The 461,373-nt window shown below is 55.6% G+C and carries 371 protein-coding genes, 1 tRNA gene and 30 pseudogenes (1 of these 402 only partly in view); 187 read left to right on the forward strand and 215 right to left on the reverse strand.

The window, feature by feature from the left end:
• From darB to xylF, 4 genes and pseudogenes are all read right to left on the reverse strand, one after another.
• Positions 1-2,097: the 5' portion of a darobactin export ABC transporter permease subunit gene (gene darB, locus GTU79_RS25645; RefSeq protein WP_214513498.1), read on the reverse strand. The gene continues 288 nt to the left of window position 1, outside the view; 2,097 of the gene's 2,385 nt are visible here — the first part of the coding sequence; the start codon lies at positions 2,095-2,097; its stop codon lies off the left edge, out of view.
• 373 nt (positions 2,098-2,470) lie between these two features.
• A pseudogene (locus tag GTU79_RS25650) lies at positions 2,471-3,634 on the reverse strand (sugar ABC transporter permease); the annotation flags it as partial.
• Positions 3,612-5,156, reverse strand: a complete 1,545-nt coding sequence (locus tag GTU79_RS25655) for a xylose ABC transporter ATP-binding protein (RefSeq protein WP_132925245.1) — start codon at positions 5,154-5,156, stop codon at positions 3,612-3,614. The pseudogene GTU79_RS25650 and the gene GTU79_RS25655, both read right to left, overlap by 23 nt.
• A gap of 355 nt (positions 5,157-5,511) precedes the next feature.
• Positions 5,512-6,507: a D-xylose ABC transporter substrate-binding protein gene (gene xylF / locus GTU79_RS25660; protein ID WP_132925243.1), complete on the reverse strand. Its 996-nt coding sequence runs from the start codon at positions 6,505-6,507 to the stop codon at positions 5,512-5,514.
• 490 nt (positions 6,508-6,997) lie between these two features.
• On the opposite strand from xylF, the gene xylA reads away from it, so the two are divergent.
• Positions 6,998-8,317 carry a xylose isomerase gene (gene xylA / locus GTU79_RS25665; RefSeq protein ID WP_132925241.1) on the forward strand — a complete coding sequence of 440 codons (1,320 nt, stop codon included), beginning with the start codon at positions 6,998-7,000 and terminating at the stop codon, positions 8,315-8,317.
• 294 nt (positions 8,318-8,611) lie between these two features.
• A complete protein-coding gene (gene xylB, locus GTU79_RS25670; RefSeq protein ID WP_214513499.1) occupies positions 8,612-10,069 on the forward strand; it encodes a xylulokinase in 1,458 nt (485 codons plus the stop codon).
• A gap of 149 nt (positions 10,070-10,218) precedes the next feature.
• On the opposite strand, the gene nadS is transcribed toward xylB (GTU79_RS25670), so the two are convergent.
• The 6 genes and pseudogenes from nadS to GTU79_RS25700 form a co-directional block, all read right to left on the reverse strand.
• A complete protein-coding gene (gene nadS / locus GTU79_RS25675) occupies positions 10,219-10,503 on the reverse strand; it encodes a NadS family protein (RefSeq protein WP_132925237.1) in 285 nt (94 codons plus the stop codon).
• Positions 10,490-10,836 (reverse strand): annotated as a pseudogene (locus tag GTU79_RS30845) (type II toxin-antitoxin system RelE/ParE family toxin). The gene nadS and the pseudogene GTU79_RS30845 overlap by 14 nt, the downstream one beginning before the upstream one ends.
• Positions 10,837-11,110: 274 nt before the next feature.
• Positions 11,111-12,550, reverse strand: coding sequence for a carbohydrate porin (locus GTU79_RS25685; protein WP_203520855.1), 1,440 nt, complete (start codon positions 12,548-12,550; stop codon positions 11,111-11,113).
• Between the two features lie 82 nt (positions 12,551-12,632).
• A complete protein-coding gene (dctA, locus tag GTU79_RS25690) occupies positions 12,633-13,934 on the reverse strand; it encodes a C4-dicarboxylate transporter DctA (RefSeq protein ID WP_132925233.1) in 1,302 nt (433 codons plus the stop codon).
• Between the two features lie 40 nt (positions 13,935-13,974).
• Positions 13,975-14,883 (reverse strand): substrate-binding domain-containing protein, encoded by a 909-nt coding sequence (locus GTU79_RS25695; RefSeq protein ID WP_132925231.1) that lies wholly within the window; start codon positions 14,881-14,883, stop codon positions 13,975-13,977.
• On the reverse strand, positions 14,883-15,740 hold the full coding sequence (locus GTU79_RS25700; RefSeq protein ID WP_203520853.1) for an amidohydrolase family protein: 858 nt from the start codon (positions 15,738-15,740) through the stop codon (positions 14,883-14,885). The genes GTU79_RS25695 and GTU79_RS25700 overlap by 1 nt, the downstream gene beginning before the upstream one ends.
• Positions 15,741-15,903: 163 nt before the next feature.
• Here GTU79_RS25700 and GTU79_RS25705 point away from each other — a divergent pair, with 163 nt between their 5' ends.
• Positions 15,904-17,121: a LysR family transcriptional regulator gene (locus GTU79_RS25705; RefSeq protein ID WP_203520851.1), complete on the forward strand. Its 1,218-nt coding sequence runs from the start codon at positions 15,904-15,906 to the stop codon at positions 17,119-17,121.
• A gap of 191 nt (positions 17,122-17,312) precedes the next feature.
• Complete coding sequence (locus GTU79_RS25710; protein WP_203520849.1) at positions 17,313-18,002, forward strand: MerR family transcriptional regulator; 690 nt, start codon at positions 17,313-17,315, stop codon at positions 18,000-18,002.
• Between the two features lie 32 nt (positions 18,003-18,034).
• Here GTU79_RS25710 and GTU79_RS25715 read toward each other — a convergent pair whose 3' ends face one another.
• The 3 genes from GTU79_RS25715 to GTU79_RS25725 form a co-directional block, all read right to left on the reverse strand.
• Positions 18,035-18,742: an RES family NAD+ phosphorylase gene (locus tag GTU79_RS25715; RefSeq protein WP_420854132.1), complete on the reverse strand. Its 708-nt coding sequence runs from the start codon at positions 18,740-18,742 to the stop codon at positions 18,035-18,037.
• Between the two features lie 1,174 nt (positions 18,743-19,916).
• On the reverse strand, positions 19,917-20,105 hold the full coding sequence (locus GTU79_RS25720) for a hypothetical protein (RefSeq protein ID WP_214513500.1): 189 nt from the start codon (positions 20,103-20,105) through the stop codon (positions 19,917-19,919).
• A gap of 60 nt (positions 20,106-20,165) precedes the next feature.
• Complete coding sequence (locus GTU79_RS25725; protein ID WP_214513501.1) at positions 20,166-20,720, reverse strand: hypothetical protein; 555 nt, start codon at positions 20,718-20,720, stop codon at positions 20,166-20,168.
• Between the two features lie 1,055 nt (positions 20,721-21,775).
• Here GTU79_RS25725 and GTU79_RS31675 point away from each other — a divergent pair.
• The 3 genes and pseudogenes from GTU79_RS31675 to xylR form a co-directional block, all read left to right on the forward strand.
• A pseudogene (locus GTU79_RS31675) lies at positions 21,776-22,190 on the forward strand (DUF1016 N-terminal domain-containing protein); the annotation flags it as partial.
• 30 nt (positions 22,191-22,220) lie between these two features.
• Complete coding sequence (locus GTU79_RS25735) at positions 22,221-22,832, forward strand: PDDEXK nuclease domain-containing protein (RefSeq protein WP_420854204.1); 612 nt, start codon at positions 22,221-22,223, stop codon at positions 22,830-22,832.
• 329 nt (positions 22,833-23,161) lie between these two features.
• Positions 23,162-24,340, forward strand: a complete 1,179-nt coding sequence (xylR, locus tag GTU79_RS25740; protein ID WP_132925217.1) for a D-xylose utilization transcriptional activator XylR — start codon at positions 23,162-23,164, stop codon at positions 24,338-24,340.
• A gap of 141 nt (positions 24,341-24,481) precedes the next feature.
• On the opposite strand, the gene GTU79_RS25745 is transcribed toward xylR, so the two are convergent.
• A complete protein-coding gene (locus GTU79_RS25745) occupies positions 24,482-24,904 on the reverse strand; it encodes a winged helix-turn-helix transcriptional regulator (RefSeq protein ID WP_132925215.1) in 423 nt (140 codons plus the stop codon).
• 80 nt (positions 24,905-24,984) lie between these two features.
• On the opposite strand from GTU79_RS25745, the gene GTU79_RS25750 reads away from it, so the two are divergent.
• On the forward strand, positions 24,985-25,854 hold the full coding sequence (locus GTU79_RS25750; RefSeq protein WP_203520841.1) for an SDR family oxidoreductase: 870 nt from the start codon (positions 24,985-24,987) through the stop codon (positions 25,852-25,854).
• 67 nt (positions 25,855-25,921) lie between these two features.
• On the opposite strand, the gene GTU79_RS25755 is transcribed toward GTU79_RS25750, so the two are convergent.
• The 4 genes from GTU79_RS25755 to GTU79_RS25770 all read right to left on the reverse strand — a co-directional run bounded on the left by GTU79_RS25755 (position 25,922) and on the right by GTU79_RS25770 (position 29,210).
• On the reverse strand, positions 25,922-26,353 hold the full coding sequence (locus GTU79_RS25755; RefSeq protein ID WP_203520839.1) for a CopD family protein: 432 nt from the start codon (positions 26,351-26,353) through the stop codon (positions 25,922-25,924).
• Positions 26,350-26,718 carry a DUF3817 domain-containing protein gene (locus GTU79_RS25760; protein ID WP_203520837.1) on the reverse strand — a complete coding sequence of 123 codons (369 nt, stop codon included), beginning with the start codon at positions 26,716-26,718 and terminating at the stop codon, positions 26,350-26,352. Before GTU79_RS25760 ends, GTU79_RS25755 begins: the two co-directional genes overlap by 4 nt.
• A gap of 271 nt (positions 26,719-26,989) precedes the next feature.
• The gene (locus GTU79_RS25765; protein ID WP_203520835.1) at positions 26,990-28,234 is read right to left on the reverse strand and encodes an FAD-dependent monooxygenase; all 1,245 of its coding nucleotides are present in this window, start codon (positions 28,232-28,234) and stop codon (positions 26,990-26,992) included.
• Between the two features lie 328 nt (positions 28,235-28,562).
• Complete coding sequence (locus GTU79_RS25770) at positions 28,563-29,210, reverse strand: L-fuculose-phosphate aldolase (RefSeq protein WP_203520833.1); 648 nt, start codon at positions 29,208-29,210, stop codon at positions 28,563-28,565.
• Positions 29,211-29,901: 691 nt separating this feature from the next.
• Here GTU79_RS25770 and GTU79_RS25775 point away from each other — a divergent pair.
• The 9 genes from GTU79_RS25775 (at position 29,902) to yicI (ending at position 42,198) form a co-directional block, all read left to right on the forward strand.
• A complete protein-coding gene (locus GTU79_RS25775) occupies positions 29,902-31,401 on the forward strand; it encodes a sugar ABC transporter ATP-binding protein (RefSeq protein WP_203520831.1) in 1,500 nt (499 codons plus the stop codon).
• 68 nt (positions 31,402-31,469) lie between these two features.
• Positions 31,470-32,384: an ABC transporter permease gene (locus GTU79_RS25780; RefSeq protein ID WP_214513503.1), complete on the forward strand. Its 915-nt coding sequence runs from the start codon at positions 31,470-31,472 to the stop codon at positions 32,382-32,384.
• 101 nt (positions 32,385-32,485) lie between these two features.
• Entirely contained in the window at positions 32,486-33,409 is a 924-nt protein-coding gene (locus GTU79_RS25785; protein WP_338091505.1) for an ABC transporter substrate-binding protein, read from the forward strand.
• Positions 33,410-33,498: 89 nt separating this feature from the next.
• Positions 33,499-35,298: an L-fucose isomerase gene (fucI, locus tag GTU79_RS25790; protein ID WP_203520829.1), complete on the forward strand. Its 1,800-nt coding sequence runs from the start codon at positions 33,499-33,501 to the stop codon at positions 35,296-35,298.
• 258 nt (positions 35,299-35,556) lie between these two features.
• Positions 35,557-37,026, forward strand: coding sequence for an L-fuculokinase (gene fucK / locus GTU79_RS25795; RefSeq protein WP_203520827.1), 1,470 nt, complete (start codon positions 35,557-35,559; stop codon positions 37,024-37,026).
• The gene (gene fucU / locus GTU79_RS25800) at positions 37,020-37,448 is read left to right on the forward strand and encodes an L-fucose mutarotase (RefSeq protein ID WP_203520825.1); all 429 of its coding nucleotides are present in this window, start codon (positions 37,020-37,022) and stop codon (positions 37,446-37,448) included. Before fucK ends, fucU begins: the two co-directional genes overlap by 7 nt.
• A gap of 68 nt (positions 37,449-37,516) precedes the next feature.
• Positions 37,517-38,266 (forward strand): L-fucose operon activator, encoded by a 750-nt coding sequence (fucR, locus tag GTU79_RS25805; protein WP_203520823.1) that lies wholly within the window; start codon positions 37,517-37,519, stop codon positions 38,264-38,266.
• A gap of 185 nt (positions 38,267-38,451) precedes the next feature.
• The gene (locus GTU79_RS25810; protein ID WP_203523030.1) at positions 38,452-39,804 is read left to right on the forward strand and encodes a glycoside-pentoside-hexuronide (GPH):cation symporter; all 1,353 of its coding nucleotides are present in this window, start codon (positions 38,452-38,454) and stop codon (positions 39,802-39,804) included.
• 66 nt (positions 39,805-39,870) lie between these two features.
• Positions 39,871-42,198, forward strand: a complete 2,328-nt coding sequence (gene yicI, locus GTU79_RS25815; RefSeq protein ID WP_203520821.1) for an alpha-xylosidase — start codon at positions 39,871-39,873, stop codon at positions 42,196-42,198.
• A gap of 74 nt (positions 42,199-42,272) precedes the next feature.
• Here yicI and GTU79_RS25820 read toward each other — a convergent pair whose 3' ends face one another.
• Positions 42,273-43,106 carry a sugar phosphate isomerase/epimerase family protein gene (locus GTU79_RS25820; RefSeq protein WP_203520819.1) on the reverse strand — a complete coding sequence of 278 codons (834 nt, stop codon included), beginning with the start codon at positions 43,104-43,106 and terminating at the stop codon, positions 42,273-42,275.
• Between the two features lie 83 nt (positions 43,107-43,189).
• Complete coding sequence (locus tag GTU79_RS25825; RefSeq protein ID WP_203520817.1) at positions 43,190-43,978, reverse strand: 3-ketoacyl-ACP reductase; 789 nt, start codon at positions 43,976-43,978, stop codon at positions 43,190-43,192.
• Between the two features lie 211 nt (positions 43,979-44,189).
• Between GTU79_RS25825 and GTU79_RS25830 the strand changes: the two genes are divergently transcribed.
• From GTU79_RS25830 to GTU79_RS25855, 6 genes are all read left to right on the forward strand, one after another.
• A complete protein-coding gene (locus GTU79_RS25830) occupies positions 44,190-44,846 on the forward strand; it encodes a TetR/AcrR family transcriptional regulator (protein ID WP_203520815.1) in 657 nt (218 codons plus the stop codon).
• A 166-nt stretch (positions 44,847-45,012) separates the two neighbouring features.
• Positions 45,013-45,504, forward strand: a complete 492-nt coding sequence (locus tag GTU79_RS25835) for a MarR family winged helix-turn-helix transcriptional regulator (RefSeq protein WP_165934217.1) — start codon at positions 45,013-45,015, stop codon at positions 45,502-45,504.
• A 12-nt stretch (positions 45,505-45,516) separates the two neighbouring features.
• Positions 45,517-47,607, forward strand: a complete 2,091-nt coding sequence (locus GTU79_RS25840) for an FUSC family protein (RefSeq protein ID WP_203520813.1) — start codon at positions 45,517-45,519, stop codon at positions 47,605-47,607.
• On the forward strand, positions 47,604-47,813 hold the full coding sequence (locus GTU79_RS25845; RefSeq protein WP_132925178.1) for a DUF1656 domain-containing protein: 210 nt from the start codon (positions 47,604-47,606) through the stop codon (positions 47,811-47,813). Before GTU79_RS25840 ends, GTU79_RS25845 begins: the two co-directional genes overlap by 4 nt.
• 21 nt (positions 47,814-47,834) lie before the next feature.
• Entirely contained in the window at positions 47,835-48,749 is a 915-nt protein-coding gene (locus GTU79_RS25850; protein ID WP_203520811.1) for an efflux RND transporter periplasmic adaptor subunit, read from the forward strand.
• 2 nt (positions 48,750-48,751) lie between these two features.
• Positions 48,752-50,281: an efflux transporter outer membrane subunit gene (locus tag GTU79_RS25855; RefSeq protein WP_203520809.1), complete on the forward strand. Its 1,530-nt coding sequence runs from the start codon at positions 48,752-48,754 to the stop codon at positions 50,279-50,281.
• Positions 50,282-50,299: 18 nt separating this feature from the next.
• Here the strand turns inward: GTU79_RS25855 and GTU79_RS25860 are convergent, their stop codons facing one another.
• The 6 genes from GTU79_RS25860 to GTU79_RS25885 all read right to left on the reverse strand — a co-directional run bounded on the left by GTU79_RS25860 (position 50,300) and on the right by GTU79_RS25885 (position 60,397).
• Positions 50,300-51,229, reverse strand: a complete 930-nt coding sequence (locus GTU79_RS25860; RefSeq protein WP_214513504.1) for a leucine-rich repeat domain-containing protein — start codon at positions 51,227-51,229, stop codon at positions 50,300-50,302.
• 43 nt (positions 51,230-51,272) lie between these two features.
• Complete coding sequence (locus GTU79_RS25865) at positions 51,273-53,561, reverse strand: hypothetical protein (RefSeq protein ID WP_214513505.1); 2,289 nt, start codon at positions 53,559-53,561, stop codon at positions 51,273-51,275.
• Between the two features lie 500 nt (positions 53,562-54,061).
• Positions 54,062-54,679: a hypothetical protein gene (locus GTU79_RS25870; protein ID WP_214513506.1), complete on the reverse strand. Its 618-nt coding sequence runs from the start codon at positions 54,677-54,679 to the stop codon at positions 54,062-54,064.
• A gap of 291 nt (positions 54,680-54,970) precedes the next feature.
• Positions 54,971-56,035 carry an NAD(P)-dependent alcohol dehydrogenase gene (locus GTU79_RS25875; RefSeq protein WP_132925169.1) on the reverse strand — a complete coding sequence of 355 codons (1,065 nt, stop codon included), beginning with the start codon at positions 56,033-56,035 and terminating at the stop codon, positions 54,971-54,973.
• Between the two features lie 93 nt (positions 56,036-56,128).
• Complete coding sequence (locus GTU79_RS25880) at positions 56,129-59,482, reverse strand: leucine-rich repeat domain-containing protein (protein ID WP_214513507.1); 3,354 nt, start codon at positions 59,480-59,482, stop codon at positions 56,129-56,131.
• Between the two features lie 114 nt (positions 59,483-59,596).
• Positions 59,597-60,397 (reverse strand): hypothetical protein, encoded by an 801-nt coding sequence (locus tag GTU79_RS25885; protein ID WP_214513508.1) that lies wholly within the window; start codon positions 60,395-60,397, stop codon positions 59,597-59,599.
• A 495-nt stretch (positions 60,398-60,892) separates the two neighbouring features.
• On the opposite strand from GTU79_RS25885, the gene GTU79_RS25890 reads away from it, so the two are divergent.
• Complete coding sequence (locus GTU79_RS25890) at positions 60,893-61,390, forward strand: thiol-disulfide oxidoreductase DCC family protein (RefSeq protein WP_203520803.1); 498 nt, start codon at positions 60,893-60,895, stop codon at positions 61,388-61,390.
• Positions 61,391-61,399: 9 nt separating this feature from the next.
• Here the strand turns inward: GTU79_RS25890 and GTU79_RS25895 are convergent, their stop codons facing one another.
• The 7 genes from GTU79_RS25895 to GTU79_RS25925 all read right to left on the reverse strand — a co-directional run bounded on the left by GTU79_RS25895 (position 61,400) and on the right by GTU79_RS25925 (position 69,523).
• The gene (locus tag GTU79_RS25895) at positions 61,400-62,368 is read right to left on the reverse strand and encodes an MBL fold metallo-hydrolase (RefSeq protein WP_203520801.1); all 969 of its coding nucleotides are present in this window, start codon (positions 62,366-62,368) and stop codon (positions 61,400-61,402) included.
• A 150-nt stretch (positions 62,369-62,518) separates the two neighbouring features.
• Positions 62,519-64,054, reverse strand: a complete 1,536-nt coding sequence (locus GTU79_RS25900; RefSeq protein WP_203520799.1) for an HAL/PAL/TAL family ammonia-lyase — start codon at positions 64,052-64,054, stop codon at positions 62,519-62,521.
• 25 nt (positions 64,055-64,079) lie between these two features.
• Positions 64,080-64,856 (reverse strand): ABC transporter ATP-binding protein, encoded by a 777-nt coding sequence (locus tag GTU79_RS25905; RefSeq protein ID WP_203520797.1) that lies wholly within the window; start codon positions 64,854-64,856, stop codon positions 64,080-64,082.
• Positions 64,853-65,587 (reverse strand): ABC transporter permease, encoded by a 735-nt coding sequence (locus GTU79_RS25910; RefSeq protein ID WP_132925154.1) that lies wholly within the window; start codon positions 65,585-65,587, stop codon positions 64,853-64,855. The genes GTU79_RS25905 and GTU79_RS25910 overlap by 4 nt, the downstream gene beginning before the upstream one ends.
• 27 nt (positions 65,588-65,614) lie before the next feature.
• Positions 65,615-66,331: an ABC transporter permease gene (locus GTU79_RS25915; RefSeq protein ID WP_132925152.1), complete on the reverse strand. Its 717-nt coding sequence runs from the start codon at positions 66,329-66,331 to the stop codon at positions 65,615-65,617.
• Positions 66,332-66,495: 164 nt separating this feature from the next.
• A complete protein-coding gene (locus tag GTU79_RS25920) occupies positions 66,496-67,326 on the reverse strand; it encodes a transporter substrate-binding domain-containing protein (RefSeq protein ID WP_243701608.1) in 831 nt (276 codons plus the stop codon).
• Positions 67,327-67,870: 544 nt separating this feature from the next.
• Positions 67,871-69,523 (reverse strand): glucan biosynthesis protein D, encoded by a 1,653-nt coding sequence (locus tag GTU79_RS25925; RefSeq protein WP_203520795.1) that lies wholly within the window; start codon positions 69,521-69,523, stop codon positions 67,871-67,873.
• A gap of 306 nt (positions 69,524-69,829) precedes the next feature.
• Between GTU79_RS25925 and GTU79_RS25930 the strand changes: the two genes are divergently transcribed.
• Positions 69,830-70,378, forward strand: a complete 549-nt coding sequence (locus tag GTU79_RS25930) for a GNAT family N-acetyltransferase (RefSeq protein WP_338091444.1) — start codon at positions 69,830-69,832, stop codon at positions 70,376-70,378.
• 619 nt (positions 70,379-70,997) lie between these two features.
• On the opposite strand, the gene GTU79_RS25935 is transcribed toward GTU79_RS25930, so the two are convergent.
• The gene (locus GTU79_RS25935) at positions 70,998-73,451 is read right to left on the reverse strand and encodes a DUF3772 domain-containing protein (protein ID WP_203520791.1); all 2,454 of its coding nucleotides are present in this window, start codon (positions 73,449-73,451) and stop codon (positions 70,998-71,000) included.
• Between the two features lie 531 nt (positions 73,452-73,982).
• On the opposite strand from GTU79_RS25935, the pseudogene GTU79_RS25940 reads away from it, so the two are divergent.
• The 9 genes and pseudogenes from GTU79_RS25940 to GTU79_RS25980 all read left to right on the forward strand — a co-directional run bounded on the left by GTU79_RS25940 (position 73,983) and on the right by GTU79_RS25980 (position 85,107).
• Positions 73,983-75,273, forward strand: a pseudogene (locus tag GTU79_RS25940) (DUF445 domain-containing protein).
• A 437-nt stretch (positions 75,274-75,710) separates the two neighbouring features.
• Positions 75,711-76,499, forward strand: coding sequence for a hypothetical protein (locus GTU79_RS25945; RefSeq protein ID WP_214513509.1), 789 nt, complete (start codon positions 75,711-75,713; stop codon positions 76,497-76,499).
• Between the two features lie 875 nt (positions 76,500-77,374).
• Positions 77,375-77,686, forward strand: coding sequence for a hypothetical protein (locus tag GTU79_RS25950; RefSeq protein ID WP_214513510.1), 312 nt, complete (start codon positions 77,375-77,377; stop codon positions 77,684-77,686).
• Positions 77,687-78,508: 822 nt separating this feature from the next.
• Positions 78,509-79,057, forward strand: a complete 549-nt coding sequence (locus tag GTU79_RS25955) for a hypothetical protein (protein ID WP_214513511.1) — start codon at positions 78,509-78,511, stop codon at positions 79,055-79,057.
• Between the two features lie 117 nt (positions 79,058-79,174).
• A complete protein-coding gene (locus GTU79_RS25960) occupies positions 79,175-79,735 on the forward strand; it encodes a hypothetical protein (protein ID WP_214513512.1) in 561 nt (186 codons plus the stop codon).
• Between the two features lie 271 nt (positions 79,736-80,006).
• Complete coding sequence (locus GTU79_RS25965; RefSeq protein WP_214513513.1) at positions 80,007-81,323, forward strand: hypothetical protein; 1,317 nt, start codon at positions 80,007-80,009, stop codon at positions 81,321-81,323.
• 256 nt (positions 81,324-81,579) lie between these two features.
• Positions 81,580-82,610: pseudogene (locus tag GTU79_RS25970) on the forward strand (IS630 family transposase).
• Positions 82,611-83,106: 496 nt separating this feature from the next.
• Entirely contained in the window at positions 83,107-83,349 is a 243-nt protein-coding gene (locus GTU79_RS31680) for a type III secretion system chaperone (RefSeq protein ID WP_420854205.1), read from the forward strand.
• A 519-nt stretch (positions 83,350-83,868) separates the two neighbouring features.
• Entirely contained in the window at positions 83,869-85,107 is a 1,239-nt protein-coding gene (locus tag GTU79_RS25980) for a hypothetical protein (protein WP_214513514.1), read from the forward strand.
• A 70-nt stretch (positions 85,108-85,177) separates the two neighbouring features.
• Here GTU79_RS25980 and GTU79_RS25985 read toward each other — a convergent pair whose 3' ends face one another.
• Both GTU79_RS25985 and GTU79_RS25990 read right to left on the reverse strand, forming a co-directional pair.
• Entirely contained in the window at positions 85,178-86,077 is a 900-nt protein-coding gene (locus GTU79_RS25985) for an SDR family oxidoreductase (protein ID WP_203520771.1), read from the reverse strand.
• A gap of 42 nt (positions 86,078-86,119) precedes the next feature.
• Positions 86,120-86,860, reverse strand: a complete 741-nt coding sequence (locus GTU79_RS25990) for an SDR family oxidoreductase (protein WP_132925130.1) — start codon at positions 86,858-86,860, stop codon at positions 86,120-86,122.
• Positions 86,861-86,987: 127 nt separating this feature from the next.
• Between GTU79_RS25990 and GTU79_RS25995 the strand changes: the two genes are divergently transcribed.
• The gene (locus tag GTU79_RS25995) at positions 86,988-87,881 is read left to right on the forward strand and encodes a LysR family transcriptional regulator (protein WP_203520769.1); all 894 of its coding nucleotides are present in this window, start codon (positions 86,988-86,990) and stop codon (positions 87,879-87,881) included.
• 33 nt (positions 87,882-87,914) lie between these two features.
• Here the strand turns inward: GTU79_RS25995 and GTU79_RS26000 are convergent, their stop codons facing one another.
• Both GTU79_RS26000 and GTU79_RS26005 read right to left on the reverse strand, forming a co-directional pair.
• Positions 87,915-89,873: a glycoside hydrolase family 127 protein gene (locus tag GTU79_RS26000; protein WP_203520767.1), complete on the reverse strand. Its 1,959-nt coding sequence runs from the start codon at positions 89,871-89,873 to the stop codon at positions 87,915-87,917.
• Between the two features lie 20 nt (positions 89,874-89,893).
• Positions 89,894-91,216, reverse strand: a pseudogene (locus GTU79_RS26005) (MFS transporter); the annotation flags it as partial.
• Positions 91,217-91,548: 332 nt separating this feature from the next.
• Here GTU79_RS26005 and GTU79_RS26010 point away from each other — a divergent pair.
• Positions 91,549-92,373 carry a helix-turn-helix domain-containing protein gene (locus GTU79_RS26010; protein ID WP_214513515.1) on the forward strand — a complete coding sequence of 275 codons (825 nt, stop codon included), beginning with the start codon at positions 91,549-91,551 and terminating at the stop codon, positions 92,371-92,373.
• 65 nt (positions 92,374-92,438) lie between these two features.
• On the opposite strand, the gene GTU79_RS26015 is transcribed toward GTU79_RS26010, so the two are convergent.
• The 6 genes from GTU79_RS26015 to GTU79_RS26040 form a co-directional block, all read right to left on the reverse strand.
• Positions 92,439-93,551, reverse strand: a complete 1,113-nt coding sequence (locus GTU79_RS26015) for a succinylglutamate desuccinylase (RefSeq protein ID WP_253073430.1) — start codon at positions 93,549-93,551, stop codon at positions 92,439-92,441.
• Positions 93,552-93,566: 15 nt separating this feature from the next.
• Positions 93,567-95,042 carry a succinylglutamate-semialdehyde dehydrogenase gene (astD, locus tag GTU79_RS26020; protein ID WP_203520762.1) on the reverse strand — a complete coding sequence of 492 codons (1,476 nt, stop codon included), beginning with the start codon at positions 95,040-95,042 and terminating at the stop codon, positions 93,567-93,569.
• A gap of 208 nt (positions 95,043-95,250) precedes the next feature.
• A complete protein-coding gene (locus tag GTU79_RS26025; protein WP_203520760.1) occupies positions 95,251-96,201 on the reverse strand; it encodes an Rpn family recombination-promoting nuclease/putative transposase in 951 nt (316 codons plus the stop codon).
• A 304-nt stretch (positions 96,202-96,505) separates the two neighbouring features.
• Positions 96,506-99,571 (reverse strand): efflux RND transporter permease subunit, encoded by a 3,066-nt coding sequence (locus GTU79_RS26030; protein WP_203520758.1) that lies wholly within the window; start codon positions 99,569-99,571, stop codon positions 96,506-96,508.
• Positions 99,568-100,662 (reverse strand): efflux RND transporter periplasmic adaptor subunit, encoded by a 1,095-nt coding sequence (locus tag GTU79_RS26035; protein WP_214513516.1) that lies wholly within the window; start codon positions 100,660-100,662, stop codon positions 99,568-99,570. Before GTU79_RS26035 ends, GTU79_RS26030 begins: the two co-directional genes overlap by 4 nt.
• A gap of 156 nt (positions 100,663-100,818) precedes the next feature.
• Entirely contained in the window at positions 100,819-101,436 is a 618-nt protein-coding gene (locus GTU79_RS26040; protein ID WP_203520755.1) for a TetR/AcrR family transcriptional regulator, read from the reverse strand.
• 166 nt (positions 101,437-101,602) lie between these two features.
• Here GTU79_RS26040 and GTU79_RS26045 point away from each other — a divergent pair, with 166 nt between their 5' ends.
• Complete coding sequence (locus GTU79_RS26045; protein ID WP_203520753.1) at positions 101,603-103,432, forward strand: glycoside hydrolase family 15 protein; 1,830 nt, start codon at positions 101,603-101,605, stop codon at positions 103,430-103,432.
• Positions 103,433-103,511: 79 nt separating this feature from the next.
• On the opposite strand, the gene GTU79_RS26050 is transcribed toward GTU79_RS26045, so the two are convergent.
• Genes GTU79_RS26050 through GTU79_RS26060 form a run of 3 tightly spaced genes read right to left on the reverse strand, consistent with a single transcriptional unit; the run spans position 103,512 to position 109,113 of the window.
• On the reverse strand, positions 103,512-104,378 hold the full coding sequence (locus GTU79_RS26050) for an aldose 1-epimerase (protein WP_203520751.1): 867 nt from the start codon (positions 104,376-104,378) through the stop codon (positions 103,512-103,514).
• Positions 104,356-105,786: a sugar porter family MFS transporter gene (locus GTU79_RS26055; protein WP_203520749.1), complete on the reverse strand. Its 1,431-nt coding sequence runs from the start codon at positions 105,784-105,786 to the stop codon at positions 104,356-104,358. The genes GTU79_RS26050 and GTU79_RS26055 overlap by 23 nt, the downstream gene beginning before the upstream one ends.
• Before the next feature lie 9 nt (positions 105,787-105,795).
• Positions 105,796-109,113 carry a DUF5107 domain-containing protein gene (locus GTU79_RS26060; protein ID WP_203520747.1) on the reverse strand — a complete coding sequence of 1,106 codons (3,318 nt, stop codon included), beginning with the start codon at positions 109,111-109,113 and terminating at the stop codon, positions 105,796-105,798.
• A gap of 111 nt (positions 109,114-109,224) precedes the next feature.
• Between GTU79_RS26060 and GTU79_RS26065 the strand changes: the two genes are divergently transcribed.
• Entirely contained in the window at positions 109,225-110,445 is a 1,221-nt protein-coding gene (locus tag GTU79_RS26065; protein WP_203520745.1) for an ROK family transcriptional regulator, read from the forward strand.
• A 404-nt stretch (positions 110,446-110,849) separates the two neighbouring features.
• Here GTU79_RS26065 and lsrG read toward each other — a convergent pair whose 3' ends face one another.
• The 6 genes and pseudogenes from lsrG to lsrA all read right to left on the reverse strand — a co-directional run bounded on the left by lsrG (position 110,850) and on the right by lsrA (position 116,720).
• A complete protein-coding gene (gene lsrG / locus GTU79_RS26070; RefSeq protein ID WP_132925098.1) occupies positions 110,850-111,143 on the reverse strand; it encodes a (4S)-4-hydroxy-5-phosphonooxypentane-2,3-dione isomerase in 294 nt (97 codons plus the stop codon).
• A gap of 20 nt (positions 111,144-111,163) precedes the next feature.
• Positions 111,164-112,045, reverse strand: a complete 882-nt coding sequence (gene lsrF / locus GTU79_RS26075; protein ID WP_203520743.1) for a 3-hydroxy-5-phosphonooxypentane-2,4-dione thiolase — start codon at positions 112,043-112,045, stop codon at positions 111,164-111,166.
• 23 nt (positions 112,046-112,068) lie between these two features.
• Entirely contained in the window at positions 112,069-113,094 is a 1,026-nt protein-coding gene (lsrB, locus tag GTU79_RS26080) for an autoinducer 2 ABC transporter substrate-binding protein LsrB (protein ID WP_132925094.1), read from the reverse strand.
• A gap of 29 nt (positions 113,095-113,123) precedes the next feature.
• A complete protein-coding gene (lsrD, locus tag GTU79_RS26085; protein WP_203520741.1) occupies positions 113,124-114,125 on the reverse strand; it encodes an autoinducer 2 ABC transporter permease LsrD in 1,002 nt (333 codons plus the stop codon).
• Positions 114,125-115,194: pseudogene (lsrC, locus tag GTU79_RS26090) on the reverse strand (autoinducer 2 ABC transporter permease LsrC). Before lsrC ends, lsrD begins: the two are co-directional and overlap by 1 nt.
• Positions 115,187-116,720 (reverse strand): annotated as a pseudogene (gene lsrA, locus GTU79_RS26095) (autoinducer 2 ABC transporter ATP-binding protein LsrA). Before lsrA ends, lsrC begins: the two co-directional pseudogenes overlap by 8 nt.
• Positions 116,721-116,975: 255 nt before the next feature.
• Here lsrA and lsrR point away from each other — a divergent pair.
• The 5 genes from lsrR to GTU79_RS26115 all read left to right on the forward strand — a co-directional run bounded on the left by lsrR (position 116,976) and on the right by GTU79_RS26115 (position 123,100).
• The gene (gene lsrR / locus GTU79_RS26100; RefSeq protein ID WP_253073697.1) at positions 116,976-117,935 is read left to right on the forward strand and encodes a transcriptional regulator LsrR; all 960 of its coding nucleotides are present in this window, start codon (positions 116,976-116,978) and stop codon (positions 117,933-117,935) included.
• Positions 117,936-118,013: 78 nt separating this feature from the next.
• Positions 118,014-119,615: an autoinducer-2 kinase gene (gene lsrK / locus GTU79_RS26105; protein WP_253073431.1), complete on the forward strand. Its 1,602-nt coding sequence runs from the start codon at positions 118,014-118,016 to the stop codon at positions 119,613-119,615.
• Between the two features lie 523 nt (positions 119,616-120,138).
• Entirely contained in the window at positions 120,139-121,551 is a 1,413-nt protein-coding gene (locus GTU79_RS26110; RefSeq protein WP_214513517.1) for an Ig-like domain-containing protein, read from the forward strand.
• 157 nt (positions 121,552-121,708) lie between these two features.
• Positions 121,709-121,831, forward strand: a complete 123-nt coding sequence (locus GTU79_RS31065; RefSeq protein WP_275956910.1) for a hypothetical protein — start codon at positions 121,709-121,711, stop codon at positions 121,829-121,831.
• A gap of 345 nt (positions 121,832-122,176) precedes the next feature.
• Entirely contained in the window at positions 122,177-123,100 is a 924-nt protein-coding gene (locus tag GTU79_RS26115; protein WP_203520731.1) for a ketopantoate reductase family protein, read from the forward strand.
• Positions 123,101-123,122: 22 nt separating this feature from the next.
• On the opposite strand, the gene GTU79_RS26120 is transcribed toward GTU79_RS26115, so the two are convergent.
• On the reverse strand, positions 123,123-123,581 hold the full coding sequence (locus GTU79_RS26120; RefSeq protein WP_132925079.1) for a tautomerase family protein: 459 nt from the start codon (positions 123,579-123,581) through the stop codon (positions 123,123-123,125).
• A gap of 75 nt (positions 123,582-123,656) precedes the next feature.
• Here GTU79_RS26120 and GTU79_RS26125 point away from each other — a divergent pair, with 75 nt between their 5' ends.
• The 5 genes and pseudogenes from GTU79_RS26125 (at position 123,657) to GTU79_RS26145 (ending at position 127,575) form a co-directional block, all read left to right on the forward strand.
• The gene (locus GTU79_RS26125) at positions 123,657-124,235 is read left to right on the forward strand and encodes a MarR family winged helix-turn-helix transcriptional regulator (protein WP_203520729.1); all 579 of its coding nucleotides are present in this window, start codon (positions 123,657-123,659) and stop codon (positions 124,233-124,235) included.
• Positions 124,236-124,684: 449 nt separating this feature from the next.
• Positions 124,685-125,252 (forward strand): annotated as a pseudogene (locus tag GTU79_RS26130) (cytochrome b).
• Between the two features lie 174 nt (positions 125,253-125,426).
• Complete coding sequence (locus GTU79_RS26135) at positions 125,427-125,960, forward strand: tetratricopeptide repeat protein (protein WP_203523026.1); 534 nt, start codon at positions 125,427-125,429, stop codon at positions 125,958-125,960.
• 74 nt (positions 125,961-126,034) lie between these two features.
• A complete protein-coding gene (locus GTU79_RS26140) occupies positions 126,035-126,601 on the forward strand; it encodes a sigma-70 family RNA polymerase sigma factor (RefSeq protein WP_253073698.1) in 567 nt (188 codons plus the stop codon).
• Positions 126,598-127,575, forward strand: coding sequence for an anti-sigma factor family protein (locus tag GTU79_RS26145; RefSeq protein ID WP_203520723.1), 978 nt, complete (start codon positions 126,598-126,600; stop codon positions 127,573-127,575). Before GTU79_RS26140 ends, GTU79_RS26145 begins: the two co-directional genes overlap by 4 nt.
• Before the next feature lie 189 nt (positions 127,576-127,764).
• Here GTU79_RS26145 and GTU79_RS26150 read toward each other — a convergent pair whose 3' ends face one another.
• Positions 127,765-128,451, reverse strand: a complete 687-nt coding sequence (locus GTU79_RS26150; protein WP_203520721.1) for a TetR/AcrR family transcriptional regulator — start codon at positions 128,449-128,451, stop codon at positions 127,765-127,767.
• Positions 128,452-129,176: 725 nt separating this feature from the next.
• On the opposite strand from GTU79_RS26150, the gene GTU79_RS26155 reads away from it, so the two are divergent.
• Positions 129,177-129,734 (forward strand): Ail/Lom family outer membrane beta-barrel protein, encoded by a 558-nt coding sequence (locus tag GTU79_RS26155; RefSeq protein ID WP_203520719.1) that lies wholly within the window; start codon positions 129,177-129,179, stop codon positions 129,732-129,734.
• A 397-nt stretch (positions 129,735-130,131) separates the two neighbouring features.
• On the opposite strand, the gene gntU is transcribed toward GTU79_RS26155, so the two are convergent.
• The 10 genes from gntU to GTU79_RS26205 form a co-directional block, all read right to left on the reverse strand.
• Complete coding sequence (gene gntU, locus GTU79_RS26160; protein ID WP_132927971.1) at positions 130,132-131,469, reverse strand: gluconate transporter; 1,338 nt, start codon at positions 131,467-131,469, stop codon at positions 130,132-130,134.
• A gap of 639 nt (positions 131,470-132,108) precedes the next feature.
• Positions 132,109-133,164, reverse strand: coding sequence for a glycosyltransferase family 9 protein (locus tag GTU79_RS26165; protein WP_203520717.1), 1,056 nt, complete (start codon positions 133,162-133,164; stop codon positions 132,109-132,111).
• Positions 133,165-133,498: 334 nt separating this feature from the next.
• Positions 133,499-133,801, reverse strand: a complete 303-nt coding sequence (locus GTU79_RS26170) for a chaperone modulator CbpM (protein ID WP_132925060.1) — start codon at positions 133,799-133,801, stop codon at positions 133,499-133,501.
• 6 nt (positions 133,802-133,807) lie between these two features.
• Complete coding sequence (gene cbpA, locus GTU79_RS26175; protein WP_203520715.1) at positions 133,808-134,764, reverse strand: curved DNA-binding protein; 957 nt, start codon at positions 134,762-134,764, stop codon at positions 133,808-133,810.
• Positions 134,765-134,955: 191 nt separating this feature from the next.
• On the reverse strand, positions 134,956-135,741 hold the full coding sequence (locus GTU79_RS26180; protein ID WP_203520711.1) for an inositol monophosphatase family protein: 786 nt from the start codon (positions 135,739-135,741) through the stop codon (positions 134,956-134,958).
• A gap of 151 nt (positions 135,742-135,892) precedes the next feature.
• A complete protein-coding gene (locus GTU79_RS26185; protein WP_203520709.1) occupies positions 135,893-136,819 on the reverse strand; it encodes a carbohydrate ABC transporter permease in 927 nt (308 codons plus the stop codon).
• A gap of 3 nt (positions 136,820-136,822) precedes the next feature.
• Positions 136,823-138,100: an ABC transporter substrate-binding protein gene (locus tag GTU79_RS26190; RefSeq protein WP_203520707.1), complete on the reverse strand. Its 1,278-nt coding sequence runs from the start codon at positions 138,098-138,100 to the stop codon at positions 136,823-136,825.
• 57 nt (positions 138,101-138,157) lie between these two features.
• Positions 138,158-138,958, reverse strand: a complete 801-nt coding sequence (locus tag GTU79_RS26195) for a carbohydrate ABC transporter permease (RefSeq protein ID WP_132925043.1) — start codon at positions 138,956-138,958, stop codon at positions 138,158-138,160.
• Positions 138,959-138,973: 15 nt separating this feature from the next.
• Positions 138,974-140,098, reverse strand: coding sequence for an ABC transporter ATP-binding protein (locus GTU79_RS26200; RefSeq protein ID WP_203520705.1), 1,125 nt, complete (start codon positions 140,096-140,098; stop codon positions 138,974-138,976).
• Positions 140,099-140,246: 148 nt separating this feature from the next.
• Entirely contained in the window at positions 140,247-141,047 is an 801-nt protein-coding gene (locus tag GTU79_RS26205; RefSeq protein ID WP_132925041.1) for an SDR family NAD(P)-dependent oxidoreductase, read from the reverse strand.
• Between the two features lie 157 nt (positions 141,048-141,204).
• Here GTU79_RS26205 and GTU79_RS26210 point away from each other — a divergent pair, with 157 nt between their 5' ends.
• The 3 genes from GTU79_RS26210 to GTU79_RS26220 are packed head-to-tail and all read left to right on the forward strand — an operon-like array spanning position 141,205 to position 144,452.
• On the forward strand, positions 141,205-142,056 hold the full coding sequence (locus GTU79_RS26210) for a DeoR/GlpR family DNA-binding transcription regulator (RefSeq protein WP_203520703.1): 852 nt from the start codon (positions 141,205-141,207) through the stop codon (positions 142,054-142,056).
• 49 nt (positions 142,057-142,105) lie between these two features.
• Positions 142,106-142,906 (forward strand): BtpA family protein, encoded by an 801-nt coding sequence (locus GTU79_RS26215; RefSeq protein WP_132925038.1) that lies wholly within the window; start codon positions 142,106-142,108, stop codon positions 142,904-142,906.
• Positions 142,907-142,940: 34 nt separating this feature from the next.
• Positions 142,941-144,452, forward strand: coding sequence for an FGGY-family carbohydrate kinase (locus GTU79_RS26220; protein WP_203520701.1), 1,512 nt, complete (start codon positions 142,941-142,943; stop codon positions 144,450-144,452).
• A gap of 256 nt (positions 144,453-144,708) precedes the next feature.
• On the opposite strand, the gene GTU79_RS26225 is transcribed toward GTU79_RS26220, so the two are convergent.
• The 5 genes from GTU79_RS26225 to dalD form a co-directional block, all read right to left on the reverse strand.
• Complete coding sequence (locus tag GTU79_RS26225; protein WP_132927969.1) at positions 144,709-145,587, reverse strand: ABC transporter permease; 879 nt, start codon at positions 145,585-145,587, stop codon at positions 144,709-144,711.
• Between the two features lie 115 nt (positions 145,588-145,702).
• A complete protein-coding gene (locus GTU79_RS26230) occupies positions 145,703-147,202 on the reverse strand; it encodes a sugar ABC transporter ATP-binding protein (protein WP_203520696.1) in 1,500 nt (499 codons plus the stop codon).
• A 46-nt stretch (positions 147,203-147,248) separates the two neighbouring features.
• Complete coding sequence (locus GTU79_RS26235; protein ID WP_203520694.1) at positions 147,249-148,208, reverse strand: substrate-binding domain-containing protein; 960 nt, start codon at positions 148,206-148,208, stop codon at positions 147,249-147,251.
• Between the two features lie 403 nt (positions 148,209-148,611).
• Positions 148,612-150,081 carry a xylulokinase gene (xylB, locus tag GTU79_RS26240; protein WP_203520692.1) on the reverse strand — a complete coding sequence of 490 codons (1,470 nt, stop codon included), beginning with the start codon at positions 150,079-150,081 and terminating at the stop codon, positions 148,612-148,614.
• A gap of 15 nt (positions 150,082-150,096) precedes the next feature.
• The gene (gene dalD, locus GTU79_RS26245; RefSeq protein ID WP_203520690.1) at positions 150,097-151,497 is read right to left on the reverse strand and encodes a D-arabinitol 4-dehydrogenase; all 1,401 of its coding nucleotides are present in this window, start codon (positions 151,495-151,497) and stop codon (positions 150,097-150,099) included.
• A gap of 185 nt (positions 151,498-151,682) precedes the next feature.
• Between dalD and GTU79_RS26250 the strand changes: the two genes are divergently transcribed.
• The 4 genes from GTU79_RS26250 to GTU79_RS26265 all read left to right on the forward strand — a co-directional run bounded on the left by GTU79_RS26250 (position 151,683) and on the right by GTU79_RS26265 (position 156,813).
• Complete coding sequence (locus GTU79_RS26250) at positions 151,683-152,636, forward strand: sugar-binding transcriptional regulator (RefSeq protein ID WP_203520689.1); 954 nt, start codon at positions 151,683-151,685, stop codon at positions 152,634-152,636.
• A 131-nt stretch (positions 152,637-152,767) separates the two neighbouring features.
• Positions 152,768-153,730 carry a helix-turn-helix domain-containing GNAT family N-acetyltransferase gene (locus GTU79_RS26255; protein WP_203520687.1) on the forward strand — a complete coding sequence of 321 codons (963 nt, stop codon included), beginning with the start codon at positions 152,768-152,770 and terminating at the stop codon, positions 153,728-153,730.
• A gap of 551 nt (positions 153,731-154,281) precedes the next feature.
• Positions 154,282-155,652 (forward strand): pyridoxal-phosphate dependent enzyme, encoded by a 1,371-nt coding sequence (locus GTU79_RS26260; protein WP_203520685.1) that lies wholly within the window; start codon positions 154,282-154,284, stop codon positions 155,650-155,652.
• A 9-nt stretch (positions 155,653-155,661) separates the two neighbouring features.
• On the forward strand, positions 155,662-156,813 hold the full coding sequence (locus GTU79_RS26265) for a trans-sulfuration enzyme family protein (protein ID WP_203520683.1): 1,152 nt from the start codon (positions 155,662-155,664) through the stop codon (positions 156,811-156,813).
• 117 nt (positions 156,814-156,930) lie between these two features.
• Here GTU79_RS26265 and GTU79_RS26270 read toward each other — a convergent pair whose 3' ends face one another.
• The 4 genes from GTU79_RS26270 to GTU79_RS26285 are packed head-to-tail and all read right to left on the reverse strand — an operon-like array spanning position 156,931 to position 160,285.
• On the reverse strand, positions 156,931-157,602 hold the full coding sequence (locus GTU79_RS26270) for a methionine ABC transporter permease (RefSeq protein ID WP_203520681.1): 672 nt from the start codon (positions 157,600-157,602) through the stop codon (positions 156,931-156,933).
• Between the two features lie 18 nt (positions 157,603-157,620).
• Entirely contained in the window at positions 157,621-158,412 is a 792-nt protein-coding gene (locus GTU79_RS26275) for a methionine ABC transporter ATP-binding protein (protein WP_203520679.1), read from the reverse strand.
• Positions 158,409-159,221 carry a MetQ/NlpA family ABC transporter substrate-binding protein gene (locus GTU79_RS26280; protein ID WP_203520677.1) on the reverse strand — a complete coding sequence of 271 codons (813 nt, stop codon included), beginning with the start codon at positions 159,219-159,221 and terminating at the stop codon, positions 158,409-158,411. Before GTU79_RS26280 ends, GTU79_RS26275 begins: the two co-directional genes overlap by 4 nt.
• Positions 159,222-159,241: 20 nt before the next feature.
• Positions 159,242-160,285, reverse strand: a complete 1,044-nt coding sequence (locus GTU79_RS26285; RefSeq protein ID WP_203520675.1) for an isopenicillin N synthase family dioxygenase — start codon at positions 160,283-160,285, stop codon at positions 159,242-159,244.
• A gap of 451 nt (positions 160,286-160,736) precedes the next feature.
• Here GTU79_RS26285 and surE point away from each other — a divergent pair, with 451 nt between their 5' ends.
• Entirely contained in the window at positions 160,737-161,513 is a 777-nt protein-coding gene (gene surE, locus GTU79_RS26290; RefSeq protein ID WP_203520673.1) for a 5'/3'-nucleotidase SurE, read from the forward strand.
• A gap of 50 nt (positions 161,514-161,563) precedes the next feature.
• On the opposite strand, the gene GTU79_RS26295 is transcribed toward surE, so the two are convergent.
• Entirely contained in the window at positions 161,564-162,979 is a 1,416-nt protein-coding gene (locus tag GTU79_RS26295) for an aminotransferase-like domain-containing protein (protein ID WP_253073432.1), read from the reverse strand.
• Positions 162,980-163,169: 190 nt separating this feature from the next.
• On the opposite strand from GTU79_RS26295, the gene GTU79_RS26300 reads away from it, so the two are divergent.
• Genes GTU79_RS26300 through GTU79_RS26310 form a run of 3 tightly spaced genes read left to right on the forward strand, consistent with a single transcriptional unit; the run spans position 163,170 to position 165,634 of the window.
• A complete protein-coding gene (locus GTU79_RS26300; protein WP_132925006.1) occupies positions 163,170-164,516 on the forward strand; it encodes a cytochrome ubiquinol oxidase subunit I in 1,347 nt (448 codons plus the stop codon).
• Between the two features lies 1 nt (position 164,517).
• Complete coding sequence (gene cydB / locus GTU79_RS26305; RefSeq protein ID WP_203520669.1) at positions 164,518-165,525, forward strand: cytochrome d ubiquinol oxidase subunit II; 1,008 nt, start codon at positions 164,518-164,520, stop codon at positions 165,523-165,525.
• Positions 165,503-165,634, forward strand: a complete 132-nt coding sequence (locus GTU79_RS26310; RefSeq protein WP_413726851.1) for a DUF2474 domain-containing protein — start codon at positions 165,503-165,505, stop codon at positions 165,632-165,634. The genes cydB and GTU79_RS26310 overlap by 23 nt, the downstream gene beginning before the upstream one ends.
• 99 nt (positions 165,635-165,733) lie before the next feature.
• Here the strand turns inward: GTU79_RS26310 and GTU79_RS26315 are convergent, their stop codons facing one another.
• Entirely contained in the window at positions 165,734-166,486 is a 753-nt protein-coding gene (locus tag GTU79_RS26315) for a glutamine amidotransferase (protein ID WP_203520667.1), read from the reverse strand.
• Positions 166,487-166,761: 275 nt separating this feature from the next.
• Positions 166,762-167,217 (reverse strand): ribose 5-phosphate isomerase B, encoded by a 456-nt coding sequence (gene rpiB / locus GTU79_RS26320; protein WP_132924999.1) that lies wholly within the window; start codon positions 167,215-167,217, stop codon positions 166,762-166,764.
• A gap of 508 nt (positions 167,218-167,725) precedes the next feature.
• Between rpiB and GTU79_RS26325 the strand changes: the two genes are divergently transcribed.
• From GTU79_RS26325 to GTU79_RS26350, 6 genes are all read left to right on the forward strand, one after another.
• Positions 167,726-168,547 carry an SIS domain-containing protein gene (locus GTU79_RS26325; protein WP_214513518.1) on the forward strand — a complete coding sequence of 274 codons (822 nt, stop codon included), beginning with the start codon at positions 167,726-167,728 and terminating at the stop codon, positions 168,545-168,547.
• 60 nt (positions 168,548-168,607) lie between these two features.
• Complete coding sequence (idnO, locus tag GTU79_RS26330) at positions 168,608-169,372, forward strand: gluconate 5-dehydrogenase (RefSeq protein WP_132924995.1); 765 nt, start codon at positions 168,608-168,610, stop codon at positions 169,370-169,372.
• Between the two features lie 353 nt (positions 169,373-169,725).
• The gene (locus GTU79_RS26335; RefSeq protein ID WP_203520663.1) at positions 169,726-170,235 is read left to right on the forward strand and encodes a YgjP-like metallopeptidase domain-containing protein; all 510 of its coding nucleotides are present in this window, start codon (positions 169,726-169,728) and stop codon (positions 170,233-170,235) included.
• An 83-nt stretch (positions 170,236-170,318) separates the two neighbouring features.
• The gene (locus tag GTU79_RS26340; RefSeq protein WP_203520661.1) at positions 170,319-171,119 is read left to right on the forward strand and encodes a class I SAM-dependent methyltransferase; all 801 of its coding nucleotides are present in this window, start codon (positions 170,319-170,321) and stop codon (positions 171,117-171,119) included.
• Positions 171,120-171,163: 44 nt separating this feature from the next.
• Positions 171,164-172,441, forward strand: coding sequence for a putative hydroxymethylpyrimidine transporter CytX (gene cytX / locus GTU79_RS26345; protein ID WP_203520659.1), 1,278 nt, complete (start codon positions 171,164-171,166; stop codon positions 172,439-172,441).
• A gap of 110 nt (positions 172,442-172,551) precedes the next feature.
• Positions 172,552-173,079 (forward strand): DUF1993 domain-containing protein, encoded by a 528-nt coding sequence (locus tag GTU79_RS26350; protein ID WP_132924987.1) that lies wholly within the window; start codon positions 172,552-172,554, stop codon positions 173,077-173,079.
• 108 nt (positions 173,080-173,187) lie between these two features.
• On the opposite strand, the gene bhsA (GTU79_RS26355) is transcribed toward GTU79_RS26350, so the two are convergent.
• The 10 genes from bhsA (GTU79_RS26355) to GTU79_RS26400 form a co-directional block, all read right to left on the reverse strand.
• Positions 173,188-173,454 carry a multiple stress resistance protein BhsA gene (bhsA, locus tag GTU79_RS26355; protein ID WP_203520657.1) on the reverse strand — a complete coding sequence of 89 codons (267 nt, stop codon included), beginning with the start codon at positions 173,452-173,454 and terminating at the stop codon, positions 173,188-173,190.
• A 157-nt stretch (positions 173,455-173,611) separates the two neighbouring features.
• A complete protein-coding gene (gene bhsA / locus GTU79_RS26360; protein WP_203520655.1) occupies positions 173,612-173,866 on the reverse strand; it encodes a multiple stress resistance protein BhsA in 255 nt (84 codons plus the stop codon).
• Positions 173,867-174,000: 134 nt separating this feature from the next.
• A complete protein-coding gene (gene bhsA / locus GTU79_RS26365; protein WP_132924981.1) occupies positions 174,001-174,258 on the reverse strand; it encodes a multiple stress resistance protein BhsA in 258 nt (85 codons plus the stop codon).
• Positions 174,259-174,626: 368 nt separating this feature from the next.
• A complete protein-coding gene (locus tag GTU79_RS26370; protein WP_243701507.1) occupies positions 174,627-175,079 on the reverse strand; it encodes a MarR family winged helix-turn-helix transcriptional regulator in 453 nt (150 codons plus the stop codon).
• 66 nt (positions 175,080-175,145) lie between these two features.
• Positions 175,146-175,844, reverse strand: coding sequence for an amino acid ABC transporter permease (locus tag GTU79_RS26375; RefSeq protein WP_203520653.1), 699 nt, complete (start codon positions 175,842-175,844; stop codon positions 175,146-175,148).
• Between the two features lie 37 nt (positions 175,845-175,881).
• Positions 175,882-176,676, reverse strand: a complete 795-nt coding sequence (locus GTU79_RS26380) for an amino acid ABC transporter ATP-binding protein (protein ID WP_413726852.1) — start codon at positions 176,674-176,676, stop codon at positions 175,882-175,884.
• 52 nt (positions 176,677-176,728) lie between these two features.
• Positions 176,729-177,511, reverse strand: a complete 783-nt coding sequence (locus tag GTU79_RS26385; RefSeq protein WP_203520651.1) for an ABC transporter substrate-binding protein — start codon at positions 177,509-177,511, stop codon at positions 176,729-176,731.
• Between the two features lie 27 nt (positions 177,512-177,538).
• A complete protein-coding gene (locus GTU79_RS26390) occupies positions 177,539-179,581 on the reverse strand; it encodes a hydantoinase/oxoprolinase family protein (protein ID WP_203520649.1) in 2,043 nt (680 codons plus the stop codon).
• Positions 179,578-180,978 carry a hydantoinase B/oxoprolinase family protein gene (locus tag GTU79_RS26395; protein ID WP_214513519.1) on the reverse strand — a complete coding sequence of 467 codons (1,401 nt, stop codon included), beginning with the start codon at positions 180,976-180,978 and terminating at the stop codon, positions 179,578-179,580. Before GTU79_RS26395 ends, GTU79_RS26390 begins: the two co-directional genes overlap by 4 nt.
• Positions 180,966-181,232, reverse strand: a complete 267-nt coding sequence (locus tag GTU79_RS26400; protein ID WP_214513520.1) for a hydantoinase B/oxoprolinase family protein — start codon at positions 181,230-181,232, stop codon at positions 180,966-180,968. Before GTU79_RS26400 ends, GTU79_RS26395 begins: the two co-directional genes overlap by 13 nt.
• Before the next feature lie 86 nt (positions 181,233-181,318).
• Between GTU79_RS26400 and GTU79_RS26405 the strand changes: the two genes are divergently transcribed.
• From GTU79_RS26405 to GTU79_RS26430, 6 genes are all read left to right on the forward strand, one after another.
• Positions 181,319-182,074: an IclR family transcriptional regulator gene (locus GTU79_RS26405; protein ID WP_203520644.1), complete on the forward strand. Its 756-nt coding sequence runs from the start codon at positions 181,319-181,321 to the stop codon at positions 182,072-182,074.
• Positions 182,075-182,311: 237 nt separating this feature from the next.
• On the forward strand, positions 182,312-182,869 hold the full coding sequence (gene satP, locus GTU79_RS26410; RefSeq protein WP_132924967.1) for an acetate uptake transporter: 558 nt from the start codon (positions 182,312-182,314) through the stop codon (positions 182,867-182,869).
• A gap of 110 nt (positions 182,870-182,979) precedes the next feature.
• Positions 182,980-183,957 (forward strand): Fe2+-enterobactin ABC transporter substrate-binding protein, encoded by a 978-nt coding sequence (gene fepB / locus GTU79_RS26415; protein WP_203520642.1) that lies wholly within the window; start codon positions 182,980-182,982, stop codon positions 183,955-183,957.
• A 94-nt stretch (positions 183,958-184,051) separates the two neighbouring features.
• Positions 184,052-185,041 (forward strand): Fe(3+)-siderophore ABC transporter permease, encoded by a 990-nt coding sequence (fepD, locus tag GTU79_RS26420; RefSeq protein ID WP_253073433.1) that lies wholly within the window; start codon positions 184,052-184,054, stop codon positions 185,039-185,041.
• On the forward strand, positions 185,038-186,039 hold the full coding sequence (fepG, locus tag GTU79_RS26425) for an iron-enterobactin ABC transporter permease (RefSeq protein WP_214513521.1): 1,002 nt from the start codon (positions 185,038-185,040) through the stop codon (positions 186,037-186,039). The genes fepD and fepG overlap by 4 nt, the downstream gene beginning before the upstream one ends.
• On the forward strand, positions 186,036-186,857 hold the full coding sequence (locus GTU79_RS26430; protein WP_203520636.1) for an ATP-binding cassette domain-containing protein: 822 nt from the start codon (positions 186,036-186,038) through the stop codon (positions 186,855-186,857). Before fepG ends, GTU79_RS26430 begins: the two co-directional genes overlap by 4 nt.
• A gap of 83 nt (positions 186,858-186,940) precedes the next feature.
• Here GTU79_RS26430 and fes read toward each other — a convergent pair whose 3' ends face one another.
• Positions 186,941-188,242 (reverse strand): enterochelin esterase, encoded by a 1,302-nt coding sequence (gene fes / locus GTU79_RS26435; protein WP_253073434.1) that lies wholly within the window; start codon positions 188,240-188,242, stop codon positions 186,941-186,943.
• Between the two features lie 264 nt (positions 188,243-188,506).
• On the opposite strand from fes, the gene GTU79_RS26440 reads away from it, so the two are divergent.
• A complete protein-coding gene (locus GTU79_RS26440) occupies positions 188,507-190,786 on the forward strand; it encodes a TonB-dependent siderophore receptor (protein ID WP_203520634.1) in 2,280 nt (759 codons plus the stop codon).
• 58 nt (positions 190,787-190,844) lie between these two features.
• Here the strand turns inward: GTU79_RS26440 and malT are convergent, their stop codons facing one another.
• Positions 190,845-193,559 carry an HTH-type transcriptional regulator MalT gene (gene malT, locus GTU79_RS26445; protein WP_203520633.1) on the reverse strand — a complete coding sequence of 905 codons (2,715 nt, stop codon included), beginning with the start codon at positions 193,557-193,559 and terminating at the stop codon, positions 190,845-190,847.
• Positions 193,560-193,858: 299 nt separating this feature from the next.
• On the opposite strand from malT, the pseudogene malQ reads away from it, so the two are divergent.
• Positions 193,859-195,968, forward strand: a pseudogene (gene malQ, locus GTU79_RS26450) (4-alpha-glucanotransferase).
• A gap of 87 nt (positions 195,969-196,055) precedes the next feature.
• On the opposite strand, the pseudogene malG reads toward malQ, so the two are convergent.
• From malG to malE, 5 genes and pseudogenes are all read right to left on the reverse strand, one after another.
• A pseudogene (gene malG, locus GTU79_RS26455) lies at positions 196,056-196,945 on the reverse strand (maltose ABC transporter permease MalG).
• A 12-nt stretch (positions 196,946-196,957) separates the two neighbouring features.
• Positions 196,958-198,373 (reverse strand): annotated as a pseudogene (malF, locus tag GTU79_RS26460) (maltose ABC transporter permease MalF); the annotation flags it as partial.
• Between the two features lie 38 nt (positions 198,374-198,411).
• A pseudogene (locus tag GTU79_RS26465) lies at positions 198,412-199,618 on the reverse strand (IS256 family transposase).
• A 58-nt stretch (positions 199,619-199,676) separates the two neighbouring features.
• A complete protein-coding gene (locus tag GTU79_RS26470; protein WP_203520628.1) occupies positions 199,677-199,850 on the reverse strand; it encodes a hypothetical protein in 174 nt (57 codons plus the stop codon).
• A gap of 842 nt (positions 199,851-200,692) precedes the next feature.
• The gene (gene malE / locus GTU79_RS26475; RefSeq protein ID WP_132924945.1) at positions 200,693-201,886 is read right to left on the reverse strand and encodes a maltose/maltodextrin ABC transporter substrate-binding protein MalE; all 1,194 of its coding nucleotides are present in this window, start codon (positions 201,884-201,886) and stop codon (positions 200,693-200,695) included.
• Positions 201,887-202,290: 404 nt separating this feature from the next.
• Between malE and malK the strand changes: the two genes are divergently transcribed.
• The 3 genes from malK to malM all read left to right on the forward strand — a co-directional run bounded on the left by malK (position 202,291) and on the right by malM (position 205,788).
• The gene (gene malK / locus GTU79_RS26480; RefSeq protein ID WP_132924943.1) at positions 202,291-203,424 is read left to right on the forward strand and encodes a maltose/maltodextrin ABC transporter ATP-binding protein MalK; all 1,134 of its coding nucleotides are present in this window, start codon (positions 202,291-202,293) and stop codon (positions 203,422-203,424) included.
• A gap of 19 nt (positions 203,425-203,443) precedes the next feature.
• Positions 203,444-204,751, forward strand: a complete 1,308-nt coding sequence (locus GTU79_RS26485) for a maltoporin (RefSeq protein WP_132924941.1) — start codon at positions 203,444-203,446, stop codon at positions 204,749-204,751.
• Between the two features lie 107 nt (positions 204,752-204,858).
• On the forward strand, positions 204,859-205,788 hold the full coding sequence (gene malM, locus GTU79_RS26490; protein WP_214513522.1) for a maltose operon protein MalM: 930 nt from the start codon (positions 204,859-204,861) through the stop codon (positions 205,786-205,788).
• 566 nt (positions 205,789-206,354) lie between these two features.
• Here the strand turns inward: malM and ygjG are convergent.
• A pseudogene (gene ygjG / locus GTU79_RS26495) lies at positions 206,355-207,719 on the reverse strand (putrescine aminotransferase); the annotation flags it as partial.
• A 596-nt stretch (positions 207,720-208,315) separates the two neighbouring features.
• Here ygjG and GTU79_RS26500 point away from each other — a divergent pair.
• The gene (locus tag GTU79_RS26500) at positions 208,316-209,635 is read left to right on the forward strand and encodes a ferredoxin reductase family protein (protein ID WP_203520622.1); all 1,320 of its coding nucleotides are present in this window, start codon (positions 208,316-208,318) and stop codon (positions 209,633-209,635) included.
• Positions 209,636-209,971: 336 nt separating this feature from the next.
• On the opposite strand, the pseudogene GTU79_RS26505 reads toward GTU79_RS26500, so the two are convergent.
• From GTU79_RS26505 to GTU79_RS26540, 8 genes and pseudogenes are all read right to left on the reverse strand, one after another.
• Positions 209,972-212,708: pseudogene (locus GTU79_RS26505) on the reverse strand (cation-transporting P-type ATPase).
• Between the two features lie 563 nt (positions 212,709-213,271).
• Positions 213,272-214,696, reverse strand: coding sequence for an aminobutyraldehyde dehydrogenase (gene patD / locus GTU79_RS26510; protein WP_203520618.1), 1,425 nt, complete (start codon positions 214,694-214,696; stop codon positions 213,272-213,274).
• A 52-nt stretch (positions 214,697-214,748) separates the two neighbouring features.
• Positions 214,749-215,555 (reverse strand): ABC transporter permease, encoded by an 807-nt coding sequence (locus tag GTU79_RS26515; protein WP_203520616.1) that lies wholly within the window; start codon positions 215,553-215,555, stop codon positions 214,749-214,751.
• A gap of 25 nt (positions 215,556-215,580) precedes the next feature.
• Positions 215,581-216,555 carry an ABC transporter permease gene (locus GTU79_RS26520; RefSeq protein WP_132927967.1) on the reverse strand — a complete coding sequence of 325 codons (975 nt, stop codon included), beginning with the start codon at positions 216,553-216,555 and terminating at the stop codon, positions 215,581-215,583.
• Between the two features lie 11 nt (positions 216,556-216,566).
• A complete protein-coding gene (locus tag GTU79_RS26525; RefSeq protein WP_203520614.1) occupies positions 216,567-217,589 on the reverse strand; it encodes an ABC transporter ATP-binding protein in 1,023 nt (340 codons plus the stop codon).
• Between the two features lie 83 nt (positions 217,590-217,672).
• A pseudogene (ydcS, locus tag GTU79_RS26530) lies at positions 217,673-218,833 on the reverse strand (putative ABC transporter substrate-binding protein YdcS).
• Between the two features lie 31 nt (positions 218,834-218,864).
• Positions 218,865-220,312, reverse strand: a pseudogene (locus tag GTU79_RS26535) (gamma-aminobutyraldehyde dehydrogenase).
• 390 nt (positions 220,313-220,702) lie between these two features.
• Positions 220,703-221,614, reverse strand: coding sequence for a LysR substrate-binding domain-containing protein (locus tag GTU79_RS26540; RefSeq protein ID WP_203520613.1), 912 nt, complete (start codon positions 221,612-221,614; stop codon positions 220,703-220,705).
• A gap of 323 nt (positions 221,615-221,937) precedes the next feature.
• On the opposite strand from GTU79_RS26540, the gene GTU79_RS26545 reads away from it, so the two are divergent.
• Complete coding sequence (locus GTU79_RS26545) at positions 221,938-223,968, forward strand: glycoside hydrolase family 31 protein (RefSeq protein ID WP_132924920.1); 2,031 nt, start codon at positions 221,938-221,940, stop codon at positions 223,966-223,968.
• A gap of 13 nt (positions 223,969-223,981) precedes the next feature.
• Here the strand turns inward: GTU79_RS26545 and GTU79_RS26550 are convergent, their stop codons facing one another.
• Positions 223,982-225,604: a glycoside hydrolase family 13 protein gene (locus GTU79_RS26550; protein ID WP_203520611.1), complete on the reverse strand. Its 1,623-nt coding sequence runs from the start codon at positions 225,602-225,604 to the stop codon at positions 223,982-223,984.
• 210 nt (positions 225,605-225,814) lie between these two features.
• Here GTU79_RS26550 and GTU79_RS26555 point away from each other — a divergent pair, with 210 nt between their 5' ends.
• The 3 genes from GTU79_RS26555 (at position 225,815) to GTU79_RS26565 (ending at position 227,793) form a co-directional block, all read left to right on the forward strand.
• On the forward strand, positions 225,815-226,390 hold the full coding sequence (locus GTU79_RS26555; RefSeq protein WP_203520608.1) for a hypothetical protein: 576 nt from the start codon (positions 225,815-225,817) through the stop codon (positions 226,388-226,390).
• A 122-nt stretch (positions 226,391-226,512) separates the two neighbouring features.
• A complete protein-coding gene (locus GTU79_RS26560) occupies positions 226,513-227,106 on the forward strand; it encodes a hypothetical protein (RefSeq protein ID WP_214513524.1) in 594 nt (197 codons plus the stop codon).
• A 183-nt stretch (positions 227,107-227,289) separates the two neighbouring features.
• Positions 227,290-227,793, forward strand: a complete 504-nt coding sequence (locus GTU79_RS26565; protein WP_203520604.1) for a hypothetical protein — start codon at positions 227,290-227,292, stop codon at positions 227,791-227,793.
• A 90-nt stretch (positions 227,794-227,883) separates the two neighbouring features.
• Here the strand turns inward: GTU79_RS26565 and GTU79_RS26570 are convergent, their stop codons facing one another.
• Positions 227,884-228,636 (reverse strand): AraC family transcriptional regulator, encoded by a 753-nt coding sequence (locus GTU79_RS26570; RefSeq protein WP_203520602.1) that lies wholly within the window; start codon positions 228,634-228,636, stop codon positions 227,884-227,886.
• 116 nt (positions 228,637-228,752) lie between these two features.
• On the opposite strand from GTU79_RS26570, the gene GTU79_RS26575 reads away from it, so the two are divergent.
• A complete protein-coding gene (locus GTU79_RS26575) occupies positions 228,753-229,301 on the forward strand; it encodes an NADPH-dependent FMN reductase (protein WP_203520600.1) in 549 nt (182 codons plus the stop codon).
• A gap of 274 nt (positions 229,302-229,575) precedes the next feature.
• Positions 229,576-230,445, forward strand: coding sequence for an aldo/keto reductase (locus GTU79_RS26580; RefSeq protein ID WP_132924911.1), 870 nt, complete (start codon positions 229,576-229,578; stop codon positions 230,443-230,445).
• Between the two features lie 312 nt (positions 230,446-230,757).
• On the opposite strand, the pseudogene GTU79_RS26585 reads toward GTU79_RS26580, so the two are convergent.
• Positions 230,758-231,880 (reverse strand): annotated as a pseudogene (locus tag GTU79_RS26585) (NADH:flavin oxidoreductase).
• A 102-nt stretch (positions 231,881-231,982) separates the two neighbouring features.
• On the opposite strand from GTU79_RS26585, the gene GTU79_RS26590 reads away from it, so the two are divergent.
• From GTU79_RS26590 to GTU79_RS26610, 6 genes and pseudogenes are all read left to right on the forward strand, one after another.
• Positions 231,983-232,396 (forward strand): winged helix-turn-helix transcriptional regulator, encoded by a 414-nt coding sequence (locus GTU79_RS26590; protein ID WP_132924907.1) that lies wholly within the window; start codon positions 231,983-231,985, stop codon positions 232,394-232,396.
• A gap of 185 nt (positions 232,397-232,581) precedes the next feature.
• Positions 232,582-233,667, forward strand: coding sequence for an aldo/keto reductase (locus tag GTU79_RS26595; RefSeq protein WP_203520598.1), 1,086 nt, complete (start codon positions 232,582-232,584; stop codon positions 233,665-233,667).
• Between the two features lie 348 nt (positions 233,668-234,015).
• A complete protein-coding gene (locus GTU79_RS30855; protein WP_253073699.1) occupies positions 234,016-234,123 on the forward strand; it encodes an ash family protein in 108 nt (35 codons plus the stop codon).
• A gap of 86 nt (positions 234,124-234,209) precedes the next feature.
• Entirely contained in the window at positions 234,210-234,398 is a 189-nt protein-coding gene (locus tag GTU79_RS30860; RefSeq protein ID WP_203520596.1) for a hypothetical protein, read from the forward strand.
• A 118-nt stretch (positions 234,399-234,516) separates the two neighbouring features.
• Positions 234,517-234,947 (forward strand): annotated as a pseudogene (locus GTU79_RS26605) (DUF29 domain-containing protein).
• 48 nt (positions 234,948-234,995) lie between these two features.
• Entirely contained in the window at positions 234,996-235,673 is a 678-nt protein-coding gene (locus GTU79_RS26610) for a RibD family protein (RefSeq protein ID WP_203520592.1), read from the forward strand.
• A 170-nt stretch (positions 235,674-235,843) separates the two neighbouring features.
• Here GTU79_RS26610 and GTU79_RS26615 read toward each other — a convergent pair whose 3' ends face one another.
• The 5 genes from GTU79_RS26615 to rhaT form a co-directional block, all read right to left on the reverse strand.
• Positions 235,844-236,200: a HipA domain-containing protein gene (locus GTU79_RS26615; RefSeq protein ID WP_203520590.1), complete on the reverse strand. Its 357-nt coding sequence runs from the start codon at positions 236,198-236,200 to the stop codon at positions 235,844-235,846.
• A 129-nt stretch (positions 236,201-236,329) separates the two neighbouring features.
• Positions 236,330-237,181, reverse strand: a complete 852-nt coding sequence (locus GTU79_RS26620) for a hypothetical protein (protein WP_203520588.1) — start codon at positions 237,179-237,181, stop codon at positions 236,330-236,332.
• Between the two features lie 250 nt (positions 237,182-237,431).
• Entirely contained in the window at positions 237,432-238,703 is a 1,272-nt protein-coding gene (locus tag GTU79_RS26625) for an L-rhamnose isomerase (RefSeq protein ID WP_203520586.1), read from the reverse strand.
• On the reverse strand, positions 238,700-240,172 hold the full coding sequence (gene rhaB, locus GTU79_RS26630) for a rhamnulokinase (RefSeq protein ID WP_203520584.1): 1,473 nt from the start codon (positions 240,170-240,172) through the stop codon (positions 238,700-238,702). The genes GTU79_RS26625 and rhaB overlap by 4 nt, the downstream gene beginning before the upstream one ends.
• Positions 240,173-240,189: 17 nt before the next feature.
• Positions 240,190-241,224: an L-rhamnose/proton symporter RhaT gene (gene rhaT, locus GTU79_RS26635; protein WP_203520582.1), complete on the reverse strand. Its 1,035-nt coding sequence runs from the start codon at positions 241,222-241,224 to the stop codon at positions 240,190-240,192.
• Between the two features lie 477 nt (positions 241,225-241,701).
• Here rhaT and fucO point away from each other — a divergent pair, with 477 nt between their 5' ends.
• Entirely contained in the window at positions 241,702-242,853 is a 1,152-nt protein-coding gene (gene fucO, locus GTU79_RS26640; protein WP_203520580.1) for a lactaldehyde reductase, read from the forward strand.
• 162 nt (positions 242,854-243,015) lie between these two features.
• On the forward strand, positions 243,016-243,504 hold the full coding sequence (locus GTU79_RS26645) for an Hsp20 family protein (RefSeq protein ID WP_132924886.1): 489 nt from the start codon (positions 243,016-243,018) through the stop codon (positions 243,502-243,504).
• Positions 243,505-243,563: 59 nt separating this feature from the next.
• Here GTU79_RS26645 and GTU79_RS26650 read toward each other — a convergent pair whose 3' ends face one another.
• Positions 243,564-244,811: an NADH:flavin oxidoreductase/NADH oxidase family protein gene (locus tag GTU79_RS26650; protein WP_203520578.1), complete on the reverse strand. Its 1,248-nt coding sequence runs from the start codon at positions 244,809-244,811 to the stop codon at positions 243,564-243,566.
• Positions 244,812-245,008: 197 nt separating this feature from the next.
• Here GTU79_RS26650 and GTU79_RS26655 point away from each other — a divergent pair, with 197 nt between their 5' ends.
• Positions 245,009-245,659, forward strand: a complete 651-nt coding sequence (locus tag GTU79_RS26655; protein ID WP_203520576.1) for a TetR/AcrR family transcriptional regulator — start codon at positions 245,009-245,011, stop codon at positions 245,657-245,659.
• A gap of 88 nt (positions 245,660-245,747) precedes the next feature.
• Here GTU79_RS26655 and GTU79_RS26660 read toward each other — a convergent pair whose 3' ends face one another.
• On the reverse strand, positions 245,748-247,190 hold the full coding sequence (locus tag GTU79_RS26660; RefSeq protein WP_253073436.1) for an EmmdR/YeeO family multidrug/toxin efflux MATE transporter: 1,443 nt from the start codon (positions 247,188-247,190) through the stop codon (positions 245,748-245,750).
• A 162-nt stretch (positions 247,191-247,352) separates the two neighbouring features.
• Positions 247,353-248,495 (reverse strand): winged helix-turn-helix domain-containing protein, encoded by a 1,143-nt coding sequence (locus tag GTU79_RS26665; RefSeq protein WP_203520574.1) that lies wholly within the window; start codon positions 248,493-248,495, stop codon positions 247,353-247,355.
• Between the two features lie 307 nt (positions 248,496-248,802).
• Between GTU79_RS26665 and GTU79_RS26670 the strand changes: the two genes are divergently transcribed.
• Positions 248,803-249,462, forward strand: a complete 660-nt coding sequence (locus tag GTU79_RS26670) for a DsbA family oxidoreductase (RefSeq protein ID WP_203520571.1) — start codon at positions 248,803-248,805, stop codon at positions 249,460-249,462.
• 4 nt (positions 249,463-249,466) lie between these two features.
• Here GTU79_RS26670 and GTU79_RS26675 read toward each other — a convergent pair whose 3' ends face one another.
• On the reverse strand, positions 249,467-250,375 hold the full coding sequence (locus tag GTU79_RS26675) for a LysR family transcriptional regulator (protein WP_203520569.1): 909 nt from the start codon (positions 250,373-250,375) through the stop codon (positions 249,467-249,469).
• Positions 250,376-250,488: 113 nt separating this feature from the next.
• Between GTU79_RS26675 and GTU79_RS26680 the strand changes: the two genes are divergently transcribed.
• On the forward strand, positions 250,489-251,769 hold the full coding sequence (locus tag GTU79_RS26680; RefSeq protein WP_203520567.1) for an SGNH/GDSL hydrolase family protein: 1,281 nt from the start codon (positions 250,489-250,491) through the stop codon (positions 251,767-251,769).
• Here GTU79_RS26680 and iraP read toward each other — a convergent pair.
• The 6 genes and pseudogenes from iraP to GTU79_RS26710 all read right to left on the reverse strand — a co-directional run bounded on the left by iraP (position 251,766) and on the right by GTU79_RS26710 (position 258,833).
• Positions 251,766-252,095 (reverse strand): anti-adapter protein IraP, encoded by a 330-nt coding sequence (iraP, locus tag GTU79_RS26685; RefSeq protein ID WP_203520565.1) that lies wholly within the window; start codon positions 252,093-252,095, stop codon positions 251,766-251,768. The genes GTU79_RS26680 and iraP overlap by 4 nt on opposite strands.
• Positions 252,096-252,609: 514 nt before the next feature.
• Positions 252,610-253,611 (reverse strand): substrate-binding domain-containing protein, encoded by a 1,002-nt coding sequence (locus GTU79_RS26690; RefSeq protein ID WP_214513525.1) that lies wholly within the window; start codon positions 253,609-253,611, stop codon positions 252,610-252,612.
• A 61-nt stretch (positions 253,612-253,672) separates the two neighbouring features.
• Entirely contained in the window at positions 253,673-254,710 is a 1,038-nt protein-coding gene (locus tag GTU79_RS26695) for an ABC transporter permease (RefSeq protein ID WP_203520563.1), read from the reverse strand.
• A 52-nt stretch (positions 254,711-254,762) separates the two neighbouring features.
• A pseudogene (locus tag GTU79_RS26700) lies at positions 254,763-256,266 on the reverse strand (sugar ABC transporter ATP-binding protein).
• The gene (xylB, locus tag GTU79_RS26705) at positions 256,263-257,795 is read right to left on the reverse strand and encodes a xylulokinase (RefSeq protein ID WP_203520559.1); all 1,533 of its coding nucleotides are present in this window, start codon (positions 257,793-257,795) and stop codon (positions 256,263-256,265) included. The pseudogene GTU79_RS26700 and the gene xylB (GTU79_RS26705) overlap by 4 nt, the downstream one beginning before the upstream one ends.
• A gap of 3 nt (positions 257,796-257,798) precedes the next feature.
• Positions 257,799-258,833 (reverse strand): NAD(P)-dependent alcohol dehydrogenase, encoded by a 1,035-nt coding sequence (locus GTU79_RS26710; RefSeq protein ID WP_203520557.1) that lies wholly within the window; start codon positions 258,831-258,833, stop codon positions 257,799-257,801.
• A gap of 204 nt (positions 258,834-259,037) precedes the next feature.
• Here GTU79_RS26710 and GTU79_RS26715 point away from each other — a divergent pair, with 204 nt between their 5' ends.
• On the forward strand, positions 259,038-259,595 hold the full coding sequence (locus GTU79_RS26715; protein ID WP_132924848.1) for a D-lyxose/D-mannose family sugar isomerase: 558 nt from the start codon (positions 259,038-259,040) through the stop codon (positions 259,593-259,595).
• Positions 259,596-259,697: 102 nt separating this feature from the next.
• Positions 259,698-260,732: a LacI family DNA-binding transcriptional regulator gene (locus tag GTU79_RS26720; RefSeq protein WP_413725887.1), complete on the forward strand. Its 1,035-nt coding sequence runs from the start codon at positions 259,698-259,700 to the stop codon at positions 260,730-260,732.
• A gap of 13 nt (positions 260,733-260,745) precedes the next feature.
• Here the strand turns inward: GTU79_RS26720 and GTU79_RS26725 are convergent, their stop codons facing one another.
• Positions 260,746-262,191, reverse strand: a complete 1,446-nt coding sequence (locus GTU79_RS26725; protein ID WP_203520555.1) for a mechanosensitive ion channel domain-containing protein — start codon at positions 262,189-262,191, stop codon at positions 260,746-260,748.
• 310 nt (positions 262,192-262,501) lie between these two features.
• Between GTU79_RS26725 and GTU79_RS26730 the strand changes: the two genes are divergently transcribed.
• On the forward strand, positions 262,502-263,803 hold the full coding sequence (locus tag GTU79_RS26730; protein WP_203520553.1) for an MFS transporter: 1,302 nt from the start codon (positions 262,502-262,504) through the stop codon (positions 263,801-263,803).
• Positions 263,804-264,067: 264 nt separating this feature from the next.
• The gene (locus GTU79_RS26735) at positions 264,068-264,484 is read left to right on the forward strand and encodes a hypothetical protein (RefSeq protein WP_203520551.1); all 417 of its coding nucleotides are present in this window, start codon (positions 264,068-264,070) and stop codon (positions 264,482-264,484) included.
• 32 nt (positions 264,485-264,516) lie between these two features.
• Here GTU79_RS26735 and GTU79_RS26740 read toward each other — a convergent pair whose 3' ends face one another.
• Positions 264,517-265,224 (reverse strand): glutathione S-transferase family protein, encoded by a 708-nt coding sequence (locus GTU79_RS26740; RefSeq protein WP_203520549.1) that lies wholly within the window; start codon positions 265,222-265,224, stop codon positions 264,517-264,519.
• 581 nt (positions 265,225-265,805) lie between these two features.
• Between GTU79_RS26740 and GTU79_RS26745 the strand changes: the two genes are divergently transcribed.
• Both GTU79_RS26745 and GTU79_RS26750 read left to right on the forward strand, forming a co-directional pair.
• Complete coding sequence (locus tag GTU79_RS26745) at positions 265,806-266,030, forward strand: SymE family type I addiction module toxin (RefSeq protein WP_132924838.1); 225 nt, start codon at positions 265,806-265,808, stop codon at positions 266,028-266,030.
• Positions 266,031-266,156: 126 nt separating this feature from the next.
• On the forward strand, positions 266,157-267,122 hold the full coding sequence (locus GTU79_RS26750; protein WP_203520547.1) for an Rpn family recombination-promoting nuclease/putative transposase: 966 nt from the start codon (positions 266,157-266,159) through the stop codon (positions 267,120-267,122).
• A 72-nt stretch (positions 267,123-267,194) separates the two neighbouring features.
• On the opposite strand, the gene GTU79_RS26755 is transcribed toward GTU79_RS26750, so the two are convergent.
• The gene (locus GTU79_RS26755) at positions 267,195-268,103 is read right to left on the reverse strand and encodes a LysR family transcriptional regulator (RefSeq protein WP_203520545.1); all 909 of its coding nucleotides are present in this window, start codon (positions 268,101-268,103) and stop codon (positions 267,195-267,197) included.
• A 123-nt stretch (positions 268,104-268,226) separates the two neighbouring features.
• Here GTU79_RS26755 and GTU79_RS26760 point away from each other — a divergent pair, with 123 nt between their 5' ends.
• Positions 268,227-269,294: an SDR family oxidoreductase gene (locus GTU79_RS26760; protein WP_203520543.1), complete on the forward strand. Its 1,068-nt coding sequence runs from the start codon at positions 268,227-268,229 to the stop codon at positions 269,292-269,294.
• Positions 269,295-269,305: 11 nt separating this feature from the next.
• Here the strand turns inward: GTU79_RS26760 and GTU79_RS26765 are convergent, their stop codons facing one another.
• From GTU79_RS26765 to GTU79_RS26810, 10 genes are all read right to left on the reverse strand, one after another.
• On the reverse strand, positions 269,306-270,286 hold the full coding sequence (locus tag GTU79_RS26765) for a LysR family transcriptional regulator (protein ID WP_203520541.1): 981 nt from the start codon (positions 270,284-270,286) through the stop codon (positions 269,306-269,308).
• Positions 270,287-270,290: 4 nt separating this feature from the next.
• Positions 270,291-270,719, reverse strand: coding sequence for a hypothetical protein (locus GTU79_RS26770; RefSeq protein WP_132924828.1), 429 nt, complete (start codon positions 270,717-270,719; stop codon positions 270,291-270,293).
• Positions 270,720-270,738: 19 nt separating this feature from the next.
• Positions 270,739-271,869 (reverse strand): peptidylprolyl isomerase, encoded by a 1,131-nt coding sequence (locus GTU79_RS26775; RefSeq protein ID WP_203520539.1) that lies wholly within the window; start codon positions 271,867-271,869, stop codon positions 270,739-270,741.
• Positions 271,866-272,480 (reverse strand): YbjN domain-containing protein, encoded by a 615-nt coding sequence (locus GTU79_RS26780; RefSeq protein ID WP_203520537.1) that lies wholly within the window; start codon positions 272,478-272,480, stop codon positions 271,866-271,868. Before GTU79_RS26780 ends, GTU79_RS26775 begins: the two co-directional genes overlap by 4 nt.
• Before the next feature lie 29 nt (positions 272,481-272,509).
• The gene (locus GTU79_RS26785) at positions 272,510-273,211 is read right to left on the reverse strand and encodes a hypothetical protein (protein WP_203520535.1); all 702 of its coding nucleotides are present in this window, start codon (positions 273,209-273,211) and stop codon (positions 272,510-272,512) included.
• 30 nt (positions 273,212-273,241) lie between these two features.
• A complete protein-coding gene (locus GTU79_RS26790) occupies positions 273,242-274,999 on the reverse strand; it encodes a putative porin (RefSeq protein ID WP_203520533.1) in 1,758 nt (585 codons plus the stop codon).
• A gap of 52 nt (positions 275,000-275,051) precedes the next feature.
• Positions 275,052-275,795: an energy transducer TonB family protein gene (locus tag GTU79_RS26795; RefSeq protein WP_203520531.1), complete on the reverse strand. Its 744-nt coding sequence runs from the start codon at positions 275,793-275,795 to the stop codon at positions 275,052-275,054.
• A gap of 25 nt (positions 275,796-275,820) precedes the next feature.
• A complete protein-coding gene (locus GTU79_RS26800; protein WP_132924816.1) occupies positions 275,821-276,243 on the reverse strand; it encodes an ExbD/TolR family protein in 423 nt (140 codons plus the stop codon).
• Positions 276,244-276,252: 9 nt separating this feature from the next.
• A complete protein-coding gene (locus GTU79_RS26805) occupies positions 276,253-278,127 on the reverse strand; it encodes a DUF2341 domain-containing protein (protein WP_203520529.1) in 1,875 nt (624 codons plus the stop codon).
• A 62-nt stretch (positions 278,128-278,189) separates the two neighbouring features.
• Positions 278,190-279,908, reverse strand: coding sequence for a ShlB/FhaC/HecB family hemolysin secretion/activation protein (locus GTU79_RS26810; RefSeq protein ID WP_203520527.1), 1,719 nt, complete (start codon positions 279,906-279,908; stop codon positions 278,190-278,192).
• 260 nt (positions 279,909-280,168) lie between these two features.
• Between GTU79_RS26810 and GTU79_RS31225 the strand changes: the two are divergent.
• Positions 280,169-280,249, forward strand: a pseudogene (locus tag GTU79_RS31225) (helix-turn-helix domain-containing protein); the annotation flags it as partial.
• Between the two features lie 57 nt (positions 280,250-280,306).
• Positions 280,307-280,630, forward strand: a complete 324-nt coding sequence (locus GTU79_RS26815) for a SymE family type I addiction module toxin (protein ID WP_203520525.1) — start codon at positions 280,307-280,309, stop codon at positions 280,628-280,630.
• 1,502 nt (positions 280,631-282,132) lie between these two features.
• On the opposite strand, the gene GTU79_RS26820 is transcribed toward GTU79_RS26815, so the two are convergent.
• From GTU79_RS26820 to GTU79_RS26865, 13 genes are all read right to left on the reverse strand, one after another.
• Positions 282,133-282,360: a hypothetical protein gene (locus GTU79_RS26820; protein WP_253073437.1), complete on the reverse strand. Its 228-nt coding sequence runs from the start codon at positions 282,358-282,360 to the stop codon at positions 282,133-282,135.
• A gap of 272 nt (positions 282,361-282,632) precedes the next feature.
• Positions 282,633-282,812, reverse strand: a complete 180-nt coding sequence (locus GTU79_RS31685) for a hypothetical protein (protein WP_420854206.1) — start codon at positions 282,810-282,812, stop codon at positions 282,633-282,635.
• A 260-nt stretch (positions 282,813-283,072) separates the two neighbouring features.
• Positions 283,073-283,153 (reverse strand): hypothetical protein, encoded by an 81-nt coding sequence (locus GTU79_RS31230; protein ID WP_338091507.1) that lies wholly within the window; start codon positions 283,151-283,153, stop codon positions 283,073-283,075.
• Positions 283,154-283,206: 53 nt separating this feature from the next.
• Positions 283,207-283,299 (reverse strand): hypothetical protein, encoded by a 93-nt coding sequence (locus tag GTU79_RS31690; RefSeq protein WP_420854134.1) that lies wholly within the window; start codon positions 283,297-283,299, stop codon positions 283,207-283,209.
• A 32-nt stretch (positions 283,300-283,331) separates the two neighbouring features.
• On the reverse strand, positions 283,332-283,499 hold the full coding sequence (locus tag GTU79_RS31235) for a hypothetical protein (protein WP_338091446.1): 168 nt from the start codon (positions 283,497-283,499) through the stop codon (positions 283,332-283,334).
• Positions 283,500-283,502: 3 nt separating this feature from the next.
• Entirely contained in the window at positions 283,503-283,586 is an 84-nt protein-coding gene (locus GTU79_RS31695) for a hypothetical protein (protein WP_420854207.1), read from the reverse strand.
• Positions 283,587-286,827: 3,241 nt separating this feature from the next.
• Positions 286,828-292,947, reverse strand: coding sequence for a filamentous haemagglutinin family protein (locus GTU79_RS26835; protein WP_214513526.1), 6,120 nt, complete (start codon positions 292,945-292,947; stop codon positions 286,828-286,830).
• Positions 292,941-293,672, reverse strand: coding sequence for a hypothetical protein (locus GTU79_RS26840; RefSeq protein ID WP_214513527.1), 732 nt, complete (start codon positions 293,670-293,672; stop codon positions 292,941-292,943). The genes GTU79_RS26835 and GTU79_RS26840 overlap by 7 nt, the downstream gene beginning before the upstream one ends.
• A gap of 4,013 nt (positions 293,673-297,685) precedes the next feature.
• Positions 297,686-299,566, reverse strand: a complete 1,881-nt coding sequence (locus GTU79_RS31070) for a two-partner secretion domain-containing protein (RefSeq protein ID WP_214513528.1) — start codon at positions 299,564-299,566, stop codon at positions 297,686-297,688.
• On the reverse strand, positions 299,476-299,895 hold the full coding sequence (locus tag GTU79_RS26850; RefSeq protein WP_214513529.1) for a hypothetical protein: 420 nt from the start codon (positions 299,893-299,895) through the stop codon (positions 299,476-299,478). Before GTU79_RS26850 ends, GTU79_RS31070 begins: the two co-directional genes overlap by 91 nt.
• Positions 299,896-300,197: 302 nt before the next feature.
• On the reverse strand, positions 300,198-301,163 hold the full coding sequence (locus GTU79_RS26855; protein ID WP_203520517.1) for a FecR family protein: 966 nt from the start codon (positions 301,161-301,163) through the stop codon (positions 300,198-300,200).
• A 115-nt stretch (positions 301,164-301,278) separates the two neighbouring features.
• Positions 301,279-301,800, reverse strand: a complete 522-nt coding sequence (locus GTU79_RS26860) for an RNA polymerase sigma factor (protein WP_203520515.1) — start codon at positions 301,798-301,800, stop codon at positions 301,279-301,281.
• Between the two features lie 15 nt (positions 301,801-301,815).
• Positions 301,816-302,535, reverse strand: coding sequence for a TonB-dependent outer membrane receptor (locus GTU79_RS26865; protein WP_203520513.1), 720 nt, complete (start codon positions 302,533-302,535; stop codon positions 301,816-301,818).
• A gap of 240 nt (positions 302,536-302,775) precedes the next feature.
• Here GTU79_RS26865 and GTU79_RS26870 point away from each other — a divergent pair, with 240 nt between their 5' ends.
• Complete coding sequence (locus GTU79_RS26870) at positions 302,776-303,723, forward strand: GlxA family transcriptional regulator (protein ID WP_203520511.1); 948 nt, start codon at positions 302,776-302,778, stop codon at positions 303,721-303,723.
• A gap of 30 nt (positions 303,724-303,753) precedes the next feature.
• On the opposite strand, the gene GTU79_RS26875 is transcribed toward GTU79_RS26870, so the two are convergent.
• The 3 genes from GTU79_RS26875 to GTU79_RS26885 form a co-directional block, all read right to left on the reverse strand.
• Entirely contained in the window at positions 303,754-304,236 is a 483-nt protein-coding gene (locus GTU79_RS26875) for a YybH family protein (RefSeq protein ID WP_203520509.1), read from the reverse strand.
• A 112-nt stretch (positions 304,237-304,348) separates the two neighbouring features.
• Positions 304,349-305,203 (reverse strand): DJ-1/PfpI family protein, encoded by an 855-nt coding sequence (locus tag GTU79_RS26880; protein WP_132924796.1) that lies wholly within the window; start codon positions 305,201-305,203, stop codon positions 304,349-304,351.
• A 152-nt stretch (positions 305,204-305,355) separates the two neighbouring features.
• Positions 305,356-306,102: an SDR family oxidoreductase gene (locus GTU79_RS26885; protein WP_203520507.1), complete on the reverse strand. Its 747-nt coding sequence runs from the start codon at positions 306,100-306,102 to the stop codon at positions 305,356-305,358.
• Positions 306,103-306,344: 242 nt separating this feature from the next.
• Between GTU79_RS26885 and GTU79_RS26890 the strand changes: the two genes are divergently transcribed.
• Positions 306,345-306,692, forward strand: coding sequence for a hypothetical protein (locus GTU79_RS26890; protein ID WP_203520505.1), 348 nt, complete (start codon positions 306,345-306,347; stop codon positions 306,690-306,692).
• Positions 306,693-306,767: 75 nt separating this feature from the next.
• Here the strand turns inward: GTU79_RS26890 and GTU79_RS26895 are convergent, their stop codons facing one another.
• The 4 genes from GTU79_RS26895 to GTU79_RS26910 form a co-directional block, all read right to left on the reverse strand.
• Positions 306,768-319,172, reverse strand: coding sequence for a filamentous haemagglutinin family protein (locus GTU79_RS26895; RefSeq protein ID WP_214513530.1), 12,405 nt, complete (start codon positions 319,170-319,172; stop codon positions 306,768-306,770).
• A 226-nt stretch (positions 319,173-319,398) separates the two neighbouring features.
• Complete coding sequence (locus tag GTU79_RS26900) at positions 319,399-320,367, reverse strand: FecR family protein (RefSeq protein WP_203520501.1); 969 nt, start codon at positions 320,365-320,367, stop codon at positions 319,399-319,401.
• A 7-nt stretch (positions 320,368-320,374) separates the two neighbouring features.
• On the reverse strand, positions 320,375-320,929 hold the full coding sequence (locus tag GTU79_RS26905) for an RNA polymerase sigma factor (RefSeq protein ID WP_253073440.1): 555 nt from the start codon (positions 320,927-320,929) through the stop codon (positions 320,375-320,377).
• A gap of 20 nt (positions 320,930-320,949) precedes the next feature.
• A complete protein-coding gene (locus GTU79_RS26910; protein WP_203520498.1) occupies positions 320,950-321,660 on the reverse strand; it encodes a secretin and TonB N-terminal domain-containing protein in 711 nt (236 codons plus the stop codon).
• A gap of 357 nt (positions 321,661-322,017) precedes the next feature.
• Between GTU79_RS26910 and GTU79_RS26915 the strand changes: the two genes are divergently transcribed.
• The 3 genes from GTU79_RS26915 (at position 322,018) to GTU79_RS26925 (ending at position 324,716) form a co-directional block, all read left to right on the forward strand.
• A complete protein-coding gene (locus GTU79_RS26915; protein WP_203520496.1) occupies positions 322,018-322,701 on the forward strand; it encodes an SDR family NAD(P)-dependent oxidoreductase in 684 nt (227 codons plus the stop codon).
• Between the two features lie 97 nt (positions 322,702-322,798).
• Positions 322,799-323,707 (forward strand): LysR family transcriptional regulator, encoded by a 909-nt coding sequence (locus GTU79_RS26920; RefSeq protein ID WP_203520494.1) that lies wholly within the window; start codon positions 322,799-322,801, stop codon positions 323,705-323,707.
• 115 nt (positions 323,708-323,822) lie between these two features.
• The gene (locus GTU79_RS26925) at positions 323,823-324,716 is read left to right on the forward strand and encodes an MBL fold metallo-hydrolase (RefSeq protein ID WP_203520492.1); all 894 of its coding nucleotides are present in this window, start codon (positions 323,823-323,825) and stop codon (positions 324,714-324,716) included.
• On the opposite strand, the gene GTU79_RS26930 is transcribed toward GTU79_RS26925, so the two are convergent.
• The 6 genes and pseudogenes from GTU79_RS26930 to GTU79_RS31705 form a co-directional block, all read right to left on the reverse strand.
• The gene (locus tag GTU79_RS26930) at positions 324,709-325,950 is read right to left on the reverse strand and encodes an Ig-like domain-containing protein (RefSeq protein WP_203520490.1); all 1,242 of its coding nucleotides are present in this window, start codon (positions 325,948-325,950) and stop codon (positions 324,709-324,711) included. The genes GTU79_RS26925 and GTU79_RS26930 overlap by 8 nt on opposite strands.
• A gap of 207 nt (positions 325,951-326,157) precedes the next feature.
• Entirely contained in the window at positions 326,158-327,123 is a 966-nt protein-coding gene (locus GTU79_RS26935) for an Ig-like domain-containing protein (protein ID WP_203520487.1), read from the reverse strand.
• 57 nt (positions 327,124-327,180) lie between these two features.
• A complete protein-coding gene (locus GTU79_RS26940; protein WP_214513531.1) occupies positions 327,181-327,744 on the reverse strand; it encodes a hypothetical protein in 564 nt (187 codons plus the stop codon).
• Complete coding sequence (locus GTU79_RS26945) at positions 327,671-328,201, reverse strand: hypothetical protein (protein ID WP_214513532.1); 531 nt, start codon at positions 328,199-328,201, stop codon at positions 327,671-327,673. Before GTU79_RS26945 ends, GTU79_RS26940 begins: the two co-directional genes overlap by 74 nt.
• A 212-nt stretch (positions 328,202-328,413) precedes the next feature.
• A complete protein-coding gene (locus GTU79_RS31700; protein ID WP_420854208.1) occupies positions 328,414-328,854 on the reverse strand; it encodes a helix-turn-helix transcriptional regulator in 441 nt (146 codons plus the stop codon).
• Positions 328,834-329,416: pseudogene (locus GTU79_RS31705) on the reverse strand (cupin domain-containing protein); the annotation flags it as partial. The pseudogene GTU79_RS31705 and the gene GTU79_RS31700, both read right to left, overlap by 21 nt.
• Before the next feature lie 50 nt (positions 329,417-329,466).
• Here GTU79_RS31705 and GTU79_RS26960 point away from each other — a divergent pair.
• Positions 329,467-330,690, forward strand: coding sequence for an MFS transporter (locus GTU79_RS26960; RefSeq protein WP_203520481.1), 1,224 nt, complete (start codon positions 329,467-329,469; stop codon positions 330,688-330,690).
• Between the two features lie 7 nt (positions 330,691-330,697).
• On the opposite strand, the pseudogene GTU79_RS26965 reads toward GTU79_RS26960, so the two are convergent.
• Positions 330,698-331,141: pseudogene (locus GTU79_RS26965) on the reverse strand (GTP-binding protein); the annotation flags it as partial.
• A 69-nt stretch (positions 331,142-331,210) separates the two neighbouring features.
• Between GTU79_RS26965 and GTU79_RS26970 the strand changes: the two are divergent.
• Positions 331,211-332,736, forward strand: a protein-coding gene (locus GTU79_RS26970; protein ID WP_203520476.1) for an IS3 family transposase whose coding sequence is annotated in 2 segments (ribosomal slippage) — positions 331,211-331,655 and positions 331,655-332,736 — 1,527 coding nt in all. Because the reading frame shifts where the segments join, the coding sequence is not laid out codon by codon here.
• A 37-nt stretch (positions 332,737-332,773) separates the two neighbouring features.
• Here GTU79_RS26970 and GTU79_RS26975 read toward each other — a convergent pair.
• The 4 genes and pseudogenes from GTU79_RS26975 to GTU79_RS26990 form a co-directional block, all read right to left on the reverse strand.
• A pseudogene (locus GTU79_RS26975) lies at positions 332,774-333,289 on the reverse strand (GTP-binding protein); the annotation flags it as partial.
• Positions 333,290-333,317: 28 nt separating this feature from the next.
• On the reverse strand, positions 333,318-333,521 hold the full coding sequence (locus GTU79_RS26980) for a YbdD/YjiX family protein (RefSeq protein WP_132924755.1): 204 nt from the start codon (positions 333,519-333,521) through the stop codon (positions 333,318-333,320).
• A 68-nt stretch (positions 333,522-333,589) separates the two neighbouring features.
• Positions 333,590-335,743, reverse strand: a complete 2,154-nt coding sequence (locus tag GTU79_RS26985; protein WP_203520474.1) for a carbon starvation CstA family protein — start codon at positions 335,741-335,743, stop codon at positions 333,590-333,592.
• Between the two features lie 262 nt (positions 335,744-336,005).
• Positions 336,006-336,572, reverse strand: a complete 567-nt coding sequence (locus tag GTU79_RS26990; protein ID WP_203520472.1) for a TetR/AcrR family transcriptional regulator — start codon at positions 336,570-336,572, stop codon at positions 336,006-336,008.
• A 166-nt stretch (positions 336,573-336,738) separates the two neighbouring features.
• Here GTU79_RS26990 and GTU79_RS26995 point away from each other — a divergent pair, with 166 nt between their 5' ends.
• Positions 336,739-337,365: an NADPH-dependent F420 reductase gene (locus tag GTU79_RS26995; protein WP_203520470.1), complete on the forward strand. Its 627-nt coding sequence runs from the start codon at positions 336,739-336,741 to the stop codon at positions 337,363-337,365.
• 145 nt (positions 337,366-337,510) lie between these two features.
• Here GTU79_RS26995 and GTU79_RS27000 read toward each other — a convergent pair whose 3' ends face one another.
• The gene (locus GTU79_RS27000; RefSeq protein WP_203520468.1) at positions 337,511-338,104 is read right to left on the reverse strand and encodes a TetR/AcrR family transcriptional regulator; all 594 of its coding nucleotides are present in this window, start codon (positions 338,102-338,104) and stop codon (positions 337,511-337,513) included.
• Positions 338,105-338,211: 107 nt separating this feature from the next.
• Between GTU79_RS27000 and GTU79_RS30885 the strand changes: the two are divergent.
• Positions 338,212-338,322 (forward strand): annotated as a pseudogene (locus tag GTU79_RS30885) (glutathione S-transferase family protein); the annotation flags it as partial.
• An 8-nt stretch (positions 338,323-338,330) separates the two neighbouring features.
• Here GTU79_RS30885 and GTU79_RS27005 read toward each other — a convergent pair.
• The 4 genes from GTU79_RS27005 to GTU79_RS27020 form a co-directional block, all read right to left on the reverse strand.
• Positions 338,331-338,852, reverse strand: a complete 522-nt coding sequence (locus tag GTU79_RS27005; RefSeq protein ID WP_214513535.1) for a hypothetical protein — start codon at positions 338,850-338,852, stop codon at positions 338,331-338,333.
• Entirely contained in the window at positions 338,818-339,963 is a 1,146-nt protein-coding gene (locus GTU79_RS27010; RefSeq protein WP_214513536.1) for a hypothetical protein, read from the reverse strand. Before GTU79_RS27010 ends, GTU79_RS27005 begins: the two co-directional genes overlap by 35 nt.
• Positions 339,964-340,334: 371 nt before the next feature.
• Positions 340,335-341,792 (reverse strand): YncE family protein, encoded by a 1,458-nt coding sequence (locus GTU79_RS27015; protein WP_253073441.1) that lies wholly within the window; start codon positions 341,790-341,792, stop codon positions 340,335-340,337.
• Between the two features lie 32 nt (positions 341,793-341,824).
• Positions 341,825-342,235: a DUF305 domain-containing protein gene (locus GTU79_RS27020; RefSeq protein WP_132924743.1), complete on the reverse strand. Its 411-nt coding sequence runs from the start codon at positions 342,233-342,235 to the stop codon at positions 341,825-341,827.
• Between the two features lie 293 nt (positions 342,236-342,528).
• On the opposite strand from GTU79_RS27020, the gene GTU79_RS27025 reads away from it, so the two are divergent.
• The 3 genes from GTU79_RS27025 (at position 342,529) to GTU79_RS27035 (ending at position 344,998) form a co-directional block, all read left to right on the forward strand.
• Entirely contained in the window at positions 342,529-343,269 is a 741-nt protein-coding gene (locus GTU79_RS27025) for a response regulator (RefSeq protein WP_132924741.1), read from the forward strand.
• Positions 343,266-344,582: an ATP-binding protein gene (locus tag GTU79_RS27030; RefSeq protein ID WP_203520464.1), complete on the forward strand. Its 1,317-nt coding sequence runs from the start codon at positions 343,266-343,268 to the stop codon at positions 344,580-344,582. The genes GTU79_RS27025 and GTU79_RS27030 overlap by 4 nt, the downstream gene beginning before the upstream one ends.
• A 158-nt stretch (positions 344,583-344,740) precedes the next feature.
• Positions 344,741-344,998, forward strand: a complete 258-nt coding sequence (locus GTU79_RS27035; RefSeq protein WP_203520461.1) for a YdgH/BhsA/McbA-like domain containing protein — start codon at positions 344,741-344,743, stop codon at positions 344,996-344,998.
• A 140-nt stretch (positions 344,999-345,138) separates the two neighbouring features.
• Here GTU79_RS27035 and GTU79_RS27040 read toward each other — a convergent pair whose 3' ends face one another.
• Both GTU79_RS27040 and GTU79_RS27045 read right to left on the reverse strand, forming a co-directional pair.
• On the reverse strand, positions 345,139-350,070 hold the full coding sequence (locus GTU79_RS27040) for a hypothetical protein (protein ID WP_203520459.1): 4,932 nt from the start codon (positions 350,068-350,070) through the stop codon (positions 345,139-345,141).
• A 422-nt stretch (positions 350,071-350,492) separates the two neighbouring features.
• On the reverse strand, positions 350,493-351,440 hold the full coding sequence (locus GTU79_RS27045; RefSeq protein ID WP_203520457.1) for a LysR family transcriptional regulator: 948 nt from the start codon (positions 351,438-351,440) through the stop codon (positions 350,493-350,495).
• A gap of 141 nt (positions 351,441-351,581) precedes the next feature.
• On the opposite strand from GTU79_RS27045, the gene GTU79_RS27050 reads away from it, so the two are divergent.
• Positions 351,582-352,448, forward strand: a complete 867-nt coding sequence (locus GTU79_RS27050) for an NmrA family NAD(P)-binding protein (RefSeq protein WP_203520455.1) — start codon at positions 351,582-351,584, stop codon at positions 352,446-352,448.
• 124 nt (positions 352,449-352,572) lie between these two features.
• Positions 352,573-353,526 (forward strand): AraC family transcriptional regulator, encoded by a 954-nt coding sequence (locus GTU79_RS27055; RefSeq protein ID WP_132924731.1) that lies wholly within the window; start codon positions 352,573-352,575, stop codon positions 353,524-353,526.
• Between the two features lie 6 nt (positions 353,527-353,532).
• Here the strand turns inward: GTU79_RS27055 and GTU79_RS27060 are convergent, their stop codons facing one another.
• Positions 353,533-354,591 carry an NAD(P)-dependent alcohol dehydrogenase gene (locus GTU79_RS27060; protein ID WP_203520453.1) on the reverse strand — a complete coding sequence of 353 codons (1,059 nt, stop codon included), beginning with the start codon at positions 354,589-354,591 and terminating at the stop codon, positions 353,533-353,535.
• Positions 354,592-354,907: 316 nt separating this feature from the next.
• Here GTU79_RS27060 and GTU79_RS27065 point away from each other — a divergent pair, with 316 nt between their 5' ends.
• Positions 354,908-355,624, forward strand: a complete 717-nt coding sequence (locus tag GTU79_RS27065) for an aspartate/glutamate racemase family protein (protein ID WP_214513537.1) — start codon at positions 354,908-354,910, stop codon at positions 355,622-355,624.
• A 211-nt stretch (positions 355,625-355,835) separates the two neighbouring features.
• Here the strand turns inward: GTU79_RS27065 and copC are convergent, their stop codons facing one another.
• The 8 genes from copC to GTU79_RS27105 all read right to left on the reverse strand — a co-directional run bounded on the left by copC (position 355,836) and on the right by GTU79_RS27105 (position 364,976).
• Complete coding sequence (gene copC / locus GTU79_RS27070) at positions 355,836-356,213, reverse strand: copper homeostasis periplasmic binding protein CopC (RefSeq protein WP_214513538.1); 378 nt, start codon at positions 356,211-356,213, stop codon at positions 355,836-355,838.
• 103 nt (positions 356,214-356,316) lie between these two features.
• Positions 356,317-356,808: a DUF2946 domain-containing protein gene (locus tag GTU79_RS27075; RefSeq protein WP_203520447.1), complete on the reverse strand. Its 492-nt coding sequence runs from the start codon at positions 356,806-356,808 to the stop codon at positions 356,317-356,319.
• Between the two features lie 302 nt (positions 356,809-357,110).
• A complete protein-coding gene (locus GTU79_RS27080; protein ID WP_203520445.1) occupies positions 357,111-358,328 on the reverse strand; it encodes an acyl-CoA dehydrogenase family protein in 1,218 nt (405 codons plus the stop codon).
• Between the two features lie 58 nt (positions 358,329-358,386).
• Entirely contained in the window at positions 358,387-359,736 is a 1,350-nt protein-coding gene (locus GTU79_RS27085; protein WP_203520443.1) for an NtaA/DmoA family FMN-dependent monooxygenase, read from the reverse strand.
• Between the two features lie 8 nt (positions 359,737-359,744).
• A complete protein-coding gene (locus GTU79_RS27090; RefSeq protein WP_203520436.1) occupies positions 359,745-360,740 on the reverse strand; it encodes an ABC transporter permease in 996 nt (331 codons plus the stop codon).
• Positions 360,730-362,328: a sugar ABC transporter ATP-binding protein gene (locus tag GTU79_RS27095; protein WP_203520434.1), complete on the reverse strand. Its 1,599-nt coding sequence runs from the start codon at positions 362,326-362,328 to the stop codon at positions 360,730-360,732. The genes GTU79_RS27090 and GTU79_RS27095 overlap by 11 nt, the downstream gene beginning before the upstream one ends.
• A 152-nt stretch (positions 362,329-362,480) precedes the next feature.
• A complete protein-coding gene (locus GTU79_RS27100) occupies positions 362,481-363,821 on the reverse strand; it encodes a sugar ABC transporter substrate-binding protein (RefSeq protein WP_203520432.1) in 1,341 nt (446 codons plus the stop codon).
• A 219-nt stretch (positions 363,822-364,040) separates the two neighbouring features.
• Positions 364,041-364,976, reverse strand: a complete 936-nt coding sequence (locus tag GTU79_RS27105) for a LysR substrate-binding domain-containing protein (protein WP_203520430.1) — start codon at positions 364,974-364,976, stop codon at positions 364,041-364,043.
• 173 nt (positions 364,977-365,149) lie between these two features.
• Here GTU79_RS27105 and GTU79_RS27110 point away from each other — a divergent pair, with 173 nt between their 5' ends.
• The 7 genes from GTU79_RS27110 (at position 365,150) to GTU79_RS27140 (ending at position 371,736) form a co-directional block, all read left to right on the forward strand.
• Complete coding sequence (locus tag GTU79_RS27110; RefSeq protein WP_203520428.1) at positions 365,150-366,100, forward strand: branched-chain amino acid ABC transporter permease; 951 nt, start codon at positions 365,150-365,152, stop codon at positions 366,098-366,100.
• A 9-nt stretch (positions 366,101-366,109) separates the two neighbouring features.
• On the forward strand, positions 366,110-367,219 hold the full coding sequence (locus tag GTU79_RS27115) for an ABC transporter permease subunit (protein WP_203520426.1): 1,110 nt from the start codon (positions 366,110-366,112) through the stop codon (positions 367,217-367,219).
• The gene (locus tag GTU79_RS27120) at positions 367,216-367,986 is read left to right on the forward strand and encodes an ABC transporter ATP-binding protein (RefSeq protein WP_203520424.1); all 771 of its coding nucleotides are present in this window, start codon (positions 367,216-367,218) and stop codon (positions 367,984-367,986) included. Before GTU79_RS27115 ends, GTU79_RS27120 begins: the two co-directional genes overlap by 4 nt.
• Positions 367,979-368,692: an ABC transporter ATP-binding protein gene (locus tag GTU79_RS27125; protein WP_203520422.1), complete on the forward strand. Its 714-nt coding sequence runs from the start codon at positions 367,979-367,981 to the stop codon at positions 368,690-368,692. The genes GTU79_RS27120 and GTU79_RS27125 overlap by 8 nt, the downstream gene beginning before the upstream one ends.
• A gap of 37 nt (positions 368,693-368,729) precedes the next feature.
• On the forward strand, positions 368,730-369,878 hold the full coding sequence (locus tag GTU79_RS27130; RefSeq protein WP_203520420.1) for a branched-chain amino acid ABC transporter substrate-binding protein: 1,149 nt from the start codon (positions 368,730-368,732) through the stop codon (positions 369,876-369,878).
• A 72-nt stretch (positions 369,879-369,950) separates the two neighbouring features.
• Positions 369,951-370,499 (forward strand): L-2-amino-thiazoline-4-carboxylic acid hydrolase, encoded by a 549-nt coding sequence (locus tag GTU79_RS27135; RefSeq protein WP_203520418.1) that lies wholly within the window; start codon positions 369,951-369,953, stop codon positions 370,497-370,499.
• Positions 370,492-371,736 (forward strand): M20 family metallo-hydrolase, encoded by a 1,245-nt coding sequence (locus GTU79_RS27140; RefSeq protein ID WP_203520416.1) that lies wholly within the window; start codon positions 370,492-370,494, stop codon positions 371,734-371,736. Before GTU79_RS27135 ends, GTU79_RS27140 begins: the two co-directional genes overlap by 8 nt.
• Positions 371,737-371,760: 24 nt before the next feature.
• Here the strand turns inward: GTU79_RS27140 and GTU79_RS27145 are convergent, their stop codons facing one another.
• Positions 371,761-372,144 (reverse strand): carboxymuconolactone decarboxylase family protein, encoded by a 384-nt coding sequence (locus tag GTU79_RS27145; RefSeq protein WP_203520414.1) that lies wholly within the window; start codon positions 372,142-372,144, stop codon positions 371,761-371,763.
• A gap of 94 nt (positions 372,145-372,238) precedes the next feature.
• On the opposite strand from GTU79_RS27145, the gene GTU79_RS27150 reads away from it, so the two are divergent.
• The 5 genes from GTU79_RS27150 to GTU79_RS27170 all read left to right on the forward strand — a co-directional run bounded on the left by GTU79_RS27150 (position 372,239) and on the right by GTU79_RS27170 (position 377,632).
• Positions 372,239-373,129: a LysR family transcriptional regulator gene (locus GTU79_RS27150; protein WP_203520412.1), complete on the forward strand. Its 891-nt coding sequence runs from the start codon at positions 372,239-372,241 to the stop codon at positions 373,127-373,129.
• A 198-nt stretch (positions 373,130-373,327) separates the two neighbouring features.
• Entirely contained in the window at positions 373,328-374,011 is a 684-nt protein-coding gene (locus tag GTU79_RS27155; protein WP_214513539.1) for an MFS transporter, read from the forward strand.
• Positions 374,012-374,638: 627 nt separating this feature from the next.
• The gene (locus GTU79_RS27160) at positions 374,639-375,661 is read left to right on the forward strand and encodes a zinc-binding alcohol dehydrogenase family protein (protein ID WP_203520408.1); all 1,023 of its coding nucleotides are present in this window, start codon (positions 374,639-374,641) and stop codon (positions 375,659-375,661) included.
• Positions 375,662-375,669: 8 nt separating this feature from the next.
• A complete protein-coding gene (locus GTU79_RS27165; protein ID WP_203520406.1) occupies positions 375,670-376,434 on the forward strand; it encodes an SDR family NAD(P)-dependent oxidoreductase in 765 nt (254 codons plus the stop codon).
• A 157-nt stretch (positions 376,435-376,591) separates the two neighbouring features.
• A complete protein-coding gene (locus GTU79_RS27170) occupies positions 376,592-377,632 on the forward strand; it encodes an enolase C-terminal domain-like protein (RefSeq protein WP_203520404.1) in 1,041 nt (346 codons plus the stop codon).
• A gap of 10 nt (positions 377,633-377,642) precedes the next feature.
• Here the strand turns inward: GTU79_RS27170 and GTU79_RS27175 are convergent, their stop codons facing one another.
• The 3 genes from GTU79_RS27175 to GTU79_RS27185 are packed head-to-tail and all read right to left on the reverse strand — an operon-like array spanning position 377,643 to position 381,717.
• Positions 377,643-379,061 (reverse strand): efflux transporter outer membrane subunit, encoded by a 1,419-nt coding sequence (locus GTU79_RS27175; protein WP_203520402.1) that lies wholly within the window; start codon positions 379,059-379,061, stop codon positions 377,643-377,645.
• A gap of 8 nt (positions 379,062-379,069) precedes the next feature.
• Positions 379,070-380,617 carry a DHA2 family efflux MFS transporter permease subunit gene (locus tag GTU79_RS27180; RefSeq protein ID WP_132924711.1) on the reverse strand — a complete coding sequence of 516 codons (1,548 nt, stop codon included), beginning with the start codon at positions 380,615-380,617 and terminating at the stop codon, positions 379,070-379,072.
• Positions 380,614-381,717, reverse strand: coding sequence for an HlyD family secretion protein (locus GTU79_RS27185; protein ID WP_203520400.1), 1,104 nt, complete (start codon positions 381,715-381,717; stop codon positions 380,614-380,616). Before GTU79_RS27185 ends, GTU79_RS27180 begins: the two co-directional genes overlap by 4 nt.
• A gap of 136 nt (positions 381,718-381,853) precedes the next feature.
• Between GTU79_RS27185 and GTU79_RS27190 the strand changes: the two genes are divergently transcribed.
• Together GTU79_RS27190 and GTU79_RS27195 are read left to right on the forward strand one after the other, a co-directional pair.
• The gene (locus tag GTU79_RS27190; protein ID WP_203520398.1) at positions 381,854-382,579 is read left to right on the forward strand and encodes a TetR/AcrR family transcriptional regulator; all 726 of its coding nucleotides are present in this window, start codon (positions 381,854-381,856) and stop codon (positions 382,577-382,579) included.
• Between the two features lie 99 nt (positions 382,580-382,678).
• Positions 382,679-383,107 carry an OsmC family protein gene (locus GTU79_RS27195; RefSeq protein WP_132924706.1) on the forward strand — a complete coding sequence of 143 codons (429 nt, stop codon included), beginning with the start codon at positions 382,679-382,681 and terminating at the stop codon, positions 383,105-383,107.
• A 223-nt stretch (positions 383,108-383,330) separates the two neighbouring features.
• Here GTU79_RS27195 and GTU79_RS27200 read toward each other — a convergent pair whose 3' ends face one another.
• The gene (locus tag GTU79_RS27200; protein WP_203520396.1) at positions 383,331-384,101 is read right to left on the reverse strand and encodes a DeoR/GlpR family DNA-binding transcription regulator; all 771 of its coding nucleotides are present in this window, start codon (positions 384,099-384,101) and stop codon (positions 383,331-383,333) included.
• 137 nt (positions 384,102-384,238) lie between these two features.
• Here GTU79_RS27200 and GTU79_RS27205 point away from each other — a divergent pair, with 137 nt between their 5' ends.
• From GTU79_RS27205 to GTU79_RS27215, 3 genes are all read left to right on the forward strand, one after another.
• The gene (locus GTU79_RS27205; RefSeq protein ID WP_203520394.1) at positions 384,239-384,637 is read left to right on the forward strand and encodes a VOC family protein; all 399 of its coding nucleotides are present in this window, start codon (positions 384,239-384,241) and stop codon (positions 384,635-384,637) included.
• Between the two features lie 648 nt (positions 384,638-385,285).
• Positions 385,286-386,941: a methyl-accepting chemotaxis protein gene (locus GTU79_RS31075; RefSeq protein WP_214513540.1), complete on the forward strand. Its 1,656-nt coding sequence runs from the start codon at positions 385,286-385,288 to the stop codon at positions 386,939-386,941.
• Between the two features lie 235 nt (positions 386,942-387,176).
• Positions 387,177-388,298 carry a ribosomal protein uL16 3-hydroxylase gene (locus GTU79_RS27215; protein WP_203520389.1) on the forward strand — a complete coding sequence of 374 codons (1,122 nt, stop codon included), beginning with the start codon at positions 387,177-387,179 and terminating at the stop codon, positions 388,296-388,298.
• Between the two features lie 73 nt (positions 388,299-388,371).
• Here GTU79_RS27215 and GTU79_RS27220 read toward each other — a convergent pair whose 3' ends face one another.
• Together GTU79_RS27220 and GTU79_RS27225 are read right to left on the reverse strand one after the other, a co-directional pair.
• The gene (locus GTU79_RS27220; protein ID WP_203520387.1) at positions 388,372-388,575 is read right to left on the reverse strand and encodes a hypothetical protein; all 204 of its coding nucleotides are present in this window, start codon (positions 388,573-388,575) and stop codon (positions 388,372-388,374) included.
• Positions 388,576-388,624: 49 nt separating this feature from the next.
• A complete protein-coding gene (locus GTU79_RS27225) occupies positions 388,625-388,861 on the reverse strand; it encodes an antitoxin Xre/MbcA/ParS toxin-binding domain-containing protein (RefSeq protein WP_253073442.1) in 237 nt (78 codons plus the stop codon).
• Positions 388,862-389,069: 208 nt separating this feature from the next.
• Between GTU79_RS27225 and GTU79_RS31710 the strand changes: the two genes are divergently transcribed.
• From GTU79_RS31710 to GTU79_RS27235, 3 genes are all read left to right on the forward strand, one after another.
• A complete protein-coding gene (locus tag GTU79_RS31710; RefSeq protein ID WP_420854135.1) occupies positions 389,070-389,195 on the forward strand; it encodes a hypothetical protein in 126 nt (41 codons plus the stop codon).
• Between the two features lie 98 nt (positions 389,196-389,293).
• Positions 389,294-389,563, forward strand: a complete 270-nt coding sequence (locus GTU79_RS31715) for a hypothetical protein (RefSeq protein ID WP_420854136.1) — start codon at positions 389,294-389,296, stop codon at positions 389,561-389,563.
• Positions 389,564-389,725: 162 nt separating this feature from the next.
• Positions 389,726-390,283 carry a hypothetical protein gene (locus GTU79_RS27235; protein ID WP_253073443.1) on the forward strand — a complete coding sequence of 186 codons (558 nt, stop codon included), beginning with the start codon at positions 389,726-389,728 and terminating at the stop codon, positions 390,281-390,283.
• A 60-nt stretch (positions 390,284-390,343) separates the two neighbouring features.
• Here the strand turns inward: GTU79_RS27235 and GTU79_RS27240 are convergent, their stop codons facing one another.
• Positions 390,344-390,577, reverse strand: a complete 234-nt coding sequence (locus tag GTU79_RS27240) for a hypothetical protein (RefSeq protein WP_203520383.1) — start codon at positions 390,575-390,577, stop codon at positions 390,344-390,346.
• Between the two features lie 663 nt (positions 390,578-391,240).
• Between GTU79_RS27240 and GTU79_RS27245 the strand changes: the two genes are divergently transcribed.
• The 5 genes from GTU79_RS27245 (at position 391,241) to GTU79_RS27265 (ending at position 396,379) form a co-directional block, all read left to right on the forward strand.
• Positions 391,241-392,041, forward strand: a complete 801-nt coding sequence (locus GTU79_RS27245; RefSeq protein ID WP_203520382.1) for a phytanoyl-CoA dioxygenase family protein — start codon at positions 391,241-391,243, stop codon at positions 392,039-392,041.
• Between the two features lie 10 nt (positions 392,042-392,051).
• Positions 392,052-393,884 carry a carbamoyltransferase family protein gene (locus GTU79_RS27250; RefSeq protein ID WP_203520380.1) on the forward strand — a complete coding sequence of 611 codons (1,833 nt, stop codon included), beginning with the start codon at positions 392,052-392,054 and terminating at the stop codon, positions 393,882-393,884.
• A 225-nt stretch (positions 393,885-394,109) separates the two neighbouring features.
• On the forward strand, positions 394,110-395,021 hold the full coding sequence (locus GTU79_RS27255) for an SGNH/GDSL hydrolase family protein (protein WP_214513541.1): 912 nt from the start codon (positions 394,110-394,112) through the stop codon (positions 395,019-395,021).
• A gap of 113 nt (positions 395,022-395,134) precedes the next feature.
• A complete protein-coding gene (locus GTU79_RS27260) occupies positions 395,135-395,728 on the forward strand; it encodes a hypothetical protein (protein WP_214513542.1) in 594 nt (197 codons plus the stop codon).
• 132 nt (positions 395,729-395,860) lie between these two features.
• Positions 395,861-396,379: a hypothetical protein gene (locus GTU79_RS27265; protein ID WP_214513543.1), complete on the forward strand. Its 519-nt coding sequence runs from the start codon at positions 395,861-395,863 to the stop codon at positions 396,377-396,379.
• A 10-nt stretch (positions 396,380-396,389) separates the two neighbouring features.
• Here the strand turns inward: GTU79_RS27265 and GTU79_RS27270 are convergent, their stop codons facing one another.
• From GTU79_RS27270 to otnK, 3 genes are all read right to left on the reverse strand, one after another.
• Entirely contained in the window at positions 396,390-397,208 is an 819-nt protein-coding gene (locus tag GTU79_RS27270) for an FAD binding domain-containing protein (protein WP_214513544.1), read from the reverse strand.
• A gap of 350 nt (positions 397,209-397,558) precedes the next feature.
• Positions 397,559-398,197: a 3-oxo-tetronate 4-phosphate decarboxylase gene (gene otnC, locus GTU79_RS27275; protein ID WP_132924686.1), complete on the reverse strand. Its 639-nt coding sequence runs from the start codon at positions 398,195-398,197 to the stop codon at positions 397,559-397,561.
• Positions 398,194-399,468, reverse strand: a complete 1,275-nt coding sequence (otnK, locus tag GTU79_RS27280; RefSeq protein WP_203520375.1) for a 3-oxo-tetronate kinase — start codon at positions 399,466-399,468, stop codon at positions 398,194-398,196. Before otnK ends, otnC begins: the two co-directional genes overlap by 4 nt.
• Before the next feature lie 128 nt (positions 399,469-399,596).
• Between otnK and GTU79_RS27285 the strand changes: the two genes are divergently transcribed.
• The 4 genes from GTU79_RS27285 (at position 399,597) to GTU79_RS27300 (ending at position 404,432) form a co-directional block, all read left to right on the forward strand.
• On the forward strand, positions 399,597-400,493 hold the full coding sequence (locus tag GTU79_RS27285) for a DeoR/GlpR family DNA-binding transcription regulator (RefSeq protein WP_213085627.1): 897 nt from the start codon (positions 399,597-399,599) through the stop codon (positions 400,491-400,493).
• A gap of 495 nt (positions 400,494-400,988) precedes the next feature.
• Complete coding sequence (locus GTU79_RS27290) at positions 400,989-401,936, forward strand: 3-hydroxyacyl-CoA dehydrogenase (protein ID WP_203520373.1); 948 nt, start codon at positions 400,989-400,991, stop codon at positions 401,934-401,936.
• A gap of 139 nt (positions 401,937-402,075) precedes the next feature.
• Positions 402,076-403,401 (forward strand): MFS transporter, encoded by a 1,326-nt coding sequence (locus tag GTU79_RS27295; RefSeq protein ID WP_203520371.1) that lies wholly within the window; start codon positions 402,076-402,078, stop codon positions 403,399-403,401.
• Positions 403,398-404,432: an amidohydrolase family protein gene (locus GTU79_RS27300; protein WP_203520369.1), complete on the forward strand. Its 1,035-nt coding sequence runs from the start codon at positions 403,398-403,400 to the stop codon at positions 404,430-404,432. The genes GTU79_RS27295 and GTU79_RS27300 overlap by 4 nt, the downstream gene beginning before the upstream one ends.
• Before the next feature lie 319 nt (positions 404,433-404,751).
• Here GTU79_RS27300 and istB read toward each other — a convergent pair whose 3' ends face one another.
• Both istB and istA read right to left on the reverse strand, forming a co-directional pair.
• Positions 404,752-405,540 (reverse strand): IS21-like element helper ATPase IstB, encoded by a 789-nt coding sequence (istB, locus tag GTU79_RS27305; RefSeq protein ID WP_203520367.1) that lies wholly within the window; start codon positions 405,538-405,540, stop codon positions 404,752-404,754.
• Positions 405,537-406,559 carry an IS21 family transposase gene (istA, locus tag GTU79_RS27310; RefSeq protein WP_203520365.1) on the reverse strand — a complete coding sequence of 341 codons (1,023 nt, stop codon included), beginning with the start codon at positions 406,557-406,559 and terminating at the stop codon, positions 405,537-405,539. Before istA ends, istB begins: the two co-directional genes overlap by 4 nt.
• Positions 406,560-406,911: 352 nt before the next feature.
• Between istA and fic the strand changes: the two genes are divergently transcribed.
• Complete coding sequence (fic, locus tag GTU79_RS27315) at positions 406,912-407,988, forward strand: protein adenylyltransferase Fic (RefSeq protein ID WP_203523016.1); 1,077 nt, start codon at positions 406,912-406,914, stop codon at positions 407,986-407,988.
• Between the two features lie 396 nt (positions 407,989-408,384).
• Positions 408,385-408,615, forward strand: a pseudogene (locus GTU79_RS27320) (restriction endonuclease subunit S); the annotation flags it as partial.
• Between the two features lie 260 nt (positions 408,616-408,875).
• On the opposite strand, the gene GTU79_RS27325 reads toward GTU79_RS27320, so the two are convergent.
• Positions 408,876-409,172, reverse strand: coding sequence for an E492 group microcin (locus GTU79_RS27325; RefSeq protein WP_203520363.1), 297 nt, complete (start codon positions 409,170-409,172; stop codon positions 408,876-408,878).
• Between the two features lie 188 nt (positions 409,173-409,360).
• Here GTU79_RS27325 and GTU79_RS27330 point away from each other — a divergent pair, with 188 nt between their 5' ends.
• The 3 genes and pseudogenes from GTU79_RS27330 (at position 409,361) to tnpC (ending at position 411,765) form a co-directional block, all read left to right on the forward strand.
• Positions 409,361-409,795 (forward strand): transposase, encoded by a 435-nt coding sequence (locus GTU79_RS27330; RefSeq protein WP_203520361.1) that lies wholly within the window; start codon positions 409,361-409,363, stop codon positions 409,793-409,795.
• Positions 409,792-410,142 (forward strand): IS66 family insertion sequence element accessory protein TnpB, encoded by a 351-nt coding sequence (gene tnpB / locus GTU79_RS27335; protein ID WP_214513545.1) that lies wholly within the window; start codon positions 409,792-409,794, stop codon positions 410,140-410,142. The genes GTU79_RS27330 and tnpB overlap by 4 nt, the downstream gene beginning before the upstream one ends.
• A gap of 30 nt (positions 410,143-410,172) precedes the next feature.
• A pseudogene (gene tnpC / locus GTU79_RS27340) lies at positions 410,173-411,765 on the forward strand (IS66 family transposase).
• A gap of 746 nt (positions 411,766-412,511) precedes the next feature.
• Here tnpC and GTU79_RS27345 read toward each other — a convergent pair.
• Positions 412,512-412,892, reverse strand: coding sequence for a type II toxin-antitoxin system VapC family toxin (locus tag GTU79_RS27345; protein ID WP_203520355.1), 381 nt, complete (start codon positions 412,890-412,892; stop codon positions 412,512-412,514).
• Positions 412,889-413,110 carry a ribbon-helix-helix domain-containing protein gene (locus GTU79_RS27350; protein ID WP_214513546.1) on the reverse strand — a complete coding sequence of 74 codons (222 nt, stop codon included), beginning with the start codon at positions 413,108-413,110 and terminating at the stop codon, positions 412,889-412,891. Before GTU79_RS27350 ends, GTU79_RS27345 begins: the two co-directional genes overlap by 4 nt.
• Before the next feature lie 423 nt (positions 413,111-413,533).
• On the opposite strand from GTU79_RS27350, the gene GTU79_RS31720 reads away from it, so the two are divergent.
• The 19 genes and pseudogenes from GTU79_RS31720 (at position 413,534) to GTU79_RS27445 (ending at position 427,033) form a co-directional block, all read left to right on the forward strand.
• Positions 413,534-413,650 carry a hypothetical protein gene (locus GTU79_RS31720; RefSeq protein ID WP_420854209.1) on the forward strand — a complete coding sequence of 39 codons (117 nt, stop codon included), beginning with the start codon at positions 413,534-413,536 and terminating at the stop codon, positions 413,648-413,650.
• Between the two features lie 205 nt (positions 413,651-413,855).
• Entirely contained in the window at positions 413,856-414,380 is a 525-nt protein-coding gene (locus tag GTU79_RS27360; protein WP_214513547.1) for a carbohydrate kinase family protein, read from the forward strand.
• 26 nt (positions 414,381-414,406) lie between these two features.
• Positions 414,407-414,817: a carbohydrate kinase family protein gene (locus tag GTU79_RS27365; protein WP_253073700.1), complete on the forward strand. Its 411-nt coding sequence runs from the start codon at positions 414,407-414,409 to the stop codon at positions 414,815-414,817.
• 184 nt (positions 414,818-415,001) lie between these two features.
• Positions 415,002-415,502 carry a YczE/YyaS/YitT family protein gene (locus tag GTU79_RS27370; protein ID WP_214513548.1) on the forward strand — a complete coding sequence of 167 codons (501 nt, stop codon included), beginning with the start codon at positions 415,002-415,004 and terminating at the stop codon, positions 415,500-415,502.
• A gap of 107 nt (positions 415,503-415,609) precedes the next feature.
• Entirely contained in the window at positions 415,610-416,041 is a 432-nt protein-coding gene (locus tag GTU79_RS27375) for a pyruvate formate lyase family protein (RefSeq protein WP_214513549.1), read from the forward strand.
• Positions 416,038-416,607, forward strand: a complete 570-nt coding sequence (locus GTU79_RS27380) for a pyruvate formate lyase family protein (RefSeq protein WP_214513550.1) — start codon at positions 416,038-416,040, stop codon at positions 416,605-416,607. The genes GTU79_RS27375 and GTU79_RS27380 overlap by 4 nt, the downstream gene beginning before the upstream one ends.
• A pseudogene (locus GTU79_RS31725) lies at positions 416,604-417,146 on the forward strand (pyruvate formate lyase family protein). Before GTU79_RS27380 ends, GTU79_RS31725 begins: the two are co-directional and overlap by 4 nt.
• 50 nt (positions 417,147-417,196) lie before the next feature.
• On the forward strand, positions 417,197-417,997 hold the full coding sequence (locus GTU79_RS27395; RefSeq protein WP_253073444.1) for a pyruvate formate lyase family protein: 801 nt from the start codon (positions 417,197-417,199) through the stop codon (positions 417,995-417,997).
• Positions 417,998-418,384: 387 nt separating this feature from the next.
• Positions 418,385-418,564, forward strand: a complete 180-nt coding sequence (locus GTU79_RS31730; protein ID WP_214513554.1) for a 4Fe-4S cluster-binding domain-containing protein — start codon at positions 418,385-418,387, stop codon at positions 418,562-418,564.
• A gap of 531 nt (positions 418,565-419,095) precedes the next feature.
• Positions 419,096-419,380, forward strand: a complete 285-nt coding sequence (locus GTU79_RS31735; RefSeq protein ID WP_420854210.1) for a PTS system mannose/fructose/sorbose family transporter subunit IID — start codon at positions 419,096-419,098, stop codon at positions 419,378-419,380.
• Between the two features lie 50 nt (positions 419,381-419,430).
• Positions 419,431-419,748 (forward strand): glycine radical domain-containing protein, encoded by a 318-nt coding sequence (locus tag GTU79_RS30905; protein WP_253073445.1) that lies wholly within the window; start codon positions 419,431-419,433, stop codon positions 419,746-419,748.
• A 112-nt stretch (positions 419,749-419,860) separates the two neighbouring features.
• The gene (locus GTU79_RS27410) at positions 419,861-420,715 is read left to right on the forward strand and encodes an HAD-IIB family hydrolase (protein ID WP_214513555.1); all 855 of its coding nucleotides are present in this window, start codon (positions 419,861-419,863) and stop codon (positions 420,713-420,715) included.
• 128 nt (positions 420,716-420,843) lie between these two features.
• Entirely contained in the window at positions 420,844-421,122 is a 279-nt protein-coding gene (locus GTU79_RS27415; RefSeq protein ID WP_214513556.1) for a GntR family transcriptional regulator, read from the forward strand.
• Positions 421,123-421,148: 26 nt separating this feature from the next.
• A complete protein-coding gene (locus tag GTU79_RS27420; RefSeq protein ID WP_214513557.1) occupies positions 421,149-421,490 on the forward strand; it encodes a UTRA domain-containing protein in 342 nt (113 codons plus the stop codon).
• 386 nt (positions 421,491-421,876) lie between these two features.
• A complete protein-coding gene (locus GTU79_RS27425) occupies positions 421,877-422,311 on the forward strand; it encodes a hypothetical protein (protein ID WP_214513558.1) in 435 nt (144 codons plus the stop codon).
• A gap of 2 nt (positions 422,312-422,313) precedes the next feature.
• Positions 422,314-422,625 (forward strand): hypothetical protein, encoded by a 312-nt coding sequence (locus tag GTU79_RS27430; protein ID WP_253073701.1) that lies wholly within the window; start codon positions 422,314-422,316, stop codon positions 422,623-422,625.
• A 72-nt stretch (positions 422,626-422,697) separates the two neighbouring features.
• The gene (tal, locus tag GTU79_RS27435; protein WP_203520310.1) at positions 422,698-423,648 is read left to right on the forward strand and encodes a transaldolase; all 951 of its coding nucleotides are present in this window, start codon (positions 422,698-422,700) and stop codon (positions 423,646-423,648) included.
• Positions 423,649-423,666: 18 nt separating this feature from the next.
• Positions 423,667-425,661, forward strand: coding sequence for a transketolase (gene tkt / locus GTU79_RS27440; RefSeq protein ID WP_203520308.1), 1,995 nt, complete (start codon positions 423,667-423,669; stop codon positions 425,659-425,661).
• Positions 425,662-426,208: 547 nt separating this feature from the next.
• Positions 426,209-427,033 carry a YdcF family protein gene (locus GTU79_RS27445; RefSeq protein WP_214513559.1) on the forward strand — a complete coding sequence of 275 codons (825 nt, stop codon included), beginning with the start codon at positions 426,209-426,211 and terminating at the stop codon, positions 427,031-427,033.
• Between the two features lie 71 nt (positions 427,034-427,104).
• On the opposite strand, the gene GTU79_RS27450 is transcribed toward GTU79_RS27445, so the two are convergent.
• Complete coding sequence (locus GTU79_RS27450; protein WP_203520305.1) at positions 427,105-427,968, reverse strand: phage integrase N-terminal domain-containing protein; 864 nt, start codon at positions 427,966-427,968, stop codon at positions 427,105-427,107.
• Between the two features lie 635 nt (positions 427,969-428,603).
• Between GTU79_RS27450 and GTU79_RS27455 the strand changes: the two genes are divergently transcribed.
• Positions 428,604-428,849, forward strand: coding sequence for a hypothetical protein (locus tag GTU79_RS27455; RefSeq protein WP_214513560.1), 246 nt, complete (start codon positions 428,604-428,606; stop codon positions 428,847-428,849).
• Positions 428,850-429,025: 176 nt separating this feature from the next.
• Here GTU79_RS27455 and GTU79_RS27460 read toward each other — a convergent pair whose 3' ends face one another.
• From GTU79_RS27460 to nei, 7 genes are all read right to left on the reverse strand, one after another.
• Entirely contained in the window at positions 429,026-430,201 is a 1,176-nt protein-coding gene (locus GTU79_RS27460) for an STY4528 family pathogenicity island replication protein (protein WP_203520303.1), read from the reverse strand.
• A gap of 1,027 nt (positions 430,202-431,228) precedes the next feature.
• Positions 431,229-431,456: an AAA family ATPase gene (locus tag GTU79_RS31740; RefSeq protein WP_214514195.1), complete on the reverse strand. Its 228-nt coding sequence runs from the start codon at positions 431,454-431,456 to the stop codon at positions 431,229-431,231.
• Positions 431,453-432,355 carry an AAA family ATPase gene (locus tag GTU79_RS27470; RefSeq protein WP_338091448.1) on the reverse strand — a complete coding sequence of 301 codons (903 nt, stop codon included), beginning with the start codon at positions 432,353-432,355 and terminating at the stop codon, positions 431,453-431,455. Before GTU79_RS27470 ends, GTU79_RS31740 begins: the two co-directional genes overlap by 4 nt.
• Positions 432,356-432,598: 243 nt before the next feature.
• On the reverse strand, positions 432,599-433,036 hold the full coding sequence (locus GTU79_RS27475) for an AAA family ATPase (RefSeq protein WP_214513562.1): 438 nt from the start codon (positions 433,034-433,036) through the stop codon (positions 432,599-432,601).
• 420 nt (positions 433,037-433,456) lie between these two features.
• Positions 433,457-434,716 (reverse strand): tyrosine-type recombinase/integrase, encoded by a 1,260-nt coding sequence (locus tag GTU79_RS27480; RefSeq protein WP_203523683.1) that lies wholly within the window; start codon positions 434,714-434,716, stop codon positions 433,457-433,459.
• Between the two features lie 218 nt (positions 434,717-434,934).
• Positions 434,935-435,019, reverse strand: a tRNA-Leu gene (locus GTU79_RS27485).
• Positions 435,020-435,205: 186 nt separating this feature from the next.
• Complete coding sequence (gene nei / locus GTU79_RS27490) at positions 435,206-436,012, reverse strand: endonuclease VIII (RefSeq protein ID WP_203523684.1); 807 nt, start codon at positions 436,010-436,012, stop codon at positions 435,206-435,208.
• Positions 436,013-436,203: 191 nt separating this feature from the next.
• On the opposite strand from nei, the gene GTU79_RS27495 reads away from it, so the two are divergent.
• Positions 436,204-436,698 carry a YjjA family protein gene (locus GTU79_RS27495; RefSeq protein ID WP_132924674.1) on the forward strand — a complete coding sequence of 165 codons (495 nt, stop codon included), beginning with the start codon at positions 436,204-436,206 and terminating at the stop codon, positions 436,696-436,698.
• An 8-nt stretch (positions 436,699-436,706) separates the two neighbouring features.
• Here GTU79_RS27495 and GTU79_RS27500 read toward each other — a convergent pair whose 3' ends face one another.
• Positions 436,707-437,564 (reverse strand): SDR family NAD(P)-dependent oxidoreductase, encoded by an 858-nt coding sequence (locus tag GTU79_RS27500; RefSeq protein ID WP_203523685.1) that lies wholly within the window; start codon positions 437,562-437,564, stop codon positions 436,707-436,709.
• A 615-nt stretch (positions 437,565-438,179) separates the two neighbouring features.
• Between GTU79_RS27500 and GTU79_RS27505 the strand changes: the two genes are divergently transcribed.
• Entirely contained in the window at positions 438,180-439,079 is a 900-nt protein-coding gene (locus GTU79_RS27505; protein ID WP_132924670.1) for a LysR family transcriptional regulator, read from the forward strand.
• Positions 439,080-439,248: 169 nt separating this feature from the next.
• Here GTU79_RS27505 and lptG read toward each other — a convergent pair whose 3' ends face one another.
• On the reverse strand, positions 439,249-440,340 hold the full coding sequence (gene lptG, locus GTU79_RS27510) for an LPS export ABC transporter permease LptG (protein ID WP_132924668.1): 1,092 nt from the start codon (positions 440,338-440,340) through the stop codon (positions 439,249-439,251).
• A pseudogene (gene lptF / locus GTU79_RS27515) lies at positions 440,340-441,439 on the reverse strand (LPS export ABC transporter permease LptF). Before lptF ends, lptG begins: the two are co-directional and overlap by 1 nt.
• A gap of 282 nt (positions 441,440-441,721) precedes the next feature.
• Between lptF and pepA the strand changes: the two are divergent.
• The 4 genes from pepA to GTU79_RS27535 all read left to right on the forward strand — a co-directional run bounded on the left by pepA (position 441,722) and on the right by GTU79_RS27535 (position 447,430).
• Entirely contained in the window at positions 441,722-443,233 is a 1,512-nt protein-coding gene (pepA, locus tag GTU79_RS27520; RefSeq protein WP_132924665.1) for a leucyl aminopeptidase, read from the forward strand.
• An 83-nt stretch (positions 443,234-443,316) separates the two neighbouring features.
• Entirely contained in the window at positions 443,317-443,766 is a 450-nt protein-coding gene (locus GTU79_RS27525; RefSeq protein WP_203523687.1) for a DNA polymerase III subunit chi, read from the forward strand.
• A gap of 13 nt (positions 443,767-443,779) precedes the next feature.
• Positions 443,780-446,635: a valine--tRNA ligase gene (locus GTU79_RS27530; RefSeq protein ID WP_203523688.1), complete on the forward strand. Its 2,856-nt coding sequence runs from the start codon at positions 443,780-443,782 to the stop codon at positions 446,633-446,635.
• A 291-nt stretch (positions 446,636-446,926) separates the two neighbouring features.
• Complete coding sequence (locus tag GTU79_RS27535; protein ID WP_132924659.1) at positions 446,927-447,430, forward strand: GNAT family N-acetyltransferase; 504 nt, start codon at positions 446,927-446,929, stop codon at positions 447,428-447,430.
• 128 nt (positions 447,431-447,558) lie between these two features.
• Here the strand turns inward: GTU79_RS27535 and rraB are convergent, their stop codons facing one another.
• Positions 447,559-448,005, reverse strand: coding sequence for a ribonuclease E inhibitor RraB (gene rraB / locus GTU79_RS27540; RefSeq protein ID WP_132924657.1), 447 nt, complete (start codon positions 448,003-448,005; stop codon positions 447,559-447,561).
• 173 nt (positions 448,006-448,178) lie between these two features.
• Between rraB and argF the strand changes: the two genes are divergently transcribed.
• Positions 448,179-449,186: an ornithine carbamoyltransferase gene (argF, locus tag GTU79_RS27545; protein ID WP_132924655.1), complete on the forward strand. Its 1,008-nt coding sequence runs from the start codon at positions 448,179-448,181 to the stop codon at positions 449,184-449,186.
• Positions 449,187-449,357: 171 nt separating this feature from the next.
• Here the strand turns inward: argF and GTU79_RS27550 are convergent, their stop codons facing one another.
• On the reverse strand, positions 449,358-449,825 hold the full coding sequence (locus GTU79_RS27550; protein ID WP_203523689.1) for a NanQ anomerase/TabA/YiaL family protein: 468 nt from the start codon (positions 449,823-449,825) through the stop codon (positions 449,358-449,360).
• A gap of 386 nt (positions 449,826-450,211) precedes the next feature.
• Here GTU79_RS27550 and pyrB point away from each other — a divergent pair, with 386 nt between their 5' ends.
• The 3 genes from pyrB (at position 450,212) to GTU79_RS27565 (ending at position 452,278) form a co-directional block, all read left to right on the forward strand.
• On the forward strand, positions 450,212-451,147 hold the full coding sequence (gene pyrB, locus GTU79_RS27555; RefSeq protein ID WP_203523690.1) for an aspartate carbamoyltransferase: 936 nt from the start codon (positions 450,212-450,214) through the stop codon (positions 451,145-451,147).
• A gap of 10 nt (positions 451,148-451,157) precedes the next feature.
• Positions 451,158-451,622 carry an aspartate carbamoyltransferase regulatory subunit gene (gene pyrI / locus GTU79_RS27560; protein ID WP_132927952.1) on the forward strand — a complete coding sequence of 155 codons (465 nt, stop codon included), beginning with the start codon at positions 451,158-451,160 and terminating at the stop codon, positions 451,620-451,622.
• A gap of 269 nt (positions 451,623-451,891) precedes the next feature.
• A complete protein-coding gene (locus tag GTU79_RS27565; protein ID WP_203523691.1) occupies positions 451,892-452,278 on the forward strand; it encodes a RidA family protein in 387 nt (128 codons plus the stop codon).
• A 40-nt stretch (positions 452,279-452,318) separates the two neighbouring features.
• Here the strand turns inward: GTU79_RS27565 and GTU79_RS27570 are convergent, their stop codons facing one another.
• Entirely contained in the window at positions 452,319-452,645 is a 327-nt protein-coding gene (locus tag GTU79_RS27570) for a type II toxin-antitoxin system RelE/ParE family toxin (protein ID WP_203523692.1), read from the reverse strand.
• An 8-nt stretch (positions 452,646-452,653) separates the two neighbouring features.
• Positions 452,654-452,921: pseudogene (locus tag GTU79_RS30910) on the reverse strand (hypothetical protein).
• Positions 452,922-453,340: 419 nt separating this feature from the next.
• Here GTU79_RS30910 and GTU79_RS27575 point away from each other — a divergent pair.
• The 4 genes from GTU79_RS27575 to GTU79_RS27590 are packed head-to-tail and all read left to right on the forward strand — an operon-like array spanning position 453,341 to position 457,284.
• Positions 453,341-454,777: a circularly permuted type 2 ATP-grasp protein gene (locus tag GTU79_RS27575; RefSeq protein ID WP_203523694.1), complete on the forward strand. Its 1,437-nt coding sequence runs from the start codon at positions 453,341-453,343 to the stop codon at positions 454,775-454,777.
• A complete protein-coding gene (locus GTU79_RS27580; protein ID WP_132924642.1) occupies positions 454,771-455,700 on the forward strand; it encodes an alpha-E domain-containing protein in 930 nt (309 codons plus the stop codon). Before GTU79_RS27575 ends, GTU79_RS27580 begins: the two co-directional genes overlap by 7 nt.
• Complete coding sequence (locus GTU79_RS27585; RefSeq protein ID WP_132924640.1) at positions 455,697-456,524, forward strand: transglutaminase family protein; 828 nt, start codon at positions 455,697-455,699, stop codon at positions 456,522-456,524. The genes GTU79_RS27580 and GTU79_RS27585 overlap by 4 nt, the downstream gene beginning before the upstream one ends.
• 22 nt (positions 456,525-456,546) lie before the next feature.
• Entirely contained in the window at positions 456,547-457,284 is a 738-nt protein-coding gene (locus GTU79_RS27590; RefSeq protein ID WP_203523695.1) for a proteasome-type protease, read from the forward strand.
• Positions 457,285-457,399: 115 nt separating this feature from the next.
• Here the strand turns inward: GTU79_RS27590 and GTU79_RS27595 are convergent, their stop codons facing one another.
• From GTU79_RS27595 to mgtA, 3 genes are all read right to left on the reverse strand, one after another.
• Positions 457,400-457,921, reverse strand: a complete 522-nt coding sequence (locus GTU79_RS27595) for a GNAT family N-acetyltransferase (RefSeq protein WP_203523696.1) — start codon at positions 457,919-457,921, stop codon at positions 457,400-457,402.
• Positions 457,872-458,198, reverse strand: a complete 327-nt coding sequence (locus GTU79_RS27600) for a type II toxin-antitoxin system TacA family antitoxin (RefSeq protein WP_203523697.1) — start codon at positions 458,196-458,198, stop codon at positions 457,872-457,874. The genes GTU79_RS27595 and GTU79_RS27600 overlap by 50 nt, the downstream gene beginning before the upstream one ends.
• A 146-nt stretch (positions 458,199-458,344) precedes the next feature.
• Positions 458,345-461,059, reverse strand: a complete 2,715-nt coding sequence (gene mgtA, locus GTU79_RS27605) for a magnesium-translocating P-type ATPase (protein ID WP_203523698.1) — start codon at positions 461,057-461,059, stop codon at positions 458,345-458,347.
• Positions 461,060-461,373 lie beyond the last annotated feature (314 nt).

The raw sequence follows: 461,373 nt of genomic DNA on the forward strand, positions 1-461,373 counted from the left end.
GATTTTCAGGGTCTTATTCAGCCGGACGGCCTCGGATATACCGATAATCACGGCACTGCCCAGCAGCAACAGCATAGAAAGCGCCGCCACCAGGCGTATTACATTGGTTATCAATAGATGGTTCTTAAAATGCCGGCGGTGCAAATCATCCACCAATACTATTTGACCCTCGGAAAGCCCATAATCCTGGAGCTGCGAGATGATGTTATCCCGTTGCCGACGCGTGGAATATTTAATCGAGCCATATTTTTCGATGTTGTCTTTTATAAATATCATTAACGGCTGCGGTAATGTTGTCCGCTCGCCGAGGTAGATATTGTCCACGATACGCAGCACACGCAGCGCTTCTTTCTTTCCGTCGAGATCAATATAAAAAGTGTTATTCATCACTTCATCATAGGAGGACTGTCCCATCGCATTCATAAACGCCCGGGTGACAATGACGTGAAGGATTGCCGGATCCCGGCTTTCACTGACGGCGTTTTCTTTGCCGGCCAGGGTCTCCAGGCCCCACACCAGGGGGAAGTTACGGTCCGCGGAAAAGGCGTTAATGGCGACGGACTGATCCTGCTGCTGCCGGCCATGCTGTACCGTCATTACCGCTGGGGACATATCAAAGGGCCGCCAGCTGCTTAAAGCGATATTGGATGTACCGGTGCTTTCCTTTAGCCGGTCTTGCAACATCCGCAACATTGCGAGAGAGCGCAACGGCTCATTAATTTCAAAAGTCAGCAGATTTTTTTTGTGATATCCGAAGTCGGTATCCATAACATAGTGGTTTTGCGCTATGGCGCCGGCCCAAATATAAACCATACTTCCGGAAAGCAATAGCTGGGCCACCATGGACAGCTTATTGATATAATAAGTTGCCTTGCTTTCAAAACGGGCATCCCCGCGTGTATTTCTTACGCTAAAGACAAACAGGCGAAGGTAAATCCATTGGCTCAGAACAATCATGCCACCCATTATCAGCGACACGGACATAAATACCCCTACCTGCAGCCGGCAGGGAACTTGGTGCAATAACGCCAGTATCGGTTCGGACAATAGCGCGGATCCCAGCAGCATTCCCAGGGCCAGAATCATGATGCAGAGAAATTGAGGGAAGATGATACCGCAGTATTCCGCGAGGATTTGTTTATCCGAGGCGCCGATGCAGCGCTTGATATGCAGACTGCTTCTTTTGGCGGCGTTGATAATGCCGTTTATGGAGAGAAAATTTACCAGGGTGGTTAGCAGTACAAATATCGCCGCGCCATAAAGGGTATGCAACAATGCCATGGAATGCACGGCGGCCAATTCATCAGGATAACCCTGACCATAGTGCATAGCCAGGATATTGCGGGCGCTGAAATGAAGAGATTGTGCGGGAGTATCGGGCGCACCGGGCAATTGCGGCGCATAGCGTTCAACCACCTGGTCAAGTAGGCGATTATCGAAGGTTTGCGGCGACGCCGAATGGATAAAAGCATAAACCTGGTTGTTGTACCAGTCACGGCGCTTATCGTCATAACCCTCCATCATCCAGGGTGAAAAGGCGATCATTATCGGCATGTTTTGGCTGCTGTCTTTATGAGGTTCCACCACGTCCTTGATGATGAATTTCCCTTGATTTCCCAGCTCGATTATTTTGCCGCGGGGCGAAGAGAAGCCGAGATATCGCCGGTTGAAGGCCGGGGTAATATAAATTTCGTGGGCCTCCAGCGGGGCCAGAGACTGCCGGTAAGGATTCAATCGAGTTAAGAATTCAGGGCTGACCGCGAAAATTTCCACGTCGGACATTACCCGCCCTTCACTGCGGATCGAAGTGAAAAAACGGTGGGCATAACTGACAGATGTAATTCCCGGCTCTTTTTTCAACGCGTCGATCAAGGGCAGCGGCACCTGCGCGGAACGTACCCGGACGCCGTTAGGCAATAAAAGCTGCGATTCAAGCCGATAAATGTGGCGATAATCGGGATAAAACCTGTCGGTACGAAAATCAGAAATGGATAACGCCAAGGTGAGGAAGGTCGTGACAAAGCCGATAGCACTAATGATAATGCCCAATACTGCCGGTACGGGATTCAATTTAACGTCATGATAAAACTCATTCAATATCATCGGCTGATTGTCTCGACGTTAAGGGCGTTGAGGCACTTGAAATTCGCGATTGTCCATTCAGACTCTTATTAATTAATATCCTTGATATATTGCACCCCTTTATCAATGATATATTCATGTCTTCATTTTACATAACCCCCTAATTAATGATATTGACCATAGGTATACAATAAAATAACCGATTTAGGGATAAGTACGCCATCAAATAAAAACGTGAAACTCCTCCCATGACAAAGGGGCGTATCCGCCCCCGAGCTTGTTGACAAAGTGTCCGGTCGAGACAGGCTGCCAGATCGTAAACACGCCGTGAACCCTCCTGGGAGCTCGATTTGCCCGGATCATCTATTGCCGTACGGCTAGGCCCGCTTTTGGTGGCGGTATCCATCCAAACCGCCAATAGCAAAATGGCGCCTTTGACGATATATTGCCAAAAGTAGACACATCAAGCATGCTCATGCCGTTGTCCAGCGACGCCATGATAAATGCCCCATTACGGCGCCGGCCACGCTGCCGACGCCGCCCGCCAGGCTGGTGCCGCCGATAACGCAGGCGGCGATGGCGTCCAGCTCCGCGATATTGCCGGCGGAGGGCGAACCGGCCCCAGGCGGGAACTGAGGATTAGACCCGCCACGGCGACCATCAAACCGTTGATGGCAAATACAGCCAGCTTGGTGCGCTCCACGTTCACCCCGGACAGCCGGGCGGCATCTATATTGCCGCCGATGGCGTAAATCCGGCGGCCGAAGGCGGTGCGGGCCGCCAGGAACAATCCCGCCAGCATCAGCGCCACCAGAAGGAGCACCGGCGTGGGTACGCCGCGATAATCATTCAGCAGGTACACAGCCCCCAATACCACGACCGCGGTGATAACCTGCCGGGTGAGATCCCCGGTGCGGGTGGGAACGGATAAGCCAAGGCTCTGGCGTTTGCCGCGCCGGCGCCATTGCCAGGCGATAAACAGCACCAGGCCGATAAAACCGATGCCGAACCCCGCACCGTCCGGCAAATAGCTCTGCCCTATTTGCGACATGGCCGCCGAGGTGGGAGAGACGGTGGTGCCGTTGGTTATACCTATTAGTATGCCGCGAAAGGCCAGCATACCGGACAAGGTGACGATAAATGACGGCACTTTGCGGTAGGCCACCCACCATCCGTTCCAGGCCCCCAGCAGCAATCCCAGCAACAGGGTCACCAGGATGGTCAGCGTCAGCGGCCATTTGAGCCAGACATCGAATATCGCCGCCACCCCGCCCAGCAGGCCCATCATGGAGCCCACCGACAAATCGATTTCGGCGGAGATAATCACAAACACCATCCCCACCGCCAAGATGCCGGTAATGGAGGTTTGCCGCAGCAGATTGGAGATATTGCGGGCGCTGAGATAGGCTCCCTCGGTGGTAAAGGTAAAGAACAACATAATGACCACGATAGCGGCCAACATAACGAATACCTGTAAATTTAATGGCTTATTTTTGCCGGCGGCGGTATCGCCGGTAGCCGCCAAGCGGTCAGACCGCGTGATTTTCAACATGGGAGTCACTCCTGAGTGCCGCTTCCATTACCTGTTCCTGTGTCAGGTCGCGGTTGATAAGATCGGCTTTGATTACCCCTTGGTGCATCGCCAGCACCCGATCGCTGATGCCAAGGACCTCCGGCAGTTCCGAAGAGATCATGATGACCGCGATACCCTGCTGTACCAGTTGGTTTATCAAGCGATAAATTTCCTGCTTGGCACCGATATCGATACCGCGCGTCGGCTCGTCAAGGATCAGGATTGCCGGATTCAGCAACAGGCATTTCGCCAGGATGGCTTTTTGCTGATTACCGCCGCTCAGGCGGCCGATGGCCAGCTCCGGCGAGGTGGTTTTCACTTTGAGACGCGCAATGGCGTCGCGGATGGCCGCCTGTTCGCCGGCCTCATCCACGACGCTAAGGGATCCGCTGAACTGGCTGAGGGCCGCCAGGGTAATATTGGAGCCCACGCTCATGATCGGCACGATACCGTCTTTTTTGCGGTCCTCCGGCACCATGGCCACTCCATGGGCCATGGCCTGCCGGCAGTTGCTGAAACGAACCGGCTTGCCGTGCAGCGTGATCCGACCCTCCCAGCGGCCGGGATAGCAGCCGAACAGGCACTGCGCCAGCTCGGTGCGGCCCGACCCAACCAGGCCGGCGACGCCGAGGATTTCCCCTTTATGCAGGCTAAAGGCGGCATTGTCCACCCGCCGGATATGCTGATTCACCGGATGCCAGGCCGTCAGTCCCTCCACCCGCAAAATTTCCTCGCCGACGGCATGGGGTTCATGGGGATAAAGCTCGGTGAGCTCGCGCCCCACCATCATCCGGATCAGGTCCTCTTCGCTCAGGCCCTCGGCCGCCCGGGTCGCGATATGCTTACCGTCCCGGATGACGCAAATCACATCCGAGATGGCCTTGACCTCGTTAAGCTTGTGGGAAATATAAATACAGGCGATATCGTGATTGCGCAGGTCGTTGACGATATCCAGCAAGATGGCGGTTTCGCTTTCGGTCAGGGAGGCGGTGGGTTCATCCAGAATCAGCAGGCGAACCTGCTTGTTCAGCGCCTTGGCAATCTCCACCAGTTGCTGTTGCCCCAGCCCCAGCTCCCCGACGCGGGTATTGGGATCGATATCCAGTTTCACCTGCGCCAGCATACGGATACAGCGCAGATACATATTGTCGTAATCCATAACGCCATATTTGGCCCATTCGGCGCCGAGGAAAATATTTTCCAGCACCGTCATCTGCTTCACCAGCGCCAGTTCCTGATGAATAATGGCAATCCCTTTTTGCTCCGTGTCGCGCACGCCGTGGGCCACCAGCGGCTCGCCGCCGAACAGGATCTCTCCCTCGAAGGTGCCGTAAGGATACACCGCCGACAACACTTTCATCAGGGTGGACTTGCCCGAACCGTTTTCACCGCATAACGACAATACCTGGCCCGGTTCAACGCTCAGGGACACATTATCCACCGCCTTTACCACACCGAACCGCTTGGTGATATTTCTCATTTCCAGTAACACAGACGCCATGATAATTTCCCTCCGCAGCAAGGCCGCCCGGTTCGGCGGACCACATATACCCGTCATACTTCAAGCTGCAGGTGCGTTGGCAATACTCGGCCCTTCCCTGGGCCTCGCCCCTTCGGGGCCGCGACACCTCGCGTTCAAATCTGCTCCTGCAGATTTGTCCTCGCTCATCCCAGTCACTTACTTGAGTAAGCTCCTGGGATAGATGAACCTCATCCCTGAGGTTCACCCTTCGGGCCAGCGCAAGCGCTGTTCAAATCTGTTCCAAACAGATTTGTCGCTGTGTCGCCGCCTTCCTACAACTTGAATTATTTAAGGTATAATTCACGTCACAAACAACAATCGGCGTAACGGCGGATCAGTTCAGCTCGGACTTCTTATGGAAACCGTCGGCAATCACGGTGCTGTCGATATTGCTCTTGTCCACCGCAATAGGTGTCAACAGATAGGAAGGGACAGCCCGCAAGCCATTATTCAGCGAAGCGTTGGATTTGGGTTTTTCACCCTTGGCCAGCTCTATGGCGATAATGGCGGCATTGGAGGCTTCCTGCTTGATGGGTTTATAGACCGTCATGGTTTGGGTACCCTGAATAATACGTTTGATGCCGGCCAGATCGGCATCCTGCCCGGAAATAGCCACTTTACCGGCCAGACCCTGCGCCGCCAGAGCCTGTATGGCCCCCCCGGCGGTGGCGTCATTGGAAGCCACCACGGCATCGATTTTGTTGTTATTGGCGGTCAGCGCATTTTCCATGATTTTCAGCGCGTTTTCCGGCAGCCAGCCATCGGCCCATTGGTCGCCCACCACCTTGATTTTGCCGCTGTCGATTAACGGTTGCAGTACTTTCATCTGACCGGCGCGGAACATCTTGGCATTACTGTCCACCGGCGACCCGCCCATCAGGAAATAATTACCTTGGGGAACGCGATTGACCACGCTTTGCGCCTGTAGCTCACCGACTTTTTCATTATCGAAGGAGATATAAAAATCCACATCAGCATTATTAATCATCCGGTCATACGCCAGGACTTTTATTCCAGCCTGTTTCGCTTCCGCGATAACATTACTTAACACATTCCCGTTATAAGGAATTATCACCAATACATCCACGCCGCGATTAATCATATTTTCAATTTGCGACATCTGGGTTTCTTCATTGCCGTTGGAGGATTGAACAAACACATCCGCCCCCAGGGACTTGGCTTTATCGACAAAAATATCCCGATCCTTCTGCCAGCGTTCCAGGCGCAGATCGTCCACCGCCATGCCGATTTTGATTTGTTTGGCAATACCCGGCTGGCAGGTCAACACCAGTGCCGCACAGGCAGAAAGCAAGAGGGTTTTCAGTTTCATCTTTCATTCCTTATGTTGCTTTTTTAAGAACATAACCAGCAAGGGAACTCGCTGTTTTATAAGATAAGATACAAATCTTTACAATGTGACGACAACGTATTGCCGCTAAAAAATAATCGACAGCAAACCCAATTAGTATTAGTGGGGAAAAAAGCAGGCGGCAATTGCAAATTTTCACAACGCCATTACGATATTTAACTGAAATGTGGTTTCTGTGAGCTAAAGCTTATTTTATGCCGTTCTCGCCCCGGACGATTTAATTTTTAACATTATTGCATTTGTAATAATTTTTATCGGTCATTCTATGTGATCTCACGCACAATAAATAATTTCATGAATCCATATGTGAAATAACGTAATTGATCGCCCCCGCTGTTCTAACCAGAATCAATTGCAGTGAATCCCCTTAACCCGCCGGCGTTATTGCCGGACGCCGGGTTAAATCATGTCCGCTTCAGAACGGACCCTGTATTTTCGAGGAGCCATAATCATGTCTCAATACTTTGACAAAATTGAAAAAATCCGTTTTGAAGGGCCCAAGAGCACCGAACCTTTGGCTTTCCATCATTACAACCCTGATGAAATCATATTAGGTAAACGCATGGAAGACCATTTGCGTTTCGCCGTGTGCTACTGGCACACCTTCTGCTGGCCCGGCGTGGATATGTTCGGCACCGGCGCGTTTCAACGCCCCTGGCAGCAGCCGGGAGATGCCCTTGCACAGGCGAGGTTGAAAGCGCAAGTGGCCTTTGAATTTTTCAGCAAACTGGGAGCGCCTTACTACTGCTTTCACGATATGGATGTGATCCCGGAGAGCAATACGGTAAAGGCGTATCTCGATAACATGGCGGCCATGACGGAAGTCTTGGCGCAGCATCAGCAGCAGACCGGCATAAAACTGCTATGGGGCACGGCCAACTGCTTCAGCCATCCCCGCTACGGCGCCGGCGCCGCCACCAATCCTGACCCGGAAGTCTTCGCCTGGGCCGCCGCGCAGGTCAACAGCGCCATGGCGGCCACCCAGACCCTCGGCGGCGAAAACTATGTGTTATGGGGCGGCCGTGAAGGCTATGAAACCCTGTTGAATACCGATCTGCGGCAGGAACGGGAACAAATCGGCCGGTTTATGCAGATGGTGGTGGAGCACAAACATAAAATCGGTTTCCAGGGCACCTTGCTAATCGAGCCCAAGCCCCAGGAGCCCACCAAACATCAATATGATTACGACGTCGCCACGGTATATGGCTTCTTGAAACAGTTCGGTCTGGAAAAGGAGATCCGGGTCAACGTGGAGGCCAACCACGCCACCCTGGCGGGACATACCTTCCATCATGAAATCGCCACCGCCATCGCGCTGGGAATTTTCGGCTCGGTGGACGCCAATCGCGGCGATCCGCAATCGGGCTGGGATACCGACCAGTTCCCCAACAGCGTGGAAGAAAACGCATTGGTGATGTATGAAATCCTGAAAGCCGGCGGCTTTACCACCGGCGGCCTGAACTTCGATTCCAAGGTGCGCCGGCAGAGCACCGATAAATACGATCTGTTCCACGGCCACATCGGCGGCATGGATACCATGGCGCTGGCATTAAAGGTGGCGGCGAAATTCATTGAGGACGGACGGCTGGATCAACTGGTGAAAGCCCGCTACGCCGGTTGGAACGGCGACCTGGGACAGCGTGTACTGCAAGGCAATCTCTCTCTGGCCGACGTGGCGGCCTACGCCCAACAGCACGCCCTGGCGCCGGAACATCACAGCGGACAGCAGGAACTGTTCGAAAATATCGTCAATCAGGTGCTATACAGCTAAAGGAACACGGCCCTCGAGCCAGGCTCGCCTAGCATCGATCGTGCAACGAACGTGTTAAAGGGAGACCGTGCTGATGGGGTCGAAGCGGGCGTGGTTTTTCCGCCCGCCGGAGCGCCCCACAGCACGGTAGGCCCGCTAACACCAAGGCTGCACCGGACACCCTATGGCACGGTAGGCCCCCGATCACCAAGCGGACAACGAACCAGTTAAAGCGGGCTGCGGCATACAGGCTGCCGCATCGGTTTTCCCAAGCGGCGACAGCCGCGCTACTTATAAACAATTAAGGGATACCTCATGTATATCGGCATAGATCTAGGTACCTCAGGCGTCAAAGCCATTCTCCTCGACGAACAGCAGCATATCCTGGGCAGCCATACGGAAAGCCTGACGGTCTCCCGTCCCCACCCGCTATGGTCGGAGCAGGACCCGGAACACTGGTGGCAGGCCGCCGACCGGGCCATGCTGGCATTAAAGGCCAAACAGGATCTCTCTTCGGTGCGCGCCCTGGGCCTGACCGGGCAAATGCACGGCGCTACGCTATTGGATAACAAACAGCAGGTGCTGCGCCCCGCCATTCTCTGGAACGACGGCCGCAGCTTTGCCCAATGCCGGACGCTGGAAACAGCGGTACCCCGCTCCCGGCAGATTACCGGCAATCTGATGATGCCCGGATTCACCGCCCCCAAACTCTGCTGGGTAGCCGAGCATGAACCGGAGATATTCAGCCGGGTGGACAAAGTTCTTCTGCCAAAGGATTACCTGCGCTGGCGCATGACCGGCGAGTTTGCCACCGACATGTCCGATGCGGCTGGCACGATGTGGCTGGACGTGGGCCGCCGCGACTGGAGCGACGAACTGCTGGACGCCTGCGGCCTGAACCGGGGGCATATGCCGCAATTGTTCGAAGGCAACCAGATAACCAGCACCCTGCGGCCGGACCTGGCATCCCGCTGGGGAATGCCGCCGGTACCGGTGGTGGCCGGCGGCGGCGATAACGCCGCCGGCGCCATCGGCGTCGGTCTCTATCGCCAGGGCCAGGCCATGCTGTCGCTGGGAACCTCCGGCGTTTATTTCGCCGTCAGCGACGGCTTTCTCAGCAATCCGGAAAAAGCGGTGCACAGTTTTTGCCATGCGCTGCCCAATACCTGGCATTTGATGTCGGTGATGCTCAGCGCCGCCTCATGTCTTGACTGGGCGGCAAAAGCCACTGGCCTGGGCAGCGTCCCGGCCTTGCTGGACGCCGCCGCCGGCAGCCGCGCCGATATCTCGCCGGCCTTCTTCCTGCCTTATCTGTCCGGGGAGAGAACGCCCCATAACAACCCCAACGCAACCGGCGTCTTCTGGGGACTAACCCACGATCACGGCCCAGCGGAGCTGGCGCGGGCGGTGGTGGAAGGCGTCAGCTTCGGTCTGGCGGACGGGATGGACGTATTGCATGAAACCGGACTGCGGCCGGATAGCATCACCCTCATCGGCGGCGGGGCGCGCAGCGCATACTGGCGGCAGTTGCTGGCGGATATCAGCGGACACCAGCTGGATTACCGCACCGGCGGCGATGTGGGTCCGGCGCTGGGGGCGGCCAGATTGGCGCAGCTCAGCTGCCCTCCCGATACGCCCTGGTCGGAAATTCTGCCGCCGTTGCCGCTGGAGGCCAGCTATCGGCCTGATAAAAACCATCATGAGGCCTATCTGGAACAACGGCGCACCTTCCGACAGATATACCTGCAACTGACACCCTTGACGGGTGTGTAGAGGACTTTTATTGACCTTTAAGCTGTCCCTTGACCACCACGAACCGGGGACAACCCTCGTCAAGGCGCTACGCGCCATGCCCGGCGCATAAATGAAAAAGCCCGCAACCGCGGGCTCTCATCGTTGGAAATATTATCGGCCATCAAGACCTAATGTACAGCCAGCTCCCGGAAGAACGCCGGGTTATCCCGAATAGTCGCCAGAACTTTTGCTGCCAGTCCGGTAGGATTGCGTCGCTTTGTTTCCCAGCTTTTAATGGTATCAATGCTGGTTCCCAGGACCTTTGCCATCTCACCCTGTGAGACATTGAGTTGTTCTCTGATAGCCTTCACATCGGCCACTTCATAACTGGTGACCCGTGCAGGCGCTTTAACGCCATTTTTGATTTCAACAGCTTCTTCAAGAGATGCTTTCAGATCGTCAAAAAAGCTCATGATATACCTCATCTTTCAGTAATTTCGTCAGTTTTTTAAGTTCTGCCTTTTCAGCACCCGTCAGGCTGTCTTAGATGTTTTTCGGATAGGCCATAACCAGATAGATAACCTCTTCTGTGGCAAGAAAATAAATAACTCTGGCACTCCCGCTTTTACCCTGCGACCCCGTCGCCATTCTGATTTTTCGCAGCCCACCCGTTTTTTGTATTAAATCGCTTTATCCGGAAATTCGATTAATTCTTTCTGAAGATCCTTCAAGTCATCGTCCGTGGCAATTTGCTTTATCTGCCGGGTAAACATTGCCGTCTCGATAAACTCTATTGCATGACTCACTTAAATACTCCCTTACTTTTATGATGTACATAGTACACCAACGGGGCTGAATTTTCCAGCAAAAAAATGAGGGTTTACACACCGCCTGCGTAACATCACTCTTTTCCGGGTAGTGAAAAAAAGTTCGTTACTGTTACGCCGCCATTTTCAAGGGAGAAACCAATACAATGGCCGAGTCAAAGACAATAGTCACTGACTCGGCCTTCAGATTTTATGAACCGCCCCGGTTTCCAGGGGCGGTTCAGTCAGAGAGAGAAGCAGATTTATCCCATGTTCAGTCGCCGCCGCCCGGCGAGCTGAGGCCGAACATGCCGCCGAAGTTTATTTGCACGTTGAGCCCATAGACCAGCATGTTCTTGGGCAAGATTGCGGTTTTCGGCATGCCGGAATTATCCGGGTTGATGATGTACTGGACGTTGGGCATGACGATTACGCCAGGGCTGACATGCCAACCGTAGTTAAGTTCCAAGGAATACTCATTAGGATCGTTGCTGCCGTGGCCCCCGGCCTTGGCCCGGGAATCGCGCAGGAATGCGGTTTCCTTGTCGGTGAGATTGAACAATGACGCGGAGAAGCCGATGGTGTCATGCGGCCGCGATGCCATTGGTCCGGTCAGCACGACGCCGCTCAGGAACTGCTGCTTCATGATCTCCTCATCTTCCAGTTGCTGGACCACACCGCCAAATACCGCGAGGTTGCGCTTCGAGTCCGCACCGGGCCGCCAGACCACCTTGTCACCGAGCAGATAAACGCCCTTGCGATCCTCGTTCACCTTGCGGGCGGTGCCGCCGAAACTCCCCAGCGAACGGCCAGCGGTGTTGTAGTAAGGGTCGGAATGCGATGCGGTACTGATGTAGCCGCCGACCTTAAGATCGAAGTTTCCGGGCTTGGTCCAGCCCCACTCCAGCGGCACGGTCACGCCGGTGGACTCGGCAGTGGAGAAGTCCAGGCCGTTACTGGCGGCGGTGCTGGGATTGACCTCGTATACGCCGGTTTCAATATAAGTATGAGGAGTCGTGCGGTAGCGCATGTTGAGACCCCAGGTGGCCGAGGGCAGCAGGCTGTAGCCGGATTCGGAATTGACCAGGCGCGGTACGCCGCAGTTGTCGCCATTTTGAAACTGACAGTTGGTGGGCAGCTTGGCGTAATAAGAGGTGGTACCCAGTCGGCCGACGACCACATCCAGTCGGTCGTCCAGCAGTTTTTGCTCGAAGGCGAACAGCCCCAGGTGCCAGGCGGGAAATTCGTTCTTGTAGATATTCTGCTGTTTGGGGAAGGTGCCGGTGACGTCATGACTGAGGCCGGAGCCATAATCTTTGTAGACGGTGAAATGGAAACTGCTGCCACGGGTGCCAATCAGCTTGTCGAGATTGAGATCGGCGCCGACGTTGAATTGGCCAACGTTGGTGTGGCCCTGCCCGACGCCGCCGCGGGTGTTGCGGGCATACTGATTGATCAGATTGGCCCGCAGCAACACGCCCTGGCCGGCCAGTTTTCTCAACGCGGCGCCGGGGTCGGGGGTACCGGGCTCCTGGCTGACGGTTGGCGCAGCGGCCGGTTCCCCCTGTGTGTCGTTCGGTACTTTCGGTGTATCCGGCGTATCGGCCAGCGCGCCGGGGAGGGAGGCGGATGGCGAAACGGTTGCGGCCAGGGTAGTGTCTTGAATCAAAAAGCCGAGAATGCTTACTGCCAGAATATTTATTGTCATTTTCATGGTGCGTGCCCTTGCCGGTATTGCGCGCAGGTTACCCTTGCGCGTGGCAATCCGGTCGATGCTGTTGTGATAAATCGGGTGGTCAAACTTCGCGGTAACCCGCGTCCAGTTCGCTTTCCAGTTGCCTGCGGTCGATGGCGTTTTCCCATTTGCCCACCACGAGGGTCGCCACGCAGTTACCGGTGATATTGGTAAAGACAAACGCCGAGGCGAGGATGCGATGGACGCCGAGGATTAAGGCAATACTGCCGACCGGGATCGACTTGGTGGCGGCCAGGGTCATGGCCAGAACCGCGATGGCCGAACCCGCCACGCCGGCGCCGCCCTTGGAGGTGACGAGCAACACGCCCAGCAGCGACAGCTGTTGTTCCCAACCCAACGCGGTGCCGGTGGCCTGGGCCAGGAACACCGCGACGGCGGCGAAATACAGGCAGGTCCCGTCGTGGTTGAAGCTGTAGCCGGTGGGTAGCACCAGCCCGACCACCGACTCTTCGATACCGAGCCGCTTGAGTTTGCCGATCAGTTGCGGGAACACGCTTTCCCCGGAGTTGGTGCCAATCACCAGGATCAACTCTTCACGGATGTAACGCATCAGCTTGAGCAGGCTGAAACCGGCGTACCAGGCGACCGGCGCCAGCGCGATGAGGAAGAAGATCGCGCAGGTCAGGTAGAACTCCCCCACCAACGCCGCCAGGGGCACCAGCGACTTGAGGCCGAATTTGGCGACCGTAAAGGCAATGGCGCCGAAAGCGGCGATGGGGGCCAGTTTCATCGCCAGGCGGATCACCCAGAACAGAGACTGGGATACGGTGTCGACCATGTTCAGCACCGGTTGCGCCTTATCCCCCATAGAGGCCAGGCCACAGGCGAACAGCACCGAGAACACCAGAATCTGCAGGATTTCGCCCCGGGCGAACGCACCGATGGCGCTCTCCGGTACCAGGTTGAGCATGAACTCGCCCATACTCATGTGCGAAGCGGGGTGCGCCGCTTCACCGGCGGTTCGCAACAGCGCGGGGTCGATGTTCATTCCGACACCCGGCTTGAGAACGTTGATGGTCACCAGGCCGATCACCAGAGCGATGCTGGTGACCACCTCGAAATAGACGATGGCCTTGATCGCGATACGACCGACCTTGCCCAGATCACGGACGCTGGCGATACCGTGGGTGACCGTGCAGAAGATGATCAGTCCGACCACCATCTGGATAAGACGGATGAACACATCGCCAAGCGGCTTGAGCGTCTGGCCGATGTCGGGCGCCAGGGCGCCTACCGCAATGCCAAGGACCATGCCGACCAGCACTTGAAAAGTCAGGTCTTCGTAGAAACGGCGCGTACGCTGGGTACCCAGGACGGCGCTGGGAGAAATGTTACGAGTCATAGTGGACTCCAGAATAATAGGTGAGATGGCCGGGAGCTGCTTAATCGGCGTCGCTGCCCAGCAGCTTGCGCGCTGGATCGAACACGTCTTTCAGGCTCAAACGTCGGGGTAACAGCCCCTGTGCCATACACGCATCAATGGTGAAGTCGAGAGCACCGGCCAGGCTTTCGAAACCGAACAAGGTCGGACTCAATGTCTTGGCTTCGCCCGTAGCGGGAGTACTACGCCGGTCGGCTTCCCGCAGCAGCGCAAAGGCATGTCGAATGGCATCCGGCTGCCGTGCGCAAGCATCGGCACTCGCCACCACCATATGGTTGATCGGCATGAAATGATGCCTGTGCCACCAGGCCAGATCCCGGTCTCCTGCGTTCTTGATGACCGCAATGTATTCTTCACCCGAGGGCAAGTCATTGCCCAGGATCGCCGCGTCCACGTCGCCGTCGCGCAACATCTGCAACGAGCCCTTCGTGCCGGGGATCTGTTCGACAAATCCGGGGTTCCGGTACTGTTCAACGTGCGCCGGGTCGTGGGTTATCCACCGCACTTTGGCGATGTCCAGTCCAACATCCTCGGCCAGGTGCGCCCGAACCCACATGCCGGTGGTCTGGGTATAAGCACGCACGCCAATGCGCTTACCGGCCAAATCAGTCTCGGCCGGTACGCCGTTGGGGCCATAACCAATCAGGCAGCCGCGCTGAAAGCGAGAAGCGACCACGGCGGGTAACAGCACCACCGGACGGCCATAGGCAATGGCTTGCAACGCGGTGACCACGGCTAATTCGCACAAATCATAGGCCTGGTCACGGACCATGGGCGCGAAGGCCTTGTGCACCACGCCAACGTTCTGGAAGTCCAGGCGTATGGCGGGATCGGTTAGTTCGCCGGAATGCAGTGCCGCCGTATGCGGATAGTGGCCGAGTACGGTACGTAAAGTTGTCGCAGTATTCATCAGCGTTGCTCCGTCGAGGCGAACGGATACAGGCGCCGGGCGGTACCGCCGGCGATGGCTTGCCGATCTTGCACCGACAATCCGCCCAGTACCTCGCGAGCAGTGTCAGCCAACTCGGCCAGCGTGCCCGCCGCCGCGGGGAAATTTGAGCCCCAGGCGATATGGTCGGCGCCGAACGCGGCGATGATCGTGCGCAGGAAGTCGATGGGGGTCGACTTGCCTTCGGCGGCGGCGGCCAGGGTGCGGTTGGTCAATTTCAGATGAACGCCCGGAAAAGCCGCCAGTGCGAGCAGAGCGTCGGCCGCCTGGTACGGGGCGCCGGCGGAAAGCACCGGACGCGCGCAATGGTCGAGCAGCACAATCGCCTTGGGGAAGCGTTCAAGCAGACTGCGCAGGGCAGGAATGCCTTCCATGGTCATTTGCAGACACACCGGAATGGCATGCGCCTCGGCCCAGGCCCAGGCCGGATAAGAATCAACGTGGCCCAACCAGTCGCCCTGGCCGGGCATGGTGCTGCCGGTGGTGAACAACCGAAAGCCCGACAGACCCTGTTCCTGCCAGTAAATAATCTTATCCACCGCATCGGCGGCGAGCGCATCCAGTGAATACACGCCAACCAGGCGGTCACGGTGTGCCCGCACGGTGTCGGCGACATAGCGGTTATCGTGACCGTAGACGGTCGAGGCCTGGACTACCACGGCCTGTTCGATGTCGGCGGCGTCCATCGCGCGCAACAGGCTGTCGGCATCCACCGGACGAGCCTGCGACCATTGCGACTGATGCCCGCCGATGGGGTCAGTGGGATAATGCTTGTTGTCGGGAGAGATTACATGGGTATGGGTATCTAGCAGCTTCATAGGTGCCTCGTTCTTGTAGGGTGACAGAGATATCCGGATTAACTATTGATCGAGTTATTTTATTTTCACTAGCGCTTCGGATATCCTCAGACTATATATGGATGTATTTGAGAGAGAAAATTCGAATTACGCTCCGGCTATTGAATTTGGCTAACGAATAAAAATGACTCAAGCTTATTCACTCAACCTGCGACACCTCGGCGCCCTGCTTGCGGTGGCGGCGACAGGTAATATCAGCGGCGCGGCGAAGACGGTCAATTTATCGCAACCGGCACTGGCCCAGGCCATCAGTAAGATTGAACAGACACTCGGCGTAAGCCTGTTCGAGCGCCGTCCGGGTGGAGTGACCATTACCGACGCCGGCACCGGTTTCATCATCCGTACCGAGCGGGCCCTCGCCTACCTGGCCAGCGGCGTGCGGCAAATCCGTCGCGGCTCCGGCAAACCGGTGTTAATGAAGCTGGACCAGCGGGTGACCATGAGCCAGCTGCGCGCGCTGGTGTCGGTAGTCGGCGCCGGCAGTTATGCTGTCGCGGCGAGGCAACTGGACATCTCCGTACCTTCGCTGCACCGGGCGATGCGTGAATTGCAGGAGACCGTTGAAATCCCTTTACTGGAGCGCACGGGCAGAGCGATCCGACCTACGGCGCCGGCGGGTCAGTTGGTGCACTACGTGCGCCTGATGCTGGCGGAACTGCGGGCCGGTATCGACGAAATCGCCACCCGCAACCAGGGTCTGAGCGGCACGCTGCGCATCGGCGTGTTGCCCGTGGCCCGCTCCTACTTCCTGTCCAGGGTATTGGCCGGATTCTGTACCCAGTGGCCGGCCGCCTCAGTGGAGATTGTCGAAGGGCCGCATGCCGAGTTACTGAGCCACCTGCGTCAGGGGGATGTGGACTTACTGATCGGTTCGCAACGCGAGTGGGTCCCCACCCATGACGTGACCCAGGAAGCGTTGTTTGATGACGAACTGGTGATCGTTGGCCGTACCGGACATCCGCTGCATGGCAAAACACCCCTGACCACAGCCGACCTGCTGGATCATCACTGGGTGATGCCGGCGCCAGGCACGCCGATGCGGGTGCACTGGGAACGCATGTTCGCCGTGCGCGGACAAACCCCACCGATCCTGCGGGTGCAATGCGGGTCTGTGACAATTAAACGCGGCATGATGCTGGAAGGCGACTGGCTGACGCTGATGTCGCGGGATCAATTCCGTCTGGAAAGCCAGGCTGGACAACTGGCGGAAATCGGATCGCCCGGCGCGGACTTCTGGAGAACTATCGCCCTGACACGCCGGAACGATTGGCGTCCTACTGCACTGCAGGCCACCTTTATCGAGCTGTTGAGATCGGTGGCTGCACAGATGCGGCGCCCTTAGGAGGGTGTGATTTATAGATATTCAACTCAAGCGCTTGGCAATCACACTTAATTAGGGGTGCCAGCATCGTTGACAGTGAGCAAATACTTCAAATTGACAGCCATAACCTTATAAGCGGTTCAAGCCCAAAAGTTGCACAACTTTCCGATTTAACGTACTATTATTTTAAGGAAATCGAAAAGGAGATGTTTATGGCTGCGGTCATTGAAAAACGAAACATTAACGATCGTTCCTCCGATAAACAAATTTATCAGGATAGCGGCACGCCAGCAGCACGCCTGCAAAATTTTATTCAGGAGTTGGCGGACGACGTGCGTTCAGGCAATACCCAAATCAGTCAGGCCAGCATGGCTCATACCGATGCTATTTTTGCCCTTGATGCCATTATTGAATACATGAAAAACCGTGCGATCAGCAGTATGACCACAGAAAAAAACCGACAACTGCGCCGGTTGCATAGTAAAGCCCTCTTTCTTCAGACGCTGGAAAAAGACGGCGGCGTGTATAATTCAGCTCAGGCCGCGGAGATCCTGGGCAAAACCAAAACCACCGTCAGAAACTGGAAAGATGCTGGCCAACTGCTCGCCCTGGAGATTGACGGTGAGTTTTACTATCCGGTGTTCCAGTTCACCGAAGCAGAAGCTATATCAGATAAAGGCGTGCTCAAAGGCGTACCTGAACTGCTCAAAGACCTGGTGGGATTTAGTGACCGGATGCGGTATTCCTTTTTTATGGAGGAACGCAATACCGTGCTGAATGGTCTGATCCCGGCAGGCCGGGTTTTCACCATTGCTGAAATACTGAAAAACAAACCGGATCAAGAGTTAATGGCGGAGCTCCATCGACTCGCGCGCGTCTACGGAACGCAGGATGTGGCGTAATGGCGTCATAAAGAGGGCACGTCCCCTTTTTATTATTCTTCAACCGGAATACCCAGTTCAACAAACAAAATGTCAGCGGCTTCCTGACCTTGGTGAGTAAATTGACTGAGAGAGGTTTGGACACGGGTCGTGGCCATACCGGCTCCGGCAGGATCATCATGCCACAACACCAGACAGGGTTCACCGGTAACGTTCGACAGAAATGACATCCCATCGAATCCTACTGAATGAACTTTTTGAGCCAGCAATTGAGTGACGATACGCGTCGCCGTAGTGACGTCATGGAGTTTCACATTGCTTTTACTCATCAGCTCATTGACCAGCAAAATATTGACGTCTTTTACAACGACTATAGTACCCATAAAATAATTATTGAGGTCCGACTCTTTGAGCCCTATTTTGTTCTGAAACACTTCTTTAATTGCTGTCTTGGGAGTATAAGCCAAATACATCGACCCGTTTACTCCGTCATTAAGACTGTAACGATAATCTTTACCGTTACGATTGAAAAAAACATTGCTTCCACCATAGCCACCCAGTTGGAGCCGAAAAGCCTTCGTTCCTGCAGCGACCGCCCTACCGCAATCACGAAGCAAACCATCCTTCAGTTGCTCAATTTTCGTATAAGCAACCTCATCTTGTTCATTCTTGCCTGCGTTTACGGCAGTTTCAGTCGGCGTATTCATGTTCACATCATCGTTTGAATTTCCCCTGTTTTGATTAGCATTAAAATCCTCCATAATTTTTGTACTTGTACATATAAGCTATGGGCTTAATCTCCACATTTCTGAGTTTATACGCAGTAGTAACCATAACGGACAATGTTACACATCGGGTATATTGGCAGGATTGAATGAGGATAAACCATTAGCCAATGGCTAGCAAATACAGAAATCTAAAGGTAGTTAAGAAATATATTATGAGGTTACGAAACCTGTTGATCTTCGCTTGATAATAAATATTTGAGTCACAACAGTCTTTGCATGTGTTCGGTTCTCCGGCTTAATATTAAAAAACCAATTATAGATTACAATTTTCCACAATATGTTTAAGCTCGAGCGCACGGTAACGCGGCTCTCGGTAGCCACCTCGCATATCGCTCGTCCTCGCATGGCTCTGGATGAAATCCCACGTCCAAAGCGCTTACATGAACTACCCTTTTCCTTAAATTTACTTATGCCAACTTTATCCTCGAACAATACAGATAAAAATAAATCCTTACGTAATAATACAACATCTTCATTCTACTTCTTCTCACTATAAAAATTATATAACCTATTGATTATATTAACTTAGCAAGTAATGTTTTCGTTATTTATCTCTTGCCATCGTTAAAATAATTCCGTTATTATAGCCCAGCATTAGTTTTTTAAAGCGGGAACTTGCACTCCCTAGTATCAACGGCGGCATAATATGCATATTGTATTATGTCGTCTTCGCAGTAATCATGGTACCGCGAGCCAAACTCGCGCTTAATATCAATGGTGGCTCAGGTTGGGCAGCTTAAGGGCTGGCCGAGGAGTAGTGTGTACCGGTTGTGCAAACCCGTTCGGGGCCACCGCCATTGATAGTTTTTTATGCGGTGGTACTCGCAACCGAGGTCACCGTATCTGTTTTCTTGCTTGTTATAAAACATCTGCGCTGCACCTCACCTTTATCAGGTGAAAACCATGGAAAATCTTATTGACCCCGCCAAGCTGTGTTTTGACGACGTCCAGTGCCAATGCCGGGCGCTGGCCTTTGCCGCCTATAAAATCGAAGATGAAGATGTGAGAGTTGCTTGATCAAAGCGAAAGGCTGGACGCTACAATAAGCGGCTAAAAATCAGGCATCAGCCAGTACCGATCGTATTTGAAGAACTTGATAAAATTGCTCTTGTTTTGAGAAAAGCCACAGCCCTAGCTGCGGCTTTAATCATTTGCTCGTTAACAGTTTCCCTACCGCTTCATGATGAGGACCTTTCATTGCCCTAATCGCTGGTGCCGCAGCGATTAACATTTTTCTAAGTTGCTCTTTCGTAAAGGAGATTTCTTTTCCTTGAACAAGCGATTCAGTTTCCAGCATTGGATTGCTGGAGGAGTTCAATTTGTTAACAAGAGACATCGCTAAGCTCCTCTTTCTGTAATTAAAATATTATCGCTCAAATTTTTTCTACTTTCAAATTTATTGATTATTTTGTAACCATTCGGGTATAAGATATGCTAAATCGTCAGCTGACCTAAAGAGTAGAGAGCCGTCCCCAAATACATCTTTAAAATGGAAGTTCTTCATATAATGTCGAAGAATTTCTTCATTTACAGGGTTTTCAATAAAGATACCGAGTCCGCGAATTTCTTTCAAAAAATATAAGATTGTTACTATACTATATGCGGTCATTCGCCCATCCAGTTCATCTCCTTCGTCCGCAAAACTCTGCAACATTTCTATAACTACTTTACGTTCTGTAGTGATATATCGGCAAGCGCAACAGCCCGAGGGCCTTTCTCCATTAGAAAAGATCTTAAAACAAAAATTGTAGTGTTCATTATGATCTATATCCTGTCCGACATTTAACCATTCAAGCGGAAATGGCGACTGCCGTGAAAAGTGTATGCACCATCGTAAATCCTCCTGACTCATACGGTTGACTCTTAGTGAGCTATTAGTTTTTAGGAAGTAATCATTAGTTTCAAGGATGGCTATTTCTGCGGCAGCCCTTACGTTTTTATTATGGAACATACATTTTTTGGTCTTATTTATTCTTTCTCATAGTGTAATATCGTTATGCCAACGGAAGCTAAATCTATATTAAATGATTCTCGCGCGGCGATAGGCGCTTCTCAAATGACTCAGCATATTTAATGCTCGAGCGCTCGGCAGCGCGGCTCTCGGTAGCCACGTTGCATAACGCTCGTCCACGCGTGTCTCTGGATGAAATTCCACGTCCATAGCGCTTACATGAACTCCCCTTTACTCAATTATGAATAGTCTAAGTCAAGCCAGGCATTATTTTTAATCTCTTTCCAAGTAATATCACTGCATCACTAATTTCAATGATAATTAATATTTACTTAAATTTACTTATGCCAATTTTGTCCTCGAACAATACAGATAAAATAAATATTCACGTAATAATATAATATCTTCATGTAACCTCATCTCACGATAAAATTATATAACCCATTGATTATATTAACTTAGCAAGTAATATTTTTGTTATTTATACCTTGCCATCGTTAAAATTTTTCCGTTATTATAGCCCAGCATTAATTTTTAATGCAGGGACCCTCACTCCCTTGAAGCACACGGCGGCATAATATGCATATTGTATTATGTCGTCTTCTCAGTAATCATTGAGCGGCAAGCACGAACTTGCTGTAATATCAATGGTGGCTCAAATTGGGCAGCCTTAGGGCTGGCCGAGAAGAAGTGTGCACCGGTTGTGAGATCCCGATTTGGGCCACCGCCATTGATTTTGTTTATTGCGGTGGTACTCGCAACCGAGGTCGCCGTATCTGTTTTTTTTGCTTGTTATAAAACATCTGCGCTGCGCCTCACCTTTATCAGGTGAAAACCATGGAAAATCTTATTGACCCCGCCAAGCTGTGTTTTGACGACGTCCAGTGCCAATGCCGGGCGAGCGGGCCATTTTAAGTACATCAACCCGAGTGATGATTGATCATTGAGGACGGATCGTAATCAAGCCGGCGTATACGGTGGCGAAAGAAAATGCAAGGCTTGCTAACCGGCAAAGCGCCTGTGCAGGTTGACGAACCCGACACGGAGGTGACGGCATGACACCAGAGCTCCATGCTTCATTGACTCTAGTACCCAGCGGCTACGCTGCCTGGCTGGCCGACCTGAAGTGTCGTATCCATAACGCCCAGCAGCGTGCCGCCCTGGCGGTCAACCGGGAACTGGTGGGCCTGTATTGGCAGATAGGTCGCGATATCCTGGCACGGCAAGCTGAGCAGGGCTGGGGTGCCAAAGTCATTGAACGGCTGGCGCATAAATTTACGCACAGCTTTCCCCGAAATGAAGGGCTTTTCACCGCGTAACCTCAAGTATATGCGCGCTTTTGCCGAAGCGTGGCCGGATTCAGAATTTGTGCAAGCGGTGCTTGCACAATTGCCCTGGTATCACCAACTGGCCCTGTTGGACAAACTTAACCGCCCTGAAGAGCGCCGCTGGTATGCCTTCAAGGCTATTGAGCATAACTGGTCGCGTAATGTACTGGTAATGCAGATTGAAAGTCGCTTGTTACAACGAAGCGGCACCGCAGTGACTAACTTCGATGTCAGCCTGCCTCAGGCGCAGTCTGACCTAGCTCGTGAATCACTCAAAGACCCATACCGTTTCGATTTCCTAGGGCTGACTGAGGAGGCCCAAGAACGTGAGGTGGAAGATGCTTTGGTAAAACATGTAACCGAGTTTCTTCTGGAACTGGGCGCGGGCTTCGCCTTTGTCGGGCGACAGGTGTTGCTGGATGTGGGTGGCGATGAGTTCTTTATCGACCTGTTGTTTTACCATCTCAAGTTGCGCTGCTATGTGGTAATCGAACTCAAAGGCGGAAAATTCAGGCCGGAGCATTTGGGGCAACTGGGGTTCTATCTGACAGCCATTGATCGGCAGGTGAAAAACGAGCAGGACAACCCTGCCATCGGTCTTCTGCTGTGCAAGAGCAAAAACAAAGTGGTTGCCGAATATGCCTTAGGCGACAAGTCCCAGCCTATGAGTATCGCTGAATACAAATTAGTTGAATCCCTGCCTGCGGAGCTGCAAACCAGCTTGCCCAGCATCGAGCAACTGGAGCGGGAGTTGGCCTGGAATGCAGAAGAGGACTCAGCATGAGCGAATACAGCTAAGTCGAAACACAATGTCTAGACCAACTGGTTGAGCTAGGCTGGGCAGTAATCGACCAGAGTAGCGGCATCCCGCAACATGCTATCTCAGTCTGCAGTGTGTTGCGGTTGTGCAAACCCGATTTAGGCCACCGTCATTGAGAGTCTTCAGCAGCTGCTTACCATGGAAAATGAGAGGGAAGCAGCACTGCCCCCGGCCCCGGTTTTTCCGTCGGTTTTTTATCGCGGATTTGCTAGCTGGCGCACACGCGGTTAATACTTCTCCCGCGTTACTGGGTATATGCTGGCTACCGGACGATTTTTGCGAGAACACCCTGTATGTTCGAAAAACGTTATCGCATCACATTGTTATTTAACGCCAATAAAGTATACGACCGCCAAGTGGTGGAAGGCGTGGGGGAATATCTGCAGGCATCCCAATGCGATTGGGATATTTTTATCGAGGACGATTTCCGCTGGCGGATCAATCGTATCGAGGACTGGCTGGGAGACGGCGTTATCGCCGATTATGACGATCGGGAAATAGAGCAGCTGCTGAGCGGCGTCGACGTGCCCATTGTCGGGGTCGGCGGTTCCTACCAGGACGACGAAGACTACCCGCAGGTGCATTACATCGCCACGGATAATCACGCGCTGGTGGCCAGCGCCTTTATGCACCTGAAGGAAAAAGGCATTAACCGCTTTGCCTTTTACGGATTGCCCCCCAGCAGCGGCAAACGCTGGTCCCAGGAGCGGGAACAGGCCTTCCGCCAGCTCGCCGCCGATGAATATTACCAGCCCATAGTCTACCAAGGGGTGGAGACCACGCCGGACAACTGGCAATACGCCCAGAACCGGCTGGCGGACTGGCTGCAATCCCTGCCGTCCCACACCGGCATCATCGCGGTCACCGATGCCCGCGCCCGCCATTTGCTGCAAGTGTGCGAGCACCTGAATATCGCTATCCCGGAGAAGCTGTGCATTATCGGCATCGATAACGAAGAGCTGGCCCGCTGCCTGTCGCGGGTGCCCTTATCCTCCGTGGCCCAGGGCACCCGACAAATGGGCTACCAGGCCGCCAAGCTGCTGCATCAGCTGTTGAATCACTCACGTTTACCGTTGCAGCGGATACTGGTGCCGCCGCTCAAGGTGGTGGAGCGCCGCTCCACGGATTTCCGCTCCCTGCGCGATCCGGCGGTGATCCAGGCTATGCACTATATCCGCTATCATGCCTGCAAGGGCATCAAGGTGGAGCAGGTGCTCGACGTGGTGGGCATGTCCCGTTCAAACCTGGAAAAACGCTTCAAGGACGAGACCGGCAAAACCATCCATAACGTTATCCACGAAGAGAAGCTGGAGAGCGCGCGCAATTTATTGGTCTCCTCCTCGTTAACCATCAATGAGGTCTCGCAAATGTGCGGATACCCTTCGCTGCAATATTTTTATTCCGTGTTTAAAAAGGGCTTTGAAATCACCCCCAAAGAGTATCGCGATAACCATATGGAGCTTCACTTTTAACCGAACGGGAAACAGCGGGCATGCAACGAACCTGTTAAAGGGAGAGCGTGCTGATGGGGTCGAAGCGGGCGTGGTTTTTCCGCCCGCCAGAGCGCCCCACAGCACGCCAGGCCCGCTATCTCCGAACGTGCAACGAGCCGGTTAAAGGGAGCCGGCCTCTTGCATCGACCGGGGCCGGGCGGCCCGCGACCGCACAATCCGCGGCATATTGAATTCAATCCAATCCGCCAATGCCTCGATTTTTTCCCCCGCCTCTTCCCCCAACGGACTCAGGCTATACTCTACATGGGGCGGCACGACGGGGAACGGCTTTCTAACCACCAGCCCGTCGTCCTCCAGCCATTGCAACGTCTGTGAGAGCATCTTTTCGCTGACGCCGCCCACTTTGCGGCGCAATTCGCTGAAACGGTGAGTGCCCTGCGCCAGCGCGATGAGCACCAGCACCCCCCAACGACTGGTCATGTGCTTCAAAATTTCACGAGAGGGGCAGTTTACATCCAGCAATTCCCCTCGCTGCATCTTGGTAGCCAGGGAGTCATTCGGCGTGCCGTTTATTATCATCATACTTACCTTTTTGTTAGTACTTACTAAAAGTTAGTATAAAAGCTAAAGTGGCATTACTAAACCATACAGGAGAAAAAAATATGATCGTTGTTACTGGTGCTACGGGCCAATTGGGCCGTCTGGTTATTGCCGAATTATTAAAAACCCGGCCGGCCGCAGAGCTGATTGCCGCCGTGCGTTCGCCGGCGAAGGCCCAAGATCTCGCCGCCCTGGGCATCAATGTCCGCCAGGCCGACTATAACGAACCCGCTACGCTGGACAAGGCATTCGAGGGCGCGGAAAAAGTGCTGCTGATCTCCTCCAGCGACGTCGGCCGGCGCGTACCGCAGCACCGCGCCGTGATAGAGGCCGCCAAGCGGGCAAACGTAAGTCTGCTGGCCTACACCAGTTTATTGCATGCCGACACCAGCCCGTTAACCATCCTCGGCGAAGAACATCGCGCCACTGAAGCGCTGTTACAGGATTCCGGCCTGCCGGTAGCGCTGTTGCGCAACGGCTGGTATAACGAGAACTACGCCATGGGTATCCCGGCGGCCATCGCCATCAACTCATTGGCCGGATGCGCCGGGGACGGCCTGATCTCCTCCGCCACCCGCGCCGATTATGCCGCCGCTGCCGCCGCCGTGCTCACCGGCACCGGTCATGCCGGCAAGATTTATGAACTGGCGGGAGACGAGGCTTATACGCTGACGGACCTGGCGGCGGAAATTTCCCGCCAGTCCGGCACGGTGGTGAATTATGTCAACCTGACGCAGGCGGGGTATCAGGAGCTGCTCAAACAGGCGGGCCTGCCGGAACCGGTGGCCGCCATGCTGGCGGATTCCGCCGCCGGAACGGCCAAGGGCGGACTGTTCGACAGCCGCCGCCAGCTGAGCCGGCTTATCGGCCGCCCCACCACGCCGATGGCGCAAACCGTGGCGGCTACGATCAAACGGACCGCGGCGGCTTAATCCGGGCTGGCTTTCCGGCCACGCGATGTTGCATCACACCGGCCGGACAGTGCCGATTAACCCGGCCTTAAAACGGCTTAAGCTGGATCAGCAGCACGATAATCACCAGCGCCGCCAGGGTAAAACCGGCGGCATGGCGCAAAATGGCGGGCGCCTGCAGTTGGGATTCCCCCAGGCTGCGCCGAAAGGATCCCGACTGGATACCGTGCAAAGCCGATAGCGCCAGCACAAAAACGCCCTTGAGCAGCAATGAGTAGGATGGCGGCCAATTGCCCATCATCAGCAACGCCAGGCCGGACAGCCAGCTCAACAGCATGGCGGGCATGGTCACCGTCTGATTCCAGCGTTGAATGGCGGTAAAGATACGCAGGGAGGGAGAAAGCTCCAGGGGTGGGATCTTTTTCCAGCTGTTCATGGCCAGGGCCAGAATAAGCATGCCGCCAATCCACAGCGTGAAGGCGACAAGATGCAGCGAAAGCAGCAGTAAATAAGTTGTCATGAATTCTTTTCCTTAGCCGAAATATCAAGGGCATCCGATCCGGCTGACCGCCTGGTGATCATACCCAGATTAAAAAAAGTGCCGAAGGGGATAAACGCCAGCAACAGCAACCTCGCCACCTGCCCCTTGCGCCACATGCCGCCGGAGGCGGTATTAATCACCATCCAGGCGTAAAACAGGAAGGCCAGCCCATGCACCGGCCCCATCACCGCGACAATTTGCGGATAGCCGCCAAGATGTTTCAGCGGCACCGCGATACAGGTCAGAATAACCAGTGTGCAGCCTTCCACCAGGGAAGCCAGATGTAATTTTTTTAGCAATGAACGTTCCGGACCCTTCAGCTCCGGCTGCGTTTTTGGTGTCATGACCGCTATGACCTATGGCCGCGTTGACGGCGAAATGAGGTGTTTCGTCCTCGTGCCGCAACGACCACCGCCGTTGCGTTATGAAGGGCCTGGCCGACCGGAGTGATGGACTTGGGGGGATATGCCCGCAGCGGTCCCTGCCCGCCGAATACCTTTCCGGTCAGTATGGGCATTCTAACGGCCCGTCCGCCGGGCGGCAAGTAAGTCTCGGCCAGCAAAGAAGAAATGGGACGGACGCTCCATCTGCCTCGTCCGTCCGCCGGCCGAGATTTCAGCCGTTTACCGGCTCGGGAGCGGAAACCGACGACGCAACCCGCCGGCCGGCCGGGCGAAACGCCGTGGCATCGTAGGAAAAGACCCAATGGGCCTCTTGTCCCGCGGTGTGGGGATTAAGCATGGTTTTCAGCTTATAGCTGAAGTCCCGTTTGAACTGCTGCCAGGGGGACGTCAGATGAAAGCGTTTGCCCCGCGCCCGCGCGGAGAGCTGAACCCGGCTGGTGCGCGGCATCCGTTCCGCTTCATACTGGTGCAGCGCTTCCATCGCATCAATCCCCGGCACCGCCAGCAGGCTGGCCAGGATATAGCCGTCTTCCAGGGCCATGGCCGCGCCCTGGGCCAGGAACGGCAGCATGGGATGGGCGGCATCTCCCAGCAGCGTAATATGCCCTTTCGACCATTGCTCCATGGGATCGCGATCAAACAGGCCCCATTTGAACACACTCTCGGCCGCGGAGAGTTCCCGCAGCACGTCGGGATGCCAGCCGGCAAAGGCCTGCAGCATTTCCTCCCGGCTGCTGGGCACATGCCATGACTCGGCCATCCAGTGCGGCGTTTCACTCACCGCCACGATATTCTGCGCGCTGCCGCCGCTGATGGCATAGGTCACCACGTGGCCGTTGGGCCCCTGCCAGACCGCGGTGACCGGGCTGATGAATTCCGGATGCAGCGCCGCCGGTATGACCGCGCGCCAGCAGATATTGCCGGTGAATAACGGCGCCTCGGCGCCGAACAGGCTATCGCGTACCACTGAATGCACTCCGTCGGCGCCCACTATCACATCCGCCTCGAAGTCTTCATGATCGGAAAAGCGCGCCACCGCTGTTTGGCCATGATTGGTCACCGAAATACAGTGGGCATTCATGGTAACCTGTCGCGGATTGATTAAATTCACCAACATCGCCAGCAGGTCGGCCCGGTGCAGATGATAACAGTCGGTGCCGAACATCCGCCGGCAGGCACCCGCCTGCGGGGTACGGAAATTTTCCCGCCCGGTGCGCCAGTGGCGGCCGATAACGGCTTCCGGCACATAGCCCAGCCGGTCCAGAGTATCCCGTAATCCCAGCGCATAGAGAATTTTTACCGCATTAGGGGACATTTGTACCCCGGCCCCCACTTCCCTAAATGCCGTGGTACGTTCAAACAGATGCGCTTCCATGCCCCGTTGCCGCAATGATGCAATCAATGCAGCGCCACCGATCCCTCCGCCGATGACTCCAACACGAAGCTTACGATTCATTCAGATGACCCTTTTAGAATAAACGCTTGATGAAATTGCTTTTCGAACCCACTGCGGCCACGGCCGCTGCGCCCGGATAGGTCCGGCGCAGGCAAAAGGCCTTGTGCCGCGGCATTTAGCGTACTTATGTCAGTCTTGTTCAGCGCTATAGCCGGATCAATGGCCTAAGCGTCATAGACATATTGCTTATTATTTCAGTAACAAGGTCTATAGGAAGGGATGGATAGCGCCCGTGGGCGCGAACTGAAAGAACAAAGAGGGAGATCAAACGGGCGGCGGAAGCGATTCCCTGATACCGACGCCCGACCGTGGCCGGGGATAACCGTAATCAGCGTTCCACCCGCAGACCGTAGGTTTTGAATTTTTCCACCACCCGGGCGATTTCATCAGACGGCAATACCGGCACCGGCTGGACGATGGGCAGCAGTTTCAGGTACAGCGCCGCCAAGACTTCCACCTCATGGGCCAGCCATAACGCCTTGGAAAGATTCTCTTCGGCGGCGATGAGCCCATGATGCTGCAGCAGCGTCGCTTTACGGTGCCGCATGGCGACCGCCACATGTTCGGACAATTCCCGGCTGCCGAAGGTGGCATAAGGCGCGCAGGGAATATCATCCCCGCCGCCTGCGGCAATCATGTAATGAATGGCCGGAATCGGCCGATTCAAAATGGATACCCCGGTACAGTTTAGGGCATGGTTGTGAATGACCGCGTTGGCGTCCGGACGGGTATGATATACCGCCAGATGAAATCGCCATTCACTGGACGGGATTTTATCTGTTTCACCCCGCCCTTTGCCGTCGACAAACACAATCTGCTGTTCGCCGAGCCGGTCGTAAGGGATACCGGAAGGCGTTATCAACATGCCGTCCTCAAAACGGACGCTGACGTTACCGGCGGTACCCTGGTTAAGCCCCAGGCGTGTCATTTCCAGGCAGGTATCGATAATTTCTCGCGCTAAGGTTGTTCTTTCCATTATTTTTCCTCGACATACCCGTCATACTTCAAGTTGCGGATGCGTTGGCCTTCCAGCAACCCAAATTATTCAGGATATATATAGTTACACTACATTTAACCCTGACCGATATAATTAACTGAAGGGATATTCGCGAAATCCAGCTGCTGTAAAAATGTGATCGATACAGCATTAATAATGCCGGCGGCCGTTATCAAACTTTGTATGTTAATAAAATGATGCCCGCTTTTTTAATTACCGACCAATACGGACATTTAACAACAATGTCTTTTCCTCGATGATGTTAAATCCACGCAATAAAGTCCGTTATTTTAGTGATTAGACTCACATTTTATTTACATAATGCCGGTTATGGAGCAGACAGCGTATGTTTTTTAAATTGACCGTTTAGAATTTTCTCCACCGGCAATAAGGGATACGACAAGAACCGATGGCCGTCGCCGGCAACGGGTCTTGATTCGGCGCTCAATAAATAAAAGCATTTTTTTCAGCACATTAAAGCATACGTATCGATCACCATCACAAAATTCATATAAAGGCTTTGTGTCTGAACAGCACATTCCATAAATTGCTAACTCGAGTTAGCTAAAGCAAAAGCCGCTCAAAAAGCACCATGGTGCCTGCGCGCTGGGTTTTAAGGATCATCGCCTGAAAGATTAGTCCGCTAATCGGAGTGTTATCCGGAGGCCACATGCCCGAAACAGTTTTGCAAATGAACCATATTACGAAACGATTCCCCGGTGTTTTGGCACTGGATAATGTCAGTTTTGATTTGCAGCGGGGAGAAGTCCATGCATTGCTCGGCGAAAACGGGGCAGGAAAATCCACGCTGATGAAAGTCTTGTCCGGGGTGTATATCTGTGACGAAGGGCAAATATATCTTGAGGGTCAGCCGGTAAATATCACCAGTCCAATTGCCGCTTCCGCCCTGGGCATTGCCATTATTCATCAGGAATTTAATCTCTTCCCGGATTTAACCGTCGAGCAAAATATTTTTATCGGGCGGGAACACCATAAAAACATCAAATGGATTCTTGATGAGACATCACAGCGCAAGGCGGTGGAGGAGCTGCTGGCCATGCTGAACCTCACCATCCCCCCTACCCGGCTGGTCTTAGCGTTAACCGTGGCGCAGCAGCAGATGGTGGAGATAGCCAAAGCGCTGTCGGTGAACGCCAAAATACTGATTATGGACGAGCCCACCGCCGCGCTGACCGAAAGTGAAATCGACAGTCTGTTTAACGTCATCCGTCTGCTTAAAACTCAGGGAGTCTCCATTGTGTATATCTCCCATCGGCTGGAGGAACTGGCGTTAATCGCCGATCGGGCCACGGTGATGCGCGATGGTAAATACATTGCCACCGTAGACTACACAACGGTGCGCATCGCCCAGTTGATCACCATGATGGTAGGCCGGGAACTGGGGGATATCTACCCGGTCAGGGCCTCCGCTCCCGGCGAGGAGACGGTGCTTAGCGTCAAAAACCTGTGCCGCAGGGGGGTGCTGGATAACATCAGCTTTGAACTTAAGCGGGGGGAAATCCTTGGGTTCGCCGGTCTGATGGGGGCCGGACGCACTGAGGTGGCCCGCGCCCTGTTCGGCGCCGATGCCATCGACAGCGGCGAGATTACATTGTCAGGCCGCAAGGTGACCGTGGACAGCGTTTACCGCGCCATTTCCCTTGGCATCGGCTATCTCACCGAAGACCGGAAAAAGGACGGCCTGGCCCTGGGGTTGTCCGTGGGCACCAATATCATGCTGAGCAGCTACCGGCAATATGCCAACGCCTGGGGCGTCATCGACGAGAAACGCTGCCGGGAAGCCGGTGAGGATCTCCGCCGCCGGCTGCGGATCAAAACGCCCGATCTGGCTCAATTGGCGGTGAATCTAAGCGGCGGTAATCAGCAGAAGATTATTATTGCCAAATGGTTATGCAAAAACTCGGAAATACTGATTTTTGATGAGCCGACGCGGGGTATTGATGTTGGAGCAAAACTCGAAATATATGAACTGATGAACCGTCTTACCGCCGAAGGCAAATCCATCATTATGATTTCGTCTGAATTACCGGAAATCCTCGGCATGTGCGACAGAATATTGGTCATGCGTCAAGGGCGTATTACTGCCGAATTGCAATCAACGCAAGCGGATCAGGAAAATATAATGAAATATGCGACGTTAGAGGGCTGAATCATGATTGGCATAACCAAATATTTACAGACTGGCACGAATAAAAACTAAGCAATAAGGCGTTGCTGATGCGTTTCGCGCCCCTGCTGAGTTTGATCCTGCTCATGTTATTTTTCAGCCTAAGCTCGCCCTATTTCTTAAACACCGACAACCTGATGACCATTGCGCTGCAAACCTCGGTCATCGGCATCCTGGCCATCGGCGTGACCTATGTGATTATCACGGCGGGCATTGACCTTTCCCTGGGGTCGGGGGGGGGTTTTTCCGGCGTATTGGTTGGGCTGGCCGCCTCCTTCGGGCTGCCTATCTCCCTGTGCGTCCTGGCCGGCGTGCTGGGAGGCTGGATTTGCGGATTTATCAACGGTTTTCTGGTGACCAAAGGGACCATTCCGCCGTTTATCGCCACCCTCGGGCTGATGATGTCGGCGCGCGGCGTCAATCTGGTGCTTACCGACGGCCGAGCCCTGTACTTTCTGCAGTATCCCGGCTTTCAGATGCTGGCGCAGGGCAAGCTATTCAATTTCCTGCCTTATCCGGTGATCTATCTGATAGTGCTGGCCGCCGGGGCGGCCTATATCCTGAACAAAACCGTTATCGGCCGCTATATCTACGCCGTCGGCAGCAATGAGGAAGCCGCTCACCTGTCGGGTATCAAAGTCAATCGGGTCAAGGTGTTCGTGTACGTTTTCTGCGGCGTGTTGACCGGCATTGCCGGCGTGATATTGGCGTCGCGGCTTAATTCCGCCCAGCCGACGGCCGGGATGGGGTATGAATTGCAGGCCATCGCCGCGGTGGTTATCGGCGGCACCAGCCTGATGGGCGGCGTCGGCACCATCGGCGGCACGATTATCGGGGCGTTCATTATGAGCGTGCTGAATAACGGGCTTAATTTAATCGGCGTATCGCAATTCTGGCAAATGGTGGCCATGGGCATCGTAGTGGTTGCGGCGGTTTATTTGGATACGGTACGTAAAAGAATTTAATTCCCTGACGTCATTCTTACCTGAACTGTATTACTCAAGGGTATAACGATAAATCACATGAGGTAGTCATGATGAAAATAAAAACGCTTTGCGGCCTGGCAATGATGGCAATATTCGGCATAGGCCAGTCTTATGCCGCTGACCAGCTTTATGTCCCGGTGGTCAGTAAGGGATACCAGCAAGAATTCTGGCAGACGGTGAAATTAGGCACGGAGGCGGCGGCAAAAGACCTGTCGGTAAGAACCAGTTTTGTCGGCCCGTCCGATGAAACCCAAATCGCCGAGCAGATCCAGCTGATGGAGGATACCATCACCCGCCATCCCAACGGGATATTACTCTCGTCCCTGGATGCCAACGCCCTGATTCCCCTGGTGGAGAAAGCCAACGGCCAGCATATCACCGTGGCGACCTTCGACTCGGGGGTGAATTCCGATATCCCGGTCAGCTTTGTCGCCACCAGCAATGTGAAAGCGGGTTCGGCGGCGGCGGATGCGCTGGCCAAGGAGTTGGGCGGCAAGGGAAAGGTCGGCATCGTCGCCCATGTGGCTGGCACCACGTCGGCCATCGAACGCACGGAGGGGTTCACCAAGACCATCAAGGAAAAATACCCGAACATTACGCTGCTGCCGGTGCAGTACAGCGACGGCGATCCGCAGAAAGCCATGGATAAAACCATCGATATGACGCGGGCCAATCCCGATTTGGCGGGTATTTACGCCACCAACGAAGGCTCGACCCTGGGGGTGGCCAATGCCATTAAAACCCTGGGACTGTCCGGCAAGATTAAAGTCATCGGTTTCGACAGCACCGAAGCCATCATCAACTACCTCAAAATCGGCGCTATCCAGGGTTTCATCGTTCAGGACGCCTATCAGATCGGCTATCAGGGATTGACTACCCTGGTGAACTCCATTCGTGGGCAGAAGGTACCTAAATCCGTTGATATTCCGGTGAAATTTGTCACCCAAAGCAACCTGAACGAACCGGCGATTCAGAAATTGCTCTACCCGTTCGGTAAAAAGTAGCTCTCTGAATCAATAAAGGGCGGCGCCGCGCCGTTCGCCGAAGCCCGGCCGGCGCCGCCAATGCTGTTTGGAACAGAAAAGGAATCTTTATGAGCAGTCAACATCTATCCCCCCATCATGCTTCCCCGGCCCCCAAGGTGGGTATCCGTCCGGTTATCGACGGCCGCCGGCTGGGTATCCGCGAATCCCTGGAAGAACAAACCATGAACATGGCCCGCGCCACCGCGGCCTTTTTGACGGATAACCTGCGTTATCCCAACGGTGAAGCGGTGCAGTGCGTAATAGCCGATACCTGTATCGCCGGCATGGCGGAATCCGCCGCCTGCGAAGAAAAATTCAGCACGGAAAATATCGGCCTGACCATCACCGTGACGCCCTGCTGGTGTTACGGCAGCGAAACCATCGATATGGACCCGTTCCGGCCGAAGGCGATTTGGGGCTTCAACGGCACCGAACGGCCCGGCGCCGTCTATCTGGCCGCCGCGCTGGCGGGCCATAATCAGAAAGGGCTGCCGGCTTTCGCCATCTACGGCCACGATGTGCAGGATGGCGGCGATAACAGCATCCCCGGCGATGTACAGGAAAAACTGCTGCGCTTCACCCGGGCCGGCATCGCGGTGGCGGCCCTGAAAGGCAAAAGCTACCTGTCCATCGGCGGCGTCGCCATGGGCATTGCCGGCTCCATTGTTGATCATGACTTTTTCGAATCCTGGCTGGGCATGAAAGTCCAGGCGGTGGATATGACCGAACTGCGCCGCCGGATGGATCAGCAGATTTATGACGCCGATGAGCTGGAGCTGGCCCTCTCCTGGGCTGACAAGTATTTCCGTTTCGGGAAGGATAAAAACGCGCAGCAATACCGCCAATCCGAGGAACAGAGCCGCGGGATATTGCGCGAAAGCCTGCTGATGGCGATTTGCATCCGCGACATGATGCAGGGCAGCGCCAAAGTGGCTGAACGGGGCTTTGTGGAAGAATCCCTAGGCTACAACGCCATTGCCGCCGGTTTTCAGGGCCAGCGTCACTGGACCGATCAGTACCCCAACGGCGATACCGCCGAGGCGCTGCTCAACAGCTCCTTTGACTGGAACGGCGTGCGGGAAGCCATGGTGGTGGCGACGGAAAACGACAGCCTGAACGCGGTAGCCATGCTGTTCGGCCATACCCTGACCGGCACCGCCCAGATTTTTGCCGATGTGCGTACCTACTGGTCTCCCGATGCGGTAAAACGCGTTACGCAATATCAGCTGGAAGGCCATGCCGCCGAAGGCATTATCCACCTTATCAACTCCGGTTCGGCGGCGCTGGACGGCACCTGCCGCCAGACCGACGCCGAAGGCAAGCCCACCCTGAAGCCCCATTGGGAAATCAGCGATGAGGAGGCCCAGGCCTGCCTGGCGGCCACCGAATGGTGCCCGGCCATCCATGAATATTTCCGCGGCGGCGGCTATTCGTCCTGTTTCCTGAGCCGCGGCGGCGTGCCCTTCACCATGACGCGGGTCAATATCATCCGCGGGATCGGGCCGGTACTGCAAATCGCCGAAGGCTGGAGCGTCGATCTGCCGGCGGCGGTGCACGATACCCTGAACCAGCGCACCGACCCTACCTGGCCCACCACCTGGTTTGCGCCGCGCCTGACCGGCAAAGGTCCCTTCCGTGATGTCTATTCGGTGATGGCCAACTGGGGCGCCAACCACGGCGTCCTCACCGTCGGCCATGTGGGGGCGGACTTTATCACCCTGGCGGCCATGCTGCGCATTCCGGTATGTATGCACAACGTGGCGGAGGAACAGATATACCGCCCCACCGCCTGGGCCGCCCACGGCATGGACCCGGAAGGACAGGATTACCGCGCCTGCCAAAACTACGGCCCGCTGTATAAAAAATAGCCGCGGCGGCAATTCGTCAGACTGCTGACAAACAGACTCAGAGTTAAAAAGGCGGGACAGGCTGCCCGAGGAGTAAACCGTCCGCGCCGGGGACGGCGCGGATCGAGCCTCCATGGATGGATTCACGGCAGGTTTGCTGTATAGCTACGATCTGGCAGCCTGTCCCGACCGGGCATTTAGTCAACAAGCTCGCGAATTGCCGCCTGACGGCGGCAATTCGCGAGCTTTCCCAAAATCTATCCGGAGGCTAAAGCCGCCATGAGCCAAAATGTTGTCATCGTACTGGATTGCGGCGCCACCAATCTCAGGGCCGTCGCCCTCTCCCCCGAGGGCATGGTGGTGGCGAAGGCGGTTATCCCCAATGCCAGCCGGCCCGGCGGGGAAAACCCCCTCTGGCAGATATGGTCCCTGGACGAAATAATGGCCGGTCTCGGCCAGTGCTGCCGCCGCTTATCCGCAGAGCTTTCCTCCTGCCGCATTCATGCCCTGACCGTCACCACCTTCGGGGTGGACGGCGCATTGGTGGATGCCCAAGGGGAACTGCTCTATCCGGTTATCAGCTGGAAATGCCCGCGCACCGCCGCCGTCATGGCGGATATCGGCCGCTATATCTCCCCGGCGGAGCTCCAGGGCATCTCAGGCGTGGGGCAATTCAGCTTCAATACCCTTTATAAGCTGGTATGGCTGCGCGAAAACCAGCCGCGCCTGCTGGAGAAGGCCCGGGCCTGGCTGTTTATTTCATCCCTAATCAATCACCGGCTGACCGGCGCGTTCACCACCGATCGCACCATGGCGGGCACCAGTCAGCTGCTGGATGTGCAGCAGGGGGATTTCAGCCGGCGGATTTTGCAGAGCGTCGGGCTGGATAACAGGCTTTTCCCGGCTATCGCCGACGCCGGCGACAGGGTGGGCACGCTGTTGCCCGCCGTCGCCGAACAGTTGGGACTCCCGGCCGGACTGCCGGTGGTCTCTGCCGGCCACGATACCCAGTTTGCCTTGTTCGGTTCCGGCGCCGCCCTCGATCAGCCGGTTCTCTCTTCCGGCACCTGGGAGATCCTCATGGTCCGCAGTCAACGGGTGAATACCGCCATGCTGCCGGAAATAGCCGGATCCACCTGCGAACTGGACAGCCGCGCCGGTTTGTTTAACCCGGGATTGCAATGGCTGGCCTCCGGCGTACTGGAATGGGTCCGCCAGCTGTGCTGGGCCGGCAGCGCCCCCGCCGCGGTCTATCGGGAAATGATTGAAGAAGCCCGGTCAATACCGCCGGGTACCGACGGCGTGCGTCTGCACGGCAGCCTGGTGGACGCGGCGGCCGGCTGGCAGGGTCTGTCGCTGTCGGCCCGGCGCGGCCATATCTATCGCGCTTCTCTGGAAGCACTGTCCGCCACCCTGCGGGATAATCTCACCTTGCTTGAGCGAATCGGCCATTTCACCAGCCGAGAGCTGACGCTGGTGGGGGGCGGCAGCCGCAACGATTTATGGAACCAAATCAAAGCGGATGTGCTGAATTTACCCATCAAGGTGCTCAATGAAGCTGAAACCACCGTGCTGGGGGCGTCAATGTTCGCCTGGAGCGGTATCGGCTATTACGCCACGCCGGAAGCGGCTCGGCAGCAGGTGGCTTATCAATACCAATGGTACAGGCCGGGGGACGACGCCGCCTGTTATCAGCGGCTGTTCCCGCCCCGTCGCGTTACTTCTTTAACAGGAGATGCTTTATGCTGAAAAATATTTCCCCGCTCATTTCTCCCGCGCTGCTGAAAATTCTCGCCGAGATGGGCCACGGCGATGAAATCATCCTGGCGGACGCGTTTTTTCCGGCTCACTCCCTTGGGCCGCAGGTGGTGCGCGCCGACGGGTTGCCGGTGGATGCGCTGCTGGCGGCCATCATCCCGCTGTTCGAGCTGGACAGTTATGCCCCGCCGCTGGTGATGATGGCCCCCGGCGCCGGCGATGAGCTGGATCCCGCGGTGGAAGCCCGCTATCTGCAAGCCCTGTTCGGTAAAGGCAGCCATCAGCCGGTAGCCCGCATCGATCGTTACGCGTTTTACCAACGCGCCCGGGGGGCTTTTGCCATTGTCCTCACCGGTGAAACGGCTAAATACGGCAATATCTTGTTAAAAAAAGGGGTGACGCCCATATTTTGACCGGTCTATGTCGTATCTTATGCCGACGGTAAGTACCGATTATCCTGACCCAAGGCATCGGAGGGCATATGAAATCAACGCGGCAGCAAGATATTCTGGCGTTAATATCCCAACAGGAGATCCTGAAGGTGGACGAACTGGCGGCCTGGTTCCAGGTCAGCAAAGAGACGATCCGCCGTGATTTCAACAGTTTGCAGGACAGGGGCTTGCTTATCCGCCAGCATGGCCGGGCAAAAAACATTAAACGGGGCGTTCCGGACAACGGCGACTCGTTTAACGAGCGGGTCAAAAGCCACCTATACAGCAAGGCCGACATCGCCGAACAGGCCCTGACCTGGATCGACGAGGACATGGTGATTGCCCTGGACGCCAGCACCACTTGCTGGTATCTGGCGAAAAAACTGCCCGATATCCCCCTGACGGTGTTTACCAACAGCGTCAGGGTCTGTCATGAACTGGAAAAAAAATCCCGTATTACGTTGATAAGCTCCGGCGGCACCCTACAGCGTAAATATGCCTGTTATAACAATTGCTCGATTTTTTCACTGCTTAAGCATCTGGATATCGACCTGTTTATCTTCTCCTGCGAAGGCATTGATAGTGAAGGCATGATGTGGGACTCCAACGCCATCAACGCCGAATACAAAACCATCTTGCTCCATAAAGCCACCCAATCCCTGCTGCTGATGGATAAAAGCAAGCTCGGGCGTAAAAGCACGGTGAAAATCGGCCCGCTGACCCAGGTGGAACGAATCATATCCGATGCGGGCGACTCACGCATCGTGCCGGTGCTGGCGCATAAGCTGTTCCAGGGTTAGCGGCAACGCCGTCGCGGCAACCGGCAAATAAGCCAGCATGATCACATAAAACAACAAACATAATTACATTATGAAATATCGTAATGGCATGAAGATTTGTAACCCCCTAACTTATTAGCCATCTAAGCTTTTTGTCTTTCCAACCACGACAGTCGTTGAGGATAAAAACGATGGCAGATTCCTTAATTTCTCATTCAATACTCTCTGTAAAAGAAAAGATCGGTTATGGGCTGGGGGATGCCGCCAGCCATATCGTATTTGATAACGTCATGCTGTATCTGATGTTTTTTTATACCGATATTTTCGGTATCCCGGCGGGCTTCGCCGGCACGATGTTTCTGTTCGCCCGGGCGCTGGACGCCGTTTCCGACCCGCTTATGGGGCTGGCGGCCGACCGTACCCATACCCGGTGGGGCAAATTCCGCCCTTATGTGCTGTTCGGGGCGATACCTTTCGGGATCGTTTGCGTCATTACCTACAGCACTCCCGATCTCGGCCTGACCGGTAAAATGATCTATGCCTCGGTGACCTACACCCTGCTGACGCTGCTGTACACGGTGGTGAATATTCCTTATTGCGCCTTGGGAGGGGTCATCACCAACGATCCGACCCAGCGTATCTCGCTGCAGTCATATCGTTTCGTACTGGCCACCGCCGGCGGCATGCTAAGCACGGTACTGATGATGCCGCTGGTGAAACTGGTGGGGGGCACGAACCAGGCCCGTGGATTCCAGGGCGGTATCGCCATTCTCTCGGTGGTGGCGATTATCATGCTGGCGCTGTGTTTCGCCACCACCCGGGAGCGAATCAGCGATCGCACCGCCCTGCAGGGCACCATGCGCGAAGACCTGCGGGATATTATCCATAACGATCAATGGCGTATCGTCGGCATCCTGACCATCCTCAATATCCTGGCGGTGTCGGTACGGGGCGGCGCCATGATGTATTACGTCACCTATATCCTCGGCCGTCCGGCGATTTTCGCCCTGTTCCTCGGCACCTATTCGGTGGGCAACCTGATCGGTAGCGCCCTGGCGAAACCGGTCACCGACCGGTATTGCAAAGTGGCGGTATTCTGGTGGACCAACGCCGCGCTGGCGGTATTGAGCTTTGCCATGTTTATGGTGCCGATAGGGGCAAATATCGCCATGTTCTGCTTTATCTTTATCATCGGCGTGCTGCACCAGATGGTCACCCCGATCCAATGGGTGATGATGTCGGATACCGTGGATTACGGCGAATGGACCAACGGTAAACGGCTCACCGGCATCAGCTTCGCCGGCACGCTGTTTGTCCTTAAGCTGGGGCTGGCCCTGGGGGGAGCGGTGATTGGCTGGGTGCTGGCCGGCGCGGGTTATCAAGCGGGAGCCGCCACCCAGAACAGCGGGACTCTGGCGAGCGTGATAGCCCTGTTTACCCTGGCGCCGGGTATCTGTTACCTGCTGAGCGCCATAGTGGCCCAGCGTTTTTATACCCTGCGCACCCCGATGATGAACCGTATTCTAGACGAGTTATCCCTGGGCATAGGACGCAAATAACCGCGGCGGCCGCGTTGAAACAGGCTTAATCAGGTTGAATCATTTATAACGTTTTAAGGCGATAAGATGAAAATAAGCGATGGCAACTGGCTGATACAGCCCGGTTTGCAGCTGACACATCCGCTGCGGGTATTCGAGGCCCGGCGGCAAGGCCGGGATCTGGTGGTATTCGCCGCGCCCCGGGACGTCAGCTCGCGGGGGGACCAATTGGATATCCCTCTGCTTACCCTGCATTTTTTCTCGCCGCAAACCGGCGTTATCGGCGTGCGCATTGAACATTTCCAGGGGCTTCCAGCCCAAACACCCTGTTATCCGTTAAACAAGGATGACTCCACCCTAACCCGCATCGAAGATAACGCGGAATATGCCTCTTTAAGCAGCGGCGACCTGTCGGTACGGGTGAGCAAAGGAGAAAACTGGGCCCTGGACTTTCTCCATGACGGCCGGCGCATCACCGGCAGCGGCGCCCGGTCCGGCGGCTATGTCCAGGACGAGCATAAGGGCAAAAATTACGTCTTCGAACGCTTGGATTTAAGCGTGGGGGAAACGGTGTACGGCCTCGGCGAACGCTTCGGGGCGCTGGTAAAAAACGGCCAGGCCATTGAGACCTGGAATCGGGACGGCGGTACCAGCACCGAACAATCCTACAAAAATATTCCTTTTTATCTCACCAACCGTGGCTATGGCGTGCTGGTAAATCATCCGGAGTGCGTCTCTTTCGAAGTGGCTTCGGAAAAAGTGTCCAAAGTACAGTTCAGCGTCGAAGGCGAGTATCTGGAATACCTGGTGATCGACGGTCCGACGCCCAAACAGGTGCTGGACGGCTACACCCGCCTTACAGGCAGGCCTGCCCTGCCGCCGGCCTGGTCTTTCGGCCTGTGGCTCACCACCTCCTTTACCACCGACTATGACGAAAAAACGGTGAACCGTTTTATCGACGGCATGGCGGAAAGGCGCCTGCCGCTGCATGTGTTTCATTTCGACTGTTTTTGGATGAAGGCGTTTCAGTGGTGCGATTTTACCTGGGACCCGGAAGTCTTTCCCGACCCGGAGGGCATGCTGCGACGACTCAAAGGGAGAGGACTCAAGATCTGTTTATGGATCAATCCCTATATCGGCCAGAAATCGCCGCTGTTCAAACAGGGCATGGAGCAGGGATATTTGCTCAAACGTCCCGACGGACGGGTCTGGCAATGGGATCGCTGGCAGCCGGGCCAAGGCATCGTGGATTTTACCAACCCGGCGGCCTGCGCCTGGTATACCGGCCACTTGCGAAAACTGCTGGAGATGGGGGCCGACTGTTTCAAGACCGACTTCGGCGAACGCATTCCCACCGATGTGGCCTGGTTTAACGGCGCCGATCCGCAGAAAATGCATAATCATTACGCTTATTTATACAATAAAGTGGTTTTTCAGCTCTTACAGGAAAGCCGCGGACGGGAGGATGCGGTGCTGTTTGCCCGTTCGGCTTCGGTTGGGGCGCAGCAGTTCCCGGTGCACTGGGGCGGCGACTGTTATGCGAATTATGAATCCATGGCGGAAAGCCTGCGCGGCGGCCTCTCCCTTGGCATGTCCGGCTTTGGTTTTTGGAGCCATGATATCGGCGGGTTTGAAAATACCGCTCCCGCCCACGTCTATAAACGCTGGTGCGCCTTTGGCCTGCTGTCCAGCCATAGCCGGCTGCACGGCAGCAAATCCTATCGCGTCCCCTGGGTCTACGACGAGGAGGCCTGCGACGTGCTGCGGCATTTTACCCAGTGGAAATGCCGCTTGATGCCTTATATTTACCAGGCGGCGATCCAGGCCGCCGCCGCCGGTACGCCGATGATGCGCGCCATGATGCTGGAATTTCCCGACGATCCCGGCTGCGATTATCTCGATCGTCAATATATGCTGGGGGATGCCCTGCTGGTGGCGCCGGTATTCAGCGAGCATGGCGAGGTTGATGTTTACCTGCCGCCGGGCCGCTGGACCCATCTGTTCAGCAATAAGGAGGCCGTCGGCGGCTGGCGTAAAGAGCGCCATGATTTTCTCAGCCTGCCGCTCTATGTACGGGAGAATACCCTGCTGCCGCTGGGGCAAAACGATCAAAAGCCGGATTATGATTATACCGTTGAGCCGGCGTTTCACCTGTTTGCCCTCGGGGACGGCCGGCAGGCGGTGTGCCGGCTTTCTTCCTGCTCGGCTAAAACGCGTTTCACCCTGGTGGCGGAGCGTCGCGGGCAGGATATTTCTCTGCGGGCCGAAGGGGAAGCCCGTGGTTGGACCCTGTGCCTGCGCAATATACACCGCATTGCGTCGGTAAGCGGCGGCCTGGTCGCGGACGACGCCCAGGGCATAATCATTACTCCGGACCAGGGCGCCGAGCAGCTGACGATCCGGCTGGCGGAATGAACGCAAGCCGGCAGCCGATAAACTAAAGGCACAGGGAACCTGTGCCGGTTATCGCCGCCATAGGCCGAATCCCATCAGCAGTGCCGGCGGTGTCTCTCTTTACAGGTTTCCAGCACCTCATCCGGGTCCCGCCGCCACCAGTTTTTTTCGGAAAATATTTCCACCTCATGAAAGCCCCGGTAGCCCTGGGCCTCCACCGCCCGGCGCATGCGGCGGATATCGATGACGCCGTCCCCCATCATGCCGCGATCCTCCAGCATATCCCGGGTCGGCACCAGCCAATCGCAGATATGGAAGGCCAGCAATCGCTTTTTACCGGCCCGTTCAATCTGCCCGAACAGTTTCGGATCCCACCAGGTATGGTACACATCCACCGCCAGACCGAGCCCTTCGTCTCCCAGTTCGTCGCACAGGTCATTGGCCTGCTCAAGGGTGTTGACGCAGGCCCGATCGGCGGCATACATGGGGTGCAAGGGCTCGATGGCCAGGGGCATGCCCGCCGGCCGGGCATACTCCAGCAGTTCCGCCAGTCCGTCCATTACCTGCAAACGGGCGCAGGGAAGGTCCCGTGAGGAACCCGGCAAGCCCCCCACCACCAGCACCAGACAGGCGGCATTCAGTTCCAGGGCCTCGTCTACCGCCCGCCGGTTGTCATCCAACGCCAGACGGCGCTCTTCGGCGGTGTTGCCGGGGAACATGCCGCCGCGACAATAGCCGGTCACCTTTAGCTGGTGAGAGCGGACCCGCCGTCCGGCCTCATTGAGCCCCAGGGCCTGGACCTGATCCCGCCAGGGGGAGATGCCGCGGATGCCGTGCCGGGCGCAGCCGTCGATAATCTGATCCAGGCGCCACTGCCGGCGCAGGGTGGCGGTGTTGATGGAGAGCAATTGGCCGTCCGGCTCATTCATAGGATATTTCCTTGCTTAACGTTCAACGCGATCGTTCACGATCGCGGAGCTGGTTGATAGCGTACCGGTATATTCGCGCCGGGCTAGAAATGCGGTTTGCCCAGGCCGCCGTCCACATCGATTACCTGGCCGACGGTAAACGGCAATTGCCCGGCGGCGATGGACTGGATGACCCTGGCGATATCCTCAGGCTGTCCCCAGCGCCGCATCGGCACCAGACCGTCGGCAATCAATTGATCGTACTTGGGTTTAACCCCTTGGGTCATGTCGGTTTCAATAATGCCCGGGCGGATTTCATAGACGCCGATACCCTCGTCCGCCAGGCGTAATGCGAACAGTTGGGTCACCATACTGGCCGCCGCCTTGGAGACGCAGTATTCCCCGCGGGAGATGGAAAGGATGTGGGCGCTACAGGAGGTAATATTGATAATGCAGCGATAGGCCGCGTTCAGCCCTCCCTGAGAGAGCATCTGCCTGGCGGCCTTTTGGCACAGAAAAAACATGGCCCGGCTGTTGATGTTCTGGCAATGATCATAACTTTCCAGGGTGACATCCAGCAAATCCCCGCGCCGCAGCGCAGCGGTACCGGCGTTATTCACCAGACAATCCAGGCGACCCCAGCGATGGACAATGGCGTCAATCATGGACTGCTGACTATTCAGGTCGGCGACATCGCCGGCGCAGGCCAAGGCATCAATGCCGTATTGTTGCAGTTCGGCCACCAACGCCTGCTGTCGTTGTCGTCCCTCCTCGTTATCGCGGCCGTTTATCGCCACGTTAAAACCGGCCCGCGCCAGGGCGACGGCGCAGCTTTTCCCTATCCCCCGGGTAGACCCGGTGATAAAGGCGACCGGTGGACCGGCATGGTTCATCTTTTTTTACCTCCGTAAATTGAACGCCTAATCAACCGGATAGTTGATTAGCGAAGTATAACGTTACGGGACCGTTAAAAAGATGATCCACTTCGCATAATCAACCGGGCGGTTGACTAAGGACCAGGCGCGGGCGCAATATCGGCGGCAACCCATGGCATAGAGTGCCGATAGCAATTCATCGTTACGCATCATTTAGTGAGGAAATAACATGTCGGCTGACATCGGCAGCAAACGCAAACGCGATCCCGCCCTGACCCAAAGCCGCATTCTGGCGGCGGCCCGCGAAGAGTTTGCCCAGAAGGGTTTCGACGGCGCCCGTGTGGAAAAAATCGCCGCCGTCGCACAGGTCAATAAGCAACTGCTCTATCACTACTTTGAAAACAAAGACCGTCTGTTTACGCGGGTGCTGGAAGACGCCTACCGCGATATCCGGCAGCAGGAAGCCGCCCTGGCGCTGGATCATTTACCGGCGGATCAAGCGGTAATGGCGCTGGTGGAATTTACCTGGCGCTATTACCTGGCCCATCCGGAATTCATCCGTTTGCTCAACAGCGAAAATCAGATGCAGGCCCGTCATCTCAACCACTCCGCCGACGTGCTGCACATCAACGCCAGCTGGCTGGCTATCGCCAAAAACCTCCTGGCGCGCGGCCGCAGCGAAGGAACCCTCCGAGACGATATAGACGCCATGCAGCTGAATATCAACATTTCGGCGCTGGGCTTCTTTTACCTGATCAACAGCGCCACCCTGTCCCTGGTCTATCAACGGGACCTGACCGCCGCGCAGGCCCTGGAAGATCGCCTGGCGGTGATGAAGGATACTGTCCGCTGCTGGCTAAGACCCATTAGCCGGGCGCAGGCTTGATAATCCCTTGGCCGGTTAACGTTGGCGCGCTTAGTGAGCGGAAACAAGGGTTACCAGAATCAAGGGCTGGTGCTTTGGCAGGGACATATCCCTATATGAGGTATTGACTCCCCTTGCCCCTCGCCATATAGTTAGCAAACTACCTAATTATATGCTACGCATAATCATGACCTTGCCAAAAAATCGCGAACAGGCATTAATGACCCTCACCGTCGCCCTGGGATTATTGCAGCGGGCATATCGGGCTAAGGCCGACAAAGTGGTGGCGCCGCTGGGCCTGTCAACCGCCATGGCCTGGCCGCTGGTGCTGATTGGCCGTCATCCGGAAGGCATTCGCCCCGGCGGCCTGTCGGAAGAGTTGGGTATCGAAGGGCCCTCGCTGGTGCGCTCGCTGAATCAGCTGGTGGATGCCGATCTGGTCCTGCGCCAGGAGGATAAGGTAGACAAACGCGCCAAAATTCTGTGCCTGACGCCTGCGGGCAACGCCATTCGGACCCGGATCGAAGACCTGCTCAACGAGCTGCGCGCCGAATTGTTCGATGGGGTATCCGACGAAGACGTCCAGGCCTGTTTGCGTACATTTTGTGTGCTTGAGAAACGTTTAGGTATCAATGGTTCCTCTTCCATCGATGCCGAGAAAATGACAGATACGCCCTGAATGACGATGACCATGCCGACGATTAAGCTGTTCTCTCGCGCCGAGATCATCTATTCCCTCAAAAGCTTTACCGCTGCCATGCTGGCGTTATATCTGGCCAGCCGCGCCGGGCTGCCCAACAGTTTTTGGTCATTATTGACGGTCTATGTCGTAAGCCAGCCGCTGGCGGGCATGGTGCGCTCAAAAGCGGTCTATCGCCTGTGCGGCACCTTTATCGGCAGCACCGCGACGGTGTTTCTGATCCCGACGCTGTCCAATGCTCCGGTGCTGTTATCCCTGGCGATGGCGCTGTGGGTTAGTGTCTGCCTGTTTGTGTCCCTGATGGACAGGACCCCCCGCTCCTATACGTTTATGCTGGCCGGTTATACCGCGGCGTTAATCGGTTTTCCCACGGTACAAACGCCTGATCTGATTTTCAACACCGCCGTGACCCGCGTGGAGGAAATCAGCCTGGGCATCCTGTGCGCGACCCTGCTGCACAGCGTGGTGCTGCCCACCGGCTTGACCAACAGCGTGATGGGCCTGCTGGATAAAACCCTGACCGATACCCGGCGCTGGCTGAAGGATATCTTTTCCACCGAGGCACCGGTTCCCAAGGAAGAATATGACGCTATATCCGCGTCCCGTCTGCGGCTGTCGGTGGATATCACCCAATTACGCCTGCTGGCCACCCATATCCCCTACGATACGGGAAACCTCACCTGGACCGCGGGGGCGGTTCGCGCCATGCAGGACCGGGTGGCGGAACTTATCCCCACGCTCTCGGCTGTGGAAGACCGGCTTAAGGCGCTGTACAAGGCCGAAGGGAGCTTCAGCCCGGACGTCGTGGCGGTGGTTGACCGCATCAGCCAGTGGCTGATGGAGCACGATCCGCTGACCGCCGGCGTTGATCAGGCCCAACCTCTTACCGCGGCGGAGTTTAACGATCAGCGCCTGCAATTAAGGGATGCCATACAGCGGCTGGAGTCTGGTTCAGAGCAGACGCCATGGTCGCGGGCGCTGAGGATTTCACTGGCAAGCTATCTGGAAGAACTGGTGTTGAAATGGCAGGCCTGCATGATATTGCGCCAGGATATTACCCAGGGGATGCGCCACGGGGTGATGCCCCGCCGCCGTATCGCCGCCATCGGTAACCGGGTGCTCCATCGCGATCTCGGCATGGCGCTGCTGTCGTCGCTGGCGGCGTTTATCGCCATCGGTTTCTGCTGTCTGTTCTGGATTATGCTCGGCTGGGATTCCGGGGCGACGGCCGCCATGATGGCGGCGGTCTTTTGCAGCTTTTTCGCGGTGATGGACGACCCGGTGCCCGCCATTAACAATTTCCTGAAATACACCTTTTGGTCAGCGCCTCTCTCGGCCATTTATATCCTGGTGCTGCTGCCCATGGTGCAGGACTTCGGCATGCTGGTGCTGGTTTGCGCGCCGCTGTTCATTGTCCTGGGCTGCTATAGCGCCCGGCCGGCCCTGCTGATGGTCGCCCTGCCGCTGCTGTTCGGCGTGGCCGGCACACTCTCGTCCCATGACACCGACCACGCGGATGTTATTACCTTTATCAACAGCACCACGGCACAACTGTTCGGCACCTTTGTGGCGGCTCGAGTGACCCAGTTATTCCGTTCAGTGGGAGCCGACTGGAGCGCCAGGCGCATCCGCAAGGCCATCCGCCGGGATCTGGTGGTCATGTCCAGCGGAAACCGCACGCATCAGCTGCAGATTTTCGCCGTCCGCATGGTGGACCGTATCGGGTTATTGGTGACCCGTATCGCCCAGGGGGAAGTCACCCGCAATAATATTATCGCCCGCGAAACCCTGCGGGATCTTCGTCTGGGCACCAATGTCATCGCCCTTCAGCAGGCGCGCAGAGCTTTTCCCTCCATCGGTTTTCCCGCCCTGCTGGCCCAATTGGCCGCCCTTTTCCGCACCGCCGAAAACCAGCCCGCGGGGACCTTACTGGCCGCCATTGACGGCGCCTTGACGGAAATCCTCAGGATGCCGGAAAAATCCGCGCACTGGCGCACCGCCATCACCGCGCTGGTGGGGCTGCGCCATAATCTGTTCCCCGACGCTCCCGTCAAACTGCTCGCCGCGGGAGAAACGGCATGATCGGTGAAGCCAGTTTCTACGGCCTCTATATCCCCTGGTTAATGCTGCTGTCGCTGGCCACGCTGGCGGTATTCTGGCTGGTACGGCGCCTGCTGTTTATCGTCGGCTTCTATCGCTGGGTCTGGCATCCGGCGCTGTTCGATATCGCCGTCTATTTTCTTCTGCTCTACGGGATGACTCATGTTACTTTTTTTGTTCAGCGATAATTTGCGATGAAATCTGAATTAATGACTTTACGCACACGCCAATTCATTCGGGTATTCATCACCTTGCTGGTCACCCTGGCGGCCATCTGGGCAGTGTTGAAACTCTGGGATCATTACGAACTGGCGCCCTGGACCCGAGATGGACGGGTACGGGCCAATGTAGTGGTCATTGCGCCGGATGTTTCCGGTCTGGTAACCGACGTGGCGATTCAGGATAACCAGCGGGTAACCGCCGGTTCGCTGCTGTTCGAGGTGGATCACAGCCGTTACGCATTGGCGGTGCGGCAGGCGCAGGTGGCCCTCGACTCGCAGCGCATCGCCATCGCCCAGGCCCAGCGCGAAGACAAACGCAACGCCCAATTGGGCACGCTGGTGCCTTTGGAGGAGCGCGAACGGACACAAACCCGCCTGGAACAGGCGCAAAACGCCCTGGCCCAGGCCGAAGTGGCGCTGGATAGCGCTAAGCTGAACCTGCAGCGAGCCCAGATCAGATCCCCCGTGGACGGTATTGTCACCAATCTCGATCTGCGGCAGGGCAGTTACGCCACCACCGGCAAACCGGTTCTGGCCCTGGTAGACGTTGGTTCGATGTATGTGGAAGGCTATTTTGAAGAGACCAAGCTGCCGCGCATTCATATCGGCGATCCGGTGCGGGTAATTCCCATGGGCGGCCACGGCTCCTTCACCGGCACCGTGCAAAGCGTCGCGGCGGGCATCGCCGAACGCGACCGGCTTACCGGCGACAATCTGCTGCCCAGCGTCAACCCTACATTTAACTGGGTACGTTTGGCGCAGCGGGTGCCGGTCCGGGTGAAAATCAATGCTTCGGATATCGCTCGCCAGCGTCTGGTGGCGGGCCAAACCGTCACCGTGGAAGTCACCGCCCCTAACGCCGGCGGCATCGGCGGCCTGACGTTTATCCGGCAGGGACAATAAGCATGCCGGATTTCGCCTGCAAGCCCACGGCCCGCCAAGCGGGCGCGTTATTAAAAAGAGCCCTCTTACCCTTGGCGCTGGCGGGATTGTCCGCCTGCGCCATGCTCCCGGTCGGGCCGGACTACCGTCCGCCCGCATCGCCGCTGCTTCATCGCGCCGGCGGCCAGCCCCTGCTGAACGCGGGGGACAATTCCCAGTCCGCTACGGCCGATGCGCAACCGCTGCCGGATCATTGGTGGCGGCTGTACCGGGATGACCGTCTGGACAGCCTGGTGCGCCAGGCGCTGGCGCATAATACCGATTTACGTATTGCACAGGCCGACCTGGAACGCGAGCTTGCACTGTTAAAAGAAGCCGGCAGCGCCCGCTACCCTGCCCTGTCGGCCAATGCCGAACCCAGCTTCGGCCACCCATCCGGCGTCGCGCTGCTGGCGCCGGATTATGTCCCGCCCAATACCTGGAACTATGACAGCGGCTTGAATCTCTCCTATCAGGTGGATTTATTCGGGCAGATACAACGGGCCATCGAAGCGGCCGATGCCGACAGCCAGGCGGCTCGGGCCGCCCTGGATCTGGTAAAAATCAACGTGGCCGCCAATACCGCCCGCGCTTACGCCGAAGTATGCGCCACCGGTTTACAGCTCCAGACCGCCCGCCGCTCCATCGACCTGCAACAGCAATCGGCGACCTTGACCGATCGACTGCTCCAGGCCGGACGCACCGGCGAACTGGATACCCTGCGGGCCAGGGCGCAATTGCAGCAGTTGCAAGCGGCGATACCGCCGCTACAGGCTAGACAGCAGAATGCCCTGTTCCGGCTGGCTACGCTCACCGGCGCCTTGGCGCAGGATTTCCCCCGGGATGTGGCGGATTGCGTTTCGCCGCCGCAGCTGACGCGGCTTATCCCGGTGGGAGACGGCGCGGCATTATTGCGCCGCCGTCCGGATATCCGCCAGAACGAACGCCGTCTGGCCGCGGCTACCGCCCGGGTCGGCGTGGCGATGGCCGATCTTTACCCGAAAATCACCTTGGGGTTGGCCGGCAGCTCCGCCGGCTATATGAAAGATATCGGCGGAGGCGACACCTACGGCTGGAGTCTAGGCCCGCTGATTTCGTGGACCCTGCCCAACACCGGCGCGGTTCAGGCGCGCATCGCCCAGGCACAGGCCGGAGTACAGGGAGATCTGGCGCGCTTTGACGGTTCCGTCCTGACGGCGGTGGGGGAAGTTGAAACGGCGCTGAACAATTACGCCCGCGAGCTGGACCGGCATCAGGCCCTGCTGGCGGCCGCAGGTGAAACCCGACAGGTGGCGGAAAAAACCCGCATGCTCTATGCCAGCGGCAAAATAGGCTATCTGGATGTACTGGACGCCGAACGGGGTATGGCCGCCAGCGATGCCGCCCTGGCGCAATCATCAGGCCAACTGGTGGACGATCAGGTGTTGCTGTTCCTGGCGCTGGGGGGAGGCTGGCAAGATATCCCCGCCGCCGGCGCGCCAACACCCGCCAAGAGTGAAAAAGCGGGGGGCTGAGCGCCCCCGCCCCTCTGCCTAGCCGTTTCGTATAAACATCACCGACGAAGGCAGATTGTCAGGCCTGCCCGGTACATACGTGTAACTGACATCAATTTCTTGCAGCTCCGAAGGAAATTTTTGCGGCAATCGAGAGAGTCTATTATGAGTGATGTGGAGGACTTGTAAGGACGGTGGCAGCATATCATCGGTCAGCTCGGTAATTTTATTATAATTGACCGACAGCGATGTTATTCCTGGCGGTAACATCTTGGGCAGCGATGAGATTTGGTTATTGTTCGCCCACAAAATTTGCAAATTCAACGGCAAATTGTGCGGTAGGACACTTAACCTATTTGCAGAGACCTGCAGCTGATACAAATTTGGCGGAAAAACAATGGGTAAAAAGGTAAGGAAATTATGTGAGACTAATAACTTTTTTAAGTTTGGCGGAAGTAACTGGGGGAGTGTATCCAAATAATTATGGCAGGCATCCAAATAAACCAAGTTTTTGGACAGAACCCCTGGCAAAAAACGTAATTTATTATTAGAGATGTTTATATGTTTAATTCCTGGCGGGATTTCAGACGACAGGCGCATCAGCCCATTATGGCTAACGTCCAACATTTCCAAATTGCTCGGCAGAAAATCCGGCAAAAGTACCAATTTATTATTGTTGGCGATAAGGCACGACAGCCCCTGAGGTAGAGGTATAGGCAATCGATGTAAATGATTAACGCTCACATCCAGATAAACCAACGACTCGGGTAAGCGAGGCAACGACGTCAGCGCATTCCAGCTCAAATCCAGATGGGTAAGTACCGAGGATTGAAGTTCGGCCACGCTAGTCAAAACGTTATGGGATGCATCCAGTGCTATCAGCGTATCGGGAAGAGGGTCTGGCAGAACATTCAGATAGTTATTACTGAGGTGAAGCCATTCCACTCCCCCCGGCAAAGGCGTATTCAAAACCTTAATACCGTTGGAGCTGAGATCGAGATGGAGAACATCATCAGGCAAAAAGGAGGGTAGATTCTAAATTGAATCCCGCCAGAGAAAGATAATGGTTACCCTGATCAAAATAAGCGTTTAGAATTTCACATGCGAACCATCGCCTGCTCTGTGGAGGGGACTCAAGCAGCCATTTTTTCCATCCGGCAGAATACTGTTCAAGCAACACAGCCAATCTTTCCTCAGCCTGGATCTTTAGACTGAATAAACCGGCATGGGTGTTAGCGTAGCGGGTGGCAATGAGCGACAAATGTTGCAATGGGCGGACGCCAAGGTGTCGGATGACGTGCGTTCTGACAACCTGTGATCGGGCAAGCAAAGAAATGACGTCGTTCACCTCTGCCCGCGCCAATAAATTTTGCGCTCTCGCGGTCAACATGTTCGATGACGACACATAAGAGGACCAGACGCTTTCGCTCAGACCGAGCTGTTGAAGAAAGTTCTCCTTTCGCACTGGATTATTTTGCCAGATATTGTCCAGCCAACGTAGCAGATGATCCGCGGTCACCGGGGAGGCGGGTTGAACGGCCGGCGGCAGATTGCCGCTGTCCGCGGCCAGGTTTTTGGCGTATTTCGCGGCCCCGCGGCCGCTTAATCCCGTGACTAAAATATTTTTCAGATGCTGCGCCATCGGTTTGGGTACGGCATGCAAGATACCCGTGGCGGAAAGGGTATATTTCTTACCGAATACGTCCCCGGTAAGGGGATCTACCTGTGCGTAGACCGGCTGTCGATTAAACCTGCCACCCGCCAATTTCCTGATTGGTAAATCTTTATCAAGACCCGGCAGACGGCCGGTTTTGATTATATTGCCAGAAGCCGGAACGTCCTGCCGCGATAAAACGGCATCCAGGGAGGGTAAGACTTTTTTCCACGCCGGCAGCGTCTGTTTCATTATCTGGGCCGCCGCCGCAATTCGGCGGAAGGCGCCTATTCCTATCTTGCTCGTTAATTCCACACCGGGATCAATGCTTCTGAGTGCGGACAAGCCCAACTGAATCAAAGACTTACGATTCAACTCCTCCGCTGCGGGCAATATGCCGTGACGGGTAAATTGAAGGGTGCCTTGGCGTATAGCGACTTTTAGCATTTCACGGGCGGCAAGGGAACTCATGGTTGCCCGTAACGCCATCATCCCTCCCCATACCCCTTGTTGACCGAACCGGGCAGCCAGTCCCATGCCCTGCCCAGCAAGCGGCAACAAAACAAACATGTCTATCGCGCAGGACAGCGAGGCTTCCCTTTTTTCATCCTTAATGTCGTTGATACAATTGTAAAAGGGAATTAACGAGAGCAGAAACCGTTTCGTTTTCTCAGCGCCGGTCTCTTCATATCCCAACTCATGAAGATTATTGAGGAATTTTTTTCGGTGATTCTTAATGAGCTGTCCTACCAATTGCTCTAAAGGTTCATGGGTATTTTTCAATAATTGAGCGTTATAGATATTATCGTATACCTTTAATTTATAATCTCTATCCCCATAGAGTTTCTCTTCATCAGCCATTAATTCACGATATAAACTTTCTTGGTAATCCACCCGCAACAATCTATAATTATCGTCAATAAATTTCAATGCATAAATTCTTTTTCTCTCTTTATTGAAGGCAATAAATAAATCCACTGTGGAGGCTAACTGGACGGTATAAGCGCGCCGGGGCACTACCCGAGCAAACATCTGTTTACGGATATTATCGAATGCCGAAAATACAGCAGAGGCTGTATAAATCTTCGCCCCGCGCATAAAATCAATTTCATCTATTGCCGATTTTTCAAAAGATAATGCAACCATCAGCGTATCCACCGCGGCATATTTTGTAGCGATATCTTCATTTTGCCGATTAAAAAGCTGAGTGGCATCACCGGGTAAAGAATTTTCAGGGTAACTGTCAGCAAGGCAAAATGGGGCCGAAGTCAATTTATCAGCGGTGACAATCTGTGTTTTGTTCAATAAGCTTTCTTTTAATTGCGTGCGGGTACGATAATTCTCCCATGCCAGGATAAATTGATGGTAAGGGTTTTCTTCTTTCTTTTGCAGATCGACTGCGGAAAAAAAAGCTTCCAACGCCAGCTTATTGCCCTCATCGGTATGGAAAATTTCCCTAAAGGATATAGCCGTGCCGCGTTCAGCATGATGCTTGGCATAGAACAGCTTGGCAGGGAGTTCAAATAGTTTAATCAGCTCTGGATCGGCTACACCTTCGCGCAGCATACCCTCGAAAGAAGAGCCGATTTGCACCAATTCATCAACTGAGAATTGATGACTATTTTTGTTGGCATGATTGACAATCATCAGGCCGGCATGAACTAGTCCCCAATCGACAGTACCAATGTAAATATTATTTTAATTTACCGTGGCATGGTTCAACTCCAGATAGGGTAATCTATCCAAAATAATTTCATGATATACATAATTTCGAGCCACTTCATTGAAAAATAGGGGGTCGTTGGTCTTGGGCGAACGCTGCAGAAAGTCGGTGGCGATATTATTTACGATGGAATTAAAAAGAGCATCGACGGACAATCTCAGCGGTTGCCCGCCATGGCATTTATTCTCTGTCATTGATCGTGAGATAATCCGGCCGATAAACTCCTCGGGGCCATTTTAAAAATCTGCGCGCTCAACCAATTTCTGACGATGCGAAATTGCAGCCATTCTGCCAAGGCCTCCTTGTCATGGGATCCATATTCGCCAGTATGTTTAATGAGCTCACGAGAAATTTTCTTCAGCCCGTCAGGATAGCGAATGATATGTTCGATCACCCCTCAATCACAGCACCCATATTACTACCATCAAAAGGTTTTCCGCCGGCTTGCTTCGCAAAAAAGTTTAACGTTTTCAGTTTGCGGGTCTTCCGGATCTTTTTGGTATCTTTCATCCTTTACCACGGAACGCGCGGGCGGGATTGTTGTCAGGCTTGTTGTGAAAACGGGGACGGTGGTGTCGCTGTGCAAATGCCTATTAGCCGGCGGTTTGTCCTTCGTTATCGGCTCCTCCAATGGTGTTATCATATGGCCGCCCTGGAGCCCAGGCATGCTTGTGCCGGAGTTAAAAAGACGTTCGGCTTGTAGCGGCAGTGAATGATTTGATTCATGGATAACGCCATTCGCAGGGTGGACGACCCTGAGCGCATCCCCCGGCGTTTTGGTAAAATCAACCGGACTACGCCGCCCCCGTGACTTGATAATATGATGAGCCATATGCCTGTCACTGATTGCCAATGAAATATTCGAGACCATAAGTATTGATTGCAACATCACTTCCGCCCGTGCCCTTTTATTCGCATCGCCCGGATGTTTCGCCAGATCATTAAGCAATATTTGCTGCGCTTTTTGAGTGAGCATTTTTTCGTTTCTATTAACTTGGTAATTACCGATATTGTTTCTATAAATTTGTTGAGATATTGGCATTAAAACTCCCAGGTAATAATAAATTAACTTAAAGAAATTTCATTATAACGGGAGAGAAAAATATAATTCCAGAGATAAAGTTAAAAAATACTGACTACCGAAGATTTGTTTTGAAAAAAAGCATATAAAATTTATGAACAATATAGCAATATGTATTAAATACATTTAACACTATCTATTCATCATTATTCTTTTGAGGATTTATTAGGGCCAAAATATGAAAAAAAGCGTCCGGGCGGCATGCGCCCGGACACGTTCATTAAGAGGCCTTGAGCAAAAGTAACCGCTGTTTTACACCGCTTCTTTTTTCAGCGACGCCATATCAATCACAAACCGATATTTCACGTCGCTCTTCAGCATCCGTTCGTAAGCTTGGTTGATATATTGAATATCAATCACTTCCACATCGCAGGTAATGCCTTTTTCGGCGCAAAAATCCAGCATTTCCTGAGTCTCCGGCAGACCGCCAATCAACGATCCGGCCACCGACTTGCGGCCCATGATAAGCGGCACGGTGCTGACCGCGGGATTCAGCGCCCCCACTAATCCCACCAGCACCAAGGTCCCGTCGAGATTCAAAGTCGAGAGATAGGGATTCACATCATGCTCATAGGGCACGGTATCGATAATCAGATCAAAATGATCCGCCACATCCTTCATTTGATCCGGGTTAGTAGACAATACCACCCCATCAGCACCCAGCCGGCGGGCTTCGTCTTCCTTACCCGGTGAACGGGTGAACAAAGTCACCTCCGCTCCCATGCCCTTCGCCAGCTTAAGCGCCATATGGCCCAAGCCGCCGAGGCCGACAACCGCGACTTTACTGCCTTTTTTCACATCCCAATGACGCAACGGCGAATAGGTGGTGATACCGGCGCAAAGAAGAGGCGCTGCCGATTTGGCATCCAGATTGTCCGGTATCCGCAGAACGAAATCTTCAGACACGACGATCTTTTCCGAATAGCCGCCGTAGGTCGGCGTGCCGTCATGGCGATCCTTATCATTATAGGTTTGGGTCGCCACTTCTTTACAGTACTGCTCCAGCCCCTGTTCACAAGAGCTGCAATGCCGGCAGGAGTCCACCAGACACCCTACTCCCACCGTGTCGCCGACCTTGAATTTTTTCACGCCGGCGCCGACGCTCACCACTTTGCCGATGATCTCGTGTCCCGGCACCACCGGGAAAACACTAAAGCCCCAGTCATTGCGGGCCTGATGGAGATCGGAATGACAAACGCCGCAGTAGAGGATATCGATAACGACATCATCCTGCCGGGGATCGCGCCGGTCGATGGAATACGTTGCCAGCGCGGAACTCGCGGTTTGCGCCGCATAACCCAAAATTTTAAAGGACATGTTTTTCTCCACATTTTGCTGACATATCTCATACGCTTGCCGCTAAATGGCGGGAAACGTTATGCCGAAAGAGTTAATAATAGTCCGTTTTACCTAGGGATTCTGGATAAAATTAACGCCTACCGGCAAGTTGGCCGGCCGGCCCGGTATATTGGTATCACTGGCATCAATTTCCTTCATCGATGGGGGAAAGCTTCCGGGTAACCGGGCGATGGGATTGCGGTTTATGGAGAGGATTTGCAGTGCGCCGGGCAACTCTTCCGGCAGCGTTAAAACAAAATTATTAGTGAGCTGAAGGGTCTTTAATCCGTGAGGCAAATTTGGCAACACCACTTCGATAAGGTTATGATTTAACACTAATACTTTCAAGCCTGGCGGTAAATAGGGCGGTGTTGAAGCCAGCAAATTTCCTGATGCGTATAATTTACTTAATTTCGGAGGCAAATAGGGAGGAAAAAAGGTTAATAAATTTTTCGAGGCATATAATTTTTCTAAACGCGGCGGAAGTAAAAAAGGCAACTCCACTATTCGATTACCGGTAATATCTAGGGTTTTCAATCTTGTTGGCAACATGGGCGGCAAAGAGACAAAATGATTGCTTGCAATGTCCAAAAAGGTCATTTTAGGCGGCAGCTCGACCGGCAGGCTCAGCAGCTGGTTGTTGCGAACCTCCAGCCACGACATCCCATCCGGCAGATCCGGCAGCGCCCTCAACTGATTATTATTGGCGGATAAACGGGTGAGCGATTTCGGCAGCGGCAGCGGCAGCTGATATAAATTGTTATTGCTGACGTCCAGAAAAGACAAACAGTCCGGCAGAACCGGCATTGAAGTCAGCATATTATGGCTTAAATCAAGAAAAACCAGCCGCTGAGATAAAGACGAAGGGATTTGAGTAAGAAAATTATGACTGGCATCCAGCATAGACAGCTTGGCAGGAAGAGGGGTCGGTAGCTGGGAAAAGAAATTGGTGCTGATATCCAGGCTCAGTATATTGTCCGATAATGGCTGCGTCACACAAGACAGGCGGTTGCCGCAGAGATCAAGATTGATAACATCATCTGGTAAAATCGCGGGCAAATCGGATAGAAAAAGGTCTCTCAGGATAAGCTGAGGGTTTGGCCCGTCGAAATAGATGTTCAGCCTTTCCCATGCCAGCCACCTCTTTTCCGCCGGCAAGGATTGAGCCAGCCATGGGCCCCACGCACGGGCATATCGTTGTTGTAACGATGCCAACCTTTCTGCTGCAAACGCTCTTAAACTGGCGGCCCGAATGGGTTCGTTTACATGGGGAGGGAAAGCGCGAAGCAAATTTTGTACAGGACCGATATCCAGTTTTTGAATGATTTCCCGTTGCAGTTCAGATGATAAGGTAAACAACAAGTTATATTCATACATTCCCGCCGCCCTCATCACATTTTGCGCCGCCCCGGTCAACTCTCCCGCCGGACTGACATAATCCGACCAGACATTTTCGCTTAACCCAAAGTGAGTTAAAAATTCTTGCCTTCCCAGCGGACTGAGGCTATGTGCATTTTCCACCCAGCGCAGTATGTGATCTACCTTTACGGGAGGCGACTTTTGCAAGGGCGGTATTCCCCTTCTGCGCTGGACGGCCATCCGCGAGGCGGCACGGCCGGCGCCCCGGCCGCTTAACCCCGACTCAAGGATATTTTTCAGGCGCTGCGCTATGGGTTTGGGCACCGTATGCAACATCCCCATGGAATCACGCGTATATCTCTTGCCAAAAACATTGCCCGTGACGAGGTCGACTTGTGCATAAACCGGCTGCCGCTTATATTTTGCCCCCTGCAGTTTTTTCACCTGCACATCCTTATCTATCCCCGGCAGGCGGCCGGTTTCAATATACTTAGCGGAAATCAGGGGTTCACGTTGATGCAATAATACCGCCTCCAAATCAGGCAGCACTTTTTTCCAGGCCGGAATTATTTCGTTTAGCAGGCGGCCCGCCGCAGTCATCTGGCGAAGGGCATGGGTACCGATTATGCTCGCCAATTCCACGCCGGGATCAACGCTTCTGAGTAACGTCACTCCTAGTTGGATAAATGCTTTTTTATTCAGTTCCCCGGCTGCCGTAACCATCCCGTGGCGAGCAAATTCCCTGCCAGCCTGGCGTATAGCGGTCCTTAGCGTTTCGCGAGCCACAAGGGAGCTCATGGCGGACCGGTATGCCATTACTCCCCCCTTGAAACCTTGCTGGGCAAAACGGGAGGCCAGTCCCAAGCCCTGCCCGGCCAACGGTACCAACAGAATCATGTCCAAGGCGCAGGAAATAGGCGCATCATTTTCTTGATTAACAATGCCGCTGATGCAGTTATAAAAGGGAATCAACGATAATAGGAATCTTTGCGCCTTTTCCCCGGTCGTTTCTTCATATCCCTGCTCATGTAGCTGATGAAGGAAATTATTCCGATGTTTTTGTATAAGCCGGCCGGCCAATTGTTCAAGCGGCTCCGCCGCGCTTTTCAAAAGCTCTCGTTCATTGTTATCGTAGACTCGCAATTTATATTCTTTATTCCGACTAACCTGTATGCTGTCAGCCATCAATTCATAATATAATTTTTCCTCATAATCGACACGATTCAATTCGTACCTTTCACCCATATATTGCAATGCATAAATTCTTTTATTTCCATCTTGGGAAGCGGCAAACAAATCGACATTAAGCGATAAAGGGATGGTGTGGGCGCGCCGGGGTAAAATCCGTACCGCTATTTGATAGCGAATCTCATCAAACGCCGAAAAATCCGCTGATGCCTTATAAATTGTCGCCGTTCGCAAAAAGTCAACTTCATCCCGCGGCAGCTGTTCAAAGGCTAATGCGACCATCAACATATCCACCACTGCAAATTTTGCCGCGATGTCTTCATTCTGTTCCTTGAACAGCAGGTCGGCATCGGCGTTTTCAAGAACGAAAGGACGCACTCTGCCCTGGCAAAGGGGGCCGGCGGCCTTTTCATTCAGGGCCGTCCGGTTATTGTCCACCATGACGTCCGACGTTGATAGCATTTCTCTTAGCTGGGTACGGGTACGAAAATTTCCAAGAGCCTGGCTTAATTGGTTAAAGGGACTTTCTTCCACCTTTTGCCGTTCACTGGCGGCAAAAAAGGCCTCTAGAGCCATTTCATTCCCTTCCACGGAGCGGAAAATCTTTTCCATCGACAGTTCCCCGCTCTGCTCGGCCTGTTGCTTGATATACAAAAGCTTGGCGGGGAGTAAAAACAGACTCACAAGTTCCGCATCAATCACCCCTTCCCGCAACATATCTTCTAAAGAACGACCAAGTTGAATCAGTTCATCGATAGAAATTTGGCTGATACCTTTTTCCGTACGTCGGGCAATAATCAGACCGACATGCAAAAATCCCCAGTCCACGGTGCCTGCATGGAGATTGTGATTATCCATATCTTCATGTCTTAACGCCAAACAAGGCAACTCCATAAAAGAACTTCATGGATAAGATAGTTTTGGGCGGTTTTATCAAAAGAATATGCTTTTTCAATACGCTCCGCCGCCCCTCCTTGGACATACCAATTTTGCCTAAAATATATGAAAAAGAATGTCGTTTGACAATTTCACCGGCTGCCGATCGCTGCAACCATTATTCAAAACGGTCTGAGCGATAACCCGGCCGATAAATTCGCCGAGGCTATATTTAAATAACAGCTGACTAAGCCAGTGTCTTGTGATGCCGTATTGTTGCTCGAGGCTTAATTTTTCATTCTCATGGGCGCCATACTCTCCTGAATCTTTCACCAAAAAAGATGAAAGAGACTTTAACCCATCGGGACAGCTAATGATATAAAGGATTGTTTTGTCAATAATGCTTGCAACGTCATTTTTGATATTTTCCTTAAAATATTTTTCCAGAAATCGTCTACTCTTTTGGGTCAGCTGGAACACTGGATTTTTTTTCCGATCTTCCTGGTATTTTTTGCCCCGTTTCGTCCTGCCGGAGGTTGGAGATTCGATGTCTGATACGGATTCAGCCGACAACGCCAGGGTGGAATTCGGCTTGACCAATCGTGTTGAAGCGTAAATACCTGTGGATTTACCCGTAGCAGCGCCGCGATTGCGCCGGCCTGCACGCTGAAAAAATGATGAATGATGATCGGCGGTAATAGCGCCGACATCGCTGTAGGCTGACGGCAACAAGGAATAAGGCGTTTTAGCCAGGCCAGCCAGGTTACGGGTCTTCGCGGTCTTGAACGCTTGCGATCGGACCAAGGCCTCGCCGGTCGTCAGTGAAATATTGGAAATCATTAATATTGATTGCAGTATCAATAACGCTCTCGCCCTTTTGGCTGCGTCTCCAGGGCATTTTGACAGATCGTCCAGCATGTTTTGCTGAGCATCCTGATTGATGCTTTTTATTAATAGTGTTATGATAATTACCGACATTATTTCTAAATAACTGTTGAGATATTGGCATAGGCAACTCCGATGAATAATATATAGACTTAGACTGATAAATTTACTGGGATGCACACAATCAAGGCGAACCAAGAATGCAGATTTTACACAAAAGCAGTTGTTTTATTAAATAATACAGAGCAGCCTAAAATAAATATTCATTTACCAGCCGTAATTCGAAAGCTGATTTAAGCTCAACAGCTTATATAATCCGTAAATAAAAGCACATTTGATTATGTTTTTGGTCAGCTCGCCTCCGTTCAAAATGATTTTTGGCCGGCTATTAACAATGTGACCCCGATCCCTACATTTTCGTTAAGATAGATTATGCTGAAAATACTTTATATATAAAAAGGTACCCCACCTGCCACTTCGGGTGATTTTATTGGCGACAGGTAAATAGGTCTTGAGGAGGGTGGTTATATGCAAAATGCCAAACGCAAATCTACCGTGCCGCCGCTTTATCTAATCCGTAATGAACGCCTCACGCCGCCACCGCATCTGCTGGCGGGTGAACGGGTGCTGTTATTCGATGGCGAATGCGTCCTGTGCCGGCGATTGGTGCAAACGCTTATCCGCGCCGACTGGAGAAAAAAGATCCATCTCGCGACGGTGCAATCAAAGCCGGGAAAGGATCTGTTACGTTGGTCAGGATTGTCCGATGAAAACTTTAATACTATCGCCTACATTGCCGACGGCCAGGTTTCCATTCGCTCAGACGCTTTTTTCGAGGCGTTGATCCAGCTTGGCTGGCCGTGGCGCGCACTGCGAATCTTGCGGTTTTTGCCCCGGAAACTGCGCGACGGAATGTATAACCATGTCGCCCGCAACCGCTATCGCTGGTTCGGTAAACTGCCCGCCGGCACCCTGCCGCCGGATGACGGACAGGGACGTCGCTACCTGGACGGCGGGCGGCAATAAATTTCCCTTTCAGCGCACCTCGCCGAAGCCCACCGGCGTCCAGCGGTAGCCCTGGCTGCCGTCGGCGCGCAGATAACCGATGCCGGGGAAGGTGATATGGGCGCCGGCAATCAGGGTTTTTTGACGGACCACCTGTTTTAGCAGCGCCTGGCGGGTTTTAATCGCCAGGGCGCTATTGGAATCAAAGCCGATACCCAGTTCGGGATGGGCAAACTGCAGCGCCGAGTAGTGGACGATATCCCCCCAGAACAATATGCTCTGACCGTTTCGCTCCAGCATAAACCCGCTGTGGCCCGGCGTATGGCCTGGCAACGCCACTGCTTTCAGGCCGGGCAGCAGGTCTTTATCGTAGCTGAAACTGTGCAGTCTGCCCGCCGTCTCATAGGGCGCAAGGATATCCCTGGCGCGCTGGAAGGCGGCCTGCTGATCGCTGGGCGCACCGTCGAGATTGGCCTGGGAAAGCCAGTAATCCACTTCCGGTTTCGACGCCCATACCGCGGCATTGGGAAACGCCGGCTGTCCGTTGTCGGTCACCAGCCCGCCGATATGATCGCGGTGCATATGGGTCAGCAAAATCATATCCACCTGCTCCGGCCGGTAGCCGGCGGCTTTCAGATTGGCCATGGCCTGGCCGAACCCCGGTCCCAGCAGCTTGCCGCCGCCGCTGTCGATGAGGATCAGGTGGTCGCCGGTATTGATGAGAAAGCTGTTAACCGAGCCGTTCGCTACTTTGGGAGCGTCGCCGTCCACGGCGGCAACCTCTCGTTGCAGCGTTTCGGGGGCTGCATTTTTGAATAAGGTTAAGGGAAATGTCGAACTGCCGTCATACAGGGCGGTAACCTGGGCGCCGCCCACCATGATTTTGAAATAGCCCGGCGCTTGGTTTTTCACCAGCGGTATGGAGGCTGTGTCGGCATCGGGGGCCAGCACAACGGCAGCCATGAGGACAGCGGCGCGGGTAAGGCTTTTTATCGTCATTTCTTTTCTCCGGCGAAGTCGTGGATCGGATGACAATCAGGAAATGTCGCTTGCTTACGGACTTATTGACACAATGACCGGTCGGGATGAACCTGTATGTCAGCAGTCTAATCAATAGTTTCCTGAACCGCACCCCCTTTCTCGCCCGGATCAGACCTCCGCGGCGCTTTCTTCCGCCAGCAGTCTCGCCAAGAGATTTTGACCGGTTATCAGCCGAGCCGCGGTACCGATATCCGGCGCCAGCCAGCGATCCGCCGTATAGGGCGCGACCTGCTCGCGCAGCAGCGACCAGGCGCGGACCGTGCCGTCGCCGCACTTTTCCGGCCCGATAAATTCCAGCGCCTGCGCCGCCAGAAGGTATTCGATAGAGAGTATCTGCGCAAGATTTTGCAAAGCGCGATCCAGCTTCAGCGCCGCGCCGGTGCCCATGCTCAGATGATCCTCCTGCAAGCCGGAGGTCACGAAATTATCCACCACCGCCGGCTGCGCCAGTTGGCGGTTCTCACCCGTTAGGGCGGCCGCGACGTATTGCGTTATCATCATGCCGGAATTCACGCCGGGCTCACTGACCAGGAACGGCGGCAAACCGCTCACCAGCGGATTCACCAGCCGATCGATACGCCGTTCCGCCACGCCGCTCAATTCAGCCACCGCCACCGCCAGCAAATCGGCGGCCATCGCCACCGATTCACCGTGAGGATTGGCCTGGGAGACCACGCGAAAATGCTCCGGCGTGCCAAGCACCAGCGGGTTATCGGTGGCGGAATTCAGCTCGATGCCGATATGCCGCGCGGCATGGTCTATCTGATCCCGGCAGGCGCCGTGAATTTGCGGTATTGAGCGCAGGCTGAGCGCATCCTGGGTGCGCAGGTTGACGCTTTCAGCAATATTTTTACTGTGCCGAATCATAAGACGCAGATGCCCGCCCACCTTCTGCATGCCGGGGTGGGGCTTTAAGGCCAGGATTTCCGCATCAAAGGCATTGGCCTGCCCCCGCAGGGCCTCAAAGCTCATGGCGCCGATAACGTCGGCCCAATCCGCCAGACGCACCATATCATCCAGCGCCAGGCTGCTCAGGCCGGTCATACAAGGCGTGCCGTTCACCAGGCACAGGCCGTCCTTCGCCCCGAGCTCCGGCGGCGTCATCCCCGCCGCCGCCAGCGCTTCGGCGGCGGCGCAGCGCTGGCCGTCATAATCCACTTCACCTATGCCCATCAGCCCCAGGCCGATATGGGCCATATGGGTCAAATACCCCACCGAACCCTGGGACGGCACCAGAGGGGTAATATGGTGATTGAGCAGATCCAACAGCCCCGCCACCACGTCGCGCCCGATGCCGGACTTACCCTGGCTGTAGTTGGCGATGGCGGCGCAGATAATGGCGCGTGCCTGTTCGCTTCGCAGCGCCGGACCGACGCCGCAGGCGTGGCTCATCAAGGTATTGCGGGACAGCGCGGCCAGTTGGTCCTCCCGCAGCGCCACATTGCATAACGCGCCCAGACCGGTATTGATCCCGTAGGCGCGTTCGCCGGACGCCACTACCAGATGGACGATGGCGCGGGCGTTATCGATACGCCCCCAGGCGGTCTCCGACAACGCCAGCGCCGCGCCGCCGCGGGCCACGGCGGTGAGATCGCGCCAGCTTAGCGGCCCGTCTCCGTAAACGATTGTTTTGGTTGATGACATGAAAACTCCTGTTGCCCCACGCCCGCTAATGATGGCTGGAGATAAATTGCCGGAAGCGCTCGGATTCATGGTGGGTAAACAGCGCCTCAGGCGTGCCCTGCGCCTCGATATACCCCTGATGCATAAACACCACCCGGTTCGATACGCCGCGGGCAAAGCCCATTTCATGGGTGACCACCAGCATGGTCCTGCCCTCTTCCGCCAGAGCGCGCATCACTTTCAGCACCTCCCCCACCAGTTCGGGATCCAGGGCCGAGGTGGGCTCGTCAAACAGCATCACTTCCGGATCCATCGCCAGCGCCCGGGCAATGGCGACGCGCTGCTGCTGCCCCCCGGACAGCTGCGACGGGTAATACTCCCGCCGGTCGTACAGTCCCACTTTCGCCAGCAGACGTTCGGCCTGCTCCAGGCACTCTTTGCGGGAGTTTTTCAATACGTGCAGCGGGCCTTCCATCACATTTTGCATGGCGGTCATATGCGACCAAAGATTGAAGCTTTGGAACACCATGCCCAGCCGGGCGCGGATGCTGTCAATCTGGCGCCGGTCGGCGGGAAACTGCCGTCCCGACGGGTGGCGCTTCATCCGGATGGTTTCGCCGCCGATGGCTACCGTGCCTTCGTCGGGAATCTCCAGCAAATTGATGCAGCGCAGAAAGGTGCTTTTACCTGAACCGCTGGCGCCCAGTATGGAAATAACTTCTCCTTGCCGGGCATCCAGCGAAATGCCTTTCAGCACCTGCTGATCGCCGAAAGATTTACGGATATCAATCATCGACAGGGTAATGGGGGCGGGTTTGTTCATTCTCTCTCCCTAAGCAGGGTGTCACTGTTATCGGCCAACGCGGGGCGAGGACGTAAATGATGGGACAGCCGTTTTTCCCAGGCGGCGAACAGGCGCACCAGGATGAAATTCAGCAGCAGATAAATCACCGCGGCACAGACAAATACCTCCATCGTCCTATAGGTACGCTGGATAATCTGCTGCGCGACGCCGGTGACGTCCCAGACGGTAACCAGACTGGCCAGCGCGGTGGACTTCACCAACAAAATAGCTTCGGTGGAGTAGGCCGGCAGCGCGTAGCGCAGGGCAATGGGGCCGATAATCCGACGCACCAGCACCCAGCGCGACATGCCGTTGGCCAATCCGGCTTCAATTTGCCCGTGGGGAATGGACAGCAGGCCGCCGCGGATAATCTCGGCGGTATAGCCGGCGGTGCACAACGCCAGCGCCAGCACCGCACAGGAATAAGGGGAGCGCAATACCGGCCAGAACAGGCTTTCACGTACCAGGGAGAACTGCCCCAGCCCGTAATAAAGCAGGAACATCTGGATCAACAGCGGCGAGCCGCGAAACACCATCATATAGCCGCGGGCAAAATAGCTCAGCACCGGATAACGGCTGACGCGCAGCGTCACTATCACCAGCGACAGCAGGCCGCCGAGGATAAATGAGCAGATAAACAGCCCAAGCGTAGTGGGCAGCGCCGCCAAAAGCTTGAGCATGGTATCGCTGAGAAAGGCAATATCAATCATAATCGGGTCCCCGCGCTGGACAAGGGCTTAACGGGAAGCAAAAGGCGTTTTTCCTGAGCGGCCAAGACGTTTCTCCGCGCTGCTGATCAAGGGATTGGAAAGACCGGTCAACACCAGATAACAAAGGCCGCCGATAATATAGAAAGTGAAATACTGCCTGGTAGACCCCGCGGCCACCTGGCTGGCGCGCATCAGCTCGACGATGCCGGTTACGGACACCAGCGCCGAATCCTTCAGGCTCATTTGCCAGACGTTCGCCAGGCCCGGCAGCGAATAACGTAGCACCTGCGGCAGCAGGATCCGCCGCAGCACACAGGCTTTGGTCATCCCCATAGCGTAAGCGGCCTCCAGCTCCCCCGGCGATACCGCCATGACCGCGCCGCGATAAACTTCCCCCTGATAAGCGCCGGAAATCATGCCGATTGCCAGAGCGCCGATGAGAAACGCCGGCACTTCAATATAGCCGTCCGCGCCGAAGAACCGACCGATCACGGTCAAAAAACCCGAACCGCCGAAGTAAAAAAGATAAATAATCAGCAATTCCGGTATTCCGCGGAAAATCACCGAATAGCCGTCGCCGAAAAAACGCCACAACCGCCGGCGGGACAGCTTTGCGCCGGCCACCCAGGCGCCGAACACAGACCCCACCAGCAGCGCGGCAAAGGTCAGGCCCAGGGTGGTCAGGGCGGCCAACAGCATCATGCCGCTCCAGCCATCACTCGAAAATCCCAGCATCTCCAACATGTTCACCACCCCTATTGCTGTTGCCGTAGAACCACCCCGGCAGGGAACTATCGATTTTCGTCCCGGACCGAATCAATCCCGGCGGCGCTTTATGGCTTTGCGCCTCTGACCGAATCAATCCGGCAACGATTTATGGCTTTGCGCCCCGGACCATCATGGGATCTTTACGGCGTCACATCGGTTTTAAACCATTTTTCGCTGAGTCGTTTCACCGTTCCGTCCGCCATGGCGGTTTTAATCGCCCCATCGAACTTGGCTTTTAAATCCTGATCGCTTTTACGTATCCCCAGCGCTTCCCCCTGCCCCCAGACCGGCCCGGCGATTTTCGGGCCGTCAAAGCCTAGATCCTTGTTCTCCGGCCGGGACATGATTGACGTAAAGAAGGTCACGTCATCAAATACCGCATCGATACGCCCCGCCTGCAAATCGAGAATAGCGTCCGCCGACGCGTTATATTCCCGCACCGTGGCGATATCCTTGAAATATTGGTCGATAAACGGCGTGTATACGGTGCCGGAAGCAATACCGATGGTTTTGCCTTTCAGCGCGGCGCGTAATCCGGCAATGGCGGGATTAATGGAGGCGGGATCGTTGGTGAGCTTGATAATAGCTTTATCACCGGTGGTTTCCGGCAATATCTTGCCGCCCACCGAGACAAAGCTGGCGGCGGTGGCGGCATAGGGCACCGTAAAGTCGATAACCTTCTGACGGTCCGGAGTGATAACGATGGCATCCATCAGCACATCGAATTTACCCGCCTGCAGACCGGCTATCATGCCGTCCCAGTTTTGCACCACCAGCTTGCACTGCATCTGCATCCGTTCACAGAGTATCGTCATGAGTTCAGGTTCAAAGCCGCTCAGCTTGCCGCCGGGCAGCGTCAGGTTCCAGGGCTCGTAGCTGCCTTCGGTGGCGATGGTAACGGATTTCCACTCTTTACCCTGCGCCGGCAGGACCGCAAGAAATGCCGCCCCCAAAACGCCAGCCACTAACATACCGGTAAATCGATGATGATATTTCATAGCGCGGATTCCCCGTAAAAAGTTTGATTATGTACATGTATATACAAGACCAAGCAATTAAAGGGCCAACACCGCAGGGAAGTTTAAGAAAGATTGTACCGGCGTTTCAGCGCCGGCCAACGGGATAACGCAACGCATTGTCATGCGCGACGAGACAAGACGCCCTCATTTTGGTGCAGCGGCAAAATCCGCCGGCACCAATTTGAGGCAAAAACCCGCTAATGCAACGCTGGCGCTCAGGCCCGCCATCACAGAAGCTGAACCGGACGTGTTAAAGGGAGAGCGTGCCGATGGGGTCGAAGCGGGCGTGGTTTTACCGCCCGCCGGAGCACCCCATGGCGCGCTAGGGCCGCCATCACTGAAGCTGAACCGGGCGTGTTAAAGGGAGAGCGTACCGATGGGGTCAAAGCGGGCGTGGTTTTACCGCCCGCCGGAGCACCCCATGGCGCGCTAGGCCCGCCATCACTGAAACTGAACCAAGCCTGTTAAAGTGAGACCAGCGCATCCGGCACTTCTTTCAGCTCATCTGCCGATCGTCAACATAACGGCGCTTATCCGGCGGCGGCGGAAAATACTGGTACAGCCAGGTTTCGCTCAAGGCGGTAACACCGGTGCGCAAAAACATCCGCAGCTCCACCGGATCCGTCTTATCGCTGTCAGGGATCCAGTCAAACAGAATACGATAGCCGTCCATTGGTTCCACAAACAGTATTTCGATATTATCTATCCTGCCGGCAGAGGCATTGATAACCGGCTCAATACCCTTCGGCGCCGCCGCTTTAATGTCGCCGCCGACAAAATCGACGGCAAAACGGCGCGCCCAACTCGCCGGATAATGCTCCCCTGGCGCCCAGCCTTCCGGAAAGCCGCCCATACCGGTACGAGTCGCCATGACACGCGCCATCCCACTGACCACCGGCGGTTCGCCGCTCCAGTAGAGACGATAGCGATAGGTATACTCCCGACCCGCAACGATAGGTTCGGCCGGCTGCCAAAAACACACAATGTTATCCAGGGTCTCGCCGGTGGTGGGAATCTCCATCAGATTCACCGTACCTTTGCCCCAGTTGCCCACCGGCTCAACCCACAGGCTGGGCCGCTTATTATACCAGCCAATAACATCCTGATAATCGTTGAAATCATGATCAAGCTGCAACAGGCCGAACCCCTTGGGATTCTCATCCATATAGGCATTAAATTGCAGCTTCTGCGGGTTATTCAACGGCCGACATATCCATTCGCCGTTGCCGCGCCACATTGCCAGCCGATCGGAATCGTGGATTTGCGGATGAATGGTATCGCAGGTACGCCGTTCGTTGGTGCCGCAGCTGAACATACTGGTAATCGGAGTGATGCCCAATTGCTTGATGGCGGTACGGGGATGGATATGCTTCTCGATATCCATCACCACCCGCTCGGCCTGGCAATCGATAACAAAACGATAGGCGCCGGTGGCGCTGGGACTGTCGAGCAATGCATAGACGGTAAATACCGTATCCGCGGCTTTCGGCCGATCAAACCAGAAAGCGACAAAATCCGGAAACTCTTCCGGTTGGCCGGCATAGGTATCAATAGCCAGGCCGCGGGCCGACAGCCCGTATTGGTAGGTGCTGTCCACCGCCCTGAAATAGCTGGCGCCGAGAAAAGAGACCACATCGCGCCGGGTAAGCTCCGGGGCTTTGTTCACCTTGAAACCGGCAAACCCCAGATTATCTCGGCCTACCAGCTGCGAGGTATTCACCCCGGCATGGTGGTAATTAAACAGTTCCGGCCGAAAATGGATCTCCCTGGCCTGATGAGACGCGGGATCGACGGAATACATCCGCACCCGCCGTTTGAACCCCATGCCGACATGGAACAAATGCACATCAAGCTGGCGACCCGCTAAATCGTGCCAGAGAGAATGACTGGCATCGTATTGGATATCGTTGTAAGCCTGCGGCGTCAGCTCCGCCAGGGTTTTCGGCAGCTCCGCCGGCGGGCCGCCGAAAGGCTGGCGGGACAAATCCGCCGCCATGGATTGCAAAAGGGAGAAATCGAAAGGAGTGGCGCTGCCGTCGGCAATTTCCCCGGCGGCCAGCGCCGAACGCATAAATAACGCCGCCGAACCGGTCGTGCCGCAGTAGGCGGCCAGCGCGAGTGATGCTTTGATAAACTTTCTTCGTTCCATGCCGGAAAAGGTTCCTGTGCTGGCAATGTTTTGATCCCATGGAGCCGGTTACCGGTCGGCGGCACACTTTACAGCACAGCGGGCACGGCACTCCAGTGCGATTCGAAATTGTTCCCCAACGGCTCGGCCACAAGGCCGGGCGCCAATGGCAACCTGAAGAGTTTACTGCAATATCCGGTAACTGCAACGGATCGACTCTGCGAAACGGCATTCTCCGGGTTTTACGGCGGACACTCGATGCGGCGCTACCGACGTGGACAATTCTCCTTTATGATTAATATTCACTATTTTTTCGGGATAAAAAACGTGTCCGTTTCAGAGATAGTCATTGGCGATGCCGCCGAGGCAGAGGTAGCCGCCATACGGGATATTTACGCCTGGCATGTGATTAACGGAATCGCGTCCTTCGAGACCGAGCCGCCAGGTCTGGCGGAGATGCTGGCACGGCGCGCATCGGTGTTGGAAAAAGGCTTGCCCTGGCTGACGGCGAAACGAGACGGTCAGGTGCTGGGTTATTGCTATCTGGGCTTATACCGCACGCGCTACGCGTACCGGTTTACCGTGGAGGACTCGGTATATGTCCATCCTGATTGGGGCGGACAAGGCATAGGCTCCCTGCTGTTATCCCAGGCCATCGGACGGGCGGAACGGGGCGGCTGGCGCCAGATGCTGGCCATTATCGGCAACAGCGAAAACAGGGGGTCCATCCGGTTGCATGAGAAGCTCGGTTTCAGCCAAACCGGCATTATGACCGCGGTGGGATTCAAGCACGGCCGCTGGGTAGACACGCTATTGATGCAGCGTCCGCTGGGCGAAGGCCAAACCACCCTGCCCGAGCGCCCCACGGCGCGATAAGCCCGCGATCACCGAACGTGCAACGGGCGGGTTACAGGGAGACTGTGCCGGTGGGGTCGAAGCAGGCGTGGTTTTACCGCCTGCCCGAGCGCCCCACGGCGCGGTAAGCCCGCGATCACCGAACGTGCAACGGGCGGGTTACAGGGAGACCGTGCCGGTGGGGTCGAAGCAGGCGTGGTTTTACCGCCTGCCCGAGCGCCCCACGGCGCGATAAGCCCGCGTTCACCGAGCGTGCAACGGGCGTGTTAAAGGGAGACCGTGCCGGTGGGGTCGAAGCAGGCGTGGTTTTACCGCCTGCCCGAGCGCCCCACGGCGCGGTAAGCCCGCGATCACCGAACGTGCAACGGGCGGGTTACAGGGAGACCGTGCCGGTGGGGTCGAAGCAGGCGTGGTTTTACCGCCTGCCCGAGCGCCCCACGGCGCGATAAGCCCGCGTTCACCGAGCGTGCAACGGGCGTGTTAAAGGGAGACCGTGCCGGTGGGGTCGAAGCAGGCGTGGTTTTACCGCCTGCCCGAGCGCCCCACGGCGCGGTAAGCCCGCGATCACCGAACGTGCAACGGGCGTGTTACAGGGAGACTGTGCCGATGGGGCACGGCACAGCCTATGCCGACCCGCTGATCACCGTTCGGTTTGGTCAGGGGCCTCCACCGGCGGCGACGGCATCGGGGAGTTCTCAAAGATCATCTTCTGCGGCATTGACAGCGCGATGCCCGCCTCCCGCAGGCGTTTGAGAATCTCGAACAGCAAATCGCTTTTTACATTGGCGACAATCCGCGGGCTGTTGACAAACCCCGTCACGCTCAGCACGATTCCATTGGAGCTCAACTGGCTGAAGGTTACCGATGGCGCCGGGGCGGCCAGGATCGACTCATGATCGCGATAGGTTTCCAGCAACAGATTGCGCACCTGCTCGGGATCGATATCCAGCGGGAAGGTCAGCAGAATGGTGGCCACGCCCTGAGCATTGCCCATGGTGGCGTTACGCACATTTTGCGAGATAAACTGCGAGTTAGGCACGATTACCGTGGACCGATCCCCCAGCTGAATTTCCGTGGCCCGCACATTGATGCGCCGGATATCCCCCTCAATACCGCTGATGGTAATCAGGTCCCCCACTTTCACCGGACGTTCAATCAACAGTATCAGCCCGGAGATGAAATTCTTCACAATCTCCTGCAGGCCGAAACCGATGCCCACCGATAAGGCGCTGACTATCCAGGCCAGATTGTTCCACTGAATGCCCAGGGTCGACAATGTCAGCAGGGTAATCAGGATATACCCGATATTGCTGAACAAAATCACCAGCGAGGCCCGCATGCCGGTTTCCATCTTGGTTTTCGGCAGAAAATCCTTATCCAGCCAGCGCCGCGCCGAGCGCAGGACATAAATGCCGATGGCCAGGAATATCAGGGCGTTCATCACATGGGCCGGGACGATATTCAGCTTTTCAAGTCCCTTGCCGCCCCACATATCCACAGCCTTGTCAAACAGCGCCATCGGCGTGGTGGAACCGAAAGTACCGTTCAGCAAGGCCACCGCCGCCAGCAGAATCAGCACGGTTTTACCGATAGCCGACAAAAGGGTGGCGGCCTGTTCCAAATGCCGGTCGTCAAGGCCCAGGGAGTGTTTGATGCGCTGCCCCACTACCGTATGGGGTGAAAACAGGCTGTCACAAAGATCCACCACCAAATGGATCAGCAGATAAAGGCAGGAGAAAATCATGCCCACCCACACCAGTTCATAGGTCAAAAACCGCGCCAGGGCGATATACCCGATCAACAGCGACAGCAGTATCGCAATGGACACCACCGTGGTGCTTAAATGGATTAGGCCGGCCACCGTAGAACGGGCTTCGGGCTGTCCCCCTTCGGCCATCATCTTGCGCCGGACCCGGTTGGTGCGCAGCGCCGCCATGGCGGCGGTTAACGCCACCAGCAGCGATAATATGCCGTTACCGAAAATGGTGGTGGCCAGGCTGGTGCCCACCATGCGGTTCATTTGCTCCACCGCGCCGAAAATCAAGATGAACGCAGCCAGCGTCGGCGGCAGGGATCGCATGGCCAGCGCCACCGGGTCGGCGATGGTGGGCAAACGCCAGGTCGGACGCTGGTTGGACAAAAATGCCCGTCCCAGACCCGCGATAAGACCGGAAAACAGCGCCAGACGAAAGAGCTCATCGGCGTAATCCTGCACCTGCTGCGACACATCGGGATGGCGGATGAACAGCATATAGATCAACTGGGCTCCCACCCCTACCGACAGTACCGTGGCCAGTGCCGTGGCGCAGGCCAGGAAGCTGCGCCGCAGACGGCCCTCGGGCAAGACATTGATACTGAACCATCCCAGCGGCTTGTCCAACAGGCGGGAACCGAACGCCCAGATGAGCAAGGCCAGCGCCAAAAATATCCCGGAACCCACTCGCCATCCCGGTTCCCAGGCCGCCAGCCAGGCGTCTTGAACGTCTTGGAAAAAATCATCCAGCCGCTGCTTGTCTTCGGACTGGGTTTGAAACAAAGGCGACCAGAAACCGGGGGAAAGAATGCTGCCGGAGTTCAGCGCCATCTGGGTACGCAGGGCGTTACGGCGGATATCGACGATTTGCGCCGCCAGGGTGGCCGCGCTCTTGCTGATGGCTTTGGCATGTTCCACCTGCGCGTCCACCAGAGTCTTATGGGCGTTCAATGCGGTACGCTGCTGGGCGACGACGGCGGTTTCCGGCATTGCCCCGGCGGCCGGCGGCGGCCCGAGAATAGCGAGCTGCGCCTGGATCTGGGCCTGCTCCGGCTGCAGGGCGGTGGCCAGCGCATCGGCGTCCGCGGCCAGCTTCAAGGTGTCGTCATTCAGTTCCCGCAATTGATTATCCATGGTGGCGGCGGAGACTTTCTGCTTCATGCCGTCGAGCTGTTTTTGCAGCTTGACCAGCTCAGCGGCGGCATTGATTTTAACCGGCGCGGGCGGAGCGCCGGTGGACGTTTGATCGGCGGCCACGGCGGGAATAACAGGGGAAAGCGCCGCCGCTAAAAACGCCAGCAGCAGCCAGGCGGGAAATAGAATTCGTAAAAGTTTATACATAGAATAATTAATTCCGAAAATCAACGATATCATGGCCGCTATACCCTAAATAATTCAAGTTGCAGGAAGGCGGCAAAAGAGTGAATCCCGATGAGCTTACTCAAGTAAGTGATTCGGGTGAGCGACAAATCTGCCTGGAGCAGATTTGAACGCTGCTAGCAGCGGCCCCTAAGGGGCGAGGCTCATGGATGAGCCGAGTAACGTAGCCAACGCACCTGCAACTTGAAGTATGACGGGTATATGCCGGATAATCCCATCCTGCCCATAACCGAGCAACAATTGTTTTACCCACCAGACCTGCCGGCTAAAAACCGCCCTGCCGGAGGCAATCGGCTAATATTACACTTATTCATAAAAAACGTTACACCAACTCTACCTTTTACGTTAGAGGCTAGTTAACAGGCTCATAGTAATGGTATTCATCAATAACAAAAGAGGTTATCGTCATGGGCGATCGCCGACGATATTTTATGGGAAATTACCGGCACACGCGTTAAGACTTCTCTTGAACACGCCGACAATTGATACGTTATGACTAAACAAACAGAACTGAAAAGAATTAAACGGATGGCCCTGCTGTTATTGACCGGCGCGGCGATGATATTTATCGTAACCCTGTTTATACCGCCCGGTTTTTGGCGCGATGGACTCAAGGCGGTTGCCGAGGCATCAATGGTGGGCGCCATGGCCGACTGGTTTGCCGTCGTTGCCCTGTTCAGACGCGTGCCGATCCCGTTTATCGCCGCCCAATACCGCCATTATCCCCCGAAATAAAAATAAAATCGCCGATAACCTGGGCATCTTCATACAGGAGAAATTCCTCGATACCTCGTCCCTGGTGGAGCTTATCAGACGACAGGATCCGGCGCGGACTATTGCCGGCTGGCTGGCAGAGCCCGACAATGCCCACCGGCTGGGGCGCCAGATCCTGCAATTGATGCGCGGCTTTCTCGACTTTACCGACGATCGGCGCATCCAGGCTTTTATCCGCAGCGCCCTTGATGCCGTTATTGATAAGATCGATCTGTCCGCCTCCGTCGGCGCCATTCTGGACAGTCTGACCAAAGACGGCCGGCATCAGGATTTGCTGGACGCCGGACTGCGCCAGCTGGTTAAACTGCTGAACAAACCCTCTACCCGCGTCCTTATCGCCGATCAGATAATCCAGTGGCTTAAGCGCGAGCATCCGCTAAAAGAAAAAGTGCTGCCCACGGAATGGCTCGGTGAACACAGCGCCGTCGCCGTGGCCAACGCGGTGAATAGCTGGCTAGATGAGATCAGCCGCGACCGCGGCCATGAGCTGCGCCGGCGTTTCGACCGGCTGGCGCTGAGACTTATCCAGCGGCTCAAGAACGATCCCTCCACCGCCCGCCGGGCCGAGGAAATCAAGCACTACCTGAAAAACGATGCCGTATTGAATACTTACATAAGCGGCTTATGGGACGACATGCGCGGCTGGCTTAAAGAAGATTTGGATCGGCCGGATTCGGTATTGCATGGCAAGGTGACCGAAGCGGGGCTGTGGCTTAGCCAAACGCTGGCGCGGGATGACGGCCTGCGCTCCTCGCTGAACCAGCATCTGGAGCAGGCGGCTTTGCGCATAGCTCCCGACTTCTCGGCATTCCTTACCCGGCATATCAGCGATACGGTGAAAAGCTGGGACGCGCGGGATATGTCACGGCAAATCGAACTGAATATCGGCAAAGACCTGCAGTTTATCCGCATTAACGGCACGCTGGTGGGGGGTGTTATCGGTTTGATCCTGTATTTGCTGTCGTTCTCGCCCGCTTTGCCGGCCCTATTGCAGCTGTGGCTGCAATAGCCCTGAGAAGAGTTTCTTTTTCTTCATTTTGACAAGCATCTTTTGTTAAGAATATCTTGAACACCTTTTCGCTGCCCTTTCTTAATTAAGATGTTCAAATATGCCTTCAGTTCAATGCCATTATTAAATTTTGGCATCTCCTTCCGTATTTTTACATGGTAATTCTCATTGCGCTCAAATATGACTTACTGGAGATAATATGTTTAATAATACAGTCAGCCGATATAATGGCTATTCTAAAGATGAATGTAAACTTATTGGCCGCCATACTAATTCGCTATTTAAAATAATAATTATCATGAAACAATAAAAAGATTTATAATGACCCTAATACAGTTCTGTCCTCTTCATACTCGGTTCTAAACCCGGCCTCACCAACGCTGCATCCTATAGAAGCACCCCATGAAACCGATGAAGAAAAAACACAGGCGAGTCTTTTGTTCACCTGCGTGGCTTTATTTAAAAAACACCCGGAAAGTCTGTCCACCGCCGCGCCTGGAAAAAAAATCAACATCCAGATTGCGGATCAGTCTCTTATTATTGCCACGAAAAAAATCACTTTGCCCGGCGGCTATACTGCCTATGTTGGACTGGTGGCCGGCCGGTGGCTGGTTTCCGACGGAGTGTTATATCATATTGACGGTCTGGTCAACCCGCCCAACACCTGGCTGGATACTATCGTTTATTTGCTCGGCCACCTTACCGGGGTCGTCCTGGGATACGGCGGAACCCGACTGTTCCCGCCGTCAACCCAAGGCGCCCCCGAGCCGAGGGCGGCGATGCCAAGCCCGCCCGTAGGATTATGCAGCGGCGAATCCTTGTTATCCTCGTGGGCACGCATCACCCGGATTCCGACGCCCTTTTCGATGCTATCGCATCTGTCTGGCTTAACATGGTTTTTTCCCGTCGCTGACGGGGCGAAGGTGGAACCGCCGCCGCCGGAGGTTTTATTCCCCTGGCTTAAGATATCAGACAAATATCCCTCTTTTGCCTTAAAACGACCTCCCCGCCAAGCCGCGAATGTCACAAATTCACATCCTGCCGCCTTGCCCTTGATATCTGACCCGCCAACAAACGAAGGCAAGAATAGTCATGAAGACGCTATTTGTGAGACCAACCTGCATATTGCCAATCACTCCGCAAGGGAACTGTATCAGGCAATCAAGCAACAGTTTATCCCATTGACCAACAAAAATCTACTCGCTGGCATGGATGTCAGAACTTAACGTTTTCTCTATGATAAATTATTCGAAATTTATAATGATGGAACTTACTTAGATAACAAAACGCAGTATACCGATATGATAATGTTAAAAAATACATCGAAAAGAATATCGATAATTGTGTGAATTCCAGCAGCAAAAAAAAATTGAATGATGATATACTCCGAGACTATTTTAGTGAATACAGAACGATCGCGGATTTCTTCCCGCTCTTAAATATACAAATTGAAAGAACAATTTACGATATTAATTTTAAAATGCTTCGTGAACTGATAGATTTTAAAACGGCATTTCTTACGCCGATGCAAAAAATTTGCAGCAGCTCATCGATGAATCTCCGGCGGATAAAGCAAAATTTATAAAGAACAACTTTTATGTTGGCTATAATGCAGCAAGCCCAACATACCTATGAAAAGTTATTAATCAGCGATTCAATCCTCTGCTTGACCGGCTAATCTACTTCAATAGCAGAGAGATATTTCATGACATGTTAGATGAACGACCAATACACCTTCGGCGAATACTGTTAAAGCGGTTTTTATTATATATTCGAATACAGCAGAAATAATGGACTTAGCATTCAGGGAATTATCTTATCATCCCCGGCGAGCTTACTGAATACAGGAGTTTGTTCGACCAGACGGAAGCGCCGTTAACCGAAACGGAGATTGCCGAGCTGGTGGCGAATCAAATCGTGGATTATATTCACGGCAGCAATAAATATCATCCACACATTGACCGGCTGATCCGAGACATTGAATATTACCGCATCCACTCAACCAACAGCGTTGATAAAGAAAATTGGTCAGAGGACAACATGCGCCCTATAAAGAGACCCTGCAGTCTCTTGATAAAAGCGTAAAACAAATCTCGAACGCATGGACAATACCCTGTACCAGCAAAATCCTCAATGGATAAATGAGCTGGTTGATCAAGTAAAATATGATAAAGAGTGCATTTTATTATTGAGCTTTCTCGAAAAACTGCAAGCCTACCTCATTGAAATTGTCAGCGAACATCAGCACGAGCACATTCAGCTAGGCAGTAGAACAAATGAACAGCGACTGGCGGAGGCAAAAATTCAGGCTATGATAATGGCGTCCCTGGTGATTCATTCCAGAAAACGCGGCAGGAAATACTTACTTTATATTTCACCAGCGTTACGGCGGGTGATGTTTCCTTATTGTTGAGAGCAGCAATCTACTGGTATATTGATTATCATCGCATTCGCACTGACCAGTTGAGCGGATTGAGTGCTTTGTACATTATCAAGGAATTCCAGGCAGAAAAAGCAGATTTCATTAGACTTCGAATCACGATCCTCTGAAAATTTTAAAATCTTTGACCTGAAACCCTCGGATGAGTTTCAGTCGGCCAGGAATTTTATAATCAATTTATTCATTACAAGGACTATTCCTTGCAGCAAGAAGCCAGGCAATTTACCTATAAAATCATTTCCCGGTCGGCATTAGATTACCTGGATATGATTTACCCCCAAAGAAGTGTACACTTTTAAAATTTACTCCAGAAATTATGTTCAAAACTCACTGGCACCCAATACAGATGTCTACTTGCCAAATAATAATTTTGGCACTTTCTCTTTAATCAAAACCTATAGTCATAAGGTCATTATCGCCTCGACTCTTTTAGCGCGCCATTCATTAAAACCATTTCAATGGATCCGGATAATATATTTTTAATAATTTGATAGATGAATATAAAAACCAATTTTGACATTGATTGATCCATCGGCTTAAAATTCCTGTCACCGCTAATGATATATTGGAGCTTTTGATATACCCTATGACAGCACACAACTACGCATGTCTCCTTTAAGTCTTTTCCTGATTGAACCTGAAGAAATAATCCGAAGTATGCCAAAGCCGGATTACGTACTGGTAGCAGGTGAAGAAAAAGGGATTATCAGACGATGATTGAAATTTTAGATTATTGGAATGCCATAATGCTAAGAGAAATAGTGGATCAGCTGAAAATATCACTTCGCATTAAAAGTGGTGGCAAGAACTGCTTGCGCTGATACCTTTTATGAAATCTTATGGAAATATGTAAATGACGCTGACAATGAATTCAATGGGATAGAAGTTATATTCGATACCTTTGATCTGGCCTTTATGCTTGGACAATTAACCACCAGTGCCGCAAAAGGAACTGGGGTAATATACAAGCGATTAATTAATATCGCAAACATTGAAACCTTGCCGGTTAAGCAATTGAATAGAGCCATATCACAAAAGCTGGCTGAAGAATTACCTTATATCGCAAGAAAGAGTTCCGGGTCTATTTTCAGCAGTGTTATTGGCTATTTGAACCCGCTACCCATACATGCTATTTTTCAAAAAATAAAACATCATTTATCAGAAAATATGGCAACAGTGATTACATGGATGAGCAATTTCATTTTAAACAATATGGAACAAAAGATGACTAAATTTATTCAATGGTCTTCTGATATTGATAGGAACTTGTTGATACAAAGAGAGATGACGGAAGTTTTGTACTGGATCAAGGGCAAGGTACGACGCAAAATTTCATCGAAATAGACGAATATTTTTTCAGGTCATCTGGGATGCAGCCATAAAGACTTGGCGCGTGGTCAAACCGACAGAGGTGATGAATTTAAACTACGCTGTTCCCATGTACAAGAATGAGAAGGGTAAGTGGGCGGCCTCTTCTTTTTGGATAACGATCGTTTCTCTATAACGGCCCGTTCTGGACGTAGGACAAGATACATCAATGACGATGTTGACTTTATCCATATGGAGCCAATTCGTTCCATTACTCTTCCTATAGACCATTATAAAGATAATAAATGGATGTATATTCAAATGTTGGAACTTATGGTGAATGATTATGTTCATCATATAGAATCTTTGTTTCTCAACAACGGTGATATGAGTAAAATGTTGACCGATTTTGTCAATTGCCTGACGAGTGAAGCTAAATTTCGCGAAGTCTTCACCCATGAGACCGACAGTAATGTAAATGTTTTGCTGCTCCAGTTTATCAAAGGATTAAGTGTGGACGGCGGCGTTAACGTCGGTTACCGAATGCAGCGCTTATGGCAAAACGAGCATGACCGTTCACCGGTGGATCATTTGGTTATTATACTGAGAATTAATAAAAATGATTATATCGTTGATATGATACATCTGCGACCCTATGGGGCAGGGCTGATTATCGATCGCCAGGTTTTAATGAACCTGAGTGGGCTCATTTGACCAAAAAGCATAAGCAGTGATTTCCTTTGATAAAATACAAAGATTTCTCCAAAATAAGCACGGCTATTTCTTTCCCCTATCGTGAAGCCGGGCATCCGGGAAAATACATTAAAGGAGCAATCTTGCTGCGCGAGCCTATATGGTATAAAACCGTTGCGATAAAATATTATTATCGATATGTTAAAAAGAACCTTCCAATATTTTGGACGCAGACTCATCAATTTTATCAGCCGCACGGACCATGATCTCTTCATATAATCATCATCACCGCATGCAAACAGATTATAATCTGAATGTGACCTTTCCTTTTTTAATATTGAAGGAAGCGAAGGTTCTCGATGCACGTGATGCAAACGAGATGCAGCAAAGAGTCACGCTGGCCTTCGGCCAAAATTATCCTGCGCAATCATATATGTCTTCCATTCTGGAGCTGATTGATAGTACCGATCTGTTAAAACTAAAACCGGGCAAACTGCTGGGTCTATATTACGATGATGTTTTCCTAAGCCATTTATTAATTAGCGTCGGAGAGGGCCGCTTCGCAGGCGTAGGTAATAATTTATTCGATCCGCTGTTCGAATCCGGACCCTCGATTATCGTAGCCGAAGAAATGGGCACGTTTGACGAAGGCAAGCTTGCCATGAGAGGTACGAATGAGCAATATACCGTTTTAACGGGTAATCCCGTTAACGCTCCGGCAAATGAAACCCTGATGCTGGATAAATTAGCGCTAAAAAGTTTTGCCACGAAACCTGAGGGGGACAGAGAACCCTCCGAGGAAATTGTCTATGCCTCGAGGGAAAGAATGTTGACCCAGGACAACTGGACACTGTTCGCGTCGCCGAACAGCTCATTGCTGACGCTCAAAATGGAGGCTGTCTCTCAAAACATCTATCCAGTGGCCAGCCGGGAAATGGCGCATATTATCCGCGGCATGTTTTATGCCAACAGCCAGTTTCCCGATATCGCAGAGGTAGAATGCATCGAGTTAATCACCTTATTTGATGGTTTTGCAGCGGTATCTCTTCGGGGACAGATTTTGGCCAATGATCTGAGACTGGATGTTCAATTATGTCCTTACCTGGCCACAGACGGCATCAGGCAGCGCCAGCCCCAATGGTTTACCCGCTTTTCGCCGGCGGCACAGGAATTGGGGGATCCGTTGCATATGCCGGCAGATACACCACTGGCTAAGGAAGATTACCGCGATAACAGGAAAATAAAACATCTCGCCGATATGGTTGAAATGCTCATCACTATCAGAACATCGCTCAATAATGCACGTATCAAAAGGAATGTTGGATTGCTGCCGGCAATTTTCAGCGATCTCGCGCGTCTGGTCATTCGTGATATGAATTTTTATGAATTCATCGGACAATATCGGATGGATAAAGAGTCGGAAGAAAAACTGTATCATATCCTTAAAGAATATCAGGGTTATATTTCAGAAGGAGATGAATATTACCTGCAATGTTATTTTGACCTCCTGCTTTCCGTTGAGCGGTTCCAACAGCTGGCCGAGACCATTTATCCCATGCCGTCCCTTGCCGCCAGCGGCACGCGGCCGATATGGCCATACATTAGTTGAATGTCCATGCCAAGCGAGGCGTTCAACGCCCTCGTTTCAGGACATGGCGCCCGAACGCTCCTCAATGCCAGGGGGACGGCTTTGCCGGCACCCTGAGTCTCGTTTGCTACCAAACCAAGCCTTGCCTCTTCGTTGAAAAAAAAACATTGTCACGCTAAATAACTGCGCCTAATAGTAGATCACCGAAGGGAACTCAATCCGGTTTGAGCGATCTGATCAATCGCCAAACATCACAAATCACCAACCGGACTGAGTTATGCCGATCATAGCACCCATACCCAGAAATGAACGACGCCAGATGCAAAAAATTGTCCAGAAAACGGCAGATAAGAATCATGCCAGACGCCTTATCGCCATGTTGATGTTGCACCGGGGTGAATCGCTGACTTGCGTTGCTAAAACCCTATGTGCCGCCCGTTCTTCCGTCGGACGCTGGATTAATTGGTTCACGTTATTTGGTATTGAAGGCCTGAAAAGTCTGCCACCGGGCCGTCAAAAAAAATGGCCTGTCGACGCCATGCTGCGAATGCTCAATTTGCTTGTTCAGCGCTCCCCGCAAGATTTTGGCTATCTGCGCTCACGCTGGAGTACCGAGATGTTAACGATTGAAATTAATAAGTTATTTAACTCTACGTTGCATCCTGGCTCACTTCGCCGTTGGTTGCCAGGAGCCGGCATTGTCTGGCGCAGAGCAGCTCCGACCTTGCATATTCGGGATCCTCACAGGGAAGAAAAGCTGGCTGCAATTGATGAGGCATTGGCAAAGAACAGTGCTGAACATCCCGTGTTTTACGAGGATGAAGTTGATATCGATCTCAACCCAAAATCGGCGCGGACTGGCAGAAAAAGGTCAGCAGAAACGCATCCCTACGCCGGGTAAAATGAAAACATTACCTTGCAGGTGCGCTGCATGCTGGAACGGGCAGAGTGGATTACGTGAGTGGAACACGTAAAACTCAGGCTTGTTCATCGATATGCTATGCCAGCTGAAAAGCACGTATCGCAGCGCCAAAACGATCACCCTTATTGTCGATAATTACATCATTCACAAAAGTAAAAGACATTGAAGTGGTTGAAGAAGAATCCAAAATTTATTCTTATTTATCAGCCGATTTACTCGCCATGGGTGAACAAAATAGAGCTCTTATGGTTAGCATTACACGAAACGGTGACCCGCAATCATCACTGTAAAACAATGTGGGAGTTACTAAAAATGTCAGACAATTTATGAAAACCGCATCACCTTTCCCAGGCAACAAACCTGGACTAACAAAAGTGGAGCGGTAATAGGCGCAGTTATTTAGCGTGGATGAGCATTTTTTAAAGTAATCACCATTTTATGATCTAATAATCAGGAATATAATTAACACTATAAATAACTTGATTGTTTATACTTATTATTTAAATTATTTAAATTATTTAAATTATTTAAATTATTTAAAATCAATGTTATATGCATATGCCTTATGTATGCAACTTATCTAATACTTCACCCAAACGGCGCTTTACACCGGCGAAATGCGATTTTGCCAGGCGATACGCGGTGTTAACCACAACCTATGAACAAAGGCAGCATTGTGACATTTGAAGAATTGTTAAACTCTCTTGCTCTTGATACGCATTTAGATATTCATGATGCAACAGAAAGTGGCGGATGCACTATTCGTTTTGATCAGCATATCAATATCACGCTAGAACGTCATGATAAATGGGTTTATCTGTTCTCTCCCGTCATGCCGATACTTCATTCCCTGCCTGAGGATTTTTCTCATCATTACTGCAAATCCATCTTTTTGGCCTTGCAACACATCATTGCTGGTTCGGCTATGACGCGGGGGGACAACGGGTTTTATTATTCTACCCACTGGATCTTGAGTCGAGCACTTCGGAAAACGCCATGGACCGTATTGAAACATTTGTAGACCAAGTACAGTATTGGCAAGAAAATCTTCCCAATATCGCCAGCGCATTAAAACCTCCTCAGGAAACGCGGATGGCGGCGGAACGTTTTAAAAGGAAATGGTAGATGAAAACTGTATCTATCCCGCTTTCGGCATGCGAATCGCTGTGTATTCGGCCATCGATAAACGCAATACTCTTAATAGCCTGGTCAACCGCATATCTGGCGGCTCTGTCAATAGAGACACTCTGGCAAAAAATAGTTTCGGATATGATTACGTTGGGGCAAGGCGTGGTCGTTAATAATGAACTATTAGGAAAGCGTAGCGCCGAAATTGTTAATTTGGGTCGTAGCATCATTTTGATAACACCCTTCAGCAGGTGGAAACAGGCGTCGCGCCCCTGATTAACCTAATATTGCAATCTAAAGGACACTCTGTATTCGCTCGACGGGTGGCATCGGATATTATCTCATTCCTTGGCCCTTCTTTGCTGCAAGACCATGCATTGGAAAAGTCTTGGCGGCGTTGGCAAAACAAGAGGGAGGAGAAAATGTCCTTAAACTCGCTCTGGATAACGTTCTCTCGGGTTTTACCGGAGGAAGATACTCTCTTCTCCGCTCATGTCTGCCCTGAAACGCGCCATTTTGGATAATACTGAATTTCAAGAAACATCTTACCTGCATAATATGGCGGCCTGGAAACTGCATCAGTTCCTTGCGCCCGATTCCACGTTATTGCCCAATCCTCCCCTGGGATTGATAATCGCCGAAACGACCTTCAAGACCGGTATTTTTGTTGCTACCGAGGTCTGTCGGCAATTGGATAATCTGCAAAAAGCGTTGAACATTGCACCGGGAACGCAAAAAGCCACCGATCTATTCACCGAATGTTGGCCGAGTGATTTGGCGGTAGCCGAAACTATCACGGCCAAGAATTTTGCCAATATTGTTATTGCGGCCAAAGCGACAAAACAGGAAAACATTCTTGACGCTAATCTTGCCGCGTTACCGGACGGCGTTCGCACTTCGTTACAACAGCAATGCAAAGAACTCAGGGGGTTTTTGGCCCGATTGCCGTCGGCGGAAATCAAGGTCGCACAAAATTGGTCTGGCGGCCTGGAGTTCATAATCCTGGACCATTCGAGTCTCCACTCGCCCTCCGTTGATTTAATGAAATATTGTGAGGGACTCAAGGTTCCGGTTCATATGCCGGCAGAACATGAGGGGACCATGTTTGATGGAACCTTCCTGGATTCTTTCAAGTCAGGCATCGATCTCAACATCAATGATAACCAGCAGGATTATAGTCTATGGATCAGGGATCTTGGCGCTAGAACGCTTTATTCGGCCAAAAGTTATTTCAAGCATCAGGGCGAGCTCACGGAGCATCAGCGGCAACAATTACATAAGCTGTCGTTGATGGTTGATGGCAATCCCATGAGTATGTTGGCAATAACCCGATATTTAATCCCGGACAGCATTGCCGATTCACTGGAAAATCGGCTATTGGATCAGTTCGAGCGCCAACGACCCGATCTTGTTTATGCCGATAATTTATGGATGAAAATAGGCAAGCCGAAGGTGAGCTTTAGCGTCAATAAGGATAGTGCGGTCAATATAGACGCTACGCTTACCTGGCCGATATCGCGTTACGGCCGGACCACAGCGGTGCTGCAACCGGTCGGGGAAAATGCGGGAAGTATTTCATCCACCGTTCACATCCGTCTGTTGTGCAATGAAAAAGGTCTTGAAAATCAAACTATAACTATTAAAGATACCCGTATTGATTTAAAAGACAAATGGACAGTCGACGCTTCGCCTAACCTCACCCTGACCACCGGCCATAACTCCATGCCGATAGATTTGCAGGAGAGTTCTGCTTAAATCTTGCAACCAGCTCCTGCTGCGATGCCGTTCAAAAAAGAGCGGCATCAGACAATAGCCGGACCGGCGATTATTCACTTATGTGCGGTGTAAGCAGGTCTTCCAGTCCGATACGCCGGAACAGTTCGGTGCGTACCCGGTCCGCCACGCCGTTGACCACTTCACAACCATCCTGTGAAGGGTCGATATGGCTGCGGAAAGGTCTCGTGCCAAACGGCATATCCACCACGCTGACAATGGCTTTCGCCACCTCGGCAACATCGGCATCGGCCGGTTCCAGGGCTGAAAGCCCCTTCAGGCTTTGTTCCGCCAATCCGGCATAGGGCCCCTGGTGATACTCCTCGGCGCGGGCCCGGTCGGCCGGCGATCCTGAGTGAGCGAAATGATTCGTACCCTTGGTGAAGGCCCCCGGTACGATGATAGTGGTTTCAATGCCCCAGCGGCTCAACTCTGAAGCGTAGGAAACGGCCAGTGAATCCATGGCCGCCTTGGCGGCAAAGTACGGCGCAAGATAGGGGGGCGTGCCGCCGCGGGCGCTGCTGGAGGAGATCCAGACCACCAGGCCTCGTCCCTGTTTGCGCAGTTGCGGCAGAGCGGCGCGGTTAACCCGCTGAGTGCTGAGTACATTGATATCAAACAACTGGGCATACTGTTCCGGGGTAAACGCTTCCGCCGGGCCGAAGGACATATGACCGGCATTATGGATAACCACATCCAACCGTCCGCAGTCATCGATGATGCGGGTTATGCCGGCCTCAACCGAATCGTCGGAAGCGACATCCAGTTCCACCGCCCGCAAATCCACCTTATTCTCGGCAGCGTAACGTTTAACATCAGCTACCTGCGGGGCGTTACGCCCGGTTGTTTCACGCATACCGGCGTAAACGGTATGTCCGGCGTCCGCCAGGGCGCGTGCGGTGAGGGCGCCGAAACCGCTGGAAGCGCCGGTAATAACGATGACTTGGTTCATGATGTAACCTCGCAGATGAATATCAGAATATTGTCTGAAAACTTAAATCAAACCGCCATTGGCACGTAATACCTGGCCGTTGATCCAACTGCCGTCGGGCCCGGCCAGGAAGGCCACCACGGCGGCGATATCTTCCGGCGTACCCAATCTTTCCAGCGGCGCCATTTTGGCCATGCGATCGATCACTTCCTGGGGCTTGCCTTGCAAAAACAGGTCGGTACCGGTGGGTCCGGGCGCCACGGCGTTAACATTGATTGAGCGGCCGCGCAGCTCTTTGGCCAGGATGGCGGTCAGGGTTTCCACCGCCGCTTTGGTGGCGGCATAAACGCCGTAGGTTTCCAGCCGCAGACCCACCACGCTGGTGGAGAAGTTGACAATGCTGCCGCCGTTGCGCAGACGCCGGGCCGCTTCACGCATGCCGTTAAAAGTGCCCTTGAGATTAATGGCCATCTGGCGGTCGAAGAGGTCGTCGCTGCTGTCGGCCAGGCTGCTCAGATTCATGATGCCGGCATTGTTCACCAGCACATCCACGCCGCCAAAAGCCTCGTCCGCCCGGTCAAACAGCTTGGTAAAGGTTGCCGGGTCGCTGACGTCCCCTTGAGCGCTCAGGGCGCGGCCGCCGGCCTGTTCAATACGGCTAACCAGCGCATCCGCTTCCCCTTGCTGACGGGCGTAATTGATGATGACGACGTGACCGTCGCGGGCCAGCCGTTGCGCGACCGCGGCGCCGATGCCTCTTGATGCGCCGGTGATAATGGCTACCCGTTGCGTTGATTGATTCATGTTGTTCTCCTGCCTATGTTAGCGGCCGCACACCCATTGTGGGCCGGTAGAGACAGTATGGACCTTTTTATTAGCCGCATAATTGCCTATTATTCGTCATTACCATGCGAAAATAGCGAACAATACCTTGGATAGATATGATGCGATGAAAATCTTTACGCGGGTGGTGGAACAGCGCAGTTTTACCCTGGCGGCGCAGGATCTGGGGGTTCCCCGCTCCACCGCCACCGATGCGGTAAAACTGCTGGAAGCCCGGCTTAAGGTGCGTTTGCTGCACCGCACCACGCGCCACGTCAACCCGACTCTAGATGGTGAAGCCTATTATCAGCGCTGCCTGATGATCCTGGCGGCGGTGGAGGATGCGGAGACCGCCTTTGCCGGCGCCAAGCCCAAGGGCTTGTTGCGGGTAGACGTACACGGCACACTGTCCCGTCATTTTTTATTGCCGGGGCTGCCGGCTTTTTTGCAGCAGTATCCGGATATCGAATTTTTCATGAGCGAAGGGGACCGGCTGGTGGATTTGGTGCGTGAAGGGATAGACTGCGTACTGCGGGTGGGTAAGCTCAAAGACAGCGACATGGTGGCGCGACGGTTGGGAGAATTGGCGGAAATCACCTGCGCCGCGCCGGAATATGTAAAACGCTATGGCCTTCCGGCCTCGCCGACGGATTTGGAGGGGCATCACATGGTGGGTTTCCGCTCTTCGGCCACCGGCGCGCTGATGCCGCTGGAGTTCAGCGCCGAAGGCGTATCCCGGCCCTACCTGCTGCCCGCCGCGGTATCCGTCACCGGCGCGGAGAGCATGGTCACGGCGGCACGGCTGGGATTGGGCATTATCCAGGTCCCCCGCTACCATGTCAGCGACGATTTGGCCCGCGGTACTCTGGTGCCTTTACTGACGGACTTTACTTCATCATCCATACCGGTGTCGGTGCTTTACCCCCGCAACCGCCAGCTCTCCCCCCGGGTGCGGGTGTTTATCGACTGGATAGGACAAGAATTCGCCAGACGCAATAGCTGAGCCTCGGCCTCAATGAAAGGCGGCTATACCGCCTCAGTCCTCCTCAATCCATATCCGCATTTCGCCTTCGCCGCGGTTGGCCCAACAGAAATAGGGGATAAACAGCAGTTGCCGCGACCGTCTCCGGGGAGGCTCGCCGTCATAGCGATAGAGCGGCTGTTGTCCGGCATCGGTATCTTGCACGCTATCCCCCGTGGCCTGTATCACTGTTTTCCCCGCCAATACACCCTCGCCGGGCACCAGGGAAAAATCGCTGCCGGCGGCCAAACGCAGCTGATGTAAATTGGCGCCGTTATCGACTTGTTCAAGGCAGTATACCAACGGTCCTCGTTGCAAGGCGACTTTGCCCAGGTTCTGGCGCACCAGGGGATTGCTTCTGACCCGGCGCACCGGCATGGGCAACGTCAGCCGGATACTGTCTCCTTCCGACCAGGTCCGGGTGAAATAGGCATATCCCTGGCGGGAGCGAATCTCAACCGGCTCGCCGTTCAAGACCGCCACAGGCGCCGGACACCAGCCCGGTAAACGCAGCGCCAGGCTGTACTGCGCCGAGGATCGGCTGGTCACTGTCAAATCCACGGTGTCGTCCCAGGGATAATTACCGGTTTGCCGCAGCGTCAGAGAGCCGCCCCCCGCCGGCACCGTCACTTCGCTGCCGATGTAGAGATTAACGAACAGGGTATCCTCGGTTTGGGTGTAAATATAATTGCCCAGCGAACCCAGTAGCCGGGCAATATTGGGCGGGCAGCAGGCACAGCCGAACCACTGCTGGCGTTCCGGTTTCACATGATCGTAAATATGGTTGCACTTAATGGCGGCCGGATGGACCTCCAGCGGGTTGACATAAAAAAAATGCTTGCCGTCAAGGGCCATTCCCGCCAGCACGGTGTTATACAGCGCCCGCTCCATCACATCCGCATACTGGCCGTCGGCCTCCATTTGCAGCATGCGCCGGGCGAACATCATCAGGCCGATGGAGGCGCAGCTTTCGGTGTAGGCGGTATCGTTGGGCAGATCATAATCAGAGGTAAAAGCCTCACCGTGGCTTTGAGCGCCGATAGCGCCGGTTATGTACATCTGGCGCCGGGTCATATTGTCCCATAAACGACGGCAGGCAAGGCGCTTCTCTTCATCCCCGCCGATGCGTGCCAGATGGGCGACGCCGGCCAGGAGATAGACAAACCTTACCGCATGGCCCACCGCCGTCTCCTGCAGCGCAATGGGTTTATGCGCCTGGCTATAGGCCTTGTCCTTCACCATCCAGGCGGTGCCGTAATTTTGCCAGTAGGATGTGCGGCCGCGACGTTCATATTCCAGATCGTAGAAATGGGGCTCGGTACCGCGCTGTTCGATAAAATAACGCGCCAGGGCGAGATAACGGGTATTGGCGGTGGCGTCATACAATTCCATCAGCGCCAACTCGATTTCCGGATGGCCAGGATAGCCGTGCAGCTGTTGCGGCCCGGGGCCGAACACACGATTGATATGATCGGCCAGACAGCAGACCACATTCAGCAAACGAGTCTTACCGGTGGCGCGATAATAAGCGACGCCGGCCTCAATCATATGTCCGGCGCAATAGAGCTCGTGGCATTCCGCCAGGTTGGTCCAGCGCTGTTCCGGCGCTTTAACGGTGAAGTAGGTGTTCAGATAGCCGTCGGGCTGCTGCGCGGCGGCTATCAGCTCAATGGTTTCATCAGCGGTGCGTTCCAGTTGGGCATCCGGCTGACGGCAGAGCATCCAGGCCACCGCCTCCAGCCATTTCGCCACGTCGCTGTCCTGGAATACCATACCGTAAAACTCTCCCTGACTGCGTCCGGCCGCAATGCGAAAATTTTCAATCGCATGGCTGGGCTCCGCGTCGGCGACGCGATCGTTCAACGCTTCCCACTGGTACGGCAACACCACATCCCTGACCAGTCGCTGATAACCCAGCCAAAAGGGGTCCGTCAGTTGGATGTGATGCAGGTCGATTTCGGATGTTTTTTTCATCTTTATTTCCTTATCCAGGTTTATGACAACTGACGATCCCGCAAATCGCTGGCTATACCGGCCATACGGGCGTTATCCAGCCGGCAATAGCGCAGCGCCGCCGCCAGTAATAAATGAAACATCGCCGGCAAAAAGGTTTCCATACTCCGAATGCCGTGCAGCGACGCGGGCGTTTGATTGCCGATGCCGGGGGTATAAGCCACCCAGATAAAGACCAAGCTGATGATACCGGCGCTGGATGCCCAGGCGAGTTTGATAAAAAACAGGTTAAAGGCGAAGCTCATGCCGGAAGAACGAATACGGGTTTTCCAGAAACCATAATCATCGGCAAACGCCATTAGGGAAAAATGCAGCGTCAGGGTAAAACCGAGGATAACATCGTTAATGAAAATAACCGCCAGCCACAGAGATTGAGAGCCTGGCCCGGTGGAAATGAACCACATCAGGATACCCAAAATCGCCAAGATGATATTGGTGTAATAATACAGTCTGACCGTATCGATACGCCGGGATAATCCATTGACGATCACGGCGCCGATAATGGAGGCCACCGTGACGGCGGTAAAAAACAGCGACGCATAGCCGGGCCCGCCGTGCAGGACATAGGTAATAAAATACATATAGCCGCCGCCGCGGATATTGAACACATTGATCAGCAGAAAAGACATCAGCAGCATCAGTAACAGTTGGTCGTTTTGACGCAGCCCCCGCAGATGTTCCCGCGGTGAAAATTTACCCATTACCGTCAAGGGCACCCGTTCACGCACCCAGAAGAAGCAGCATAAAAACATCGCCACCGCGATAACGCAGAGCACGGCAACCCCGCGTTGATAGCCCTGGGTGTTATTACCGCCCCCCAGGCTGTCCACCAGCCAGGGCAAACCCACGGAAACCAGGAACCCGGCAATACCGCACAGAACGAAACGCCAGGCCTGACAGGAGATCACCTCGCGGTGAACGCCGGTCATGGTATTGATCAGCGCGCAATACGGCACATTGATGGCGGTATAACTCATGGACAGCATGAGATAGGTGATAAAAGCCCAGAGAATTTTGACATGGGGGCCGACGTCCGGCACCGTAAAGGTCAGGACGCCGATGATGCCGATGGGCAGCGCTATCCACAGCTGCCAGGGACGAAAACGGCCCCATCGGCTGACGGTCCGGTCCGCCACCATCCCCATCAGGGGATCGGACACGGCGTCCACCACCCGCAGGACAATAAACAGGGTTCCCACCAGCGCGGGGGTAAGGCCGAAAATGTCGGTATAAAAATGTCAGGAAATTCATGATAAGGCAGGTGATTACCGTGCCCCCGCATCGCCTAAACCATAGCCGATTTTTCGCGGATGGATAAATAGCCGCCGGCGGCAATGGCCTGGTCGGCGGTATTGGGTAGAGAGGTAGTAGACATAGTATTCTCCTCGCTTCTAACGAGTTATTGGCATGCCTTAGGGTTGAGATATTGAATAGGCAATATATAAATATTTTTATTTTCGTGAGATTAAAAGTCGCACACTGCCCCCAGGCAACAAGGTGTGGAAAAGGCATAAAAACGGTACGATTCCGACATAAATTTAAATTTGTGAAGCAGATCAATAGAGCGCAGAGAGAAGCTGAAATATCCGGCGATGTTTGCTAATGTTAATTAATTGTGCGATAAAAGTGATTAATTATGCTAGATATATCAGTTAATTACCCCATCAGGATTGAAAATGGCGGACTGTTTATTTCCCGTGGATTGGGCCATCATCCCACCCGTATCCTGGAATCCTACGAACTGATTTTTGTTGAGCAGGGGATATTAGCGATTTCGGAAGACCAGCATGATTTTCATGTCAAGGCCGGGGAATCACTTTTATTATGGCCGGGGAGAAAACACGAGGGAATCGGCAATTTCCCGCCGGATTTAAAATTTTACTGGCTGCATTTCGGTATTATTGCCGCTCGTCCCGCAATTCAGTACGTATTGAAATTACCCATACCGCAATACAGTAAAATACGCGATCCTCACCGGTTTATTACGCTGTTCAGACTGTTCCTCAGCGAACAGGAAAATCGCTCACCCCCCTCCTCTCTGGAGCTGGTTCTGCTGTTGCTGCTACAGCAAGTGGCGGACGGCTGGACCGAAAGCACTGAACCGGCGGAACCGGGAATGGCATTGGCCTGGAAGGCGCAGCAGCTGATCGGCACCCAGTTTCATTTACCTCTCACCGCCTCTGGTTTGGCGGCACAGTTATTTTGCAATGCCGATTATCTTGGGCGTGTATTTAAAATGACCTTCCGCATGACCCTCACCGAGGCAATTCACCGGCGGCGCATCGGCAACGCTGAAAAAATGCTGGTGGCCGACTGCGGCGCCATTGCCGATATCGCGAAACGCTGCGGCTTTCCGGATGTCGCCTACTTCCGGCGTCTCTTCCGCCGGCTGACTGGTTTAACCCCGCTGGAATACAAAAAACGCTACTGCAAGGAACATGTCAATTCGGACATAATTTGAATAATTCGAGTCGCAGGAGGAGGGAAAAGCGCCTGCAACTTGAGGTATGACGAGTAGATTTAGCGTTAAATGTCCCAATCCTCCACCAGCATCAGCCCGGCCCGTAAACCTATCGCCACGTCAGGGTTGGGAAAGAGTACCCACTCCTTTTCCTCCCGGACCCGATATTCATTACCCGTCTCCCTGGCCAGCAGTTCGCCTCGGTCAAAAGAGGTGAAATTCAGCGCGTCGGCGGGGATAAGCAGAGTGAAATCGGCCCGGGTACGGGTAATCTGCTGGCTCACGCGATAGCACTTGACCGGCGGCCCGAGACGTTCCGGCAACGCCTCGCCGCTGATAAGCGCCCACAGGGCGGCGCGGACGCCGTTGAATTGGGCGAGGTCATTTGCGCCGAACGGCAGCGCCTTGCCAAGTTCCAGCGTGACGCTGGCAGCGGAAAATTGTTCGCTGCTGTAATGGGTAAAGGTGGTACCGGCGGCGCGATGCCTGACCAGGGCATCCAACTGCGCGGCGTTGAGCCAATGGAGCAGCGCCGGGTCATGGCCGCCGGGCTGATAGGGCAGCAGACCGAAACGCACGTGGCGGGATCCCCGAATCGCCGTATGCATATCCAGGTGCCAGCGGCAGCGATCCTCCGGCAGGAAGAACCGGCCGAGATGCCGTTGCAAAAGCCGGCAGCGTAAGGTTTCGTTGCTCTGCGGCAGGGGCGCGCCCATGGGGAGCGCCGGGTCGGCATCCGCATGACCTGGTTGCGCATCGGCATGCCGCAAAAGGCCATGGTCATTCTTTTCCGCGGGGTCCCTGCCGGCGACATTAGCTTCATCCCAGGCTTTGTCGCTGGCGCCGCCGCCGCCGAACAGCCGGTTCAAATCGTAATCAATATAACGTTTTCCAGCCCGCAGCGCCTGCGGGTTGCCTAATATCACCAGCAGACGCGGCGCCAACAGCATCCGTCCGGTCATAAGCTCCGCCAGCAGAAGATTGATGAGCTCCACCGGCGCGGTTTCATTGCCATGTATACCGGCGGACAGCACCAGGGACGTCGCCGCCGGCCGGCGGGGCAATAGCTCTAGCACCCCCTCCTCCAGCCACTCCCAGGTCAGCCACGGCGTTTCTCCCCAGCGTTCAGCCGGCGGGTGGCCGACCAATGTCAACTCAAGAAAGTCAGCATCAGTCAATGAAAACGCTCCTTTTCAATCAGACGGAGTATCAAAGCTCAGACCCGGCGTCAGGGTCTCCGGCAGGGTCAGCAGTTCGCTCTCCAGCGAGGCCATGGGCCAGGCGCAGTAATCCGCCGCATAATAGGCGCCGGGACGATGATTGCCTGACGCGCCGATGCCGCCGAAGGGCGCATTGCTGGCGGCGCCGGCAAGAGGCTTGTTCCAGTTGACGATGCCGGCGCGGGCCTCCAGCAGCAACTGTTCGAACTGGCTGCGATGGGGGGAAATCAGTCCCATGGACAGGCCGAACCGCGTATGGTTCGCCATGGCAACGGCCTCATCAAACCGGTCATAACGCCTCACCGTCAACAGCGGACCGAAATACTCTTCGTCGGGGATATCCGCCATCCCGCCGACATCGATAATACCCGGCGACAGCAGGCTGCTGTCGGGCAGCAGGTGCGTCATTAACAGCAGCGGCTTGCCCCCGAGCGCCTGCAGCCGTTGTTGCGTGAACAGCAGGTTGGTGGCCGCCGTGGTCGTTATCAGGCCCCCCATGAAGGGCGGCGGCGTGCTGTCCCAAGGACCGATACGCAATGTCCCGCTCACCTCCACCATACGGCGCAACAGCGCATCCCCCATGGCCCCGCGCCTCACCAGCAGACGACGGGCGCAGGTACAGCGCTGGCCGGCGGAAATAAACGCGGACTGTATAATCACATTCACCGCCGCGTCCATATCCTCCACGTCTTCCACAATCAGCGCATTGTTGCCGCCCATCTCCAGCGCGAGCATTTTTTCCGGCCGCCCGCCCATATATTTGTGAAACCGATAACCGGTAGCGGCGCTGCCGGTAAACAGCGCCCCGTCGATTTCAGCGCTCATGCCCAGTTCCGCGCCGGTATCCGGCCCCCCTTGCACCAGGTTGATCACTCCCGGCGGCAGCTCCGCTTGCTGCCATAACCGCACCTGGAACTCGGCGGTCATGGGCGTATATTCGCTGGGCTTGAACACCAGGGTATTACCCGCCAGCAGCGCGGGGACGATATGGCCGTTGGGAAGATGTCCCGGGAAATTATAGGGACCGAACACCGCCATGACGCCATGGGGACGGTGACGCAGCGTGGCCCGGCCGTCAGCCAGAGGCGTATCGCTTACACCGGTGCGGACCTGGTAGGCTTGTACTGAAATAGCCACCTTGTTGATCATGGACTGCACTTCTGTCCGGCCCTCCCAAAGAGGCTTGCTGGTTTCCTGGGAAATAATGGTGGCCAGTTCATCTTTCTGCTGTGCCAGCAGCGCGGCAAAACGCTCAAGAAAACGGATTCTCTCCGTCAGCGGCAGCCTGGCCCATGCGGGAAACGCGGCACGGGCGGCTCGGCAGGCGGACTGCACATCTGACCCATCCGCTTCCTGACCTATCCATAAATGCTTGCCGGAAACCGGGCATTCTTTAGTAAATATCATGCCGTGACCACACAGCCAGTTACCGTTGATAAAATGAGACATGAGTATTTCTCCGTGGCGATTGTATGACCGCTGTTTATATTACCGCCGCGAGAACAGCGGCCTCCCGTCAGAAAGTATCCTACCTTGATGATAGAGCCGGAACGTTGACAAATGTCCCAACGGCAATGCGCTCTCGTTATCACGCCATGGGTCTGCCTGCCAAGAGGAGGGACTTACAGAGCCGGTAGCGCAAACACCGGTGATAGGCTCAGTCTGACACCAGCTTCAGTTCGTCATCCGAAAGGCCGGTCACTTCTTTGATCATGATGCGGTTCACGCCGCGCAATAAGAGCTGTCGTGCCACCTCCTGTTTCCCTTCTCTTTTGCCTTCTCTTTTGCCTTCTCTTTTGCCTTCTCTTTTGCCTTCTCTTTTGCCTTCTCTTTTGCCTTCCAACCTACCCTCATCTTTCAATTGCTGCGCTATGGTCATCATTTCTTCTTTCTCCAAAAAAAGCGGCGCTTGTTCCTTTAATTTATTAATTAATAACTGACTATCAAAAGTTTTCCCTGCCTGCAAGATATAGCGAAACAGGCTTCTACGCAGCTCAAAGGACGGTTGCCACTGGTTTATCAGGGTGCCGAGATCCTCCACCAACGTCCCTATATCCCGGATACGGATATGTTTAAGCACCAATTCCAGCATGGCAACCCGGCCATGAGTCTTAATTTCATCATCCGGTATCATGGTGAGATCGATTACCGGAAAGGGGTGGTTGTATACCTGCCGGGCTAATTCATTATCCTCAAAACAATCAAACCAGCCGTTTTTGTAGGGATAACCTTTTCGGACCCCATGATAAAACAGTAGAGGTACCACTACCGGCAGCCGTTTATTGCCTTTGTCCAGATGCTGCTGCATGGCCGCCAGGCTGTAACGCATCAAACGAAAGGCCATCATTTTCTGCGGGCTGCTCTGGTGTTCAATCAAACAATAGATATAACCCTTGCCTCGCCGGGTCCGCACCGAATACAACATATCCGAGCAGTGATGACGCAGATTGAGTTCTATAAAAGAGCCTGAACACAATGAGAGTGTATTGAAATGACACTGGTGACGTAAAGAGGGCGGCAAATGATTATTAAAAAAATCTCGGGCGACGTCGATTTCGCCGAGAAACTTCTTGAATAAAGCATCATGATGAGAATAATTTATTATCATATAGGATATCCTTATCACTAATTTAATATTAATAATAAAGGTCAGTTATTCCAAAGAGAGTTATTTACAAATTATGCTAAACATCATAACGGACCTAAATAATAAGTCGAACAAAAACCAGCTCGATACGGTAAATAAATTTCGTATTAAACCGTATATATGAGGTTATACATTTGCGCTATGCCGTCTTAGCTTGGCGGCACGGCATCGCCGCAAAAAAGCCTATGGATGAAATCAATCCCCTAGAATATACCGGCCGGCGGGTGTCCCGCCGGGCCGGTCGTATTCTCACTAACCATCGCCTTCAGACGGCGGCTTTTATCGGCGGCTTAATGCGGAACCAGGCGGCATAGAGCGCGGGCAGGAAAATCAGCGTCAGCACCGTACCGCCAATGGTGCCGCCGATGAGGGTAAACGCCAGCGAACCCCAAAAAACCGAAAAGGTCAGCGGGATAAACGCCAACACCGCCGCCAGCGCCGTCAGGATCACCGGACGCGCCCGCTGCACCGTGGCCTCCACCACCGCGTCGTAGGGCGTTAGCCCCTCATGCTGGTTGCTGTGTATCTGGCCTATGAGAATCAGGGTATTGCGCATGATGATACCCGCCAGCCCGATAAGGCCCAGAATGGTATTGAACCCGAACGGCTGGTTAAACAGCAATAGCGTCGGCACCACGCCCACCAATGCCAGCGGCGCGGTGAGCAGCACCATGGCCATGGCCGACAGCGAACGCACCTGGAAAATAATCGCAATCATCATCAGGATCAGCATTAACGGGAAAATCGCGGCCAGCGCGGTGTTGGCCTTGCCCGCTTCTTCCAGAGCGGCTCCGGTTTCAATGCGGTAACCCGCGGGCAGCTTAGCCATGATGGGCTGGAGGCTTTTGATGATTTGCAGCGCGACTTCCGGCGGCTGTTGACCGTCGGCAATATCTCCCCGCACGGTAATGGCGGTCATGCGATCCCGGCGATGAATAATCGGATCCTCCATGCGGATGTCTGTATGACCGATTTGTTCAAGGGGTATCCGCTGCCCCTGGCTGCCGGTAAGGGTGAAGTCCCCGAGTTTTGCCGGATCCAGCCTTTCGCCGCCGGCGCTGCGTGCTACTACCTCAACGGTGCGGATATCCTCGCGAACCTGGGTAACCGACACGCCGTTCAGTAAAAATTGCAATTGTTGCGCGGCGTTCTGGGAACTGAGGCCGAAGGATTGCAGCCGATCCTGATCCAGCACGAAATGGACGGTAGGCACCCGCTCGCCCCAGTCGGTATTCACCTGGCGCATGGAGGTGTTGTCCAGCATTACCTGCCGGACCTGCCGGGCTATGTCCCGCACGATTTCCCTGTCGGACCCCATGACCCGGAACGCCACCGGAAACGGCGAGTAGGGACCGAATACCAGTTGCGTGACCCGCACCCGCGCCTCGGGGGCCAATCCGTCGGCCACCGCCTGCCGGGCGTGATACTTGAGCGTTTCCCGGGCCTGTTCATTCTCGGTGAGTACTACGATCTTGGCGAAGGAGGGATCGGGCAATTCCGGCGACATGGCCAGATAGAACCGCGGCGCGCCCTGGCCGATGTAAGAGGTGACCAGTCTGGCTTCCGGCTGCCGCTTCAGCCACTCCTCCACTTTAGCGGTCGCCGCGCTGGTGGCCTCGATGGTGCTGCCCTCGGGCAGTTGCACTTCCAATAACACTTCCGGCCGGTCGGAGACGGGGAAAAACTGCTGTTTTACCGCCCCCAGACCAAAAAACGCCACCAGGAAAAACAGACCCACCACCAGCACTACTTTCTTATTGTGGGCTACCGCGCGGGCGATCAGGGAACGTAGCTGTTTATAGCGCGGCGTACCGTATATCGCTTTATGACCGCCCGGAATGGGCTTGATATCCGGCAGCAGCTTCACGCCGAGATAGGGGGTAAACGCCCCCGCCACCAGCCAGGAGGTGAGCAGGGCAAAGGCCACGATCCAGAAGATATTGCCGGCGTATTCACCGGCGCTGGAGGCGGCAAAGCCTACCGGCATCAGGCCGATGGAGGTCACCAGCGCGCCGGCCAGGCGGGGCGACGCCGTGCTGACCCAGGCCTGACCGGAGGCGTAGATGCGATCAAACCCCTCCTCCATGCGCACCACCATGGTTTCAATGACGATGATGGCATCGTCCACCAGCAGACCCAGCGCCAATATCAGCGCGCCGAGGGTAATGCGGTCGAAGTCGCGGCCGGTGGCCAGCATAATGATAAACACGCCGGCCAGGGTCAGCGGCACCGCCGCCGCCACCACAATTCCCACTCGCCACCCAAGGCTCACCAGGCTGACGGTTATCACCACCGCCAGGGCAACGAAAAATTTCAGCATGAATTCGTTGTAGGATTCTTTGATATTTACCGCCTGATCGGTGACTTTGGTGAACGTCAGGCCCAGCGGCATCCCGGCGGAGATGTCCGCCGCTTCCTTCTCCAGCGCTTTACCCAGCACCAGCCCGTTATAGCGATCGCGCATCACGATACCCAGCAACAGCGCCGGCTCGTCCTGATTTCGGATCAGATAGGTGGAGGGATCTTCATAACCGCGCTTGACGTCGGCCACATCAGAAAGCTTCAGCGTCCGGCCGGCGGCAACGATGGGGGTATCGCGGATTTTTTGCAGACTATTGAATGCCCCGTCCAGGCGAATCTGGATTTGCGGTCCGTTAGCGTCGATGGAACCCGCCGGCGTCACGCTGTTTTGCGCGTTGAGGGCGGTAAAAATATCCTGGGCGGAAACCCCTAGGGTGGCCAGGCGGGCATAGGAAAACTCGACATATATCCGTTCCGGCCGCTCGCCGATGATATTGACTTTTTTGACTCCCGGCACGCCCAGCAGGCGCTGGCGCAGGGTTTCCGCCTGGCGCACCAGTAATCGCGGCGGTTCTCCCCGTGCTTTCAGGGCATAGAGGGCAAAGGTGACATCGGCGTATTCATCGTTAATGGTGGGACCGATAACACCTACCGGCAGATTGGCGGCCTCATCGCCGAGCTTCTTGCGCGCCTGGTAGAACTCCTCCTGGACCTCCGACGGAGGCGTGGAGTCTTTCAGTGTAACGGTGGTAAAGGCCAGACCGGGCCGGGTATAGGTTTCAGTCCGGTCATACCATTTCAATTCCTGCATCCGTTTTTCCAGCGGCTCGGCAACCTGATCCTGCATTTCCTGCGCGGTGGCGCCGGGCCAGGCGGTGACTACCGTCATGACCTTGATGGTAAATACCGGATCTTCCGCCCGTCCCAGCTTCAGGAAAGCGAAGGCGCCGGCGGCGGAAATCGCGACGATAAGAAACAGCGTGACGGCCCGTTCACGTACCGCCAGGGCGGAAAGATTAAACCCGCTCATTTCACCGCCCCGCCGTTATCGGCCAGGCGCACGGCTTCGTCCTGATGCAGCAGATGGGCGCCGAGGGCGACAAAACGATCGCCGGGTTTCAGGCCGCCGGAGAGAATGGCGCTCTCCTCCGTCAGGCCGGAGAGCCGAACCGCCCGCCATACCGCTTTGGGTTTATCCCCCGCCACCAGCCAGACGCCGGGCCCCTGTCCTTCATCGTACAACGCCCCCAGCGGTACGCTCACCAATCCGTCGGCGCCGGGATCGGGCAGGGCAACGGTGACGGTTGCGCCCAAGGGAGCGGTAACCATGGCTCCCGACAGGACATAACGGGCCTCGAAGGTGCGGGTCTGCGGATCGGCGGTATCGGATAGCTGGCGCAGCGTCGCCCTGCCGCTCATGGGCCGGTCGCCATACAGCCTGGCCTGCCCGGTGGTGCCAAGGAGGGGCCGCTGTGTTTCCGGCAAGTACACCACCGCTTCCCGCGGTCCGGCGTGGGCGAGCTTCACCACGGTTTGCCCGGCAGAGACCACCTGCCCCGGTTCAGCCAGAGTCTCCATCACCACGCCGTCGTCATCGGCGGTCAGCACCGAATAACCGGCCTGATGGCGGGCGACATCCTCCTGCGCCTGCGCCGCATTGAGCTGGGCACGGGCCGAATCGGCGGCGGCCTTGGCCTGATCATAGGCGGAGGCGGAGACCACCCCCTTTGCCACCAGCGTCCGATAGCGCCGCTCGTCGGCGGAAGTTTGCGCCGCCAGCGCCCGGGCGGCCATCACCGCGCCGGTTTGCGCCTGGGCGGCCAGGGCTAAATCGGCGGGATCGATTTGCATCAGCGGCTGGCCGCGGTTCACCGTCGCGCCGGCATCCACCAGACGCCGCACCACCTTACCGGCGACGCGAAAACCCAGCTCGCTCTGCACCCTGGCCACCACAGTGCCGGTATAGGCTTTTTCAGCGTGGCTGAATTCCTCCACCACAGCGGTGCGCACCAGGGGCGACCCGGTGCGGGGATCCGGCTGTTGGGCCTGGCCGCAGGCGGTCAAGCCGAACGCCAGGGGGACGGCAACAAAAACCAGAAAGGTGGAACTATTGCGAAACATGGTAATCCTCCGGGAAAACAGAGGAGCCAGTCTGACATCTAGTGACCAAATATGTCAATAGTCACTTAAGACGATCATTTGATACAATTTATCTATGTGAACCGACGTCAGGATAAAGAGTAACGTTAAACCTATGAGACAAATCAATACAATCGGCTACGGGGTCAAGCTTCGCAGTACCAGCTTGATAAGATCATCAATGGCGGCGGGGATGCCGTCAAGTTTATGCTGTAATAATAAGGGGTTAACAAACGACTCCATGGCCAGGAATATGCTGCGGCACTGATCGTCAAGAGGAGTTCGCGTTTCAAATTCACCCGTTTCCCGCCCCTGGCGGAGAATATTTTTCAGCAGTTCCCGCACCTGCCGCTCATATTCCTGGGATGAAGGCCATTTTTCTCCGGTGGAATAAATGACAATGTCATACAGCCGACGATCGGAGAAAAACAGATCGGTGCTGCCGGCGGCGATGGTGGTAAACAAGATGCGCAACCCATCGGCGGCGGTTGAGCCTTCCCCAAGCGCTTCCCGCACCTTGTCCAGCAGGCTGCTGAGGCATTTGTGGCAGATAGCTTCGCCAATGGCCTGTTTCGAATCGAAAAATTTATAAATATAGGCTTTGGAAAAACCGATGGCTTTCGCCAGATCCGACACCGTGGTCTTGCCGTAGCCGTAGTAGCTGAAGTGCTCGTCGGCCGCCAACAGAATCTGATCGCGGATACTATGGTCCGCCGGACCCCGAACCCCGGCATGGGGGGATGCTTTTATATTCATGGCCACATTATACACTGTGCAGGGAACAAAACGAAAAGGCCTCTTCGGCCGCTACGGCGCGGAAAACGATCCCTCACCGATAAAGGCTACACTATAGTTTAAGCATACACTCTTCACATCTGACGGCCTATGCGCCCGTTCTTGACATCAGGAAAGGAAATCAAGCATGACCCAACGACGCAAAACCGACGCGGCGCGGCCCATAGGCGATCACGGCATTATCGGCGATTTACGCACCTGCGCGCTGGTCGCCGTTGACGGCACCATCGATTATTTTTGCTGGCCGGATCTCGATAGCCCGTCGATCTTCACCGCCCTGCTGGACAGCGATGCCGCCGGTATCTTCAGTCTTGCTCCACGCTGGCCCGATGCCCGGCGCCAGCAGCTTTATCTGCCGGATACCAATATCCTGCAAACCCGCTGGCTTGACGACGCCGGCGTGGCTGAAGTGACCGACTATATGCCGATCTGCGACGATCCGCGCCAAACGCCGCGGATCGTTCGCCGTTTGGCGGTATTACAGGGCGAGGCGAATTTTGAGCTGCGCTGCGGACCGGTGCATGACTATGCCCGCGCCGCCACCCGCGCCGCCCGTCATGGGGATGCGGTGGATTTCAGCGCGCCGGGACAGCCGGTGCTGCGTCTGGCGGCCGGCGTTCCGCTGCACATCGAGGGGCATGCCGCGGTGGCCCGCTTTGTACTCAAGGCCGGCGAGTCGCTGGAATTCGTTTTCGGCGGCGCCGAGGATGAGCGCGTGGCGGCGGGGGACAATCTGGCCTGTTTCACCGCCACCCTGCAGTACTGGCGAAACTGGTGTGCCGCCGGTAATTATAAAGGCCGCTGGCGGGAGATGGTGAACCGTTCAGCCCTGGCGCTGAAACTGCTGACCTCCCTGCGCCACGGTTCCATTGCCGCCGCCGCAACCTTCGGATTACCGGAACATCTTGGCGGCGAACGCAATTGGGATTATCGCGCCTCCTGGATCCGCGATGCCTCCTTTAGCGTCTATGCGCTGATGCGCCTGGGTTATACCGGAGAGGCGACCTCCTTTATCAAGTGGGTTGCCCGCTGTCTGGAGCACAGTCAGTACCAGCCGGATAAGCTGCAGGTGATGTATCGGCTGGACAGCGAAACCGACCTGCCGGAGGAGGATTTACCCCATCTGTCCGGCTATGCCGGCTCAACGCCGGTGCGCATCGGCAACCTGGCTTACCGGCAGGTGCAGTTGGATATCTATGGCGAACTGATGGACGCGGTGTACCTGGCCAATAAATACGGTGAAGCCATATCCCATCGAGGCTGGGAACATATCACCAAGATGATCGATCATGTGTGTGAAAACTGGAACCAGGCGGATGCCGGCATCTGGGAAATGCGCGGCGAGCCCCGGCATTTTCTGCATTCGCGCCTGATGTGCTGGGTGGCCATCGATCGCGCCCTGCGGCTGGCGGCGAAACGATCCCTGCCGATGCCCTATGCGCGCTGGGATCAGGCCCGCACGGCGATCCGCGAGGATATCTGGACCCACTTCTGGAATAAGGATCTGGGCCATTTCACCGCCACCCGCCACGGGCAGGATCTGGATGCGTCCATGCTGCTGATGCCGCTGTTCCGGTTCGTCGGCGCCACCGATCCCGACTGGCTTGCCACCCTGGACGCCATTAAACACTCCCTGGTGCAGGACGGGCTGGTCCGGCGCTACAACAATGCCGATACCCCCTCCGATCCGCTGCCCGGCGATGAGGGGGCGTTCGCCGCCTGCTCCTTCTGGTACGTGGAGTGCCTGGCCCGCGCCGATCGCCTGGAGGAAGCGCATTTTGAATTTGAAAAGCTGCTCAGCTATGCCAATCCCCTCGGGCTGTATGCCGAGGAGTTCGACCGGCGGGGATATGCCCTGGGCAATACGCCTCAGGCGCTGACCCACCTGGCCCTGATCAGCGCGGCATTTTTCCTGGAGCGCAAGCTGAACGGCGGCGAGCCGCTCTGGCAACCTTGATGCGCTAACGACCTTACGCAGCGGTGAGTTTGTTGACACAGTGCCCCGCCTTATTGACACCGAGAACGTTTGTCAACCTTCAAGCCGCTCCTTGCTGGACGGTGCGGCTGATTTGCATGGCCAGCGTCACGGATTCACCCGGTTCCAGTATGGCCAGGCCGGGCAATCCCGGCTGGCGATGGGCATTCACCGGGTGGGTCTGCGGTTCAAGGCAGATAAAATCGCTGCCGTCAGGTTGATAGACCATCAGTATATCGGCGCTGCTGCTCAGGGTGACGATGGAGCCGTCAAGGGCATCATGGAGCGCCGCCCTGCCCGGCCAGCCGGAGAAAGCATTATTGATCCATTTATCCCCCGGCACGCGGGGTGAGGAAAAGTTCCACCCGGCGGGCAGCGTATCACGCCAGGGCGCAGGCAGATGGTGCTCCCGTTCCGGCCAATAGCCGTTGCCCTCGAACCACAGCGTCATGGCGGGGGTTTTGGTAAAAAAGGGATGAAACCCCAGCCCGAAGGGAAAGGGCTGGTCGTCAGTATTGGTGATGCCGAGGGTAGCCAGCAGCGTCCCGCCCTGCAGCTGATAGCGCAGCCGGGCATCATACCTGCAGACCCCGGGCAGTACCGATGCCAGCGCCAGGGTGACCGAGTCGGGCTGCCGTTGCTCCAGAGTCCAGGGCCGCAGCCAGCCGTCGCCGTGCAGAAAAAAGCGCTCATCGTAGGGCGACGAAGGCAAGCTTATCCTCTTGCCCCGCCAGTGAAAAGCGTTGCCCTCCACCCGGTTCGCCATGGGCAGCATGGGAAACAGGGCGCATTCCCCCGGCGGCGCCAGGGGGTTGATGGTGGGCCGCAGAATATTGACGCCGTCCGGCGTGGCGAGGTTTAACAGCGCGCCCCCCTGCAGTCTGCACCGCAGGGAAAGCTCGTTATTATTCAGCGTGATGTTGTGCATAATCCAGCTCCGCCTGGTCGCCGAAGCGCTGTTCCAGCGCCTCCAGCGTGACGCCTTTGGTTTCCGGCACTTTACGCCAGATAAAGGTAAACCCGGCCAGGCAAATAATGCCGTACAGCAGGAAACTGCCCGAGGCCCCCAGCGCGGCGTTTAACAGCGGGAAGGTATAGGTCAGCAGGAAACAGGCCACCCAGAGGGAGAAGGTCCCCACCGCCATGGCCATACCGCGTACCCGGTTGGGAAAAATTTCCGACAGCAATACCCAGGTGACCGGCGCCAGGGTCAGGGCATAGATGGCGATGGCCACCAGTACCAGCAACAGCACCGGCATACCCATAATGCCGAACGCATAGGCGGCGGCGATCAGGGCATAGATAATGGTCAGTCCCAGGGAACCCAGCAGCATCAGCTTGCGGCGGCCGAGCTTGTCCACCAGCGGCAGAGCGATAATGGTAAAGATAAGATTGATAAGGCCGGTGGCGACAATGGACTTCAGCGTATCGTTGATATCAAAGCCGGCGGAAGCAAAGATCTCCTGGGCATAATTAAAGATAACGTTGATGCCGCACCACTGCTGGAACACCGCCAGTACGATACCGATAATCATCACCGGCCGGACCCGGCGGGCGAACAGCTGCGGCAACCGGACCCGCCGCGCATCGTCCGCGTCCATGGAGCGGCGAATTTCCGCCAGCATCGTGCGGGCATAATCGGCGTTGCCGATTTTGACCAGCACTTTTTCCGCCTTCTCGAAGCGGCCGACCTTCACCAGCCAGCGAGGGGATTCGGGCACCGTAAACAGCAGAATCAAAAACGCCACCGCCGGTACCGCGCCGGAGCCGAACATCCAGCGCCAGCCCATTTGACCGTTCCATGACTGGGCAATGGCCGCCATGCCTGCATTAACGGCAACCGGCTCGGCTATCATGAGGTTCACCAACTGGGCCGCCAGCACGCCGATGACGATGGTCAGTTGATTCACCGCCACAAAGGTGCCGCGCTTTTCCGCCGGACTGACTTCGGCGATATACATGGGGGATAGTGCCGACGCCAGGCCGATACCGATGCCGCCGATAATCCGGAATGCCACAAACACCTCGAAGTTATGCGCCGTGGCCGCTCCCCAGGCCGACGCGGTGAACAGCACCGCCGCCAGCAGCAGCGGCAGTTTACGGCCGAAACGGTCGGACAGCGTGCCGGAGATGATGGCCCCCACCACGCAGCCGGCCAGGGCTGAACTCATCGCCCAGCCGGACTGGGCCGGATTGGTGATACCGAAATAGGCTTCATAGAACGGCTTGGCGCCGCCTATCACCACCCAGTCATAACCGAACAGCAGACCGCCGCAGGCGGCCACCAGACAAATAGACCAGACATAGGCAAGATTAAGCTGACTTTTGTGTTTCATACGACCACCCTATTGGTTTTGTGGTGAGCAGTCCTGCATCTCTGTGGCCAGCATGTCCGCCAACGTCGAGAATATCTGCGCTTTATCATGGTTGGGATTGCAAGCCAGCAAGGCGGCGCGCTGCTGTTGCCAGCGGGCGTCGTCCCCCAGCCCCAGATAAGCCAGGGCGCTGACGAACAGGCAATGTTGCTGATGGTTTTGCTGCGGATCGCTATCCAGCACCACCAGGTCGGGAAGAGACACGGCAAAAAAATCCGTTTCTACCGGCCGGCTGATGGCCGCCGCCGACCAGTCCCGCATCCGGCTGAAAATGTCCCGCGCCTGTCGCCGTTGCCCCAGACGCATCAGCGCCGCGCCCTGGTAGAACAGATAGTCCACCGGCTGGTCGTTGTAATAACGGCTCTCATTCATGTCACCGCTGCCTTGGGCCGCGCGCTGAAAGTATTCCCGGGCCTGCCGGCTGTCCCCTGACCGGGTAGCGCAGACCCCCTGCCAGAAGGCGATGTCATTATCGGTCTGCCCCACCAGCCGGCCTTCCCCCAGGTTCGGCGGATAATGCAGCGCCGCATCCAGGCTCGCCATGGCGGCCTGGGGCCGCCCGTCCGCCAGCAGGGCATGGGCTTGGCGCAGCTGCGTTATCACATACTGGGCGGTGACTTTGCCCTCGCCTCCTTCCCAAGGGTGGAAGGCATGGGTATGCAACAGCTCCTGCGCTTTTTCCGGCTGCCCCAGCTGATTGTATAAACTCAGCAGCTCGGCAATGAGATCGTCGCGTTTTAGCGCCACCGGCAGATGCGCCGACAGCAACCTCAGCCGTTCGGCAGGTTGAACGCCACAGAGCTTGCGCAGGTGATCCCATTCAAACAAAAGCCGCGCATCCAGGGGCGCCAAGGTGAAGGCCTGTTGCAAACAGTGCTCGGCCTGCGCCCGGTCATGCCGCTTATTGAAATAAAACACCGCCAGATCGCGCCAGGCGCCGGCAAATGATGGCTCCAGCTCAAGGCAGCGCCGCCAGCAGGCTACCGCCCGTTCGTAGCTGCGTTTGCTGTAATGAAAGCAGCCCAACAGATAGCAGGCGAAATAACACTCCGGCACCTGTTCCAGCATGGCCGCTTCCGCCAGCTGGTTGGGAAACCGCACCCATTGGCCGAAGTTATCCCGCGCCTGCCCGAGCAACGCCAGATACTGTTCATGGGGAATACTGTCCTTCAGCAGCACGGCGCGGAGATAAACCGGCAGGGTTTCCCGACTGTCCAGCAGATCAAGCGCCGCCAGGGCTTCTTGGCGCAGGCCGAACGACAACAGGGTATTGGCGATGGTCAGGGCGTTAATGCCCCGGCCGCCGGTGACCCGCCGCAGTTCGTCCAGGGATTCCGGCCGATTATCAAACAGGTAGCGCAAGGCAAACAGGACATAATGCAGCGGATAGGTCTGCAATTGCCCATCGATATAATCCAGGCTTTCCGCCAGGCGGCCGCTGCGCTGCAGCATTGCCGCCCGCAGGGACAGCAGTCCGTAATGGGCGCCGTTGCTCAGCAAGCCCTGATCGGCGAAGTCCAGCGCCTGCCGCCATAATCCCCGCTGGGCGGCGATACGTCCCAGGCCGAAAAATCCTCCCTCTTTGCCGTTACCGCTCCAGGTTGCCCGGTAAAAATCCTCATAGGCGTCGTCCCATTGCTCCAAACGCTCATGGGCGCAGGCGCGGATCAGACTGGCGCCGCCGTCCAGGGGATTTTTGTTCAGCCGGTGTGCCCGGACCAGCGCCATATCGGCATAGTCAATGGCCCGCCGGTACTCGGCGCGGTTGTACTCTTTCACCGCCAGCGCCAGGTTGCAGCGATAATCGCCGGCATCCAGCGCGAGGCCGCGCTGATAATAGTCGTCAGCCCCCTGGCCGGCATGGTTGTATTGATCAAGATGCTGACCGATAAACCAGGCTTCATCGGCGCTGTTGATCTCGGCGGCGGGACGCGGCGGCGTGGCGGGGGACGGCAGCGGCGCGTCCGTGGCTTGATGTTCCAGATAATCGAGCACGATATTGCCCTGGTTATCCGTTAGCCGAATGGACAGCCGGCCGGGGAAATCCCCCGCCAGATCCTGTTTCAACGCCTGGGCGGGGGTGAGATTCACGCCGGTCTCGAACAGCGGCGCCGACTGCCCATCGCTATGGATCGCCAGCCGATAATCATGCAGCGTGGTCACGGCGTACAGGCCCCAGGTCAGTCCGGTTGCGGTGCGTTCCAGCTTCAGGGCGGCGTCGGTACTGGCGTTTTGCACCATGCCCAGCGTGTTGTAGGGGAGGAAATTCTGCACAAAACGTTTCTCTTCCCCGGCATCCAGCCAGGTGAAATCAGGCTGGTTATCGGTGTACACACCGGTCATCAGCTCGATATAAGGACCGTTGGCGTCGGTGAGGTTGCAGTCCCAGGCGCGGCCGAACTCGCAGTTGCCCCAGGTCCACTGCTTTTTGCCGGGGGAAACGTGATGATCGGCGATATGCAGCAATCCCCCCTGCTCGTTATGGCTGTAGGCGCCGACAAAATCGTAATCCGACTTGTAGGCCATATAGGAAGTGGGCACCGGAATGTTCTTATAACGGGAGATGTCCACCCCGGCGGAGTAGTCCACTTTATAATAAGTGCCGGTAGCGATAGGGAAGGTGGAAACATCCCGCTTGCCGTGATCGAAAACCGCCGTGACGTCCGGAGGGAAGACGCTTTGATGATCGTCGCCCCCTTTTACCGCCGGGTTAGCCCACCACAAGAACGGCCGCGGCGTATCGTTGCCGTTAAAGATGCGCGCGGAAATTTCAATCAGCGCCCGGTCCGGATAGAGGGTAAAGCCGGTCATCACCTGCAGGCCGCGCATGGGTTCGATTTCTCCCAGCCAAACCGTACAGGCGCCGTCTTCACCGGTTTGCAGCCGGTAATCCACCGGCATATACGTGGTGGGGCGGTGATGCTGCGGCCAGTTGAACTCGATGCCACCGGAAATCCAGGGCCCGAGCAGTCCCACCAGCGCCGGCTTGATGACCTCGTTGTGATAGATAAAATCACGCTGCCTGATTTTGTCATAGGCCCGCTGGATACGCCCTCCCAGCTCAGGCAGCAGCATGACCCGCAGGTAATCATTTTCCAGCCAGAGCGCCTGATACTCCCGCGGAGATTTCTCTCCGGTCAGGGTATCAATCACGCCATAGGGATACACCGCGCCGGACGATCCCTGGTAGACCCGATGCTCCAGAAACATCGGATGGGTATCCTGTTCACCGGTCCGGTAGGTGGGAATCGAGACGCTTTCCTGCCACACCTTCACTGCACCTGCCATATCCGCCTCACTCAATCTTTTGATTAAACATTCCAGTGGAGGCAGTATAGAGGACAATATCTGGCCTATATCTGTGAAGCTTCACGCTATACAGTTAAGTGAGTTTAGTGAATGAGCCTGTTCGGTATTAACAACCAGTTTATGCGCAGCCATAATAAGTCGGTGATAATCAGCCATTTATACCGCGAGAAAACCGCCAGTAAATCGTCCCTGGCCCGCCTGAGCCAGTTGAGCATCCCGGCGGTGAGCAATATCCTCGACGAACTGTTGGCTGAGGGCTACCTGAACCGGTCAGCGGTGAATTTACATACGCGGGGCAATAACAGCGGCAGTTATCAGATAGCGACACGGGGGAATATCCTGTGTTTGAATATTTCGCCGTTTCTGATTGAAAGCGTGCTGACGGACGGGCTGGTCCGCCCGCTGCAGCCCCTGCAACGCCTGAAAACAGAGATCATGACTCCGCAACAGCTGCAGCAGGAAATTGAACGGCAGTACCACTCTTACCGGCAATACGATCCCCAGACCCCGCTGCGTATCGCGCTGTCGGTACACGGCCAGGTCAATCCCCGTACCGGCGTTTCCGAGAGAATGCCCCAGGCGGTGTGGCATGAACCCGTTGAGCTGCGCTATCTGCTGGAAGAAAAACTCGGCACCAGGCTGCTGCTGGACAATGATTGCGTCATGCTGGCGCTGGCGGAAAAGTGGCAAAATCCCGCCAGCGCCAATGATTTTTGCGTTATCAATGTCGATTACGGTATCGGTTCGTCATTTGTTATCGACCGGGAAATCTATCGCGGCAACCTGTTCGGCAGCGGTCAGATAGGCCATACGATTATCGATCCCGACGGCGCGGCCTGCCCCTGCGGGCGCTATGGCTGCCTGGAAACCATCGCTTCGCTTTCGTCGCTGAAAAAACGCGCCCGCATGCAGTTGAAAATGACCCCCGACAGCGGCCTGGAAAACACCCCTATCGACACCGCCTGGTTGATCAGTGAATATCACGGCGGCAACCCCGAGATACGCCTGATGGTGAATAATGCCGCACGGGCCGTCGGCCTGAGCCTGTATAATTTCCTGAATGTGTTGAATATCAATCATATCTATCTTTACGGCCGCAGCTGTAAATTCGGCGCCGATTGGCTGAATATCATCCATGAACAGACCCATTACAATCCCTTCGACGGCGGCAACACTACGCGTGAAAACGCCACGCAAATCGTCGTGGGCGGCCTGACCCGGCAGCAGCAGGTGATGGGCATCGGCTTTCTGTACGCCGAGGATATTTTGAAAAACGGGCTGTTTCAAAAAGCGGAGGCAGCGGCGAAATAAGCAGCCCCGCTATCACCATAGCTCGAGGTAGGCCTGTTAAAGGGAGAGCGTGCCGGATGGGGTCGAATTGGCGCAAGCCAACCGAGTAGCCATCTTCCAAGTCAACAACGTTGGCAAGGTTGCACACAATACTTTTCATCCTGGGCGAGCACTTGTGCAGTCTTCCAAGCTCAACCGGGGCCCGGGCGGGACAGGATGCCAACCAGGGTGCTATGCCGGACAAGGCGCAGCACAGGCCCACGTCCATCGAGCGTGCAACGAATGTGTTAAAGGGAGACCGCGCCAATGTGGTCGAATCGGGCGTGGTTTTCCCGCCCGACCGAGCGCCGCATGGCACGGTAGGCCCGACGACACCGATCGTGCAACGAACCTGTTGACGCCACCCCAGTCAGTGCTTACTCACCTTACTCCGGCAGCAATCCGACAAACGTCGTTTTTTTACGCGGGCCCGTCATCAGCGGCTCCAGCTGTTCCACGCAGCGTAAATAATGCGGGGTCTTTTTATGCGCCGCCACCGCCTGCTCGTCTTTATACGCTTCATAGATATAAAAACGGTTCGGCAACTGCTCGTCCCGCAACACATCAAAACGCAAATTGCCCGGCTCCCGAATAGAGCCCACATGGTTCTGCCGGAACACCGCCAGAAACTCCTCCACCCGGTCCGGCTTGACATTGATTTCCACCAGCGTCACATGCATTTCGTTCCCCTCCCGGACCGTCAGGCCGAATGTTGTTCGCTCAAAAACAGCTGATAGGCCCGCTCGGCGTTTTCACCCTCATGCACCACTGCCCGCACCGCTTTCAACATGGCCACCGGCGCGGCGGACTGAAATATATTGCGCCCCATATCCACCCCGGAGGCGCCCTGATCGATGGCGCGGTAACACATCTCCAGCGCATCCCGCTCCGGCAGCTTTTTACCGCCGGCGATAACAATCGGCACCGGACACCCCGCCGCCACCCGCTCGAAGCCGCTGTCGGTGTAGTAGGTTTTGATGATTTGCGCGCCGATCTCGGCGGCGATGCGCGTCGCCAGCGAGAAATAGCGCTGGTCGCGCGCCATGTCCTTCCCCACCCCGGTCACCGCCATGGTGGGCATACCATAACGGGTGCCCTGATCCACCAACTGGATGATGTTTTTGATGGAATGGTGCTCGTATTCGCTGCCGATATAGACCTGGGCCGCCATGGCCGCCACGTTCAATCGCAGTGCGTCCTCAATGCATACCGCCACCGCCTCGTTGGACAGCTCGCCGAGAATGGAATTGGCGCCGGAAGCCCGCAGCACCACCGGTTTGTTCACCGCCGGCGAGACGACGCTGCGCAAAATGCCCCGTGTGCACATCAAAACATCGGTATGGGGAAACAGGGGCGCGATATGCAAATCGATCCGCTCCAGCCCGGTAGTGGGGCCCTGGAAATACCCGTGATCGAACGCCAGCATCACCGTATGGCCGGATGCCGGATTGAAAATACGCGCAAGCCTGGCCTGCATCCCCCAATCCAGCGCCCCGCTTCCTTTGAGGAAGAACGGCGAAATCTGCTGCGCCACGCCGATGCCGAAGTCTTTCCCGTCTTTGATATCATCCAAATCAGCCATGGTATCGGCCTCCTGAGTACCGATTAAAAGTCGTATTTACCGATATTGTCCTTATCGAATTGCACCCGCTGCGGCAGCAGCACGATGCCGTTGTTTTTCCCTTCGTATTGATAGCCCTGCACGCTGTTGGGGGAGACCTCAACCTGGCCCACCTGGGGAATGGTGAGCTTATCTCCCACCTTCAGGTCGCCTTTTTGCAGCATTTCATGGGCGACATACACGGCGATTTTGCCCTGCTGCACCACATCCCACAGGCCGAAGGTTTTCACCGTGCCCCGCTCCACATAAGGACGCATCACGTTCGGCGTGCTGAACCCCACAATAACCACATCGTGACGGCCGAGGTTTTCCGCGGCCTGGGCGGCGGCGGGCAGCGCGTTGGCATCCGGGGCGATAATCGCGTCCAAATCACCGTAGGCCTTCAAAATGCCTTCGGCGGTTTGCAGGGACTTGGTGGCGTCGTTGTAACCGAACTGAGTGGTGACAATGGTCCAGCCGGGATGTTCGGCGGCGATTTTAGCCTTGGCCTCTTTTACCCACTGATTCTGATCGGTCACGGTGGGGCTGGAGTAAAAGAACGCCACCTTGGCCTGGGGCTTGGAAATCTGTTTGGCCGCCATATCCACCAGCAGCGTCCCCAACTGGGCCGGCGTGCCCTGATCGATATAGATTGAACGGCATTCCGGCTTGGTATCGGAATCCCAGGTCAGCACTTTCACGCCGCGCTGCATGGCGCGCTTCAGCGCCGGGCACAGGCCGTCCGGCGACACCGCCGACACGATGATGGCGTTATAGCCCTGGTTAACGAAGTTGTTGATAAGCTGGACCTGGCCGGAGACGCTGGGCTCGGTGGGGCCGTCATAGGTAACGTCCACCCCCAGTTCCTTACCCGCCGCCAGGGCGCCGTTGCCGCCGCTGGTGAAAAAGCCCACCCCTACCAGCTTGGGTATAAACGCAATTCTTTCTGCGGCCTGAGCCCCGGCAAGACTGGCCGATGCCAGGCCGAGCGCCGCCGCCAATATCACTTTGCGCCAGATTTTATGAGCCATGTTGGTTCTCCATCGGTCATGGGAAGGGTTCAGGAAGAAACCCGCGGGCGCAGCCGGCGGGCCAGTAGACGCGTTATTGCTTCGCGATGCAGGCTGGCGGAACGACCTAGCACTACCAAAATCAACAATGCGCCGGATAACGCACTGGAAACCTGGCTGGCGACGCCGGCCATTTGCAGGCCCTGCTGCAGGAACCCCACCAGCAGCGTGGCCAGGGCGGTACCGAGGATCGAGCCCGATCCGCCATAGATGTTCGCCCCGCCCAGCACCGCGGCGGTGATGGCCGGCATCAACAGCGCGCCGCCGAGATCGGAACGGGCGGAGCCGAAATAGGACACCATCAGTACGGCGGCCACGGCGGACCCCAGGCCGGTCAGCCCATACACCGCGCACAGGGTAGAGCCCACCGGTACCGCGCTATAGCGGGCCACCCTCGGATTCTGGCCGATGACAAACACCTGCCTGCCCAGGCGGGTGCGATGCATCAGCAGCCAGAAAACCAGCAGCGTAAGCACAAAGAGGGATAACGGCATCGGCAGCCCCAGCACCGTCATATTGGCGAAATCAGTGAATGCCGAGGGGAAACCGCCGATACCCTCATAGCCGGTGGCTCCCACCAGCCCCGACAGCAGCAGCGCGCTGCCGCCGTATAAATACAGCGTGCCCAAGGTGATAACCAGCGGATTGACCCCGGTATACAGGATAAGTCCCGCATTGAGCAGCCCACAGGCCAGGCCCAGCAGCAGGGTGAGCGGAACCGCCAGGGCCAGGGGCAGGCCGCTTTGGTACAGCACGCCCAGCGCAATGGCGCACAGTCCGACGGTAGAGGCGAAAGAGATATCGATACCGCCGCTGACAATCACCATGGTCAGCGGCAGGGCGACAATGCCGATCGTGATAAAATCGCTGGTACTGAACAGCAGCATATTCACATCCAGCATGCGCGGATTCACGGCGCCGAACAGCAGGATTTCCGCCAGCAGCAGGGCCACCAGCGCGCCTTCCCAGCCGTGCTCTTTCAGTCTGTTCATCAGGCCACCCCGCCCTTTTTATCGGCGGCGATGGCCGTGCGTCTGGCTCCGCCTGACCGGCGTTTGCGGCCTTTTGGCTTCGTCGTCGAAGGGTCGGGCATAAAACGGGCATACTTCTGGTGCCGACGGCTCAGTTCCAGCGCCCGCCGCAGGCGGCCGTCGAAAATCAGCACGCCCAGCAGCACCAGGCCGGCGATAAAATCGTTCCACCAGGCGGGCAAGCGCAGCAATACCAGCACGCTGTCGATTTGGGTGAGGAAATAGGCTCCCAGAATGGCCCCGGCCACCGTGCCGGTCCCCCCCAGCAGGCTTACCCCGCCCAACACGCAGGCGGCAATGGCTTTCATCTCCAGTCCGCTGCCGGTCTGGTGGGGCAGAAGCCGATTTGCGCGGCGAAGACGATACCCGCCAGCGCCGCCATCAGGCCGTTGACGGCAAAGGCCGCCATGCGAACGGTATCCACCGGCACGCCGAGCTGGCGCGCGCCGGGCAGGTTATCCCCCACCGCATAGAAGCTGCGGCCGAACGAGGTACGGCGGCATAACCAGAACAGGGCGGCAAAAAGCACAATGATCACGTAGCCGAAGGGGGAAATGCCGAACCAGAGCGGGTTTGACAGGGCTTTCAGGCCGGCGGGCAGATTTTCGATCCATTTGCCGCCGGTAAGCAGCAGCATCAGACCGCGATATAAGCCCAGCGTGCCGAGGGTGGCGACAATGGCCGGAATTCGGCACCAGGCCACCAATATGCCGTTGAACATCCCTGCCCCTACGCCCGTAAGCAGGGTCAGCAGAAGCGCGGACGTCAATCCGAAACCGTGGTTTAACATCAGGCCCAGCGCCACCGCGCAAAGGCCGGTTATGGATCCCACCGAGACATCGATGTTGCGCGTCAGCATCACCAGGGTGGCGCCCATGGCCAGTAGTATCAAGATATGCGCGCTGCTGAAAATCATCAGCAATGTCTGCATACCGATATAGTTGCGATCCAGCGCCCCCAGCAGCACAAACAGGGCCACAATCGCCAGCAGCGCCGTGAGTTCGCGATTATTTTGCAGCAATTTAAGCATCGGCGGACTCCTCGGCGCCGGAACCGAAGGCCATGAGCATCATGTGCTCCACCGTGGCGGCCTCCCCCTGCATCGGCGGGCTCAATTCCCCCTGGTGCATGACGAAAACCCGATCCGCCAGCAGGGCTATCTCTTCCGGATCGGAAGAAATCAGCAGCACCGCCACGTTTTGCCCCACGATATCCCGCAGCAAACGGTAAATATCGGCGCGGGCCGACACATCCACGCCCCGGGTCGGCTCATCGATAATCAGCAGCCGCGGCTGCGCCTCCAGGCATTTTGCGATGAGCAGCTTCTGCTGATTGCCGCCGGATAACGTACGCGCCGGCTGCCCGCCGTCAGCATATTTAATGCCCAACGCCCGTTGATACCGCGCCAGCACCGCCATTTCCCGTTTCGGATGCAGCCACCAGCGATGGCGTTCGGCGGCCAGGGCACCGGTATTCCAGTAGAGCGGCGCGTCAAGATAAAGGCCCGACGACTGGCGGTCCTCCGGCAAATAGACCAGGCCGGCCTCAAGCCGCTGGGATAACCCCAGCCCGCCGATATCCCGCCCTTCCAGCCGCAGTTGCCCGCCCCACAGCGGACGCAGGCCGTACAAGGTCTCAGCCAGCTCGGTGCGGCCGGCCCCACCACCCCGCCAGGCCGACGATTTCACCGGCATGTACGGTAAATGACACCTGGCGGAAGCCTTCGCCGCTCAAACGGTCCGCCTCCAGCACCAGCAGGCGCGGATCGGCGGTATGCCGCTGCCCGGGCAGCTCAAGCCACATTTTTTGCGCCGCGGATAGGCCGTCGCCGCCATTGATCGGCGCGATAGCCTGGACAAGCGTCTGGGTATCGAAATCGCCGATAGGACCGCTCAGGGACAGGACCCCGTCGCGCATCACGCTGACCCGGTGGGCCAGCGCATAGACTTCGGGCAGTTTATGAGAGATAAAAATCACCCCGACGCCGCGGGCCAGCAGATCCCGCACCTGTTTGAACAGCCGCCGGGTTTCCGTCGGCGTCAGCGAGGCGGTGGGCTCGTCCAGAATCAGGATACGCGCGTCGCGCATCAGTCCGCGCAGGATCTCCACCAGTTGCCTGTCCGCCACTTCCAGCGTTCCGGCGGCTGCCTGCAGCGATAATTCACAGCCGAGACGTTCCAGCAATTGCTGCAATTTACCGACGTCCGCCTGCCGGCGCGGCAAACGAAACAGGATATTTTCCTTCACCGTCATATTGGGAAACAGCATGGGTTCCTGCGGCACCAGATAAATACCGTACTGATGGGCGCGGGCCGGGGTAAGACGCTCACAGGGCTGGTCATCAATGGATATTGAACCGCTGTCCGGCGACTCAACCCCGGCAATGATTTTCATCAACGTCGATTTTCCGGCCCCATTACCGCCGAGCAAGGCATGGACTTGCCCGGCCATCAATGTGAAGCTGATATCTTTCAATACCGTCACGCCTGCATACTGCTTGCAAACGTTCTGCACCTGCAGCAGCGGCGCCGGGGATAACGGGGGTCGTTGCGTCATATCGCTCTCTGCCGGAATGAACAAATGAATTTTAAATTCAAAACTGTTCATAATCCTAGTCGGGGTGATATAATAAAAACGCCAAATTGATCACATTTCATTCATGTGCACATCCATTGTAGTATCGGGAAAGAAGGTCATCACGTTTTTGCAGGTCCGGTCACAGTTCACCACTCCCGCAAACTGAACAATTGAATATAATTTTAAGAAGTGTTCTATATGAATAAAAATAGCCATGAAAAAACCAGTCGTGAAATGAAGGGCTCCGAAAATGTTGGCCCGGCGGATAACGGCATGGCTGAATCCGAATTATTGGCGCGCATAGCCTGGTTCTATTACCACGATGGCCTGACCCAGGGAGAAATCGGCGACCATCTGGGGCTGACGCGGCTTAAAGTATCGCGCCTGCTGGAGAAAGGCCGCCAGTCGGGGGTGATCCGCGTACAGATCAACTCCCGTTACGAAGGCTGTCTGGAGTTGGAGAATGTGTTGCTTGAACGATTCAAGCTACAGCATGTCCGGGTACTGCCGGCGTTGCCGCAGCGTGAGATCAACCGGCGCATCGGCGTGGGTGCGGCCCAGGTGATCATGAGCCATTTACAGCCGCAGCAGCTGCTGGCGGGGGTTTTTGGCGAAACCGCCATGAGTACCCTTCAGCACTTGAGCGGTTTTATCAGTTCCCAGCAGGTACGGCTGGTGACGCTGTCCGGCGGCGTCGGCCCCTATATGACCGGTATCGGCCAGTTGGACGCCGCGTGCAGCGTCAGCATTATTCCGGCGCCGCTGCGCGCGTCCTCCGCCGAGGTCGCCGCCATATTCCGCCGGGAACGCAGCGTGCATGACGTCATGCTGACCGCCTGCGCCGCCGATATCGCGGTGGTGGGCATCGGCGCGCTGAACCAGAAACGCGAGGCCACCATAATGCGTTCAGGTTATATCAGCGAAGGGGAACAACAGCTGTTCGGCCGCAAGGGCGCGGTGGGAGACATTCTCGGTTATTTCATGCAGCGCAGCGGAGAGCTGGCCGAGGCCATGCCGATCCACCAGGAGCTGATCGGGGTGTCGTTAGAGGATTTGGCGAATATCCCGCAGGTCATCGGCGTGGCGGGCGGCACGGAAAAAGCCGAGGCCATCCTGGCGGCTTTGGCGGGCAAACACATTAATGCATTGATTACCGAGGAAAGCACGGTACGGACCATGCTGGCGCTGCTCTGACTCATCAAACAGGACGGTTCGCCCGGCAGCCCGGCTTTCATCCTGCGCTCCGGCGCCGCTGACACAGAGATAATGACAATGACGACACTCTGTACTCCTGCATCACCCGCCGCTCACTCCGGCTATCTTATGGCGCTGGACGCCGGCACCGGCAGTTTTCGTGCGGTGATTTTTGATATCGAAGGCAATCAGCTGGCGGTGGGCCAGGCGGAATGGCGGCATCTGGCGGATCCTCTCATCCCGGGCTCCATGGCGTTCGATCTGGAAAAAAACTGGCAGTTGGTGTGCAACTGCATTCAGCGGGCGCTGGCCGCCGCCGCCATCGAACCCCGGCAAATCCATGCCGTGGCCGCCTGTTCAATGCGCGAGGGCATCGTGCTTTACGATCGCCAGGGAAAACCCATCTGGGCCTGCGCCAATGTCGATGCCCGCGCCAGCCGTGAAGTAAGCGAGCTTAAGGAGCTGCACGATAACGGTTTTGAGAGCGAAGTCTATCAATGTTCGGGACAAACCCTGGCCCTGAGCGCCATGCCGCGCCTGTTATGGCTGGCCCACCATCGGCCGGATGTCTATCGCCGGGCGGCTACGCTCACCATGATAAGCGATTGGCTGGCCTATATGCTTAGCGGAGAGCTGGCGGTGGACCCCTCTAACGCCGGCACCACCGGCATGCTCAGCCTGGCAAGCCGGGACTGGCAGCGCAGCCTGCTGGACATGGCCGGCCTGCGCGCCGATATGCTCTCCCCGGTACGGGAAACCGGCACCGTGCTGGGCGCGGTGACCGGGCCGGCGGCCCAGGCCTGCGGACTATTGGCCGGCACGCCCGTGGTAACGGGGGGCGGCGACGTACAGCTCGGCAGCCTCGGACTGGGCATCGTCCGGCCGGGACAAACCGCGGTGCTGGGGGGCACCTTTTGGCAGCAGGTGGTCAATTTGCCCGCGCCCATCACCGACCCGGACATGAATATCCGCGTCAATCCCCATGTCATCCCCGGCATGGTGCAGGCGGAATCCATCAGCTTTTTCACCGGCCTGACCATGCGCTGGTTTCGCGACGCCTTTTGCGGCGAAGAGAAGCTGATTGCCGAGCGGATGGGAGTGGATACCTACAGCCTGTTGGAAGACATGGCCGCCCGCGTGCCGGCGGGGTCCTACGGCGTCATGCCGATTTTTTCCGATGCCATGCGCTTTAAAAACTGGTATCACGCCGCGCCCTCCTTTATCAATCTCTCCATCGACCCGGAGCGCTGCAATAAACAAACGCTGTTCCGCGCCCTGGAGGAAAACGCCGCCATCGTATCCGCCTGCAATCTGGAGCAAATAGCCCGTTTCTCCGGGGTCCAGCCCAAGTCGGTGGTGTTTGCCGGCGGCGGCTCCAAAGGTAAATTATGGTGCCAGATTCTCAGCGACGTCACCGGCCTGACGGTAAAAGTGCCCGACGTTAAGGAAGCCACCGCCCTGGGCTGCGCCATTGCCGCCGGGGTGGGCGCCGGCATCTACCCTTCCCTGGCCCAAACCGGCGAACGCCTGGTGCGCTGGCAACGGGAGTATCAGCCAAATGCGGAAAATCACCAGCTCTATCGCCAAATGAAAGCCAGCTGGCAGGCGGTATACGCCGATCAGCTGGGGCTGGTGGATAACGGGCTTACCACCTCGATGTGGAAAGCGCCGGGCTTGTAAACGATTATGCTTAACGCTTGCATATGCGATAGAACCAAGCCCAGCCGCTGTACCGTCTGCTCGACGGGCGAAGTGGGGCTATCATTCCAGCAGGCAACTACGATCAAATCATAGAGCGAAGACATCAGGTTATGGATGCCCCGGCATAACATGGCTTCCACTCTCCTATATTTATGTTATGTTTTAGCAATCCTCATGCAAATAACAACATTGCCTAATTTTTCTAGGCCGGTAATATTGAACATAATGATGCTCAACTCAGCATAATTTTATTTTTGACGCACTTATGAACGGTATATTCCTGCCGCACTGAGTTTTAAGCGCATAAAGGAGTAGGTCAGCGATGAAAATATTATCTCTGCGTCACAAGATTCAAATGGCCAAAAAATATTTACCGCTGATATTACAGGCTTTGATATAGCATCATTAGTTTAATTTAAACTATAAATAAATAGGGACATATTTATATTTTCTAAAAACTTCAATGATTTACAAAATATTTTAGAGCATATGAGGGGACTTTATGGCACTCCAACCACCTATCTTACCACAACTTACCAATAACACTATTAATACTGCCAAAATATCCGCGGATGGTGGTATAATTGTCGACATTCCTTCTTATGGAAATTTGAGAATAAATGACACCGTTAGAATATATTTCACCGTTTCGTTATTCATTACTTATGATATTGAAAATATTGGTGTTTTACCCCACCAATTCCTTCCCCCCGGCACATATGCTGTTATAGAAAGCAATATTATGCAATATACAGCCACCGATAGGTTTGGTAACACAAGTCCATCTGACCCCGCCTCTTTCACAGTAGTTCAAAGCGCTTCCGTGAGCGGCTATGTTCTAAATTCCCAAGTCACACAGAATGATGCCAATGCTGATGGTTCCGACCGAAACCAGATTATCTACATTCTCTCCAGCATGACGGGTCAGCAGGTATCCGGCCAGTTTATCACTTTTGCGCACTATGATTCCGGCGGCGTTGGCCTAAGTGATCCTTTCGTCCAGACAGATGCCGCCGGGATATCCAGTTTGTTTGTTACCAGCAGCATCAGTGAACGTGTTTTAATTGTCGCCACGCTGATCACAGATAACACGGTGACCAATTCTCAGGTGCTGAATTTCGTTGAAGCGCCTATCAGTTATAGCCTGTCCGCCACGCCTCAGGTTAATAACCAGCCCGCGAATGGCCAGGCCACTAATCTGGTGGTGGCAAAACTGGTGAATAGCGCAACGCAGGCAGGAATCGGCGGCAGAGTGCTGCAAGTTTACGTCGGCGGTGCCGCCACTTACCCGAATACCGTCACGACTAATCCATTTGGTGAGGCCAGCATATATATTTCCACTATTAACCCTGGGTCAATGAACGTCATTATTTCTCTGCAATCTGACTATAGCGTTCAAACAAATGTAGACATAAATTTCGTTCCCAGCTACCCCATTACTTTCCCTCCATATGAAGTATGGGTAGGAGAGTATGTTCCAGTGAGTACGTTATTTGGGCCTATATATTTTCAACAAGGACATGTGTATCAAGTATCACTCAGCCGGACATATAATTATATTTGGGATTGTGGCGAAAATTATGCACATATATATTCAGGAGCGGGTACTATTTGCGCATCAGGTCGGCCAACGGACTTTTTATTTCTTGGCGATGGTTTCTCATATCTAAAACCGCTTAAAACCGGTTCTGGCGCCGACTTTTATTTCCGATATGCACCTTATTATAATGCTGCAAATTCAGGATATACCCTAGTGACTGTAGTTGATCATGGGCCAACTGATAGCATATTCTCCATACCCGCGATACTCGGTAAACAAGAAAATTTGCTGTTAGAACATTCAGATAATGCGGAATCACCCAATCCAATTGGAAACGTCACGCCGGAGACTGCTTGTAAACCCACTGACGACTAACCACCAGATCGTTAAAATTCCCATTTTTCTTAAAGATATTGAGTATGAAATAAGTGAAATATTATCATCCGGAAAACCGTTTCTTTAATATTTATTGCTGAAGCTTAAAGCAAGGGGTAACCGGCCCGTTCACGTTCTATAAAACCAAGGAGTTTATATGGTTTTGATTCCACCTGTTTTCCCAAGCCATCCGGGAAGAATAACCACGGCTCAAATTGCCGAGGCAAATGGCATCTTCGTGGAAATTCCTGCCAACGGCAGTTTCTCCGAGGAGATTTGATAAGGCTCCAGTTTAATGCCCGGCTTTACGAACGATTCATTTCAGAGGAAGAAGAACAACCGGTCATCTTCTTGGTGGCGGATGTCTTTTCTCACTTGGGTAATAATACAGCGGAGTATACCGTTATCGAGCCCTGCGGACGTGAAACCCGCTCGCTTCCGGCAAAAGTGTTCATTTCAATATCACCCGACGCGGACGATAATGCCCTCAATCAGCATTAAGTGAGGCATAGGACAATCCGCACGCTGAACCGCCACTGATAAGCGCTGGACACATACTGGCATATGCCCCTATTCTAATCCCATGCTGTTTCACTTAATTGCTGAAAACGAGAGGGATAACACTATGCGTATGCTGGTTGTGGGCGCCGGTGCCACCGGCGGTTATTTTGGCGGTCGTCTGGCGCTGGCCGGCCGGGATGTCACCTTTTTGGCGCGTGGCAAACGCGCGGCGACGCTGCGTTCCGAGGGGATGCATATTATCACCCCGTCGGGCGAGCTGGCGCTGCAACCTCAGGTGGTGGAAGCCAAAGAGATCACCAGGCCTTATGATGTCATTTTAATCGCGGTTAAAGCCTTCGCCTTGGCCTCGGTCCTAGAAGCCCTGACGCCGGCGGTGGGTGATAACACGTTGATTATGCCCATCCTCAACGGCATGAAGCACCTGGAAATACTGGCGGATCGCTTCGGCAAAAACGCCGTTATCGGCGGCCTGTGCAAAATAGCCGGCACCCTGGACGATAAAGGGAGAATCGTGCAGCTTAGCCATTTGCATGAACTTACCTATGGCGAACCGGACGGCTCTGTCTCTGAACGCATCACCCGGCTGGATCAATTCTTACAGGGCGCCGGCTTTATTGCCCGCCTGTCGCCGAATATCATCAGCGAGATGTGGGAAAAATGGCTGCTGCTGGCAAGCCTCGGGGCCATTACCTGCCTGATGCGCGGTAATATCGGCCAGGTAGCCTCCGCGCCGGGAGGCGACGCATTCGCCCGCGGGGTGATAAACGAAGTTCTGGCGGTACTGGTTTCTTTGGGTTATGTCCGGCGGGAGGAGTATGTGGAGCAGACCATCGGCCTATTGACCCAGAAAGAATCGGTGCAAACCTCCTCCATGTACCGCGACCTGATGCAGGGCTACGAAATAGAAGCGGATCAGGTGATAGGCGATCTGGTGGCCATCGCCGACCGTGCAGAATTACCCGTGCCGCTGCTGAAAGCAACCTATGTCAACCTGTGCGTATACCGGGCCGCACGGGGTAACGCGTAGGATTTACCGAGGCGGTATTTACTTATAAGGTAAAACCGCCCTTGTCCACGCCCAGCGCCATAAGCCGCTGCTGTAATGCCGCCGGTAGTTCATCGAACCACTGTTGTTCCTGACCGGGCAGCGGCAATACATGGCCGTATTCAACCATATCCCCGGCCTCAAGATTGCAGAGGTAAATCCAGATGCGGCTCTCATCAATGCCGGCAATGCGGGCCACTTCCCGCAGGATCGACTGCATTAATGCCGCACGCTGCCCGGCGCTGCGTCCGGCGCGGATGTCGCCCCGTATCCACAGATGATCCCCCTGCGGTTCGCCGCCGAGGAACAGGGAACTGTTTTCACGTTCTTCAATCATCACCTGTACGAAATAGGCCGGCGCGCCGGTGGCCTCGTGATGCGCTTGGGTAATTTTTTGCGCCATCAGGGTTTTTTGCTGTGCTGATAACAACTGCTTGGGTACCGAACACACATAGGTTGGCATTGTCCACTCCTTCTATACAATTATACTGGCATATGCCAATATATCCCTGACCGGATATCATTGCTGGAGTAAAAAATGCCTTCCATGAAAAAACCGCCTTTAAAAAAGCATCCCGTGGAAATAATAGCCGAGGGCGCTCCTAAGACATCCCCGGACGAGCCCAATCCGGGCGTACACGTATGTTATGCCACCGCTCTGCGCAAGGCGACGCGCCGTATATCGCAGCTTTATGACGCGGCGCTGGCGCCCTGCGGCCTGCGCTCGACCCAGCGATCGATCCTTCGCCATATCAATGACGCTGGGGAAGTGGCCATGGGAGACCTGGCGGACATGCTGGTATTGGATCGCTCGGCGCTGAACCATAACCTAAAACCCCTAGAGCGCGACGGGCTGATTCAGGTGAGGGTGGCACCGAAGGACAAGCGCAGCCGCAGAGTAAGGCTTACCCCGGAGGGCCGGGAAAAACTGGCGGCATCGCAGCCTCTCTGGCAGGCGGCGCAGCGGCGCTTCGGGACCATAATGCCGGATAATCAGACCGCTGCATTGACCGCTATCCTGGCCGAAATTTCATCGCCCGAATTTGCGCAAATCTTTATCGCGTCACCAGAGGTAAATCCTGCATCACCTGCATTATCGAAAAAAGCCGATCGCTGAAAAAATAAAGTGCCAATGTTCCAAAAGCCAATAGAAAAAAAACTCCTAATATCATATTTATCGTATAAGAATTCAGTGAAGCATTAATGGATTCCAATAATTTTAATTCTCGCTGCCTCGAGGCCAGCGATGCCTCTATTCTTTGCAGGGACAGCGCTATTTGTTCAAGCGTTGTCGTCTCATCAGAGTCTGTTTCTTCGGTTATATGAGTCACCTCGAGTAAAACCGGTCGTGCATTTATCATGGCGGCCATACCTTTAAATAGGGTGTCGGGCCTGATAAGGTTGGTGCTTTTTACGCCAGGATTCAACCCATCCGAAGGTAAAAAAACAATAAAATAATTCAATTACATGATTTATATGCCATTATTTATTTTTCAAAAAAGACCGAATAAAATCTTCTTACGAGGTGTTTACTCGGTATGCAAACCATGAGAATAGGATGATAGTATGTCAGTGAATTCCATCGCACGAACCAGCACCGTGAAACACTATTATGATAAATTAACGTTAACCCTGCATTGGGTAACGGCGCTGATAGTGATTTTCTTTTGCCAGCTCGCAAATATGGGAACAGCTTGAGCGCGGAACATTTTGGCGGAAAACACTACAATCACTACATATTTCTTTCGGCATTGCATTGGCGGCAATAATTATTATCCGCCTCATTTGGCGCGCGACCGCTGGAAAAAAATTACCCGCAGCCTCTTCATCGTTATTGATGCATCGTTTAGCCAAATTAACCCACTGGGCGTTATATCTTTTATTAATTGCACAAATTACGCTGGGTTTTCTTTTCCGCTGGGCGCAGGGCGAACCCTTCATGTTTTTTGGCTTATTTACCGTACCTGATATATTCAACGTTGATCCTATGTTGCGCAGAACTTTCGGCATGCTGCATTTCTATACCGCCTGGACCATCATTATCCTGGCCGGCTTGCATGCCTGCGCTGCCTTGTTTCACCACTACGTCCTGCGTGACGACACGCTGAGAAGAATGATGCCGCCGGCGGAATAACGCCGCCCGTCCGCCGGCGACGCATGCCGGCATTTATCCCTGATTGCCAGCCCCGCCCAGGCGGAGCCGGATAGACATACCCAAAAATCATTACCTGCGGCCCGCGCCGGCGCATTAACGGCCGGTGGGGTTGAAATCCACACCACAAAAGGACATATCGCCATGTTGAAACCGATGACATCAATTGCCGCCGCCAAACATTCCCCACTGCTGCTCGGAGGCGCCCTGCTGCTGATATCCGGCCTAAGTCATGCCATGGGGGACGATTCATCAACCACTCCCACCTGCCCGAAAGGACAAATTTATGATTCGCGCACCAAAACCTGCATGGTGGATAAAGGCAGTATGATCTCCGACGCCGACCGCACCCGCTACGCCTATACCCTGGCGAAAGCCAAGCGTTATCAGGAAGCCCTGGCGGTGTTGGACACCTTAAAACAACCTAATACCGCCCAGGCTTGGAACTATCGCGGCTATGCTACGCGCAAGCTGGGCCGCACCGACGAAGGCATCGGTTATTATCAGCGCGCCATCGCCCTGGACCCCCACTATGCCCAGGTACGGGAGTACCTGGGGGAGGCGTGGATGATCAAAGGCCGGCCCGATTTGGCCAAAGCACAGCTGGCCACCATAAAAACCTTGTGCGGCACCGGCTGCGAGGAGTATCGCGATTTGTCCAACGCCATCCAAGGCCACCCTGAATCCTGACGGGCCCGAGGCATAAACACCACCTTATGTTATCCTCATTAACCGGTCCTTGTATTCTGGAAAAGGCTGTTCCTATAATCTGCCGAGACACTGAATTGGGGCAGGAGAACGCTATCATCGATACCCATGATATCCGCGACGAGCTGGGGCACTATTTGACGCGCTTATGGCGCTACGGTATGGTGTTGTCCCGCAAACCGGATATAGCGGATGATTTGGTGCAGTCCACCTGTGTAAGGGCTATGGAACGTGCCGGGCAATTCACCGCCGGCACGGCACTGGACCGCTGGCTTTTCTCGATTCTGCACTCCATCTGGATCAACGAGATCCGATCGCGGCAGATTCGCCAGGGGCAAGGATTTGTCGATATAGACGAGGTGACGGCACACAGCGGTGAATCGGATTCGGTAAGCCATATCTGGGCGAATCAAATCATGGACCGCGTCAACCAATTGCCGGAGGCGCAGCGCAATGCGGTCTTTTTGGTCTATGTGGAGGGGTTTACCTATCAGGAAGCGGCACAGACCCTATCCGTGCCCATCGGCACGATTATGAGCCGGCTGGCCGCCGCCCGGCTGACGCTGGCTAAAGACGCCGCCATATCATCGGCCCGGCCCCAGGTGGAGGGCGACAAGGTATGACAAAACGCCCCTTGGTTCCGCCGCTGACCGATGAACTGCTGGTGGCTTACCTGGATAATGAATTGGATGCCGACCAGCGCCGACAGATTGAACAGCGGCTCGGCGACGATCCCCAGCTCGCCGAACGGCTGGCGCTGCTGGACCAGGCCAGCCTGCCTTTCAGCGCGGCTTACGCCGTTATGCTCAATCAGGCGCCGGCGGCGCGTTTGCGGGCCAGGCTGGAGAGTCTGACGGAAGCAAACAGCCCGAATGGCTTAGACCGGCCCGATGGCTTGGATATTCCGCATGACCGGGATGGGCTCGACGGCTCGGGTAATCCGAATGGCCTGGATAGGCATGATGGCTCGGGTAATTCGAATGGCCTGGTGGATAGTCATGATGGCCTGGGCATTGCAAATGGCGTAGACCGGCCGGACGGACGGACGCCGATAACGGCGCCGGCCGCCGGGCGCGGCATCAGCCGCAGAAATCTGATGGCGGCGGCGGTGGCCGGCCTGGCGGTGGGCATCCTCGGCGGACGGCTGTCGTTCGGGCTGTTCACACCGGCGGGACATCAGGATAACTGGCGGGATCTGGTGGCGGAATATATGTCGCTCTATACCGACGAAACCTTCGCGGATACGGTAACATCGCCGGACCTGCAGCGGCAGCAGCTAAAGACCGTCGGCGCCAGGCTGGGATTAACGCTTGATCCCGGGCGGCTCAGCCTGCCGGGCGCCGAGCTGAAGTTCGCCCGGCTGCTGAGCTACGACAGACAGCCCATAGCGCAAATCGCCTATCTGGATGAAAGTCACGGACCGCTGGCGTTGTGCATAACCCGCGCCGGAGACGGCCGGCAAGACGAGCCGGAAAGCGAAGTACTGCGCGGGATGAACGTGGTGTACTGGGCTAAGGGAGGACACCGTTATATGCTGATTGGCCATAACCCGCCGGCGGAGCTGAACGCGCTGGCGCAAAAACTGATGGCGGCATAATCAGGCCTGAACGATTGGCGCCGTAGCCATGCGCGGCCGGTCTTTCGGATTAGACTTGCCGGCGCAAGAGCATGATTGGCAACCGATCGGCATGAGAACCATGGCAAGGTTCAGTCCACGGAGTGGTTAAATGAATCATGGCGCACTGGCGCCGTCAAAAAATGGCGGGCCGGGTACGCTAGCCCTGGTTCAAGCTTCTTCGGCCACCGCTACCGGCACCGGTTGTAAGCGCTCGGCGCTCAGGTTCACCAGATGCGGCCATACCGCCATCAGCGTGGAAACGATGAGATCCAGATCCGCCCGGGTAGCGCCGTCGCGCGCTTGCACCGACATGCCCTGCAGGGTGCCGGCCAGATATTTTGCCAGCGCCGCCACCGGCGCGTCGGCTGACAACTCGCCCAGCGCCTGACGGGACTGCAGAAAATCCCTCAAGGTGTTTTCCTGCAAATGATGGCGGCATTTCAACATCTGCGCCACTTCTTCGGACGATGCGGAGAGCGCGGCCGAGGTACAAATGATAAAACAGCCCGACGGCAGGCTCTTATCGGTAAACATCGAGGCGGCCGCGCGGAAAAAGTTCTCCACCGCCTCGGCGACGGTGCAATCCGGACGGGATAGCAGCGCCTTGCCCTTCTCGGCGAATTTGATGACATACCGCTCCACCGCCGCCCGGAATAACCCTTCTTTGTTACCGAACTCGGCATACAGGGTCGGCGCCTTGGCCCCGGTGGCCTCCACCAGATCGGACATCGAGGTAGCTTCATAGCCATGGCGCCAGAACATCTCCAGCGCCTTATCCAGAGCGGTATCACGGTCAAACTGCTTTGGACGCCCGCGACCCTTCTTCAGACATGCCGCTATTTGCTCTGTGCTCATAACTTTCCTCGTATCCAGTGGAATGGCAGATAATAATTAACGTCCACTATAAAAAAACTTGTTACCGCTGTCGAGAGAGTTTTCCGAATTTTGTAAACAACATTTTCCGACAGCGTCCCCCCTTGCTCCGCGGCCTCCCTCTTTTCATCGGCTGAGTCTCCCCTCCGGGTTCGGGGCGCCCTGTTTTGTCAGGGATTTAAGAGGAGATGCACCGGGGCTAACGGACGACATTACGGACGTTCGCGTGAAACCATCGGCCCCGCCCGTAGGCCACGCCGCTCGGGTTTGCCAGAAAGCCCGGTGCAAGATTATGGCTCGGTTAATGGCAGGAACTCTGAAGCACAACGCTCTCATGCCTTGTTCCAGCGCGTTACATAGCGCCGTTACGGTCGCCATCGCATATATTTTTTATTATCGAAGGGTTGGAGAGAAATATATCATATGAAGTTATGATTTCATTTAACAATATTATCAGTTCATATAGAAATAATTAAAATGGCATTGCCTCCACCGTTAATAGACAAACTTCATTTGCAGCATAGAAACCTCTGATAGTTCAATTTTTTTCGAGATTTTTTTAAAATTTATATTTATCATCTGCCTTCGAAACTCAACGTAACCGCTTTTATCTCGTGATTACGTTAGGATAATCCCGCGGATGAAATAACAAATACTAGACCTGCTTCATAATAAGTAACGTGGATTTTTATAATAAGGATGACATCATGAAAAAGCTTTGTTTAGCGCTGCTAGCCTGCACCACCCTGGGAACAACCTTCAACACCCTGGCCGACAGTAACCATACGGTTTCATTGGGTTACGCACAGAGTAAGCTTGAAACTGGCCCAACCCTTAAGGGTGTGAACGCCAAATACCGTTATGAGTGGGATAGCCCGATCAGTATTATCACCTCATTGACCTATATGGCGAGAGGTGTTAATGGTATATACGATGATGATGGAAGCATTGGCAAGTCAAAGCTGGATTTTAAATATTGGAGTTTCTCGGCAGGCCCGGCTTACCGCTTCAATGAATTTATCAGTATTTATAGCCTGTTGGGTTACAATGCGAATAGTGTGAAACTCAACGATATCTCAAATTCCCATGATTCCTTAACCTACAAAGGAAGGTCGTTTATGTATGGTGCCGGTATTCTCATTAATCCAATGGATAAGCTATCTTTGGAGTTAGGTTACGAAGGTTCCAGCCTCAAATATGACGAGTTTTCACATAAACGACTCGCCATCAACGGCTTTAACGTCGGCATCGGTTACCGGTTCTGATTGAACTCTACGTTGTCCCCTCGTTATCGATTAATCCGCATTCAGGCCGCCCCATAAAGGCCTGAATGCGGATCGCGCCTTTACAGCGGGAGAGCCCGCCGGGGCGACAGTGCAACCGCCTTGCAGATCAACAGCTTTGACCGAATCTAGTACCAGACGTGTTAAAGGGAGACCGTGCTGATGGGGTCGAATCGGGCATGGGTTTTCTGCCCGACAGAGCACCCCACGGCACGGTAAGCCCGCTATCACCGAGCCATGACCCGAGCGTGTTAAAGGGAAAACGTCCTGCCTGCCGCCTATCTCATTAAAGGCAAACCCACTATAACAACACTGTTTAACACTGTACCGCCAACCCAAGGCCATCAAATAGACCGAACCATCAGGCTGAAAGCCACACTTAAAACAGCGTATAGGCCACCATGCCAACCAGCGCGCCGGTGGTGCCGAGAATCGTCTCCATCAGGGTCCAGGTTTTCAGGGTCTGCAGCTCGGTAGCGCCGGTCAGCTTGCCGAACAGCCAAAATCCCGCGTCGTTAACATGGCTGCAGACAATGGAACCGCCGCCGATGCATACCGATAAGGCCGCCAGCTGGGCGCCGTTCAGGCCAAGGCCGGTGATAACCGGCATCACCAGTCCTACGGTGGTTAAACACGCCACGGTAGCCGATCCTTGAATAATACGGATGGCGGCCGCCAGCACAAAACAGGCCACCGCGATAGGCAGGCCGGTACCGATTAACGCATTACCCAACGCCGGCCCCACCCCCGAATCCACCAATACCTGTTTAAAGACGCCGCCGGCGCCGGTCACCAGCAGAATGATCCCCGCCGGTTGCAGCGCCGCCGAGCAGATTCCCATCACCTTGTCTTTGCTCATGCCCTGCCGGTACGCCAGGCCGTAGATGGCCACCAGGCAAGCCAGCAAAATGGCGATAAATGGATGGCCCACCAATTCCATCCAGCGGTAAAGCGTCGAGCCCTGGGCCACAAAACGTACCCCGATGGTTTTTAATCCCACCAGGATCAAGGGGAACAACACCAGCGACACGCTGAATCCAAAGGAGGGCAATGCTTCGGTTTTTAATGCCGGAGCGGCGATATCTTCCGGCAAAGGGATGGTCACATACCGGCTGATAATGCTGCCGAATAGCGGCCCGGCCACCAGCATGCCGGGGATGGCCGCCGCCAGGCCGATGGCTATCATCCAGCCATAATCCGCATGCATCTGCGATGCCAGCAGCATCGGCGTCGGTCCGGGCAATAAAAACGCCGCCGCCGCGGCCACGCCGGCAAATAGCGGCACCAGCAGTTTCACCAGATTGTCGCCGGTACGGCGGGCAACGGCGAACACCACCCCAATCAACAGCATCACCGCCACCTCAAAAAACAGCGGCAACGCGCAAATAAGCCCGACGATGCCGAGGGCCAGGAACGCCCGCCGTTCGCCAAAGCTTTTGATCATCCTGGTGGCGATTTGATCCAGGGCGCCGGTTTCATGCAGTACTTTACCGAACATTGATCCCAGCGCGACGACAATGGCCAGGAAACCCAAAGTGCCCCCCATGCCGGCCTGCATGGTATCGGCGATTTTTTCCAGCGGCATTCCGGAAAAAATCCCGGTTCCGACGGACACCAGCAGTAAAGCGACAAATGCATGCATACGCGCTTTCATGACCAGAAAAAGTAATATCAACACCGAGCCGATGGCGGTGATGACCAGAGTTAAGGTGCTCATCATGGGTTAACCCGCCTGGCGTAGCCATCTCCGAAGGCCGGGGCGCTCATCGCCGGGACATCATTTTCTTCTATGCTTGATTTAAACACCGGTTCACTCCACTGGAATAAAAACGTGCCACGTCTTGTTCCGCTACCGTTTGATAAATTTTTACCAGACGAGTATGAAGCTCGGCTGGCGAATGTGTATGTTACCGGTAACAATAGTCCGGCTGTCTCTCTTAAAAGGCAAGAAATTAGACATACATCACACAATATTTGTGATGCACGTCGAAAAATTTGCTCTAACTCGCACTTTTTTGTGATGAATTCGTTGCGGTATTATCACTGCCGGGGAGTATTTTCGGTATGGGGGGAGTCAAGAGACGGAGGCTGTCCCTTGAGAGGAAGAAAATTGCCGGTAAAAAGGGAAGCGACAGCATTATTCAGCTAATTATCCATAAATAATCTTAACCAAATATAGGAAGCTCTTTTATTTTTTAGATTAATCATTTTGTAATAATTATGTGAACGTAAATTTTTTTTAATGATCGCTCATGGTAAGAATAAATTTCTCAACGTTATAACCTCAAATAATTCGAATATTGTCAACGCACCTGCAACTTGAAGCATGACGTGTATATTAATATTATTAACCCATTCAGCCATCCTTGACCGCGACGGAATCTGACGGGCGAATAGCCGCGACTTCATCCTCCTCGGTCAATTGCTGCAACGCCTGGAATACTTCCTTGGGCGCAATATTCACCACATTATTTTCCGGCGCCGCCAGCAGGATATAGGGTACCTGCCAGGGCGCCCAACAAACGGGATCGCTGTCGCCGAAGAGGGCGACAATGCTTTTACCCAGTCCCGCCGCGATATGCATGGCTCCGCCATCGCTGGTGACCACTCTCCCGCACAGCTGCATGGCGCCGATAAGCTCTTCCAGCGTCCGGGTAGGGATCGGTATCAGGCACGGCAGATTACAGGCCGCGACAATACGGGCGGCCAGGGTATCATCGCCGGGATGGGTGGGGTTGTCCTCCGCCCCCGGCGACCACAGCAGGATAATCTGGCAGGGCCCCAAGGCGGCCACCATCTGCGCCAATGCGACGAAATGAGACTCCGGCCAGCGTTGCAATAACCGGCGGGCGCTGATCTGCAAGCCCAGGATCGGCAATTGGTTATCAATACCGTATTGTTGAGCCAAGGCAGCGACTTTTGCCGGATCGGCGAACAGATGGAGCGGTCCGGCGGCGTCCCGGATGCCCAACGGGGCCAGCATGCGATGAAACAGCTGCACCAGATGCTCGGTATGGGGCGCGGGCAAAGGCACCAGTTCGGTGATGGCCGGATGGGGAACGGCGCCAAGAGCGATGATTTTCGGCGCGCCGGATAACGTGCACCATTTTAAGACCCGTTTATCCCACCGGCTTTTGGCGATAATGGCGATATCGTAATGAATGCGCCTGATATTCCAAATAATGCGCAACCGGTGCAAAAGTATTTTAAGCAGCGACTCGCCCCGGGCGCGATGATGATTTTTTTTATAAACATGTACCCGAAATATATCGGGGTTGCCCGTTAATACCGCCGCATTGTAGCTATTGGCTAATACATCGACTGAAAATCCTCCATTAGCCAATGCGTTTATCAAGGGGGTAGTTAACAGCGTGTCACCGATATTATCCCGACAAACCACCAGAGCTTTCATGCTAAGTCTCCGCTTATGCTTATATATAATTTCGGCTTGTCGTTAAATGAATGCTGATTTAGGGCCGACCGGCCAATGCCCCTGGCTGGAGATATGACAATCTCCCCAATAAAGGGTTCACTCACGAGGAAAATAGACTTTTAACAGTTTAAAATTCGAGCATAAACCAATCAGTGAATAAAAGTGTGTGATAAGAGTATCAGAGTGAAAGAACGCCCTGCACGGCCGCGATATCCTTGATCAAGGGGCGAGAAAGCGTCAGTGGCGTTTTGAGAACCTGCCGGCGCCGGGGCGGCAATGCGCCAAGCCCCGGGCTGCCGGTTTGCTGCCAGGGCTATTTTTGTAAAAACCGGTCCAGCCGCTGCTGCAGGTGGCGATTTTCCTGCCGCAGGCGCTTGATCTCATCCAGCAGGCCCACCGCCAGCGCGATACCCGGCCAGTCAAGCTCCAGTTCCTGCCGCAGACGCTGCGCCCGCTTGATTTCATGCAGCGCGGCGGGCTCGAAACGCCAGTTATCATCAGCGTCGTCTTGCGGGGTAATGATGCCCAGACCCACCACTTCAAACAGTTCATCCCGGGAAATACTGGCATATTGACAAAATTCGGTAATTTCCAGAGTTACCCTAATGTCGGTCATGACCTGTCACTCCCATTCCGCACGAGGATTAAATGCACAATGCTCGGCGATTTCCGCCCACAGCTTACGCCCCTTGTCATCCGTCTGCTGCGGCATCACCACCTTGATAAGGGCATACAAATCACCGGTGCCCTGTTTGTTCGCCAACCCCTTGCCTTTGATACGCAGCTGCTGGCCGGTCTGGCTGTTGGGGGGAACGGTAAGGGTTATTTTGCCCGTCAGCGTCGGAACGGTCACCTTAGCGCCGAGCGCCGCTTCCCACGGGGCGAGGGGCAGTGTCACCAGCAGATTATTACCGTCGATATCAAACAGCGGATGAGGCGCAATGCGGATAATCAGGTAGACATCGCCGTTAGGGCCGCCGCCGCTGCCGGCGGGACCCTGCCCTTTGATACGAATGCGATCGCCATCGCCGACGCCGGCGGGGATTTTGACCTTCAGCGTTTTGGCCGCCGGCGGGGCTTGACGGCCATACTCCACCGACCCCGGCAGCTGGAAGCTAATAGTGCGCTGATGCTCTTTCAGTGTTTCCTCAAGGAAAACCGCCACCTCGATTTCCACATCCTGGCCGCGGCGGGCGGCCGTCCTCCCGCTCTGCGCAGCGCGGGCCTGGCCCCTGCCGCCGAACACCGACTCAAAGAAATCGGAGAAATCATGCTGCTGGAAATTGAAATCATCGCCCGTCTGGGCGCCACCGGCACGGCCGCTGGGCTGCCAGCCCGGCGGCGCCTCGAAACGGCCGCCCTGGCCGTACTTGCGCAATTCATCGTACTCGGCGCGGCGGGCGGTATCCTTCAGCACCTCGTAAGCTTCCGCCACGTCTTTGAACCGGCTTTCAGCGTTGGGTTCGGTGCTGACATCCGGATGATATTTGCGGGCCAGCCGGCGATAGGCGGTTTTGATTGTTTTGAGATCGGCAGTGGGCTCGACGCCCAATGCGGCATAATAGTCTTTGAAGTCCATACAGCTCTCTACCGCCATGTTTTAAGGGATGAAGCGCGGTTTTAAATACCCTGAATAATGCGTGACGGGTATAACACCGCTGACGGAAATATCTGCAATGTCGGTAACTTTAGCACTTCAACCCAGGTGATAAAAGTCTGTATGTCCCTGTCAAGCCAATAAAAGAACCGCGGGCTGATTAACCGTTTAAATTAGCACGGCTGGAGGTTCGGCCACAGCGGTCGCACGGCATCCAGCAGGGAAGCCGTGCCGGCCGCCACCGACATATGCCGTATATCGCCGTCCCGGAAAGCATGGGTGACCTCCAGTCCCGCCTCGGCGCAGATAACCAGCCCGCCGGCGATGTCCCAAAGCGTGGTACGACGCTGCAGATGGCCGTCAATCAGGCCCTTGGCGGCGAATAGCATGCCTACCGTGGTGCAGCGGTAACATTCCACCGACCACTCCGCACCGCGCAGGCCCTGGTAAAAGGCCGCCGCGTCCTGTAACCGGTCATCGGCGCTGTCGCCGAGAGACACCATCTTCACTTCGTCAAAGCGGCTATCCCGCACAAAGGGCTGTCCCTTACTGAATACGCCTTGGCCGGTTTCAGCGGCCAGCAGTTCGGTAAGCACCGGCAGGGCGACCACCCCCAACACCGGTTTTTGCCCTTTGAGCAGGCCCAGGGAAACGCCCCATAACGGCGAACCGCGTAAAAAATTCGCCGTGCCGTCAATGGGGTCGATGACCCAGTTAGCCCCCGGGCCCAGTTCGCCGCCCAGCTCTTCGCCAACGACATTATCGTCGGGAAAATGCTGTTGCAGGCGATCGCGAATCAATTGTTCCACCGCCATATCGGCCTCGGAAACGAAATCCTGGCTGCGTTTACTGTCAAGGCGCAGCTCGGCGCGGCGTGAAAAATGCCATAACGCCAACTCCGCCGCCTCGGCGACGATGTGTCCGGCGATGGCCAGACGATGGGAGGGTAACGCTGTCATAACGCTCCTGATGTTTCACAGGCCCCCGGCAGGGGCCGTCACGGCAAGACTAACAACATAGTCCGGCCAGGTGAAAACATCCATCCGTTAATCCGGCAAAAATGAAAAGCCGTTAGCCGCGGCGACGTTCCGGCAGGAGAAATAACACGCCTTAACCGCGGCGGCGCTCCAGCATGGCGAAAAACAGCACCGTCATCACCAGCACGATAAGCAGCAGCACCAGCGCGGCGGCTGAGCCCTCATTGACGGACAGACCGAGAAAAGCCCGGCGGTAGGCAAAAAAGCTTAACACTTCGGTGGCGGTGCCGGGACCGCCGCGGGTGAGCACATAGGGCAAATCATAGGTTCGCAGTTCATTGATCAATTGGATGACCACGGCGATGGCCGCCACCGGACGCAGCATCGGCAGCGTGATAAACCAGAACTGCTGCCAGCGCCGGGCGCCGTCCATTTCAGCCGCCTCATAAGGCTCCCGTGGCAGCGCGGCAAGGCCCGCCGCCAGGATCAGCACCACAAACGACATCTGCTGCCAGATATCGATAAACGCCATGGTCCAGAAGGCCATGGTAGGATCCCCCAGCCAATCCAGGCGCGGCAATCCCCAGGTCTCCAGCAGATGGTTCACTATGCCCAGATTGGGCTGCAGCAGCATCCGCCAAATCAGCGCCACGCAGACCGGCGACATCGCCATGGGAATGGTCAGCAACGCGAAGTAGATCGGCCGGGTCCTGACCGTCCGGTTCAGCATCAAGGCGATGCCCAGCCCAACGACGAATTCCCCGGCGACGGTTATCACCGAGTATTTGATAGTCAGCCAGGCCGCAACCCAAAAGGCTCCATCGCTCAAAACCGCGGTAAAGTTATCAATGCCGATAAAGGGCGCCAGCGCCGGACGCATCAGGGTAAAGGATGAAAACGCCAGCGCCACGGCATACAGCACAGGGAAACCCAGCACAATGGCCAGCGCCAGCAGCCCGGGCGACGCGAACGCCCATCCGGTAAGGCGAAACCTGTCAAACCCCGGCCACCGTGGTTTAGGGCGCCGCAAAGGAGCGGCGGAGGTTTTAGTGAGCATCATCAATTACTTCTTTTTCATCAGCGTTTCAAGCTGGGTGGCCGCCGCCGCCAGAGCGCCGTCCGTATTGCCGCTGCCGCCGGCCGCCTGGGAAAGCTGGGTGCCGAGCACATCCTCATACTGGGCGGAATAGGTAAAGATCGGGAAGGATTTCCCCCCGGCCACCACCTGCTGCGCGGTTTGGTAATAGGGGAACTTGGCCAGCACCGCCGGATCGCTATAAACGTCGGTCCTCACCGGCGCATGGCCCTGCAGGGCGCGTTCCGTTTCGACCTTTTTGCTTTGCACCCATTGGATAAAGGTCCAGGCGGCCTGCTGTTCTTCCGGCGAAACGTTTTTCGGTATACCCCAGCCCCAGCCGCCGCTTTCGCCATGGCCGCCGGGCATCGGCGTCAGCGCCAGCTTACCGGCAACCGCCGGGCAGGATTTGGCATTATCCAGCTGCGGCAGCATCCACCAGTAGGTGATCATGCTGAAAGCCTTGCCGCTGCACATCAGGCGCTGGGTGTCATCCAGGGTGGCGGACAGCGCGCCGGCCTGGGCGCCGTGCTGGATGGCGTCGACATAGAGGGCAAGGGCCTTTTTGCCCGCAGGGCTGTTCAATACCACCTTGTTGTCGCCGTCAAGATAATCGCCCCCGGCGGCGAACAGATAGTTGGAAAACTCCATACTATTGGGATCGCCCCGCTGCCCCTGCATGGCGGCGCCGGCAATATTCTGTTTTTCCTTGACGAACTTCGCCAGGGCCACGTATTCATCCAGGGAAGCCGGCAGGGCCAGCGGCTTGTTGTTCTCGGCCTGGAATTGCTGTTGCAGGTTTTTGTCCCCCAGGATATCGGTGCGATAAATCAGCCCCATGGAGTAGTTGTACATCGGCAGGATAAACATCTTGTTTTTGTCGTGGTTGAGCAGCGACACCGTGGAAGGGATAAACGCCGAGGTATCGAATTTCGATTTGGCAATCATCGGCGACAAATCCGTTAGCCACTGCGCGGCGGGGAATTCTCCCGCCCAGAGAAAATCCACCTCCAGCAAATTGTAATAGCTTTGCGGCGCAATCAACTGCGCCACCAGCTTATCATGCATATCGCCGTAGCCGATTTTTTCAAATTCCACCTTGATACCGCTCTGTTGTTCAAATTGCGGTAACATTTGTTCGATAATATGGGTTTCGGGCACATCTTCCATCAGGGCGTGCAGCACCACCTGTTTTGCCTGCGCGCCGTTGGCAGCGGACAACATCACCAAACCGGCCAAAAAAAAGCTTTTTTTCATGGATAACATGGTCGTCTCCTGTTTCGTCTGGATTGACGATTCAATGCGGTTGATAAATTCTCAGTACTACTTAACGCTGCCGAAGGTCAGGCCCTTGACGATAAAACGCTGGATAAAATGCGACGCGATAATCAGCGGCAATATGGCCAGTACCACCCCCGCCGAGACTTTGCCTATCTGTACGCCGTTAGAGGTTTGCAAGGCCGCCAGCGCCACCGGAATGGTGGAGGTTTGCGGCCCGCTCAGCACCAGAGCGAATAAAAACTCGTTCCATGAGAGGATAAAACCCAGCACCGCGGCGGCGGCCAGTCCGGGCAGGGAAACAGGCAGGACGATATGGCGGAACGCGCCCCAGGCCGTGGCGCCGTCGGTCATGGCCGCCCACTCCAAATCCACCGGAATGCCCTCGAAGAATCCCATCAGGATCCAGGTGAGGAACGGCAGGTTCAGCGCCGCATACACCAGCGTCAACCCCAGCAGGGAATTGGTTAGACCAAGGGTGCGCAGCAGCGCGAACGCCGGCAGCACCAGCGCCACCGCCGGCAGCATCTGGGTAGCCAACATGATAAAGCGCGCCCCGCTGCCGCCGGTTCGAAAGCGGGCGAACGCGTAGCCGGTGGCGGCGGCAAACGGCATCGCCAGAATCACCGAACAAAACGAGACGATCAGGCTATTGCCGTAATGGGTGAGAAAATCATTCTGCTCCAGCAGGCCTCGGTAATTCCCCCAGGTCCAGTCGGGAAAAACCGCCGTGCTGTAAGAGAGGGACTCCGGCACCAGGCTGGTGCGCAGGGCCCAAAGCGGCGGCAGGATCACCACCAGGCAAGCGATTATCAGGCCCAGGTGCAGAGTGATTTTACGTAACATAACCTGACTCCCGGATTAATTGATAAAGGGCGGCGATGCCGGACGCGACAGGACATCGCCGGTATGGCTGTCGAAGAGATGCAGGGGATCGGGATCCATATACAGGGTGAGCCGCTCCCCCGGCGCCGGCAGGGTATGGCGGTCGAGGCGCACCACAAACCTGACATTGTCGATGGTGCCGGTGACGATATTTTCCGCCCCCAGGGCCTCCACGGCGGTGACGTTGAAGGGCAGCGGCTGCCAGTGGGCGCCGTGCTGGCGTGCGTGGAAATCCTCCGGCCGGATACCCAGGGTGACCGGCTTGCCTTCATGGCGGCGATAATGCTGCTGCGCGTAATCCGACACCCGGATAAGCCGGCCGCCGTCCAGCTCCAGGAAGATTTCGCCGGCCCGGCTGCGCACAATGCAGGAAACCAGGTTAATGGGCGGCGAGGAGAGAAACTGCGCCACGAAGGTATTGGCCGGGTTGGCGTAAACCTCAAGGGGCGTGCCGCTTTGCACCAGATATCCGTCACGCATGATGCAGATACGATCCCCCATGGTCATGGCCTCAACCTGATCGTGGGTGACATAAACCATGGTTTTACCCAAACGGCGATGCAGCTTTATCAGTTCGGTGCGCATTTCGGCACGCAGCTGGGCATCCAGGTTGGACAGCGGCTCATCCAGTAAAAACGCCTGGGGTTCGCGGACAATGGCCCGGCCGAGCGCCACCCGCTGGCGCTGGCCGCCGGACAGCGCGGCGGGTTTACGGTGCAACAGCTGATCCAGTCCCAGCATCGCGGCGGTTTCAGCGACCTTCTGCCGGATAATCGCCGTCGGCGTACCGCGCATTTTCAGGCCGAAGGCCATATTTTCCGCCACGGTCATATGGGGATACAGCGCATAGCTTTGGAATACCACCGCGATATTGCGGTCGCGCGGCGCCACCCGGTTGACGTTTTGACCGTTTATGCGCAGCTCGCCGGAGGTAATGCTTTCCAAACCAGCAATCATGCGCAGGGTGGTGGATTTACCGCAGCCGGACGGGCCGAGGAATATCACGAATTCGCCGTCGTTGATCTTCAGATTGACGTCGCGCACGCTGTATTGATTATTCTGATAGATTTTAGATACTTGCTGCAATTCAATAGAAGCCATGGGCGTTGTCTCCGACGCTGACGCACGAGCGATCCGCCATCAACGCAAACGGTTGCCGCGTTGATGGCGTTAACTGACTGCCGGCCTCTATGAGCCACAAGAGGCGTATTGTTCTAAATCAAAAACAATGTTGTCTTTTGTTCACTTGTCAGCCGGTATAAACACCGCCGGTGACATTGACGCCTTGCCCGGTCATGAAGCGCGCCGCATCCGAGCAGAGAAAGGTCACCACATCCGCCACATCTTCGGGTGTTTCCAGCCGTCCCAACGGAGTCTGCGCAATATAATCCTCAATGACCCGCTCCGGCGTGACGGACCGCAGTTCGGCCTCCCACTCCACTTCACGCGACTGCATGCCGGTTTTGACAAATCCCGGGCAAACGGCGTTCACTCGGATGCCTTTGGGAGCCAGTTCCCTGGCCAGCGCCTGGGTCCAGCCCAGCACCGCGAACTTGCTGGCGGAATAGTGCGCCAGCAGCGGAGCGCCCACCTTCGCCGCCAGCGACGCGGTATTGACGATTACCCCCTGACCCTGGGCCACGAACTGCCGGGCGGCAATCTGATTGGTCAGAAAGATGCCGCGCGCGTTAACGTCAAAATTGAAATCCCACTCTTCATCGGTGAGCTTCAGCGCATGCTGCATGGTGGATACCCCGGCATTGGCCGCCAGGATCTGAAAGCTGCCGAACGCATCGTTCACTTTGGCGAATCCCTCGTTAACCGACTCGCGGGAGCGCACGTCCAAATGAAATCCGAAGGTCTCGCCCCCCAGCTCCGCCGCGGTGCGTTTGGCCGTAACCTCGTTAATGTCGCCAATGGCCACACGGACCCCCTGCGCCATAAGCGAGCGGGCAATGGCCCGGCCGATGCCGGCGCCGCCGCCGGTCACCACCGCGGCTTGGCCGGCCAGGCCGGGGAACTGACAGGGACTGGAAGTATCGAGGCTCATGTTACGGCTCCTGAAAGAGATGTACTATTACTTATAACAAAAAAGCAAACAAATCAAAACAAAATTTGTTTGATAAAAAAATAATTACCCGTATTATGTTTGAAACGATGTTTGAATTAACGGATGTTTCAAACATTCTGACTTTTAGGATCTCAACATGAATGCAAACAAAGACGTTCTGCCGGTATTTCCGGACAAACCGGAACGGACCCGGCTAATGGCCCAGGACAGGCAACTGCATATTATTGACACCCTGGCGCGGGAAGGCTCGGTCTCGGTTACCGGCATCGCGGCCGAACTGGACGTCTCGGATATGACCATCCGCCGCGACCTGGTGGAATTGGAATCGGAAGGGAAACTGGTGCGCATCCACGGCGGCGCGGTGCTGCCGGAGAGCAGCCTGCCGGTGGCCATGGATCGCGAAGAACCCAGTTTCGAGTCCCGGCTGGCGCTGCATTGCGACGCCAAAGCCCGTATCGCGGCGGCGGCGGCGGACATCGCCTGCGGCTATCGGACCGTGGCGCTGGATGTGGGCACCACCACTTACCTGATGGCGGAACGGCTGATGGAACGCCACCGCTTGAAGATTTTCACCAATAGCGTGCGCATTGCCTACCGCATGAGCAGCGGCGCGCCGGACATCTATCTGGCGGGGGGACATATGCGCGGCGACGAAATGTCCATGGGCGGCCCGGCCGCCGTCGCCCAGTTCGAACCGCTGTGGTTCGATATTGCCTTTATCGGCGTTTCCGGCATCACCGGCAGCGGGTTTTACGATTACTCCTTTGAAGATGTGGAACTCAAACGGCTCTATCTGCGCCGCTCGGGTTTCAAAGTCGTACTGTGCGACTCCTCAAAATTTCAACGCATGTCCCTGGTGAATATCACCCCCTTGCCGGGCGTGGACATGTTGATAACCGACAGCGCGCCGCCGCCGGCCATCGCCCTCGCGCTGGAAGCGGCAAAGATCAAGGTGGTCGTCGCTCCCCCTTTATCCGAGATCGGCTGATACGTGGAAGGGAACAGCGGGTTCCCTAGTAAATCGTCTGGAGCATCCTATGATTTTTGAATTTTTGGGTAATAAAAAGAAAGCCGTTATCGCCATGGCCCATATCGGCGCTCTGCCGGGATCGCCGCTTTATGATGCCGACGGCGGCATCGACAAGCTGATTGAAGGCGTGCTGGCGGATGTGGAAAAACTGCAGGCGGGGGGCGTGGATGCCGTCATGTTCGGCAATGAGAACGATCGCCCCTATGTCTTCAACGCCGCGCCGGAGGGCGTTGCCGCCATGGCGGCGGTGGTGCAGGCGGTGAAACCGTCGCTGAAGGTTCCGTTCGGCGTTAATTACCTGTGGGATCCGAAAGCCAGCGTCGCCATCGGCGCCGCCACCGGCGCCAGCTTTGTGCGGGAAATCTTTACCGGCGTGTTCGCTTCCGATATGGGTATCTGGCAGCCCGACTGCGCCACCGCCTCCCGCCTGCGGCATAATCTCGGCCGCGACGATATGAAACTGCTGTTCAATATCAACGCCGAATTTGCCCACTCCCTGGACAGTCGGCCGATAGAACTGCGGGCCCGCAGCGCGGTATTTTCTTCCCTGGCGGACGCGATTCTGGTCTCCGGCCCGATTACCGGCGAAGCGGCGGACCAATCCCATCTGCGTAAAGTCTGTGAAGCGGTAACCGACGTGCCGGTGTTCGCCAATACCGGCACTAAAATCGATAATGTGCGCGAGGTGTTAAGCCTGGCCAGCGGCGTCATTATCGGCACCCATTTCAAGGTGGACGGTTATACCTGGAATGCGGTGGACGGCGATCGGGTGAAACGCTTTATGGACGTGGTGGAAACCCTGCGTTAAGAGGCACCGCAACGGCAGCATGACGGGAGAAAGCATGACGTGTTTGCTGGGTATTGATATAGGAACGACGTCCACTATCGGCATCCTGATCCGGCCGCCGGATCGGGTGCTGGGCATTGTTTCCCGTCCGGTGCGGCTCTCGTCGCCCCAGCCGGGATGGACGGAGGAAGATCCCGGACAGTGGTGGAGTAACGTCGGCGACATCTGCCGTGAGCTGCTGGCGATCGCGGCGCTTGACCCCCACGAGATTGCCGGCATCGGCGTCACCGGTATGCTGCCCGCCGTGGTCCTGCTGGACGACGGGGGAAACCTGCTGCGCCCCAGCATCCAGCAAAGCGACGGGCGCTGCGGAGAGCAGGTGGCCGAAATCCGCGCTGAACAGGATGAAAAGGCCTTTATCGCCCGCAGCGGCAACGGCATCAATCAGCAACTGGTGGGGGCGAAAATTCGCTGGCTTGAACGGCATGAACCCCAGGTTTATCAACGCATAGCCACGGTATTCGGCTCCTATGATTATATCAACTGGAAGCTCACGGGCGAAAAAGCCGTTGAACAGAACTGGGCGCTGGAAGCGGGTTTTGTGAATATCGCCACCCACGAACTGGACGATGGGCAGATTGCCCTGGCCCACCTGCCGCGCCTAACGGTTCCCCGGCTGGTGCGTTCCCATGACATTCTCGGCGTCGTGACGCCCGACGCCGCGCGGTGGACCGGTCTGGCCGCCGGCACGCCGGTCATCGGCGGCGCGGCGGATATGATTGCCTCCGCCCTCGGCGCCGGGGTCACCCGGCCGGGGGATGCGCTGCTGAAATTCGGCGGGTCGGTGGATGTACTGACCGCGGCGGCGGACGTCTATCCCGATGCCCGCTTATACCTGGACTATCATCTGATTCCCGGACTGTATATGCCCAACGGCTGTATGTCCACCGGCGGCTCCGGCCTGAACTGGTTCGCGGAAAATTTTGCCGGCCAGCACCGGGCGGCGGCGGAAGAGGCGGGCATGTCACTGCACCAGTATCTCGATAGCCTGGCGCAGCAAAAGCCGCCGGGGGCCGACGGCGTGCTCTGCCTGCCCTATTTTCTCGGCGAAAAAACCCCGCTGCACGATCCGGCGGCGCGCGGCGTGCTGTTCGGGCTGACCCTTTCACACGACGCGGGCCACGTATGGCGCGCGTTGCTGGAAGCCTATGCCTACGCTATCAAGCATCATGTGGAAACCTTGCATGATATCGGTTATCCCACCCGCCGCTATATCGTCTCCGACGGCGGTTCCGCCAGCCGGCTGTGGATGCAAATCGTTGCCGATGTGCTCGGCGCGCCGCTGCAGCGTCTGACGGGACATCCCGGTTCTTGCCTTGGCGCCGCCTGGGCCGCCGCCATCGGCACCGGCCAAAGCGACGACTGGAACGGCGCCGGGGCCTTTGTGCGGTTCGGCGAACTTATACAGCCCGACGCCGGTAATCACGGTTGCTACGGCGAACTCTATCCCCGCTTTCGTGAGCTCTATGCCCAATGCAAACCCCTAACTGGGGGAGGATGCAAATGATGTCCGGTCGGGACAGTGTGATAGATCGTAAACACGCCGTGAAGCCTTTCCTGGGGGCTCGATCCGCGCGATTACGGCTACCCTCCCTGGTTGCCGCCCTTCGGGCCAACGCCTAGCGGCGTTGTTCCAATACGCTCCCGACGTATTGGTCCCTGGCGCGGACGGTTTACTCTTCTATCACACTATCCCGCCTTATTGCCCCCCAGTTCATATGCCGGCAGTCAGCCCGGAATACAAGGGTTCCGGCCGGAAGGAATCATGCCCGCGCCCGGGATTTAAAGCTCTCCAGCATCACGGCGATGATAATGATCGCCCCTTTCACCACCTGCTGGTTGTAGCCGGAGATATTCATCAGGTTCATCAGATTGGAGATGATGCTCAAGATCAGCACGCCGATAATGGTATTCACCACCGTCCCCTTGCCCCCCGCCAGGCTGGCGCCCCCTACCACCACCGCCGCGATGACGTCCAGTTCGAAACCGATGGACATTACCGGCGAACCCACTCCGGTACGGGTGGATGCCAAAACTCCCGCCAGGCCGCAGGCCAACCCGCTTAGGGCATAAACGGCGAATTTGTACCAATCCACCCGCACGCCGGCAAAGCGCGTGGCGGTTTCATTGGAACCGATGGAAATCACCAGCCGCCCGAATACCGTATACTGATAAACGAAATGGGCGATAAGGGCAAAAGCGATAAACACATAGACCGGCAGCGGCAGTCCGAACAAATAGCCGGTGCCGAAATTAACATAGGAAACGTCATCGATAAATATCGGCTGGCCCTTGGACACAATCAGCGCCAAACCGCGGGCGATGGTCATCATGGCCAGGGTGGATATAAACGGCGCGATATTGAAAAAGGTCACCAGGCAGCCGGCCGCCGCCCCCACCAGAGTGGCGATACCCACCCCCGCAACAATGGCCGGCAGCACGCCGATTTCCGGAATCAACAGCGCCACGGCCACCGACACCAAGGCCATGATCGACCCTACCGACAAGTCGATGCCGCCGGTGAGGATAACAAACAGCATACCGATAGCCGCCAGCCCCAGCGGTACGCTTTGCCTGAGCACATTGGTGATATTTTCCGGGCTATAAAACCGATCGGATAAAAAATTGGCGACAATCAGCATGACAAAAAACACCAACAACGTAGAGTTATTGGAAAAAAATTTCAGCACCTTGGTCCGCAGGGAAAAACCCGCCGAATCAGTGGAATGGGTTACCGTTTCCATAATCTTTCCTCATTTACGCTAAAGCACGTTTAGGTATGGCGAATCTCATGATGTTTTCTTCGGTGATTTGAGCGCCCTGCAATTCGGTGGTTATGGATCCTTCGCTCATGACATAGACCCGATGGGCGAGGGAAATAACCTCAATCATTTCGGAAGAAATAACAATAATGGCATAGCCCTTTTGCGCTAATTCATGAATGACGTTATAAATTTCCACCTTGGCGCCGACATCGACCCCACGGGTTGGCTCATCAAGAATCAGCAAATCACAATCAGTATTCAGCCATTTAGCGATAACCACTTTTTGCTGGTTGCCGCCGCTGAGACTGGATATAGGATCTTCGATGGATCCCAATTTAATCGCCAGCCGTTTTCGGGATTGTTCGCTGAAGGATTTTTCATGGCGGTAATTGATTATTCCAAGCTTATAACAGACGCGTTTCAAACTGGACAGCGTCATATTTTCCCGAATGGGACGGGATAATATCGCCCCCTGCTCTTTCCTGTTCTCCGGTACCAAGCCGATGCCTTGCCGCATGGCGTCGGCAGGATGTTTGATAACGATTTCCTTGCCGTTTTTAATCACATTGCCGCTGCTCATCCGATCGAGGCCGAACAGACAGCGCGATATTTCCGTACGGCCGGACCCTACCAATCCCGCCAGGCCGACGATTTCACCTTTTCTGGCGGTAAGGTTGATATCATTAAGCAATGACTTGGTGGACATGCCCCGGACTTCCAGGATCACCTCTTCTCCAGGAGTGTTTTTTTTCGGATAAAGATTTTCAAATTTACGCCCCACCATGCTGGAGATAATGTCATCTTCCGTGCAGGTTTTAGGATCCAGATCGGTAACCGTTTCGCCGTCTTTAATCACGGTAATCGCATCGGCGATGGCAAATATCTCATCGAGCCGGTGGGAAATATAAAGAATGGTGACGCCTTGGCCCTTGAGCAATTTCAGCTGGCTGAATAAAATATCGATTTCCCGGCTGGATAATACCGCCGAGGGTTCGTCCAGAATCAGTATCTTGACATCCCTGGCCAGGGATTTGGCGATTTCCACCATTTGCTGATACGCCACGCTCAAACTGCCGAGACGGGCAGTGGGCGGTATTTGGAAACCCAGATTCGACAGTACCCGGCCGGCTCTCTGGTTCATTTTTTTCCAATTGACAAAGTGGCCGCCGAACCCCAGATCGCCGAGGAAGATATTTTCCGCCACGGTCAGATCCGGCGAGAGCGCCAGTTCCTGATAGATAATGCCGATGTTGTTTTCCCGGCTTTGCTTCGGCGACGTGAAGTGGACTTCTTTGCCATTGATGGCGATGGTCCCGCTGTCCTTGATATAGATTCCGGACAGTATTTTCATCAGCGTCGATTTACCGGCGCCGTTTTCCCCCACGATGGCATGAATAGTGCCATGCTTCACCTTCAGATCAATATTTTTCAGCGCATGGACGCCGCCGAAACTTTTTTTCACATTATTGATAACGACCGCATACTGGTCCATGACAACACCTCATTTTCAGCCCCCCTCATGACAAGGGGGGACGGCCTCAGAAAAGCGACTTGGGATCGTAGACTTGTTTCACGTTATCTTTGTTAATCATGATGGTGGGGGTATAGACATAGTCCGGGAAGTCTTTATTGCCGGCGGAATATTTGGCGATAACCCCCAGGGCGGTATCGGTCAGGGTATTGGGGTTATTGGCGGCGGTGGCCTGCAAATCGCCGCGTTCAATGGCTTCCAGGCCCTTTTTATAACCGTCATGGGCATAGACTTTCACGTCCTGCAGTTTATTGGCGGCCTTGAGGGAGAGTATGGCGCCCAGGGCCATATCGTCCATTTCGCTGTAGACGCAGTTGATCTTGTTGCCTTGGGCGACAATGATATCTTCCATGGCTTTCTGGGCGCCCTGCTGATCCCAGTTGCCCCAGCCCTGACTGACGACGGTCAGGCTGGTATGGTTATATTTGCGCAGCTGAGCTTCCATAACGCCGCGGACGAAATTGGTGCGGCGGGCTTCTCCCACCAGATTGCCCTGATTGCCGCTGATGATGACGCAGTTCATCGGTTTGTCGCCGAATTGCTGCACCGCATACTCGCCAATTTCGATATTGTCTTTGGCATTATTGGCCTGCACCCGGGTAATCACCGGCGCGTCCAGGGAGATATCGCTGTCCAGGATAACGGTGGGGATGCCTGCGCGGTTGGCGATTTGCGTAATGCGCATGCCGGCTTCCGGATCCTGCGGATTCAGCACCAGGTAATTGATCCCCTGGGAAATCATATCCTCCACGTCAGAGATTTGTTTATTCAGATCGCCGCGGGCATCGGTGGTGATCAAATCATATCCGCGCTCTTTGGCGTGAATCTTCATATATTCAGTCAGGCCGTTAAAAAAGGCGCCGTTCAGGGTCCGGTTGGCAAAGCCCACCTTGATTTTATCCGCGGCGTGAGCCGATACCGTCACCGTTGCCAAAGCCAACAGAAGACTCATGAATGCTTTTTTCATTAAAATCCTTCCTTTTGTTTGTTACGTTGGGTAGAGGTCACTTCGTAAGACTGATGCTCTTTTCTGCTTATCAAACTCTTGTTGCGAAAACTGCGTGCTTATAGAACCAGGGTGGTGCGGCCCGAGGTCTCGGGCCTGGCCCGGAGGTAATGAACTCGGAGTCAAGGGGTCGGGACGGGGTGATAGAAGAGTAAACCGTCCGCGCCAGGGACGGCGCGGATCGAGCCCCCAGGGACGGGTTCACGGCGTGTTTACGATCTATCATCCTGTCCTGGCCCAAGCACCTTGCCGTTAACACCAGGCCCTCATCCATGAAAGCTTCATTGCTTCAACGCCTTACGGCACATTTCCGTTACGCTCTTTAGGTTATGGGAGACGTCACCCTAGGTGGGTAAGAGCCCTTCTAAGGCAACAGCCTTCTTGCCTCCACCTGCTGCTGATAAAACAGGCGGTAGCGCTTCAAACGGCTCTCCAGCTGCCCGGCGCGTCCGGCGTCGGCTTCAAAACGGGCATGTACCTCCGGTTTGCGGCACACCTCGGCTTCGTTGCCGCCCACCGCCAGCCAGCCCAGCCGCGCGGCTCCCAGCGCGCCGCCCGCAGCGCCGTCGCGGTGCGTAACCACCGGAATCTTCACCACGTCGGCTATCAGCTGCGCCCACCACGGACTCCTGGCGCCGCCGCCGATCAGGAAAAATTGACTGATATGGCTGCCCGCCTGCTTCATCACATCCAGCCCGTCATCCAGGCCGAACGCCACCCCTTCCAGCACCGCATAAGCCAGCGCGGCGCGTTCCGTCGAATGGGTCAGCCCGTGGAACGAGCCGCTGGCAACCGGATCGTTATGGGGCGTGCGCTCACCGGACAGATAAGGCAGGAAAATCGGCGCCCGGCTTTGCTCCTCGAGACTCAGCGCCGCAACCTCTTCCAGCAGGGCGGTTTCATGGGTGCCGAGAATCTGACACAGCCAGCGAAGGGCGCTGGCGGCGGTGAGCATGACGCTCATCTGATGCCAGCGGCCCGGCAGGGCATGGCAAAAGGCGTGCACCGCAGACTGCGGATTGGGCCGGAATGTGTCATTCACGGCAAAAATCACGCCGGAGGTACCCAGTGAAATAAAGGCGTCGCCGCTGTTCACCGCGCCGATGCCCACCGCGCTGGCGGCGTTGTCACCGCCGCCGCCGGCGATCACTACCTGTTCGGACAGGCCCCAGGCCCGCGCCACGTCGGCCTTGAGACAGGCGGACGGCGCCGATCCCTCCACCAGCGACGGCATGTTGTCCCTGGTCAGCCCGCAGGCCGCCAGGATGGAATCGGACCAATCCCGTTTGGCCACATCCAGCCACAGGGTGCCGGCGGCGTCGGACATATCGGAGACCTTTTCGCCGCTCATCAGCAGCCGCAGATAATCCTTGGGCAGCAGCACGGTGCGGACCGCGGCAAAAACGGCCGGTTCATGTTCGGCCACCCACAGCAATTTCGGCGCCGTGAATCCCGGCATGGCCAGGTTGCCGGCCACCGCATGCAGCTCCGGCGCCAGCCGGGTCAGCACGGTACACTCTGCGGCGCTGCGCGTGTCGTTCCACAGAATGGCGGGACGCAACACCCGATCATGCTCATCGAGCAATACCGCGCCGTGCATTTGGCCGGAAAGGCCGATGCTGCGGATCCGGCTCCAGAGATCCGAATGGCGGGCGCGCAGCCGGCCGATGGCCAGGTTGGTTGCCGACCACCACTGGGCGGGATCCTGTTCCGACCATTGCGGATGGGGACGCTGCACCGTAAGGGGCTCTCCCTCGGCGGCCACAAGCCGGCCGGTGTCGTCGATAATGACGATTTTTATCTCCGAGGTGCCTAAATCAATACCGAGATACATAATTCATCCCCTTGATTAATGCGTGGTTGCCAGCGGCGTATTCACCTTGACCCAGCTATCGAGCCGGGCAACGGTATCCCTTAATAGCTGTTCGAATTCCGCCCTGGCGGCCAGGGGGCCGAACATCTTGCCGTCACGGGCGTACCGCGCCAGCGGATCGGCGGAGGTGAACATGGCGTGAACGGCGGCCTCGTCCAGGATCCCGTCCTGGTAGGTATAAGGCAGCTCGCCTTCATGCCAGCGCCGCATAAAGATAAAGAACAGCGCCGGCAGGACGGCGGTGGCCTTTGGCTGTTGTCCGCGCCGATAACACTCGATCAGGGTGGGAGTGATAAAGCCCGGTATTTTGGAAAACCCGTCGGCGGCCACCCGCTGGTTGGTATCGCGGATATAGGGATTACTGAAACGATCGAGCACCACGTCGCGGTATTGGGCCAGGTCAAGGGGGCTTGGGGTCAGGGAAGGGATGACATCTTCCGTAACATAGTCGTAAGCCATTTGCCGGATGGCATCGGTACCGGTGCTTTCATGAATGTAGGATTGGCCGATCAGCGTACCGGCCCAGGCGATACAGCTGTGGCTGGCATTCAGGATCCGGATTTTGGCCTCTTCATAGGGGACGACCGTTTCCACCATCTCCACCCCGACGTTTTCCAACGCCGGCCGGCCGGCGATAAAATTGTCTTCCACTACCCACTGGATAAAGGATTCCCCCATCACCGGCGCCCGGTCGTCCATATTTAACGCCTGTTTAACGCGACCGGCGATATCCGGCGACGGACGGGGCGTGATCCGGTCCACCATGGTATTGGGCGTGGTGGTATTGGCTTTGAACCAGGCCAGTAATTCGTTTTCCCCGCGCAGGGTGAGAAACTCGGTTAGGCCGTCGCGGAACCGTTCTCCGTTATGGCGGACATTATCGCAGCTGAGCAAGGTAACGCTGCCGGTATCCCGGGCACGCCGGGCCTGCAATATCTTGGCAATGGTGCCGTAAATGGTACGGGTGCCGCCGTTGAGATCCGCCTGGATATCCGCATTGGCCTGATCGAGTTTGAAATGGGTATCCAGGTAATAGCCGCCTTCGGTGACGGTAAAGGAGATAATGCGGGTATCCGCGGCGGCGCCTTGTTCCACCAGCGCCGTCAGCTTTTCATCCCAGGGGATGACCTTGCTGATGGAGGTGATTTTTTCATACTGGCGCTCACCAGCCGGTGTCACGGTTTCCAGTGCGTATTCCCCCTTCTGGGCTGTCAATGCTTCCAACAGCGGTTTGGCGTCGTCGCGGATATTGCCCAGGGCGATGGACCAACGCTTGTCGCCCTGCACCAGCAGGCGGTGCAGATACCAGGCCTGATGGGCGCGATGGAATGAGCCGGCGCCGATATGCATCCAGAAAAAATGATTAAGAGTGGACATAACTTATCGTACCTCGCATAGAGTGATTGAGCATAAGCTCACAAAACGGGTAATTGCTTAGATGGGAAGCTTAATCGAATAATAGCCCACTAAATGAGCTTTAGCTCACATATCAAAAATGATCGATTTACGGGACGGGACCAGGGCGGGTATATTTCATTAACAATTAAAATATGAGTGTGAAGATGAGTAAAAGCTTCCGGAAGCTGGATCAGGCCGCGCGGGCCGCCTGGATGTATTACGTCGCGGGCAAGACGCAGCATGAAATCGCCGAAGTGCTGGGCGTGTCGCGCCAGGCGGCGCAACGCCTGGTGGCGCTGGCGTCTGAAAACGGCCTGGTACGGGTGAACATTACCCACCCGGTGGCCGAATGCACCGCGCTGTCGGAACGTCTGGCCCAACGCTTCCATTTAACGGTCTGCCAGGTGGTCCCCTCCGGCGGCATGGAAACGGACAGCATCAATAGCATGATTGCGGTGGCGGGGGCCGAAGTAATGATGCAGTTTGCCGAACAGGAAGAGCCAAAGATTATGGCGGTGGGTTCCGGACGGGCGCTGCGGGCCACCATTAACGAAATGGCCCGGCTGGATCGTCCCCAGCACAGCTGCGTTTCGATGATCGGCGCCATCGCCTCGGACGGTTCCTGTACCCGTTATGACGTGCCGTTATGGATGGCGGAGAAGACCCAGGGCAAGTATTTTATCCTGCCGGCGCCGCTGTTCGCCGATAGCCTGACGGATAAAGAGCTGTGGTGTAATCATCGTATTTACCGCATGGTCACCGATAAGGCGGCGCAGGCGGATGTCACGTTTGTCGGCATCGGCCAGCTGAACTATCACTGCCCATTGCATACCGACGGTTTCATTACCGATGACGAGGTGAACCATCTTATGGAAGAGGGCGTGGTGGCGGAAATCATCGGCCATTTCATCGGCGCGAACGGCCTGCGGGTGGTGAGTGAAATGGACGATCGGCTTACCAGCATTACCATCAGTCCACACCCCGACAAACCGGTTATCGCCTTTGCCGGCGGCAGTGAAAAATTCCAGGCTATCCAGGCGGTGTTAACCGGCGGCTGGGTAAACGGCCTGGTAACCGATGAAGAAACGGCAACGAAACTCCTGGCCGAAGCCAACTGATTGCCCGGTGAAAGCCAGCTGGCAATTCGCCCTCCGCCGCAACGGCATAGCGGGCATTCGAGTCCCGGCGGGTTGATTGAGATATAGTTGCATGATACAACTATATGTATCCTCTTTCCTTGGAAACCATCATGCCCGCGACTCACCTCGATGCCGTACGCGCCGCCTCCCGCCGGCTGGTGCGCGAATTCGGCTTTATGCATCCCACCCTGGCCGGTTCCGATCTCTCCCCCTCATCGGTGCATGCATTGGTTGAAATCGGCAACCGCGGTTCGATGACGGCGGCGGAGCTTTGCGATGTGCTTTTGCTGGAAAAATCCAGCGTCAGCCGGATGTTGCGCAAATTTATCGCCGCCGGGCAGCTTTGCGCGGACGCCAGCCCGCAGGACGGGCGGTCAAAAACCCTCGCCCTGACCCCTAAAGGGCGGGAAACCCTGGCGGCCATCGACGCTTATGCCCGCGCGCAGGTGGCGGGGGCGCTGGAAAAACTGCCTGCCGACGTCCACGGCAAAGTTCTGTACGGTCTGTCAACCTATGCCGGCGCCCTGGAAGCGTACCGCCGCAGGTCCGTTGTGCCGGTGTCCGCCGTCAGTATCAACAGCGGATACCGTCCGGGCGCCATCGGCCGGACGGTGGACATGCACGCCCGTTACTACTCGCGCACGGTAGGTTTCGGCGCCTTTTTCGAAAGCAAGGTCGCCGCCGGCATGGCGGAATTCGTCAGCCGGCTTGAGCATCCCCGCAATGAAATCTGGCTGGCCTTGGAGGAGGGCAATGTCATCGGCGCTATTGCCATTGACGGTGAGGACCTGGCCGCCGGCCGCGCGCATTTACGCTGGTTTATCGTGGACGACGGACGGCGCGGCGGGGGCGTCGGCGAACAATTATTAGCCGCCGCCCTGGCTTTCTGCGACGAGACGGGATTTGCCGAAACCGAGCTGTGGACCTTCAGCGGGCTGGACGCCGCCAGACGGCTTTATGAGACCGCCGGTTTTGTCCTGGACCGGGAATTCACCGGCAGTCAGTGGGGTAAGGAGATGACGGAGCAGTGTTTTATCCGGCCCGGCCGAAATAATGCGCCAAACGAACCATGAGGCAATGCCTCAAAGTGAGTTTGTTGACAAAGTGCCCGGTCGGGACAGGCTGCCGGATCGTAAACACGCCGTGAATCCCTCCCTGGAGGCTCGATCCGCGCCGTCCCTGGCGCGGACGGTTTACTCTTCCAGCAGCCTGTCCCGCCTTTTGGGTTCCGAGTATGTTTGTCAGCAGTCTGACCTTGAGGCAATGCCTCAAGGTTTCCGGCAATAAATAAATCATGATGGCGTTAATGCCGTCAAAGGCTTCCCCTACACGCTCAAGTCCATTCATATCCTTAGACATATTTCCGTAAAGCTTAGCCATTACCCGCAATTTGTTTTACCTTTCCGCCACCCTTTCCAGCCGGCATCCCGCGCAGTGCCGCCCTGCGCGGGGCTATCATTTTATTTTATCCTTCTCTAACGCCATACGGCTATCCATCTCCACGTCTAAACAGCAGATTATATTACTTAATAGCATATGAAGTAGTTATATATTCTTTAAGTCCTGCCTCGTTTCAGTCCTATCATCCGGCAAAAGCCCTTTCCGACAACCAAGGGAAACTGCTATGCCATTACCCGATTCCGTTCTCGATCTTATCGGCCATACGCCGACCATGGAACTCACGCGGCTGGACAGCGGCCCCTGCCGTCTGTTTTTGAAGCTGGAAAACCAAAACCCCGGAGGCTCCATTAAAGACCGGGTGGCGCTGTCGATGGTTGAACAGGCGGAGCGTGACGGCGTGCTGGCGCCGGGAGGCGCCATTATCGAGGCCACCGCCGGCAATACCGGACTGGGACTGGCGCTGGTGGCGGCCCAGAAAGGCTACCGGCTGATACTGGTGGTGCCGGATAAAATGAGCCGTGAGAAGATTTTCCATCTGCGGGCATTGGGGGCAAAAGTATTGCTGACCCGTTCCGACGTGGGCAAAGGCCACCCCGCCTATTATCAGGATTACGCCCGCCGGCTGGCGCAGGAGACCCCCGGCGCGTTTTATATCGATCAATTCAATAATCCCGCCAATCCCCTGGCCCACTACCGCACCACCGCGCCGGAACTGTGGCAGCAGATGGATGGACGGATTGACGCCATCGTGGTAGGGGTCGGTTCCGGGGGTACGCTGGGGGGCTTGCGCCGCTTTTTCGGCGAAGTCTCCCCCGGCACCGAATTCATTCTGGCGGATCCGGCGGGGTCGGTATTGGCGGACCGGGTGGAACACGGCACCCTGCCCGCGGCCGGCAGCTGGCTGGTGGAGGGTATCGGCGAGGATTTCATTCCGCCGCTGAGCCAGGTGGAGCAGTTGACCAAGGCCTACCGCATCAGCGACGGCGAGTCCTTTGATACCGCCCGCGACCTGCTGCTTAAAGAAGGCATATTGGCCGGCTCCTCCACCGGAACGCTGCTGGCGGCGGCATTGCGCTATTGCCGGGAGCAGCGGACGCCCAAGCGGGTGGCGACCTTCGCCTGCGACAGCGGCAACAAATACCTCTCCAAGATGTTTAACGACGACTGGCTGCGGCAGCAGGGATTGCGTCAGCGGCCGACCATCGGCGATTTGCGTGATTTCATCGCCTTTCGCCACGATGAGGGGGCGACGGTGTTCGCCCTGCCGGACGACACCCTGGCCACCGCCCACGCCCGCATGCGTCTGTACGATATCTCCCAACTGCCGGTGCTGGATCAGGGCCGGCTGGTGGGGCTGATTGACGAATGGGACATCCTGACGCGGGTACGGGCGGATGCGGGCAGGTTCGCCCTGCCGGTGTCGGATGCCATGACCGGCGACGTATTTACCCTGCCGAAAGAAGCCGATGAAGCCACCCTGTTAAAGACCTTCGCCCGGGGGCATGTGGCGGTGGTCATGGACGGCGAACAATTTTTGGGCCTGATTACCCGCGCCGATGTCTTGAACACCTGGCGCAACCGCATTCACTCATAAGGATTAACCATGACCGACATCGCGACCCTCGCCGTTCACAGCGGCTACACCCCGGACGCCACCGGCGCGGTAATGCCGCCGATTTACGCTACTTCCACCTTTGCCCAGACCGCGCCGGGGGAGCACAGCGGCTATGAATACTCCCGCAGCGGCAATCCCACCCGCCACGCTCTGGAACAGGCCATTGCCCAACTGGAGGACGGCACCGCCGGATTTGCCTTCGCCTCGGGGCTGGCGGCCTGCGCCACGGTATTGGAACTGCTGGACCACGGCAGCCACGTGGTGGCGGTGGACGACGTTTACGGCGGCACTTACCGCCTGTTGGAAAAAGTGCGCCGCCGCAGCGCCGGTTTGCGGATAAGCTGGGTCAAGCCGGGGGATCCCGGCGCGCTGGAGCGGGCCATTGAGCCGCAGACCCGGATGATCTGGGTGGAGACCCCCACCAATCCCCTGCTGAAGCTGGCGGATCTGGCGGCCGTCGCCGCCATCGCCCGGCGCCATAACCTGATAAGCGTCGCCGATAACACCTTTGCCTCGCCGGTCCTGCAGCAGCCGTTAACCCTGGGGTTCGATATCGTGGTGCACTCCGCCACCAAATACATCAACGGTCACTCCGATGTCGTGGCCGGGCTGGCGGTGGTGGGGGACAATCCGGCGCTGGCGGAACAGCTGGCCTTTTTACAAAACGCCGTGGGCGGCGTGCTCGATCCCTTCAGCAGCTTTTTGACCCTGCGGGGCATACGTACCCTGGCGTTGCGTATGGCGCGCCACAGCGAAAGCGCGCAGCGCCTCGCCGAATGGCTGGCCCGGCGGCCGGAAATCGCGGCGGTGTATTATCCCGGCCTGTCCGACCACCCGCAATACGAATTGGCCCGCCGGCAAATGCGCGGCCCCGGCGGCATGATCTCCATCCGACTGAAAGGCGATGATGACGGCGCCGCCAAACGGTTTATCGGCGGCCTGAACCTGTTCACCCTGGCGGAAAGCCTGGGGGGAGTGGAAAGCCTGGTGAGCCAGCCTTTCACCATGACCCACGCTTCGATTCCATTGGAGCAGCGTCTGGCCAACGGCATTACGCCGCAGCTGGTGCGGCTGTCGGTGGGCATCGAGGATGCCGGCGATCTGATTGAGGATCTCGGCCGGGGACTGGCGATACTGTAGTGATGAAGGCGGGTATTCAAGGACGGTTTACCCTTCTGGCGTCCTGTACCGCCTTATTAACGTCGAGTACGTTTGTCAACAATCCGGAGCCACTTGGAAGCGGCCGGTAAATCAACCCTACCTGCGGTGCGACAGGGAACGCACCAGCAGGTTGCCGAGGGATTGTACCCCCTGCACCATTACAATCAGGACCACCACCGTGGCCGCCATCATCTCGTTGTTGAAGCGCTGGTAGCCATAGCGGATGGCCAAATCCCCCAGTCCGCCGCCGCCGATCACGCCGGCCATGGAGGAAAACCCGATCAGCATTACCATGGTCAGGGTGATGCCGGCCAACAGCGCCGGCAGCGCCTCGGGCAGCAGCACCTTGCCTATGACGTGGCGCACCGAGCCGCCCATGGAGAGAATGGCTTCGATACGGCCTTTATCCACTTCATCCAGGGCGGTTTCAACGATGCGGGCAAAAAAAGGAAATGCGCCGATGGTAATCGGCACCACGGCGGCGGTACTGCCGAGGGTGGTGCCGATTATCAGGCGGGTAAAAGGGATCAGGGCCACCAGCAATACCACAAAAGGCAGCGAGCGGCCGATATTGATTATCGCCCCCAGGATACCGTGCAGGCGCGGCAGCGGTAAGACACCGCCGCGGCGGCTGATAAACAGCACCACTCCCAGCGGCAGTCCGATCAAGACGGTAAACAGCGTCGCCAGCACCACCATATACAAGGTTTCCAGCGTGGCGTTCCACAGCAACGGCCATAACGCATCCCAGCTCATGCCACTACGCATATTAAAATATCCTCCGGGCTATGCCACTACGCTTAGGGATACCCCTTCGACGCCGTGGCGCCGCAAAAACGCCTGCTCCGCCTGCCTGTCCGGCAACAGCGCCTGGCGTAGCCGGGACTCGGGTTGGCGCAACAGCGACGATAGCGTCCCGCTTTCCACCAGCCGGCCCTGCTCCAGCAGCGCCGCGCTGTCGCAAATGGCTTTCACCACCTCCAGCTCATGGGTTATCAACACGATGGTCAATCCCAGCCGGCGATGGATATCTTCCAGCAGCGCCAGCACCGAGGCGGTGGTTTCCGGATCCAGCGCGCTGGTGGCTTCGTCGCACAGCAGATATCGGGGCCGGGCCGCCAGCGCGCGGGCAATGCCCACCCGCTGTTTTTGACCACCGGACAGTTGGGATGGAAAAGCACGGGCTTTATCCGCCAGCCCCACCAGATCCAGCAGCTCCCCGACCCGCCGCGCCCGTTCACGCCGGGGCACGCCGGCGATTTCCAGCGGCACGGCGACGTTCGACGACACGTTACGGGCATGGAGCAGATTGAACTGCTGGAAAACCATGCCGGTGCGCTGGCGCTGTAGCCGCAGTTCGCGGGGATCGAGCGCCGTGATATCGCGGCCATCAATCAGGATCCTGCCGGAGCTGGGCCGCTCCAGCAGGTTGAGACAGCGAATCAAGGTGCTTTTGCCGGCGCCGCTGCGGCCGAGAATGCCGTAGATGGCGCCGTCTTCGATGCGCAGGGACACATCGTGCAGCGCGGGTCGACCGTTGCCGTCATAGACCTTGCCCAGTCGGTCGATCTCGATCATGACTTCCCGCCCTCCACCGGGATCACCGAACCGGCATATTTTTCTTTGATGAACGTTGCCACCGCCGGGGATTGCAGATCCTGCGCCAGCTTTTCAATCCGCGGGTCCTTTGCCAGCTCCGGCGTGGTCACCAGGATATTGGCATAGGGATTATTGACGGCGCTCTCCAGGCCAAGGGCGTCCCGCGCCGGTTGCAGCCCGGCTTCCAGGGCATAGTTACCGTTGATTACCGCCAGATCCACATCGTCCAGGGAACGGGGTATTTGCGGCGCTTCGATTTCGAGGATGTTAAGATGCTTGGGATTGTCGGCGATATCCTGCGGCGTGGCCTGGTTCAGCGACGGGTCGTCATAACCGGCCTTCAGCTTGATCAAGCCCTTATTCTGCAACAGATAAAGCGCCCGGCTCAGGTTGGTGGCATTGTTCGGCACCGCCACCTTGGCGTTATCCGGTATCTGTTTCAGCGTCTTATATTTGGCGGAGTAAATCCCCAGCGGCTCGATATGCACCGTGGCCGCCACGGCAAACTTTCGTCCCAGCGCCTTTTCCTGATCCCGCAGATAAGGCAAATGCTGGAAATAGTTGGCATCCACATCGCCGTGGGCCAGCAGTTCGTTGGCATTGACGCCGTTGGTGAGTTCAATGACATCCAGCTTAAGCGCCGGATCGTAGGTTTTGATAAAATTCAGGATCTCCGCGTGGGGCACCGGATCGGCGGCAACCCGCAGAGCGTCGGCCCCCTGGGCGGAGAAAGCCAGGGAAACGGCAAGGGCCGCCCCGGCCAAACGGATCATGGCAACATTTTTCATCGGTGATATTCCTTGTCAAATCAGACGGTAAGTTCGCTGCTGTCGTTGCGCAAATCGCTGCGCAAAATGTCGGCGTAATAGCGCTCCGCCACATCGGGATGGGATCGCAAACGCCCCTTCAGGTAGTTCCAGCCGACGTCCCGCAACAGCGGATTCAGCGGATCGCTGGCAGGTCCGCGGGCCTGGGCGGCCAGTTCGGGGGGCAGTTGATACACCGGCACCACCGCATCCAGCCGTGCGCCGAGAAAGAAGGCGATGGAGAGGCGATCCCGGCCGGCGGGAGGCGAGACCACCCGATGGACCGTGGCGCGCAGATAACCGTTGGTGGCCAGCTCAAGGAGTTCGCCGATATTCACCACAAAAGTGCCGGCCACGGGTTCGGCGTCCAGCCAGTGGTTTTCCTCCACCTCCACCTGCAGGCCCTTTTGGCGGTCTTGCAGCAGAAAGCTCAGGAATCCGGAATCTTTATGGGCGCCGACCCCTTGCGTACTGCCGGTATTATCCCGTCCCGGATAACGGATCAGCTTGATGTGTTCGTTCGGCTTGTCGCCATAAAGGGTGTCGAACGCCTGTTCAGGGAGCGACAGCGCCAAGGCAAAGGCGCGCAACAGGCGCAGGGACATGGCGGTCATTTCGTTTTGCCAGCGCAGCAGAACGGGTTTTAACGCCGGGACACCCGCGGGCCATTGGTTGGGGCCTTGCAGCCGGGTCCAGCCCGGTGACTGTGGGGTTTGCGGCAACGGCTCGCGCTCGGCGCCGATATCGAACTGCTCGCGCCAGTCGGGCTGTCCGCGGGTCAGCTCGGCGGCGGCGCGGTTATAGCCGCGAAAATGAGGGGAATTCACCATCGCCACCGACTGTTTTTGGGCGTCGGGCAAGGCAAAAAATTCACGGGATAAGTGTTGCACCTGGTCCAGTAAATGCGTATCGACGCCGTGGCCGGTCAGGTAGAAAAAACCGATATCGCGCGCCGCGTGGCGCAGTTCGGCAAGAAAAGCGCTACGTTCCGCCGGGCTATTTTCCAGCCGGGACAGATCCAATAGCGGTAAAGAGGTAGTACTCATAGGCTGCTCCGTTGATCTTTGTTGATTCCGGGGGAAGGACACAAGATGCCGCGCAGCAACAACAGTTTTCAGTCATGATTCACTCCGATAAAAGGCCGAATATCCGTGAGAGTTTTATGTTCAACACCATCGGTTAAGGTTTCAAACCTAGCATTGGGCCCTCCCCGCCGCCCAATACCGTTCAGTTCTAACTTATTTCCGCCCCTACTATACCCGTCATCTTTCAAGCCGCAGCTGTGTTGGCTGCACTCGTTCACCCGAATCACTTACTTTAGTAAGCTCATCGGGATTCTCTCGCCTGCCGCCTTGCTGCAACGTGAAATCTATTGGGTATGTACCCGCCATACCGGTAACCAAATCTTTCTATTCGGTTTGCTATCCTTGCGTCCCATGGGATATAAATCATGCATAGATCACATTTTTAACTTCACCAACCCTAGAAGGTCTGAGTATGAAAATAGTGAATCGGGTATTACTGACCAATGACGACGGCTTTGATGCGCCGGGACTGGCATTACTGGCCCAGGCGGCGGGGGAAATCGCCGAGGAAGTGTGGATAGTGGCGCCGTCCCAGGACAAAAGCGGGGTGGCCAACTCCCTGAGCATGCGTGCGCCGGTACGGGTGGTCAAGCGGGGCGAGCGGCTCTTTGCGGTGTACGGCTCGCCCGCCGACTGCGTGGCGTTCGCCATTCGCCAGGCCATGCAGGACACGCCGCCGGATCTGGTGCTGTCGGGCATCAATAACGGCTCCAACCTGGGATTCGAAACCCTGCTGTCCGGCACGGTGGGCGCGGCCACTACCGGCATGCTGCTGGGCGTTCCCTCCATCGCCCTGAGCCAGAACCGGGATCCGGATAACGAGGTTAACTGGGACAGCGCCCGCCACCACGTGGTGAAGACCCTGCGCCAGCTTTTGCAGCATCCCTGGGACAAGCAGGTCTGCCTGAACGTGAATTTCCCGGATATCGCGGCGGACAAGGTCAAAGGCATTCGGGTCACCGCCCAGGGCATGGGCAAGGTGGACGGACTGACGGTGGACGCCACCCGCGATCCCCATGGAGAAGATTACTTCTGGATACGGGTGCAGCACGGCCGGCTTGACCGTCCGGCCAACAGCGAACTGAAGCTCAATGAGGAAGGGTATATCTCGGTTACGCCGCTGACTTTTGAACGGACCCAGACCACTGAATACCAGCGCCTCGCCACGCTCTACCATCAGGATTTCTAAGGGATAAAAGCGCGCCTGTCCGCCGAAATGTCCAACGCATAAGCAGGCTGTCAAACCGGCAGCATATCTTTTATCAACCGGGCTAATACCTCAACCGCCCGGGTTTGCCGGTCGTTCCATTCATATGAGATGTTAAAGCGGAAGTAGTTGTTATAAAGACCGCCGGCCGAGAACATCCGGCCCGGGGCGATACTGATTTTTTGCCGCAGCGCCCGGCGATAGAGCTCGGTGGCATCCACCCCCGTCGGCAGTTCGATCCACAGGAAATAACCGCTGTGGCATTCATTGATGCGCACCTCGGGCAGGAGGCGATGCAAGGCCTGCCGGTAGCTGTTTTTACGCTGTTCCAGCACCCGGCGTAATCGCCGCAGGTGGCTATCGTAGCCGCGGGTGGCGAGATAATTCGCCAGCGCCAGCTGCATCGGCGCGCTGGTGGACAGGGTGCTCATCAACTGTAGCCGCTGGATCCTGCCGGCCATCTCACCGGCGGCCACCCAGCCGACCCGAAAACCCGCCGCCAGGCTTTTGGAAAACGAAGAGCAGTGCATGGCCATGCCACGGGTATCATAGGCTTTGGCCGGCAGGGGCTTGTGCGCGCCGAAATAGAGCTCATGATAGACATCGTCCTCGATCAAATAGACGTTGTACCGCTGCAACAGCGCCGCCAACCGCTGCTTTTTCTCGTCGGACAGGGTACAGCCCAGTGGATTCTGGCTGTTGGTCATCACCCAGCAGGCTTTCACCGGATAGTCGTTGAGCGCCTGTTCCAGCGCCGTCAGATCGATGCCGAACCGCGGATGGGCGGCGATGGCCAGGGCTTTCAGCTGCAGCCGCTCCAGCGCCTGAAGCGCACCGTAAAAGGCCGGATTTTCCACAATCACCCAGTCCCCGGGGCGGGTGACCGCCTGCAGGCTCAGGTTCAGCGCCTCCATCGCGCCGGCGGTAATGACGATTTCATCCGGCGACACCTTCATGCCCTGCAAGGCATACCGCTTGGCAATAATATTGCGCAACGCCTCGTTGCCGGGAGGCAGATTATCCACCACGCTCAGGGCGCTCATGGCATGGGCGACCCGGGAAAGGGATCGCGTCAACTGCTGGCGCGGAAACAGGCCGGGATCGGGAAACGCCGACCCGAAGGGCACGATATCGGGATCGCGCCCGGCCTGCAGCACCTCGAAAATAAAGTCATTGATATCCACCGATTCAGCGGGCTGTACCTGCTGATGCACCGCCGGCTGCGTGAGAAATTCGGCCTTCGGCGCCACATAATAACCGGACTGGGGACGGGAAAAAATCCAGCCCTGGCTTTCCAGAATCTGATAGGCATGCATCACGGTCATCAGGCTTATGCCGGAACTTTCCGCCTGTTCACGCAGCGAGGGTAGCTTCTCCCCTGCCTGCCAGATATTGGCGGTAATCTGTTCGCGCACCTGCTGAACCAGCACCTCATATTTACTCGGCACCCACCGGCCTCCTTGTTTAAACACCCCGCTAACCGCGCCGCCGCCGGCGGAAAACCTCACCCCGGTGGAAACTGTTATAGCATAAATCAGCTTTTCTGTTGCTGTTATACACCGTCTCAACCCTCTATGATCCTCATGGAAGATAACCCAGCAGGTTATCAACGATTCAGCCGTTAGCGCGAGGTTCGCCATGTTCGGGGTAGATGCTTTCCACCTTGCCAGAATTCAGTTTGCCTTTACGGTATCTTTCCACATCATTTTCCCGGCCATTACCATCGGACTGGCCAGCTATCTGGCGGTGCTGGAAGGCTTATGGCTGAAAACCCGCGATGAAGACTACCGCAGCCTGTATCACTTCTGGTCGAAGGTGTTCGCCGTCAATTTCGGCATGGGGGTGGTGTCGGGGCTGGTGATGGCCTATCAGTTCGGCACCAACTGGAGCGGCTTTTCCCAATTCGCCGGCAGCATTACCGGGCCGCTGCTGACCTACGAGGTCCTGACGGCATTTTTCCTGGAAGCCGGCTTTCTCGGCGTCATGCTGTTCGGCTGGCAGCGGGTGGGCAACGGCCTGCACTTCTTCGCCACCTGCATGGTGGCGCTGGGCACGCTCATCTCCACATTCTGGATCCTGGCCTCCAACAGCTGGATGCAAACTCCGCAGGGATATATCGTCCAACGGGGGCAGGTAGTGCCGGTCAACTGGTTCGAGGTGATTTTCAATCCCTCCTTTCCCTACCGGCTGCTGCATATGACCACCGGGGCCTTCCTGGCCAGCGCCCTGTTCGTCGGCGCATCGGCCGCCTGGCATCTGCTGCGGCGCAACGATACCCCGGCCATACGGAAAATGCTGTCCATGGCGATGTGGATGCTCTTGATTGTCGCGCCGATCCAGGCGGTCATCGGCGATATGCACGGACTGAACACCCTGCAATACCAGCCGGCTAAAATCGCCGCCATCGAAGGGCACTGGGAAAATATCCCCGGCCAGGCGACCCCGCTGATTCTGGCGGGATTGCCCGATATGGCGGCGCAGAAAACCCGCTATGCGCTGGAGATACCCTATCTGGGCAGCCTGATCCTGACCCATAGCCTGCAGCGGCAGGTGCCGGCGCTCAACAGTTTTGCCAAGGAAGACCGGCCTAATTCCACCATCGTTTTCTGGTCATTCCGCGTCATGGCCGGCCTGGGCATGCTGATGATCCTGCTGGGGCTGTCCGGCCTTTGGCTGCGCCGCCGCCAGCGCTTGTATCGTTCACGGATTTTTCTGCGTTTCGCCCTGCTGATGGGACCGGCGGGATTAATCGCCATCCTGGCGGGCTGGGTCACCACCGAGGCCGGCCGGCAACCCTGGGTGGTATACGGTCTGCTTCGTACCAAAGATGCGGTTTCCGCCCATGGTTCACTGCATATGAGCCTGAGTTTGCTGGCATTCGTCCTGATTTACTGTTCGGTATTCGGCGTGGGCTACGGCTATATGATGCGGCTGATACGTCAAGGCCCTCCTTCTGGTAAAGAGAACATGGTTGAGAGGAAATAACATGGGTATCGATCTGCCCGTCATCTGGTTTGTGATTATCATTTTCGCCACGCTGATGTATATCGTCATGGACGGCTTTGACCTGGGCATCGGCATCCTGTTTTTCATGACCCGGGACCGCTCTGCCCGCGACCAGATGGTAAACAGCGTGGCGCCGGTGTGGGACGGGAATGAAACCTGGCTGGTGCTGGGAGGTGCCGCACTGTTCGGCGCGTTTCCATTGGCCTACTCGGTGATTATCGACGCGCTGTCGACCCCTCTTACGCTGATGTTGTTCGCGCTGATTTTTCGCGGCGTCGCGTTTGAATTCCGCTTTAAAGCCACCCTTGCCCATCGGCCTTTTTGGGATCGCGCCTTTATGCTGGGTTCACTGGCGGCCACCTTTTGCCAGGGGGTCGTGGTGGGCGCCTTTATTCAAGGGTTCCCGGTGACGGGACGGCGGTTCGCCGGCGCGGCTTTTGACTGGCTGACACCGTTTTGCCTGTTTTGCGGACTGGGACTGGCGGCGGCCTATGCCCTGCTGGGCTGTACCTGGCTGATTATGAAAACCGAACAGGATCTGCAGCGGCATATGTACCGGCTGGCGAAACCCCTGCTGTTGGCGCTGCTGGCCGCGATAGCGGTTATTAGCCTGTGGACGCCCCTGGCGCATCCGGCCATAGCCCGGCGCTGGTTTGCACTGCCCAATCTGTTCTATTTTCTGCCGGTGCCGCTCCTGGTGCTGCTTTGCGCCGGGTGGCTGTGGCGGGGCATTGGCCGCCGGGCGGATTTTTCCCCGTTCATGATGACGCTGATACTGGTTTTTCTGGGTTTCACCGGCCTGGGCATCAGTATCTGGCCCAACATCATTCCGCCGGCCATCAACATCCGGGCCGCCTCGGCGCCGGCGCAAAGCCAGGGTTTCATGCTGGTGGGGGCGCTGCTGATCATCCCGGTAATTCTGGTTTACACCTTCTGGAGCTATTTTGTCTTCCGCGGAAAAATCAATCCCCACGAGGGATACCATTAAACGGCTGTTATGGCTGCTGGCGCTATGGGCGGCCAGCGTGCTGGCGCTGGGGGTGGTCGCCACGCTGTTCCGGCTGCTGATGACCGCGGCCGGCATGCGAACCCACTGAGCGGATATGGCTAATCATCTGCCGCCGGCCAGCCGACATCATGCCATGCCGGGACGCTGAATACCAGAGCGCCCCGCCGGGTATGGAATTAACCTAACGTTATGCGGCGTTGCTGTTCGCCAGCCCGGAACGGTTATTACGCCAGTTCTCATAAAAGCGCTGCAAAATCAGCGCCGGCCACTCCGGTTCCGTCTGCGACTGCAGGCTTGCCAACTGCTCTTTGGCGCCGCTCCGGGTGCTGTGGCGCAGACAGCTCGCCATCAGGGACCGGCTGAATTCGGGATGGAACTGCAGCGAAAAGGTTTGCGGGCTATAGCGGATGATCTGGCAATCATCCCGGGGCGAGACGGCCAATACCCGCGCCTCGGCGGGAGGACGCAGCACCGTCTGCAAATGGGACAGCCAGACGGCGAACTGCCCCGGCAACCCCCCAAGCAGCGGATCGTCCTCGGCGCGGGCGGTGATCCGCACCTGTTGCAATCCCCCTTCCCAGCCGCGGGGATTATCGGCAACGACGCCCCCCAGCGCATAAGCGATAAGCTGATGTCCGTAGCAGATACCCAGTAACGGCAGTTCCAGGGCATGTACCCCGCGGATCCAGGCGGCGGTAATCTCGCTCCAGGGGGCATGATCGGTAACCATCGACCAGGACCCGGTAATGATAGCCGCTGAAATCCGATCCGGATCGGGCAACCGATCGCCGCGATAGGGGCGGATCAAGACATATTCATGGGATTCCAGGCCGAGTCTGTCTACAAACCACTGGTACTGCTCCCCCACCTCGGCGGCGATGGCCGTAGGCGGTTCTCCCATCTGGACAATCGCCAGCGGTGCGTAAAAGGGTAAGTCCATTGCTGATTCCAATTCTTATGCTGATTTGAATGCCGGCGGGATCGATACCGATCGCGCCACAACGTCATGCAAAGTCATGCCGGCTACAGCGTTGACGCCGGTTCGTTATTCCATTATGCCTGCCACGGCGCCGCCAGGTCTACCGGCGATGGGGGCTTTTCCATGCTAATTAACGATTACCTTAGCAAGAAAAATGCTAATAGCGCATAGACCAAGGCGGCGTCATCAGGCCTATGGCAGGCCCTCTGATACCCGGCGCGCACTGTTTCGTTCAGTCAGTCCAGGGAATCCCCTTGCTCGAGTTTGCCGATGAGCTCTACCCGCCGCTGATGGCGACCCCCTTCAAACTCGGCGGCCAGCCACTCGTCAACGATCATCTTCGCCAGTTCGCCGCCTACCACGCGGGAGCCGAAGGCCAGGATATTGGTATCGTTATGCTGGCGGGAGAGTTTGGCCGAATAAGGCTCGCTGCAGGCCACGGCGCGGATGCCCGGCACTTTATTGGCGGCGATGGAAATACCGATGCCGGAACCGCAGATCAGGATACCCAGATCCGCTTCATGGTTCATTACCGCATCGGCAACCGACTTGGCGTAGAGGGGATAATCGGTGCGCTCCGACGTATAGGTGCCTTTATCGATGACAGAGATACCCTTGGATTCGAGATGGCTGACTATCTCGGGCTTCAATAACCAGCCCACATGATCGCAGCCGATGGCAATTTTCATCATTCGCTAACCTCAATTCCGTCCCGGGCTATTATCCGCATAGAGAGCTACCCGAACAGGGCCCCCTGAACCGGGAGATATCACCGGTGCATTTGTTCATGGATACTAAACTTCACAATAAAATACTTAATATAATTTAAAATTATTGTGAAGTTATGCCTTTCAAAAAATCGCAATAACAAGACATATTTTATCACGCCATGCCTGTCATCTGACCGATTTTATGGCATAACACTGCGTAATGCAATAATATCCATCGTGAGTCAACGGTGCATTCGGCAGACCGCGCCGGTTCTTTCGTTTTATTGACCCTTGGCAAATCTTCACAAATTTTTTTACTTCTATGAATATTCCGCCATGGCCGGTATTGTCATGCTTTTTCAAACCCTGGCGGGATGGCATTATCACCGGCCGGTTTGCTATAACTGACAGCCTTGACCTGTTAAGGAGGGTGGTAAATGGTGGATTTGATCAATAACGAAAATGCCTTGGCGATTGGCGCTAAGATAAAATGTCGCTCTCGCTGCTCAATACGACGGAGCGCGGCATCGCCGAGTGGTTCATCACCAGAGGAAACGTGGATAAACAAACCAGTATCAAACACGTCGCTTCGTCATTGAATGTCTCGGAACCCCTTATCGTCAAAGTGGCTAAAAAACTGGGTTATACCGGTTTTCGTGAATTGCGTCAGGCGTTATGGTCCTATTTTGCCGCTCTGCCTTTTGATAAAGAAGAAGAAATTTCTGAGGACGACAGCATTGAGCTGGTGCTGGATAAAATATTCAATAATTCCATCAATGCGTTAAAAGAGGCCCAGTCCGTCGCTGATCCGACGGTTATCGCCGAAGCATCCAGACTGATACTGCTGGCCGGGCATGTTACGCTGTTCGGCGTCGGCGGTTCGGCCACGGTGTGCCTGGATTTTGAGCACAAGCTATTACGCATCGGCATCCTCAGCCACTCCTATAACGATTATCACCTGATGCTCATGGTGGCCTGCCAGCTAGCGGAAGGGGATGTGGTGATTGTTATTTCGCAATCCGGCGATACCCGAGAACTGCTGCAGGCCGTGCAGGTGGCGAAGGACCGGGGCGCAAAAATCATCTGTATTACCAATGATAATGTTTCGCTTCTGTCGCAACTGTCCGATTTGTCCATCTTCAGCCCCGCCCGCGGCGGTCCGTTATTAGGCCAGAATGCCGTAGCCCGCATTATTCAGCTCAATTTGCTGGATACGCTGTTTATTGCCCTTGTTTTGCAGGACTATCATGGAGCAAAAGAAAAACTGGAACGAAGCATCGAAATAGTCAAACCTTTACATGGCAAGGGATAAAACAGCGGTTACGATCCTGGGTACGGTTGGTTTTTTGAGTCGATTCCAGAGGAAGTTCTAATGAACGAGCTCTTTTCATTGCAGAACAAAAAGATATTAATCACCGGTTCCGCGCGGGGTATAGGTTTTATTCTGGCCCGGGGACTGGCGCAGTACGGCGCGGATATCATTATCAACGGCACCACCGCCGAGGGTACGGATAAAGCGGTGCGTGAATTGCGGGAAGAGGGTTATACCGCGTATGCGATGCCGTTTGACGTTACCGACAGCGGCGCCGTCAAGGACGCCGTCCAGCGTATTGAATCCACTATCGGCGCCATAGATGTGTTAATAAATAATGCCGGTATCCAGCGGCGCCATCCCTTTACCGAATTTCCGGAGCAGGAGTGGGATGACGTTATCGCCGTGAACCAAAAGGCGGTATTTCTGGTTTCCCAGACCGTCGCACGGTATATGGTGAAACGGAACCGCGGCAAAATCATCAATATCGGTTCGATGCAAAGCGAACTGGGCCGGGATAATATTACACCCTATGCCGCGTCAAAAGGCGCGGTGAAAATGCTGACCCGCGGTATGTGCGTTGAGCTGGCCCGCTATAATATCCAGGTAAACGGCATTGCCCCCGGTTATTTTAGTACCGATATGACCAAAGCCCTGGAAGAAGATGACGCTTTTACCGCCTGGCTCACCAAACGTACCCCCGCCGGACGCTGGGGCGATCCGCAGGAACTCATCGGCGCGGCGGTATTTCTTGCGGCGAAATCCTCTGATTTTGTCAACGGACACCTGCTGTTTGTGGATGGCGGCATGTCCGTAGCGGTCTGATTGATTCCCCCTGGCCGTTGGCGCGGCGAAAAAAATGCGCACGCCCCGTCCGCTTGATGCCCGGCGGTTCCAGGCTTTCAGCGGCAGATATCGGTCCGTGCGCTATCCTTTTTAGATTATTGTCAAAAGCCACTGCTTCCCTGTGCTTTTCATTTTCCATGGTTACGCCGGCCAGAAAGTGCTGCACTTCACGAAATCGTTACCCCACCGCCGGCCGGCGTGATTATCGGCCGCCGGTGCCGTTATCCCTCCTTAGCCCTATTGCCCGTTAGCGGGTATAATCGTCTCATGGACGCCGTTGGACTCTCCGGGCGTAACCACATAACTCTATAACTACAGCGGCGCGACCACGCATGACCGAATTGACTTATCTGCAGGGATACCCGGAGCATCTGCTGGCGCAGGTGCGGACCTTGATCCGCGAGCAGCGCCTGGGAGCGGTATTGCAGCAGCGCTATCCGGGAACCCATAGCGTCACCAGCGACAAAGCGCTCTACCAGTATGTGGTCGGGTTGAAAAACGCCTATTTGCGGAATGCGCCGCCGGTGGACAAGGTTGCCTGGGACAGCAAGATTCATGTGATTAAGAATGCCCTCGGCCTCCACACCGCCGTATCGCGTATTCAGGGAGCCAAACTCAAGGCCAAGGCGGAAATCCGTATCGCCACGGTATTCAAAAAGGCGCCCGCCGACTTGCTGCGGATGATCGCCGTGCATGAGCTGGCGCATTTGAAGGAGAAACAGCATGACAAGGCATTCTATCAGCTGTGCTGCCATATGGAGCCCCGCTATCATCAGCTTGAATTCGATACCCGTCTCTGGTTGACCCAGCTTGCGCTGGCGGATGGGGAAAACCGGGACTAGCCATGCCCGTGCCGCGGCACATGGAGAACCATTTAAGCTATAGAGAGAGAAGACCTGCCACTATATCCATCAGGAGGTTAATTTTGTCTGAGCGTTTCGACGATGGCAGCGCCGGCGATGCGGATTACGGGGTTATCGGCCGGGAATATTCCCGCTACCGCCGCCCCGATCCCGCCATCGCCGGTTTAATCAGAGATGCCCTCCGGCCCGCGCGCACGGTACTGAACGTCGGCGCCGGCGCCGGTTCCTACGAACCCACCGATCTTGAGGTCACCGCCCTGGAACCCTCCGCCTCGATGCGCGCCCAGCGGCCGGCGCATTTGCCCCGGGCCATTGAAGGCGTGGCCGAGGCGCTACCCTTTGCCGACGGGATCTTTGATGCCGGCATGGCGACGTTCACGGTACATCAATGGCAGAACCTGGCCCAGGGACTGGCGGAGATGCGCCGCGTCGTTCGCGGCCCCATCGTTATCCTGTCCTGCGATCCCGGTGAGCTTACCAAATCCTGGCTGAATGACTACGCGCCGGAAATGATCGCGGTGGAGGCGAAGCGCTATCCGCCCATGAGCAGCCTGACGGCGGCGCTGGGCAAACACGCCAGCGTGCGGCCGGTCCCGATCCCCTTGCGCTGCAGCGACGGTTTCGGCGAAGCCTATTATGGCCGGCCGGAAGCCCTGCTTGATCCCGGCGCGCGCCGGGCGAATTCCGCCTGGAGCTTCGTCGATCCGTCCGTCGCCGAGCGCTTTGTGCGGCATTTGACGCGCGATCTCGCCTCCGGCGCCTGGGATGCCAGGTACGGTCATTTGCGCACCCAGCCGAGTTTTGACGGCTCACTGAAATTAATTGTCGGTCACGGCATCGATTCGCCGTCTACGCCGGAATAAGGTTGTGCTATTGTCGTTATCCGTGCAAAAAAACTGATAACCCGATGAAAAACAATATATACGCTCCGGACAGGATCATTACCGAGACCGACCGGGTCCTGGGATGGCGGGACTTCTTTTCGTTATGGTTCTCCCTGGGCATCGGCCTGGCGGTGCTGCAGGCCGGCGCCGTGCTCTCCCCCGGCATGGGCATGGTAAATTCCCTCTATGCCATCACGCTGGGTTCGCTGCTGGGATGCCTGCTGCTGGCGCTGGCCGGCGTGATAGGTTTCGATACCGGACGCTCCTCCATGGCCTCCATGGCCTACAGCCTCGGTAAAAAGGGAGCCTCGGTGCCGGCGCTGCTGAATCTGCTGCAGCTGATTGGCTGGGGCGCCTTCGAGATTGTGATGATGCGCGATGCGGCGTCGTTGCTGGCGGCTCGCGCGCTGGGCAGCCAGAGTATCTGGGCCAATGCCGCCCTGTGGACATGGCTGTTCGGCATCGGCGCCACGGCCATCGCCCTGGGTGGCCCGCTGGCCTTTATCCGGCTGGTATTACGGCGCTGGGGGATCTATCTGCTGCTGATCGCCTGTGCCTGGCTGAGCCTGTCCCTGTGGCGGCACGGGGACATTCACCGGCTGGCGGCGGCGGCGGGCAACGGCAGCCTGCCGTTTGCCGCCGGCTGCGATATCGTTATCTCCATGGCGCTGTCCTGGCTACCGCTTATCGGGGATTACACCCGTTTCGGCAAAAGCGCGCGGCAAAGTTTTCTCGGCACCCTCGGCGGTTACCTGCTGGGCAGCCTGTGGATGATGGTTCTGGGCGGAGCCTATGCTCTGGCGTATGTGGGCAACGGCGACGCCAACGCGCTGCTGGTGGCGCTGTCCGGCGCCGCCCTGGGCATCCCGCTGCTATTGATCCTCATTGACGAAAATGAAAACGCCTTTGCCGACATCCATTCGGCGGCGCTCTCCTCGGCGCTGTTCATCCCGCGCCAGGTGAAGCCCTTGACCTTGATTATCGGCCTCATCTGCACCCTCATCGCCTGGCAGGTACCGTTATCCCAATACGAAAATTTCCTGCTGCTTATCGGGTCGGTTTTTTCACCGCTGTTCGGCGTGGTGCTGGCGGAACATTTCCTGGTGCGCCGCCGCCGCAATCCGGCCCCCGGCGCCGGTTTGTCCTGGCGGGCATTCGCCGCCTGGATCGTGGGTATCGCGGTGTATCAGCTACTGTTGCGGGACTATCCCCAGGTGGGCGCCACCCTGCCGTCGCTGTTGATTGCCGGTTTGCTGCATCTTGGCCTGGCCCGGCGGGGGGAATTTAATAGCGCTCGTTAGAAAAACATTGACGGCACCGGGCGTCGGCCCTAATTTGATAGCGGCTGCGAGAGGGCGCCACCGACGCCTTACTCTTTTTTTTCTGTTCGATTACCCTAAGAGGGTTTTGTATGGTTACCACGGCACAACCGAACATCAGTTTTTATCAGGCATCAGTGCCTGTTTTTATCCGCATGCTGACCAATCTATCCTCCCTGCTGGCTAAAGCGGCGGCCCATGTCCAGGAACAGGGCATCGAGCCGTCAGACTGGATCAACGCGCGGCTGGCGCCGGATATGTTCACCCTGGCAAGACAGGTCCAATCCGCCAGCGATGCGGCCAAAGGCGGCGCTGCGCGCCTGGCGGGCTGTGAAATCCCCAGCTTCCCCGATACCGAAAGCACCTTTGACGAATTGCAGACCCGTATTGCCAAGACGCTGACTTTTCTGGGTAATTTACATCCTGAGCAGTTTGAACACAGCGGCGAACGCCCCGTCGTGATGAACATGCGCGGCAGCGAAAAATCCTTCACCGGTAATGACTACCTATTCCAAATGGCGATCCCGAATTTCTTTTTCCATATCACCACCGCCTACGACATCCTGCGTCACCTGGGCCTGGCGATCGGTAAAAAAGATTATCTAGGCTCTTTCGAATAAAATTTGGCATTAAAAAACGCCGGCAAAATAACTGGATTTTGCCGGCGTTTCTTTGAATGTGATGCTTAGCCGGGGCATCCTACCCTGGCTCATTTATCCGTCATACCATTATTCGTAGATTTCCGCGGTGCCGCGCATTTGGTTATTGCCGGTAACAGAGGTAATACGGAACGATCTGGCACCGGACTGGGCGGCTTTTTCCGCCAGCTGATTTTCAACAGAAGTTACGTCATGGGCGCCGGTAACGGTGATTACGCCCACTTGCTGCTGTTCGGCCGGAGCCGAGCTGACCAAATCGGCGGCGAAGCTACCGAATGACAGAGTGCCCAGTGCGATGGCGGCGATGGCGGCGATGGTGTATTTTACGTTTTTCATTTTCACGGTCTCTCTTTAAAAGTAATGTTTGAAATACCGATTAGCGATATCGTTATTTCATGCAGATGATTATTTTCAGCGAAGGGGAATATCTTTTCCCTCCGGGGCAATTTGTTAGTGCTAATTCTTTTTGCTGATTATCAATTTCAAACGGTGCTTATTGATATAATTCGGCCTTGCCGTGTATTTCGTTATAACCGGTCACCGAGATGATACGGAACGATTTGGCGCCGGCCTGGGCGGCTTTTTCCGCCAGATCGCTTTGAACAGAGGTCGCGTCGTAGCCGTTGACGTTTATCACGCCCATTGACTGCTGCCGGGCCGGAACCGAATTCACTTGGTCGGCGGCAAAGCTACCGAATGACAAGCTACCTAATGCGATGGCGGCGATGGCATATTTAATATTTTTCATTTCCACGGTCTCTCTTTAATAAAGTGCTTTTGAAATAGCGACAGCGATATCGTTATTTCCTGCAGATGCGTTTTTTATTCAGCGGACGGGGATTTAATTCCCCGCCGGGGCTATTCGTTTACCGATAAATAAGCTTACTGATATATTTCCGCGGTGCCGTGCATTTGGTTATTACCGGTGACCGAGGTAATACGGAATGATTTGGCGCCGGACTGGGCGGCTTTGTCCGCCAGCTGGCTTTCGATGGAGGTTACGTCGTGGCCACCGCTAACGCTGATGACGCCGACTTGCTGCTGGTTGGCTGGAGCGGAACTGACCAGATCAGCGGCGAAGCTACCGAATGACAGGGTGCCCAGTGCGATGGCGGCGATGGTGTATTTTACGTTTTTCATGATGTTGTCTCTCTCGTAATTTAAGGGTTTTTGTCTTTGACGTTAATTTCTTAACGTTCGATAACTAAATACTATCCCTCTCACCGCCGCCGATCAACAACTTTTTATTATCGATCGTTAATTTATTACTTAAGAGACTGAAAATAATGATAAAAAAAGTTTAAATTTTCTTGTTTTCAAGCTCGATTCGCCGGCAAAAACCTTCTTTAATTAACATTCGTTAATTATATAGAGCCTGGGGCATGAAGGGAAGGAGAAAAAACCCGGTGACGGCGGGGGAGTCACGGCGTGTTTACGATCTTGCAGCCTGTCTCGACCGGGCACTTTGTCAACAAGCTCAGCGGCTTATACCGCCGGCATTGCCTCGCTCAGGCTTCCGCCAGGCGCTTAAGCAGCTGGATCGCCTCGGCGAGCTGTTCAAGCTCGTGAGGGGCGAAATGATGGCTGATGGCATGGAACAGCCAGTCTTCACGTGCCGCCCGGCCGGCCTTGATAAGCTCGCGGCAGCGCTCGGTCAGGGATAACAGCGTCTGGCGGCCGTCCGTGGGGTCCGGCGTTCCGCTTATCATACCGGCGGCCGCAAGCGTTGCCACCGTGGCGCCCATGGACTGCGGGCGGACGCCCTCGGCCTTGGCGAGGGTCGTGACGGTGGCGGGGCCTTCCCGCTCAAGGCGCAGAATAACCGATTTTTGCGACTGGGTATAATCCCCGGGATGCGCCTGTTCACGCAATCGACGGCTCAGATTGCCGAGCACCAGCCGCAGCTCTCCCGCCATGGCCACGGCGCTTATTTCAGGTTCGCGCTGTTTATTGTCCATCATTCCCCTGGTCGTCCCAACGCCCGCTAAAAGAGTACTGTAACAAATTAAACGGCCAAGGGAAAAAGATTAGGACCGGCTGCCTCCGGGCGAGCCCAGCCGCCGCTCAATGGCGCTGGAGGCGATTTGCAGCACGATAACCATGACCACATAAAACAGCGCCGCCAGCAGATAGGCCTGAAGATTCAGGAAGGTGGCAGAGGCGACCATCTGCGCGTTACGCATCAGTTCGGTCACGCCTATCACCGAGGCCAGGGAGGTGCCCTTGAGCACAATGATGAACTCATTGCATAACGGCGGGAACGCCACCCGCAAGGCCTGCGGCAGTATTATACGCCGCATGGCCTGCGGGTAGGTCATGCCGATGGAGCGGGCGGCTTCCAGCTGCTCGCTGTGGATGGAGGTAATGCTGGCGCGGATGATTTCGGCGGTGTAGGCGCCCGCGTTTACCGCAAATGCCAGGGTGGCGGCGAACAGGCGGTTATCCAGCGGACTCAGCAGTTTTATCAATACCGGGCTGCCGGCCTGACTGGCCCAGGCCGGCAGTCCGAAATACACCAGATAGAGCAATACCAGCGGCGGCACGCCCCGAAACAGCGTGACATAACACAGGCACAGCAAACGCAGCGGAGTACGGCGGGATAGCCGGCCCAAGGCCACCAGCAGACCTATCAGCAATGCGCCGATCATGGCGAAAACCGTCAGCGACAGGCCCACCAGGGCGCCTTTTAAATAGAGCGGCGAATACGCCACCAAAAAGTCAATCATTGCTCGGGCCATCCCCTAATTAACAACTAAGCCATCGCTATTTTGACGCGCTGGACGCCAGGAATGCTTCGATACGAACGCTGGGCGGCTGTTCAAAGAATTGCCGGGCCGGGAGATCGGCGATGATGCGCCCCTGCTCCATAAACACGATGCGGTCGGCAACATCACGGGCGAAACGCAGTTCATGGGTAACCATCAGCATGGTGCGCCCCTCCTCGCTCAGGCGGCGCATAACCGCCAGCACCTCTCCCACCAGCTCGGGATCCAGCGCCGACGTCACCTCGTCAAACAGCAGCAATTCCGGCTCCATGCACAGCGCCCGCGCAATGCCCACCCGCTGCTGCTGGCCGCCGGAAAGCCAGGCGGGATAAGCCTGGGCCTTATCCGCCAGGCCCACCGACGTCAATACCGCCATGGCCCGCGCCACCGCCTCCCTGCGCGGCTGCCGAAGGACCCGGATCGGTCCTTCAATGAGGTTCTCCAGCACGCTCAGGTGCGGAAACAGCGCAAAACGCTGGAACACCATGCCGGTCTTGCGGCGCATGCGGCTGTTATTGGCGTCGCTGTCTTCGATACGCCGCTGTCCCACCTGGCGGTAACCGATTTGTTCGCCCCTGATCAGCACGCTGCCGCTGTCGTAACCGTTAAGGAAATTCACGCAGCGCAGCAGGGTGGTCTTGCCCGCGCCGCTGGGCCCGATGATGGCGACGGTTTCACCCCGTGCGATATCAAGACAGACATCAGTCAGCACCGGAACGCCGTGGAACGATTTGCAAAGTCCGGCGATTCGCAGCACCGGCATTTCATCGTTCCCCGGCGGCCTCTCCGTCATATCTGGCATCTTGCGGCCTCATAGCAATCTTATAAACACACCGGCGCCCGGTTTATTTCGGCACGTTGTCGGCGTTGCCGAACCACTTGACGGCGATGGCGGCCAGGGTTCCGTCCGCTTTCATTTTGTCGATGGCGGTATTGACCTGCTGCAATCCGTCGGTGTCCTGCTTGCGCAGCGCCACGCCGTTCAATTTAACGTCATTGGTCAGCGGCTGTTTCACCACCGCCAGCTTACCGGCGTATTGGCTGGCGACGATGTAGGTTCCGTTAACGCTTTCCACCGCCACCACATCGATACGGCCGAGCATCAAATCATTATAGGCGTCCACAACCGTATTGTAGGTGGTGGGCGTAACGCCCTGCATGGACTGCAGAGCCGTGGCGGCGGCGGTATTGACCATGACGCCCACCCTCAGTTTGCCCAGATCGGCGGCGGTGAGCTGTTCATGGCCGGAGTGGGCTTTGACTACCAGGACAATCGTTTGCGTCATGATCGGTTCAGAAAACGCCACCACTTTTTTGCGATCGTCGCTAATCACCAGATTGGTGATGGCATCGATCTTGCCTCCCTGCAGGGCGGGAATAATACCGTCCCAAGCCATCCCCTCGTAGGATACCGGCACGCCCATATGCTTACCGAGTGCGGCGGCGAAGTCGGCGTCAAACCCCACCAGCTTGCCCGACGGATCCTGAAAGGAGATCGGCCGATAGCTGGGATCGGCGGCGACCCGCAGTTTCGTAAACCCTTCAGCCCCCTGGGCCGACCAGGCACAGACGCTTAATGTGGCGGCGAGTGCCAGCAGTGCCGTGCCGTGCTTTATAGAAAATTTCATTCGGTATCTCCTCGGGGTGCTTGGTTGTCAAACGGTTTGGGGGTTGATAACTATGGACAAGGCTCGGGTGCCGGGCAATACCTCCACCCGGTCGCCGGCGCCGATAAGCGTCAGGGTATCGAACTGTTCGATCACCAGCGGGCCAATGGCGCGCCAATTTTCCGGCAGTTCGGTACGCCGGTAGACCGGACATTCGACGCACGCTTCCGCGCTGAGCCAGACCTGGCGCCGGCCCGCCGGCTCAGCGGTCCGGGTCGATGCGGTGGCCGCTTCGCCGGCGGCGGGGCGCGGCCGGCTGATTTTCAGCCGCAGATTCAGTAACTCCACCGGCAGGGTCTCGGAGGCATGGCCGTAGCGCCGCCGGTGCTCTGCTAGAAATGCCGTCCGGCTGGCGGCCAATCCTTCGCTGTCGGCGATGGGTAAATCCACCGTCAGGGCATGGGACTGCCCCTGATAGCGCAAATCCGCCGACCAGGCGATAACCAGCTCCGCCGGCATAAAACCGTCGGCGGCGGCCCGCGCCAGCAGCGCCTCCCTCATTTCGCCGGTTAATGCCGCCAGTTCGGCCGCATCGATGGCGGAAAGGGTGCGCAGCCAGGTGCGCTGGGCGTCGTAGGCGATATCCACCGACAAAATGCCGTGAGCGGAAAACACGCCGGAATAATAGGGAATCAACACCCTAGGGATATCCAGCGCGCGGGCAACATCCACCGCGTGCAGCGGGCCGGCGCCGCCGAAGGCAATCAAGGTCATATGGCGCGGATCGTGCCCCCGCTCCACCGACATGGCCCGAATGGCGCGCACGATGTTGGCGGTGGCGATTTGCAAAATTCCCTGGGCCGCCCGCTGCCAGCTCAGGCCCAGGGGCGCGGCGATATGCCGTTCGATTGCGGCCACGGCGGCATCACGATCCAGGACAAAATCGCCGCCGAGCATGCTGCGTACGCCAAGGCGGTTTAACGCCACATGGGCATCGGTCACCGTCGGCTGGTCGCCGCCGCGGCCATAACAGGCCGGCCCCGGCGTGGATCCGGCGCTCTGGGGACCGACCTTGAGGGATCCGGTGCGATCCAGATAAGCAATGGAACCGCCGCCGGCGCCGATGGTTTCGATTTCCGCCGAGGCCACCGCCACCGGATAACCGCCGATGGTCCGTTCATCGGTGACCGGAATGGCGCCGCCGCGCAGCAGCGCGATATCCGAACTGGTGCCGCCGATATCCAGCGTCAGGGCCTCGCCGAGTCCGTGGCGGGCCGACAGTTCCAACGCCCCCACCGCGCCGCCCGCCGGACCGGACATGGCGCATTTCACCGGAAAGCGCCGGGCTTCGGCAAAGGTAAGGCAGCCGCCGGCGGAACCCATGACAAAGGTCCGCGCCGGACCGTTATCTTTCAGCGTTTCGAGACCGGTGAGAAACTGCCCCATCACCGGCATGGTGGCGGCATTAAGCACCGTGGCGGTGGTGCGCTCGTACTCGCGGAATACCGGCAAAACCTCGGATGACAGCGAGACGGGCACCCCCAGCGCCGCCAGCTTCTCGCCGATCCGCCGTTCATGTTCCGGATTGACGAACGAAAACAGCAAACTTACCGCCACCGCCTCCACCCGGGCTTCCCGCAGGCGCTCAATGCAACGGTCCAGCGCCGCTTCATTCAGGGGTTTCAATACCCGGCCCTGGAAATCCAGGCGTTCCGGCACCTCAAGGCGCAAATGCCGGGGCGCCACCACCGGCGCGCGCCTGGCGTGAAGATCGTAGGAGGAGGGCCGGGTCATGCGGGCGATTTCCAGCACATCGCGAAATCCTTCGGTGGTCAACAAGGCGGTTTTTGCCAGCGCGCCTTCAAGCAGTGCGTTGGTGACCACCGTCGTCCCCACCACCGCCGCCTCGATATCGGCGGCGCGGGCGCCCATTTCCACCGCCAGGGCATCAAGGGCCGCCAGGATATCGTTGCCCTGATCCCCTTTGCGGTGCAGAACCTTGGCGATGCGGGTTTCCCCCGAGGCGGGGTTGCTGACCACCACATCGATAAAGGTGCCGCCCACGTCCACGGCTGCCAATAAACCGGTCATGCTTGCTTCTCCTGTGCCTGAAAGCCCAACCCATGGACGCCATAGCCATAAAGCCTGTCCTGTTCCGCGGCCGTGGGGTCCCGTTCCGCGGCCGGGCCGTATCCGCCGCCGCCGGCGGTTTCCACTTCTATGAGTGTGTCCGCCGGGGCCGACAGCTCGCTAAAACCGGTAATGTGCCGCGGCTTCGCATCCGGCGGCGTCACGATGATGCGGGTCGGCGCGCCGGCGGTTCCCCAGTAAACCATCCGGCCCGCGGGTGGGCATGCTGACCTGGAAGGAGCAGCGCACCGGCGTAAGCATCTGGAAGGTGCGCCGCAGACCGAAGCCGCCGCGCTGGCGCCCCGCCCCGCCGATCCTTCCACCAGTTCGTAACGCAGGATGCGCACCGGCAGGCTCATTTCCAGCACTTCCACCGGCGTATCGTGCAAATTGGCCACCGGCGGTATCATGCCGCTTTCACCGTCCGCCACATGACTGGCGCCGGAACCGCCCCAGCGCCTCGCCATAGGCGAACAGCCGGCCGGTGCGCGGATTCGGGCCGCCAAGGAAAATACCCCGCCGCCGCCGGTTCCCGCCAGCACCAGCGCCGGCGAAAACGCCGACAGGGCGTCCATCAAGGCTTCAAAGGTATGGTAAGACACCTGGGTAGCGGCGGAAATGGCCGCCGGGAAGCGGGGATTAAGGATTGAGCCGTCCGGGATGGTGATATTCAGGGCGCGGTACATGCCGGCATTGGCCGGGATGCCCTGCGCCAGGGTAATGCGAACCGCCATATACACGCAGGCCAGGGTATTGGCCAGGCAGGAATTGAACGGGCTCTCGGTTTGCGGCCCGCTGCCGGTGAAATCGATATTCAGCACGTCGTTATTTTTACTGATGGCGACCCGCAGGGGAATCATGACGCCGCCGAAATCAGCTTGGGCCTCGCCGGTCCATACCTGGTCGGGCAGTGCGGCGATACAGGCGCGGGTGGTCTGTTCCGACAGGCGGATGATTTGGGCCATGGCGAACCGCAACTGCGCCATGTCATAACGACGGGCCAGTTCGTCGATACGGTTTTGCGCCACCTGAATGGTGGCAATCTGCGCGCCGAGATCCGCCATGCGCTCCTCGGGCAAACGCGAATTCGCGCCGATCAGGGTCAGCAGGTTTTGATCCACCGCGCCGGCGGCGGCCAGCTTCACCGGCGGGATGCGCAAGCCCTCATGGAAAATTTCGGTGGCGGTGGCCGGCATGCTGCGCGGCGTCAGTCCGCCCACGTCGGTATGGTGCGCCATGCTGGCGGCGAAGCCCACCATCTCGCCCCCGGCGAACAGCGGTCCGACGACGATAAAATCCGGCAGATGATTAGCGCCATAGTAGGGATCATTAACCAGGAAAGCATCTACCGGCGCCATTTCTGCCGCCGGATACGCGGCCAGGATGTGACCCAAGGCCCCGCCATAACGCCCAGGTGGATGGGAATATGCTCCGCCTGGACGGCGATATCGCCGTTGACATCATAAACGCTGCACGAACAGTCCCGCCGTTCTTTGATATTAGGGGAATGGCTGGAACGCACCAGAGACTCCGCCATTTCATCACAAATGGAATGGAAAGCGTGACGAACAAGCTCGATTGCTATGGGGTCCAGCGGCGCTGCATGGCTCATCGGTAACTCTGCCAGTGAATAATGATTGTAATAAATGTTCTAGCATAGTAAAAATTGGTTCAGCAACAAGAATAGGATTCACATACATGAACGAAGTAAAAAGCGCGGTGCGGGTGCTGGAAGTGCTTGAATTATTGACCCATGAGGAAAAACCCCTGTCCCTGAAAGAAGTTGTTGACGAATTGGGCTATCCGAAAAGCAGTACCCATAATCTGCTGGCCACCTTGGTATCGCGGGGTTACGCCATACGGGACGAAACGGACCGTTATCAGCTTAATAACGCCTTTCGCGAGGGTCCGGGCTGGATTTGCGGGCCGGAGGCGCGCCTTAGCGAAATGGCGCTGCCGGTAATGCGCGAACTGCGGGATCGCTGCGGTGAAACCATTATGCTCGGCGTGCTCAACGGCGAAGGCCGCCTGAAAACGCTGGAACGCTGCAGCGGCACGCAACCGGTGCGGTATGAATCCCCCCTCGGCAGCTGTCTGCCGTCTTATTGCACCGCCATGGGCCGTGCCCTGCTGGCGGGGCGGGACGACGCCCAAATCGATAATTACCTGTCACGGGAACGTATTGTGCAGTACACCAGACATACCCTGGTGGATCGCGGACAAATCAAGGCCCATATCGCCAAGGCCCGACGGGACGGGTACGCGGTATCCGATCAGGAGATCGACATCGGCGGTTCCGGGGTCGCGGCGCCGGTGCTCAACGGCAAAGGCGAAACCGTGGCGGCACTGAATGTGGCGGCCATTTCCAGCCGGTTCAACGAAAACGGCGAGGCGCTTATCGCCGCAGTGAAAAATTACGCCGCCATCCTGAGCAGCCGGCTGGGATGGCATTAACATCACCGGGCAAACCGCCGGATATTCCCCTATGCCGTGGGGAAAAACCAAGACTCCCCACCTGCCGCCCAGAGAGTTAGATACCTGCTCTCGCCTTTGATAGCCTGTTCAAATCATTGTTTCATCGCGCCGGGATCTTTATGATGCTGCGGCCCAGGCTGCGCGATGGGATAATTTTCCTCAACGCGCGGCCATGGGGATAATGAATTCGCTTTTTCTTTCTATCACTGAGGCTATATGCACACCACCAAGTTAGCGAACCCCGGCCCACTGGGATTGATGGGTTTTGGTATGACCACCGTATTGCTTAATCTGCATAACGCAGGCTTTTTCCCTTTAACGTCCATTATCGTCAGTATGGGCATTTTTTACGGCGGCATCGCGCAAATGATTGCCGGCATTATGGAATACAAACACGGCAATACGTTCGGCACTACGGCCTTTACCTCTTACGGTGCGTTCTGGCTCAGCCTGGTGGGTATCCTGGTCCTGCCGCGCATGGGGCTTGCCGATCCCGCCGATGAAGTGTTCCTCGGCGTCTATCTGGCGCTATGGGGCGTGTTCACGCTGTTCATGTTTTTCGCCACCCTGGCCGCCAGCCGGGCATTACAGGTGGTGTTCGGCACCTTGACCCTGCTGTTCGCTTTATTGGCCATCGGTGATATCACCGCCAACAAACCGCTGCTGGTGATTGCAGGCTATGTCGGGCTGTTCTGCGGCGCCAGCGCCATTTACCTGGCCATGGCGCAGGTCATTAACGAGCAGCTCGGCCGCAAAATCCTGCCGGTGGGCTGAAGTACCCGGGCCTCTTAACCGAGGCCTTCTCTTTGCGAATTGCTGGACTTTTATTCCGTTAACAATGAAAATGATACGCATTCCTAATTAGTCCCCTGGACGCGTATCCCATGCCCGGTCTCCTGAGTACCCACCGCGTAATCATTCCCCTGCTGGCGCTATTGCTGCTTATCCTTGCCCCCGGCTGGTGCCCGGCGTCAGAGGGCTGGCCCCGACAGATCGCCGGCGGCCAAGGGGACATTACCCTACCCCGGATGCCGCAGCGGATTGTATCCACCAGCGTTACCCTTACCGGAACGTTATTGGCCATCGGCGCGCCGGTCATTGCCAGCGGCGCCACCACCCCTAATAACGCCGTCGCCGACGGGCAGGGGTTTTTACGCCAGTGGGGCGAGGTGGCGCAACGGCGCGGCGTGAAACGGCTTTATATCGGCGAACCCGATGCCGAGGCCATCGCAGCACAAGCCCCGGACCTGATTATCATCGCCGCCACCGGCGGCGATTCGGCCCTGCGGCTTCACGATCAATTATCGGCCATCGCCCCGGTCCTGGTGGTGAATTACGACAACCAGAGCTGGCAGCAGGTGGCCGTGGAGCTCGGCCGGGCCACCGGGCGTGAAGACGACGCCGAAAAAATTGTCAAAGATTTCGATAGCCGGCGGCAGGCCCTGCGGCAGCGACTGGCTTTGCCGCCGCAGCCGGTATCCGCGCTGGTGTACCACCGCGACGGCAAAGCCGCCAACCTGTGGACCGCCGATTCTCCCCAGGGCCGGCTGCTGCTGCAGTTGGGTTTCGTACTGGCCGTACCGCCGGACAATCTGGCGCAAAGCCATAGCATGGGCCGGCGCGGCGATATCCTGCAGCTTTCCGGCGAGAACCTGGCGGACGGTTTGAATGGCGAGAGCTTGTTGTTGTTTGCCGCCGACGAGGCCGACGCCGACGCCCTGCTGGCGAATCCTTTTCTCTTGCATCTGCCCTCGGTGCGCAACCGGCGCGTGTACGCTCTGGGCCGCGATACCTTTCGCCTCGACTATTACAGCGCCTCCCATGTTTTGACAACGCTCGAGCACTACTTCGTCCAGGGGTAGCCCGCACGAGTCGGCGCCGGCGGCGTTATCGGGCAGCCTGCGCCGCAAAGAATAGCCGGCTCTTGTTTTTATCCCGATGATGATGCGGAGGATTATGCGCCCGTCCCATAAGTTAGTCCTGTTATGCCTGGTATTGGCGTTGACCCTCGCCGCCAGCCTGCTGGTGGGGGCAAAAAGCATCGGCTTCGCCACGGTTGTCCAGGCGCTCTCGAAGGCGTGCCGTACCACCGATTGCCTTATCGTGCTCGACGCCCGCCTGCCGAGAACGCTGGCCGGCCTGTTGGCCGGAATCGCCCTGGGTTTGTCCGGGGCGCTGATGCAAACCCTGACCGGCAACCCCCTGGCGGATCCCGGCATACTGGGCGTGAACGCCGGAGCCGGTTTCGCCGTGGTGCTGGGCATGGCCTTTTTCGGCGCCGCTTCGCCGGACCTCTATGTCATGTTCGCCTTGCTCGGCGCGCTGGCCGCCACGCTGCTGGTGGCGCTTATTGGCGCGGCGGGGGGCGGCAGGCTAAATCCCATTCGCCTGACGCTGTCCGGCCTGGCGCTGGGAGCGGTCCTTGACGGCATTGCCTCGGGCATCGCCTTGATCAATCCCCTTATCTATGACCAACTGCGCTTTTGGCAGGCCGGATCGCTGGATATCCGTTCTATGGCGGTGATAAAAATCGTGGCGGCGCCCATCATGCTGGGGGCGGTTTTGGCCTTGGGACTGACCCGGGGATTGAATAACCTGGCCATGGGCAACGATGTGGCCGCAGGCCTGGGCTCAAGGATAGGAATGACCCAGGCGCTGGGCGTGACGGCCATTACCCTGTTATGCGGCGGCGCCACCGCGCTGGTCGGCCCCATCGCCTTTATCGGCCTGATGGCGCCCCATATGGCGCGCCGTTTGGCGGGGGAGGATCACCGGCGGCTGTTGCCCTTCATCCTGCTGTTGACGCCGGTGCTGCTGCTGGCCGGGGATATACTCGGCCGGGTCATCGTGCCGGGGGAACTGCGGGTTTCAGTAGTGGCGGCGTTTATCGGCTCGCCGGTTTTGATTGCGCTGGTACGTAATCACCGGGAGCTTAAACGATTATGAATTACGTCGTCCGGCGCGGACCCCGTTTATTCCTCACCGGCGGCCTGCTGGTATGCTGCTGTCTGGCGCTGGCGGTTTTGTCGCTGAGCACCGGCTCGCTTCCCTTCAGCGTCCCGCAGGTGATGGAGGCCCTATGGGGAACGGCCCCCGACCCGGTGCGGATTGTGGTCACCCATTGGCGGCTGCCGCGGGTGGCGGTGGCGCTGTTATTGGGGGCGGCCCTCGGCGCCAGCGGCGCCATTTTTCAATCGTTGATGCGCAACCCCCTCGGCAGCCCGGATATATTGGGTTTCAATACCGGCGCCCACAGCGGCGTCTTACTGGCGATAGTCCTGCTCAACAGCGGCTACTCCACTATAACCGCCGCCGCCATGGCCGGCGGAGGCCTGACCGCCGTAGCGGTCTATATGCTGGCCTGGCGCAACGGCATTCATACCTTCCGGCTGATTATCGTCGGTATTGCCGTCCGCGCCCTGCTGGTGGCGGCGAATACGGCCCTGGTGGTGGGCGCCTCGCTTGAATCCGCCCTCTCCGCCGGGTTATGGAGCGCCGGATCCCTCAACGGCATCACCTGGGCCAAATGCCTGCCGGCGGCGGTAATCATCGCCCTGGCGCTGCTGCTGGCGCTGGCGCTGGCTCGTTCCATGCGGCTATTGGAAATGGGCGACGATGCCGCCCGCGGGCCGGGAGTATCGGCGGAGCGCACGCGCCTGGGACTGATGTCGGCGGGGGTAGCGCTTACCCCCGCCGCCACCGCCGTCGCCGGGCCGATATCCTTTATCGCGCTGGTGGCGCCGCAAATTTCCCGCCGTCTGGCGGTCGGCGGCACCGCCTCGATTCCCCTGGCCGCCATAACCGGGTCGCTGCTGCTGCTGGCGGCGGACCTGGCGGCTCAGCGTCTGTTCAGCCCCTATCAATTGCCGGTGGGGGTGGTCACCGTCTGCATCGGCGGCATCTACCTGATAGCATTGTTAATCCGGGAGTCCCGTAAAACATGAACCCCTGCCCCTTGCCGCCGTCCCGCCTGCGGGCGGAAAACCTGACCCTGGGTTATGATAAAAAGATCGTTGCCCGTGATTTGTCCTTGTCCATTCCCGACGGCGGCCTGACCGTCATTATCGGCCCGAACGCCTGCGGCAAATCCACGCTGCTGCGCGCCTTGAGCCGGCTGATGCGCCCCGATGGCGGCGGGGTATGGCTGGACGGCGAGGACATCCGCCGCTACGCCACCAAAGAGGTGGCCCGCCGGCTGGGATTATTGCCGCAAAGCCCCGCCGCCCCCGGCGATATCCTGGTGGGCGACCTGGTGGCCCGGGGGCGTTATCCCCATCAATCGCTGTTCGGCCGCTGGCGGGAACAGGATGAAGCGGCGGTACGGGAAGCCATGCGCGCCACCGGTATCGAAGCGCTGGCGCAGCAGCCGGTGGATACCCTCTCCGGCGGACAGCGCCAACGGGTTTGGATAGCCATGGTATTGGCGCAGCAAACGCCGCTGTTGTTATTGGACGAGCCCACCACCTGGCTGGATATCGCCCATCAAATCGATCTGCTGGAACTGCTCAGGCACCTAAACCGTACCGCCGGACAAACGCTGGTGATGGTGCTGCACGATCTTAACCATGCCTGCCGTTACGCCACTCATTTAGTGGCCATGCGCGATGGGCAGATTGTCGCCCAGGGGACGCCGTCGGACATTGTCACCGCCGAACTGGTGGAGCGGGTCTTCGGCCTGCGCTGTATCATTATCGACGACCCGGTATCCCACACGCCGCTGATTGTGCCGCTGGGCCGCGACCCGGCGGATGCGTCAACATGAGTCGCCAGCCAACACGGCCTGCCGGGACGGGTTGTCACATCCCGAACACGCCGTGAATCCGCCCGCATTAGCCGGGGTTTACCCTAGATCGTCGTTTGGGCATCCGGGCCGCGCCAGAGCGACTCGAGGCCGTCCAGCAGGCCGCCGCGCCAGCAGAGGGCGTCATGGCCGCCGTCCACCCGCCGGAAGCGGATGCGATGGCGGGACGGCCGCAACAGCGCCAGCAGCCGTTCGTTAGCCTGGTAAATCAACGGTTCATGAATGCCGGCTTCGATATACATTCCAAGAGCCAGACCGGCGCCCAGTCCGTTTTCCAGCTGCCTTAACAGCTCGCCGGACGCGCGGATATCGCCATCGATGCGTCCCGGGTCCCGATGGGGCCACCAAAAGGAACCCGACTGACTAAGCACCAGGCCGAAGCTCAGGGGCCAATGCAGCGCGGCGTACATCGCCGCCAACCCGCCGAAACTTTGCCCGGCCACCACCGTAGTGGCCGGATCGGGCCGATAGGGTGCCCAGGTCTCAAGCCACGGCATCAGCTCTTCCCGCACCGCGAGCCAGAACTCCGCATTACAGGTCAGCTCATGGCTTCGTTGCCGGGTATCGACGCTGTCGATCATCACATACACCGCCTCCGGCAAGCGGCCCTCGCGGGTAAGCCGGCAGAGCGGAACGGCAACCGGCATCTCCTGTGACCAAAACCGACCGTCGAGCAATATCGCCAACGGCCGGCGATGGGGCTGCTGCTGCCCGGTGGTCAAAACCCAGACATCACGGCTATTGCCCAACCGCCGGCTGTGCCAGCGGCGGCATTCAAGCCGCGCCGGCGAAGGCGGTCGCAAGGCCCGCGAGTCCGCGCCCCGCCTGTCCACATAGGTCCAAGCCGTTTGCGGCGGCGCCAGCGGCATATGCAGGGGGGATAATCCATGGCCGCGGGCGCCGACCCAGCAGCGCAACGGGTTTAGTGAGTCATGTACCGCGCTGTCCAGCAGCCCTCCCCACCACAGACGCCATGCCGACATCTCCGTCTCCGGGCGACTCCCCGCCGCCGCGGGAAAGGGAGTTTCGTCCTCACGGGGAATAAAGCAATAACTTCCGCGCCAGGTGGCGCTCAGACAGGTTTGCCGGTACCAGACATCCGTGCCGGGCAAACGTTCCAGGCTTTGCGGCGCCAGGGACTGATGATGGTCGGTAATGCCGTTGATATTCAGCCATACCCGGCGAAGGGCCGACGTTTGCGCATTCCCGCCGGGATCGCGCCACAAAAAAGTTACCCGATAGCGGCCGTCCCGATCTTTTTCCACCCATGGGGTGCCGTGATCCGCTATCTCCCGCCACCACTCCTTCGTCCCTGCATCCGCCCGTCCCAGCATTATTGTGACCATTGGTAATCAGCCTTTGTAAAACGCAATCTTAATACTATTGATAATTATTTCTATTTGCAATAATGTGTAAAGCTTCCTATGTATTCATAGTCATTTTGCCAGGATGGCGGCTTTGTCATGGGAATTTTTTTAATCGGCCAGGGAACGCCGCAACGGTATAAGCAGCGCCGCAGGCGTCTGTTTTCACGATAACAATGTGCCATTTCCAGACGGTGGCTAACCCCGCTCCGCCTGAGAATCGGCAGAGAATTCGAGATCTTAGCCATGAAATTAGCAGGTTATTCCTTAGCGACCCTTATAGGTCTTGGGCTGGGCACATCGGCGCTCGCAGCCGCCGCATTGACGGCCAATGACGACAAGGAAGTCGTGGCGGCGGCGGATAAAAACGCTGAAAACAATGAGAAAAAAACCGCCGGCGGCGAGACCATGGTAGTCACCGCCGCACAGCAAAATCTACAGGCGCCGGGGGTCTCCACCATCAGCGCCGAAGAAATCAGGAAACGTCCGCCGGCGCGGGACGTTTCGGAAATCATCCGCACCATGCCGGGGGTCAACCTGACCGGCAACTCCACCAGCGGCCAGCGCGGCAATAACCGCCAGATCGATATCCGCGGCATGGGGCCGGAAAACACCCTGATCCTCATCGACGGACTGCCGGTGAGCAGCCGCAATTCGGTGCGCCAGGGTTGGCGCGGCGAGCGCGATACCCGGGGCGATACCGCCTGGGTGCCGCCGGAAATGATCGACCATATCGACGTCCTGCGCGGACCGGCCGCCGCCCGTTACGGCAATGGCGCCGCCGGCGGGGTGGTGAATATCATCACCAAGCGCGACACCCGCGAATGGCACGGGTCGTGGAATACCTATTTCAATGTGCCGCAACATAACGATGAAGGCGCCACCAAGCGCACCAATTTCAGTTTGGAGGGCCCGCTAAGCGATCAGTTCAGTTTTCGCCTCACCGGCGGCTACGGCAAAACCCAGGCCGACGCCTGGGATATCAACCGAGGCCACCAGTCCCTGCGCACCGGCACCTACGCCGATACCCTGCCGGCGGGCCGGGAAGGGGTGATTGACAAGAATATCGATGCCCTGCTGCATTGGGATTTCGCGCCGATGCAAACGCTGGAGTATGAAACCACCTTTAGCCGCCAGGGCAATCTGTACGCCGGCGATACCCAAAACACCAACACCAGTGATTTGGTTAAAGACAATTACGGCAAAGAAACCAATCGGCTGTACCGGCAAACCCATGCCTTGAGCTATCGCGGCTACTGGGACAGCGGCATCAGCACCCTCAATTACCTGCAATTTGAAAGAACCCGAAACACCCGCTTGGATGAAGGCCTGGCCGGCGGCACCGAAGGCATTTTCTCCGACGACAGCTTTTCCACCATCAGGTTGGACAGCCTGCTGGCGCACAGTGAGTTAAGCGTCCCCTTTGAGCTTGGGGTAAACCAGACCGCCACCTTCGGCACCGAATGGAATCAGCAGAAGATGAAAGACCCGGCCTCCAATACCCAGACCCTGCTGGGGGGAAACATTCCCGGTATCGCCAGCACCGGCCGCAGCCCGTACGCGTCGGCGGAGATATTTTCGTTATTCGCCGACGATAATATCGAGCTTACCGACAGCACAAGTCTGGTGCCGGGCCTGCGGTTCGATCATCACTCCATCGTCGGCGACAACTGGAGCCCGTCCCTCAATCTGTCCCAGGGATTCGGCAGCGATTTCACCCTGAAAATGGGCATCGCCCGCGCCTACAAAGCCCCCAGCCTGTTTCAAACCAACCCCAATTACCTGCTGTACAGCCGCGGCCAGGGCTGCGCCGCCAGCACCGGCGGCTGTTATCTCCTGGGCAATAAGGACCTGGATGCTGAAACCAGCATCAATAAAGAGATCGGTCTGGAATTCAAACGTGGCGGTTATCAGGCGGGAGTGACCTATTTCCGTAACGATTATCGCAATAAAATTGAGGCGGGCTACGTGCCCACCGGCGTCTCTTCCAATGGTGCTTCCGATATCTATAAATGGGAAAACGTACCCAAAGCGGTGGTGCAAGGATTGGAGGGTATGCTGAACATCCCGGTGACCAATACGGTGACCTGGAGTAATAATATGACGTATATGATTGAAAGTAAAAACAAAGAGACCGGAGATTATCTGTCGATCATTCCGAAATATACCTTAAACTCCACCCTCAGCTGGCAGGCGCGGCAAGATTTATCGGTTCAATCGACGTTATCGTGGTACGGACGCCAAAAACCGAAAAAATACAACTACAAAGGCGAACCGGTAACCGGCAGCGAAACCAGGGAGGTCAGCCCCTATGCCATTGTCGGCCTGAGCGGAACCTATGAGGTGACCAAGAACGCCAGCGTCACCCTGGGCATCGACAACCTGTTCGATAAACGCCAATTCCGGGCCGGCAACGCCCAAACCACCGGCAACGATACCACCGGCGCCTATATGTACGGCGCAGGCGCCGCCACCTACAACGAACCGGGCAGGACCTTCTATATGAGCCTGAATACCCATTTCTAGACAGGCCGGGCCCGCTTTCCCGATCGTGCAACTATTCGTGCTAAAGGGAGACCGTGCCCTACACCTGATACCCAATCATCGTCAGCATGCGCTTCACCTGCGACACCGCCTCCTGCCGCTCCCCCACACCGAGTTTCTGATACAAATTGCGGATATGGGTTTTGATGGTAGTGGACGCGACATCCAGCTCGCCGGCAATCTGATTATTGCTGTAGCCGGAATAAATCAGGCCCAGCACCTGCCATTCGCGCTGGGTCAGCGGGCTGATGCGGATAAGCTCGGGGACCTGGGGATGCTGCAATAACTGATGAACGAACTCCTCATCGAAGTGAGCGAACTTATGCCGGTGATGGGCATTGATCTCCCGCAGGATACGCTGGGTACGCTGCTGCTCCAGCTCCGGCAGGATGCCCAGCTGCAACAGCTGGCGCAACTGCACCGCCATCGTCTCCCCTTCAATCACGAAATGGCTGATGAACCCGGTACGATTGGCCAAGGTCAACGCCTCTATCAGCACGCTCTGGGCCTCGCTTTTGCGGCCGGTATGCCAATAAATCAGGTTGTTCAGCAACAGATTGCGGTTCAAATCGCTCACCAGCTGCAGCGTCCTGGCGTTGTCGTTTAATTCATCCAGCACCACTTCCGCCTCATCAAACTGGCCGAGCAGAATTTGCGCGCGGGCGATATTACGCCATTGTCCCTGCAGAAAATGGTTATCGACGCAATCCGGTTTTACCGTCTGATTAAGCCAGTTGGCGGCGGCGACGGTATCGCCGGTCAATTGCCAATAAATCACCCGCGGTTTATCGGCATTGGTTATCCAGTCGCTGTGGTATTGTCCGCTGTTGATAAGATTATCGCAACGGTGCAGCAAACGGCGGGAATCGTCGATATCGCCGCGCGCCAGCGCGCATTTCGCCAGCATCGCCAGACACTGCAACTGCTGCTGCGGCTGGGCGCTGGCCAGCACGTTCAGTCCGGCTTTGGCGGCCTGCTCCGCATCCTCCAGGCGCGCCCAGGACCAAAGCAGCTGCGCGCGCAGGCGCAGGAGAAATTCATGCATCGGCAATTGCTCAAGATGCTGTTCCCTCACCAGCGCGAACGCTTTCTCCTGGATATCGTAAGCCGCCTGCAAATAGCCCTGGGCAATCAATATTTCGCTTTGCTGCAGCAGCGCCCACAGGGCGTAGTGATAGACCTCATGCTGCCGGGCCATCCGGTCGGTTTGCTGCATCATGGTCAAGGCATGGGTCAAGCGCCCTTTGCAGTGGGCGACTTCCCCGGTTACCGACATGGCGACAATACGGCCGTAAAAACTGGACATCGGCAAATGGCGCAGCGCTTCGGCGGCCAGAAACTCCGCCTGGTCGGTCTGGCCGGTGTTTATCGCCACCTGAGCCAGCAGCGCGTTGAATTCCGCCTGCAGCATCGGACTGATCTCAACGTCGCGGGCCTCCATTTGCGCTTTATCATGGGCCAGCATATCCGCCACCTCGCCGCAGCGGTGCTGGCTTTGGGCCAGCCAGCCCTTGAGCAGCACCAGCCTGGGAAGCGTGATCAGATCGTCATAAGGCACATGTTTCAGACAGCGATCCAGCAAGGCCAGTTCACCGCGGTTGAACAGCCGCCAGCCGTTGTCCAACAGAATGCGGCACATCATCTCGCGGTCTCCCGCGGACATGGCATGGTGGATAGCCTCCGCCGGATAGCCCAGCGTCAGCCAGCCTTCGGCGGCGCTGCGGTGGATGGCGGGCAACTCCGCAGCCAATTCCCACAGGCAGCGCTGCCGCAGAAAACTGGCGAACAGCGGATGAAAACAGAACCATTCGCCGGAATCATCCATGCGCTGGATAAACAAGCCCTGATGCTCGGTCATCTCCAGCCGGTGCTGACCGTTTTCTTCGCCGGTCAAATGGCCGATCAGCACATCGTTCATGGAGCGCAGCACCGAACAGCGCAGCAAAAAACGCCGGGTGGACTCATCCACCCGATCCAGCACCTCGTCCACCAGATAATCGGAGAGATGACCGGCGTTGATGCCGGATAGCCGCTTCGCCGTCTTACTGGCGGGCGTATCGGACTGGCGCGAGGAGAGCACGATCAATTGCAAGGCCGTTGCCCAGCCGGCCACCTCATCGCATAACCGATTGCTGTCGGGGGGGTCAATGGCCATTCCCAGCCGGCAGTCGAAAAAACGCTTAGCCTCCTCGTGGGTAAAGGCCAATTGCTGGCTGCCTATCTCCAGCAGTTGATCCCGCACCCGCAGGTTGGCGATACCCAATGAAGGAAGATTGCGCGACAGCACGATGAGCTTGAGGTTATCCGGCTGATTGCGCAGCAAAAACCGCACGGACTCATGAATCACTTCATTGGTGATCAAATGATAATCATCGATCACCAGGAATACCGGCGTCGGCCAGTCGGATAAATCCACCGACAGTTGGATGAACAGCGTCGACAGAGTGGCATATTGATGTTTCTGCGCCAGCGCCTCGCTGCGCTGGCAGTGGCCGCCGGTTGCCTGTTGGAATGCCGCAATCAGGTAACTGGCGAATCGCTCGGGCTCGTTATCGCTTTCGTCCAGGGAATACCATCCTAAATCCTGCTTTGCCGCCGCCCACTGCGCCACCAGAGTCGTCTTGCCATAACCGGCGGGACTGGTGATAAGAGCCAGACGGTAATTAGCCGCCGCGGAAAGTCTATCTAACAAGCGTTGCCGAACAACCGTATTTTGCAGCCTTGCAGGCCGTCTGAGTTTAGAGGGGATCAGCATTTTTTTATTATCCAGAGGTATTGAATGGCGAAAAAAAGTTCAATCTTAATGTTTATTGAAAGTAAGGATTATGTAAGTAATTATTAATACAGGGTTATCTATTTCCTGCTTCGGTAAATTGCGCACGGTCACAAATTTCACTACGCCTTATCGCTCATCCCTCATTATTTATTCACTGGAGGATGAGAAATACCCGAACCATACGTTAGGTTACCCATTGAGTCATCGATACCGCCTGTTGCCTTTGGCAGGCGAGGACGCAATGTATCCGGCAGGTATTAGCGCCGGAGGGGATGAGCATGGAAGAAACCGGATCAGAATCACTCTCAGCCAACGCCGGCATCGCCGCCGATTACATCAATGCCCTCGGTCAGCGGCAGAGTATCTCGCCTCATACCATACAACGATTGCTTGACGCCATGGGCTACACCGCCCAACCCGGCCCTGCCGACGCCGCCCCGCTGCCGCCGGTGCGGGTGTACCGGCAAAAAACACCCTACCGAAACGGTCCCGATGACCGGCACTGGCTGATCCCCGGCGGACAGGGCAATTTCCGCTGGTGGCTGCATACCGAACAGGGCCGCATCCATCATGGAAAAATCGCCGCCGGGCAACGGCTCTCTCTGCCGGTATCGCTGCCGCCGGGTTATCATCGCCTGACCTTGAACCAGAACGGCCGGGAGTGGCATTGCCAGATAATCATTGCCCCCAGACGCTGTTATGAACCCGACGAGCTGCTCGCGGAGCGTAAGTTATGGGGTACCTGTGTTCAGCTCTATACCCTCCGCTCCGGACACAATTGGGGCATTGGCGATACCGGCGATTTAAAACAGCTTATCCGGGAAATCGCCCGGCGAGGCGGATCGTTTGTCGGCCTCAATCCCATCCATGCCCTGTATCCGACCCTGCCGGACAATGCCAGTCCCTATAGCCCCTCCTCCAGACGCTGGCTTAACACGCTCTATATCGATGTGGGAGACGTGGAAGATTTTCAACTCAGCCCGGCGGCACGTGCATGGTGGGCCCGCGGGGAGATTCGACGGGCCCTGGAGGAAGTCCGGGCCAGCCCCGGGGTGGATTATCGGCGCGTGGCGGCGTTGAAATATACGGCGCTGCGCCTGGCCTGGCAGCAATTCAACCGGCGCGCCGCAGACGACGTCCGGCGGCGGGACTTTGAGGAGTTCGTACGCCGCGGCGGCGACAGTCTGCGCTATCAGGGCATTTTCGACGCGTTGCAGGGGCAACTGATTGCCAGGGATAAGGGGAACTGGAGTTGGCAGGTATGGCCGGAAGAGTACCGCGACGCCCGCGGCCCGGCCATAGAAGAATTTTGCCGCCATTCGTCCGGGGAGATTGCGTTTTATATCTGGCTACAGTGGCTGGCGGATCGGCAATTCAATGACTGTTTCGCCTTATGCCGCACCCTGGAGATGCCTATCGGCTTATACCGGGATCTGGCGGTGGGGGTCAGCGACGGCGGAGCGGAAACCTGGAGCGAGCCGGCGCTGTATTGCCTGCGGGCCTCGGTGGGGGCGCCGCCGGATGTGCTCGGCCCCCGTGGTCAGAACTGGGGTCTGGCGCCGATGTCGCCCCATGAAATGGCGTCCCGCGGCTACCAGCCTTTTATCGATTTATTAAGGGCCGAATATGCGCGGCTGCGGCGCGCTGCGTATCGACCACGTCATGTCGCTGCTGCGCCTATGGTGGATACCTCTGGGGGATACCGCCGGACAAGGCGCTTATATCCACTATCCGGTGGACGATTTATTGGCCATATTGGCACTGGAGAGCCAGCGCAACCATTGCATGGTGATCGGCGAAGATCTGGGCACCGTACCGCAGGAAATCGTTAGCCGCCTGTTTAATAACGGCATCTATTCCTACAAAGTGCTCTACTTCGAGCAGGACGATCGCCACGTCTTTCGGCCGCCGTCCGGCTATCCGTCTCAATCCATGGCCACCCTCACCACCCACGATCTGCCGACGCTGCGCGGTTACTGGACCAGTGATGATTTGCGGCTCGGCCGGGCACTGGGACTCTACTCCGACGACGACATATTAACCTTCCTGCACCAGGACCGCCGGCTGGCGCGGCAAGGGCTGCTGGACGCCCTGCACCGGCAGGGCAGCGTGCCCGAACGCACCCGGCGACAGGCCGACCGCCTGCTGATGTCTCCGGTGCTTAACCGCGGGATGCACCTGTTTCTCGCCGACAGCGCCAGCGCCCTGCTGGGATTGCAGCCGGAAGACTGGCTGGATATGGCGGAACCGGTGAACGTTCCCGGCACTAGCGATGAATACCCGAACTGGCGCCGAAAACTGTCCCGTTCACTGGACGAAATCTTCGCCGACAGCAGCGTTAACCGCCTGCTGCGCGAGATTAACCGGCGTCGCGGCAAAGCGGGATAACGGACCAAAAAAACGGCGACCACATTAGGTCGCCGAAGACACAGCACACAGACACAGATAGATACAACAATTACCACAATAGTGACGTTAACCTTTTGTCCCCCCGGCGGTCAGTCCGCTGACCAGGAAGCGTTGGGCCAATAAAAACAGCAGGGTGATGGGCAAGGCCGAGAGCACCGCCGCGGCGGCGAAATCCCCCCACAGATAGTTTTGCGGGCTGAGATACTGCTGCATTCCCACCGCCAGGGTATAGCTGTTGACATCCCGCAGGAGCAGCGAGGCCACCGGAACTTCGGTCACCGCCGCAATAAACGACAACACAAAACCACCGCCAGTATGGGCACCGATAGCGGCAGCAGTATCAGCCGGAAGGCTTGCCACGGCGTGGCCCCGTCAAGAGCCGCCGCTTCTTCAAGGGAACCGTCGATGGTCTCGAAATAGCCCTTGATGGTCCAGACATGCAGCGCAACGCCGCCCATATAGGCGAATATCACGCCGCCATGGGTATTGAGGCCGATAAACGGCAAATACTGGCCCAGCCGATCAAACAGGGCGTATAACGCCACCAGCGACAGCACCGCCGGGAACATTTGAAATATTAGCATGCCTTTGAGCAGCGAGTTTTTACCGCGAAAGCGCATGCGGGCAAACGCGTAGGCGCTGGTGGTGGATAACGCCAAAATGCCCACCGCGGTAATCGTGGCCACTTTTACCGAATTCCACAGCCACAACATGACCGGGAAAGGCGGCGGCGTTACGCTGCCATCCGGATGCTGCACCGGGAAACCCAGCGCCAGGCGCCAGTGCTCCAGGGAAATATGGTCCGGTATCAAACTGCCGGTGGAAAAATTGCCGGCCCGCAGTGAAATGGCCGCCACCATCAGCAGCGGGAAAATGATCAGGGCGATAAATCCCAGCAGGATCACATGAGTCACCGCCAGACGCAGATAATGGGATCGGGATTGAACAATAGCCATCGGTGCGCCTCCTTAATCAAACTTCATTTTGCTGGCTTTCAGGTTGAGCACCGCCAGGCCGCCCACCAGTAGGAATATCAGGGTGGCTATGGCCGCCGCCAGGCCAAAATCCTGTCCGCCGCCCCCTTCAAAAGCGATGCGATAGGTATAACTCACCAGCAGGTCGGTATAGCCGGCCGGCGTGGCGGTGCCGATACGGTCCGGCCCGCCGTTGGTCAACAGTTGTATCAGGACAAAGTTATTAAAATTAAAGGCAAAACTGGCGATCATCAGCGGCGTAAGCGGCTTAATCAGCAGCGGCAGGGTAATCAGGAAAAAATTCTGGAAAGGCCCGGCGCCGTCCATCGCCGAGGCTTCATATAAATCGTCCGAAATGGATTTCAGCAATCCCATGCAGAGGATCATCATATAGGGGTAACCCAGCCAGCTGTTAACCACAACCAGCATCAGCCGGGCCAGCTCCGGATTGTTGAACCAGGCCGGCTGTATACCGAACAGGGCCTGCAGCATGAGATTGATTTCGCCGAAACTCTGGTTGAATAATCCCTTGAAGATCAGTATGGAGATAAACGATGGCACGGCATAGGGCAGGATCAGCAGTAAGCGGTAAACGGCCCGCCCCTTCAACGCTTCCCATTGCACCACGCAGGCCAGCACCATGCCGATGGCTACGGTGGCTATCACCGTGAAAAACGAAAAGAGCAGCGTCCAGATGAAAATCGCCAGGAATGGCTGGCGGATGCCCTGATCCTGCAATACCCGCAGGAAATTTTTCCAGCCCACCGAGACCGTATAGCCGGGGCTGAGTTTATCGTCGCCGAAGCCGCCGTTGGCCGTTACCGCCTGGTAAAATCCCGTGGCCGGATTCGGCCGATAGACCGTACCCGTGCCGCTGTCGGTCAGGGTTTCACCCGCTCCCGGAATGTACAAAGGCCGCAAGCGGGAAAATTGCCGCAGCGAGCTCATGCGCAAGCGGGTGCCGTCGGGTAGTTGCAGGGTCAAGCCGCTGAGTGCCTGGCGATGTTGCGTGATGCTGCGTAGCGTGCCCCGCTCTCCCGCCGGCGGCCCGTCGGATCGGGATAGAGGCAGGGTCCTTTCCGTCCCGGGGGTAAAACTGAATGACGGCGTAACCAGGGTCCCGCCGCCATCGGGGTCGGTGAGTACCAGGCGCCATTGACCGCCGTCGGGGTAGAGGCTGAAATCATAAGGCGTGCCGGAGAGCAATTGCCGGTCAAGCAGTACTGCCCGGGCGCGTTCATAGGTGAGCTGGTGGACGCTGCTGTAGTTGGTGAAAGCGATGGCGACGGTGCAAATCAGCGGAAACAGTACGAACAATCCCATGCCCGCCACGCCTGGGTATACGTAGCGCCAGGCGTAAGCCCGGCGGTTGGTAAAAAGATAGACGCCGGTGCCGGTCAATATCAGCGTGAACGGCCCTGTACATGATTCTGTGTAAATGCCTTTCCTCAGAAGTGACCGTCCAGGCGGTCACCGAACTCGATAATAAAGCGGCTCATCGCCATACGCCAGTCCTTCAGCGGCATCGTCCATTTCTGTGATGCTGCCTGGATCGCCAGCCACACCACCTTTTTCACTGAGTCGTCTGTCGGGAACACCTTACGCTTTTTGATCGCGTGGCGGATTACGCTGTTCAGCGACTCGATGGCGTTGGTCGTGTAGATCACCTTGCGGATGTCCGGTGGGTAGCCAAAGAACGTGGCAAGATTCGCCCAGTTTACCTGCCAGCTGCGGCTTATCTGCGGATAGCGGTTATCCCAGGCACTGGCGAACGCTTCCAGCGCTTGCAAGCCAGCCTCTTCCGTAGGCGCCTGATAGATGGCCTTCAGGTCCCGGGTGACGGCTTTGTAGTCCTTCCAGGAGACGAACCGCAGACTGTTGCGCACCATATGCACGATACACAGCTGGATACGCGCCTGCGGGTAGACCGCATTGATGGCGTCCGGGAAGCCTTTCAGACCGTCAACGCAGGCGATGAGAATATCGTTCAGACCGCGGTTTTCAGCTCCGTCAGCACGTTCAGCCAGAACTTTGCCCTTCATTTTCGGCCAGCCACATCCCCAGCAACTCTTTCTGCCCTTCGATATTGATGCCCAGGGCCAGGAACACGGTTTTGTTGATGACGCGGCTATCTTGCCGAACTTTAAGTACGATACAGTCAAGGTAAACAATGGGATAGACAGTATCCAGTGGCCGATTTTGCCATTCTACAACCTGCTCCATCACGGCATCAGTCACCTTCGATACCAGCGCCGGCGAAACATCAGCGTCATACAATTCTTTAAACGCGGCGGCGATCTCGCGGGTGGTCATGCCTTTGGCGTACAACGACAGGATCTGGTTGTCCATGCCGGTGATCCGGGTCTGGTTTTTCTTCACCAATTGCGGTTCGAAGGACCCCTCTCGATCGCGCGGAGTACGCAGTTCCAGTGGCCCATCGCCGGTGGTTACTGTCTTAGCCGAGTAGCCGTTGCGGGCATTGGAGCCGGTCCTGGGCTGATTTTTATCGTAACCGAGGTGATGTGTCATTTCAGCGTTTAGAGCCGCCTCGACACTGATTTTTTTCAGTAAGCGATCAAACTGGTTGAGATCTTCCGGGGTTTTAAGATTTTTGGCCAATTCGTTAGCCAGAGCCTGCAACTGTTTTTCGTCCATAAATTAACCTGTTTTTGATGTTGGATAGAAGATATCAAAATCAGGCAATTACACAAATCTATGTACAGGCTCGCGTCACCATGGCAAAGAGATATTCGCCGCGGGCGTACATGGGGATCACCAGCCAGGCAATCAATAACGCCATGGCGGCCACCCATCCCCCTTTTACCCAGGGATGGTGCCACCAGCGTGTTTTTCTCCCGCCGGGCGGGGATGGATCGGTAACTGGCATAACCCCCTCCTTAAGCGGCGGAACGCCACGTTCGTTGCCCGTTCAATGACCGCGGGCCAATCGTGCCACGGTCTCCCTTTAACACGTTCGTTGCACGTCCGGTGATCGCGGGCCTACCGTGCCATGGGGCGCTCTGGCGGGCGGTAAAACCACGCCCGCTTCGACCCCATTGCCATGGTCTCCCTTTAACACGTTCGTTGCACGTCCGGTGATCGCGGGCCTACCGTGCCATGGGGCGCTCTGGCGGGCGGTAAAACCACGCCCGCTTCGACCCCATTGCCACGGTCTCCCTTTAACACGTTCGTTGCACGTCCGGTGATCGCGGGCCTACCGTGCCATGGGGCGCTCTGGCGGGCGGTAAAACCACGCCCGCTTCGACCCCATTGCCACGGTCTCCCTTTAACACGTTCGTTGCACGTCCGGTGATCGCGGGCCTACCGTGCCATGGGGCGCTCTGGCGGGCGGTAAAACCACGCCCGCTTCGACCCCATTGCCACGGTCTCCCTTTAACACGTTCGTTGCACGTCCGGTGATCGCGGGCCTACCGTGCCATGGGGCGCTCTGGCGGGCGGTAAAACCACGCCCGCTTCGACCCCATTGCCACGGTCTCCCTTTAACACGTTCGTTGCACGTCCGGTGATCGCGGGGCCTAACGTGCCACGGTCTCTCTTTAACACGTTCGTTGTACGTCCGCTGATCGCGGGCCTACCGTGCCATGGGGCGCTCTGGCGGGCGGTAAAACCACGCCCGCTTCGACCCCATTGCCACGGTCTCCCTTTAACACGTTCGTTGCACGTCCGGTGATCGCGGGCCTACCGTGCCATGGGCGCTTGCATTCCTCGTTATTTGGTGATGCGGTCTTTTACTCCGTCCAAAGCTTCCTTAACCGTTTGTTTGCCGTTGATGGCATTGACCACCGCGCTGCGCTGGGCATACCAGAAGGCGCTCATCTGTGGGATGTTCGGCATGATTTCGCCGTTTTGCGAATTCACCATAGTGGCGGCAATGCGCGGATCCTTGGCCAGTTCGGCCTGGTAGCTTTTCAGCGCCACGGCACCCAGCGGTTTGTCTTTATTCATGGTGCTCAGGCCGTCGCGGGTCAGCAGGTAGTTCTCCAGGAATTCCTTGGCCAGCTCTTTGTTGGGGCTGGCGGCGTTGATACCGGCGCTCAATACCCCGACAAAGGGTTTGGAAGGCTTGCCTTTGAAGGTCGGCAGTACCGCGACGCCGTAATGCATGCCGCTTTTTTCCATATTGCCCCAGGCCCAGGGACCGTCGATGGTCATAGCGGTTTCACCTTTGTTAAAGGCGGCTTCGGAAACGGCATAGTCGGTATCGGCGCTGATATGTTTGTTCTTGATAAGGTCAATGATGAACTGCAACCCGGCCACGGACCCGGCGTTGTTGACCCCAACGTCCTTGATATTGTATCCGCCGTTCTCCGCTTTGAAGGCGTATCCGCCGGCGGCGGCAATAATCGGCCAGGTGAAGTAGGGTTCCTGCAGGTTCCACATAATGGCGCTTTTGCCTTTGGCGCGCAGCTTGGTATCCAACGCCGGGATTTCTTCCCAGGTCTTTGGCGGCGCGGAAAGAAGATCTTTATTGTAAATCAGCGAGAGGGATTCCACTGCGATGGGATAGCCGATCAGTTTGCCATTGAAACGCACCGCATCCCAGGTAAAGGGGAAAAACTTGTCCTGGAAGGCTTTATCCGGCGTCACTTCCGCCAGCAGGCCTGACTGGGCGTAGCCGCCAAAGCGATCGTGGGCCCACAGAACGATATCCGGCCCGTCACCGGTGGCCGCCACCTGCGGGTATTTTTCCTCCAGCTTATCCGGGTGCTCCACGCTGACCTTAATGCCGGTATCCTGTTCAAATTTCTTGCCGACCTCAGCCAGGCCGTTGTAGCTCTTGTCGCCGTTGATCCAGATAAGCAGCCGGCCCTCTTCTATTTTGGCGAAAGCCGAACCGCACAGCATGGCCGAGGTTAACGAGGAGAGAGCCAGGATACGTAAAGCGGATGTCATTATGGTCATAATATTCCGTCCTTTACAGAGTAAGCGGGGGTACCGGCGAGAGAGGATCGCCATGCAATTCCACATCGGACATACTGAGCAAAACCATTTACCCCCTCATCCTCCCCCGCCCTACGCCCTGAACGGTCCGAATGTGACCGCTATAACAGCGATGGGAAATATGCGGTCCATGCCACATAAAACCCGCTGAAATTTTGCCGCTGCTATCACGCTTTATCTGGCGGCGTCAGGCTAAGCGCGGCAATCAGCGTTTTCTTTTCATCCTTAAGCCTCCCCCTAGAAAAAAACCTGCCCGGATGATTTCCCCTCTTGGCATTTAACTCACACTTGCCGTCACTTGCCGTCAGTCCGCCCCTCTGATACCGACGGATGGCGCGTAGAAAGGCATCACAAAGGAAGCGCAAATGTCGAGCGTTACATTGCGGAATATCTGCAAAAGCTACGGTGAAAATGTGATTTCCAGCAATATCTCTTTGGATATCGGCGAGGGGGAGTTTGTGGTATTTGTCGGGCCGTCGGGCTGCGGGAAATCCACATTACTGCGGATGATTGCCGGGCTTGAGGACATTACTTCCGGCGAACTGAAAATCAACGATCGCCGGATGAATGAGGTGCCGCCCGCTCAGCGCGGGGTCGGGATGGTCTTCCAATCCTATGCGCTTTATCCGCATCTGTCGGTGGCGGGGAATATGTCGTTCGGCCTGCGGCTGGCCGGGGTTAAGAAGGCTGAAATCGAAAAACGCGTCGGTCAGGTAGCGGACATTCTCCAGCTCGGTCATTTGCTGAGCCGCCGCCCAAAGGCGCTGTCAGGGGGTCAACGCCAGCGGGTGGCTATCGGCCGAACCCTGGTGGCCGAGCCGCAGGTTTTTTTACTGGACGAACCCTTGTCCAATCTGGACGCCGCGCTGCGGGTGCAAATGCGTATTGAGATTTCCCGGCTCCATAAGCGCCTGCAACGCACGATGATTTACGTCACTCACGATCAGACTGAAGCCATGACGCTGGCGGACAAGATCGTCGTGTTGGATGCCGGCCGCGTGGCGCAGGTGGGGAAACCGCTGGAGCTGTACCACTACCCGGCAAACCGCTTTGTCGCCGGGTTCATCGGTTCGCCAAAGATGAACTTCCTACCGGTGAAGGTGACGACAACGTCCATCGACCAGGTGCAGGTCGAACTGCCGAACCGACAGCGGATCTGGCTGCCGGTTGACAGCAGCGGCGTGCAGACCGGCAGCAATATGTCCCTCGGCATCCGTCCGGAACATTTGCTGCCAAGCGACATCGCCGACGTCACCCTCAGTGGGGTGGTGCAGTTGGTAGAACAGCTCGGCCGAGAAACACAGATACATATTCAAATTCCGGCTCTGCGTCAAAACCTGGTGTACCGCCAGAACGACGTGGTGTTGGTTGAGGAGAGTGCCCCTTACGCCATCGGCCTGCCGCCGCAGCGCTGCCATCTATTCCGTGAGGATGGCACCGCCTGTCGCCGGCTACACCGTGAGCCGGGTGTTGAAGTACACCAGCAAAATAAGCAATGAAAATAATAGGAGATAAACGATGATAATGCTGCGCAAATATTCTCTGGCGGCAGTGGCAGTGGCTACAGCGCTTATATCGGCCCATGCATCCGCGGTCGATTTCAAAGGTTATTTACGTTCAGGTATCGGCTGGACAGGCAGCGGCGGTGAACAGCAATGTTTCAAGGCCACCGGCGCCGACAGTAAATACCGTCTGGGCAACGAATGCGAAACCTACGCCGAAATTGAACTGGGACAGGAAGTATGGAAGGACGGCGATAAAAGTTTTTATGTCGATTCCATGATCGGTTATTCCGTATCCCAGTTGAATGACGATGAATCCACCTCCCCCAGCGTTCGACAGATGAACGTCAAGGGCGTGAACGTGATTGACTCGCTGCCGGGATCCACCATCTGGGCCGGTAAACGTTACTATCAACGTCACAACGTGGATATGATCGACTTCTACTACTGGGACATCTCCGGTCCTGGCGGCGGTCTGGAAAATGTCGACCTGGGCTTCGGTAAACTCTCAATCGCCACGACGCGTAACAGTGAAGCAGGCGGTTCCGAGGCATTTGTCGACGGCGTGACCAGAACCAAGGCCCTGTCCAACGACATTTTCGACGCCCGTATTGCCCAGGTAGGACTGAATCCCGGCGGCTCGCTGGAATTTGGTTTTGACTACGGCCGCGCCAACGAAACCGACGGTTATCGTCCCAACGTCGATGGCGCCACCAAAGATGGCTGGATGGCAACCATCCAACATACCCAGACCTTCCATGACACCAGCCTGAATAATTTTGTGGTGCAGTACGCCACCGACGCGATGACCCAAGATCGTAAAGGCCATCCCATCACCAACATGAACAATGACGGCCATATGTTCCGCGTTATCGACCATGGCGCGATCGATTTCAACGACACCTGGAGCCTGGCCTATGTCGGCATGTACCAGGATGTGGATCGTGATAACTCAAGCGGTTCCACCTGGTACACCGTGGGCGTCCGTCCGATGTTCAAATGGACGGAAACCATGAGCACCCTGTTGGAAGCCGGTTACGATAACGTCAAATCCCAGGCCACCGACCAGCGCAACAGCCAATATAAAGTTACCCTGGCCCAGCAATGGCAGGCAGGCAACAGTATCTGGTCCCGTCCGGCCATTCGCCTGTTCGCCACTTATGCTAAATGGAATGAAAAATGGGGCTATGCCACCAGCGACGATGTTCGGGGAAATCCTGACCTGGTGGAAGGCGCCGCCTATAGCGATACCGGCACCCACACCTTCAGCCGTGGCGACGACAATGAGGTAACGTTCGGTGTCCAGGCGGAAGCCTGGTGGTAAACACCCCGTCCGCGCGGGCATCTGATGCCCGCCGGTACGCATAATACCTTGGCCCGTATTCGTCTTGCCTGAGGAATACGGGCCGTGATTTTCCGAGGATAAAAAAAATGAAAAAACATCTTCTGGCCCTCTGCCTGTTTCCGGCCCTGAGCCTGTCATCCCTACCGTCATTTTCCGCCGAGCCGTTCTCCGGCCCGCAGGATGTATCCGTCGCGCCCGCCGTTTCCGTGGCCAAGCTGCAAAGCCTGCCATGGCAGCCGCTGATGCCGCCGACGGCGCGTGAATTCGCGCTTGACGCCTCCGCTCCCGGTATCAATCAGGGCGACATGACCGGACCGGCGGTCGCGTTAACGCTGCCCGCCAATCCGCTGGAAATTACCCTCGCAAGCGTAATCAAACATGAAAGCGTATATGCTCCCAACGTCCTGGTGCTGGATGAGCAGATGCATCCGGCGGCTTTTTTCCCCAGCAGTTACTTCCCCTATCAAAAACCGGGCATAGCCTCGTCGAACCGGCTGGAAGGCACCCTGAAATTGACGCCGGTATTGGGGCAAAAACAGATCTTTCTGCTGATTTACACCACCCGCCAGGATCTCACGGGACGCACTAAAATGATCAATCCGGCCAAACTCTATGCCGAAGGCGTCGGCAACGCCATTCCGGATGTGCCGGATCCCTACGCCCGCCACAGCGCGAACGGCACCGTTGAGGTAAAGGTCCGCTCTGAACAAAACAGCGGCAATATCATGATCGGCCAGATCTTCTCCTCACGGGAATCGCAGCCGGTGGTAGTGGGCAGCACGGCGCCCGCCGTCAATACCCCGGCGACGCCCGCTGCGGCGGCTGCTCCCGTCGTACCGGCGGCCCCCGCAGCGCCGATGCTGAACGACACCGAAAGCTATTTTAACCGGGCCATCAAACAGGCGGTGCACGACGGCAATATCGACAAGGCGCTGAAACTGCTCAATGAAGCAGAGCGTCTGGGCTCGACGTCGGCACGGCAAACATTTATCAGCAGTGTAAAAGGCAAGGGATGAGATTATCCCTATACTGCTGATATTTGGCAGATTATTGGTGCGCTTCGGCGCACCTCTTTTATCGGCTGCGGCATAACCGCTTGCTCTGCCTACCTGAATACCTGCTAAATCCAGCGCGAAAAACGCCACCTTGCCGCCGGTACACGTTCCCCTTCCCCTGAGCAGCGCACACCTGTCGTCAATGATTGTCCTGATGAGACCGGCAGCCCTATTCTGTCGACAAAAACCGCCGCCGGACGGTGGCTTACCTCATGCTGAAGAGCCTGATAATGAACAGATCATCTAGACGCGGGTCGATAATGCCCTCCGGAGCCGAAATCAATAACGCCGGTCAGCTATGACTGCCCGTCACTATGCAACACCATTCCCAGGCAAAATTGCCTTGATAAGCTCGAATAATCCTCTCGTCCCCCGTCCACTTTGCCGGTAGGGGGACTTTTTTGCGAACTGTTTATACCAATCTATGTCGTCAGCGGCATTCGCACCATTGGGGTAGCCGCCATAACCGCCACGCCCGCGAGGCTAGGGCTCTTCACGGCGGCGGTTATAGGCGTCTTGAACACATGCGCGCCCGGCGCATTGATCCGCATCGCCGCCAGAACCCGTTCCGCTGCGCCCAATACCTGGTGGCAATATTCCAGGGTAATGGTCAGCGGCGGCTCGATACGGATGGTTTTGGCGTTATTCAGGGTGCCGGCCACCAATACCTGATGGCGGAACATACCCTGTGAGAAGGCGTAGCCTATATCATTGCGCCGGAACTCCAATGCCTGCATCAGCCCTCGGCCGCGCGCTTCGACTAAAAACTCGGGATAGTCCGCCGCCAGGCGGGAAAGGCCTGCCAGCAAGACGTGGCCCTTTTGCGCCGCCTGAGCCGGCAGATCCTCCGACAGCAGCACGTTAAACGTCGCCAGTGCCGCCGCGCAAGCCAGGGGATTGCCGCCAAAGGTGGTGGTATGTAAAAAAGGATTGTCGAACAACACGGAAAATATTTCTTCCGTGGCGACGGTAGCGCCGATGGGCATCACGCCGCCGCCGAGGGCTTTGGCCAGGCACAGTATATCCGGCTGGACGCCTTCGTGTTCGCAGGCGAACATTTTGCCGGTGCGGCCCATGCCGGTCTGCACTTCATCCAGGATCAACAGCGCTCCCGTTTCATCGCACAGCGCCCGCACCGCCGTCAGATAACCGGCCGGGGGGATAATGACGCCGCCTTCCCCCTGAATTGGCTCCAGGATCACCGCCGCGACATCGCTATAGGCGCGAAGATGATCGCGCAGCGCGTCAATGTCGCCGAACGGCACGTGATCAAAACCCGGCAGCATCGGCATAAACGGCTGGCGAAACGCCGCTTTGGCGGTGGCGGAAAGCGCGCCGAGAGTCTTGCCGTGAAAGGCGCCGCTCGTGGCGACGAATCTGAATTTTCCCCGTGGCGCCTGATAGGCTTTGGCCAGTTTTAACGCTGCCTCTACCGACTCGGTGCCGCTGTTACTGAAGAAGGTATATTTGAGCTTTCCCGGCGTGACCGCCGCCAGGGTTTTAGCCAGCAGGGCGCGTAACGGATCGAGTAATTCCTGGCTGTGAAGAGGCTGCTTGGCCAGTTGATGTTCGACGGCGGATAGAACTTTTGGATTACGGTGCCCCACGTTAAAAATACCGAACCCCCCCAGGCAATCAATATATCCCCTACCCTGGGTGTCCACCAGCGTATTTAGGCCGCTGGCCCGCCATTCTACGGCCCCGTAATCCCCGCCTACCGTCACCGATTTTCGATATTCAAGAAAACCGGGATTCACATATTCTTTAAAATTATTCATCACCTGATTATTCAGGTCGATCATTTCATCTTGTGTCAGCGTTTTTTTTTCAATCCACTTCAAAGCCTGCTGAGTACACTCTAGCGGGGTAAGGTTATCGGATATACTGGACAAAATAAGCTCCCGGGAATGAGATATCACATGATATCGCTGTCACCCTTGCAGGGGCCGGGCCAACTGTAACCAATAATGTCGCATCAGAACAAAATATTAATAAATGCGACGAACCCAGACGTTCTATTAAGTGAAACCTGAGTTAATCGAATTAAACGCTGAGAGAAAAATATCAGAAAATATTAACATTGCGTAGAATGCACCTTAAAAGTGCAGCACTGCTCCAAATAAGCGCAAACGGCGAAGCTGAGGATGCCGATGAATTTTTAACGCAGACTTTTATAGCAAATAAAAAAAACAATCACAATGGTTTTTTTGCGGTAAACGCGGAATCCATTAGAGAATCCTCTCCCGGCCCGGCCTGCATCGTCGCCTTCGGCCATGCCCTCCTACGTTAATGCTAAGCAACGTTGACGTTAATTATCCGGTCCGGACATATTCGCGAAAGATAGAATAAATATAAGTATTATTTAATGAAATAATGAAGGTCATTTTCTTAAAAATATTTATAAACGGAGAGCCGACGCAATTTATTTTATAATATGCCGGATTATAATGCCGGAACTCAAATAATAGTCCTGTGCAGGGAGATAACAATGATTAGCTTTGCGCTGCGTAATATATTATGGTTGATTATATATCTCTTCTTTATATTAGCTCCGCTATTTGTTTTATTATTCGGTTCGCTGCCTCCCGCCAGAAGCTTCTGGACCGAGCTATCCATTGCCCTGGGCTATTCCGGGCTGGCGATAATGGGGCTGCAGTTCGGCCTGACATCTCGATTTCGCTGGGTAACCAAACCCTGGGGCGAGGATGTTATCTATCATTTCCATCGAAGAATATCATTCATCGCCCTGGGCCTGGTGTTGGCCCACCCGCTGATTCTGTTTGTTATCCGGCCGGAACTGCTGGCACTACTCAATTTTATCGCGGCGCCATGGCGCGCCAGATTGGCGGCGATTTCCACTTATTCACTGATTGCCCTTATCATTATGGCGCTGTGGCGGGTGAAATTGAAGTTAAGCTACGAAGTCTGGCATCTGACCCACATCATTCTGGCGGCGGCGGCGGTAGCGGCGGGGATTTTGCATATGGTGGCCTGGGGCGTCTATCTGGTGGACCCGGTAAAAAAGGCGCTATGGTGCGCACTGGCGCTGTTTTGGCTCACGCTCCTGCCCTACGTCCGTATAGTGAAACCGTTGTTTATGCTGCGCCGGCCCTACCGGGTGGCACAGGTTAAGGTCGAACGCGGCGATACGACGACGCTTGTGATGAAACCCGAGGGTCACCAGGGGTTCCGGTTTACGCCGGGACAGTTCGGCTGGCTGACGCTTTGGGGCAGTCCGTTTCAAATCACCGGCCATCCGTTCTCTTTTTCCTCCAGCGCAGAGGCGAGCGACGGCAGCGTCGAAATGTCGATCCGCAAACTGGGGGATTTTACCGCCAATGTCAGCCGGGTTGCCGTGGGACAGCGGGTCTATATCGACGGTCCCTACGGAGCCTTCACCATTGGCAACCCGGCGGATATGCATGTACTTATCGCCGGCGGGGTCGGTATTACGCCCATGATGAGCATCCTGCGCACCTTAGCCGATCGCGGCGACAAACGGCCGGTGGTCTTGATCTACGGCAGCAAGGATTGGGAATCCATCACCTTTCGCGAAGAGCTGGATGCCCTGCAGGCGCGGCTCGATCTGAAGCTGGTATACGTCCTGACCCGCCCCCACGAGGGCTGGACCGGTGAAGTAGGCTATATCGACGCTGGGCTGTTCAAACGTCATTTGCCGCCGCCCTTTGATATGCATGAATATTTTATCTGCGGCCCCCATATGATGATGGATGCCATTGAACAGACGCTGGCACAGATGCACGTGCCGATGTCCAAATACCATACCGAACGCTATAACTTCGCTTGAGGAGAATGGGTTATGCAACGACTTTTTGCCGAACGGCTGGCCCTGGCCACCGGGATTGTTATCGTGGCGCTGTCCCTGCTTTTTGCTTATCTGCGGGTATATGGCTGAAAATATTCAACGGCCCGGCGGTCAGCCGGGCTGAGCTTCTTGACAAAGTGTCCGGTCGAGGCAGGATGCTAGATCGTAAACACGCCGTGAACCCTTCCCTGGGGGCTCGATCCGCGCCATCCCTGGCGCGGACGGTTTACTCTTCCAGCATCCTGCCCCTCCCTCTCAGCTCCGAATACGTTTGTCACAGTCTGAGCCCGGCGGCCAGCCGGGCTTGACTGCCGTGCCTTAGGCCGCATTGGCCGCCGGTCTGAAACGGGCGAACAGCCATTTTTCTATTTCGACGATGATAAAGATGCCGATACTCACCAGCAGGGTCACCCCCCAGTAATAGGCCGGCAGCGGTTCGGTGCCGAATGCCCGGTTCATAAACGGCAGGTAGATGATGGCCAATTGCAGCGCTACCAGTACGGCGGTGACCAGCCATAATCCCTTATTCAAAAACATTTCCCGATTCAGCGGGAAACGATCCGCCACGCGGCAGTTGAACATATAAATCCACTGCGCGGTAACCAGCGTCTGCATTATCAGGGTGCGGATAAATTCGCCGCTATAGCCGCGGGGCAGCAGCAGCGATTCAAGCAAAAAGGCGCTGCAGGCGATAAGCGTACCGACAAAACCGATGCGCCAGATGGCGTGCCCGTCCAGCACGTGCCGAGCGGGATCCCGCGGCTGGCGGCGCATAACGCCTTTTTCCGCCGGCTCAAAGGCCAGGCCGAACGAAAGCGTTGTCGAGGTGGCCATATTCACCCACAATATCTGCAGAGCGGTCAGGGGAATAACGGCCCCCGCCAGGATGGCAAAAATAATCAGCAGGCCCTGCGCCAGGTTGGTGGGCAGTATAAACAGAATGGTTTTTTTCAGGTTATCGTAGACGCGCCGCCCTTCCTTCACCGCGTTGGCGATAGTGGCGAAGTTATCGTCGGTCAAGACCATATCCGCCGCTTCCTTGGTGACCTCGGTTCCCTTAATCCCCATGGCGATACCCACATCGGCCTGTTTGAGCGCCGGCGCATCATTGACGCCATCACCGGTCATACCCACAATTCCGCCCCTGTTCTGCAATGCTTTTACCAGCCGCAGCTTATGTTCCGGACTGGTACGGGCAAAAATATCATAACGCACCGCGGCGTCGGCCAATTCATCGTCGTCCATATGCTCCAGCCGGCTGCCGGTGATTGAGTCGGCCCCGTTGCCGATACCCAGCATGGCGCCAATAGCCATGGCGGTTTCCTGATGATCGCCGGTTATCATTTTCACCCGGATACCGGCCCGCTGGCACTGGGCAATGGCATCGATGGCTTCCGTACGGGGCGGATCCATCATTCCCGCCATACCGGCGAAGATCATGCCCTGCTGTAAAGCCTCATGCTCCAGCGCCGACTCGCCTTCCGCGCTGTTCTTAAAGGCGGCCGCCACCATGCGCAATCCCTGCTTGGCATAGCGCGCCATCTCCTCTTCCCAGTATTCCCGGCGAAACGGACGCATTCCCTCCTGTGCCAGTTCCTGATGGCAAAAGGCAAACAGCACATCCGGCGCCCCGGTGATGAAAACAAAGGTCTCATCTCCTATCCGATGACGGGTCGCCATGTATTTATACGCGGAATCAAAGGGGATTTTATCCCGCAGCTCCACCTCGCCGAGCCGCAGGGCGGCTTTGGCGGCCAGGACTTTTAACGCGCCCTCCGTCGGGCCGCCGGTAATGCCCCAGCGGCCCCGCTCGTCTTGACTGATTTGGCTGTCGTTACAAAGCTCAACCGCGGTGATAAAGCGCGCCAGAGCGGGATGGGCAGAGAGGTCCACGGCCTGCTCCTCCCCCTGCTTTCCCCCCGGCGAAGAGATCACACCGACCGGCTCATAGCTTTCCCCACTGACCCGATAGCCGCCGTCCGCCGTGACCACCGCTTTCACCGTCATCTCATTCATCGTCAGCGTACCGGTTTTATCAGAGCAGATTACCGTCATCGCCCCCAGGGTTTCCACCGTCGGCAGCTTGCGGATAATGGCCCGTATCCGCGCCATAGACTGTACGCCCAGGGACAGGATAATCGAGATAATGGCCGGCAAACCTTCGGGAACCGAGGCGACCGCCAGGCTTATCAGCGCCAGCAGCAGCTCGGTGAACGGCATATCCCGCAGGAAGAAGGCGAAGACAAACAGCACCGCCATCATCACCAGGATCAGCATGAAAATCCCTTTGCCCAGACGATCCATTTGCGCCAAAAGCGGCGTGCGGTGAGGATCTATGGCGGCCATCATCTGGTTGATATGGCCAAGCTCGGTATCGCCGCCGCTGGCGATAACCACGCCCTTGGCCGTGCCCGCGCTGATGGTTGTGCCGGAAAACAACAGGTTGATGCGATCGCCGATGGTCACTTCACGGTCAATCGCCCCGGTCTGTTTTTCCACCACCGTCGATTCGCCGGTGAGAATCGCTTCCTCCACCAGCAGGTTATGGGCCTCCATTAATCTCAGATCCGCCGGAATCTTGTCGCCAGGGCGCAGCGTGACGATATCGCCGGGCACCAAATCCCCGGCTTCAATGGTCTGGGTTACCCTCGCGGATAACCACCGCCTTGGTGGACAGCATATTTTGGATGCTTTTGAGCGACCTTTCGGCATTGCTTTCCTGCACAAAACCAATCAACGCGTTAATCACCGCCACGGCCAGAATAATGACCATATCTACCCACTGTGCCATAACCCCTTTTAACACCGCCGCAATAAGCAGTATGTAAATCAGCACGTCATTAAAATGCGCCAGAAATTGCAATAAAGGATGGCGGGCTTTCCGGGCGGGCAACGTATTGGGACCATAATGGCGTAATCGCTCGGCGGCCTCCTGTGTCCCTAATCCGGCATTGCCGGTATTGAGCCGACGCAGCGTTTCTTCCGTATCCAGCCTATACCAGGCATTATCCTGACTCTGCGGTGAAATAGACGGCGTTACCGGTGAGGTATTCATTGCAGGACCCTCCTGATGGCAAACATATACCTGTTATTCGCAAGTGATAATTAAAAGTCCGATTTATCCCGCACGGAAATATTGCCGATAATCCCCCTGGCCAAGCCGGGCCAAAAGCGACTTTCCGCTCGCGAGCAGACAATGGTATGCGATAGGATAATAACAGCCCATTACCGCCATCAATGAGAGGTGAGTCAGCTTATTAACAGGAGACTAATAAATTATTTAAATAAGCTTTCGCTAACCCGTGCCGTAATAATGCGTTATGCGCGAATGGGGGATGTATTTTTAAGGGAAGAAGTGAATATATTTATTAGACCAATTTATACATTTATTATTTAATTAATTACACCGTCTTAATGAATATTTAATACCGTATCGGCGACAGGCCTTATAGCCCGAAGAAAAATGAGCCTGCGAACTGCCTATTGCGGTAAACTCATTAATCAAGGCGATCCGAACTTATGGAGCCGAAAGATTACAATAAGCTTTATAAATAATATCAGTCCGGATTTCGTGCGGCGGCATCGGCCCCGCCCCGCATCACGCGGGGCGGACCGGGTTTAGTGCCGGATCATGATATGACGTACGGTGGTGTAATCTTCCAAACCGTACATGGACAAATCCTTGCCGAATCCGGAGAGCTTTTGGCCGCCGTGGGGCATTTCGCTAACCAGCATAAAATGGGTATTCACCCAGGTGCAGCCGTATTGCAGGCGGGCGGTGACCCGATGAGCCCGGCCGATATCCGAGGTCCAGACCGAGGAGGCCAGTCCGTAGGGCGAGGCGTTGGCCCAGCGGATGACCTGCGCCTCGTCGTCGAATACCGTGACGGTCACTACCGGTCCAAAGACCTCCCGCTGGACGATTTCATCTTCCTGCCGCGCATCCGCCAGCACCGTGGGAGCAAAATAAAAGCCCTTACCCTCCAGAGGCGCGCCGCCGGTAATGACCCGGATATGGGGCAGGGCCTTCGCCCGTTCGACAAAACCGGTTACCCGCTGCAGCTGCGCCTGGGTAATCAGCGGCCCCAGTTCGGTGCTTTCATCCGCGGGATCGCCGGCTTTGAGGGTGGCGACGCTGCGGCCCAGGGCGTCCACCAGTTGATCGTACACTCCGCGCTGAACATACAGGCGGCAGGCGGCGGTGCAGTCCTGGCCGGCGTTATAAAAACCGAAGGTTCTGATGCCCTCCACTACCCCGGCGATATCGGCATCGTCAAAGACGATGACCGGCGCCTTGCCCCCCAGCTCCATATGGGTCTTCTTGATGCCGCCGGCGGTATGGGACAGGATATGGGCGCCGGTGGCGATGGAGCCGGTGAGCGATACCATGCGCACGCGCTCATGGCCGGTCAGGGCGTCGCCTATCTCGCTGCCGGTACCGAACAGGACGTTCACCACCCCCGCCGGGAAAATGTCCGCCAGCAGATCCGCCAGATAGAGCGCGGTAAGCGGCGTCTGCTCCGCGGGCTTGAACACCACGCAGTTGCCGGCGGCCAGGGCCGGGGCCAGTTTCCAGGCCGCCATCATCAGCGGATAGTTCCAAGGGGCGATGGACGCCACCACGCCGATGGGGTCGCGCCGGGTAAGGGAGGTATGACCTTCCAGATACTCTCCCGCGGCGCTGCCGCCCAGGCAGCGGCAAGCCCCGGCGAAGAAGCGGAAAACATCCGCCACAGCCGGGATTTCATCGTTGATCACGCAGTGATAAGGCTTGCCGCAGTTTAGGGACTCAAGCCGCGCCAGGGATTCGCCGTGCTGCTCGATGGCGTCCGCCAGTTGCAGCAGCATGGCGGCCCGGCTTTTCGGCGTGGTCTGCCCCCAGCTGTCGAAAGCCGCATCCGCCGCCCGTACGGCGGCATCCACCTGCTCAGTACCGGCTTCAGCCAGGGTAACGATAATATCGCCGGTGGCCGGATTAATGACCGCGGTCTGTTTACCCGTTCCCGTCGCTGCCCGGCCGTTTATCAGTAATTTGTCATGCATAGCCTGTTCCTTATTCAGATACCCGGCCAAATAGCCTTCGGTGAGATAAAATTTATTTCTCGCCCCCCGCCGTCTCTTCGCCGCCGCGGGTGAGATAATATGCCCACAGTATGGGCAGCATGGTCACCAGCGTGACCAGCAGCGACACCACATTGGTGATGGGCACATCCCGCGGCCGGCCCAATTGATTGAGCAGCCACAGCGGCAAGGTCCGCTCATGGCCGGCGGTAAAGGTGGTGACGATGATTTCATCGAACGACAGCGCGAAGGCCAGCATCCCTCCCGCCAGCATGGCCGAGGCCAGTCCCGGCAGCACCACGTACCGGAAGGTCTGCCAGCCGTCGGCGCCAAGGTCCATTGACGCCTCAATCTGACTGTAGGAGATGCGCCGCAGGCGGGCAATGACATTATTGAATACCATTACCACGCAAAACGTGGCGTGGCCGATGACGATGGTGGCCACGCCCGGCTCCACTCCCAGCGCCTTGAAGGCGGAAAGCAGCGCGATGCCGGTAATGATGCCCGGCAGGGCGATAGACAGGATCATCATCAGGGTAATGGCCTGCTTACCCAGGAAATCGCGCCGGTAAAGAGCCGCCGCCGTCAGCGTGCCGAGGAACAGCGCAATGGCGGTGGCCATGGCGGCTATCTCCAAAGACAGCAACAGCGCCGATAAGATATCCTGCCGTCCGGCGGCCAGCACAAACCAATGCAGGGTGAATCCCTTGGGCGGGAAGCTGAACGCCGCGTCTTCGGTATTGAACGCATACAGCGCGATGATAGCGATGGGAAAATGCAGGAACACCAGGCCGCCCCAGGCGGACAGCTTCAGCGCCAGCGGCGCGCGTTCACTCTTCATTTAACCCTCCTCCCGGTTCGCGGACTTACAGCGCATCGAATGCCCCCAGGCGTTTGGCCAGCGTCAGGTAGATACCGATCAGGACTATCGGCACCAGGGTAAAGGCCGCCGCCATAGGCATATCCCCTATGGCTCCCTGCTGGGCGTAGACCATGCTGCCGATAAAATACCCCGGCGGCCCCACCAGCTGGGGCACGATAAAATCCCCCATGGTCAGGGAAAAGGTAAATATCGAGCCGGCGGCGATGCCGGGAACCGCCAAGGGCAGGATCACATAGCGGAAGGTCTGGCCGGGACGGGCGCCTAGATCGGCGGAGGCCATCAACAATGACGGCGGCAGGCGCTCCAGCGCGGCCTGGATCGGCAGGATCATAAACGGCAGCCAGATATAGACGAACACCATAAAGCGGCCGAGATGGGAGGTGGACAGGGTGCTGCCGCCGATACCCGGCACGGTCAACACCGCCTGCAGCGCCCCCTCCAGCCCGAGATGCTGCAAGAACCATTGCAGCACGCCGTCATGAGCCAGCAGCAGGGTCCAGGCATAGGCTTTGACAATATAGCTGGCCCACATGGGCATCATGACCGCGATATAAAAAAAAGCCTTGGTGCGGCCGCGGGTGTAGCGGGCCATATAATAGGCCAGCGGGAAAGCCAGCAGCGCGCCGGCCGCCGTCACCGCCAGGGCCATGCACAGGGTGCGTAAAATGATATCGTAATTGGCCGGGCTGAACAGCGCGGCAAAGTTGGCGGCGGTGAGCGTCGGCTGGACCGTCATGGTGAAGTCGTCAAAGGTGTACATCCCTTGCCACAGCAGGGCCAGCAATGCGCCGATATACACGATGCCGAACCACATCAATGGCGGCAACAGCAGCAACAGCAGGAAAAACGTCGGCCGCCGATAGAAAAACGTGGCGAGGGCGCCGCCGGGCCCGGACGGATTCGGCAACGGCGGCGGCTGGGACGGTGAACGGGGCTGGGAGGAATCCGGCACGATCATATCCATACCTCTCACTCCCGCAGCGCCGTCATGGCCGCCCGGGGCCATGACGCCGTCAGCCGCTGGCCCAGCACCGGTCCGTCCGGCGTCCCCACTCCCGCCGGATGGGTTTCGCTGACGGTAAACCGCACGCCCCGGGCCAAGGTTAATTCATACCGGGTCATGGCTCCCTGAAACAGGATATTGCTCAGTTCTCCGTTGACCGACAGCTCATCCGCCGCCGGCCGGGTTAGCCGGTGAATGCGGGCGAACTCCGGCCGGATGGCGAAGATGCCGTTCTCGCCGGTCAGCTCCCGCGCCAGTTCACCCTCGATAACATTGGCGCTGCCGACAAAATTGGCCACAAAGATACTGCGGGGCGTGAGATAGAGCTGACGGGGATTGTCCACCTGCTCAATACGCCCGCGATTGAATACCGCCACCCGATCGGACATGGAAAGCGCCTCTCCCTGATCGTGGGTGACAAAAATAAAGGTAATGCCCAGCCGCCGCTGCAGGGTTTTCAGTTCCCCCTGCATTTGCTCCCGCAGCTTAAGATCCAGCGCCCCCAGCGGTTCGTCCAGCAGCAAAACCCGGGGTTCGTTGACCAGCGCCCGCGCCAGCGCCACCCGCTGCCGCTGGCCGCCGGACAAATGGGCCGGCTTGCGGTTATGAACGTCCTCCAGCTCCACCAGCCGCAGCATGGCGCGGGCACGGTTCATCCGTTCGCTGCGTCCCACCCCTTTTACCATCAGGCCATAGGCCACGTTATCCAGCAGCGACAGATGAGGGAACAGCGCGTAATCCTGAAAAACGGTATTCACATCGCGCCGATAGGGCGGCAGATCGACGGTATCCCGTCCATGCAGGCGAATGGTGCCGGTATCCGGCCGCTCAAAACCGGCGATCAGCCGCAGGCATGTACTTTTGCCCGATCCCGACGGTCCCAGCAGGGAAAAAAATTCCCCGTCGGCAATATCGAGGGACACCCGATCCACGGCGGCCACACCGTTGAAACGACGGGACACATTATCCAGGGCAACGGCGCTGGTCATAGTGATTTTCCTCCAGGTTAACGGACATCCGCCTCAGCATTGATGTCCCGCTCTCTGCCGCCCCGTACGCTGCGGCTACCTCTTCAGCGCCCGCCCATAATGGCGATATAATCCTGCGTCCAGCGGCTGTAGGGCACGCACTGACCGCCGCCGGCGCTATCGCATTTGGCGGTGGGGGTTTTCCAAAAGGCAATTTTTGCAAACTGATTGAACCCGTTGGTTTCGCAGCCTTTCGCGCCCAGCAGGGTGCTGGCTTTACAGCCGTCCGGCACCGCCGGCACTGAACCGAACCAGGCGGCCACGTCACCCTGGACCTTCGGTTCCAGCGACCAGTTCATCCAGCGGTAGGCGCAGTTGGGATGACTGGCGTCGGCGTGCAGCATGGTGGTATCCGCCCAACCGGTTACCCCCTCCTTGGGTATTACCGTGGCGATAGGCTGCCCCTCCCCCTCGAGGCCATTGGCCTGATACGGCCAGGCGCCGGAGGCCACCACGCCCTCGTTTTTAAAGTCGCTCATCTGTACCGAGGTATCGTGCCAGTAACGGTGGATCAGCGGATGCTGCTGCTTAAGCAAAGCCAGCACCGCCTGGTATTGCGTTTCGTTCAACTGATAGGGATCCCTGATACCCAGTTCAGGCCGCGTGCTTTTGAGATAAAGCGCCGCATCAGCGATATAGATGGGGCCGTCGTAAGCCTGGACCCGCCCCTTATTGCTTTTGCCGTCCGGCAGGTTCTGCGGCTCGAACACCACCGCCCAGCTGTCCGGCGGCGTGGTGAAGACCTTGGTATTGTACATCAGCACATTCGGCCCCCATTGATAAGGGGTACCGTACACCTTGCCGTCGACGTTAAACCAGGGACCACCCGACAGACGGGAATCCACATTATGCCAATTGGGAATCAGCGCGGTATTGATGGGTTGGACCCGCTTGCCGTAAATCAGCCGCAGCGAAGCGTCTCCCGACGCGGTCACCAGATCGTAGCCGCCCTTGGCCATCAAGCTGACCATCTCGTCGGAGGTGGCGGCGGTTTTCACATTGACCTGACAGCCGGTCTGTTTTTCGAACGCGGTGACCCAATCATAGTTTTTATCGGTCTGGCCCCGTTCGATATAACCGGGCCAGGCGATGATATCCACCTGCCCCTCGCTTTTTCCCAATTACGTCGGCAGATCGGCGGCCTGGGCCAGCGTTACGCCGCACAACCAGCTCAAACATAGCATACCCGCCTGCGTTATCTTCATCATCGCCTGTCTCCTGTCATACCATAAAGGCTCAGTGCCGTGAGGGAAACCGGCCGTCGAATTTCGCCATGATGTGGCGAACCACGCTGTAGTCCTGTAACGCTTCACCGGAGAGATCCTTGCCGTAGCCGGAGCTTTTCAGCCCGCCGTGCGGCATCTCGCTCACCAGGGTGAAATGGGTATTGATCCAGGTACAGCCGTATTGCAACTTCGACGCCAGGTAAAACGCCTGATCCACATCCCGCGTCCAGACCGAGGATGCCAGACCGTATTCCGAGTCGTTAGCCCACTCCAGCACCTGCTCGATATCGTCGAAACAGGTCACGCTGACCACCGGACCAAACACCTCGCGCTTAATGATTTCACCTGTTGCAGACAGCCGGCCAGAAGCGTCGGCCGGTAGAAAAAACCGGGGCCGTCATGGGCGCCGCCCCCGGCTATCAGGGAAATATGCGGCTGTTCCAGCGCCCGTTCGATAAAGCTGGCCACCCGATCGCGCTGGCGGGCGGAAATCAGCGGGCCAAGATCGTTTTCATCGTCGATGGGCCGGCCGAAACGCAGGCTTTTCACCGCCTCCCCCAGAGCCTCCACCAGTCGGGGATAAATACCGGCCTGGGCATAAACGCGACAGGCCGCCGTACAATCCTGGCCGGCATTGTAATAACCGAACTGCCGGATACCGGCCACCACCGCCTCCAGATCCGCATCATCGCAGACAATCACCGGCGCATTCCCCCCCAGCTCCAGATGGGTACGTTTAATGCCGCCGACCGCCGCCTGAAGAATCTTTTGTCCGGTCACGGTATCGCCGGTCACGGAAATCATCCGCACCAGGGGATGATTCACCAGCACCGCCCCGGTGGTCTCGCCCCGGCCGAACATCACGTTAATGACGCCGCCCGGCAGCAGACCGTCCAGGCGGTGCATCAATGCCAGAATGGATAACGGAGTATGCTCGGAAGGTTTAAACACCAGGGTGTTGCCGGCCGCCAGGGCCGGCGCGATTTTCCACGCGGCCATCATCAACGGATAATTCCACGGCGCGATAGACGCCACCACGCCGATGGCATCGCGGCGCAGCATCGACGTATGGCCGGGAAGATATTCACCCGCCAGTTGCCCTTGCCGGCAGCGCACGGCACCGGCAAAAAAACGGAACACATCGGCGGCGGCAGCGATATCGTCGTTAAATGCCTGATGGAAGGGTTTGCCGCAGTTCAGCGCCTCCAGCCCGGCCAGTTGCCGGCCATCACGCTCGATGACCGCCGCGATGTCCAGCAATACTCCCGCACGATGGGCCGGCGTAGTGGAGGACCACTGCCGGAAAGCCCGGTGCGCGGCGGCTACCGCGCCCATCACCTGCTCCTCGCCGGCTTCCCGCAGCGTGAGAATCACCTTGCCGGTGGCGGGATTGACAATATTCTCCGCCGATCCCTCGCCGGCGACCTTTTCTCCACCGATATAATTTACCCAGGGAATCCCGGTTAACAGCGACTGATCGATCAAAGCGATAACCCTCCGGCCCGGACATGGGAGTTAACAACTTATATACATAACCTTATACATAATCTTATCGATGAGACTATCCCGCCCACGGGCCCAGCGACAAATACTAAATAACGAACGTGGCGTTCGGAAAAAGCGAAGGGATGCGGGATGAATTACCAAACAGCCGGATAGCGGTCTTCTAGCAAGTCAACAGCTTTTAGCGAAGGTTAAACCGAACGTGTTAAAGGGAGACCGTGCCAATGAGGTCGAAGCGGGCGTGGTTTTTCCGCCCGCCCGAGTGCCTCATGGCGCGGTAGGCCCGCTATCACTAACGCTTAAACCGTACTGTTAAAGGGAGGCCGTGCCAATGGGGCCGAACCTTTATGCCACCGGCTTGCGGCCCGGCGTTTTTTCCCGCGCCAGGGCGAGAAACGGCGCAATCAGCTCCGGACGGCTGTTACCCCGCCGCCAGGCCAGGCCGACATTAAGATGTTCATTGAGATCCGACAGCTGGCGCGCCTCGATCATACTGCCCTCCAGCGACCAGGGCCGATAGGCCATATCGGGCTGAATAGATACCCCCAGCCCCGCGGCCACCATACTACGCACCGCCTCCGTAGACGCGGTGCGCATGGCAATACAGGGATGCAGGCCGGCACGGGCCCAAATTTGACGGGCATGCCGTTCCATCTCGTCGGCGTTAAGCTGCACCAGCGGATAGGCAGCAACATCCGCCAGGGCAATGGACTCCTGCTCCAAAAGAGGATGCAGCGGCGGCAGCCACAGCCGATAAGGTGAATGCACCAGCACCTCGGTTTGCAAAGCGTGGCGATCCTCAAGGTTACTCAGTATCAACACCCCGATATCGATCTCGCCGTTAACCAGCAAATGCTCGATATAACGCCGCTCATCCTCAACGATCCGCACGTTAACCCCCGGATAGCAGGCACGAAAACGGGTGAGTATATCCATCAGAAAATAACCGGACACCAGACTGGTCACCCCCAGGGTCAGATCGCCGCTAAGGCTTTCCATCCCCTGCCGAACGCTGAATTTGGCATTCTCCACCGTGGCCAGGATCAAATTGGCCTGCCGCAGGAACTGATGCCCCTGGTGGGTCAGCGTCATACCCTTGGCGTGACGCTCGAACAGCGGCGCCGCCAGCTCATCCTCCAACTGCTGAACCGCCAGCGTCAAAGAGGACTGAGCCACAAACGTCGCCTGGGCGGCGCCGGAAATGGAGCCGGCTTCCGCCACTGCGATAAAATGCCGTAACTGCCGCAGTGTTAGCATATGCCCCCGCCTGGTTTGCGCACTCTTCCAACGGAATCCCCCACAACCCCGCCACAAGCGTCCCGGATACCGCTCGATAGAGAGCTGGCCGCGAATCCTAGCATCAAGTTATATAGAGAGTAGGCCGGCAATTCTAGAAATTAGTGATCCCTCCAATACAATTCGGAAAAAACGTCGGTTATCCCGCGACCGCAATCGAGCAGGCCGCCCCGAGGCAGGAAAGGATCGCACGCCTCGCTTTTTTACCCGCCTTGCTATAGTTAAAAGCGGTAACCGTTCCGCTGGCCTGAATACCGGCTTCACCCGCGCTGTGAGGATTGGAAATGACAAACTTATCGGTAAAAAATCATAAAGTTTACTGGCGCGCCAGCGGCCAGCAATTGGTGATAGAACCCTGGGGAAAAAATAGCCTGCGGATCCGGGCCACCTGCTCACCGCATCTGGATCTGCAAGAGAACTGGGCCCTGCTGCCCGACCCCGACAATCACCAGGTGAAAATCAAGGAAAAGCCGTCGATGGTGCGTATTACCCACGGCAATATCACGGCGGAGATAGATAATCGCGGACGGCTGGCTTTTTACAACCAGCGCGGAGAGCTGCTGCTGTCGGAGTGGTGGCGGCAAAGAACCACCGAAGATATTCCGGGGGATATCAAAAAGGAAAAATACGTCAGTCCGCTGGAAATCGAGGCACGGGAATTCAACCCTATACCCGGCGGGAAATATCAGCTGACCCAATATTTCGAAGCCCACCGGGATGAAAAAATATTCGGCATGGGGCAGTACCAGCAGTCGATGCTGGACCTGAAAGGCTGCGTGCTGGAACTGGCGCAGCGCAACTCCCAGTCCAGCGTACCCTTTATGCTCTCCAGTCTGGGCTACGGCATGTTATGGAACAATCCGGCGGTGGGGGAAGTGCATTTCGCCAACAACCAAACCCTCTGGCGGGCGCGGGTCACCCATCAGCTTGATTATTGGATAACCGCAGCGGACCGGCCGTCGGAGCTGGTGGAGCAGTATGCCGCGGTCACCGGCACGGTGGAGGTGATGCCGGAATTCGCCACCGGTTTCTGGCAATCGAAATTACGCTACCGCACCCAGGACGAAGTGCTGATGGTGGCGGAAGAATACCGACGCCGCAAACTGCCGCTGTCGGTACTGGTGATCGACTCTTTTCACTGGCCTATCCAGGGTACCTGGCGCTTCAACGACATTGACTGGCCGGACCCGAAGGCCATGGTGGATAAACTGCGGGCCATGGGTATCGAACTGATGGTTTCCGTGTGGCCCACCGTGGACCAGCGGGCCGAAAGCTACAACGAAATGGAAACCGAAGATTTTCTGGTCCGCAGCGATCGCGGCATACCCATCACTCTTGATTCCAGGGGCAGCACCACTTTTGTTGATACCACCCATCCCGGCGCGCGGGATTATGTCTGGCAAAAAATCAAACAGAACTATTACGATATCGGTATCCGCTGGTTCTGGCTCGATATGGCGGAACCGGAGTACCGGACCTACCATTTTGACAATTATCGTTATTTTATGGGTACCGCGCTGGAAGTGGGCAACATCTATCCGCAAAAATTCGCCCAGTGCCTGTATGACGGCCAACGGCGGGAGGGGCAGCGGGATGTTCTCAACCTGGTTCGCTGCGCCTGGGCCGGCAGCCAGCGTTTCGGCATGCTGGCCTGGTCAGGGGACGTACACTCGTCTTTCCATGCCCTGCATAATCAGGTGGTGGCCGGCTTGAACATGGGTCTGGCGGGCATTCCCTGGTGGACCACCGACATCGGCGGCTTCCAGGGGGGACGGCATGACGATCCCGCCTTCCGGGAACTCTTGATCCGCTGGTTCCAGTGGGGGGTATTTTGCCCGGTGTGCCGCCTGCACGGGTGCCGGGAACCGGAGATCCCGCCGCCGGAAATGTACCGCGACGGCGTTGAACAGTGCAACAGCGGATCCCCCAACGAGCTCTGGAGCTTCGGCGAGGAAAACGAACGGATCATGTCCCGCTGGCTGGGCATCCGCGAGCGCCTGCGGCCCTATATTCATGACCAGATGGTGGCGGCGCATCAAAAGGGCACGCCGGTCATGCGGCCGCTCTTTTATGATTTTCCCGACGACCCGGCCTGCTGGGAGATAGAGGACCAGTATATGTTCGGCCCGGAGATTTTGGTGGCGCCGGTACTGGCCCAGGGCATGCAGTCACGGCGGGTCTACCTCCCCCCCGGCGACGGCTGGCGGGACCTGTTAACCGATCAACGGCGGCCCGGCGGCGGCTGGATAGAGGTGGACACCCCCATCGATACCATACCGGTATTTGTGCGGGGGGACGCCACCGTACTGGCTTAAGCCGGATTCGCCCTCACAGGCTGATGATACCTCCTTCCCATGGCCGGATAATCCCCTGCTCCAGCAGGGGCACAGCGGTATAATTATGCAATATGCTGGCCGCCTGGGGAGAGATCCGCAGGTCCGCCGGGTTGATGGCCAAGGTCTGACGGCTGAAATTACCGAACACCAGATACCGGCGGTTATCGTATTCACGCACATAAGCAAACAGCTGTTCATGCCGCGGCAGTAATAATTCATAACTGCCGTAAACCAGCCAGTCCGCGGTTTTGCGCAGCGCTATCAAACGGCGGTAGAAATGGAATATCGAGTGGGAATCCCTCAAGGCCGCATCGACATTGATCTCGGTATAATTAGAGTTGACCTTTATCCAGGGCGCGCCGCCGCTGAAACCGGCGTGCTCGCTGCCATCCCACTGCATCGGCGTACGGGCGTTATCCCGGCCCTTGGCGTAGATTGAAGCCATGATGCTGCCCGCGCCATGGCCGGCAGCCAGCCGATCCCGGTAGAAATGAAGGGTCTCGATATCACGATAATCCGCCATATCGGTAAAGCGGACATTGGTCATACCGATTTCCTCTCCCTGGTAGATAAACGGCGTTCCGGCCATACCGTACATCACGGTAGCCAGCATTTTGGCGCTTTGTAGCCGATATTCGCCTTCATCGCCGAATCGGGACACCGCCCGCGGCGTATCATGATTGTTCCAGAACAGACTGTTCCAGCCCCTGCCGTATAACTCTGTCTGCCACCGGCTCAACAACGACTTCAAATCAAGCAGAGAGTATGGAGCGAGATCCCATTTTTCCCCGCCGGGCTGCGCCTGATCCAGGGTAAGATGGCCGAACTGGAAAATCATGCTCAGCTCATGCCGCGCCGGAGAGCTCCACAGCGGGCCGGTTTCCGGCGTCGCCGTCCAGGATTCCCCCACCGTCAGCACATTCCGCGGACCAAAGCTTTTTTCATTCAGCTCGCGGACATACTCGTGCAGCCGGGGACCGTTGGCGGTAATGCCCTGTTCCGGAACCTTGCCAATCAGATCGATAACATCGAACCGAAAGCCGCCGATGCCCTTGTCCAGCCAAAAAATGAGAATATCCGCGATCTCCTGGCGCACCCGGGGATTGCGCCAGTTTAAATCCGGCTGTTTTTTGCTAAAGAGATGCAGATAATATTCACCACTTTCCGCTTCATACTGCCAGGCGCTGCCGCCGAAGGTGGAAGACAATGCATTGGGTTGTTTGGCCCAGATATAATAATCTCGATAAGGGTTATCCGCTGATTTCCGCGCTTCCATAAACCATTTATGCTCATCGCTGGTGTGATTGGCGACGATGTCCATCATGATTTTCATGCCGCGCTTACCCGCCTCGGCTATCAGCAGTTCCATATCCGCCATGGTGCCGAACTCTTGCATAATCCGGCCATAATCGGCGATATCATAACCGTTGTCATCGTTGGGGGAGGCGTAAACCGGGCACAGCCACAGCACGTCCACCCCCAGCAAAGCCAGATAATCCAGCTTGGACCGGATACCGGCCAGATCGCCGATGCCATCGCCGTCGCTATCACAAAAACTGCGGGGATAAATTTGGTAAACCGACGAACGATGCCACCAGCAATCCTGTTTATGCATAACAAAGCCCTTGTGCCGCCCGGCGAGCGGGCCCGCCGTATGGTTATAGCCTTGGGTAAGGTATATCGCAGGAAAAGGGACAGCGCCAGATGAAGTTTGTCAGGGAACTTTGCCACGCCGGGCTATCTATAAATCAGCACTGCTGGAAATATTAACACAGGCTCAACAAGTGAAGGTATTTAATGGATTCAGATCTCGCAGAGAATAAATATGACTACCTATTTTTCTTCAAATATTAATCAATATTACTTTTCTTCCACAACAAATCCTTCATCCCAACGCAACAACGGCATGGGTAAATCTTTCAAAAGCGCGTCCAACGCCGCCCTGCCACCAGCATTCTCTTGGATAAGCGGCATTGCGGGCTGCGCAATGTTAACACTCCCCATCTATCTCAGCCGCACGGCAATCTCAGATGCCGTCCATAATATAAACCGCTCGCTGTTTTTTAGGGAAGGCAGCGCCTGCCAGGCTATCAAAGAACTGTTATTCGCTGGTATAGGTTATGGCGCCGCGGGCGGGGCCACTTACGGCTTATCGACAGCGCTGCTGCTCAATCAATTAAGCAGAATCAGTAACCGCTCCCCGGATAAGGACAATGCCAGAGACTTATTATTGGTCATCGGCGGGACCTTAGGGATGATAGCCGGCGGTCTGGCCGGCGCGGTGTATTCCTTTTCACTACAGCAAGATTATCCTGATTACTATAACCACGCACAGGATCATTACCATGCAAATGGCCATCACTACGCAAATTATAATAATCCGTCAATGATTAACGATTAACCCTTGGCCGCCACCGCACAGCGGGTACGATAATATATAAAGAGCCGTAAAATGCTTATTGATACCCTATGCATTCATTTGTTTAAAAAAAGCCATGTCTACTCAATGCTATAGAGGCAAATATGAATATTGATTCCGAGCCAATCAGAACTAATGATACCGCTATCCCCGAAAGTACGTTTTTATCAAAAAGCAAACGCGGCATAAGCGCTATTTTTCAGCGCGTGTCCAACTCCCCCCTGTGGCAAGATCCGGCCTGCCGTACCAGCTTTGCCTGCGGCGCGCTCGTGTCAACCGCCTCGTATGCCGGCGCTAAATTAATCTCATCCGCGGTCTATGATATAAACGAGTTGTTGGCGCCTTGCGAAAGCGTCTCACTTCAGACTTATTGCGAGGTAATGAGTGCAGGCTTGAAATATGGCCTGTCCGGCGGCATCTTAACCGGGTTGGCGGTAGCGGCTATTATCAGGAGAAACATTAATTTCATAAACGTCAGCGAAGATTATGATCACGTCAAGAAACAACTGTTGAAAATGGGCGCGGCCATAGGGTTATCATTCGGCGCTATTGCCGGCATGCTGTATGCTATCCATTTGCAGCAAGTTCATAATACGGACGATAGCCATTTGGCCTGCTCAGGTCATCCCCTATCATCATCAGAGAACAGCATTTTGATATTTAACCATTTTCCCGGCGAAAGAGGCGGCGTCTTATGAGGCCCCGAAGAGCGATTCTCCGCCATTAAGCCAAACCGACAACCCACGGGTATTGTTTTAGGCTCAATAAGCGCCAATACTTATTGAGTCAGATTCACCTGAATGCCGTAGTTTGATGTTTAAAGTAAAATAGCCATGATCCGTTTCATACATTTTTATATTCCAAATAGAATAGAGAAAAATATGATCATCGATAATAGTTCACGAAGGTATGATTATATCCCCATGACAACACTTCTTTCCGAAACTCATGTTGATATGGGCACGCGTATTCAAACAATATCCAATATTGCCCCATCGCCGGTACAATCCTGCTTAATCGGCATCTCCTGCGGAGTAATTATGGCCGCCACGACATACATCAGCGGCAAGGCCATTACCAGTGCGGTTTACGATTTAAACAGCCATTTGGCGCCGGGGGAGCCGGGAAAAAACGACTCTCCTAAAGACATCATTCATCTGGGCTTAAATTATGGCGCAATGGGCGGAATCATCACCGGATTGTCGGCTGCGGTGGTTCTCAGGCAGTGTATCAAGATCAGCAACCACCCCGATTTTTATGCCGATCACAAGAATATCATATTGATTATAGGCGGCACCGTGGGTATGGGACTCGGCAGCCTTTTCGGGGCAATGTATTCTGTCGCCCTGGATCATTGGATAACTATAAACGATAGTGAGAGCTGAAATAATTAACCCTTCGTAGAATACTGATACCCTTTGCTCATGCACCTTGCCCCTACGCGTTTTGGAAAAGCCAAACACGGGCCGGGAGCATCAGAATTGAATCGACGCCATATAGCGTTTCGGCGGCATCCCCATGACACGGGAAAACATGGTGGAAAAATTATTGGCGCCCCGGTACCCCAAATCCAGCGCCACCTGAGTTACGCTAAAACCGCGGGATAACCGTTCCACCGCGCAAATAACCCGGTAGCGATCGCGCCAATGTAGATAATTCATTCCCGTTTCCTTGATAAACAGACGGGAAATGGTCCTTTCGCTGCAACCGGCCCCTTCGGCTAAGTGTTTAAGGGAATAATTTTCCTCAGGATAATTTCTTGTCATATCAATTGCGCTCCTTAACCGGCGGTCCTGCCCGTAGGAAATAAACAGATCCAGGCGCTTATTCACCAGATTAAGCTGATGAATAATCAACGACAGGATCGTCTCGGCATCGCCGTTATCCCGTCCGGGCCGGGAAAAATCCACCACTTCCTCCAACAGCGCTTTTAACAGCGGCGTGATGGTAAAAGTCCGGCACTGAGCCTGCACGCGAACGGCTTGGTCGGCCAAGATAAAGCAATTGATGATTTCGGATGATTCACTGTAATAAACGCTATGGGGCAATCCGTCTGTTATCCAAACGGCCCGTCCGGGCGGAATCAGACGCAGGCCCTCTTCGGTTTGAATCGATAGCGTCCCCTTTATGACCTGGGTGAGCTGCGCGGCGGGATGTTGATGATAGGCCATACGCGTGCCCTTTTCATGAACGACATATTCCCCTCGCAGCGGCAGTTGCTCCGACATTGTCGTCACCTCAGACTGTTTTGTCATTATGGCAGAATTATTTCCATTTTATTCTGCAATAATGACACCAAAAGTGTTTTATGACGAGACCTATCATTACCTAATAAGGAGTTTAAATGACCAGATCGTTGCGATTTTTCGGCATGGCTGGCAGTTTGCGCACCCAGTCCTACAGCAGGATTGTGTTGAACACCGTGGCGGAAATGCTGCCGTCGGACAGTGAAATGAGCATCGGCGATATCGGCGGGTTGCCCTTTTATAACCACGATCTTGAAAACGGCCAACTGCCGGGCAGCATCGCTCAGATACGCCGCGAGGCAGTTGCCTGCGATGCCGTGATAATCGTGTCCCCTGAATACAATCACGGTATTCCCGGAGTACTGAAAAATGCGTTGGACTGGCTGTCGCGTCCGGCGTTCAAAAGCGGCATGGTCAACAAGCCGGTATTTTTCCTCACCCTGTCAGAAGGTCTGCTGGGCGGAGTACGGGCGCAACTACAGCTGCGGGAAACCCTGGCGTCCATGTTATGCATACTGCCGCCCCTGCCGGAAATCGCCATGAGCAATATCAGCGCCAAGGTGAAGGAGGGCAAACTCACCGATGCGGCTACGCTTGCCTTCACCCAGCGGACGTTCGATAGCTTCCTGGCCTCCGTCTTCGAATAAGCACCAGGCATGGCACGCATTGTCATTCCCCCTTAAGTCCGGAGAGCTAGTATTGCCTTGGTAGTACTGTCAATTATCATTTTTGGCGGCCTGGGATGGCGGGATTGCTCTGCGCCATGTTGAGTGTAAATTCCACAAACGATTCCCCGCCCGCCATGTCGAAAGCCATGACGCAAGCTACATTTTAGATCGAACCGCGTTATGCATCTTTATCACCGGCCGCTGCTTGGGGCCGTTTTGAGCAATTCCTCTTTCCTATCATAAGGAACACATTATGAGTACGATTAACGCAGCCGCATCAGGCCAATTCAAGCTTGGGGATTTCACCATTAACCGTTTGGGCTTTGGGGCCATGCGCATCACCGGCGAAGGTATCTGGGGACAACCGGCCAACAGGGAAGCCTGTCTCGCCACCTTGCGCCGCCTTCCTGAACTGGGCGTCAATTTTATCGATACCGCCGACAGTTATGGTCCCGACGTCAGCGAACAGCTGATTCATGAGGCGTTACATCCTTATAAAGGCCTGCTCATCGCCACCAAGGGCGGACTGACCCGCCATGGACCGAATATCTGGCAGCCGGTGGGACGTCCGGAGTATCTGCGCCAGGCGGTATTGCTGAGCCTGCGTAAACTGGGCGTCGAACAAATCGGCCTGTGGCAGTTGCATCGTATCGATGCCAAAGTTCCGGCTGAAGAGCAGTTCGGCGCCATCGCGCAGATGCAAAAAGAGGGTTTGATCCGCCATGTGGGATTAAGCGAAGTGGACGTTTCGCAGATCAAAGCAGCGCAAAAGTTCTTCCCGGTGGTCTCGGTGCAGAACATGTACAATCTGGTGACGCGCAGCCATGAAGCGGTGGTGGATTACTGCACTGAAAACAATATCGGTTTTATCCCCTGGTTCCCCCTGGCCTCAGGCGACCTGGCCAAACCCGGCTCCTTGCTGGATACGCTGGCGAAACAGAAAGGGGCGACTCCCAGCCAAATCGCCCTGGCTTGGATACTAAAGCGCAGCCCGGTTATGCTGCCCATTCCCGGCACCAGCAGCGTGAAGCATCTGGAAGAAAACGTGGCGGCGGCCAATGTGACCCTGACCGATGAAGAGTTTGCACAGCTCGATCAGCAGGGCCGCAAACAGCAGCACTAAAACCCATTGTCCTATAAAAGCCCCATGCCACGGTAAGCCCGCTATCACCAACCGTGCAACGAACGTGTTAAGGGAGACCGCGGCAATGGGGTCGAAGCGGCCATAGTCGGCCGCGGAGCACCCCATGCCACGGTAGGCCCGCGACCACTGAACGTGCAAACAAAGGTGTTAAAGGGAGACCGCAGCAATGGGGTCGAAGCGGCCATAGTCGGCCGCGGAGCGCCCCATGCCACGGTAGGCCCGCGACCACTGAACGTGCAAACAAAGGTGTTAAAGGGAGAGCGTGGCAATGGGGTTTTATTCGTTTTCCCCCTAGAATAGTTCACCCAGCGCCGCCGGGCTGAAATCCGGCATATTGTCGGTTTCTCCGGTGCGCACCTTGGCGGCCCAGCGCGGCTCGGTGATCAGCGCACGGCCAACGGCAATAAGATCGAACTCATCCCGCTCCATCCGCTGGACAAGATTATCCAATCCCACCGGACTGGCGCTTTCCCCGCCGAAGCTGCCGAGAAAATCTCCCGACAATCCCACCGAACCGACGCTGATGGCGGCGGCGCCGGTTAACTTCTTGGCCCAGCCGGCAAAGTTCAGCCCGTTTGCACCATCCTGGTCCGGAAACTCCGGCTCCCAGAAACGTCGCTGGGAACAATGCAGCACATCCGCCCCCGCTTCTACCAGCGGCACCAGCCAGTCGGCCATGGCATCGGGGGTTTCGGCCAGCCTGGCGGTGTAATTCTGCTGCTTCCACTGACTGATCCCGCAAGATAATGGGATAGTCTGGACCCACCGCCGCACGCATCTCCTTTAATACCTCGCCGGCAAAACGGGCGCGATCTTTTATCGTGGCGCCGCCGAAACGATCCTTGCGCAGATTGGTTTCTGACCAAAAGAACTGGTCAATCAAGTAGCCATGGGCGCCATGGATCTCAAAGGTATCGAAGCCCAGCCGCTTGGCATCGGCCGCCGCCCGGCTATAGGCGGCAAGGGTATCGGCAATGGCCTCATCGCTCATGATCTCGCCCCGGGGCACTCCCGGCGCCGCCAGGCCCGACGGACTCTCAACCGGGACATCGGGCACCCAGTCGGTTTGGAAACTGGCCACCGCGCCTACGTGCCAAAGCTGGGGCCCCATCTTGCCGCCGGCGGCGTGGACTTCATTTATCACTCGCTGCCAGCCCGCCAGCGCCGCTTCACCATGGAAAAACGGCACTTGCGGATCGTTCCTGGACGCCGGCCGATCGATAGCCGTACCCTCTGAAAGGATCAGCCCCACCTCGGCCTCGGCCCGGCGGCGATAATAGGCAGCGACATTCTCGCCCGGCACGCCTGCCGGCGAGAAGGAACGGGTCATGGGGGCCATGACGATACGGTTTTTTAAAGAGAGGGATTTTATCCGGAAAGGCTGGAACAGGATGTCCACTTGCGGTGCGTTCATAAATTTAAGCTCCGGTTAACAACAAGGCTTTGATGGTATATTATGTATACCTCGAGTCAATCAGGCACTTTAACGCTACCAGGTAGCCAACAGGAAACCGCCATGTCCGAAGTGCAACACCCGGTGGGCAGCATAACGCAAAACGCCGCGCCGGCAGCTGAATGCCATATCTTCTCGGCGGCGGATTGCCCGAGCCGCTTACTGCTGGATCAGATTGCGGATAAATGGTCGGTACTGATCCTTGCCGCCCTATGCGCCGAGCCGCTGCGCTTTAATGTCATCAAGCGCCGCCTCGACGGCATAACCCAAAAGGCGCTCACGCAGAGCTTACGGCGCCTGGAGCGCAACGGCATTGTCGCCCGGCGCGTCATTACCGCCTCCCCCATCGCGGTGGAGTATCGCATTACCCCGTTGGGTCATACCCTAAAACAACCTTTTCAAGCGCTGTACGACTGGACCGTCGATTATCTGCCCGAAGTGGAACGGGCGCGCGAGGAATTCGATCGCAACCGCTGATAACCGCCGGGCCTGTCCCCTCACTGCGCTTCGGTCAGGTAGGGATATGTCGCGGGGCGTCATAATCCCGCACGATTGCGCATAAATAACGGACGATTGGGCATGGCACGCTCCCGCTATAAAAGCGATGATTCATTGCTGAACAAGCGTGCATCAGTGCGCCCCATGCATAACAGGAGCCTTTTATGTCTCTCGACGCTTATCTCACTCTCGGCCGGTCCGGCCTGCGCATCAGCCCCCTTTGCCTGGGCACCATGACCTTCGGCGAAGACTGGGGATGGGGATCTTCGGTCAGCGAATCAGAAACCATTCTGGCGACATTCCTTGACCGGGGCGGCAATTTTATCGATACCGCCAATATGTATACCAAAGGCCATTCCGAGAAAATCATCGGCGATTTCTTCGCCCGCGATGGCGGCCGGCGCGATCGGGTGGTGCTGGCCACAAAATTCTCCGGCAATATGTATCGGGGCGATCCCAACGGCGGCGGCTGCAGCGCAAAGACCATCATCGCCTCCTGCGAACAGTCGCTGCGCCGGCTGCAAACCGATTATATCGATCTTTACTGGCAGCACGCCTGGGATGCCTTTACACCCATTGAAGAGACCATGCGCGCCATGGATAGCCTGGTGGCCGGCGGCAAAGTGCGCTATATCGGTTTTTCCGACACGCCTGCCTGGAAAGTCGCCCAGGCGCAAACCCTGGCCCAGTTTCGCGGCTGGTCCCCGCTCATCGCCTTGCAGATTGAATACTCATTATTGCAGCGCACTGTGGAAGACGAACTGATTCCCATGGCTCTTGAGCTGGGGCTGGGGGTGATACCCTGGTCGCCGCTGGCGGGGGGAATTTTATCCGGCAAATACCGGCGCGATAACCGTTCCGTCGCCCAGGGCGGCCGCAGCGACAGCAAGGCCGATTCGCTGGGGGATCGTGAATACGCCATTATCGATGCGCTAATCGCCATTGCCGCCGCCCACGGCGTCACGCCGGCGGCGGCGGCCCTGGCCTGGGTTCAGTCGCGGCCGGGGGTGGCCTCATCCATTATCGGCGTCCGCCGGCTGGATCAGTTGGAAGCCAACCTGTCCGCATTGGAAGTACGGCTGAGCGATGAGGAAATCGCTGAGCTTTCCCGGCTTTCGGCGCCGCCGGAGACCTTCATAAACTGGATCAACGGCGTCGGGCCCACCGTCTTCCAGGGCGGCACCACGGTAAATGGCCGTCCTGCGGAGGTTTTCCCGCTGTCTCCGGAGAACGATGAGCAGCGGTATTAATCCCCTATAGGGTCACCGGTTGTCTATTGTTAAGTAAGCGCGCCCATTTCGTTTGGGCGCGCTTACTGATTTGATGCTGTGTTCAGCTCAAAAGCAGCATTTTTACGGGTTGGCATATTATTGCATTTCATCTGTCTCTTTCACAAAGGCCCAGGTGGAGAATTGCGAGGCGGATTCTGAATTAATTTTTCTGATTTATTCTTGCCATTCCAGGGGGTTGCTTTGAATGAAATGGCTAAGGTATAGTCCACCCGCTGCGGCAAAATCCGCAGCCGGAATTGACGTTCCGACAATCAATCAGTGCTTGATAATGCAGTACAATCAAGTAGCATCTGCGCACACCCCATTATGGTGGCCCAGGCGGGGGCTTTGCAAAAAGCGCCGGCTGTAGTGACCGGTAACGTCAACTCTGTCTGGGCTACCACCCTTGAGATTGACGGCTCGGGTAGTAGTTGATCATCCATCACTATAGGGGCTGTCTATGGCTGCTTTTTTTATCCCTACTCGTCCGCAGCACACTCACCTTATCTCGGGGGTGAATCATGTATGATTCTTCACCCCTCAATTTGGAAGAAATCGTCGATCATTGCCGTGCGCTGGCCTATGCCGCCATTGAAATACCGCACCCGGTGGTAAAAGAACTGCTGCTGTATATCCTGAGTGAACGGCTGGATTTGCTGGACCGAACCTTGGATGGGGAGATCGTCGAAGATTCGGTGGTTCTGCATTAATCATCGAACCACCGAAATATCGAATAATTTTACAACAATGCGCCAGTTTTGACTGACGCGTTTTTCTCTGACAAACTCAGGATATCCGCAGGATAACCTGAAATTCAGGGGAGTAACTATGACAACCCGTTATGACAGCGACTTTTATGGGTGGACTCAGGAACAGGCAGAGTTATTGCGTTCAGGCCGTCTCGCTGAGCTGGATACCAAAAATCTGCTGGAGGAAATTGAGTCGATGGGAACCAGTGCGGAAAATGAGCTTGAGTCTCGTCTTGAAGTTCTGTTCATCCATCTGCTGAAATGGCAATTCCAGGCGGAAAGACAAGGACGGAGCTGGAGACTGACCATTGAGGAGCAGCGCCGTAAGATAGAGCGCCGCCTGAAAAAAAGCCCCAGCCTCAAACATAACCTGCCGGAAATTATCGAAGATGCCTATGGCGACGCGGTGATAAGCGCGGAGCGTGAAACCAATATTAAACGCACCGTTTTCCCTCTTCCTGCCCGTGGTCCTTTGAACAATTTATGGACCCGGCGTTTTATCCGGATTGATTTCAGGGAATCGGTCACTTTTACTTGGAAAGATGAAGGGTATAAAACATGAAGCCTTATATCATATGCCATATGCTGTCCGCCATTGACGGCCGCAGTCTTACCGATGGCTGGAACCTGAAATACACCGGCGATCTTTATGAATCCACCGCCGCCAGCTTTAAGGCCGACGGCTGGATTTGCGGCCGGGTGACCATGCAGGAAGTGGCCCACAGCATCGAGTATCCGAAAGGACTGGCAAAGGCGCCGCTGCCCCGCACCAACGTATTCGCCGTTCGCGACGCCGCGCAATACGCCATTTCCATCGATCCCAAGGGACGGGTGGGCTGGCAGCGCAATACCGCCCTGGATTCCCATGTTATCGAAGTGCTTACGGAACAGGTGAGCGATGATTATCTGGCCTATCTTCAGTCCATCGGCGTCTCCTATCTGTTCGGCGGCAAGAGCGAGCTTGATTTGGCGGCGGTGGTGGAAACCCTGTCCCGGGAGCTGGGAGTGAAAAAATTGATTGTCGAGGGCGGCGGCCATGTCTGCGGCGCGTTCGTCAATGCCGGACTGGTGGACGAGGTCAGCGTGTTGATTGTGCCCATTGTGGACGGCCGCACCGGCCATGCCGCCTCGTTCGATATCCCGGTGGACGCCTGGCAAAAGCCGGCCTATCTGAAGCTCGCGTCGGTGGAAAAAACCGACCATGACGGCGTATGGCTGCGTTATACCCGGACCTGATTGGGACCGTAACGGTTGATGCTGATGAACGGATAGGATTATTTTTATCCCTTATAACCGCTAAATGCTCTTTTATCCTCTATAAGGGGTGATCCTGGCTGACAAGCTCATTGGCTATCATTACAGCTTGCTTACGTACCGTTTCGATATCTCGCCATCGGTGCCGGATACTAAGGCAATCTGGCGGCCTGCCGCCGTAACCCGGCAAAAACGGCCTCGCTGACAGCCGGGGCAACGCCCAGCGCCTGACAAAAATCTTCCTGCGGCAAACGCATCAGCCACCGCTTATCCTGGGACCACCGCCTGTCAAAACGCTCAACAATCAGGACCTTTTGCCCGGTAAATTCAGCCAGCTGCGCCAGTGCGGTCGGCAGTCCGAACTGCTCGGCTATTTTAAGGCACAGCCATTCGTTCTCGCCGCTTTCGGTTAAATCCAGATTGTTATAATCAATCATCCCCACCGGCAATTTAAAGATATGACTGGCAGGGGTGCTGCCTTCCGGTCTATTCAATTGATTTTTTAACATAAAGTCGAATGCGACACCGCCGCCATTAACCAGTGGCCCGTAGGAAAAGGGCCATTCAGGAATGACGCCGGCGACAATGAGCCAGTCAGGCCAAGGCTGTCAACGGGTTGAGCATGGCAAAGCAGTGCGTTAATCGATCAGGTTATAGCTGAAAAAACACTCAGGCACGTGAATACCCTGCTCTTGAGCATAGTCGAGAGTACCGTAATGCTGCTCCACCACGGCGGCGATTTCAGCGAACGCGCCTTTAAGAATGCACAAATAACTGATTTCGTCGTCATCAAGCAAATCATTGTTACGGAAAAGGATTCGATAGCCCTTTTCCAACAAAGGCAACAAGTCCATGCGCAGGCACATACCATTGCAAAAGTCCGTTAACACCGGCATAACGGACAGATTCAATCCAAACATGTTGCCAAGCGCCTCCACGCTCGCCCTCGCGGCAAATACCTTATCCGTGTATAAGCAAAGCGTCAGGGCATCAAGAAAACGCATACTGCTCCGATAAATAGCGGCTTTGTCAACATCAGGCAACAAAGCGCAGGTAAATAATTCAGCAAGCTGATCAAAAACCTTAGCCCTGACTTCTTTAGCAACAATTTCTTCCGCCAGGCTACGACGTAGCGTGGCGTAATCAATAATTCGCCCATTCCAGGGAAAACATGTCAGGGTGGGGTTTTCGCCCACCAGCGCTTGGTAGGATTTTAACATTTCAACAGCGTGGTATTCCTTTTGACATAATGACTCACAAATTTCATGTATTCCCTGCGCATCTTTATTATCGATTTTATCGCCGCTCTGTATTTTAGATATCAGTTCATCAATCTCATAGAACTGATAGGCCATATCACTCTTGCAAAGCTGAAAATAGCTTACTGAAAGATCATTAAGCATTTTCAATGATTTTTCGTTATTATTTTCAACATTGCATGGAATTAACGTTATATTGCATGAAGTATAATATCCATTCACATTATCCATCGTATAAGCCTCTCCCTTGGCGCAGTAAAGCACCTATAAATTTAATCGAGATAAATGATCGCATGAATAAAATTGCCGGTTTCATCATAGCGGCCAAGATCATTCAAATCCATAAAACTGCGGGACTTACCTATTTGATTAAATTGAATTGTTGCCAATGAAGGTGGGGTGGACTGAGGTGGCGATTCTTAAGCACCGTTCCGCAGGCAACATGCCCACGGAACGGGAAATGCCGGTTTTTTTTAACGCGCTAGGCGTTATTCCCCCCACGGCGCGGCAGCACCGATGTTTCATAGCGACGTACCGCCGACAGCCAGTCGCCGCCCACCGGCGTGTCATGCCATTGGCAATAGCGGTCCCAGACCGCCTGCCAGGGCAAGGATTTTTGCTCTTCCAGCAGGGCTAAACGCGCGGTGTAATCCCCCTGTTGCTCCAACTGGCGCAGCTGTTCGGTGGGTTCGAGCAGGGCGCGCAGCAGTGCTTTTTTCATATTGCGGGTACCGATGACCCAGGCGGCGATGCGGTTAATGGAGGCATCAAAGAAGTCCAGGCCGATATGCACCCGATCAAAGAACTTGTTGCGCACGATTTCATTGGCGATGGCCTGTGTTTCGTCGTCCAGCAGCACCACGTGGTCGCTGTCCCAGCGTACCGGACGGCTGACATGCAGCAGCAGACGGGGGACAAACAGCATGGCGCTGGTAATCTTGTCGGAAATGACCTCGGTGGGATGGAAATGGCCGGCGTCAAGGCATAAGGCGATGCCGCGGCTGGCGGCGTATCCCAGGCAGAATTCACTGGAGCCCACGGTAAAGCTTTCAGCGCCGATGCCGAACAGTTTGCTTTCCACCGCATCGATATGGTATTTGGCGTCGATTTTTTCCGCGATGACGGCATCCAGCGACTCCAGCAGCCGCTGGCGCGGCGCCAGCCGGTCGATGGTCATATCCTTCATACCGTCCGGTACCCAGATATCCATCACGGAAGCGGTACCCAGCTCTCGGCCGAAATAGGCCGATATTCGGCGGCTGGCCTGGCAATGCTCGATCCAGAACTGGCGAATATCCTTATCGGCATGAGACAGGGTAAAGCCGTCGGCGCTAAGGGGATGGGAAAAACAGGTGGGGTTGAAATCGAGTCCGAGCTGGTGCCGGCGCGCCCACTCTACCCAGCCGCTAAAGTGTTTCGGCTCGATTTCGTTACGCTCAACCTTACCTTCGGCTTCCAGATAGATGGCATGCAGGTTAAGGCGCTTCGGCCCCGGAATCAGTTTAAATGCCTGTTCCAGATCCGCCCGGAGCTCGGCGGCGTTGCGCGCCTTGCCCGGATAGTTGCCGGTAGCCTGAATGCCGCCGGTCAGCGAACCTTCCGGATTCTCAAAACCCGTGACGTCGTCTCCTTGCCAGCAGTGCATGGAAATCGGCAGGGTATCCAGGAATTTTAATGCCGCCTCGGCATCGACATTCACATCGGAAAAACGCTGTTTCGCCAGCAGCCAGGCTTGTTCGGGAGAGTTATTCATATTGCTGTTTCCTGTTGAAAATGACAGATTTCCTTAAACCGCTGCCATACTGCGGCAAGCTCGGGAACCCGACGGGGTGAAAAATGACGCGGCGGGAAGCTGCGCTCCACAATGCGTCGCCAGCAGGCGAGATCGGGCACATCTCCCAGCGTCATCAATTGGCAACCGACATTACCGAGCGTGGTGGCTTCCACCGGGCCGGCGGTAACCGGAATCTGGCATATATCCGCGCACAGTTGATTGAGCAACTGGTTTTGGCAGCCGCCGCCGACGATATAGAGATGGTTCAGCTTGGCCCCGCGCAATTGGCTTAATTCCTGCAAGACCCGGCGGTAACACAGCGCCAGGCTGTCCAAAACGGTACGGGCCAGCGCCGCGTCGGTTTGCGGCACCGGCTGGCCGGTTTCGCGGCACGCGGCGCGAATGGCGTCCACCATGGACGGGGGATTGAGGAATCCATCGTCGTTGGGATTGATGAGACTGGCAAAAGGGGGCTCTGCGGCCGCCTGGGCGATCAGCGCCGGTAAATCGGTCAGGTTTTGCTCACGGCAGATGCGCTGAAGCAGCCAAAGTCCCATGATATTTTTCAATACCCGGTAGGTGCCGCTGACGCCCCCCTCGTTGGTGATATTGGCCGCCAGCGCCTGTTCGCTGTTATAGGGAACATCACTTTCAAACCCCATCAGCGACCAGGTGCCGGAACTCAAATAGGCGCTATGCCTGTCTTTCAGCGGCGAAGCCACCACCGCGCTGGCGGTATCGTGGCTGGCCACGGCTATTACGGGCACCCGGCGCCCGGAAGGACCGGTCCATTCCCCCACCGTATTGCCCGGCAGACGCGGCGTGCCGAACCAGCGGCGCGGAATGCCCAGATAGTCAAGCAGGCTTTGATCCCAATCGCCGTTTTGCAGATTAAGCATCTGGGTGGTGCTGGCGTTGGTATATTCCCGATTCATCTTGCCGGTCAGGCGGTAGGTGAAATAATCCGGGATCATCAGGAAATGCGCCACCCGGGGAATAATATCCGGCGTCTGGGTACACAGGGCCTTTAATTGGTAAAGCGTATTGAACGGCAAAAACTGAATGCCGGTATGGCGGTAAAGGGATTGATACCCCAATTCGGCGGTGACCTGCGCCATCACGCCGTCGGTGCGGTGGTCGCGATAGGAGACCGCTTCGCCGACCCGCGCTCCCTGCTCATCCAGCAGGACATAATCCACTCCCCAGGTATCGATACCGATACCGTCCAGCGGGAAGACATTGTTCCCAAGCTTGGTGAGGCCGGTGAGTATCTCCTTTTCCAGCCCGTCGAGATTCCAGCAGTCATGGCCGCCCACGGGTTTGAAGCCGTTATCGAACCGATGGATTTCCTTGATGCCCAGGGTTTGGGTATCGGACTGCCAGCTCGCCAGCATTACCCTTCCGCTTGAGGCGCCGAGATCCACCGCGGCAAGATTACGTATAGTCATCAGTGCTATCTCCTATCTCAGGACGCGATACCGAGACCGACAATATTGGCCGCCAGGATAATCACCAGCGCACCGAGGCATAGCCGGCGCACCGGTTTTTTGCCCACACCGCTCCACTCTTTGAGCACCAGTCCCACGATGCCGCCGCACAGCACATAAAAACTCATATGCAGCATCCAACTGACATAGTGATATTGAACCGGAATATTGGCCTGGCCCCAGGCATAGAAGAAGAATTGCAGATACCACATCACGCCGCCGAGAATGGAGAACAGGGCGTTGGCAAGCAGCAAGGGTTTAGCCAGGGATAAATCCGCCTTCAGCGACAGCTCGGGTTTGGTGGCCAGCCGGATAAAACAAAAGGCCAGATTGACAATCGCGCCGCCGCCCATAATCACCACATAGCTCGGCAGAGCCACATACAGCGGGCTGATACCGGCATTTTTCGCCGCTTCATGCATGGGCAAGGCCGCATCCATGGCAAAAGACATCCCGGCGGAAAAAATGCCGCACATCACCGCCAGCAGCAGCCCTTTCTTCAGGTTGAACTCTTGGGTACTGATGCCCAGCGCCCGCTCCTTCATCATGCCGGCATAACTGACGATGCCGACGCCTATCAGCGCGACGAATACCCCAAGCAAGGTGATCTGGCCGCCGCTGGAATGGACCAGGGCGCCGAATTTACCCTGAATGATAGGGGTCATCAGCGTGCCGACTATCAGGGTAATGCCGATGGCGATGCCGATGCCCATGGACATGCCCAGATAGCGCATGGTCAGGCCGTAGTTGATATTGCCGATGCCCCACATGGCGCCGAACAGAAACACCGGCAGCAGCGTGGACATTGAGAAAGAACTGTAATATCCCCAGAAGTCCGGTAGCAGTATGGCGCTCACCGTCCAGGGTAAAACGATCCAGGAGAAGAAGCCGCCCAGCGACCACATGGTTTCCCAGCTCCATCGCCGGACCTGCTTAAAGGGTGCATAAAAACAGGCGGCAGAAGCGGCACCCACGAAGTGCCAAAAAATGCCGAGAATTATTGAACTGCCCATTTGAGAAATTCCTTTAAAAAATAGGACCTCTTTAAAAAAGAGATAAAAGAGAGCTAATTTAAAACTGCGGTTACAGAAGTTTTTATATATTAAAAGATTTGGAGAATATGGCCTTCTTGACAATGCCATTTTCCTTGCAAAAATGGCAAACAGCGTAAGAAACGAGTGATCTGAATCACAAATCCATCACATCATTTTATTTACAGAGAATATTCCAGCGCATTTTTACGGCATGAAAAATGAGATATAGACACGCCGGAGGGGGATTCTTCATTAAATTGCCAGTTTCCATCGGCAGGTGGCAGTGGCAAGAAGGTAATAATACCAGCTCATTATTATAATGGGCGGTATTAGAGCGCGCCGTCATGGTATTTAAAGCAGAAGGTATTTAAAGTTGGCGGACGCAAGCATGGAATCTGAAAACTCAGGGCTTCATGTTTCTTAAAAAAATCTTTTAATCACGTCAAGGTAATTCTCATGACTAACCGAATGATTTTGAATCAAACCGCCTATTTTGGCCGAGGAGCTGTCTCCCATATTATTGACGAAGCGAAAGCCCACGGTTATAAAAAAGCGTTAATCGTCACCGACAAAGAGCTGATGCGCGTAAAAATAGCGACCCGTATCACCGCCCTGCTGGATGAGGCGGATCTGGCGTTCTCGGTGTTCGATGAAGTGGTGCCGAACCCTACCATCAGCGTGGTAAACCGTGGCGTGGCCGCGTTCAAGGCCGCCCAGGCGGATTACCTGATCGCCATCGGCGGCGGTTCGCCGCAGGATACCAGCAAGGCCATCGGGATTATCATCAATAATCCGGCGTTCGCTGACGTCCGCAGCCTGGAAGGCGTGGCCGCAACGCAAAAACCCTGCGTGCCCATTATTGCCATTCCCACCACCGCCGGCACGGCGGCGGAAGTCACTATCAATTACGTTATTACCGATGAGGAAAACCGCCGTAAATTCGTTTGCGTGGATCCCCATGATATTCCGCTGGTGGCGATTATCGATCCGGATATGATGGCCAGTATGCCGGCCTCTCTCAAGGCCGCCACCGGCGTCGATGCGCTGACCCATGCCATTGAAGGCTATACCACACTGGCCGCCTGGGAACTGACCGATATGTTCCATATCAAGGCCATCGAGATTATTTCCCGCTCGCTGCGGGCGTCGGTGAAAGGCGATGCGCAGGGCGTGGACGATATGGCCCTGGGGCAATACGTGGCGGGCATGGGCTTCTCAAACGTGGGGCTTGGACTGGTGCACGGCATGGCCCATCCGTTGGGCGCTTTCTACAATACGCCCCATGGGGTGGCCAACGCCATTTTGCTGCCGCATATCATGGAATACAACGCTGCCCATACCGGTGAAAAATTCCGGGCTATCGCCGTGGCGATGGGCCATCCGGAGGCCAAAGATCAGCCCATAGAACAGGCGCGTCTGGCGGCGGTGAACGCGGTCAAGGCATTGTGCAAGGATGTGGGCATCCCGCCGCGCCTAAGGGATGTGGGCGTGAAGGAACAGGATATTCCGGCGCTGGCTCAGGCGGCGTTCGATGACGTCTGTACCGGCGGCAACCCCCGCCAGACCAGCGTCGCCGAAATCAAGCAGCTTTATCAGGCTATTTATTAAGTGAAAGCCCGCGGATAGCCAACGTACCGATGCCGAGGAAAATCCCTCGGCATTTTTTTTCATTTTCGGCCCTTGAAAGCCGCTTTTTTATCCCTATCTAAAGGCTGAGGATTGAAGTAATCCGGTAAAAGGTTGAACTTTTGAACACTCAGGAGATTAGCCATGATCACACATCCGTTTTCACTTATTCCTTCATTCAGCGACTCGCTGCTGTCAGATCGTTTTAATCAAATCGACCGGCTGTTCAGCAGACTGACCGGCGATGAACCGGTTGCCGGCAGTCCCTCTTATGATATCGTTAAAAAAGGCGATAATCAGTACGCCATTACCGTCAGCGTGCCCGGCTACCGTGAATCAGAGCTGAACGTCAGCACCCGCAACGGCCAGTTGGTCATTGAGGGCCGGCATGAAGAAGACAAAAAAACCGAAAAAGACAATTGGGTTCACCGGGGCATCAGCCGCAGCAACTTCTCGCTGCAATTCAGCGTCAATCGCGGCACCAAAGTGAACGGGGCCAAACTGGCCAACGGTTTGCTGGAAATCAGTCTTGAACAGGAAATCCCGGAAGAGGAAAAACCGAAAAAGATCACCATAGAACGGGCCGACGTACAGTCAGGCGGCAGGGTGATTGAACAGGCAAAAGCAGAATAACAACGAGAGCACGGGGCCGGAAGCTTATTTCCGGCCTCATTTTTTGACATTTTGCGGTATCAACGTTTCCGCCGATGGGCCATTAATGCGCAGAGATACTCTTTTTCCCAGGCGGCGAACCACGCCGCCGCCGCTTCCCCCTTCAGTTGGAGATCCGGTTCCAATCCGTCGCTCATGCGCTTTAGCTGCATGTTATTCCAAGGAAGCAGATGTAAGAGATCCAGGTTTTTTTCAGGCGCCGGCGCGATGTCCGTTTCCCCCGCAATGAGACGGCGGGCAATATCCGGATCGGCAATCATGGGACGGCCCAGCCCGATCACATCCAGTTCGCCCCGCCGCAGGGCATCCACCATCACCGAACGGGTACGAAAACCGCCCACCACCATCACCGGCATCCTGGCAACGGCCCGGATCGAAGCGGCAAATTCCACGAAATAGGCCTCCCGGCGGACGGTGGCCGCCGGGAGGCCGTCTATCCCCTGATCTTTTAAACTGACGCCGATTACCATGGGCTGTTCCAGGGACCCGCCGGAAAGCTCCAGCAAATCCAGCGACGTATCGTTAAGCATGGCGACCACTTCAAGGCATTCCTGATGGGTGAACCCCCCGCGCTGGAAATCCGATGAATTCAGTTTGAGTCCGATGGGAAAACCCTTTCCTACCGCCTCTCTCACGGCAGCCAATAGCGTCAGCAGGAACCTGGCGCGATTTCTCAGCGAGCCGCCCCATTCATCCCGGCGGCGGTTGGTGAGCGGACTGAGAAACTGCGAGACCAGGTAACCATGGGCGCCATGAAGGGACACCCCGGTGAATCCCGCCTCGCGCGTTTTACCCGCGGCGTAGGCGAACTGCGCTATGGCGTGGCGAATATCCTCTTCGGTCATTTCTCTTGGCGGCGCAAAGGTAAAACCGGCACCCCGCAATACATCGAGTTCCACCACCGAAGGGGCCAGCGGCGCCGGATTAATTTCCTGGATCACTTGCCGCCCGGTATGGCTCAGCTGTGCCCAAAAATGCCCGCCCCCGGCTTTACCCGCCTGCGCCAGCCGCGCCAGCTGCCGCATCCCGCTGTCATCGTCGATGACGATATTGCCCGGTCGTTCCAAATGGTTCCGGTCCACCTGGATATTTCCCGACAGCAGCAGTCCTGCCCCCGACCGCGCCCAACGGCGATACAATGTTTCCAAACGGGGAGTGGCGTGGTTGGCGTTATCCGCCAATCCCTCGCTCATTGCGGTTTTGCAGATGCGATTGGTGAGCACCGTGCCGCAAGGCAGCGGCACGGGTTCTGAAAGTAAATTCGTCATTAGGGTAGCTATCCCAAAATAAAATGAATGCAAGCCACCGGCAAATATACCCATCATCTTCACAGGTGCAGCCGTGTTGGCTGCGCCTGGGAATCCGAAGAATTTTATCTGCCGCCCACAAACGACAGCAATCACTGTCGTTTGTGGGATAGTGACAACTGTCGTATCATCTGTCAAGGCATACCAAGGGGACTTTTATGGTTAAGGTTTGGTCACAGAACGATCCCAAAGCGGCGCTGATGACGCGCAAAAGGAAAATGATTGTGGATGCCGCGTTGCAGGCTTTTCTGGAAAGCGGCTACGGCGAAAGCTCTGTGAACCGCATCGCCGACGCGGCGGGCGTTTCCATTAAAACGCTGTACCGGCATTTCGACAGCAAGGACGATCTGTTCAGCGCGGTAATGCAAACGGCCTGTAACGATGTCGGCAACCAAAACCAGCCCGATGACCTCGAGCCCTTATGGTTCCAGAAGCCTCCGGCGGAGGCGTTTTTGATGGCGGGCCGGGATTATCTGCAACATTCGCTGTCGGCGCCGCAATTGGCGCTTTATCGTGTTGTCATGCGCGACGCCGCCCGTTTCCCGGAAATCGGCCGGCTGTACCGACAGGAAGTCATCACCAGGAGAGACAGGCTGTTCGCCCACTACCTTGAACACTGGCTACCGGCAACGGGATGGCGGATAGCCGACACGCAGCAGGCGGCGGCGATATTTGCCGCCCTGCTCAGGGCCGGATTGTTTGATGATGCATTGCTGGGAAACCCGCTGCCGGACGAAGCGGAGATAGAACGCCAGGTCGCCACGGCAAGCCGGCGGATGATGACTATACTGGATGCCGGCTTAATATAATGCGCAGATAATATGCGCCCTTGGGGAATGTCGGACGCGGCCGGCGCCGGCACCTTGCCGAAGGCGCATGCAGACAGGAGCGCGGCGGTTATTTGGCGATTTTGGGCTGGGTGTAGCGCCACAGCCAGCGGCCGCTTTCCATACGGCGATAGAAAAACGCCGCGCGCACGATCCAGTCGAGGAACATCCCCATCCAGACGCCGTTGACCCCCCATCCCAGAATGACGCCAAGGGTATAACCGGCGACAATCCGGCATCCCCACATGCCCAACATCGAGACATACATGGTATAGCGGGCATCCCGGGCGCCCTTCAAGCCGGCCGGCAATACCCAGGAGGCGGACCAGAACGGTATAAACAGGGCATTCAGCCAGACCAGGTGCTTCACCACCCGGATAACCTCAGGATCGTTGGTGTAGAAGGCCGCCAGCACTCCGGCGAGAGGTATCGATAGCAAGCCTAATAAACAGACGCCGACATTGGATAGCCCGAAGATAAACTTCAGCTGGCGCACCGACTGGAAGATTTGACCTTTACCCAGCCGGGTACCGACGATAATGGTGGAGGTGGAGCCCAACGCATTGCCGGGCAAGTTAATCAAGGACACAATGGAGAACGCGATAAAATTACCGGCAATGACCGCGGTGCCCATACCGGCGACAAAACACTGCGTAATCAGTTTGCCGCCGTTGAACAGCACCGACTCGATGCTGGCGGGCAGGCCGATACTCAGCACATCAAGCAATACCGCCGGATTAAGGGTGGTGAAATAGCTCTTAAGGGGCAACCGGAGGGCATGATTAAGCTCGGACCGCAGCACCATCAACACCATGGCGGCGCCGATATAACGGGAAATGGTCAGCCCGAGGCCCGCGCCGACAAACCCCAGCCCATGCCAGGAAAAACTGCCGTAAATCAGCACGCTGCTAATAATAATATTGATAATGTTCATGCCGATATTAATGACCATCGGCAGTTTGGTATTGCCGGCGCCGCGCAGGGCGCCACAGCCGATCAGGGCAATGGCGGCGGCCGGATAGCTCCACACCGTCACCCGCAAATAGCTGAGGGCCAGGGTTTTCACCATGGGGTCGGCCTGGTTGGCAATCAAATCAATAATCCACGGACCGGTGAATTCAATCAGCAAGGCAATGGCAACCGACACCAGCGTTAACAGCGTAATAGACTGCCGGGCGGCGGTACGGGCCTGTTTACGGTTACGTTTGCCCAGATTGAAGGCCACCACCACGGTGGTGCCCAGGTCGACGGCGGCGAAAAAAGACAGGATCACCATATTAAAGCTGTCCGCCATACCCACGGCGGCCACCGATTCCTTGCCCAGCCAGCTGACTAAAAATGTGCTTAGCACCCCCATCAGGAGCACACAAAGATTTTCAATCAGGATAGGTATGGCCAGAGGAATGACTTCACGGCTTAACAGAACACGGTTGGAATGCCGCTTTTGATACCAGGTGGCATGTTTAAGCTTTTCCGTGAGTAAAGCGCTGTAGTTTACCAAAAGGTTTACCAAGATGATTCCGGTCAGACGGCTAAAGTGCGCAGGGAGTTGTCTTTAAAAGAATGTGTAATAAACACCGAATAGGCAATATTTTTAAATAAATATTTTAAGAAAGTTTATTTCAAACAAAACGACGTTTTGTATTAACTCAAACTACAGGGGGTGCTGCTATGGTCACGCTTGCTGGAAACGCTCGAACCTGCTCAACGCTTCATCAATCAACAGCTGTAATTCCGGACGTTGCTCCACCATCCAGGTCCATTGCCGTACCAGTAATTTCCCCGACGAGCGGTCCATCTTCAGATCAATGGCGGCGACGATTTCATCCCCTGCCAGCACCGGCAGCGCAAAATACCCCAATTGACGCTTAGCGGCCGGCACATAAGCTTCAAAACGATGTTCATAGCCGAAAAAGAGCTGCAGACGCTTACGCTGGATAACCAGCGGATCGAATGGCGAGAGAATATGCACCAGGGGAGCCGACCGGGGATCCGGTTGCCGCTCCAGCCATGCCGGTTCGATCCAGTGCAGGGCCTTCGGACTGCCCTCGATATGCACCGGCGCCAGCCGTCCGCGCTTCACCGCGGACTCAATGGCCAGGCGTATCGGCGCTTTGTGCTGCGCATTACCGTAACAAATGGACTCCACGCTGACCATGCCTTGGGATTGCAGCGCCCGGCGCAGCAGATAATCCGCCAGTTGGACATCGTTAACCGGCCGCGGCCGCCGGCGCCAGCCAAAATGGCGGCTGGACAGATCATAGGACTTGACCATGCCCGTGCGCTTGCTGACCGTCAGATCGCCGGTAAAAAAGCCGTAGCGCAGCGCCCGCCTTGACGGCTTGCGGCTGCCCCAAGGGTGGGTCTTTTCCACCAGCGCTTCGTCGATATCCCGGATCGACAGCGGCCCTCCGTCACGAATGCGCCGCAGCAGTGCGCTATAGTCGTTCGCATCCAATCCGGCAAACGACGGACTTGGCTCGGCGCGGAACCGGTCCATGGCCGAAACATACATGCGGTAAGCGGAGGACGGCACGTAGGCCAGGGCATGGGTCCAGTATTCGAAAACCGATTTGTCCAGCGACTGCGCCAAATCCAGGTCGGCGCGGCTATAGGCCGGAATGCGGCTATAGAGAATATGATGATGGGCGCGTTCAATGACATTAATGGTATCGATTTGTATATAGCCTAAATGCTCCGCCGCCAGCCTTACCGCTTCGGGTCCATCGCCAAAAGGCGCGGCAACGTCGAGCCGCTGCGCATGGAGCCAGATTTCCCGTGCCCGCGCAGGGGATATCGCAAAAGAGTGGTCAGGCATATCCAATACTCATCTCTCGTCTGTCAGCCCCCGCCTGGGATGTCAAACCGGCGCTATCGGGGTATGCTATAAATCAGTCTGTCCAGGCCATCGCAGCGCGGTTGTTTTATTCTCGATCCCGTACATAACGGATGAACCGAGCAGCACAGCCAACGTACCTGAAACCGTCAGTATGACGGGTATATCACATTATTAATCAGCGTGCTTGGTCGTAAATGTCAATTCAGACAGGCATTCAAGGAGCCGCCATGACGGGTAATACCATTACCTTAAAAACCACCGAGCAAATTTTAAAGGACAACCCAATATGAATATGTTGAAAATTGATTTTGTCTCGGACGTTTCCTGTCCCTGGTGCATTATCGGCCTGCAGGGTCTGGAAAAAGCCCTTGCCGATCTGGGGGATGAAGTGAAAGCGGACATCGTTTTTCACCCCTTTGAGCTCAACCCGGGCATGCCGGCGGAGGGTCAGAACCTGATTGAACACGTGGGGGAAAAATACGGTTCGTCACCGGCCGAAGCGCAGGCCGGACAGGAGAGGGTTCGCCAGCGGGCGCAGGATGTGGGTTTCATCATTAGCGTCCGCTTTCCCGACGGCCGGATCTATAACACCTTCGACGCGCACCGGCTGCTGCATTGGGCCCGCCTGGAAGGCCGCCAGCATGCGTTGAAACGGCTGCTGTTCACCGCCTATTTTACCGACGGGCAAAACCCCTCCGATCGCGCCGTACTGCTGCGGGCGGCCGAAGACGCGGGCTTGGACGCCGCCGCCGCGGCAGAAGTGCTGGATACCGGCCGCTATGCCGAGGAAGTGCGGGCGGATGAGCACCGGTGGCTCAGCAACGGGGTCAACTCCGTCCCCACCATTGTCATCGACAACAGCCAGGTGCTGATTGGCGGCCAGCCCGCCGCCGCGTTTCGCGGCGCCATTCTTGCGGCGCTTGAGGCCCGCGGCGCCAAAGCCTGATGTTTTAGCGGGCCAGGTTGACGTTCTCCACCAGGAAGTCCAGCACCGCCCTGACCCGCAGGGAGAGATAGCCTCCCTGTCCGAGGAAGACCGCATGGACGTCTTCGCTATCGCCGGGATTGAAGGCCTCCAGCACCGGCACCAGCCTGCCGGCGGCCACATCCTCTCGGACCTGGAACAGCGCCAGGCGCGCCAATCCCGCGCCCGCCAGCGCCAAACGGCGCAAACCCTCGCCGTCGCTGATCCGGACGCTGCCGTTCATCGGCATAAGGGTTGTCGCCCCGTCGCCCAGTAACGGCCATCCCGCCATTGAGCGCATATAATTCGCCCCCAGCCGGTTATGCCGCGCCAAATCCTCCACCCGTTGCGGCGTGCCGTTTTGCGCCAGATATTCCGGCGATCCGACAATCATCATTTTCGTCTGGCCGAGTTTGCGCGCCACCAGGCCGGAGCTTTTCAACGGCCCGGCGCGCACCGCGATATCCGTCCGCTGTTCGAGGATATCGATGACCTCATCGGCCAGGGTGATATCCAGGCTTATGTCGGGATAACGGGCCATGAACGCCGGTACCAGCGGCAGCAGGAAATGGTGTCCGAAGGGCACGTTGGCGTTGATTCGCACATGCCCCTGGGGGGCGCTGCCGGCGGCGGCGCCCTGCTCGGCGTCTTCCAGATCGGCCAGGATGCGGATACCGCGCTCATAAAACACGCAACCTTCGGGAGTCAGCCGCAGTTGCCTGGTGGTGCGGTTAAGCAGGCGCGCGCCTAAGCGCTTTTCCAGCCGGCTTATCAGCTTGCTGACGGCGGACGGCGTCATGTTGAACAAACTTGCCGCCATGGAGAAACTGCCCTGCTCCACCACCCGGACAAACACGTCCAGTTCGCCGGCGCGATTGATTTCTAATCGGGACATATGATTTCAGGTCACAATTGTTAGTCGTGTCGCCAGTCTATTTCATATCCGGTTTTTAATTCATTATTTCTTCACGGTAGTCTTATGAATTCACAAGTGGAGAAAAGAGAATCGTGGCGAAACCCAGTCATCAGCATCGTCTGTTAACACATTTTATCAGCCTATTGGCGGCGTTAGCGCTCTTCTCCTTGCCGGCAGGGTTCGCCGGCGCGGCGCAGGCCGCCCATTGGGTAAGCAGTTGGACCGCCAGCCCACAGGCGGTATGGGGAAAGGACTTTCCCTTCCCCACCCATATACCCGATGGGTTAGGGAAGCAGACGCTGCGTCAGGTGGCGAGAATAAGCCTGGGGGGAAAACGTCTGCGGATAGTGTTCTCCAACGCTTACGGGCAAACGCCCTTGACGCTTGGCAAAGCATCGGTGGCGCTGGCGGGCGACCGGGGCGCCATTGACATGGGCAGCCTTCATTTACTCACCTTCGGCGGGAAAACCACCGCCGCCATTCCCCCCGGCGCACCCCTGGTAAGCGACCCGGTGGACCTGGCCGTCCCCGCACTGGCCAGCCTGGCGGTGAGTGTGTATTTGCCCGGCCCGACGCCTACGACAACCTTTCACTGGGACGCGCGGCAAACGTCCTGGATTGCGGCGGGCGACCAAAGCCAGGCGGAAAATATCAGCATCAATCAGCCCGTTACCGCCCGTACCCTTTTGAGCGCTGTTTTAGTGGATGCCCCACGCACCGGCGGTACGGTAGCGGTTATCGGGGATTCGGTGACGGATGGCAACGGCGCAACGATGGATGCCAACGCCCGCTGGCCCGACTTTCTGGCCCGGCGCCTCGCGCCGCGGGGCGTAGCGGTGATTAATGCCGGTATTTCCGGCGCCCGTCTGTTGTCCGATGGCATGGGGGCCAATGCCCTGGCCCGGTTTGATCGGGACGCTATCCACCAGGCCGGCGTACGCAGCGTTATCGTCCTGCTGGGCATTAACGACATCAGTTGGCCGGGAACGCTCTATGATCCCCTTGGCCCGCTACCGTCGGCGGACGGGCTTATCGCCGGATATCGTCAGTTAATCACCCGGGCCCATACCGGTGGGATCCGCATCATCGGCGCCACCCTGCCCCCTTTCGAGGGCGCCCTGCCGGGGACGCCGCTGGACAATTATTATCGTGTCGATAAAGATGCGCTACGCCGCCGGGTCAATACCTGGATCCGCGAAAGCCACGCCTTTGACGCCGTCATTGACTTCGATGCCCTGCTGCGTGACCCGGCCCGTCCTGCCCGGCTCAAACCGGCATTTGACTCGGGAGATCATCTCCACCCCGGCAATGCCGGCAACCGCGCCATGGCGGATGCCATAGACCTGGAACTCTTGGCGCCGCCCCGGCGTTAATCCCCGGCACGGTCTCCTTCTAAGGAAGGCGTGGTTTCGGCAAGAGGTTCAACGTGAACCTCAACAAAATGGGTAATCGAGATCAACCGATTTATATGCATTAACAGGAGATCCGCGTCCGACTGCAAAATTTCTTTGGACGCGACGGTAGCGGCGGTCATGGCCTTGAGGATATTGGTGGACAAAGAGTCGTGTTCACCTCTTTTCAACGTTAAACACATCGCGGCCATCAGCAGAGATTGTGCATCCACCTGCGCGGCAAGGTCTTTCGACTGAGAATCTACTTTTGCCATTTTAATGAGAATTGCCGAAATTAAATTTTGCATAAGAAAGACTCAAGGGTCAGCGGGCCGGTGCGCGTAGCTTAACAGAATAGCTCGAAAACATTGGGCATGATTCACATCATAAGCAGCATAAAATAAAATCGGCTGTTTTTTTATTTATCTATAAAATATTGATTGCGTTGAATGAACTCTTTTTCGTCATTCATTTCCGGCTAAGTATCATTTGAAGCAAGCAGATAAATATGCACTATCGGAATAAACAGTGACTTTATCGCCGCCGCACACCGGTTGGCAGGCGGCGGAACACTGGGGATTTTAGCAAAGCCGAGGCTGATACATATGATTTATGATGGACGCCTTTGGCGGATGGCCGCCCCGGCTTAATGAAATAGTGATTTCATTAAGCCGCTACAGGCGCCAACCAGAGCGTCCATTTAACCCGATCACATCACGCTTATTGGCTTTATAAGGTTTAATCCACGGCCAATAATGCTGAATTTCCGTGCCTTAAACCCTTTATATCGCCAGAAACAACGGGACCGATGAATAACTCAGCCTATTTACGGGCATCCAGCAGTTGCTGCGCGTTGTCCACGGTCACTTCGGTCCAGGGCACCGCATAACGTTGAGCTGTGCCGTCCTTCCAATCCATCTGGCCTTTATACTGCTGCCAAATGTCCGACTTGGGCTGGTAGCTGCTGCCTTTTACCGCGCGTAAGGCCACATCGATGGAGCCCTGCATTTGCGCATGGGCATCCTGCAGAATGGACACCATTTCACCTTGCTGCACGGCGCGTATGGCATCCGTCACGCCATCAATACCGCCGATGGAGAAATCCTTCACATTCAGATTCGCTTCTTTTATCGCTTCTATGGCGCCGAGCGCCATTTCGTCATTCTCACCGATCACGCCGTTGATTTTGCCACGGTGTTTCTGCAGCCAGTTTTCCATCAACGGCAGCGCTTCCGCACGGGACCAGTTGGCGGTTTTGCGTTCCAAAACGGTGACATTGCCCTTGCCGCATTCGGCAATGGCTTTATCTATGCCCTGACCGCGCTGGATTTCACCGGATCCGCCGATGGGTCCTTCGAAGATAACGACATTGCCTTTGCAGTTCATCTTTTTCAGGACGGCCTTGGCGTCAAGATATCCCCCCAGCACATCGTCGGATACCACTTCACTGGTCATTTTGTCGGTATTCAGACGGGCATTGGTGACGATAACCGGAATCTTGGCTTTATTGGCCATGGTGACCACATCAATATTAGCCTCGTAATCCATCGGGTTGACGATGATTGCATCCGCTTTGGTTTGTATCGCCGTTTCGGCCTGATTATTCTGCACCATCGGATCGTAGCGACCGTCATACATGGTGATTTGCACATCGCCGTTTTTGACCTCTGGATGCTCTTTCGCCGCCTTTTCCATGAGCTGGACGAATTCGGCTTTCATACCGTACATCAAGACGGAAATTTTAACCGGAGCGGCCTCTGCCTCCGTTGACATACAAAGCATCAGTGAAGAGGCAATAAGGGATAACTTCGTCATTTTTTTCATATATTCTCCTGGATACAATATAGGGTAATGGCTAGGTAGAGATAAAACGTCAAATTTCAAATTAATCACGCTGCTGCTTGCGTGACGGATCCAGCATTACGGCAATGACAATAAGCGCCCCCTTGATGATCTGTTGGTAATAAGACTGTACGCCGAGAAGATCCAGGCCATTATTCATGACGCCGATAATTAAAACCCCGAATAACGTGCCCACCAGCGTGCCGATACCGCCAACCATACTGGTACCGCCGATAACGACGGCGGCAATAGCATCCAATTCATAGGCAGTGCCCGCGCTGGTTTGTGCGGAGCCGGTGCGGGCCGTCAAAATCAAACCGGCAATACCCGCCATCGCGCCGCATAATGTATAAACCAAGACCTTGATTTTCAGAACATTGATACCGGAAGTACGGGCGCTTTTCTGGTTGCCCCCCACCGCGTAGACATAACGGCCGAACGTCGTTTTATTCAGCACAATCCAGGCGAGAACCAACAGAACGGCAAACAGCACCACCGGCACCGGGATGCCGAGAATATAACCATTCCCCAGCCAGCGAAAATCATCGTTCAGCTGAGATACCGGATTACCGTCGGTGGTCAATAAAGACAGGCCACGGGCGGCGGAAAGCATGCCCATGGTGACAATAAAAGGCTGCAGGCGGTAACGCGCCAGAATAGTACCGTTGATCACGCCGCAGACCAAACCGATCCCGAGGGCAACCAGCGTCGGTAACAGTATCGCATTCGCCGTGTCGCCAATGGCCATATTGCTGTTGGTGGTGGCGAACCGGGCGGCCACAATACCCGCCAGCGCCAGCACCGAACCTACGGACAAATCCACGCCGGCCGTGATAATGACAAACGTCATACCGATGGCCAGAATACCGTTAATGGAAATCTGACGGAAAACGATTAATATATTATCCTGGCTTAGAAAATAATTACTCGACCAGGCACCGTTGGTCACTTGCACTTCACCAATAACCGTGACAGCAAGACATAAAATAAAAAAGGCGATGATAATGCCGTATTTATGCAGGCGCCGCTTATTACGATTAAAAAACGAAGCGCGTGGCAAAGCAGAATATGTGCTATTCATAATAAAGTCTCTTAAATATAAGGTAGTCGATGAATTTTCCGCAATATACGGATTAAACGGCTAACTTCATCAAGTCCGCCTGCGTTGCTTTATCACCTGATAACTCCCCGGCCAGACAACCGTTTCTAAACACCAGGATTCGATCGCTCATACCAATAATTTCCGCGAGTTCTGAAGAGACCATAACAATGCCTTTATCCTTAAGCGCAAATTCTGACATAAACCGATAGATTTCCTTTTTGGCGCCGACATCAATCCCGCGCGTCGGCTCGTCCAGCAGCAATACCTCCGGATCCAGTAATGCCCAGCGGCCCAGCACCACTTTTTGCTGATTCCCGCCGCTCAGGTTACTGACGATATGTTCGCTATCCGGCGTTTTTATGCCGAACAGCTTGATCATCTCATCGGCGCGGCGCTGCTGCTGTTTGCTATCGATAAACCCCCCGCGGCTGATGGCGGGAAAGGAAGCGATATTGATATTTTCGGTCACTGAGCTGCTCAAGACCAATCCGGTATCCTTGCGATCTTCCGTAACGTAGGCAATACCCGCCTTGATGGATTGCGCCGGCGAGTGCTTGTGCAAAAGACGCTCGCCAATATGGATCGTCCCTGAATCCGCATGATTGATACCGAAGATAAGATCGAGAAACTCGCTGCGTCCCGACCCCACCAGGCCGTAAATACCCAGTATCTCTCCCTGCTTGAGGGTCAGGCTGATATCATGAACCTTGTCCTTCCAGCTTAATCCTTTGACTTCCATCAAGACTTTTCACCGGGGAGTTGAATTTGGCGAATTCATCTTTGAACTCGCCGCCGATGATATATTCGATCAACTGTTCACGATTGATGTCGCTGAGAATCCCTTCGTGGATATAGGTCCCGTCCCGGAAAATAGTATAGCTATCCGCTATTTGGAATATTTCGGAAAGACGATGGGTAACATAAATGATCCCCTTTCCCCGGGCGGCAAGCTGTCGAATCACTTGAAATATTTTTTTCACATCCTCCTCGCCGATGGCTGAGGTGGGTTCGTCCATGATGATGATATCGGCATCGGAATGGGAAAGCGCTTTCGCGATTTCCACCAGTTGCTGCTCGGCGACGCTCAGATTACGCATCTTCTCCGAAGGAGAGATTTTAAAATCCAGACTTTTCAATAATTCGACGGTTTGGGCATTCATCATTTTAAAATCGATAAAACCCAGCTTGCGCGGCTCCCGGCCCAGATAAATATTCTCCGCCGCGGTAAGATCGGGAATAGTACTTAATTCCTGCTGCACAATGGCCACGCCGGCATCCATGGCCTCGCGGGGATGAGCGAATTCGCAGCGCTTGCCGTTAATATAGATTTCGCCGCTGTCCGGCTGGATAAACCCCATCAGAATACTGAGAAAGGTGGATTTTCCGGCCCCGTTGCCGCCGCATAGCGCATGTATCGACCCGCGCCTTAGGCAAAACTCGATATTCTTCAGCGCCACCACGGGACCAAAGGATTTTTTAACCCCGGTGACTTCAAGCAGATACGTGGGTTCGGGAGTCAATGCGTCATCATTCATAAAGCCACCTGTGCATATTCTTTATTCAGCAACGCAAGATAATTTGCATAGAGGTCGGTATAACGCTGCTGCTGACTAGGAATGGGCCGTGTCAGGGTGCTTTCATCCAGCTGCACGAACTTTTCGCAAAGCGCGGACAGCAGGTCGGACGCCGCCGGTACCGGTTCCCCCGGCGTCGCCGCCGGCTGTAATCCGTCGCACCAGGCGGCCTGGATGGCGGCCCCCAGCGCGGCGGTTTCATTTTGCCGTAGGCATACCACCGGGCAATCCATGATATCCGCCACCATCTGCCGCCAATGCCGGCTCTTCGATCCCCCGCCGATTAGCCTTATTTCCGTGGCGACGATCCCCTGGCTGCGGAACAGATCCAGGCCGTACCGCAGGCCGAAGGTGGCGCTTTCCACCACGGCGCGGCAGAGATTGTCTTCGGTAAAGTTGTCGGTATCCATGTTGTGCAAACTGGCTTTGGCATAAGGCAAGGCCGGCACCCGTTCGCCGTTGAAGAACGGCAGCATCAAGATTCCGCCGGCGCCGATTTCCGACTGCTCCAGCGCCTGGTTAAACCGCACCAAATCCTGTTTGAACAGCTTCTGGACCGCGGACGTCGCCGAGGTGACGTTCATGGTGCAGATAAGCGGCAGCCAGCCGTTATTGCTGGAGCAAAAGCCGGCGATCATCGCCGAATCCGATATCACGGGAGTATCCGAATACGCAAACAGCGTGCCGGAGGTTCCCAGGCTCATGGTAACCCGCCCCGGCCGGGTATTGCCGGTGCCGATGGCGCCCATCATATTGTCGCCGCCGCCGCTGGCGACCCGGGTGGTGACATTGACCCCCAGCCGCTCGGCCGCCGCCGGGCATACCGTTCCTATCAGGCTGTCGGCGCTCACCAGAGGCGGCAGGGCATTCCACAACCTGCCGCTGTCATCAATGAGTTCTACCGTATGCCGGTCCCAACAACGGCGGCGAACATCAAACAAACCGCTGCCCGAGGCGTCGCCATATTCGGCGACGCGGTTGCCGGTAAGCCAGAAATTAAGGTAATCATGGGGCAGAAGCACCGTTTCCAGCCGCTGCCAAAGCGCCGGATGGTGGGTTTTCAGCCAGAGTATCTTTGACGCCGTATAGCCGGTGGCCACCATAAGACCCAAGTGTTCGATGGAGCCTTTGACGCCGCCCAGCAGCGCCAGCAGCCGGTCGTTCTCCTCCGCGGTTTCGGTGTCGCACCAAAGCTTGACCGCCCGCAGCACCCGGCCCTCCTTGTCCAGCGCAACAAAGCCGTGCTGCTGGCCCGAGACGGCCATGGCCGCGATATCCGCCGGCGATATCCCGGCGGCCTTGACCGCACGCCCAAACGCCAGGCACAGGGCATCAATCCACCATTGGGCATCCTGCTCCCGGCGCCCGTTGGAGTTGGAAATCATTTCATGCGGCGCAGAACCCTCGCCAAGGGTTGCCCCCTGCTCGGTATCGATAATGACGACCTTGGTTCCCTGGGTCCCGCAGTCAATCCCGGCATAAAGAGGCATGTTTTACTCCATTTCCAACATGATTTTGATATCTGTAGGATTGCCCGCCGCCGCGCGCTCAAAGGCTTCTATGCCTTCGGCAAATTTGTAGGTGGCTGAAATAAGCGGTTTGACGTTCAATTTTCCGGAACTCAACAGGCGCAGGGTGCGCGGATACATATTGGCGTAGCGGAAAATGGTTTTGAACGTCACTTCCTTCGCCTGGGCGGCCACGATATCCAACGGCGCGGCGTCTATGGGCATACCGATCAACACCGCGGTGCCCCCCGGCGCGATATGTTCGCTGACGGTGGCGATAGCCGCTTTTGAACCGCTGCATTCAAACACGATATCCACGCCGTTGCCGCTGGTCAGTTCGCTGACCTTTTGCGCCAGTTGGCCGCTTTTGATGTTTACCGCGTGCAGGCCCTGATAATTGGCGGCAATTGCCAGTTTCTCATCGAATACATCGCAAATGATGACTTCCGCACAGCCCCCGGCCAGGGCGGCCAATGCCGTTACCACGCCGATGGTGCCCGCTCCGATCACCAGGGCGATGTCGCCGGGTTTGATGCCGGCTTTGGTTGCCGCGTGCATGCCGATGGCTAAAGGTTCAACCATAGCCCCTTCGGCGAAACTCACATTGTCCGGCAGCGGGAAAGTAAAGGCGGCGGGATGGATCAGGGTTTCACGCAGGCTGCCGTCGATGGGCGGCGTCGCCCAGAAACGCACGGCCGGGTCGAGATTGTAAATGCCCGCGCGAGACTGCGGCGACTGCATGTCCGGGATGCCCGGCTCCATGCAGACCCGATCGCCCACCTTGATGTGCGTGACTTTCTTGCCCACCGCCAGCACGGTGCCGGAAGCTTCATGGCCCAGCACCATGGGAGCCTGAACGACAAAAGGTCCGATACGTCCATGCTGGTAATAATGGATGTCGCTGCCGCAGATGCCCACGGAGTGGATTTTGACCTGAACGTCGGTTTCCTCCAGAGTTTCATCAAACGCTTTATTCTGAATGGAGATTTTGCCGGCTTTCTCTAGCACTAATGCTTTCATTTGATCGCTCCGAAATTTATCATTAAATGATATCGATAACATTGATTGATGCAAATCCTAATGGAAAGCTTGTTATTATTTTGTGACGGAGTCAGAACTTTTATTAAATATTCGAAAGTATTATTTGTGACGACTCAGTGCATATGACACGCCGGCATGGGTTCGCCTTTTAAATGAAAACGATAACATTATTAAGGGGATAAGATGATCAACACCTCTCGTACCACTGCACTCGAACAAACGCAGCATATGTTCGAATCTGCTCATATCATGTTAACGACAAAAGAAAGGGAAAACATTGAGATAGCTGATTTCGGCCTGGGTGATTATCCCCGTTCGGGACTGCAGCTGCTGACCTATATCAATTCGCCGCGCTACTGTGCCAAAGAGCTGGTGCTGTTGCCCGAGCAGACCTGCCCGGAACATCTTCACCCCCCTTTCAATCAGGGGCCGGGCAAGCAGGAGACGTTTCGCTGTCGCTGGGGGGAAGTCTATCTGTTTGTGGATGACGATAGCCTGACGCCGAATAAACGCCAGGACGGTTCCCTCATGTGCCGACCGCCGGAAGGCTTTGAAAAATATTATACTTGTCATAGATATATACTCTTAAGGCCCGGCGAACAATATACCATCGCTCCCAATACCCGGCATTGGTTCCAGGCCGGCGCGCAGGGCGCCGTCGTGTCGGAATTCTCCTCGGAAAGCCGCGACGATTACGATATTTTTACCGATCCGAAGGTCGTGCGCGCCTCGACGCTCTAATGCCCGCCGGCGACAACCGTCTCCGGGAGACTGGCATCATCAGCATTGTTATGTCATGATAGAATAATGATGCACAATGATAGCTTAGACTGTGGGGCGCCTGTGGTAGCATCTCGACATCGGAAGGCGACGCTGGAGAGCGTCGCGGCTCAATCAAATGTTAGTAAGATCACCGTGTCCAGAGCCTTTACGCATCCGGAAAAAGTTCATCCCGACACGTTGAAACGCGTCCTGGACGCGGCTGAAAGCATGGGTTACATCGTCAATGCCGCGGCCCGGACCCTGCGGGCCAAGGCCAGCAAAACCATCGGGATCGTCAATCCCGATATGAGCAATCCTTTCTTTGGGCAATTGGCTAAAGAGATGACGCTGGCCGCGCATAAAGAAGGCTATGACACCCTGATTTTCGATTCCTATGAGTCGCAGGAAATAGAAAACCGTATCATTGACAAGCTCATCGGCTACGGCGTCGATGCGATTATTCTTTCCGTTATTTCTTCCGACAGGTCCTATTACCCCGCCTATTTGAAACGGCTGGAAATACTGAATATCCCCGTGGTATTGGTGGACCGGGATCTCAACGTCAAGAACTGCAGCGGGGTATATATCGATAACCTTGACTGCGGGCTACAGGCCGGCCGCTACCTGCTGTCGAAGCAGGTCAACCGGGTGGTGGTGGTTTCAGGTCCGGAAGACTCAAACGTATCGCGGGATCGCATCATTGGAATCAGCGCGGTATTACAGGGAGCCATTGAGAATCTGGACATATTGCACGCCGACTTTTTCATGATGCCGGCCTACCAGGTCACCAGCCGCTATATCGAAAGCAATCCCCTGCCGGATTATTTTGTCGGCACCAATAACCAGATTTCCCTGGGTATCATAAAGTCCTGTATCGATCATAAAATAAAACCCCAGAAAGATGTCTCGCTGTTCAGTATTGACGAAATACCCGATGCCAATATCTACGGTTTCAGTTTTCCCTGCATCGCCCACAACATGAATGAAATTGCCTACCAGGCGCTGAATCTGGCCATCAGAAGGGCCACGGATGCGGATGTCGAACCCAGCAAAGTGATCATCCGTGGGAAAGTCATTTACCCCGGCTCCGTGACGGCGCTGCCGAGCAAAGGGTAAAGACTGGCATGGGTCATTCCCTGGGATTCCTCTGCATTTGGCGCAGCCAGTGCATAAAGCCTTTTTTTCTGGGCGCCGGGGGCTGCTGTTGAACCACTGAATCCCTTTTTTGCGCACGGAAATGGGCCAATCTCACCATGACCTCGCGCAATTCCCCATGCTCCTCCAGCCAAGGTTCAAGATCGCCGTAACTGATTCGGTAAACCACGCAGTCCGTCATGGCGCTGAACCGCGCCACGCAGGCGCTGTGATCGACGATGCCGGTCTCCCCCATGACTTCTCCCGGCCCCATGCGGCCTACCTCCAGTTCGTTATCCTGCGATCCGGTGGTCACCGACACCACCCCGGACTCGATAATGAGCAATTCCTCCGGCACTACGCCCTGCTCAAGGATCACCTCGCCGGCGCTGAACAGCGTCAGCCGCATTTTTTCCCCGAGCTCGGCCCTGTCGTCGTCGCTGAGCATGCGCAACGCGCTCACGGTATTGAGCACCGCCGACTGCCGCGTCAGCGGTCTGACCGGGTTACCGCGATCCAGACTTTCCATGACCGACAGCTGGCGATAAATGAGGTCGTATAGCTGATTACGCACCGCATCGAGACGATCCCGGGATTTGACGTAGCCGGTCACTTCATATTCCACGTATCGTACATAGGCTTTTTTCACCAGCGCCCCGGACTGGGGCTGCAGCAGGAGTTCGCGGCAGCCTTGCAGCGCTTTCTCCAGGGCGTCCAGCGCCAGGCTGGGACGCAACCGCACGGGGAGTTCAACGCTGAGCGTAACGGAATGAAAATGATCGGGACGGCTGAAATTGACAATGCGCGTTTTGGCCGCCATGGCATTGGGGATCACCGCCATGCTGCCTTCCGGGGTCAATAAGTGGGTTGAGCGCCAATCGATCTCAATCACCTTCCCATCGATATCATCCACCCGTATCCAGTCATCGACGCGAAACGGCTTGGTGGCGTTGAGCACAATGCCGGAAAATACGTCGCTCAGGGTGCTTTGCACCGCCAGGCCAAGGATAATCGCCACGGCGCCGGAGGTTGCCAGCAGGCCTTTCAGCGGTAAATCGAGCACGTAGGTTGACGCCGCCAAGGCAGCCATCAGGAAAATAAACGCCCCCAGCACGTCTTGCAGAAGATGGCCTTTACCGCCGATGCGGGGCGCCAATATCAGTATCATCAGCACGGTCAGCGTCCGGGCCCCCAACAGCCACCAGGCAATAGCCAGGATAATCACCAGTGCATGATAGGACGACGGTATTGCCGCCGGAATCGGGGACAAGGGGCTTAATCCGGCATTCATTAACGCCAGGCTGAAAAGGAAGTACAAACCCAGACGAATTAATACCTTCCAGCGAAACCATTTGTTTGCAAACCATTGCCACAGCGTCAGATCGATAGCCAGCAATAGCAAGGCGCACAGAAGCGGAAAAGAGAATCCCACGAGACCCATTCACATTCACCATCATCATCGGCAGCAAGATCCCAACAATACCTGATTTTGCAGTAGAGAGGTAATGTGAGCCTGCCCAAGGCGCTTAAAATGCCTGACCTTACACTTTTGCAATGCAAAGTGTTGCGTTGCATTTTTATATGGGACACGTCTCATAAAACCACACCTATCATACTTGAATGGTAGTCTTACATGTTCTAATTTGCTCTCATAATTAATTACTCTGCAAAGGACAACTGGTGATGAACATTGTAGCCGCCGTACTGCCTCATCTTTGGCTGTCGGCTTTGGGCGCGCAGGAGCTTTCAAAATGAAAATAAAACATCTTCGCTGGTGGATGATTGGCCTGGTTTCGCTTGGCACCATCATTAACGCTCTGGCAAGAAGCTCATTAAGCGTGGCCGCGCCGACGTTATTTAAAGAAATACATATTACTGAACAGCAATATTCCTGGATTCTGAGCTCATTCCAACTGGCCTATACCGTCGCGCAGCCCATATGCGGTTATATCATCGACATTATTGGCCTGAAACTCGGCTTTTTCATCATGATTGTCATTTGGTCGGTGACCAATATGGCCCATGCGGGATGCACCTCATGGGGCGGGTTGGCGTTCCTGCGCGGCATCATGGGACTCAGCGAAGCATCCGCCATTCCGTCGGGGGTGAAATGTAATTCCGAATGGTTCCCGGCCACGGAAAGAGGCATCGCCGGCGGTATCGCCAATATCGGTACCTCAATCGGTGCCATGCTGGCGCCGCCGCTGGTGGTCTGGGCGCTGTTGAAATACAACTGGCAGATGTCCTTTGTCATCACCGGCGCCATAGGATTGGTTTTTGCCGTAATGTGGTGGTTCTTATACGACTCGCCGCAAAAACACACTATGGTGACCAAAGAGGAAGCGGACTATATCAGCGCGGGCCAAGAGCGGCATTTGATGGCCGACGGCAAAAAACCGGCGGTGATGTCCTTTTTCAAAATGCGCAATTTCTGGGGCATCGCCTTGCCGCGCTTTCTTGCCGATCCCACCTGGGGCACCATTAATTTCTGGCTGCCGATATATCTGATAACGGTACGCCACATGGAGCTAAAAGACATTGCCCTATACGCCTGGCTGCCCTTTCTCGCCGCCGATTTCGGCGGACTGGCCGGCGGCTTCCTGAATAAAATCATGATGAAGGTTTGGGGGGTAAACACCATCAATGCCCGTCGGCTGACCTTTTCCCTCGGCGCGCTCATGATGCTGCCGCTGTCATTTGTCGGTTTTGTCAATAGCGCCTATGTGGCCATCGGACTGGTTTCCATCTGCGCATTTGCCCATCAAATGTTGTCCACTCAGTGTATCGTCATGGCCACCGACCTGTTCAAACGGGACGAGGTCTCCACCGTCAGCGGCTTCGCCGGTTCCGCCGGCTGGACCGGTATCCTGATTTGTACATTGATCATGGGCGCGCTGGTGAAAACCATCGGCTACAACCCGTTCTTTATCTTTTTAAGCGTACTGGACGTGGGCGGCGCGGTGATTTTATGGACCTTTGTCAAAGCGCCGAAGTTTGATGACAAATCCCCTTCCCAACCCCGAAGCGATTCCACTCTGGCGCCGATACATTAAGCCTTAAACGTGTTTCCCGGGAGATTCACCGTCGTTAACGATGAATCTCCCCATTCGGTTCATAAGGCGTTCAGTCGGACCCTAAACTCCTCTAGCCCATTAAATGCATTGGGCTTTTCGTTAGCGCTTCCTTGGTTGCAATCGCAGCAAGATCAATTTTCCACCCTGTGGGCTGACAGATTTGGTCGTTTTTTGATATTTTCTCGACGATTACTGTGACATTGTTTTCAGCCTAATTATTTTGACTTACATAAAGAGCGAACAATGAGTATTTTCGGTTTAGGCAGTTGTAAACATCAAGCACTCACCCCGGCGGAGCATGTCACAAGCCGGGAAATCACCGCATTGACCAAGCAGTTCAAAGAAATACGCAATACGCCGATCAACGCCTTCAATACACCGAAGACCATTAACACTAAGTTAACGGCATTGCGCGATCAGGTGGCCAACAAACTTGCCACGGTGAAAAATAACAAGGGCACTCATAACAGCAAGAAAGCAGGTCAATTGCATAAATTGTCTGCCGACGTTGATCAGGTTATGAAGGAAAAAGGCTTTACATTTAGGGTAGAGAAAACCGTTACGAAGAGCGCCGCAGAACGAAACGAAGCCCTTGCCCTCGCCGCAGAGCGTAAAGATGATAAGGCTAATGGGCGGGATATGGGCGGTATGGTGAGGTAAGACCCGGCGAAGCCGTCGCAGGGTCCTGTCCGTCAGCCCTGGCTGTCCGGATAATTGGACGGGAAAAGCGCCCGGCGGCTCTCTTCGTCGCTGGCGGTTTTAAAATTGTGATCTTTACCCAGCGCCCGGGCGCGGCTCACGGCCTGACGGGCATCCACCCGCTGGAACCAGGCCTTCAGATGGGGAAATTTCCCCAGCGGATCGTCTTCGCCCTTGAATATCTTCGGCGCGCGGTCGAGCCAGCCCCAGGCTGATATATCGGCGATGGTAAACCCCTCTCCCACGATATACTCCCGTCCCGCCAGATGGTTATCCAATACCCGGTAATGGCGCTCCACTTCCCGGCGATAGCGATTGACGGCATAAGGAATAGCGTCCGGCGCGGCGTACTGGAAATGCACCGCCTGGCCGGAATAGGGTCCCACGCCGGTGGCAATGAACAGCAGCCAGGACAGCAGTTCCGGCCGATCCTCCGGCGCGCCGAGGAATTTGCCGGTTTTTTCCGCCAGATAAAGCAGGATGGCCGTGGAGTCAAACACCCTGATCTCTTTGCCCCCCGGCCCCTCGCCGTCGGTAATCGCCGGCACCTTACCGTTGGGATTGATGGCCCGAAAGGCGGGCAGATGTTGTTCCCCTTTGGCGGTATCCACCGGAACGGCGTCGTAAGGCAGCTGCGCTTCTTCCAGGAAGAGCGCGATTTTGGCGGGGTTGGGCGCCAAATTAAAGTAAAACGTGATCATGACATTACCCTTTTGTGTTCGGTGCGCCAAACGTTAAGCCAAACGCGGCGACGAAATACTTGATTCAACATTGTAAAGGATTCAATTCAACATACTGCCTTACCCCAGGCAGCGCAACGGGCAAGAGAGGAGAAGAGAGGAGAAGAGAGGAGAAGAGAGGAGAAGAGAGGAGAGGAGACCGGCCCGCGCCGGTATTTTTGCCTATCAGCCTATTTATTGTGCGCCATCATGTCGATATGCAGCCCATATAATGCATGTGAGTTTATCCCAGCGGTGAAATAAAAAATGATATCAATGAACGTTATATATCTTAAAATTACATCAAGCATATCTTTTTGAATAAATATTTTTCATAGTTCTTTTCTGTTTTTTATTTCGACTTTTTTAATCCTCCTGATAATATATACAGTGTCAAGACGGCGTATATTTCCACCTTTTATCTGATAACAGAACTACCAAGGTTTATCTGGCGTTTCGTTATTTCCCATGCCCGTTGTTTTCCCTACCTTGGTGCGGCAAACCGTTGGCAGTTCTTATTCGTCGTTCACCGTCAACAACGTTAAATCAAAGAGAGACCCACCATGGCTAAAAAGGTTGTTCATGCAGTAACTCATACGGCACAAGCGGACCGTTCAGACCGGCGTTATATTGTGGGCTACGTTCCAAACGGCGGCAGGGACAACCCTTCCCCGGCCATTTATCTTGGCGGCCGCTGGCTTGAGGCCTGCGGCTTTCTGACCGGCCAGCATGTCACGGTATCGGTGGAACCGGGGCGATTGGTTATCAGGCCGGCCCCGGCGGCGTAACGGGCATGATCGTCTATAAATAAGCGCAAGACGCATTACAAGGCCCCATAGAAAATCTTTTTGGAGAAAAACGAGAACGCCGTGTTGTTTCGATTGTTATAATTAATAATGATATGGACATCTTATATGATAATTAATCATTCCCATCATGATGCATTATTCAAAACATTTTTGAGCGATGTCGGCATTGCCCGGGATTTTTTTCAAATACATTTGCCTCCCTCTTTACGGCAGCGCTGCAATTTTAATACACTGACCCTGTGCTCCGGTTCGTTTGTTGAAAAAAATTTACGCACCCATTACTCGGATATGCTTTATTCGGTGCGGACTCGCAAGGGAACAGGCTATATTTATTGTCTGGTGGAACACCAGAGCAGCCCGCATCGGTTAATGGCGTTTCGTTTGCTGCGTTATAGCCTGGCGGCCATGCAGCAGCACCTTGATCAGGGGCATAAAACGCTGCCGGTGGTGGTGCCGCTGTTGTTTTATCAAGGGGGCCTTAAAAGCGGTTACCCCTATGACAATGACTGGTTTAGCTGTTTCCGCGATGGGGAATTGGCCAGGGATGTTTATACCCGCCCCTTTCCTGTGATTGATCTGTCGGTCATTCCGGATGATGAGATTAAAACCCATCGACGGGTTGCATTGCTGGAACTGGTGCAAAAACATATTCGGTTGCGGGATATGTCACTGCTGGTTAAAGATATCATCAACCTGCTGAACCAATGGCGCCCATCAGAGGAACTGCGCAAAAGCCTGCTCACCTACATTGCGCAAGCAGGGAAAACTGATGATGCCGAAATTTTTGTGCGGATGCTGTCACAGCATGCGCCGCGTTGTCTGGAGGAAGAGGATATGATAACCATAGCACAACATTTTGAATTGATAGGGCTAAAGAAGGGCAAGCAGGAGGGAAAGCATGTCGGTCGAATAGAAGGCAAGTTGGAAGGCAAGTTGGAAGGTAAGCTTGAGGTAGCCCGGCAGTCTTTAGCGGATGGTACTGATCTTGCATTGGTCAAGAAGTGGACGGGTCTCACCGATGAGGAGCTCGACTGCCTGGTACAACAAAAAAAACAGGTCAATAAAAAATAGGTCAATAAAATAAAGGTCTTACCCCCTCGGCCATGACTGCTCAGGAGCGGCTGCGGAATGTCTACGCAGCAGTCAACGAATTGCCAGACCCTCCGTTAACGCCTGTAGCAGCGCATCAACCTTAGGCAGCAGCTGTTTGTTTTTTGGCCACACTAGATGCAACGGCAGTCCATCCAGGGAAACATCCTTAAGCACCTGGACAAATGTGCCGTTTTCCAGACACTCGTTCACCAGCCAGGTGGCGATCTGGGCAATGCCGAGTCCGGCCCGCAGAGCAGCCAGCTGCGCCTCACTGTCGCTTACCATCATGCGATAGCCCATCATCGGAGGTCGGGTGACCACGTCCGGCGGGAAAGACCAGGGTTTCATCGCCCCGTTGGCGTTACCGTAAACAATGTTGTCATGGTCAGCGAGATCTCCCAGGGTTGCCGGTACGCCCCGGCGCGCCAGATACGCCGGGGTCGTGCAGAAAATCAGCCTTTCGCACCCCAGATAGCGGTGTCCTATGGCCGGCGGCAGCTCGTTGATGCCGCCGATTCTCACCGCGACGTCGATGCCTTCCTCCGCTAAATCAACCAGACGATCGGTGAAGGTGATATAAGGACGCAAATAAGGATGGCGATGGCAAAAATCGGTAAGGACGGGCATGACCTTAAGCCGTCCGAACGAGGCCGGTAAATCAATGCGCAGCCGTCCGGCAGGAGTGGTCTTTTGGGCCGCCAGCACCGATTCCGCTTCCGCCAAGTCATACAATATGCGGGTGCAGGTTTCGTAAAAGGCCTGCCCGGCATCGGTGAGTTTCAACTGCCGGGTAGTGCGTTCAAATAGGCGAACGCCCAGCCGCTGTTCAAGCCGGGCTACACTTTTACTGATGGCGGAACCGGTAAGGTTCAATTGTTCCGACGCCGCGACAAAACTGCCGCAGTCGGCGGCATAGACAAAAGGGGCGATGCCGGTCAGGCGTTCGAGGGAAGATGTCATATTAAGGACAAATATTCATTAATGGCCGGAAATAATAACTGAAATAAGAAATCAGTTCTAGTTTAAGCTGGCAGGCTAGAGCTTGGCGAAGCTATTTCACTGACAGTATGGGAGTTATCCATCATGCAGCATCGCGCATTGATTGTAGGCATCAGCGGCGTTATCGGCAGCGCGCTGGCGGAAAGACTGTTGGAAGACGGATGGCAGGTTTACGGCATCTCCCGCGGCCGTACCCCCGTTCCGGAAGGTTCGATTTCCCTGATTGCCGATCTCGCCTCCGAGCCGTCGGTACGGTCGGCGCTGCAAGGGCTGCAGGTTGATCGGGTATTTTTTGCCGCCTGGGCGCGGCAGGCCAATGAACAGGAGAACATCCGGGTCAACGGCGCCATGGTGCGCAACGTGCTGCATACTCTCGGCGGGACATTGGCCCATGGCCATGCCGCCCTGGTTACCGGATTAAAACACTATTTAGGTCCGTTTGACGCCTATGGCACCGGCGCGGTTCCCCCGACGCCCTTTCGTGAAGAGCAGGGGCGGCAGTCGGTGGATAATTTTTATTATGCCCAGGAAGATGAACTGTTCGCCGCGGCCAAACAATTTGATTTTTCCTGGAGCGTGCACCGGCCCCATACCATTATCGGCTATGCCATCGGCAATGCCATGAACATGGGGGTGACGCTGGCGGTCTATGCAACCTTATGCAAGCACACCGGGCGGCCGTTTGTGTTTCCGGGTTCGGCCATGCAGTGGCACGGTCTGACGGATATGACCGATGCCCGGCTGCTGGCCAGGCATCTGGAATGGGCCGCCACCCGGCCCGGCGGACAAAATGAAGATTTCAACGTGGTTAACGGCGATGTGTTCCGTTGGCAATGGATGTGGTCGCAACTGGCGGACTATTTCGGTATCGAGGCGGCGCCTTTCCCCGATTCCCCTCAACCGCTGGAACACCACATGCAGGATGCGGCGACCCAGTGGAAAGCCATTGCCGCACGTCATTCGCTGCGGGAAGCCGACGTTGATAAACTGGCCTCATGGTGGCACACCGACGCCGATCTCGGCCGGCCGATGGAGGTCATGACCAATATGAGCAAAAGCAGGAAAGCCGGGTTTTTGGACTATCAGGACACCCGCGACGCGTTTATCGACCTGTTTGAACTGTTGAAGGCTCAGCGGATTATTCCGGCCTGACCCGGCATGCGCTATTCGGCACATGCCTGCGCCATCATCTCCATGATGCGTCGCGCCTCGGACAGGCATTCGCTGCGAGGATTTACGCCAATCCAGACATCCAGCGCCATGGCCTCGCGAAAGACGCCGTTCAGCGGCATAAAATGAGGATTCTGGCCGCCGGTGCCGTCGGTAAGCAGGCCGATGCAGCCCGACCAGCGTACCAACTCCCGCAGCATGTCGTAAGATTGCACCTCTATTACCCCGTGCCGGCGCCCGGCAATCATATCATTCCAGGGATGCAGGCCGGGGAGATTACTGAAACCCTGGTATTGCGCCAGCAGGTAATCTTCCAGATCCTCCAGTCGGCAGGGGATGATACGCTTGCTGGCATAACTGCCGGCGATATGCGGCAAATACCCTAGTTTCGTCAGTCGTCGTTCATCGAGGAACGTCCTTGCCGCCGGGACGGGGGAAGCCGAGGTACCGATCCAGATCTTCAAATCCGCCGGCTGATGGTCCTCCGCCAGCGGATCTTGCAACACCATCTTGGTACCGGCATTCTTGCGTAACCAGGAAATAAGCGAACGGAACAGAGCCCCTTCCAACAGCATGGGCGGTATCGACAGCCGGATCGGCGTTATCATCGGTAACGCCGCGCTATCGCCTTCGGCGAAAAAAGCATCCCGCACCAGGGTATGCAGATATTTACCGGCCGAGGTGAGTTCCAGCACGCTGTTTTTTTGCACGAATACCCGGCTGCCCAGCCGCTGCTCCAGCCGCGTGATGCTTTTACGCAAGATATCCGCCCGCATGCCGAAGCGGCGGGCAACCTGATTAAAACTGCCGCAGCGGGCGATGGCCAGAAAATGTCCGGCAGCGGTTTTATCCTCGCCGAAAAAACGTTGCCAGGAAACCGGCTCCTCAATGGACGATGCTACCCCCTTGAATACATGGGTTTCCCGTAGCGCCATGTTTTGACCGGATAAAGCGGCCGGGGTGCGTTGCGCCATAGGGTTATACCTTATAAGTCAATTGTAAACGCAGGATCAGGGGCATCGGCATATCCTGCGGCGGCTGCCGGCCCAGGGGCTGCGCCGTCAGAACCTCGAACAGATCCTTGGCGGCCTGGGCATTGCCCAGCTCGGGAATGCCCAGGCGGACAATCTTTCCGCTGTCGTCCAACCAGACGCGGACCACCAGGTCAGGCAGCTGTTCTGCGTTTTTTTGCGCATTGCCATCGAGAAAATCGTGAAAACGCCGGGCCGCCGGATTATCGTCCCGGGCAAGAGATTCCTGCAGCGTCAAACCCACATACCGACCGTAGCTGTCCCAATCCTGAGGTCCGGCCGAGGCCGGCGCCACTGCTACCGAGCCGATAAACAGCGCCAGCAGTCCCATCAGACGGGATTTCCATCCGTTCTCAGCTTGCTTGCCTCGGCTCATGGCCTTGCCCTCCGGCAGCCTATGGCTGCGTTACCATATTGGTTAGCGCCGCATCATCGATATTCAACGGCGAGACGGTGGTGAGATGAGCCAGATAATCCTGGGCTTGCTGGCGCTGGCGCTGCTGGCGCAAGGCGGCGCGTAATTGCGGCGTCACCTCTTCCAGGGTCGCGGTGCGAGCCGGCTGCACATCTTCCAGTTTGATGATGTGGAAACCCTCTGCTGACTCGATGGGGTCCGACACGTCGCCTTTGCCGAGCGCGGCGACGCTCCCCCTGACTTCCGGCGTTAGCTGTTGCAAAGGTAATTCACCAATATCACCGCCCTTCGCCACCGATTGCGCATCCTGCGAAAACTGGCGCGCCAGCTCGGCGAAATCAGCCCCGCCGGCGCGGGCCTTGACCACCAGCGCAGCCGCCTGTTTACGTACCGACGCTACCGCCGCCGCATCACCGGACGGCGCCGCCAGGTAGATCTGGCGCAAATGATAACGCGGCGGCACCTGCAGCTTCCCTTTGGCCTGCTCATAGGCTGCCGAAATTTCCTCGGCGGAAGGATAGGTTTGCGGCACCTGGCTCACGGCGTCCAAATAGCTGCGCAACAAAATCTGCTGATCCGCCTCCCGCTCCGCGCTTATCACCTCCGGCCGCCGATCCCAGTTTTTACTCCGTGCTTCCGCCGCCAGCGCTTTTTCGGCCAGATGTTCCCGCATCCACTGTTCGCGGACTTCCGGTTTGTCTTGTAGCGCCGCGCGCCCTTCCGGCGGCAGAGCGGCCAGCCACTGCTCCACCTCTTGCCGGCTGATGGTCACCGTTCCCAGGCTGGCTACCGAAGCGGCGGCGCCCGTCGCGGCGGTTTTATCGGCGGCTTGGGCAGATGATATGGGCGACGCGTCGGCGTTTACCGACGATGCGGTTTGATCCCCGACGGTAGCCGAAGCCGCGGAGCCAACCGCCGCCACTGCCGAGGGCGAATGTTTTTTCTGCGTCAGCGCCACGCCGGCCACTATGACGCAGACGGCTGCCGCAACGACGGTCATGGCGACCTTCCGAGACGGCCGCCGGCCTTTGCCGCCCTCTTTTTGATAAATAGGGCAATGCTTGTTTTCAAGATCCAGCATTTCCTGTGCCTCGGTTTGGCGGCGGTTCATAGCGCAACCGTATTGGTTTTATCATCCGCTGCGTAGGTTTTCCGGCCTTGGATGTCGGTATCAACGGCGTCCTGTTCCGCATCAAGCTGCCCGGCCATGGTGATGTTCTTTGCCGCATCAACCCTTTCTGCGGTCTCAGCCCCGTTGCCGTCGGCCGCGGCGGCGGATTCTTTTGCCTTACCCGGCTGCGGCGCGGCGCTGAATGTCCGCAGATACAACAGGAATTCCTGCAGCAGACGATCCCAAAGCTCGATACTGGCGCGCAGATAGCGTTGATTTACCCCGCCGGCCACCACCACGTCCATCTCCAGCACCAAAAATCCCCCTTGCTCGCTTAAGCGGGAAAAACGTTTTGATTGATTCCACTTTTCCACCAGCCCGGAGGGCAACGCGCCGTTCACCCGCAGGGCGCAGCTCAGGGTGAAATCCAGGAACGTTCCCGGCTCCGGGGAGGGGTTGCCGAAACGCACGGCAAAGCCGATTCCCTGGCTGGCGCTCAGTAATTGCACGATACCGCCCTGCTCCGACTCATTGGTCCGGTAGCCCGCCCCTTGTAACAGGTCGGTGAGCAGTTGCACGGTGACGTTTTCAATCAATGCCGGTTCGTTCATATTCATCTCTCGCTTAACAAGGAATTGGGTTATTTCTTCTGCGCAGTGGCCGCTGCCGCGACCGGCTGCCGGGCGTCAGCCCGGTTTTCATACAGTTTGTCGCCATAGGATTGGGCAATCTCATCAAACTTCACCCGCGACGTGGTGGCGAACGGCTCGCGGATTTTTATCAGACTGCCGGTGCCCAATCCTTCATAGGCCTTAAGCACTTCATTGCCCAGTTCGTATAATCGCTGGTTTTTTACTCCGCAAGAGGCCAAGGCGGCTTTTTGCTGCGCCAGCTGCGTCTGCAGACTGATGCGCTGGGCTTCAGAGTTTTTTGCCATGCCCAGCAGCTGATCGTAGGCCTGTTTGAATTGGCCCACCTGCTGCTGGCTGGCCTCTACCTGGCTCTGGGCCTGGCTGCGTACCGCATCCTGCTGCTGCGCCAGGGTTTTGTTCTGATCGGCAGCTTTATCCCGCTCAGCCTGCAGCGATTTGATTTGATCCTGCAAAACGGCGTTTTGAGCTTCAGCCGCGTTGCGCGCCGCCTGCATTTGCGCCTGCGCTGCCTGCAGGGCCTGTAACTGCTGGCTGGTGCTGCGCAATTGCAAACGAAGACGATCCTCGATGCTTTGCGTCTGATCCGCGCCGCTGGCGATGCCGGGCGCCATCAGGACGCTGCCCCCCATCAACAGGGCCAGCGCCATCAGCAAAACGCGTCCGCCGCGGGATTGGGTATTGTCGTTCATGAAAATTCGCCCCCCATAAAAAGACTCCCCTTAGAAATGCGCATTAAGATCAAGCTGGAAGACATTGATTGACAAAGGATCGCCATAGACTTCATCCGCGCTAAGCCAGCGGCCCTCTACCGATATCAGCTTGTTGATGGCATAGTTGGCCCCGATGTAATAGCCCTTGGCGTTGGTGCCGCCCAGATGGAAGGTTGAATCGTTGAAACCGTCCGGCATGGCATCCGGCTGGATATACTTGTAACCGGCGAAAACGTTCCAATCCCCTGCGTCTTGCATTTCCAGCGAACGTCCGTAGGTGGTTTGCACCATCCAGGCATTAGGGCCGCTTTGGATATGGCCGTCGTCGTCGAGATTATTGACAATCTGCCCGTCCGAGCGACGATTCATCTTGTCTTCGTCATAGGCCAGGTTGCGGACATAGTTACCTTGTAAACGCAGTTTCATGCTGTTAAAGGTTTCGGTATCCCATTGCAGGTTAAGATCCAGCAGGTCGAATTCGGAAGCCAGGCCGACATACTGCGGCAGCGGCGTGTCTTGCGGATCGTTGGGGTCCAGGGCGATATTGCGCAGCAGGAATACGGTATTACCCTTTTGCATAAACTCCGGCTGTGACCAATCGGTATCACAGGCCGGTTCCCCCTGGTAGAGATTACAGCTGGAGGAACGCCGTCCGGCGATGTTGTCAAACCGGTAGTAGGCCACCGCTCCCTTTAGGGTATTGGTGTCGTTCAGCTTCCATTCGCTGCCCAACTGGCCGCCGAACAGCCATTTGTCCTCGCTCTTGCCCTTGTCCTGACTGTTGGACGGCCAGGAATCGGAACCGTATTCCAGCGGGAAGGCGCCCAAGGTACCGAACAGCGAGGTATTCTCCGTCAGTTTCAGGTTCGGCACCTTGGCCGATATGCCGTCCATCTGCAAATCATCAGAGAACAGCAAATCAGTATGCATGAAAGGATTTTCCGCCCGGCCAAAGGTGAAATCGGTATGATAAGGAGATTTCCAGCGCACCCAGGCCTGATCCAGCCAGATGCTTTTCTTCTCGAAATCATCCCCCAGCGTCTGTGAGGTGGATACCGGACCGTCATCGCTGCCGGTGGCCACCCGAATGCCGGCGCTCCAGTCATCGGGCAATGTAGCCAGCACCCCTAAACGGGCGCGGATACGGAAGCGGTTTTCCCGATTCTCGCGGGTATTCAAAATCGGCGGCAATGAGTGGCTGGTATTGCTGTTGACGTCGTAAGGACCGTTTCTGTTCAGGCCATTGTAATCCACCACCTGGTTGCTGTTGCCATCGGAGAAAAAGTGCGATTCGTCCCGCGCCCGCACATCGCCGCTGAACTTCAGACGCGAGACCCAGTCCGGGAAGGTGTTGGGGGAAGCCCAATTTTCTTGTTTGGCCTGGGCCATCACTTCACCCTTGACCTCGTCGCGGATCTGATCGCGAACAATTTCGGGCACATAGGGCACCCGTACATCGCCGGGCTGCACATCAGGACCGGCTGCGGCACCGGCCGCAGCGCCGGCAACGGCTCCACCGGCCGCCGCAGGGGCCGCCGCGGTCCGCTGCGCCTGGGCCTGCCGCGCCTGCTGGGCCTCGGCTTCCGCCTGGCGTACCAACGTATCGGACTGTGCCTGCGTCAACACGCCCTGTTTAACCAACAGGCGAATCAGGTTGACGGTGGCATTATCCGAGGGTGCCGGCGCCGGCGCTGCCATCGCCTGTCCCACCGACAATGCCAGAGTGACTGCGACCATAGCCGCCAATCGATTAGGTTGAAAATTCATCTGCACACTGCTCCTGCAATAAAAAAGCGATTCGGTAGAGGTAAATGGGGCTTCAGTTAGGGCGCCGTCCCTGTAAAGACATCCGTACCGGCAAAGACAATGATTTCGGCGGTTTGTATTCCAGCGCCGCCACTCTGCGCAACGCGGCAATCACCTTAGCGTCGGTATCGCCGTCGCCGCTGGATTTGACCAATTCCGCCCGGGTGACCTGCCCGGCCTCGTTCAGCCATACATTCACCTCCATGCGATAACTCAGTAAGCGAATGCTCTCGTCCAGGCTTAGCGCCCGCTGGAACGCCTGAGAGAGATACTGGCCGTAGGTGGCGTTGCCGAGTCCCCCTCCGCCACCGCTGCCGGACATACCGCCGCCGGAACCGGCGCCGATATTAAAGGCGTCGTTGCCGGCCTGCGCGTCGCTGTTCATCTGCATCGGCTTGGCCAAATCATCGGCGGGCGTCGGCGCCTTCTGCTGCGGTTTGGGCTGTTCGGTGGGCTTCAGCTCCGGCTCGGGTTTGGGCTCCACCTGTTTTTCAGGTTCCGGCGGTTTTTCCTTCGGCGGCGGCGGCGGGGGGGGCGGCGGCGGCAATGGAATAATCATCGGGATTTTGGGCACCTGGCGGGTCACCCCGCTCATATCATGAGCCCACTGCCAGACCAGCCACGCCAGGCCGCCCGCCGCCGCCACCGCCAGCGCCCAGGCGGCAACACGCGTCGCGCGCTGGCGGCCGTTGCCGGAACCGTTGGCTGATGGCCCGGCTTGTCCCGGTTCACTTGATTGCGCTAAATGAAACGACATGGTTTTCCCCGATGCTCCGTTCCCATTAACGGGGTTTGCCCGTAACCAGCCCCACCTGCGACAGGTCGAGACGCCGCAATAGATCGAGCACTTCAACCACTTTCTGGTACTGCACGCCGGCATCGCCGCGCACAATCACCGGAAAGTCCGGATTTAACGCCTTTTCCGTCCGCAAGCGATCCTCCAGTTCCGGCAGCGTCACCGGATAGGCATCCAGGAACACCTGTCCGCCGTTGTTAATGGAAATCGCCTTAGTCTTCACTTTCGACAGGGAAACCGACGAACTGGCCTTGGGCAGGTTCACCTGGATTCCGGCGATCTGCGCGGTGGCGGTGAGGATAAACATCACCAGCACCACCATCAGCACATCCACCAGCGGCGTTACGTTAATACCGTCAACCGGTCCGTCGGTATCGTCGTCTTCCATGGAACCTCTTATGGTCGCCATACTGTTTCCTTAACCTGCGATATGAACGCTGGGCGCGCTGACGGAAGGATTTTCCACGTTGCCTTTCTTTTTACCGGTGTCGTGCAGTTCCGCCAGACGGGTAACGAACTCGTCAAGGAAGACCCGCATATCCGAGCTGACGTTTCTGTTGCGGGCAATCAGGCGGTTGTAGCCGAACAGCGCGGGGATGGCGACAAACAGGCCCATGGCGGTAGCCAGCAGCGCTGCGGCCATACCCGGCGCCACCGCGTTGATATTGACGTCCCCCGCCATGGCGGTGCCCAGGAACACCACCATGATGCCCAGTACCGTGCCTAACAGGCCTATATAAGGACCGCCGGCGATGGCATTGGATAAAATGCCGAGCCGATGGGACAGCCGGCGGTTTTCCGCGGTGCGCACGGTGTCCATTGCGGCGCGGATGGCCTCGATTGTGGAGTTGGAGACATAGGTGAGCGCCGAACCCTGACCGTTGCGCCGTAAGCGCAGTTCGTCCACGGCGACCTTGTAGATGCGCCAGAGCGAGGAGTATTGCAGCCGTGATATCAACGTGATGTCGTCCGCCAGCAGTTCAAGCTGGGTACCGACCTTGGCGAACTCTGCGCGAAATTCGACATTGCCCCGCTCGATACGCGACACGCTGCGATTCTTGCGGATCATGATGAACCAGGTTTGAACCATCATGAACAGCAGGATGGCGATAATCACCCAGGCGTCGGCCGGTACCGCATGCAGCAGGAAGCCCAGGCCGCCGAAACCGAAACCGGACTGCTTTTCGTCGGCGCCGTAGGCCACTAGCGGCGATTCAGCCCCTTGCGCCATGGCGTCCGCCAGTAATAACGCCGCCGGACGGGCGACTTTCGACAGACGTACTTCATCAATGGCGCCGATAAATGCCGAGGCGGCGGCAGCCGGCGCTGCGGCGGGCGGCGTGGCCGGGGCGGCGGTATCAGGAGCGGCGGGCGCGGCGGCATAGCCGGGGATATCCCCGCCGATGGCCGCCACGGTGCTCAGGGGCGGCAGGGAAGCCGCCAGGGTACTGGCCTGATGGCCATTGATATACAGCACCAGCTGATCGGCGCTGGCGGTGACCGCCAGATGCTGCCACTGTCCCGGCGACAGCGGCTGGGCCGGCGCGCTGCGCTGGCCGTTGACTTCAACGAAGGGCACACCCTGGTTCAGGCCGATCAACAGTGAGTTGCCGGAATCCCGGCGGGCATAAATCAGCTGTTCGCCGGTAGGCTGGTCGGCGCGTACCCAGGCGCTGAAGGTAAACGACCCCGAGGCCGGTATGGCCAGCGAGGGGCTGGCGGGCAACAGGATTGGCGCGCCGCCGGTAAATTGTCCGGCGCGGCCCACTACGCCATCGGTGACGCCGATAACCGGGGTCTGTGCATTATTGGCATAGGCGGTAGTGTCCCGCGGCGCGGCGCCGGCTTCGTTGTCGAAGTGATACACCAGGGTGTAGTCCGGATCGAACGTCAGTTGTCCGTTGACGGTGGACGGCGCTTTGCTGTTGCCGTAGTACATCCACAGAGATTGGCGCTGTCCTGCTTCCACGGACGGCACGTCTACCCAGATATAGGCCACGCCCATCAGCGGATCGAAGCTCTCTATCTGATAATTAAGCACCGTTTTGTCGTCGGCGGTGACGAATCGCAGGTCAGCGCCGTTATCCTGGGTGCCATCAAAGGTGAAATTGCCGGTGTGCAGGCGAATCAGCACCGGCACCCTCCCCACCCGTTCGGTAAACGCGCCGCCGGTGGGAGTGGTATCGATGGTAATCTGCTTGCGGTAGTTCCAGTCCGGCTGCCACCAGGCCTGCGCCGTGACGGGCGCAAGTACGCTCAGGCAAACCAGTAATAACAAGAATAAGCGTTGCATGGTCGAACACTCCAAAAATCGATCCTAAGTGGGTAAAGGAGGGTGTTTACACACCCGAATCATCAGAAATTCGCACTCAGACTGAATTGCGCGCGTGGGTCGTACTTATCCGTATTGGGCCCGTCCACCAGAGGTAACCCCAGGTCCAGGCTGCCCGACAGCCAGGTGGAGACATTGGCTTGCATCCCCACCCCTACGCTGGCCATATCAAAGCGATCGTCCTGATCGGGCAAGGCATCCCGCAGCCATAGTTCCGCCCCGTCGGCAAAGGTATGCAGACGCAATTCCGTCAATGGCGATCCCAGCCAGGAAGCAATGGAGGGCGTACGAAGTTCCACGCTGCCTATCATGCCGTCATCCGCCGACTGCTCGGCCGCCAGATACCCGCGAACCGAGGTGGCGCCGCCGGCGGCGAACTGTTCATTGGAGACCAGCGGTCCGGAGGCCAGCTGGAAGGATCCGCTCAGCGCCAGCTGCCAATCCTTTTTAAAGGTCTCGGTGATACCGGCATCGCCTTTCAGGGCGGCGAAATCCGGGCTGGCTTTATAGCGCTTGTAGTCAAAATCGGACCAGTCGCTGCCGTAGCCCAGGAAATTGCTGCTGGCCATAATCACGCTCAGGCCAAGGTTGCCCTGGGTTTGGTTGCTGAAGTAGTAGCCGTTGTAGGACAGGGTAACCGGCGCATATTTCAATGGGACTTTGTCTTCGGAACCGCCGTAGGTCAGGTTTTCGTCAAAGTTTTTGAAATCCAGCCCCATCGACAGGGAGTGCGCCCAGGCGCCGGTTGACGGCAGGCTATACACCAAGGCCGCGCCATAGGAATAACCTTTGCCGAGAACGTTGGTGCCGCCGACGCTGGCCACGTTGCTGTCCGAGTGATAGCCGGAGAAGCGCAGGGTCCAGAGCTTGTCCAGCGGGGCGCTGTAGCTGCCGGACCAGACTTCGGCGTTATCCCGATCCTGCGGCGCGACAAAATAGGTCAGCGAAGCGCTGTGCCCCTTTTGCCACAGATTGGAGTTGGTGATGGTGCCTACCGTACGCAGCTCTTTGGTATCCGCACTGTAGTCGTTATTGACGGTCAGGCTGCCGGACCAGGGATTCTTATCCGCCACCGACAAATCCACATCCATGGTGCCCGGCACGATGCCTTCCTTCACCAGCGGCGTCACCTGGCGGCTGCCGTCGCGGTTGATATCGGTAAGCTGTTGCTGTACCTGGGAGAAATTGGGTACTTTGCCTTCGTCCAGCGCCGGTACGTCGTTGCGGATCGCCAGCGGCGAATGGTATTTCGCGCCGGTGACCCGCACCCGTCCCACCGTGGTTTCCGTCACCATCAGGTACACCACGCCGCCGCTCACCTGCTGCTGCGGCAGTTCGACATAGACCGATTGATAACCTTTGCTTTGATAGACCTGTTGCAGGGCCTTCTGGGCGCCCTGGACGTCGGTAAGAGTGCGCTGCGGTCCGAGAAAGGGGTAGACGGCGGTTTCGATTTCCCTTGACGTCAGTACCGTGTTGCCGCGCACGATGTATTCATTGATATTCACCCGCTGCGCCGGAGTCGTCGCAGCGTTGCTGCCCGCGGCGGCGGTATTGCCTGCAGTGGAAGTAGTACCCGAAGCGGCGCCGCCGGCCGGGGCTGTATTGCCCGCGGCGGAGCCAGTACCCGGAGCGGCGGTGGTTTCCGTTACCGCGTCCGCCGCCGGCGACATTATCGGCAATGCCGTTAATAGCGTCCCCAAGAGGTATACCAACCTGTTCGTTTTATCAAAGTCGTGCATTGGATGGACTCTGTGCATGATGAAACAAAAAAATCGCTATTACATTGCCCGGCGATCAAGGAGCAACGTCCGCAACACAAGGGCTGTCCGGTCATTTCCATGACCGCTATCTGCTAACACTACCTAGACGGTTGAGCGGGCGTCAGACCGAACACTTGTCACTAAAACTTCATATGTCTGTTTGGCGGAAGGGCAAAACCGGAGGAGAAACCGGGGGTTAGACCGGGTTCAGGGCAGAGCAAGCGAGGCGGTAACTGATTGAATGGCGCTGGATTATTCGGGCGTTATTGGACGGGATGATATTAAAATATCAAGCTAAACAGATTATTGAGCGCGGCTGAAGTGGGGGGCAACCCACAACAACCGCTAACCACAAGCAACTAATAGGAGTGGTTACCATGGCTAAGCGCGATTGTAAGTCAGAACCCGTCATATCCCAAGCCCTACGCCAGAGCGTTGTGGGCTACGCCCCAGACGCCTACCGCTATCCGCAGGTCAAGCTCAAGGGCAAGCGGCTGGAGCAGGCCGGCTTTTTGACCGGCATGTCACCGGTGGTCAGGGTTATGGAGGGGTGTCTGGTTATCACCACCCAGTCCAACTCGCGGCTAAACGAGGTGTTGCAACAATCCGACCGGTTGTCGGCCCAGTCGCGGCTGGAGCTGGAGCAGTTGATACAGGGGTTGGCGCTTAAGGAGAAGCTGACCGAGGGAAGTCGGCCTTAGTAATCAGGTGAGCTGATGAGGGAACCCCGGCAAAGCTGCCGGGGTAATCTATTCGTAATAGCTCAGATTTGACCTGACACAGCTATGGCACAGAGCCAAACCTAATCTGACAAGCCGTTCTATGCCAAATATAGTCATTCGCATCCTTGGTTGATAATATTTAATATCGCCTTATGTCAGCAATCATCTTGCATTCTTAGCAGCCACCCTTGCCTTCATATGGTTGATGGGATGCCAACCAAAAATACATTTTGGTCTCATCGAACGATCTTTCTAAGGCGTAGTTCCTGAACAAAAAGAACAACCGCAACAACCATGACAATTGCAAAAAACAATATACGCGAAGTCGTAATTAAAACAGTGTTAAATTTATCATTGTTATATAATTTATTGTGCCTATATGAATACGTGGTGTAAATAGTGCTGAATATTTCACAAAATGACACAGCAGCTATAAAAGCCAGGTCAAAAGACAGTTTGCCGTGATCTGATTTCTTTTGCGTCTTTTGGTGAATATAATTAAACCAATAAGGACAGGAATAATAAAAGCAATTAAGTCTATGAAAGTAAAAATAATAAATTTTCCATCGATAAAAATCCTCTAGTGTGCAGATAAGACTGGCTTTCGTCGTGCCATCACGGAATATCCAGCTTGAAAACTGACGGTTTTCTATGACCTGTTATGTAGAGTATCATCATTCATATCAGACTATATTTCCTTCTTTTAAGACCAAACTTGCATCATTTCATTAAAAAACAATGAGCGGTTTGCAAGCTAATGTCTGTTTTCGCTCATACCAGACTGTCAGATTTGGTTGTGTACAACCTACAAAACCTGTCAGATCAAGTCTGAGCTAATACAATCTATTGACTATTTTTTATAACAAAATTACTTTACCAATTAGGACGAAATGTTCATTAACTTTCAATGAGATCTTTTTAGCTTTAATTAAAACTGATATAAATTCATTCAAAGGAAATTTCATTTCTCCTACTTCAGGAAGTAATCGAGCATCAGAGAAAAGCTCAACCTCTACATCATCGATTCCCTTATCCTTATTAAGCTGGCATATTATTTAATCTTTATATGAAATTTCTGCTGTCAGCTCTTCATAACGAGAGTCGCTGAAAAATGTAATATCAAAATCATTATGCATAATCACTATGGCCTCTTAGGATCTATAACACCAGAGAACGAACCGTCTGAATTATAACGAATTCCACGGCCATCGGGTAGTCTATATTCAATACCGCCTCGCCCTAGCTCAGTTTTACAGGATCATGGACTTCTGTCCGATCATTACCATACAGCCCACTTAGTTATTGAAAAAGTATTGCAATAGACCGACCGATTGTCTGCTTAGTCTTGGCTGAAGCATGTAACGCAGAGACTAGCGCTCGGGTGAAAAAATGAAGGGAAGAATTAGGCTAATCAAATCCCCCGACGAGGCCTTCGGGGGTAATTTATAGTATTTTATTTAAGACATGCTGGATTATGGGTTTTATTGCATCCACCAATATATCTTCATTAGTAGCATAACGTAATAATTCAATCTGATTTTCCGCATCAAAAAGATAGTATGTAGCCACTTTTCTTCAAGCGCAACCACCTGATTTTCAGCACTGAAAATCTCTTCTTGAATATCCTGGATCGTTATTTTTTCATCGAGAAAATCTTTACATGATTTCTTGAGATGATTAATCACCTCAGGATAGATCCAATCACTCATATGCCACTCCTGCGCAGAATGGTAACAACCACATTCACATTGCCATTTTTTCTGTTATAGCATCTAACCTAATGTCAGGATAGATGACCCTGGGGGTAGCAATGGAATGCTCAAACAATTATAAAAATTTCTCGACTCCACCCCGCATTAGGCCTAGATCCTTGTGCTCCAAGTGTGTGTTTAGCATTAGATTCAATTTTCAATCCATTATTTTCCACAGCAGGTTCTGGAATAGTAAGAGAACTCCGTCACGTGGCCTGGGTTAGCTATTTTCAACTATTCCATTTAATGTTATGATCTAATAATTGATTATCAAGATATTCTTTCTTTTCGAACCAATAATCATAAGCCACCGAATCGCCGCTTTGTATTATGAGGTAAAAGCCGCCGGTTTCACCTTGGGTATCATCAACGAAGTGTATTTCCCAACCGGTATTATCGCCACTGTCTATAGTTCCATTTTCAAAATCATTACCTTTTCTTAATCATTATAAGGAACGTGATTATTCGAGATAGACTCACCAGTCATTAGGTTTTCACACTAAAATGAACATGCAGAAGACTTGGAGCATGCCATTAAAACCCCGGTTGGACTCACCACCGGGCAACCGATGTTAGTAGCCACGGGCCGGGGATATTTGACGATCAGAACTAAAATTATCCCATGAGGATTAGCGTTAAAAGCTCGGCTTGAGGCCGATTTTTTATCTACTTAGTTCATTATAAAATTAATTACGCTATTTAAATCCGTGTTCCACTCAGAGATTCTCATGCCGTCTTCATCATGGGTCATATGCTCATCAATAAATTCGTTAATCTTTTCAGGAGAAAATTCTTTACCTTCTTCTAAAAAATAACGTTATTTTGTACGTGTACCACTTCACCTTCAAAATATATAACCCAAGCGAAAACGAAGTTTGCTAAAGCAGGATCATACATCGATACAGCTAGGGCTGCATGACTTTTACTTATCAGCCCTCTTCAAGGGACCTCAGCCAGCTCCTTTTATAATCATTTATATTCCAGTAAGTTAAAGGAATATTCATAGCCTCATGAAATCTATCAATGACTATCGAAGCTGGCAAAACAAGTTCACCATCAGTATTAACCGGCTTATCTTCAGGGAAGATACCAAACATATATCAATCCTTAATTCTAATCAAATCACTATCATAAGTGCCAATTCTCTTACCTTTGCTATTGAATAACTTCCAGCCATTAGACACATTATGGCTATCAATATCAGGAGTAATATAATTTTTCCCATTAGAAAAACAGGCTGTCCATGAGAGTTAAATGGAGCTTTCTGAGGAGAAATTCTTCGGTCAAAGCCTAACTTGCCAGCTGCCTCCTGAGCATCTTTTCCTTTCAGAGCAAGATAAGCTAAGTCGTCTGTATTTGTCCCTACCGGAATAGGCGTTACCGTCGTATTCCCGCCCGTTTCCGGCTTACCATCCACGTTCCCGGTATGGCTGGCTCCCTGCTCCCCCCGTTGATCCGGTGAAATCAGTGCAGTTTTATTATCCTGTATCCCTAGCGGATTTTCAAGTTTACCCCCGGTCAGGTCATCCGCGACAGGCACCGTTACTGTGGAGCTGCGGCCATCGCCATCCTGAATAAGTTTCGCCACGCATAGCGGATTGTCGAGACAAACGGCATCTTGCAGCGCGGCGACAGCTTTGTCCAACGCCATAGCAACCTGTTTGAGTGGTTCTACAGCAACCGGGCTCGCCACGGGAGTTATTCCCGCGTTAGCTGTTGCCTGACTCAATGTTTTAGATCGGTATGCATCAAGACTGGCGCGGTCAAACGCTGGCTTGGCCGCCAGCGGGGGTTTTATGCCGGGCCTATTGATTGCGTGTGACGGCGTTTTGACGCCAAGTTGCGGCTTGGGTTTGATTGCCGGCTTTGTGAGCTGGGCCGAATTACGCTTTGCCAAAAGTGCGTCAGGCCCCCCCTTTTCGCGGCCCTGTACCTTATCGCTGCCTTCACCGGCATTTGACGAGTAGAACAACGCCCCCACCGCGATGGCGGGAGCCGACAGCACCTGGCCCGCTGCGCCGGCAAGGGATCGTGCCGCGGTTGCAGCGAGCTCACCGAGATTCACAGATGCGCCGGCGATTGCCCCTGGGGCGGTTACGGTGTTGGAGGACGCTAACGCAAGAGCTGAAGCGCCAAGGGCCGTGTTTATGGCTGGCTGATTTGCCGGCGGCAGGTTTGTGCTGTTCGGGTGTGCGCTAGGTCCGTGTTCAGCCGCAACCGATGCCGCACCTTCGGCGCCCGATAGCACAGCATGCTGATTAGCCTGCCGCTCAGCCCGCCGGGCGGCTCTGTCGGCAATTTCAGAAGAGAGTGCGGCCAGGTCGGCCAATGCGGTAATAGGCTGTTTGCTTGATGAAGTCGTTGCGCCAGTTGGCTTTTGATCCTGATTGACACGCGATGTATCGGGAATGTGAGCTTGTGGTGGTTGTGCTTCATCGGCCTGCGCCGGGGCTAAAGCGTCATCAGGCTGATTCGCCAGGCGTTGAAAGAATTGCGCCTGCGCTTCCCCGGCAAGTGCATGAGACGTATCGAAATCAGCTTTTGAGTGTAAGCCCAGTATTTTTTGTCGGTAAGATTCCGTTGCGCGGGTGTAGGCATTGGCAATCCGCTGATCCTGAATGTCAACGGTGCGCTTGAGTGCCGCGACTTCTTCCTCCAGAAACGCCACCTCGTGCTCCGCGATAACGTTCCACTCTTCCGCTAACAATGCTCTGGTGGCTTCAAGGCGCGATTGTTTTTCATTATACAGGGCTTCACTGGCGTTTTTATCCCTGACGCAGTTCTCTAAATGCTTTTTCCCTGCATCGGCAGTGTTACGAGCTTCATCCATTGTTGCGGGTGCAGGGGCGTGTGAATAATTTTCCCGCTCTTGTTTGGCTAAAATGGAAAATCGCAGCTCCTCTTGCTTCGCCGCTTCGGCCCGCCCTCGTTCTTCATTAAAAATGGCATGATCTTTTGGAAATCGCTGCCTCTCAACAGCCTTTATGCTATCTCGATAAGCTTCTTTGTTATGTTCAAGGGCATGCCTGATTTTTTGCAGGTTTTCGGCGGTTTCGTCTCTGCGTGTAGTGGCGTTTTGGCAACGCCATTCAAAGGCTTGGCCTGTTTGCCATAATTTATGATTTTGCCCGCGTAATGAATTTAAGAATGTCTTACTTCGAGGACCGCGAGTGCCCCGATGTATATCGGAAATCCACTGCTGATTTTCGTTGATTTTAGCTTGTATCTCGTCTCTGATTCTTATCAGATTAGTTAATTCCTGGTTTCGCCATTCCAAGGCTTGTTCCGCTTCAGTAAGCGTAAACGGCAGCGGCGTGTTGAAATAATGTTCTTGCTCCTTATGGCCGGCATCGATACATTCTTGAGCATCCGCCGTCGGGGGATGCGCTAAATGAAATTCCCGGGTTGGCTGCCTTGGCACCCGCATAAATTCAGGACGTTCATGGTCGGCAAAGTCGAAATGACCGATATGAGGCGCTTGTCCTGCTTGCAGTAAGCGGGCGCTAATCTCGTTACGGATACTGCTAATTGAAGGCCCTTCTTTATAGGGAACAAAGTCGTACTTTAGCTGAGGTTTCAGTCCCCCACATATAGTAATAACCTCCCTGCCATTTTCTTTTCTTGCCGGGCCTGAGCAGGGTGTGTCATTGAGTTGCCAGCTATACTGCATGCTGCCCACCAAGGGGCCTTGCGGGGAAAACCGCACTACCGGAGGCGCATTAAAATGGTGTGGAACGTTCCCGACTTGATAAGGGGAAGGAAAATTAAATTGTGAGCTACTTCCTCCAATATTATTATTCCAATAGCTGGGTTTAAAATATGACGTATCATTATTTAAGCCATGATTCATAGTATTATCTTCCCTGGTTTGATTATTTAAATTCCATTAACTGTACTGGTTATTACAATAGTAATTTTTTCAATAATAAATATTATCATTATATATCAAGTGACTATAATTTATTATAATAAACAAACATTAAACTTAAGTGTTTTTATCAACACACCTTGGGATTATGATTATCACTGGTAATGAAACGAGTCAATGCCAATTTAATTAAGACTCACTGAGGAGGGGGTAATTGTTATATTGAGGCTAACAGACCTGAGTGAACGAGGATTTTATTCAGCAGAGCTTGAGTCATATATTTCCCCGGCCAGGCGTCATGCCCGGCACATCCCAAACCAAACAGCGCCAGTGAAAACCGGCGCTCCAGACTGCTGACAAACATACTCGGAACCAAAAAGGCGGGACAGGCTGCTGGAAGAGTAAACCGTCCGCGCCAGGGACGGCGCGGATCGAGCCTCCATGGATGGATTCACGGCGTGTTTACGATCCGGCAGCCTGTCCCGACCGGGCACTTTGTCAACAAACACAGCGCCGGTGGAAACCGGCGCGATGATTTATAAAATCCGACAGCGGGTTTACATCGACAGCTTGCTCCGCTCCTCCGCCGTCAGCATGGCGCGGGAGCTGGGGCTGAGCGGCCCGGCCCCCAGCACCTGCACCGAGCTGTCCGGGTTATAGTTGACCGCCGTGCCGCCCGTGGCCCCGTCGCCGCCGGCTTCCAGCCGCTCGCTGCCGTAGCCCAATATCTGCACGCTGATAACCGACGGCTGGTTGCGCTGCGACTGGCGCGTGATTTGCTCCGCCGCCTGCACCGCGCTGCTGGCCGCCTGGCTGGCGGAGGTCAGGGCGCCGACATTCACCGCCGCGATGGTGGGAATGCCGGTGGATTTGCCCTGTACCTGGATATTTTCCGCGTTCACTACCCGCAGCGCGGCGATATTCACGTTACCGGATACCCGGATGCCCGCCTCGCCGGCGTCAATGGTGCCCAGGGGCGCTATCAGGTCGATATCTCCCGGCGGCACTTCAGGGATCGGCGCCAGCGTGGCGATACCGGCGCCGGTGCTCGGCACCACCGGCGACAGGGTGATATCGCCCCAATCGTCATACACCCGTTTCGGCGGCGTATAAACAATGGTGGTTTTCGCTCCGCGCCCGGCGTTAATGTCCCCCTCGGCCGACCAGGCCTGGATATTGCCGCCGAAGGTGGTCATGATGCGCGACAGGCCCAGTAAAATGCTGTCCCGGCTGTACATCTGGATATCGCCCGAGCCTTGGGTAACCAGGCCCGCCGGCGTACTGGCCGAAGGCGCGACCCCCTCCACGCCCACCAGGGTTTGGCCGCCGGGGGTCAGGGTCTGGATCGATCCGCCGGAGATGGTACGGATACCGGCATTACTGGACGGGCCTTGATACAAGATGATATCCCCCTGCCGTTCAATAGCCTGGCCGTCGGCATCATCGATGGGGAACAGCGCGGCGATGGCGTCGCGGCCGCGCAGGTAGCTGCCGTAGCGTTTGCTGTCCGGATCGTTGTATTCCCGTCCCCCCTGGATAAGTTCGGCGTAGAACACATTGCGCTCGAAAGCGCGCTGGTTGGCCGCCGGCAGCGCTGTGAAGAACGCCAGCGCGTCCGCGCCGTCTTGATAATGGTAGGGACTGTTCGAACCGCTACCGTAATAGGTTTCCAGCCAGTTAACCAGATGCTGCTGAGTGGCGTTCTGGAATTCACGGCTCAGATCGTGGCGGCCGGCGGTGGAATCGGCGGCATAGGCCGCATCCAGCTGCGCCTGTTCAGCGGTCAGGAACGCCGGGGCGTCCGCCTCGTTGCCTTGATAACCGTAATTGCCATGCAGCCATTGGGCCAGCGTCAGCTTGTCGCCGTAAAACGCCGCCGTTTTGCCGGGCTGATCCGCCAGGGGCAGCGACGGATCAGCCAGGTTGTCCGGATTCAGGTACAGATTGGCAAAACCGGCGTAATCGGTGGCGCCGACTCCCGGTACGCCCGCCCCCAGCCCCGCCTGTGCAACGATAGTGGCCCCCGGCGGGGTATGGCCGGTCTCGATTGGCCCCAGGCTCACCAGATTGGATCCGTTGCCCTGGTAGATATCGCCGCCGGCGGAGACTTCCAGCACGCCGGGCCCGATTATGGAGATAGTGCTGTAAAAGACAGTGCCGCCGGCGGCAACCACCGAAATATCCGCCGGATCGTCATGCACAAACACCCCGCCGCTGTGGACGATATCTCCACCCGCCATCATGTCCACCGGCTTTGAACCTTTATAATAGGTGGTGTTGGTACCGTCATAGATGCTGCCGACATTGCGGGCTTCGCCCAGCACGACATTCATGATATCGCCGCTCAGGGCATAAACATGGCTTTGCTGGCCGTGGCCCGCCGCGCTGTTATCCGTCAGGGTATTGGGGCCGAACATAAACATCGTGCCGCCTGAACCGGCTACGGCGTAATTGTATGGGTCGTAAGCGTAGTTATAAACAGAATCATAGCTTATCGAGTCATAGTAACTCGATGTAGTGCCCCAATAATTTGATGAAATAATCTGACCGCTGGAATAGTCTCCCGCCGCCAGCATCCGCCAGGCCGGGTTGAACGGGGTGGCGATGGTAGAAAGCGACGTTCCCAGCAGGCCGAAAACGCCGCCGCCATTGCCGATATTATTGACCGAGCCGCCGGAAATCAAACCGCTGGCCAATAACTCAAGCTGGCCGTCCGGCGACGGCATCAGATAGTCGTCATTCTGCCGCGCGGCATAATAGATATTGCCCCCGGCGGCGGTGACCCGCAAAATCGGCGGCAGGACCGCGGTTTCAGCGCCCACAAAACCTTGTCCCCCCGTACCTAACGGCGCGGCGTTGCCGCCGGCGGAGAAAACATTCACCGAGGTGTCCCGGGTCCAGAGCGTAAACCAGCTGGCGGCATCGCCCTGTTGGCCCTGATCATCGGCGGCCGCGGTTTCGGCCCGCAGCACCACGCGGCCGGGGTCGTCGATTTCCGCCAGCACAGCATCCCCCCGCGAATTGACATTCACATTGCCGTCTCCCGGCGCGAAGCCGGCGCCGGCGCGGCTCAGGGCGGAATAGGCGGTATAGGGGTCCAGACCGCGGGGATCGGCATTGACGCTGGTGCCATAGCTCTGAGGCAGCACCACGCCGACATTGCCCGCGTTAACATTGATGTCGCCGCGCAAATCGGCATACATACCGCCGTAAACCGTGCCACCCGCATTGACGGTCAGCGTACCGCCGCCGGTCTGCACCAGTGCGCCGTCGATAACCCGGCCGCTGCCGCCCACCGCCACCAGCAGATCATGTTCCAGGCCGGTGGCGCCGCTGTAGACATCCCCCAGGCCGTCGCGGCCGATATTGCCGCCGGCGCTGACCGTGGCGTTGCCGCCCCCCAGGGCGCCCATGCCGTTGAAACCGGACAGGCCGATGCCGGCGCTATATATGTCGCTGCCGTTGCCGTCCAGCACGTAGCTGCCGAAGTTGATGCCCCAGGCCGTGGCCTGGCCGATGCCGTCACCGCCCTGGCGCCACAGCCAGCCGCCGATGTTCTGGGTGAAATGATCTTCGCTGCCGGTCACGTTGCCGCCCGCCGACAGGGTAAAATCGCCGCCGTTGGTGGTGTACCACATGCGCTGTGGGTTCAGCGTATCTTCAAAACCGCTGTAGGCGGTGTTGAACACCGTACCGTCCGCCTGTACCGCCCGCGAGACATTCCAGGGGGTGCCGGCCCCGGTGCCGTCCACCGCGGTCCCGGCGGTATAAACGCCGTAGGGGCTGTCTTCGGTAAAATCGCCGGCGCTGTAGAGCTCCAGAGAGCCGGTGCCGGTACGCACCACGCTGAAGCCCGGCAAGGGAACATTCAAGCCATTTTGGTTGATCTGGAACGGATCGTTGAGCTCGATATTGCCGGCGGCGCCGTTGGCGGCCAATTGCGCCCCGGTTTGCAAGGTACTGGTATTGGCCGCCGACAGATCGGCCCCCGCCACCAGCCGCATCGACCACGACTGGCTGCCGGCCGCCAGCATCGGCGAGATAGCCCAGATTTGCCGCTCGCCGTCTTTGGTGTAGGCATTACTGACATAGGTGCCGGTGGGTAATACCGCCCCGGCGGCAACTTGCACGGGCGCAGGCAGGGTATAGCCGGTATATCCGGACAATATCGCCAGATCGCTGCCGGCGCGCCAGGTTGTCGCCTGAATTTCCATGGCATAAGCATCACCGGCGATATATTGCGCAATGTTGTTCATGCCCGCTTTTAAAATAGTGCCGCTGGGCAATTGGAGCCAATCGGCGGACGTGCCGATAATTCCCGGAACGCCCACCAGACTGGACGTGTTGGTGCCGGCGGGAATAACCTGCCCGCCTGGCAGGATAATATCCGCCTTGGTCACCACATCGGGCATGAGGTAATTACTATAAAAGGCGCCCCCTAATACCACATCCTGCGGCAAGAGAATGCTGTCGGACAGAGTGATGGGCGTGTCGGCGCCAAGGGTAAGATCAAAACCCAGACTGCCGCCGGCGGGCAGTTGGGTACCGGTATCCAGCGTCATGCCGCTGTCCGGAGTCTGGTAATCGGTGGTGAGCGTCACCGATGATAACAGCGTTTTGTTGATATCGCCGTCGGGCGTGGAGACCGGCGGCGCAAAGCCGTCATTGATGCTGCCGTTGATTTTTAAATCGCCGGCGGCGCGCAGTACCAGCACGCCCGGCTCGCCCGAGCCGCGCACGTTCGGGTCGGCGTTTGGCCCGTAGCGGTAGCCGGACAGATCCAGATCGCCCTTGGTGCTCAGATCTCCCGTGCTGGTGATTTCCACGCCGGGCCGCAAATGATAGGCATCGCCGTAGGCTTTCAGGCCGGCCAGCCGGTTTTGCAGGCCGCCGTTGCTCCAGGCGGCGTTGATAAAGGTCCGGCTGTCGCCGTCGATGCCGTCCAGGTAGCCCTGGTCGATAATGCCGCCGTCCGGCGTATAGCTGCGAAAAGCATTGACATAAATTGCGCCGACGCCGTTCAGCTGCAGATTGCCCCCTGCGTCCAGACCGATATCATTGGCGCCGATGCGCGGGGCGTTGATGGTGATTTGCCCGCGGTTCACATCGTCGCCGGCGGACAAATTGGCCTGCATGCCGCCGTCCAGCATCACCCGGCCGGAGGAACTGGTGAGCGTCAGGCTGGCCCGGTTAGAGGCGTCGATGGCCTGGCCGTAGCTGTCGGTAACCAGGGTATCGCCGTGGGCATCCAGCAGCGCCGTCGAGGCAATATGCAGTTGATCCCGGGCGCTCAGCAAAATACTGCCCACCGAAGCGCCGGAGGCGTCAACGGTGCCGTTCACCGTCAGGCTGCCGCCGTCGGTGCTGATGGTAACGTTATGCGCCCGCACGCCGTCCCCTACGGTCAAATCGCCGTTTTTGATATCAAAAGACCGGGCGCCGAAAAAGCCTTCATCGCTAAGCCGATTGTTCAGCTCGGCAAAGGCGCCGTCGTCAATCCGCGCCTCCGTCAGGGTAAAGAGGCCGTCGCTGTAACCTTGTCCCCCTGAAGCCGCCATACTGCCATCCAGCGTCACCGCGCCGTTGGCCGCCGCCAGGCTGACGGCGCCGGCACCGTTGTGGGCGGCGGACACGTCAATACGCGAGCCGCCGGCCTGGTTGATATTGCCATGATCGCTTTGCAGCGAGACGTCGCCGCCCCAGCTGTATTTGGTGACGTCAAAGAAGGCCAGGGCGCGTCCCGCCATATCCACGTGGGCATTGTCTCCCAGTTGGATATCGCCGTCGGCGTTGAGGGTCAGTTTACCGCCGGGCAGCGCCACCGCCGTATCCAGGGAGACGGTTTGTCCCTTCAGCGACACCGAACCGCCCAGGGTATTCACGTCGGCGGTATCCGCCGCCGGCACGCCGTCCGGCGCGGAAATACGCAAGGCGCCGGCGGCGTTATAACTCATGGACGACCCGCCGGCGCCGGTAAGCAGCGGCGTATTGATCAGCAAATCGCCGCCGGAGCGGCTGCCGTCTGCCCCCTGACTGCCGGCCACCATTAATGAGCCGGCGTTATTGGCGGTGATCCGGCTGGCGGCGTCGATGGTCATGGACGAGAAGCCCAGCGCCAGACGGTCCAGGGTGGTTTGCCGCTGGGACTGGCTCAGGGCGTCATAACCGAAGGTGACGGTATCGGCGTCGATCACCAGCTGTCCGTGGCCGCCGGCCGTAACCGGCGCGGGGGCGACGCTTTGGTAGGGACTGTCGATGGTGCCCCGCCCGGCGGCAAGGCCGTTCCATACCAGATCGCGGGTCACCAGCCGCACGATGTCATCGCCATTGCCCCAGCCATAAAAAGCCGGCGTATTCAGCACAAATTGCACCGGGGAATCACCGGTATCCAGCGTCACGGAGCCGAAATAGTTAAAAGCGCCGCCGGCAGTGAGGCTGAGGCGCTCCAGCATCGGCAAGCCCGACCCGGTGGCCGGATGCAATAGCTTATCGAGCACCGACTGGGTCAAGAGCCAGCCGGCGGGCAGCACGCCGCTATCGGCAGCGGATGACAGGCTGTCGGCGGTGCCGATATTGATTTGCTGCTGTGATACCGTCAGGTAGCGCGCCCCCATATTGACGGCGCCCAGATTCAACGCCCCCGGCGCGGCAAAGGCGATAGTGCCTTCGGTCAGCAAGGATGCGCCGTTACCGTTATGGCGCCCGCCCCTTCGGAGCCCAGGAAATCCAGCCGGCCGTTGCCCACCGCCAGGATGGCCGGGTTGTCGAACGTCTGGCCGGCTATCAGGCCGTTGGCGTACACATAGCCCATATCGGAATCGATAACGTTATCGCCAAAACCGCGGGTATCAATGGTGGCGCCGTCCCCCACCGTAACATCATTGCCCACCAGGAACACCTGCCCGGCTTTCAGCGTGGCGTTATCCCCCAGCACCGCGCCGTTATGGAATTTGCCGTCATAACCAAAGTAGATGCGGGCGCTGTCCCCCAGCGAGGATTGTCCGTTAAAATAGCTCCAGGCGGCGCCGATCATCAACGTCGGCGCTTTAAAATTGTTGACGTCGGTGTCCACCAGCGAAACATCGCCCGGTGTGGCCGCGGCCTGCCCATTGCGGATTTCCACCACCGATGGGCCGCCGGTGATGATCATGGCGCCGTCGATGCCCTTGGCCGCGCCGCTGTCCACCCCGCCGAACAGTACCGTACCGGCAAAACTCAGTGGCGTGCCGTCATCGCTTTGGGTCAAATCGAGGTTGAGCATCTTGCCGTCTTCCGGCAGACGCGTGCGCACCGTGCTGAACTGGTTGGCCTGCGCCTGGGCGAACTGGCTGTAGCTGGTTTCATTGTATTGCGCGTAGCGGCGCACCGTATCGGCGGAGCTGATGATAAGCCGGCTGGGCAAGGCGTCCTGCTGGCCGGTATTGGCGGGTTTGCAGCGGGCCGCTGGTGATCCAGGACCCGCCGGGCATCGCCACGGTGCCCGACATCGAGGGGATGGCCAGCGCACCCTGCTGCGGGCCAAGCTCTACGCGAAAAGCGCCGGGCAGCAGGGCAAAACTGGACGGCAGCAGGGTATAGGTACCGGCGGGCAGGTCGTCGACGGCACTCTCCAGCACGATTTGCCGACCGATGGCCGGGTTGCCGGCGCCGTTGTCGGCAATCACCGGCGCATAGTCCGACGCGTAGCCGGGCAAAATGGCATATACGCCGTCCGTGCCGCTGCTGAAGCTGTTGATAATCGGATTGGCATTCACCAGCGGCGTGGTCAGCACGTTTACCGAACCGCCGCGGCCGGAGACGAACCCTTCGCCGTGCAGTTCGCCGCCGCCGGACAAATCAATCACCGCTCCAGGCTCCCCAATCACGCTGGTACCGCCGAGGGAGACGCCGGCCGCCAGGATAGACTGATCCTTGCGGTTATCACCGCCGTCACTGCCGCGGGAAATAAAAATATCGGCCAGATTGTAGTTCAGACCGTCGCCCTGATAGCCCGCCGAAGCCACCAGGCTGGCAGTGGAGTAGGTCACGCCGTCCACCGTGCCGCCAAAGGGAATATCCAGACCGGCGGCGCTTACCGAGGTCAGGCTACCGCCGCGCAGGATAACCTGCGGATCGGTCAGCACCGGCGTGGTGGTCTGGAAGCTGTTCAGCACCATATTCCACAGGGTACCAAGGGTCAGGGCGCCGGTGGTGTTAAGGGAAATGGTGCCCAGGGGCGCCCGCGCCACCCCGCCCTGATCCACCGTGCCCCCCAGCAGCAGCAGGTTGCCGAATACCGAGTAAGGCACATCCGGCGTGCCGCCGCCGTTGGCGCGGATCACCAGTTGACTGTCCCGGTCAATACCGGTGGTCCGGCTGCCGGCGATAAGGCTGGCGTTTTGACCACTGAGGGGATAAATCTGATCGGCGGTAACGTTGAGGTTGCCCGACGCGGTAAAGCCCCCCGCCAGCCGCATATCGCCATTGATGTTAAAATTAACGGTGGCAAAGCCGTCCGCCGTTACCGGGGTCGTCGGCAAAACGCTTTGGTATGCCTGGCCCTGCATGCCGCTGGCGCCAGATGCCACGGTGCCGTAGATGTCCACCAGATTCGCCGCAAGGGTAATGGCGCTGTTTCCCTTGGGCGCTACCCCGGCGATGGTATCCAAAAAGCCGGGCAGATAACTGGGCCCATCCAATCTCGATTCGGCCCAACTGCCGCCATCCAGCCGGATATAGGGCGCCGCCAGTCTGACCTGCGCATCCGGCGTGGTATCCGCCACCGTCAGGATGCCGCCTTTCAGGTTAAGGCTGCGGCCCAGGGACAAATCCACATCGCCGTCAAACACGATCAAATCATGGGTGCTGAGCGTTAAGGCGGCGAAACCGCCGGCTTCCACCTGATTAACCCCCAACGTCCCATAACCCATCGTCAGTTGATCATCGGATTTGCCGGGTGCCAGATCGGCCGCCAGCCCGCTGCCTGATGCCTGCTGCACCAGTTGGATGTTATGCAGATTAGCGAGATCCGGCTCGATAACATCCGTACCGGGGTAGTAAATCCGCGGCGTGTCCATCACCAGCGTCAACGAGCCGCCGGTGGCGCCGGGGCCGCCGGCATCGGCGCGCAACGTGCCGTCCAGGTAAATGCCGTTATTGGAGTGCAGCTCGATGCCGCCGCCGTCGCCGGCCAGCGTCGTCGACTGAGACGGCGCCTGGGGCGCGCCGCCCGCCGAGCGGTCCACGGTAAGCGCGCTGCCGGACGCATCCAGCAGCGCTCCGGGCCGCACGATGACATAGGCATCGCTTTGTGAGACGGTGATACTGCCGCCTTTCGGCGCCACGCCATAAGTCCGCCCCTGGCTGTCCAGAGCACTATAGGCGCGTCCGGCCACATCCAGCACCCCGTTATCGCCAATCCATACCGAACGGGTGGGGGAGAAACGATCGCCGCCGGGCAAAGCCGGCGAACTGGCCAGACTGATGCTTCCGCCCCAGGCATTCAGGCGGCCGTCTACCGTTAACTGGCCATTGGCGTGCAGATCAATAGGCTGGCCGGGATCGACGCTCACCACCGCACCTTGGCCGATGGTGAGCGGCGCGCCGTCCATCTCGACATCGGAGCCGGCCGACAGGCTCAGGCTGGCGCCGCCGCGCTGGGTCAGTGTGGCGGTGAGCGGATTCTCCTGATAGACCGGCGGCGTCCATACCGACATAAAGGCGGCCGGATCCTCGCCGGATGCCAGACCGGCCAGGGCGTTAATATCCGGCAGATACACCGACATGGCCACGTTAAGCTGCGTACCGTCGCTCACCGTGACGCCATCGCGGCCGCTGATGCTGTAATGGGCAAAACCATCCTGGAACAGTTCGCCGGAAAATTGATTATAAGGCGTTACCGCCACATCCACCGGCAGCGTATTGCCGGGGGCGATAAGGGTGCCGATGGGGACCACCAGCGGCTCGGCGACCACCGTGCCGGCGGAATAGCTTTTCGATACCGGGCTCACCGGCAGACCGCCGGGGAAAGCATTCGCCGGCACCACATAGCCTGCGGGAATCGAGCCGGAAACAAAGGTGATCCGCGCGCCGGCCGGCACGGTATAGCCGGGATAATAATAACTGCCGTTGGCCTGCAGGTAGCTTATCCCGGACGGCACCACCCAGTCCGCCGCCGGCACGATGGGGCTGTTGGGGGTTGCCTGGGGCGTATAGCCGGTATCGGTGGGTTTGCCCGGCGCCAGGTTAGTGACGGTAATGGAAAAATTCATCGGGATGGCGCTGCCGGCCGCTATGACATATTCCTCGGCCAGCCGCAGATTGATGCTGGTGGTTTCGCCGGCTTTCAGCGTGCCGTTGTGGGTGAGAAAGTCACCGCCGATGCCGATAGCCAGGCCGGATTCGATGGTCAGGGTGCCGCCGCCGCTGACGCCGTAGGCCCGTATGTCGCCGTCCAGCTCCAGCGGCCCGTCCGGCTGGGTCTGGGCATCCGGCAGCGTATAGCCCGCCGCCACGGTGACCTCGCCGCCCTTGCCGCCGTTCAGCGAACCGTTCGCTAGCAGCGCCGCGCCGGAGGACACGTCAATGGCCGCGCCCTGCGCCAGCGTCACCCCGCCGGTGCCGCGAACACTCACGCTGCCGCCGCTCACATAAGGCAGATCCTTATTGCCCGACGCATCCAGCTGCAGGTTGCTCCACAGCCCGCGCGTATCCAGAGTGGCCCCATTCGCTATCGTCACCGCGGTCACGCCGCCCGCCGGCGCGGTGATGGAGGTATCCACCGTGACCCCATTTCCCGCCATTGACGCCAGCACATTGCCCAGCGCGATTGACCCGCCGCGGGCCGTCAGACTGGCATTCACTTCCACGTTCGGCGCGTACAGCGCTATCTTGCCCCCCGCCGTCACCGTCAGCGCCCTGTCCACCGTGACGCCGTTCTTGGCCGCCGCGATAATGCTGCCTAAGCCAAAACTGTTCAGCAGGTCGCTGTTCACGTACAACTCGCCGGGATGCAGGTTGCTGTCATCATCCGTCGTGCCATCGTCAGCATTATTCGTGCCGTTCGCGTCCGCATCCGTGCCGGCGGTATCGCCGCTGCCCGCCTGAGCGTCCGCGCCGCTTGCCCCGGCGCCGTGATACACCCCGTCGCCAAACACGATATTGTCCGCCACCGGCGCCAGGTTATAAAACGCTCCCACCGGTCCGTTCTTGACGTCGCCGTTGGCCGCGCTCTGGTAGCTGCCCAATATCAGCTGCCCGCCCCGCGCCACCGCCGTCTGCGATTGCAGATACCCGTCCAGCGACGCGTCCGTCCCCTGGCCCTGCTGCGGTCCCTGGTAGGTGTCCGCAATGATGTTGCCGTCCAGCGCCGACGCATTGGTGGCAATGATAAGCCGACCCGCGTCGCGTCCCACCGTATAGCCGTTCTCATAGCGCTCACGTGGCGCTATCAGCGGATTGTAAAAATACGCCGCCGCCTCTTCGCCCCAGCGCGCATGCGCCTCCTCGAATCCCTTGTACAGCGACGAATACGCCACATCCCCCGGCGCGCTCGACACGTCGTACAGCCGTCCGTCCGTACCCCGCAACCAGCTCATCTGCAGGTAGCCGCTCTGCACGTCCAGCGAGCCCCCCGACAGGTTTATCGCCGACCCGCCGTCGGTGCGCACGCCCCCGCCGCTGAAGCTTACCGCTGCCCCCCTCCGCCGCCCATTCCCCGATGCCGTGCGGCGACAACCCCAGGTAGCCCCCCACTTCCAGCAGGCCCCCCGCCGTGTACCACCGGTCATCCGCGTCCCCGCCGGTCCCCGCCGCCACGTGTATCAGGCTGCGCCGGTCCACCCATATCGTGCTGTTGTTCAGGTCCTGCGTATCCCGGTTCAGCGGCGAGTCGCGCTGCTCGTTGCCCTGCACGTTCACCTCGACGTTGTTGGAGGCCATCGCCACGTTCACCCCCACCGACCCCGACACGTCCAGCGTCGCCCCGTCCTCCACCCGGCTCGCGTCGGTGGCGCTCACCGCGATTTGCCCCCCGGTGGCCAGCGTCAGCGACCCGCCGGCAAAATCCACCCCGCCGCCGCTGACGATTTCCACCCGGGACAGGTCCTCCCGGTCGTCCTGCCGCGACAGGTTGTCGAACACCCCCTGCGCCGCGCCCCGGCGCGCCAGGTCCTGCACCGCCGATTGCGTTATCAGCGACGCCCGCTGGCTGTCCAGCGCCGTCTGGTCGCTGCCGTCCAGCACCACCGCCGTCACCCCGTTGCCGGTCACCGTCACCGACCCCGTCTGGTCCGAGGCCGGGTTCAGCAGATGGACGGTGCCCCGGTTGTTCACCGTGCTGCTCGACAGCGCCACCCCGTCCTGCACCACCTCATGGCCGGTGAGGGTGATATCCCCCTGCAGCGACTGTATCAGCCCGTGGTTGCTCACCCGGCCGGACACCGGCGCTGTGCCGGCATTATCACCGGACGCCGTGTCGCCGTCAGCAGCGCCATTATCCCCGGCGCCGTTGCCGTCACCGCTGTAGCCCGCCACGACCTCGTTGCCCCGGGTGGTGGAGTAGGCGTTGCTGTCGGTGCCCTGGCCCGGACGCAGAATGAAATAGTCCCCCGCCGCCATCGCCGTCTGGCCCTGCGGCGTGCTCAGCGTGCCGCGGTTGTCCACCTCCTGTCCCAGCAGCAGGATGTAGCCGCCCCCCTGGGTGGCGGATGCCGGCGTGGCGGTGGTGATTTGCGCCCCGCTCTGCACCAGCACTTTGCCGGCGGCGTCGGTAAACGCCTGGGAATAGGTGCCGTTGGCCTGGGCGCTGTAGATGCCGTTGGTCGTGAACTGGTCGTCGCTCATCGCAGCCGCGGCCGCCGCCAGGTTACGCACGTTCACCTGGCTCGACCCGCTGAACACGATGCCGTTGCGGTTCATCAGCAGCACCGTGCCGTCGCCCTTGATTTGACCTTCTATCTGGCTGGGTCGCGCGTTGGGGTCGTTGACCCGGTTCAATACCGCCCAGCTCGCCTGCTGGTGAAAGTCCACCTCGGTATTTTTACCGACGTTAAAGGTCTGCCAGTTGAGGATGGCTTTGTCTTTGGTCTGGTTGATGCTCACCGTGGTATGCCCGCCGGCGCTGCTTTGGGTCGGGGCGGCGGCGTTCAGCCAGCCTTGGGTGGCCGGGTTGTTGTCCACCTGCAGGCCGCCGGAAGCCAGGCCGTCCGGCACGCCGCCGGGGGCGTTCAGCGCCGCCTGGCGGGCCGCGGCCTGCTGGGCCTGCGCCGCGGCGATGGCGGCGGCGGTCTGGCCGAGGTTGGCGATGGAGCGGGCCAACTGCGCGTTGGCCTGCTGCTGCTGGGCCAGGGCGGGGTCATGCCGGGCAGGCCGCCGCTGCGGGCGGCCTCGGCGGTGGCGGCGCGGGTGGCGCCCTTGACGGCGAACCAGTCGCCGCTGAAGGGCCGCGGCCCGGCGGCCTGGGCGGCGCCGGACAGCAGCAGCATCCCGATGGCGTAGGCAATGGGCTTGATGTTCAGACGCGGGTTATCGGAGCGGTCCATGATGGACTCCGGAGACGGATGTTTGCTCCGGGGTGTGAATCGGCCGCCGTTCACATTCGTCCTGGCCGCGGGTTCCATACGTTTTACAGCGTTGCTGGGAGACATGTTCTTCCTTCCGGTTCGCAGGCGTAATACCGATGCAGCAGCAAAGCCGTGACCGGGATAATCCGGACCAGGGCCGCTACGGCTTACATACCTGATTGACCCCGATTGGGAATAGCGACCGAACTCATGTCACAAAAATTTCATCTGCGGACCGGCAATAAAATGCCCGCGTCAAAGAGAAAGGGCCACGGACTGGACCGCGGTAAAAATCAGGGGGAAAAGAGCCGCCACACCACCGTGCCTCCCGCCGCAGCGAGGGGATATACAATCTGCCGCTCGCCGTCCGGTAGGTGTATAAGCCGTCAACTCAGCAGAACAATCCCCCCCGGCAAGGTGGTGACCCGGGCGCCGTAGGCATCGCGAATAAGCGCGGTCACTTCCGCCAGCTGATTCAGCGTAAAGCGCGCCTGGACGATGCGGCGGCCGAGCGCCTGGTTTACCAGGATGATTTTCCCCGACCGATAACGGTTAATCTCTTCCACTACCCGGCTTAGCGGCTGATGATCAAAAATCAGCAGCTGCTTGCGCCAGGCGCTGACCTGTTCTTCGTTGGCGCCCACCACCCGGCCCAGGCCACGGGAGTTGTAGGTGAGCTGCTGACCGGCGGCCAGTTCGCTTTGATTGCCGTGGTAAACCACCCAAACCCGGCCCGCCAGGCAAGTAACGCAAACATCGTTATCCACATGGCGGACATTGAAATGCGCCTGACTGGCCCGCGCTTCGCCCCCGTCGGCATACAGGGTGAAAGGAGTGGCGGCCGGGGTGCGGATAAGCACCTGCGCTTCGCCGGTCACCAATTCGATACCCGGCGCATCCGCTGAAGGACGGCGCAGGTTGATCTGCGTTTGGGTATTCATCTCCACCGTCACGTCCGGACCGAGGACAAACTGTTTCTGTTCGCCGGTGGCGGTATGGTAATCGCTGGACATTCCCGGCAGCGTGGGCCAATCAAACGCCGGACGTACCGCCAGATAAGCGGCGCCGGCCAGTGCCGCGCCGATAAAGGCCCGGCGTCCCAGGTTCGGGGATAATTTCAACGCCGGCCGCGACGGCTGCTGCTGTTCGGCGTAAATCGCCGGGCCCAGCGCCTGCCACAGACGTTTGCTTTCGCTGAACGCGGCGGCGTGCAGCGGGCTTTGATCGCACCAGCGGCGGAACGCGTCGGCGTCTTCCGTGGTGGCCTCGCCGGAGGTCAACCGGACCAGCCAGGCTTTCGCCTCCCGCTGCACGGCGCCCGGAATGGCAAGTTTGCGGTCAAAATAACGCATAACTCACCGGACTCCCGGTTCAGGCTTTGACCAAAATGTTATGCACGGCATCGGCGACGTTTCCCGTTTTTGAAGTCCATCGTTTTTGAGGACATGTTTTTGGGGACATATAGTATCAAGACGTTTTTCCAGCCCCCGGACCGAACCGCTGCACCACTTTTCTTTGCAATCGCCGGCCGCAAAACTCCAGCGCCGCCTTCAGTTCTTTCTCAACCATCCGCGTGGAGATATGAAAACGCAGCGCGATTTCCCGGTGCGGACGATCGTCCATTCTCGATGCTATCAGGATTTCGCGCTGGCGATAAGGCAACAAGCGCAGCGCCTCGCGCAGCTCATCCAGCTCGTTGCGTCCGGCGGTAATGCGCGCCGGATCCTGCAGTTCGTCTTCCACCTGCAGCAGTTCATCGATTTCCCCCACCAGCAGCAGCCGCGGCGTATTCTGGTATTGATCGTTAGCCACATTCAGCGCGGTGCGATACAGATAGGCCGCCGGATTATAAACCGATTGGGCATCATCCATCCGTTCCACCCGCAGCCAGGTTTCATGCAGCACATCGTTCGCCAGATCTTCCGAGCCCAGACGGTATTTAAGACGTTTGCGAAGTGCATCGTAACAAGCGAGAAACTGCAGGCGCACTTTTTATTCTCCCGGTCAACGTCGCGTAATACCCGATAACTGACAATCCCCATTGATACCTGGCAGCAGCAAAACCGTCAGCGGCTGCGGCAAATGCCCTTGCTGCGGCATATCCATGTGCAGGCGACGCAAGCGATCGAGAATCGCCGTATCCCGGCTGTCCAGACCGGTGGAATCGAGCAGTTCAACCCTGGATACCGAACCTTGCGCCGACAGCCAAAATTGCAATACCGCCCGGTATCCTCCCGGTCTGGTTTGCGGCGACGCGCAAAGCAATCGCAGGATGGCGCGCTGAATAACCGCGGCATACCCGTTACCCCCCAGTCCCAAAGTGGAGGTATCTCCCGCGTTATTTATCGATGAGGGCAAACTGTTCTTGCGTGCTTCGGCCATCAACACGGTAAAAGCATCGGCGCTGGTATAATGAGCGGCGAGTCCGGTATTTTGCAGCAATAACCGCAGGGCGGCCGGCGGCGGATAATAACCGTGAACGCCGCCGGAACGCCGGCCGGCGGTCAACCTGCTGTCCACCAGCGCGGCCAGTCCCGCCTGTTCGCCAAAACGCGTCAGCGCCTGGGCCAGCGGCTGCGGGGGAATATCAAACCAGACCGCCCGGCTCGACGGCTCCGCCATCGGCAACGTCCGGTTCCCGTCAGCGGCTGCCGGTAATAAAAATGCCAGCACACCGGAGAACGCCATCACGCAGCCGTAAAGGGAGATGAATTTAACCCACACCGATTGCCATACTCCCCCCGTTCGGCCCGATTGTCGTCACCGTCCCGTGTCACGCCGGATAAGCAGCGTTAAGGGTTGCGCAATAGTGCCCGGCTGATATGACACTTTTATTAAGCGGGTTAAAAAAGGCCTAGCGAATAGCCGTAATACTCATAGCCGCCAGGCGTGATTTACCATGGCGCTATTTGAGGGTTTTATATAAAATAGGCCGCACATGGGTTTTCAGTTGGCGACTTTATCATGCATCGCATTGGATTTTTCGTTTGCCGGGGTCACGATGCCCTTGATCTTGCCGGACCGCTTTCGACCTTTAATCAGGTGACCGTAGCCGCTGGCCATAACCCCTATGATCTTTGCGTCATCTCTCAGTCCGGAGGGCCGGTTGTTGGTAATACTGGCCTGCCCATCGAGACAAGGCCGATGGGAAAGCGTACGTTTGATACCGTCATATTCGTGGGCGGTGATATCAATCCGATGCAGACACCGGAGAACATCGCCGCCGCCAAGAAATTGGGCGCCCGCGCCTTGCGGGTGGCAAGCGTGTGCACAGGCGCATTTCTGCTGGCGGAAACCGGCTTGCTGGACGGTCTGAGAGCAACGACCCACTGGCGGTACGCCGCTCAACTGCAGTCTGGTTTCCCTCGTACCAGAGTCGAGGGCAACAGTATCTATATAGCGGACGGACGCATCTGGACGTCGGCGGGCATCGCCGCCGGAATAGACCTGGCGCTCGCCATGATTGAAAGAGATATGGGCGCGGAAATCGCCCACGCCGTCGCCAGGCTGTTGGTCGTTCCCTATCGACGACCGGGGGGCCAGTCCCAATTCTCCGCCATGTCGCAAATGGACCCGGTGTCGGATCGTATCCGCATTGCGTTGAATTTTGCCAGAGAGCATCTGGCTGAAGCGCTGCCCGTGGAGCGGCTCGCCGATGCCGCAAGATTGAGCCTGCGGCAATTCGGACGAGCATTTCGCCGGGAAACCGGTGAAACACCGGCTAAGGCGGTGGAGCGGTTGCGCGTTGAAGCTGCGCGGCTGCGCCTGCAGGATGGCAGCGAACCCATCGAACAGATTGCGCTGGCGGTGGGATTCACCGATCCGGAACGGATGCGCAGGGCCTTCATCAAGCTGCATGGACATCCGCCGCAATCGATCCGCCGCGAAAGCAGATTGAACGATGGGCGCTGATGGGGTCATGCCCCTACCGCCAATGCCGGATCAGCGATCCCCCGGCTTCAGCGGACCATTGTCATTCCAGATGTCACGGTGAAGTTTCCAAACGCCGCCCTGTTTTAAAAATATGAGGGCCTGCTTGCCGCGCGACTTCAACTTCCCGTCATGGCCGCGGATGGTGGAGTTCGAAACCTCCGTTACCGCTTCATCATTACCGTAAAATTCGGCATCGCTGAAGGTCACCGTATCGGGTGCTTTCCCTGCATAACCCGCCGTGAAGTACTTCGCGATCGCCGCCGGGCCTACGACCCGGTCATCGCCGGGCTGCAGGAGTGTCCCATCATCGGTGTAGAGGCGCCCAATCGCCTGGTAGTCGCCCTGCTTGAAAGCATCAGCCCAACGCGCGTTTTCAGCCTTGATAGCCGCTACGGTGGAGTGCGGCGGATCGGCGGCATAAACCGCGGCGGACGCGAAAGCGAGAGCGACAACGGCCGGTAGCAAAGCTGGTTTAGTGAAAATGGGTCCCATGTGGATTATCCAATCGAGTTAATCTGTCTATTGATAATGAGCGCGCTCGTGATGAAGAACGCGCTCGCCGGTGGCTAGTGAGATGGCCTCGTGCCCATTGCTTGCAAGGGTTTCAGCGAACGCCCGGAACCCGGGCCAGACCCTTGGATGCGCCGGGCAGCACCTTGTCCACCATCGCGATCACTTCCGGCCGGGCATCTCTGGGATGGCCGGAATGGAACGGCGGAGCGGGATCGTATTCGATCAGGAGCTGCGTAAATTCGGCGGCCTGCTGACCGCGCAGCCTCCCGGCAACGCGAAGCGCAAAGTCAATACCCGCCGTCACCCCGCCGCCGCTCATGAACCGACCGTTGTCGTCTTCTACGAAGCGATCCGGAACGGGAATGGCGCCATATTCAGACAGTTTGTTGACGAAGGCCCAATGGCAGGCGCTTCGCTTACCCTTGAGAACACCCGTTGCGGCCAGCACAAGCGAGCCGTTGCAAACCGACGTTACGTATTTGGCGCCCTCAGCCAGACGCCGGATCTGGGCTTGATACTCCGGGCTCATCGCCACCGTCAAATCAGACCCGCCGGGGACCAAAATCATGTCCGCCTTCGCGATATCGGCCAATCGTTCAGTCTTGCCGTACCGGACGCCGAATTCGAGGGTCACGTAGCCGCCATCGAGGCTCGCATAGCGGACGTTCGTATTCGGCAGCCGGTGAAAAATTTCGCTGGGGCCGGCAAAGTCCAGCAGCGTGCCGCCAGGATAAACCGCAATGACGATGTTGAGCGGATCGGCGGGGGAAAGCATCCCCGCGCCGGCCGCCTTTGCGAGAGCGGGAGTGGCGCGGCCAAGCAGGGCGCCTCCTCCCACGATGGCGCCTAGCGTGGCCACGCTTGCGAGCTTAAGGGCATCGCGGCGGGAGTAGCCCCCGCTTTTCGGTTGTTCGTCTGAGGACGTGTTTTCGCTATCGTTGGTCAAGATAATTTCTCCTTGTGCTTCAACACCCTTGGCAGGCGCAGCCAAATCGGGGCAGAGTGAAGTCTCCCCGCGACGAAAGGCGCGGCGGGCGTAGGATTGAAATGCGGATGAGCCGAAATAACGTCGGGGACTCCCGAACAGGAGCCGACGCTTCAAAGTTGCGAGGCGCCGCCGTCGACAACAAGTTCGGTGCCGACGACGTAGGCGGATTCGTCGCTGGCGAGATAGAGCGCCGCATAGGCAATGTCCTCGGCCTGGCCCATGTGGCCCACCGGAATCGTCTTGGCGAACCCGTCCTTGATGCTGCGAATATCCTCGTCGGACAGACCCCATTTGCCGAGCAGGGGAGTGTCCATCGCGCCGGGAGCGATGGCGTTAAAGCGGATTTTGCGGTGGAGAAACTCGTAAGACCAGCTACGGGCGAGCGAACGTACCGCCGCCTTCGCCGCCGCCGTCAGCGAGATGCCATGCTTGCCGGTCTGCGCGACGAACGATGTATTCAGAATAAATGAGGCGCCCTCCCTTAAATCAGGCAGTACTGCCTGAAGCGTGAGCACCACGCCCTTGACGTTGATGTCCATGATCTCGTTATAGAGATCGTCATCGATATCGTTGACTGCCGACGGGAAAGCCCGACCCGCGTTGGCGAACACGATATCCAAGCCACCAAACCGTTCTTTAACCTCGGCGGCAATCGCCCGCATGTCCTCAATGGAACGTACGTCGCCCTTGAGAACGATCGCATTCTCGCCAAGCTCGGCCTGCACCTGCTCGAATACGGCTTCATCGCGGCCGGTGACCGCTACCCGGGCGCCTTCTGCAATAAAAAGCCTGGCGGTGGCAAGACCGATGCCGCTGGTACCGCCCGTGATCAAAGCTGATTTGTTCTTAAGCCTCATTTCATGCTCCTTTCTCTGCGTCGTAATTGATCGGCCGAGGGTGCAAAGCGCAATCCCGCTGCGCGCTTGTCCCGGCCGAATGTCCCACTGATTATGGAACACGAAGCAGATGGCGCAAAGGACGTATAACCCTCAAAAAACGTCACTCAGCGCGAGAAACAAAAACGGCTCTCGCAGCGCTGTCATAAATGGCCGCTAAAATGGAGAGAGATTGAGTCTGAAATGTCTACCGTGGGAGAAGTATGATGGCCGTACAATCAAGGTTACGCCGGTTATTATCCGGCATATTTGTGACAGCGGCGTTACTGGCGGGCCACAACGCCATGGCGGCGCCCGCGGGCGATCCCTCGGGCACCTGTAAAGAGGTGGAAGTGAACGGATACCGTGCCGTGCCCTACTCGTGCCTGGGCCAGGCCATGACGCCGCCCGAGCAGCCGGCTCACCCCAATCCGGCGCTGGCTAACTCGGATATCAGCAAGCAGCAGCCCAACAACATCGGTCAATTCAGCCAATCGGCGCTGCGCAACCGCATGGGCGATAACCTGGGCAAGTCAGTCAAGCCGCAGCGCCCGCCGCGTACACAGCCTTAATGGCCCGCATCGGGATAGCGATATTCCGCCGGCGTGAAACAGGCCCGGTACCGCAACGATACGGGGCCTGACGGATTACTGCGATTGCAAACTGCGGCGCTCGTCCTCGCTAAGCTGCGCCAGCGATTTCTGGTCCAGTTTGCCCGTTCCCACCACCTGCACCACGCTGGCCGGATCATACCCCGTGCTGCGCATCGCGTTATCATCGCCCCCCGCTTCCAGCCGTTCAGTACCGTAGCCCAGAACCTGCACGCTGATGACCGAAGGCTGGTTGCGCTGCGCCTGCCGGTTTATCTGTTCCGCCGCCTGCACCGCGCTGCTGGCCGCCTGACTGGCTGAGGTCAGCGCGCCGACGTTCACCGCCGCGATGGTGGGAATGCCGGTGGATTTGCCCTGCACCTGGATATTCTCCGCGTTCACCACCCGCAGCGCCGCGACGTTGATATTGCCCGATACCCGGATGCCCGCCTCGCCGGCATCGATGGTGCCCAGGGGGGCTATCAGGTCTACGTCTCCGGGAGGAACTTCAGGGATGGGAGCCAAGGTAGCGATACCGGCGCCAGTGCTCGGCACTTGCGGGGACAACGTGAGGTTGCCAACATCATCATATGTTTGTTTAGGCGGCGTGAAGACCACCGTCGTCTTTGACCCGCGGCCTGCGTTGATGTCGCCCTCGGTCGACCAGGCCAGGATATTGCCGCCGAAGGTGGTCATGATGCGCGACAGCCCCAGCAGCAGGCTATCCTGCGAATAAATCTGGATATCGCCCTGGCCCTGCGTGATCAGGCCGGAATCAGCGCCTGGCGTCAGTCCCTCGGTACCAATCGTCACACCGCCGCCCGGCGCGAGAAGCTGAATGTCTCCGCCAAAATCGGTGTGCACATAACCGCTGATATTGAGGCCGCTGCTGATCGCCGTGAACAGGGTGATGTCGCCGTCATAGGCATCCTCGCGCGGGAACAGCGCAGCAATGGCCTCGCGGCCGCGGAGATAGGACCCAGGGCGGGGTCCGTTGCTGTCATTGAACTCGCGACCGCCGGCGGTAAGCTCGGCGTAGTAGACCGTGCGCAAGAATATTCGCTGCTGCTCGGCGGGAAGAGCGAGGAAATAGGCAAGCGCGTCCCCGGCCGGGCCGGCATAGCCGAAGCTGTCCCTAAGCCATCCCACCAGCTCTCCGTTGTAAGTCTTGGCGACCTTGCCGGGCTGGTCGGCCAACGCACCCGGCCCGGCAAGGTTGGCCGGATCGAGATAGAGCCTGGCGAAAGCGGTCCAGTCGACCTGTCCCTCGCCCGGCGTGCCGGCGCCCAGCCCGGCCTGCAGCACTACGCTCGCCCCTGGCCGCTGATCGCCGGCAACCAAAGGGCCAATACTCTCTATTGCCGCGGAAGAACCTTGATAAAGATTCTTACCGGCGCTGATCTCCAATGTGCCGGGACCGGCTATCTGTAGACCGGCGACTTGGGTTTCTGACGTAAAATCTATAGTCCCGGCACCGGCTTCAATAATGTTCCCGGATGCCGCGATCGCTGACACGTCGTTCGGATCGTTTTGGAGAATCAGACCCTTCAAGTCGACAATGTCGCCCCCGGCCAGTATTTGAACAGGCTTCACGGCGCGATAATAGTCCGTCGTTGTCCTGATTCCGGAAACTACCTGGTCGCTCTCGAAGATCTCGCCATAGCGTAAATTGAGTATATCCCCGTCCATCGCGTAAATGCTTGAAACGACATCGCCGTCAAACGCGCTGGCGTCGGACACCGTATTCGGTCCGAACACGAACGGATTGCCGCCGACGCCGCCGAATCCGCTTGGGCCATAATCGGAGCTGTAGACTTTCCAGGCTTGTGTGCTGTCCACAATGTTGTTCGGATCGCCCCAATAATTCGACGACTGCAATGTCGAGGTATAGTTGTCCGTTAAATACGTCGCCCAAGCCGGGTGGAACGGAGTCGCTAAAGTCGACATGGAGGTCGCAAGCGGCCCGTAGGCGTAAGAGGCGGTGGCATCGATGACGGAGCCCGCGGCGAGCAGTTGCAATTCGCCGGAAGGCGACGGCAACATCAGGCTTGCGCCTTGTTGTCCGGCGAAGAGAAATATGTCGCCGTTGCCTGCCGTCGCCCGCAGGATTGACGGCAGGAAAAGGGTGCTGGTGTGAATGGCGCTGTTAGCGTTAAGGTCGCTTCCCTGAAAGGCCGACAGCGGCGACACGCCGCCGCCGGCGCCAAATAGATTAATCGCCGTATCCGGGGTCCATAACGTGAACCAGGTTGCCCCCTGCAGCCCCGGCGTGGAGCTCGCATCGGTTTGCTCGGTCAAGCGAATACGCCCGGGATCGATGACGTCGCCCATCGCAATGTCGCCGCGCGCGAGAATGTTGACCGTACCGTCGCCCGGTACGAAGGCGCCGCCGGATGTCGTCACGGCAGAATAGGTCTTGAGGGGATCGAGCGGGCGCGGGTCCGCCAGTCCGTTGTCGTAGCCAAAGTGCTGGCCATAGAGGCTGCCGAAGTCGCCGGTGGAGAGATTGATGTCCCCGCGGATATCGACGAACTGATTACCCGCGCCGCCGACATTGCCGCCGGCCTTCACGGAAAGCGTGCCGCCTCCGGTCTGCGCCAGACTGCCGTCCGCCATCACGCGTCCGCTGCCGCCAACGGCAATGACAATGCCTCCCGTGTCTCCGATATCGCCACCCGCCCGGACGTTGGCGTTGCCGCCGCCTAACGTACCGACGCCGGAAAACGTGGAAAGATGCACTCTAACGCCGGTGTAATCGGGGCCACTGTAGGGATCGATTGACGGGCTGGCGGTGTAACTGCCGAAGTTGATGCCCCAGGCGGCGGCCTGACCGAGTTCCGTTCCGCCCTGACGCCATAACCAGCCCCCCACTTCTCCCGAGTCGAAGGCCAAAGAACCATCAATATTGCCTTGCGCCGTCAGGAGGAGGTCGCCGCCGTGCTCCATGTAGTACATGTATTGCGAGCCGAGCGTATCTTCGTAGAGGGTATTGGCGGCGCCCAGCACGGTACCGTCATCGGCGAACGTGCCGCGTGCGGGATTATAGGGAGCATTCGCAGATGCGCCGGTTGCCGCGATCGGCGTACCGGCAGTATAGATGCCATAAGGGCTCATCTGCTGATAGTTGCCGCCGGCGAGCAAATCAAGATCTCCGGTGCCGGTACGAATCACGCTGGCGACGGATTGGCCGTCCGTACCCGCAACATGCGGATCGTTCAACGTCATGTTGCCGAGACCGGCCAGATCAGGGGCGCTGCGCAAGGCTCGGCTGTCGGCCGCGCCGGTATCGGCGCCCGACACCAGCCGCATCGACCATGATAGGCTTCCCGGCGCAAGCGGTTGCGCAAGGGCATAGACCGGACGGGACGACGGACCGGGTGCAAGCAGCGCCGGAATGGGCAGGCCCGCCTCCCAGGCAAATAACGGCAGGCCAAAAAAAGTCGCGCTGATCACCGTCCCGGCCTTGAGCGTCTCGCCGGGGTTGTACACCCTGCCGCTGGGATCGCTGACAACGATACCGCCGAAAGGCGAATAGAAAGCATCGTTCGGAACGGTCCAGTCTTCGAGCAAATGTACATTCCCGGTCGGGTAAATATCGGTTGCCGCCACGGTTGATGGCGTTGGAACCAGGAAGTTGGTGTCGTCCGGCGAGTTGGGCGGCGGCGCAAAACCGTCGGTGATGCTGCCGTTGATGTTCAGATCGTCCGCGGCACGGATGACCAGCTTGCCCGGTTCTCCGGATCCCAACAGCGTCGGATTCGCATTCGGACCATAACGGTAGCCGGCAAAGTCCAGATCGTCTGTCGTCGACAATGTGCCGTCCGATCTGATCTCGATGCCCGGGCGCAGATGAAAGGCAGAGCCATAGGCCGCAAGGCCGGCGAGGCGGCCCGATAGCGCGCCGTTGCCCAGCGCCGCATTGATAAACGCGCTGCTGTCTATATTCAATCCATCGAGATAGGATTGGTCGATGGTGCCGCCATCGGGCAGCGCATAAGTCCGAAAGCCATTGACGGCGATACTTGCGGCGCCGGCGACGTTGAGCGCCGCGCCGGCGTTGATAGCGATGTCGTTCGCTCCCGCGCCGGTCCCATTGGCGCCGCCGAGGCGGGGCGCGTCGATTTCCAGCCTGCCGCGCGCGGTATTGTCGGCCGAGCGCATGTCGATGACCGCGCCGCCGTCCAGATTGACAAAACCATCCGCCGAAGCAAGTTCAATATGGGGGGTGTTATCGGCCTCGATGGGCGCGCCATAGCTATCGATCTTCAGCACCGTGCCGTGCGTATCCAGCACCGCCGAGGATGCCAGATGGAGATCGTCGCGCGCCGCCAGCCGGATCGTCCCGGGCGCGGTACCGCTCGCATCGATGGTCCCATTGACGGTCAGGCTGCCGCCATCCACCGAGATCGACACGGCATTGGCTTTCACCCCGTTACCGAAAGCCAGATCGCCACGCTTGATGTCGAACGACCGCGCACCGAAGAAACCCGCGCCGTTCAGCCTGTCGTTGAGCGCGGAGAAATCGCCCAAATCCTGTGCCTGGATCGTGAATTCACCGCCGGCATAGCCGCCGCTGGAGGACCCATTAAGCGCGCCGTCAAATAAAACGCGGCCATGCATCAGATCGGTTGCCATTGCCGTGACCGTGCCGGCGGCGTTGTTTTGCGCCGAAACGTCTAAAAGCGAACCGGCCGCCAGCGAAATATCGCCGCTAGCGCTTTGCAGCACGAGGTCGCCGCCCCAGCTGTCGGCGGATTTGTCGAAGAATGTCAGGTGGCGGCCCGAGAGATCGATCATCGCATTGCCGCCGACGGACAGGTCGTTGACGGCCTTGAGCGTCAGCTTGCCGCTTGGCAGTGCGACTGCCGTATCGAGCACAATGCTGTCGCCGTTGAAGGAGATTGTGCCGCCGAGATTGTTTTCGTTCGCGGTGTTCGCGGCCGTGACGCCCGCAGGCGCGGTGGCTGTTATCGCGCCGCCGGCGTTGTAAGCCATCACGGCGCCTTGCTGCGCGGTCAGCAGCGGCGCGGTGATAGTCAGATTGCCCCCCTGCACATTGCCTGAGCTATCCCGGCTCAGGCCGACAAACAGCGCTCCGTCATCGTTCGTGGTGACGCGGTCGCCGGCGCTGATATTGACCGCCGAGAAGCCTATCGCATAGCGATTGAGCGAGGTCCCATCGGTCACACGGGTATGATCGCCGTAACCGAACAGAACGCTCTGCGCCGCAATATCCAGTGTGCCAAGACCGGTTCCCGGTCCATTCGGCACGATGACGGCCGGATCCTGATTGCCGTACGGAATGCTGCCGGTAGGATTGGCGGAGGGATCCCAGCCGTTTCCGGTACGAATGCCATTCCAAACGAAGGCGTCAGCCGTGATATGCGCGCCCTCGTCGCCATTGGCAAGACCGTAAAGCGCGGGCGAATTGACGACAAACTGAACGTTGCCGCCGCCGGACTGGCTTCTCGCATCCAGTGAAACGTCGCCGAAGAGATTGACTGAGCCGCCGGCCACGATGGTCAATTGCTCGAGCGCCGGCACGCCGGCCGTTGAAGACGGATGCAAAAGACGATCGAGGATGCCCTGGGTCAGATTCCATCCCGCGGGCAGACTGCCGGCAGCCTGTGCGGCCGTCAGGGAGGCGTCGGTGCCGACATTGACCGTCTCCTGGGTCACCGAAAGATAGCGGGCGCCCAGGTTTGCATCGCCCATGGTCAGGGAGCCCGGCGCGCCAAGCACAATGCTGCCTTCGGTGAGCAGCGACGCACCGTTCCCGATTTCGATGCTGCCGGTTCCGGAAAACGGCAGGAAGTTGAACCAGCCATTGGCGACGGCAAGGACGGCGGTCGATCCCGGCACATCGATGCCGGTATTGCCGTAGACGTAACCGAGCGACGAATCCAGACCGCTGCCGCCAAGACCACGGGTATCGAGCGTCGCTCCGCCCGCGACGCTCACCGCGGGGCCGACAAGAAAAATCTGGCCGGCGCGCAAGGTCGCGCCATCCAGAACATTCACGGCATTATCCCCAGTGAAAACAATTCGTCCGCCGGTGTAAACACCGGTGTCGTCATTATAGGATGTCGATCCTCCCATTAGGACAGAGGCGGCATTAAACGCATTGATGTCATCGCTCGACAGCGTGGTGTGGCCGGGCAGCGCCGCGGCGCCGGGCGCGGTGATGTCAAGAACGCCTTGAGAGCCTGCCTTGATAACGAGTGCCCCCGCAATCCCGTCCTCGGCGCCGCTGAACAGCGCGCTGCCCGCAAACGACAATGCCTTTCCGCTGGACGGCGAGCCGAGCGTGAACTCGACAATGCCGCCATCAATCGGCAACCTCGGCCGGATCCCGTCGAACAGGGAGGCCTGCCCGCGAAGGAAATCCGCGTAGCCCGTCTCGTTGTATTGCGAGTAGGTCCTGACCGTCGGGCCGGCGGTCAGGATCACCTGCGTCGGCAACGAATCGCGAACGGCCGTATTCGCTATGCCGAGATAGCCGCTGGCGAGTATCGATCCATTCGGCAAATGGAGGGGCGCATCGGCAGCCTGCGTCCTGCCGCCAAGCTCGACGCGGAAAGCGCCCGGCGCCAGGGCGTAGCTTGACGGCAGCAGGGTATAAGTGCCGGCCGGCAAGCCTGGGACGCCGGCGGCAATCGTGATCTGCTGCCCGACGGCCGGATCGCCGGCGCCCTTGGCGGCAATCGCCGGCGCGTAGGCAGCCGCATAACCTGGCGCGATGGCATAGACCTTGTCGCTCGCGGCGCTGAATGTAGCGTTGATCGGGTTGGCGTTGACGAGCGCGGTCGTCAGGACGTTCACGGAACCGCCTCGGCCCGAAATGAAGCCCGCGCCGAGGAGATTGCCGCCCCCCGATACGTCAAGAACGGCGCCGGCCTCGCCCACCACCGACTCGCCTGCGATCATCAGGCCGGTTTCAACAAGATTTGTGCCGTTGACGTAGTCGTTGGTGGCGCCGAGATCCTCGATGGTCCCATCGGTCCCCTGGTAGGTGACGCCGTCGCTTGTGCCGCCGAAGGGGATTGTCAGGCCCTGGGCGCTGGTTGAAGTGAGGCTGCCGTCACGGAGCACCAGCTTCGGCGCCGGCGGCACCAGAGGCGAATTGGTAAACAGCGTATTGAACGCGAGGATCCCCAGCGGTGCGCGAACCACGCCGCCCTGATCGATATAAGGTGCGGCGATTGACAGATTCCCGAAGACCGATGCCGGCGTATCGGGCGCCGGTTCGCCGTTGGTCCTGATGATAAGCGTCGCACCGGGATCGAAAGCGACTCCGCCAAATCCGGCGGAACTTCCGCCGGCACTTCCGCCGGCACTGCTGCGCGTCATCATCAGTCCGGCGAGAATGTTCATGGTGGCGCCGCTCATCGGATAGATTTGATCCGCCTGGATGGCAAGGCTGTTGGGCACAGTCAGGCTGCCGGTGCCAAACCTGACATCCCCCGAACTGTGCAAAATGAGGTTGCCGAATCCCGGCATATTGACGATATGCGGCCCGCTATCGTGGGCGAAAAGATCGTCGTCCCCCGGAGTCTGCGCCGGTATGTTGCCCGGTCCGCTACCTACGTAATATAGGGATCCGGCGCCCTGGAATCCAAACGCGCCGAATTGCACCGCCGATGACACATCGATCAAATCCGCGTCCACTTCAAAGTTGCTGTCTGAAGCCGTGGTGAAACCTGATCCCTTGATGTTATTGAGGCCCGTATAATATTGGTACACCTGTGCGCCGGCGAGGGACGGGTCGTTATACCAGCCATCGATTTTCACATACGGCGCCCGGAGAGCGGCGTTGATGTGCGGATCGTTTGCGCTCGCCGAGATAACGCCGCCTGACAAGACAATGCTTCGCTTCATGCCAAGATCAACATCGCCGTCAAACACAAACAGGTCATGGGTCGAAAGCGCAAGCTGATCGAAACCCCCGGCATGAATCTTGTCGACGCTAAGGGTCGCGTCGCCAAACTTCAGCGCCGGATCGCTTTCGCCCGGAGCCAGGCCGGCAGACAAACCGGTAGGCCGATCCTGCTGGACAATCGTGATATTGCGCAGCCTCTGCATCTCCTCGGGAACTTCACCGACGGCAAAAGGCGACTGCGGTGTCGGCAGGTACGGAAGATAAATGTGGCTTAGCACATTGAGACTAAGCAGGCCTCCTGAGGCATTACCCCCACCCGCGGCGGCGCGCAGGTCTCCGTCGAGATATATCCCGCTGGCCGAATAAAGCGCGATGACACCGCCATCGCCGGCCACCAGCGTGGGCTGCAATCCGGCTCCGGCCGGGACATCGATCGTTTCCGCTGTACCCGACGCGTCGAGCAGTGCGCCGGGCCTAACAATGATAAAAGCATCGCCGGCGACAACGTTGTGTCCGGAGTCCATGCCGCTGCCCAGCGTGATCGAACCACCGTCCGGCACTACGCCGTAACGGCGGCCGGCCGCGTCGGCGGCCACAACCGCCTGCGCGGAGACGTCGAGGATGCTGTCTTCGCCGACCCAAATCGACCGCGTCGGCGTCGCAAAACCGAATCCATCGCCGCCATACAACGCGCCGTTCGACGCATTCGGCACGTTCGCGATGGTGATATTTCCGCCGTGCGCGGTGATAGCCCCCTCGATGGTCGTTTGCCGATCCGCGTAAAGGGTCACACTCTGTCCCGGATCGACGGTGATGGCGCTGCCCTGTGTCATATTGAAATCGTAGAGGCTGCTGAACGTCAGGCTGGCGCCTGCCCGTTGGGTCAGCCGGTCGGCAATCGGGTCATCGATATAGGTCGGCGGCAGCCAGAGATCGGCCGCATCCGAAACCTCGCTGCCAGTGGGCGCCGAACGACTTGCCGTGTCGAATCTATAGACCGGGACGGTCGCCGCGACGTTTGTTGCAATCTCCATGCCCGTGTTGCTGCTGACGGCGTAGTGGGAAAAGCCGGCGCTGAAAATATCAGGACCCAGCGCGAGCACCGGCTGGATGGGGACGGAACTGTCGAACTGCGTGCCGACGGGCACGACCGTTCCCGTGGGCAGCGTCACCGGCGCCGATACCACGTCGCCGGCCTTGTAGGAGGCCAGCAGCACAGGCGGTATCGGAATTCCATGCGGAAATACTGACGATGGTATTACCGTTCCCAAAGGGATTGACGATATGAAGAAGATGGTTGCGTTAGAGGGCACAATGCTGCCGGCGGAGAAGAAAATAGTGCCGTTGCCGCCGCTATTGACGATACCTACGGACATCCCCGCGGGCACTTCCCAGCTCGAGGCGGAGACGATGGGAGCCGTAGTGCTGACGCTCGGCGTGAATGCGCTGGCGATCGGCGTATCCACCGGCACCGAGGACAGGGTGTCATTGTAGTCGAACGGTATCCTGCCGCCGATGGGAATCACCACGTCTTGACTCAGCCGCACACTGGTTGAAGCCGGCGTACCTGCCGCCAAATGCCCCCCCGCCAGCGTCGCGTCATCGCCGATCACCACCGTCTGGCCGGCCTTGAGCGTCAGCGTGCCGCCGCCGTTAAAGCCGTAGGCAATGATCTTGCCATCGACGATCAATGGCGCCGACGGATCCATGGGTGCATTGCTGCCGATGACACGCGTGTCGTCATTCGCGATCAGGCTGACGTTGCCGCCCTTGCCGCCCCGGGTCTCGCCGCTGGCGAGGACGGCCGCGCCCGATGAAACATCAATGAGGCTTCCGGCGGCAAAGGTCACTCCGCCGGTGGTTGCCACATTCAACGTGCCGCCGTCGAGGAAGGCAATAGCCGATGAACCGTTGTCGGAACCATCACGCTGGTTCAGCCACAGCCCACTGAGATCGATCTTCGCATTGTTGTCGATCGTAACCTGGGAATATCCCTGAGCATCGTTCAATGCCACCCAGAACGGTGTCTGGCCTTGGGACACTATGGTACTCATGACGTTGCCCATAGTGATATCGCCGCCATGGGCCGTGATGTCGGCATCGACATCGATCTTGGGTCCAATTAGCGTCAATTGCCCGCCGGTGGCCAGCGCCAGCGGCGCATCAATGGCGATCTGATCCGTGCTGATCAGCGTCAATCCGCCCAGGTCCTGAGCATTAAGGCTATTCGCATCCAGCCAGACGGTATCCGTCCGCTCGTCCGGCAAGGCATCGTTTTCTCCCATACCCTGCGTGATGCCGCCGATGTCCCCTATGCGCATATCGCTGTCGATGCCGCCCGTCAGCCCGAGCGCCGTGTATAAACCCACCACCAGCCCGCCGCCCAGCGCCGCCGTGTCGTGGGCCAGCCTGTAGCCGTCGGTCACGCCGTCAGGCCGGCTGTCCACCTGGCGCGGGCCGTTATAGACCGCTGTCACGACATCGCCTTCCAGCACCGCCGTAGGCGACGATACGATCAATTGCCCCGCATCGCGCCCTACCGTATAACCGTTCTGCAGGATCTGCTCCGGTCCGATCAGCGGATTACGGAAATATTCGGTGGACGTATCGCCCCAGCGCGCATGGACCTCTTCAAAACCCTTGAAGATACCGGTATACATCAAATCGGCCGGTGCGCTGTTGACGTTGTACAACTGGCCGTCCGGCCCCTTCAGCCAGGTCTGCTGCAGATAGCCGGTGGCCGTATCAATGCTGCCGCCCGAGATATTGATCCGCGAACCGGACTGCGTGACCACTTCCCTGCCGCTCAGCGCCACGGTACCCCCCAGCGCTGCCCACTCGCCGATGCGATGCCCCTGATTGCTCAGATAGCCGCCCACTTCCAGCAGGCCGCCCGCGGTATACCAGCGGTCGCTGTCGTCGCCGCCCGCACCGGCCGGCACATACAGCAGCCCGCTGGTATCGACCCAGACATTGCTGTTGGCCAGTTTGCCGCTATCTCGATTGGCGGGCGCATCGCGCAGTTCGTTGCCCTGCACATTCACCAGCAGATTACTGCTGTCCATCGCGACCTGCACGCCGACGGCACCGGATACGTCCAGATTGGCGCCGTCGGCGACAAAGGCGCGCCCGGCGGCGCTTACAGCAATCTGGCCGCCGGTGGCCAGCGTCATCGAGCCCCCGGTGAAGACCACATCGCCGCCGGAGACAATTTCCACCCGCGACTGGTCGCGCCGGTCGGCCAGAGTCGACAGGTTGTCGAACTGCCCTGTCGCCAGCCCGTTGCCATTGGGGACAGACAATGCATCGCGCTGGCTGTCCAGCGCCGTGGTCTTGCCGTCGTCGTCAATCAGCACCGCCGTGACGGCGCTGCCGCCCAGCGTAACCCGGCCGGCGGCGTCGCCGTCCGAATTCAACAGGTGGATGGTGCCGCGCGTATTGACCGTGGTCGTGGCGATGGCTGCGCCATTCTGCTGCACATTGTGCCCGGCCAGCGTGATATCCCCTTCACGCGCCACCAATAAGCCGGTGTTGTCCACCTGACCGGCGGCGGTGCCGGGATTCAACTGCGGTGAGATTTCATTGCCGCGGGTGGTGGACGTTGGATTGGCGTCGGTGCCGACGCCGCGACGGATGATAAAATTGTCGCCGGCGGCCAGTTCAGCCTGGCCTTGCGGCGTTTCGATATCGCCGGCATTACTCACTTGTTGTCCCATCAACAGCACATAGCCGCCGCCCTGGGTAACCGACGCCGGCGCGCTGGTTGAAATTACCGCGCCGGGTTCGACGGTCAGCGCGCCGCCGGCGTTGGTGAACGACGGCGTATAGAGACCGCCGGTCTGGGCGCCGTAGATGCCGTGGGCCGTGAACTGGTCGTCGCTCATCGCAGCCGCGGCCGCCACCAGGTTACGCACGTTCACCTGGCTCGACCCGCTGAACACGATGCCGTTGCGGTTCATCAGCAGCACCGTGCCGTCCCCCTTGATTTGACCTTCTATCTGGCTGGGACGCGCGTTGGGGTCGTTGACCCGGTTTAATACCGCCCAGCTCGCCTGCTGGTGAAAGTCCACCTCGGTATTTTTACCGACGTTAAAGGTCTGCCAGTTGAGGATGGCTTTGTCTTTGGTCTGGTTGATGCTCACCGTGGTATGGCCGCCGGCGCTGCTTTGGGTCGGGGCGGCGGCGTTCAGCCAGCCTTGGGTGGCCGGGTTGTTGTCCACCTGCAGGCCGCCGGAAGCGAGGCCGTCCGGCACGCCGCCGGGGGCGTTGAGGGCCGCCTGACGGGCCGCGGCCTGTTGGGCCTGCGCCGCGGCGATGGCGGCGGCGGTCTGGCCGAGGTTGGCGATGGAGCGGGCCAGCTGCGCGTTGGCCTGCTGCTGCTGGGCCAGGGGCGGGGGCATGCCGGGCAGGCCGCCGCCGCCGGCGGCCCCGGGGGGGGGCGGCCGGGGGGGGGCGCTGTCGGCGGAGCGAGCGCCCGTGAAGGGCCGCGGCCCGGCGGCCCGGGCGGCGCCGGACAGCAGCAGCATCCCGATGGCGTAGGCAATAGGCTTGATGTTAAGACGAAGGTTATCGGAGCGGCTCATACCGGCTTGTCTAGGTCCGGTAACGGAAATTTTCTGCTGACGTCGGGCGGCTGGTCTGGCTTGCATATCGAAGCTCTCTTCCTGTGCTCAATCGGGTCTGGGTGCCCGCCGGCCATACCTTTAAGGGGGAGGCCGACAGGTTGCATTCAGACCAATAGATGATTGGGCAGGGTAGCGAATGCAGCTTTTCATAAAAAATTCACATGACGCTTCGGGCCGCCGCGGCTTAGCTGATCAGCACCACGCCGCCGGGCAAATAACGGATATTGGCGCCGTAGACCTGCTGGATAAGCGATGTAAAATCGGTAAAGCGATCCACCGACAGCTGCGCCTGCACCAGATTTTTGCCCAGTTCGCTGTTCATCAGAATCACCTTTCCCGCCCGGTAACGGTTGATTTCATCAATGACCTGAACCAGCGGCGTGTTATTGAACACCAGCATACGCCGGCGCCAGGCGGTGATTTGCGCTGCGTCCGCCGCCACCACCGGCAGCATGCCGTTTTGATCATAGCTGATTTGCTGGTTCGTCAGCAGCCGCACGCTGCGATCGCTGTGCTCAACGGTCAATTGGCCCGCCAGGCAGGTGACGCATACCGCCCGGTCGATATAACGTACGTTGAAACGGGCATCCGTCGCCTGGATGCGCCCGTTGTCCGCCAGCACCTCAAAGGGATATCCCTCCCCCGGACGGGCGATGACCTCTGCCTCGCCGGTTTTCAGGGTAATGCCTGCCAGTGCGCCTTGCCGGCGATATAAATCGATGCTGGTCTGGGTATTCATATGCAGCTGAACCTGTTGGCTCAGGGCGATTTCCCGCTGCTGGCCGGTATCGGTATGATAATCCGCGGAGATATCATAGACGCTCGGCCACAGCCGCAGCGGCGGGCGTACCGCCAGCCAGCCCACCGAGGCGGCCAGCGCACCGCCCAGCAGAGCGCGGCGGGCGAGACGCACGGTATTGATCGGCGTTACGGTGCCCTGCGGCTCCGGCTCGGCGGCGGCATCCCGCTGGGCCGCCTGCTGCATACCCAGCCAGTTTTGGCGGCATTCGCTGAACGTGCGGGCATGTTCGGCGCTTTGCCCACACCAGCGGCGAAACGCCTCGCCGTCGGCCACCGTCGCACGGCCCGATGCCAAACGGAGCACCCAATCCATGGCGCGCTGCCGGATCTCGTCGGATCCGTTCTGGCTCATATCGGTATCATTCATCATTTTTCAGTAACGCTTTCGTTTCCGGACGGGGTCCGAAACGTTGAATATAATGTTTTCCCATGCGCTCGCAGCAGTATTGCAGACCGGCTTTCAGCTCTTTTTCCACGGTGCGCAGGGAAACGCCGAAACGACGGGCAATATCGGTATGGGGAACATCGCGCAGGCGCGCGGCGATAATCATTTCCCGGCGGCGGGGGGGTAATTCATCCAGGATCTGCCGAAACGTCTCAATCTCGGTTTCACCGATAATGATCCGGGCGGGGTCCGCCAGTTCATCGGCAACCTGGTACAGTTCATCCACTTCGTCCAGGCTCATGATCCGCGATTGGCTCCGCCGCTGCTCCTCCGCCACGTTCAGGGCGATACGGAACAGGTAGGCCGCCGGATATTTCACCACCACGCCGTCGCCGACCCCGTCGATGCGCAGCCAGGTTTCATGCAGGGCATCGTCGGCCAGATGCTGTGAGCCCAGGCGATTCCACAGACGCTGGCGAAATTCCTTATAACTCGCCAGGAACAGCTCGCGCAAAGGCTTTTTTATCATATCCGGCATCATCGGCCTCTTTATCGCTGCAAACGTCGACAATCCCCTCGCGTATCCTGCCGGTTGCGCAGCAATAGCGTAATGGGCTGCTGAAATCCAGGCGGCGGCGGCTCGATTATCTGCCGCGTTATAACCCCTTGCACCGTACCACCCCAGGCGGCGACGCCGGGAGAATCCAAGAGATGCACCCGGTAAATCTGTCCGGAGGCGTCAATCCACAGCTGCAGCCCCACCCGGTAATGTCCCAGCTTGTCCGGCTGCAATTCGCACAATAATCTGCCCACCACCCGCTGTACCCGCGCCGCATACAGGCCGGCTTGCCGAGCCGGATCGACGGCATCGACTTTTCGCGCCGGAAAGAGGGTGTTGTCAATCGGTATCAGTGTAAATGCCGTGCCGCTGGTATAACGCGCCGTCAGGCCGCTGCCCGCCAACAGCAAGCGCAATGCTTCCGCCGCCGTAAACAGACCTTTCACCGCGGCGGATTGACGATTGACGGTTAACCCGGCGGTGACCAAAACCGACAATCCCGTCACCTCGCCATAGGCGCTCAGCGCGGCAGCCAGCGGCTGGGCCGGCAAATCAAACGGCATCCGCTGCGCCGGCAGGGTCCGGGCCAATCCGCCCGCCATCCACAATAACAGCGCCATGGCGCACAACACCCGGACCGCACAGCCTAGGGCGAGAAGGCGTACATTCGTTGCCGAGGGATTAAAAAAACGCGTCATCATCACCCGTTTCGTTCTGAACAACAGGAAAAGACAGCCGAGCTGGTGGGTATTATTGCTGGACACTCTGCGCGAGATTTATGACATTTCAATGAAGGCTTTAAAGTCATGGCCGAGACACAATAACTCTACGGCCACAGAGTTATCGAGGCGTCCGGGCGTCGATTAATGACGTTATGGCATCAATGAAATGAGGTTAGCGTTGTCGACAAACCCGTCGCTCCCCAGCAGACTGTGGGTTTTATTCACATCGCTCCGTCAGACATACTGGCTTATTGTAAGATCCTATCAGTCAATCTTTCTGACGGCATATTACCGACATCCTTACGGATGACCGCGTTTACTCTTAATGGAGGTTTTATGACCAATGAATCTACCGCGCTTATCATCGGCGCCAGCCGCGGGCTGGGATATGGTTTGGTACGTCGTTTTCTTGAACGGGGCTGGTTTGTCATCGCCACCGAACGCCAGGGTTCCACGCGGCCCGATCTGCGCCAGTTGGCGGCGAGCCAGCCGCGCCTGTCCGTCGAGACCGTGGATATCGATAAAGAAGAGGAGCTGCACGCCCTGGCCGCAAAACTCTCCGGCCGCCAGATTAATCTGCTGATGGTGAATGCCGGCACCGCCGGGGATGCCGCGCTACCGTTCGGCGAACGGCTGCTGGCGGTGATGCGCACCAACGTTATCGGCGCCATGACCGCCACCCGGGTTTTATCGCCCCTGGTGCGGGCCGGCGGCGCGGTGGCGGTGATGTCATCGGAATTGGCCAGTATTTCCGGCAATACCGACGGAGGCTGGGAACCCTACCGCTCAAGCAAATCCGCCCTGAATCAATCCCTGCGCAGCTTCGCGGCGGAAAGTCAGCATGCGCCCTGGTCGCTGACGGCGGTGGCGCCCGGCTGGGTCAGAACGGATATGGGTGGACCGGACGCGATCCTGGACGTTGAAACCAGCACCAACGGGGTCGCCGATATGCTGCTGGGCCGCCTGGGTAAAAAAGGCATCGCGTTCCTGAACTACCGGGGCGAAACCCTGGGCTGGTAATCACCCAGGTCCGATACAACTCCGCTCGCCAACGCTGACCGATTATGACGATAATGATCGTAATCTGAACTGATGCCTATAAGGCATGGGCGGTCATATGGAATTACGGCATCTGCGTTATTTTCTGGCGATTGCGCAGACGGAAAATGTCCGGCTGGCCGCTGAACATCTGCATGTCACCCAGCCGGCCCTTTCCCGCCAGTTAAAAGATCTGGAAGACGAACTGGGCATTACATTATTCGAACGCCTGCCCCGCGGAATCCGTCTAACTGCCGCGGGAAAGGCTTATGCCCGGGAGGTACAGCGGATACTGGCGGATCTCGACTCCGCCGGCGAACGAACCCGGCGTGTTGCCGCCGGCGAGGCGGGACGGATAAGGCTAGGCTTTCTGGAAATTGCCGCCTGGCGCGGCATCATGCCTGATGTTATCAGTGCTTTCTCCACGGCCTGTCCCGATATCGGTATGGAGCTGATTGCCGGCAACACGCCGCAGCAGTTGGAAATGATGCTTGCGGATACGCTCGACGGCGGTTTTATTTACCTGTTCAACCCGCTGGAAGACCCATTGACCGGTCTCGCGCTGCGCCGCGACAATGTCGTGCTGGCGGCGCCTTCGGCCTGGGGCCATCGTTTTGCCGAAAGCGTCGCGGCCAGAGATCTGAAAGGCGTGCCCTATATCGGTTTCCCCCGTGCAGGATACCCGGCGTATTTCGACCAGTTACTGAGCGCCTGCCGGGCCGCTGGATTTTCGCCGGATTTTGTCCAAACGGCCCGTGACGAGGGTGCGGTACTGAGCCTGGTGTCGGCGGGGATTGGCGTGGCTATCGTCAACAGCTTTAATCTTTCCCGGCCCCTGCCGCAGGTGGACTACCTGCCGCTGACGGATATCTCCGTACCCTTGCCGCTCTATTTTGTCTGGCGCCGGCGTCATCTCAACCCGGCCCTGGACCGTTTCGTCGAACTGCTGGCGCAGCACGTCGCGGAAGATGCCGGCAAAAGGCATTGATGCTTTGCAGGCATCAAAACACCAAAAATTCGGCATTGGCGTTTATCGTGCCGGCTTGCCATGATCATAAAGAACGCTTGTTGTCATCAGGCCTGCTTATCGCGGGGAAAAAAATATGTCAGAAAATACCGTCTCTTACCGGCTGGGAAACGCCGTCATCACCCGCATCGTGGAAACGCAGTTTCCGCTGGCGTTCAACACCCTGTATCCCGCCGCGCTGGAGGATATGGATGAGGCCGTCGCACGCCGGAAACTGCCGGTGGATTTTACCGCGGCACAGGAGATAACGCTTAGCGTGCATTCATGGCTGATTGACATGGACGGTTTGAAAATTCTCATCGACACCGGCATCGGCAACCATAAGCCCCGGCCTTTCAGCGCGCTGTTCCATCAGTTGGAAAACCCGTTCCTGCAACGGCTGGCGGCGGCGGGCGCCGCGCCGGAAGACATTGATTATGTCCTGCTGACCCACCTGCATACCGATCATGTGGGCTGGAATACCCGCTGGGTGGACGGCGCATGGCAACCTACCTTTCCCAGGGCCAAATATGTTTTGCCCCGGACAGAGCTGGAGTATTTTTTTACTCCCGCCGGGGAAAAACGCCGCATGCTGTTTGACGACAGTATCTTGCCGGTTATTTGTACCAATCAGGCGGTTGTCATGGCCGCGGACGGCGGTGAGATTTTGCCGGGTATCGCTTATCATCCCGCGCCGGGCCACAGCGCGGGACATATGATTATTTCCCTGCGTTCCGGCGGCCGTGAAGCCATTTTCTCCGGCGATGCCATGCACAGCCCGCTGCAGGTTGCCCGGCCGGAGTGGGGATCAACCTACTGCCTGGACCCCCACACGGCCCTGGCATCAAGATTGGCTTTGCTGGAACAGGCGGCGCAAAACAAGGCGCTCGTTCTGCCTGCGCATTTCCCCGGCGCCTCCGCCGGGTTTGTCACGCGGGAAGGGGATGGATATTCATGGCGCTATGGCCGTTCGCCGGCAACGCTTAAATAAATGTCGTATCGACATTGGACGTCGTCGCCGGCTCCGTTCTGATGGTTGCTGTAAGCCTGACTATCCCGACATCGCCAGCAAGCACCCTGACACTAATAGAGCCATCCGTGCCGGTTGTCCCTGTAATTGGGATGGGGAGCGATGTGCCGAGAGCGGTAGTGGAAAAATCCAATACGATGCCGGGTTGAATTGTACGGTCAGCGAGCGAGTAAACGGTGAAGAGCACTATATTCCCTATGGGCTTTGCAGCAGGCGTATTATCTGTTATTACGGTGTTGGCAATAAAATACCGCTGTGCAGGCTCGGTGAAAGTCACAATGACATGGACGGGCTGCAGGCCGGGTTGCGAATCAACAACGGCGGTAATCTCCACTTCCCCGGCCTGGGGGCTAAGAATATCTACCAGCAATTGACCAGCCTGGTCAGTCGCATTGGCGGCCATAATCGTCGCGATAGGAGGAGTCGCGGTAAAACTCATTCTTTCATTAGCCGCCAGCGCGCCATTCCGGTCAAGGGAGAAGATAATAGCGTTGGAAAGGCCGCCGACCGGTTGATAGTTTCTGATCGTATTGGAAGTGAGGGAATACACCGCCGCCGGAGTAAAATTCAGGAAGGTATTATTATTGGCGCCGGGAACGCTGGGCACCTGGGCGTTAATCAACACCTGGCCGGGCGTGCCGTTGGTGACATACAGATCATAGAGCCCGTTGTCATCGGTTATCCAGGGGCCTGTCGGTGGAATCGGCATCGCCCCCCCGCCGACGCTGAAAGCCAGCGCTGTTCTGGGTACGGGAGCGCTCCCTGCCGCTTGATAAAGGCGATAACGCATGGCGTTTCGGCTGATTCCGTCGGCCGGTGCGTTATTTTGCAATACCGCCCCGGAGAGATTGATATCAGCCAGGGGATTGTTATCAAAGCTGACGCTTTCCCTGGATTGGGTCTGATAATAGTTGCAGGTGATGAGCACTGTTTCCGCCCGGGTATCGGTAAAAAATACCGTCGCCTCCCCTTGCCCGTCCGTGGTAGCGGAGCATTGCTGGGTTCCATCGCTAAACAGGGCATCGCCGGACAAACTGAATGAGAGGAGTTGTCCGCATAACGGGCAGCCTTGATAACTTAACCGCGCGGTTGCGCTATTGGTATCGCAACCGTCGGCTATGGCATTCGTGGTGGCCGCCAACGTCAAGTCATGGCATTCACCCTGATGAATTGATGGCAAAGTGTTGTCTGACATAGTTGCCTCCGGCTGTTTGGCTTTATATCGGCAGCCCGTATACGGCACGCTGAAAAAACTGTCCGATTCTGGGGCATAACTGCGTAAGGATTAGGTAAATCTCACATCCGCATAGCTATTCGTCAGTGGCTCTAATACGATTCCGGCAGTAACCGTGACGGTCTCGATAACCGAATTAATCAGGGTTATGCGATAACTTCGCCTTCGCTATGATGGAACAAAAGTCACATCGGTATGAATATTCACTGAGGGGTCAGCTATCAAGTAGCATGTTACCGTCACTCTCTCAGGATAGAAATTAGTGACATTCAATAAATACTGTCCATTGTTATCTGTATAACCCGAGCTGGGCAACATGGCATTACAGGTAGCTCGAAATTCTAGCTGTGCATCTCTTACCGGTTGGTTTCGACTATTCAAAAGAAGATATAACAATTGAGCCGGGGTCGTGCCATTGGCGGGAACGAAGTCATTTTCCACACTAACGATTAAAATGTCATTGGACCTGAAATTAACATTATCATCCTTATAGATATCCGGCTGATCGGCAATGTATGCGCGAACCGAGACCGGGCCAGGTGTCAATGTATACATGTAAAGAGTGAGCATGCCTTGTGAATCGGTCCGGCTGTCAACGGCAGGAATTAAGTTGGCCTCGCCTGATAAACGCGTAAAATTAATAAGCACACCAGAAACTGGCTGCCCGGCGGAATTCTGCACTGTATAAATTATGGTATTAGGCAGAATACCGTCCGCATAAGCATTATTTTGATCAACTCTTGAATTTAAAATGAGCACCGGAGAAGCAGCATCTTCAAAGGTAGAATTCTTTCTCGCTAAAATCTCTTCACCATTCAAAGGAGTAAAACTGCTATAGACTGTCACCTCTTGAGGAAGGCTATTGATAAAAGTGATAGTGGCATTACCCAGACTATTGGTATTAACGGAATCACGTTGCAAGTTGTTGGTGGTGAATCTTGCGCTGCCCGTTAGCTCAAAGTTAATAGTCCTCTGAGCCAGGTAATTATTGCCAGATTTCAACGTAGCCGTTGCGGCATTAGTTGCAATGCCATTCGCCAGAGCACCTGACGTCACCGCCAGGGTCAGGCTGTAATCGGCTAATGGCTCCTCTTCGGGGAAGGTTTCCTCATCTGAACAGGGTTTTTCTTGCATAATAGACCTCTGGCTGATATAGAAATATCGGGAGCATGTTTAATAACAGCAACGAAGTTAACCACCATTTGAAAGTATTTCCGCATCAAAATTCTCCGCAGGCTCCGGCTGAATATTGAGAAGTCCTATAGGCGGCGAAGCGAACACAGTATCTATAAACAGTGACGAACCGCTGGCTTGAGGCAGAGAGAGTATCACGGTCACCGGCTCAGCAACCGAGTCAATAATATCAATGGTGGCGGATTGATCGCTGTTGAGTGAAATCAACGAATAGCTGGGACCGCCGATATTCGTGCCGCCGATAATGGATGCAGTACTGCTGTTCTGAATTTGCGCCAAAATCTGGGTGATAGGCGTTCCTCGATTGGAAACGGTGTCCGTTTTCACATAAATGGAGTTGTATGTTCTATTATTCGCCGGTGCGCCGGTAGTATAATTGACATATAATATTTTATCTTCACCGGCCCGGAAGGGACCGAAAAACGTCGTGGAAATAGAAGATGCGCTAGTGGCCAGTTCATAAGCACTTACAAAATAATTTTCCTGATCATATGAAAATAGACGAAAAACCTTGCCCGGTGGAATCGATATTAAGTTCATAAGTCCTTTCTTCTGTTTCATAGAAATAAGCCATTCCGTTGCTTACACTAAGCCTGATTCTAGCGCCCGGATTGCCATAGACCACACCGCGATTAAAAGGATTCACCCTAATAGCGTCGAAATCGAGATTGGCGGCTCCGATGGAAATTATCATTGACAATGAAATGGTTATATTCACATTCAAAGGATCTGAACTGGTAGGATTATCGAAACGATCCGTGATAGTGTAGAATATTGTATTTACGCCTCGCCGTACCAACTGCACCGGCACGAAACCTGTTATGGGGAAATCCGTATCTGGATTTCTGATAATATAACTGCCTATTAATATACCATCCCAAAATACCTGTACGACATCATCCACCGCTGGATTCTGGTTACGAAAGATTTGATATATCACGCCGCCAGCGGATTGGATGTTGGCCGTCGGTATTTGCCCATTCATTATTTGTGGTAAAAAGGGAGGTGCAAGTGCCATTGCCGTTCCTTAATCGATGCTCGCATGGATGCATCAATATTTATTTAGGGTCAATGATTACTTTTAATAGTGATAGTAGAGAAAACCCATTGCTTTGCAATGGCATTTTTTGCCAGCCTTAATGTTAAAAATAGCGGGAGAAGTTCCTTTATTTTTGCAACGAAATAACAGCATAGCAAGCCATGGGCCGCCGACTGCCCCCGAGAGGTAGCTTATTTGTTTTGCGCCCGAAACTGACTGGGAGCCGTGCCGACAATTCGTTTGAACGCGCGGCTGAAGGAGGCTTCGGAATCGTAACCCAGCCGGCGGGCCACCTCCGAGATACGCGCGGCATCACGGCTAATCCATTGCCGCGCCAGATGCATTCGCACCTGTGCCACATAGCGGGCCGGGGTTTCTCCCACAATAGCTGAAAATTTACTGGCGAAGCTGGAGCGCGACGCCCCCATAACCTCCGCCAGTTCACGCAGCGGCCAGTCGCGATGGGGACTGGCATGAATGGCCGCCAGTACCCGGCCGATTTCAGGATTCCGCACCGCGGCTATCCAGCCGGTGGCATCAACGCTGCCATGTTCCACCCAGGCGCGAATTATCTGGGCGGCCAGCACGTCCGCCAGGCGGGCGATAATGCCGCAGGCGCCGACCCGGTTCATCTCAACTTCACATCCCATGGCTTCCAGCAGGTGCAAAATGGTGGGCTCGCATTTCATCAGCTCATCGGCGCGCATCACATCCGGCATCATCCGCAACAGCGGATGCAGGCTGTCGAGATTAAACCGCATGGAACCGGAGAACAGCAGGCAGTTTTCTCCTTTGGCGCCGGAATGGTAATCAAACATATTGCCGCTCAGCGCTTTGCACTGCCAACGGGGGAACTGATGCGGCGTCGCCCCCGGCTCGCTCGCCAGCGCATGGGCGCTGCCGCGGGGCAACAGCACGGCATCGCCGGCCCCCAGTTCAATCCATTGGCCGGCAGGGTTAAGCAGCCAGCACCCCCGCTCCGAACACAAAATGAAATATCGCGTCCTGCCGGGCCGGAAAGGCGAACGCCCAGGGCGCGGCCAGCGTGCAGCGGCCATATTCCACTCCGTCCAGCCTGAGTCCTTTGAGCATATCCGTCAGGGGATCATGAGGGGTCGGCGGGGCCAATTTGGACGAATTGTCATGCATTTTGGTTTTCCTAGCATGGAAGTTCCAACCCATCGACTGTAACATCCATTTAACCGCATTGAAAAGCGAGTGCTGACACTTTTTTTGGAGAAACCATGACAGAAAAAAGCTGTATCGGCGATGACGCCCTTGCCTGCCCCGCGTCCCGTGCCGATGATGAACGGAGCGCCGCCTGGTATGCGGTGCTTTCGCTGTCAGTGGGTGTATTCGCCCTGGTGACGGCGGAATTCCTGCCCGCCAGCCTGCTGACCCCCATCGCCGGAGATCTGGGCATTTCAGACGGCGCCGCCGGGCAGGCCGTAACGGCCACGGCCCTGGTGGCGGCGGTGGCGGGACCGGCAGTGGTGCTGGGCACCGGCCGAATCGACCGGCGTAATGTCGTTTGGGGTTTAACGCTGATGCTGGTGCTGTCAAACCTGCTGGCGGCGTCAGCCTCGACTATTTGGGCGCTGATTGCGGCGCGGGTGGTGCTGGGCATCGCCCTCGGCGGGGTCTGGTCCCTGGCGGCGGCCCTGGTGCTGCGGCTGGTTCCCGCCCGGTTATTGGCGCGGGCCATGATGATCATTTTTACCGGCGTCTCGGCGGCGACGGTGTGCGCGCCCGCATTAGGGTCCTATCTCGGCGCGCTTTGGGGATGGCGAGCCACGTTCCTGGCGGCCGCCGGTATCGGGGTTTTGGCGCTGCTTTTGCAATTGCTCAGTCTGCCGCGGCTGCAACCGGAGGCCGGCGCGGGTTTCGGGACTTTCGGCGTCCTGCTGCGCCGTCCCGGCATCCGTATCGGTCTTATCACCGTCATGTTTGTCATCTCCGGCCATTTTGCCGGTTTTACCTATATCCGGCCTTTCCTTGAGCAGGTCCCGCATCTTGACGTTCGCATGATCTCTCTGGTGCTGCTGGCGTTCGGCATCGGCGGCTTTTTCGGCAATATCGCCGGCGGAATGTTGGCCGGGCGCAGCGCCAGACTGGCGGTCGCCCTGGGTTCGCTGCTGTTGTCGGCCATGGCGTTTTCCCTGCTGGCCGACGGCGCATCGATATACATCGCCTTTATCGCCACCGCGGGCTGGGGTTTTGCCTTTGGCGCTTTCCCGGTCAGCATCCAGACCTGGAATACCCTGACCGCCCCCGATCATGCGGAAACCGCCGGCGCCCTGCTGTTGACCACCTTTCAGATAGCCATCGCCCTGGGGGCGGTTGCCGGGGGGGTGCTGGTGGATTCCTTCGGCCCGCCGGGAGCCATTACCTATAGCGCACTGACGGTGCTGGCCGGCGGACTGACGATGCTGCTGTTCGGCCGCGGCCACGGACAGCCAGCGGCTTGAGGCCGCTTTATGCCAGCGCCGCGAAGCCGGCGCGGATCTCCGCCTCAGGCAAATCGATGCCGATAAACACCAGCACGCTGGTTTTTGCCTCGTCCGCACGCCACTCCCGGTCCCAGTCGGCGTTGTACAGCCGCTGCACGCCCTGGAACAACAGCCGGCGGGGATCGTCTTTGATGGCTAGTATGCCCTTATAGCGCAGCAGGTTATCGGCATATTTTACCAGCAGGCTTTCCATGAAATCCGACACCACCGGCAACTCCACCGCGTCGTCCAGATACACCACGATGGATTGCACGCTATTTTGCGTTGGGATAAGCGGACGGAATAACGGTTTGGCCACGGCCACCCGATCGTTAAGAATAAAACCCTCGACGCCAAACAGCTGCGTTAGCGGAATATCGCCGTTCACCACCCGATAAACCGGCGCACGGGCGTTAATGGCCTGCAGGCGCCGCACCCCCCCTGTCAGGATAGATGGCATCCCCTACTGAAAATCTAATTGGGGGTAGTGGAGCCTGACATGAAACGTTATTCACCTGAACGTAAAGCTGCTGTTTTGGACAAATTATTACCTCCTCACAACATGACTGTTAGCGCACTTGCACAGCAAGAAGGAATATCGGAAGCTACCCTTTACAACTGGCGTATTCAGGCCAAATTGGAGGGAAAGCCCGTGCCCGGAGCGAATAAAACTACCGAACAATGGTCGACCGAAGCCCGTTTTGCCGTGATCGTGGAAACTGCCACACTCAGTCAAGCCGAGTTAGGCGAATATTGCCGTCGTAAAGGGCTTTATCCAGAACAAATAGCCCAGTGGAAACAAGACTTCCTTCAAACGCCACAACCCGATACCCGGCAGTCGCAAAAACAGGCCCAAAAAGAAATCAAAGGGCTGAAGCGAGAACTGGCCCGAAAGGAAAAAGCCCTGGCGGAGGCGGCCGCGTTGCTGGTGTTGCGAAAAAAGCTCAATGGTTATTACGGGATAGCAGACGAGGACGACTGACGCCAGCGAACGAGCGAGTGCAATTTATCCGGTGGATAGGCGAGGCGACGAGCGCCGGTGCGCGCTTGCTCCCCGCCTGCCGAGAAGTGGGCATCAGCCTGCGCACCTGGCGGCGCTGGAACGGGCAGGCCGAAGACCGCCGGCCTTCGGCGGTGCGCCCACGACCGGCCAATAAGCTGACACTCGCCGAAGAACATCAAATACTGGCCGTGTGTCACGAGCCGGAGTATGCCAGTTTGCCGCCAGCGCAAATCGTGCCACGTCTGGCGGACACAGGGGTCTATCTAGCCAGCGAATCGACGTTTTACCGGATCCTGCGGCGCCACGGTCAGGTGCATCATCGAGGGCGTAGCCGGGCACCGCTGAAGGTCAATAAACCGACCAGCTATCAGGCGCTTGCGCCCCGCCACGTGTGGACATGGGACATCACCTGGCTCGCGTCACGAGTCCGTGGCCGGTATTTTTATCTGTATCTGATAGAAGATATCTTTAGCCGGAAAATCGTCGGTTACGAGGTTCACGAAGAAGAAAATGGTGACCAGGCCGCCGCCCTGCTGCAGCGTACCGTGCTGCGTGAACAGTGCTACCGGCAACCTTTGGTGCTGCACGCCGATAATGGGGCGCCGATGAAATCCCAAACGCTGAAAGCAAAGCTGGAAGAACTGCAGATCACCGGTTCGCACAGCCGGCCGCGGGTCAGCAACGACAATCCGTATGTAGAATCGCTGTTCAGAACGCTGAAATATGTTCCAGCGTGGCCGTCATCGGGCTTCCTGGACCTAAATGAGGCAAGACAGTGGGTTGAGTGTTTTAGCCGATGGTACAACGAAGAGCACCGGCATAGCGCTATCGGTTATGTGACGCCGGAACAACGCCATCAGGGGCATGACATTGCCCTGTTGGCAAACCGAAAAGCCTTGTATGAATCAGCCCAAAGGGCCAACCCGGAACGATGGTCAAAACACTGTCGCCAATGGCAACGTGTCGAAGTGGTGATGTTGAATCCGGATAAGCCGGAAACAGCGCTGGAAAATGCAGCATAAAAAATGACTAAGGGTGCCAACATCCTTGACAGCCGCCGCGCACCAGCGCCTCGCAATCGCCGGCCACATCCGTTTTGGTCAGCAGGATGCGGTCCGCGAATCCCACCTGGGCCTGGGCGATAGGAAACCGTGACAGCTGCTGTTCGGCATGCACCGCGTCCACCAGCGTAATCACGCCGTCCAGCAAAAAGCGGGTATTGATAATCTCATGGGAAAAAAAGGCCTGGATAATCGGGCCGGGATCGGCCATCCCGGTACATTCGATAACCAGCCGGCTGAAATCCACCTCTCCCCGGTCAAGACCGGCGAGCAAATCCAGCAGCGCCCGCTCCAGTTCATTGGCGCTGCTGCAGCAGATACAACCGTTGCTCAACGTGGTTATGCGCGTGGCGCGGTCGCCCAACAGATCGCTGTCAATGGGCGCCGCGCCGAATTCGTTTTCGATGACGGCTATTTTTTCGCCGTGATCGGCATTCAGGATATGGCGCAGCAGGGTGGTTTTCCCTGCCCCCAGGAAACCGGATAAAATAGTGGCCGGCAAAGGCGTGTTCATACTTGGATCCTCTTGACCAACCTTAGCGTCAACAACAGCGGAATCCCCCTTTGCCGCTGCCGCCGTAACGCGCCTCCTGCCTGTCGCGGAAGAACGCTTCATAGTCCATCACCGGCTGATCGGGGTGATTGGTGGCCATATGCTGAACATAATTGTCATAGTCAGGAATACCCACCAGCATCCTGGCGGCCTGTCCGAGATATTTTCCTGCCTGACCCAGATTTCCAAACATAGGGCATCTCCGCTGTGATACCCGCATCACTATGAAGGGTGATGCGGGTTGTGAGTCATCTATCCCGCTCAGTGACCGGACGAGGTGGTTACCCCACCTTCGGGGAGCGCGATATAAGCGGTTTCTTTATCGGTGCGCTGGCTGGTCTTGCGAGCACCCATCACCGTTTTGATTCCGTAGAATATGATGCCATAGACCACAATCAGGAACAGTACGCTCAGCACCGCATTCGTATAGTTATTGACGACAATGTGATGCATATTGCTTATTTGCTGCGCCGTCAGGCTGGCGCCCTGCTCGTCGATCTTGCGGCTGTAGGCGCGGGCCAGGTATAGGAAGCCCTCCAGTTGAGGATCCTGGCTGAACAGTTTCAGTCCCAGCGCCCAGGTGGTGCAAATCAGCAACCAGACGGCGGGAAGGACGGTCACCCAGATATAACGGGTGCGCTTCATTTTCACCAGCACCACGGTGCCCAGCACCAGCGCCACCGCCGCCAGCATCTGGTTGGATATGCCGAACAGCGGCCAGAGGCTTTTCACGCCGCCCAGGGGATCCACTACCCCCTGGTACAGCAGGTAGCCCCATAGCCCGACGCATCCCGCGGTGCCCGCCATACCCGCAGGCAGGGAGTCGGTCTTCTTCAGGAAGGGGACAAAGTTCCCCAGCAGATCCTGCAGCATAAACCGGCCGGAACGCGTACCGGCATCCAGCGCGGTCAGGATAAACAAGGCTTCGAACAAGATACCGAAATGGTACCAGAAGCCCATGTCGGCGCCCGGCATGATTTTATGGAAAACATGGGCAATACCAACCGCCAGGGTCGGCGCGCCCCCCGCCCGGTTGAGGATCGAGGGTTCGCCGATATCGTGGGCGGTTTGCAGGATTTGCTCAGGGGTGATCACAAAGCCCCAGGAACTCACCGTTGCCGCCGCGTGCGTCGTCACATCCCGCAGGTTGGACAGGATCAGTGCCGAATCCGCGCCGCCGAGGTTATGCAGGTCCGGCATGGTGATGCCCAAGGCCACCGGCGGGGTATTCATGGCGAAATAGAGTCCCGGTTCGATAATAGACGCCGCCACCAGGGCCATGATGGCCACAAAGGATTCCATCAGCATCGCGCCGTAGCCGATAAAGCGGGTATCGTTTTCACTGGCCAGCAGCTTGGGCGTGGTGCCGGAGGCGATCAGGGCGTGGAAACCGGATACCGCGCCGCAGGCAATGGTGATAAACAGGAAGGGGAACAGAGCGCCTTTCCATACCGGGCCGGTGCCGTCGATAAAACGCGTCACCGCCGGCATTTTCAGATCGGGACCGATAATCAGGATGCCGATGGCCAAACCGACGATAACGCCGATTTTAAGGAACGTAGCCAGATAGTCCCGGGGCGCCAGGATAAGCCACACCGGCAGCAGGGAGGAGACAAAGGCATAACCAATCAGGGTAAAGGTAATGGTGGTATCTTTGAAGGTTAACGCCGGTCCCCAATAGGGGTCATGGGCGATAACGCCGCCAAAGTAGATGGCCGCCAGCAGCAATACCACGCCGATGACCGAGACTTCCCCCACCCGTCCGGGGCGGATATAACGCATGTAAATGCCCATCAGCAAGGCGATGGGCACGGTGGAGCAAACGGTAAAGACGCCCCACGGGCTTTCCGCCAGCGCTTTCACCACGATCAGCGCCAGCACCGCCAGGATGATGATCATGATGAGAAAGCAGCCGAACAGGGCGATGGTGCCGGGTACCGGGCCCATCTCTTCCTTGATCATCTCCCCCAGGGAGACGCCGTTACGCCGGGAAGACATAAACAGCACCATAAAATCCTGCACCGCGCCGGCCAATACCACCCCGGCCAGCAGCCACAGGGTGCCGGGCAGATATCCCATCTGCGCCGCCAGTACCGGGCCCACCAGCGGTCCGGCGCCGGCGATGGCGGCGAAGTGATGCCCGAACAGCACATTTCTGTTGGTGGGCACATAGTTGAGGCCGTCATTATTGATCACTGCGGGGGTCGCGCGGTCGGGATCCAACTGCATGACGTTTTTAGCAATAAAAAGACTGTAGTACCGATAGGCCACCAGGTATACGGCGACGGAGGACACGACAATCCATAGGGCGCTGATGTTTTCTCCGCGGCGCAGTGCGACTACGCCGAGGCAGCACGCGCCGATCAGGCCGATGATCATCCAGGGTATATGTTTAAGCAGATTATTCTTCATCATTTCGCTGTCTTCAGTAGGTAAAGATAAGACGGTACTCTATGACAATGATGAAGAAATCAACCGTGAATTTTGGTTAAACGGTCATTAAAGGGGCGGAAGCGGTCGAATAGACAATTAAAGGGTTTTGCGTTTTTCAATATTAATGACTCAGCATGACCGCCTTAGCCAAGGTTTCGGTAAATTTACCCATGATGAAATAGCAATCGGCCCTCAGTTCAGCGTTGCCGTCATGGGAATGACAACCTGGCGGCAATAGGGCGCGTTATGCCGGCACAATGGGGCAAACCGTCGCCAGCGCCATGGTCACCAGTCCCTCTACCAGATAGCGCAGCTTCGGTTCGGTTTCCGCCGAGGCCTTCATGCTGGTGGTGGCAAGGCACATGATGGCGGCTATGTCCTCAGCGGACAATGCCCCTCCTCCCTTACAAGCCGGCAGGAGCACTGCCGCCAAATGCGCCTTGAACTGGGCGTGCTGTTCCGCCACCGCCTCCGGGGCGTAAAGGGCGCAGTTTGCCAGCAGCTCGGTGGCGTTTTCCGACGCCAGCACCGCCGTGACCGGACCGACAATCCAGATGTCAAACAAATTGATAAGCCGCGCCTTGAGATCGACCGTACGCGCCAGCATGGCGACGGTTTCCTCCTGGCTTTTGGCGCACTGCTGCCTTATCAAGGCGGCATAAATCGCCTCTTTACCGGCAAAAGAGGCATACAGCGTCGGTCTGGACATCGCCGCCGCCTCGGCGATATCGCTCATACAGACTTTGCAATAACCATGACGGTGGAAAAGACGCATCGCCGCGTCCAATATCCTCTGTTCTTTTGTTTGCACGCGTTTTAAAACCTCATGGATACATCTTTACACTTTTCAATTATTGTAAATATGATATCTTACTTTACACTTTATGAAAAGTGTAAAGAAGCAGACCGTCAAATTCAATGTTATCCGCGCCTCGCAACGCCGAGGGCGGAACACCCTAATCAAAGGAACTTTTAAAATGAAAATCGGCATAATCGGTGCGGGATATGTTGGTCGCGCCCTGGCCGCTGCGGCGGTAAAGAACGGCCATGAGGCCATGATAAGCAACTCCCGCGGTCCCCATACCTTATTCAGCGACGCCGCCATGCTGGGCTGCAAAACCGGCACCATAGACGACGCGGCTAAATTCGGCGATATCGTGATTGTCGCCATTACCCTCAAGCATTACAAAGCCGTCCCGGTTGAACCCCTGGTGGGCAAAATTGTCATCGACACCAATAATTATTATCCCCAGCGCGACGACAAAATAGACGTCCTGGACAACGGCTCCACCACCAGCAGCGAACTGCTGGCGGCCCACCTGCCGAAATCCATCATCGTCAAGGCCTTCAATGCCATTATGATGACCCACATCGAACGGGACAGCCAGCCCGCCGGCTCCTTTGACCGCCGCGCGCTGCCCCTGTGCGGCGATGATGCCCAGGCGAAAAAACGGGTGGCGGATCTTTACGATCAGTTCGGTTTCGACGCGGTGGACGTCGGACCGCTGTCCGAAGGCTGGCGCTTCCAGACCGGCACGCCGGCCTACTGCGTCCGCCTGAATAAAGAATGGATACAAAAGGCCCTGGCGGCCGCCGTTCGCTAACAGCGGACAGATGCCATTGCTATACGTTCAATGCATGCCCCTTTTCCCTTGCGGGAGGGGGCAATGTTCCCTTCAAGCGCTGTTTCGGCGGCAATCCCAGCGCTACCAAGCGCAGCAGCGGATGGGCCGGCATGGTTATAAAACCTTAATCCCCGCTTCCTTCACAGGATAATTTTTTCATCAGCGCCTGCTGCATCTCCTGGATCCAGGGCTCATTCCCCACCGCGCGTTTAAGCAGATTGGTCCCGACCATGGACGCGAACAGCAGCATCAATTCTTCTCGTTGCCGCCCTTTCGGTTCCGGTGATGCCGCGTTGACAAAGAGTTCGCACATCCCTTGCGCGCCTTTCCGATAGACCTGGCTAAACGGCTCCTCGGCGGCATGTCCGGCGGCATCCTGGCCGAGGGCTATCATCGGGCAGGTTTTTTCCGGCGGTTTTTCCGTGAGGTAATATTCCGCCAGTTGCCGCAGCCTATTGGTTCTTCCCGATCCGGGACCGGCGCTGACCAGTTCTTTCCAGGTCGTCGTGGAGCGTTCGAACGCTTCGGCGCAGGCCTCGGCCGCCAACGCTTCCTTAGACGAAAAATGTTTATAAAAACCGCCCTGTGTCATGCCGGTGGCTTCCATGATTTCGGCAATACTCACCGCATCAATCCCTTTCACCCGGAACAATCCCGACGCGGCGTCAACGATGCGGGCGCGATTCTGATCAGCCTGTGCACGAGTAGATCTTCCCACAATTGACCTCTGTGAAATTAGATGTTATTTGAACTTTAATTCTTGATGAGAGGGTAATCAACCCCTAATTCGAAAAGAGACCGGCAACCGCTCATTTTGTTATTCTCCAGGTAGAACGATGGCTGAGCAAAGCGGCCGGAGAAATCCGCTATGGTCCCGCTTCGGCCCGGCTTATCAAGCAGTTCGCCGCCCGTGCAGACTACCCGGCGGCTCGGGCGCGACCGGTTCAGGCCACGCCGTGTTGTTTGATAATCAGGTTAAGCAGCGCTTTGGTAAATACCGGGCCCAGGCCATTGGTATTTTTTCTATCATGCGGCGGTGAGAGGAAATCCTGACCATAAGATTGATAATGGGCAATATCATAAATAATCTTTGCCATAAAATGGGCATTATCCATCATGATGTTTTTTTGCAGCATAGGATCGCTCTTGATGGCCTGAATAAGCTGTGCGGCATCAACCCTGACGTCTAAAGCGTTTTCGTAGCTTTTTATAAACAAATCATCAAAGATAAAGGCCTCCTTACCATTGGCAAATATGTCTTCATCGAAAAACTCAAGAATCTCATTCCCATCGCCCAGCTGTCGGCTTTTAGGAGAATAAACAAAACTGGTTGTTCCGACCTGTATATTTGCATCTTCCGCAAGCTCAGTGATGCGCAATCTATCCTTGCGGGCCACGGTTTTATCAAAATAATCCACCATAACCACTATTCTATGGCGAGAGTCCATCGGCAGGGTAAATCCCATCAGCGGTTCTTGAAAAGGTATCTCGGGAGCGTTCATGATTTTGACGTAGCAAAAGTATATTGCCTTTATATTTACGGAAATATTTCTCCAATTGCAATAGATAATATTCCACCCTAAGCATTGCTTGCTGTAAAATGCGATCGTCATGAGTGTCAAGGGTATTTTTCAGGTATATTTTTATACTATTTTGAGGATGATAACGCAGAGAGCCAAACACATTTTTTTCCGTAGACAGCTTTAATTTCAACAAAGCTTGATTTACGACACCCTGGGCCATATTGATTTCCTTTCTGAACAAGTCGATATTTTCCCTGAGATAAAAAAATCGGTCTGGAATATCTTTATCACGATCTTTCAAATACCTTATACACACCTCCTCTGTTCTGTAATTATTTTTTATTTCTTTAGCAATGGCTGCATACTGATCCAACTTTTCATGTTCAAATGCTGAACGATAGTATTTCATTGGATTGATAAATTGCTTCAGGCCATTTATAAAATGTGTTTCACAAGCATGAATCGGCTGGTCGGCAGCACCACCCGGCACGTTAAAAGGGGGCGTCTGGCCGCGTTCGGTTTCCGCGGATCTATCAACATGGCTCTTATCGGCGGGGAGAATGGGCTTGGCGGGGCGGTTGCGTATGGCGGGCGCGGCGGGGGAGCCTTTTTTTCTCGAAAAACCGCCCGCCGTTTTTCTGCCCGCAACACAGGGTTTTCGCAATGGAAACTTATCAAAAAAACAGATGTTTCCACAAGACAACACCGCACCGCTCGCATTATGCGTATCGGGCAAGGAAGTTATCAATATTTCCCTGCCAAATGAAATAGTTTTGTTATGATCATTATGATTGGGCTTCAGTGAAAGTAACAGTATCGTCACGTTCAAAAGGGAAGATGCCAGCATGTGCTTATTGATCTGCTTTTCATTTTTTTTGCGGCAAAGGGTCACATTACCGGCATGGGCTAGTTGCTGAATAGCCCTTCCTTCCTCAAATGGGTTACATTGGTAAAAAACCGTATTGGCCTTCGTCGATGATTTACCTTTTTTTTTGTGCCTTTGCTGGTAGACGCCGATTGTCCGCTGGTGATCATGAATGGATGAAATAGGCATACCTTCTCCTTGGGATAGCTTGTTATTTATATAGTTTCAATTTATGGCCATAAAAAAATAAAATATAATATCTACACATCTCTTTAACCAAAATTATTATGGAATATATATCATTATTATTTGCGGCAATATAGACAGAATGTTAATCAGCATAAAAATAGTGTTTTTACCAGCACTAGGCTATATTGGATTGAAAGTTACTGTTTCTCATACAATTATTAAATACTATAAACAGATTATTCATTAGTGTGATGAACTTTATAGCGTCGGTCTTTCGGCAAAGGTGAATAGCACAGTGCCCGTATCAGACATGCTGGAACGGGCTATTTGCGTTAAGGTATCAATCCGGCGCTTGGCCTTTCGACGCGGCCTTACCGGACCTGAATCTGAATGGGTTTACCATATCCATCGGCGTTACCTTTTACTATCACCAGATAACGGCGCTCATCAGCGTGATGACTGTCCACGATTTGCCTGATGGGCCCCACCGCGTTGACAATTGCCGCACCCGCCGGATTAGTCATGAATTGAGACAGGGGTTCCAGTTTGCCGCCGCCATCCGCCTGTGGAGAGAGCCCCAGCAGATAGTTTTGCTTGGGTTCCAACCCGGTGGCCGAAGCCTGTAATATTTGGGTAATCCCCTGATCAAAGAGGGAAAGCGTGGTGGCCGTCGGCGCATTATGTACCGCGTTGACATTTTTCAGCGCCAGATGGACCGCCTGGCCGGCAATGCCCAGCGGTTGCAGTCCTTGCATGCCGTCGCCGGCGGGAACGGCGTTCGGAACGTAGGCCACCGCCTGGGGCGCCTGTCCGATGGGTATGGTGGCAATGACCTTATTACTCAACGTATCAATGGCGGTCAATGCATCGGCGTTTTCCAGTCCGACATACACCCTGCTGCCATCGCCGGACGGCCAAACGCCATGGGGCAGATTACCCACCGGAATTGAAGCCGTCTGGGTAAAATCATCGGTACGATAGACATTGACCCGATTGAGTCCGCCGATGGTCACATAGGCGAAACTGCCTTTTGCGTTACGGACAATATTGACATGATTGGTTATCGGACCGGTATCGAGCGTTTTCAGCAGGGAAAAGGGCGGTTTTGCATCAAAGACCTGCACTTTGCCGGTATCTTTCAGGGTAAGCCAGACCTGTTTCCCATCCGGCGTGGCGGCGATATTCGGACAGAACGGGCTGGCCTGTTTGATGCTGCCGACAATCTTATGATCGCTGACGCCGATTACCACCGTCTCGGGGTTAAAGGATGAGCAGACATAGCCGTACCGCCCGTCAGGGGAGAAAATCTGCATTCCCGGCCCGCCAGGCACCTTGATTCGGCTCTTTTCTTCCCCGCTGGCCGCATCAAGCACAGACACATAATCTTCGCCACGCACCGTCACCCATATTTCTTTACCGTCCGGGGTAAAAAACGCTTCGTGCGGCGAACGCCCGATATAGGTCACATGCTTCACCGCATTAGTGGCCGTATCGATCAGGCTGACGGAGTTGGAGCCTATGGAAACCACCGCCAACGTTCTGCCGTCCGGGGAAAAGCCCATGCCGTGCACCAAAACCTGCCCCTTGTAGAGCGGGCTGAGGTTGGCCGGCTGCGCATCCCCTAATTTGATAACCCCCAGCAGGGTATTGCTGGCGGGGTCGGTGACCGAAACGGTATTGGAAAACTGTTCCGCCGCGTAAACGCGATCGCGGTGGCTGATGGCAATGTCCGGCGCGGCGGCGGCATAAGGCGCTTGTCCGGCCCAGGACAAATAAGATGTCAGCGCCAGGGCAGTCGCCATCGCCGTACGTGCAAAGTGTCGTTTCATGATCCTTACCTTCTATTCGTTATGGTGTGGTTTCACCGGGCCGGCGAGATCTGATCCGGCGCCGGCAGGGCGGGAGGCAACGGTTTCCCCAGCGCCTGATACATGGCGGTAATTTCCTGTTGCTGGGTCACGATGATTTCCTGGGCTATGCGTTTGAGCTGTGGGTTCTTACCGTAGCGAAGCTGAGCCACCGCCATATCAATGGCGCCCTGATGATGGGGCGTCATCATGGCGACAAAATCCTCATCCACGTTGCCGGAGGGGCTGATGGCCATATTGGCCATCATGGTATTCATCGCCCGATCGTTATCCTGCAGGAACGGCTGCTCGGCGGCGGTTTGCGCAGGGGACGCCGCACTGTCGGCATGTTTATGGGCTTCAGCGCCCTGGCAGAGCAGCAGCGCGCCGCCGAGGATAATGAGATAACGGGAGATGGCGTTCATAGGGTTTCCTTCAGCGTTATGGCGGATGACCGTGCCGGCCGGCCAGAAGCGGCCAATTAAAGCAAAGGGATGTATCGGAAGTGTTTCCTGATACCGGGGGATTTGTATTTTTATGTAGAGGGGCCCTGCAGGAAATTCAGCGGACATAACAGTGAATATCGGCCCTGGCCGCATCCGCCGGTTGAAAGCGCCGCGTTGGCGGATACAGTGGGATACAAAGCCGCCCGTTTTCCCTGTTTAACTAGGGTAAACTGATGGCGATTCGTGCCCCGCCCCTAAGAGAGGACGCTACTGTGGAACATACCGATCATATCCTGATCGTCGATGATGACCGCGAAATTCGCAGTCTGATTGCCGATTACCTGCAAAAAAACGGCTTACGCACCACGGCGGTGGCGGACGGACGGCAGATGCGCGCGTTTCTGGAAACCACACCGGTGGATTTGATTGTGCTGGATATCATGATGCCGGGGGATGACGGCCTCACGCTTTGCCGGGAACTACGCAGCGGAAACCATAAAGGCATACCGGTATTGATGCTTACGGCGAGAAGCGAAGATACCGACCGTATTGTCGGCCTGGAAATGGGGGCCGACGATTATCTGGTAAAACCCTTCGTGGCCCGCGAACTGCTGGCGCGTATCAAAGCCGTACTCCGCCGCACCAGGATGATGCCGCCCAATATACAGATAACCGAAGCGGCCCGCATGCTGGCCTTCGGCGAATGGCTGCTGGATACCACCGCGCGTAATCTGGTGGACAATGAGGGCGTGATGGTGGCGTTAAGCGGCGCCGAGTACCGTTTATTACGGGTTTTCCTCGATCATCCGCAGCGGGTGCTGAACCGTGATCAATTGCTTAATCTGACGCAAGGGCGCGATGCGGAGCTGTTCGAGCGTTCCATCGACCTGCTGGTCAGCCGTTTACGGCAGAGATTGAACGACGATGCGCGGGAGCCTTTCTATATCAAAACCGTGCGCAGCGAAGGGTACGTTTTCGCCATGCCCGTCGAGATAACCGAGGCTAACAAGTGAAACGCGCCTGGCGACTCTGGCCGCAGACACTGGTATCGCGCCTGTTGCTGATTCTGCTGCTGGGTTTATTGCTGGCCAACGGCCTGACGCTCGGCCTGCTGCTGCTTGAGCGTGCGCAAAGCGCCAAAGCCATGATGCTGGGCAACCTGGAATATGATGTAGCCACAAGCGTTGCCATCCTCGATCGCCTCCCCGCCGTTGAGCGTCCCGCCTGGATCCCCCGACTTGATCGGGTTAATTATCACTACTTATTACAGCAAGGCCGGAGCGGCGATTATCCCACCGGGAAACGATTACGGGATACCGCTCGTTCATTAAAAGCAGCCCTGGGGGATCGGTACCACTTGAAAGTGAACGCCATCCCCGGCGATCAAGGACGTCTGCAAGCCCATATGCGGTTAAGCGACGGCAGCCCGTTAACCCTCGATCTCGTCCCGCGCACCATGCCGTTTGCCACCTGGCTGCCGATTGTATTGGTTATTCAGTTGGTGTTGCTTTTGGGCTGTACCTGGTTCGCGGTCCGTAATGCCGTGCGCCCGTTGGTGGCGCTGACGCGCGCGGCGGAGTCCCTAAATCCCGATACCTCGGCGGCGGTGAGAATGGCGGAGAGCGGGCCTGTGGAGGTGCGTAACGCGGCAAAGGCCTTTAATGCCATGCAGGATCGTATCGCCGCTTATCTAAAGGAACGGATGCAAATTCTGGCGGCAATTTCACACGATCTGCAAACACCGATAACCCGCATCAAATTGCGTTCCGAACTGATGGAAGAAAACGACATCAAAGCCAAACTGCTCCAGGACCTTGAGGAGATGACCCATCTGGTACGCGAGGGCGTAGCCTATGCCCGCACCAGCGAAAGCAGCAGTGAAAAGCCTTGCCGAATCCAGCCCAATGCCTTTATCGATAGCCTGGTCTGTGATTATCAGGATACCGGGCAACCTGTTACCCTGGCGGGCAAACTGCCGGGATCGGTGCTGACCAAACCCCATGCGCTACGGCGATCCCTGTGTAATTTGATCGATAACGCCCTGAAATTTTCCGGTAGCGCCGAAGTGGTGGTGGGACAGGCCGCCGGTAACATCATCATTCAGGTTCTGGACCGGGGACCGGGCATTCCTCCGGCGGAACTGTACGCGGTGCTGCAGCCGTTTTATCGGGTGGAGAGTTCGCGCAATCGTATGACCGGAGGAACCGGACTTGGGCTGGCTATCGCCCAGCAACTGGTGGCCTCCCTCGACGGCAGCCTGGTACTGGCAAATCGGGACGGCGGCGGACTGGCGGTGACAATAACGCTCACGGACATGACAGCTTAAATTGTATCCCTATGTCGCTAGTGCGGAATACGCTACATCGGATTACATTATCGCCGCCGGCGAAAATAGTAGGGATACATGGCAATGGTTAAATCATCTCGTCGGGCCAAGGAGAACTTCTTCTCCTCCGCTTTAATCCTGTCACTACGAGGTGAAATATGAAAACCGTTAAAATAATCCTGACCGCCATTATATTCAGCACCGTTTCCCTGTCATGCCTTGCCGCAACGGAAACGACCATGCCCCACGGACTGACCCGCATCGGCCGGGTTACCGACAACAGCGGAGCCGGTACGCTTTCCGATTTACAGAGTAACCTGGCGGCGAAAGCGGATGCCGCCGGCGCCCGTTATTATCGTATCATTGCCGCAGGCGGCAACAACTCTTATTCCGGTGCGGCGGACATCTATAAATAAGCGCGGGGCGAAAGACGATATAACCGGCGCCGGGAGACATATATAGAGTATGTCTCTTGGCTACCGGTTCGTTTTGAAAAGCGCCTGCATTAATTAATATAATTTGAATGAGTGACCGGCAAAGTATCCCAGGGCGATGGTTATGCCAGATCGGCCAGATATATTTCCGACACGGCATAGGTCCCGTTGCCTTGACGGTCCGAGTGGAAGTCACCGATATCATGAAAAACCAATAACCGGTCAAAAGCATTATCGAATGCTAACACCATCTGCTTGGGTTTGAAGTAGCACTCCTGCGCCAGGACAAGCCGGCCCATCGGCACGCGCGCGTGGCCGAGAGAAAGCGCATTATCCGTATCATCGTTTTCAACGATGCGGTATATCTCGATATACCCATCGGAAAAACCCACCGCCGCCAATGCATTAAGAGCGGAAAAGGCGACGCTCAAGACCTTGCCTGCGCCGAATCCCTTAATATTCACCGGCTGGCTGCGGCGTAAATGCAGGAACTTATCGCAAATGATATCAATCAGCAATAACTGCTGATCGTGCATTTCGGCGTCACGCCTGATGTAGCCGAGAAAGCGCTGATCCGGCGAGACAAAGTCCGGTTGGTAGCCCTCGGGGACGGTCCAACGAAGAGAGTCTTCATTAAGTGAGGACCAGCTTTTTTCGCAAATGACATATAAATCGCCTTGATTGGTGACCCAATTTGACTGTCCGGTTAAATAAGGCCTCGCCAGCGGGGTTTCTTGATAGAAATCTATCTCGGCCGGCGCCGCCCGGCTGCTCATGTACGGAAGATGATAAAACAGCGCCGATTGCATCTGTGCCGTTCGCTCAACAATCAATACCGCCGTGCCGCCGTCGGGAGAGACGATAATATCGAGCACGGGACGATTCATGTTTGGACGGTACAATCGTGTTTTAGCCCCGTCCGGCGCCTGCACCCAAGTTTGCTGTGTATCATCCACCCAGAAAATCGGCTGCGGTGTGTCCGCGAGGGTAAACTTGGTCACCACTGTAGGCAGAATATCATCCGTTGCCGGTAGCCAGCGACGAAAGCCGCCTTCATTCGTGAGGAGCGCCGCCGCCAGCCGATCGGGGAAAATCCGTATTTCATAGGCTCTTTCCAATAGCTCCCCCAGAGGGGAGGGCTCTTTGTTGACGATTAACAGCCTGAGGTCAGCACGCTGCGCGAGCAGAACCGGCGGCGGGAAATGCCAGGTCGCGTCTACAATTTGCGCCAGCTGCCGGCAGTCCCAGACATTCCCCGATGCCGTTGCCTGCTGGCGTCGGACGGCGTCAACCGTCGTGACCAGCGTAGCCCAGAGCGCCAGCGGAGGAAAGTCCGCCACCCAATCGTCCGGTAAGGCGCCATCCATCCTGAAGGTACGCAACGCAACGCTTGCGGCATGCAGCAGTTCGGCGCGGCGTGGCGGGTCAAGACGCAACAAAAGCGCTGTCTGCCGCAGTCGGTTATACAATGATGGAAGATTATTAATCCAATTTTCCAGCCGGCACAAATCCGATACGGTGGGGAAGGCGCTCTTGGGATAAGTACGTTCCGCAAGCCTTTCAAACCTGGAAGTGTGCCCCCCTACCCCTTTTCCGTGCGGCGCGGTGAAATCGTCAATGCCGACAATATCGAAACTGCCGGTGAATAGCTCATAGCGCAGTGTCCAGCGAATTTTATACGGCCCAGCCTCTTCTTTTCCGGGCAAAGTATGATAAAGCCCGTCAATCGGCGTGATAGGCAAAAATCGATCGCCGATTTTCAGGAACATACTGTTACCGTAGCTAAAGGCGCCGTTAAAGAGCGGCGGCAACAATATATCGACATGGGTCGCCAGCGTGGCCTGGGGAATATCGGCGATTTTTTGCCGCAACTGCTCGCCGATGTGATGGGCATTGATAGGCTCCATCGGCGTCACAAAGACAAAATCGCCATTGCTGACCAGATAAGCCACCCGGAATGCCGGCGCGGCGGGCAGCTTGGGATGACGCAGCAGGAAGGTGGCGGCGTTCTTTTCGGGCGTCAGCAGATACCGGAATTCGCCGATGTGCACGTTCAGGGTAGCATCGTCATGAATGACGGCGGGTAAACCCAAAACGTCCTCCACATCATCAAGGGTGTAATCGGCCAAGCGCCGGCCCCAGTCTATCACCCGGGGAAACGCGTTTTCACGTTTAAGGCGCCGGCGCGGCGGCGTCAGGCGCAGCCCGAACGACCTCTCATGCTCGCCGGGTTCAATCATTGATAATATACCGCCGCCCTGGCCGGATGACGGTCGCCAGTCGTCGGTATCATCCGCCGGTATCAGGGTTGCGTTGTCTTGGGAAAAAGCCCAGCGCCGGCCGTTGATTTCAAACACCACCCATTGCTTGTCGGCGAAATCCAACAGATGGAACGGATGCACCACGACCAGGTCAATGGTCGAACTGCTTGAGAGCAGCCAAAAAAATTGCGTTTCAGCCGGGCGGGAGAGCTTCGCATCCATTTCTATCTTGAAATCCGGATAAGCGTAGGCCCTCATCTGGCACCGGGCGCTGCCAATATACAGGCAATAGTATTTTTTATAGATGCCGAACTGATTCTGTAAATCCAACTGGGCAAACATCAGTTGGCCGCCGGGGGTCCGCTCGCCTGTTTCCACGGCCACCATACTGCTGTTTTGTATATGGAAAACCGGATACGTGACGCCTTTTACTTTGACGGTGAGCGGCGTGAAGCCGTCCTTGTCATAGGAAATTTGAAAATCCTGGGCGTGGGTCGCCACCACGAACTTAGGGATATCGCCCGAAACTTTGGCCAGATTGCGTTGCCATCCCACCAGCCCCAGCGACGCCCTGCACAGCAACGCCAGATAGAGACCTTTGGTTAATACGCTCAGCGAGCGTAGCGTCGCAAATCCCGGATCGACGCTTCTGAGCACCTCTTTTCCCATCACATCCATAAAGCTGCCTAATTGGTCGCGGGCGGCCATGATGCCACCGGAAATTTGCGTCGTGATGGGGACAACGTTCTTGAAGACAACCTGCCCTGACGCGCTGAATCTCGGCCCGCCAATAGTACGGCCGGCACCGATTACCACCGCGCGGAACAGGCCACAACCCGCTTTGATGCCGGTAAAGACCAGCGGCATTCCTATCAGGGCGCCATTTACCAGGCACTCCGCGAATGCAACCTGCTGCTGCCCGGCCTTAATGGCGCTGACGCAGCCATAAAAAGGAACAATATAGCCGGCAGCCGTATCCATAATTTCCGCAAAAGTAGGCCCCGGTCCCTCAAAGCCCATATCGTGGATTTTCAGCCGATAGATCTGGTAATGGTAATCTGCGTAGCGCTCAAGAAAAACAGACAAAGTTTCGTTTGGCTGTTTCATCACGGAGACATTGTTCAAGGCCAAAAGAGTGAATTCATGCTGAGGAACCCATTCCGCGTCCGGCCAATCCGCCATAAACGGCCGCAGCGTGCTCAGGTAACTATCATCAAGGTGAACTTTACGCAGCAAATATCCCTGTTCGGAGGTTTGCAGGGCAAAAAGCCGCTGTTTGCCGTCCGCGTGGGCCTGTAAAAAAAAGGTATCGGGTTTGGCTAAATAATTTACCGGTACGTTGGAGTAAAACATATTATGGGGTCTTCGGCGCTGGGCCAGCCTGGGAGCAACCCAATGAATGTTCGACCGCTGCAGGAATTGTTCGTCTTCGGTTTGCAGATTGTCATCCAGCACATCGCTGGGCACAAAGGCGGCCTTCAACAGCGCCGTGTCAAGATCGCGGATTTTACCCGCAAACCGGTCCACTTCCCGGCGATAATAATCGTTCACATTGGGGAGCGGCGAGCCTGAGGCCACGCACTCCTGGCCGGCGGGCGACGCCATCATTGCACCAGCCGGATCTGAGGCATAAGTACTCTTATTTTCGCGGCTCAGAATGGCGGCTTGGGCGCTCCCGCAGTGCTGCTTAAGCAATTCCTCGGCCGCCGCCCTGCGAGAACGCCAAGTTGGCCGTTGATGATTGACCTGATAATAGGTAAAGCTGTCATACAGACGCTGGGCCGTGAGATGCCGGCGCTCAAGCTCATCTTTAAGCAGGTCAAACGCCGGGTCCAGTGTGCCGGATGCCAGCAACTCATCGAGCCCCAGCTCCGGCCTGGCACGCAGATAGTAGAGTACCAGCCCCAGATACAGCGTCGGTTCCACGCCTGAAGCCAGCAGCCCTTGCCGAAACAGGGCCACCAGGCCGAGGCCCAGTTCGATCAAGGACTGTACGGACGTGGACGGAAGTTTGTCCGGGTCATCCAACACTATTGTTCGGGCGCCGAATTGCATCAATGTCCAGGTCAGGCTGCCTACCCACAGATTATCCGGCTCGAGAATGGCGGTCTGGTTTTGCGTTAACCCTTCCCGCCCCTCCGGCGATTTATAAATAGATTTCAGAAAGAGCACGGGGATTTCCGGCGCTTCATACTGCCGCCGCCATAGTTGTTCCTCTCGCGCAAAGGCGCTGGAGTAGGGCCAGGACTGCACCACCTCGGCAAAGGATCGTTGCGTGACATGGCGGTTGACGGCAAAGAGCTTCGCCACGCGCAGGGGAATATTGTCTTCCTGGTAAATCAGCTGGCACAGGGCACGCCCGACCAGGCTTTTTTGCTGCAGGGAACTCAGGGTCTCACCCCGGAGCTCACCATAAAGCCTGCTGCCGGACAGGGCCAGTCGGGCAAGATCGGGTAAAAACCGCGGCTCTAGCGCGATGCTGTTAAGCAGCCGGATAGCCAGTTGACGGTCCTCAATGATCTCCGGGTTAATTCCCGCCGCCGCGTTTTTGTTAAGATAGACTGCAAGCCGATATTGACTATCGGTGCGGATATGCCGGGGAGACGGCAGGGGCTCGCGCTTTGACCTTTTTCTATCCTGGCCTGGCGCCGGCGGGCCGCTGTTAAAAGGCGAAACCAGCAGCAGACCATAAATTAATTTTTTTATGTTATTTTTGGGTTGCTTTAGTTTCCATTGTCTATTGAGTTCATCATTAATGATCTGTTTTTTTTCGTTATTAAAATCTATCGCCATATAATAAAGATCACGGCCATTTAATGATGAATTATTTTTTAATAATTTATTTTCAGAAGAATACGCAGATATTATATTTTTTGTTAAAGTATTGCTCCCATGCTCATAGGGATAGATTTTTGGTAACGGCCTGATTGATCCCACCTCATAATTCACCCTATTACCTCCTAGTGTTAACTAGTATAATACTGCTTATGTATGAATTGATTATTCAAATTTCACCCATGCTGATCACTTCCAATATACACATAATTATCCGTAGAGAGATTCATAGGTGTTAAATATCATATTCACCACATAAATAAATACAGACTAAATTCATATAACGTTTTTAACCAAAAAGCTATTTCATAACGTGCCTGGAAGCTTTTTCAACGTGTTAAAATTGATGGCTTTTTACAGTGGACACTCTTTCGATTCTGTTACTCGGCCCTGGTGTCAAAATGATTTTCCATTGCCTCGTTTGGTTCTGAACGGAGCATATCCACCACGAAGTCAATAAATGCCCGCACCTTTGCCGGCGCTAAATGCCTGGAAGGATAAAGCGCATAGAGCTGAAATTTCTCTCCCGACCAGTCGGTAAGCAGTGCTACCAGGCGTCCCTGTGCGATCAAGCCTTTGACCCCTCTCTCTTTAATCCGGGCAATACCCGCGCCGGCAAGACATGCTCCCAATAGCGTACCGGCCTCGTTAACCAGCAGCCGGCTGGCGATTTTTACCGGAATGATCTTGCCGTCGGAAACATATTCCCACTCCAACGGCAGCCCCGTCATGGAACTGCGCATCTGGATACAGTCGTGTTGTATCAAATCCTCCGGCGTCCGGGGGTAACCGTGTTTCTGGATATATTCCGGCGAAGCCACGGTAACGGTATGTGTTTCCAGCAGTTTTCGCGCAATGAGTGAAGAAGACGGCGGCTGTCCGAAGCGCACGGCGATGTCGAATCCTTCTGATACCAGATCGCCTAACTGATCGCGCACCGTAAGCTCAAGGAATAATCCGGGATAACGCTCCAAAAACGCGGTGAGATGGGGCGCCAGCATTCGCCCGGAGAAAAACGGATCGACATTGACCCGGAGCCGTCCGTGAACGGCCGTGGATGCGCCGCAGACCAGATTGACGGCATCGTCGATGCCCGCCAGCAGCGGGCTAATCTCTTCATAAAGCCGCCTGCCCTCATCAGTCAGCGTCACCGCGCGGGTTGTCCGATCGAATAAACGTACGCCGATGCCGGCTTCCAGGCGGCTCACCGCGCGGCTGACCCCCGAAGGCGTCATGCCCATTGCTTCGGCCGCGCGTGCGAAACTGCCGCTGTGCACTATTGCAGCCAATACGTTGATGTTGGAAAGCAGTCGTCCGTCAAAGCCCATGATTTACTCGTGATTTAAAGTCACTAAAGTTATGACCAGATACTCATTCTGTCAATATAGCGCCCACTATATACTTTCCCCGGCAAAGAGTACCCGCCTTATCTGCTTTTTCTTCTTTTACGCTACATAGGAGCTCACTCAATGTATGTCATTACGGGTATCACCGGAAAAGTCGGGGGAGCAACCGCGCGAAAATTGCTCAGTGAGCATCAGCCTGTGCGGGCCGTTATGCGGGATATCGGCAAGGCCGCGTACTGGCGGGCGCAGGGATGTGAAATCGCCATCGCCGACATGGATAATGCCCCCCAGCTCACCGAGGCATTCAAAGGCGCGACCGGCGTATTTATTCTCCCTCCCCCGGAATTTGATCCCGCCCCGGGCTTCCCTGAAGCCAGAAAGGTCATTGCCGCCGTTTCCAGCGCCATCAAGGCGGCGATGCCGGAAAAGGCGGTTTGCCTTTCCACCATCGGCGCTCAAGCCGTCCAAACCAATCTGCTGACGCAACGTACCCTGATGGAAAAAGAGCTGGCCGCATTAAGCGTGCCCGTCACCTTCCTGCGGCCTGGCTGGTTTATGGAGAATGCGGCGCTGGACATTGACGCGGCGCGCGATCGCGGCGTTATCCAAAGCTATTTACAGCCGCTGGACAAAGCCGTTCCGATGATTGCTACGGCTGATATCGGACGAGTGGCGGCAATGGTGCTGCAGCAGAGCTGGTCAGGACGACGGGTGGTGGAGTTGGAAGGGCCGCGGCGCGTCTCGCCGAACGATATTGCCAAGGCTTTCGCCGATATACTGGGACGCCCGATTGTTGCAAAAGCGGTTCCGCGCGCGAGCTGGGAATCGCTGTTCCGGGCACAGGGCGCGCAGAACCCCCTGCCCCGAATACAGATGCTTGATGGCTTCAATGATGAATGGATTACGTTTGAAGGCAAAACAACAGACAGGTTTTTTGGTGAAGTCGAGCTTGATACGGTGTTACGCGGGATGTTATTGGAAGATGCATAATTAACGGGCATCCCATGGCGTTAATCCGGTTCATTGCTTAATTCATCCGGATTACGTTAAATTAGGCAATCCTACCCTGAGAAAGCAACCTGCCCGCTCATGAGCAGAAAGCGCCGAGGCCAGCATGATTGTTGAACTGGGAGAAGAAGATCGAAAGCGTAGCAAAGACACAGAACGCGTCCGCGGAGAATTGGCGGAGAAAATCATGGCCTTCCTGGGCGGCCAAAATGAGCGCATGACCCCGGCATCAGGGCTTAGCTTTGCCCGGGTATGTGAATATACTCCGCCAATGTCCTATTTGTACGAACCCAGCCTGTCGCTGATTATACGTGGACGCAAAAGAGTGAAGCTGGGAGAAACAACCTATATATATGATGAATCAAGGTTTCTGCTGACCTCGGTGAATCTCCCCACCGTCACGGAAGTTCTACAGGCCAGTGCCGAAGCGCCCTATATTTCGTTACTGATGCGGCTGGATTTGCAGATGGCGCGCCAACTGATGGCTGACATTGAACAGCACGGTCCTCATTCGCCGGTTAAAGGTCCCGGAATGGCAACCGGTCCGGCAACCCCTGAGCTTTTTGATGCCATTGCCAGACTCATCGCCATCTTTGATAAACCGCAGGATCTTCCTCATCTGGGAAAACTCATACAGCAGGAGATTCTTTATCGCATTCTCACCAGCCCGGCAGGGGGCAGGCTGCGCGAGACGGTTCTCACCGGCACCCGAAGCCACCGCACCGCCAAGGCGATTACCTGGCTTCGGGAAAACTTTGATAAACCGTTAAAAATGGCCGAACTGGCCGCATTCGTCGGCATGGGTCAATCAACGCTGCACCACCATTTTCGCATGGTGACCGCCATGAGCCCGCTGCAATATCAAAAACATCTGCGTTTGCACGAAGCCCGGCGCATGCTGATCGGGGAAAACGTAGATGCCGCCACGGCGGCAGTACGGGTCGGCTATGAAAGCGTCACCCAATTTAGCCGGGAATATCGGCGCATGTTCGGCGCGCCGCCGATCAAGGATGTGAAGGGGCTACGCGCCCCCGTCTTTAACAATCCCAGCACATTCTGATGACCTTCATGGCAATGCCAGCGACGCCATATCAATCACAAAACGGTACTTCACCTCGCCATGTTCCATGCGTTCAAAGGCCTGATTAATGTCCTGTATGGGAATGATTTCACAGTCGGGAAGGATCCCTTTTCTGGCACAGAAATCCAGCATTTCCTGGGTTTGGGCAATCCCGCCCGAGGGTGAGCCGGTAATGCGCCGACGGCCCATTATCAGCGGCAGGGTGTTGAACCCAGCCATATCGCCCAAATTGCCGACAATCACCAGCGCACCCTCGACATCCAGCAGTTGAACATAAGGCGACACATCATGGGAGACAGGAACGGTATCAATAATCACGTCAAAAGAAGCGTTTGCAGCCGACATATCTTCTGTTGACGTTGACAGCAGCATTTTCTCCGCGCCAAGGACCTTGGCCTCCGCCGCCTTTTCCGCGGTGCGGGTAATAACCGTTACTATGGCGCCAAGACCGGCGGCCAGCCGCACCGCCAAATGGCCAAGACCACCGATGCCGATAACACCGACCCGCGACCCCGGCCCGACATGCCAGGTACGTAACGGCGAGTAAACGGTGATACCTGCGCATAATAAAGGCGCAGCACGCGATGGATCGAGCCCGTCCGGCAATTTGAGGACAAACTCTTCACGCACGACGATATGCTTGGAATAGCCGCCACGGGTTATTTCACCACTGATACGATCGTGCCCATTATAGGTTACCGTCGGGTATTCCCGACACATCTGTTCCTCATCTCTGCGGCACTGGTCGCAATGCTGGCAGCTGTCAATAATGGTGCCCACCGCAACCCATTGACCTACGGCATGACGGGTAACGCCGGCGCCGGTTTCAACCACCCGGCCGATGATTTCATGGCCGGGCACGCAGGGATAGGCCGTGGGTCCCCAGTCTTTCCAATCGTCCCGGCTTTGGTGAAGATCGCTATGGCATACGCCGCAGTATAAAATCTCGATAGCCACGTCATTATCGCGCAAGGCGCGCCGCTCGAAAATAAATGGCGCCAGAGGCGTGTTCGCATTTAACGCCGCATAACCGATGGTTTTCATGAAACGCTCCTTTAATCAAATGAGTTCCATGACACTACCTTATTCGTGTTTGCCTGCGTCAGCCCGATCCTTCCCGATTATTGCCCAAACCGCTTGTCGCTTCGCCATGCTGGCGCATGCGATGGCGCGCTCATATCGTGGGGAATACAGATAACTTGAAAGGGTGGTTTACCGATTATTTACCCCCAACAAATTAACCTTAACTGAACAATATTTTGATTGATTGGCATAGCCATGCCCGTAAAATGTAAAGTCTCGCGGACCATGATAGTTTCCCGTTACTGGAAACACATTTATGCTATCAGGAGGATTTGCAATGCCTTTGACAATCGGCGTGCTTGCCGGGATGGGACCACGTTCCACGGCCCCTTTCATCGATATGTTAGTTAGTACTTGCCAATCCTTGTACGGTGCGAAGGATGATATGGATTTTCCTAAAATGCACATCATCTCTCTACCGACGCCCTTTTATCCTGGCCGGGACCTAGACGATACAAAAATGATATTGGCGCTGCAAAGCGGCATTACCGATCTGGTGAAAGCGAAAGTGAATTTCATCGTGGTTCCATGTAATCTCGCACATCGGTATTTTGCCGATATTGAAGCGGCCGGTGCAGGCATCCCTATATTACATATGGCAGATTGCGCGATTGCAAAAATCCCGGATGCTACCAAAAACGTTGCAATCATTGGGACGGCGCCCACCATTGAGGCCGGTTTTTATCAGGAACGTCTTATCGCTGCCGGCTTAAAAGTCGTCTCGTCAGCAGGTCTGCTTGAACATACCACCGAACTCATAATACTGGTCAAAGAAAAAGGTTTTAAAGATAAAGCGGTAACAGCAAGCTGGCACTCCGTACTATCGGAAGCCGCGGCGCTCGGAGCGCAGGCGGGACTCGTTGCTTGCACTGACATCAGGCCGCTGATTTTTGATGGGCCAAAGCCCTTTGTCATGATAGATACCGCAGATAGCTTGGCGGAAGCCGCAATCCGTTACTTCATCTCTATAAAAGAAGGATATCAGGTTATTTGATAGGATAGCTTTCCTGCATAAGGTATTTAGTAGATTTTTAAGTTATATAAATTCAAGAATTTGATGCTATCACCTTTATTCAAATTTTATATATTTTAACTGCACGCACTGCCACTATTATAATATCGCCATAGTTATGTTCATAACGTACTGTGTTACTTATGCTGTCGAGCGCGCAAAGGACCATAGTCCCCTGCGCGACCTACACTTCTTATTTTACATAAAACTCGTAGTTTCCCTTCGTTTTGTGACCATCTTCCGCTACCGCATGCCAATCAACTTCGTATTTACCCTGGGCCAGCGGTGTGGATAACGGGATAATCATCTTTTTCTTATCCGCCGGATCAACCGTCGCCTCGCCGGTAGCGATGGTTTTACTTCCGCCATCCTTTAACTCAACCCCGCTGAAGGCGGGTTCCACTCCTTCGCTAAACGATAGAATCAATTGATTTGGTGACGTTTCCACCGCGCTTTGATTCGCGGGTGAAGCACTTTCCAGATGGGCATGAGCCTGTGCCTGCTGGTTTATGGCCAGACCTGCCATCAATAAAGCCGTGGCAATAAAGCGTTTTGACATATTCGAGTTCATATTTATTAACCTGTTATTTAGGAATTAATATTGCGCATACAAATTCATCCCGCTGCATTGAGCAAGAAAAATGATCGGATTATTTCATTAAAAAATGGATTAATTAAACAGGGGGTGGCGCGCGCGGCTGTGGATCGCCTGGGAAAAAAGAAAGTAACGGACGGGTAAATATCGCGGCCGGCGTGGCGCGTGAGATGAGCAACATCAGCCAGACAAAAGGAATGAATAGCCATGCCATTAAAGGCAGATGGAGCAAAAGCTGACAATAGCCGCAGGCGATATCATTCATCAATCCCGAAGTGCTACCGTCCGTCCAGGCATATAACGCGGAATGAGCGAGGTGATTATCGTGGCCGGCGTGCCGAGCATCATGCACCGGTACCGGTTGGCTGTTATCAGGTTCGGACATGGCGGACATGCCGTCGCCATTCATCTCATCATCGGACATGTCCATTCCGGCCATCGCCATGGCAGCGGTTGCCACCGTATGACCCGGGTCGATGTTAACACCCACGCGCCGGTGTTCCAGTGATTTGGATACCACCGGACCGATAAAAAGCATCAGAATCGCTACCAGCCCGATAAGCGCTGGCATGCGTCGCTGCGATAGATGAAAAAGCGAGACCAAAACTGACAATCCCGTATGGCTTGAAGGACAGAGGTTGAATGATACGTGTTTAATCTCTGTTCGTCATCCACATGATGAGCAAGCGCACCGAACCGGCGCTGCCCAAAAAACGTCCGGAGAGACGCCCGCCAATGCCCGGCGGCTACCGGGCGCCAACTACTATTTTGTTACCACTCTAGATAAGTCCAGCCGTGAGGATATCGTCCGGCTAAGGGAGTGGCTGCTGGCGTGCATGGCGGGGTAGCCTGGGGAAGACAATATCCATTGTTTCAGGCGCTGCCTACCGTCCATTGCGGCGGCGGCGGCGTGCCGTTTACCGCATAGTCGCCGACGATCCGGTCTTTATAAATGCGCGGATTATGGGATGCCAGGGTCCGTGCATTGCGCCAATGCCGGTCCAGGCCGGCTCCGCGCCTTACCGCCGAGGCGCCGAGGGCATCGAAAATCAGCGCCGTGGCGTCAAGCACCAGGCCGGACACCACCGTTTGCGCCTGCGCCGCCTGCAGTTCCGCCAGCGCCACCGCCTCTTTTTCCCTGGCGTCGCCGCGGCGCGCAGTGTCATAGGCGTCCTGGAGCGCTTCGGCGGCTTTGAGCACGATGGCGCCGGCGCCGAACGCCGCGCCCTGAATACGACCCACTATCTGCAGCACCTGGGGATCGGCGCCGGCCTGCGTGGCCGCGGCATGGGAATAGGTGCGATTTCGCCGCGCCACCGCCCCGGCCACCTCGTCTGCCGCCGCCCGGCCGACCCCCGCCAGGGCGGAGAGGATAACCAGCTGATAGAACGCAGGAGAGTAGTTAAACCGATCTTCCTCCGGCGCAACATCGTCCCACTCCAAAGGGGCATGGTCGAATACTGTCGTCCCGCTGGCGGTCAGGGTCTGGCCGAAACCATCCCAATCATCCGCCACGGTGACGCCGCGGGCGTGGCGATGGATAATCGCCGATATCGGCTCGTCATTATCGTTTACACAGCCGACATGGATCCAATCGGCAAATGCCGAGCCGGTGGTATAAAATTTGGTGCCGTTTAAATAAGCACCGTCACCGTCGCGGCTCACACGGCTGGAGAATCCCTGAAGCGTTGAATCCAGCTCGGTCCAGGCATTGCCGGCGATTTGACCGGTGGCGAAACGCGGCAGCCATTTTTCCCGCCGGCCGGGGATGCGGGTGTTAAGAATATCCTCCACCAGGGCAAAATGTCCGCGCAGCGCCTGGGTGATATTGGAATCCGCCGCGGAGAGCTCAATCAGCAGGCCGAACAGCTCAGGCAGCGTGGCGCCGAAACCGCCGAACTCCTCAGGCACCCGCAGCGCGCCGAAACGGGCCTCTTTGAGCCAGCCTATCTGTTCATACGGCAGCGTGCGGGTAATTTCCCGCTCCAGCGCGCCGGCGCTGATGTTGGCGAACAGCGGCCGGAATCGCTCCGCCAGCGACGAATAACGCTCGCTTGGGGGCAATCCCCAGGCATTAGTAGCTAATGTCATGGTGTTATCCTTATCAAAAGCAGCGGCATCCTGGCGGGCGCGCCGCAAGAAATGGTGGTCAGTCGCTTCGCCGGGCGGGATGCCGCGCATTGATCCGCGCCTCTCCCCCGGGGAAAAACCGTTCGCGCAGCGTACCGGGCGCATACTCCGTCTGCGCCAGCCCGCGCCGCGCCAAAACGGGCATGACGTGGTCGATAAACTCGACAAAGGAGCCCGGCGTGGTCTGGTAAGCCACGTTCACGCCGTCAATGCCCGCCTCTTGCCACAATGCGAGGCGGTGGGCGATTTGTTCAGGCGTACCTACGATACGGCCGTTGTAGGACATGGCCGTCACCAGATCCGCCAGCCGCGCCTTTTTGCCGGGATGGGCTTCTTCATAAAAACGGGTGAAGCCCTGCAAACCTTCGATGTTGAAATCCGCCACCGGCTTATCAGGATCCAACAGCCCGAAATCTATGCCCAGATCGCGTCCCACATGGGCCGCCAATCCATCGGTGCTGACATATTCGTCCAGCGCGCGCGCCTTGCGCGCCGCCTCTTCTTCCGTGCTTCCCACCACAAACGACAGCCCCTGGAAAACCAGTAAATCCTCAGGCCGCCGGCCTGCCCGCACCAGCCCGGCCCGCAGCCCGCTGATGGCGATACGGGCCGCCTCGGGAGTCAGGCAGACCACAAAGGTCGCCTCGGCGTTACGCTCGGCGAAGGCCCGGCCCGCCGTGGACGAGCCGGCCTGGATCAAAAAGGGCGTGCGCTGGGGCGACGGGCTGGAGAGATGCGGTCCACGCACCCGATACCGCTCCCCCTGATGATCGATGGCGTGGATTTTGCGCGGGTCGGCATAACGCCCCGCCACAGGGTCGGCAACCACCGCGTCCTGCTCCCAGGAGTGCTCCCAGAGCTTATAGACCACCGCCATATACTCGTCGGCCCAGCGATAGCGTTCGTCGTGGGGTACCGGGGCGTCAAAGCCGAAGTTTTGCGCGGCGTTGCGGCTGGTGCTGGTGACGATATTCCAGCCGATGCGGCCGCGGCTCAGGTGATCGAGGGTGGACACCCGCCGGGCGAAATCAAACGGATGGCTTTGCAAAATAGAGCTGGTAAACGCCAGGCCGAGATGCTCGGTGGAGGTGATAAGCGCCGCCGCCAGCACCGTGGGATCGTTAACCGGAAAATGGATGCCTTGTTCCGCATAAATATCCCAACTGCCGTTATGGCCGCTGTCCAGTCCGAGGGCGTCGGCAAGAAACAGGCTGTCGAATTTGCCTCTTTCCAGGATCCGCGCCAGTTCCACCCAGGCGGAAATATCGTTGAGTTCGGTTTGCCGGGTCTCGGGATGCCGCCATAGCCCGTGATAGACATGGGATACCGCGTTCATGGAAAAGGCATTGAATATCAATCTTTTTGGCATGTTTTTTCCTATTTGACGCTCACGCGCAGGCTGGATTCGCGGCTGACCAGCACCGCGGCGATCACCACCGCGCCTTTGATCATCATCTGTGAATATTGCGATACACCCAGCAAGTTCAGGCCGTTGTCGAGCATGGCGATAATCAGCACGCCGATAAGCGTGCGGTGGGGGCCGCCCACCCCGCCGGAAAGCGAGGTGCCGCCCACCACGATGGCCGCCAGGCTGTTGAGCAGCAGATCGCTGCCCAGGGAAGGACCCGACGCCCCGAGCCGGGCAACCGACAGCAGCGCGGCGATGGCCGCCAGCCCGCCGGCGACGATAAAGGCATAAAGCTTATAGCGCCGGACCGGCACGCCCGCCGTGTGCGCCACCGTTTCGCCGCCGCCGATAAGATACATATAGCGGCCGAACCGGGTGCGAACGGCCACGAACACCATCAGCGCCCAGGCAATCAGCGCACAAAGCGTGATATTGGGCAAATGGGGTATGGCCTGGCCGATAGAGAGGGTTTCAAAGCCCGGCAAATTAAATTCAATGGCGCGGCCATCGAGGATTTTCAGCGCCAGTCCGCTGAATACGGAGAGGGTGCCCAGCGTCACGATAAATGACGGAATGCGACCATAGACATAAATGACGCCGTTCAACAGGCCGAACAGGCAGCCGATAGCCGTCACCACGGGAATCACGGCAAATCCCAGCGGCGTGCCGTTAATCAGGGTGACCCCCACCGCGCCGGACAGCAGCACCATCGCGCCGATGGACAGATCGATGCTGCCCATCAGGATGATAAAGCTGCCCCCCAGGCAGGCAATCAACAGCGCGCCCGCCTGACCGCTGACGGCGGTAAAGTTGCGCAGCGTGGCGAAGGAGTCGGTGGTCAGGGAGAAAAAAACGAACAGCGCCACAACCACGCCGACGGGAAACCAGAAGCTTTTATCAATGGCCCGTAAAAAGTCGCCGGCCCGGTTGGTTTTGGCGGATACGTTTGGGAGATCAGTTTGCATAACCGGCTCCTTGAAGAGGAAAAGCGGAAGGTTCGTTGGGACGGGAGGCGCCGTCCGGCAACATCCAGGGGATGATGTCGCGCTCCCCCGGCTTTTGGTCGGGAGGCGCCGCCAGCTCTTTCACCACCCGGCCGCGGCGCATGATCAGGATGCGATTGGACAAACCGATCAATTCCAGCAGTTCATCGGTAATCAGCAGGATGGCGACGCCCTGTTGGGTAAGTTCGCGGATAATCCGGTAAATCTCCTCTTTCGAGCCGGCGTCCACCCCGCGGGTCGGGTTATCCAACACCAGCACCCTCGGGCTGCGGCACAGCCAGCGCGCCAGCACCACCTTTTGCTGATTGCCGCCGGAAAGACGAGAGCATGCCAGCACCGGCGTCGCGGAACGAATCCGCAGTTGCTCGATATAGCGCTGAACGTCCCGCTGTTCCCGGCGCAGACGCCACAGCCCCAGCCGGCCGGCAAACAGGTCGCCGCCGCCGGCCAGCGAGAAATTCCAGGCCACGGAAAAACGGGCAATCAAACCGTCGGTAAGCCGTTCCGCCGGGATATAGCCCAGGCCCTGACGGATAAAACGCCTGATGTCGGGGCGCCGCGTTGATTGCCCCTCAAGGCTCACCTCGCCGTCATCCGGCGGGGTAATGCCGGCCACCGCTTTGCCCAGCGCGCTTTTACCGGAATCCAGCAGTCCGCCGATGCCCAGCACCTCGCCGGCCCGCACCCGTAGGGAAACATCCTGGAACGACCCCGACTGAGCCAGCCGGCGGGTTTCCAGCCGTATCGGATTCGCGCTGACGTCCTCCTGCCGCTGCTGGTAATAGTGATCCGCCGACCGCTCCCGGCCCACCATCAGCCGGTGCAGGCCGCTCTCATCGGTCTCGCCGGGGGAGAGCGTCGCCACCAGCCTGCCGTCCTTCAGCACGCAGATAATGTCGGCATGGCTCATCACCTCGCTCAGACGATGTGAAACGAACAGCAGCGAACCCTGTAGCCTGACCTGCGCCACCAGGCGGAAAAATATCTCCTCATCGCGCCGGTCCAGGGCGGAGGTAGGTTCATCCAGCAGGATAAGCGGCTGGCTGACGCCGCGTAACAGCGACGGGGTTAAACAGGCGCGGGCGATTTCAATGGCCTGGCGTTTGGAAAAATCATAATCGCCGGTGCGTTTGCGCACATCGATATCAAAACCCGATGCCTCGACGATCCCCTCGGCGGCCGCGATCATTTTCCGTTTATCCAGCCATTGCCCTGCGCGGGTAAAACGCGCCTCTTCACCCAGCAACAGATTCTCATAGACCGGCACATTGGCGACAAGCGATTGCTCCTGGAACACCCGCGACACGCCTTCGCCCAGGGCGGCGCGGTAATTGCCTGGCTGATACGGGCGCCCCCGCGCCAGCATCTCCCCCGACGTCGGCGGCACGATGCCGCTGATGATGTCCATTAACGTGGATTTGCCGGCGCCGTTTTCACCGATCACCGCCACCACTTTATTGGCGGGAATGAGCAGCGACAAGTCATCCAGCACCAGGGTGCGGCCATAGCGTTTGCCCAGATGGTTCACGGCGAGCAGATTATGCTCCATGGCGGAATGCTCCGTTGAATAAGGGCCAAAACGCGCCATTCAGGGATGATGCACACGCATAACGGGCGGCGTCGCCGGCACGCGGCCATAGCGGCTGAGGCCTTGGCAACAATGGAGACAGTACCGCCGGCGGCGCGGCGGTGGAAAAAACGTCAGCTTTTAACATTGGGGGACGGTCCGTCAAACTTGATCTTGTAATGATCGGCATACTCCGCCCGCACGCGCTCAAACTCGCCGTTATCACGCGCATCCGTATACTCTTTCGGCAATTGATAACCCGCCGGCTTGGGAATGCCGGTCCACTCCTTTTCCAGGTTGATGGGGTAAACATGCGCCTGGGGATCCCAATCGCTTGGGTGCAGCACATGGGAGAGACGCCTATAGTCAAAAGGCGCCACGCCGTTGTTGTCGACAAAACGGCTACGATAAATGTCCGCGTTGCGCCGGGTCAGGTTCAGCGATTGCCAGTTAAGCACCCGCTCCGAAGCGCGCGGCGTCCAACCGTGCGTAACGTCGTAGATGCGAGCGGTAAACAATGCCGCCGCATAGGCGGGGCTATTGGCGCTAGTGGCAAGCTGGCTGCCGCCGATAATGGATTTCACCCCTTCGGTGGTGCCGTCGGCGCCCACTACCAAGACATCTTCGCCCGGACGCAGGCCGCGGGCGCGCAGAGCCGCCAGTACCCCCTGGGCGATATCGTCATTTTGCGCCACGATGCCCACCACGTTTTTATTGCGCGTCAGCAAATCGTCGGTAGCCTTCAGACCGTCTTCGCGGTTCCACTTACCCGGCAGTTTGTCCACCAGCCGCGTTTTCGGAAAGTCTTTGAAGGCATCGTCCCGGCCCCGGCTTCGGGCGATGTCCGATACATAACCGTCAATGCCGGTCACCGCCACGATATCGCCGCCGCCGAATTTCTCGGTGACGGTGCGCAGCAGCTCCACCGTCACCGCGCGGTGGGCTTCGAACTCTTCGGGCACGGCATACAGGGTGTAATACTCACTGGCGTCGAAAGGCGTAAACCACGGCAGCGTATTCCAGAAATTGCCGAAAAAAAGCTTATTTTGCTGCGCCAGGCTCGATACCCGCCGCAGCGAACTGCCGTCAGCCAGGTTGAATACCGCCCCGATTGCCCCAGCCACGGTTTGCTCTTCAAATTGATTCACCTGGCGCTGACCGTCGTTTTGCCCGTCCAGGAAAGCGTAAGGCAGGCCGAACTCACGGCTGGCCGCCTGGAATGCCTTATCGGTCTGCACGTTGTATTCGTTGACGTTAAAGGAGAGATAGGCCAGCTTCCCGCTGGGGGCCGCCACGGCCGCCGATGGAAATCCCAGCGTCAGGCTGGCGGTGGCGGCGGCCACCGCGCCGGCGGATGCCAGGGTCAGGAAATCGCGCCTGGACACGCCATGGGTATCCAGCCGGTCCAGATGCTTATCGATGATTTTCTTTTGCGTGAAATCGGGAAAATTGCGCGGATCTAAACGCCATGCCATGCAGTCGCTCCTGGATAAAAAATAACGTCGGGGCAATAGCCACCGATGAAATCACGTCTTATCCCACCGGCCATGCCGTGGTTAAGACCAGAAAGCCTGCTATTAGACGGTTAAATATCACGATTTAAAAATAACAATTTTAACTTTAAATAGTTATTTATTTAACATGAACCGGAAGCCTGAGTAACCTTCCGGCCGAAGGCGCGTGGAAAAACAGTCTTATCGCTGCGCCTCTTTGACCAGCCAATTTTGCAAATTCACCCCTTCCTTTGATAGCTCGCTGTCTTGCCTGACGCAGAGATAATAATCGCGCCCGTCGTCGATGGCATGGTCCGATAATTTCACCAGCTCTCCCGACAGCAGATATGGCGCGATCAGAGGCTCGCGCATCAGTGCGCAGCCCAACCCTGATTGCACAGCGGCCAGGGTCAGCAGGCCGTCCTCGAACAACGGTCCGGAACTGCGCAGCGGCCGTTTGACGCCGATGCTCTGGAACCATGCCATCCAGGTGTTGCGCTCTTCATCATGGAGCAACGGCATGGCTGAGAGCTGATCCGGCGTATCTATCAGGCCATGCCACTTGATAAAGCCCCGGCTGCAAACCGGAATCATCTCCCCCGACATCAATTTTTGGCAGCGATATCCCGGCCACTGGCCCGCGCCGAAGCGGATGGAAATATCCGCCGCGTCGCTTGGGTAGTTGCGATGGTTGGCATAGACAACGTTAATATCAATGTCGGGATTTTCCTGCAAAAAACCGCTCATGCGGGGGATAAACCAGCCCATGCCGAACAGCGGTATCAGGCTGATGGTCACCTGCCGGGAGGCGGATTGCTCCCTGACATGCTCCGTGGCCTGGCGTAACACGTTAAAGGCGGAGCGTATGGAACGATAATATTCGCGCCCTTCTGTACGTAAGATAAGATTGCGCCCTTGCCGTTCCGTCAGCGGCATTTGCAAAAAGGCTTCCAGAATTTTGAGCTGGTGGCTGACGGCGGAGGGTGAGATGTCCAGTTCATGGGCAGCGGCGGTGACACTGCCCAAACGCGCGATGGCCTCGAATGCCCGGACGGCCCGTAAAGGGGGATCGTCGGCCAAGGCCGTCGGCGGGATAAGGTCGTTCGGTGCATATCCATATTGTTCTGTTTTTTTCATATATTGATTCTTTCATCACCAATCTGAATTGCTAATTTATTATTTATATAATTAAAACAATAAATTAAAAACTACTATTTTTGATATAAATAATTATTTATCGGTATTTCACTAATTAAACTAAACGATTAGGGTATGCCCATGCATTCCTTTTTATTTAGGACGTTCGCAGTATGGATACCTTTATCCAGCAAGCCATTAACGGGCTCACCCTCGGCAGCATTTATGCGCTGATGGCGCTCGGCTATACCATGGTGTACGGCATCCTGCGCATCATCAACTTTGCCCATGGCGATCTGCTGATGGTGGGGGCGCTCAGCGCACTGTCCGTCGTGACATTTCTTCAGCGCCATTTTCCCGGCCTGCCGGTTTATGTCCTGCTGCTGCTGGCGGTGTTGCTGTCGATGGCGGTATGCGCGCTGGTGGCTATGGCAATCGAACGCCTGGCCTATCGCCGCTTACGCCATGCTCCCCGCCTGGCGCCGCTGATCAGCGGCATCGGCGTGTCACTGCTGCTGCAAACCCTGGCGATGATTATCTGGTCGCGCAATCCGCTGATGTTTCCACAGCTCCTGCCGATGGATCCCATCCCCCTGACCCGAGGCGACGGGACGCATGCGCCGGCGGTCATCACCGTTACCGGTATCGCCACGCTGGTTATCGCCTGCCTGGTGATGGCCGGTCTTTTGCTGTTGGTGGAACATAGCCGCCTGGGCCGCGCCATGCGCGCAACGGCGGAGAATCCGCAGGTCGCCGGCCTGATGGGTATCAATCCCGACCGCATTATTACCCTCACCTTTGCCATCGGCGGGACATTCGCCGCGCTGGCTGGCGTCATGATGGCCAGCAACTACGGCAACGCCGGTTTTTCCATGGGTTTCCTGCCGGGGATAAAAGCCTTTACCGCCGCGGTACTGGGCGGTATCGGCAATATTCGCGGCGCCATGCTCGGCGGCCTGCTGCTCGGCTTGATCGAATCCCTGGGAGCCGGTTATCTCGGCGAGCTCACCAAAGGTAACTTCGGCAGCAACTATCAAGACATATTCGCTTTTATTGTACTGATCGCCGTGCTGATTTTCAGGCCTTCCGGACTGTTGGGCGAACGCGTCGCCAATCGCGCCTAGGAACCGCTTATGACAACCCTCAATACTTTTTTCCCGGCTTCCCGCCGGCGCGCGCACCTCGGCATGTGGCTGTTTGTCGCCGGCCTGGCGCTGGCCCCGCTGCTGATAGGTCCGTCCGGGGGGAATTACTGGATCCGCGTGGTGGACTTCGCCCTGCTCTATATCATGCTGGCCCTCGGCCTGAATATCGTGGTGGGTTTCACCGGCCTGCTGGATATGGGCTTTATCGCCTTTTACGCTATCGGCGCATACCTTGCCGCGCTGCTCTCCTCGCCGCATTTGACCACGCAGTTTCCGCAGCTGCTGCAGTATTTTCCCCAGGGGCTCCATTTGTCGGTGATCATTGTCGTTCCCCTGGCGGCTCTGCTCGCGGCATCATTCGGCATTTTGCTCGGCGCGCCGACGCTGCGCCTGCGCGGCGATTATCTGGCGATTGTGACGCTCGGCTTCGGTGAAATCATCCGTATTCTGATGCGCAATCTTGACCGCCCGGTGAACATTACCAACGGACCGAAAGGTATTTCAGGCATCGACCCGGCCTCGCTGTTCGGCCTTAGGTTCTCCGGCATGTATCAGTGGTTCGGCGTGCGCGTCTCATCCCTTTATCTCTATTACTACCTGTTTGCCGCGCTGATTCTGTTCATCATGTTTATGTGCATTCGACTGCAGCACTCGCGCATCGGCCGCGCCTGGACGGCCATTCGCGAAGACGAGGAAGCCGCGCGGACCATGGGTATCAATACCCGTAACTTTAAACTGCTGGCCTTCGCCATGGGCGCCGCCTTCGGCGGCATCGCCGGCGCGATGTTCGCCGCCTTCCAGGGCTTCGTTTCCCCCGAATCCTTTTCGCTACAGGAATCCATCGCCGTGCTGGCAATGGTGGTTCTCGGCGGGATGGGCCATATTCCCGGGGTTATTCTCGGCGCGCTGCTGCTGTCCGCGCTGCCGGAATTTTTACGCAGCAGCACCGGCCCGTTGCAGCAGGCGCTGTTTGGCCAGGTAATCATCGACCCGGAAATCATCCGCCAGCTGTTTTACGGGCTGGCATTGATTTTGGTGATGCTCTTTCGCCCGGCCGGGCTATGGCCGACCCGCCATCACGGGGAAAAGCATCCATGACACCCCTCCTGGCCTTACGAAACGTCAGCAAGCGCTTTGGCGGACTGGTGGCGGTGGATGACGTCAATGTGACCGTCAACCAAGGGGAGATTTACGGCCTTATCGGTCCCAACGGCGCCGGGAAAACCACCCTTTTTAATCTGATTACCGGACTATACCGGGCGGATCGGGGGGTATTTGCACTGGCGGGCATGCCTTACCGGCCCCATGACATTGAAAAAGTCACCCGGGCGGGAATTGCCCGCACCTTTCAGAATCTGCGCTTATTCAATGACATGAGCGTTCATGAAAACGTGATGGTAGGCAGGCATGTGCGCACGCGCAATGGGTTATGGGCCGCCATCAGCCACCACCGGCGCGCGCGGGAAGAAGAAGCGCAGACCCACGAACGGGCCTACGAGCTGCTGGAGTATGTCGGCATCAGCCAATTCGCCCACTACCGCGCCGGCTCTCTTTCTTATGGACACCAGCGCCGGCTGGAGATCGCCCGCGCGCTGGCCACCGATCCGCTTCTCCTGGCGGTGGATGAACCCGCCGCCGGCATGAATGCCGCGGAAAAAGTCGATCTGAGACACCTGCTGATGCGCATCCGTGATGACGGCAAAACCCTGCTGCTGATTGAACATGACGTCAAACTGGTGATGGGGATCTGCGACCGGCTCACCGTGCTCGATTACGGCAAGGTGATAGCGGAAGGCGCGCCGGAGACGGTGCGCCGGGAACCGGCGGTAATCCAGGCATATCTGGGAGGGAACGCTCATGTCTGACCCACTGCTTTCCGTACGGGGATTAACCGTTTCCTATGGCGGGATCCATGCGGTCAAGGGAGTCGATTTTGACGTCGCCGACGGGGAGCAGGTGACCCTGATTGGCGCCAACGGCGCGGGTAAGACCTCAAGCCTCAGGGCCGTGACCGGGCTGCAGGACTTTCGCGGCGAGATCCTGTTCGCCGGGAAATCCATTCGCGGTGTACCGCCTTATCATTTGCTAAAGCAGGGATTGGTCATGGTGCCGGAAGGCCGGGGAATTTTCGCCCGCATGACCGTACTGGAGAATTTGCAAATCGGCGCGTACCTGCGCCGCGACGGCAACGGCGTCAAACGCGATTTGGCGGAAATTTATCGCATATTCCCACGCCTTAAGGAGCGCCTTTCACAACCGGCCGGCCTGCTGTCGGGAGGCGAACAGCAAATGCTGGCCATGGGCCGGGCCCTGCTCGGCAAACCGCGCCTGCTGATTTTAGACGAGCCCTCGATGGGGCTGGCGCCGATCATGGTTGAGGCCATTTTTTCGGTCATCCACCGCATCGGCGGACAGGGCGTAACGCTGCTGCTGGTGGAGCAAAATGCCCGCCTGGCGCTGCAAGCCACCCACCGCGCCTACGTGTTGGATAGCGGCTTGATAAGCCACAGCGGCAAGTCCGGGGACATGCTGGACGACGCCAGGATCCGGCAGGCCTATCTGGGGGAATAACCACTTGATTTCACACTACTTACAACAAGGAACTTTTATGAAAAATACCTTTAGCAAACTGGCGCTGGCATCTTTGGTTTTAGCCGCCTTCAACAGCGCGGCGGCGAACGGCGAAACCGTCCTGATCGGCCTTGCCGGGCCCCTCACCGGCCCTTCCGCCCGAATCGGCAAGGATTTGGAGAATGGCGCGCAGTTAGCCATCACCGACGCCAATAATAAAAAACCGGTAATTGACGGTAAGGCCGTGACCTTCAAGCTGGTATCGGAAGATGACCAGTCCGATCCGCGCACCGCCGTTGCCGTAGTGCAACGCCTGGTGGACGAAGGCGTGGTGGGGGTGGTTGGGCATTGGAATACCGGGACCAGTATTCCGGCGGCCCGGATTTACCATGACGCGGGCATTGCCCAGGTGGCGCCGGTCGCCACCGGCCATGCCTATACCCAACAGGGTTTTGACACCAGTTTCCGCGTCATGGGCCACGATGACGACGGCGGCAATGATGCCGGGCAATACGCGGTAAACGTGTTGAAAGCCAAACGTATTGCCGTTCTCGACGATCGTACCGCCTTCGGCCAAGGCCTGGCCGACGAATTCATCAAGTCCCTTAAGGCACAGGGAGTAGATATTATCGATCGCGAGTATATCGATGATAAGACCGTTGATTTCAGCGCCGTTCTCACCAATATCCGCAGTAAAAACGCCGATCTGATCTTTTTCGGCGGCGTGGACTCGCAGGCGGCGCCGCTCGCCAGGCGCATTAAACAGCTCGGGCTGCCCGCCACGCTGATGGGCGCGGGCGGCTTTGTCAGCCAGACCTTCCTGACGCTGGCGCAAAAAGAGGGGGAAGGGGTGGTGGCGCTGGAGCCAGGCCTGCCCATTGATAAAATGCCGGGGGGCAAAGCATTCGAACAGGCCTATATCGACCGCTACAAGACCCATATAGAACTGCACGCCCCGTTTGCTTATGACGCCACCAGCGTGCTGATTGACGCTATAGAACAGGCCGACTCCACCGATCCGGCGAAATACCTGCCGAAACTGCGCGCCATCAAACATCAGGGCGTCACCGGAATCATTGCGTTTGATGGCCAGGGCAACCTGCTCAATCCCACATTCACCGTTTATCGGGTGACTAACGGCAAATGGGTGCCGCAAAGCGTACTGGGCGGCGCCGCCGGCCACTGACCGTACGGCCCGGACCGGCCTTGGCCGGACCCCATTACCCGCAATAATGCCATACCATAAAGGAGCTAGACGATGTCCTGCCAACATTCCTGTCAGCAGCATTCCGGCCAACACCATTCCGGCCAACATAGAAACGACCTGGGCATATTGGCCCGTCGGCGCATCGAGGCCGAAATCATAAAACCCATTTATGAGATTCTGGTGCGCGACTTCGGCAAAGCCCGGGCGCAAGAGGTCATCGGCGAGGCCGTAGAGAACGCGGCCATCGCCGCCGGCAAGGATTTTGCCCGCCGCGAGCCGGCCGGCGCCGATATCCAAAGCTTTGTCGCCCTGCAGTACCTGTGGGAGAAAGACGATGCATTGGAGGTGAAAATACTCTCCAGCGATGATCGGCATTTTGACTATGACGTCCATCGCTGCCGCTATGCCGAGATGTACCATGAGATGGGGCTGGGGGAAATCGGCCACCTGCTCTCCTGCGCCCGGGACAGCAAGTTTATCGTCGGCTATGCCCCCGAGGTCAAACTGACCCGCACGCAAACCATCATGTCCGGGGCGCCGCGCTGTGACTTTCGCTATGCGGTGGACAAAAAAGACACAGGGGGCGGCAAGCATGAGTAATATCACTACCGTCAATGGCGAACGTTTATGGCAAACCTTGCAAATCATGTCCGTGTTCGGCGCCATTGCCAAAGACGGCGTATGTCGCCTGGCCCTGAGCGAAGAAGACCGGCTGGCGCGGGATTGCCTCAAAAATTGGGCGCTGGGCGCCGGTTGCCGGGTCCGGGTGGATCGCATGGGCAATATGTTCCTGCGCCGCGAAGGGACGCGCCCGGAGCTGCCCGCGGTGGTCACCGGCTCCCATATGGATTCACAGCCCAACGGCGGCCGTTTCGATGGCGTCTATGGCGTGCTGGCCGGCCTGGAAGCGCTGCGGACCCTGAACGACGCGCACATTCAAACCGAACGCGCCATAGAAGTCATTAACTGGACCAATGAGGAAGGCGCCCGCTTCGCCCCGGCAATGATCGCCTCCGGCGTCTTTGCCGGCGTCTTCGACCTGCAATTCGGTCACAGCCGCCGGGACCAGAACGGCGTCACGCTCCTGGAAGCGCTGCGCCAAATCGGCTACGAAGGCGAACACCCGGTGGGCGGGTTTCCCATCCATGCCGCCTTTGAACTGCATATTGAACAAGGCCCGATTCTTGAAGCCGAAAACCGGCAAATCGGCATCGTCACCGCCGCCCAGGGCCAACGCTGGTTTGAAGCGGAGATAGTTGGCTTCAGCGCCCATGCGGGCACCACCCCGATGGATAAACGCCGGGACGCGCTGTTGGGCTTTGCCCGCATGGTGGAGGAGGTCAACCGGATCGGCCGGACCTTCATGCCGGACGGACGGGCCACCGTCGGCATGGCGCAAATCACCCCGAATTCCCGCAATGTCGTGCCCGGACGGGTTTTTTTCAGTATCGAATTCCGGCATCCTGACGAGACGGTACTTGAGCAAATGGAATGCCGGCTGCGTGAAGCCATAAACATCGTCAATAACGGTGAACTTGAGGCGGTTGTCAAACGCATATTCGATTATCCGCCGGTGAAATTTGACCAAAGCTGCATCGCCAGCATACGCGACGCGGTTAAGGCGCTTGGCTATTCCCATCGGGATATGGTATCCGGCGCGGGACATGACGCCTGCTATCTCAATGAGGCCGCGCCCACCGCCATGATTTTTATCCCCTGCGTCGACGGCATCAGCCATAACGAAGCTGAAAATATTCACCCCCACTGGGCCACCGCGGGGGCGAATGTGTTGATTAACGCGCTGCTGGATAAAGCGGGCCGGGTCAATGCGGCATGAGAATATGCCAGGCTTACCATGATCTCAGCTTGCTTCTGGCTCTTGAGAAAAAATGTCCTTCGCTGCAAACAGTCCGTTGAGAGCTGCCGGAAAGCCTGCATAGACCGCCATCTGCATAATGATTTCGACAATTTCCTGCCGGGAACAACCCACATTCCGGGCGCCGTGAATATGTACCTTAAGCTGTGGCGAAGCGTTTCCCATGGCGGTGAGCGCCGCCACCACGGCAAGTTCACGAATTTTAAGGTCAATGCCCGGTCTTGAGTAGATATCGCCAAACGGAAACTCAATGAGCAGCCGGGCAAAGTCAGGGGCGATATCACGCAGACTGTCAATGACCTTCTCACCCGCGTGGCCATCCACCTCATTAAGCTTCGCTAAACCGCGTACGTAACGTTCGTTATCCATAAATCCTCTTTGGTTGCCGGGTTGATGCGCTGAAGGCACTGTATGTTTTACGCAGCAGGTTCAGCCAATACTTTTTTTGTGATACCTTTTCGGTATGAATGAATCCATTGACCTGCGACAGTTCCGCTACTTTCTGGCGGTGAGCGAGGAGCTTAATTTCGGGCGCGCGGCCGCACGTCTGTACATATCCCAGCCGCCATTAAGCCGACAGATCCGCCAGTTGGAAGACCGGCTTGGCGTTGAGCTGTTTTTGCGGACCAAATCGGGTGTGGTATTGACGAAAGCGGGGGCGGCATTTCTACCGGAAGCCAGGCGCACGTTGGCTCAGGCGGAAAAGGCGATAGCAGCCGCCAGGGCGGCGCGGAGCAGCGCGGGCGGACAATTTCTCATAGGCTACACCACGGTGTTTGATCGCAGCGTCATACCCGACGTGCTCGAACCTTTACAGCAGCGCTTTCCGGATTTTCGGCTCGTCACCCAGGGTAAACATTCAATAAGCCTGGTGCGGGACATCAAGAACGGGATAATGGATGTCGCCTTTATCGGCCTGCACACCGAGACCAAGGGCCTTAAGACCGAGACACTGCTTGAGGAGCCGCTTATTGCCGCCCTGCCCGCCGGCCATCCTCTTGCCCATAAGCGCAGGCTTGGGTTCGATGACCTGCGCAGCGAGGCGATTTTCCGGTTTGAGCGCCGGTTGAATCCCGGTTATTACGACCATTGCCACGCATTCTTCGAAAAGATCGACTTCAAGCCCAAAACGATTCCAGAACCCGACGACCACCACATCTTGCTAGGCCTTATCGCGGAAGGACAAGGCATCGCGTTAATCCCCGCCTCGCTAAAGCATGTCAAACGGCACGGCGTGGTCTTCCGACCGCTGAAAGACGAGGCCGCAAGACTGTCAAGCGGCATCGCCGTGGCATACGACGAACGCAATCCGTCAGCAATCCTGGCTGGGTTCCTGGCACTCGTCAGGTCTTGAACGCGTCAAGCGCCGGATGCGGCAGCAAAAGTGTGAGCTGAGTTACAATTACAAGACATTCCGCCTCAACCTGTTTGACAGGTTTACACGTTGTATCTATTTTCTAACTACCCGGTCATCAGCAATTGCCGCAACAAGCCAATGTAATCAAATTCCATCATCCAGGTAGGATAAGCCGGGCGAGCAGAGGAACTGACTATGTTCAAGCGTCAATATTCAAAAATCGTTTTTTTGCTGTTCATCGCTGGGGCAATAAACTACCTTGACAGGGCCGCTTTTTCTGTCGCCATGCCTTATATCAAGGCGCATCTGGGATTAAATCCTGTTGAAATAGGTTTCATACTCAGCAGTTTCTTTTTTGGCTATGCCCTGTTTAATTTTGTTGGCGGCTATTTATCCGATCGCTATGGTCCGGGAAAAGTATTTGCGATAGCAATGGTTTCGTGGTCTTTATTTTGCGGACTTACGGGGATCGCTTTTAACTATGTGATTTTATTTATAATACGCGTGCTCTTTGGTATGAGCGAAGGGCCGATGGGTACGACAGTTAACAAAACGGTCAGTAATTGGGTACCTCTGAGTAAACGGGTAAGGGCTGTAGGCATTGCTAACGCGGGCAACCCATTGGGAGGCGCGATAGCGGGTCCCATTGTCGGCCTTATCGCGGTGATGTGGAGCTGGCGTATTTCATTCTTCATCATGATGTGCCTGGGATTTATCTGGACTTTTTTTTGGTTGAAAGCGTTTACCGACCACCCTCGTGATAATCCCCACGCCAGCAAAACAGAGGTGGAAGAATATGAGAACAGCATTCTGGATCAGGCCTCTCATGATAGCGAAACCCAAACTCTTCCGCTGAAAGAGTACCTGAAAAACCGATGATCCTGGCCACAGCGATGGCTTTCTTTGCCATTAATTATATTCTCTATTTCTTTTGACATGGTTCCCAAGTTATTTGTCCATGTCGAGAGGACTGAATATCCAGCAGCTGAGCATTGCTTCCTCGATTCCTTGGATTATCGGCAGTATTGGAATGGCGTTAGGAGGAGTCGCCTGCGACATTTTATATAAGAAAACGAACAATCTTATATTGTCCCGAAAAGCAATCCTGGTGGTTGCCCTTATTTTATCATCCTTGTGCCTGATTTTTCCGCTTATGTCCAATCCCTGGTAGGGGCGGTAGTCATGATGGCGCTGGGTATCTTCTTTATGTATCTTGCCGCCGCGGCGCCCTGGGCTCTAGTGGCTGATAATGTAAGCAGCAGGAATGTCGGCAGCGTGGGGATTTATTCATCTGATTGCCAATACGGCCGGCGTCATCGCGCCGATCTTGACAGGATTCATTGTGCAATACACGGGAAATTTCATAGCTGCATTTATCCTTACAGGTGTGATAGGCGTTATCGGCGCTCTCTGCGTGGCCCTGTTTGTCCGGGTCTCTCCATTGATGGAATCTGCTGAGAAATCGCCTACCTAACAAATATTTTTTATCATTTAGGGCAGAAATTCATGAAAGCGTTAATTATTGATCGTAACAGTCAAACCCGCTTTGACGATATTCCAGAGCCATCGATTAAAGAGGGTGAAGTGCTTGTTTCCGTGGAATATGTCGGGCTATGCGGCTCTGACTTGAATACCTGGCGCGGGTTGAACCCGCTGGTGGTCTATCCCTGCCTTCCCGGACATGAAATCGGCGGCACCGTTACGCAGGTAGCGGAAGATGTCACCAAGTGCCAGGTAGGCGATCGCGTCACCATATTGCCTTATACCGCCTGCGGCGAATGCAGCTCCTGTAAAAAAGGCCGGCCCAACGCCTGCAAATACAACCAGACCCTGGGGGTTCAGCGGCAAGGCGGCATGGTCAGGAAACTCGCCGTGCCTTTCCAAAAAGCGCTGGTCTGTAACCAATTGAACAGCCGGCAACTGGCCCTGATTGAACCGCTGTCGGTAGGACTGCACGCCGCCCGGCGGGGAGCGATAAACGTGGGCGAGTGGGTGGTTATCATTGGCTGCGGCGTTATCGGCCTGGGGACCATTGCGGCGGCGGCGGCGATGGGGGCCAGAGTCATTGCCGTGGATATTGACGACCGGAAAGAAGCGGTTGCCCTTGCCTGCGGCGCGACCCGCTTCATCAATAGCAGCAAATCCGATCTCCTTGAGATTGCCGGTGGACTCGATGAAGGACGAGGTCCGTCCCTGGTCATCGAAGCGGTGGGCCTGAGCAGCACTATCGAGCTTGCCGTTGACCTGGTCGCCTTTGCGGGACGGATTGTCTATGTCGGCTATGCCAAAAAACCCGTTACCTTTGATAGCGCGATCTTTTTGCTGAAGGAACTTGATATCCGCGGATCGCGAGGGGCCACGGAAGCGGATTTCCGCGCCGTTATTGCGCTGATGGAACAGAATCGTTATCCGGTGGAATTGCTTATCAGCGCTTATTATCCCCTTGGAAAAGCCGATCGCGCGCTGGAACACTGGGCGAGCGACCCGGGAGCTGTCACTAAAATTTTAGTTGAGCTTCAATCAGAATAAGGTGGCGTATGTCGCAGGCAAACGTATTCTCATTGCAAGGTAAAACCGCCTTGATTACCGGCGGATCCCGCGGGCTGGGTTTCGCCATTGCACAGTGCATGGCGGATAGCGGCGCGAAGGTTATTATCACATCACGGCACCAGGAGGATGCTCAACGGGCGGCCGAAGCTCTGGGCCCTCAGGCTTTTGGATATGCCTTTGACGTCGCTGACACAGAAACAACCCGGCAATGGGTTAGCGGTTTACTGGCGGAACATGGCCGCATCGATATATTGGTTAATAACGCGGGGAATCACTGTAAAAAATCAATCGAGGAGATGAGCGTCGGGGATTTTGAATCCATTATCGATGTGCATATCGTGGGTGCCTTTGCATTAACAAAAGCCCTGGTGCCGCATATGAAGCAATACGGTAACGGCAACATACTTTTTATGGCCTCGATGGCGTCTTTTATCGGCGTCCCTTATGTGTCGGGTTATTCAGCGGCAAAATCAGCCTGTCTCGGGCTAGTCCGGGCGTTGACGACTGAACTGGCGGATTCGGGCATCCGGGTCAATGGTATTGCTCCCGGCTGGATTGATACGCCAATGTTAAGAAAAGCCATTGCCGGAGATAAAGAACGTAGCCAGAAGATTCTCAACCGAACGCCAATGAAAAAATTCGGCACACCCAAAGATATTGGCTGGGCTGCTGTTTATCTCGTCTCTGATGCCGCCGCCTTTGTTAGCGGACATGTATTAGTGGTTGATGGCGGAGCATTGATCGGCTTTTAACGGAATAACGATCCGCTCAGTCACCCTATGCGCTCCGGCCCTATTCAAAAACATTATTAATGCCTATTCAGGGGGAAAAATGAAAGTCACCGCGTTGGAAACATGGCATTGCGCAAGAAACCTCCGCTTATTCCCCGAAAACAGATCGGGTGCCAATATGTCATGGGATGTAGTAGTGATTAAGCTGCACACCGATGCCGATATCGCGGGCGAAGCATGCGCATTGGCAGCCCGTTCAGGCATTATTACCGAGAACTATCTGCATGAAAATATCGCGCCTCTGGTCCTGGGACAGGATGTGACGGAACGGGAACGCATCTGGCACGAGCTCTGGACCCTCGATCGTCATTTGACCTTTTTCCCCAATTATTTGCCCGGCCCGGTAGATGTGGCGCTGTGGGATATTGCGGCGAAAGCGGCTGATTTACCGCTGTTCAGATATCTCGGCGCCTATCGTAATAGCTTACCGGTCTATGCCAGCGGGCTGTTCCATGGTGAGACGGAGGAGTATATCAAGGAAGCCCTTCACTATAAAAATTCGGGGATTCAAGGGTATAAAGTTCACTCCCCCGGCCCGTGGCGAAAAGATATTGAAGTTCATGAAGCACTGCGCCATGCGGTAGGAGATGACTTTTTACTGTTTGCCGATCCGGTGGGTGATTACACCTTAAGCGAGGCTATCAAGGTTGGCCGTTCACTTGAAAAGATGAATTACGAATGGTTTGAAGAACCGTTCAGGGATTTTGAACTGACCAAATACCAGCAGTTATGCGCCAGTCTGGACATTGCCATTGCCGCGACGGAAACAACCCGAGGGGCGCATTGGGGAGTTGCGCAGGCCATTGCGCAACAGGCGGCCGATATCGTCCGCGCCGATGTATCCTGGAAAACCGGGATCACCGGCACACTAAAAATTGCCCATATGGCTGAAGCAAACGGACTGAATTGCGAAATCCATACCACCACCATGGGGTTGATGGATATTGCGAATCTCCATGTCTCCTGCGCCATTAAAAACTGTGACTATTTTGAGTATTTTGTGCCTGAGCACGCTTTTATGTTCCCGCTGTTAAATAAGCTTCCTATCGACGATAAAGGGATTATCCATGTCCCGGAACAACCTGGCCTGGGTGTTGAACTTGACTGGGATGAAATCAAAAAACTCTGCGTATCCCATCGTATAAGCGAGTTTGGTTGAAGCGTTTCATTCAGCCGGCGCCGTCCTGCCAGCCCAGCCCCAGGCTTTTTTGCAGCGCGACGAAGTCTAATGCCAGGGAGGTTTGCGCCTGGATGCGGTGCTGCCCGGCGGTAAGCGCCGTACGCTGGGTATCCAGCAGGTCAATCAGGCTGGAGACGCCGGCGCCATAGCGTTGGCTGACCAGTGCGCTGTCGCGGTCGGCGGTATTTTCCACCTGCAGATAATTCACCAGCGTCTGGCGCTGCTGACCGTAGCGCGACAGCGAGCTGTTGGCGTCCCGCAGCGCATCCAGCACGGTCTTGCGCCATTGCGCTTCGGCTTCGTCCCGCTGTGCCTTGGCCACATTGATTTGTGACCGAACCCGGCCGAAATCCAGGATATTCCACTGCAGCATCGGAATGAGCATCCAGGACTCATTTTCCTGCCTGTATATTTGACCGCTGTCTGAACTGCTAAAACCCAGCAGACCGCGCAGGGTGACCTTGGGGTAAAGATCCGCCACATGCTCGCCGACGGTGGCCGTACTGGCGGCCAACTGGCGCTCGGCGCTACGGATATCCGGCCGATGGCGCAACAGGGACACCGGGTCGCCGGCATTGACCCGGTCGGGCTGCGCCGGCAGACGGTCGGCACCCGCCAGCAGCGTATCCAGCGCGCCGGGCGTCAGACCCGAGAGGAATGCCAACTGGTCCTGGTAATCGTTAATATCCGCCTGCAATGACGGAATCTCCGCCCGGCTGTTTTCAAACTGCGTTTGCAGCCGGTTGACGTCGCTATCGTTTGCCGCGCCGCGCTCGCGCCGCTGGCTCACCAGATCCAGCGCCTTTTGCTGTAATTGCAGGTTTTGATTGAGGTTTGCCAGCCGCTCGCGCGTGCCGCACAACAGCAGGTAATTGCGCGCCACTTCGGCGGCGATGGAGACCTGCGTATCCGCCAGGCTGGCCTCGCTGGCCTGCGCCTGCGCCCGGCCGGCTTGCACCGCGCGGCGCTCCTGGCCGAACAAATCCAATTCCCAACTGGCGTCAAAGCTGCTGCTGTAGAGGTTCATCGGGTTATCGCCCCCCAAGCCGATGCTGTCGGGCAATTTGGCGCGCGCCGCCAGGGCGCTGGCATTCAGTTTCGGATATTGCTGGGCTTCGTCGCCCATAAGCGTCGCCCGCGCCTCCTTCAGACGGTCAGCGGCAATGGCGAGGTCCGGGTTATGCCGCAGGGCATTATCGATAAGCCCGTTCAGCCGCGGGTCATGAAATGCCAGCCACCAGCGCGCCTGCGCCGGTTGCGTGCCGACGCCGGAAGAAGGCAAACGCTGGAATTGACTCACCGCGGGCGCGGCGGGCGGTCCCTGATAGTCCGGCCCCACGCTGCAGCCCGCCAGCAGCAAAGCCAGCGTGGCCGGTAAAAACAGTTTCCCGTATGCAAAAGTGGTCATTTTGATTTTCACTTATGGGTTAAACGCGGCGCGCGCAGCAGCAACGCCAGCGGAATACAGCACATCAGGGCGATGCCAAGCAGGAAAAACGACTCGGAATAGGTCATTACCGCCGCCTGCTGGTTGATTTCATTCGCCAATTGCGCCATAGCTTGCATTTTGGCATGCCAAATGTCGCCATGCTCGCTGGCGAACAGAGCGGTATTGCCGGACAAACGGCTGTCCGCCAGCGGCGAGTTGGCGGTCACGGACTCCCGGATAATGTCGCTGTGCAATTTGTTCTGACGGTCGATAAACACGCCCATCAGCGCCAGGCCCACCGAGCCGCCGAGATTGCGCATCATGTTATACAGCCCGGCGGCATCCGCCGCTTCTTCATTGCTCACTGCCGCCATCGATGCTTGATTGAGCGGCATCATTGCCATGATTTGCCCGGCGCCCCGCAGCAGCTGCGAGTAGAAAAAATCATTGCCGGCGCTCTGCGCGGTGAGCGTGGTATCCAGAAAACAGCTCACCGCAAACAGGATAATTCCGGTAATAACCAGCAAGCGCGCATCCACACGGCCCAGCAGACGCGGCAATATGGGCATCATCAGCAGGCTGGGAATGCCGGAAATCAACAATACGTTACCGGACTGCAGGGCGTTATAACCGACAATTCCGCTCAGAAACTGCGGCAGTAAATAAAGCACGCAATACAGGCCCATGCCGACGACAAACACGATGACCAGCACGCTGGCAAAACGCGGGTTGGCCAGCAGGGAGAGGCGAATAACCGCTTTTTTGGCGGTAACCTGGGCTATCGCCAGACAAATGAACCCTACGACCATCACCACCGTCAGCCAAATGATGAGGTTCGACTCAAACCAGCGATCCCGCTGGCCCTCCTCCAGCACCACCGTCAAACTGCTCAGAGCCGCGCTCAAGCCGAAAATGCCCAGCCAGTCCGCTTTGAAAAAGTCGTCCCAGACGGGCTTCTCCGGCGGCAGGCCCAGCAACAATAACAGCACCAGGCCGGCGCTCACCGGAATATTGAGAAAGAAGCACCAGTTCCAGCTGACGTTTTCAGCCAGCCAGCCGCCCACCACCGGCCCGAGCACCGGCCCGAGGATAACGATAACGCCGAACAGCGACATCCCCAACGGTAACTGGCTGCGCGGCAGGCGGGTACGGATAATCATCTGCGCGGTAGGGATCATTGCGCCGCCGGCAAAACCCTGGCCGATTCGGCCGATGATCATTTGCGCCAAACTGTCGGCGGTGCCGCACATAATGGAAAAAAACGTGAACAGCAGGGCGCAGCCCACCAGGAAATTGCGCAGGCCCAGCAGGCGGCTCAGCCAGCCCGCCAGCGGGATCATGACGATTTCCGACATCAGGTAGCCGGTGGAAATCCAGGTGCCTTCCGTACCGGTTGCGCCGATTTCGCCCTGGATTTGCGGCAGCGCCGAGTTGGTTATGGAGATATCCAGCGTCGCCATCAGCGCACCCAGCGCGCCGGCCAGCACGGCTATCCAGTCCGTGATATCGGCTTTTTCCCGCACTGACTCACTCATGGCTGCGTACGCTGCCGGGACGGATGCGTATCCACATCAACAGACACCGACATGCCCGCTACCAGACGTTTCAACTCGTCGGAATGTTCGGTAATCCGGATGCGCACCGGTACACGCTGGACGATTTTGGTAAAGTTGCCGGTGGCGTTATCCGGCGGCAGCAGCGCAAACAATGAACCGGTGCCGGGGGCGAAGCTCTCCACCTGGCCCTGGAAGTCATGGTCCGGAAGAGAGTCCACATGCAGCGTGGCCGGCTGGCCGGGACGCATATTGGTCAGTTGCGTTTCCTTGAAGTTCGCCACCAGATAAATGTCATCATTCGGCACCACGGTTAACAGCCGAGTGCCGGGCTGAACATACTGGCCTACGCGCACGGCGCGGTCGCCTACAAAACCGTCGATGGGGCTACGGATCACCGTATCGCGCAGATCGATACCGGACTGTTGCCGGTTCGCCCGGGCGGAGGATAATTGCGCTTTGGCTTGTTCAATCTGCGCCTGCATAGACCGGATCTGCGCCGAAGCCGATTTCACCGCCGCCACGTTGGCGTCGTAATCCGCCTGCGCCTGGTCCCGGCTACGGCCCAGATCGGTGAGTTTCTCCTGATTTTCCGCGCCGCTGGCGGCCAGCGGCCGGTAGCGCTGGTATTCGTGCTCCGCATAATGCAGTTGCACCAGCGCCGACCGCTGCCGCGCCCGCGCCTCTTCTATTTCCGCCTGCTGGCGGGTGATTTCCGCCGTGGCGCGGTCAATATCCGCCTGGTTGGACAAAATAGTGGCGTCCGCCTGGTCAAGGCGCGCCTGATACTGATCGTCCTCCAACCGCACCACCGGCTGCCCGGCGCCGATCCTCTGGTTATCCTTCACCAGCACCTCGCGCACATAACCCGTGACCTTCGGTGCCAGCGTCACGCTGTCGGCCTGCAAATAGGCATCGTCGGTGGATTCGCTAAAACGGGCGACCAGCAGCCAGTAAAGCAGCCCCGCCGCCAGCAGAACGGCGCCCGCCAGCACCAGATAAAGCAGGATGCGGCGTTTTCGACGCGGTCGTATGGGAACAGGAGGCTGTGAAGCGCTAGGAGTTGAAGCTGTTGTAGCCATGGATGACGATAAGCCTTTATGAAATTATTCCAATTGGAACAACTATTCCATATGGAATAATTGTGTCAAGTGATATATTTCCTAATTGTCCCACCGGTAGGTATAATCGGTACGTTTTTGCACAGGACCTGAAAATATGCCTAAAAGCATGCAGCCGAAGCGACTCCGCCATCCCTCTTCCGGAGGTTATGCCCGCGGGAGCGAAACCCGCCAGCGCATCATCGACAGCGCCATCGAACTGTTTGGCGAATCGGGGTACGAGAGTACGTCCACCCGTCAGATTGCCAAAAAGGCGGGCGTCAATCCCCCCGCGCTGCAATACTACTTCGACAATAAAGAAGGTTTGTACATCGCCTGCACGGCATCTCTCGTGGAGGAGAATCAGGCATGGCTCCAGCCTTTTCTGGCGCGGACCCTGGTAAAGAACAGCGCCGATACGGACACCTGCATCGAGACGCTATGCCAAATGCTGGACAGTCTGCTTGAGCGGATTTTAAGCAAAAACGCCACCAGCGGCCAGCGGCTGTTTTATGCGCGTATGCGCCTGGGCCAAGGGCCGGGCAAGACCGCGGAAGATTTCAGCAACAAGCTGTTCGGACAGCTGTTTTCCGGGGCGGTTAAGCTGGTGGCTCGCATCTGCGACAGCCCGATGGACGATGAGATGGTGCAGCTTCGCACCCTGTCATTGCTTGGCCAGGTCACCACCTTTCACGTCTTGCGCCACACCCTGTTTCCTACCCTGACGGAAACCGGCAGCGTTACGGCGGAAAAAAAAGAGATGATAAAAAAATGCATTCGCGAACAAAGCCTGACGCTGATGCACAGTTGGCGTAAGGCATCGGAAAAAACCGCCCCCCATTAGCCCCTTCCATGAGAAAATTTTCGGATGGCTTTGTTGCCCGACGCGCAATGGGCACGATCTTCTATACTTATGGCTTGTTCATCCACAAAGGTGAAAAACATGACGATCCATAAGAAAGGTCAGGCCCATTGGGAAGGCGATATCAAACGCGGTAAAGGTACCGTCTCCACCGAGAGCGGGGCGCTGCAACAGCAGCCCTACGGTTTCAACACCCGTTTCGAGGGCGCGGCGGGAACCAACCCGGAAGAGCTGATAGGCGCGGCCCATGCCGCCTGTTTTTCCATGGCATTATCCCTGATGCTTGGCGACGAGGGCTTTACGCCTGACAGCATTGATACCACAGCGGATGTTTCGCTGGATAAAGTTGAAGGCGGATTCGCCATCACTAAAGTAGCATTGAACAGCACGGTGAAGCTGCCGGGCATTGATGATGCGGTATTTGAAAAAATCATTCAAAAAGCCAAAGCCGGCTGCCCGGTATCGCAGTTGCTGAAAGCGGAAATAACGCTTCAGTATCATCTTAATTAAATTACCCTCTTCGCTGTCTCTAATTATCTCTGGAGACAGCGATCGACAGACAAAATGGATAAATTCTGCCTGGTGTCATCTTTTAAATATCATATTTACTTTTAAAAAAATGAATTTTCATGAATAAAAAAATAACTACGCCATATCAGAATAAATTATTCATGCTTGAATATCAAAGTGATGAACTCCGCCCCTGAGGTTGTTTTTACAAGGTTAAACAACCTCAGACAGTGATGATTCGAATATCATGTGTCTTGAAAAAGTTAATAAACTCCTTACGTAAACTCTCCTCAACAACCATTACATCAATTTCACTTGGGTCGGCGACAACATAACGCGCCACACCAGGAACTTTCTCCGCGGTCAGGGCCACGACGACCTGATTACTCTGTTTGATAACGGCCTTCTTGAACTCGCAGTCCTCAAAATCAAAACCCGTCAGCCCGGTTTCCGGAGCCATGGCACAAGCGCCGATAAAAGCCTGGTCGAAGATAATTCCCCGAAGCTGGTCTACAGCAGTACTGCCTAAGCTCCCACCCGACGCCTTCTGGATGCGTCCACCCAGCACAATCGTTTCACTTTGGGGATGTTTCATCAACTCAACGGCAATGGCAGGAGAATTTGTTACTGCCGTCAGCCGGATATCCTCAGGCAGTGCTCTGGCAATGGCGAGATTAGTCGTGCCTGAATCAATAAAAATACAGCTATCGGACGTAATTAGTCCCACACAGGCCTGCGCGATCATGTCTTTGTTTGCAATATTCTGCTCTTTGCGATTGATAAAACTGCCGGCTTCCGGTAGCTGAAGCACTGCCCCGCCGTACACTTTCTTACAGATGCCTTCCTTGCTAAGCTCCTGTAAATCCCGGCGAATGGTGTGTTCAGACACCTTCAATTGCGCCGCCATTTCCACACAGACCACCCTTCCCTCCTGCTCAAGGATCCGGCGGATCAGGACTTGCCGTTGATTGGGAAAAGCTGCATAATCGAGCATAATAATTCCTTATTGGCTCAAACATCGAGCATCAATGAGCATAATCATGCATACACGATCGGTCTGTCAACACTATTGACCCCCATTATGGGTGAAAAAGATGACAGCGTCGGCCGCAATTCCTCACGGAGGTTGAAATGAAAATAGCACACGTCGCACTCTGGACCCGTCATCTCGAGGCTCAGGTTGCGTTCTGGCAACGGACTTTTGGCGGAATCAGTAATGAACGCTATGTCAGCAAAAACCGCGCCGGGTTTGAATCTCACTTCATTACGCTACTGGGGGGACCCACTATTGAACTGATGACCTTGCCGGAGTTGCCGGCCGCGCCGGAACATCCGGAGTTTGTCGGCTGGGCGCATATTGCGGTGGATGTGGGCACCAAGGAAGAGGTCGATCGCCTGGCCGACCATGCCCGTCAACGCGGCACATTATTGAGCCCTGCCCGTATCACGGGCGACGGCTACTACGAAGCCGTGATTGCCGATCCGGAGGGTAATCGGATAGAGCTGGTGGCTGAGCCGGACGTGAAATAGGCAAGACACCTACGCGCATCACGATGACCCCACCGGGTCTTCGGCAATTTAATCAAACTCATTGGATAAATACGATTAATACCAAATGAAAAATAAGATGAATGTATAATTATCATTATATTTCAATTAATCGAAAACCAATAGAATAATCAGATTATCCTATCCCTATTGCAGGGTCAATTTTTCATATCGCCAAAATTATTAATAAAAATCAATTGTTAATAATAAGCTTTAGAAATACCTGATTCACCTTAGTTTCATGGGATAATTATTATGAAAATCCAATATATAAATGATAATCTCGGCAATGAATGAACCTATTAGAAAACAAAACCCAATATACAAATTAGAATGATGCCAGACAAAAATAATGGCAACGGGAAATCATTTGCCACCATAACAATTTACTGAATGAAAAAAGCGACCAGCACCCAGTGTTAACGTGCCGTACAGACGGATATCGGCCAACGATAAGGGCGGCGGCATAAGGTCAAAAATTAAAGTTTTCTGGTTTCTTGCCGTTATATCACAAATACGATACCCCGTCCCTGGAAGAATTCGGCAGGTACGGTGCGTCGAGTTGAATTAGCACAAATTAATTGCACTAGTTCCTAAATTTGCTGTTTAAACTATGGAAGTTAATTTTTAATGAAGAATATTTCAGTTCGACTTGCGTTGACCGGCGCAATTTCCGTTTTTGCGCTGATGATTTTGGCGATTTCCTGCGCAGGTCTGTTCGCGCTCACGCGCTCAAACGACACTACTGACTTTGTTCACCAGGCGGATAGCCGGGTAATTCTGATTAATGATGTCTACAAAGATTCTGCACGTACCCGTGCGGGTTTTGCCCTGGTCTATGCCAGCTTATTGAAAGATGGCAAAGCCGAACCCTGGATTTACAAAAACATCGAGACCACCCACGGGCGCATGCTGGCCAATATCCAACTATTCAAAGGCCTCCCCGTCATGCTCAGTAGCGACGAAGCTATAAAGACTGAACTGGTCGAGTCGGCGAATGCCTTGAGCCAGCTTCTCGACAAAGCGGAGCATTTGTTGCAGGCGGGGGACGTGAAAAGCTACTACGATATCAACATACAGGATATCGACAAAGCCGGAGGACGATTTTCCACATCGCTGGAGAAGTATCAGAAAGACACGCGTGAAACTGTAAACACGCTGGCGCAGATGAGAAACAGCGAATACCGCCAGTTGCTGTGGACGTTGGCAATCGTATTATTCATTACCCTGTTGATAGCCATTACCGTGCTGTTTTTATTGCGAAACATCATATTGCGGCCACTGAACTATGCCATCGAACAGCTCGATGCGGTGGCGGAAGGCGATTTAACCGCCGACATACGGGTATCAAGCAAAAACGAAATCGGTAGATTGCTCTTCGCCATTAAGGGAATGCAACAAAACCTGATGCGTCTGGTCACGCAAGTCCGCTTTGGCGCTGAAGAGATAAACATCGGCTCCAGAGAAATTGCGGCAGGCAACACAGACCTCTCGTCCCGCACAGAAGCACAGGCCTCTTCACTTGAAGAAACCGCCGCCTCGATGGAACAGCTCGCCTCCAACGTCAAGCAAAACGCCGATAATGCGCGACAGACCAGCCAACTCGCCGCCAATGCTTCCCAAATGGCCGAGTCCGGCAGCAAGGCTGTATCAGAAGTCGTCCAGACAATGAATGCGATTTCTTCCAGTTCCAGCAAAATTTCCGAGATTATCTCGGTAATCGATAGCATCGCTTTCCAGACCAATATACTGGCGCTAAATGCGGCGGTGGAGGCTGCACGCGCCGGAGAGCAAGGCAAGGGCTTCGCGGTGGTGGCAAGCGAAGTACGCACGCTGGCTCAACGCACCGCCTCCGCGGCCAAAGAGATCAAATCCCTCATAGAAGACTCCGCAGACAAGGTCAACATAGGCGCAGGGCAGGTGGAGCGCGCCGGTGCAACCATGCATCAACTCGTTTCGTCAGTGAAGCACGTCACTGACACCGTGGCGGAAATCTCGGCGGCATCACAGGAGCAATCTACCGGTATCGACCAGGTCAACCTCGCGGTTTCGCAGATGGACGGGGTAACGCAGCAGAATGCCTCGCTGGTGGAACAGTCCTCAGCGGCCAGCGCCTCGCTGATGGAGCAGGTACGCCTGCTGCTTGAAACTATTCATGTGTTCAAATTACATGAACCGAAAGGCAGGCCAGAGGAGGTCAAACCAGACATAACTAAAGTATCGCCTCTTCCCGCCAATAAGCCTGCTGAGAAACAAAACGACACTGCCGGCTGGGAAACATTCTGAATAAGCGATCCGGATAACGTTATACCTTGAATAATTCCAGTTGCGGGAAGGCGGCAACGCATCTGCTGCTTGAAGTATGACGGGTATACGCCTTTGCCAGACAACGTCACCCCCGGGAATGGACTGACCCTCTTCATTTTTGCCTGGCTGAACGCCTAGCCTTGACCAATGACAAAGCGGCCACGGGGGGACTCGATATAATCAGGGCCGTTTGTCTTCTCACTGGTGTGAACGCATGGCTTATCAGCTGAACCTTAACTGGCCCGAATTTTTAGAAAAATACTGGCAAAAACGACCCGTCATATTAAAGAACGCTTTCCCGGACTTTATCGATCCTATTACGCCGGACGAACTGGCCGGCCTGGCCATGGAAGCGGAGGTGGACAGCCGCCTGGTAAGCCATGCAAACGGGGAGTGGCAGGCCAGCCACGGGCCGTTTGAACACTTTGATGATCTGGGTGAAACCGGCTGGTCGCTGCTGGCCCAGGCCGTCAACCATTGGCATGCCCCGTCCGCCGAACTCGTGCGCCCGTTTCGGGTGCTGCCGGACTGGCGTTTGGACGATCTGATGATCTCCTTTTCCGTACCTGGGGGCGGCGTCGGACCGCATATCGATCAGTACGATGTCTTTATCATCCAGGGAATGGGCCGCCGCCGCTGGCGCGTCGGCGATAAACTGCCCCTTAGGCAGTTTTGCCCGCATCCGGCGCTGCTGCACGTTGAGCCGTTCACGCCAATCATTGATGAAGACCTCAATGCGGGGGATATTTTGTATATTCCGCCGGGCTTCCCGCACGACGGTTTCACCCACGAAACCGCCCTCAACTACTCGGTGGGTTTCCGCGGACCCAACGGCCGGGATTTAATCAGCAGTTTCGCCGACTATGCGCTGGAAAACGATCTCGGCGGCGAGCATTACAGCGATCCTGATTTAACCTGCCGGGAGCATCCGGGACGGGTTGAAGATCATGAGCTTAATCGCCTGCGTACGATGATGACCGATATGATTAATCAGCCGGAAGATTTTAAACAGTGGTTTGGCCGCTTCGCCACCACGCCGCGCCACGAGCTGGATATCGCTCCCGCCCAGCCGCTCTATAAGAGCGACGAGATTGTCGGCGCGCTGATGGAGGGCCAAGTCTTGAAACGCCTGGACGGTCTGAGGGTTCTGCAGGTCGGCGACGGCTTCTTCATCAATGGCGAACCGCTGGTTACGGTCAATCCCGACGCCGCCGACGCGCTGTGCCAATATACCTTTATCGGTAAAAATGAACTGGGGGAGGCGCTTCATCATCCGGCTTTTGCGGCTGAGCTGACCGGGCTGGTTAATCAGGGATACTGGTTCTTTGACGAGTAGAATAAAAGTGCTGGTAATCGCGGCTTGCTGTAGCGTATATCGTGATGCGATAGGCAAGCCACGTATTTAACAATCATTCCCGCTCCTTGCGGATCTGAATGTCATAATGAATTCCGTCAGTGTTTCCATCAGCCCATAATCCAAACGCATGCTTATTACTAGCGGGGCGATTATCTGCAAGATTGAAGGCTTCGCGGATTAACTCTGCCTGAGAGAGATGACGAATAGCGGCCAGATTATCCCATTGCCGGGGATCCTCTTCAGGTAAATCGATCACTAGGGGGTCATCAGCTACTCCTTAGGGTGATTTTCGCTTGGCGCTACGCTTAACCATGGCAGATCTCCTGTATCTCATCCTGCGCAGCCGCAATCACCAGTTCAGGCTGCGTACCGAGCAGATCCTGTGGCCGTTTGGCCCCCAGGAAACTGTTTGGCGAGCGAAACCAGTAGGCCATGCCCCAGCTGTCCTTGTCGCTGGTGAAGATTTCGATGACCTCGGCTAAGGACTTGAGCGGGCGAAAGCCGGCGTCGCGATCAAGACCGTATGCGGGGTAATAGTCCACACCGTTATGGCGGATAGCAAAGTTCTGGCTTTTTTTGACCTCCGTCTATTTAGACGGAGGGTTCAAGCTGCCCGATCAACGTCGGGAGGGCGACTAATACAATACCCTTCGGGGAAATAAGTCCGCGGTTCGCTAGACCGTTTTGAGCCTCCCGGCACCATAATTTTTGGTGTCGTTGTTTTTACTCAAAGAAACTAGCGAGATTTTTATGCCTACAATGACCTTATCTTCATGCCGGCGCACCGATGCGCTGCTTGCCATACCCTTTAGCGCCGAAACCGATTTCACCCTGCTGGCTGACTATAGCGAACAATTTGCCAAAACCCGGCTGTAGGTTGACGAACCCATGCAGCGGCAAGCGCTCTAGGTCCGGCTGGCCAACTGCCTGGCAACGCTGCTGCCTACCATGGATGCCCCCTTCCGCCTCATTTGGTGGAAAGCCTGACCGTTGATGAGCTCCCCTCGCCGAGGCTCGGCTTTGAACCCGATGCCGATCTGCTCTGCGAATATTGTCTGACGCTGGCGCGCCTTTTGACAAACCGGGCGGTAACGCCGGAAATGGAGCAAACCCTGATTGGGCTGATGTTCGAACTGGTCAGCTACTTCGCCGGCGAACTGAAAGCCCCTCGCTGGGTGCGTACCGGCAAAGGGGTAAAGCTGATCGCGGAAGTTGAAAATGAAGACCGGGAATGGGTGCCTTGATGGCATAAAACCATTCAATTCTGACTAAAGATGGCAATTTTAACTCCCGGTTTTTCAATAAAGAAACAGTACAAAAAAGTAAAGCCTAATACTTAGATATTTTTATTTCAAAGGTTATTTATGTACTCATCCAAGCCGAGTGTGGTCTATGGATTCCATGGAATGGATAAAGCTGCTGCAATGTCAATTTTAAATTATCAAGATAATTTCCGTCATAGCAATAATATTTATGATTGGCTTGGTGATGGAGTTTATTTTTGGGAAAACAATCATGAAAGAGCGAAACAGTATGCCCTTGAGGACATGAAAAGACCTAAAACCAAGATCAAAGAACCATTTGTTTTAGGTGCAGTAATTGAACTTGGTAATTGCTTGGATTTGCTTGACCAAAAACATATTGATTTTGTGAAATTCGCTCATTCCGAAATGGTTAAATCATTAGATACCAATAGCAAACCCATTCCTATCAATAGTGGTTTTGGTACTGTCGATTTTGACTTCAAGCGTAGAGAACTTGATTGCGCAGTGATTAGGCATGCCCATGCAATTGCACTCAAAGAAGGTCTAAAATTTGATTCAGTTCGTGCTGCTTTCATGGAAGGGAATGCTATATATAGTGGCGCTAAATTCTTCGATAAAAATCATATCCAACTCTCAATTTTGAATCCAGATTGTATCAAAGGCATTTTCCTTCCTCGTCAACCAACATGCTTATTATAATTTTAAAATTACATTATTTAATCTTCAAATACTTGACGATGTTTCATGATCGTTATTGGGTTAGCTGCTTAGGTCTAATTGGCTAGGTCCCATAGGAATATCAGGCATCTGGATATGTAGCGGCCAATGCTCTTTTGCAGCTTGTATTACCTTTTGTACGGCGGCTAAATCTGATGCCAAGAAGATACCTGCAAGTCCACATGTAGTCAATACTAATACCACACTCCAGGCTATGTAATTAGCAAGACCTCTTACGGCTTTTCTATTATTTAGCCCATTAGTTGAATTACTCATATCTATTCCTTTTATTAATAAGTCCATATATCAATCTCTATGCAGTTAACTTCCATTATTTAAACGCGTTAAATAAAGAATGAAATTATTCATGCATCCATTGCAAACAGACTAAGCTACCCTGACCGACTTTACTTTCCTTCTCGTCATTAAAATACTAACTTTTTCTCCTTCCGACCCATTCGGCGAGATTGTTGCCCTCATCATGACGGTAGAGGCAATGACGGCAATATCTCAGTGCAAACGTAATATTCATACCAGCATGTGCTACGCATTTTGGTTGTTTACTATAAATGACTGTGCCCCTACCGCAATAGACATCTTTACATCCTTTTAAATACTTATTTCTTCTGAACACGTTTTCCCTGAATAATAAACTTTATTTGGGTTTTAACCGAAGATTAAAAGACTGCTCAAGTATTGCAGGAATTATGTCAATTGATAATTATGTCAAATGTAATATTTTCCATGTGATCTTTATCAGAATGAGGCCAAAAAAATACCTGAGAGCTCATTTAAGCGTTGACGAAATGTTCACTTGTAAGTAAATTTTATCTGTGCCGGTAACAATACATTCAATCTAAGTGCAGGATAAAAATATATATATATGCATAACTGATTTCTTAAGGAATTTATGTAAAATAATATAGCAGGAGTTCAGGAATGGAATCTAAAGATCTGGAACTTTATCGCAAGCAAGGATTCAACATCTCAGAATCCCTTTATACTCGCCAGGAAGTGAACATACTCAATGCTGAAACCCATCGATTAATGCATGAAAGCTCCGCCGGAAAGGTATTGGAAGGCAATGGAAAAACTCTGAGAAGCATTAACGGGCCTAACCTTAACAGCGAGCTTTTTCAAAATTTAGCCTGCGACGCGCGATTGCTTGGGCAAGCGGAAATGTTACTGGGCGGACCTGTTTATGTTCATCAATATAAAATCAATACCAAGCAGGCGTTCCAGGGCCAGAATTGGGAATGGCATTCCGACTACTGGTTCTGGAAGAAAGAGGATGGCATGCCGGAACCGAAAGCCCTGACCACGGTTATTTTCCTGGATGAAGTCAATGAATTCAACGGCCCAATGTTGCTTGTGCCGGGAACGCAGTATGACGTGCTCATCGACGAGATTCACGATAGGCCATACGGCGAACTCGATGGGGGTGACAACTGGGCAATCACGACTGCGCAAAACCTCAAGTATCGTCTCTCTGAAACGTACCTGCGCAAAAAAATCGAAAATAAGGGAATCGTGGCCGCAAAGGGTCGCCCGGGTGACGTACTTTTTTTCCATTGCAATCTCCTGCACTGCTCTAGCGCGAACTCGTCGCCATGGGACAGAAAAGCCGTATTTATTTCCTACAACCTGGTCAGCAATTGTTTAAACGAAGTGCCCTCCCCTCGACCGGAATTCATGGCATCCCGTCAGTTCACTCCGCTGACACAAAAGCGCGTTTTTTAAGGAACCTCGAATGAAAACGTATATTCTGGGACTGTCATGCTACTTCCATGACAGCGCCGCCGCGTTGCTTTGCGATGGAGAAATTGTGGCGGCCGCGCAGGAAGAGCGATTCACCCGTATTAAGCAGGATCCTTCTTTTCCCGAAAATGCGGTTAAGTTCTGCTTAAACACGGCAGGAATTACTTTAGACCAGGTATCTCGGATTTTTTATTACGAAAACCCCACGGAAAAATTTAAACGCATAATGTCCACCGCCGTCACCTCCGGCTGGTCGGGGGTCAGATCGCTTTTTTTCCACGTGCCGGGATGGTTGACCAATAAGCTGTACGTCAGAAAAAAACTTACAAAGGCACTGGGCTTCGCCAACACGCCCGTGCCTGAAATTACCTATATTAATCATCATCATTCTCATGCCGCGTCCGCATTTTTTCCCAGTCCATTTGAGAAAGCATTGGTGCTTTGCATTGATGGCGTTGGTGAATGGGACACAACAACAGCCTGGGTAGGTGAAGGCAGTAAACTCACGAAGCTCTGGCAAACGCGATTTCCACATTCACTTGGTCTGATTTATTCCGCGTTCACGTTTTACTGCGGATTCAAGGTTGATTCCGGCGAGTATAAGTTGATGGGCCTTGCTCCTTACGGACGCCCCGTTTATGCCGATATGATTAAAAAGCATCTGATACAGGTGCAACCGGACGGCAGCTTTGAGATGGACATGTCCTATTTTGACTATGCCACGGGCGACCAGATGACGTCGGAAAAGTTTCACGACCTGTTCGGCGGCCCGCCGCGTGATGCGGAAAGCGAGCTTACTGAACGGCAATTCAACCTAGCCTCGTCCATACAGGCAGTTCTGGAAGAAGTGGTATTGCTTATTGCCCGTTATTGGCAGAAAAAGACGGGGTTGGAAAATCTTTGCCTGGCCGGAGGCGTTGCCTTGAATTGCGTGGCAAACGGCAAACTGGCGCAGGCGGGTATCTTTAAAAACATATGGGTACAGCCGGCATCCGGAGACAGCGGCGGTTCGCTGGGTGCGGCGCTCTCAGGCTGGTATGGACACGTAGGCGCACCACGCATACCTGATGCAGGAGACAGCATGAAGGGTAGCTATCTGGGGACCCGTTACACGCGCGAAGAAATCCTTCATTACCTTAATGAGCAAGGCGCAGTTTTCACCGAGCTCACGGAAGATAAACTTTGCGCGGAGGTTGCCGGGATTCTGGCACAAGGTAATGTCACCGGCTGGTTCCAGGGCAGGATGGAGTTCGGCCCCCGCTCACTCGGCGCGCGCTCCATCCTGGGCGATGCCCGAAATCGCCAAATGCAGACGGTAATGAATCTCAAGATAAAGAACAGAGAGTCATTCCGTCCTTTTGCTCCGGTCGTATTAGAAGAGCATGCAAAGGACTGGTTCAGCGTGAAAACGAAAAGTCCCTATATGCTGTTTGTCTACCCGGTTGCAAACTCCAAGCTCACACCACCTGGTCCCGGTGCCGTTCAGGTAAGCGGACTTGGAAAACTTAACCAAATCCGCTCACAAATCCCAGCCGTTACGCATGTTGATAATTCGGCGCGTCTGCAAACGGTCGATGGGAGTCACAATCCGCTTTTTTTCAGTCTCCTGAACGCCTTTCATGCGCGAACAGGCTGTCCGGTGCTGGTAAATACGTCTTTTAATGTCAGAGGAGAGCCGATTGTTGAATCACCTAAAGATGCTTATGTCTGTTTCATGCGCACATCAATGGATTATCTCGTATTGGGAAATTTTCTATTGCGCAAACAGGATCAACCCGACTGGGAAGAAAAAATAGACTGGAAGAAACATTACCCTCTGGATTAATACTTTCGGAATCAAGTTCTCAAAGGATGAGTAATGAAATTTAAAAAAATGTCCCATCAAGAGGCGGTAAACCGATGCTATGAGCTTACCCCACAACTGCGTGAATACGATGAGTTCATGTACCTTGGCGTCCGGTGGTTGCCTTATACCATGTTTTCCATCATCGGAATTATACCTCAGCGATTATCAATACGGATGACATGGGGTTTCGCCTGAGTCATTCCCTTGCGGCTGGGCATCAACCGCCGATTTCCTGCTGATAAACCCGTCAATATTGTGATTGGCGGTTCAACGGCTCTGGGTACCGGTACGACATCCGATGCAAGCACGGTCTCTTCCGCGCTGTCAAAACTGACGGGAGAAGTCTGGTTGAACTTTGGCGGGCGGGGCTATAACTCGGTGCAGGAAGCCATCATTTTTATGCTCAACCAGCATCGCTTCGATAAAATAAATAACATCATTATATTAAGTGGTCTAAACACGCTTACCTTGGAAGGACTGCCTGATGATTATACCAGTGAGTATGGTAAATACTATTATTCGTATGAATTTTTGCATTATATGAATCGATATAATAAGGACATTAAAAAAAGGGCAAATTCTTATGCTTCAATGAATGAATCAGCGGTTAAAAAATTAATTCCACGGCTCACTGAGAAATTCAATCATTGGCTGGATGATACTGAAGGGAACCCGGCAGAAAGGGTATTTACCGATACTCACATGGACCTGGCCGAGCGTATCAGCCGGGCCGCTCGCAGCACTATTGATTCCGCGGCGCAAATCAATCAGCTTGCCCGTAAAAATGGCGCCCGAGTGCATTATGTCCTGCAGCCTTTGTCCAGATGGAGTAAAGAGATCTTTCATGAAACAGAGGAAGAGATGTTCTATGCTATCGACGCCTGTGCTAATAACTTCTGGCGCTTATTTGAAAAACTCGCAACGCCGGATTTACATGAATCCTATTCTTCGCAGCTTAAACAGGGATGCTTGAATGAAGACATTTGTTTTTTTGATATGAACATGCTCATGAAAGACTCACCTGTCTTGAATGAAAATATCTATATCGACCACTTGCACTTCAACGATGCCGGTTACGAAGAAATAGGACGGATTATCTATGAACAAGTCATTTAACATGGAAGAAAAAAGCATTCAAAGAACCTGCTTGTCAGAGTTTTCCGGCGGTTGTTTTGCGGAAAAAGAAAAACGGGCACCACCTATCCCTCAGATAAATGGAAAGCGAGACAATGTCTAAATATTCTGCAAACTGCAGGCCGGTCGTGGCGATAGTTGATGCCGTTTCCGCGGGTGCGCTGGTCACGCAGGAGATGGCCGGGCATTATGACCTGATACACATTGAATCAGATGTTGCCGTCAACGCATTATCTCATCCCCGTTTCCATAAACATCATTTTAAGGCTTTTTATCACTGGGACCGTAGCCAGGCAGAAAAGTGCCTTGAACAAATCGCCTTGCACAATCCTTTGGCAATTATTCCAGGCCATGAATCTGCGGTTAAACTGAGCGAAAAGATTGCCTGGAGCATCAATGGAGATGGCAATGACCCTGCGACCACGGTACTTCGCAGAAATAAATTTCTGATGAATGAGGCAGTAGGTCGCGCGGGCCTGAAAACGGTTAAACAGGCTGCCAGTGATGACCCCTGCGTTCTGAAAAACTGGTTCAGGCAATATAGCCAATCAAAAGTTGTGGTCAAACCCCTCGACAGCGCTGGTTCAGATGACGTATATATCTGTACGAATGAAGCTCAGGTAGAAGACGCAGCACGCACCATCACCAGCAAAATCAATATCATGCATAACCGTAATGAAAAGCGCTGATCCAGCAATTTATTGAAGGTAAAGAGCACGTCGTTAATACTGTTAGCCTGAACGGAAAACATAAAGTCACTGATGTATGGCGCGTTTCTAAAAACTTTCTGTCGGCAGGAATCTATATGATTTTGATGAACTGTGTCCCCACAGGCTCCAGAGACAGAACGTTGTATCGCTTACACTCTCAAAGCACTTGATGCAATTGGTATTGTTAAAGGAGCGGGCCATACTGAGCTTATCTTATCCCCTGATGGCCCCACGCTCATTGAAGTCGGCGCCCGCGTTTCCGGCGCTGCTAATCCTGAAGCGATACGTGTTGCCACCGGCAGCGATCAGCTGGAACTGATCAGGTATGCCTATACGTGCCCTGAATCATTTTATCAGGCAAGCGAGCGGTATCAGCTCATCCATCCATTACGCTGCGTTCATGCTATAGCGTCGCAGACCGGGCCTTTTTCCCACGCTGAACTGCGGAGTTTCCTGGAAACGTTGCCTGGATTTGTGAGCGCGGTGATGAAAATAGCCGAAGGCGCCCGACTCAAACCCACAACGGATGTCTACTCCTGCCCCGCTGCTTTCTTTCTAACGGGGATAAGTGAGCAGGATATCGCACAGGACTATGTACGATATCGTCAGTGGGAAGCGGCCAATCTCTGAGGGTTTGTGGTTACAGGTTGCCGAACATCAGGCGGTTGCCCATGCTCATTCCAGTCTCCCGCAAGTACTTACCCAGGTGCCGCTGCGCCGGCTCCCAGCGACGTAAAGCGGCGGCAATATCGGTAGGATGAGTCAGAAAAGCCTGCCTTAACGCCAGCGCATTTGCGGCCGCCTTGGAGGTGCTTGCCGCCGTATGCGGGCGTGGAATGGAAGCCGCATCGCCGAGCAATAACACGCGATCTTTCACCATGCCATCGACGGCCAGATCGCGGATAGATTGCGCAAAGGGTTCCTTGGTTGCCTGGACCGCTTCTCTGAACCCCGGGGGAAGTAAGCGCGTAGCCTCTTCATAAACATGGTTTTTCCATTGTTGGGTAATGTAGCCTTCTGGCAGGGAATGCCCGCGCATGACGCCATTCTTATCGGTCATGATTGATTCGCGTGTGGCGTCGTCCGTAACGCGATACCATACCCAGTTATAAAGCCGGTGACCCGGGCGCAGATCGTTATTTATGCCGGGTACCAGGTAGCCCAGAATATGCGACCCCTGATTAGTGGCAAAGGCGAAGTTGCCATGAAGGTCGCGATATGCACGTTCTGGCAATTGCTCTTCATTAATTAATCCCCGCCATGCGATATAGCCGGAATACGTCGGTGCTTCACCCGGCCAGAGTAATTGCCGAACGGTAGAGCCGTTCCCGTCGGCACCAATCAGGATATCGCCCTGCCTATGGCTGCCATCCTCAAACCATGCCGTAACACCCTCTTTTGCGAGTCGATACGTTGTAGTTTTTGCCCTGATGGTAGTTTTCCTTGCCGAGGTTCCCACGCAATGTCGAATAAATCAATGACCACGACGTTTGAATTTGCGGGGCTAATTGTTTGTCCAGAATAGTGCCGTCCGGATTATAAAAAATGCGATATTGTGAACGAACACCCAGCTCATTCCAGTCTTTGTTAATACCGCTTCCATGAATGACCTCCACAACCTGAGGCTGAAGCACAATCCCAGCCGACGTGACATTAAAAAAGTAAGGTTATTTGTTGATTTTATTTATCAGTTCCTCAATCCAACAGCGTCGGGAGAAACTGATATATCCTGAAGGTAACTGTGGAGAGTGAGCCAGTAGTAGCGGTCGGATTTTCGAATCCGACCGCCTACATAACAGGGAATATTCATCACCAACGGGCGCCGAAAGTATCAATGAGCTCCTGGATAGCCTCATCGCTCAAGGGGGATGGTTTCGGTGACGACATTAACCACAGTTTCGCGGTTTCTTCCAATTCTTCCAGCACATAAGCCGCTTTAGATACGGTGCTTTCCCAAATGACCGGCCCGAGCCGTTCCAGCATCACCCCCCGGACTTGATTCGCCAGACTGGCAACGTGAAGCGCCGCAACGTCTGATCCCGGCCGTGCATAAGGTATCATGGGTAAATGACCCACTTTCATCACTTGATAGGGTGTTATCGGCGGCAAGATATCCTGCGGCTGCCAAATGGAATTGAGCGTCAGCGCCACCAAATGCGTCGAATGCGTATGGACAATACCGCCGACACCGCTATTGTTTTTATAAATCTGCCGGTGGAGTGAGAGCGTTTTCGACGGTTTGGCACCGGATATCCAGGCGTTATCGAGATTCACCTTGGCGATATCTTCCGGCTGCAGCGTTCCCAGACAAGCGTCAGTTGGCGTAATCAGCCAGCCATCGTCCAGCCGCGCGCTGATGTTGCCCGCGCTGCCCACCGTATAACCGCGCAGGTAAAGGTTATAGCCCACCCGACAAATCTCTTCCCGAAGCGCCGTTTCATTTTTCATGATTGAACCCCCGAGAGTCTGGCGATGGCTTTGGCAAAAAAATCTTCCGAACCGAAATTACCGGATTTAAGCGCCAGCCGCGCCGGGCGATCGATAGATTCCATGACCGGTACGCCGGGATCGATTTGTTCGCCAATCCGTAGTATCCGTATCCCCAGCGCCTGTACCACGGCCCCCGACGATTCGCCGCCGGCGATAACAAACTTGCGGATCCCCGCGCTGTATAGGCCCAGCGCAATTTGTCCCAGAGTGCGCTCCACCAGCTTCCCCGCTGTTGAGGCTCCCAAAATTTGCTGCACATGTTTTACCTGGTCCGGCAGGCTGGTGGCATAAATCAAAAATGATTCTTCGTCAGCGGCGAATTCGAGCGCCTGCCCGGCGATATCTTCGCCATCAGCGATTTTCAGCGGATCGATACGAAAAGCCGGCCGGCCGCTATCAACCCAATGGCTTACCTGCCGGTTGGTCGCAATAGAGGCGCTCCCCGACAGTACCGCGCTGCGTCCGGGTTGAGGCGACATCGGCATCGGTTTATACGGCGCGAGTTGACCCTGCTGCCGGAAGTTTTCCGGTAAACCCAACGCGATGCCCGACCCCCCGGTAATAAAACGCAGCGATTTTACCGCCCGGCCGACGGTGAACAAATCGTTATTGCTCAGGGCGTCTACCACCGCGATTTTTACGCCCTCTTTCTTAAGCGCGGTAATCCTTTCCCGAACGGCGGATTCGCCCGCCGCGATATGGTCATAACGGATAAGCCCCACCGGCAGCCGGGTCTGTTTTGCCAGGAAACGAACCAGGTTTGCATCGGTCATCGGCGTCAGCGGATGATTTTCCATACCTGATTCATTGAGCAGCGCATCATTGACAAACAGGTGTCCACGGTAAACCGTCCGACCGGTTTCGGGAAATGCCGGACAGGCGATGGTAAAATCTTCCTGCATGGCTTGCAGCAGCGCCTCGCTGACCGGCCCGATATTGCCTTCCTGAGTCGAGTCGAATGTTGAACAATATTTGAACATGATCTGTGTGCATCCCTGTCGTTCCAGCCAGCGCAGCGCCTCCAACGATTGGTCTACCGCTTCGGCCACCGGCGCTGTGCGGGATTTCAGCGCGATGATCCAGGCATCGGCGCCCAAAGCGGCAATGTCACCCTCAGCCGGCAAACCGATAAATTGAATGGTCCGCATTCCACTGCGAACAAGATTATTCGCTAAATCGCTGGCGCCGGTAAAATCATCGGCGATACACCCTAACAACGCTTTACCCATGTCCACTTCCTCATGTGTTGCACATTCGTTTTAGATGGTTTGTCTGGCAGCGTTAACATCCTATCATGTTCTATAATGTTAACATGACACCCATGCATGGTATTTTATGTTAATATATGTTTTGAGATTTGCAAGCAATAGATAAAGCCTCACATTGTGATGTAAAATCTGTTTTATTCTCCATGACATTCCTAGCCAGCAAAACAAAGAGAGGGACGATGTCGGATTACCATGAAGAACCAGGTCCGTCCGCGGATGCGCCGCTGATTCCCGCCCAACGCCGTGAAATGATTTTGCGTCAGTTGCGCCGGCAGCGGGTATTGAGTGTTAGTCAGTTAACAGAAATTCTGAAATGCTCCCATATGACGGTCAGGCGCGATATCGCCTTACTTGAACAGGAAGGCCGGGCATTTTCGGTCCCTGGCGGGGTGAGGATCGCCAATCAGCTCTACAGTGAGCCCAGTCATCAGACCAAGGTCATTGCCGAGCAGGAGGAAAAGCAGCGAATGGCCCCGGAAGCGGCCAAACTCATGCGATCGGATATGACGGTTTATCTGGATGCAGGTACCACAACCCTATGTCTTATTCCTTATATTCAATCACTTAGCGGAGTAACCGTTATTACCAATGATTTGACCATCGTCCTGGCTTTGACCGACTCGCCGCACGTGGAGGTCATACAGACCGGCGGCATTCTTGACCATAAAAATCGTTCGTTCGTCGGGGGGCTTGCTGCGGCCACGATGAACAATCTGGTGGCTGATTTGGCTTTCATTTCCGCCAGCTCCTGGGATCTGCAGCATGGAGTCACCACGCCTTCCGCGTTAAAAATCGATGTTAAAAAAGCGGTAATAAGCAGTTCTTCACGGAATGTATTGCTCGCAACCAGTTCAAAATACGGGACATTTGGCATGTACCGCATTACCGGTCTTGATCGTTTCGACACTATTATCACTGATGCCGGTTTAACAGAGGATGCCGCAAGAGGCATACGTAAGCTGGGCGTGGAATTGATATTAGCCTGAAGCGGCTTTGCCGCCCCGTAGCCTGATCGCGATCCGTATCACAAACTTGAGTTTTAATTCCCTGGGGCCAGGAGCGAATCCTGGCCTTGAGCGGCCGCCTTTTTTTACGCCTTGTAAAATTTTTCCTCAAAATTAACCTTATTAAACAAGTTATTAAAACACATGGCTCCGGACGCGATAGCGCCAAAATCTGTAATCTTACCAGATGTTCCCCGATGGTAAAAAGTGAATATTTTAACTTGACAGTGTTAATAAATAATAAATAATGATAAATATTAACACGCAATATCTATGAGGCTTACCCTCCCAACGAATTCGGCGATAGATGTCTGCATTCTGTCGACGAAAACGGTTGTCCTGAATGGAATCCGTCATTGATATTGAATATTAATGAAGTTTTGGTTTCGCAAGAGCCGCTCTCTAAACCTAAAGCGGAAAATCAGGGGCAAGACGTAGCAACGGCGCACACGCAGGCCATACATCAGGAGAAAAACTGTGAAGAGAGTTGCAATAGTAGGATGCGGAGTAGTCGGTTCATCATGGGCACTCGTTTTCGCCCGGGCCGGGCATGAAGTCGCCGTGTACGATGCCTCTCCGGGGTCGGTACAGCAAGCCCTCGCATTTGTGCGCGAGTCATTGGAAAGTCTGCCTCCCGACGGCGGCGGCAGCGCCGAGGATATCGATGTCGTATGCGCCCGGCTAAAACCCGCCACGTCGCTCGAAGAGGCGCTGGCCGGTGCAGACTATATTCAGGAAAGCGCGCCGGAACGCCTGGAAGTGAAGCGCGAACTGTATCCCCAGCTCGATGCGATCGCCCCGCCCCACGTCATTCTGGCAAGTTCAACCTCGGGTCTACCCGCCTCGTCCTTCACCGACCAACTGCGCCATCGCGAACGCTGCCTGGTGGTGCACCCTATCAATCCACCACATCTGATCCCCTTGGTAGAACTGGTGCCGGCGCCCTGGACGGATGCCGGGGTGGTCAACGAAGCCGCCAAGCTGATGCAGAGTCTCGGGCAATCGCCGATCCGCCTGAACCGCGAAATCAACGGTTTTGTGGTCAATCGCCTGCAAAGCGCGCTGTTGGGCGAAGCCTTCCGCCTTGTGGAGGATGGTCTATGCAGCGCCGCCGATGTTGATAAAGCCGTTTCGGATGGCCTCGGCCTGCGCTGGTTCTTCATGGGCCCGTTCGAGACCATTGATCTGAACGCTCAAAACGGCGTGGCGGAGTATTGCCGCAACCTGGGCCCCATGTACTACGGTCTGGCCAGAGAACAGGCCGACCCGCGTGAATGGAACGCAGCCCTGGTGCAGGACGTCGAGCAACAGCGGCGCCGGTTGACGCCCGCGGACGGATTGCCGGCGCGCCGCCTGTGGCGGGATCGTTGCCTGTCCGCGCTGGTGGCGGCCAAACGGCGAGTCTTGAACGACAGACCAAACTGAGCGGGCATTTAGGCCCGCGGCGCGTTTCGTGCGTTCAAGGCCCGGTCTTATCCATTCAAGATAATTTTGCGCATACCCTTTCGTGTTGACGAGTTGGACCAGGTCGGCTCAACGGGGGCGCACCAATAGGAGATTCACCTTGGAGACGACAAACACCACCCGCTGGAAGGCGCGGTACTGGGTTTATTTGATGCTGTTCCTTTTAACCACCATCAACTATCTCGACCGGGTCGTGCTCTCCGTCGGTGCCGGGCCGATTGCAGCAGACCTGCACGTCGACAAGATTCAACTTGGCTATCTGTTCTCGTCCTTCTTGTGGGGCTACGCGCTTTTCCTCATACCCATCGGCCTGCTCGTCGACCGCTTCGGCGCACGTTCCGTCACCGCCATCAGCATGACGGTCTGGTCGCTCGCGACCATGCTCACCGGCGCCGCCTCCAGTGCGCTCGGCGTACTCATGGCGCGTATCGTCATGGGCGCGGGCGAAGCGAGCTGCTATCCGTCGGCCGCGAGCATCATTCGCGATTGGGCACCAAGCCGGGAACGAGGCGTCGCCATGACGGCGTTGAACTCCGGCGCCTATTTCGGCCCTGCGCTGGGAGCGCTCGCGTTGTCATGGCTGGTCTCAACCGCCGGCTGGCGCTGGTCCTTCGCCATCTGCGGCGCCATCGGCTTTATATGGATCGCTGTCTGGCTGCTCTTTTTCAAATCCCCCGAGCACAGCAAGTGGATCAGGGAAGAGGAACGCGAGACTATCCTGCGTGAACGTGAAACCGCCGAGCAGACCGACTCCGATAACGCCTCCATCGGGCTCGGCGGTCTCCTGCGCGAACGGACCATGTGGGCGCAGATGCTCACGCAAGGGTGCAACGTCTATACCCAATATCTCTTCCTCACCTGGCTGCCCAATTATTTGCAAACCGAACGCGGCATGACGCTGCTGGGCAGCGGCACAGCGATGGCTATTCCCTATCTCGGCTCGATCTTCATTTCGATGGCGCTGGGCTTCTTGAGCGATTCGACGCTCGACCCCGCCGCAGTTGAAAAAGGGCGGCGGCGCAGGCTGGTTGGTGCGGTGATGTCCGCCGGCGCGGTGATCGTGTTTATCCCCCTGGTTTCCAACGTATGGGCAGTGCTCGGCTTGATCACCGTAGCATTAGGGGCGGCTTCCGCCGGCATCGCCCTCAACGTCGCGCTATTGGGCGACCTCTTGCGTACACGCCGAGATATCGGCCGCGCGGTCGCGTTGCAGTTCACCGGGGGCAACATCTTCGGGTTCTTCGCGCCTATCGTTACCGGATACATCGTACAGGCCACCGGACATTTCTCGGCGGCTATCATCGCCGCCGGCATCATCTTCCTCGTGGGGGCCATGTCTTCGTGGTTCCTGACCTGGAAGCCGATCGGCGCACATGCGGCCGGCATGGCGACTGAAGCCGCCGCGGCCGGGAGGAGAATATCGTGAATCGAAATATTCCGCCGCCGCACATTCCGGTTCGCCCCGAGTGGCTCGCGCTGTGTACCGAGGAAGCCTTGGAACCGTCGCTGCCGATCATCGATCCGCATCATCACCTGTGGCAGTTTCCTGACAAGTCATATCGCAGCGCGGATCTTCTCGATGATCTGGCCTCAGGACACAACATTCGCGCCACCGTCTTCATCGAGTGCGAAACAGGATATCGGACCAGTGGCCCGTCCGAGATGGCATCCCTTGGCGAGGTTGAGTTCGTGCTCAAGGAGATCGACGCCGCCCACCAGGCGGGCTCACCGACGCGAGTCGCCGCCGCGATGGTTGGCCATGCCGACTTGCTGCTGGGAGCGCGCGTAACGTCCGTGCTGGAAGGGTTGATCTCAACCTCTGAAGGCCGCGTGAAGAGCATCCGGAACATCGGCGTATGGCATGCCGATCCGACCGTACGCGCTTCGGTCGCCACGCCGCCGCCGCATCTGCTGATGGATGCTCGCTTCCGTGAGGGTTTGGGCCGCCTTGCGCCTCTCGGTCTGGGCTTCGACGCATGGGTGATTCATACGCAACTCGATGAGCTTTGTTCGCTGGCCGGCGCCTTCCCCGAAACCCGCATGGTACTCAATCATGTAGGCGGTCCGCTCGGCATTGGGCCCTACCGGGGAAAACGCGACGAAGTATTTCCTCTCTGGCAAACCGCCATGCGCGAGTTGGCACGCTATCCCAATGTGCACATAAAGCTCGGTGGCTTTGGCATGAGCCTGTTTGGTTTCGACTTCTACAAACAGCCGCGGCCACCCTCCTCGGCTGAGGTCGCCGACGTCATTCGTCCTTACGTTGAAACCTGCGTGGAATTGTTCGGTGCACAACGCTGTATGTTCGAAAGCAACTTCCCGGTGGACAAAGGCAATGTCGCTTACGGCGTGCTCTGGAATGCCTTCAAACGCATCGCGGCGCAAGCATCGGCCACAGAAAAAGCGCGCCTGTTCCATGACACGGCGTCTGATTTTTACCGGATTGCAGCCATCTGAACCAGATGGTCACACGTTTCACGGCATCGAGGGGCGGTGAGCGGATCGGGCGTTGCGGCGCGCCGCCCTGATAAATGAACGCGCCGCCCATCAAAGGGGGCATTGGTGCTTTCCCTGATCCATTCTGAACGGGAGAGATGACAAATAGGGTCCAAATTCTCCCGTTGCCAGAGGTCTTCTTCAGGTAAATCGATGCCTACTTAGGGGTAATGCATACAACTTCCTCTTGAGGTAAGCGAACGATCCATTGCCCATCTGTCAATACCGATTGAATTGTGACCCACCATGCCAAAGTAAAAGTTACCCACCCCCCCACGAATTATCGTTGTGGTTCAGCCAGCGTTGGTTTCCTTAGCTGACCACTTTTGAGCTTGTCTTTTAATCGATAGCTTTGGCCGGTTATTTGGACGATATGCGCATGGTGCAGCAGTCGATCCAACATCGCCGCTGTCAGCGTCTCATCATCGCCAAACGTCCCAGACCACTGCGTAAACGGCAGGTTACTCGTCAATATCACGCTGCCTGTTTCATAACGGCGGGCCACGACCTGGAAGAATAAATTGGCTTCTTCTTTACCGAACGGCAGATAACCCACTTCGTCGATCACCAATAATCGGGGCTTGGTGACACACCGGCCTAAATAGCCTTTTAAATCGCCCTGACGGTGAGCGGCGACCAGTTGCAACATCATATCCGCCGCCGTAATGAAGCGTACGCTGAGTCCGGCCATCGCGACTTTATGTGCCAACGCGCAGGCCAAATGGCTCTTGCCAACGCCGGAAGGCCCGAGTAATACGATGTTCTCCTGTCTTTCGATAAACGCCAATCCAGCCAGTTCCTGCAGCTGTGCCCGTGGTGCGCCGCTGGCAAACTTGAAGTCAAACTGCTCCAGCGTCTTGACCGCAGGCAAACCCGACAGGCGCAGCAGCGTCTGGCGCCGCCGCTCGTTGCGGCTGTCATTCTCCAGGCGAAGCAACTGCTCCAGAAAATCGCCGAACGTTCCGGTATCATCCAGCGTCTTCTGTGCCAATCCAGGCCACTCGGCGGCGATGCGGTCAAGCTTAAAGTACTCGCACAGTTCGCTGATCCGCTGATGCTGAAGGCTCATGACCTCACCTCCAGCAGCGACTGATAGACCGACAGCGGATGTTGAAAACTCTCACGGGGCAAAACCCGGTGGTTATCAACCGATAACGGTACCTCTGTGCCTTCGCGCGGCAACGGGAGCAGCACGTCAATCTCCTGCTGTAGCCGCTGCTCGGGGGGAATGCCGGTGGTGCCATGCTTGCGGGCGTTGGCGACGGTGGTAAGCCATGGCCCGATACGGCTGTTGGCAGAATCCACGTCAAGGACTAAACCGGCCTGCTTAAACGTGGTCGCCAGGGGAACGACAAAACTGGTCTTCAAATAGTGGTTGAATCGCTCAACTTTACCCTTGGTCTTCGCGCGATAAGGCCGGCACACGCGGGGCGTAAAACCGTACTTCTCCGCGAGCGCCAGTAGCGGCGGGTTCCACCGATGGCGGCCAACGCCATAGACATCGCGTTCAAGGATAATGGTCTTCGCGTTATCAAAAAGAAGGTGCTGCGGTGTACCGCCAAAGGCGCACAGCGCCTGCTCGATGCCATCACACCAAGCGGCGGTATCCTGGCAGGCGTAGAAACGTACAAAGGTTGCCCTGCTCCAGCCAAGGGTGGCGACAAAAGCCAACAACGGGTGACGGCCTTGTCTTATCACGGTGAAATCAACCTGCATCTGTTCGCCGGGCTGGGTCTCAAAACGGACCACCGGGTCAGCCGGTTGTTGCTTGAGGTTGAGCAAAAAGGCGGTAAGCATGCTGTAGCCACCGGAATATCCCCGAAGTTGTATCTCACTGAGCATGACGCTGCCAGGTATCCAATGCGGTCTGGCGGCGTACACACGTTCAAGAATATAAGGCTTATACGGGTCAAGCTTGCCGGGCCTCGGCGCCCTGGCCTTGTAGCTGGCCTTGGCCGGGGACTCCTGCATACGGATATAGCGGCGGACGGTCTGCCGGGAACAGGAAAGCTGGCGAGCAATGCCGCGTATAGACATGCCCTGACGTAAAAGAACTGCGATCTCCACTCGTAACTCCAATGTCAGCATGGGCAGCTTCTTAAAGCTGCCATTGTTACCCCAGGTGGGTCAGATTTACATTGGTAGGTGGGTCATAATTACATCGGTAGCGACACCCATCGCCCGACCATCTTTTATCAAAACGCTCAACGACTAATGCCTTCTGATCTTCAAACTGCGCAATCTGCATTTTTGCCACAGGCATGTCATAGTTCTCAAGAATCAAAGAGCACAAGAGAAAACATGGAGCCGGATATGTTTATGGTATCGACACGTTCTGGTCATGTGTCGATAAAACGCGATTTTTAAACATGATGGCGCGACATGTGTATAACATCGACATATTATGGTTATATGTCGATGAAAATGGTTTTATAAACATATGAATTGGAATCCAGAAACCCCTCACAACGAGTTGCCGGTGCTGCCGCCTGAACTAGAGCGCGTTGAAACGCGCAGCGTACTCAAAGCGTGCATAAGTGCGCGCACAGCAATCGCAGAGTTGAAAACTGCCGGTGAGTTGATCCCCGATCAAGGCTTGCTGATAAGCATCCTTCCGATGCTGGAAGCGAAAGATTCTTCGCGTATTGAGAACATCGTAACGACCAGCGACCGGCTCTTTCAGTATGCTGATCACGCAAATGGCGCAGATCCGGCCACCAAAGAAGCGCTGCGCTATCGTACAGCGCTTTATGATGGTTATACCCGACTTAAGGACTATCCACTCTGCACAAACACAGCAGTAACTATCTGCACCAAATTACGCGCAGTGCAAACCGATATCAAGAAAACGCCGGGTACGGTATTGCGTGATCAGAATAATAACGTGGTCTATACGCCGCCGGTGGGTGAAGACGCCATTCGTAACTTACTGGCGAACTGGGAGCGGTTTATACACGGTGATGATGATTTAGACCCGCTGGTAAAAATGGCTATTGCGCACTATCAGTTTGAGTGCATCCACCCATTCCCGGACGGGAACGGGCGAACGGGTCGCATCCTGAATATCCTGTACCTGATTCAGACTGGATTGCTTTCGCTGCCTATACTGTATTTGTCCCGCTATATCCTGGAAAGGCGTGATGATTACTACACATTCCTGCGCAGGGTGACAGAAGAGGGTGACTGGGAATCGTGGATTTTATTTATGTTAGAGGCAGTGAGGAACACGTCTCGGTGGACGACTGACAAGATATCGGTTGTCAGAGAACTAATGGCAAAAACCACAGTATATGTGCGCGAGCAACTGCCGAAAATCTACACCCATGAACTTATCCAGGCGATTTTTGCGCAGCCGTATTGCCGGATCGATAACCTTGTTGAACGAGGTGTGGCCAAACGCCAAACGGCATCAACATACCTCAAACAGTTAGTAACCATTGGCGTACTGGAGGAAATGACGGTTGGCCGTGAAAAGCTGTATATCAACACCAGGCTGCTGCGTGAATTGGGCCAGTAACGTGGACTCTATCTAGTAAATACACCTTGCTTATAAAATAGCCAGCATCAGCAGATGAGTGGGTTTTGCATGCCGTTACGGGCAAAGCTCTCGGGCGGCGTCATCAAGCACGTATTGGCGCCGAGTGAGTAAACGGTAAGGGGCTGGGCATCTTTGTTAAGGCTGAAAATGCTCGAATTTTTGGGGAGTCTACTTCGCAGACAGCTTTCGGCATGTTACCGAGCTCTTCGGCAAGATTCAATAAATCCACTTTGTGTTTAAGGGCAGGATTGTTAGAGAGAAGCATGAGAGTTACATTTTGTGTTTTGTATAAGGATTCGACACCCATATCAAAACCGGTAACTCTCAACCTTTCAAGGTCTAATTTCAGATCAAGTCGCGACTAATACACCGCCAGTGGAGCAACTTTTTACGTACGCCGACGTCATTGAAAAACAGATTTACAACGCACTGGCCCGCGGGAATAACCTCACGCAATCTATTCTGGCGAAAGCTTTTCGTGGTGAACTGACAGCACAATGGCGGGTAGAAAACCCAGAGCTGATAAGCGGTGAAAATAGTGCGGCGGCGCTACTTGAGAAAATAAAAAACGAACGAGCCGCCAATAAAAATAAAAAAAGCGCATAAAAAACCCTAAATGCTAATTGAAGCGTACTACTAATGTGCGCTTAAAAATTTATTTTATCTACCCATTTATTTAAGCATATTTTTACACTATATATTGCATAATTGCCTTATCCCGTAGGGTCTAAAAACTCTATATTTTTTTAGACCCTACGCCGCTTAATAAATGATGTTTTAGGGTATATAATATTATTTAAAAACAAATATATTGAAAATGCCAGCAGAAGAACTACATTCAATTTCAACTTGCTCTTTTAGTCTTATTAGGGTCTTAAATTTCTTTTCCACTGCTCTGAAGGTGACAACGTTTCATGATGGACATTAGGTTGGCTGCTTCGGTTTAGCTGGGTAGGTCCCATAGGAATGTGAGGCATCTGAATATCTAGTGGACAATGCCCCTTTGCTGCTTGCACTACATTTTGTACGGCGGCTAAACCCGCGCCCAATGGGACACCGACGGGGCCGGAGGTTGCCAACCCTAACCCTGCGCCCCAAGCCACATCATTCGCAAGCCCTCTCGCAACTTCTCTATTATTAGGACCAACATTTGAATTATTCATATGTATTCCTTTTCTTAATAAATCCATATATTAACAGAATGATGATAGCGATAACCATGGTAATGACTGACGATATACAATAATGCAAAAAACCGTCCTTAGTGTAAGCGTAAAGCCAGCGCCGTCTGTTATATGGGCCCCAGGATGGGTAGGTTAGAGCTCCGTCTCATTTAGAAAGAGCTCTATTCATGGATAATCTCGCGAACTGGCGTAACGATCCCCGTAACGTCTATTCCAATGAATTTAAACTGCGCATGGTTGAATTGGCATCCCAGCCTGGTGCCAATGTTTCCCAAATCGCCCGCGAGAATAGCGTTGGCAGTAACCTTATCTTTAAATGGTTACGACTTTGGCAGCAGGAAGGTCGTATATCCCGGCGCCTGCCGGCCACGGTGACGTCGCCATCAAAACCGGCGTTATTGCCGGTTGAAGTGATACCCGAGTTGCCGACATCGGACACCGCTGTTGATAAAACCCGGCATTCCCGAGCAACATTACCCGCAGCAGTCAGCGCTCCATCCTGTTGTATCGAGTTCCGGTCCGGCAAAATGACGCTGGAAAATCTCTCCCCGGAACTGTTGACGGTTGTGCTTCGGGAACTGACCGGGAGTGCCCGAGGATGATCCCACTCCCCTCTGGAACCCAAATCTGGCTGGTTGACGGCGTGCCCGCCATGCGCAAGTCCTTTAATGGTCTCGGTGAACAGATACCGCAGGCTCTCAATGAGAACCCTTTTTGCGGCCACCTGTTCATCTTCCGTGGCCGCCGTGGCGACATGGTGAAAATCCTTTGGGCGGATGCGGACGGTCTGTGTCTGTTCATTAAACGTCTGGAGCAGGGTCAGTTCGTCTGGCCGACGGTTCGCGACGGCAAAATCACGCTCACCCGGTCTCAACTGGCTATGCTACTGGACAAGCTGGACTGGCGCCAGCCTAAAACGACACGCCTTAACTCACTGACAATGTTGTAAAAAAATCACTGCTGCATTATAAAGGGGGGCATGAGTCAGGACTATCTCGCCCGTATCGCTGAACTGGAACGGCAGCTTCACCAAAAAGACCAGCAACTCAGTCTCGTTGAGGAGACTGAGGCCTTCCTGCGCCAGGCGCTGACGCGGGCGGAGGAAAAGGTAGAAGAGGAAGAACGTAAAAACGAACGCCTGCGCGCGCAGTTGGATAAGTTGCGTCGGATGCTGTTCGGTGCCTCCTCGGAAAAGCTGCTGCGTGAGGTTGACAACGCACAAACGGCACTCGAGCAGAGTGAACAGGACAGCGACCGGCGCACCGGCCGGGTGGATGACCCGCAGGTTCCCCGCCAGTTGCGTCACTCCCGGCACCGTCGCCCGCTTCCTGAATCTCTTCCCCGTGAGATAAACCGTCTGGAGCCCACAGAAATCTGTTGCCCGGAATGTGGCGGTCGGCTGGACTACCTGGGTGAAACGAGCGCGGAGCAGCTTGAGCTGATACGCAGCGCCCTGAAAGTTATCCGTACCGTCCGGGTGAAAAAAGCCTGTGTGAAGTGCGACTGTATCGTTGAAGCTCCAGCGCCAACGCGCCCCATCGATCGGGGCATCGCCGGTGCCGGTCTGCTGGCCCGCGTGCTGACCTCGAAGTATGCCGAGCATGTGCCGCTGTATCGCCAGACGGAAATCCTGGCGCGTCACGGTGTGGACCTGAGCCGGGCGCTGCTCGCGAACTGGGTGGATGCGTGCTGCCGTCTGATGGCGCCGCTGGAAGAAGCCCTTTACCACTACGTCATGGCCACCGGCAAACTTCATACCGATGACACGCCGGTGCCGGTACTGGCGCCAGGCAAGAAAAGACCAAAACCGGTCGTCTATGGACCTACGTCCGGGATGATCGTAATGCCGGTTCATCAGATCCGCCGGCGGTCTGGTTCGCCTACTCGCCGGACCGGCAGGAAAACATCCCAAGCATCATCTTCGTGACTTCTATGGCGTGCTGCAGGCGGATGCGTATACCGGCTATGACCCGTTGTTCAGCGATGAACGCGAAGGCGGCCCACTCAAGGAAGCGGCCTGCTGGGCTCATGCCCGGAGAAAAATCCACGACGTGTATATCCGAACGAAAAGTGCGGGCACGGCGGAGGAAGCGCTGGTGCGTATCCGTGAACTGTATATCATCGAAGCCGAAATCCGGGGACTTGCGGCAGAGGAGCGACTGAAGGCACGGCAGGCGCGCAGCAAGCCGTTGCTGGTCTCACTGCATGACTGGATACAAGAAAAGATGCTGACGCTGTCGAAAAATCGCGGCTGGGCGAGGCCTTCGGTTACGCGTTGAATCAATGGGATGCCTTGTGTTATTACTGCGAAGACGGTCTGGTGGAAATAGACAACAATGCGGCAGAGCGCACCCTGAGAGCCGTCACCCTGGGCAGAAAGAACTACCTCTTCTTCGGTTCAGATCATGGTGGCGACAGGGGTGCGATGCTGTATAGCCTGATCGGCACGTGCAAACTCAACGGCATCGATCCTGAAGCGTATCTGCGTCATGTCCTCAGCGTTCTGGCAGACTGGCCGATAAACCGGGTGGCAGAACTCCTACCCTGGAATGTGGATCTTACTGCGGAATAACAGTCAATACGGCGCTGGATATACGCTTACTCCTTAGTTAGGATATCTGTTTTTATTTGTTCTAGCGAATGTAATTTAGATAAATTAGACGAAAAGCCAATAGAGCAATTAAAGAGATTGTTTTAACGCTAACTTCTTTAAGTTTCTTGCTAAGGAAAACCGCTATAAGGACAAACACTAGCGGCTTAAATATATCGATTTCCATGAGATTAACTTCCTTTATTAATTATGGGTAGAGATATACAGCAGGTTCTTAATATGCTTATTATGTCCTTACTTCAAACATCTACTATATTTTTTTATGAATTTTATCAGTAATCTAACTATTGCTTAATTCAGGCATTATGACTCAGATGTCAGATTTGATAAAATTTTCCTACATTTTTGTTGATTTATTCTGCGTCAAGATACCCAACCCGCTGCCATCAGACAAGTCCTGCACTTCATATTAAGCAGCCACATTTTGGAAAAATGCGCGGGCAGGTGCTTTGGCCGAACTAACAGGAACGCAGAGGAAAACTCCAGACACAAAAAAGCCACCCTTGGGTGACCTGATTTTGTACTAATGGTGCGAAGGCCGGACTCGAACAACGAAATAATTATTTAATTTTAATAAGTTAGTTAGAGCACCGTTTTATGGAAGCCCCCAAAAAGGCCCCCAATTTGTTAAGCAGGGGCGGAGCCGACATGTTTCTTTGCTGAGTTTAGCACTGGTCAAACCAGATTGCGAGGCATTTTTAACCAGCTTAAAGCTGGTACGGCATGATCACACCTGACTCGGGACCAAAGTCTTTTGGATTGCGCGAAATCAGTGTTCTGGAGTTTACCTGAGCCGTCGCCCATATGATCGCATCCGGCAATTTTATCTTAGATTCATGACGTATGATAACGGCGCGTTCGGATACTTCGTCGGTCACCGGCAGTAACAAAAACTGCGCTAAAAACTGGCGAGTCTGGGTTTCTTGCTCTGGCGACATTTTTTTGGCGCCGACCATCACCTCCATCCAGGTGATAACACTGATGGCCGGTTTGTGGCTAAATTTTTCGAGGGTGTCTTTTGCCTGCGCAATACCGTTAAGGTAATCAATCAAAATATTGGTATCAAACAGGGCCAATTGAGCAATCATTCCCACTCCTCGCGGATCTGATTTTCATAGACAACCCCATCAACTTTTTTGTTTCCCCACAAGCCAAATGCATTACTGCTACCATCCGCACGATTGTTTTCCAGATAGCCAGCCAAGGCTTGCCTGATAATCTCGGCACGGGCTACATGGCGAATGGCCTTAAGGTTATCCAATTGCCGGAGATCTTCATCAGGTAGATCGATCACAATGCGGATCATTGTTATTACCTTCTCAAAGATATTTGATATACATATCATATATCAAAAAGATGGTTTTTTCCACTATTTCATTAGCGCGTGCGTTTGTTGCTGGAATACGCTGTGGTCTACAAACTTGAGGAACTGATGGCAACATCCCACAGACATTCATCCTGTAATTCGCGATGATGCACCCCAGCGTCCCGCCCCACCAAAGCTTACTTTTTATGCTTTTGCTGTTATATGAGATTGGCATCACGGATTTTGATCATTTCTTGTGGATAATGCAAATGTATCATACTAATGAAACATATCAAATAATTGGGTCAAATTGCACAGTTATCGCCTAAGTAGATTGCAGGCAACCTACATTTGAACTCTAAACATACTAGCTAACAGCTAAAAATCAATCTATTACAAGGGGATAAGATGAAGTACATAGTTATGGTCAGCCATGGGCTTTATGCGCAGGGGATACATAGTGTCCTCGATCAGATGGTCGGCCCAGGCAAAGGAGACATCATAAGTGTCAGCCTGCAAGATGGTATGGGGACGTTGTAAGATATAAAGGTTCCGGGTGCATCAGAACAAGAGAACATTTTCTTCAATTAATTGATATGGGAATAGACAGAATGGGTGTTGGGTATAGATCTTCTCCCGTTGTTTTGAATATAGCAGCCGGCTGTATGATATGAGTAGTTCTGATAAAGGCAGCTATTAAGGGTTTTGTAGTTTACTAATAAATTGAAAAATGGAGGATGTATTTATGTACGATATTAGTGTTATTGGGGACGTTATTATGGACTTTACACCGGTTTTGATGTCAAAAGGGCATTTGGTATATGAACCAAATGTTGGTGGAACAGCAATAAATCTAGCTGCTACTGTAAGTAAATTGGGAATGAATACTTTGTTTACTGGAAAAGCTGGCAATGATTTTATGGGAAAAGAGGGGCTAAATACTCTGAAAGAACTGGGAGTAGATGTTTCAGGATATATTATTGAGGATGGACAGTTTACAACTCATACTTTTGTTACACTCAGGGAAGGAGAAAGAAGTTTTGCTCTGATACGTAAAGGTGCTGCAGATGAAGATCTAAAACTTCAGGATGTTAATATAGAGCAAATATTGGATACAAAAATGTTATATGTTACTGGAATGGGATTTACCAGAGATCCAATCAGAGAAACTTCCTTTACACTTTTAAAAGAGGCAAAAAAGAGAGAAATTTTCACAGCAATTGATGTGAATTATAGGAAAGTCTGTGGGACAGCCTGGATGAATTCATAAATCAGATAAGAGGGGTTATTCCATACCTGGATTTATATAAAAGTACAGATGAAGAAGCATTGATTATTACCGGGGAGTCTACTTTAGAACGAGCAGCAGACAAAATATCAGCATTAGGTCCAAAACTGATTGTACTTTCCTGTGGAGAAAAAGGTGCTTACTATTATTATCAGGGAATTAGAGGACATCTGAATGCATATGACATTGAAACTGTGGATACCACTGGTGCCGGTGACTGCTTCATGGGAGCTCTTTTATATAAACTTCTCGAAAAAGAACTACAAATGAATTTTAATGAGAAAGAACTGGCCGGTATCATTGATTTTTGTAATGCGGCAGGAGGACTTTCTATCAGTAAGAGAGGCGGAGTTACTGGAATACCTTCACGAGGTGAAGTAATAAGATGCCTGGAAACAATGCCCAAAAAGAAATTTTGATGAGTGTGATATAATTATCTGGAGAAATATATTATGGGTAAAATGGAATTGCGCGCAGGATGATTGTCACTGTATTGGGAGTTATTATTGTTTCAATCGGACTAACAATATGTCTGAAAGGTAATACGGGAGTAGATCCTATACGGCATTTATAAAGGCTGTCAGTATTAAAACAGGAATTTCTATGACGTTTGCAGTGCCGGGAGTAAATATCGTTTTCATTATCATTATGTTAATCGTGGATCGTACGACAATTGGCTTTGGTACATTGGTAAATATGTTTTGTGTAGGTTTTCTTATTGATACTTTTAGCAACATTTATGAAAAGGTATTTTATTTCCAGCCAGGCACCATAACAATGCTTATTCATCTTGCAATAGGGCTTGTGTTTTTTACACTGGGAGTTTCACTTTATATTACAAGTAATATGGGTGTGTGTCCTTATGATGGAATTGCACCTGCACTGCATAAAAAATTTCCTGGAAGATCCTATCGGTTTATTAGAGTTCTGCAGGATATTATTACTATGGTAATCGCATTTTTAATGGGAGGGCCGGTTGCTGTTGGAACTATTATTATGGCATTCTTTATTGGATTTATGGTTAATTTCTGGAATGATCTTGTTAGTAACAAGATAGTAGGAATTAAAGAAGAAAAAGGAATTACAGAAATAAAGCAGGCATAAATAATAAAAAAGTCTGTCTACATACTAAGAAAGGCGGAACTCAATATTATGGCTTTGTCTTTTAGGCTTTAAAAAATTGAAAGGAGCAATAGAATGTCTGAAAATAAATGTTTATTACCCAAAGGTATAAAAAGGGAAGAACGTACAAAAAATTAAATAAAGCTATGCGTAATGCAAAGCCATCTATTTGTGTAGAGCGTGCGGACTTGATTACAAAAAGCTACAAAGAAACGGAAGGAATGCCTTATATTTTAAGACGCGCACATGGTATTAAATATATACTGGAAAATATGACAATATTCATTGATGAGGATGAACTAATTGTAGGAAACCATGGGTCAAAACCGCGTTCAGCTCCTCTTTTTCCTGAGTTTGGAACTTTTGGCAAGAAGGAACTTGATTTGATGCCAGTTCGTAAAGTAGATACCCTTCAGATTACAGAAGAAGATAAAGAATTCCTGTTAAATCATATCTATCCATATTGGAAAAACAAAAATACAGGTGATATATCCAGATATTACATTGATGAAAAATTATGAAAGTTCTGGACTCACCTTATCGGGTGTTTAACCCTTTAAGTCGTGCAAGGAGCGGTTATGGACATTATCTCCCAGATATCGAAAAGATTCTCCACCATGGATTTAAGTATGTGGAAAACCAGGCAAAAGAAGCTTTGGAAAAACTGAACATTCTAGAACCGGAATATATGGATCAGACCCATTTCTATCAGGCAGTCCTAACAGTATGTGAGGGAATAAATAACTTCCAGAAACGTTATGAGAAGTTAGCAAAAAAAATGGCAGAAGAGGAAAACAATTCAGGAAGAAAACAAGAACTTTTGATGATTGCAAAGAACTGTGAACGCGTGCCATACGAACCGGCAAGATCTTACTGGGAGGCATTGCAGTCTTACTGGTTTGTAATTCTCATTGATTATTGTTCCCAGAACGGTTCCGCAATATCCGGCGGTCGTGTAGACCAGATATTTTATCCTTATTATAAGCATGATATCGATGAGGGTATCATGGTAAAAGAAGAAGCTAGAGAGCTTTTGGAAGCACTTTGGGTAAAAACAGTGATATCATCAAAGCTGGAACGTATATGAGCGCCCGTAACAACGGTGGATTTGCAACGACAGTTAATGTAGTACTTGGAGGGCTGAATGGGCATGGTGAGAATTCAGTGAATGAATTAACATATTTATGCCTTGAGGCAGAAGAGGCCGTATTCAATTCTGAACCTAATACAAGTATCCGTGTTTCCAAAAGAATCCGGATAAGTTCATTAAGAAAGTTATCGAAATTTTGGTACATAAAGAAGGCGGGAAGCTTCCATTTTTAATGATGAAATCATAGTTAATGGTCTGATGGTGAATGGAGTCAGCGAAAAGACGCATTGAATTATGCTATTGTCGGGTGCGTAGAGCCTACCGGTCAGGGAAATACCATGGGGCGTACCAATGCATGTTATTTTAACCTGGCAAAATGTCTGGAGCTAGCTCTATTTAACGGCGTATGTCAGATGTCCGGTGAACAGATGGGGCCAAAGACAGGAAGATTTGAAGATTTTACCTGCTACGAAGATTTGAAGAAGGCATATGAGACACAGGTAAAATACTTTGTGGATATGATGGTCAGTTCCTGAATTCTATCGAGCTGCTTCATGCTCGCTATGGGCAGCATATCTATTCCTCTATGCTTATAGATGGCTGTATGGAAAAAGGAAAGGATTGTACCTCTGGCGGAGCAAAATATGATTATGCAGGAGTTCAGGGTGTCGGTATGGCAGATGTGGGAGATTCCTTGACAGCTATTAATAAACTTGTCTATGAATGGGGAAAAATAACACCAGAAGATTTGATTAAAGCATTGAAAACAAATTTTAAAGATAATGAAATTCTAAGGAATATACTAATTAATAGTGCGCCAAAATATGGAAATGATATTGAAGAAGCCGATGAGCAGTGTGTATATGTTGCAGAACAGTATTGCAAATGTGTACAGGGTTTGACATCTCCTCATGGGGCGATTTATCGTCCTGGCCTGTTCTGTCTGTCTTCTAATACACCACTTGGACGTCAGGTGTGTGCACTTCCAAGTGGAAGGCTGAGCGGTACTCCTCTGGGGGATGGAGGGATTTCACCAAAGCACGGTATGGATTGTGCTGGTCCCACAGCTGCCTGCAAATCCGTTGCAAGAGTACCCCAGGTAATGGCAATCAACGGTGTCAATTTCAACATGAAATTTATGCCCACTATGTTGAAGACGGAGGAAGACCGGCAAAAATTAGTTGATATGATTCGAGTATATTTTTCCATGGGTGGTGTGCATATTCAGTTTAATGTGCTGACAGCCGAAAAGTTAAAAGATGCACAGAAACAACCGGAAGCATACAGAAATCTGGTAGTGCGTGTAGCTGGTTACAGTGCATTCTTCGTTGAACTGGATAAGGATATCCAGGATGAGATTATCAGTCGTACTACTCAGGGTGAATGAAGCAAGGAGAACCAGAATGAGAGAAACGAAAGGTAACGTATTTGATATACAAAGATATAGTATCCACGATGGAGACGGAATTCGTACGGTTGTATTCTTAAAAGATGCCCATTGCGTTGTAAATGGTGTGCGAATCCGGAATCCTGGTCTTCATGTCCACAATTGTTTTATTCTCCTTCCCGATGCATTGGATGTGCTTCTTGTGTAAGACGCTGCAAAAATAAGGAAATGACATGGGAAGATGGAAAAATCCAGCCTCATTGGGACAGGTGCAGCAATGATGAACTGGAATGGACGAAAGTCTGCCCTGCAAAAGCCCTGATAATAAAAGGGAATGGATGTCTGTTGAGCAAGTTATAGCTGAGATAGAAAAAGACAGACTGTTCTATGAAAGGAGCAAGGAGGGTTACCCTCTCAGGAGGGGAACCTCTGGCTCAGCCTGAGTTTGCTGCTGCTTTATTAGAGCAATGTAAGGACAAAGGAATTAATACGGCATTAGAAACAACCGGATATGTAAAAAGGAAATTCTGGAGCAGATATTACCATTTACTGATTTGTTTTATATGATTTTAAGGTGTTAGATTCAGCAAAACATAAAAATGGACTGGCGTAGAGAATTCACGGATTTTGGAGAATTTAAAGTATCTTGCAGGAATGAAGGCAGATATTGTAGTCAGAACACCTCTGATTCCGGGAGTGAATGACAGTATAGATGAGATAAAATCCATGGTCACAACCTTAAAAAATACGGAATCAAGAAATATGATATTCTGCCTTTCCATCAATATGGAAGCAAAAATATAGTTCATGCGGGCTGTCTTATTCCATGAAAGGAGTAGAACCGCCGGACGAAAAATTAATAGAAGATATTAGAAAAATGATTTTATCAGAAGGAATGCTGCCCAGATAAATAGTCTACATATGCTTGTAAACGAGTTATTCACTTTATGCTCTATTTTTACCCAAAAATATGGTGGAATAATAAATTAGTTTTTGTTTACCCCAATATTTATTATAGAACCATCTAATTACGATATTCGGCATGCGTTTTTGTATTTTAAAAGATATAAGATCGGATGGAAGGCAGTGGGTTTCATTATGGGAAACAGGGCCAATGCCATCGGAGGATCAATTGCCATGCTAGGGACAATTGTTGTTGGTACAGTGGCGACAATAAGGGTTAATGTACATACCTCCTTTATAAAGCTAAACGCACAGGGTGGTACTATCGTTAACCTCCAGCACACTCTCGATGGTATATTACCTAAATTGCTAACTGCCGTTAGTTGTTATACCATGTCCTCCAGTAATATTACTTCGTATATTCCCAACGGATTTGATGTGGGGCGACCCCTGATGGCCACCTGGCCAGAAGCCCGCTGAATGAAGGCTGCTCTCCCACCCAAGGTACTGATACGCGGGGACCAACAGCAGTGATTAATTCCGTCGCCAAATTGCCCAATGTTAAAGTCGCCGCAGGCCAATTGCTGAATATGCGGTTCTCTCCGGGCGTACTCGCCGGCGACGAAAATCTCGATAAATTCGTTTCTTTTCTTAACACCTTGGTAATTAAAGGGATTTATCACTGCCAGTTTAACGTGTTCAACACAAAAACCTTATTGGACGCCAAAGCGCACCCAGAAAATTATGCCGACCTGATTGTTCGCGTTGTAGGCTACTGCGCACAATATATTTCACTGATGCCCGAAGCACAGGATGCGATAATTGCCAGGACCACCAACGGATGGTAGCCTCGATGATAAAATGAAATGATTCAACTTCGGTTATACCCTATAGCTTTCGAGTTGCAGGGCGGCAGCCAACGCACCTGCAGCTTGAAAGATGACGGGTAAATAGGTAGAGATGATGGAAAAAACATTGTATGTCACTGATATGGATGGCACCTTACTCAATAAACAAGGCAGATTGTCAGAATACAGCAAAGCGGCAATACGCCGTTTTGCCGAAGATAATATTCTGTTCACTTGTGCAACGGGAAGAACTCTTACTTCAGTGAACGCCTTATTAGGCGATACAGCATTTACGTGTCCAGCGATCCTTAGTGATGGTTTATTCATTTATAACATGCTTGATAGCGCAGTAATATATACCAATCCTTTATCTAATGAATCCATCAATAATATTGAGTCTATTTTGATAAAATCAAAGTCTGATGGTTTTTTATATGCTCTTCAAGATGCTCAATATTCACTTTTTTACAAATCGTTAAAACACCCCCTTGCCTACCATTTTCATCAACAAAAATTACGTTTTTTGCAAAACAACACCTTTCAGATCCCTAGCTTTGCTCATTTGCCCGCGTCTTACATACCCCTCTATTTCGTTATTTATGGCCCCTATTCGCAGCTTGTCAAACTTCGGAATGATTTCGAAGCCTTACCCGGTATCCATTGCTTACTGAATCGTGATGTTTATCATCCCCAGAAAGACATTTTTTTCATGAATGTATTGAACGCGGATTGTTCTAAAGCATCGGCAATCCACCATTTAAAAAAACTTGTTAATGCCTCGGAAGTTGTTGCATTCGGTGATAATTTAAACGATATCCCGATGCTTATGGCAGCAGATCGTTGTTATGTCACTGAAAATGGCATTCCGCAGGCAAAGGAAATAGCAACTGGCGTGATTGGATCATGCGATGAGGATGCCGTGGTCCGATTTATTGAACGGGAAATCATGGTCAATGGGCCCCAATGAGCCTCAACGTAAACTGATGACGGTGACCTTCATCCAACCGGCCAATTCATTGCCCTAAGCTAGGAATTGCACTTTTTGTATGATACATTTAAACCTTACCGTTACTCTCATGAAGAGGCATAAAGGTTATGATGAGTAGTGAATATATTAAAGAATCTTTCCAGTTTAATGAAGAAAGTAACACGTCAATGTATGCTCAATTGGCGTCTTATATAAAACATCAAATCCGGTTGGGTGTCTTTAAGCCCCATGACAAAATGGTGACGGAAACGGAGCTATGCGAGATGTTGGGCATCAGTCGGACAACGGTCAGGCTGGCGATGAATCAGTTGTTAGACGAAGGACTGATTGTTCGCTACCGGGGTAAAGGATCTTTATTGCCGAGGATAAAATACGCCGAAGATTAAACAATATGTATAATTTTTCGGAAAGCATGCGTGAAGAAGGAGTCAATCCCAGCTCCGTGGTGTTGAAGAGTCAGATTATCGAGGCTGATGAAGTTACGGCAAAAAAACTTCAGCTCCCCCCGCACCAAAAGAAAGTATTTGAACTCACACGTATTCGTTGTGGCGATGGACATCCATTATTGTTGGAAACAACACGGATCCCCTATAATTTATGTGAAGGTATAGAAAACATTCAATTTGAGAATACCTCGCTCTATAACACACTGAGCAACCAATTTGGTCTCAATATATATCATGCGGTAGAAACCATTGAGGCGATCCTCATTGATAGGAGTGCCGCGATTCATCTTCAATGTGACAAAAAGTGATGCCTGGTTACCAAATCGAACGCATTTCTCATCTTGAATCTGGTTATATCTTCGAATACACCACCTCGGTCACGCGCGCTGACAAGTGCAGTTTCAAACTTGACTTATATAACAATAACTCTAACAAAAACACGATGGGTTTTTCCCGGCAACTTAAGCATTAATCGCTATAAATTAGGCCTGTAGCTCCAGGCCACTCTTCATTCGACCTTTCTTTCGACCTTTCTTTTGACCTTGTTCCCCCCGGGCGGCCGCCCTGACACTTAACAGCATAATGTGACCGCTTTCGCAGTTTCCCGTTATTTCAATTGCCTATGTTGACATCTATTTAGCTAAGTATAGAATGTATCATACAAATGATTCTTATGATGCAAACGGAGCTTAGTATGAAACCCATTAAAAAAGCCATTGAAATGACCCCGGTAGAGCTGGCCAGCTACATCGACCAATCCGTCCTCAAACCCGAATTCACGGTAGCGGAAATTCGCAAATATATTCAAGAAGGCATTGATTTTAAATGTAAAACTGTCTGCGTCAATCCTGCATCGTTAGCCATTGCCCGTGAAATGTGTACTGGAACCGATACCGGCATCTGCGTAGTCTGTGATTTCCCGTTCGGTAACTCAACGACTGAATCCAAGGTCCAGCAGGCGGAAATCATCTGTCGGAAACGGGATGTGGAAGACCTTGATATTGTATCCAACTACGGATTGATCCGCAGCGGATTGTGGGCCGAAGTCGAAGCAGACATAAAAGCCGTCGTTGATGTAGGCCATAAATATGGTTCAGCGGTGAAAGTTATTTTGAAACCGATGCTTTAACACTGGATCAGGTTGCTAAGGCCACGGATGCCGCCTGCAAGGCGGGTGCTGACTTCGTCAAAACATCTACGGGATTTTTTGTTGGCGGAGAAAGTAAGGGGGCCATTCCTGAGGTTATCAAGGTCATGCTGGATGCGGCAAAAGGCCGTTGCAAAGTGAAAGGTTCAGGCTGTATTCGCACTCGCGAACATTTCCTGCAATTAATTGACATGGGTATTGATCGCATGGGTGTCGGATATCGTTCCACTCCTACGGTCCTGGGTTTGTCCGTAGAGAAGGCAAAAGCAGCAGTCACGGCCAAGGAAAGTTATTAAGGATAAAAACAGGCCGGATATTATTCACTCCGGCCTTGATACTTCTCAACAAATTAATTCAGGGCGTTCATCATGAGTCAATTAGACGAACTAAAAAAAATGACTACGGTTGTTGCCGATAGCGGCGATATAGAGTCCATCCGGCAATTTTCACCGCAAGACGCGACAACCAATCCATCCTTAATTCTTAAAGCTGCCGTATTACCTCAATATAAATCGTTAATTGATGAGGCTATTGATTATGCCCATCAACAGGGCGGCGACCGTCATGTGCAATTAGTGAATGCCGGCGATGCGTTGGCAGTAAATATCGGCGCCGAAATATTGAAATCCGTGCCGGGCCGTATTTCGACCGAGGTCGATGCCCGTCTCTCTTTTGATCGTGGCCTTTGTGAATGTAAGGCACGTAAACTTATCAGAATGTACGCAGAAAAGAGGATCGATAAATCCCGTATCTTGATCAAACTGGCATCAACTTGGGAAGGCATTCGCGCAGCCGAAATTCTGGAGAAAGAAGGGATCAATTGTAATCTGACTCTACTGTTTTCATTCGCCCAGGCCCGCGCTTGCGCCGAAGCGGGTGTGTTTCTTATTTCTCCTTTTGTCGGTCGTATTTATGACTGGTATCAGACGAAGCAACCTAATGCCGACTATTCACCAGATACCGATCCGGGTGTGGTCTCCGTGCAAAATATTTACCAATATTACAAAGCACACAGCTATGAAACGGTCATCATGGGGGCGAGTTTCCGTCGTCTGGAACAGATCATCGCTTTGGCGGGATGTGATCGTCTGACTATTGCCCCCGGCTGGCTCAAACAATTGCAAGAAAATAACGGTGTCGTTGAACGTAAATTAACACCGCCGGCCATTAAAAAATATCGCCCTTCGCCAATCACCGAAATGGAATTTCGCTGGCTGCATAATCAAGACGCCATGGCCGTAGAAAAGTTATCCGAAGGGATCCGTTTGTTCGCTGTCGATCAGCAGAAATTGGAAAACATGCTGCTAGAGCTTCTTTAATCCACAAGGAATCAAAACATGCCATCACATAAAGAACTTGCCAACGCAATACGTGCTCTGAGCATGGATAGTGTGCAAAAAGCCAACTCCGGGCATCCGGGCGCGCCCATGGGGATGGCTGATATGGCGGAAGTCCTCTGGCGCGGTTTCTTAAAACATAATCCGTCTAATCCAGATTGGGTGGATCGGGATCGTTTTATCTTATCCAACGGGCACGCCTCAATGCTGCTGTACAGCTTGCTGCATTTAACGGGCTATAAGGTAACACTTGATGACTTAAAACAGTTCCGTCAGCTTCATTCTAAAACACCCGGTCACCCTGAATACGGCTATACCCCGGGGGTGGAAACGACGACCGGGCCACTCGGGCAGGGATTGGCCAACGCAGTAGGCATGGCGATTGCCGAAAGGACACTGGCGGCACAATTCAATCGACCGGGCCATACGATTGTAGACCATTATACCTATGTTTTTATGGGGGATGGCTGCCTGATGGAAGGTCTCTCCCATGAAGTTTGTTCGCTCGCGGGAACGCTGCATTTGGGAAAGCTTATTGCTTTTTATGATGATAATGGTATTTCCATTGATGGTGAAACCAAGGGTTGGTTTACCGATGATACGGCTAAACGCTTCGAAGCTTATGGTTGGCAGGTGATACGGCGTATCGATGGTCACAATGCCACGGCAATCAAGACAGCTATCGAAGATGCACGGAAAGAGACGAGTAAACCTACCCTGCTGATGTGCAAAACGGTGATTGGTTATGGCTCGCCCAACAAATCCAACAGTCATGATGCGCATGGCGCCCCGTTAGGTGAGTCGGAAATAACCGCCACCCGTAACGCTATTGACTGGCGATATCCGCCCTTTGATATCCCCCACGAAATCTATGCCGACTGGGATGCCAAGGAAGCGGGACAGATGAAAGAACACGCCTGGGATGATAAATATGTCGCTTATCATGCGGCTTATCCAAAGCTGGCGGCAGAATTCAGTCGCCGGGTTAGCAATACGTTGCCACATGACTGGAACGATAAAACGACGCAATTTATCGGTCAATTACAAGCGAACCCTAGCAATATTGCCACCCGTAAAGCGTCCCAAAATGCGTTGGGAGCCTATGCTCGGCTTTTGCCGGAATTTCTCGGCGGTTCCGCCGATTTAGCACCGAGCAATCTGACTATGTGGCTAGGTTGTATAGCGCAAAACGAAAATGAAGCGGGTAATTATATTCACTATGGTGTCCGTGAATTTGGTATGTCGGCCATCATGAACGGAATTGCGTTACATGGTGGCTTTATCCCTTTCGGCGGCACATTCCTGATGTTTATGGAATATGCGCGCAACGCGGTGCGCATGGCGGCGTTGATGAAAATACGTTCGATTTTCGTCTATACGCATGATTCGATCGGTCTTGGAGAAGATGGCCCGACTCATCAACCGGTTGAGCAGATGGCCAGTCTAAGAATGACGCCCAATATGCGCACCTGGCGCCCTTGTGATCAGGTTGAAGCGGCCGTAGCCTGGAAAATAGCGATTGAACGTCGGGATGGTCCTTCCGCATTGATCTTTTCACGGCAAAATCTGCCTCAGCAGCCACGCACACCAGACCAACTGGCTCAAATACGTCGTGGTGGTTATGTCCTGAAAGATTGCGGCAATCCACCGGAATTAATCCTGATAGCCACAGGTTCAGAGATCAAACTTGCGGTTACCGCCTATGAGTTACTGACGGGTGAAGGATTCAACGTCAGGGTCGTATCCATGCCTTCAACCGAACAGTTTGACCAACAGGAAGCCGCTTATCGTGAGTCCGTCCTTCCGTCGGCGGTCACTAAGCGTCTGGCTATTGAAGCCGGGATTGCTGATTTTTGGTATAAGTACGTTGGATTACAAGGCGCCATTATAGGCATGACCCGATTCGGTGAGTCAGCGCCTGCTGAACAGTTATTTGTTCAATTCGGATTTACAGATGATAACATTCTGGCACACTGTAAACAATTACTGAGTTAATTGACTCCTGCCCTAAATTTCACAGCGGCTTGCGCCAGAAAGAGCCGCTGTTGATGATTTAATGGTGTTGAACATGGAAACAATGCAAAAGTTATACTGATTACTCATTTTATTACTGTTTGCTTGTTGCGATAAAAATAATCCCAAAAATAATGCATTTATGCCGGATAAGGCGATGAAATTATACCTCCATTGTTGACTGAAGAATGCTCAGGTAAGGAAGATTTTTCATAAATTTATCTATGAAGAAATTTCTTGGTTACGCACAGAGGTGAATTATGGTGATATTTATAGCTTTTAACAGAAAATTAAAAAATTATATCCGTTGCCAACAGGTTAGTGATAACTTTGACTCATGTGATTAGATATCATTTTTCTTTAATTCTTCTATAAAATGAATTTTAGAAATATTCCTTTATCACATTTTATAAAATAAATTTAAAAATTATCGCTAATTTATATGTTTTATATAAAAAACAACTTCATGGTCTCATCTATAACAGATAAATATATATAACAACATTACATAGACGCGGGATCATTAAATATGCACATCGAAGATACCGATTCATCAAACCCGGCACCATTCAATGACGAGCTTATCACAGCAGTAAATATCATTGCTGCCTGGCTTGCTGTTGACGATTTATCCGCTCAATTAGCTCATACATGCGCCGACATAATTATCTTGGCCGGCAATGCGGTATTAGCGACAATAGATGGTGCATGCACATTAGCCAACAAATATGGCATACCTTTAGTTATCACTGGGGGTATTGGCCACTCCACCTCGTTTCTTGAGACGGCTGTTGCACAACATCCCCGCTATCGTGTGATTAATACTAGGGCATGCCCGGAAGCTAATATTCTGCATGATATTGCTACCACTTTCAGGAAAGTGCCAAGTGAACAAATTTATCTGGAAAACGCTACTAAAAACACGGGGGAAAAAGCTCTATGTTCGCGTGCTTTACTTGAAAAGCTATCATTGACACCTAAGAACGTTATCCTTATACAAGAACCATTGTTGCAACGTCGTACTGATGCAACCTTTCAACAAACATGGCTAGATTCAACCCATAAACCCACGTTTACCAAATGGCCAACATATATTCCACGCCTGACAAATACGATTGATGGCGTCGGTTTTGCCGGTGACGATCGGGACGAATTATGGCCGGTTAATCGTTTTCTATCACTATTGATAGGTGAAGTTCCCCGTCTACGGGATGATAAACAGGGATACGGCCCCAAGGGAAAAAATTATATAGGTCATCTGGATATACCTGACGCGATTGAAGAGGCCTGGCAGAAGCTAATGCAAAACAAATTGCTATCAGTAGCACGGCTAAATCGTATCATGCCTGTCTGACAATTATCACTATGTTGTGTTTCTTCCCTATTGCGTTAATGTCGGTATGAGTTTTTGAACCATACCCAGACCTACCGTCCCAAATAAACAGTAGTGATCTGGGTACGCTCATGCCCCAGCTCTCGGCTTATGGTCTGGCGCGCGATCGCATCCTGGGCACGCTTTGGGGGTGATAGCATGTGGCTTGACTTGCCACCTGCCGCCGGAGCCGACCATCCCGTCAATGCCTGATATCGGGCCTGGGCGTAATGATGCCGCAGCCCATGCATATTACTCAGCCCTGCCGCTTTGCATTGCCCGTCATAGACATTGCGCTGCTGTATATAGGTTTTATATGCTGGTATCAGCGAACCCGAGCCAGCCAATCTATGCGACCGGTCGAGCACATCTCGTTGCTCAGCAGTTAGGATGGGTATCGTTCGTTCACGCCCGCCCTTGGTCCATGTTCTCTTAAGAACGAGACAATCTCCACGGTCAGCATAGCCGGGTCGGAACTTGATGGACTCTTCACGGCGCAGACCAAAGGCCTTTTGCAAAAGCAGACTCATGCGTACATAGGGATCATTTACTTTATCCAAACTATCGCCTAACTCGCGCGCCTTGTTCTCGCTGGCGACAAATCGCCGCTCAGGGATACCCAGTTGCGTATTATCTGTTGGGATAACACCGGCTTTGCCGACCTTCTCGGCCCACCAACGCAAATGCGCCAGGCGATTCTTAAGTGTGCCTGCCGACAATCCTTCGCCCTGCCAACGCTCCAATAATACCCTGACATGCTTGCCCTTAAGCGATGTTGCCCGCATCTGCCGAAATCCCGCCTCCCGCAATTGACGGCTGGCCAACGCCAGTGAACGCATCCGGTCAGCCTGCGTCGCATGGCTGCCATCGCGATTGCGTTGGCATAGCTGGCGTAGCGTATAGGTGAGATCATCCATCGATATCTCCTGTTTGACTATGGCGTTTTCTGTCCTGAGCTAAAAAAGGTGAGTGTTATTGCCAACTCGCTGAAGCGAGATCCCCGAAGGGCATGGGCCAGGTGCTCAGATCACCTGTTGCCTCGAATGAGGCCACCATCCTGCTTCCTGTGGGAAGACCGGACGGTGTTTACCGCAAGGAATAGCGATGCAAACAATTTGGATAATGACCTCCTATGAAGTGATGATAATGGGATCGACGGTTACGCCAGACAGGCGTTTATAACGCCAAACTGAAACGACAAAAAAGCGCAGAAAGGCTCGATATGATGATGGCTGGAAATACCAAACCGAGGATAAATCAGGCTCCCCTATGGGTAGGGGCGGCGTGAGAAATTGAGCCGAAACACGCCAGGGATGGGCAACCGGGTGGGTACGGCATCGTAAAGAAGCAACTTCACCGATGTGGCACTTATTGCCCTGCGCCAAGGTTCCAGCATTTAAACCTGCCGGTGGGTTATTGCCCTGCCAGTGTGTCAGGGCATCATCATGTGCGCAGCATGAAATAGGATGCGGCGCCAACCCGCATTGTTGCTGCAATTCTCCGGGCCGTCACTGCGGAGTGCAGTGACGGCCCATGGCGAGGCATCGGAGTCGTGCAAAGCGAAAAGGCGCGGGGGCAGGAATGCGCATTACCCGGCTGCCGCACTGACGCGGCCTTCGGCCTTGTCGGCTACCTGCGCAGGGGCGACATGGTGCTCATGCCGCTCCTGCGCAGGCAGCTTGAGTGTAAAGCCCATGCGGCGGCATCCGAAGAAATTGCCCGACAAGCAGGAAAAATCCGCGCGAAGTGGGAGTCAATGGCGGGCGCGCAAGCCGCAGCGGAGCGCAGCCGTAGGTGAGCACCGAACGAGTGAGCACCCGGCGCAGCGCACCATTGACGCCCATACAGCGCACTAGCCTATCAACTGGCTGCAGGGGATGATCGCCCCCTGCAGCCCTGCCCTTCGGCGAGAACAGAGTTCCAAGAGGCGGCGCCTCTTGGTCTAGGCCGCAGGCCGCGAAGGTATGGCGGGCATCAGGCAGGGCGAGTATGCCACCCCTTGGCCTGCATCACCTGAGCGGCAAGGTCTCCGGCGTTCACCGGCATGTTCAGCATCTTGCGGATGTCTGCGATATGCGCGAGCGCGGTTTCGCGTGATACGAGTTTAGGGGTTGGCTCCTGGCGAATTTCGGCACGTTGGATTGTCGCCATCATGCAGGGAGCGGCCTGTTGCGCATGTCTGGACGCTTGTGTGGCCTTGCGGCCTGCCCACAAGCGAAACTCGCCAGCAAGCACCCGCCTTACCAGGCCGAAGAAGTAAGCGATGACGTTGCGTACGGTGCCGCTCTGGCTACGCGCCTCTAATTCATCCAGCACGTCCTGGCGATACTGGGGCGGCAGCCGATGCAAGGCCGCCAGCACATCGTTTTGCTGCTCGGACTTGGCACTACCCAGGCAAGGCGGCAATGCTACTGGCGGTGACACCGGACCGACATCCTCGTGTGCGCGTGCGCGGTACGTACGTTCTTTTTTATTTAAATACTTACTATACGTACTGTCTTGCTCGGGAGTTATCTGCTGGGCAGGGTCGGTCTGCTGCGGACCTGCTGTGGTGCTGACGGAATCGCCGGGTATTGCCGCTTGTGCTGCGTTTTGGTCTCCCCGGAGAAGCGGCATGCGTGGTGCCGGCGGTTCATCATCATCACTGCCTTGGTCTTCGGCATGAATTGGGGCCACGGTGCGTGCGTGTTCAAGCGTCTCCTGGATGTGAATGGCGACGCGATCGACTTGATTATTTTCGTGGCCGATGGACGTTTGCAGAAGCTGCGGCAGACTGGCATCGAGCGCGCACGCCTGATGGAAGGTCAGCGTGCTTTCATGGACTTGATACAGCTCGCTGAGAACATGGCCGGTCATGGGGTCTCGATGCTGCCCCACCAAGCTGATCCAGCCAGTGAGCCGCAATACTACAAGAACGCGCCAGGCGGTTTCATAGCCAGCACGCTGCCCTAACGGCGTGGAGGTGAGATAGCGGCGCAACTGCCCCAGGCTCGCCAGCGGGCTGAGTCCGTCCGCAGCGCGCAGCATGCGCAGAACCTGCCAGCCGTTACGCTCCAGGGGGGTGAGACGGGTATCGAGCATAAGTGCGGTGGGCGTGGTAAACAGGGCATTATGCTCCTGTGGGTTGTGGTGGTGATGATGGTGTGCCATGAGAAGTCTCCGGGGTAGGGGCCACAGCAGCCCATTGCCCCGTATCTGACAGTAAGCCCGCATGCGTGTCAGGCAACAATACGGTCTGCGCCACAACCGCGTTGATGGGCGTGTAGACTGCGCTGATACCGCCATCAGGTCTGGTTTATGATTCCGCTCCCCCATAGGGTCGTAATTGGAGATCCTTTCAGCAATTTCCGCTAGGGCCAGTCCATCAAGCGAGTCAAACAGAATCGCCCATCGCTAAAAATAAGGCTGTGGTAAAACCTGAAGCAACACGCTAGTGGTCCGGCCTGATCACCGTCTTCCTATTTAGATTGCGAAACAAAGTTTATTTGGATTACACTTACCACGCTACCACCCCGGGCGTTCTCTTTTCCTGAATCTGTATGCAAGCCTGTAAATGGGTACAGGGACCTGTTGGCAGTTAAGCCAACTTGTAAGGAGAGACGTCATGAGAATGAAAACCGTCCCGGTTCGCCGGTATGTACGTTTTCGTTTTGGCCGTTTAGAGCATGTGTGCAAGCACATGCGCTCGCTGCCAAATCGTTAAATGAATGTGATGCCTGACGGTGGTAGCTTTGTTTTCCTTCCTGGGTGATAGCTAAAAAGAGCCGGCTTTACTTTTTTTACGCTAATTTTTAAAAATCTAATTCACTCTTCATTCATCATAGCAAGATAATGTTCATGATCATTTGTCCTCTCAAAATTTTTTCAAATAAAACCTGATAAGTTTCAGCGTCGAGCGGACCTATTTGTGTTATATTTCGACCATCTGAATGAGAATGGCGATTAATATAACGATAAAATGAATGATACCGAGGGTCCGCATTTTCAGTAGCTAGTTTATTAATCGCATCTTGAAGTTTCTCTTTTTACAAGCAAAACTAAAATAATATTCTAAAATATTTCGCATGGTATTAGGCAAAACAACAGATTGAGAAACTCCATTTTAACATCCTTTAGAGTTTGCCACAGAGCTTGATATTCATTTAACAAATCATTCATTTTAATTTTATGGACTTCGCTATGAATATTTTTGATATGCGATACAGCGTCCATCCGTTCGGAGCATCTTTTTATTATGGTTACTTTCATTAGTAGACAAAATCATTTCTTGATAGAAGAATAGATTATGTGTCAGAATAATTATATGCTTAGCTTGTTGGGATTTTATAAGGTTATGATAAATCATCGATGCAACTTCATAAATATAATTATGTGATAAGCTTGATATAGGATCATCTATTACTATAAGTTTTCACGATCATCATTGTCTTCTCGATTATCTCTACCGTAGCATTTTTCAATAAAATAGAGAAAAGAAATTAATGTTTTCTCCCCTTCGCTCAGGCTCTTGAAGACTGATTTCTCCCCCTGCCAATCATCACGTGATAAACGATAGACTTCCTGCTCCTGGCTGTGCCGGACGATTTTAAAACCGGTAACCCCTAGAGATACTAACATCAGATTAATATCATTAACAGTTTTTTCTATGTTGGTCACAGCCGCCATATTTTTTGAATTTTCATTTAAAAGTGAATTTTTTAAATTTTCTAAGGTGTTTATTTTTTCTTGGTAAATTTTTTCATTACTTTTTAGCTCACCAAGATTATTATCCCTGTTTTTCAAGAAGTCATCACACATCTTCCTCAGATGCCCCAACAAATCATTTTTAAGGTTAGCCAATTCCTCGTCATAATTATCAGCCATATCATTGTTTTTATTTATAGAAAGATTTATTTTTGTTACATTTTCGCACATATTTTTTATATCTTTACGTATATCAGGCAAAACTATGGCAGCGGAAGGTGTAGTGATCTTATCCGCTAACAATTTATCATTTAATAGATAGGCTTTTTCAATTGATGATAGTAGGCTATAAATAGGGTCATCTTGAGAAACCATAGAACACGCATTAAGTTCACTCTTGAGCATTTGTAAATAATCATGCCATTCTTTATGTTTTTCTGCCAGTAGTTTAATTGCATTTAGTGACTCAGTGAAATTCTCATCAAATAGACGCCTAAACTCTTCCTTGAAATGTTCGGCATCAAACTCTTGCTGGCAAAATGGACATTCGTCTTTTATAATATAAGTGAGACCTTTGTGGACCCAATCAGCATTCCCCAACTTCTCAATTGTCATACCCAACTGACTGCTTCCTGATGGAATAAGTGGAGTGTTAAGTAAAGCTTGATTTTTAATATCTATTTGGAAAAATCGGGACAATTGATTAACGACATATGCATTCCTTTGCTTTCTTTAAGCTGCTCCCATCGCTTGGCCAAATCGTCAGTAGAATAGTTATTTTTGTAATTTACATTGGAAATTTTATCGTAAAATCCTTGTGTTTTTAACGCCCCTGCATCAATTCCGTTAATGATGTACTTCTTCTCAATGCAGAAGAGCAGTCAAACATTTTCGTCGCACAATCATTGATGATACGTTTTGCATCTCTTGATTATCTTCAACATTCTCATTCAATTTTTTTATTTCATTTCCATATTCTTTTATTTTATCTTTATTGTTATTTATTTCATCTTGAATTTTTCCATTATCTTGGCTGAGCGTAAAAATTCCAGGTTGTAGCGTTTTATTATTAAATGTTGCATCTATATAATCTTGATTAAATACAATGAACTTTAAGTCGGCATCAGCTTCAAACCGACAGTCTTTATAGTCAATATCTTCCGGTCGATAAAAATATCCAGATATAGTAGATTTTCCAGAACCATTTTGTCCATAAATCAGCGTAACAGCTTTACTGAAATCAAATTCGATATCTTTTTCACTGGAATAACTCTTAACACCTTTTAATTTTAGAATACCCACAGATTAGTCCTATACATGAGATGCTTTATTGTGTGGTTTGATGTTACATCTTTCGTAATAAATAGACATGCTTATTTATTATTTGAAAACCTGATTTTTATTCTAAATAAATATATAAACCACTTTATTATGCATATTCGTTTTCTGAACGAGCAAGAACAATAGCTTTGGCTGCTGCCGCAAAGCTTTTTGTTTCTCCTATGTACATGCTAAAATCTCAAGATATTCAACTTTGTCAAAAAAATACCGCCATGAAATTATTGCCTTATGTTTTTATAATCCTAGTTATTATCTCAAGATGAGCATTTCATCTTACTAGCAAAATTGCATTATTTGATACATGTGAACGCATTCTATAAAATCAGATTTTCAATGACTGATTACGATATGACTGAAACATTTACATGATGAGTAGCATCGTCACTTTAAGCTTTTCCTTTTAAACTCATACGGCACCACATACCCCTCCCGATTCGCATCCAGATAGTCCGCCCACCACTGCACCATCAGCTTACGTTCCTCGATATGCTCGGCCCGATGGATATATGCCGCCCGTACCCCACTGCGCTCCTGGTGGCTCATCTGCCGCTCCACCGCATCCCGTGACCAAAGTCCCGACTCCACCAGCGCGCTGCAGGCCATGGTGCGAAAGCCATGCCCACATACTTCAGTCTTGGTATCGTATCCCATGGTCCTCAGTGCCTTATTAACGGTGTTTTCACTCATGGGCTTTTTAGGATCATGATCGCCAGGAAATACCAACGTCTGGTTATCACCGCATAGCGCCCTAATCCGCTTAAGCAATACCACCGCCTGCCGTGACAGCGGCACCAGATGCGGCGTATGCATCTTGGAACCGCGCTGGGAGAACTTCACGCCCTCAATAGGCTCGCGTTCTGCCGGCAGGGTCCACATCGCCCGTTTCAGGTCAATTTCCTGCCAGCGGGCAAACCGTAATTCGCTGGAACGGATAAAGATCACCAGCGCCAATTGCACCGCCAGCCGCGTTAATTTTCTGCCGCCATAATCATCCAGACGTTCTAAAAAATCCGGCAATTGTTCCAACTGCAATGCGGGATGATGATTTGCCTTGCGGGTGGCAATCGCGCCGACCAAATCCTGGGCGGGGTTATAGTCAATCAAGCCGTTCTGCATGGCGTAACGCATCACGCCGGTGACCCGTTGTTGCAACCGGGAGGCTACGTCCAGTTTGCCAGTCGCCTCCACCGCTTTTAGCGGTTCCAGTAAATCACGTATTTTCAGCTCGGTAATATCGCGATCGCCCAGGGCCGGGAAGAGGTAGACCTCAAGATAATGCATTACCCTGGCGGCATGGTCCGCCGACCAGCGTTGGTTGCTGGCATGCCAGTCGCGGGCCACCGAGGCAAAGGTATGCGCCGGCGCATTGGCCAGCTTTTCTTCTTTGCGCTTTTCGGCGGGATCGAGGCCGTCCGCCAGTAAAACGCGGGCTTGTTCACGCAGTTCACGGGCCTTGGCTAAACCAATTAGCGGATAAGCGCCGAAGGAGAGTTTTTTTTCTTTACCCTGGTAGCGGTATTTAAGCTGCCATAATTTTGATCCGGCCGGTTTTACCAGCAGATATAGGCCGTGGGCATCGCTAAGCTTGTAGGGTTTTTCGAGCGGTTTGGCGTTATGAGCAGCGCGATCTGATAAAGGCATTTTGGGGGCCTCGTGTAAATCGAACCGAAAGAGCCCCCATTAAAGCCCCCAAATGGACCGGATGTCAATGGATGAAAAACGACCAGTATGGAAGAGGGAGAAATCGACACGGCAGAGAGGATGAAAATATTTTCTTTATTTAACAGACAACTATGGAACTTAGTGGAAGATTATGGACACAAAAAAAGCCACCCTTGGGTGACCTGATTGTGTACTAATGGTGCCGAAGGCCGGAATCGAACCGGCATGCCCGAAGGCGGTTGATTTTGAATCAACTGCGTCTACCGATTTCGCCACTTCGGCACTGAAGTCGTACACGGAAAACGAGGTGCATTATACCGTTAACGCGTTCCTGCGCAAGACTAATCCGGCCGAAGCCACTCTGATTGCTGAAAAAATGCCCTCAGCCAGGTCTGGATCACGGGTTATTGTCATCACCCTGTGAATTCTGACCCGCAAGCGGGTCATTTCTACACTAACGCTCACCGTTCAGTCATGCTGGCAAACAGGACACCAATAAAACGGGCGCGACCCGTGGGTGGTTTTTTCAATGGGATGCCCGCAGCGTTCACAAGGCCGTCCCGCCCGATGAAACACCTTGAACTGAAAGCGGGCGCCATGGTGCTTCCCTTCATCCAGCGGGTCATCCATGGTGCCGCGGGTGGCATAGGAAAGCCTGGGGATAGCCACAATCGCCTCGCACAGGCGGTCAATCTGTTCCGGGCTCAAATCCCGCCCTCTAACCCCCGCCGTCAGCCTAGCCTGCCATAAAATCTCCACCCGCAGATAATTGCCCAGTCCGGCAATAAAGGATTGATCCAGCAGCAGGCTGCCGAGCTGGCGTCCGCGAAAGCGCGGCGAGAGCAGGCGCGATCGGGTTTCCTCCACCGTGAGGACCGGATCCAGAACATCAGGGCCGATGCGCAGCAAAAACGGGTGGGCCGCCAGCGCGTCGGCATCCAGAATCTGAATATCGGACGCGCTGTACAGCAGGATGGCAAACTGTTCGTTTTCCAGGCGAACCCGCAAGTCTCGTTTGGTCAACGGCGTTTCTCCGGCCTTGACTACCCGCCATACGCCGTAGAGCTGGTTATGGCTGTACAGCACCAATCCGTTGGAAAACCAGGTAAGCAGCGCTTTGCCCCTGGTCTCTATTTTTTCGATGCGTTGACCGGTCAATTGGGATTCAAAAGGCTTCAGATGCGGGAAGGCAAACCACGCCAGGGTAATTTCCCGGCCGGCTACCGCCATCATCAGGGCGTCGGCCGCGCGCCGAATTTCAGGGCCTTCCGGCATACTTTTCTCCTGTTATGGGCGTTATGAAAATAATGGCGCTTAGAATTATCCTAAATCCGACATTAAATCGCCCCTTCTTTGGTCTGTTCTCTTTAGGCCATGAACTTGTCCGGCATACTAAAGTCCGAAAAAGGGACCTATGGAATAATACGATTTTACTTTTTATGCTTATGTTAAACAGGAAATTGACCATGACAATCACTCTGCGGCGTCACCTTCTTTCGCTGGCTTTGATGGCGACTTTGGCCCCTGGCCTGGCCCTGGCGGCCAACTTGATGGATTCGGTTAACAGCGCCCTTGGCACATCAGGCACCACCACGGGCAACGGCGCCGCACAAAGCGGCTCTACGGCATCCCTTGCCGGGTTGCTGGGGGGCGGCGATAAGGCCCTGAGCGCCGGCACCATGACCAATGCCGCCGGGGTGCTGGAGTACTGTGCGAAAAACAATCTGCTGTCAGATACCGGCACCACGGCAATTAAAGACAAGCTGATGGGCAAGCTGGGTATTTCCAGCCCGTCCAACGCCAAGAGCCAGGATTACCAGCAGGGTCTCGGCGGAATATTGAATACCGCCCAGGGCGGTCAGTTGAACCTGAAGGATCTCGGCTCCTCGCAGCTGGGCCAGAAGGTGAAATACAAAGCCTGCAATCTAGTGCTGAAACAGGGCAAGAACTTCATTTCCTGACGGCGGCGCTATCGGCGCGGCTGCTTGATAAACGCGTTGAATGCCGATTCGAAATCCGGATGCCAGCGGGAAAGCGGCGGTCGATTTTCGACGATATCGCCGGCGGCCCATAAAATGCGTTTTTCATCCAGGGAACGGGGCACGTCATTGTCCGGGCACAGGATATAAAAGTCGCCGGCGTCCAGCCGCTCCATCATAAAATCAGCGGTTTGATCCGCGGTCCAGGCGCCGGCGGGTTTCTCGACGCGACCGCGGCGGGTGAGCCCGGTGAAGACAAAACCAGGAATCAGCAGATGGGCGCTGAGGCGGCAGCCGTCGGTATTGCGCAGTTCGTGCTGCAATGCCTCGGTAAAGGCCTTTAGGCCGGCCTTGGCAACGTTATAGGCGGGGTCTCCCGGCGGCGTGGTGATGCCCTGTTTGGAGCCGGTATTGATCACCAGGCCAGGCCGGCCGCGGGCCATCATCTCGGGTACAAAAATCTGCGTACCGTTGATGACGCCGTATAAATTCACTTCCAGTATGCGCCGCCAGTTTTCCGCCGGGCCGAACACGCCGCTGCCGGGCTGGATGCCGGCGTTATTCATCAGCACATCGGTGCCACCGAAGCGCTGGGCAACGGCATCCCGCAGGCTGACCAGGGAATCCGGCTGGCTGACGTCCGCCTGGAAGGTGAAAACATCCTGCTTGCCTCTTGCCGCCAGCGCGGCCACCTCTTCGGCCCCATGGGCGAGGCGCTCAGCCTCGAGATCGGCGATGCAGACGCGCAGCCCGCGCTGGGCGAAACGTTTGGCGGCGGCCAAACCTATGCCGGACGCACCGCCGGTGATAACGGCGACGGAACCGGGTAACAGGGATAAATGGGTCATGAGTATCCTCGCAATGTTGCAATCACATCGGCGATTCAGGGTCTTGATGAACCGACGTCCCAAAACGTTCCCATGCTAAAACGATTGCCCGCCGTGGGCAACGACCTTGGACAACAGCTTACCCGCACATTTGGCCACAGTAACCTCAACGGAAGGGACATTCAGCAGTTTTTCCGATGGAGCAGGATCTCATTATCATGCAATATGCAGATACTCATCATCTTTCAAATTGCCACCTTGCTGCAATTCGAAATCTATTGGGTATATTAGGAAAGGCATATTCTACATAGTTCAAATAATATTATTAATCTGCTATTAAAAGACATTTAACAATATTATTCAGCATATCTAAAATAACGGGACACGCCAGTAGTAACGCCCGTTCGCGGTCGGTCCAATAGGTTAATGAAGGGATAAGGCACTCCGCAAGGAGTATTTTAGCCTTGTCATTATTAAAAATAAAAGATAAAATCATTAGCCACTAAAAGAAGTTAGTCAATTGTTCTCATGCTAATGAGTTATGTAGAGGAGAATGAAGATTATAATTTTAAGTGCCTTTGCATTCGTTACCTAACGAATATCCCTCAAACCCGCGTTTCTAATTATGACTACTATATGAACAATTTTGATTTTAACTTATTGGTTGTACTGAACGCGCTGCTGGAAGACTGCAGCGTCAATCTGGCGGCCAGGAAACTGAACGTCACCGCACCAGCCATCAGCAAGTCTCTGAACAAGATTCGGGCTTTGTTTAACGATCCGATACTGGTTCGCAGCGGAACCAAGCTGATTCCCACACCGAGGGCAATTGCATTGAAGGAGGATGTGCGGCAATTGGTTAACCGCATTGAGTCCATGTTGAATACCAATATGGCCTTCGAACCCCATACCACCAATGTGTCATTTACCATCGCGGCGAACGCCACCATTGTTTTCACCCTCAATGCCACATTATTCAGGGAAATCCAGAAAAGCGCGCCAAATGTGTTTATCAATATGGTTCATGACTCCGAATTTGATGATGACTTTTTACGATCAAACGATATTGATTTATACATTGGCGAAATGCGCGATCTGAATCCGGAGATTACCATACGTACCATTCACTCAGCGAAGTGTTATTTTATGTGCCGCTGCGGCCATCCGATCATCTGTACGGATAAGAGCATGGACAATCTGCTGAAATATCATTTTGTCCAGACCAAGGAGAAGTATCCGGCCGGTACGGATGAGGCAATGAAATATTTTTGGTCCGCGCGCCACGTCATGGGGGCTACGCCCGGTTATATGGCCACCATGAATGCTATTACCCATTCAGACGCCTTGGCCATCGTGCCGGATTTTGTGGTGAAGAATTTGCGCAAGCTGAATATCGCGGTGGAATTTTTCAGTGCGGATTTTGATTTAGGCAAGCGCAGCATCATCCAGGCCTGGCACTCGAAACATAACCATTCACCCTGTCATAAGTGGCTGCGCGACCTGACCAAAGTGCTGTTTGTAGAAAGTATTAAATGAATGATTTGTGGTCGTAACGGCTGATAACAACCTGAAGGTCGATGCAATGAGGTCTTCACCACTAACCGGCGCTAACAGGAATATGCCTGTTATACCCGTCATACTTCAAGTTGCAGGCTTGCTGGCTTTCCTGCAACTCGAATTATTTAGGCATAGCGCCTCGCCGCGATTAACGTTTTCTAAGCAATAGCGCCACGCTGATTACCAGGAATGCCATACTGGGTAACAATGCCCCGTACAGGGGCGGCAGACTGTATACCAGGCTTAACGGTCCGAAGATCTGATCCAGTACATAGAACAAGAACCCGAAGCTTATTCCCGTCACTACCCTCACGCCCATCGCCACGCTGCGCAGCGGGCCGAAAATAAACGACAGCGCCATCAGCATCATCACCGCTACCGAGAAGGGGGAGAAGATCTTACTCCACATATTCAGCTCATAGCGATTGGACTCCTGTCCGCTTTGCTTAAGGTACTTCACATAATCACGCAGGCCGGTGATGGATAAGGCGTCCGGATCCAGCGCCACCACTCCCAGCTTGTCAGGGGTCAGATTGGTTTTCCACACGCCGCTAAGCATCTGCCGGCCCGAGATTTGCTGAGGGTGGCCCGAGATCTGCTGTGGATCCGTCAAGTCGGACTCGTCCACCTGGGAGAGATGCCAGACGCCGTCGGCATATTTCGCATCGGCGGCATAGCGCAGAGTCTGCAGGCGGTTGTGCTGGTCGAAATTGTAAATATTGACTCCGGATAATTCGTCGTTGCTCACCACCCGCTCGATGTAGATGAAATTGTTGCCGTCTTTGGCCCATAAACCGCTTTGCACCGAGAGCATCGAACCGCCGTACAGGGCCTGGGAACGGTAATTTCTCGCCATTTGTTCACCCTGCGGCGCCACCCATTCGCCGATGGCCATGGTGAGCAGCACCAGGGGAATGGCGGTTTTCATCACCGAGGCGGCGATTTGCATGCGGGTGAAGCCCGAGGCCTGCATCACCACCAGTTCACTGCGGCTAGCCAGCGTGCCCAGACCGAGCAGCGCGCCGAGCAGCGCCGCCATGGGGAAAAATATCTCGATGTCCTTGGGGACGCTCAATATCGTGTAAAGACCGGCGCCGACGACGGAATAGTCGCCCTGGCCGGTTTTACGCAGCTGATCGACGAACTTGATGATGCCGGAGAGCGAGACCAGCATAAACAGAGTCATCATGATGGTGTTGAAAATCGTTTTACCGATGTAGCGGTCCAGTACTCCAAACATCAAACCGCTCCTCTTGAATGTAATCCGTCGCGTATTCTTCTCACCGGCACGGTTTCCCAAAGATTGAGTAACACGGCAATGCCCAGATAGACCAGGTTGGTCAACCACATCCATATCATCGGGTCGAGTTTACCTTTGGCGCCGTTGGAACGCAGCGAGCTTTGCAGCAGAAAAAAGATCAGGTACATCAGCATGGCCGGCAGCATGCTCATCACCCGGCCTTGTCGCGGGTTAACCGCGCTGAGCGGAACCACCATGATGGCCATGATAAATACCGAGACCACCAGTGTCAGGCGCCACTGCATTTCCGCCTTGGCCCCGGGGTCGGAGGAGTGGCGGAGTTCATGCATGGTCATCTGATCCGCGTCGGTGCTGTCCGCCGACACCGCCTGGTGGCCGATGACCGCCTGGTACTGGGTAAAATCGGTGATGCGAAAATCCCGCAGCAGCGCAGTGCCTTCGTAGCGGGTGCCTTTATCCAGCATCACCAGTTGCGAACCGTCGGCACGCTGGGTCATGTGCCCCTGATCCGCCACCACCACCGAGGGCCGGGCATTGCCTTTGGGTCGCAGCTGGGCCAGAAACACGTTCTGGAACTGCTGTCCTTTGACATTGCCGACGAACAGTATCGAATTGCCGTTTTGCGCCGCCTGGAACTGCCCTTCCACCATCGCCGCCATGCTGGGATTGGCCTTGGCCTCCGCCAGGACTTCGTCCTGGTGGCGGGCGGACCAGGGAGAAAGCCAGATAACGTTGGCGCCGGCGAAAATCGCCGTCAGCACGCTGAGAATCAGCGCCGCCTTGACCAAAACGCTCTTACCCAGTCCACAGGCATGCATCACCGTAATTTCGCTTTCGGTGTACAATCGGCTCAGGGACATCAGTAAGCCCAAGAATAGGCTGAGGGAAGAATTAACTGTGCCATTTCCGGCACCCCTAAACCGAGTAGGGATAACACCAGGTTTGTCGGAATATCGCCGTCAACCGCAGCTCCCAGCACCCGTACCAGCTTCTGACAGAAGAAAATCAGCAACAGGATAAACAGGATGGCGAGCTGGCTTTTGAAAACTTCCCGAACCAGATATCTAAGGATGATCACGCTTATTTCGCCTGTGAAAACTTGTCTTTTTGCAGGAAAATCGATAATTTCTTTGCTAATCCACCAATAATACGTATCAATTAGCCACCTTTATCGCCAGATAGAGTATAACAACATTAAGCGTTCGGCCGTGCTATGAGAACGCACTGATTATTGCCGGAATAACGTCCTTTGCGTCGTTTAGATTAACACATAGAGTTAAGGCAAAGGGGGGGGATAAAATAGGAAAAGGTCTATTTTATCTTCGTTGGCGGTTTTTTTCTTTAAGATTAAGGAGTGTGCATGGAGTTCAGTGTAAAAAGCGGTAGCCCGGAAAAACAACGCAGTGCCTGTATAGTTGTCGGCGTATTCGAACCGCGCCGCCTGTCTCCCATCGCTGAACAGCTCGACAAGATCAGCGACGGCTATATCAGCGCCCTGCTGCGCCGCGGCGAACTGGAAGGTAAAGTGGGGCAGACGCTGCTGCTGCACCATGTTCCCAACGTGCTGTCCGAACGTATTCTGCTTATTGGCTGCGGCAAGGAACGCGAGCTGGATGAACGCCAATATAAACAGGTAATCCAGAAAACCATCAATACGCTGAATGACACCGGCTCTATGGAGGCTGTCTGCTTCCTGACCGAATTGCATGTCAAAGGGCGCAATACCTACTGGAAAGTCCGCCAGGCGGTGGAAACCTCCAAAGAATCCCTTTATACCTTTGATCAGCTTAAAAGCAACCGCATCGAACCGCGCCGGCCGCTGCGTAAAATGGTGTTCAATGTTCCCACCCGCCGTGAACTCACCGGCGGGGAACGCGCCATCCAGCACGGCCTGGCCATTGCCGCCGGCATCAAGGCCGCCAAAGATCTGGGGAATATGCCCCCCAATATCTGCAACCCGGCTTATCTGGCTTCCCAAGCTCGCCAATTGGCGGATCGGTTCGGCAAAACCACCACCACCCGGGTTATCGGCGAGCAGCAGATGAAAGAACTGGGCATGAACGCCTATCTGGCGGTGGGCCAGGGTTCGCAAAATGAATCGCTGATGTCGGTGATAGAGTATAAAGGCAGTCCTGATCCGGAAGCCAAGCCGATCGTGCTGGTGGGCAAGGGCCTGACCTTCGACGCCGGCGGCATCTCCATCAAGCCCGCCGACAGCATGGACGAGATGAAGTACGACATGTGCGGCGCCGCCACGGTGTACGGCGTGATGCGCATGGCGCTGGAGCTGGAGCTGCCGCTGAATATCGTCGGCGTGCTGGCGGGATGCGAGAATATGGTGGACGGCCGCGCCTTCCGCCCCGGGGACGTGTTGACCACTCTGTCGGGACAAACGGTGGAAGTGTTGAATACCGATGCCGAAGGGCGGCTGGTGCTGTGCGACGCGCTGACCTATGTTGAACGTTTCGATCCGGAAGTGGTTATCGACGTGGCTACCCTCACCGGGGCCTGCGTGATTGCCCTCGGGCATCATCTCACCGGCCTGATGTCGAACCACAATCCCCTGGCCCATGAGCTAATCGCCGCCGCCGAACAGTCCGGCGATCGCGCCTGGCGCCTGCCGCTGGGGGATGAGTACCAGGAACAATTGGAATCGAATTTTGCCGATATGGCCAATATCGGCGGCCGTCCGGGGGGCGCCATTACCGCCGGCTGCTTCCTGGCGCGGTTCGCCCGTAAATACAGCTGGGCCCACCTGGATATCGCCGGCACCGCCTGGCGCTCCGGCAAGACCAAGGGAGCCACCGGCAGGCCGGTGGCGCTGCTGGCGCAATTTCTGCTTAATCGCGCCGGTCTGAACGGTGACGAATAAGCGTAAAAAAGGTATGCTTTACCGGGCGGCTCAGGTCGCCCGTTATTTTTATCTTCCCCTCTCAGGTTCTTTAAAAACGGTACATGAAAAACGCGACCTTTTATCTTCTTGACCAGGACATACTTCAGGACGGCTTGACCGCCGTGGAGCGGCTGGCCTGCGAACTGGCGGCAAACCGCTGGCGCGGGGGTAAAAGAGTGCTGGTGGCCTGTGAGGACGAGGCGCAGGCATTAAAACTGGATGAAGCATTATGGCAGCGGGATCCGGAATCCTTTGTGCCGCACAATCTGGCGGGGGAAGGTCCCCGCTACGGCGCGCCGGTGGAAATATGCTGGCCCGGGCGCCGGGGCAACGCGCCGCGCGAGCTGTTGATCAGCCTGTTGCCGCACTGCGCCGATTTTGCCTCCGCTTTCCATGAAGTGATAGACTTCGTCCCCCATGAAGACCACATGAAACAGTTGGCGCGCGATCGCTATAAAGCCTATCGCAGCGTCGGCTTCCAATTGACCACGGCCACGCCGCCAACGCAGTGAAATACGACGCATAATGGAAAAGACATATAACCCGCACGATATTGAGCAGCCGCTTTACGAGCATTGGGAAAAACAGGGCTATTTCAAACCGAACAACGATCCGGGCAAAGAAAGCTTCTGTATCATGATCCCGCCGCCGAACGTGACCGGCAGCCTGCATATGGGCCATGCCTTTCAGCAGACCATTATGGATATCATCGTGCGCTACCAGCGCATGCAGGGCAAAAATACCCTGTGGCAGGTGGGCACCGACCATGCGGGTATCGCCACGCAAATGGTGGTGGAGCGCAAAATCGCGGCGGAAGAGGGCAAAAACCGTCACGATTACGGCCGTGAAGCCTTTATCGAGAAAATCTGGCGGTGGAAAGCGGAATCCGGCGGCACCATTACCCGCCAGATGCGTCGCCTCGGCGCATCGGTGGATTGGGATCGCGAGCGCTTTACCATGGACGAAGGGCTGTCCAACGCGGTGAAGGAAGTGTTCGTCCAGCTGTTCAAAGAGGATTTGATTTACCGCGGCAAGCGGCTGGTGAACTGGGATCCGAAGCTGCGCACCGCCATTTCCGATCTGGAAGTGGAAAACCGCGAGTCCCAGTCCCACATCTGGCATCTGCGCTATCCTCTGGCGGACGGCGCCACAACCGCCGAAGGCAAGGATTACCTGGTAGTGGCCACCACGCGTCCGGAAACCATGCTGGGCGATACCGGCGTGGCGGTGAATCCGGAGGATCCCCGTTACCGGGATCTCATCGGCAAATATGTTCTGTTGCCCCTGGTGGGCCGCCGTATTCCCATCATCGGCGACGAACACGCGGACATGACCAAAGGCACCGGCTGCGTGAAGATTACCCCGGCCCATGATTTTAATGACTATGAGGTGGGCAAGCGCCACGCCCTGCCCATGATCAATATCCTGACCCTGGACGGCAATATACGTGAACAGGCGGAAGTATTCAGTTCCCTGGGAGAAGTGAGTTCGGCTGCCAATGAAGACATCCCCGCCGAGTTTCGCGGCCTGGAGCGTTTTGCCGCCCGCCGGGCGATAGTGGCCGCTTTCGACGCCCTGGGACTGCTTGATGAAATCAAGCCCCATGCCCTGACGGCGCCCTATGGCGATCGCAGCGGCGTGGTCATTGAGCCCATGCTCACCGATCAGTGGTACGTACGGACCGCGCCGTTGGCTAAAGTGGCCATTGCGGCGGTGGAGGACGGCGAGATCCAGTTCGTGCCGAAGCAGTATGAGAATATGTATTACAGCTGGATGCGCGATATCCAGGACTGGTGTATTTCCCGGCAGCTATGGTGGGGACACCGGATCCCCGCTTGGTATGACGAAGCCGGCAAGGTCTATGTGGGCCGCAATGAAGACGAAGTCCGCCGGGAAAACAATCTTGATGCAGAGGTGAAGCTTCGCCAGGACGAAGACGTGCTGGATACCTGGTTCTCCTCGGGCCTGTGGACCTTCTCCACCCTGGGCTGGCCGGAACAGACCCCCGATTTGAAGACCTTCCATCCCACCAGCGTGCTGGTAAGCGGCTTTGATATCATCTTCTTCTGGATTGCCCGCATGGTCATGCTCACCATGCACTTTGTCAAAGATGAAAACCAGCGTCCGCAGGTGCCGTTTAAAACCGTCTATATGACCGGACTTATCCGCGACGATGAAGGGCAGAAGATGTCCAAATCAAAGGGCAACGTTATCGACCCGCTGGATATGGTGGACGGGATTTCCCTGCCGGATCTGGTGGAAAAACGCACCGGCAATATGATGCAGCCCCAATTGGCGGATAAAATCCGCAAACGCACCGAAAAGCAGTTCCCGCAGGGGATTGAGCCGCACGGCACCGATGCCCTGCGTTTCACCCTGGCGGCGCTGGCCTCCACCGGCCGCGATATCAACTGGGATATGAAACGCCTGGAAGGATACCGCAACTTCTGCAACAAGCTGTGGAACGCCAGCCGCTTCGTGCTGATGAACACCGAAGGGCAGGATTGCGGCCAGAACGGGGGCGAGATGAGCCTGTCACTGGCGGATCGTTGGATCCTGACCGCCTTTAACCAGACGGTGAAAGCCTATCGCGACGCGTTGGATAATTACCGCTTCGACCTGGCGGCCAACGTGCTGTACGACTTCACCTGGAACCAGTTCTGCGACTGGTATCTGGAGCTCACCAAACCGGTCATGAACGGCGGCAGCGACGCCGAGCTGCGCGGGACACGCCATACGCTGGTGCAGGTGCTGGAGAGTTTACTGCGCCTGGCCCATCCCATCGTGCCGTTTATCACCGAAACCATTTGGCAGCGGGTGAAGACGCTGAAAGGCATTGAAGCCGATACGCTGATGCTGCAGCCCTTCCCCGCCTTTGATGCCGGCCTGGACGACGCACAGGCCCTGGCAGACGTGGAGTGGATCAAGCAGGTCATCATGGCGGTGCGGGCTGTCCGCACGGAAATGAATATCTCCCCCGGTAAGCCGCTGGATCTGCTGGTGCGCGGCGCCACGCCTCTAACCCGGCAGCGCATCGACACCAATCGGAGTTTTATCCAGACCCTGGCGCGTTTGCAAAGCCTGAGCCTGCTGGATGAGGGCGACAAAGGCCCGGTTTCGGTGGTGAAGCTGGTGGAAGAAGGCGAACTGCTGATTCCCATGGCCGGTCTTATCGATAAAGCGGCGGAACTGGATCGGCTGGCCAATGAAGTCGCCAGGCTCGAGGGAGAAATCGGCCGTATCGAGGCCAAGCTTTCCAACAAGGGATTCGTCGCCCGGGCGCCGGAAGCGGTAGTGGCCAAGGAGCGGGAAAAGCTGGCGGGTTATGTCGCTTCAAAAGAGACGCTGCTGGAACAGCGGGCAACCATCGCCAATCTTTGATGCCGCGCCGGGCTGTGCTGCTTTATGGATCAGGAACCCGGCAGGTTGCAAAGCTATCGCCCGACCAACGAGTGCCTGCCGCATGAGGATGCGGCGGGCACTTGTCTCACTGAATGTTGCCTTCCGGCCGTAGACCGGATTCCTCGGCGTCCATCATGCTAGGCCTTTCATGAAAAAACCCGACAGGGGCAGCCTTTCGCCCCATGATTTTATTTGCATCACCAGCATCTGCAATGCTATTACTCGTAATAATAAAACAGATAATGTATTTCACATTCTTGAGTAATGACGATGTCCACAGCTACTTCAGTCAACATTTTGGTAAGGCCCATCGCGCCGGGTGATAATCAGGTCATCGCCGACGTGATCCGCCAGGTATCGGCCGAATTTGGCCTCACCGCGGACAAAGGCTATACGGTATCCGATCCTAATCTGGACAATTTGTATCAGCTCTACAGCCGTCCCCGCAGCGCCTATTGGATTATCGAATATGAAGGCCGGGTGGCCGGCGGCGGCGGTATCGCACCCTTGGAAGGCGCCGCGCCGGAAACATGTGAACTGCAAAAGATGTATTTTTTACCCAGCCTGCGCGGACGCGGAGTAGCTTATGAGCTGGCGCAGAGGGGATTGGCCTTCGCTCGCGGCCAAGGCTTCACCCATTGCTATCTGGAAACCACCGCCGCGCTGACCCGGGCGATAGCGCTGTATGAACGATTGGGATTTGAACATATCGACGGCCCGCTGGGCAGCACCGGACATGTGGATTGTGAAGTGAGAATGCTCAAGCGCCTGTGAAATCCTGAGCCTGCCGTGACGAGACTAACCGGTATCGTTGTGGTTTAACCGCGCCGATACCGATTAATACAGCCAGACTATGCCGCGCACAGATAATGCCGTGCCGGTAAACACGCCGGACCACGGTATCAATGACGGGTGCCGTTATCATCCCGATCGATGAGGTGATTGTGAATGGGCGGCACCACATCGCCACCGTCTTCCTCTTCGCCTTCGTCGTCTTCGCCGTCCTCAAAATAGGTGCCCCAGCCGTCATAATTGACGCCATGCCGTTCCGCCAGCGCAAACAGCTGCTCGACCTGGGCATCGATCACTTCCGCATTGAGCGCCACTTCGCTGATGGCGTCGCAACACATCAACACGGAACCGTCTTCCACTTCCAGTTCCTCGGCATCGGTAACTTCATAGCCCAGTTTAAACGCTTCGACCGCGGCTTTTTCCAACATATCGAAATTTTCAGCGGAAAAGTGATGTTCGATGGTGTAAAGCGCCTCCGGATCGCTGCCGTCTTCCAGCAACTCTTCGATTATTAAACGCGTTTCATCGCGCTGCTCTTCCAGAAATTGATGTGCCATGCCCCTGTCCTCAATGAGTCGGCCGTTCGGACCACTATTTTCCCACAGCGGCGGTTAAGGCTCCAGCTTAAAAATGAAAGATTTGCTTTCAATGCTTGAAATTGAATATTCATACATATAAAGTGAATTTTAATGCAAATGATATTAATGATTATGAATGGAGCAAAATGCTTATGAGAGAGTTTTATCAGCGTCATTTTCTCAGACTCCTGGATTTCACACCGGCAGAACTTCTTGAATTATTGGCGTTATCCGCCACCTTGAAACAGGAAAAACGCAGCGGGCGGGAAAAACCGCGTCTGGCGGGAAAAAATATTGCGCTTATCTTTGAAAAAGATTCAACCCGCACCCGCTGCGCTTTTGAAGCGGCCGCCTTTGATCAGGGCGCGCGCGTGACCTACCTCGGTCCCAGCGGCAGCCAAATCGGCAACAAGGAATCCATCAAGGACACCGCACGGGTACTGGGCCGGATGTATCACGGTATTCAGTATCGCGGTTACGGTCAGGAGATCGTCGAGACACTGGCGGCTTATGCCGGCGTGCCGGTGTGGAACGGCTTAACCACCGAATTCCACCCGACCCAGTTACTGGCCGATCTGCTGACCATGCAAGAACATCTCCCCCATAAGCCTTTTAACCAAATCAAATTCGCCTACGTGGGCGATGCCCGCAATAATATGGGCAACACCATGCTTGAGGCGGCGGCATTGACCGGGCTCGATCTACGGCTCGTAGCCCCAAGCGCCTGCTGGCCGGAAAATGAACTGGTGGCGCAATGCCGCCAGTTGGCGGAACAGCAGGGAGGGCGCATCACCCTGACCGAAGATATCGGCGCAGGCGTGGAAGGAGTGGATTTTATCTACACCGATGTATGGGTTTCCATGGGCGAGCCCAAATCCTTCTGGCAGGAACGTATTGCCTTGTTGCGCCCGTATCAGGTGAACATGGCGATGATCAAACTCACCGGCAACCCCCAGGTCAAATTCCTGCACTGCCTGCCCGCCTTCCACGACGATCAAACCACCATCGGCAAAGAGATGGCCGAACAATACGGCCTGGCGGGGGGCATGGAAGTCACCGACGAGGTATTTGAATCCGCCCACAGCGTGGTGTTCGATCAGGCGGAAAACCGGCTGCACACCATCAAGGCGGTGATGGTGGCAACGCTGTCGAAAGAGTAAAAACCCCATGGCACGCTAGGCCCGCTATCACCGGACGTACAACGAGCCTGTTAAAGGGAGAGCGCGCCAATGGGGTCGAAGCCGCCGTCTGGCGGCGGCCGGAGCGCCCCATGGCACGCTAGGCCCGCTATCACCGGACGTGCAACGAGCCTGTTAAAGGGAGAGCGCCAGTTACCGCACCAGCGCCGCTTCAATCTTCACCACCGCTTTACGCACATGCGCCGGCGCACCCACGGCACACAGCGGTTTATGCACTTCACCAGGGTAATAGACCACAAAATCCCCCGCCCGCATCACGAACTGCTTTTCTTGCGCGCCGGACGCCACAAACGCCACATCCTTATCCGCCAGCCAATCGGTATCGGGCTTGCCCGCCGGCAGGTTGCTAAAGGCCATGCCCTCTTCGCCCTGCAGCACAATCTGGATATCCAGATATTTGGCATGGTATTCGGCGCGGCGCTGCTCAAACACATCGGTACTGTCGTTGGATATCATGACAAATACCTGATCCCCCTTGATCTCATACTTACCCAGCGGGGTATCGGCCGTAATGTGTTTTTTAACATACTCAATAGCGTCCCGCAGCGTTGCCGGCAGATAGGGAACAAGCTCAAGATGGTGAATATTACCGCTGATCATAACGATTCCTTAAACTGAAATGTTGTTTCATTATATAACCGTACTCAATGGGAAACTGAGGATTATTTAACACTTATTTTTATTAGCAAGCCAATCGTTTGCTTAATCACGGATAATCGATCTTTTACGCTTGAAGTGTAGCGGTACCCGAGTATAATTTCGGGCAATTTGCCGGGAGGATCGATGAACAGCACTGAGAAATTTAATGTTTATGACGATCTTCGGTTGCCTGTGGGCAGCCGGTTGCCATTGTTGCTCCCGCTGCCCGTTGTGAAGTATTCGTATCCCGCCCCTCATTGAGGGGCTTTTTTTTGCGCGGCATTCAGCCCACTGCCTAAACTTGCGTCAGACACCGGCGTTAACAACACCCGAAGGAGGGATAAAACATGGCCAATCCCCTTTACCAGAAGCACATCGTATCCATCAACGACCTAAGTCGCGAAGATCTGGAGCTGGTGTTGAACACCGCCGCCAGTCTGAAAAGCCGACCACAGCCGGAGCTGTTAAAGCATAAGGTCATCGCCAGCTGCTTTTTCGAAGCCTCCACCCGCACCCGCCTGTCGTTTGAAACCGCCATGCATCGCCTGGGGGCTTGCGTGGTGGGATTCCCAGACGCGGGCAACACCTCCCTCGGTAAAAAAGGCGAAACGCTGGCGGATACCATTTCGGTTATCAGCACCTACGTCGATGCCATTGTGATGCGCCACCCCCAGGAGGGAGCCGCCCGCCTGGCCACCGAGTTTTCCGGCGGCGTGCCGATCCTCAATGCCGGTGACGGCGCCAATCAGCATCCCACCCAGACCTTGCTGGATCTCTTTACCATCCAGGAAACCCAGGGACGGCTGAACAATATCAATATCGCCATGGTGGGGGATTTGAAATACGGCCGTACCGTACACTCCCTGACGCAGGCGCTGGCCAAGTTCGAAGGCAATCATTTCTTCTTTATCGCCCCGGAAGCCCTGGCGATGCCGGCCTATATACTTCATATGCTGGCGGAGAAAAACATCCGGTTCAGCGTGCACGCCACCATTGAAGACGTGGTGCCGCAGCTGGATATCCTCTATATGACGCGGGTACAAAAAGAACGGCTGGACCCGTCGGAATACGCCAATGTTAAAGCCCAGTTCGTTTTGCGCGCCGATGATTTGGTGAAAGCCCGCGCCAATCTGAAAGTATTGCACCCCCTGCCACGGGTGGATGAAATCGCCCATGAAGTGGACGCCACACCCTATGCCTACTATTTTCAACAGGCCGGTAACGGGATTTTCGCGCGCCAGGCATTGTTGTCCCTGGTATTGAACAACCATCATGCAGAATAAGGAGAAGATGATGACTCAGGACAATAAGTTACAGGTTGAGGCCATCAGCCGCGGCACGGTAATCGATCATATTCCGGCGCAGGTAGGCTTTAAGTTGTTAACCCTGTTCAAGCTGACGGCCACCGATCAGCGCATTACCATTGGGTTGAACCTGCCCTCCAATCAGTTGGGCAAAAAAGACCTGATCAAAATCGAAAACGTTTTCCTAACCGAGCAGCAGGCCAACCAACTGGCCATCTACGCCCCCCACGCCACGGTCAACCGCATCGATAATTACGAGGTGGTGCGCAAGCTGACCCTGTCGCTGCCGGATCGCGTGGACGGCGTGCTGACCTGCCCCAACAGCAACTGCATCAGCCGCAGCGAGCCGGTGGCGTCCGGCTTCACCGTCAAAAGCCGGGGCAATCAGGTACACCTGAAATGCAAATATTGCGAAAAAGAGTTCGAACACCAGGCAGTGATCCAGAATTCCTGAAGTCCCGACCGGGCCTGTTGAAGTGAGCGCGTGTTAAAGGGAGACCGCGGCAATGGGGCCGGAGCGGCCATAGTCGGCCGCGCAGCGCCCCATGCCACGGTAAGCCCGCCGACACCAAAGCTGAACCGAGCGTGTTTAAAGGAAAGCAGGCCAAACCCGCGCTGGCGCAAGCGTAACGTAACAATGACAGGCTGGGCATTCGCCGGTTTACTCCTTATAATGGCCGGCACCTTTTTTCTATTTGTTGTTTGTAGACTCCAGGAGACGCCATGTCCCGCATTATCAGTACCGAAAACGCGCCGGCCGCCATCGGCCCTTACGTCCAGGCGGTGGATCTGGGCAATCTGGTCTTCACCTCCGGCCAGATTCCCATCTGTCCGAAAACCGGTCAGGTGGCGGAGGATATCGCCGATCAGACCCGTCAATCCCTGTCCAATGTCAAAGCCATCGTGGAAGCGGCCGGTTTACAGGTGGCGGATATCATCAAAACCACGGTGTTCGTCAAAGATCTCAATGATTTCTCCAAGGTAAACGCCGCCTATGAAGCCTTTTTCAAGGAAAACAGCGCACCGTTCCCCGCCCGCTCCTGCGTTGAAGTGGCGCGGCTGCCGAAAGATGTGCAAATAGAAATCGAAGCGATCGCCTGTCGTCGCTGAGGCATTGGGCGCACGGACCCGCGTGCGCCGGAGTGAATAATCAGCGCAAAATCTGTAAGCGATAAAGAGCTCGTACCAGATCCTGGCGGGTATGAAGTATGAGCAAAATATTAACGTCTTCGTCATTTTCATCGTAAAGGAGTCTATATCCTTTAGGATCAAGCCGTTCGCGAACTTTTAATCCAAAATCAGCCAGTATCGAATTATAGCGGTAACGTTTGGGATCTTCCTGCAAAGCAGCAACGGAATCTAAAAGCAGTGACTCGGTTAACTCAGCGGCAGACTGAGCCCCGTTTAAATCACTTTGAAAGGATTCAATATCGGTCAGGCATAACAATGCCGTTTCGGTAATGTTTACATTGACCATCTAATCCCTTATTTACGCGCTGCGCGCAATTGTTTTAATGCCTCTTCAGGAGACATAACGCGTTGCTGGAATACATCCTGTTTAGCCAGCATAGTTAACTTGAGCAGGGCATTGGCCTGCTGTTCCCTTGCCTGGGTAACCAATTCCGCTTCACGCTCTTCCGCCGTTTCGACGAACAGCTCAGCGACACCATTTTGGTGACAAACACGCCGCCCTTGAAGAGTTCCGGTGAGCCTAACCCTTCACGGGCCGTTTTTGCGACATCGTGTTAGCCATGCGTATATTCTCCTGTTAATCCTGTTCTGATGAGGGTATTACTCTGCAATCGTTTCATCATGATAGAGTTTATCATATCATCCGCGGGAGGATAAATTGAGTACAAATTTAACCACGGCATGCGAGAGATATAAGAAAGCTTAAGCCCTCCTTTTACCTGCGTTATCAAGTCCGAAGGACAAAATCTCCATGTAATACTATTGGTTATCTTTAAATTCAAAACGAACCAGACCTACATCATAAATGGTTAAATAATTGCCCCTCTTTAGGTAATAACTCATCTTCTAAACGCCATGCGCACCGTATTAGTGCAAGTTACCCTATAATTCCCTCGTTTTTTCCTATGGAACCGCCCCCTGCGCTGGCGCGCTTTATGCATAACGTCATTATCAGCTCGCTAAGCAAGCCAGGGTATGCCGATGATAAGAATTAATCTTTCCGGGTCGCCGTTTTTTGATGAAATGCTGTTGGCTGACGGGACGCACCGCAGCCATTACGAAGCCTATTGGCAATGGCTGCAACAGGCCGATCAGCAGGCCATTCAGCAAAAAAAAGAAGAAGCCGAGCTGCTGTTTCACCGGGTGGGGATCACATTTAACGTTTACGGCGAAGAGGGGGGCACCGAGCGGCTGATCCCTTTCGACAGCGTGCCGAGAATTATCCCGGCCAAAGAGTGGCAGTGGATGGACCGCGGTATCCGCCAGCGGGTCAAGGCGCTGAACGCCTTTTTGTACGATATCTACCATGAGCAGAATATCCTGAAGGCGGGCATCATACCGTCGGAACAGGTACTGGCCAACGAACAGTATCAGCCCTGTATGCAAGGGGTCGCCCTGCACAACAATACCTACGCGCATATCGTCGGCACCGATATGGTGCGCAACAGCGACGGCCATTATTATGTGCTGGAGGACAATCTGCGTACCCCTTCCGGGGTCTCCTATATGCTGGAAAACCGCAAGATGATGATGCGGCTCTATCCGGATCTGTTTGCTAATCAGCATATCGCCGCTATTGAACGCTATCCCTTCGATCTGCTGCAAACCCTGCGTGAAAGCACTGCCGTGGAGGATCCCACGGTAGTGGTGATGACGCCGGGCCGTTTTAACAGCGCCTATTTCGAACACAGCTTTCTCGCCCAGCAGATGGGGGTCGAACTGGTGGAGGCCGCCGATCTGTTCGTCAAGCAGGGGGCGGTGTTTATGCGCACCACCGAAGGCCCCTGCAAAGTGGACGTGATTTATCGCCGCATCGACGATGCCTATATCGATCCTCTGGCCTTCCGCGCCGATTCCACCTTGGGGGTGCCCGGCCTGCTGTCGGTGTACCGTACCGGCGGGGTGGTGCTGGCCAACGCATTGGGAACCGGCGTAGCGGACGATAAATCCATCTATCCCTATGTACCGGAAATGATCCGCTTTTATCTGTCCGAAGAGCCGATCCTGGGCAATATTCCAACCTGGCAGTGCCGCGATGCCGATGCGCTCTCCTACGTGCTGGCCAATCTGGAAAAACTGGTGGTGAAAGAGGTCCACGGCGCCGGCGGGTACGGCATGCTGGTGGGGCCAAAGGCCTCGCGCGCCGAGCTGGCGGAATTCCGCCAGCGCCTGCTGGCCATGCCGCACAACTATATCGCCCAGGAAACGCTGGCGCTGTCCACCTGCCCCACTTTTGTGGATGAAGGCCTGGCGCCGCGCCATATCGACCTGCGTCCATTTGCCCTTACCGGCGATGAGATACGGCTGGTGCCGGGGGGATTGACACGCGTAGCGCTGAACGCCGGTTCGCTGGTAGTGAATTCATCCCAGGGCGGCGGCACCAAGGACACCTGGATAATGGAGGACAACGAATGCTAAGCAGAACCGCCAGTGAACTGTATTGGATGGCCCGCTACCTGGAACGGGCCGAAAGCCTGGCCCGGGTCTTGGACGTCACCTATAAATTATCCTTGATGCCAATCCGCAGCCAGCAGAACGAGGATTTGACCCTGCCGCTGAACCTCACCGGCTCTCATGCGCTGTTCGAGGAGCATTACCAGCGCCTGAACATGACTAATCTGCTGAATTTTTTTGCTCTCGACGACCGCAATCCCGGCAGCATTTACAGCTGCTTTGAAACGGCCTGGAATAATGCCCATGCGGTGCGCGGCAGCCTGTCGTCGGAAGTGTGGGAGAGCATCAACGCCACCTGGATCGAAATGAAGCTGATGCGCAGCAAAGGCGTGGCCAAGGTGGGCACCGACGCGTTTTTCGACTGGGTTAAAGAGCGGGCGCATCTGTTTCGCGGCGCCATGTTCGGCACCCTGCTGCGTAACGATGCGTTGTGTTTTATCCGTCTGGGTACCCTTATAGAGCGCGCTTACGCCACCGCGCAGCTGTTGGGACTGAAGGACCAGCAACTGGACACCGACTCCGATCCGGTGCGGGAATATTATCGCCTGGATACCCTGCTGCGCGCGGTGAGCGCCCGTGAAGCCTATCACAGTCTCTACAAACACCCGGTGAGCCGCGAAACGGTGGCCGAACTGCTGGTACTGCGCAACGATATGCCGCGTTCCCTGCGGGCCTGCGTCGGGGATGTGGTGCAGCAGCTCGAGCGTATCGGCGGACAGCGGGCCAATGTCCCCCGCCGGCTGGCCCATACCCTGAACGTGGAGCTGCGCTTTAGCTCGCTGGAGGAAGTGCTGGCGGAGGGCCTGCAAACCTACATGATGCAGTTTCAGGGCAAAATCAACGCGCTGGCGGAGAGCATTAACCATACCTATCTGGAGGCGCTATGAAATTGACCGTCGATCACCTCACCCATTACCGCTACGATCATGAAGTCAAGTTCAGTACCCAGTATTTGCGCCTGACGCCGCAAAATACGCCGCGCCAGCGCATTATCGATTGGACGTTGACCCTGCCGGAACAGGCCACTCCCGCCACAGACGGTTTCGGCAATATATTGCATGTACTGACCCTGGACCGTCCCCATGAGGTGATATCCATCCGCGCCAAGGGGCAGGTGGAAATTGCCGACGACAGCGAAAGCATTCTTGAGGAGTGCGGTCCGCTTTCCCCTCTGGTATTCTTACGCTGCAGCCCGTTGACGCTGCCCGATGAGGCGATACGCAACTTCGCCGCGCGTTATTATCGCGCCGATGCGGCGGATGAGAGCCTGCGGGAAATGATGTCTGAGCTGCGGTTGCGGATGCCCTATACGCCCGGCGTGACCCAGGTGCAGGACACCGCCGCCAAAGTCTTTGCCGCCCGGCACGGCGTCTGCCAGGATCATGCCCATGTGTTTCTCGCCTGCTGCCGCAGCCTGCATATCCCGGCGCGCTACGTCAGCGGCTATATTTACAGTGAAGACACCAAGCATGTGGCCATGCATGCCTGGGTGGAAGTCTGGTTCGACGATCGTTGGCAAAGTTTTGATATTACCAATAACACCTGCAATCCCGGCCAGCATCTTAAGCTGGCGGTGGGTTTTGATTATCTTGACGCCTGCCCGGTGCGCGGTTCGCGCATCGGCGGCGGTTATGAAGAGATGTATTCGGAAGCCACCGTGGAGCAAACCGAGGAGCGGCAGGCCGGCGGCCAAGGCGGCCAGCAACAATAATATCTTATGAAGGACGTATTAAATGACCTACTGTGTGGCGATGCGCCTGTCGGGGGGTGTGGTTTTCGCTTCCGACTCCCGTACCAATGCCGGCGTGGATCATATCTCCACCTTCCGCAAGCTGCATGTCCTGCACCAGGACAGCGAGCGCACGCTGGTGTTGCAAAGCGCCGGCAATCTGGCCACCACCCAGAGCATTATCAACCTGCTGCGGCTGCGGGCCAAGGACGGCGAGCGCGCTAATCTGCTGAATACCACTTCCATGTTCGACGCCGCCAGCCTTATCGGCGAAACGGTGCGGGAAGTGATTCACCGCGACAGCAGCGCCCAGCAAAGCGGCAGCAGCACCGATTTCAGCTGCAATATCCTGCTGGGGGGGCAGATTCTCGGCGAGCCGCCGCGGCTGTTCCATATCTATCCGGAGGGCAATTTCATTGAGGCCACCGAGGATACCCCCTACTTCCAGATTGGCGAAAGCAAATACGGCAAGCCCATTATCGACCGGGTGCTGACCTACGATACGCCATTGGAGCAGGCCATGTGCTGTGCGCTGATTTCCATCGATTCCACCCTGCGCAGCAACCTGTCGGTAGGCCTGCCGCTGGATGTGATGATCTACCGGCGCGACAGTTTCGCCAGCGACGAACAATACCGCATCACCGAAAAGAACCCCTATTTCGCCACCATTCGCAAAGCATGGTCAGAAGGACTGTTAAATACTTTCCGGCAGATGCCGCCGCTGGACCTGGCGGAGGAGTGAGCTTGCGTCCAGGTTTGTTGGCAATGTGCTGAATCCTTCACGTTAAGCCCGGATTAGCGGGCTTATTTGCCTGGGAGCGCCTTGGGCGAATACTCTGCCGAGTCTGAGCAAGCCTTTACCATAGAGGCAGGAAAAGCATGCGCGTTTGAAGTCCGCAGGGAATAAAACCGTATTGTTGATAAAAACAGGCACCGGCGTCATCTTTCGCATCAACCATGATGCCGGCGCTACCGACAACCAAAGCCGCATTTCGAGCCTTTGTAATACCATCACTCAGAAGAAGTTTGCCTAATCCCTGGCCGTGCAAATCTGCACGTACGGCAAGACGTCCCAACCGGGTAACCGGAATTTGGCGTGGAAAGCGTTTAGCCAGGGTTTGCGGTAACACATCCAATGAAACCAGCGCGGATGCCAATGCATAGAAGCCCAGGATACTGGCAATGCCGATGATAGGATAGCCTGCAGCAGAGTACGCTTTTACCGCGTCGTTATCCTGAAGTACAGCGACAACAGTCCGCGAAATTCCCTTATTCTGGTGTTGCAAAGCGGTTTGCTTGAGCCAGACATTTAGAGGCTCAATGCCGCAATCAAATGTGCTTCGGTCGTGGTGCCCAGTCAAAGGTTCCAGTTTGATCATTTCGTCTCGCCGTATAGTCCTGAAGTGCAGCCATTAAGGCATCGTTGGGCGGTAATGGGTTTTCCAGCGCGGCTAAAAAGGCGGTGGCCTCCTGTTCAGATAAACGAATGATGCGCTCGTGCTCAATAACGCGTTCAGCTTCTCGCAACGCTGACTGCACGATAAACTGGTTGAGCGTCGAGCCCAGGATACCGGCTGCTGCTTCCAAGGTTTCTTGAACGGCACCTGAAACACGCGCCGTGATGCGACCGCGCTCAGAATGAGAGAGTGTAGCCATTACATATCCTCGCTTTGCCAACCATTGACCGATTAAGCATAACATGGCGGTGGCATATTGTCACCACCCTGGATCCCATCTGCATTAGTTGGACAACTTACTGACGGCAGGTTGCCTGGCCTCGCCATCAATTGTTCGGGCTGTGATTATTGCCAGCCGTAGCGCCGCACATACCAGCCTTTCATGGCCTGCACCAGCAGCATATAAGCGGCAAGTATAGCCACCAGCCATGGGAAATACCCCAATGGCAGCGCCTGCAAATGCAGGAAACCCGCTACCGGCGTAAAGGTCATGCCCACGGTCAGCACGATAACCGTCAGGGTGGTCAGCCCCAGCGGCCAGGAAGGCCGGCTTTGCAGGAAAGGGATCTTCCGGGTGCGCAGCATATGGACAATCAGCGTTTGCGATAAGACCCCCACCACAAACCAGCCGGTCTGGAACAGCGTTTGTTTTTCCGGCGTATTGGCCTTGAATACCCACCACATCAGGCAGAACGTCAAAATATCGAATATGGAGCTGATGGGCCCGAAATAGACCATAAACCGCCCCAGATCCTTGGTGCGCCAGCGCTGGGGACAACGCAGTTGATCCTCATCCACCCGATCAAAGGGCACGGCAATCTGTGAAATATCATAAATCAGGTTCTGCACCAGCAGATGCAGCGGCAACATCGGCAGGAACGGCAGGAAAGCGCTGGCCACCAGCACGCTGAACACATTGCCGAAGTTGGAGCTGGCGGTGAGCCGGATATACTTCAGCATATTCACGAAGGTGCGGCGTCCTTCCACCACCCCGCGCTCCAGCACCATCAGGCTTTTTTCCAGCAGGATGATATCCGCCGCCTCTTTGGCGATATCCACCGCCGAATCCACCGAAATGCCGATATCGGAGGCCCGCAGCGCCGGGGCGTCGTTGATGCCGTCCCCCATAAAGCCCACCACGTGGCCTTCACCGCGCAGCACGCTGACGATGCGCGCCTTCTGCAGCGGCGTCAGCTTGGCGAATACCGTGGTTTCATGGGCGGCGACCGCCAACTGCTGGTCGTTCATCTGCTCGATATCGCCGCCGGTAAGGACCCTATTCACCGTCAGCCCCACGTCCCGGCAGACCTTGGCCGCCACCAGTTCGTTATCGCCGGTAAGGATTTTGACCGTCACTCCGTGGTTTTTTAAAGCCGTCAGTGCCGGTTCGGTGCTCTCTTTCGGCGGATCGAGGAAAGCGATATAGCCTTCCAGAATCAGGTCGGATTCATCCGCCCGGCTGAAATCGCAACGCTCCGGCGCCATGTCGCGGCTGGCTACCGCCACCACCCTGAGCCCCTGGAGTGTAAGCTCCCCGGTAACGGTATTGATTCGTTCCAGCAGCGCGGGCGTCATTGCCATGATCTCGTCATCATGGCGCACCTGGCTGCATACCTCGAGCATCTCTTCCAGCGCGCCTTTACAGATCAAACGCGGAATGCCGTCATCTCCCGCCACAATCACCGACATGCGGCGGCGGGAAAAATCGAAGGGAATCTCGTCAATTTTGCGCCACTGCGGCTGGGCCAGCTCGGGATTATGGTCGGCGACGCTTTCCAGCACCGCTTTATCCAGCAGGTTTTTCAGCCCGGTTTGATGAAAGCTGTTGAGCCAGGCATTCTGCAGTACCCGGTCGCTGCGGCTGCCGAACACGTCCGTATGGCTCTCCAGCACGATTTTATCCTGGGTCAGCGTGCCGGTCTTATCGGTACAGAGAATGTCCATCGCGCCGAAGTTCTGGATAGCGTCCAGGCGTTTGACGATAACCTTCTGGCGTGAAAGCTGCACGGCCCCTTTCGCCAGGGATGAGGTGACAATCATCGGCAGCATTTCCGGCGTCAGCCCCACCGCCACCGATAAGGCGAACAGCGCCGCCTCCCACCAGTCGCCCTTGGTATAGCCGTTCACCAGCAAAACCACCGGGGTCATGACCATCATAAAACGGATTAATAGCCAGCTGACCCGGCTGATGCCGGCCTGAAAGGCGTTGGGCGGCGCCGACTCACGGGTGGCGTGGCCCGCCAGTTGGCCGAACCAGGTGTTGTCGCCGGTACCGATAACCATCGCCAGCGCGGTGCCGCTGATGACATTGGTGCCCATAAAGCACAGGTTATCGCACTCAAGAGGATTTCGCAGGTTGTCCAGCCGGCTGTGGGCGGTCTTTTCCACCGGCAGCGATTCGCCGGTAAGGGATGCCTGGCCGATAAACAGATCCTTGGCCTGCAAAATGCGCAAGTCCGCCGGAATCATATCCCCCGCCGACAGTTTGACCCAATCTCCGGGTACTAATTGGTCGATAGGGATTTCACGGTACCGGCTTTCGCCGCTGATATCGTCGGAGCGCAGTACGGTGGCGGTATTGCTCACCAGCGCTTTCAGCGCATCGGCGGCCTTATTGGAACGGGATTCCTGCACAAAATACAGCAGGGTGGCAATCATCACCATCAGGGCGATCACCGCCGCCGCCGTGCTGTCGTCCGTGCCGTAGGAGACGATGCCGAGTACCGTCAGCAATAAATTGAACGGATTGCGGTAGCACAACCATAAATGCCGCCACCAGGTCACGGGCTGTTCGCCGGCAATGATATTGGCGCCGTGCCGGGCGCGGGCGGCGGAAGCTTCCGTCTCGGTCAATCCCTCCGGGTGGCTGGAGAAACGCGCAAGCAACTGCTCTTCGCCGGCACGGGCGCACGTCAGGCAGGCGTGGGTCAGTGCCGCCGGCACGTTGCGGTTGAGGTTTTTTTGCATGCCTTCCAGCATGACGTCGCGCTGAAACAGACGACGGGGAAGGTGGCGGTAAAACTGTGTGAACAGCCGCCGGGTAACTTTTTTCAATACCATGCTGTCTTCCTTGCCTCTTTCGGTCCCAAGGGCCGGAAAAGGAAAAAAGTGTCATCAGCAGAAGAGGGAAACTTCTGCCTACCGTTAATCACCCGGTTAGGCAGACGTAAAAAGACGGGAGTCCTTACCGGATGGGCGAATAATCTTCAGGTTTAGGTGCGGGGTCCATATGGGGTGAACACCTCCGGTAAAGGAAAAAAATCCGCATAGTCAGACGGAGTCATTAAAAATCAATGCCATCAACTGTCGGAATCCAACTAAATGTGTCGTACATAGATTTGACCGTTCAGTACGGCCAAGGATTTTGACGTTTA

The sequence above is a fragment of the Sodalis ligni genome (assembly GCF_016865525.2).
Taxonomy (GTDB): domain Bacteria; phylum Pseudomonadota; class Gammaproteobacteria; order Enterobacterales; family Enterobacteriaceae; genus Acerihabitans; species Acerihabitans ligni.

Excerpts from the sequence above, each read along its gene's own strand:
- bhsA (WP_132924981.1), bottom strand. The coding sequence starts at position 174,258 with ATGAAAAACGTAAAATACACCATCGCCGCCATCGCACTGGGCACCCTG.
- dalD (WP_203520690.1), bottom strand. The coding sequence starts at position 151,497 with ATGTCCACTCTTAATCATTTTTTCTGGATGCATATCGGCGCCGGCTCA.
- GTU79_RS26235 (WP_203520694.1), bottom strand. The coding sequence starts at position 148,208 with ATGAAAAAAGCATTCATGAGTCTTCTGTTGGCTTTGGCAACGGTGACG.
- bhsA (WP_203520655.1), bottom strand. The coding sequence starts at position 173,866 with ATGAAAAATATTAAATATGCCATCGCCGCCATCGCATTAGGTAGCTTG.
- GTU79_RS25950 (WP_214513510.1), top strand. The coding sequence starts at position 77,375 with ATGGACAATACCCTGTACCAGCAAAATCCTCAATGGATAAATGAGCTG.
- GTU79_RS25990 (WP_132925130.1), bottom strand. The coding sequence starts at position 86,860 with ATGAATCAATCAACGCAACGGGTAGCCATTATCACCGGCGCATCAAGA.
- GTU79_RS27020 (WP_132924743.1), bottom strand. The coding sequence starts at position 342,235 with ATGAACGCCATCTCCCGTTATCTCATTATCCTCGGCGGCGCGCTGCTG.
- GTU79_RS26610 (WP_203520592.1), top strand. The coding sequence starts at position 234,996 with ATGAAGCCTTATATCATATGCCATATGCTGTCCGCCATTGACGGCCGC.
- GTU79_RS26870 (WP_203520511.1), top strand. The coding sequence starts at position 302,776 with ATGCATCGCATTGGATTTTTCGTTTGCCGGGGTCACGATGCCCTTGAT.
- tal (WP_203520310.1), top strand. The coding sequence starts at position 422,698 with ATGAGTCAATTAGACGAACTAAAAAAAATGACTACGGTTGTTGCCGAT.
- lsrR (WP_253073697.1), top strand. The coding sequence starts at position 116,976 with ATGAAGGGCTCCGAAAATGTTGGCCCGGCGGATAACGGCATGGCTGAA.
- GTU79_RS27050 (WP_203520455.1), top strand. The coding sequence starts at position 351,582 with ATGTATGTCATTACGGGTATCACCGGAAAAGTCGGGGGAGCAACCGCG.
- GTU79_RS31735 (WP_420854210.1), top strand. The coding sequence starts at position 419,096 with ATGGGAAACAGGGCCAATGCCATCGGAGGATCAATTGCCATGCTAGGG.
- GTU79_RS26215 (WP_132925038.1), top strand. The coding sequence starts at position 142,106 with ATGATTTTTGAATTTTTGGGTAATAAAAAGAAAGCCGTTATCGCCATG.
- GTU79_RS26230 (WP_203520696.1), bottom strand. The coding sequence starts at position 147,202 with ATGGACCAGTATGCGGTCGTTATCAATAATGTGAAAAAAAGTTTCGGC.
- GTU79_RS26275 (WP_203520679.1), bottom strand. The coding sequence starts at position 158,412 with ATGATCGAGATCGACCGACTGGGCAAGGTCTATGACGGCAACGGTCGA.
- GTU79_RS27410 (WP_214513555.1), top strand. The coding sequence starts at position 419,861 with ATGATGGAAAAAACATTGTATGTCACTGATATGGATGGCACCTTACTC.
- GTU79_RS26645 (WP_132924886.1), top strand. The coding sequence starts at position 243,016 with ATGATCACACATCCGTTTTCACTTATTCCTTCATTCAGCGACTCGCTG.
- tkt (WP_203520308.1), top strand. The coding sequence starts at position 423,667 with ATGCCATCACATAAAGAACTTGCCAACGCAATACGTGCTCTGAGCATG.
- GTU79_RS27160 (WP_203520408.1), top strand. The coding sequence starts at position 374,639 with ATGAAAGCGTTAATTATTGATCGTAACAGTCAAACCCGCTTTGACGAT.
- GTU79_RS25755 (WP_203520839.1), bottom strand. The coding sequence starts at position 26,353 with ATGACAACTTATTTACTGCTGCTTTCGCTGCATCTTGTCGCCTTCACG.
- GTU79_RS26050 (WP_203520751.1), bottom strand. The coding sequence starts at position 104,378 with ATGCACAACATCACGCTGAATAATAACGAGCTTTCCCTGCGGTGCAGA.
- GTU79_RS25870 (WP_214513506.1), bottom strand. The coding sequence starts at position 54,679 with ATGCCAATATCTCAACAAATTTATAGAAACAATATCGGTAATTACCAA.
- GTU79_RS26350 (WP_132924987.1), top strand. The coding sequence starts at position 172,552 with ATGGTTACCACGGCACAACCGAACATCAGTTTTTATCAGGCATCAGTG.
- GTU79_RS27240 (WP_203520383.1), bottom strand. The coding sequence starts at position 390,577 with ATGAGTAATTCAACTAATGGGCTAAATAATAGAAAAGCCGTAAGAGGT.
- GTU79_RS27125 (WP_203520422.1), top strand. The coding sequence starts at position 367,979 with ATGTCTGACCCACTGCTTTCCGTACGGGGATTAACCGTTTCCTATGGC.
- GTU79_RS25725 (WP_214513501.1), bottom strand. The coding sequence starts at position 20,720 with ATGTTCCATAATAAAAACGTAAGGGCTGCCGCAGAAATAGCCATCCTT.
- GTU79_RS27575 (WP_203523694.1), top strand. The coding sequence starts at position 453,341 with ATGATAAGAATTAATCTTTCCGGGTCGCCGTTTTTTGATGAAATGCTG.
- GTU79_RS26570 (WP_203520602.1), bottom strand. The coding sequence starts at position 228,636 with ATGTCGGAGCAACTGCCGCTGCGAGGGGAATATGTCGTTCATGAAAAG.
- GTU79_RS26285 (WP_203520675.1), bottom strand. The coding sequence starts at position 160,285 with ATGAGTACTACCTCTTTACCGCTATTGGATCTGTCCCGGCTGGAAAAT.
- GTU79_RS25925 (WP_203520795.1), bottom strand. The coding sequence starts at position 69,523 with ATGGAACGAAGAAAGTTTATCAAAGCATCACTCGCGCTGGCCGCCTAC.
- lsrD (WP_203520741.1), bottom strand. The coding sequence starts at position 114,125 with ATGAACAGACTGAAAGAGCACGGCTGGGAAGGCGCGCTGGTGGCCCTG.
- GTU79_RS26715 (WP_132924848.1), top strand. The coding sequence starts at position 259,038 with ATGATCAACACCTCTCGTACCACTGCACTCGAACAAACGCAGCATATG.
- GTU79_RS25720 (WP_214513500.1), bottom strand. The coding sequence starts at position 20,105 with ATGTCTCTTGTTAACAAATTGAACTCCTCCAGCAATCCAATGCTGGAA.
- GTU79_RS27535 (WP_132924659.1), top strand. The coding sequence starts at position 446,927 with ATGTCCACAGCTACTTCAGTCAACATTTTGGTAAGGCCCATCGCGCCG.
- GTU79_RS25775 (WP_203520831.1), top strand. The coding sequence starts at position 29,902 with ATGCCCGAAACAGTTTTGCAAATGAACCATATTACGAAACGATTCCCC.
- GTU79_RS26595 (WP_203520598.1), top strand. The coding sequence starts at position 232,582 with ATGTCTCTCGACGCTTATCTCACTCTCGGCCGGTCCGGCCTGCGCATC.
- GTU79_RS26760 (WP_203520543.1), top strand. The coding sequence starts at position 268,227 with ATGCAGCATCGCGCATTGATTGTAGGCATCAGCGGCGTTATCGGCAGC.
- GTU79_RS26000 (WP_203520767.1), bottom strand. The coding sequence starts at position 89,873 with ATGAAAAAAACATCCGAAATCGACCTGCATCACATCCAACTGACGGAC.
- GTU79_RS25820 (WP_203520819.1), bottom strand. The coding sequence starts at position 43,106 with ATGAATGAGCCGGACGGCCAATTGCTCTCCATCAACACCGCCACCCTG.
- GTU79_RS25835 (WP_165934217.1), top strand. The coding sequence starts at position 45,013 with ATGACCTTGCCAAAAAATCGCGAACAGGCATTAATGACCCTCACCGTC.
- GTU79_RS26210 (WP_203520703.1), top strand. The coding sequence starts at position 141,205 with ATGAATGCAAACAAAGACGTTCTGCCGGTATTTCCGGACAAACCGGAA.
- fucU (WP_203520825.1), top strand. The coding sequence starts at position 37,020 with ATGCTGAAAAATATTTCCCCGCTCATTTCTCCCGCGCTGCTGAAAATT.
- GTU79_RS26060 (WP_203520747.1), bottom strand. The coding sequence starts at position 109,113 with ATGGCAGGTGCAGTGAAGGTGTGGCAGGAAAGCGTCTCGATTCCCACC.
- GTU79_RS27245 (WP_203520382.1), top strand. The coding sequence starts at position 391,241 with ATGGAATCTAAAGATCTGGAACTTTATCGCAAGCAAGGATTCAACATC.
- GTU79_RS25830 (WP_203520815.1), top strand. The coding sequence starts at position 44,190 with ATGTCGGCTGACATCGGCAGCAAACGCAAACGCGATCCCGCCCTGACC.
- GTU79_RS25885 (WP_214513508.1), bottom strand. The coding sequence starts at position 60,397 with ATGCTGGACGATCTGTCAAAATGCCCTGGAGACGCAGCCAAAAGGGCG.
- GTU79_RS26740 (WP_203520549.1), bottom strand. The coding sequence starts at position 265,224 with ATGATCACGTTTTACTTTAATTTGGCGCCCAACCCCGCCAAAATCGCG.
- GTU79_RS27235 (WP_253073443.1), top strand. The coding sequence starts at position 389,726 with ATGGATAAAGCTGCTGCAATGTCAATTTTAAATTATCAAGATAATTTC.
- fepB (WP_203520642.1), top strand. The coding sequence starts at position 182,980 with ATGCCCGGTCTCCTGAGTACCCACCGCGTAATCATTCCCCTGCTGGCG.
- GTU79_RS26750 (WP_203520547.1), top strand. The coding sequence starts at position 266,157 with ATGATAATTAATCATTCCCATCATGATGCATTATTCAAAACATTTTTG.
- GTU79_RS26915 (WP_203520496.1), top strand. The coding sequence starts at position 322,018 with ATGACCAATGAATCTACCGCGCTTATCATCGGCGCCAGCCGCGGGCTG.
- GTU79_RS27565 (WP_203523691.1), top strand. The coding sequence starts at position 451,892 with ATGTCCCGCATTATCAGTACCGAAAACGCGCCGGCCGCCATCGGCCCT.
- GTU79_RS27200 (WP_203520396.1), bottom strand. The coding sequence starts at position 384,101 with ATGCTCGATTATGCAGCTTTTCCCAATCAACGGCAAGTCCTGATCCGC.
- GTU79_RS25770 (WP_203520833.1), bottom strand. The coding sequence starts at position 29,210 with ATGGAAAGAACAACCTTAGCGCGAGAAATTATCGATACCTGCCTGGAA.
- GTU79_RS27570 (WP_203523692.1), bottom strand. The coding sequence starts at position 452,645 with ATGGTCAATGTAAACATTACCGAAACGGCATTGTTATGCCTGACCGAT.
- GTU79_RS27155 (WP_214513539.1), top strand. The coding sequence starts at position 373,328 with ATGTTCAAGCGTCAATATTCAAAAATCGTTTTTTTGCTGTTCATCGCT.
- istA (WP_203520365.1), bottom strand. The coding sequence starts at position 406,559 with ATGCTGACATTGGAGTTACGAGTGGAGATCGCAGTTCTTTTACGTCAG.
- GTU79_RS25745 (WP_132925215.1), bottom strand. The coding sequence starts at position 24,904 with ATGATGATAATAAACGGCACGCCGAATGACTCCCTGGCTACCAAGATG.
- GTU79_RS25750 (WP_203520841.1), top strand. The coding sequence starts at position 24,985 with ATGATCGTTGTTACTGGTGCTACGGGCCAATTGGGCCGTCTGGTTATT.
- GTU79_RS26520 (WP_132927967.1), bottom strand. The coding sequence starts at position 216,555 with ATGATCGTGCCGGATTCCTCCCAGCCCCGTTCACCGTCCCAGCCGCCG.
- GTU79_RS25850 (WP_203520811.1), top strand. The coding sequence starts at position 47,835 with ATGACTTTACGCACACGCCAATTCATTCGGGTATTCATCACCTTGCTG.
- GTU79_RS26775 (WP_203520539.1), bottom strand. The coding sequence starts at position 271,869 with ATGAACCGCCGCCAAACCGAGGCACAGGAAATGCTGGATCTTGAAAAC.
- GTU79_RS26335 (WP_203520663.1), top strand. The coding sequence starts at position 169,726 with ATGACCGAATTGACTTATCTGCAGGGATACCCGGAGCATCTGCTGGCG.
- fic (WP_203523016.1), top strand. The coding sequence starts at position 406,912 with ATGAATTGGAATCCAGAAACCCCTCACAACGAGTTGCCGGTGCTGCCG.
- GTU79_RS26985 (WP_203520474.1), bottom strand. The coding sequence starts at position 335,743 with ATGATGAAGAATAATCTGCTTAAACATATACCCTGGATGATCATCGGC.
- GTU79_RS30855 (WP_253073699.1), top strand. The coding sequence starts at position 234,016 with ATGGTGGCCCAGGCGGGGGCTTTGCAAAAAGCGCCGGCTGTAGTGACC.
- GTU79_RS26945 (WP_214513532.1), bottom strand. The coding sequence starts at position 328,201 with ATGGCACTTGCACCTCCCTTTTTACCACAAATAATGAATGGGCAAATA.
- GTU79_RS27080 (WP_203520445.1), bottom strand. The coding sequence starts at position 358,328 with ATGACATTAGCTACTAATGCCTGGGGATTGCCCCCAAGCGAGCGTTAT.
- GTU79_RS26620 (WP_203520588.1), bottom strand. The coding sequence starts at position 237,181 with ATGGATAATGTGAATGGATATTATACTTCATGCAATATAACGTTAATT.
- GTU79_RS26500 (WP_203520622.1), top strand. The coding sequence starts at position 208,316 with ATGATTAGCTTTGCGCTGCGTAATATATTATGGTTGATTATATATCTC.
- GTU79_RS26730 (WP_203520553.1), top strand. The coding sequence starts at position 262,502 with ATGAAAATAAAACATCTTCGCTGGTGGATGATTGGCCTGGTTTCGCTT.
- GTU79_RS26485 (WP_132924941.1), top strand. The coding sequence starts at position 203,444 with ATGATAATGCTGCGCAAATATTCTCTGGCGGCAGTGGCAGTGGCTACA.
- GTU79_RS27015 (WP_253073441.1), bottom strand. The coding sequence starts at position 341,792 with ATGAAACGACACTTTGCACGTACGGCGATGGCGACTGCCCTGGCGCTG.
- GTU79_RS27420 (WP_214513557.1), top strand. The coding sequence starts at position 421,149 with ATGCGTGAAGAAGGAGTCAATCCCAGCTCCGTGGTGTTGAAGAGTCAG.
- GTU79_RS31065 (WP_275956910.1), top strand. The coding sequence starts at position 121,709 with ATGGTTTTGATTCCACCTGTTTTCCCAAGCCATCCGGGAAGAATAACC.
- GTU79_RS25765 (WP_203520835.1), bottom strand. The coding sequence starts at position 28,234 with ATGAATCGTAAGCTTCGTGTTGGAGTCATCGGCGGAGGGATCGGTGGC.
- GTU79_RS27495 (WP_132924674.1), top strand. The coding sequence starts at position 436,204 with ATGACAATCACTCTGCGGCGTCACCTTCTTTCGCTGGCTTTGATGGCG.
- GTU79_RS27100 (WP_203520432.1), bottom strand. The coding sequence starts at position 363,821 with ATGGCATGGCGTTTAGATCCGCGCAATTTTCCCGATTTCACGCAAAAG.
- GTU79_RS26115 (WP_203520731.1), top strand. The coding sequence starts at position 122,177 with ATGCGTATGCTGGTTGTGGGCGCCGGTGCCACCGGCGGTTATTTTGGC.
- GTU79_RS27450 (WP_203520305.1), bottom strand. The coding sequence starts at position 427,968 with ATGGATGATCTCACCTATACGCTACGCCAGCTATGCCAACGCAATCGC.
- GTU79_RS26325 (WP_214513518.1), top strand. The coding sequence starts at position 167,726 with ATGTCGCTCTCGCTGCTCAATACGACGGAGCGCGGCATCGCCGAGTGG.
- GTU79_RS25845 (WP_132925178.1), top strand. The coding sequence starts at position 47,604 with ATGATCGGTGAAGCCAGTTTCTACGGCCTCTATATCCCCTGGTTAATG.
- GTU79_RS26010 (WP_214513515.1), top strand. The coding sequence starts at position 91,549 with ATGCTAGATATATCAGTTAATTACCCCATCAGGATTGAAAATGGCGGA.
- GTU79_RS25700 (WP_203520853.1), bottom strand. The coding sequence starts at position 15,740 with ATGAAGCTGCTAGATACCCATACCCATGTAATCTCTCCCGACAACAAG.
- GTU79_RS25780 (WP_214513503.1), top strand. The coding sequence starts at position 31,470 with ATGCGTTTCGCGCCCCTGCTGAGTTTGATCCTGCTCATGTTATTTTTC.
- cbpA (WP_203520715.1), bottom strand. The coding sequence starts at position 134,764 with ATGGACTTCAAAGACTATTATGCCGCATTGGGCGTCGAGCCCACTGCC.
- GTU79_RS26795 (WP_203520531.1), bottom strand. The coding sequence starts at position 275,795 with ATGTCGTTTCATTTAGCGCAATCAAGTGAACCGGGACAAGCCGGGCCA.
- GTU79_RS26960 (WP_203520481.1), top strand. The coding sequence starts at position 329,467 with ATGACAGAAAAAAGCTGTATCGGCGATGACGCCCTTGCCTGCCCCGCG.
- lsrB (WP_132925094.1), bottom strand. The coding sequence starts at position 113,094 with ATGGCTCATAAAATCTGGCGCAAAGTGATATTGGCGGCGGCGCTCGGC.
- GTU79_RS26560 (WP_214513524.1), top strand. The coding sequence starts at position 226,513 with ATGAATATTGATTCCGAGCCAATCAGAACTAATGATACCGCTATCCCC.
- pepA (WP_132924665.1), top strand. The coding sequence starts at position 441,722 with ATGGAGTTCAGTGTAAAAAGCGGTAGCCCGGAAAAACAACGCAGTGCC.
- GTU79_RS26135 (WP_203523026.1), top strand. The coding sequence starts at position 125,427 with ATGACATCAATTGCCGCCGCCAAACATTCCCCACTGCTGCTCGGAGGC.
- GTU79_RS26545 (WP_132924920.1), top strand. The coding sequence starts at position 221,938 with ATGACAAACTTATCGGTAAAAAATCATAAAGTTTACTGGCGCGCCAGC.
- GTU79_RS27375 (WP_214513549.1), top strand. The coding sequence starts at position 415,610 with ATGTTTATTACCCAAAGGTATAAAAAGGGAAGAACGTACAAAAAATTA.
- GTU79_RS26935 (WP_203520487.1), bottom strand. The coding sequence starts at position 327,123 with ATGCAAGAAAAACCCTGTTCAGATGAGGAAACCTTCCCCGAAGAGGAG.
- GTU79_RS27075 (WP_203520447.1), bottom strand. The coding sequence starts at position 356,808 with ATGCCAGCGCTTATCGGGCTGGTAGCGATTCTGATGCTTTTTATCGGT.
- cydB (WP_203520669.1), top strand. The coding sequence starts at position 164,518 with ATGGGTATCGATCTGCCCGTCATCTGGTTTGTGATTATCATTTTCGCC.
- GTU79_RS26665 (WP_203520574.1), bottom strand. The coding sequence starts at position 248,495 with ATGCCTGACCACTCTTTTGCGATATCCCCTGCGCGGGCACGGGAAATC.
- GTU79_RS27110 (WP_203520428.1), top strand. The coding sequence starts at position 365,150 with ATGGATACCTTTATCCAGCAAGCCATTAACGGGCTCACCCTCGGCAGC.
- GTU79_RS27190 (WP_203520398.1), top strand. The coding sequence starts at position 381,854 with ATGCCTAAAAGCATGCAGCCGAAGCGACTCCGCCATCCCTCTTCCGGA.
- GTU79_RS27215 (WP_203520389.1), top strand. The coding sequence starts at position 387,177 with ATGGCTTATCAGCTGAACCTTAACTGGCCCGAATTTTTAGAAAAATAC.
- GTU79_RS26670 (WP_203520571.1), top strand. The coding sequence starts at position 248,803 with ATGAATATGTTGAAAATTGATTTTGTCTCGGACGTTTCCTGTCCCTGG.
- GTU79_RS25840 (WP_203520813.1), top strand. The coding sequence starts at position 45,517 with ATGCCGACGATTAAGCTGTTCTCTCGCGCCGAGATCATCTATTCCCTC.
- rhaB (WP_203520584.1), bottom strand. The coding sequence starts at position 240,172 with ATGACTATACGTAATCTTGCCGCGGTGGATCTCGGCGCCTCAAGCGGA.
- GTU79_RS27350 (WP_214513546.1), bottom strand. The coding sequence starts at position 413,110 with ATGATCCGCATTGTGATCGATCTACCTGATGAAGATCTCCGGCAATTG.
- GTU79_RS26225 (WP_132927969.1), bottom strand. The coding sequence starts at position 145,587 with ATGCTGATTGTCGCCAATTTTTTATCCGATCGGTTTTATAGCCCGGAA.
- GTU79_RS26800 (WP_132924816.1), bottom strand. The coding sequence starts at position 276,243 with ATGGCGACCATAAGAGGTTCCATGGAAGACGACGATACCGACGGACCG.
- GTU79_RS26375 (WP_203520653.1), bottom strand. The coding sequence starts at position 175,844 with ATGATTGACTTTTTGGTGGCGTATTCGCCGCTCTATTTAAAAGGCGCC.
- lsrF (WP_203520743.1), bottom strand. The coding sequence starts at position 112,045 with ATGGCTGATTTGGATGATATCAAAGACGGGAAAGACTTCGGCATCGGC.
- GTU79_RS26810 (WP_203520527.1), bottom strand. The coding sequence starts at position 279,908 with ATGCACGACTTTGATAAAACGAACAGGTTGGTATACCTCTTGGGGACG.
- GTU79_RS27585 (WP_132924640.1), top strand. The coding sequence starts at position 455,697 with ATGAAATTGACCGTCGATCACCTCACCCATTACCGCTACGATCATGAA.
- GTU79_RS26300 (WP_132925006.1), top strand. The coding sequence starts at position 163,170 with ATGTTCGGGGTAGATGCTTTCCACCTTGCCAGAATTCAGTTTGCCTTT.
- GTU79_RS27345 (WP_203520355.1), bottom strand. The coding sequence starts at position 412,892 with ATGATTGCTCAATTGGCCCTGTTTGATACCAATATTTTGATTGATTAC.
- GTU79_RS27195 (WP_132924706.1), top strand. The coding sequence starts at position 382,679 with ATGACGATCCATAAGAAAGGTCAGGCCCATTGGGAAGGCGATATCAAA.
- GTU79_RS27415 (WP_214513556.1), top strand. The coding sequence starts at position 420,844 with ATGATGAGTAGTGAATATATTAAAGAATCTTTCCAGTTTAATGAAGAA.
- GTU79_RS26170 (WP_132925060.1), bottom strand. The coding sequence starts at position 133,801 with ATGACCGACATTAGGGTAACTCTGGAAATTACCGAATTTTGTCAATAT.
- GTU79_RS25905 (WP_203520797.1), bottom strand. The coding sequence starts at position 64,856 with ATGAACAAACCCGCCCCCATTACCCTGTCGATGATTGATATCCGTAAA.
- GTU79_RS27115 (WP_203520426.1), top strand. The coding sequence starts at position 366,110 with ATGACAACCCTCAATACTTTTTTCCCGGCTTCCCGCCGGCGCGCGCAC.
- GTU79_RS26785 (WP_203520535.1), bottom strand. The coding sequence starts at position 273,211 with ATGAACGACAATACCCAATCCCGCGGCGGACGCGTTTTGCTGATGGCG.
- GTU79_RS26575 (WP_203520600.1), top strand. The coding sequence starts at position 228,753 with ATGACCAGATCGTTGCGATTTTTCGGCATGGCTGGCAGTTTGCGCACC.
- GTU79_RS26250 (WP_203520689.1), top strand. The coding sequence starts at position 151,683 with ATGAGTAAAAGCTTCCGGAAGCTGGATCAGGCCGCGCGGGCCGCCTGG.
- GTU79_RS26890 (WP_203520505.1), top strand. The coding sequence starts at position 306,345 with ATGATGGCCGTACAATCAAGGTTACGCCGGTTATTATCCGGCATATTT.
- GTU79_RS26910 (WP_203520498.1), bottom strand. The coding sequence starts at position 321,660 with ATGATGACGCGTTTTTTTAATCCCTCGGCAACGAATGTACGCCTTCTC.
- GTU79_RS27380 (WP_214513550.1), top strand. The coding sequence starts at position 416,038 with ATGAAAGTTCTGGACTCACCTTATCGGGTGTTTAACCCTTTAAGTCGT.
- lsrG (WP_132925098.1), bottom strand. The coding sequence starts at position 111,143 with ATGCATGTGACGCTGGTGGAAATCAATGTCAAGCCGGACCGGGTGGAG.
- GTU79_RS27425 (WP_214513558.1), top strand. The coding sequence starts at position 421,877 with ATGAAACCCATTAAAAAAGCCATTGAAATGACCCCGGTAGAGCTGGCC.
- GTU79_RS27360 (WP_214513547.1), top strand. The coding sequence starts at position 413,856 with ATGTACGATATTAGTGTTATTGGGGACGTTATTATGGACTTTACACCG.
- pyrI (WP_132927952.1), top strand. The coding sequence starts at position 451,158 with ATGACTCAGGACAATAAGTTACAGGTTGAGGCCATCAGCCGCGGCACG.
- pyrB (WP_203523690.1), top strand. The coding sequence starts at position 450,212 with ATGGCCAATCCCCTTTACCAGAAGCACATCGTATCCATCAACGACCTA.
- fes (WP_253073434.1), bottom strand. The coding sequence starts at position 188,242 with ATGGTCACAATAATGCTGGGACGGGCGGATGCAGGGACGAAGGAGTGG.
- GTU79_RS26710 (WP_203520557.1), bottom strand. The coding sequence starts at position 258,833 with ATGAAAGCATTAGTGCTAGAGAAAGCCGGCAAAATCTCCATTCAGAAT.
- GTU79_RS26255 (WP_203520687.1), top strand. The coding sequence starts at position 152,768 with ATGCCCGCGACTCACCTCGATGCCGTACGCGCCGCCTCCCGCCGGCTG.
- GTU79_RS26555 (WP_203520608.1), top strand. The coding sequence starts at position 225,815 with ATGACTACCTATTTTTCTTCAAATATTAATCAATATTACTTTTCTTCC.
- GTU79_RS26065 (WP_203520745.1), top strand. The coding sequence starts at position 109,225 with ATGAGCCTGTTCGGTATTAACAACCAGTTTATGCGCAGCCATAATAAG.
- GTU79_RS26920 (WP_203520494.1), top strand. The coding sequence starts at position 322,799 with ATGGAATTACGGCATCTGCGTTATTTTCTGGCGATTGCGCAGACGGAA.
- rraB (WP_132924657.1), bottom strand. The coding sequence starts at position 448,005 with ATGGCACATCAATTTCTGGAAGAGCAGCGCGATGAAACGCGTTTAATA.
- GTU79_RS26200 (WP_203520705.1), bottom strand. The coding sequence starts at position 140,098 with ATGGCTTCTATTGAATTGCAGCAAGTATCTAAAATCTATCAGAATAAT.
- GTU79_RS26390 (WP_203520649.1), bottom strand. The coding sequence starts at position 179,581 with ATGACCGGTTTATTGGCAGCCGTGGACGTGGGCGGCACCTTTATCGAT.
- fepD (WP_253073433.1), top strand. The coding sequence starts at position 184,052 with ATGCGCCCGTCCCATAAGTTAGTCCTGTTATGCCTGGTATTGGCGTTG.
- GTU79_RS26815 (WP_203520525.1), top strand. The coding sequence starts at position 280,307 with ATGGCTAAGCGCGATTGTAAGTCAGAACCCGTCATATCCCAAGCCCTA.
- GTU79_RS26035 (WP_214513516.1), bottom strand. The coding sequence starts at position 100,662 with ATGTTTCGCAATAGTTCCACCTTTCTGGTTTTTGTTGCCGTCCCCCTG.
- GTU79_RS26165 (WP_203520717.1), bottom strand. The coding sequence starts at position 133,164 with ATGAAAGCTCTGGTGGTTTGTCGGGATAATATCGGTGACACGCTGTTA.
- GTU79_RS25855 (WP_203520809.1), top strand. The coding sequence starts at position 48,752 with ATGCCGGATTTCGCCTGCAAGCCCACGGCCCGCCAAGCGGGCGCGTTA.
- satP (WP_132924967.1), top strand. The coding sequence starts at position 182,312 with ATGCACACCACCAAGTTAGCGAACCCCGGCCCACTGGGATTGATGGGT.
- GTU79_RS26895 (WP_214513530.1), bottom strand. The coding sequence starts at position 319,172 with ATGAGCCGCTCCGATAACCTTCGTCTTAACATCAAGCCTATTGCCTAC.
- malM (WP_214513522.1), top strand. The coding sequence starts at position 204,859 with ATGAAAAAACATCTTCTGGCCCTCTGCCTGTTTCCGGCCCTGAGCCTG.
- GTU79_RS26380 (WP_413726852.1), bottom strand. The coding sequence starts at position 176,676 with ATGACGGAGAGGCCGCCGGGGAACGATGAAATGCCGGTGCTGCGAATC.
- GTU79_RS26025 (WP_203520760.1), bottom strand. The coding sequence starts at position 96,201 with ATGATAATAAATTATTCTCATCATGATGCTTTATTCAAGAAGTTTCTC.
- GTU79_RS26280 (WP_203520677.1), bottom strand. The coding sequence starts at position 159,221 with ATGAAAAATGTTGCCATGATCCGTTTGGCCGGGGCGGCCCTTGCCGTT.
- GTU79_RS27140 (WP_203520416.1), top strand. The coding sequence starts at position 370,492 with ATGAGTAATATCACTACCGTCAATGGCGAACGTTTATGGCAAACCTTG.
- GTU79_RS25825 (WP_203520817.1), bottom strand. The coding sequence starts at position 43,978 with ATGAACCATGCCGGTCCACCGGTCGCCTTTATCACCGGGTCTACCCGG.
- GTU79_RS26850 (WP_214513529.1), bottom strand. The coding sequence starts at position 299,895 with ATGTCTCCCAGCAACGCTGTAAAACGTATGGAACCCGCGGCCAGGACG.
- GTU79_RS26745 (WP_132924838.1), top strand. The coding sequence starts at position 265,806 with ATGGCTAAAAAGGTTGTTCATGCAGTAACTCATACGGCACAAGCGGAC.
- GTU79_RS31690 (WP_420854134.1), bottom strand. The coding sequence starts at position 283,299 with ATGTATGATCCTGCTTTAGCAAACTTCGTTTTCGCTTGGGTTATATAT.
- GTU79_RS31720 (WP_420854209.1), top strand. The coding sequence starts at position 413,534 with ATGGTCAGCCATGGGCTTTATGCGCAGGGGATACATAGTGTCCTCGAT.
- GTU79_RS26930 (WP_203520490.1), bottom strand. The coding sequence starts at position 325,950 with ATGTCAGACAACACTTTGCCATCAATTCATCAGGGTGAATGCCATGAC.
- GTU79_RS26655 (WP_203520576.1), top strand. The coding sequence starts at position 245,009 with ATGGTTAAGGTTTGGTCACAGAACGATCCCAAAGCGGCGCTGATGACG.
- bhsA (WP_203520657.1), bottom strand. The coding sequence starts at position 173,454 with ATGAAAAACGTAAAATACACCATCGCCGCCATCGCCGCCATCGCACTG.
- GTU79_RS26675 (WP_203520569.1), bottom strand. The coding sequence starts at position 250,375 with ATGTCCCGATTAGAAATCAATCGCGCCGGCGAACTGGACGTGTTTGTC.
- GTU79_RS26650 (WP_203520578.1), bottom strand. The coding sequence starts at position 244,811 with ATGACGAATTTACTTTCAGAACCCGTGCCGCTGCCTTGCGGCACGGTG.
- GTU79_RS26395 (WP_214513519.1), bottom strand. The coding sequence starts at position 180,978 with ATGGCGCCGGTAGATGCTTTCCTGGTTAATGATCCCTACTATGGCGCT.
- GTU79_RS27065 (WP_214513537.1), top strand. The coding sequence starts at position 354,908 with ATGCCTTTGACAATCGGCGTGCTTGCCGGGATGGGACCACGTTCCACG.
- GTU79_RS26925 (WP_203520492.1), top strand. The coding sequence starts at position 323,823 with ATGTCAGAAAATACCGTCTCTTACCGGCTGGGAAACGCCGTCATCACC.
- GTU79_RS25760 (WP_203520837.1), bottom strand. The coding sequence starts at position 26,718 with ATGACACCAAAAACGCAGCCGGAGCTGAAGGGTCCGGAACGTTCATTG.
- xylF (WP_132925243.1), bottom strand. The coding sequence starts at position 6,507 with ATGAAACTGAAAACCCTCTTGCTTTCTGCCTGTGCGGCACTGGTGTTG.
- GTU79_RS27145 (WP_203520414.1), bottom strand. The coding sequence starts at position 372,144 with ATGGATAACGAACGTTACGTACGCGGTTTAGCGAAGCTTAATGAGGTG.
- malT (WP_203520633.1), bottom strand. The coding sequence starts at position 193,559 with ATGCTGATCCCCTCTAAACTCAGACGGCCTGCAAGGCTGCAAAATACG.
- GTU79_RS26525 (WP_203520614.1), bottom strand. The coding sequence starts at position 217,589 with ATGACCAGCGCCGTTGCCCTGGATAATGTGTCCCGTCGTTTCAACGGT.
- GTU79_RS25920 (WP_243701608.1), bottom strand. The coding sequence starts at position 67,326 with ATGTTAGTGGCTGGCGTTTTGGGGGCGGCATTTCTTGCGGTCCTGCCG.
- GTU79_RS25865 (WP_214513505.1), bottom strand. The coding sequence starts at position 53,561 with ATGATTGTCAATCATGCCAACAAAAATAGTCATCAATTCTCAGTTGAT.
- GTU79_RS26385 (WP_203520651.1), bottom strand. The coding sequence starts at position 177,511 with ATGAAATTTTCTATAAAGCACGGCACGGCACTGCTGGCACTCGCCGCC.
- GTU79_RS27120 (WP_203520424.1), top strand. The coding sequence starts at position 367,216 with ATGACACCCCTCCTGGCCTTACGAAACGTCAGCAAGCGCTTTGGCGGA.
- GTU79_RS27045 (WP_203520457.1), bottom strand. The coding sequence starts at position 351,440 with ATGGGCTTTGACGGACGACTGCTTTCCAACATCAACGTATTGGCTGCA.
- GTU79_RS27500 (WP_203523685.1), bottom strand. The coding sequence starts at position 437,564 with ATGACCCATTTATCCCTGTTACCCGGTTCCGTCGCCGTTATCACCGGC.
- GTU79_RS26150 (WP_203520721.1), bottom strand. The coding sequence starts at position 128,451 with ATGAGCACAGAGCAAATAGCGGCATGTCTGAAGAAGGGTCGCGGGCGT.
- GTU79_RS27370 (WP_214513548.1), top strand. The coding sequence starts at position 415,002 with ATGACGTTTGCAGTGCCGGGAGTAAATATCGTTTTCATTATCATTATG.
- GTU79_RS26550 (WP_203520611.1), bottom strand. The coding sequence starts at position 225,604 with ATGCATAAACAGGATTGCTGGTGGCATCGTTCGTCGGTTTACCAAATT.
- GTU79_RS27505 (WP_132924670.1), top strand. The coding sequence starts at position 438,180 with ATGAACAATTTTGATTTTAACTTATTGGTTGTACTGAACGCGCTGCTG.
- GTU79_RS26765 (WP_203520541.1), bottom strand. The coding sequence starts at position 270,286 with ATGGCGCAACGCACCCCGGCCGCTTTATCCGGTCAAAACATGGCGCTA.
- GTU79_RS31700 (WP_420854208.1), bottom strand. The coding sequence starts at position 328,854 with ATGAACCGGGTCGGCGCCTGCGGCATTATCGCCCGCCTGGCGGACGTG.
- GTU79_RS31235 (WP_338091446.1), bottom strand. The coding sequence starts at position 283,499 with ATGTTTGGTATCTTCCCTGAAGATAAGCCGGTTAATACTGATGGTGAA.
- GTU79_RS26315 (WP_203520667.1), bottom strand. The coding sequence starts at position 166,486 with ATGGACTTACCCTTTTACGCACCGCTGGCGATTGTCCAGATGGGAGAA.
- GTU79_RS27460 (WP_203520303.1), bottom strand. The coding sequence starts at position 430,201 with ATGGCACACCATCATCACCACCACAACCCACAGGAGCATAATGCCCTG.
- GTU79_RS26145 (WP_203520723.1), top strand. The coding sequence starts at position 126,598 with ATGACAAAACGCCCCTTGGTTCCGCCGCTGACCGATGAACTGCTGGTG.
- GTU79_RS27590 (WP_203523695.1), top strand. The coding sequence starts at position 456,547 with ATGACCTACTGTGTGGCGATGCGCCTGTCGGGGGGTGTGGTTTTCGCT.
- GTU79_RS27250 (WP_203520380.1), top strand. The coding sequence starts at position 392,052 with ATGAAAACGTATATTCTGGGACTGTCATGCTACTTCCATGACAGCGCC.
- GTU79_RS27205 (WP_203520394.1), top strand. The coding sequence starts at position 384,239 with ATGAAAATAGCACACGTCGCACTCTGGACCCGTCATCTCGAGGCTCAG.
- GTU79_RS31730 (WP_214513554.1), top strand. The coding sequence starts at position 418,385 with ATGAAAGGAGCAAGGAGGGTTACCCTCTCAGGAGGGGAACCTCTGGCT.
- GTU79_RS27095 (WP_203520434.1), bottom strand. The coding sequence starts at position 362,328 with ATGGAGCATAATCTGCTCGCCGTGAACCATCTGGGCAAACGCTATGGC.
- GTU79_RS26735 (WP_203520551.1), top strand. The coding sequence starts at position 264,068 with ATGAGTATTTTCGGTTTAGGCAGTTGTAAACATCAAGCACTCACCCCG.
- GTU79_RS25715 (WP_420854132.1), bottom strand. The coding sequence starts at position 18,742 with ATGGAGGATTTTAATGCTAATCAAAACAGGGGAAATTCAAACGATGAT.
- GTU79_RS27580 (WP_132924642.1), top strand. The coding sequence starts at position 454,771 with ATGCTAAGCAGAACCGCCAGTGAACTGTATTGGATGGCCCGCTACCTG.
- GTU79_RS25895 (WP_203520801.1), bottom strand. The coding sequence starts at position 62,368 with ATGACGATAAAAAGCCTTACCCGCGCCGCTGTCCTCATGGCTGCCGTT.
- GTU79_RS27165 (WP_203520406.1), top strand. The coding sequence starts at position 375,670 with ATGTCGCAGGCAAACGTATTCTCATTGCAAGGTAAAACCGCCTTGATT.
- GTU79_RS31230 (WP_338091507.1), bottom strand. The coding sequence starts at position 283,153 with ATGACCCATGATGAAGACGGCATGAGAATCTCTGAGTGGAACACGGAT.
- GTU79_RS27085 (WP_203520443.1), bottom strand. The coding sequence starts at position 359,736 with ATGCCAAAAAGATTGATATTCAATGCCTTTTCCATGAACGCGGTATCC.
- rpiB (WP_132924999.1), bottom strand. The coding sequence starts at position 167,217 with ATGATGAAAATTGCCATCGGCTGCGATCATGTGGGCTGGTTATTGAAG.
- GTU79_RS26205 (WP_132925041.1), bottom strand. The coding sequence starts at position 141,047 with ATGAGCCTCGATACTTCCAGTCCCTGTCAGTTCCCCGGCCTGGCCGGC.
- istB (WP_203520367.1), bottom strand. The coding sequence starts at position 405,540 with ATGAGCCTTCAGCATCAGCGGATCAGCGAACTGTGCGAGTACTTTAAG.
- GTU79_RS26615 (WP_203520590.1), bottom strand. The coding sequence starts at position 236,200 with ATGTTAAAAAATCAATTGAATAGACCGGAAGGCAGCACCCCTGCCAGT.
- GTU79_RS26780 (WP_203520537.1), bottom strand. The coding sequence starts at position 272,480 with ATGAACGAACCGGCATTGATTGAAAACGTCACCGTGCAACTGCTCACC.
- GTU79_RS27055 (WP_132924731.1), top strand. The coding sequence starts at position 352,573 with ATGATTGTTGAACTGGGAGAAGAAGATCGAAAGCGTAGCAAAGACACA.
- GTU79_RS26440 (WP_203520634.1), top strand. The coding sequence starts at position 188,507 with ATGAAATTAGCAGGTTATTCCTTAGCGACCCTTATAGGTCTTGGGCTG.
- fucR (WP_203520823.1), top strand. The coding sequence starts at position 37,517 with ATGAAATCAACGCGGCAGCAAGATATTCTGGCGTTAATATCCCAACAG.
- GTU79_RS27180 (WP_132924711.1), bottom strand. The coding sequence starts at position 380,617 with ATGAGTGAGTCAGTGCGGGAAAAAGCCGATATCACGGACTGGATAGCC.
- patD (WP_203520618.1), bottom strand. The coding sequence starts at position 214,696 with ATGCATGACAAATTACTGATAAACGGCCGGGCAGCGACGGGAACGGGT.
- tnpB (WP_214513545.1), top strand. The coding sequence starts at position 409,792 with ATGATCCCACTCCCCTCTGGAACCCAAATCTGGCTGGTTGACGGCGTG.
- GTU79_RS26155 (WP_203520719.1), top strand. The coding sequence starts at position 129,177 with ATGAAAAAGCTTTGTTTAGCGCTGCTAGCCTGCACCACCCTGGGAACA.
- GTU79_RS26370 (WP_243701507.1), bottom strand. The coding sequence starts at position 175,079 with ATGATGGACAATAAACAGCGCGAACCTGAAATAAGCGCCGTGGCCATG.
- GTU79_RS26590 (WP_132924907.1), top strand. The coding sequence starts at position 231,983 with ATGTCCGAAGTGCAACACCCGGTGGGCAGCATAACGCAAAACGCCGCG.
- GTU79_RS27480 (WP_203523683.1), bottom strand. The coding sequence starts at position 434,716 with ATGCCTTTATCAGATCGCGCTGCTCATAACGCCAAACCGCTCGAAAAA.
- GTU79_RS26580 (WP_132924911.1), top strand. The coding sequence starts at position 229,576 with ATGAGTACGATTAACGCAGCCGCATCAGGCCAATTCAAGCTTGGGGAT.
- GTU79_RS26030 (WP_203520758.1), bottom strand. The coding sequence starts at position 99,571 with ATGAGCGGGTTTAATCTTTCCGCCCTGGCGGTACGTGAACGGGCCGTC.
- GTU79_RS26265 (WP_203520683.1), top strand. The coding sequence starts at position 155,662 with ATGACCGACATCGCGACCCTCGCCGTTCACAGCGGCTACACCCCGGAC.
- GTU79_RS26430 (WP_203520636.1), top strand. The coding sequence starts at position 186,036 with ATGAACCCCTGCCCCTTGCCGCCGTCCCGCCTGCGGGCGGAAAACCTG.
- GTU79_RS26260 (WP_203520685.1), top strand. The coding sequence starts at position 154,282 with ATGCCATTACCCGATTCCGTTCTCGATCTTATCGGCCATACGCCGACC.
- fepG (WP_214513521.1), top strand. The coding sequence starts at position 185,038 with ATGAATTACGTCGTCCGGCGCGGACCCCGTTTATTCCTCACCGGCGGC.
- nadS (WP_132925237.1), bottom strand. The coding sequence starts at position 10,503 with ATGAGCTTTTTTGACGATCTGAAAGCATCTCTTGAAGAAGCTGTTGAA.
- GTU79_RS30860 (WP_203520596.1), top strand. The coding sequence starts at position 234,210 with ATGTATGATTCTTCACCCCTCAATTTGGAAGAAATCGTCGATCATTGC.
- xylR (WP_132925217.1), top strand. The coding sequence starts at position 23,162 with ATGTTCGAAAAACGTTATCGCATCACATTGTTATTTAACGCCAATAAA.
- lsrK (WP_253073431.1), top strand. The coding sequence starts at position 118,014 with ATGACGACACTCTGTACTCCTGCATCACCCGCCGCTCACTCCGGCTAT.
- GTU79_RS25695 (WP_132925231.1), bottom strand. The coding sequence starts at position 14,883 with ATGAATACTGCGACAACTTTACGTACCGTACTCGGCCACTATCCGCAT.
- GTU79_RS26270 (WP_203520681.1), bottom strand. The coding sequence starts at position 157,602 with ATGCGTAGTGGCATGAGCTGGGATGCGTTATGGCCGTTGCTGTGGAAC.
- GTU79_RS27530 (WP_203523688.1), top strand. The coding sequence starts at position 443,780 with ATGGAAAAGACATATAACCCGCACGATATTGAGCAGCCGCTTTACGAG.
- GTU79_RS25710 (WP_203520849.1), top strand. The coding sequence starts at position 17,313 with ATGGCTGCGGTCATTGAAAAACGAAACATTAACGATCGTTCCTCCGAT.
- yicI (WP_203520821.1), top strand. The coding sequence starts at position 39,871 with ATGAAAATAAGCGATGGCAACTGGCTGATACAGCCCGGTTTGCAGCTG.
- malK (WP_132924943.1), top strand. The coding sequence starts at position 202,291 with ATGTCGAGCGTTACATTGCGGAATATCTGCAAAAGCTACGGTGAAAAT.
- GTU79_RS27135 (WP_203520418.1), top strand. The coding sequence starts at position 369,951 with ATGTCCTGCCAACATTCCTGTCAGCAGCATTCCGGCCAACACCATTCC.
- GTU79_RS27040 (WP_203520459.1), bottom strand. The coding sequence starts at position 350,070 with ATGGCGATAGATTTTAATAACGAAAAAAAACAGATCATTAATGATGAA.
- lptG (WP_132924668.1), bottom strand. The coding sequence starts at position 440,340 with ATGTTTGGAGTACTGGACCGCTACATCGGTAAAACGATTTTCAACACC.
- GTU79_RS26515 (WP_203520616.1), bottom strand. The coding sequence starts at position 215,555 with ATGAAGAGTGAACGCGCGCCGCTGGCGCTGAAGCTGTCCGCCTGGGGC.
- GTU79_RS27260 (WP_214513542.1), top strand. The coding sequence starts at position 395,135 with ATGTCTAAATATTCTGCAAACTGCAGGCCGGTCGTGGCGATAGTTGAT.
- GTU79_RS26995 (WP_203520470.1), top strand. The coding sequence starts at position 336,739 with ATGAAAATCGGCATAATCGGTGCGGGATATGTTGGTCGCGCCCTGGCC.
- GTU79_RS27060 (WP_203520453.1), bottom strand. The coding sequence starts at position 354,591 with ATGAAAACCATCGGTTATGCGGCGTTAAATGCGAACACGCCTCTGGCG.
- argF (WP_132924655.1), top strand. The coding sequence starts at position 448,179 with ATGAGAGAGTTTTATCAGCGTCATTTTCTCAGACTCCTGGATTTCACA.
- GTU79_RS26855 (WP_203520517.1), bottom strand. The coding sequence starts at position 301,163 with ATGCGTTATTTTGACCGCAAACTTGCCATTCCGGGCGCCGTGCAGCGG.
- rhaT (WP_203520582.1), bottom strand. The coding sequence starts at position 241,224 with ATGGGCAGTTCAATAATTCTCGGCATTTTTTGGCACTTCGTGGGTGCC.
- copC (WP_214513538.1), bottom strand. The coding sequence starts at position 356,213 with ATGAACTCGAATATGTCAAAACGCTTTATTGCCACGGCTTTATTGATG.
- GTU79_RS26400 (WP_214513520.1), bottom strand. The coding sequence starts at position 181,232 with ATGAGCCATGCAGCGCCGCTGGACCCCATAGCAATCGAGCTTGTTCGT.
- GTU79_RS27600 (WP_203523697.1), bottom strand. The coding sequence starts at position 458,198 with ATGGCTACACTCTCTCATTCTGAGCGCGGTCGCATCACGGCGCGTGTT.
- GTU79_RS26875 (WP_203520509.1), bottom strand. The coding sequence starts at position 304,236 with ATGGGACCCATTTTCACTAAACCAGCTTTGCTACCGGCCGTTGTCGCT.
- GTU79_RS26980 (WP_132924755.1), bottom strand. The coding sequence starts at position 333,521 with ATGTTTGGAAATCTGGGTCAGGCAGGAAAATATCTCGGACAGGCCGCC.
- GTU79_RS26470 (WP_203520628.1), bottom strand. The coding sequence starts at position 199,850 with ATGCCAGTTACCGATCCATCCCCGCCCGGCGGGAGAAAAACACGCTGG.
- GTU79_RS26565 (WP_203520604.1), top strand. The coding sequence starts at position 227,290 with ATGATCATCGATAATAGTTCACGAAGGTATGATTATATCCCCATGACA.
- GTU79_RS26770 (WP_132924828.1), bottom strand. The coding sequence starts at position 270,719 with ATGAGCCGAGGCAAGCAAGCTGAGAACGGATGGAAATCCCGTCTGATG.
- GTU79_RS27185 (WP_203520400.1), bottom strand. The coding sequence starts at position 381,717 with ATGGCTACAACAGCTTCAACTCCTAGCGCTTCACAGCCTCCTGTTCCC.
- GTU79_RS27005 (WP_214513535.1), bottom strand. The coding sequence starts at position 338,852 with ATGGGATTTACCCTGCCGATGGACTCTCGCCATAGAATAGTGGTTATG.
- GTU79_RS25935 (WP_203520791.1), bottom strand. The coding sequence starts at position 73,451 with ATGTATAAACTTTTACGAATTCTATTTCCCGCCTGGCTGCTGCTGGCG.
- GTU79_RS27010 (WP_214513536.1), bottom strand. The coding sequence starts at position 339,963 with ATGCCTATTTCATCCATTCATGATCACCAGCGGACAATCGGCGTCTAC.
- GTU79_RS25985 (WP_203520771.1), bottom strand. The coding sequence starts at position 86,077 with ATGAACCAAGTCATCGTTATTACCGGCGCTTCCAGCGGTTTCGGCGCC.
- malE (WP_132924945.1), bottom strand. The coding sequence starts at position 201,886 with ATGACCATAATGACATCCGCTTTACGTATCCTGGCTCTCTCCTCGTTA.
- GTU79_RS25965 (WP_214513513.1), top strand. The coding sequence starts at position 80,007 with ATGCAAACAGATTATAATCTGAATGTGACCTTTCCTTTTTTAATATTG.
- GTU79_RS25655 (WP_132925245.1), bottom strand. The coding sequence starts at position 5,156 with ATGGCGTCTGTGTTACTGGAAATGAGAAATATCACCAAGCGGTTCGGT.
- GTU79_RS26190 (WP_203520707.1), bottom strand. The coding sequence starts at position 138,100 with ATGTTATCCATGAAAAAAAGCTTTTTTTTGGCCGGTTTGGTGATGTTG.
- GTU79_RS27550 (WP_203523689.1), bottom strand. The coding sequence starts at position 449,825 with ATGATCAGCGGTAATATTCACCATCTTGAGCTTGTTCCCTATCTGCCG.
- GTU79_RS26900 (WP_203520501.1), bottom strand. The coding sequence starts at position 320,367 with ATGAGCCAGAACGGATCCGACGAGATCCGGCAGCGCGCCATGGATTGG.
- GTU79_RS26540 (WP_203520613.1), bottom strand. The coding sequence starts at position 221,614 with ATGCTAACACTGCGGCAGTTACGGCATTTTATCGCAGTGGCGGAAGCC.
- GTU79_RS27150 (WP_203520412.1), top strand. The coding sequence starts at position 372,239 with ATGAATGAATCCATTGACCTGCGACAGTTCCGCTACTTTCTGGCGGTG.
- GTU79_RS26940 (WP_214513531.1), bottom strand. The coding sequence starts at position 327,744 with ATGAAACAGAAGAAAGGACTTATGAACTTAATATCGATTCCACCGGGC.
- GTU79_RS25875 (WP_132925169.1), bottom strand. The coding sequence starts at position 56,035 with ATGTCCTTTAAAATTTTGGGTTATGCGGCGCAAACCGCGAGTTCCGCG.
- cytX (WP_203520659.1), top strand. The coding sequence starts at position 171,164 with ATGAAAAACAATATATACGCTCCGGACAGGATCATTACCGAGACCGAC.
- xylB (WP_214513499.1), top strand. The coding sequence starts at position 8,612 with ATGTATATCGGCATAGATCTAGGTACCTCAGGCGTCAAAGCCATTCTC.
- GTU79_RS25915 (WP_132925152.1), bottom strand. The coding sequence starts at position 66,331 with ATGTTGGAGATGCTGGGATTTTCGAGTGATGGCTGGAGCGGCATGATG.
- GTU79_RS27170 (WP_203520404.1), top strand. The coding sequence starts at position 376,592 with ATGTCATGGGATGTAGTAGTGATTAAGCTGCACACCGATGCCGATATC.
- GTU79_RS25900 (WP_203520799.1), bottom strand. The coding sequence starts at position 64,054 with ATGTCATCAACCAAAACAATCGTTTACGGAGACGGGCCGCTAAGCTGG.
- GTU79_RS27445 (WP_214513559.1), top strand. The coding sequence starts at position 426,209 with ATGCACATCGAAGATACCGATTCATCAAACCCGGCACCATTCAATGAC.
- GTU79_RS26820 (WP_253073437.1), bottom strand. The coding sequence starts at position 282,360 with ATGAGTGATTGGATCTATCCTGAGGTGATTAATCATCTCAAGAAATCA.
- GTU79_RS26125 (WP_203520729.1), top strand. The coding sequence starts at position 123,657 with ATGCCTTCCATGAAAAAACCGCCTTTAAAAAAGCATCCCGTGGAAATA.
- GTU79_RS26905 (WP_253073440.1), bottom strand. The coding sequence starts at position 320,929 with ATGATAAAAAAGCCTTTGCGCGAGCTGTTCCTGGCGAGTTATAAGGAA.
- GTU79_RS26625 (WP_203520586.1), bottom strand. The coding sequence starts at position 238,703 with ATGAATAACTCTCCCGAACAAGCCTGGCTGCTGGCGAAACAGCGTTTT.
- GTU79_RS26185 (WP_203520709.1), bottom strand. The coding sequence starts at position 136,819 with ATGATGCTCACTAAAACCTCCGCCGCTCCTTTGCGGCGCCCTAAACCA.
- GTU79_RS25890 (WP_203520803.1), top strand. The coding sequence starts at position 60,893 with ATGCAAAATGCCAAACGCAAATCTACCGTGCCGCCGCTTTATCTAATC.
- GTU79_RS27090 (WP_203520436.1), bottom strand. The coding sequence starts at position 360,740 with ATGCAAACTGATCTCCCAAACGTATCCGCCAAAACCAACCGGGCCGGC.
- gntU (WP_132927971.1), bottom strand. The coding sequence starts at position 131,469 with ATGAGCACCTTAACTCTGGTCATCACCGCCATCGGCTCGGTGTTGATA.
- GTU79_RS31075 (WP_214513540.1), top strand. The coding sequence starts at position 385,286 with ATGAAGAATATTTCAGTTCGACTTGCGTTGACCGGCGCAATTTCCGTT.
- otnC (WP_132924686.1), bottom strand. The coding sequence starts at position 398,197 with ATGAAAAATGAAACGGCGCTTCGGGAAGAGATTTGTCGGGTGGGCTAT.
- iraP (WP_203520565.1), bottom strand. The coding sequence starts at position 252,095 with ATGCAAAATTTAATTTCGGCAATTCTCATTAAAATGGCAAAAGTAGAT.
- GTU79_RS25685 (WP_203520855.1), bottom strand. The coding sequence starts at position 12,550 with ATGAAAATGACAATAAATATTCTGGCAGTAAGCATTCTCGGCTTTTTG.
- surE (WP_203520673.1), top strand. The coding sequence starts at position 160,737 with ATGAAAATAGTGAATCGGGTATTACTGACCAATGACGACGGCTTTGAT.
- GTU79_RS26055 (WP_203520749.1), bottom strand. The coding sequence starts at position 105,786 with ATGAAACACAAAAGTCAGCTTAATCTTGCCTATGTCTGGTCTATTTGT.
- GTU79_RS25735 (WP_420854204.1), top strand. The coding sequence starts at position 22,221 with ATGCAGATTGAAAGTCGCTTGTTACAACGAAGCGGCACCGCAGTGACT.
- xylB (WP_203520692.1), bottom strand. The coding sequence starts at position 150,081 with ATGTATCTCGGTATTGATTTAGGCACCTCGGAGATAAAAATCGTCATT.
- xylB (WP_203520559.1), bottom strand. The coding sequence starts at position 257,795 with ATGCCTCTTTATGCCGGGATTGACTGCGGGACCCAGGGAACCAAGGTC.
- GTU79_RS27325 (WP_203520363.1), bottom strand. The coding sequence starts at position 409,172 with ATGAATAATTCAAATGTTGGTCCTAATAATAGAGAAGTTGCGAGAGGG.
- GTU79_RS31710 (WP_420854135.1), top strand. The coding sequence starts at position 389,070 with ATGCCTACAATGACCTTATCTTCATGCCGGCGCACCGATGCGCTGCTT.
- fucK (WP_203520827.1), top strand. The coding sequence starts at position 35,557 with ATGAGCCAAAATGTTGTCATCGTACTGGATTGCGGCGCCACCAATCTC.
- GTU79_RS26885 (WP_203520507.1), bottom strand. The coding sequence starts at position 306,102 with ATGAGGCTTAAGAACAAATCAGCTTTGATCACGGGCGGTACCAGCGGC.
- GTU79_RS26120 (WP_132925079.1), bottom strand. The coding sequence starts at position 123,581 with ATGCCAACCTATGTGTGTTCGGTACCCAAGCAGTTGTTATCAGCACAG.
- GTU79_RS26790 (WP_203520533.1), bottom strand. The coding sequence starts at position 274,999 with ATGAATTTTCAACCTAATCGATTGGCGGCTATGGTCGCAGTCACTCTG.
- GTU79_RS25910 (WP_132925154.1), bottom strand. The coding sequence starts at position 65,587 with ATGATTGATATTGCCTTTCTCAGCGATACCATGCTCAAGCTTTTGGCG.
- idnO (WP_132924995.1), top strand. The coding sequence starts at position 168,608 with ATGAACGAGCTCTTTTCATTGCAGAACAAAAAGATATTAATCACCGGT.
- otnK (WP_203520375.1), bottom strand. The coding sequence starts at position 399,468 with ATGGGTAAAGCGTTGTTAGGGTGTATCGCCGATGATTTTACCGGCGCC.
- GTU79_RS27595 (WP_203523696.1), bottom strand. The coding sequence starts at position 457,921 with ATGATCAAACTGGAACCTTTGACTGGGCACCACGACCGAAGCACATTT.
- GTU79_RS26755 (WP_203520545.1), bottom strand. The coding sequence starts at position 268,103 with ATGACATCTTCCCTCGAACGCCTGACCGGCATCGCCCCTTTTGTCTAT.
- GTU79_RS27105 (WP_203520430.1), bottom strand. The coding sequence starts at position 364,976 with ATGAAAAAAACAGAACAATATGGATATGCACCGAACGACCTTATCCCG.
- GTU79_RS27525 (WP_203523687.1), top strand. The coding sequence starts at position 443,317 with ATGAAAAACGCGACCTTTTATCTTCTTGACCAGGACATACTTCAGGAC.
- GTU79_RS26045 (WP_203520753.1), top strand. The coding sequence starts at position 101,603 with ATGACCCAACGACGCAAAACCGACGCGGCGCGGCCCATAGGCGATCAC.
- GTU79_RS26805 (WP_203520529.1), bottom strand. The coding sequence starts at position 278,127 with ATGCAACGCTTATTCTTGTTATTACTGGTTTGCCTGAGCGTACTTGCG.
- GTU79_RS27395 (WP_253073444.1), top strand. The coding sequence starts at position 417,197 with ATGCTTATAGATGGCTGTATGGAAAAAGGAAAGGATTGTACCTCTGGC.
- GTU79_RS25785 (WP_338091505.1), top strand. The coding sequence starts at position 32,486 with ATGATGGCAATATTCGGCATAGGCCAGTCTTATGCCGCTGACCAGCTT.
- fucI (WP_203520829.1), top strand. The coding sequence starts at position 33,499 with ATGAGCAGTCAACATCTATCCCCCCATCATGCTTCCCCGGCCCCCAAG.
- GTU79_RS25705 (WP_203520851.1), top strand. The coding sequence starts at position 15,904 with ATGACTCAAGCTTATTCACTCAACCTGCGACACCTCGGCGCCCTGCTT.
- mgtA (WP_203523698.1), bottom strand. The coding sequence starts at position 461,059 with ATGGTATTGAAAAAAGTTACCCGGCGGCTGTTCACACAGTTTTACCGC.
- GTU79_RS26040 (WP_203520755.1), bottom strand. The coding sequence starts at position 101,436 with ATGAATATAAAAGCATCCCCCCATGCCGGGGTTCGGGGTCCGGCGGAC.
- GTU79_RS26690 (WP_214513525.1), bottom strand. The coding sequence starts at position 253,611 with ATGAAAAAAATGACGAAGTTATCCCTTATTGCCTCTTCACTGATGCTT.
- GTU79_RS27175 (WP_203520402.1), bottom strand. The coding sequence starts at position 379,061 with ATGACCACTTTTGCATACGGGAAACTGTTTTTACCGGCCACGCTGGCT.
- xylA (WP_132925241.1), top strand. The coding sequence starts at position 6,998 with ATGTCTCAATACTTTGACAAAATTGAAAAAATCCGTTTTGAAGGGCCC.
- astD (WP_203520762.1), bottom strand. The coding sequence starts at position 95,042 with ATGTCTCATTTTATCAACGGTAACTGGCTGTGTGGTCACGGCATGATA.
- GTU79_RS27130 (WP_203520420.1), top strand. The coding sequence starts at position 368,730 with ATGAAAAATACCTTTAGCAAACTGGCGCTGGCATCTTTGGTTTTAGCC.
- fucO (WP_203520580.1), top strand. The coding sequence starts at position 241,702 with ATGACTAACCGAATGATTTTGAATCAAACCGCCTATTTTGGCCGAGGA.
- GTU79_RS26405 (WP_203520644.1), top strand. The coding sequence starts at position 181,319 with ATGAACGAAGTAAAAAGCGCGGTGCGGGTGCTGGAAGTGCTTGAATTA.
- GTU79_RS26180 (WP_203520711.1), bottom strand. The coding sequence starts at position 135,741 with ATGACAGCGTTACCCTCCCATCGTCTGGCCATCGCCGGACACATCGTC.
- GTU79_RS27035 (WP_203520461.1), top strand. The coding sequence starts at position 344,741 with ATGAAAACCGTTAAAATAATCCTGACCGCCATTATATTCAGCACCGTT.
- nei (WP_203523684.1), bottom strand. The coding sequence starts at position 436,012 with ATGCCGGAAGGCCCTGAAATTCGGCGCGCGGCCGACGCCCTGATGATG.
- GTU79_RS26110 (WP_214513517.1), top strand. The coding sequence starts at position 120,139 with ATGGCACTCCAACCACCTATCTTACCACAACTTACCAATAACACTATT.
- GTU79_RS26220 (WP_203520701.1), top strand. The coding sequence starts at position 142,941 with ATGACGTGTTTGCTGGGTATTGATATAGGAACGACGTCCACTATCGGC.
- dctA (WP_132925233.1), bottom strand. The coding sequence starts at position 13,934 with ATGACTCGTAACATTTCTCCCAGCGCCGTCCTGGGTACCCAGCGTACG.
- GTU79_RS26695 (WP_203520563.1), bottom strand. The coding sequence starts at position 254,710 with ATGAATAGCACATATTCTGCTTTGCCACGCGCTTCGTTTTTTAATCGT.
- GTU79_RS26725 (WP_203520555.1), bottom strand. The coding sequence starts at position 262,191 with ATGGGTCTCGTGGGATTCTCTTTTCCGCTTCTGTGCGCCTTGCTATTG.
- GTU79_RS27330 (WP_203520361.1), top strand. The coding sequence starts at position 409,361 with ATGGATAATCTCGCGAACTGGCGTAACGATCCCCGTAACGTCTATTCC.
- GTU79_RS26195 (WP_132925043.1), bottom strand. The coding sequence starts at position 138,958 with ATGTTACGTAAAATCACTCTGCACCTGGGCCTGATAATCGCTTGCCTG.